Annotated in this window: 360 protein-coding genes, 1 tRNA gene, 2 pseudogenes, 3 riboswitches and 1 other annotated feature (1 of these 367 only partly in view); of the genes and pseudogenes, 286 read left to right on the top strand and 77 right to left on the bottom strand. The window is 52.0% G+C overall.

The annotated features are described in order from the left end of the window. Positions 1–206, bottom strand: the start of a protein-coding gene (locus KJS42_RS10600) for a polysaccharide deacetylase family protein (protein WP_213622821.1). The gene continues 754 nt to the left of window position 1, outside the view; only the first 206 of its 960 coding nucleotides appear in the window; its start codon is at positions 204–206; its stop codon lies off the left edge, out of view. An 87-nt stretch (positions 207–293) separates the two neighbouring features. Between KJS42_RS10600 and KJS42_RS10605 the strand changes: the two genes are divergently transcribed. The 31 genes from KJS42_RS10605 to KJS42_RS10755 all read left to right on the top strand — a co-directional run bounded on the left by KJS42_RS10605 (position 294) and on the right by KJS42_RS10755 (position 26148). Then, positions 294–689 (top strand): hypothetical protein, encoded by a 396-nt coding sequence (locus KJS42_RS10605; RefSeq protein WP_244868445.1) that lies wholly within the window; start codon positions 294–296, stop codon positions 687–689. 199 nt (positions 690–888) lie between these two features. Further along, entirely contained in the window at positions 889–1509 is a 621-nt protein-coding gene (locus tag KJS42_RS10610) for a genetic competence negative regulator (RefSeq protein ID WP_155605383.1), read from the top strand. A gap of 87 nt (positions 1510–1596) precedes the next feature. Then, positions 1597–2289, top strand: a complete 693-nt coding sequence (gene prsW, locus KJS42_RS10615; RefSeq protein WP_193415969.1) for a glutamic-type intramembrane protease PrsW — start codon at positions 1597–1599, stop codon at positions 2287–2289. Between the two features lie 654 nt (positions 2290–2943). Next, the gene (ypeB, locus tag KJS42_RS10620) at positions 2944–4308 is read left to right on the top strand and encodes a germination protein YpeB (RefSeq protein WP_155605381.1); all 1365 of its coding nucleotides are present in this window, start codon (positions 2944–2946) and stop codon (positions 4306–4308) included. A gap of 147 nt (positions 4309–4455) precedes the next feature. Then, on the top strand, positions 4456–5109 hold the full coding sequence (locus tag KJS42_RS10625; protein ID WP_155605380.1) for a flagellar brake protein: 654 nt from the start codon (positions 4456–4458) through the stop codon (positions 5107–5109). Positions 5110–5206: 97 nt separating this feature from the next. Next, positions 5207–5416 (top strand): hypothetical protein, encoded by a 210-nt coding sequence (locus tag KJS42_RS10630; protein WP_155605379.1) that lies wholly within the window; start codon positions 5207–5209, stop codon positions 5414–5416. Positions 5417–5530: 114 nt separating this feature from the next. After that, positions 5531–6229: a (d)CMP kinase gene (gene cmk, locus KJS42_RS10635; RefSeq protein ID WP_155605378.1), complete on the top strand. Its 699-nt coding sequence runs from the start codon at positions 5531–5533 to the stop codon at positions 6227–6229. A gap of 6 nt (positions 6230–6235) precedes the next feature. Next, entirely contained in the window at positions 6236–6817 is a 582-nt protein-coding gene (locus KJS42_RS10640; RefSeq protein WP_155605377.1) for a lysophospholipid acyltransferase family protein, read from the top strand. Positions 6818–7041: 224 nt separating this feature from the next. Next, positions 7042–8277, top strand: a complete 1236-nt coding sequence (rpsA, locus tag KJS42_RS10645) for a 30S ribosomal protein S1 (protein ID WP_155605376.1) — start codon at positions 7042–7044, stop codon at positions 8275–8277. A 186-nt stretch (positions 8278–8463) separates the two neighbouring features. Next, positions 8464–9786 (top strand): ribosome biogenesis GTPase Der, encoded by a 1323-nt coding sequence (gene der / locus KJS42_RS10650; protein ID WP_155605375.1) that lies wholly within the window; start codon positions 8464–8466, stop codon positions 9784–9786. 11 nt (positions 9787–9797) lie between these two features. Then, positions 9798–10409: a glycerol-3-phosphate 1-O-acyltransferase PlsY gene (gene plsY, locus KJS42_RS10655; RefSeq protein WP_213622822.1), complete on the top strand. Its 612-nt coding sequence runs from the start codon at positions 9798–9800 to the stop codon at positions 10407–10409. Further along, the gene (locus tag KJS42_RS10660; RefSeq protein WP_213622823.1) at positions 10402–11442 is read left to right on the top strand and encodes an NAD(P)H-dependent glycerol-3-phosphate dehydrogenase; all 1041 of its coding nucleotides are present in this window, start codon (positions 10402–10404) and stop codon (positions 11440–11442) included. The genes plsY and KJS42_RS10660 overlap by 8 nt, the downstream gene beginning before the upstream one ends. A 135-nt stretch (positions 11443–11577) precedes the next feature. Then, the gene (locus KJS42_RS10665) at positions 11578–11850 is read left to right on the top strand and encodes a stage VI sporulation protein F (RefSeq protein WP_193415977.1); all 273 of its coding nucleotides are present in this window, start codon (positions 11578–11580) and stop codon (positions 11848–11850) included. A gap of 165 nt (positions 11851–12015) precedes the next feature. After that, positions 12016–12195 carry a DUF2768 family protein gene (locus tag KJS42_RS10670; RefSeq protein WP_193415978.1) on the top strand — a complete coding sequence of 60 codons (180 nt, stop codon included), beginning with the start codon at positions 12016–12018 and terminating at the stop codon, positions 12193–12195. Between the two features lie 43 nt (positions 12196–12238). Then, complete coding sequence (locus tag KJS42_RS10675) at positions 12239–12877, top strand: nucleotidyltransferase family protein (protein ID WP_213622824.1); 639 nt, start codon at positions 12239–12241, stop codon at positions 12875–12877. A 7-nt stretch (positions 12878–12884) separates the two neighbouring features. Then, positions 12885–13235: a 2Fe-2S iron-sulfur cluster-binding protein gene (locus tag KJS42_RS10680; RefSeq protein WP_213622825.1), complete on the top strand. Its 351-nt coding sequence runs from the start codon at positions 12885–12887 to the stop codon at positions 13233–13235. 30 nt (positions 13236–13265) lie between these two features. Beyond that, positions 13266–14024 (top strand): DUF3939 domain-containing protein, encoded by a 759-nt coding sequence (locus KJS42_RS10685; protein ID WP_213622826.1) that lies wholly within the window; start codon positions 13266–13268, stop codon positions 14022–14024. Positions 14025–14450: 426 nt separating this feature from the next. After that, entirely contained in the window at positions 14451–15929 is a 1479-nt protein-coding gene (spoIVA, locus tag KJS42_RS10690) for a stage IV sporulation protein A (RefSeq protein ID WP_059044785.1), read from the top strand. Between the two features lie 366 nt (positions 15930–16295). Further along, a complete protein-coding gene (locus tag KJS42_RS10695) occupies positions 16296–16568 on the top strand; it encodes an HU family DNA-binding protein (protein WP_059043418.1) in 273 nt (90 codons plus the stop codon). A gap of 122 nt (positions 16569–16690) precedes the next feature. After that, positions 16691–16945, top strand: a complete 255-nt coding sequence (mtrB, locus tag KJS42_RS10700; RefSeq protein WP_155605369.1) for a trp RNA-binding attenuation protein MtrB — start codon at positions 16691–16693, stop codon at positions 16943–16945. A gap of 111 nt (positions 16946–17056) precedes the next feature. Next, positions 17057–17596 (top strand): hypothetical protein, encoded by a 540-nt coding sequence (locus tag KJS42_RS10705; RefSeq protein WP_155605368.1) that lies wholly within the window; start codon positions 17057–17059, stop codon positions 17594–17596. 125 nt (positions 17597–17721) lie between these two features. Beyond that, entirely contained in the window at positions 17722–18594 is an 873-nt protein-coding gene (locus KJS42_RS10710; RefSeq protein WP_155605367.1) for a heptaprenyl diphosphate synthase component 1, read from the top strand. 12 nt (positions 18595–18606) lie between these two features. Beyond that, entirely contained in the window at positions 18607–19335 is a 729-nt protein-coding gene (locus KJS42_RS10715; protein ID WP_155605366.1) for a demethylmenaquinone methyltransferase, read from the top strand. Continuing rightward, a complete protein-coding gene (locus KJS42_RS10720; RefSeq protein ID WP_213622827.1) occupies positions 19328–20200 on the top strand; it encodes a UbiA-like polyprenyltransferase in 873 nt (290 codons plus the stop codon). The genes KJS42_RS10715 and KJS42_RS10720 overlap by 8 nt, the downstream gene beginning before the upstream one ends. Continuing rightward, positions 20200–20817: a UbiX family flavin prenyltransferase gene (locus KJS42_RS10725; RefSeq protein WP_155605364.1), complete on the top strand. Its 618-nt coding sequence runs from the start codon at positions 20200–20202 to the stop codon at positions 20815–20817. Before KJS42_RS10720 ends, KJS42_RS10725 begins: the two co-directional genes overlap by 1 nt. Further along, positions 20798–21667, top strand: coding sequence for a menaquinone biosynthesis protein (locus tag KJS42_RS10730; protein ID WP_193415982.1), 870 nt, complete (start codon positions 20798–20800; stop codon positions 21665–21667). Before KJS42_RS10725 ends, KJS42_RS10730 begins: the two co-directional genes overlap by 20 nt. Further along, entirely contained in the window at positions 21664–22638 is a 975-nt protein-coding gene (locus KJS42_RS10735) for a polyprenyl synthetase family protein (protein ID WP_155605362.1), read from the top strand. The genes KJS42_RS10730 and KJS42_RS10735 overlap by 4 nt, the downstream gene beginning before the upstream one ends. A gap of 117 nt (positions 22639–22755) precedes the next feature. Next, positions 22756–23199, top strand: a complete 444-nt coding sequence (gene ndk / locus KJS42_RS10740; protein WP_155605361.1) for a nucleoside-diphosphate kinase — start codon at positions 22756–22758, stop codon at positions 23197–23199. After that, positions 23190–24023, top strand: coding sequence for a CheR family methyltransferase (locus KJS42_RS10745; protein ID WP_155605360.1), 834 nt, complete (start codon positions 23190–23192; stop codon positions 24021–24023). The genes ndk and KJS42_RS10745 overlap by 10 nt, the downstream gene beginning before the upstream one ends. 268 nt (positions 24024–24291) lie before the next feature. Further along, positions 24292–24465, top strand: coding sequence for a hypothetical protein (locus KJS42_RS10750; RefSeq protein ID WP_167521176.1), 174 nt, complete (start codon positions 24292–24294; stop codon positions 24463–24465). A gap of 351 nt (positions 24466–24816) precedes the next feature. After that, positions 24817–26148, top strand: a complete 1332-nt coding sequence (locus tag KJS42_RS10755; RefSeq protein WP_155605359.1) for a hemolysin family protein — start codon at positions 24817–24819, stop codon at positions 26146–26148. Here KJS42_RS10755 and KJS42_RS10760 read toward each other — a convergent pair. Then, positions 26145–26999, bottom strand: coding sequence for a hypothetical protein (locus KJS42_RS10760; RefSeq protein WP_213622828.1), 855 nt, complete (start codon positions 26997–26999; stop codon positions 26145–26147). The two genes, KJS42_RS10755 and KJS42_RS10760, sit on opposite strands and share 4 nt — an antisense overlap. Before the next feature lie 234 nt (positions 27000–27233). On the opposite strand from KJS42_RS10760, the gene aroC reads away from it, so the two are divergent. From aroC to KJS42_RS10815, 11 genes are all read left to right on the top strand, one after another. Further along, a complete protein-coding gene (aroC, locus tag KJS42_RS10765) occupies positions 27234–28403 on the top strand; it encodes a chorismate synthase (RefSeq protein WP_155605357.1) in 1170 nt (389 codons plus the stop codon). After that, the gene (gene aroB / locus KJS42_RS10770; protein WP_213622829.1) at positions 28403–29506 is read left to right on the top strand and encodes a 3-dehydroquinate synthase; all 1104 of its coding nucleotides are present in this window, start codon (positions 28403–28405) and stop codon (positions 29504–29506) included. Before aroC ends, aroB begins: the two co-directional genes overlap by 1 nt. Further along, complete coding sequence (gene aroH, locus KJS42_RS10775) at positions 29499–29873, top strand: chorismate mutase (RefSeq protein WP_155605355.1); 375 nt, start codon at positions 29499–29501, stop codon at positions 29871–29873. The genes aroB and aroH overlap by 8 nt, the downstream gene beginning before the upstream one ends. A gap of 336 nt (positions 29874–30209) precedes the next feature. Further along, positions 30210–31772 (top strand): anthranilate synthase component I, encoded by a 1563-nt coding sequence (gene trpE, locus KJS42_RS10780; protein WP_155605354.1) that lies wholly within the window; start codon positions 30210–30212, stop codon positions 31770–31772. A gap of 18 nt (positions 31773–31790) precedes the next feature. Then, positions 31791–32834, top strand: a complete 1044-nt coding sequence (trpD, locus tag KJS42_RS10785; RefSeq protein WP_213622830.1) for an anthranilate phosphoribosyltransferase — start codon at positions 31791–31793, stop codon at positions 32832–32834. After that, the gene (gene trpC, locus KJS42_RS10790; protein WP_213622831.1) at positions 32824–33654 is read left to right on the top strand and encodes an indole-3-glycerol phosphate synthase TrpC; all 831 of its coding nucleotides are present in this window, start codon (positions 32824–32826) and stop codon (positions 33652–33654) included. Before trpD ends, trpC begins: the two co-directional genes overlap by 11 nt. 1 nt (position 33655) lies before the next feature. Then, the gene (locus KJS42_RS10795) at positions 33656–34321 is read left to right on the top strand and encodes a phosphoribosylanthranilate isomerase (protein WP_213622832.1); all 666 of its coding nucleotides are present in this window, start codon (positions 33656–33658) and stop codon (positions 34319–34321) included. Beyond that, a complete protein-coding gene (gene trpB, locus KJS42_RS10800) occupies positions 34321–35520 on the top strand; it encodes a tryptophan synthase subunit beta (protein ID WP_213623013.1) in 1200 nt (399 codons plus the stop codon). The genes KJS42_RS10795 and trpB overlap by 1 nt, the downstream gene beginning before the upstream one ends. Further along, positions 35517–36338 (top strand): tryptophan synthase subunit alpha, encoded by an 822-nt coding sequence (gene trpA, locus KJS42_RS10805; protein ID WP_155605350.1) that lies wholly within the window; start codon positions 35517–35519, stop codon positions 36336–36338. The genes trpB and trpA overlap by 4 nt, the downstream gene beginning before the upstream one ends. 48 nt (positions 36339–36386) lie before the next feature. After that, positions 36387–37484, top strand: coding sequence for a histidinol-phosphate transaminase (gene hisC, locus KJS42_RS10810; protein ID WP_213622833.1), 1098 nt, complete (start codon positions 36387–36389; stop codon positions 37482–37484). Between the two features lie 36 nt (positions 37485–37520). After that, positions 37521–38615 carry a prephenate dehydrogenase gene (locus tag KJS42_RS10815; RefSeq protein ID WP_155605348.1) on the top strand — a complete coding sequence of 365 codons (1095 nt, stop codon included), beginning with the start codon at positions 37521–37523 and terminating at the stop codon, positions 38613–38615. A 929-nt stretch (positions 38616–39544) separates the two neighbouring features. On the opposite strand, the gene KJS42_RS10820 is transcribed toward KJS42_RS10815, so the two are convergent. After that, on the bottom strand, positions 39545–40444 hold the full coding sequence (locus tag KJS42_RS10820) for a helix-turn-helix transcriptional regulator (RefSeq protein WP_213622834.1): 900 nt from the start codon (positions 40442–40444) through the stop codon (positions 39545–39547). Positions 40445–40586: 142 nt separating this feature from the next. Between KJS42_RS10820 and KJS42_RS10825 the strand changes: the two genes are divergently transcribed. Then, the gene (locus tag KJS42_RS10825) at positions 40587–43709 is read left to right on the top strand and encodes an alpha-mannosidase (RefSeq protein WP_213622835.1); all 3123 of its coding nucleotides are present in this window, start codon (positions 40587–40589) and stop codon (positions 43707–43709) included. A gap of 228 nt (positions 43710–43937) precedes the next feature. Here the strand turns inward: KJS42_RS10825 and KJS42_RS10830 are convergent, their stop codons facing one another. Next, positions 43938–44240 carry a hypothetical protein gene (locus tag KJS42_RS10830; RefSeq protein ID WP_155605345.1) on the bottom strand — a complete coding sequence of 101 codons (303 nt, stop codon included), beginning with the start codon at positions 44238–44240 and terminating at the stop codon, positions 43938–43940. A gap of 197 nt (positions 44241–44437) precedes the next feature. Further along, positions 44438–44541: riboswitch (TPP riboswitch) on the top strand. Positions 44542–44693: 152 nt separating this feature from the next. Here KJS42_RS10830 and tenA point away from each other — a divergent pair. The 10 genes from tenA to KJS42_RS10880 all read left to right on the top strand — a co-directional run bounded on the left by tenA (position 44694) and on the right by KJS42_RS10880 (position 52009). Then, positions 44694–45389, top strand: a complete 696-nt coding sequence (gene tenA / locus KJS42_RS10835; protein ID WP_213622836.1) for a thiaminase II — start codon at positions 44694–44696, stop codon at positions 45387–45389. Positions 45390–45409: 20 nt separating this feature from the next. Further along, positions 45410–46258 carry a hydroxyethylthiazole kinase gene (gene thiM, locus KJS42_RS10840; protein WP_213622837.1) on the top strand — a complete coding sequence of 283 codons (849 nt, stop codon included), beginning with the start codon at positions 45410–45412 and terminating at the stop codon, positions 46256–46258. Beyond that, complete coding sequence (gene thiD / locus KJS42_RS10845) at positions 46255–47073, top strand: bifunctional hydroxymethylpyrimidine kinase/phosphomethylpyrimidine kinase (RefSeq protein WP_155605571.1); 819 nt, start codon at positions 46255–46257, stop codon at positions 47071–47073. Before thiM ends, thiD begins: the two co-directional genes overlap by 4 nt. Beyond that, complete coding sequence (gene thiE / locus KJS42_RS10850; RefSeq protein WP_155605342.1) at positions 47070–47750, top strand: thiamine phosphate synthase; 681 nt, start codon at positions 47070–47072, stop codon at positions 47748–47750. The genes thiD and thiE overlap by 4 nt, the downstream gene beginning before the upstream one ends. Positions 47751–48071: 321 nt before the next feature. After that, positions 48072–48665 (top strand): RNA polymerase sigma factor, encoded by a 594-nt coding sequence (locus tag KJS42_RS10855; protein ID WP_155605341.1) that lies wholly within the window; start codon positions 48072–48074, stop codon positions 48663–48665. Next, entirely contained in the window at positions 48662–49264 is a 603-nt protein-coding gene (locus KJS42_RS10860; protein WP_155605340.1) for an anti-sigma factor family protein, read from the top strand. Before KJS42_RS10855 ends, KJS42_RS10860 begins: the two co-directional genes overlap by 4 nt. 72 nt (positions 49265–49336) lie before the next feature. Continuing rightward, entirely contained in the window at positions 49337–49936 is a 600-nt protein-coding gene (locus tag KJS42_RS10865; protein ID WP_155605339.1) for a histidine phosphatase family protein, read from the top strand. A gap of 115 nt (positions 49937–50051) precedes the next feature. Further along, on the top strand, positions 50052–51140 hold the full coding sequence (locus KJS42_RS10870; RefSeq protein WP_213622838.1) for a hypothetical protein: 1089 nt from the start codon (positions 50052–50054) through the stop codon (positions 51138–51140). Positions 51141–51294: 154 nt separating this feature from the next. Continuing rightward, on the top strand, positions 51295–51801 hold the full coding sequence (locus KJS42_RS10875; protein ID WP_213623014.1) for a gamma carbonic anhydrase family protein: 507 nt from the start codon (positions 51295–51297) through the stop codon (positions 51799–51801). 22 nt (positions 51802–51823) lie between these two features. Further along, positions 51824–52009, top strand: coding sequence for an IDEAL domain-containing protein (locus tag KJS42_RS10880; RefSeq protein ID WP_155605337.1), 186 nt, complete (start codon positions 51824–51826; stop codon positions 52007–52009). 69 nt (positions 52010–52078) lie between these two features. On the opposite strand, the gene KJS42_RS10885 is transcribed toward KJS42_RS10880, so the two are convergent. After that, a complete protein-coding gene (locus KJS42_RS10885) occupies positions 52079–53383 on the bottom strand; it encodes an MFS transporter (protein ID WP_213622839.1) in 1305 nt (434 codons plus the stop codon). A gap of 21 nt (positions 53384–53404) precedes the next feature. Next, positions 53405–53884: an ArsR/SmtB family transcription factor gene (locus KJS42_RS10890; protein ID WP_193415999.1), complete on the bottom strand. Its 480-nt coding sequence runs from the start codon at positions 53882–53884 to the stop codon at positions 53405–53407. Between the two features lie 169 nt (positions 53885–54053). On the opposite strand from KJS42_RS10890, the gene KJS42_RS10895 reads away from it, so the two are divergent. From KJS42_RS10895 to KJS42_RS10920, 6 genes are all read left to right on the top strand, one after another. Next, positions 54054–54491 (top strand): DUF2487 family protein, encoded by a 438-nt coding sequence (locus KJS42_RS10895; RefSeq protein ID WP_213622840.1) that lies wholly within the window; start codon positions 54054–54056, stop codon positions 54489–54491. A gap of 171 nt (positions 54492–54662) precedes the next feature. Beyond that, entirely contained in the window at positions 54663–55205 is a 543-nt protein-coding gene (locus KJS42_RS10900) for a Rieske (2Fe-2S) protein (RefSeq protein WP_155605333.1), read from the top strand. 16 nt (positions 55206–55221) lie between these two features. Beyond that, positions 55222–55893, top strand: a complete 672-nt coding sequence (qcrB, locus tag KJS42_RS10905) for a menaquinol-cytochrome c reductase cytochrome b subunit (protein WP_155605332.1) — start codon at positions 55222–55224, stop codon at positions 55891–55893. A gap of 66 nt (positions 55894–55959) precedes the next feature. Then, positions 55960–56835, top strand: coding sequence for a menaquinol-cytochrome c reductase cytochrome b/c subunit (locus tag KJS42_RS10910; protein ID WP_213622841.1), 876 nt, complete (start codon positions 55960–55962; stop codon positions 56833–56835). A 108-nt stretch (positions 56836–56943) separates the two neighbouring features. Further along, on the top strand, positions 56944–57570 hold the full coding sequence (locus KJS42_RS10915; protein ID WP_213622842.1) for a DUF1405 domain-containing protein: 627 nt from the start codon (positions 56944–56946) through the stop codon (positions 57568–57570). A gap of 58 nt (positions 57571–57628) precedes the next feature. Continuing rightward, positions 57629–58552, top strand: a complete 924-nt coding sequence (locus KJS42_RS10920) for a sporulation protein YpjB (RefSeq protein WP_244868446.1) — start codon at positions 57629–57631, stop codon at positions 58550–58552. Between the two features lie 236 nt (positions 58553–58788). Here KJS42_RS10920 and KJS42_RS10925 read toward each other — a convergent pair whose 3' ends face one another. After that, positions 58789–59658 carry a YitT family protein gene (locus KJS42_RS10925; protein ID WP_155605329.1) on the bottom strand — a complete coding sequence of 290 codons (870 nt, stop codon included), beginning with the start codon at positions 59656–59658 and terminating at the stop codon, positions 58789–58791. Positions 59659–59867: 209 nt separating this feature from the next. Between KJS42_RS10925 and KJS42_RS10930 the strand changes: the two genes are divergently transcribed. The 24 genes from KJS42_RS10930 (at position 59868) to KJS42_RS11045 (ending at position 84703) form a co-directional block, all read left to right on the top strand. Beyond that, complete coding sequence (locus tag KJS42_RS10930; RefSeq protein ID WP_155605568.1) at positions 59868–60176, top strand: nucleotide pyrophosphohydrolase; 309 nt, start codon at positions 59868–59870, stop codon at positions 60174–60176. A gap of 56 nt (positions 60177–60232) precedes the next feature. Continuing rightward, complete coding sequence (locus KJS42_RS10935) at positions 60233–60763, top strand: tetratricopeptide repeat protein (RefSeq protein ID WP_193416003.1); 531 nt, start codon at positions 60233–60235, stop codon at positions 60761–60763. 22 nt (positions 60764–60785) lie between these two features. Further along, positions 60786–61592 carry a 4-hydroxy-tetrahydrodipicolinate reductase gene (gene dapB / locus KJS42_RS10940; protein WP_155605327.1) on the top strand — a complete coding sequence of 269 codons (807 nt, stop codon included), beginning with the start codon at positions 60786–60788 and terminating at the stop codon, positions 61590–61592. A 15-nt stretch (positions 61593–61607) separates the two neighbouring features. Then, positions 61608–62030, top strand: a complete 423-nt coding sequence (gene mgsA / locus KJS42_RS10945) for a methylglyoxal synthase (protein ID WP_155605326.1) — start codon at positions 61608–61610, stop codon at positions 62028–62030. Further along, entirely contained in the window at positions 62027–62740 is a 714-nt protein-coding gene (gene bshB1, locus KJS42_RS10950) for a bacillithiol biosynthesis deacetylase BshB1 (protein ID WP_155605325.1), read from the top strand. The genes mgsA and bshB1 overlap by 4 nt, the downstream gene beginning before the upstream one ends. A 39-nt stretch (positions 62741–62779) precedes the next feature. Beyond that, positions 62780–63940 (top strand): N-acetyl-alpha-D-glucosaminyl L-malate synthase BshA, encoded by a 1161-nt coding sequence (bshA, locus tag KJS42_RS10955; RefSeq protein ID WP_213622843.1) that lies wholly within the window; start codon positions 62780–62782, stop codon positions 63938–63940. 159 nt (positions 63941–64099) lie between these two features. Then, positions 64100–65458 (top strand): CCA tRNA nucleotidyltransferase, encoded by a 1359-nt coding sequence (locus tag KJS42_RS10960; protein ID WP_213622844.1) that lies wholly within the window; start codon positions 64100–64102, stop codon positions 65456–65458. Beyond that, positions 65436–66416 (top strand): biotin--[acetyl-CoA-carboxylase] ligase, encoded by a 981-nt coding sequence (locus KJS42_RS10965; RefSeq protein WP_213622845.1) that lies wholly within the window; start codon positions 65436–65438, stop codon positions 66414–66416. Before KJS42_RS10960 ends, KJS42_RS10965 begins: the two co-directional genes overlap by 23 nt. 302 nt (positions 66417–66718) lie before the next feature. Continuing rightward, a complete protein-coding gene (gene panB, locus KJS42_RS10970) occupies positions 66719–67597 on the top strand; it encodes a 3-methyl-2-oxobutanoate hydroxymethyltransferase (RefSeq protein WP_213622846.1) in 879 nt (292 codons plus the stop codon). After that, positions 67594–68496 (top strand): pantoate--beta-alanine ligase, encoded by a 903-nt coding sequence (gene panC / locus KJS42_RS10975; RefSeq protein WP_193416008.1) that lies wholly within the window; start codon positions 67594–67596, stop codon positions 68494–68496. Before panB ends, panC begins: the two co-directional genes overlap by 4 nt. Beyond that, the gene (gene panD, locus KJS42_RS10980; protein ID WP_155605320.1) at positions 68496–68879 is read left to right on the top strand and encodes an aspartate 1-decarboxylase; all 384 of its coding nucleotides are present in this window, start codon (positions 68496–68498) and stop codon (positions 68877–68879) included. Before panC ends, panD begins: the two co-directional genes overlap by 1 nt. Before the next feature lie 1014 nt (positions 68880–69893). Beyond that, positions 69894–70526, top strand: a complete 633-nt coding sequence (locus tag KJS42_RS10985) for a tetratricopeptide repeat protein (protein WP_306433133.1) — start codon at positions 69894–69896, stop codon at positions 70524–70526. A gap of 187 nt (positions 70527–70713) precedes the next feature. Continuing rightward, positions 70714–73569, top strand: a complete 2856-nt coding sequence (gene dinG, locus KJS42_RS10990; RefSeq protein WP_213622847.1) for an ATP-dependent DNA helicase DinG — start codon at positions 70714–70716, stop codon at positions 73567–73569. A gap of 18 nt (positions 73570–73587) precedes the next feature. Then, positions 73588–74256 (top strand): redox-sensing transcriptional repressor Rex, encoded by a 669-nt coding sequence (locus KJS42_RS10995; protein WP_272491425.1) that lies wholly within the window; start codon positions 73588–73590, stop codon positions 74254–74256. Further along, positions 74253–75551, top strand: coding sequence for an amidohydrolase (locus KJS42_RS11000; RefSeq protein WP_155605318.1), 1299 nt, complete (start codon positions 74253–74255; stop codon positions 75549–75551). The genes KJS42_RS10995 and KJS42_RS11000 overlap by 4 nt, the downstream gene beginning before the upstream one ends. A gap of 28 nt (positions 75552–75579) precedes the next feature. Beyond that, positions 75580–76065: a cell wall elongation regulator TseB-like domain-containing protein gene (locus tag KJS42_RS11005; RefSeq protein WP_155605317.1), complete on the top strand. Its 486-nt coding sequence runs from the start codon at positions 75580–75582 to the stop codon at positions 76063–76065. A gap of 97 nt (positions 76066–76162) precedes the next feature. Then, on the top strand, positions 76163–77164 hold the full coding sequence (locus KJS42_RS11010) for a phosphotransferase (protein ID WP_213622848.1): 1002 nt from the start codon (positions 76163–76165) through the stop codon (positions 77162–77164). 152 nt (positions 77165–77316) lie between these two features. Next, the gene (locus tag KJS42_RS11015) at positions 77317–77850 is read left to right on the top strand and encodes a hypothetical protein (RefSeq protein WP_193416011.1); all 534 of its coding nucleotides are present in this window, start codon (positions 77317–77319) and stop codon (positions 77848–77850) included. Further along, positions 77843–79348, top strand: a complete 1506-nt coding sequence (locus tag KJS42_RS11020) for an AAA family ATPase (protein ID WP_213622849.1) — start codon at positions 77843–77845, stop codon at positions 79346–79348. Before KJS42_RS11015 ends, KJS42_RS11020 begins: the two co-directional genes overlap by 8 nt. 137 nt (positions 79349–79485) lie before the next feature. Beyond that, positions 79486–80358, top strand: a complete 873-nt coding sequence (locus KJS42_RS11025; protein WP_193416013.1) for a 3-hydroxyacyl-CoA dehydrogenase family protein — start codon at positions 79486–79488, stop codon at positions 80356–80358. Beyond that, positions 80355–81560: an acetate/propionate family kinase gene (locus KJS42_RS11030; RefSeq protein ID WP_193416014.1), complete on the top strand. Its 1206-nt coding sequence runs from the start codon at positions 80355–80357 to the stop codon at positions 81558–81560. The genes KJS42_RS11025 and KJS42_RS11030 overlap by 4 nt, the downstream gene beginning before the upstream one ends. Positions 81561–81622: 62 nt before the next feature. After that, complete coding sequence (asnS, locus tag KJS42_RS11035) at positions 81623–82918, top strand: asparagine--tRNA ligase (RefSeq protein ID WP_193416015.1); 1296 nt, start codon at positions 81623–81625, stop codon at positions 82916–82918. Positions 82919–82945: 27 nt separating this feature from the next. Further along, complete coding sequence (locus tag KJS42_RS11040; RefSeq protein WP_193416016.1) at positions 82946–83635, top strand: DnaD domain-containing protein; 690 nt, start codon at positions 82946–82948, stop codon at positions 83633–83635. A 159-nt stretch (positions 83636–83794) separates the two neighbouring features. Continuing rightward, on the top strand, positions 83795–84703 hold the full coding sequence (locus KJS42_RS11045; RefSeq protein ID WP_213622850.1) for an ATP-grasp domain-containing protein: 909 nt from the start codon (positions 83795–83797) through the stop codon (positions 84701–84703). 369 nt (positions 84704–85072) lie between these two features. Here the strand turns inward: KJS42_RS11045 and KJS42_RS11050 are convergent, their stop codons facing one another. The 3 genes from KJS42_RS11050 to KJS42_RS11060 form a co-directional block, all read right to left on the bottom strand. Continuing rightward, positions 85073–85615 (bottom strand): HAD family hydrolase, encoded by a 543-nt coding sequence (locus tag KJS42_RS11050; protein WP_213622851.1) that lies wholly within the window; start codon positions 85613–85615, stop codon positions 85073–85075. Between the two features lie 53 nt (positions 85616–85668). Then, a complete protein-coding gene (locus KJS42_RS11055) occupies positions 85669–86037 on the bottom strand; it encodes a DUF423 domain-containing protein (protein WP_213622852.1) in 369 nt (122 codons plus the stop codon). Between the two features lie 117 nt (positions 86038–86154). After that, positions 86155–87315 (bottom strand): asparaginase, encoded by a 1161-nt coding sequence (locus KJS42_RS11060; RefSeq protein WP_193416020.1) that lies wholly within the window; start codon positions 87313–87315, stop codon positions 86155–86157. Positions 87316–87604: 289 nt separating this feature from the next. Between KJS42_RS11060 and KJS42_RS11065 the strand changes: the two genes are divergently transcribed. The 9 genes from KJS42_RS11065 (at position 87605) to KJS42_RS11105 (ending at position 95976) form a co-directional block, all read left to right on the top strand. Further along, positions 87605–88207: an RNA polymerase sigma factor gene (locus tag KJS42_RS11065; protein WP_193416021.1), complete on the top strand. Its 603-nt coding sequence runs from the start codon at positions 87605–87607 to the stop codon at positions 88205–88207. Next, complete coding sequence (locus KJS42_RS11070) at positions 88204–88644, top strand: hypothetical protein (protein ID WP_155605300.1); 441 nt, start codon at positions 88204–88206, stop codon at positions 88642–88644. The genes KJS42_RS11065 and KJS42_RS11070 overlap by 4 nt, the downstream gene beginning before the upstream one ends. 43 nt (positions 88645–88687) lie before the next feature. Next, positions 88688–89779: a hypothetical protein gene (locus KJS42_RS11075; protein WP_155605561.1), complete on the top strand. Its 1092-nt coding sequence runs from the start codon at positions 88688–88690 to the stop codon at positions 89777–89779. A gap of 117 nt (positions 89780–89896) precedes the next feature. Continuing rightward, positions 89897–90592 (top strand): response regulator transcription factor, encoded by a 696-nt coding sequence (locus KJS42_RS11080; protein WP_193416023.1) that lies wholly within the window; start codon positions 89897–89899, stop codon positions 90590–90592. A 4-nt stretch (positions 90593–90596) separates the two neighbouring features. Next, positions 90597–91580: a sensor histidine kinase gene (locus KJS42_RS11085; protein ID WP_213622853.1), complete on the top strand. Its 984-nt coding sequence runs from the start codon at positions 90597–90599 to the stop codon at positions 91578–91580. A gap of 132 nt (positions 91581–91712) precedes the next feature. Next, on the top strand, positions 91713–92483 hold the full coding sequence (locus tag KJS42_RS11090) for an ABC transporter ATP-binding protein (RefSeq protein ID WP_213622854.1): 771 nt from the start codon (positions 91713–91715) through the stop codon (positions 92481–92483). Beyond that, the gene (locus tag KJS42_RS11095; RefSeq protein WP_213622855.1) at positions 92458–94431 is read left to right on the top strand and encodes an ABC transporter permease; all 1974 of its coding nucleotides are present in this window, start codon (positions 92458–92460) and stop codon (positions 94429–94431) included. The genes KJS42_RS11090 and KJS42_RS11095 overlap by 26 nt, the downstream gene beginning before the upstream one ends. An 18-nt stretch (positions 94432–94449) precedes the next feature. Further along, positions 94450–95076 carry a DedA family protein gene (locus KJS42_RS11100; RefSeq protein WP_193416027.1) on the top strand — a complete coding sequence of 209 codons (627 nt, stop codon included), beginning with the start codon at positions 94450–94452 and terminating at the stop codon, positions 95074–95076. Between the two features lie 42 nt (positions 95077–95118). Beyond that, positions 95119–95976 (top strand): undecaprenyl-diphosphate phosphatase, encoded by an 858-nt coding sequence (locus tag KJS42_RS11105; RefSeq protein ID WP_213622856.1) that lies wholly within the window; start codon positions 95119–95121, stop codon positions 95974–95976. Between the two features lie 88 nt (positions 95977–96064). Here KJS42_RS11105 and KJS42_RS11110 read toward each other — a convergent pair whose 3' ends face one another. The 4 genes from KJS42_RS11110 to gcvT form a co-directional block, all read right to left on the bottom strand. After that, on the bottom strand, positions 96065–96472 hold the full coding sequence (locus tag KJS42_RS11110) for a VOC family protein (RefSeq protein WP_213622857.1): 408 nt from the start codon (positions 96470–96472) through the stop codon (positions 96065–96067). 210 nt (positions 96473–96682) lie between these two features. Further along, positions 96683–98212 carry an aminomethyl-transferring glycine dehydrogenase subunit GcvPB gene (gcvPB, locus tag KJS42_RS11115; RefSeq protein WP_213622858.1) on the bottom strand — a complete coding sequence of 510 codons (1530 nt, stop codon included), beginning with the start codon at positions 98210–98212 and terminating at the stop codon, positions 96683–96685. Next, a complete protein-coding gene (gcvPA, locus tag KJS42_RS11120) occupies positions 98200–99564 on the bottom strand; it encodes an aminomethyl-transferring glycine dehydrogenase subunit GcvPA (protein ID WP_213622859.1) in 1365 nt (454 codons plus the stop codon). The genes gcvPB and gcvPA overlap by 13 nt, the downstream gene beginning before the upstream one ends. An 18-nt stretch (positions 99565–99582) precedes the next feature. Continuing rightward, positions 99583–100713, bottom strand: coding sequence for a glycine cleavage system aminomethyltransferase GcvT (gcvT, locus tag KJS42_RS11125; protein ID WP_213622860.1), 1131 nt, complete (start codon positions 100711–100713; stop codon positions 99583–99585). A 98-nt stretch (positions 100714–100811) separates the two neighbouring features. After that, a riboswitch (glycine riboswitch) is annotated at positions 100812–100930 on the bottom strand. A gap of 3 nt (positions 100931–100933) precedes the next feature. Then, positions 100934–101033: riboswitch (glycine riboswitch) on the bottom strand. A gap of 248 nt (positions 101034–101281) precedes the next feature. Between gcvT and gcvH the strand changes: the two genes are divergently transcribed. Beyond that, positions 101282–101677, top strand: coding sequence for a glycine cleavage system protein GcvH (gene gcvH / locus KJS42_RS11130; protein WP_240908628.1), 396 nt, complete (start codon positions 101282–101284; stop codon positions 101675–101677). A gap of 106 nt (positions 101678–101783) precedes the next feature. Here the strand turns inward: gcvH and mtnB are convergent, their stop codons facing one another. The 4 genes from mtnB to proB all read right to left on the bottom strand — a co-directional run bounded on the left by mtnB (position 101784) and on the right by proB (position 105826). Further along, positions 101784–102458: a methylthioribulose 1-phosphate dehydratase gene (gene mtnB, locus KJS42_RS11135; protein ID WP_213622861.1), complete on the bottom strand. Its 675-nt coding sequence runs from the start codon at positions 102456–102458 to the stop codon at positions 101784–101786. Between the two features lie 66 nt (positions 102459–102524). Next, positions 102525–103385, bottom strand: coding sequence for a pyrroline-5-carboxylate reductase (gene proC, locus KJS42_RS11140; RefSeq protein ID WP_213622862.1), 861 nt, complete (start codon positions 103383–103385; stop codon positions 102525–102527). Positions 103386–103433: 48 nt separating this feature from the next. Further along, entirely contained in the window at positions 103434–104681 is a 1248-nt protein-coding gene (locus KJS42_RS11145; protein ID WP_213622863.1) for a glutamate-5-semialdehyde dehydrogenase, read from the bottom strand. 38 nt (positions 104682–104719) lie between these two features. Beyond that, entirely contained in the window at positions 104720–105826 is a 1107-nt protein-coding gene (gene proB / locus KJS42_RS11150) for a glutamate 5-kinase (protein WP_244868447.1), read from the bottom strand. 457 nt (positions 105827–106283) lie between these two features. Between proB and KJS42_RS11155 the strand changes: the two genes are divergently transcribed. Continuing rightward, on the top strand, positions 106284–107111 hold the full coding sequence (locus KJS42_RS11155; RefSeq protein WP_193416036.1) for a carbon-nitrogen family hydrolase: 828 nt from the start codon (positions 106284–106286) through the stop codon (positions 107109–107111). Here KJS42_RS11155 and KJS42_RS11160 read toward each other — a convergent pair. Beyond that, positions 107102–108025, bottom strand: a complete 924-nt coding sequence (locus tag KJS42_RS11160; RefSeq protein WP_155605285.1) for a LysR family transcriptional regulator — start codon at positions 108023–108025, stop codon at positions 107102–107104. The genes KJS42_RS11155 and KJS42_RS11160 overlap by 10 nt on opposite strands. Positions 108026–108148: 123 nt before the next feature. Here KJS42_RS11160 and lepB point away from each other — a divergent pair, with 123 nt between their 5' ends. Both lepB and KJS42_RS11170 read left to right on the top strand, forming a co-directional pair. After that, the gene (gene lepB / locus KJS42_RS11165; RefSeq protein ID WP_213622865.1) at positions 108149–108709 is read left to right on the top strand and encodes a signal peptidase I; all 561 of its coding nucleotides are present in this window, start codon (positions 108149–108151) and stop codon (positions 108707–108709) included. A 187-nt stretch (positions 108710–108896) separates the two neighbouring features. Then, positions 108897–109829: an AEC family transporter gene (locus tag KJS42_RS11170; RefSeq protein ID WP_213622866.1), complete on the top strand. Its 933-nt coding sequence runs from the start codon at positions 108897–108899 to the stop codon at positions 109827–109829. Here KJS42_RS11170 and KJS42_RS11175 read toward each other — a convergent pair. Next, a complete protein-coding gene (locus KJS42_RS11175; RefSeq protein WP_213622867.1) occupies positions 109826–110347 on the bottom strand; it encodes a CcdC protein domain-containing protein in 522 nt (173 codons plus the stop codon). The genes KJS42_RS11170 and KJS42_RS11175 overlap by 4 nt on opposite strands. A 159-nt stretch (positions 110348–110506) precedes the next feature. Here KJS42_RS11175 and KJS42_RS11180 point away from each other — a divergent pair, with 159 nt between their 5' ends. The 11 genes from KJS42_RS11180 to KJS42_RS11230 all read left to right on the top strand — a co-directional run bounded on the left by KJS42_RS11180 (position 110507) and on the right by KJS42_RS11230 (position 123726). Then, positions 110507–111724, top strand: a complete 1218-nt coding sequence (locus KJS42_RS11180; protein ID WP_193416040.1) for a sensor histidine kinase — start codon at positions 110507–110509, stop codon at positions 111722–111724. Between the two features lie 4 nt (positions 111725–111728). Further along, positions 111729–112376 (top strand): response regulator, encoded by a 648-nt coding sequence (locus tag KJS42_RS11185; RefSeq protein WP_213623016.1) that lies wholly within the window; start codon positions 111729–111731, stop codon positions 112374–112376. Between the two features lie 183 nt (positions 112377–112559). Continuing rightward, entirely contained in the window at positions 112560–113984 is a 1425-nt protein-coding gene (gene leuC, locus KJS42_RS11190; protein ID WP_213622868.1) for a 3-isopropylmalate dehydratase large subunit, read from the top strand. A gap of 24 nt (positions 113985–114008) precedes the next feature. Then, on the top strand, positions 114009–114608 hold the full coding sequence (gene leuD / locus KJS42_RS11195) for a 3-isopropylmalate dehydratase small subunit (protein ID WP_193416041.1): 600 nt from the start codon (positions 114009–114011) through the stop codon (positions 114606–114608). Between the two features lie 235 nt (positions 114609–114843). Then, a complete protein-coding gene (locus KJS42_RS11200; protein ID WP_213622869.1) occupies positions 114844–116358 on the top strand; it encodes an N-acetylmuramoyl-L-alanine amidase family protein in 1515 nt (504 codons plus the stop codon). A 38-nt stretch (positions 116359–116396) separates the two neighbouring features. Continuing rightward, complete coding sequence (locus KJS42_RS11205) at positions 116397–117005, top strand: GerMN domain-containing protein (protein WP_213622870.1); 609 nt, start codon at positions 116397–116399, stop codon at positions 117003–117005. A 749-nt stretch (positions 117006–117754) separates the two neighbouring features. After that, the gene (locus tag KJS42_RS11210; protein ID WP_193416043.1) at positions 117755–119212 is read left to right on the top strand and encodes an N-acetylmuramoyl-L-alanine amidase family protein; all 1458 of its coding nucleotides are present in this window, start codon (positions 117755–117757) and stop codon (positions 119210–119212) included. Positions 119213–119237: 25 nt separating this feature from the next. Next, positions 119238–119831 (top strand): GerMN domain-containing protein, encoded by a 594-nt coding sequence (locus KJS42_RS11215; protein ID WP_213622871.1) that lies wholly within the window; start codon positions 119238–119240, stop codon positions 119829–119831. Positions 119832–119904: 73 nt separating this feature from the next. Next, positions 119905–122631 (top strand): S-layer homology domain-containing protein, encoded by a 2727-nt coding sequence (locus KJS42_RS11220; protein ID WP_244868448.1) that lies wholly within the window; start codon positions 119905–119907, stop codon positions 122629–122631. Between the two features lie 111 nt (positions 122632–122742). Beyond that, positions 122743–123432 (top strand): endonuclease III, encoded by a 690-nt coding sequence (gene nth / locus KJS42_RS11225; RefSeq protein WP_155605275.1) that lies wholly within the window; start codon positions 122743–122745, stop codon positions 123430–123432. An 18-nt stretch (positions 123433–123450) separates the two neighbouring features. After that, a complete protein-coding gene (locus tag KJS42_RS11230) occupies positions 123451–123726 on the top strand; it encodes an NAD/NADP transhydrogenase alpha subunit (protein ID WP_155605274.1) in 276 nt (91 codons plus the stop codon). Between the two features lie 122 nt (positions 123727–123848). Here KJS42_RS11230 and modB read toward each other — a convergent pair whose 3' ends face one another. Further along, positions 123849–124523: a molybdate ABC transporter permease subunit gene (gene modB / locus KJS42_RS11235; RefSeq protein WP_213622873.1), complete on the bottom strand. Its 675-nt coding sequence runs from the start codon at positions 124521–124523 to the stop codon at positions 123849–123851. A gap of 6 nt (positions 124524–124529) precedes the next feature. Then, complete coding sequence (gene modA / locus KJS42_RS11240; RefSeq protein WP_213622874.1) at positions 124530–125399, bottom strand: molybdate ABC transporter substrate-binding protein; 870 nt, start codon at positions 125397–125399, stop codon at positions 124530–124532. 158 nt (positions 125400–125557) lie between these two features. Here modA and KJS42_RS11245 point away from each other — a divergent pair, with 158 nt between their 5' ends. From KJS42_RS11245 to KJS42_RS11290, 10 genes are all read left to right on the top strand, one after another. Further along, a complete protein-coding gene (locus tag KJS42_RS11245) occupies positions 125558–126547 on the top strand; it encodes a helix-turn-helix transcriptional regulator (RefSeq protein WP_213622875.1) in 990 nt (329 codons plus the stop codon). Positions 126548–126718: 171 nt separating this feature from the next. Then, a complete protein-coding gene (locus tag KJS42_RS11250) occupies positions 126719–130414 on the top strand; it encodes a dynamin family protein (protein WP_193416049.1) in 3696 nt (1231 codons plus the stop codon). 252 nt (positions 130415–130666) lie between these two features. Then, positions 130667–132436: an ABC transporter ATP-binding protein gene (locus tag KJS42_RS11255; protein WP_155608503.1), complete on the top strand. Its 1770-nt coding sequence runs from the start codon at positions 130667–130669 to the stop codon at positions 132434–132436. Further along, the gene (locus KJS42_RS11260; RefSeq protein WP_155608502.1) at positions 132433–134286 is read left to right on the top strand and encodes an ABC transporter ATP-binding protein; all 1854 of its coding nucleotides are present in this window, start codon (positions 132433–132435) and stop codon (positions 134284–134286) included. The genes KJS42_RS11255 and KJS42_RS11260 overlap by 4 nt, the downstream gene beginning before the upstream one ends. A 116-nt stretch (positions 134287–134402) precedes the next feature. Continuing rightward, positions 134403–134858 (top strand): GNAT family N-acetyltransferase, encoded by a 456-nt coding sequence (locus tag KJS42_RS11265; protein ID WP_193416050.1) that lies wholly within the window; start codon positions 134403–134405, stop codon positions 134856–134858. A gap of 302 nt (positions 134859–135160) precedes the next feature. Further along, the gene (locus KJS42_RS11270) at positions 135161–136375 is read left to right on the top strand and encodes a branched-chain amino acid ABC transporter substrate-binding protein (RefSeq protein ID WP_213622876.1); all 1215 of its coding nucleotides are present in this window, start codon (positions 135161–135163) and stop codon (positions 136373–136375) included. A 37-nt stretch (positions 136376–136412) separates the two neighbouring features. Then, the gene (locus KJS42_RS11275; protein ID WP_213622877.1) at positions 136413–137396 is read left to right on the top strand and encodes a branched-chain amino acid ABC transporter permease; all 984 of its coding nucleotides are present in this window, start codon (positions 136413–136415) and stop codon (positions 137394–137396) included. A 10-nt stretch (positions 137397–137406) separates the two neighbouring features. Further along, positions 137407–138702: a branched-chain amino acid ABC transporter permease gene (locus KJS42_RS11280; RefSeq protein ID WP_213622878.1), complete on the top strand. Its 1296-nt coding sequence runs from the start codon at positions 137407–137409 to the stop codon at positions 138700–138702. After that, positions 138699–139499, top strand: a complete 801-nt coding sequence (locus KJS42_RS11285; protein WP_213622879.1) for an ABC transporter ATP-binding protein — start codon at positions 138699–138701, stop codon at positions 139497–139499. The genes KJS42_RS11280 and KJS42_RS11285 overlap by 4 nt, the downstream gene beginning before the upstream one ends. Further along, the gene (locus KJS42_RS11290; RefSeq protein ID WP_155608498.1) at positions 139496–140200 is read left to right on the top strand and encodes an ABC transporter ATP-binding protein; all 705 of its coding nucleotides are present in this window, start codon (positions 139496–139498) and stop codon (positions 140198–140200) included. Before KJS42_RS11285 ends, KJS42_RS11290 begins: the two co-directional genes overlap by 4 nt. Before the next feature lie 435 nt (positions 140201–140635). Here the strand turns inward: KJS42_RS11290 and KJS42_RS11295 are convergent, their stop codons facing one another. Further along, positions 140636–141226, bottom strand: coding sequence for a C40 family peptidase (locus KJS42_RS11295; protein ID WP_167521293.1), 591 nt, complete (start codon positions 141224–141226; stop codon positions 140636–140638). Positions 141227–141439: 213 nt separating this feature from the next. Between KJS42_RS11295 and KJS42_RS11300 the strand changes: the two genes are divergently transcribed. The 9 genes from KJS42_RS11300 (at position 141440) to KJS42_RS11340 (ending at position 152739) form a co-directional block, all read left to right on the top strand. Further along, positions 141440–143104: a response regulator gene (locus KJS42_RS11300; RefSeq protein ID WP_213622880.1), complete on the top strand. Its 1665-nt coding sequence runs from the start codon at positions 141440–141442 to the stop codon at positions 143102–143104. Continuing rightward, a complete protein-coding gene (locus KJS42_RS11305) occupies positions 143101–144891 on the top strand; it encodes a sensor histidine kinase (protein WP_213622881.1) in 1791 nt (596 codons plus the stop codon). Before KJS42_RS11300 ends, KJS42_RS11305 begins: the two co-directional genes overlap by 4 nt. Then, positions 144888–145877, top strand: coding sequence for a substrate-binding domain-containing protein (locus KJS42_RS11310; RefSeq protein ID WP_213622882.1), 990 nt, complete (start codon positions 144888–144890; stop codon positions 145875–145877). The genes KJS42_RS11305 and KJS42_RS11310 overlap by 4 nt, the downstream gene beginning before the upstream one ends. Positions 145878–146145: 268 nt before the next feature. Continuing rightward, complete coding sequence (locus KJS42_RS11315; protein ID WP_155608492.1) at positions 146146–147183, top strand: galactose ABC transporter substrate-binding protein; 1038 nt, start codon at positions 146146–146148, stop codon at positions 147181–147183. Positions 147184–147352: 169 nt separating this feature from the next. Beyond that, positions 147353–148858 (top strand): sugar ABC transporter ATP-binding protein, encoded by a 1506-nt coding sequence (locus tag KJS42_RS11320; protein ID WP_193416057.1) that lies wholly within the window; start codon positions 147353–147355, stop codon positions 148856–148858. Between the two features lie 23 nt (positions 148859–148881). Then, entirely contained in the window at positions 148882–149892 is a 1011-nt protein-coding gene (gene mglC / locus KJS42_RS11325) for a galactose/methyl galactoside ABC transporter permease MglC (RefSeq protein WP_155608490.1), read from the top strand. Positions 149893–150030: 138 nt separating this feature from the next. Then, entirely contained in the window at positions 150031–150567 is a 537-nt protein-coding gene (locus KJS42_RS11330; RefSeq protein ID WP_193416058.1) for a CAP domain-containing protein, read from the top strand. Positions 150568–151527: 960 nt separating this feature from the next. Further along, a complete protein-coding gene (locus tag KJS42_RS11335) occupies positions 151528–152199 on the top strand; it encodes a PspA/IM30 family protein (RefSeq protein ID WP_155608488.1) in 672 nt (223 codons plus the stop codon). Positions 152200–152232: 33 nt separating this feature from the next. Then, the gene (locus tag KJS42_RS11340; RefSeq protein WP_155608487.1) at positions 152233–152739 is read left to right on the top strand and encodes a DUF4178 domain-containing protein; all 507 of its coding nucleotides are present in this window, start codon (positions 152233–152235) and stop codon (positions 152737–152739) included. Positions 152740–152875: 136 nt separating this feature from the next. On the opposite strand, the gene KJS42_RS11345 is transcribed toward KJS42_RS11340, so the two are convergent. Then, positions 152876–152948: transfer RNA gene (locus tag KJS42_RS11345), tRNA-Lys, on the bottom strand. Between the two features lie 177 nt (positions 152949–153125). On the opposite strand from KJS42_RS11345, the gene KJS42_RS11350 reads away from it, so the two are divergent. The 7 genes from KJS42_RS11350 to KJS42_RS11380 all read left to right on the top strand — a co-directional run bounded on the left by KJS42_RS11350 (position 153126) and on the right by KJS42_RS11380 (position 161980). Continuing rightward, positions 153126–153929, top strand: a complete 804-nt coding sequence (locus KJS42_RS11350; RefSeq protein WP_213622883.1) for a GDSL-type esterase/lipase family protein — start codon at positions 153126–153128, stop codon at positions 153927–153929. Between the two features lie 42 nt (positions 153930–153971). Further along, positions 153972–154958, top strand: coding sequence for an ABC transporter ATP-binding protein (locus tag KJS42_RS11355; RefSeq protein ID WP_213622884.1), 987 nt, complete (start codon positions 153972–153974; stop codon positions 154956–154958). Then, positions 154951–155940, top strand: a complete 990-nt coding sequence (locus KJS42_RS11360) for an ABC transporter permease (RefSeq protein WP_213623017.1) — start codon at positions 154951–154953, stop codon at positions 155938–155940. Before KJS42_RS11355 ends, KJS42_RS11360 begins: the two co-directional genes overlap by 8 nt. A 74-nt stretch (positions 155941–156014) precedes the next feature. Further along, on the top strand, positions 156015–158000 hold the full coding sequence (gene parE, locus KJS42_RS11365) for a DNA topoisomerase IV subunit B (protein WP_155608485.1): 1986 nt from the start codon (positions 156015–156017) through the stop codon (positions 157998–158000). A gap of 13 nt (positions 158001–158013) precedes the next feature. Next, the gene (parC, locus tag KJS42_RS11370; RefSeq protein WP_213622885.1) at positions 158014–160461 is read left to right on the top strand and encodes a DNA topoisomerase IV subunit A; all 2448 of its coding nucleotides are present in this window, start codon (positions 158014–158016) and stop codon (positions 160459–160461) included. A gap of 188 nt (positions 160462–160649) precedes the next feature. Beyond that, the gene (locus KJS42_RS11375; RefSeq protein WP_213622886.1) at positions 160650–161099 is read left to right on the top strand and encodes a MarR family winged helix-turn-helix transcriptional regulator; all 450 of its coding nucleotides are present in this window, start codon (positions 160650–160652) and stop codon (positions 161097–161099) included. 53 nt (positions 161100–161152) lie between these two features. Beyond that, positions 161153–161980 carry an NmrA family NAD(P)-binding protein gene (locus tag KJS42_RS11380; protein ID WP_213622887.1) on the top strand — a complete coding sequence of 276 codons (828 nt, stop codon included), beginning with the start codon at positions 161153–161155 and terminating at the stop codon, positions 161978–161980. A gap of 11 nt (positions 161981–161991) precedes the next feature. Here the strand turns inward: KJS42_RS11380 and KJS42_RS11385 are convergent, their stop codons facing one another. After that, positions 161992–162867: a LysR family transcriptional regulator gene (locus tag KJS42_RS11385; RefSeq protein ID WP_213622888.1), complete on the bottom strand. Its 876-nt coding sequence runs from the start codon at positions 162865–162867 to the stop codon at positions 161992–161994. 156 nt (positions 162868–163023) lie between these two features. On the opposite strand from KJS42_RS11385, the gene KJS42_RS11390 reads away from it, so the two are divergent. Both KJS42_RS11390 and KJS42_RS11395 read left to right on the top strand, forming a co-directional pair. Continuing rightward, entirely contained in the window at positions 163024–164091 is a 1068-nt protein-coding gene (locus tag KJS42_RS11390; RefSeq protein WP_193416065.1) for a branched-chain amino acid aminotransferase, read from the top strand. Positions 164092–164210: 119 nt separating this feature from the next. Next, positions 164211–164621 carry a MarR family winged helix-turn-helix transcriptional regulator gene (locus KJS42_RS11395; protein ID WP_155608480.1) on the top strand — a complete coding sequence of 137 codons (411 nt, stop codon included), beginning with the start codon at positions 164211–164213 and terminating at the stop codon, positions 164619–164621. A 64-nt stretch (positions 164622–164685) separates the two neighbouring features. Here KJS42_RS11395 and KJS42_RS11400 read toward each other — a convergent pair whose 3' ends face one another. From KJS42_RS11400 to KJS42_RS11410, 3 genes are all read right to left on the bottom strand, one after another. Beyond that, complete coding sequence (locus KJS42_RS11400; RefSeq protein ID WP_213622889.1) at positions 164686–165456, bottom strand: RluA family pseudouridine synthase; 771 nt, start codon at positions 165454–165456, stop codon at positions 164686–164688. Positions 165457–165459: 3 nt separating this feature from the next. Further along, a complete protein-coding gene (locus tag KJS42_RS11405) occupies positions 165460–166323 on the bottom strand; it encodes a class I SAM-dependent methyltransferase (RefSeq protein ID WP_155608478.1) in 864 nt (287 codons plus the stop codon). 140 nt (positions 166324–166463) lie between these two features. After that, positions 166464–167303, bottom strand: coding sequence for a GNAT family N-acetyltransferase (locus tag KJS42_RS11410; RefSeq protein WP_213622890.1), 840 nt, complete (start codon positions 167301–167303; stop codon positions 166464–166466). Positions 167304–167451: 148 nt separating this feature from the next. Here KJS42_RS11410 and KJS42_RS11415 point away from each other — a divergent pair, with 148 nt between their 5' ends. Then, positions 167452–168228: an ABC transporter ATP-binding protein gene (locus tag KJS42_RS11415; RefSeq protein WP_155608476.1), complete on the top strand. Its 777-nt coding sequence runs from the start codon at positions 167452–167454 to the stop codon at positions 168226–168228. A 3-nt stretch (positions 168229–168231) separates the two neighbouring features. Here KJS42_RS11415 and KJS42_RS11420 read toward each other — a convergent pair whose 3' ends face one another. The 4 genes from KJS42_RS11420 to KJS42_RS11435 are packed head-to-tail and all read right to left on the bottom strand — an operon-like array spanning position 168232 to position 172398. Continuing rightward, complete coding sequence (locus KJS42_RS11420) at positions 168232–169359, bottom strand: GerAB/ArcD/ProY family transporter (RefSeq protein WP_213622891.1); 1128 nt, start codon at positions 169357–169359, stop codon at positions 168232–168234. 28 nt (positions 169360–169387) lie between these two features. Then, positions 169388–169600, bottom strand: coding sequence for a hypothetical protein (locus KJS42_RS11425; protein WP_155608474.1), 213 nt, complete (start codon positions 169598–169600; stop codon positions 169388–169390). A 12-nt stretch (positions 169601–169612) separates the two neighbouring features. Beyond that, a complete protein-coding gene (locus KJS42_RS11430) occupies positions 169613–170806 on the bottom strand; it encodes a Ger(x)C family spore germination protein (protein WP_213622892.1) in 1194 nt (397 codons plus the stop codon). After that, positions 170803–172398 (bottom strand): spore germination protein, encoded by a 1596-nt coding sequence (locus tag KJS42_RS11435; protein ID WP_213622893.1) that lies wholly within the window; start codon positions 172396–172398, stop codon positions 170803–170805. Before KJS42_RS11435 ends, KJS42_RS11430 begins: the two co-directional genes overlap by 4 nt. Positions 172399–172579: 181 nt before the next feature. On the opposite strand from KJS42_RS11435, the gene KJS42_RS11440 reads away from it, so the two are divergent. The 4 genes from KJS42_RS11440 to KJS42_RS11455 all read left to right on the top strand — a co-directional run bounded on the left by KJS42_RS11440 (position 172580) and on the right by KJS42_RS11455 (position 177812). Next, entirely contained in the window at positions 172580–174157 is a 1578-nt protein-coding gene (locus tag KJS42_RS11440; protein ID WP_213622894.1) for a spore germination protein, read from the top strand. After that, positions 174154–175260, top strand: coding sequence for a GerAB/ArcD/ProY family transporter (locus tag KJS42_RS11445; RefSeq protein ID WP_213622895.1), 1107 nt, complete (start codon positions 174154–174156; stop codon positions 175258–175260). The genes KJS42_RS11440 and KJS42_RS11445 overlap by 4 nt, the downstream gene beginning before the upstream one ends. Continuing rightward, positions 175253–176431 (top strand): Ger(x)C family spore germination protein, encoded by a 1179-nt coding sequence (locus KJS42_RS11450; RefSeq protein ID WP_213622896.1) that lies wholly within the window; start codon positions 175253–175255, stop codon positions 176429–176431. The genes KJS42_RS11445 and KJS42_RS11450 overlap by 8 nt, the downstream gene beginning before the upstream one ends. 334 nt (positions 176432–176765) lie before the next feature. Then, positions 176766–177812 carry an HD-GYP domain-containing protein gene (locus KJS42_RS11455; RefSeq protein ID WP_155608468.1) on the top strand — a complete coding sequence of 349 codons (1047 nt, stop codon included), beginning with the start codon at positions 176766–176768 and terminating at the stop codon, positions 177810–177812. Positions 177813–177880: 68 nt separating this feature from the next. On the opposite strand, the gene KJS42_RS11460 is transcribed toward KJS42_RS11455, so the two are convergent. Beyond that, positions 177881–178555 (bottom strand): L,D-transpeptidase family protein, encoded by a 675-nt coding sequence (locus KJS42_RS11460; protein WP_244868449.1) that lies wholly within the window; start codon positions 178553–178555, stop codon positions 177881–177883. Positions 178556–178908: 353 nt separating this feature from the next. On the opposite strand from KJS42_RS11460, the gene sigI reads away from it, so the two are divergent. From sigI to KJS42_RS11510, 10 genes are all read left to right on the top strand, one after another. Next, on the top strand, positions 178909–179667 hold the full coding sequence (gene sigI / locus KJS42_RS11465; protein ID WP_193416079.1) for an RNA polymerase sigma-I factor: 759 nt from the start codon (positions 178909–178911) through the stop codon (positions 179665–179667). Further along, positions 179648–180994 (top strand): anti-sigma factor domain-containing protein, encoded by a 1347-nt coding sequence (locus KJS42_RS11470; protein ID WP_213622898.1) that lies wholly within the window; start codon positions 179648–179650, stop codon positions 180992–180994. The genes sigI and KJS42_RS11470 overlap by 20 nt, the downstream gene beginning before the upstream one ends. A 62-nt stretch (positions 180995–181056) precedes the next feature. Further along, entirely contained in the window at positions 181057–181755 is a 699-nt protein-coding gene (locus tag KJS42_RS11475) for a response regulator transcription factor (RefSeq protein ID WP_193416081.1), read from the top strand. A 3-nt stretch (positions 181756–181758) separates the two neighbouring features. Next, positions 181759–183228, top strand: a complete 1470-nt coding sequence (locus KJS42_RS11480; RefSeq protein ID WP_213622899.1) for a HAMP domain-containing sensor histidine kinase — start codon at positions 181759–181761, stop codon at positions 183226–183228. After that, positions 183225–184379 (top strand): WD40 repeat domain-containing protein, encoded by a 1155-nt coding sequence (locus KJS42_RS11485; protein WP_213622900.1) that lies wholly within the window; start codon positions 183225–183227, stop codon positions 184377–184379. The genes KJS42_RS11480 and KJS42_RS11485 overlap by 4 nt, the downstream gene beginning before the upstream one ends. A 181-nt stretch (positions 184380–184560) precedes the next feature. Continuing rightward, positions 184561–185937, top strand: coding sequence for an ABC transporter substrate-binding protein (locus tag KJS42_RS11490; RefSeq protein ID WP_213622901.1), 1377 nt, complete (start codon positions 184561–184563; stop codon positions 185935–185937). Continuing rightward, positions 185930–186811: a carbohydrate ABC transporter permease gene (locus KJS42_RS11495; RefSeq protein WP_193416085.1), complete on the top strand. Its 882-nt coding sequence runs from the start codon at positions 185930–185932 to the stop codon at positions 186809–186811. Before KJS42_RS11490 ends, KJS42_RS11495 begins: the two co-directional genes overlap by 8 nt. A gap of 15 nt (positions 186812–186826) precedes the next feature. After that, positions 186827–187705: a carbohydrate ABC transporter permease gene (locus KJS42_RS11500; RefSeq protein WP_193416086.1), complete on the top strand. Its 879-nt coding sequence runs from the start codon at positions 186827–186829 to the stop codon at positions 187703–187705. A gap of 18 nt (positions 187706–187723) precedes the next feature. Next, the gene (locus tag KJS42_RS11505) at positions 187724–188869 is read left to right on the top strand and encodes an efflux RND transporter periplasmic adaptor subunit (protein ID WP_213622902.1); all 1146 of its coding nucleotides are present in this window, start codon (positions 187724–187726) and stop codon (positions 188867–188869) included. Positions 188870–188927: 58 nt separating this feature from the next. Further along, a complete protein-coding gene (locus tag KJS42_RS11510) occupies positions 188928–189650 on the top strand; it encodes an N-acetylmuramoyl-L-alanine amidase family protein (RefSeq protein WP_213622903.1) in 723 nt (240 codons plus the stop codon). A 20-nt stretch (positions 189651–189670) separates the two neighbouring features. Here KJS42_RS11510 and KJS42_RS11515 read toward each other — a convergent pair whose 3' ends face one another. After that, positions 189671–190102: a VOC family protein gene (locus KJS42_RS11515; RefSeq protein WP_193416089.1), complete on the bottom strand. Its 432-nt coding sequence runs from the start codon at positions 190100–190102 to the stop codon at positions 189671–189673. 248 nt (positions 190103–190350) lie between these two features. Next, positions 190351–191460: a DNA alkylation repair protein gene (locus tag KJS42_RS11520; RefSeq protein ID WP_213622904.1), complete on the bottom strand. Its 1110-nt coding sequence runs from the start codon at positions 191458–191460 to the stop codon at positions 190351–190353. Positions 191461–191609: 149 nt separating this feature from the next. On the opposite strand from KJS42_RS11520, the gene KJS42_RS11525 reads away from it, so the two are divergent. Continuing rightward, positions 191610–192920 (top strand): MFS transporter, encoded by a 1311-nt coding sequence (locus KJS42_RS11525; protein ID WP_213622905.1) that lies wholly within the window; start codon positions 191610–191612, stop codon positions 192918–192920. Here KJS42_RS11525 and KJS42_RS11530 read toward each other — a convergent pair. The 3 genes from KJS42_RS11530 to KJS42_RS11540 form a co-directional block, all read right to left on the bottom strand. Next, entirely contained in the window at positions 192917–193909 is a 993-nt protein-coding gene (locus KJS42_RS11530; RefSeq protein ID WP_213622906.1) for a zinc dependent phospholipase C family protein, read from the bottom strand. The genes KJS42_RS11525 and KJS42_RS11530 overlap by 4 nt on opposite strands. A gap of 107 nt (positions 193910–194016) precedes the next feature. Then, entirely contained in the window at positions 194017–194661 is a 645-nt protein-coding gene (locus KJS42_RS11535; RefSeq protein WP_213622907.1) for a LysE family transporter, read from the bottom strand. Then, positions 194658–195098 carry an Lrp/AsnC family transcriptional regulator gene (locus KJS42_RS11540; protein WP_155607882.1) on the bottom strand — a complete coding sequence of 147 codons (441 nt, stop codon included), beginning with the start codon at positions 195096–195098 and terminating at the stop codon, positions 194658–194660. Before KJS42_RS11540 ends, KJS42_RS11535 begins: the two co-directional genes overlap by 4 nt. Before the next feature lie 250 nt (positions 195099–195348). Here KJS42_RS11540 and ybaK point away from each other — a divergent pair, with 250 nt between their 5' ends. Both ybaK and KJS42_RS11550 read left to right on the top strand, forming a co-directional pair. Further along, on the top strand, positions 195349–195870 hold the full coding sequence (ybaK, locus tag KJS42_RS11545) for a Cys-tRNA(Pro) deacylase (protein ID WP_213622908.1): 522 nt from the start codon (positions 195349–195351) through the stop codon (positions 195868–195870). Between the two features lie 62 nt (positions 195871–195932). Beyond that, a pseudogene (locus KJS42_RS11550) lies at positions 195933–196574 on the top strand (YfbR-like 5'-deoxynucleotidase). A gap of 74 nt (positions 196575–196648) precedes the next feature. On the opposite strand, the gene KJS42_RS11555 reads toward KJS42_RS11550, so the two are convergent. Next, complete coding sequence (locus tag KJS42_RS11555; protein WP_213622909.1) at positions 196649–197632, bottom strand: zinc-binding dehydrogenase; 984 nt, start codon at positions 197630–197632, stop codon at positions 196649–196651. Positions 197633–197665: 33 nt separating this feature from the next. After that, positions 197666–198556, bottom strand: a complete 891-nt coding sequence (locus KJS42_RS11560; RefSeq protein ID WP_213622910.1) for a LysR family transcriptional regulator — start codon at positions 198554–198556, stop codon at positions 197666–197668. 158 nt (positions 198557–198714) lie between these two features. On the opposite strand from KJS42_RS11560, the gene KJS42_RS11565 reads away from it, so the two are divergent. Both KJS42_RS11565 and KJS42_RS11570 read left to right on the top strand, forming a co-directional pair. Continuing rightward, on the top strand, positions 198715–199062 hold the full coding sequence (locus KJS42_RS11565; protein ID WP_213622911.1) for a nuclear transport factor 2 family protein: 348 nt from the start codon (positions 198715–198717) through the stop codon (positions 199060–199062). A gap of 1 nt (position 199063) precedes the next feature. Next, positions 199064–199858 carry an SDR family oxidoreductase gene (locus KJS42_RS11570; RefSeq protein WP_213622912.1) on the top strand — a complete coding sequence of 265 codons (795 nt, stop codon included), beginning with the start codon at positions 199064–199066 and terminating at the stop codon, positions 199856–199858. Between the two features lie 54 nt (positions 199859–199912). On the opposite strand, the gene KJS42_RS11575 is transcribed toward KJS42_RS11570, so the two are convergent. After that, positions 199913–200836: a serine hydrolase domain-containing protein gene (locus tag KJS42_RS11575; protein ID WP_213622913.1), complete on the bottom strand. Its 924-nt coding sequence runs from the start codon at positions 200834–200836 to the stop codon at positions 199913–199915. A gap of 16 nt (positions 200837–200852) precedes the next feature. After that, complete coding sequence (locus KJS42_RS11580) at positions 200853–201179, bottom strand: YnfA family protein (protein ID WP_155607886.1); 327 nt, start codon at positions 201177–201179, stop codon at positions 200853–200855. A 168-nt stretch (positions 201180–201347) separates the two neighbouring features. Here KJS42_RS11580 and KJS42_RS11585 point away from each other — a divergent pair, with 168 nt between their 5' ends. From KJS42_RS11585 to KJS42_RS11595, 3 genes are all read left to right on the top strand, one after another. Further along, positions 201348–201665, top strand: coding sequence for a thioredoxin family protein (locus KJS42_RS11585; RefSeq protein WP_155607887.1), 318 nt, complete (start codon positions 201348–201350; stop codon positions 201663–201665). A 44-nt stretch (positions 201666–201709) separates the two neighbouring features. After that, positions 201710–202381, top strand: a complete 672-nt coding sequence (locus KJS42_RS11590; RefSeq protein ID WP_213622914.1) for a VOC family protein — start codon at positions 201710–201712, stop codon at positions 202379–202381. A 103-nt stretch (positions 202382–202484) separates the two neighbouring features. Then, positions 202485–203279 carry a TetR/AcrR family transcriptional regulator gene (locus KJS42_RS11595; RefSeq protein WP_213622915.1) on the top strand — a complete coding sequence of 265 codons (795 nt, stop codon included), beginning with the start codon at positions 202485–202487 and terminating at the stop codon, positions 203277–203279. A gap of 72 nt (positions 203280–203351) precedes the next feature. On the opposite strand, the gene KJS42_RS11600 is transcribed toward KJS42_RS11595, so the two are convergent. Together KJS42_RS11600 and KJS42_RS11605 are read right to left on the bottom strand one after the other, a co-directional pair. Continuing rightward, the gene (locus KJS42_RS11600; RefSeq protein ID WP_213622916.1) at positions 203352–204137 is read right to left on the bottom strand and encodes an ABC transporter permease; all 786 of its coding nucleotides are present in this window, start codon (positions 204135–204137) and stop codon (positions 203352–203354) included. Then, positions 204137–205018, bottom strand: coding sequence for an ATP-binding cassette domain-containing protein (locus KJS42_RS11605; RefSeq protein ID WP_213622917.1), 882 nt, complete (start codon positions 205016–205018; stop codon positions 204137–204139). The genes KJS42_RS11600 and KJS42_RS11605 overlap by 1 nt, the downstream gene beginning before the upstream one ends. A 337-nt stretch (positions 205019–205355) precedes the next feature. Between KJS42_RS11605 and KJS42_RS11610 the strand changes: the two genes are divergently transcribed. From KJS42_RS11610 to KJS42_RS11635, 6 genes are all read left to right on the top strand, one after another. Further along, on the top strand, positions 205356–205931 hold the full coding sequence (locus KJS42_RS11610; protein ID WP_193416104.1) for a TetR/AcrR family transcriptional regulator: 576 nt from the start codon (positions 205356–205358) through the stop codon (positions 205929–205931). Positions 205932–205995: 64 nt separating this feature from the next. Continuing rightward, positions 205996–206772, top strand: a complete 777-nt coding sequence (locus tag KJS42_RS11615) for an SDR family NAD(P)-dependent oxidoreductase (RefSeq protein ID WP_213622918.1) — start codon at positions 205996–205998, stop codon at positions 206770–206772. Positions 206773–206981: 209 nt separating this feature from the next. Next, the gene (locus KJS42_RS11620; protein ID WP_155607895.1) at positions 206982–207524 is read left to right on the top strand and encodes a polymer-forming cytoskeletal protein; all 543 of its coding nucleotides are present in this window, start codon (positions 206982–206984) and stop codon (positions 207522–207524) included. A 213-nt stretch (positions 207525–207737) separates the two neighbouring features. Next, a complete protein-coding gene (locus KJS42_RS11625) occupies positions 207738–208568 on the top strand; it encodes a helix-turn-helix transcriptional regulator (protein ID WP_155607896.1) in 831 nt (276 codons plus the stop codon). A gap of 109 nt (positions 208569–208677) precedes the next feature. Further along, entirely contained in the window at positions 208678–209892 is a 1215-nt protein-coding gene (locus KJS42_RS11630; RefSeq protein WP_155607897.1) for a multidrug efflux MFS transporter, read from the top strand. Between the two features lie 28 nt (positions 209893–209920). Further along, positions 209921–210517: a hydrolase gene (locus KJS42_RS11635; RefSeq protein ID WP_430146192.1), complete on the top strand. Its 597-nt coding sequence runs from the start codon at positions 209921–209923 to the stop codon at positions 210515–210517. A gap of 185 nt (positions 210518–210702) precedes the next feature. Here the strand turns inward: KJS42_RS11635 and KJS42_RS11640 are convergent, their stop codons facing one another. Beyond that, positions 210703–212661: an alpha-amylase family protein gene (locus KJS42_RS11640; RefSeq protein ID WP_213622919.1), complete on the bottom strand. Its 1959-nt coding sequence runs from the start codon at positions 212659–212661 to the stop codon at positions 210703–210705. 130 nt (positions 212662–212791) lie between these two features. On the opposite strand from KJS42_RS11640, the gene KJS42_RS11645 reads away from it, so the two are divergent. The 3 genes from KJS42_RS11645 to KJS42_RS11655 all read left to right on the top strand — a co-directional run bounded on the left by KJS42_RS11645 (position 212792) and on the right by KJS42_RS11655 (position 215669). Beyond that, positions 212792–213670 (top strand): AraC family transcriptional regulator, encoded by an 879-nt coding sequence (locus tag KJS42_RS11645; protein WP_167521276.1) that lies wholly within the window; start codon positions 212792–212794, stop codon positions 213668–213670. 75 nt (positions 213671–213745) lie between these two features. Next, positions 213746–214011: a binding site (T-box leader), on the top strand. A gap of 81 nt (positions 214012–214092) precedes the next feature. Next, on the top strand, positions 214093–215178 hold the full coding sequence (gene asd / locus KJS42_RS11650) for an aspartate-semialdehyde dehydrogenase (RefSeq protein WP_213622920.1): 1086 nt from the start codon (positions 214093–214095) through the stop codon (positions 215176–215178). Positions 215179–215210: 32 nt separating this feature from the next. Further along, a complete protein-coding gene (locus KJS42_RS11655) occupies positions 215211–215669 on the top strand; it encodes a GNAT family N-acetyltransferase (RefSeq protein WP_213622921.1) in 459 nt (152 codons plus the stop codon). A gap of 81 nt (positions 215670–215750) precedes the next feature. Here the strand turns inward: KJS42_RS11655 and KJS42_RS11660 are convergent, their stop codons facing one another. Further along, positions 215751–216062, bottom strand: a complete 312-nt coding sequence (locus KJS42_RS11660; RefSeq protein ID WP_155607902.1) for a YbjQ family protein — start codon at positions 216060–216062, stop codon at positions 215751–215753. Between the two features lie 101 nt (positions 216063–216163). On the opposite strand from KJS42_RS11660, the gene KJS42_RS11665 reads away from it, so the two are divergent. Together KJS42_RS11665 and sstT are read left to right on the top strand one after the other, a co-directional pair. Continuing rightward, positions 216164–217288, top strand: a complete 1125-nt coding sequence (locus KJS42_RS11665) for an NAD(P)/FAD-dependent oxidoreductase (RefSeq protein WP_213622922.1) — start codon at positions 216164–216166, stop codon at positions 217286–217288. Between the two features lie 118 nt (positions 217289–217406). Continuing rightward, the gene (sstT, locus tag KJS42_RS11670) at positions 217407–218648 is read left to right on the top strand and encodes a serine/threonine transporter SstT (protein WP_213622923.1); all 1242 of its coding nucleotides are present in this window, start codon (positions 217407–217409) and stop codon (positions 218646–218648) included. Positions 218649–218665: 17 nt separating this feature from the next. Here the strand turns inward: sstT and KJS42_RS11675 are convergent, their stop codons facing one another. Beyond that, positions 218666–219598, bottom strand: a complete 933-nt coding sequence (locus tag KJS42_RS11675; RefSeq protein ID WP_213622924.1) for a ketopantoate reductase family protein — start codon at positions 219596–219598, stop codon at positions 218666–218668. 182 nt (positions 219599–219780) lie between these two features. On the opposite strand from KJS42_RS11675, the gene KJS42_RS11680 reads away from it, so the two are divergent. Next, positions 219781–220389 (top strand): TetR/AcrR family transcriptional regulator, encoded by a 609-nt coding sequence (locus KJS42_RS11680; RefSeq protein WP_155607906.1) that lies wholly within the window; start codon positions 219781–219783, stop codon positions 220387–220389. Here KJS42_RS11680 and KJS42_RS11685 read toward each other — a convergent pair. The 3 genes from KJS42_RS11685 to KJS42_RS11695 all read right to left on the bottom strand — a co-directional run bounded on the left by KJS42_RS11685 (position 220364) and on the right by KJS42_RS11695 (position 222202). Continuing rightward, positions 220364–220741 (bottom strand): hypothetical protein, encoded by a 378-nt coding sequence (locus KJS42_RS11685; RefSeq protein ID WP_213622925.1) that lies wholly within the window; start codon positions 220739–220741, stop codon positions 220364–220366. The two genes, KJS42_RS11680 and KJS42_RS11685, sit on opposite strands and share 26 nt — an antisense overlap. Positions 220742–220862: 121 nt before the next feature. Next, positions 220863–221588, bottom strand: coding sequence for a type II toxin-antitoxin system prevent-host-death family antitoxin (locus tag KJS42_RS11690; RefSeq protein ID WP_213622926.1), 726 nt, complete (start codon positions 221586–221588; stop codon positions 220863–220865). Between the two features lie 119 nt (positions 221589–221707). Beyond that, positions 221708–222202 carry a GNAT family N-acetyltransferase gene (locus KJS42_RS11695; RefSeq protein WP_213622927.1) on the bottom strand — a complete coding sequence of 165 codons (495 nt, stop codon included), beginning with the start codon at positions 222200–222202 and terminating at the stop codon, positions 221708–221710. 151 nt (positions 222203–222353) lie between these two features. Here KJS42_RS11695 and KJS42_RS23350 point away from each other — a divergent pair, with 151 nt between their 5' ends. The 10 genes and pseudogenes from KJS42_RS23350 to KJS42_RS11730 all read left to right on the top strand — a co-directional run bounded on the left by KJS42_RS23350 (position 222354) and on the right by KJS42_RS11730 (position 229751). Beyond that, positions 222354–222572 carry a DUF6809 family protein gene (locus tag KJS42_RS23350; protein WP_368858220.1) on the top strand — a complete coding sequence of 73 codons (219 nt, stop codon included), beginning with the start codon at positions 222354–222356 and terminating at the stop codon, positions 222570–222572. A gap of 265 nt (positions 222573–222837) precedes the next feature. Further along, positions 222838–223560 carry a hypothetical protein gene (locus KJS42_RS11700; RefSeq protein WP_213622928.1) on the top strand — a complete coding sequence of 241 codons (723 nt, stop codon included), beginning with the start codon at positions 222838–222840 and terminating at the stop codon, positions 223558–223560. Between the two features lie 209 nt (positions 223561–223769). Continuing rightward, positions 223770–224624, top strand: coding sequence for a hypothetical protein (locus tag KJS42_RS11705; RefSeq protein WP_213622929.1), 855 nt, complete (start codon positions 223770–223772; stop codon positions 224622–224624). 194 nt (positions 224625–224818) lie between these two features. Next, positions 224819–225715, top strand: coding sequence for a hypothetical protein (locus KJS42_RS11710; RefSeq protein ID WP_213622930.1), 897 nt, complete (start codon positions 224819–224821; stop codon positions 225713–225715). A gap of 211 nt (positions 225716–225926) precedes the next feature. Continuing rightward, positions 225927–226535, top strand: coding sequence for a hypothetical protein (locus tag KJS42_RS11715; protein WP_213622931.1), 609 nt, complete (start codon positions 225927–225929; stop codon positions 226533–226535). 241 nt (positions 226536–226776) lie between these two features. Further along, positions 226777–226872: a competence inhibitor ComI gene (comI, locus tag KJS42_RS23140; protein ID WP_015736610.1), complete on the top strand. Its 96-nt coding sequence runs from the start codon at positions 226777–226779 to the stop codon at positions 226870–226872. Positions 226873–227109: 237 nt separating this feature from the next. After that, positions 227110–227556, top strand: a complete 447-nt coding sequence (locus KJS42_RS11720) for a GNAT family N-acetyltransferase (RefSeq protein ID WP_213622932.1) — start codon at positions 227110–227112, stop codon at positions 227554–227556. 168 nt (positions 227557–227724) lie between these two features. Then, the gene (locus KJS42_RS11725) at positions 227725–228474 is read left to right on the top strand and encodes a sugar phosphate isomerase/epimerase family protein (protein ID WP_213622933.1); all 750 of its coding nucleotides are present in this window, start codon (positions 227725–227727) and stop codon (positions 228472–228474) included. A gap of 112 nt (positions 228475–228586) precedes the next feature. Continuing rightward, entirely contained in the window at positions 228587–228655 is a 69-nt protein-coding gene (locus KJS42_RS23145; RefSeq protein WP_244868463.1) for a putative holin-like toxin, read from the top strand. A gap of 116 nt (positions 228656–228771) precedes the next feature. Beyond that, positions 228772–229751, top strand: a pseudogene (locus tag KJS42_RS11730) (IS3 family transposase). A 209-nt stretch (positions 229752–229960) separates the two neighbouring features. Here KJS42_RS11730 and KJS42_RS11735 read toward each other — a convergent pair. After that, the gene (locus KJS42_RS11735) at positions 229961–230290 is read right to left on the bottom strand and encodes a hypothetical protein (RefSeq protein ID WP_213622934.1); all 330 of its coding nucleotides are present in this window, start codon (positions 230288–230290) and stop codon (positions 229961–229963) included. Between the two features lie 46 nt (positions 230291–230336). Between KJS42_RS11735 and KJS42_RS11740 the strand changes: the two genes are divergently transcribed. From KJS42_RS11740 to KJS42_RS11780, 9 genes are all read left to right on the top strand, one after another. Further along, on the top strand, positions 230337–230816 hold the full coding sequence (locus tag KJS42_RS11740; RefSeq protein ID WP_213622935.1) for a VOC family protein: 480 nt from the start codon (positions 230337–230339) through the stop codon (positions 230814–230816). Between the two features lie 28 nt (positions 230817–230844). After that, positions 230845–231321: a GyrI-like domain-containing protein gene (locus KJS42_RS11745; protein WP_213622936.1), complete on the top strand. Its 477-nt coding sequence runs from the start codon at positions 230845–230847 to the stop codon at positions 231319–231321. A gap of 459 nt (positions 231322–231780) precedes the next feature. Beyond that, entirely contained in the window at positions 231781–232647 is an 867-nt protein-coding gene (locus KJS42_RS11750; protein ID WP_155607917.1) for an AraC family transcriptional regulator, read from the top strand. Between the two features lie 160 nt (positions 232648–232807). Further along, positions 232808–233881, top strand: a complete 1074-nt coding sequence (locus KJS42_RS11755) for a Gfo/Idh/MocA family protein (RefSeq protein ID WP_155607918.1) — start codon at positions 232808–232810, stop codon at positions 233879–233881. An 18-nt stretch (positions 233882–233899) separates the two neighbouring features. After that, positions 233900–234610 (top strand): ThuA domain-containing protein, encoded by a 711-nt coding sequence (locus KJS42_RS11760; RefSeq protein WP_155607919.1) that lies wholly within the window; start codon positions 233900–233902, stop codon positions 234608–234610. A gap of 13 nt (positions 234611–234623) precedes the next feature. Then, on the top strand, positions 234624–235592 hold the full coding sequence (locus tag KJS42_RS11765) for a sugar phosphate isomerase/epimerase family protein (protein WP_213622937.1): 969 nt from the start codon (positions 234624–234626) through the stop codon (positions 235590–235592). 13 nt (positions 235593–235605) lie between these two features. Next, the gene (locus KJS42_RS11770; protein ID WP_213622938.1) at positions 235606–236643 is read left to right on the top strand and encodes a Gfo/Idh/MocA family protein; all 1038 of its coding nucleotides are present in this window, start codon (positions 235606–235608) and stop codon (positions 236641–236643) included. A gap of 156 nt (positions 236644–236799) precedes the next feature. After that, on the top strand, positions 236800–237687 hold the full coding sequence (locus KJS42_RS11775; protein WP_213622939.1) for an alpha/beta fold hydrolase: 888 nt from the start codon (positions 236800–236802) through the stop codon (positions 237685–237687). 92 nt (positions 237688–237779) lie between these two features. Further along, complete coding sequence (locus KJS42_RS11780) at positions 237780–238250, top strand: MarR family winged helix-turn-helix transcriptional regulator (protein WP_155607923.1); 471 nt, start codon at positions 237780–237782, stop codon at positions 238248–238250. 109 nt (positions 238251–238359) lie between these two features. Here the strand turns inward: KJS42_RS11780 and KJS42_RS11785 are convergent, their stop codons facing one another. Beyond that, on the bottom strand, positions 238360–239532 hold the full coding sequence (locus KJS42_RS11785) for an epoxide hydrolase family protein (protein WP_213622940.1): 1173 nt from the start codon (positions 239530–239532) through the stop codon (positions 238360–238362). A 106-nt stretch (positions 239533–239638) separates the two neighbouring features. On the opposite strand from KJS42_RS11785, the gene KJS42_RS11790 reads away from it, so the two are divergent. Continuing rightward, positions 239639–240493 (top strand): helix-turn-helix domain-containing protein, encoded by an 855-nt coding sequence (locus tag KJS42_RS11790; protein WP_213622941.1) that lies wholly within the window; start codon positions 239639–239641, stop codon positions 240491–240493. 133 nt (positions 240494–240626) lie between these two features. Here the strand turns inward: KJS42_RS11790 and KJS42_RS11795 are convergent, their stop codons facing one another. The 4 genes from KJS42_RS11795 to KJS42_RS11810 form a co-directional block, all read right to left on the bottom strand. After that, on the bottom strand, positions 240627–241196 hold the full coding sequence (locus KJS42_RS11795) for a YdeI/OmpD-associated family protein (protein WP_213622942.1): 570 nt from the start codon (positions 241194–241196) through the stop codon (positions 240627–240629). Between the two features lie 4 nt (positions 241197–241200). Further along, entirely contained in the window at positions 241201–241719 is a 519-nt protein-coding gene (locus KJS42_RS11800) for a DinB family protein (protein ID WP_155607927.1), read from the bottom strand. A 64-nt stretch (positions 241720–241783) separates the two neighbouring features. Then, a complete protein-coding gene (locus KJS42_RS11805) occupies positions 241784–242707 on the bottom strand; it encodes a helix-turn-helix transcriptional regulator (protein WP_213622943.1) in 924 nt (307 codons plus the stop codon). Next, positions 242704–243036 (bottom strand): winged helix-turn-helix transcriptional regulator, encoded by a 333-nt coding sequence (locus KJS42_RS11810; protein WP_213622944.1) that lies wholly within the window; start codon positions 243034–243036, stop codon positions 242704–242706. The genes KJS42_RS11805 and KJS42_RS11810 overlap by 4 nt, the downstream gene beginning before the upstream one ends. Before the next feature lie 105 nt (positions 243037–243141). Between KJS42_RS11810 and KJS42_RS11815 the strand changes: the two genes are divergently transcribed. The 8 genes from KJS42_RS11815 to KJS42_RS11850 all read left to right on the top strand — a co-directional run bounded on the left by KJS42_RS11815 (position 243142) and on the right by KJS42_RS11850 (position 253805). Next, the gene (locus tag KJS42_RS11815) at positions 243142–243525 is read left to right on the top strand and encodes a RidA family protein (protein WP_155607930.1); all 384 of its coding nucleotides are present in this window, start codon (positions 243142–243144) and stop codon (positions 243523–243525) included. Positions 243526–243732: 207 nt separating this feature from the next. Further along, positions 243733–245385 carry an extracellular solute-binding protein gene (locus KJS42_RS11820; RefSeq protein WP_213622945.1) on the top strand — a complete coding sequence of 551 codons (1653 nt, stop codon included), beginning with the start codon at positions 243733–243735 and terminating at the stop codon, positions 245383–245385. 60 nt (positions 245386–245445) lie between these two features. Beyond that, on the top strand, positions 245446–246369 hold the full coding sequence (locus KJS42_RS11825; RefSeq protein WP_155607932.1) for an ABC transporter permease: 924 nt from the start codon (positions 245446–245448) through the stop codon (positions 246367–246369). 10 nt (positions 246370–246379) lie between these two features. Beyond that, positions 246380–247261: a carbohydrate ABC transporter permease gene (locus KJS42_RS11830; protein WP_155607933.1), complete on the top strand. Its 882-nt coding sequence runs from the start codon at positions 246380–246382 to the stop codon at positions 247259–247261. A gap of 52 nt (positions 247262–247313) precedes the next feature. After that, positions 247314–248444: a glycoside hydrolase family 88 protein gene (locus KJS42_RS11835; protein WP_213622946.1), complete on the top strand. Its 1131-nt coding sequence runs from the start codon at positions 247314–247316 to the stop codon at positions 248442–248444. Positions 248445–248645: 201 nt separating this feature from the next. Continuing rightward, positions 248646–251018 (top strand): helix-turn-helix domain-containing protein, encoded by a 2373-nt coding sequence (locus KJS42_RS11840; protein WP_213622947.1) that lies wholly within the window; start codon positions 248646–248648, stop codon positions 251016–251018. Further along, a complete protein-coding gene (locus KJS42_RS11845; protein WP_244868450.1) occupies positions 251015–252706 on the top strand; it encodes an extracellular solute-binding protein in 1692 nt (563 codons plus the stop codon). Before KJS42_RS11840 ends, KJS42_RS11845 begins: the two co-directional genes overlap by 4 nt. Before the next feature lie 169 nt (positions 252707–252875). Further along, positions 252876–253805 carry a hypothetical protein gene (locus KJS42_RS11850; RefSeq protein WP_213622948.1) on the top strand — a complete coding sequence of 310 codons (930 nt, stop codon included), beginning with the start codon at positions 252876–252878 and terminating at the stop codon, positions 253803–253805. Positions 253806–253842: 37 nt separating this feature from the next. Here the strand turns inward: KJS42_RS11850 and KJS42_RS11855 are convergent, their stop codons facing one another. Genes KJS42_RS11855 through KJS42_RS11865 form a run of 3 tightly spaced genes read right to left on the bottom strand, consistent with a single transcriptional unit; the run spans position 253843 to position 257670 of the window. Beyond that, the gene (locus KJS42_RS11855) at positions 253843–254937 is read right to left on the bottom strand and encodes a GerAB/ArcD/ProY family transporter (RefSeq protein WP_244868451.1); all 1095 of its coding nucleotides are present in this window, start codon (positions 254935–254937) and stop codon (positions 253843–253845) included. Between the two features lie 25 nt (positions 254938–254962). Beyond that, positions 254963–256204 carry a Ger(x)C family spore germination protein gene (locus KJS42_RS11860; protein ID WP_244868452.1) on the bottom strand — a complete coding sequence of 414 codons (1242 nt, stop codon included), beginning with the start codon at positions 256202–256204 and terminating at the stop codon, positions 254963–254965. Then, complete coding sequence (locus KJS42_RS11865) at positions 256153–257670, bottom strand: spore germination protein (protein WP_213622950.1); 1518 nt, start codon at positions 257668–257670, stop codon at positions 256153–256155. Before KJS42_RS11865 ends, KJS42_RS11860 begins: the two co-directional genes overlap by 52 nt. Before the next feature lie 257 nt (positions 257671–257927). On the opposite strand from KJS42_RS11865, the gene KJS42_RS11870 reads away from it, so the two are divergent. From KJS42_RS11870 to abc-f, 11 genes are all read left to right on the top strand, one after another. Further along, positions 257928–258392 carry a hypothetical protein gene (locus tag KJS42_RS11870; protein WP_239483889.1) on the top strand — a complete coding sequence of 155 codons (465 nt, stop codon included), beginning with the start codon at positions 257928–257930 and terminating at the stop codon, positions 258390–258392. A 7-nt stretch (positions 258393–258399) separates the two neighbouring features. Then, on the top strand, positions 258400–259416 hold the full coding sequence (locus KJS42_RS11875; RefSeq protein ID WP_213622951.1) for a CehA/McbA family metallohydrolase: 1017 nt from the start codon (positions 258400–258402) through the stop codon (positions 259414–259416). A gap of 16 nt (positions 259417–259432) precedes the next feature. Beyond that, positions 259433–260182: a glycerophosphodiester phosphodiesterase gene (locus KJS42_RS11880; protein WP_213622952.1), complete on the top strand. Its 750-nt coding sequence runs from the start codon at positions 259433–259435 to the stop codon at positions 260180–260182. After that, the gene (locus KJS42_RS11885) at positions 260172–261206 is read left to right on the top strand and encodes a LacI family DNA-binding transcriptional regulator (protein WP_213622953.1); all 1035 of its coding nucleotides are present in this window, start codon (positions 260172–260174) and stop codon (positions 261204–261206) included. The genes KJS42_RS11880 and KJS42_RS11885 overlap by 11 nt, the downstream gene beginning before the upstream one ends. A gap of 5 nt (positions 261207–261211) precedes the next feature. Continuing rightward, positions 261212–262036 carry an ABC transporter permease gene (locus KJS42_RS11890; RefSeq protein ID WP_155607939.1) on the top strand — a complete coding sequence of 275 codons (825 nt, stop codon included), beginning with the start codon at positions 261212–261214 and terminating at the stop codon, positions 262034–262036. A 32-nt stretch (positions 262037–262068) separates the two neighbouring features. Next, positions 262069–263109 (top strand): ABC transporter ATP-binding protein, encoded by a 1041-nt coding sequence (locus KJS42_RS11895; protein ID WP_213622954.1) that lies wholly within the window; start codon positions 262069–262071, stop codon positions 263107–263109. Between the two features lie 16 nt (positions 263110–263125). After that, the gene (locus tag KJS42_RS11900) at positions 263126–264310 is read left to right on the top strand and encodes an extracellular solute-binding protein (RefSeq protein ID WP_213622955.1); all 1185 of its coding nucleotides are present in this window, start codon (positions 263126–263128) and stop codon (positions 264308–264310) included. Next, positions 264307–265146 (top strand): ABC transporter permease, encoded by an 840-nt coding sequence (locus tag KJS42_RS11905; RefSeq protein ID WP_193416143.1) that lies wholly within the window; start codon positions 264307–264309, stop codon positions 265144–265146. Before KJS42_RS11900 ends, KJS42_RS11905 begins: the two co-directional genes overlap by 4 nt. 120 nt (positions 265147–265266) lie before the next feature. Next, entirely contained in the window at positions 265267–266541 is a 1275-nt protein-coding gene (locus KJS42_RS11910) for an MFS transporter (RefSeq protein WP_213622956.1), read from the top strand. 159 nt (positions 266542–266700) lie between these two features. Then, positions 266701–268254, top strand: a complete 1554-nt coding sequence (locus tag KJS42_RS11915; RefSeq protein ID WP_213622957.1) for a UDP-N-acetylmuramoyl-L-alanyl-D-glutamate--2,6-diaminopimelate ligase — start codon at positions 266701–266703, stop codon at positions 268252–268254. 415 nt (positions 268255–268669) lie between these two features. Then, positions 268670–270199 (top strand): ribosomal protection-like ABC-F family protein, encoded by a 1530-nt coding sequence (gene abc-f / locus KJS42_RS11920; RefSeq protein WP_213622958.1) that lies wholly within the window; start codon positions 268670–268672, stop codon positions 270197–270199. 40 nt (positions 270200–270239) lie between these two features. On the opposite strand, the gene KJS42_RS11925 is transcribed toward abc-f, so the two are convergent. After that, positions 270240–270962: a GT-D fold domain-containing glycosyltransferase gene (locus tag KJS42_RS11925; protein WP_430149465.1), complete on the bottom strand. Its 723-nt coding sequence runs from the start codon at positions 270960–270962 to the stop codon at positions 270240–270242. A 232-nt stretch (positions 270963–271194) separates the two neighbouring features. Here KJS42_RS11925 and KJS42_RS11930 point away from each other — a divergent pair, with 232 nt between their 5' ends. The 4 genes from KJS42_RS11930 to KJS42_RS11945 all read left to right on the top strand — a co-directional run bounded on the left by KJS42_RS11930 (position 271195) and on the right by KJS42_RS11945 (position 274628). After that, positions 271195–271884 (top strand): glycosyltransferase, encoded by a 690-nt coding sequence (locus KJS42_RS11930; protein ID WP_213622959.1) that lies wholly within the window; start codon positions 271195–271197, stop codon positions 271882–271884. A gap of 45 nt (positions 271885–271929) precedes the next feature. After that, positions 271930–272664, top strand: a complete 735-nt coding sequence (locus KJS42_RS11935; RefSeq protein WP_213622960.1) for a class I SAM-dependent methyltransferase — start codon at positions 271930–271932, stop codon at positions 272662–272664. Positions 272665–272784: 120 nt separating this feature from the next. Beyond that, complete coding sequence (locus KJS42_RS11940) at positions 272785–273816, top strand: ATP-binding cassette domain-containing protein (RefSeq protein ID WP_213622961.1); 1032 nt, start codon at positions 272785–272787, stop codon at positions 273814–273816. Further along, entirely contained in the window at positions 273813–274628 is an 816-nt protein-coding gene (locus tag KJS42_RS11945) for an ABC transporter permease (protein WP_213622962.1), read from the top strand. The genes KJS42_RS11940 and KJS42_RS11945 overlap by 4 nt, the downstream gene beginning before the upstream one ends. Before the next feature lie 69 nt (positions 274629–274697). Here KJS42_RS11945 and KJS42_RS11950 read toward each other — a convergent pair whose 3' ends face one another. The 3 genes from KJS42_RS11950 to KJS42_RS11960 are packed head-to-tail and all read right to left on the bottom strand — an operon-like array spanning position 274698 to position 276867. After that, the gene (locus KJS42_RS11950) at positions 274698–275876 is read right to left on the bottom strand and encodes a MalY/PatB family protein (protein ID WP_213622963.1); all 1179 of its coding nucleotides are present in this window, start codon (positions 275874–275876) and stop codon (positions 274698–274700) included. 53 nt (positions 275877–275929) lie between these two features. Continuing rightward, positions 275930–276502 carry a beta-class carbonic anhydrase gene (locus KJS42_RS11955; RefSeq protein WP_155607948.1) on the bottom strand — a complete coding sequence of 191 codons (573 nt, stop codon included), beginning with the start codon at positions 276500–276502 and terminating at the stop codon, positions 275930–275932. Positions 276503–276543: 41 nt separating this feature from the next. Then, positions 276544–276867, bottom strand: coding sequence for an iron-sulfur cluster biosynthesis family protein (locus KJS42_RS11960; RefSeq protein ID WP_193416153.1), 324 nt, complete (start codon positions 276865–276867; stop codon positions 276544–276546). A gap of 140 nt (positions 276868–277007) precedes the next feature. On the opposite strand from KJS42_RS11960, the gene KJS42_RS11965 reads away from it, so the two are divergent. From KJS42_RS11965 to KJS42_RS12070, 22 genes are all read left to right on the top strand, one after another. After that, the gene (locus tag KJS42_RS11965) at positions 277008–278525 is read left to right on the top strand and encodes a carboxypeptidase M32 (RefSeq protein ID WP_213622964.1); all 1518 of its coding nucleotides are present in this window, start codon (positions 277008–277010) and stop codon (positions 278523–278525) included. Between the two features lie 167 nt (positions 278526–278692). After that, positions 278693–279694: an ABC transporter substrate-binding protein gene (locus KJS42_RS11970; RefSeq protein WP_155607951.1), complete on the top strand. Its 1002-nt coding sequence runs from the start codon at positions 278693–278695 to the stop codon at positions 279692–279694. A 32-nt stretch (positions 279695–279726) separates the two neighbouring features. Next, entirely contained in the window at positions 279727–280506 is a 780-nt protein-coding gene (locus KJS42_RS11975) for an ABC transporter ATP-binding protein (protein ID WP_213622965.1), read from the top strand. A gap of 3 nt (positions 280507–280509) precedes the next feature. Further along, the gene (locus tag KJS42_RS11980; protein WP_213622966.1) at positions 280510–281343 is read left to right on the top strand and encodes an ABC transporter permease; all 834 of its coding nucleotides are present in this window, start codon (positions 280510–280512) and stop codon (positions 281341–281343) included. A gap of 209 nt (positions 281344–281552) precedes the next feature. Beyond that, on the top strand, positions 281553–282548 hold the full coding sequence (locus tag KJS42_RS11985; protein WP_155607954.1) for an aromatic acid exporter family protein: 996 nt from the start codon (positions 281553–281555) through the stop codon (positions 282546–282548). A gap of 64 nt (positions 282549–282612) precedes the next feature. Continuing rightward, a complete protein-coding gene (gene cotE / locus KJS42_RS11990; RefSeq protein ID WP_155607955.1) occupies positions 282613–283158 on the top strand; it encodes an outer spore coat protein CotE in 546 nt (181 codons plus the stop codon). 155 nt (positions 283159–283313) lie between these two features. Next, entirely contained in the window at positions 283314–284738 is a 1425-nt protein-coding gene (locus KJS42_RS11995) for a putative amidoligase domain-containing protein (protein ID WP_244868453.1), read from the top strand. Positions 284739–284809: 71 nt separating this feature from the next. Beyond that, positions 284810–287581: a DNA mismatch repair protein MutS gene (gene mutS / locus KJS42_RS12000; RefSeq protein WP_213622968.1), complete on the top strand. Its 2772-nt coding sequence runs from the start codon at positions 284810–284812 to the stop codon at positions 287579–287581. A 405-nt stretch (positions 287582–287986) separates the two neighbouring features. Further along, positions 287987–290068 (top strand): DNA mismatch repair endonuclease MutL, encoded by a 2082-nt coding sequence (gene mutL, locus KJS42_RS12005; RefSeq protein WP_213622969.1) that lies wholly within the window; start codon positions 287987–287989, stop codon positions 290066–290068. 24 nt (positions 290069–290092) lie between these two features. Then, positions 290093–290878: a class I SAM-dependent methyltransferase gene (locus KJS42_RS12010; protein WP_155605853.1), complete on the top strand. Its 786-nt coding sequence runs from the start codon at positions 290093–290095 to the stop codon at positions 290876–290878. Then, positions 290862–291836, top strand: a complete 975-nt coding sequence (miaA, locus tag KJS42_RS12015; RefSeq protein WP_213622970.1) for a tRNA (adenosine(37)-N6)-dimethylallyltransferase MiaA — start codon at positions 290862–290864, stop codon at positions 291834–291836. The genes KJS42_RS12010 and miaA overlap by 17 nt, the downstream gene beginning before the upstream one ends. A gap of 24 nt (positions 291837–291860) precedes the next feature. Next, positions 291861–292100 (top strand): RNA chaperone Hfq, encoded by a 240-nt coding sequence (gene hfq / locus KJS42_RS12020; protein ID WP_016312028.1) that lies wholly within the window; start codon positions 291861–291863, stop codon positions 292098–292100. Positions 292101–292317: 217 nt separating this feature from the next. After that, positions 292318–292635 carry a hypothetical protein gene (locus tag KJS42_RS12025; RefSeq protein ID WP_213622971.1) on the top strand — a complete coding sequence of 106 codons (318 nt, stop codon included), beginning with the start codon at positions 292318–292320 and terminating at the stop codon, positions 292633–292635. A gap of 129 nt (positions 292636–292764) precedes the next feature. Beyond that, positions 292765–295347: a transglycosylase domain-containing protein gene (locus KJS42_RS12030; protein ID WP_213622972.1), complete on the top strand. Its 2583-nt coding sequence runs from the start codon at positions 292765–292767 to the stop codon at positions 295345–295347. Positions 295348–295503: 156 nt separating this feature from the next. Continuing rightward, positions 295504–296064, top strand: a complete 561-nt coding sequence (locus tag KJS42_RS12035) for a ribonuclease FAU-1 family protein (RefSeq protein ID WP_213622973.1) — start codon at positions 295504–295506, stop codon at positions 296062–296064. Positions 296065–296067: 3 nt separating this feature from the next. Further along, positions 296068–296751: a YdcF family protein gene (locus KJS42_RS12040; protein ID WP_213622974.1), complete on the top strand. Its 684-nt coding sequence runs from the start codon at positions 296068–296070 to the stop codon at positions 296749–296751. A gap of 112 nt (positions 296752–296863) precedes the next feature. Beyond that, a complete protein-coding gene (locus KJS42_RS12045) occupies positions 296864–297847 on the top strand; it encodes an AAA family ATPase (protein ID WP_155605859.1) in 984 nt (327 codons plus the stop codon). Positions 297848–298226: 379 nt separating this feature from the next. After that, on the top strand, positions 298227–299561 hold the full coding sequence (gene hflX / locus KJS42_RS12050) for a GTPase HflX (RefSeq protein WP_244868454.1): 1335 nt from the start codon (positions 298227–298229) through the stop codon (positions 299559–299561). A gap of 18 nt (positions 299562–299579) precedes the next feature. Then, positions 299580–300833 carry a methionine gamma-lyase family protein gene (locus KJS42_RS12055; RefSeq protein ID WP_193416164.1) on the top strand — a complete coding sequence of 418 codons (1254 nt, stop codon included), beginning with the start codon at positions 299580–299582 and terminating at the stop codon, positions 300831–300833. Between the two features lie 82 nt (positions 300834–300915). After that, the gene (locus KJS42_RS12060) at positions 300916–301326 is read left to right on the top strand and encodes a MerR family transcriptional regulator (protein WP_155605861.1); all 411 of its coding nucleotides are present in this window, start codon (positions 300916–300918) and stop codon (positions 301324–301326) included. A gap of 26 nt (positions 301327–301352) precedes the next feature. Further along, positions 301353–302690, top strand: coding sequence for a type I glutamate--ammonia ligase (gene glnA, locus KJS42_RS12065; RefSeq protein WP_193416165.1), 1338 nt, complete (start codon positions 301353–301355; stop codon positions 302688–302690). A 225-nt stretch (positions 302691–302915) separates the two neighbouring features. Beyond that, positions 302916–303068 (top strand): hypothetical protein, encoded by a 153-nt coding sequence (locus KJS42_RS12070; protein ID WP_213622975.1) that lies wholly within the window; start codon positions 302916–302918, stop codon positions 303066–303068. 106 nt (positions 303069–303174) lie between these two features. Here KJS42_RS12070 and lexA read toward each other — a convergent pair whose 3' ends face one another. After that, a complete protein-coding gene (gene lexA / locus KJS42_RS12075) occupies positions 303175–303801 on the bottom strand; it encodes a transcriptional repressor LexA (RefSeq protein ID WP_155605864.1) in 627 nt (208 codons plus the stop codon). Between the two features lie 279 nt (positions 303802–304080). Between lexA and KJS42_RS12080 the strand changes: the two genes are divergently transcribed. From KJS42_RS12080 to KJS42_RS12180, 21 genes are all read left to right on the top strand, one after another. Beyond that, complete coding sequence (locus KJS42_RS12080) at positions 304081–304377, top strand: LysM peptidoglycan-binding domain-containing protein (RefSeq protein WP_239483837.1); 297 nt, start codon at positions 304081–304083, stop codon at positions 304375–304377. A 164-nt stretch (positions 304378–304541) separates the two neighbouring features. Continuing rightward, the gene (locus KJS42_RS12085; RefSeq protein ID WP_155605866.1) at positions 304542–304715 is read left to right on the top strand and encodes a DUF896 domain-containing protein; all 174 of its coding nucleotides are present in this window, start codon (positions 304542–304544) and stop codon (positions 304713–304715) included. Positions 304716–304727: 12 nt separating this feature from the next. After that, a complete protein-coding gene (locus tag KJS42_RS12090; protein ID WP_155605867.1) occupies positions 304728–305258 on the top strand; it encodes a hypothetical protein in 531 nt (176 codons plus the stop codon). A 48-nt stretch (positions 305259–305306) separates the two neighbouring features. Beyond that, entirely contained in the window at positions 305307–306119 is an 813-nt protein-coding gene (locus KJS42_RS12095; protein WP_213622976.1) for an HAD family hydrolase, read from the top strand. 51 nt (positions 306120–306170) lie between these two features. Next, entirely contained in the window at positions 306171–306584 is a 414-nt protein-coding gene (locus tag KJS42_RS12100) for a FixH family protein (protein WP_213622977.1), read from the top strand. A 245-nt stretch (positions 306585–306829) separates the two neighbouring features. Continuing rightward, positions 306830–310273: a methionine synthase gene (gene metH, locus KJS42_RS12105; RefSeq protein ID WP_213622978.1), complete on the top strand. Its 3444-nt coding sequence runs from the start codon at positions 306830–306832 to the stop codon at positions 310271–310273. Between the two features lie 98 nt (positions 310274–310371). Then, entirely contained in the window at positions 310372–311310 is a 939-nt protein-coding gene (rnz, locus tag KJS42_RS12110; RefSeq protein WP_213622979.1) for a ribonuclease Z, read from the top strand. Between the two features lie 199 nt (positions 311311–311509). Next, positions 311510–312328 (top strand): TIGR01457 family HAD-type hydrolase, encoded by an 819-nt coding sequence (locus KJS42_RS12115; protein WP_244868455.1) that lies wholly within the window; start codon positions 311510–311512, stop codon positions 312326–312328. A 21-nt stretch (positions 312329–312349) separates the two neighbouring features. Continuing rightward, entirely contained in the window at positions 312350–313168 is an 819-nt protein-coding gene (locus KJS42_RS12120; RefSeq protein WP_213622980.1) for an Fpg/Nei family DNA glycosylase, read from the top strand. Continuing rightward, positions 313158–314012 (top strand): deoxyribonuclease IV, encoded by an 855-nt coding sequence (locus KJS42_RS12125; RefSeq protein WP_155605873.1) that lies wholly within the window; start codon positions 313158–313160, stop codon positions 314010–314012. The genes KJS42_RS12120 and KJS42_RS12125 overlap by 11 nt, the downstream gene beginning before the upstream one ends. A 54-nt stretch (positions 314013–314066) precedes the next feature. Beyond that, on the top strand, positions 314067–315446 hold the full coding sequence (locus KJS42_RS12130; protein WP_213622981.1) for a cyclic-phosphate processing receiver domain-containing protein: 1380 nt from the start codon (positions 314067–314069) through the stop codon (positions 315444–315446). Between the two features lie 176 nt (positions 315447–315622). Continuing rightward, positions 315623–317152 (top strand): serine/threonine protein kinase, encoded by a 1530-nt coding sequence (locus KJS42_RS12135; protein WP_213622982.1) that lies wholly within the window; start codon positions 315623–315625, stop codon positions 317150–317152. A 19-nt stretch (positions 317153–317171) separates the two neighbouring features. Continuing rightward, complete coding sequence (locus KJS42_RS12140) at positions 317172–318128, top strand: SAF domain-containing protein (protein ID WP_155605876.1); 957 nt, start codon at positions 317172–317174, stop codon at positions 318126–318128. Positions 318129–318142: 14 nt separating this feature from the next. Further along, entirely contained in the window at positions 318143–318850 is a 708-nt protein-coding gene (locus KJS42_RS12145) for a hypothetical protein (RefSeq protein ID WP_193416174.1), read from the top strand. Continuing rightward, entirely contained in the window at positions 318847–319689 is an 843-nt protein-coding gene (locus KJS42_RS12150) for a hypothetical protein (RefSeq protein ID WP_213622983.1), read from the top strand. The genes KJS42_RS12145 and KJS42_RS12150 overlap by 4 nt, the downstream gene beginning before the upstream one ends. A 3-nt stretch (positions 319690–319692) precedes the next feature. Continuing rightward, positions 319693–321519 carry a P-loop NTPase family protein gene (locus tag KJS42_RS12155; RefSeq protein ID WP_213622984.1) on the top strand — a complete coding sequence of 609 codons (1827 nt, stop codon included), beginning with the start codon at positions 319693–319695 and terminating at the stop codon, positions 321517–321519. Then, positions 321509–323599: a hypothetical protein gene (locus KJS42_RS12160; RefSeq protein WP_213622985.1), complete on the top strand. Its 2091-nt coding sequence runs from the start codon at positions 321509–321511 to the stop codon at positions 323597–323599. Before KJS42_RS12155 ends, KJS42_RS12160 begins: the two co-directional genes overlap by 11 nt. Before the next feature lie 22 nt (positions 323600–323621). Then, positions 323622–324113: an ABC transporter permease gene (locus KJS42_RS12165; RefSeq protein WP_155605881.1), complete on the top strand. Its 492-nt coding sequence runs from the start codon at positions 323622–323624 to the stop codon at positions 324111–324113. Between the two features lie 28 nt (positions 324114–324141). Continuing rightward, on the top strand, positions 324142–324606 hold the full coding sequence (locus KJS42_RS12170; protein WP_213622986.1) for a hypothetical protein: 465 nt from the start codon (positions 324142–324144) through the stop codon (positions 324604–324606). Between the two features lie 10 nt (positions 324607–324616). Beyond that, positions 324617–325159: a hypothetical protein gene (locus KJS42_RS12175; RefSeq protein WP_213622987.1), complete on the top strand. Its 543-nt coding sequence runs from the start codon at positions 324617–324619 to the stop codon at positions 325157–325159. After that, positions 325146–326138, top strand: a complete 993-nt coding sequence (locus tag KJS42_RS12180) for a hypothetical protein (RefSeq protein ID WP_213622988.1) — start codon at positions 325146–325148, stop codon at positions 326136–326138. The genes KJS42_RS12175 and KJS42_RS12180 overlap by 14 nt, the downstream gene beginning before the upstream one ends. A 62-nt stretch (positions 326139–326200) precedes the next feature. Here the strand turns inward: KJS42_RS12180 and KJS42_RS12185 are convergent, their stop codons facing one another. After that, positions 326201–326950, bottom strand: a complete 750-nt coding sequence (locus KJS42_RS12185; RefSeq protein WP_155605885.1) for an SDR family NAD(P)-dependent oxidoreductase — start codon at positions 326948–326950, stop codon at positions 326201–326203. Between the two features lie 143 nt (positions 326951–327093). On the opposite strand from KJS42_RS12185, the gene KJS42_RS12190 reads away from it, so the two are divergent. From KJS42_RS12190 to KJS42_RS12200, 3 genes are all read left to right on the top strand, one after another. Further along, positions 327094–327972, top strand: a complete 879-nt coding sequence (locus KJS42_RS12190; protein WP_193416181.1) for a LysR family transcriptional regulator — start codon at positions 327094–327096, stop codon at positions 327970–327972. Positions 327973–328014: 42 nt separating this feature from the next. After that, the gene (locus tag KJS42_RS12195; protein WP_213622989.1) at positions 328015–329061 is read left to right on the top strand and encodes a MoeB/ThiF family adenylyltransferase; all 1047 of its coding nucleotides are present in this window, start codon (positions 328015–328017) and stop codon (positions 329059–329061) included. 99 nt (positions 329062–329160) lie between these two features. Then, positions 329161–329838 carry a response regulator transcription factor gene (locus KJS42_RS12200; protein WP_193416183.1) on the top strand — a complete coding sequence of 226 codons (678 nt, stop codon included), beginning with the start codon at positions 329161–329163 and terminating at the stop codon, positions 329836–329838. 114 nt (positions 329839–329952) lie between these two features. Here KJS42_RS12200 and KJS42_RS12205 read toward each other — a convergent pair whose 3' ends face one another. Together KJS42_RS12205 and KJS42_RS12210 are read right to left on the bottom strand one after the other, a co-directional pair. Beyond that, positions 329953–330462 carry a C40 family peptidase gene (locus KJS42_RS12205; RefSeq protein WP_193416184.1) on the bottom strand — a complete coding sequence of 170 codons (510 nt, stop codon included), beginning with the start codon at positions 330460–330462 and terminating at the stop codon, positions 329953–329955. 281 nt (positions 330463–330743) lie between these two features. After that, positions 330744–331385 (bottom strand): thiamine diphosphokinase, encoded by a 642-nt coding sequence (locus KJS42_RS12210; protein WP_213622990.1) that lies wholly within the window; start codon positions 331383–331385, stop codon positions 330744–330746. A 143-nt stretch (positions 331386–331528) separates the two neighbouring features. Here KJS42_RS12210 and KJS42_RS12215 point away from each other — a divergent pair, with 143 nt between their 5' ends. After that, positions 331529–332209: a trimeric intracellular cation channel family protein gene (locus KJS42_RS12215; protein WP_155605891.1), complete on the top strand. Its 681-nt coding sequence runs from the start codon at positions 331529–331531 to the stop codon at positions 332207–332209. A 101-nt stretch (positions 332210–332310) separates the two neighbouring features. Here KJS42_RS12215 and KJS42_RS12220 read toward each other — a convergent pair whose 3' ends face one another. Further along, complete coding sequence (locus tag KJS42_RS12220) at positions 332311–333039, bottom strand: alpha/beta hydrolase (RefSeq protein WP_213622991.1); 729 nt, start codon at positions 333037–333039, stop codon at positions 332311–332313. A gap of 258 nt (positions 333040–333297) precedes the next feature. Here KJS42_RS12220 and pdhA point away from each other — a divergent pair, with 258 nt between their 5' ends. Genes pdhA through lpdA form a run of 4 tightly spaced genes read left to right on the top strand, consistent with a single transcriptional unit; the run spans position 333298 to position 338466 of the window. Next, entirely contained in the window at positions 333298–334365 is a 1068-nt protein-coding gene (pdhA, locus tag KJS42_RS12225; protein ID WP_155605893.1) for a pyruvate dehydrogenase (acetyl-transferring) E1 component subunit alpha, read from the top strand. A 49-nt stretch (positions 334366–334414) separates the two neighbouring features. Continuing rightward, on the top strand, positions 334415–335395 hold the full coding sequence (locus KJS42_RS12230) for an alpha-ketoacid dehydrogenase subunit beta (protein ID WP_155605894.1): 981 nt from the start codon (positions 334415–334417) through the stop codon (positions 335393–335395). 29 nt (positions 335396–335424) lie between these two features. Then, on the top strand, positions 335425–337047 hold the full coding sequence (locus KJS42_RS12235; RefSeq protein ID WP_213622992.1) for a 2-oxo acid dehydrogenase subunit E2: 1623 nt from the start codon (positions 335425–335427) through the stop codon (positions 337045–337047). A 3-nt stretch (positions 337048–337050) separates the two neighbouring features. Further along, positions 337051–338466, top strand: a complete 1416-nt coding sequence (lpdA, locus tag KJS42_RS12240) for a dihydrolipoyl dehydrogenase (protein WP_155605895.1) — start codon at positions 337051–337053, stop codon at positions 338464–338466. Positions 338467–338603: 137 nt separating this feature from the next. Here the strand turns inward: lpdA and KJS42_RS12245 are convergent, their stop codons facing one another. The 3 genes from KJS42_RS12245 to KJS42_RS12255 all read right to left on the bottom strand — a co-directional run bounded on the left by KJS42_RS12245 (position 338604) and on the right by KJS42_RS12255 (position 342324). Then, positions 338604–339422 (bottom strand): class I SAM-dependent methyltransferase, encoded by an 819-nt coding sequence (locus KJS42_RS12245; protein ID WP_193416189.1) that lies wholly within the window; start codon positions 339420–339422, stop codon positions 338604–338606. A 115-nt stretch (positions 339423–339537) separates the two neighbouring features. Beyond that, positions 339538–342033, bottom strand: coding sequence for an FAD-dependent oxidoreductase (locus tag KJS42_RS12250; protein ID WP_213622993.1), 2496 nt, complete (start codon positions 342031–342033; stop codon positions 339538–339540). 3 nt (positions 342034–342036) lie between these two features. Then, entirely contained in the window at positions 342037–342324 is a 288-nt protein-coding gene (locus tag KJS42_RS12255) for an ArsR/SmtB family transcription factor (protein ID WP_155605898.1), read from the bottom strand. Positions 342325–342476: 152 nt separating this feature from the next. On the opposite strand from KJS42_RS12255, the gene KJS42_RS12260 reads away from it, so the two are divergent. Then, complete coding sequence (locus KJS42_RS12260; RefSeq protein ID WP_193416191.1) at positions 342477–343412, top strand: hypothetical protein; 936 nt, start codon at positions 342477–342479, stop codon at positions 343410–343412. A 15-nt stretch (positions 343413–343427) separates the two neighbouring features. Here KJS42_RS12260 and KJS42_RS12265 read toward each other — a convergent pair whose 3' ends face one another. Continuing rightward, the gene (locus KJS42_RS12265; protein ID WP_244868456.1) at positions 343428–344198 is read right to left on the bottom strand and encodes a hypothetical protein; all 771 of its coding nucleotides are present in this window, start codon (positions 344196–344198) and stop codon (positions 343428–343430) included. Between the two features lie 252 nt (positions 344199–344450). On the opposite strand from KJS42_RS12265, the gene thyA reads away from it, so the two are divergent. From thyA to KJS42_RS12315, 10 genes are all read left to right on the top strand, one after another. Continuing rightward, positions 344451–345245: a thymidylate synthase gene (thyA, locus tag KJS42_RS12270; RefSeq protein ID WP_155605900.1), complete on the top strand. Its 795-nt coding sequence runs from the start codon at positions 344451–344453 to the stop codon at positions 345243–345245. 33 nt (positions 345246–345278) lie between these two features. Beyond that, entirely contained in the window at positions 345279–345764 is a 486-nt protein-coding gene (locus tag KJS42_RS12275) for a dihydrofolate reductase (protein ID WP_483311276.1), read from the top strand. A 101-nt stretch (positions 345765–345865) separates the two neighbouring features. After that, positions 345866–347353, top strand: a complete 1488-nt coding sequence (locus KJS42_RS12280; RefSeq protein ID WP_213622995.1) for a glutamate synthase subunit beta — start codon at positions 345866–345868, stop codon at positions 347351–347353. A 133-nt stretch (positions 347354–347486) separates the two neighbouring features. Then, positions 347487–349781, top strand: a complete 2295-nt coding sequence (locus KJS42_RS12285; RefSeq protein ID WP_213622996.1) for a type IA DNA topoisomerase — start codon at positions 347487–347489, stop codon at positions 349779–349781. Between the two features lie 153 nt (positions 349782–349934). Beyond that, complete coding sequence (locus tag KJS42_RS12290) at positions 349935–350612, top strand: response regulator transcription factor (RefSeq protein WP_213622997.1); 678 nt, start codon at positions 349935–349937, stop codon at positions 350610–350612. Continuing rightward, positions 350609–352438 (top strand): sensor histidine kinase, encoded by a 1830-nt coding sequence (locus KJS42_RS12295; protein WP_213622998.1) that lies wholly within the window; start codon positions 350609–350611, stop codon positions 352436–352438. The genes KJS42_RS12290 and KJS42_RS12295 overlap by 4 nt, the downstream gene beginning before the upstream one ends. 138 nt (positions 352439–352576) lie before the next feature. Next, a complete protein-coding gene (locus KJS42_RS12300; protein ID WP_213622999.1) occupies positions 352577–353257 on the top strand; it encodes a GDSL-type esterase/lipase family protein in 681 nt (226 codons plus the stop codon). Positions 353258–353307: 50 nt separating this feature from the next. Beyond that, positions 353308–354714 carry an MBOAT family O-acyltransferase gene (locus KJS42_RS12305; protein WP_213623000.1) on the top strand — a complete coding sequence of 469 codons (1407 nt, stop codon included), beginning with the start codon at positions 353308–353310 and terminating at the stop codon, positions 354712–354714. Between the two features lie 23 nt (positions 354715–354737). Next, a complete protein-coding gene (locus tag KJS42_RS12310) occupies positions 354738–355874 on the top strand; it encodes a DHHW family protein (RefSeq protein WP_244868457.1) in 1137 nt (378 codons plus the stop codon). Further along, a complete protein-coding gene (locus KJS42_RS12315; protein ID WP_213623001.1) occupies positions 355874–356365 on the top strand; it encodes a DUF4358 domain-containing protein in 492 nt (163 codons plus the stop codon). Before KJS42_RS12310 ends, KJS42_RS12315 begins: the two co-directional genes overlap by 1 nt. Before the next feature lie 22 nt (positions 356366–356387). On the opposite strand, the gene KJS42_RS12320 is transcribed toward KJS42_RS12315, so the two are convergent. Continuing rightward, on the bottom strand, positions 356388–357155 hold the full coding sequence (locus KJS42_RS12320) for an HAD family hydrolase (protein WP_213623002.1): 768 nt from the start codon (positions 357153–357155) through the stop codon (positions 356388–356390). Between the two features lie 101 nt (positions 357156–357256). Further along, positions 357257–358174 carry an ArsR family transcriptional regulator gene (locus KJS42_RS12325; RefSeq protein ID WP_213623003.1) on the bottom strand — a complete coding sequence of 306 codons (918 nt, stop codon included), beginning with the start codon at positions 358172–358174 and terminating at the stop codon, positions 357257–357259. Between the two features lie 166 nt (positions 358175–358340). Here KJS42_RS12325 and KJS42_RS12330 point away from each other — a divergent pair, with 166 nt between their 5' ends. The 6 genes from KJS42_RS12330 to KJS42_RS12355 all read left to right on the top strand — a co-directional run bounded on the left by KJS42_RS12330 (position 358341) and on the right by KJS42_RS12355 (position 364381). Beyond that, positions 358341–359540, top strand: coding sequence for an MFS transporter (locus KJS42_RS12330; RefSeq protein ID WP_244868458.1), 1200 nt, complete (start codon positions 358341–358343; stop codon positions 359538–359540). A 90-nt stretch (positions 359541–359630) separates the two neighbouring features. Next, the gene (locus KJS42_RS12335) at positions 359631–360365 is read left to right on the top strand and encodes a phosphonate ABC transporter ATP-binding protein (RefSeq protein ID WP_155605908.1); all 735 of its coding nucleotides are present in this window, start codon (positions 359631–359633) and stop codon (positions 360363–360365) included. Between the two features lie 44 nt (positions 360366–360409). Continuing rightward, positions 360410–361636, top strand: coding sequence for a hypothetical protein (locus KJS42_RS12340; protein ID WP_244868459.1), 1227 nt, complete (start codon positions 360410–360412; stop codon positions 361634–361636). A gap of 27 nt (positions 361637–361663) precedes the next feature. Further along, positions 361664–362362: a response regulator transcription factor gene (locus KJS42_RS12345; RefSeq protein WP_059042890.1), complete on the top strand. Its 699-nt coding sequence runs from the start codon at positions 361664–361666 to the stop codon at positions 362360–362362. Then, positions 362359–363801, top strand: a complete 1443-nt coding sequence (locus KJS42_RS12350; protein ID WP_155605910.1) for a sensor histidine kinase — start codon at positions 362359–362361, stop codon at positions 363799–363801. The genes KJS42_RS12345 and KJS42_RS12350 overlap by 4 nt, the downstream gene beginning before the upstream one ends. Before the next feature lie 37 nt (positions 363802–363838). Continuing rightward, positions 363839–364381 carry a GNAT family N-acetyltransferase gene (locus tag KJS42_RS12355; RefSeq protein ID WP_213623005.1) on the top strand — a complete coding sequence of 181 codons (543 nt, stop codon included), beginning with the start codon at positions 363839–363841 and terminating at the stop codon, positions 364379–364381. Positions 364382–364469: 88 nt separating this feature from the next. Here KJS42_RS12355 and KJS42_RS12360 read toward each other — a convergent pair whose 3' ends face one another. Next, positions 364470–365690 carry a glucose-1-phosphate adenylyltransferase gene (locus KJS42_RS12360; RefSeq protein WP_155605912.1) on the bottom strand — a complete coding sequence of 407 codons (1221 nt, stop codon included), beginning with the start codon at positions 365688–365690 and terminating at the stop codon, positions 364470–364472. A 230-nt stretch (positions 365691–365920) separates the two neighbouring features. Here KJS42_RS12360 and glgB point away from each other — a divergent pair, with 230 nt between their 5' ends. Together glgB and glgA are read left to right on the top strand one after the other, a co-directional pair. Further along, complete coding sequence (gene glgB, locus KJS42_RS12365) at positions 365921–367804, top strand: 1,4-alpha-glucan branching protein GlgB (RefSeq protein ID WP_244868467.1); 1884 nt, start codon at positions 365921–365923, stop codon at positions 367802–367804. Beyond that, the gene (gene glgA, locus KJS42_RS12370) at positions 367801–369231 is read left to right on the top strand and encodes a glycogen synthase GlgA (protein ID WP_213623007.1); all 1431 of its coding nucleotides are present in this window, start codon (positions 367801–367803) and stop codon (positions 369229–369231) included. The genes glgB and glgA overlap by 4 nt, the downstream gene beginning before the upstream one ends. A 28-nt stretch (positions 369232–369259) precedes the next feature. Here glgA and KJS42_RS12375 read toward each other — a convergent pair whose 3' ends face one another. Continuing rightward, entirely contained in the window at positions 369260–371008 is a 1749-nt protein-coding gene (locus KJS42_RS12375; RefSeq protein ID WP_213623008.1) for an alpha-glycosidase, read from the bottom strand. A 277-nt stretch (positions 371009–371285) separates the two neighbouring features. Here KJS42_RS12375 and KJS42_RS12380 point away from each other — a divergent pair, with 277 nt between their 5' ends. The 3 genes from KJS42_RS12380 to KJS42_RS12390 all read left to right on the top strand — a co-directional run bounded on the left by KJS42_RS12380 (position 371286) and on the right by KJS42_RS12390 (position 373605). Then, the gene (locus KJS42_RS12380; protein WP_155605915.1) at positions 371286–372137 is read left to right on the top strand and encodes a transporter substrate-binding domain-containing protein; all 852 of its coding nucleotides are present in this window, start codon (positions 371286–371288) and stop codon (positions 372135–372137) included. Between the two features lie 96 nt (positions 372138–372233). After that, a complete protein-coding gene (locus KJS42_RS12385; RefSeq protein WP_155605916.1) occupies positions 372234–372896 on the top strand; it encodes an amino acid ABC transporter permease in 663 nt (220 codons plus the stop codon). After that, positions 372883–373605, top strand: coding sequence for an amino acid ABC transporter ATP-binding protein (locus KJS42_RS12390; RefSeq protein ID WP_213623009.1), 723 nt, complete (start codon positions 372883–372885; stop codon positions 373603–373605). The genes KJS42_RS12385 and KJS42_RS12390 overlap by 14 nt, the downstream gene beginning before the upstream one ends. Positions 373606–373697: 92 nt before the next feature. Here the strand turns inward: KJS42_RS12390 and KJS42_RS23355 are convergent, their stop codons facing one another. Beyond that, entirely contained in the window at positions 373698–373778 is an 81-nt protein-coding gene (locus KJS42_RS23355; RefSeq protein WP_368858221.1) for an IS3 family transposase, read from the bottom strand.

The following is a 373778-nucleotide window of genomic DNA, read 5'->3' on the forward strand; positions in this document are numbered from 1 at the left end:
TTCTGATCGGTCGTTACTGAGCTGTCAAGCGGGTCGCTTACCTGTCCGGATTCGTTACTCCCCCCAGGCGTCGTCGTCTCCACAGTTGGAATGGCATTTTGGTTGGATGTGGCTTGTTCGTTTTGTGCATCAGTCTGGCCGCATGAGCTAAGAATAAGACAAGCGGCGGCGATGGGCAGGAGTTTCTTGTGGAGCAAAGGAGTCATCTCGCTTTCCTGTATTTATGCCGCATGAGTTTAAGGCAAACCGCGAACACTACAGATGATTTTAACATAACCAAGGAGGTTTTTTACGTGAAATCTTCCTCATTTTTAGGCGGCATATTGGTCGGCGTATTCGCCGCGATGTGGGCTTCCAGACGTAAGCAAAGCCTGATGTCGGTGATGAATGGCGCGGGGTCGGCCCTGAAGTTTGCCAGCATGACCTCAAATCGCCACGAAAGCTCTAACGAGGATCTGTCGGCAGCGCTGAAGACGGAAGGTCCGGCGTCCGAAAATGCAACAAAGGCCAAAGGGGCAAACAACGCCCAGGTGTATCCCAGTTCCGGCACGATATCAGCGGCCGGTTCGAATCATTCGAAGGAATACAGTCTGAAGCAGTTGACCGACTTCATTAAAGGCGATGCCGATGTGCGTCGTGAAGTCGAAGCCATTCTCAAAGAGACCCATACGCCCGTTCCAGGATTGTAAGCCAGACACCGCCGTACCTGCTCAAGAATCATTTTCCATCCCTTGCCCGGGAGCGGAAAATGATTCTTTTTTGGTCTATTTTAAAGCGTGCATTTAGGGGAAATAAGTGATAACATACATACAAAGAACCATTTCCAGCACATTTAACAACAGCTTTCATAATCTGTTGTAACACGGCATAGAGAGAGGAGGATCCTGTATGAAGATCGAAAGACTAGGCCAGGATAAGGTACGGATTTTCCTCACGTTTGACGATTTGAGCGAACGCGGAATACAGAAAGAGGACATGTGGCAGGAGATTCCCAAAGTCCATGACCTGTTCACCGAAATGATGGATCAGGCTTATAACGAAGTGGGCTTTGACGCCACTGGGCCTTTGGCTGTGGAAGTATTCGCACTTCCTGCGCAAGGAATGGTCGTCATCGTAACACGCGGCAAATACGATCACCATCAACACGGGATCGGCTCGCCTTATGAGGATGAACTGCCGGATGAAGTATACGAAATGGAAGTCACGCTGGAGCAAAGCGATACGATCCTGTATTCCTTTGACGATTTCGAAAATTTAATCGAAGCTGCGCATGTACTTAAGACCATGTTACAGAATGCCGGCAGACTGTATAAATATAATGGGAAATGGGTTCTTCAGCTGGAGCCGGAGGAGTTGGAGGAGGGCAAACACCCTGCTCTGATTGCGGTATTAGCTGAGTTTGGCGAAGCAACATCAGTAACTACGGCGATGCTGGAAGAGTACGGGAACTTGATCATGGCCGACCACGCGGTGGACACGATTTGCAGCCACTTCAAACGCCAGGATTAATTCGTACGTATCGCACGAAGGCGGACTCGTGAAACAATATGAGAGAGAGACAAGAAACGGCAAGCGGCCAATAAGGGGGGATAACCGTTGCTCTTTTTCTCGATAGCAAGCGCAGCGGTAGCTCCCGGTATTGCACTGCTAACTTATTTTTATCTCAAGGACAAGTATGATGCAGAACCGCTGCATATGGTCATCAGGGTGTTCCTGCTTGGTTTCCTGATCGTTTTACCGGTCATGATCATACAGCGGGGTTTGACGATGTGGCTGGGCGAAGGGCCTCTGGTCACGGCATTTGGCATTTCGGCTGGCGTGGAAGAAGTCCTGAAATGGTTCGTATTGTTTCATATGATATACAACCATACGGAGTTTGATGAGCCGTATGATGGGATTTTATATGCAGCGGCTATTTCGTTAGGATTCGCGACGGTCGAAAATGTATTGTATGCTTTCGCGAGTCATGCTTCAATAGGCACCTTAATCGTACGGGCGTTGCTTCCGGTGTCCGGTCACGCGATGTTTGGGGTCATGATGGGTTACTACTTGGGTCGAGCCAAATTTTCGACCGGTTGGCAAAGTCGGAAATTCCTTATCTTCTCTCTGTTGTTCCCATTGTTCTGGCATGGGGTATACGATTGGATCTTAAACAATACGACCCAATACTGGATTTGGTACATCGTTCCGCTTATGGCTTTCCTGTGGTATGGTGGGCTTGGCAAGATGTACCGGGCCAATAACCGTTCCCCATTCCGGCTGACACCGGGAGCTAAGGGGCAAGATTAATTTAGGAAGAATAGGGCATCCTAATTCTAGCGATTCGTGCGTCTGCGAAGACGGGCCACGTAGTTGGATAGAATAGGGGGTGCCTTTTTTCGTGCGTGTCAAGGTCAGAATCATATGTAGAGCGTGCGGCGAGCGGTTCGTATTGCGTGGCAAAAAAGAGCGCGGCCAGATCGAAACCGGCTTCAAGCAATGTTTGTGTAATAATCAACATGACTTCGAGATCGAGGAAGAAGCCCAGTAAGGGGGGCAGAGGAGGTTGGATGAAGCTAGGGATCGAGTAGCGGAGCGTAGCTGGAGGCTACGTGAGCAACGGAGAGACCGGGTGAATCCAAGATCCGATGCCGAATGAGCTTCATTGAACTGCTTCGTGATCGAAAGTCGGCTTTTGAACTAAGTTCCAATGATGTTGAAAAAGACGGGTTTTGAGCACCGAGGAGGTTGGATGAAGCTAGGGATCGAGTAGCGGAGCGTAGCTGGAGGCTACGTGAGCAACGGAGAGACCGGGTGAATCCAAGATCCGATGCCGAATGGCTTCATTGAACTGCTTCGTGATCGAAAGTCGGCTTTTTCAACTACTTCTATAATGCATAAAGTTCTTTCCTTCTTGTCACACTAATCCCAACCTAGTTGAAGAAGGGAGAGAGCATAAGCCCAATGTACAAACGACTGAGTGCGATCCTGTTTCCGGTGACCGCTGTGCTGTTGATCGGCGCCCTGGTTTGGGGGTATCAAGAGAACCAGGAGAAAAACTCAATTCTAATTAAGGCGGAAAACCAATATCAGCGGGCTTTTCATGATTTGTCCTATCATGTGGACAAGCTGCATATGGAATTGGGCAACACCTTAGCAGTGAATTCAGCATCCACGGGTGCACAGCGCAAAGGTCTGGTTAACGTTTGGCGTATCACCAGTGAGGCGCAAAATGAAATTAATCAGCTACCCCTAACGTTGCTCCCGTTTAACAAAACGGAAGAGTTCCTGTCGCGAATTGCGAAGTTTTCGTACCAAACCGCCATTCGTGATTTGACCAAGCAGCCGCTGAACAATAACGAAATGAAGAACCTGAAGGAGCTATACAAAAGCTCCGCGCAAATCTCCCAAGATCTGCAAGGGGTACAGAACAAAGTGATCTCCAATCGGCTCCGCTGGATGGACGTTGAGACGGCGCTAGCCAGCGAGAAAGAGCCGCGAGACAATACCATCATCGATGGTTTTAAAACCGTAGACAAAAAGGTCGGCGAATATCCGGAGCTCGATTGGGGACCATCCATTTCCAGCATGTACAATAAACGTTCGGTGAAGAAGCTGGGCGGAAAACCAATTACGGTTGAGGAAATCAAACGCAAAACGGCGGAATTTACGGGCGTTCAAAACGCAGGAGCGATCCAGGTCGTGGAAAACGGGAAGGGTACGGAATGGGCGTCGTATACCGCGAACCTGACGAACGGCAAAGACGGCGAAACGTGGTCGCTCGATTTCACGCGGAACGGGGGTCACTTGATCTCCTATGTCTACCATCGACAAATCGGCCCCAAAGCCGTGGATATGAGTACGGCAAGAGAACGGGCCAGTGAGTTTCTGCAAAATAAAGGGTATCCCGGGCTGACGGCCGTTTCGTACGACGAATTCGATAACGAAGGAAACTTTACTTTCATCAGCAAGCAAGGCGACGTGTTGATATATCCGGAAAAAATCACGATCCGCGTCGCGTTGGACAACGGACAAGTTACAGGGATGCAAGCCAGCGACTATGTTTATGAACGAGAAAGTCGCGAAATGGTAGGGAAACCGAAACTGACGCTGCAACAGGCGCGTAAATATTTGAATCCGGAATACAAGGAGAAATACCACCGCCTGGCACTCATTGAAAACGAGCAGTCGGAAAAGGTGCTGACCTACGAATTCGGCGGTTCCATCAACGGTTCGCAATACCGAATCTATATCAACGCCGAGAATGGGAATGAAGAAATGATCGAAGAGATTCGAAACCGCAACAATAAAGGTGCCACGCCTTCTTAAGACGATGTGCGGCAAATAAAGGAATGTTCCGGTCGTCCGGAAGATTCCTTTTTGGCTTATCTGCAATAATTTAAGGCCCAGCAAGCGCCTTGCCGTGCTATAATCAGGAGGTAGCAATACTACCATGGCATAGGACGGTGGGGAAACTTGTTTCCTAAAGTGAACGATCTCGTATACATTCAAGTCGCGTCGGCGGACAAGTCCAACGAAGAGAAGGAATGTAAATCGCGGATCGCGGACGTGGAAGAAGAATCTTATTTGATCGAAGTGCCGATCGAGAGCGGAAGCGGACGCATCAAGAAGCTATACATCGGGGACGAGTTATCCGTTTATTTCTTAACGGAATCCGGAGTGAAAAACTACTTTAATACATATGTGCTGGGCTTTGCCGACGACGTTGTCCAGTTGGTGCGGATTCGCAAGCCTGAGCCGGAAACCATCACGAAAATTCAACGACGTCATTTTTTGCGGGTGGTCGCAGAATTGGAAATTGCCCTTCAAATGAAGGACGGTGTCCGCTTCGTCACCCATACGGAAGATGTCGGCGGCGGAGGCGTCTCTTTTAGCTGTAGCAGCGTATTCAATCTCGTCCAGGGAGATCAACTGTTCTGTTGGTTGTTAATCCCGTTCAAGAACGGCTCGATTGACCACGCGCCTTTTGAAGCCGAGGTCGTACGCACCAAGAAGCTGGATGCGGGGCGTACGATGGTGATGCTTAAATTCGTCAGCATATCGGACCTGGAACGGCAAAAGCTGATTCGGTATTGCTTCGAACGGCAGTTTGATTTCAAGAATCGCTGATTTCAATCAGAGGGCGATGTATTCCCGATTTCCCTATATGGATAAGCTAGACATGACGCTGTTACTGAAGGTGTTGCCATGACAGGGAGGGAATCATGTGAAACGACCCCAAGATGATGAAATTTACACGGAGCTGTTTCTGTCGTTTTCGGCAAAGGCAGAACATTGGCTGAAGCGGGGGTTGCTGGTGCTACTGGCGGCTCTATGTTTGTTTCAGATCCTGCTGCGGATCCCGGAGATTCGCTATATTCTCGCCTCGGCGGAAAAATACGAAGGGGTGCCGATCCACAGGGAGCAGGGCGAATAAGGGGAAAAGAGGGAGCGATTCTTTTGCATCCCTTTTCTATCTGTGGTATAATTTTCACGTCGCAGGCAATGCCTGCTTTTTTCTTGAGGATTTGTTTTGAGGAGGAATACCCCTTTGGCAACCGAGACGTCTACAACCCATGATAAAATCAACATCGCGATCGACGGTCCTGCGGGGGCAGGGAAAAGTACGATAGCCCGAATGGTTGCCGGCAGCCTGCATTATGTTTATGTCGATACCGGCGCGATGTATCGGGCAGCCACATGGTATTTTCTGCAACGGGGAATCGGGCCGGACGAAGTGGACAATGTGCTGCGTTATTTGCCTGAACTGGATATCGAATTGTTGCCTGGAGAACAAGGACAACAAGTTCGGGTGAACGGTCAGGACGTCACGGAGGAAATCCGCTCGATGGCCGTCAATGCTCAGGTGTCCCGATATGCGCAAATCGAGGGGCTGCGTGAACGGCTTGTCTCTTTACAGCGGCAAATGGCTTTGCGCAAAGGCGTCGTCATGGATGGACGCGATATCGGCACATGTGTTTTACCCGATGCGGAAGTCAAGGTGTTTATGACCGCGAGCGTCGAGGAACGGGCACGCCGCCGATACAAGGAAATGAAGGAACAGAACGAGATTTCCTTTGAAGAGCTCGTTCGTTCGATCGAAGAGCGGGACCGACTGGACCGGGAGCGGGAGGTTTCCCCTCTGCGTCAGGCGGAAGACGCTCAACTGCTGGATACGACGCAGATGTCCTTGGACGAGGTTGCTGACCATATCGTATCTTTGTGCAGAACTTATGGAAGTGAGAGTTGAGCCAGGATGATCTATCGTTTTTGTCGAAGCGTATTACGGGTTCTCTACAAGCTGCTTTTTCGCTTGGAAGCGAGCGGCTTGGAGCATATCCCGAATGAGGGTGGAGTGCTCCTTTGCTCCAACCATATCACCTTGTTTGATCCACCTACCATCGGCATCCTGCTGAAACGCAAGGTGCATTTTATGGCCAAACAAGAATTGTTTCAAATCTTTGGCTTCGGTTGGCTCATCAGACAACTAGGTGCGTTTCCCGTAAAACGGGGAGGCGTTAGCAAAGAATCGATCAAAACTGCACTCACCTTACTCCGCAGCGGTCATGTGATGGGGATTTTCCCAGAAGGCCGGCGGGTAAAAGGGGCCGAGGAAAGTGTGGTCGGCAAGAAAGGGGCGGCAACCTTTGCGCTCCGCAGTGAAGCTGCAGTGATACCGGTCGCGATTATTGGCACTTATAAACTGTTTCAAAAAATGCGCGTCGTCTACGGACCCCCGGTTGATCTGACGGAGTTCAAGGAGATTGGCGGGCCTGAAGCGGCTGAGCGGGCCACGGATAAGATTATGGCCAGTATCGCTGAACTCAAAAAGCTTTAATTTCTTCAAGTCTTGGCTAGATAGGATGCATGAAGGCTGAAGATATTAGGGAAGCTATGCCTTAGAAGTAAGTTTTGAACATCGCTATAAGAGGAAGTTCAAAAAGTCGGGAGATTCGACCTCGTATCTGCTTCTTGAGTCGCTTCGTGACCCAAGATGGCTTTTTGAATAACCTTTAGGGCGGGTTTAAATAAATGGGTTTTTGAATTGAGGAGGTTATTGACATGTCGGAAGAAACAAAAAATGTTCAAGAAGCTGCGGAAATCGCAAGCCAGGATGAGATGGAGCAAATCGTCTCTTTGAAAAAAGGGGACACCGTCAAGGGAACGATCGTCAAAATCGAAGATAACCAAGCTTATGTAAGCATTGGATATAAATACGACGGTGTTATTCCTATCCGCGAGCTGTCCTCCGTACACCTGGACAACGCTGCGGATGCTGTTGCAGTCGGCCAGGAAGTAGAAACGAAAGTGGTCAGCATCGACGACGAGAAGGAACGCCTGGTGCTTTCCAAACGCGCGATCGACAGCGAAAATGCTTGGGAAGAACTGGAGAAGAAGTTCGAAAGCGGCGAAACGTTCGAAGTGACAGTGGCTGACGTCGTTAAAGGCGGGATTGTGGCTGACGTAGGTGTTCGCGGCTTCATTCCGGCGTCGATGGTGGAACGTCATTTCGTTGAGGATTTCAGCGACTATAAAGGCCGCACATTGCGCGTGAAAGTTAAAGAAATTGACCGCGAGAACAACAAAGTGATCCTTTCCCAAAAAGATGTTCTTGATGAAGAGTTTGAAGCAAATAAGCTGAAAATCATGGGCGATTTGAAGGAAGGTCAAGTACTGGAAGGTACGGTTCAACGCTTGACTCAATTCGGTGCTTTTGTTGACGTAGGTGGCGTAGACGGACTGGTTCACGTATCCGAAATCGCATGGAATCACGTCGACAAACCGGCTGACGTTTTGTCCGAAGGGGACAACGTGAAGGTTAAGGTACTCAAAGTTGATCCAGAGAAAGGCAAAATCAGCCTCTCCATTAAAGCAGCACAACCTGGTCCTTGGGATACTGCAGCTGAGCAGTTCCACACCGGCGACATCGTCAGCGGCGAAGTGAAACGTTTGGTTAACTTCGGGGCTTTCGTGGAAATCGCGCCAGGGGTAGAAGGACTTGTTCATATCTCTCAAATTTCGCATAAACATATCGGTACTCCGCATGAAGTGCTGAAAGAAGGTCAAACGGTTCAAGTGAAGGTGCTTGACGTGAACCCTAGCGAAAAACGGGTTAGTCTTAGCATCAAGGAAACAGAAGAAGCTCCTGCTCCTGCACCGAAGAGCGAAAGACCTTCCAAAGGCAGCAGTGTGAGAAAAGAAGACTTGGGCGACAACCCTAATGTATCGCTGAGCAACCAAGGCTTAAGCATCACATTGGGCGAGCGCTTCGGCGACAAGCTCAGCAAACTGAAATAATCAGGTTTTTGTGGCTTGAACATCGGCGGACCCTGAAGGATCGGGTTCGCCGTTTTTGTTGTGGTTCCGGTTAGCCAAGTAAACGTTTTTTTGCTATGATGATTAACGTGTATTCGTATATAAACGAGTGAAACCTATATAGAAGAATCAGAACTTGAAATTAATAACGAATTAGGAGGGATGTCTATGGCAAGACCCGTTGTGGCTATAGTCGGGAGGCCAAACGTGGGGAAATCCACGATATTTAACCGGATTATTGGAGACCGCCTGGCGATTGTGGAAGACAAGCCGGGAATTACCCGTGACCGAATTTATGGTGCCTCGGAATGGAACGGGAAATCGTTCAGCATCATTGATACCGGGGGGATCGAGCTCGATGATGAAGAGCCGATTTTAAAATCGATCCGGATGCAGGCCGAGTTGGCCATTGAAGAGGCCGACGTAATCGTATTTATGTGCGATGCCAAAGCCGGAGTGACTTCCTCGGACGAAGAGGTCGCCAATATGCTGTATCGGTCCGGCAAGCCGGTGATCGTTGCTGTCAATAAGGTCGATAATATCGGCCGGATCGACAATATTTATGAATTTTACAATTTGGGCTTTGGGGATCCGATCGGGGTATCGGGAAGCCACGGTACCGGCATTGGCGATTTACTTGATGCAATAGCCGACAATCTGCCGGAGCTTGCGGAAGACGAGTACGATGAAGACGTGATCCGTGTCGCTCTGATTGGTCGGCCAAACGTCGGCAAATCCTCGTTGGTCAATGCGATTCTCGGTGAAGAGCGGGTCATTGTCAGCGATATCGCCGGGACCACCCGCGATGCGATCGATACGCCGTTTGAGAAGGACGGTCAGCGTTATGTCCTGATCGATACCGCGGGGATGCGTAAACGCGGGAAGGTATACGAAACAACGGAGAAATACAGCGTTATGCGTGCGATGAAGGCGATTGAGCGGGCGGATGTTGTGCTGGTGCTGATTAACGGCGAAGAAGGGATTATCGAGCAGGATAAACATATCGCCGGATATGCCTATGAAGCCGGCAAAGCTTCTATTTTCGTCGTCAATAAGTGGGACGTGGTCGAGAAGGACGATAAAACCATGCACCAATTTGAGCAAAAGATTCGCGATCACTTCCTGTTCATGACTTACGCACCGGTCGTTTTCTTGTCGGCCAAAACGAAGCAGCGTCTTCACAAGTTGCTGCCGGTCGTTCAGCATGTGGCGGATCAGCATACCAAACGTGTGCAAACCCACCTTCTAAACGATGTGGTGTCCGATGCAATTGCCATCAATCCTCCGCCTACGGACAAAGGTCGGCGTATGCGGATTAATTACGTGACGCAAGTCGCGGTCAAACCGCCAACGATAGTGGTGTTCGTCAACGATCCGGAGCTGATGCATTTCTCCTACGAAAGGTATCTGGAGAATAAAATTCGGGCTGCGTTCGATTTTGAAGGGACGCCCATTCGACTGTTTACACGGCGTAAGTCTGATGAAGGTTAGGGGAGAATAAGGTGATTTTACCCGTAATTGCTGTAGTCCTTTGTTATTTGATTGGTTCGATCAGCTTTAGCGTGGTGCTGGCGAAGGCTTTGAAAGGAATCGATATTCGTCAACACGGAAGTGGAAATGCAGGAGCGACCAACACCCTTCGCGTACTCGGAAAAGGCCCGGCGATTCTTGTTCTGGCGCTTGACGTGCTTAAAGGCATCGCCGCCGTGTGGATCGGAAGATGGCTGGGCGGTGGTGTGGAATGGACAGCGGCGTTAAGCGGGATCGCGGCCATCATTGGCCATAACTGGCCATTGTATTTCCGCTTTCGCGGCGGAAAAGGGATTGCCACCACAATTGGCGTCATGGCTACCCTGTTCTTCTTCCCCGCGTTGTACGCGGGGATTATCGCGATATTATCGATTGTTATTACACGGTACGTCTCGCTAGGTTCGTTAATCTTCGTCTTTTTGACGCCAATTTTTCTGGCGGTCTCCGGCGAATTTGGTCCTTATTTCTGGACGAGTCTCATTATCTGCGTATTCGCCTTCTGGAGACATCGCACGAATATCGTGAAAATCGTGCACGGCAAAGAAAATAAGCTGGGTTCCAAAGGAGGAGATCGCGTTGTCTAATAAAGCCGCCGTGCTAGTGGCGGGCAGTTGGGGGACAGCACTTGCCAGCGTGCTCGCCGACAAAGACATGGAAGTTGCCTTGTGGACACGTAATGAAACGCAAAAGGAAGAAATCAATACGAAGCACCGGAATGAGCGGTTTCTGCCCGGAGTCGACCTGTCGCCTCGGCTAGCCGCAACCACGGATTTGGAGGCCGCGGTTCGCGGTGCCAAAGCGGTCGTGATGGTTGCGCCTTCCTCGGCCGTACGTGAGGTGGCCCGAGCGTTAAAGCCCTTCTGGCATGAAGATATGCTAGTGGTGCATGCGACTAAAGGTTTTGAAATCGAGAGTATGAAACGGATATCGACCGTGATTGCCGAGGAGCTCGGCTGCGAAGAGGGACGAATTGTCGTATTGTCCGGACCAAGCCATGCGGAGGAAGTGGTTAAACGCTGTCCAACCACCGTGGTGGTCGCTTCACAAGTCGCGGCCCAGGCCGAGTTAGCTCAAGACCTCTTCATGAACCCGTATTTCCGCGTATACACGAATCTCGATATGGTCGGGGTAGAGCTTGCTGGGGCGCTGAAGAACATCATTGCGCTGGGCGCAGGGATGTCCGACGGCTTGGGATACGGAGACAATGCTAAGGCGGCATTGCTTACCCGCGGGCTTGCAGAAATTACGCGAGTCGGCGTTGAAATGGGGGCCAATCCGCTGACGTTTGCCGGATTGGCCGGGATTGGGGATCTTGTCGTGACCGCGACCAGCCAACACAGCCGTAACTGGCGGGCCGGGTTTATGCTCGGCGAAGGCAAGCCGCTAGAAACCGTTTTAAATCAGATGGGCATGGTTGTGGAAGGCATCCGTACAACAAAGGCGGCTCACGCCATCTCCGAGAAATATCAGGTGCAAATGCCGATTGCCGCACAGTTGTATCATGTCTTGTTCGAGGATCTGGATCCACGCACCGCCGTGGAAGCCCTGATGGGACGCGACCGAAAGACGGAGATGGAAGTGATGTCCCTAGAAACCTGGGAACAATGGCACACTTGATGTAATAAATTAAAATCGTGATCAAAAGTCGAGTTTTTGAACTTCCACTATAGAGCCCGTTTTGCTGGGGTGACAGCACCTTTGCATCCGCCTCCTCATACATTGGTTGAAGAGGACAGCGGAGGAGGCGAAAGCGTGAGCAAAATATCCAAAGAGGCCCTGAATGCCATCAATAAAAAGGCGGGTAAAGCCATCTCGGAGGGCTCGGTCAAAAAGCTGGCCAGCACCGTGAAGCCGTCAACGATGCAGAATGAAGCCGAATTGCGGAAGCTGATCAAGCAGGTATCTACGATGGCGAAGATCCCCGTGTCGGAAAGCACGATTCAGGAGATTGTGAACGCCGTAAAAAAGAGCGGCATGAATCCATCCAATATGGAAGCCTTGATGAAATTAATGATCAAAAAATAATTGAACGGTTTCCTTGTTGCCCCTAAGCTCTGCGGTCATATGCCGCGGGGCTTTATTTAGTTTCGGACATCTCTGCAAATCCTGGGGCGAACATAGCCTGAAAGACAGCATAATGCTATAATATGGATCATATTAAAGCAAAAAAATAGTAGGAGATTCGAACACATGGATGCAATGACGAAGATGTGGTTGTCGATCGCGGCTGTTTTGATCATGGGGATTTCCGTATTTTTGATCACGTTTGCCCGAACGAAGACGAAAGGGATTGTCCGGGGGATTTTATCGCTGCTCGCCTTTTTTATGATGTTGGCGGGTTTCTTGACCGGGATTGTGTCGATTACTTGAGAGGAACCCTCGCACCACGGAACCCAAGAGAAGAGGAAGATACATGCAACAACAAGAAAGCAAGGCTTATGCCGAATTAACGGAGGCCTTATGCAAGCTCGCCGCCAGCCTTGAGGAGGCGGATGGCATCTGGCTGCTGGGCGGCAGCTGCGGATTGTGGCTGCAGGGAGTTGCGCTCGCGACGGCACCGCGGGACATCGACATCTATGCCGATCTCGACACCGCAAGCCGACTCCATGAGCGGCTCCAGCGGTTTGCTACGGATCAGCCACGACATGACCGGAGTGGGTTATACACCTCACAATTGAGCCACTACCGTATCGAGGAATCGACGGTGGAACTGGTGGGCGGGTTTGAGGTTCATACTGCCGGGGCGTATTACCGGACTGAGGTTGATGCGTTACTGGCGCCGGCAGCGCAGCGTGTGACGCTTCGAGATACCTCTTTTTCGGTCATGCCGTTAGCCCATGAACTGGTGTTTAATCTGTTGCGGCAGCGCCCTGACCGCTATTTGCCGATTGCGGGATTGATCCGCAAGGCCCCGGAACAGCACCTGCCGCTGTTAGACGAGTTGCTACAACGAAATGAGTGGTCATCAGATTGGGTCGGACGACTAGCTGAGTTACTGGACCGTCCGCTGCTCTCCCGGCCTTGGCGGGAATATCGCGGCGAGGAAACATAGGCGCGTCATGGTAGGACGAATTACGTTTCTGCCGTTAGGGAAAACCGTTCAAGTCCGGCCGGGCACTAGCGTGCTTCGAGCCGCCCGCGAAGCGAAGATCCATATCGCAACCCGCTGCGGGGGAAACGCAGGTTGTCTGATGTGTAAGATTCAGGTTGATCCGGAGCAGGCTGTCTCGTTATCGCCGCCCAGCGATGCGGAGCGCCGCAAGCTTGGCCCTCTGCTGGAGCAGGGGGTTCGATTGGCGTGCCAGGCGGGAGTTCGTGGTGAGGTGGCCGTGCGGTTGCCGGAGGACCCGCTTAAGGCGGCGATACGCAAGCAACTGGAACGGCAGAGGGAAGATGAGGAGTTATGGTAAGTACGAAGGGGATAAAGTGAGGATAACAACATGTTGAAGTTATCAATTTTGAAACCGACCCGGTTGAGGTCGGCGGCATTGGTTGTCATCTTAACGACGATGATGACCTTCCTGTTGTCGGGATGTTTGTATCGCGGAGACAGGCAGCAGGGGGGCCCGGTTTCCTATACAGAGAGCGTGGACCGCGTACAACGGGCTTTGGAACGCTTTCAAGAGGAGAAAGGGATCTTGCCAATCGTTACAGCCGGGGAGGAGACTCCGCGGTATGAGAAGTATCGGATCGATTTGGACCAATTGAAGCGGGAGGGCTACTTGGAGGAACTCCCGTCAGCGGCTTTTGAGCAGGGCGGGAGCGTTTATTTTCTCGTGATCGATGAGGAAGTTAACCCAACGGTCAAAGTCATGGATTTAAACACGATGCAAAAGGTGAACGATATCCAGCGGAAAGTGTTAAGCTATCAATCAAGTCACGGAGGCGCTCTGCCGAGTAAGGCTGACGGGGAGGCCTATCCGGGCTTGTATACCGTTGATCTACCTTTGCTGCATGCCGAGAGCTTGGCTTTACCAAGCGTCTACTCCGGGGAGACCCTCCCCTTCCTTATGGATGCGGAGGGTAACGTGTATGTGGATTATGCCTTCGATATCATGCAGGCCATCGATCAGTCCGGCAAAACCCCGCAGGGTGATGAGGACTTGCGAGCTTGGATTACGGACCGTTCGGCGTTCGTTCCAGTGAAGTCGCTCCCTTATCGTTGGACCGGGAGTGAACCGGTGCCGTACGTCGGCTAATGATGAAGTCTTTCGGACTCTTTCCGAAAGGCTTCTTTTTGCTATTGTTCCGAATTTGTCCCTTTTGTTCTTCCTTTCTCCGGGAGCGTCATACTTTTTCCGATAGACTCATACAAATGGGAGTATGGCGGTTAAGTGCCCGCCTTGTTCGGGTTGAATGAGCGGCCTCGCAAAAAAAACGGGCTTGGACGGTTTTATCCGTCATATTCTCGCATCTGGTACATAAGATGTTACTAGTCCAAATGCATGTACGAGTTTACGCCGCTTCGTTCAGGTTCCTTCCACAGGTTTGCGGCGGCGGACACGGGCAAGAGGGGCTGCCGCTCCTGCCGCAGCAGCGAAGCCCAAAATCATGGTGAATCACGAAGCGGATGCTCACGGGGCATTTTTCCTTCGGCGAAATTTGAGGAGGGGATATCATTGGTATTGGAGAAAGTGGACATTTTTAAGGACATTGCCGAACGAACCGGAGGCGACATTTATTTGGGAGTCGTCGGTGCGGTCCGCACCGGGAAATCGACCTTTATTAAGCGTTTTATGGAAACGGTCGTTCTCCCGAACATCGCAAACGAAGCCGATCGGGTCCGCGCGGTAGATGAACTTCCGCAAAGCGCCGCCGGCAAAACCATCATGACGACCGAACCGAAGTTCGTCCCGAACAATGCGGTGCAAATCAAGGTGGCTGAAGGGCTCGAGGTCAACGTAAGACTTGTAGATTGCGTCGGATACGCCGTGGAAGGCGCAAAAGGCTACGAGGACGAAAACGGACCACGGATGATTTCCACGCCATGGTTTGAAGAACCGATTCCGTTCCAAGAAGCGGCGGAAATCGGGACGCGCAAAGTGATCCAGGAGCACTCCACCCTAGGTGTCGTTGTGACAACCGATGGAACGATCGCCGATATTCCGCGTTACTCTTACGTAGAGTCAGAGGAGCGGGTCATCGCCGAATTGAAGGAGGTTGGCAAGCCGTTTGTGCTGGTGATCAACTCGACCCGGCCGAATAGTGAGGAAGCGCAACAGCTTCGCGGCGAGTTGGCCGCAAAGTATGACATTCCGGTCATTACGCTTAGTGCGGCGACGATGACGGAAGAAGACGTGACCGGCGTTCTCCGCGAAGTCCTCTATGAATTCCCGGTACACGAAGTCAACGTCAATCTGCCTAGCTGGGTCATGGTGCTGAATGAGAATCACTGGCTGCGCAGCAATTATGAGAACTCTGTCCGCGACACGGTCAAAGACATTCGCCGTTTGCGCGATGTGGATCGGGTCGTCGGAAATTTCATGGAATACGATTTCATCGATCGGGCCGGACTCAGCGGGCTCAATATGGGTCAAGGCGTGGCTGAGATCGATTTGTACGCGCCGGACGATTTATATGACCGCATCCTGATGGAAGTGGTTGGTGTGGAAATCCGCGGCAAGGACCATTTGCTGCAACTGATGCAGGAGTTTACTCATGCCAAACGGGAATACGACCGTTTCGCTGAAGCGCTTGAAATGGTCAAAACGACCGGTTATGGCATCGCAGCACCTACGCTGGCGGAAATGGCGCTGGATGAACCGGAACTCATTCGCCAGGGTTCTCGCTTCGGCGTAAGGCTGAAGGCGACAGCTCCTTCGATTCATATGATTCGCGTCGACGTCGAGTCGGAGTTCGCGCCGATCATTGGGACCGAAAAGCAAAGCGAAGAACTCGTCCGTTATCTGATGCAGGATTTCGAGAACGATCCGATCAAGATTTGGGAGTCCGACATCTTCGGTCGTTCCCTGCACTCCATCGTGCGCGAAGGCATTCAGGGCAAAATTGCCATGATGCCGGACAACGCCCGCTATAAGCTGCAGGAAACGCTGGGGCGGATTATTAACGAAGGCTCCGGCGGCCTCATCGCCATCATTTTATAGACCTTCTCGGTGCTGAAAAGCCGACTTATTAACCTGATTGAAACTCTTAATTCTTGGCAATTCCTCCTCAATGACCGCGCGCATGCTGATCCTAGCTGCGTGCGGTTGTTTTGTTGTTTGAGGGGCAGATTCTCCACTTTTATAGTGCAAAATGAGGAAAAATCGCCGAGAAGCCTTGAAATAGCTTGAAATTATGCATGGGCTGTATTACTATAAATTTGTTCCGCGCCCCCGGAAAGCGCGATTTCATCGCGTTTTTGGGGAATTTGTACGTATTGAATTGCCTAAATCACGTATATTCTGCGGTAAAACGGAAACACAAATAGCAAGTGGTATTATTTTCCGTAGTGGGGAGGTGAATCACACATGAACAAATCCGATTTGATTTCTCAAGTAGCCGAAAGCACTGAGCTTTCCAAGAAGGACGCAACTAAAGCGGTTGACGCCGTTTTCGAAGCCATTTCCGAAGCGCTGCAAAACGGAGACAAAGTTCAACTGGTCGGCTTCGGCAACTTTGAAGTCCGCGAGCGTTCCGCCCGCAAAGGCCGCAACCCGCAAACCGGAGAGGAAATCGAAATCCCTGCGAGCAAAATCCCTGCTTTCAAACCAGGTAAAGCGCTCAAAGACGGAATTAAATAAAGATTTCTACATATCTTTCCGTGCAAAAGACCGTGGGCTTCTCGTTCACGGCTTTTTCTTTTCGCGGGAGGCGTAGATGGAGAGCAGTCTGTCAAATTGACGAAGGGAGAGGCGCAACCATCATGGATAACCAGCACAGCGGCGGAAACGATCAAGCGACGACCACCAGCGGAGACTATTTCGTGGTTAAAGCCAAGGAACAAGGGGTTACGGTCATCGGGCTGACCCGCGGGAAGGATACGCGGTTTCATCATACTGAGAAATTGGACAAGGGTGAGGTGCTCATCGCCCAGTTTACCGACCACACGTCGGCAGTCAAGGTTCGCGGCAAAGCGCTCGTTTATACGAAGCATGGGATGATTGACACGGAAGAATGATTTTCTATTCTGCAGGCATAGCCTGCTTTTTTTCTATGTAGAATGGGGTATAAGAAACTCTTGGACAGGAGGGACTCCGTTGTCCGAGTGTACCTGAAGGGGGAGTGCCCCATGAAACGAAAATTAGCCCTACGGGCCATACTGCTTACGTTCGGTTGTGCGCTGGCCATGGCGGGCGTAGCTTGGTTCAGTGAACACCCCACCCAGCCGCGGCAGGCGACCACGGTGTTTGCCGGACCGTCTCCGGCCGAGTTGACCGACGATAACCTCGTTGACGCATTAGTCCCGCTTCAGCTTCCGATGCCTATCGCTAAGGTCGAGCTGAACCGGAACATCTTGTCCATCGATCTGAAGGTCGAAGGCGATCAGGTTGGTGTCGATGACGTTTACCGGGGAATGGCCGAAATGGTTTCTTTTGCGTTCGAGCACACGAGTAATATTGATCAATTGCTGCTGCGCTTGATGGCGGAGGACCGATGGCTCGGCACCAAATATTTGCTCTTGGCTGCCGATGTCAGACGCAGCGAATTCTCGGCGGAGGAGCTGAACGCGCTTCGGCATGCCGGGAGTGGCGAACTGCCAGAAGCCCTGCGGCTGCGCATGCGGGTGACGGAAACCCGTTTATGGAAGTCGCGTTTTCTGCAGGAGTAGCTGACTCGAATGACGGATGTGTCGAATTCGCGTCTAGCCTCTGTGCGCAGTGAAATAACATATGCTATAATAGACAAGATTGTGACAGCTTTATTACTGAAAGATCAGCGGCACGGAGGCAAAGGATGAAACCTTATCGCATAACAGAATTGGCTAATAAGTATGTCAGTTATGACATGATTACCGCATACACGGCGCTTCCGGAGTTTCCGGTGCCCCGTGTTCGTTTGCTTTATACGTTTTTAAACGAGCGGGAGGGCCGTCCGCCCGAGTCGGCGGAAACATGCGCTTTAGCGGCCTTCCTTGTACAGCTCGGCATGGATACGCATGATCGTATCGACCTGGCATCCGGACTTGGCGAAGCGACGCGGGCAATGCGTTCGCGTCAACTCAAGGTGCTGGCCGGCGACTATTTCAGCGGCGTATTTTATCATCTGCTCGCGGGTGCCGGAGAGACGAATATGGTTCCACGAATGAGCTCGGCGATCTGCGAGGTGAACCGCTTGAAAGTCCAGCTCTACAGCAAATTGAAGCGGGTCGTATTGCCTGCTGAGGAGTACCTAAAGGAATGCGTCCATGTCAAAATGGGGCTTTTTCTTTCTTTTACGGAGCTGTTGGACAAGTCGGTTCAGCAGGTTTGGCGGAAACTTCTTGCTGAATTAAGCCGCTGTGAAGTCATGCTGGATGAAATCCAGGCTTCCTCTGAACTGCCGCACGACCGTAAAGGATATGCATATTTGCGGATTATGGAAACTGGGTCCTCGGAGGACAAGGATACGTTATCCGCACGTAAAGTTGGCGAACGCGACTGGACGCTGATGCTCGTGAAATACAATATCAAGGAACAGTTGATGTCCATGCTGCACCAATCGGTGGATCATGTTCAATCGCTGCTCCATGAATGCAAGAAGGAAACGGTACGAACTGAGCTCAAATCCATTCTTGAGCCTTTCATCAACGTGCTGTCACCAGCACGCCGATCCGTGCAAGAAGGGTAGGGAGATAAGCAGATGAGTCAATCGTCTTCATCCGAGACAAAAGAACAGTTCGTCCACTCCGTATTCGAAAGTATTGCTCCGAAATACGATATGATGAACGACCTGCTCAGCTTTAGGCGCCACAAAGCGTGGCGGAAATTCACGATGGCCAAAATGAACATGTCCCCTGGGGATAGGGCACTTGATTTGTGTTGCGGTACCTGCGATTGGACGATCAGTATGGCCGAGGCGAGCGGGGGACCGATCGTTGGTTTGGATTTTAGCGAGCAGATGCTGGAATACGGCCGCCGCAAGGTGAAAGAACGCCATCTTGATTCGTCGATTACCCTGATACAAGGGAACGCGATGGAACTGCCTTTTGAAGACAATAAGTTCGACTACGCCACAATTGGCTTCGGTCTGCGAAACGTCCCCGATTTACGTCAGGTACTGAGGGAAATGCAGCGCGTCGTGAAACCCGGAGGCAAGGTCGTTTGCCTGGAGTTGTCCAAGCCGACCTGGCAGCCGTTCAAAGGACTTTATTATTTTTACTTTCAGAAAATGCTTCCGATGCTTGGCAAGTTAGTCGCAAAACGGTATGAGCAATACAAATGGCTGCCCGATTCCCTCGTTCAATTTCCCGGCCGCCTGGAACTGGCGGAAATCTTCCGGGAGACGGGACTAGCCCGGGTCGAAGCGTATCCTTTAACCGGCGGGATTGCCGCTTTGCACATCGGAACGAAGGAGACGCACCATGTTTAAGAAAATCGTAATTTTTCTGCAGATGATCAAATTCGAGCATACCGTATTCGCTTTACCTTTCGCCTTTATGGCTGCCTTACTGGGATCCGTAGCGATTCATCAAGAGCTGCCTTCCTGGGCACAAATCGGCTGGGTACTATTAGCGATGATCGGGGCGCGCAGCGCCGCTATGGGGCTCAATCGCCTGATCGACCGTGTCAGCGACGCAAAGAACCCTCGAACCGCAAATCGCGCGATTCCTAAGGGCCTCTTGAAAATCGGGGAGGTTGTAGTGTTTGTCATTGCCTCCTTTGCTCTGCTGTTCTGGGCTGCTGCCGAGTTGGACCCGCTGGCGCTGAAGCTTCTACCCATTGCCGTTATTATGCTCGTATCCTACTCTTATACCAAACGTTTCACCTGGCTCTGCCACGTCGTTCTTGGCTTGACGATCGCTCTAGCTCCGCTTGGCGGATGGGCGGCCGTTACTGGACAAGTTGACTGGACCGCGATGGTATTCTTCGCAACCATTACGTTCTGGATTGCTGGTTTTGATATCATCTACGCTTGTCAGGATGTGGAATTTGATACCAAAGAAGGCCTTCATTCCATTCCCGTACGGTTTGGTGTTGCCAAATCGCTTAAAATCGCTCAAGCGTTTCATATGATCACCGCGCTGGGCTTCATCGCTTTGCTGTTGATGACGGATCTGGGATGGTGGTATGTCGCAGGCATGGTGATCGCCTATATCATTTTATTTTACGAACACCATATCGTTTCTCCGAGCGATCTCAGCCGGCTGCAAACGGCTTTCTTTACCATGAACGGCGTGCTTAGTATCGTGGTATTTTCCTTTACATTGATTGATTTGGTGGTGCGTCATAACTAATGGATAAAGCGAAGACGATCGTCGTCGGCATCACGGGAGCCAGCGGTTCAATCTATGGCGTGAAGCTGGTAGAAACGCTGTTAGGCATGAACTTCCTCGTCCATCTCGTCGTATCGAATGCGGGATGGAGAGTGATCAAGGAGGAGCTCGGCTGGAACACGAGCGACCGAGAGGCTGCGCTGCAAGAGCATTTCGGCACGCTCCCCGGGAAGCTGGTGTATCATCCGATCGCCGACATTGGCGCTTCAATTGCTAGCGGTTCATTTCTAACCCATGGCATGATCGTGATGCCCTGCTCCATGGGGACCCTGTCTTCGATCGCAAACGGAACATCGGACAATCTGATTGCTCGGGCGGCAGACGTCATGCTGAAAGAAGGCCGACCGCTAGTGCTGGTGCCCCGTGAAACGCCACTTCATGCCATCCACCTGGAGAATATGTTGAAACTGGCAAGACTCGGCGTACGTATGATTCCAGCGATGCCGGCGTTTTATTTCGGGCCGCAGACGATCGATGATCTGGTCGCGTTTCTAGTCGGCAAAGTGCTCGACAGTCTGGGGATTGAGCACGCGTTATTCAGAAGATGGGGGGATCAAGATGAACAACAGGGAGAATAAAGACATCCTCATCGGTAAAATCAGATATAGCAACGTTTGGCCCGTATTTCACTATTTCGACGTCACGCGCCTGCCACAAGCAAGCCAATTGGTCACCGAGGTGCCTTCGAAGCTGAACCGCCGTATGCTCGGCGGCACGCTCGATATTTCCCCGGTGTCTTCTTTTGCTTACGGGTACGGATCGGATCGCTTTCTGCTGTTGCCCGATCTTTCGGTCAGCTCGGACGGGCCGGTGAATTCGATTCTGCTGTTCTCGCGGAAGCCGCCGGAGCAAATCGCGAACGGGCGAATCGCGCTCACGAATACTTCGGCTACTTCGGTGAACCTGCTTAAGATCATTATGGAGAAGGCGTTTGGCGGCAAGCCGGATTACTGGGATAGCGAACCCGATCTGGAAGCGATGATGGCTGAAAGCGACGGAGCTCTACTGATCGGTGATCATGCAATTCAGGCTTCCTGGCGGGATCATGGTTATATCGTCACCGATTTGGGGGAAGTTTGGAAATCATGGACAGGTTATGGTATGACATTTGCGGTTTGGGCCGTTCAGAGAGAGTTTGCCGAAGCCAATGGTGACTATTTGGCCGAAGTGGCCGAAGCCTTTGTGGATAGCAAACGTAAGAGCTTAAGCGACGTATCCCCGCTTGTAGCCAAAGCCTGCACGGAAATCGGCGGCACGCCGGACTATTGGCAGCATTATTTTAAGCAAAACATTCGTTATGATTTTAACGAATCGCACCGCCAAGGACTTTCCTTGTATTTTGATTATGCCTATGAAATGGGATTGTTAGATCATCGAGTAGAAATGGGTATTTGGAGTCACAATTCGCTGACACGGGTGAAAGAATGAAACTACTGGATATTTTCGGTGCACTAAAAAAAGATATGGATTATATCGAACGGCAGCTGTACCGGAGCATCGACGGCGATGATGAGCTGCTGAGCGAAACGTCCCTGCACCTGCTGAAGGCGGGAGGCAAACGGCTGCGGCCGATCTTCGTGCTGCTTGGCGGGAAGTTCGGAAATTACGATCTGCAAAAGCTGCAATATATTGCCGTGCCGCTGGAGCTCATCCACTCGGCGTCCCTTGTCCACGATGACGTCATTGATGATGCGGACACGCGGCGGGGCAAAGCGACGGTCAAGTCTAAATGGGATAACCGAATTGCCATGTATACCGGCGACTATATTTACGCCAAGGCGCTGATGCAGGTATCCGAGCTGGGAAATCCATACATACACCGCATTCTGGCTAAGGCGATGGTGCAGATGTCGATCGGTGAAATGGAGCAGATCCGCGATTTTTTCAACACCGAGCAAAGTGTGCGTAATTATTTGTTGCGCATTCGCCGTAAAACCGCGTTGCTCATCGCCATCAGCTGCCAGCTTGGGGCGATGGCGGCGGATGCCCCGGATAAGGTGAACTCGCTGTTGTACCGTTACGGTTACAACGTCGGGATGGCCTTTCAGATTCGTGACGACCTGCTCGATTTGTTCGGGACCGAGAAGTCGATTGGAAAACCTCCGGGCAGCGATATGCGTCAGGGCAACATCACGCTTCCCGTCCTCTTTGCTCTGCAGGAGCCGGGGCTAAGAGAGCCGCTGCTGCGGGAAATTCGCGGCATTCAAGCCGGGGATGGAAGCGGAGAGGTATCCAGGGCCATCGAAATGATCCGAACCAGTTCCGGAATTGGTAAAGCAGAGGCGCTGGCGGACCGTTTTATTGCCAAGGCACTCGAGGCGCTGCAGCAGCTGCCTGTAACGGCGGCACGCACCCATTTGGAGGACATTGCGGAGTTTGTCAATAAACGCTCCTATTAAATCTTGATGCTTTACCGACTTCGCAAGAATCTGGTAAAATGCAGGTGAAACCGCCTTCTTGGGAGGGTCGGAATCATCGTATCTCAAATGATGCTGTTTAATTTCGGGAGGGGAACCATGGAAAGAACGTTTTTAATGGTTAAGCCGGACGGCGTACAGCGTGGGCTGGTCGGCCGAATCATCAGCCGGTTCGAGGATAAAGGGTTTGGGCTCATCGCAGGCAAGCTGGTTCAGGTGACGGAAGCCCAGGCGAAGAGGCACTACGCAGAGCATGAGGGCAAACCTTTCTTTGATGAGCTCGTTGGCTTCATTACTTCCGGACCGGTATTTGCCATGGTTTGGGAAGGGGACGATATTATCACCTTGTCCCGCATGGTCATCGGCAAAACAAAAGTGACAGAGGCGCTCCCTGGCACGATTCGCGGCGACTTTGCCGCCCATACGCCTTTTAATCTGATTCATGGTTCCGACGGAGTGGAAAGCGCGGAGCGGGAAATCGCCAATTTCTTTGCACCGCAGGAGCTTGTGCCGTACACAAGAAGCGTGAGCCCATGGATCTGAACCGGATGATCCCCGACTTACCTCGGGCAGACAACGCAGAGACGACACTGGACCCCGATTACCTCGGCTTTATCCAAAGCATCAAGAAAAGCACGGGAATCGATTTGGCGCAATACAAGGAAGCGCAGATGAAACGGCGTCTGACGACGTTGCGCAACAAGAATGGCTATGCAACATTTGCGGATTTTTATACGGCAATGATGAGTAATAAGCCGTTATTTTATGAATTTTTGGACAAGATGACAATCAACGTGTCCGAGTTCTGGCGCAATCCCAACCGTTGGGAAGTGCTGAGGGATTCGGTGCTGCCGGAGCTGGCGGCCGGACGGCCGAAGCTGAGAGTGTGGAGTGCGGCTTGCTCGACGGGAGAAGAGCCGTATACCCTGTCGATGATCCTCGCAGATCTGGGGCTTCTGCCGAACACCTATCTGCTGGCGACGGACATCGATGATGGGGCGCTAGGCAAAGCCCAAGAAGGGTTGTACCTGGAGCGCTCGCTGAAGGATGTGCCCAAAGCGGTAGCCGAGCGTTATTTTTCGCCGGAAGGTCATATGTTCCGGTTTGATCCAAAGCTAAAGAAAGCAGTGACGTTCAAGAAGCAAAACCTGCTGCTGGATACGTTCGAAGAGGGCTTCGACCTGATCGTTTGCCGCAACGTCATGATTTATTTTACGGAAGAAGCAAAACAAGGGCTTTATCATAAATTTTCGCGTGCGCTTCGTCCCGGCGGCGTCTTGTTCGTAGGCAGCACGGAGCAGATCTTCTCCCCCGGCCAATATGACCTGGAGGCGGCGGAGACGTTCTTTTACCGCAAGAAGGGGTAAGGGGCGGATTCGAAGCCGATTTCGCTTCACCCGAGCTACTTCGCGATCAAAAGTTTTGGCTTCTTAGCGTCGAGAAGGTTGGATGAAGTTGGGAGTGAGTAGCGGAGCGTAGGGAGGCCTACGTGAGCAACGGAGCGAGCAACTGAATTCAAGATTCGAAGCCGATTTCGCTTCACCTGAGCTACTTCGCGATAAGAAGCCAAAGAGATGGTATAGAATGGTTTGATGTATCCTATACTGGGACCATACAGTCAATGGAGGTCAGGTCATGGACAAGCGAAAGGTGATCGAAGCGTACCGGCGGGGATTCTTGACGCCGCAGGAATGTGCGCAGGTGCTGGGCATCGAGGGTCCGCATCTGAAAAGAATGCTGGAGGATTTTCCGTTAGATCCTCGGCGCGCTGCTTCCCTGGAAAATCAACCCGCTTCGGGACTTAGATAGGCTGACAGTAGGCCCAAACGAATTGAAGATCGGTAACAGCGTCGAGGTTTCGCCATGCAGGGCGGGATACGGCGCTTTTTTTGCGTTTCACCGTTTGAAGCGTTCTTGACAGCAGCAGGGGGGCTTTCTATAATAATTAATAAATTCAGGTCAGGAGAGGTTTCATCGATGAGCGATTCGGACGACCCGGAGAGTAGCAACACAGCACAAATAAAGCATAACTTATTCGTCATCGACGGAGTTCAGGCATAACCTGCGTCAATTTTTTGGCGGCGGGTTATGCCTTTTTGCGTATATCCGCGGGGCGACAACCTCAAACTAAAACGGGGAAATTTTTGGAGGTGGAATGAATTGTTGGAACTCTTGGTCATTTTGATCTTAATTTTGATTAATGCTTTTTTTGCCGCATCCGAAATCGCCTTGATCTCCCTAAACGATAACAAAATCAAAGCGATGGCGGGACAGGGCCACCGGAAAGCGAAGGTCATCGTCGGTTTGCTCGGCGAGCCCAGCAAGTTCCTGGCTACGATTCAAATCGGGATTACCTTGGCGGGCTTTTTTGCCAGTGCCTTTGCCGGGGAGAGCTTTGCCGGTGACCTGGCTGCTTATCTGATCCGCTTCGGGTTGCCGATTCCCGAAAACGTGCTGAGTACGATCTCACTGATCGTCATTACGCTACTGCTCTCCTACTTCCAGCTGGTACTTGGTGAATTGGTGCCGAAGCGGGTCGCGATGAAAAAAGCCGAAGCCATGGCGATGTTCGCGGCCACGACGTTGTCGGTGTTATCCAAAGCAACCGCGCCGTTCGTGAAGTTGCTGACAACTTCCACCAACCTGCTTGTGCGTCTATTTGGTATCGATCCGAATGCCAATGATGAAGAGGTCTCCGAAGAAGAGATCCGCATGATGCTGGATACCGGGGAGGAAATGGGGACGATTCAACCTAGCGAACGGCTGATGATCAACAATATTTTTGATTTCGATAACCTGACCGTATCGGATATCATGACGCACCGCATCGACGTCGTGGCGATTCCTGTGGATGCCGATCAACAAACCGTGGCCGAAATCGCTGACAAGGAGCAGTATACTCGGTTCCCGGTGTACGAGGAGACGGTTGATAACCTGATCGGAATTCTGCACAGCAAGGATTTAATCCGATTTTTGCGCACCGGGGAGAAGGAAAACTGGAATTTGCAGGAGCTGGTGACGCCGCCGTATTTTATCCCGATATCGAAAAAAACAAATGAGTTGTTCGAGGAAATGCAGCAAAACCGCATCCATATGGCGATTGTCGTGGACGAATATGGCGGCACCGCCGGAATCGTGACGATGGAGGATTTGCTGGAGGAAATCGTCGGGAATATCTATGACGAGCACGATGAGGAAGAGCGGGAATACGAGCAGATTGGCGAGGGCAGTTATCTGTTCAGCGGCACGATTTCCCTCGATGATGCCCAGGACATCCTGGGTATCAAGTTGCCTATCGAACACTACGATACCCTGAGCGGGTTTATGATTGGGCAGCTCAAACGTATTCCGACGATCAATGAAAAGCCGGAATTCGAGTACGGCGGCTATGTGTTCGTCGTGCGCGAAGTCGGGCAGCACCGGATCCGCAAGCTGGCGGCAGTCAAGAGAAACGATGCGCCCGTTTTGGAGGGGGCGTTGCGGGAGGATTAATACGACGGTTCGCTTTCGATTTTCTGAAGAATAATCCACCACTGAGAATCAAAACCGTCGAGTGTAATTTCACGGAAGCCTTTAAGCTCGCGCAGCCACTCGCGCGTCATCGGGATCATGTGCTCGAATACATCGGGGGGATAACCCCAATCCAGATCGAGCTGGAACAGGTAGTGATTCATCGCAACGTAGCCGCCGGACCGAAGGGTTCCCAGCAATGCGCGCATCAATTCCAGAAAGGGTTCCTTGACTTGAGCGGCCAAAGTATTCCGCGACGACTCCTGCTTGACGAGTTCGATCATGCGCGGCAGAAGTTCCATCCATTCGGCGTGTACGGTATCTATGCCCGCTTTGTCGCAAAGGATGGACTGAATCACATCGTTGACGGCATGCTGGAAAGCGATGACGTCAACGGTGCCTTTGCCGGTGTAATCGGCAATACGCACGGCATCATCCTCGATGATGTTCATCTTCAAGGCTAGCGATTCGGTTTTGCGGGACAAACTGTCGTTCAGCGCTTTGTTCATGTTGGCCGTGATGTACAGGCCTTTAGGATGCGTGCGGGCCATCGCTTGCGGAATCATGTCTGCGTCGCCCGAAGCGATCTCTAGCAGAACCAGGTCTTCGCCGGGATGGAGGAGACGAAGCAATTCCGCCCAACGCGCCCGAAAATACGCCTCGTTGACGCTAGTAAACTCAGCGAGCGGCTTTTCAAGCAAATTTTTAAGCTGCCGCGCGACTTCCTTGCCGGAGAAGGATTGGAAATTCTTGAGTTCGTCCGGGTTTAAGTATGTGTGCGCGTGATCTTCCAAGAGAGGGAAGCAGGTTTCGAAGTGGTCAAGTGGCTTCATAACAAGGTCCTTTCCAACTCAGAGTTTTGGATTATGCCATTAATGTAATACCGGTGTCGGGGGTGCGCTATGATTTTTTTCGGCTCCTCCGCAAAGCGGTTCGGAAACGAAGGAAATTCTCGCAAAAGCGAATCACCACGTGACAGAATGCAGCAATCAATATTATAATGAGCAAAGATATCATCGGGTTTTAGCTCTTTACAGTTTAACAGTTTAAAGGGGGAACGCAACAACATGAGTTTACGATACTTAACAGCGGGGGAGACGCATGGACCCCAGTTGACTGCGATTATTGAAGGTTTGCCAAGCCATCTGGAACTGGATTTTGAAGCGTTGAATTTTGAATTGGCCCGTCGTCAAAAAGGGTATGGCCGGGGACGGCGGATGCAAATCGAGAAGGATACGGCGCAAATCGCCGGCGGCGTCCGTCACGGGTATACGACGGGAGCGCCGGTGGCGTTGGTCGTGGAGAATAACGACTGGAAGCACTGGCAGAAAATCATGAATATTGAACCGATTGAAGGCACGGATGAAGAGAAGCGCAGAGTTCACCGTCCTCGACCGGGGCATGCCGATTTAAACGGTGGCTTGAAGTATAACCATAAAGACCTGCGCAACGTGCTTGAACGTTCGAGCGCACGCGAAACCGCGGTTCGTGTCGCCGTAGGAGCGGTGGCCAAGCAACTCCTGGAGCACTTTGGGATTCGCATCGCCGGTCAGGTCATCCGTATTGGTGAAATCGAAGCGCCGCCTCATAACTTGCCGTTAGACGAGTTGGCACGGGTAACGGAGGCTTCCTCAGTACGGGTTGCCGACGCCGAGACGGAGAAGAAGATGGAGGCTTATATCGATAAAATCAAGGAAGAAGGCGACTCCATCGGCGGGATCGTCGAATGTATCGTCGAAGGCGTGCCGGTCGGGCTGGGCAGTCATGTGCAGTATGACCGCAAGTTGGACGGACGCATCGCGCAAGCGGTGATGTCGATTAACGCGTTCAAAGGTGTGGAAATCGGCATCGGTTTCGAAGCCGGGACACTTCCGGGCTCCAAGGTTCATGACGAAATCCTGTACAGCGAGGAGCGGGGCTACTATCGGGCCACGAATCGGCTCGGAGGCTTCGAGGGCGGGATGACCAACGGCATGCCGATCGTCGTTCGCGGAGTAATGAAGCCGATTCCGACGCTGTACAAACCGCTGCAAAGCGTCGATATCGACACGCGCGAGGCGTTTGCCGCCCAAGTGGAGCGTTCGGACGCCTGTGCCGTTCCGGCGGCTAGCGTCGTGCTGGAGCATGTGGTTGCTTGGGAAGTCGCCAAAGCGTTCCTGGAGAAATTCGGCGGCGATTCGATCGGGGAGATCGAGCGTAATTACCAGGGCTACCTGGCTCAGTTGGAGGAGTATTGATGAGAACGTTGCAGGTTGACTTGGGCGAACGTTCTTATCCGATTTATATCGGCGGCGGTTTGCTGGGGAAAGCCGGGGATTTCTTCGAACAGCATCAGCTGTCGACGAAAAGCCCCATCCTGATCGTGACCGATGACCATGTCGCACCAAAGTATTTGCCGGTTGTCGAAGCCTCACTGCAGGCCAAAGGATACCGGACAGTCAGCAAAGTGGTCAAATCCGGAGAAAAGTCAAAATCGCTGGATGTTTACGAGGATGTCATGACCACGGCCATTGAAGGAGGTTTGGACCGCCGCTCAGCCGTGGTAGCGCTCGGCGGCGGCGTCGTTGGCGACTTGGCCGGCTTTGTGGCGGCGACGTATATGCGCGGCGTAACCTTCGTGCAGATGCCGACAACGATCCTGGCCCACGACAGCAGTGTCGGAGGAAAGGTCGCGGTGAATCATCGGTTGGCTAAGAACATGATCGGCGCTTTTCATCAACCTGAGATGGTGCTTTATGACGTGGACAGCCTGCAAAGCTTGCCGCCGCGCGACGTCCGCGCCGGCCTGTCCGAAATGATCAAGCACGGATTGATTTGGGATACGGCTTTTGCGGACTGGTGCCGCGACCATACGGCCGATTTGTTAGCTCTTGATCCCGAAGCGCTAGGTTACGGCTTAACGCAAGGCTGCTCCATCAAGGCCCAAGTCGTATCTGTTGATGAACGGGAGAACGGACTCCGCGCGATCTTGAACCTCGGGCATACGTTAGGCCATGCGATCGAAGCGATCGGCGGATACGGCGAATTCTTACATGGTGAAGCGATTTCGATCGGAATGGCCGCCGCAGCGAAGCTGGCGGTGAATCGGGGCAGGGATCCGCAAATTTATACGGATACGGTGTCCATCCTGCGAGGCTTTGGTCTGCCGACGGCCATGCCGGCTCATTTAAACGAGCAGGATTTAATCGGAGCGATGATGCACGACAAGAAATTTAAGGAACAGACGATGGTATTTATTTTACCTGTGGCGATCGGGCAAGTGGAAATTGTCTCTGATGTGACTTTGGATGAAGTTCGCCAAGTGATCGCTGAATTGAAAGAGGAGGGACAATATGTATAACCGAGGCATTCGCGGAGCAACAACGGTAGCCCGCAACGAGGAACAGGAGATTCTGGACGCGACGGCGGCCTTGTTGAAAGAAATCGTAGCGCGCAACGAAATCGAACCCGAGGATATTTGCAGTGTCTGGATCACGGTGACACCAGACCTGGATGCCACCTTTCCTGCCCGTGCCATTCGGGTCTTAAGCGGCTGGGATATGGTTCCGTTGATGTGCTCGACGGAGATCCCGGTTCAAGGTGCCCTGCCGAAATGTATACGCCTATTGATTCAGGTGAACACAAGCAAAGGACAACGGGACATGAAGCATGTTTATTTGAACGAAGCTCGCAGTTTGCGGCCGGACTTAAGTGTTTCCGGATCTTGAGCAGGTTTGGGTTGCCAAACGGGTTGTCGATAAGGTATAGTTATTTTAGATTTTAGATGAGTGTAAGTTAGATGAGTGTAAGTTAGTTGAGATTTTTGAGCGTTTTGAATTGAGACATTTTAGAGCTGAGTAGAGATAAGTTGAGATGAGCTGAGTTTAGCTGAGCGAATAGCCTGTTTCCGGGCGCGATTCTTGTCCTTTCCTTTTGTGGGGAATGAGAGGGAATACGCGTGATGCGGAGCAGTGCTTTCCCATAAACCGCAAATCCCAGAACCTCTACTTCGGTAGAGGTTTTTTTATTTGGCTCTGAACCAAACCGAAAAGGAAGTGAGAGACATGGCAACCCCGCAAGTAGAACAGGTCATTGCTTTGGCGAACGAATACAATCTGATCCCGATTGCCCGTACGCTGCTCGCCGACATGGAAACCCCGATTCGAATCTTCCGCCGTATCGCCCAGCGGGAGCGGGCATTTTTGCTGGAGAGCGTAGAAGGTGGCAGTCAGTGGGCACGGTATTCTTTTATCGGCACCGATCCGTTCCTGACCATCTCGGCCAAGAAAGGCGAAATTACGGTCGGTCGTGAAGGCGGCGAAGAGCGGCTGCGCTCGTCCCGGCCCGTTGATGAGCTGAAGGCGATCCTGCGGGGCTACCGCAGTCCGAAGCTTCCGGAAATGCCGCCGTTTACAGGCGGGGCGATCGGGTTTTTCGGTTATGATCTGCTGCAATATTATGAGAAGCTCCCTGCGCATCAGGTCGATGACCTGAATCTGCAAGATATGCAGTTTATGTTCTGCGACCAAGTGATTGTGTTCGACCACGTAAAACAACGCATCTTGCTGGTGGCCAACGTGCACGTCAAGCCGGGTGACCGCGATGAGGATATTCGCCGGGCTTATGCGGAGGCGGAGACGAAGCTGGATCTGGCGGCCGATCTGCTGCAGCAGGAAGGGCCGGGCGAGAGCTTTAACCGCAGGCCGCTGCCGGCGGTGACCGACCTCGGTGACGTAAAGTCCAACCTGACGAAGGAGCAATTCATCGCAAATGTAGATAAGGCGAAGGAATATATCCGCGCGGGCGATATTTTTCAAGTGGTGCTCTCGCAGCGATTCCATATCGAAACCGAAGTCGATCCGCTTCACGTTTACCGCGTCTTGCGGACGCTGAATCCGTCGCCGTATATGTATTATCTCAAGCTGGACGAGGAAATTATCGTTGGGACGTCGCCCGAGGCGTTGGTCAAGGTAGAGAATGACCGTGTGGAGACCCGCCCGATTGCCGGAACGAGACCACGGGGGGCCACAGAAGCGGAAGACTTGGCGCTGGAAGCCGAGCTGCTGCAGGATGAGAAGGAACGGGCGGAGCACCTAATGCTGGTCGACCTCGGCCGTAACGATTTGGGCCGCGTCTCCGATTTCGGCAGTGTCACATGCGAATCCTATATGGATATCGAGCGTTACTCTCACGTCATGCACATGGTATCCAAAGTGTCCGGCAGGCTGCGGGATGACAAGGATTTTTTCGATGCCTTTCTGTCCTGCCTGCCGGCTGGGACGGTATCGGGTGCGCCGAAGCTGCGGGCTATGGAGATCATTGCCGAGCTCGAGCGTGAAGCGCGAGGTACCTACGCCGGAGCCATCGGCTATCTTGGGTTCTCGGGGAATATGGATTCCTGCATTACGATACGCACGATCGTGTTCAAGCAAGGGAAGGCTTACGTGCAAGCGGGCGGGGGCATCGTGTGGGATTCGATTCCGGAGAACGAATATCAAGAGTCGGTAAATAAAGCCAAGGCGCTCTTGACGGCAATCCGCACCGCGGAGCAGATGTTTCCGCCTCCGGCACGAAACGACGATATCATTAACCAGGATTACCTATACGAATATACTCCGGGGAACTAAAGAGAGGAGCGAATCGATATGACGACAGGACAGCAAACCGTTCAAGCGGGCATCAGCCGCTTAATCGAAGGACAACATTTGGCGCGGGAAGATGCGCGCGGCATGATGCAGGCCATCATGAACGGCGAATCAACGCCGGCCCAAATCGGCAGCCTGTTGACGGCACTGCGAATCAAAGGGGAAACGGTTGAGGAGATCACCGGTTTCGCGGAAGCGATGCGTGGTGCCTCCAGCCGGATTGATACGGAAACACAGAAGTTACTAGACACGTGTGGCACGGGCGGTTCCGGCATCCATAAAATCAATGTGTCGACGACGGCAGCCATCGTTGCGGCATCGGTATCGGTCCGCGTGGCGAAACACGGCAACCGATCGGCATCCGGCCGTTCAGGCAGCGCCGATGTGCTTGAGGCATTAGGCGTCAATATTCAACTGGACGCCGGACAGGCAAAACGCTGCCTTGACGATATCGGCATTTGTTTCATGTTCTCACAGCTGTATCATCCATCGATGAAACATGCGGCTGGACCTCGCAAGGAGCTGGGCATCCGTACGGTCTTCAACATGCTGGGCCCGTTGACGAATCCGGCAGGGGCGGATCGCCAGGTACTGGGTATCTACGATGGAGGTAAAACATTAACGATCGCCGAAGTGCTGCGTGAGTTGGGGTCCAAACGTGCGCTAGTCGTCAGCAGTCGAGAAGGGTTGGATGAGATTAGCATTTCGTCCCCAACACGGGTATCTGAACTGAAAAACGGCGAGATTAGAACCTATGATCTTCAACCGGAAGATCTAGGGCTTCGCACGTATCCTCTGGAGGCGATGATCGGCGGCGATCCGCAGACGAACGCGGAGATCGTTCGTCGTGTACTGCAAGGGGCACCGGGAGCCCACCGGGACGTAGTCTTGGCCAACGCAGGCGCTTGCGTGTATGTGGCCGGTCTGGCGGACAACATTCGTGAAGGGGTTGCCATCGCTGCGGAAGCGATTGATTCGGGGAAAGCCCTTAACAAGCTAGAGCAGCTTATTCAGACAACGGAGGAATTAAGTTATGTATCTTGATCGGATTGTGGAGACGAAAAAAACGGAGGTTGCGCGTTTGGCTGAAACCTTCTCCATCGCAGAAGCGGAACGCCACATCGCGGCGATGGCGCCGACACGCGGCTTCCACTCCGCCCTTACGGCGGGCCGGAAACGGGACATGGGATTAATCGCCGAAGTGAAAAAGGCGTCTCCTTCCAAAGGATTGATCCGTCCGGACTTCCATCCGGTTCAACTGGCAGCGGCGTATGAAGCGGCAGGAACCGACTGTATCTCCGTACTGACGGATGAAACGTATTTTCAGGGCAGCGGGGCTTACTTGAGTGCGATTCGCGAGGCGGTAAACGTGCCGCTGCTGCGCAAGGATTTCGTGATCGACGAGCGACAGATCTATGAAGCTCGGCTGCTAGGTGCCGACGCGGTGCTGCTGATCGCGGCGATTCTGAGCGATGTCCAGTTGCGTGACTACTTGGCTCTCGCCACGGTACTGGGGCTCGACGCATTGATTGAGGTCCACGACCGCGAGGAGCTGGATCGGGTCCTGGCACTGCCTGCAGCGAAGCTGATCGGTATTAACAACCGGAATCTGCGGACCTTTGAGGTGTCCCTGGAGACAACGGCCGCGCTGGCCGCACTGGTGCCGCCGCATGCGACACTGATCAGTGAGAGCGGGATTCAGACACGGGAAGATGTGGAATTCTTGCAGCGAAACGGCGCAAAAGGTGTGCTGATCGGGGAAACTTTTATGCGGAGGGCTAACGTTGGGGACGCAGTACATGATTTGATGGGACCGATACTTCAAGCTGCAGAACCGAACAACAATGCGAAAGGGACGACGTAACATGGGGGAAGCCGTCGTAAAAATTTGTGGACTTCAAAGCGTTGAAGTGCTAAAATCTATGGTGAACTTACCCGTAGATTATGTCGGATTCGTGTTTGCCAGAAGCAAGCGTCAAATCAGCGGAAGCCGTGCGGCGGAGCTGCTTCCCGTGCTTCGAGAGTGGAGCGTGGAGGCGGTTCCCCAGAGCGTTGGGGTTTTCGTCAATCCGACCTTGGAGGAGCTGGACGAGGTTTTGCGGCAGGCGCCGCTGGACATCCTGCAGCTCCACGGGACGGAAAGCCCGGAGTTTTGCCGGAAGGTCAAAGATGCGTATGGCGTCAAGATTTTCAAAGCTTTTTCGGTGAAAACGGACGGAACGGTCCATGCCGGTGCAACCTTGGCGGAATATGACGGCGTGCTGGACGGGCTGCTGCTCGATACGTACGACCCGAATTACGGCGGAGGCTCCGGCATCACGTTTGATTGGGCTGCTGCTGAACCCTATCGACAATGGGCCAAGGAGCACGGAATTCCGTTCTTGGCGGCCGGAGGACTACATCCCGATAATGTTAGGGTGTTGATCGAGACCTTGCAGCCGGACGGTGTTGACGTCTCAAGCGGGGTTGAAACGGACGGCGTGAAGGATATCGCGAAAATGACAGCATTCGTAGAGAGGGTGAAGGGATGATGAAGCAGGTACCGGATGAGCATGGACGTTTTGGCCCTTTTGGAGGCCGTTACGTGCCGGAAACGCTGATGAACGCATTAATCGAATTGGAAGAATCCTATTTGAAATATAAAGATGATCCCGAGTTTCAAGCGGAGATTGCTTATTTGCTGAAGCAGTATTCCGGGCGGGAGACCCCGTTGTATTATGCAGAACGCCTAACGCAGCACTTGGGCGGGGCCAAAATTTACCTGAAACGCGAGGATTTGAACCATACCGGCGCTCACAAGATCAACAATGCGATCGGGCAGGGGATCCTGGCTAAGCGGATGGGGAAGCAGAAAGTCATCGCAGAGACCGGCGCGGGCCAACACGGTGTGGCAACCGCCACTGTTGCCGCTTTGTTAGGTCTAGAATGCAAAGTGTTCATGGGCGAGGAGGATACGAAGCGGCAGCAGTTGAACGTGTTTCGGATGAAACTCCTTGGTGCAGAGGTCGTTCCGGTGATGTCGGGTACTCGGACTTTGAAGGATGCCTGCAACGAGGCGCTGCGCTATTGGGTCAGCAACGTGCATGACACGTTTTATATTCTGGGGTCGGCCACCGGGCCGCATCCGTATCCGATGATGGTGCGGAATTTCCAACGCATTATCGGCGATGAAACACGGGAGCAGATTTTACGGGCGGAAGGTCGGTTGCCGGAGATGCTCGTCGCTGCGGTTGGCGGCGGGAGCAATGCGATCGGGATGTTTTACCCGTTTGTCGAGGATCAGGAGGTTCGTCTCGTAGGTGTGGAAGCCGCCGGCAAAGGTGTCGATACTGAATTCCACGCTGCTACGATGACCAAAGGGACGAAAGGCGTCTTCCAAGGCTCGATGAGTTATTTGCTGCAGGACGCATTTGGTCAGGTGCTGCCGGCTCATTCGATTTCCGCCGGTCTGGATTACCCGGGGATTGGTCCGGAGCATTCTTATCTGAAGGATATCGAACGCGCGAAGTATTACCCGATAACCGACCGCGAAGCGCTGGATGCACTCCAACTGCTGAGCCAGACCGAGGGGATCATCCCGGCCTTGGAATCGGCGCACGCGGTGGCGCAAGTCGTGAAGATGGCCCCGGCTATGAGTCGTGACGAGATCGTCGTCATCTGCTTGTCCGGCCGCGGAGATAAAGATGTGGAGTCAATTATGGCGTATACGGAAGGCGGGGGAACGATATGAGTCAACCTACGGACCACTTGCTTGACGACACGTTTGCGAAGCTGAAGACGGCGGGGAAAACCGCGCTGATTCCGTTTGTAACTGTCGGAGACCCGGACCCGGAAACGACCCTCGATATTTTAGCGGTGTTGGAGGAGGCCGGTGCCGATGTGGTGGAGTTAGGTGTGCCATACTCCGACCCCTTGGCGGACGGTCCGGTCATTCAACGGGCGTCAGAGCGTGCTCTGGTCCATGGGATCACGGTCGCTTCCTGCATCGAGACAGCCGCCAAAGCCCGAGAACGGGGAATCCGTCTTCCATTCGTCTTGTTTACTTATTACAATCCCGTGTTGCAAATGGGATCGGATCGTTTCTTTGCTGCCGTGAAGGAAGCGGGGATCAGCGGTTTAATCATACCAGACCTTCCCTATGAAGAGGCGGAGGAGGTTCTGGGGTTAGCGGATGCAGCGGGCGTTAGGCTGATTCCGCTCGTAGCTCCAACGTCCAGTGGCCGGATCGCGCAGATACTGGAACGTGCCCGCGGATTTGTTTACTGCGTTTCCTCGCTCGGCGTCACCGGTGAGCGGGCTACGTTTAACGCCAGCGTTGACGAATTTATTGCGTCCGTTAAAGCGCAAACGGATTTGCCTGTCGCCGTTGGCTTCGGGATATCCAGCCGGGAACAGGTTGAGCGTTTTGCGGCCATCTGTGACGGCGCGGTGGTCGGCAGCGCGATCGTGCGAAAGATCGAAGAAAGCTTGCCGTTGTTGGCGCAGGCGTCCACCCGGGACCAAGGGTTGTTGCAAATTCGCGACTTTGTGGCAAAATTGAGATTATAGATTTTTTAGAGAATAGCACAACAAGTCATTTGAGGGAGGAACCTATCCATGTTGCCGAAACCCCAGATCGTCAATTTGCCGGTGTATCAACCCGGTAAACCGATTGAAGAAGTAAAGAAGGAGCTCGGGCTCAAGGAAGTCATCAAGCTGGCTTCCAATGAAAATCCATATGGCAGTTCGCCACGTGTCCGTGCCGCTATCGAGCAGGAACTGGCTAACTTAAGCTTGTACCCCGATGGCAGCGCTGCAGAGTTGACCGAAGCGTTAGCCAGCCAGCTTGGCGTTGGGAAGGAACAAATTATTTTCGGCTGCGGTTCGGATGAAATTATCGCCTTGATTGCTCGCGCGTTTTTCCTGCCTGGCGACGAGACGGTGATGGCGGATCAAACGTTCAGCGTGTATAAGAGCAATGCCGATATCGAAGGGGCCGTCAGCATCGAAGTGCCGCTGAAGGATGGTACCCACGATTTGGAGGGAATGCTCACCCGCATTGGGAATAAAACGAAGGCGGTCTGGATCTGCAATCCAAACAATCCAACCGGGACGATCGTGCCTCATTCCGAACTCGTATCTTTTCTTGATCGGGTTCCGGGACATGTGCTGGTCGTATTGGATGAAGCGTACGCCGAGTATGTTACCGATTCGGCTTACACGAACGGGATTGCCTTGCTGAACCAATATCCCAATCTGGTTGTGCTTCGTACGTTCTCCAAGATCTACGGTCTCGCCTCGCTGCGCATCGGTTACGGCGTGGGTCAACCGAGTGTTATCAAACTGATTAACCAGGTTCGCGAGCCGTTTAATACATCTCGGATCGGTCAAGCGGCGGCCAAAGCGGCCTTGGCTGATCAAGAATTCGTGGCCGATTGCCGCACCAAGAACCGTGAAGGTATTGCTTATCTGTATGGCGAGTTCGAACGGCTGGGTCTTACGTATTTTCCGGCACACGGCAATTTCATTATGGTTGATGTTCAGCGTCCGGCCGGTGAAATGTTTGGGTCGCTGCTGCAGTTAGGCATTATCGTGCGGGCGGGCTTTTCGAAATATCCGAATTTCGTGCGGGTCACCGTAGGATCAGCGGAACAAAACGCCAAATTCGTGACCGCCTTGGAGCAGGTGCTTGGTAAATCGGCAACCCGGGTTTAATCTCCTAATTTATTCGCAGAAAATGAGTGAGAAACGATGACAACGAAAATTGCCATTTTTGGCGTTGGTTTGATCGGAGGTTCGCTGGCGTTGTGCCTGAAAGGCAAGCCGGGAATCACGGTCGTCGGCCATGCCCACCGTCCGGAATCCCTGAAACGCATCGAGGAGCGCGGCGTCGTTGACGCCGCGACTCTGTCCATGGAAGAGGCGGCGGCGGATGCCGACTTTATTTTTTTGTGCGTGCCGGTAGGGCTCCTGGAGGATTACCTACAGAAGTTGACTGAACTTCCGCTGAAGCCTGGCTGCATTGTGACGGACGTCGGAAGCACGAAGGCGGCCGTCGCCGCTTGCGCGGCGAGAATTTCTCGCCCGGGCGTGCATTTTATCGGGGGCCATCCGATGGCCGGCTCGGAGCGTTCTGGCGTTGAGGCCGCTTCATCGTTCTTATTCGAGAACGCCTATTACGTGTTGACGCCGTCTCCTGACGTACCGGACGAGGCTTACCAGCGCTTAGAACAGTTGCTGTCACACACTAAAGCGCAAATCGTCCGCGTCGACCCGGTCATGCATGACGAGATCGTTGGAGCGATCAGTCATCTGCCGCATATCATTGCGGTTGCACTGGTAAACCAGGTACGCGATTACAACGACGGCAACGGGCTGTACCGCATGCTGGCGGCCGGCGGTTTCCGCGACATCACGCGGATCGCTTCGAGCGACCCGGTGGTTTGGCGGGACATTCTGCTCAGCAACCGCGAAGTGTTGCTTGGCTTGTTGAAGGATTGGAACCACGAGATCGAAGGTTTCATCTCCTTGCTCGAGGAACAGAACGGAGAAGGGATCGAAGCCGCGTTCCAAAAAGCAAACCGGTTCCGCAGCGAGTTGCCGGAGCGGCGCAAAGGGGCGATCACCTCTTTGTTCGACATCTACATCGATGTGCCCGACACGCCGGGGATCATCGGGCAAATCGCGACTGAGCTGGGCCTTCGGCACATCAACCTGAGCAACATGCAGATTATCGAAAGTCGCGAGGACGTTCCGGGTGTGCTGCGCTTATCTTTCCGTCAGGAAGGGGAGATGGAGAGGGCGAAGGCGCATCTCCAATCCCTAGGCCACACCGTCTACCTTTAAGAGGTTGTTTTAAATTCGGCTTTTGATCACGAAGGGGAATCGAAGGGGAGGCTCGGCGTCGAATCTTGAATTCAGCCGGGCCTTCCGCTGCTCACGTAGGATTTGCCTACGCTGCGCTGCTCAGTCCCTAGCTTCATTCAACCTTCTCGGCCTGATGTGTGATTTCAGCTAACGGAACTCAGAGACGCTATTTGTCCGCTTTTGGTTCAATTTTGTTGCTAACAGACCCAGAAGACCTTATTTTGGACAAAAGCGTCTCTTTAGGTACCATTCAAGCCCAATAAGGTCACTAGAGTCCGTTAGAACGGGAAATGACTGGGAAAGAGCCTTGGGTTCCGTTACACACTCTTAGCGAACGCGAACTTCGTGCCCCTATGCTTCTATTTCCGCTTACAAACCGAGGAAGCAGGGATGTTTTCGATGTCAAACTAAGAGTTGAATGGGATATGGCAACCCCTTGTGGATTGAGAAATGAAAGCGCTCAAAAAAAAGTGTTGACAGAATGAAAACGTATACATATAATAAAAGTACAGTATGGTTTCTCTCCACTCCTATCCAATAACTTCTTGCTCGTGAGTGAGCAAGGACCGCTTCGAAAGAAGCGGTCTTTTTTTTGTCTTTTTACACAGCAGGCGATAAATCTATACGATAAATTGTATAGATATCGTCCATTTTCCTGAATTCAGCCGATTATATATGAATTATCATGCTTATTTTGGCCGCGGGAGTGCGGTAGACATGTTTCTGTATGAATTTTCGAATAGATCTCGTACATTTGGGTGTTCATGACAAGTTATATATGAAAAATCGAATACAATGGGACAACACTTGAACGGTGATTACAGATACGACACCCACAGGGGGCATCGGCACAAGTGGCACAAGACATCCGTTGGCCCTGATTAACGAACATGCCTTATGAAAAAGCGCTACTTCGCCAAGCACGCCTGTTGCTTGCGGTAAGTGAGCGGGCTGATGCCGTATTTCTTCTTGAACGCCTTGCTGAAGTAGTAGATGTCAGGAAAGCCGGCTTGTTCGGCGACTTCCTTAATGAGCAAGGAAGGCTGCAACAGCAACTCGCAGGCTTTGTCCAGACGGATTCGGTTCATTTCCTCGATCAGAGTCCGGCCGGTTTTTTGTTTGTACAAGCGGGATAGATGGCCGTAGCTCATATGCAGCGAGGCTGCCAACGCTTCAACATTCAGCCGGTCCCCGCGAAAATCCTCCAAATAAACCTCCACTTTGCGGAGCAACGCGTCACGGGCTTGCACTGGCTCTGTTGCCACTGACGCATGGCGTACGGTCACTCCGGACAAAACCTCCAGCAATTGCACCAACAGCAGCCGCAGATAAAAAGGGGACCGCCCGCTCTCCGCTTCGGCAAAGAACTGGAGCAACAGCGACCGGATGCCGTCATTATCGCGGTAAGCGCCGGGGGGCCAATCCTTCAGACGACCAAGCCGTCCAAGAAAGCTATCGTCAGCGGTATCTACTTCGCCTGGTGAAGGCCGAAACCGCCATCGCAGGCAGATGCCTTCATGCGGATCTTCGCGAGAATAGTCGTGAGCATGGGTCATCCCCGGCGGGATCAGAAAAAATTCGCCCGCGTGAACCATCACGTCCTGATCAATGAAGCGAGTTTGCATCCGACCGGACAGGACGTAGTTGAATTCGTACCACGTATGCGCGTGGGGAGGGCATTTTCCAGAACCGCCGGTTTGTTCTATCACGATATCGACCCAATCGACCACGGCATCCCCCACCGCGATTTCACCACAGATTCCGTTCAGTACAGAAGCCAGTTCGTTCCGCCATTTTTTCAAATCCATAGGCAGGTGCTCCTTTGTTCAAATTATCTTCATCATATCATAATAGGACAAAAATTGATGAGGATAAGTAATTTACTTCGCAGGGACAGAACCGGAAAATGAGGGGGTAGGCACACTCATATTCAGGGAGGTACCCGATACGATGTTTTGGACGGAAGAGAAATTGAATGCACGGATACGCGAGCTGGAAGCATACCGATACCGCGATGCCCAGCCGATCGAGGCGTTTCAAGCACAAGTGGACGAGGAAGGGCACATCGGCGCCAGACCGCCTAAGGAGGGGCCATGGTCCAAGATGCAGGCGGGAGAACGCTGGGAAGGCCGAGATCTTTACCTATGGCTGGAGACGAACATTGAAATCCCGGCCGCATGGAGAGGACGCCAGATCGTCGGCGTATTCGACTTCGGCAAAACGGGCGGAGGGAACAACTCCGGGTTCGAATCGCTCCTGTATGTCAACGGCGAACCGTTCCAAGGCGTGGATATGAATCACCAAGAGGTGTTTTTCCCGGAAGAAGCCTCCGGTACCAAGGTCAAGTTGCAGTTTCGTTTATGGTCCGGGCTTGAGGGCGGCGGGAAGCCGCAGGTGCAGGAACACCGGATCAAGCGGGCGGAAATCGCTTGGTTGGACGGGACCGTAGATCGCTTGTATTATACGTCCCGTGCGGTCATGCAGACAGTGGAGGTGCTGCCGGCGAATGCGCCGGAGCGGACCGACCTATTGACGGCACTGGATCGTGCTTTTCTGAGGATCGATTGGTCTTATCCAGGATCGGAAGGATTTTATGCTTCGCTGACGGAAGCCGAGGAGCAATTGACCCAAGCGGTGGCGGGAATGAAGAAGACGTCGCCGGTCACGGTCCAATGCATCGGACACACGCATATCGACGTCGCCTGGTTGTGGCGGCTTAAGCATACGCGGGAAAAAGCAGCCCGCAGCTTCAGCACCGTGCTGCGCTTAATGGAGATGTTCCCGGAGTACGTGTTCCTGCAGACGCAGCCGCAACTGTACGAATATATCAAGCAGGATTATCCGGAGCTTTATGAACAGATCAAGGAACGCGTGAAGGAAGGGCGCTGGGAAGCAGCCGGCGGCATGTGGCTGGAGGCAGATTGCAATTTGACGAGCGGGGAATCGCTGGTGCGGCAGTTGCTGTACGGGACGCGCTTTTTACGTGAGGAGTTTGGCCAGGAATGTACCTACTTATGGCTCCCGGACGTGTTCGGATACAGCTGGGCCCTGCCGCAGATATTGCGCAAGTCGGGCATCGATACGTTTATGACAACGAAAATCAGCTGGAACCAGTACAACCGCATGCCGCATGATACGTTTCACTGGCGCGGTATCGACGGCAGCGAGGTGCTGACGCATTTCATCACTACGCCGCAGGACGGCAGTTTCTGGTGGTATACCTATAACGGGAATATTGAGGCGTCCAGCGTGCAAGGCATTTGGGAGACGTATCGCGACAAAGAGGTTAACAAAGAGCTTCTGCTTTCTTACGGTTATGGGGATGGAGGCGGCGGTGTCAATCGCGAGCATCTGGAGCTGCGGCGGCGGCTCGACGAAATGCCGGGCCTTCCGAGGGTAACGACCGGCCGGGCGGACGAATTTTTCGCCAAGCTGCAAGAGACCGTTGGGGCGGCGGATCGCTATGTTCATACCTGGGACGGTGAGCTGTACCTGGAATACCATAGAGGAACCTACACCAGCCAAGCGTACAACAAAAAGATGAACCGCAAACTGGAGTTGTTGTCCCGGGACACCGAATGGTTGCTCAGCCTGCAGGCGCTGTTCGCGGAAGGAGACTGGGAGGCTTATCCGAAAGCGAAGTTGGACGAAAGCTGGAAAACGATCTTGCGCAACCAATTCCACGACATCATTCCAGGCTCGTCCATTCCAGAGGTGTACCGCGATTCCAAGCTGGAGTACGCGCAGGCCGAATCGCTGTTGGAATCCTGCCGCGAGCAAGCCATTCAAGCCTTGACGAACGACGCGGGGGATTCGTACACCGTATGGAATCCGTCAGCCTGGCTTTTTACCGGCTTGGTTGCTTTGGAGGGGCAAGCTGAGGGAGCAAAGTGGGTTCAAGCAGGCGGGGTAGAGCTGAAATCCGAATTCGACGGAAAGACGGTGTGGGTGCTAGTAGAGAACGTGCCGCCGCTTGGCTTTGTGACGATTGAACGCAGCAAGGACGAACAGGTTGATCTCACACCAGATGAACCTTTTAAAACACGGCCAAACGGAATCGAAACCCCAATTTATAACATCGAGTGGAATGATGGCGGACAGCTAATCTCGATCTTTGATCGGGAAGCCGGCCGCGAAGTGCTGGCGCCGGGCGAACGTGGGAACGTACTTCAGGTGTTCGAAGATAAGCCGAAAATGTTTGAGGCTTGGGACATCGATGTGTTCTACCAGGAGAAACAACGCGAGGTCGAGCAGCTACAGGACTGTAAAGTCGTGACGGGTTCGCTGCGTGCCGTCGTTAGCTTTACTTGGACTTATATGAACTCGACGATCCGCCAAGAGATGATTCTGTATGGCAACAACCGGCGGATTGACTTCCAGACTCAAGTTGATTGGCAGGAGCGTCAGCAACTGCTGAAGGTCGCTTTTCCGGTTGACGTACGGGCTACGGAAGCTACTTACGATATCCAATTCGGAAACGTCAAGCGACCGACGCATTGGAACACCTCTTGGGACCTTGCTCGATTTGAAACGGTCGGTCATCAATGGGTCGATTTGTCAGAGCACGGGTACGGGGTCAGCCTGCTGAATGATTGCAAATACGGCCACGACATTAAGGACCATGTGATCCGGCTGTCGCTGTTGAAATCGGCAACTTATCCGGATCCGCAAGCGGATCGCGGCGAGCATGAGTTTACGTACGCGCTGTATCCTCACGAGGGGCATTGGTCCGAAGGCGGTACCGTACAGGCAGCAACGCTGCTAAATCAGCCGGTTTACGCCACGATGGGCCAGGCGCACTCGTCTTCATTCTCACTGCTCCAAACGAGCGGAAGTGCGGACGTCGTCATTGATGCCGTGAAAAAAGCGGAAGACGGCGACGGCTTGATCGTTCGTTTGCATGAATACAAGGGAGGCCGAGGCCGCGTTCGCTTCCATTTCGGGATGCCGGTGATTTCCTGGCAAGAAACCGACATGATGGAACGGCCTTTAGGAGAATCCTCCTCAACTGCGGAGCTTGAGTTGTCGATGTCACCGTATGAAATCAAAACGATTCGTTTGCAGTTGAAATAACGAGAGAACGCTGTGGGTCGCCTTCGACAGTTAATCGGAAGTCGGGGCGCCCGTCAGCGTTTCGATATCGTTGGAACCGTAGAAGAACAGAACGACCAGAATGATGATTACGATGAGTTCCGAGAAGCCTTCGCCGTCAAATTCACTCATTGTAGTAAACCCCCGCATCTAGGTTATGATGTAAAGCGAGCGATCCTCCCACCCGAATCTTTCAAAGGAAGAGCGGGTTCAGGAGGAATTGTCCGCTTTTTTCTTCATGGCATTGATGATGTCATTGATGGTCATATCTCCATTCTCGTTGAGAAAGTTCAGCAACTTGTCGGCGTTTGCATCGCTGCTGATCGTTTTGTATTCGCCAACAAGGGAGACATACATGGTTGCGTTACGGTATAACTGGACGGAATCCACGCGAAGTTTACCGGAAAGAAGCAGCGCAGCTACGGTATATTCCGGGGTTTTTGGCCGGAAACCGCCCTTTTTGCCATTTTTCTTGTTGGAGGACGAGGATTTGCTTTTTCCGGCTGAATTCATGGCCTAACCTTCCTTAGCTGGATGGGATCCGGTTACTTATCCTGAGGAACCGGTTTACAAGACAGTTCCCTGATAGTTATGCTATGCAGCATTCCGGGGATGGTGTAGACGAGAGAAGCAAGTGATCCAACGATCTTTCGCTGGACGGGATTGACAATCCAGGCAGGGATCGGTAGAGTAATAGGTGAATTGCATAGGAAATCCACTAGGGGCGCCGTAAACGGCTGAGACAAGAGACCATCTTGGACCCTTTGAACCTGATCTAGTTCATACTAGCGTAGGAAAGTGGAGTCGGCCCCCATTTGAATAGTGCTCAGGTTGTCGTATATCAGCCTAGGACTTGATCGAGCCGCTCCCTCTACGGAGCGGCTTTTTTGCGCGCTCTGTTAACAGGTCGTTTGTCGTCGTCTTCTCAGGGGATTTCCTAGTTCAATATATTGGGAGGTGGAGACGATGGGGTTTACGCAGGAGCTACGACGTCAGGCGGACGGGATCTATCAAGCCATATTCGATCATCCGTTCGTCAGAGGCATCGCAAGGGGACAACTGGAGAAAGAGCAGCTCATTCATTACGTTAAGCAGGATTACGAATATTTAAACGCCTATATGCGGATTTACGGTATCGCGATTTCCAAAAGCCGGACCCGAGAGGAGATCGCGATGTTCAACGAACAGATCGCGTATATTTTAAACCGTGAAGTTCAACCCCATCAGATTTTTTGCCGGGCCGCCGGAGTGAATTTTGAAGAGTTGCAGGGGTACCCACTTGCACCCTCGGCGCATCATTATATCCGTCATATGCTGACGGTGGCCCACGAAGGGAGTTTGGGCGAGATCTATGCCGTTTTATTGCCCTGCCCTTGGACCTATCTGGAGATCGGCCAAAAGCTGCTGGCAGAAGTGCAGCCGACACCGGACCATCCGTTTTATGAGTGGATTGATTTTTACGGGCGTCTTTCGGGGGATGTGACGGAGAAGTTTATCCATGCGTTAGACGGATGGGCGGATACAGCCAGGGAGGAAGAGCGGCAAAGGATGGCCGATCATTTTCTGCAAAGCTGCCAATTGGAATATCTCTTTTGGGATATGGCTTACCGGCAGGAAGATTGGCCGGTTGCGATGCCGATGATTTCGCATTCATCCAAATGATCGAAAGAGAGGTTGAAAACATGAGCTTAATGGAAAAAGATCTGTCCGATGTGCTGGAAAAGGTGCAAAAAACGAAACCCCTCGTGCATAACATGACCAATGTTGTCGTCACGAATTTTACCGCAAACGGCTTGTACGCCCTTGGCGCTTCGCCGGTCATGGCCTATGCACCCGAGGAGGTGGCTGATATGGCCAAGATCGCCGGGGCCCTCGTCTTGAACATCGGCACGTTGTCGACGCAGCAGGTCGAAGCGATGATCCTCGCCGGCCGGTCGGCGAACGCTCATGGCGTGCCGGTGCTGCTTGACCCGGTTGGTGCGGGGGCGACCGCCTTCCGCACTGAATCGGCTCTGCGTATCCTGCGCGAGGTAAAGGTGTCGCTCCTGCGCGGCAATGCGGCGGAGATCGCCCATCTCGTCGGGGAAAACCGCGAGATCAAGGGGGTTGATGCCGGCGACACCGCGGGAGACGAGGCGGCCGAACTCGCGGTACGGGCCGCGCGGGCGCTGAACACGGTCGTGGCGATTACCGGCCGTGAAGACGTCATCACCGACGGGCTGCAGTGCCGGTTTGTCAGCGGCGGAGACGCACTGCTGACTCAGGTGACCGGCACGGGCTGCTTGCTCACGTCGGTGCTGGGAGCCTTCGCCGCGGTGGAGCGCGATCTGCTGCTGGCCGGTACCGCCGGGCTAGCGTTCTATGGCGCCGCCGCGTCCCGCGCCGCCGAGCGGACGGCCGCCGCCGGACCGGGCAGCTTCCAGATCGCGTTCCTCGACGAGCTGGCGAAGCTTCATCCGCATTCGCTCAAGGGCCACGCGGCAGTGCGTGAAATGCAGGCGACAGGCGCCGGCGGATGGTGGGTCGGATGAGCCGGATCTCCAAGGCGCTGACGGTTGCCGGGTCGGACAGCGGCGGCGGGGCCGGCATCCAGGCCGACCTCAAAACGTTCCAGGAGCTGGACGTTTACGGCATGTCGGCGATCACTGCAGTGACGGTTCAGAACACGCTGGGCGTGACGAACGTCTACCCGCTGCCCCCGGAAGCGGCGGCGGAGCAAATCGAAGCGGTTGGTTCCGACCTCGGGGTGGATGCGCTGAAGACCGGCATGCTGTTCAGCGCGGAAATCATTGAGGCGGTTGCCGCCCAGATTCGAGCCTTTGGCTGGACTCAAGTGGTAGTCGACCCGGTAATGGTTGCCAAGGGTGGCGCTTCTCTGCTCCAGCCGGAAGCGGTGCAAGCGCTGCGCGAGCAATTGCTGCCGCTGGCTTTCATCGTTACGCCTAACCTCCCGGAGGCGGAGGTGTTGTCCGGCCTGTCGATCCGCACCATGGAGGATCGCCGCGAAGCGGCCAAACGTATTTGCGCGTACGGGTCGCGGCAGATCGTAATCAAGGGCGGCCACGACACCGAGAACGGCGATCGGGTTGTTGATTTGTACTATGACGGGTCGACCTTCACGGAGTTGGTCGGACGGCGAATTCCCACGCCACATACACATGGCACGGGATGCACCTTCTCGGCTGCGCTGACAGCGGGGTTAGCCAAAGGCTTACCGGCTCTAGACGCGGTACGGACCGCCCGGGCCTTTATTCAAGCGGCGATCGAGCACGGGCTTGAGCTGGGGCAGGGGCATGGGCCGACGAACCATTTTGCTTACCGTCGCTTACAAGGAGTTTCCCGATGAACGACGGTGGCGGAAGCGGTCGCATCGAGGCAGCCCGCATGCGCCAACTGCTGCGGACTTATCTGGTCATCGGCAGCACGAACTGCCGTATAGAGCCGCTGCGGGTGCTGGAAGAGGCGCTTGCCGGCGGCGTCACGCTCGTGCAATTCCGCGAGAAAGGGCCGGGCGCGCTCACCGGGGCTCCGCTGCGGGAACTCGCCATCCAGTTGCAAGGCGCATGCCGCCAGCGTGGTGTGCCGTTCCTCGTCAATGACGACGTGGAACTGGCCCTTGCGATCGGAGCCGACGGCGTTCACGTCGGCCAGGAGGACGAGGCGGCCGTGCGGGTCCGCGCCCGGATCGGAGACCGCATCCTCGGCGTCTCCGCGCACACGCTCGCCGAAGCGGAGGCCGCCGTTCGGCACGGTGCCGATTACCTTGGCATCGGGCCGATCTATCCCACGGCCTCGAAAGCGGACGCCAAAGCACCGCAAGGGCCGGGAATTCTCCGCGAGCTACGCGCTTGCGGGATCGCCTTGCCCCTGGTCGGCATCGGCGGCATTACGATCGAGTCGGCCGGCGAAATCATTCGCGCTGGGGCGGACGGCATTGCTGTGATTTCCGCCATCACGCAGGCAGACGACGTTCGAGAGGCGGCCACGCGTTTCGTTGCAAGGTCAATTGCTGAATCATCCTGAGGCCACTAGCATATTGTATTGAACAGACCTTTGCTGAAATAGGCAAGGGTCTGCTAATTTATGGGGCTTATGGCAACGAGAAATCGCGTTTCGTCGTCGATTGACATGAATAATGCAGGAATGGATGTTTTTTTAAATCCAACTCCTGTGGTATAATATCCTCAAAGTTTGGCTACGCTGTTAATTTTGCTTTCATGTCGAATAGATTTTTTATCGAAGTTACATAGATAACCGCAACTTTTTCAAACCTGTTCGGTAATAATTGATGTAAGAATCGAACGGGAAGATGGCCCATGGAAGCGCGAGGAGGATCGCACCTAAATGACGGATTCCCAAATGATTCGCGAAATTAAGGAAGGCAATACGGAACTGTACTCGGAGCTCATGCGAAGGTATCAGCGGAAGATATTGGCCTTCGTTTATCACATGTTAAAGAGCGCTCATATGGAGTTGCTTGCCGAAGATCTATGCTCGGAAACGTTCTATAAAGCATTTCGCAGCTTGCATTCCTTCAGAGAGGTAGATGCTTCTTTCTCCACTTGGTTGTATACGATTGCCCGTAACACGGTGCTCAGCGAACTTCGCAAACAAAGAAACGGCAATGTCCCCTTGGATGAAAGCGGGATCGTTCCCGTAGCTTCAAACGATGTCGTCCCCGAGCAAGCGGTATTACGGAGCGAGAAAGTGGGCATGGTGAGAGAAGCCATCAACAATCTGCCGGAGAAGCAAAGATCGGCTTTGATCTTGCGCGAATACGATCAATTGGATTATCAAGAGATCGCGAATATTCTGGGACAAAGTGTTAGCGCCGTGAAGTCGCTGTTGTTCCGGGCGCGCAGCAGTGTAAAAAGTCAGCTTGAACCCTACTTTTATGAACCCATCTACGAGCATTACGAAGGGATGAAAAGCAGATGAATTGTAGAGAGGCCCAAGAATTGTTCGGATTGTTAAGGGACCTGCCCGAACAACACCCTCAGCGGATTTTGCTGGAGCGGCATCTTTTGGGCTGCGAGTCTTGCGCAGACGAATATCAACAATGGGAAGAAAGCCTGGACATGCTGCAGTACATACCGATGGAAGTGACGGAGGAGCAGGCAGAAACGGTAAATCGGCGAGTGATGGATCGGATTTATGCCGAATCCCCTTGGCTGGCCCCTGACGTCAAGCGCGGCGTTACCCGCCGTTTCCGGCGTAGGGTCGTATTTTGGGCCGCCAGTTTCCTGGCTATCTTCCTTTGCAGCTTTGTTTTCCTATTGATGGATCATACCCCGTCGAACCAGAAAGCTGCCGAGCCGATGACCGGGATTCTGCCGACAGCTGTCGCGGCGGCCGGCTCGGAGACAGATGCATACGCGGATTTTTCGTTCGCCATGCCTAGCGCTTCGCGTGGAATTGTAGAGCCTTTTGCCGTGCAAATGGGCCCGGCTTATCCGCAATACTGGATGGTACTGTCTATGGCAGGCATGTTGCTGGCGCTCTTTTCCTGGAAAGGACTCCGCCGTACCAGAAGATAAACTTGGGTTAACAAACGCTTCTTCCGCTATTGGAGCGGGCGGGGCGTTTTTTACATCTAAAGGGGGATGGTTATGCTCGTTGGTTTGATTCGCCATGGACTAACTGATTGGAATGCGATAGGTAGAATTCAAGGGCAGAGCGATATCCCCTTGAACGACGAGGGACGGCGACAAGCCAGACTGCTCGGCCAGAGATTGAAAGAGGAAGGCGAATACCGCTGGGACTTCGTCCTGACGAGTAACTTGTCACGGGCGCGCGAGACCGGTGAAATCTTGGCCGAGACGCTGGGGATTCCGCTGTACGATCCTGATTCGCGGTTGATGGAACGTTCCTTTGGTCAGGTCGAGGGCATGACGTTGGTGGAAAGAGAAACGTTATGGGGCAAGGATTGGGACCAGCATGAGCTGGGGCAGGAGAAAGACGAGGAAATCCGCCAGCGGGCTTTGTCCTTTATGGCTGATTTGGCGGAGCGTTACCCGAGCAACAATGTGTTGGTTGTTTCGCATGGAGGTCTGCTGGCGCAGCTTTATATCGCCTTGTACCAGGAGAAATGCCAGGAGCGGATTGGCAATTTGTCTTTAACGATTCTGGAGAAAATGGAGAATTCTTGGGATTTGCGATTATATAATTGCACACGTCACTTGCAAGAAGGTGTCAAGGAACCGAAGTAAACCGGCTTAGGCCGGCTTATTTTTTTTGCTATTTTTTCGGGATAATTTCGGATTTCGGGAATAAACGCCGGAAAACCTTCCCATAATGGGATTAAAACGGCGAGGCGGTAAAACTATGAATCTGGCGGATATGCTCACTTTTGCCGATATCGGACAACTCAGCAGAATAGCGGATCATTACGACTGCGAATGCAGCGGGCATTCGAAGCATGAATTGATTCAATCCATCCTGCAGACGGTAGGCCGTCGCGATTTTATCGAGCGGCATATTGGCGGCATGAGTTTGGAGGATTTTCGCTTCCTGAACACCCTGCTGTTCGACGGACGCCGTCAGTTCAGCTTGGAGGAGCTGATCGCTTGCGCGCAGGGCTCGCGGTTTACCGAGGATGCCAAGGAGCGGGAAAGTCCACGGGAGATGATCACCCGCTTTCGCCAGCAGGGTTGGCTATTTAATGGAACGACCCAGCAGACCCGTTATCTGTTCGAGGTTCCTGAGGATTTGAAGCGACGGTTCCGAGAAACCCTCGAACGCCGGTTTCTTGCCGAAGTGAAGGTGGCTGCCGCCGAACCGCCGATGTACCGGGAGGAGCCGGATATGCTGTCCACCGACCTGCTGCTATTCCTGCAATACGTGTCCCGGCACGATATTCCGTTAAACAGCGAAGGGGTCATGTACCGGAGAAATCAGTTGCAGATCCTTGAATCGCTTCACGTGTCCGAGGGATTAGTTGGCAAAGGTTGGCGTTTCGGGTATGGCCGCCGTTTTAAGGATTATCCGAACCGATTAGCGCTGCTTTACGATTATGCCTATCATTCCCGCCTCATTCAGGAGAACAACCATCGACTAGAATTGACGGATGGGGGAACGTCCTACCTAGCGGAGGAACGCCAGGAGCCTATGATACAGTTCGTCCGCTTTTGGTTAAGATTATATAAAGGGCCCATTCCTAACTTGCTGTCTCTAGTCTACTGGATGATTTGCTGTTCGAAAGATTGGGTGACGGTACCCTCGCTGTTTGAAAGGGTTGAAATGCTGATTAAGCCGTTTTTTTATGACTCTCCCGCTTCGATTTTTGAAGAGCGAATCTTGCAAATGATGCTTCATTTAGGCATGGTTCGATTTGGCGAAGACGAGAGGCATGAACGGTATGTACAGGCTTCTCCGTTTGGAAAACAAGCAGTTCAGCTCATTCATAAGGCCTAAGCGTTGAGGAAAGCGATCAACGCACTTACATAACTTCTAATGCAGATGCTTTGGCCTTGGTGAATGCAGGGGAATAAACGACTTCGAACCCGTTGACAAAGAGCAGTTCGAATGGGTACAATCACTCGCAAATCAAGAGGGAGAGTGAGTGGCGATGTTGATCCCGTACCAAGGAAAATTACCTCAGGTCGACGGCAGCGTATTTATCGCGGAAGGAGCCAAGCTGATTGGAGACGTCCGGATAGGAAGCGAGTCCAGCATATGGTATAATGCGGTGCTTCGGGGCGATTTAGCGGAAATCGTCGTTGGTAAACGTACCAATCTTCAGGACGGCGTGATTGGACATGTCAATGCTTCTCAGCCCTTGATCGTTGGCGATCACGTATCCGTGGGACATGCCGCTATCATTCACGGATGCCGTATAGGCACAGGCACATTAATCGGTATGGGGGCGATCGTCCTAAACGGCGCAGATATCGGTGAATATGCTTTAGTAGGAGCAGGTTCTTTAGTGACGGAAAATGCAAAAATTCCACCTTATACTCTTTCTCTGGGTTCACCAGCCCGAGTCGTTCGGGAGCTAACCGAAGACGATTTAGAGCGAATGCGGCGGACGACGGAAAGCTATGTGGTGAAAGGAAAAGAATATAGGATCATTTAACGATGGTTTGGAGGTGCATCCTATGGATCAGATGAAGGTTACTTATGAAGCAATGCTTGGATTGGCGGCGGAAATGATATGGGACGAAGCGCTCCGGAAGCATCGCTCTGAACAGATCTACAGCGAGATCGATACCGCCTTGGCGAATGGCGATGAGGATGCCTTCCGGCTCCTGACGGATGAACTGAAAACTTTGGAAGAGCGCTAAAGGCAAACCGCCCCGTCTGTTCACATGAAGGATGAACGGATGGGACGGTTTTTTTTGTAAACAGTGGCGTTAATCATAATTCCGGACGGCCGGGGTGAACATGACAGCCAGAAGGGCCAAAGAACCGATCGCTGCAAACAGCGCGATCGTTTGCAGGCCGCCGATAGAGTCAGCTAGCCAGCCGACGATGATATAACCGACCGGAAGCAGGGCGAACGACCCCAGCATATCCAGGCTGGCCACGCGGCCGAACGTCTCCTGCGGAACCATCTCCTGCATACTGGTTTCCCAGATCAGGCCAAACATCATCATTCCGAATCCTTCTACGGCAAAGAGAGCGCAGAGTACGGCCGGAGCTGGCGCTGCGGACATCAGCAGAAGGGCAATACCGCTAATCAAAGCTCCACCGTAAGCGATTAGGCCGCGGTGTCTTAAACGTTTCTTCGTGCCAAAGAGCAAGCCGGCTCCAATGGCGCCCACTCCTGAACAGGTCACGGCGATGCCGTATACATAGGGTTGCAAATCCAGGTGGATTTTGAATAGCCAAGGGATAACCACAGTGACGATGGCGCCAAAACAGATGTTGACTAAGGAGAAGGCTAGGATGGTGATCCAGAGCCAAGGTTTGCTTTTTAACACCGCCAAACCTTCCTTGAAGTCAGCGCCCATGCCCGCGCTATGGCCTGCAGCCTTCGGTTGATAGGGAACGAGCCTCCGAAGCGCATATAAACAGAGAAACGAAATGACATAGGACATGGCATCAAGCGCAACACCCCAACCTGCTGAGAAGAATGTGACCAGCACGCCGCCCAGAGACGGGCCGATCAAGCGAACCGCTTGATTGCTGATCTGCGTTAGCGCATTAGCGGAGTTGCGGATGTCGGCGGTAAACACGGTGGCACGAGTTGCCGCATAAGCGGGTTGAAACAAGCCGTCCATTAAGCCGTACGAGGTGACCAGGATAAAAAGCATTTGAATTGTTAAAGCGTTCGCAAACAGTAAAGCTGAGAGGATGACCATGACCGCAAAGCGAAGCAAATCCGTCAGTAACATTAAATTCGTGCGATTATAACGGTCAACCAACGTACCGGAAATAGGCAACATGACGATGTTTGGAAGCATATACGCAGCCATAAGCAGGCCCATCGTGGTCGTCGAGCCGGTTAAGGAATAGACGATGATCGGCAGGATGACCAAGGTAATGGAACTGCCGAGGAAAGAAACGAGCTGTCCAAGCCACAAATAAGGGAATGCTTTGGATTTACGGAACGGCTCCGCGAATCCTGAGAAGGGGTTCTTGGCTGCGGGCTCGTCTGCAGGTCGGATCGCCTGACTGGCTGCGCCCTCTTCCGGTTGTGAAGTTTCAAGATTCATAGATGCGGATCCTCCTTCTAGTTAATCGGAACCCGAGTCGCTGTCCTGCACGCGACCCAAGGTGAATAATACGCCGTATTCGGCTCCATCGGTGTCCTTGGCTTCCCATTTGCGGATCAGGGCATCGAGCTCGTCGATGAAATCCTGATATTGAGCCGGGGATAGAAGTAACCGGGTCGCAGCCCGGTATGGCGGCTCATCTTCGAGATAATTGAATTCAGTGAACTGTTCCGGTTTAAAGAATGTTGTCTTAGAACGGTAATACTTCTCGACAACGCCGCCAACCGTCTGGGTGTTGACTAAATCCAACAGCCCGCCGTCGTATAGCTTCTGGATATGATAATGCACATTGCCGGGGGTCTTGCCCAACAGATTTGCAACCTGTTTGGAGGTGTGAGCTTCATTGGCCAACACGTTCAGGATTTTGATCCGTAAGGCGCTTTCGAGGAGCTTGCTTTGCTCGGCGCTGATAGGCATAGGAGCCTTCTTGTTGCTGCTCATTTTTCCTCCTCCTGGTTTAGCAAGGTGTTTAAAATTCATACTGGATATGGAAATCAATCTGAATTGCAGTTCGATCTGGATTCCAGATCGATAGTAAAACAGGAAGGATGGATTTGTCAAGGATCCCTGTTTATAATGGGGAGACATGAATCGAAAAAGGGGTTATCACATGAAATTCAGTGAAATCGAAGCTTCCGCTTGGGAGGAGCTGCGCCCATATTTGGACACTTGCGTGATTCCAGTAACGGGATTAACCGGCTTGGAACGTCCGTATGAAGTAACGGAAAAGTTGGAAAGACTGAGAGATATCCTCGATTGGGTAGAAATTCCTTTCAAAGGGAGAGTGGTCACGTACCCGTCTTTCCAATATCGAACACAGGATTTGCCACAGGCAATTAATGACGTATGCCAAAATGTCAAGTCTAGCGGGTTTGCTCATGTCCTTGTCGTCTCCGCTGAATTTGAATGGTCCGATGGGGAACTGCCGGATGCCGATTTAATCGTGACATTACGCCGTTTTTCGCCGGATTCCAGGGAGGGCGCTGCAGGACAAGTGAAGGTGGCCGTACAAGAATTGTGGCAAGCAAAGAAGGGTTTGGGATTGTGACAAAATATCGACAATTTCAAGAACGACAAGCTTTTATGTGCCCAAAAAAATGTGTCAAATTCTTGACGCTCTTAAAACGCTAATATATTATTAATATGTCTTACACGATATTGTGATATTTATCATTGAAACGTACGGAAACAATTGCTTGACAAAGGGGGTTGAAGACATATGAGCAATCAGCATGACCAGCAGGAAACCTCGCATAAACCGCCTATTCGCAAAGAGATGTCCCGTCGGCAATTTCTTACATACACGCTTGGGGGCGCCACTGCATTCATGGTGGGTGGGGTGACGCTTCCTATGGTTCGTTTCGCGGTTGATCCGATTCTGCATAAGAAGGGCGAAGGTGCTTTCGTCAAAGTTGTGGAAGTTAGTAAAATCACCAGCGAACCGCAGGAATTTTCGTTCGAACTCAAGCAGCAAGACGGCTGGTACCTAAGTACGGCTTCCCTTACGGCTTGGATTCGCAAGGACGAGAGCGGAAATATTTATGCGCTTTCACCGATTTGTAAGCATTTGGGATGTACGATCGGATGGAATAACGATACGAATTTTCCGGATGAATACCACTGCCCTTGCCATGGTGCGCATTACACCAAGGAAGGTAAGCAGTTGGCGGTCGCATCGAAGCCGCTTGACGAGTACAAGGTTATGATTAAGGACGATTGGGTTTACCTGGGGGATATCATCCCGAACACCATCGTGAAATAAGGAGGCGTAGATTCGGATGTTTAAAAATGTGTACAACTGGATTGACGAACGTCTTGATATCACGCCGATCTGGCGCGATGTGGCCGATCACGAGGTTCCGGAGCACGTCAACCCGGCGCATCACTTCTCCGCGTTTGTGTATTGCTTCGGCGGCTTGACGTTTTTTATCACGGTCATCCAGATCTTGTCGGGGATGTTTCTGACCATGTATTACGTTCCTGATATTATTAACGCTTATGCCAGTGTGGAGTACTTGCAGACACAGGTCGCCTTTGGCCAAATCGTCCGCGGGATGCACCACTGGGGGGCAAGCTTGGTTATCGTCATGATGTTCCTACATACGCTTCGCGTTTTCTTTACCGGTTCCTATAAAGCGCCGCGTGAAATGAACTGGATTGTTGGGATGTTGATTTTCTTCGTCATGATCGGTCTTGGTTTGACGGGATATCTGCTGCCATGGGACAACAAAGCCTATTTCGCCACGAAGGTAACCTTGGAAATCGCCAACTCCGTACCGGTGCTAGGCCCGGTCATTAAGGAGCTGCTGCAGGGCGGTTCTATCGTAGGCGCGGAAACGTTAACCCGGTTCTTTGCCATTCACGTGTTCTTCCTTCCGGCGGTATTGTTGATCCTCCTGGTTGGTCACTTTATCATGATCCGCAGACAAGGGATTTCCGGTCCGCTGTAAGAAGTGCTTCGTGATCCAAAGATGAATATTGAACTACTTCTATAAGAGAAGGGGGGCAAAAGGGACATGGCTCATCATGACAATTCAAAGGAAAAAGTCGTGTTCGTCGGCGATTCCCGCGTCCGCAAGGGCAAAGGCTTTATCACGCCGCCGGATTATACGGCTTATCCCGGCAAGTCGGAAGCGTTCATTCCTAACTTTTTGCTGAAGGAATGGATGGTCGGCGTCGTCGTGCTCGTCGGCTTCCTGGTGCTGACCATTTCCGAACCGGCTCCGCTTGGCTTCCCGGCCAATCCGACCGCTTCGGTTATTCCGATGCCGGACTGGTACTTCCTGTTTCTGTATCAATATTTGAAATATCCGTATGCTTCCGGCGATTACGTCGTATTGGGTACGATGGGCATTCCAGGCGTGATGTTTGGTGGACTGCTGCTAGCACCTTTCCTGGATCGGGGCAAGGAGCGCCGCTTCTATCAACGTCCGATCGCTTCATCGCTCATGTTGCTGTCGATTGCCGCAGTTGTATATTTGACGAACTTCGCCTGGACGCATTACCAGCATGAGCTGGAAGCGACGGGACAGGTGCCGGAACATATTCAACGGGAAGAGAAAGCTCGGGAAAATCGGGAAAAAGGGTTGCCGACGTCCAATGCAAAATCGCAGGAAGAGGTCGCCATCGTGGACAAAGAAGATCCGGCGATGGAACTTTATAAGAAAGCCACTTGCGTATCGTGTCATGCCGCGGACCTAAAAGGAGCGGGCGGACCTTCACTGCGTGGAGTTGGCGACAAGCATGATAAGGAAGCGATTCTTACCATTATTAAAGAAGGTTTTAACGGCAAGATGCCTCCAATGTACGATACGGCAATCAGTGCCGGACTGACAGATCAGGACATCGACCATTTGGCCGAATGGCTTGCGAAACAAAAAGCGGAACAGTAAAATAAGAAGTATGTGAAAACCTGATCGTGATGCGGTCAGGTTTTTTTTAAGCTTGCGCGCCGATTTCATGAGACCGGTGCCATTTTCATATAAAAGAGGGATATCACGTTGAAACTATCGGATCTTTGGAGTACGTCTTTTCTATCTTCCCGCTTCATTCTCTGGGCCTTGTTTGTATGTAACCTGCTAGGAACGGTCTATGGGTACATTTGGTATGATGCCCAACTGGCGGATACTTGGCAAAACCATCCGCATTGGCAGATCATTTTTGTTCCCGATAGCCCGACGGCGAGCTTATTCTTTACGCTAAGCTTGATGTTTCTGCTGTTTCCGGGACCATTGAAGAAATACTTTCGCATACGCACCTTAATTGAGGGATTGGCCGTTGTGACGAGCGTGAAATACGGCGTGTGGGCCGTGTCGATGATTTTTGCCGGTGCGTATCAGGGCGGGGATCTCGTTTGGCAGGACTGGATGCTGGTTGCCTCCCACTTGGCGATGGCGGTGGAATCGCTGCTGTTTGTCCGATTGTACAAGTTTGGGCCCTTAATGCTGCTGGGAGCGGGGGCCTGGACGCTGCTCAACGATACCGTGGACTACACGTATGAGGTTTATCCTTGGTTGCCGGAGACCTTATGGGATAATGTATCCGAGGTTGCCGTCTTTACCGTGGTTTTAACGTTAGCCAGTATTGCAGCCGGTTGGCTTGCGTTGAAACAGGCTAAACGCGCCTAAGAGCAAGGTTCTAACGGTGGACAGCCTGCCATACCATGAAGGTAGGGAGGGGATGTCCGTGAGAAGATCTTGGGTGAAAGGAACTGTAGCCGCACTGGCTTTACTTGCCGCGATGCTGCTCTGGAACACGGTGGTGTTAGCTCAACCGGTAGGGAACGGAACCGGGAGTAAGGCAGGAACGTCATCGACCGCCGCGCCATCCTTGTCGGAGCAGGAGCGCAGTGAGCGTTTGAAGCAGCTCGAAGCGGCGTCAGAGCGTTTGTATGAACATATGCAGCAAGGAAATGCCCCAGAGGCGCTGGCCGACATGGACACGTTGATCGGCGCGCTGGAAGGCGTGTCTTTTAAGGGATTGACGTCGGTGGAGGGAATCCATGCCTTGGCCGAAACGATTATGGACACCAAGGAGACGTTGGTTAAGGCGGAGATCCAGCCTGAGGCGTGGGCGTTATCCTCGGCTCGCTTGCGGCTGGCGGTAAACAGTCTGCTACATCCGGACAAGGCCTTATGGCAGCAGTATTATAAGGTCATGGCCGATAACTTGCAGCAGATGAACCGCGCGCGTGCGGGCGGGAAACCGGCGGAGGTGCGCAAGGCGTTCCAGGCCTTAGAGGGCCATTACGAAGTGGTACGTCCTGCCGCAGTGATTCGACGCCCGCCCTCCAATGTCAATCAGTTCGACTCCTGGTTGTCATATGTCGGTCGGTTGAGCGGGGAACGAACCTGGGATGAGGCAGCCTTGAAGGAGGCCATCTCTCAAGGGGGAGGCGTGCTAAAAGGGTTGTTCGGACGACGGGGAGACGAGCCTGTATTCCTGCCGGTTACCGGCTTTGACAGCCCGTGGTATTGGAGCGGGTTGATCGGGCTTTGGATCGTACTTGCCCTGACCTACACGGGAATTCGCAAGTATCGCGCCTCGCAAACGGTTACCGCAGTGCGGGAGCAACGCAGGGAAGAGGACACGCGTAGGTACAGGCTGTAAGTGATGGCGAACGATAAAGGGCGATAGCGGACGATAGCGGTAAAGGATCCCCTTATTGTTGCGGGAAACTTGGATTTCGGCTGGATAAGGGTAAAAAATGGTATTATCGAGATAAGTGACTTTGAGGCGAAATAAGGACATATTTTACCGCTAAATTTATGTTCGGGTTGGATTAATAAAGCAGAGAGGCAAAGGATTCCCTTAGCCTCTCTGCTTTTGTGATGTCTGCTTCGCGTTTAATCTTCCTTGAACCCTTCCCCATGCACGTCATGCACGTCGCTGATGATAATGAACGCTCGCGGATCAACTGACTTTGCTATCGACTGGAGTCGCCGGATTTCTTGACGCGACACGACGCAATAGGCCATATGCTTCGCTTGCTTGGAGTAGGCGCCAATCGCCGGAATCAACGTCACGCCGCGATCCATCTCCTTCGTGATGATGTCGGCAATCGCCGGCGCATGATCGCTGATGATCGTAAACGCTTTGGCGGAATACGCGCCTTCCTGAATAAAATCGATGACTTTGGAGGCGATAAACACAGCCACAAGCGTATACAAAATATTTTCCTTCCTAATATAGAAGAGCGACAATCCGATAATGACGATGTCCAGTGTTAATATGACCTGTCCCATGCTGAACCCGTATTTGCGCCCTAGTATCCGGGCCACGATATCAGAGCCTCCCGTCGTCCCTCCAAAACGGAATACGATTCCAAGACCTGCCCCCAGCGTTACCCCCGCATATAACGAAACGAGGATATAATCCGTTTGTGTCTCGAACGGCAGGATCCAGCCGCCACGGATCATCCGCTCGAACAGCCATAGGAAGAAGGTCAGCGAGCCGATCCCGATCCCGGTCCAGATGATTTGTCGTCCGCCAAGGATCTTCCATCCGATGAGAAACAAAGGGATATTCAGCAGCAGGTTCGAAAGCGAAGGTGAGATGCCAAACGCATAGTTCAGCAGCAGCGTGATGCCGGTGACCCCGCCTTCCATCAGTTGGTTGGGCAAGATAAAATAAAGGAGTCCAAACGCATAGATGGCCGTACCCAATAAGATCGGCAGCAGCGTTTTGAGAATTCCGGAAAATTTGCTTGATTCCATGAAAAAAATTCACCTGTCCCTAAAGTAGTTGTTGTCATTCCAACGATAAATGGCATTTGGTTAGATCTGCCTCTCCTAGTATACCTTTTTCCATGCAGATTAAAAAATGATTTGTTTTCGTCACCTACTTACGATAACATAGGGGAAAACGGGACAAACGGCGGAGGGATCGGCGCTTGGATACGAACACAGAGAAATCTCTCGCGGATATGCAACGCGAAGTAGACCGTTACATATCGCAGTTTAAAGAAGGATATTTCAGCCCGCTAACCATGCTGGCTCGAATGTCTGAGGAAGTAGGAGAGCTGGCCCGTGAGGTCAACCATGCCTTCGGCGAAAAGCCGAAGAAGAAGGACGAGCCGGATAATTCCATCGAGCTGGAGTTAGGCGATATTCTGTTCATTACGATCTGCTTTGCTAATTCGCTTGGCATTAATTTGACCGAGGCCCATGATCGGGTCATGCATAAATTCGCGACCCGCGATGCGGATCGATGGACGAAAAAGGACACCGAATAGGGTCATCCTTCATATGCTGTTAGTATGATCATCCCTACAGTAAAGGGGGATAGCACATGAAGGCGGAGGATTATTTGCAAAGAGCTTACCGAAGCATCTATGAAAACGACTTTGCTCAGGCCATGCACTGGTTCGAGCGAGCATTGGACGATCAACCCGATCACGCGGATATCCATTATCGGTACTCGATTACCTGCGCCCGGAGCGGGCAACTGGATAAGGCGCTTCAACATGCACGCCTGGCTGCAGCTCTGGAGCCCGCGCAGGACGAATATAAACTGCATTACGACCGTTTGCAGTCCATGGAATTAACCCAAATGGCCAGACGGCAGCTGGAGAAGGCGGGCAACAAGCGGAAATCCGCAGCCGAACCGGCAGCCCGCATGCTAAAGCGCGCCGTGGAGCTCGATCCGTTGTCGTTGGATGCACAGGTATGGCTGGCCATCGCCTATGGCGAGCTGGAATGCTACGAACTGGCGCTTCAGGCCGTACGCGAAGCGTCGGCCCTTCCTTTGGATGCCGGTGCGGCCGGACAGCTGAAAGAGATGGAACAGCGCTTGAAGCATCAAATCAAGCAATCATCATAGTAGAGAATGCGAGGAGATCAAGATGTCGGAACCAATCAAAGTAGCCGTGGCGGGAGCTGCTGGCAGAATGGGTAGAGAAGTGGTGAAGATGGTGCTCCAGGATCCGGAGCTGAAACTGGTTGCCGCCGTGAATTTGTCGGATGCCGGCCTCGATGCCGGAACGATGGTCGGCCTTCCGGCCTGCGGCGTAGCGTTGACGGGCGATTTGGAGCAAGCGCTCAGCGAGACGCAGCCGCGGGTGCTGGTCGACTTCACAACGCCGCAGTCCGCCTACGCCAACACTGAGTTGGCGATCCGGCTCGGCGTTTCGCCGGTTGTGGGTACGACCGGGTTTACGCCGGAGCAAATCGAGAATCTGGACAAGCTCTGCCAAGCCCGAGATATCGGCGGGTTGATAGCGCCGAACTTCTCCATCGGGGCTATTTTGATGATGCGATTTGCAGCACAGGCGGCGAAGTATTTCCCGCACCTGGAAATCATCGAATACCATGGCGACCAGAAGCTGGATGCCCCTTCGGGGACGGCGGTGAAGACGGCTGAGTTGATCGCTCAGAGCCGGGAGGAGTTGCGCCAAGGGAACCCGAACGAGGAAGAGACGATTGAGGGGGCAAGGGGCGGTTATTATAACGGTTTCCGGATACATAGCGTTCGTTTGCCGGGCGTATTTGCACAGCAAGAGGTCATTTTCGGCGGCTTCGGCCAGACGCTTAAAATTCGTCACGATTCCTATGATCGTGCCGGCTACATGCCGGGGGTCAATTTGGCGATCAAGAAAGTGATTGAATGCAAGGGCATGATTTACGGTTTCGACCATTTTATGGAAGATTAAAGGGGACAATAGCATATGTTGAACATCGCATTTATTGCTCATGACCGCAAGAAAGAGGATATCGTCAATTTCGCCATCGCTTACGAGCATGTATTTAAAGATAAAAGGCTGTATTCCACCGGAACAACCGGACAGCAGATTATGGATAATACATCGTTAAAAATCCATCGGTTTCTGTCGGGGCCGCTGGGCGGGGACCAGCAGATCGGCGCGTTAATTGCTCAGAACGAGATGGACCTGGTCATTTTCCTGCGCGATCCGCTGATGGCGCAGCCGCATGAACCCGATATCACCGCACTGCTGCGTTTGTGCGACGTGCATGGAATTCCGGTAGCGACCAACATGGCGACGGCGGAAATTCTGGTGCGTGCCTTGGACCGCGGCGACTTCGGCTGGCGCGAGTTGGTAGAGATGCACAAACCGGGGTTAACGAAATGAGCGAACAGCTGGATATTCTGATCTTCGGGGCGCATGCAGACGATGCCGAGATCGGTATGGCCGGCACAATCGCCAAGCATACCGCCGCGGGCTACCGTGTCGGCATCTGCGACTTAACCGAAGCTGAGCTGTCCTCCAACGGCAATCCCGTCCTACGCAAGGAAGAAGCCGAAGCGGCTGCCAAAGTGCTGGGCTTGGCGACCCGTGTCAATCTGGGACTACCTGATCGCGGGTTGACCGGATCGGCGGAACAACTGGCTGCAGTCACCGAGGTCATTCGCCGGTTCGCACCACGACTCGTGTTCGCCCCGTACTGGGAGGACCGTCATCCCGACCATATCGATGGCAGTAAGCTGGTGGAGGCTGCGGTATTTAACGCCAAACTGCGCCGGTTTATGCCGGACAAGCCGGCGGTGCCTGCGCCCGAGCTTTATTTTTATTTCATCAATGATTGGAAAACGCCGGATTTGGTCGTCGACGTGAGCGCAATCTACGAGCAAAAAGAGCGGGCTCTGCGGTGCTACCGTTCTCAGTTCGAGGCGGGTTCGCCGGGCGAAGACGTCGCCTTGACCCCGCTTAACCAGGGCTATGTGGAACGCGTGAAAGCTCGGGACTCGCTGATTGGACAGCGTTCACTGATCCCGTTTGCGGAAGGGTTCATGACGAAAACGGCTTATCCGGTAAATCTATTCGGCTCCCTACGCACATAAGCTGGAAGAGGGAACAACAACAAAGGAGGCCCCCACCATATGGAACCATTTTTGAAAATCGGCATCACCTGTTATCCATCCTTGGGCGGTTCGGGGGTTGTGGCCACCGAGCTGGGAAAATTGCTGGCGGAAAAGGGCCACGAAGTCCATTTTATCTCGCATAGCGTTCCTTTTCGTTTAGGGAGTTACCATAAGAACATTTTTTACCATGAAGTTGAGGTTAGCGATTACTACGTTTTCCGTTATCCGCCCTATGATTTGTCCCTAGCGACCAAAATGGCCACGGTAGCCAAAACGCAAGGCCTGGACATTCTCCACGTGCACTATGCGGTGCCGCACGCCGTTTGCGCATTCCTCGCCAAACAGATGGTAGGCGACTCGTTAAAGGTCGTAACGACGCTGCATGGGACAGACATTACGGTATTGGCGCAAGACGAATCGCTGAAGGATTTGATTCGGCTGGCAATTAATGAAAGCGACGCTGTGACTTCGGTCTCGCGCGATTTGATGCGGGAAACCCGGGAAGTGCTGGACATCACCCGGGATATTGACTTGACGTACAACTTCGTTGACGAAAGGGTATATTATCCAAGGGACGCGAAGAGCTGCCGGATGGATTTTGCCGCGCCAGGCGAGAAAGTGCTGATGCACGTCTCGAATTTCCGACCGGTGAAACGGGTCAGCGATGTCGTCGATATTTTTCATCAAGTGAACGAGCAGGTTCCGTCCCAACTGCTGTTTGTCGGTGAAGGGCCGGAGTTGCCAAAAATCCAATGCAAAATCAAGGATCTTGGCCTCGCCGACCGGGTGCATTTCCTCGGCAAACAGGATGATATCGCCCATGTCATTTCAATGGCTGACGTCTTGCTGCTTCCGTCGGAGAAGGAAAGCTTCGGCCTGGTCGCCCTGGAAGCGATGGCTTGCGGCGTGCCGACGGTCGGCTCGATCGCCGGCGGGATTCCGGAACTGGTGACCCACGGAGAAACGGGGTTCCTCGCCCCGATCGGCGATACGAAGCAGATGGCGGAGCACTGCATCGCGCTGCTGCAGGACCCTGATCTAGCTGCACGGATACGCGAAGCTTGCTTGAACCGGGCGAAAACAGAGTTCAGCAGCGAGATGACGACGGCGGCTTATGAAGAGATTTATTATCGTGTGCTCAATCGTCAACTGCCAACTTTGAATCCGGCTTGCAGCTAGAGTTGAATTGGCGAGAGGGCTAGGGAACCTAAAGACAGAATCGGCGCAGGGCTAGGTGCCCTGCGCTTGTTGTGCCGTATGGATTACGATAGATTATAGTTTATTGGAAGGGAGGTGTCCGCAATCGAGACGATTCGTTGGAGTCAAGTCGACCCCCTCATGCTGGTGCAAGGGGAGAACGTGCTGCGCGTCTTGCGGGATGGCGGGCACCAGGCCTTTTTCGTCGGGGGCTGTGTTCGCGATGAATGGATGGGGCACCCGGTCCACGATATGGATATCGCCACCTCGGCCAAACCGGACGAGGTGGTTCGCCTGTTTGAACGCACGGTTCCGACGGGAATTCAACATGGCACGGTGACGGTGCTGATGGAAGGTCAGGCGTTCGAAGTGACGACGTTCCGCAAGGAGTCGGATTACGCGGATCACCGTCGTCCGGCTTCGGTGGAGTTTGTGGATGTGGTTGCCGAGGATTTGCGGCGGCGCGATTTTACGATGAACGCCATCGCCCGTGGGCTGGATGGCGAGCTGGTTGATCCGTTTGACGGCCGATCTGATATTGAGCGTGGGCTGATCCGCTGTGTTGGCGTTGCCGAAGAACGGTTTGAGGAGGATGCCCTGCGGATGATGCGAGCCGTCCGGTTTGCTTCGACGTTTGGCTTCCGCCCAGTCAAGAGCTTGTGGAAGGCGCTCCTTGATGGCAGGGACAAGCTTGGTTATATCGCGACGGAACGCGTGCGTATGGAGCTGGAGAAGATCGTGCTGGGCCCGGACCCGCTCCGCGGGCTGGCCCTGCTGGAACGCAGCGGGCTGCTGCGGCATGCGAAAGCGGCGCTGGGACCGGCCGCGCCGCAGGCGGTGGCGGACGCGGGCGGCGAGGCCCTCGGCGCAGAAGCTGCGCTGGCGCAGCGCCTGCTGCATCGGGAGCCGCCACGCCGCGCGTTGCTGGGCGCGCTGCCGCTGTTGGAGCCCGCGCCGCCGGCGCTGCGCTGGTCGCTGCTGCTGCAAGCCCTAGGCGCCCCGGGCGAGGCGGCTTCCCCGCTGCTCAAAAGCTGGACGTTCCCGAACCAGACCGCCCAGGAGGCGGCTGGGATCGTCCGCTTTGACGAGGCGTGGGAAGCCATCCAGACCGGGGCGCCGGGCGAGCGCGAGCAACGGCGCGGCTGGATCGGCCTGCAGGTCGCGTTCGGCCGCGAGACCGCCGGGCTGTGGCTGCGCCGCCAGCAGGCGGTGCTGCAAGCGGCCTCGGGCGACGACGCATGGCGGCAGGCCGGCCAGGCCATGTTGACCAACGCGGCCCGTTGGCACCGCGAGGTGCGCGTGCACACGCTGAAGGAGCTCGCCGTCAGCGGCGGCGAAGTGTTGCAAGCCGCCGGCCGCAAAGGCGGCCCTTGGCTTAGCGAGCTGTTGCGGGAACTGCTGCTTGCGGTTGCCGCAGGTGAGCTGCCCAATGATCGGCAGACCCTTCTTCAACATGTCGAAACGGGGGGGAAGGAAAATGGAAGCAACTCGATTGATTGACATGCTCCTGGAGCATCCGGGGCAATATATATCCGGCGAGGAGCTCAGTCGCCGACTATCGATCAGCCGGACGGCAGTGTGGAAACAAATTGCCAAGCTGCGCGAGGAAGGTTATGAATTCGAGTCGGCACCGCGGCGAGGATATCGGCTGATTCGCCAGCCGGACAAGTTGAGCCAAATCGGCTTGCTGCATGCGCTGCAAGGAAACCGCATGTTCGGGCGGAGACTGAAGCTGCTGGAATCAACTCCCTCCACGCAGGAGGAGGTTCGTAAGTTGGCGGAAGAAGGGGCACCGCATGGCACGCTGGTACTTGCCGAAGAGCAGACAGCCGGGCGCGGGCGACAAGGCCGGCGCTGGTATTCGCCTCCCGGCAAGGGAATTTGGATGAGCCTGCTGCTGCGACCGGAACGGCAGCCTTTATCGATCGCACCGCAATTGACCTTACTTGCGGCGGTGGCGGTGTGCCGCGCCGTGCGCAAAGTTGGCGGCGTAGATGCCGGAATCAAATGGCCCAACGATATCTTGGTGGGCGGACGAAAGCTGTGCGGCATCATCGTTGAATCGGTCGCCGAAGACGAGTTGATCCGTTTTGCGGTTGCCGGCATCGGTATTGACGTAAATTTAGAGGCGAAGGATATTCCACAGGAGCTGACAACTATCGCCACCTCCTTGTCGCTGGAGAGCGGACGCCGAATCGATCGGACCGCACTTATTGGCGCAGTCCTGACTGAAATGGAGCAGCTTTACGAGCTATATACGCAGGAAGGGTTTGCTCCGGTGGGGCATTTGTGGGAGGCGTTGTCGGTAACACTCGGCCGTGAGATTGCCGTTCATACCCCGAATAGGGTGCTAAAAGGTACGGCAACCGGCTTGGATCCTAGCGGTGCCTTATTGCTTCTGGATCAAGATGGCAAACATTTCACGATTTTCTCTGGAGAAGTACAACTTGGCGGATGAAAAATAGAACGTAATTTGTTATACTGAGCACAGGAGGCGGTATCGGTAAAGATCCGAACTGCACTCCGGGCGCTCGTCGGAGGTATGTAAAGTGAATGTTCCACTGTCGGATGACGACATGAACAACCACGATCAAGTTGCGTTGGATTCTGCTCTGAGCCGTAAGAAGGACCGAGACAGAAGAACGAGGAATGAACTCTTCTTTGGACTTCGGACCTTTTTAGTGCCAAACTAAAAGGTTTTTTTGTTGTGCGCGTTTTTTCAAGGTTCGCACACCCCCTAAACCGAAGGAGATGGATCAAATGGCAGGTAAACAGGCTTTAAATATCGTAAAAATGAAAAAGATGAAGCAGGACGGCATCCCGCTGGCCATGATCACCGCATACGACTATCCGTCGGCCCAGTTGGCCGAGGAGGCGGGGGCGGATCTGCTGCTAGTTGGGGACTCGTTGGGCAACGTGGTTTTCGGGTATGACTCGACGATTCCCGTAACGCTGGACGACATGGTTTACCATTCCCGTTCGGTTGCACGCGGAGCGCAGCATACGTTCATTGTCACCGACATGCCGTTTATGACCTATCACGGAAGCATCGACGAAACGCTGCGGAACGTCCGCCGTTTGATGCAGGAGGGCCATGCTCACGCTGTCAAAATGGAAGGCGGCGCAGAGATTGCCGGGGCCGTTCAGGCTATCGTGCAAGCAGGTGTTCCGGTACTGGGGCACATCGGTTTGACGCCGCAATCGGTCAATCAGATCGGTGGTTACCGGGTGCAGGGCAAGGACGCTGCGGATGCCAAACGGCTAATGGACGATGCCAAAGCGCTGGAACGCGCCGGCGCCTTTGGAGTTGTGCTGGAGCTGGTTACTGAAGAGGTGGCGACGGCGATTTCCCGGGAGCTATCCATTCCGACGATCGGTATTGGGGCAGGGCGCGGCTGTGACGGCCAAGTGTTGGTCTACCATGACGTCTTGAAATATACCGCGGATTACCGGGACAAACGGTTCGTCAAAACATATGCCGACCTCGGAGCACAGGTGCGTCGCGGCATATCGGAATACGTGGCCGATGTCAAGAATCGTTCGTTCCCGGCGGAAGAGCATGCCTTCCGTGCGGATCAAAGCGTGCAGGAATCCCTGGGTACGCTGTACGGTAAAGGAAAGGTGGAAGTCCGGTCATGATGACCTTTACAAATATACGACCGCTTCGTGAACAGTTGAAGGAAGCGCGGTTCACAGCGGCAAGGAATGGAAAACCAATCAAGATCGCGCTCGTGCCGACGATGGGATTTTTGCACGAGGGGCATGCCAGCTTGCTGCGCAAAGCGCGGGCGGAGAACGACTTGGTGGTTCTAAGCATTTTCGTTAACCCGATCCAATTCGGCCCTAATGAGGATTTTGAGCGGTATCCCCGAGATCCCGAGAAAGATCTGGCCTTGGCCGAGCGGGAGGGCGTAGATTTTGTCTTTCTACCCAGCGTTGAAGAGATGTATCCCCAACCGACGCGAACGAATATTAAGGTTGCCGATTTAACGGACGTCTTGTGCGGGGCGTCGCGTCCGGGTCATTTTGACGGCGTTACGACCGTCGTTGGCAAGCTGCTGCATATCGTGCAGCCAGACCGGGCTTATTTCGGGCAAAAAGATGCCCAACAGGTGGCGGTCATCGCGCAGATGGTGTTGGACTTGAATTTTGATGTTGAGATCGTTCCTTGTCCGATTGTGCGTGAGTCCGATGGCCTTGCCCTTAGCTCCCGAAACGTATACCTGAGTGCGGAAGAGCGGCAGGCCGCACTTGTCCTGTCTCGCAGCCTGCTGGCCGTTCAGGCTAAGGCAAATGCGGAAGCCAACGTGACCGCAGGAGAGGTGCTCGCCGAACTTCGCGATTCGATTGGAGCTGAACCGCTGGCCGTGATTGATTATGTGGAGATTGCTGATTTTCCGGGACTGTCCCCGCTGGCGGGCGGAGACCGGCTAGATGTTGCCGGACGACAGAGCGACGTGTTGATTGCGGTTGCCGTGAAATTTGGCAAGACTCGGCTGATCGATAACGTTATCTTAACGAAGAAGGTGAACGACTGATGTATAGAACGATGATGAAATCGAAAATTCACCGCGCGACGGTGACGGAAGCAAATCTGAATTACGTCGGCAGTATCACGATTGATGAGGAATTGATGGAGGCTTCCGATCTGCTGGAGAATGAGAAAGTGCAAATCGTAAACAATAACAATGGTGCCCGCCTGGAGACTTATGTGATTCCGGGGCCTCGCGGAAGCGGCGTCATTTGTTTGAACGGCGCGGCAGCACGTCTTGTGCAGCCGGGCGATAGTGTCATCATCATTTCTTACGCCCAATTGTCGGCAGAAGAGGTACGCAGCCATAAACCAACGGTTGTGTTCGTTGACGAGAACAATAAGCCGGTGGAGAAGGCGCACCAAGAACTTCACGCCATGATCCGCTAAAATAAGGTAGTTCATAAAGTCATCTTCGGATCACGAAGTGGACTTAGGGGAGGGCTCGGCGTCGAATCTTGAATTCAGCCGGGCCCTCCGTGTGCTCACGTAGCCTCCAGCTACGCTACGCACCTGGTCAACGTTGCTCGCTGATTGTATTCGATTTTTCATATACAAATTGCCGCGAATGACCCAAAAACCGAGATGTATTCGGTTTTTCATACAGATTGCGGGTCATTGCCTTCCCAACACGCAATTATGTATGATATTTCGAATACATTCTGTCAGAATCACCGAAGACGCCGAAATGTATTCGATTTTTCATATACAAATTGTCGCGAATGACCCAAAAACCGTGATGTATTGGGTTTTTCATACAGATTGCGGGTCATTGCCTTCCCAACACGCAATTATGTATGATATTTCGAATACATTCCGTCAGAATCACCGAAGACGCCGAAATGTATTCGATTTTTCGTATACAAATTGCCGCAAAGGACAAAAAAACCATAATCTATTCGGTTTTTCATACAGATTGCGGGTCATTGCCTTCCCAACACGCAATTATGTATGATATTTCGAATACATTCCGTCAGAATCATCGAAAACGCCGAAATGTATTTGATTTTTCATATACAAATTGCCGCGAATAACCCAAAAACCGTATTCTATTCGGTTTTTCATACAGATCCCAGGACATCGCCCTTCCAACGTACAATTATGCATGAAATTTCGAATACATTCCGTCAGAATCACCGATATCGCCGAATTGTACTCGATTTTTCGCATACAATTCGCGTCTTAGCTCTTGCGGAATCGGCCACCTTGGGGAACAAAGGAACATACGCCTCCAACCCCCGACCCGCTGAGGACCCCAAGCTTGCGGAATCCGCCACAGTTACCAAAGTCAGAATAAAGCCTTCAAAAAAGTGTAATTCCTCCCTGCGGGAATGAAAACGGTCCTCGAAACAAAAAATGAACGTAAGGCTCGGACTGATTTCATTTTCGTTGGGGGGGATGCGAATGATGTTTCAGCATGTGTTTGCGGAAATGAATGAGATGTTGGACGAAATCACACGGAAATATCCCTTGGCCGGTAACGCTCAAAAGCTGGAGTTGGCTAAGAAATGGAGCCTGCTTCAGCATATGAGCGACGGGATCATCGAGGAGTGGTTATGCTTCGAGGAGAAAATGGGATATTTGCGCCATGCGTTTGGGAGCCTGGCATCCAGGGAGACGCCCGATCTTCCTGAATTGGATGACCCCGTTTTTATCAAAGGGCAAGGGTATTACAAACTGCTGATGTTTCCTCAGGCATTGTCCCAATTTGAGCAGGTCATGCAGCAGTTTCCTGACAGTGTGCTCGCCCAGACCTACATGGGAATGTGCCATCTGCACCTGGAGCAAATCGACAAAGCCGCGAAGCATTTCTGGCTGGTATTGGAGAAGGCGACGAACAAACGGCTTCGTTCCATCATTTACAACGCACTCGGATGCATTGAGGCGCAAAAAGGTGTGTTTACCAAAGCAAAAGAGTACTTCAAGTTGGCTCATCACAGCGATCCGTCCTTGCCCGAGCCACTGGCCAATTTGGAGGCCTGCACGCACAGCACAGGGAAATTGCATTACAGTCCGGAACTGACTTCCTTATTGTAGGTCTCATTCCGATTGAACGCACTTATTTACGGCTTGAATTATGAAGCGATGCGAAATTCCGCTTAAAGCGGCGCATCGCTTGTTTTGTTTTGTGATTTTTATTACAGATCCCGTTTGTATTAATTTTCAAATCGGTTATCTTCTGTTATGCTGTAAAGAGACTGGAATGAAGGGACAATTAATAGCAATGAAATACGCAGTGCTTGATTTTGAAACGACGGGTAACCAGTCCTCCGATGAAATTATTCAAGTGGGACTTGCCATTATAGAACCGGATAAGACGATATCGCAGGTGTATCGTTCCTTCGTGAAACCAGGTGTTCCGATCCCTCCTTTTATTACGGGATTGACGGGAATTACAGAGGAAGATGTCAAGGATGCGCCGGAGCTAGACGAAGTGATGGTGGAGATGGTTCCGCTTCTAAACGACGTCGTCTTGGTCGGGCACAATGTTGCATTCGATTTTAATTTCTTGCAGAGCGCTTTGGACAAAACAGGCTATTTGCCGTTTACCGGCCGCATTCTGGATACGATGGATTTCTTGAAAATCCTGTTTCCTTCGCTTACTTCCTATCAGCTCGGGCTGGTGGCGGCGGAGTTTGAAGTGGAGCATGATCGGCCGCATCAGGCGGACAGCGATGCGCTGGCGACGGCGCTCATTTTCCTGAAATGTCTGGAGGAATGCGCGCAGCTGCCGCTGTTGACTTTGCAGCGTCTGGCCGATCTGTTTGCAGGCGAGGACAGCGATTTGGGCTGGTTTTTCGATGCGATGACGCAGGAGAAGGAACGCGAGGCGATGCCAAGCGAAGATGGTTTCGTGTACTATCGTCAATTCGCCCTGCAGGTGGAGGATTGGCTGGACATCCAAGCGCCAAGGGACAGTTCGGATCGAAATCCGCTGGCGGATGTGACGTTCGAGCAGTTCATGGAACAGGTTCGGGAACGGCTGCGAGAGCGTTTGCCGCAGTATGAGGAGCGAGAAGCCCAGAACATGATGCTGAATGAGGTCATGCGGGCTTTCGAGGAAGACAAGCATCTGCTGGTCGAAGCCGGAACGGGGACCGGTAAATCCTTGGGATATCTCCTGCCGGCCATTTACCACAGTGTAAAGAATGAAGAGAAGGTAATGGTCAGCACTCATACCATCAACCTGCAGGAGCAGCTGCGGGAGCGCGACGTGCCGCTATTGACGGAAGTCGTGCCTTTTCCTTTCCGCGCAGCCGTATTTAAAGGAAGGCAGCATTATTTGTGCTTGCGCAAATTTGAACATAAAATGAATAGAAAAGACTTCGCAACACCTAAAGAAGAGGTGATGACGGCCGCGCAAATGGTTGTGTGGCTGACACAAACGGAAAACGGCGACGATGAAGAGTTGAATCTCGGAAACCGCGGCGGCGACTTCTGGGAGACGGTAGCCAGTGAATCGGAATCCTGCTTAGGCCGATCCTGCCCCTGGTTCCGCAAATGCTTCTATCATCGTGCCAAACACGAAGCCGGAGTAGCGGACGTGGTCATCACGAACCACTCTAAATTGTTTACGGACATTCAGGCCGGGCACCAGCTGCTACCAGGCTATGAGCGGCTGGTCATCGATGAGGCGCATCATTTGGAAGATGTGGCCGGCAAGCATCTTGGCATTCATATGAAATACTTTACGGTGGTCCATACGCTGACCCGGTTGTTTAAAGACAGCAAGACAGGGCAGTTGGCTAATCTTCGGAGCTCGATAGATGCGTCGTCCGCGGAGAAAGCTGCGGAATGGTGCGCAGTGATCGATGGCATCTACCCAACGTTGGTGGATGTGAAAGAGAGCTGGGACAAGCTCAGCGAGCTGCTGTTCAGCTTGATGCCGGATCGCAGCGATGCGGCCCCCGGCGATCCGGGGCAATTCGTATATCGGCTGCTGCCGACCCGAAAGCCGAAGGATTGGGAGACACTGACCGCGCTCGAAAACCAGATTTACGTGGGTCTGGGCGACGTGCTTCGCAAAGGGGATCGTCTCATGTCTGAGATTCGGGAGGAGCAGGATGATTATGCTGCGGAAAGCCTGCTTACCGATATCAGCGGCTTGTTTAAGGATTTAGCTGGAGAACGGGAATCACTGCGGTTCTTCATGAAGCTGGAAAGCGAAGACACGGTTTATTGGATGGAAGCCAACGGGAATTACCGCAGCCGCTCGCTGCAAATGTACGCGGTGCCGATTGACGTTAGCGCCCAGTTGAAGGAATTTTTCTTCGATCGGAAAAAAAGCGTCGTTATGACTTCCGCGACATTGTCAGTCGATAAGTCGTTTCAATATATGATCGAGCAGTTGGGTCTGACGGAGGCGGCGGAAGAGGAACGGTTGATTACGTCGATGTTGCCATCTCCGTTTAATTACCGGGACCAGGCACTCTTAGTCATTCCACGTGATTTTCCGAGCGTAAAGGGCAGCGTGGGAGATGATCACTTCATTAACACGTTGGTGCAGTCGTTGGCAGATTCCGCGGTGGCTACGCAAGGCCGCATGCTGGTGCTGTTTACGTCCTACCGGATGCTGAGACAGGTGTATGACCCGCTGAAAGAGTTGCTCTCGGCGCAGGGGATCACCGTCATCGGGCAAGGGATGGACAGCGGTAGCCGTACCAAGCTGACTCGGCGCTTCCAGGGTCAAAATGCATCGGTGCTGCTGGGGACGAGCAGTTTCTGGGAAGGGGTAGATATCCCCGGCGAGGCGCTGACAAGTTTAGCGATCGTGCGGCTGCCTTTTCAACCGCCGAACCATCCGCTGGTGGAAGCCAAGAGTGAGCGACTGCAGCGGGAGAAGAAAAACCCATTTATGAAGTTATCCGTCCCGCAGGCGGTTATCCGCTTCAAGCAAGGATTCGGGCGACTCGTCCGTTCCTCGCAGGATCGTGGCATCGTAATCGTTTATGATACCCGTATCCTGGAGTCTTACTATGGGAAGTATTTTTTATACTCTTTGCCCGGACCGAAGATGGAGCATATGCCGATGAATCAAATGGTACCTCGCATCTCGGAATGGTTGAATCCCGAAGCCTAAACCGCTTTATTGATCGCATTGAAGAATAGGGGGAAACGAAGCATGAAGTCAGAAAAAATTTCGGACGCCGTCGTCCGCAGACTGCCGGTTTACCTGCGTTTCTTGAACGAACTCAGCCGCAGGGAGGTCCCCACGGTCTCCTCGCAGGAGCTGGGCCAGAAGTTGGATCTGAATCCCGCGCAAATCCGCAAGGATTTAGCGTATTTCGGCGATTTTGGTCGGAAGGGGATCGGCTATGACGTGGCTTACCTAATCGAGAAGATTCAACAGATTCTCAACCTGGACCAGCAAATTAACGTGGCGTTAGTCGGTGCCGGTAATCTAGGGCAAGCCCTTTCGAATTATAATGCTTATTTGAAGGATAATATGAAAATCGTCGCCGTGTTCGACGCATCGCCAGCAAAGATCGGTACCCAAATCAACAACATCACGATTCAACCGATTGAGGAGCTGGTAGCTACGGTACGAGCGAATAATATCCGTATTGGGATCATAACGGTACCTGACACAGAAGCCCAGCGCGTGGCAGACGAGCTGGTTGCGGCCGGGATCGGAGCCATCCTGAACTTCGCGCCAACGATTCTCAAGGTGCCGTCGGAAGTGCGGATTCATGCGGCCGATTTCACTACAGACCTGCTTAGCTTGGCATATTATCTGGAGGATGGAAAGGAACAAGCCAACGTATGAGTCGTAAATGGTTAATTAAGAACGGGACGTTTGCCGTACTGGAGACCAATCGCCCCGTGATTCATGGATATATGCTTGTTGAAGGCGATTCGATCACCTATATCGGAGAAGAGCGCCCGGAAGGCGTGGAAGGCGCCGAAACGTTTGACGGCAAAGGCTTGTTATTTTTGCCAGGACTGATTAACACCCATGGTCATGCGGCGATGTCGCTGTTGCGCGGTTATGGGGATGACATGGTACTGCAAACCTGGCTGCAGGAGAAAATGTGGCCGATGGAAGCCAAGTTTACCGCTGCTGACGTTTATGCCGGAACGGCGCTGTCCGTACTGGAAATGCTTAAAGGCGGTACGACCACGTTCTTGGATATGTACGATCAGATGGACGAAGTCGCCAAGGTTGTCGAGGAATCCGGCATTCGCGCCGTACTGATGCGCGGAGCGATCGGGCTATGCTCGCCGGAAGAGCAGGATCAGAAGCTTAAAGAAGCGATCGCGTTTGCCCAGAATTGGCACGGTAAAGCGGAAGGACGCATCACGACGATGATGTCGCCTCATGCGCCATATACCTGTCCGCCGGCTTTCATCGAGAAGTTCGTACAAGCCGCCCACGATCTCGATCTACCGATGCATACGCATATGTCGGAGACACGCGCCGAGGTGGAGCAGAACGTGAACGATTACGGCGTTCGCCCGGTAGAGCACCTGCGGAAGCTGGGCATGTTCTCCCGCCCGACGCTGCTCGCCCATGCCGTACATTTGACGGACGAGGAAATCGAGGTCTTGGCTTCTCATGGCGTTACCGTCTCTCATAATCCGGGTAGCAACTTAAAGTTGGCCAGCGGCGTTGCCAGAGTACCGGAGCTCCTGAAGAAGGGAGTCGTGGTATCGCTGGGTACTGACGGTGCAGCCAGCAACAATAACCTGGACATGCTGGAGGAGATTCGTTTGGCCGCGCTGATTCATAAAGGCGTATCCGGGGATCCGACGGCGATTCCGGCTCTAGAAGCACTCAAGATGGGGACGGAGTACGGCGCGAAGTCGGTCTTCTTGCCGAACACCGGGAAGCTTGCGGCTGGCATGAAGGCGGATTTCATCGCCTTGAACACGGAGCAGGCTCATTTTCTGCCGCGAACGGATTTCATCTCGCACACCGTGTATTCTGCTGGACCAAAAGACGTCGAACACGTTTGGGTGAATGGCAAACAGGTCGTCAAACACGGGGCTTGCCTGACGCTTGATGAGGAGCGTATTCGGCACGACGCTCAAGCTGCGTTCGAGGGACTGCTGGCACGGTAATACGCTAGGATAGGAAAGGAAGAGAAGGTTGAGGAAGCGAACCCAATGGATTCTGCTGTCCATCGTGATCCTGTTGATCGTGCTCCTTGGTCTCCACCGGTTTTATCTATACATTCATGAGGATACGTGGAGAGCCGAAAGAGAGGCCGTTCAACAGGCGAAGCAGGAGACGGACCTGGTCCAGGGAGACGAGGTGTGGAAGTCGGTATGGGATGAAGTCACCTGGGTCGTGCAGGGGGAAGACGAATCCGGACGTAAAATGATGGTTTGGCTCCGAGAAGGACAGGACCCTGAGGTGCGATTGCTATCGGAAGGGAAGTCCGAGAATCAGGTTCGAGCCATCATCAAACAGACGTTGCCGGGTATCCAGGTTGTCCGTCTGCTGCCGGGCATTTACAATAACCAACTGGTCTGGCAGCTGTTCTACAAACAGAAGGACCACCACTATTATCGGTTCTTCAGTTTTACAACGGGCGAACCGCTACCGGAAGTGTTCACCCTGCCGAATCGCTGACGGGTCGTCGTAAATAGAAATATTCCTAATAAACGGTTTCGAGGTTTAGGCGAAAAGCCTGAATGGCGAGACCGTTTTTTTGTAAGGAGGGAAAGGCATGGAGTTGCTCGATCCTGCAGGGCAAGAGAATAAGGTGTGGGAAGACTTGAAACAAGCGTTTAACCATCATTTTTCTAGTCCAATCCGGCAGGCTATTCCTATTAAAAGAGGTTGGTTAAATTATAAATGGAAAATTACCACGGATTTCGGTGAATTTGTGCTTAAGCAATATAATAGGGAGCGGTTTAAGTCCTATCGGCCCGAAACGTTGCAATTGGCCTTATCGCAACAAATGCGATTAAGTGAACTTGGTTTTCCGTGCCCTTCGCTTCTTACCTCGAACGGGAATAGGATGCTTGAGTCGGACAGTGGTGAAAAGTTCATTGTAATGGGGTATTGTCAGGGACTACTGGTTCCGCCGGGACAAGCCAACATCCATCAAGTCTATGATTTAGGACGGGTCACAGGCCAAATGCATCGGTTTTTGAATGACGGGACGTTGGGACGGAAGGAATCCGCCTTGTTTTGCCCTCCCGCTCGCGAGGAGCGATTGGAGCATTGGATTACGCTTCAGGAGCAAGCTCTTCGCAGCGGCAACCTCTTATTGTCGAGTGAGATTGAAACGCAACGCATTGCAACGGAAAACGTTGACCTGGGACGATTTGAACAGATTGCATCGGGGTGGGCGCATCGGGATCTTTGGATGGACAATTTGCTGTTTAACGAGAGTTCTGTGGCTGCGGTCTTGGATTTCGATCGCTTCAATTATGATTATCCCCGGCTCGATGTTGCTCGAGCTGTGATGTCATGTGCGTTTAGCGATCACTTGGACCTGACTCTGGCTACTGCATTTATGGAAGGGTATCGACAGGAGGTAGAAGCCCCATTTGAGACGGGGTACTTAACGACATCCCTGCAAATGCTGTGGTACATGGAATGTGTCTGGTGGATTCATGGGCAGATGGATCCACATAGCGCGCCTCCCGCGCGCTTCGCCAGGGAGATGAAGTGGCTGGCGGAAAATATCAACCGCTTGCCAGTGATGCTTGAGAATTTGTAGCATTTCGGGGTAGAACTGCTAGCTTCAAATTTTAAATATCTTCACACTTTCCTTCGATATTTGATATACGATGTGATATACTCATATTTGTAGTTTTGATAGACGGGTTGATATACTACAGAGATGATTATTATAGATAAGGGGGACATCACGTGAAACTGCGTATTGGACCAATTGCTGCAAGCATCGCTATTTCCGTCCTTGTGTTGTTTGGTGGATGGTTCCTGTATCGGCAATGGGCGATTGAACGTCCGCTGGAGAATATCGTAAAAAGTGTGGATGGTGTAAATCAAGTCGAAATGGATATCAAACCTGATGAGTTGGCGCTGAAGCTGAGTTTAAAGCCGGGGACCGATCTTGGCGCGCTAGTTCGGCAGATTGAACAGAACGGGAAGGACCAAATCGGCAACCGTACGTTGAAGCTAGACGTGGAGGATCATTCTTCGCCGACATTGGACCTGTTGTGGGAGAACGCGTTGTTCACCGTCGCGCAAGCGATGGAAAACAAGCAATATACGCAAATTACCGCGGCTCTAAAGCAAATGGAACAGGAAAACGACAAACTGACGGCTACAGCGGAAATGGACGAGAAAAACGTCTATATTACTTTGACGGACGGTCAATACAGTAAATTTGTTATTTTGCCGCGTACACCGGAACGAATGGGGGCATGGCCGAATGCGTAAATGGATGATCGAAGCAGCCATCGGATTTATTCCGGTCCTTATCGTATTCTTGGCAGTGACCGGTGTTAATGTTGTTCCGCTTGTCGTAGCTATGGTGCTGTTTGGCGCGTTGTTTACGGCGATCAAAATGCGTAGCGGCGGGATTACGATCGGAGCAGCCGGGGGACGGAAGCACAAAAAGCGCGGCCTGGCAAAGCTAACCTTCGAGCAGATCGGCGGACAGGAAAGTGCAAAGCAGGAGCTTCGGGAAGCGCTGGATTTTATGGTGCGACAAGATGAAATCAGCAAGTTCGGCATTCGCCCGATCAAAGGGATTTTGCTGACGGGACCTCCGGGAACCGGGAAAACTTTGCTCGCGAAAGCAGCGGCACATTACACTAATGCCGTGTTTGTCGCGGCTTCGGGCAGTGAATTCGTTGAAATGTATGTCGGCGTTGGGGCGAGTCGGATTCGTGATTTGTTTAAGGAAGCGAGAACCCGCGCGGCGAAGGAAAACAAGGAAAATGCAGTTATTTTCATTGACGAAATCGAAGTGATCGGAGGAAAAAGAGAAGGCGGGCAGCAACGCGAGTACGACCAAACGTTAAACCAGCTGTTGACGGAAATGGATGGCATTTATTCCTCCGATACGCCGCGGATTCTACTGATTGCCGCGACGAACCGTAAGGAAATGCTGGACAGCGCTTTGCTTCGTCCAGGGCGGTTTGACCGGCATATTCAAGTCGATCTGCCGGATAAGAAGGGCCGCCGTCATATCCTCGAACTGCACGCGGCCAACAAACCGCTGCAAGAGGGCGTCAACTTGGACAAAATCGCGGAGGAATCGTATGGCTTCTCCGGCGCACAGCTGGAAAGCGTGATGAATGAAGCGGCGATTTACGCGATGCGTGATGAGGTCGATCAAATTACCCAAGGTCATTTATCGATGGCTATCGATAAAGTGCTGATGGGGGAGAAGACAGACCGACAGGCCGCCGAGGAAGAGAAACGTCGCGTCGCGATTCATGAGCTGGGCCATGCTATTGCCGCTGAGGTTGTTGCGCCGGGCAGCGTTAGTCAAGTCGCGTTAAGTCCGCGCGGGAGAGCGCTTGGATATGTTCGCCATAACCCGCAGGATGAGAAGTATTTGTATACGAAATCGTATTTGGAAGGCCAAATTATGATTGCCTTGGCTGGGGCGGCCGCGGAGGAAATCTATTACGGTGGCCGCAGTACGGGGTCGAGCAATGACTTCGAGCAGGCTTTGAAGATCGTGCACACGATGATGACGTCTGGCCTGACATCGTTAGGAATCGTCAACATGGACATGGTGACCACCGAGGTGTTGATGAACGAAAATACACGAATTTTGGACGATCTTGCAGCAAAAACAAAAGAAATGCTGCAGCAACATTCTGCAGTCTTCGACAAATCGCTTGATCTCTTATTCAAGGAAGAGCGCCTTTCCGGCGAGCAATTCCGTTGTCAATTTCGTGACAGCGTCGATTTACCGGCATAATTCATGATGCCGGTTATTTTTTTTTACTTTTTCTTCGTGCTAAGATATTATTATATGTTGGATGTTAGAAGATGTATGATTCGACATCTGGGGAACCATATTATGTACAGATAATGAAAGGATGGAGCGAGAGGACCATGAACTACAAACGAATTGGTGTCATCGGCGGCGGCACAATGGGTCAGGGCGTAAGCGAAATGCTAGCGGCTAAAGGACTTGACGTGCTGCTCGTGGAGGAGACAGCCGATAAATTGGAGCATGCCTACAGCATGATCGAAACGAGTCTGGATAAACAGCTCGAGAAATGGGCAATCACGAAAGCGGAGAAGAAACTGATCTTATCCCGTATCCATAAAGTTACGCATTTTGCCGAACTCGGAACCTGCGATATGGTGATCGAGACCATTTCGGAGGATTTGAATGCCAAAAAAGAGGTATTCACACAGCTGGATCAAGTTTGTCCAAGCAACATCATTTTGGCGAGCAACACATCAACGCTCAGTTTAACCGAGATCGCCGGCGGAACGAAATATCCGGAGCGCGTCATCGGCATGCACTTTATTTATCCTGTTGCCAAAATCAATCTGGTTGAAATTATCCGCGGTCTGAAAACATCGGATGCCACGTTTGAAGAAACGAAACGCTTCGTGGAAGAGGTCGTGGAGAAACGCGGCATCATGGTTTACGAATCCCCGGGCTTTGTTACTTCCCGGATTATTTGCGTTATGATCAATGAAGCGCTGCATGTACTAGGTGAAGGTGTCGCATCTGCAGAAGAGATCGACGAGGCGATGCGCATGGGCTACCAGTTCCAATACGGGCCGCTGGAAATGGCCGATCGCTTTGGCCTGGATTCAGTACTGGCCGCATTGGAACGCATGTTCCGCGAATTCGGCGAATTGAAATACCGTCCTTCCTTCGTGCTCAAGAAAATGGTACGCGCCGGCAGTTTGGGCGTAAAAACGGGCGAAGGTTTCTTTAAATACGATAAGGACGGTGACCGGCTGTGAAACTGTTAGTTATTAATGCGGGAAGCTCCTCCCTAAAATACCAGCTTTATGATATGACCGATGAATCGGTTTTGGCTAAAGGTTTGGTTGAGCGGATCGGTATGGATTCCTCGATTTTGACACATAAGCCGACTGGCAAAGAGGAAGTGACGGAAGTCAGCGAAATTCTGGAGCATACGACGGCGATTCGCAAAGTGCTTGAGAAATTAACGGACAAGGAACATGGCGTTCTAGCGTCGGTTAACGAGATTCAAGCGGTGGGTCACCGCGTCGTGCACGGTGGCGAGGCGTTTAAAGGCTCCGCCCTTGTCACACCGGAAGTCAAAGCCGAAATCCGCCGCCTGTTCGACTTGGCGCCGCTCCATAACCCTCCGGCAATCATGGGGATTAATGCTTCCGAAGCCAATATGCCGGGCGTTCCGAACGTGGTGGCCTTTGATACGGCTTTCCATCAAACCATGGATGAGAAAGTGTATTTATACCCGATTCCGAGAGTTCTGTACAAGAAACACCGCGTCCGTCGTTATGGCGCACACGGTACCTCACATCAATATGTCAGCCGAGTGGCAGCGGAATATTTGAACCGTCCGATCGAAGATCTGAAGATCATCACTTGCCATATCGGTAATGGCGCAAGCTTGACCGCGGTCAAAGGCGGTGTATCGGTGGATACTTCGATGGGTCTGACGCCTTTGGAAGGCTTGATGATGGGGACGCGCAGCGGCGACCTCGATCCGACGGTTGTCACCTTCGTCATGAATAAGGAAGAGCTGTCCATCAGTGAAGTGAACTCGATGTTGAACAAGCACAGCGGTCTGCTTGCCATCTCCGGCAGCAGCAGTGACATGCGGGATATTACCGACGGGTGGGAAGCGGGTAAACCGAATGAGACACTGGCCTTCGAGATGTACGAATACCGTCTGCGGAAATATATTGGATCGTATGCTGCAGCAATGAACGGCGTGGACGTGATCGTCTTTACGGCAGGTGTTGGCGAAAACTCGGCAATCGTCCGCGAGAAAACGTGTGAGAACTTGAGCTACTTGGGCGTCGAGCTGGACAAAGAGCTGAACAAAATCCGTTCCGGGGAACCGCGTCGGATTTCGACTCCGAATTCCAAGGTCGAAGTTCTGGTCATCCCTACGAATGAAGAACTGATGATTGCCCGCGATACGCTGCACATCGTGCAGGAATCGAAGTAAAGCACGGCGAATTTAAACCTTTGTGTTATTAATATCGTTATCGTTAGAGGAGAGATAAAGGCATGGCGGTCAAAACTGTGATTCGTCAAGTGAATGAGCATGTCGGGGAAACCGTAGTCATCGGCAGCTGGCTCAACAATAAACGTTCCAGCGGCAAAATTCAATTTTTGCAGCTTCGCGACGGGACCGGCTATATTCAAGCGGTAGTCGTCAAGAGCGAAGTGTCCGAGGAGACTTGGAACAACGCCAAGAGCTTAACTCAGGAATCGTCCATGTACGTTACGGGCGTGATTCGCGAAGAACCGCGAAGCCAATCCGGTTATGAGATGACGGTAACCGAAGTCGAAATCCTTCATTTGACCGAAAACTATCCGATTACGCCAAAAGAACACGGTGTCGATTTCCTGATGGACCATCGTCATCTGTGGCTTCGTTCCTCGAAGCAGCGGGCCATTATGGTCATCCGGGCCGAAATTATTCGGGCCATTCAGGATTTCTTCGACCAAAACGGGTTTACCTTGGTTGATCCGCCGATCTTGACGCCAACATCTGCGGAAGGGACCACGAACCTGTTCCATACGAAATATTTCGAGGAAGACGCTTATCTGACGCAAAGCGGGCAGCTTTACATGGAAGCGGCCGCGATGGCCTTGGGCAAGGTTTATTCCTTCGGTCCAACGTTCCGCGCTGAGAAATCCAAGACACGTCGCCATCTGATCGAGTTCTGGATGATCGAGCCGGAAATGGCGTTTACCGATCATGAGGAGAGCCTCAAGGTACAGGAGAACTTCATCGCGCATGTGGTGCAATCGGTGTTGAAGAACTGCCGGACCGAGCTTGAAGCGGTGGGCCGCGATGTATCCAAGCTAGAAGGGATACAAGCCCCGTTCCCGCGCATCAGTTACGATGAAGCGATCGAATATCTGCATACGCAAGGGTTTGATATTCCTTGGGGCGAGGATTTCGGGGCGCCGCACGAAACGGCGATTGCGGAACGTTACGAGAAGCCGGTATTCATTACGAATTATCCAGCGGGGATCAAGGCGTTTTACATGAAGCCGGATCCGAACCGTCCTGAAGTCGTCCTGTGCGCCGATATGATTGCGCCGGAAGGCTACGGAGAAATTATCGGCGGTTCGCAGCGGATCGACGACCCGGCTTTGATGGAAGAACGTTTCAAGGAGCATAACCTGTCGGAGGAAACGTACCAATGGTACCTGGACCTCCGCAAATACGGCTCGGTGCCGCATTCCGGTTTTGGCCTTGGATTGGAACGAACGGTCGCCTGGATTTGCGGTCTAGATCACGTTCGCGAGACGATTCCGTTCCCACGGACCCTGTACCGGTTATATCCTTAATTGGCGCTGAAAGGTGAGCTTTAATTTATGGCCATGAATGAGGGCAACAATGCTTGGGCGAAGGGAATGGCTTTCGGAATGGAGACAGGGACGGTGAACGTGCCTTTCGCACTGTTGGCCCACTACCGTAAGCTCCGTTTAAGCGATACGGAAGCGATGCTTCTGATCCAGCTGCTTGCCTTCAAACAAGTCGAGCGTAACGATTTCCCATCGTTGGGGCAGCTGGAATCGCGGATGGACACGGCGCCCGGAATGCTGGCCCCGGTCATTCGCGGTTTATTGAAGGAAGGCTGGATCAGTATCGACGAAGCAGTCGACGAAACAACCGGTATCCGTTCAGAACAATATAATTTGAGCGGTATGTATGACCGGTTGGGGAGGTGGCTGGCGGCACAGCAACCGGCTGCCGCCAGCCGCAAAACGGCTGACGCGGCTCCGGAAGCGCGGGAAGAACAGGAACGGAACCTGTTCGTGATTTTTGAGAAGGAATTCGCCCGTCCGCTTTCACCGATGGAATGCGAGACAATATCCGGTTGGGTGGACCAGGACCGGTACCCGGAAGAGCTGATTCTACTGGCGCTGAAGGAAGCGGTATTCGCCGGTAAAGTACATTTCCGGTATATCGACCGTATTTTGCTGGAATGGAGCCGCAATCGCGTACGTACGGCGGAGGACGTCAAAGCCTATGCGCAGCGGTTCCGCGGAGGAATGCGTTAATTGATCGAACGAAGAGAGTGCTTGCTTTCATGGGGCGCTCTCTTTTTGTTGTGCGCGCGAATTTTACAGTAATCTCGATTTGAAATCATACTCGAATCAAAATGGTTTCGTACACTGTGGGAAGAGTCACTTTGATCTTCTCCTGGGAGGACGATACCGATGCAAGGTTGGATTATTTATAAGAACTCCGCAACCGATGTAAAGCCGGAAACCTACGAAATCAAACGGTTGATGGAAGAAGCGAATAAGCAGGGGATCGATGTGAGGGTATTCGCCCCCGAGCAGTTTGAGCTGATCGTCACACGCGATGATCGAAAGAGCGTGATGGTCGGCGGCGAAGTGCTTCCGCTCCCCGATTTTGTGCTTCCGCGCATGGGTGCGGGGACGAATTACTTCGGATTAGCCCTGATTCGCCATTTAGAGCGGTTGGGCGTACTTACTCTGAATACGGCGCAAAGTATCGACACGGTCAAGGACAAGTTATTCACGCTGCAGATTTTGGCTCAATACAATCTGCCTGTCCCCAAAACGATGCTGATTCGTTCCAAAGTGGATGTCGAACTGGTGGACAAGCATCTGGGGTTTCCGGTTGTCGTCAAAACGATCTCCGGTTCTCAGGGCAGTGGGGTCTTCTTAGCGGAAAATCGTTCGAATTTCATCGATATGCTGGAGATGATCAACGCCTATAAGGAGAATGCCACCATGATCCTGCAGGAATTCGTAGCCTCCAGTCGTGGCGTGGATTTACGGGTACTGACCATCGGCGGCCGCGCCATTGCAGCGATGAAGCGGAGCTCCGGTAATGACAGCTTTAAAGCGAACTATTCGCGTGGCGGCTACGTGGAGCCGTACGAAATGACTCCGGAGATCGAATGGCTCGCACTGGAGGCCGCCCGATTGTTAAACTTAGATATTGCCGGTATCGACCTGCTATTCGACGGGGAGCATTTTAAAATTTGTGAAGCAAACTCCTCTCCTGGTTTTGAGGGGCTAGAGTCCTGCTGCCAGGCGAACATCGCGGAAGAAATCTATCATTTTTTGCGGGTGAGGTTGAACGCGTTTGAGTAGAGAGCGCTGTCGGGGTACGCGAATCCGTCCGCGGAAGCAATTATTCCGTGATCCATGATCGAACGTGCCTCGATTCATTCCATCGTAAGAAAAATTTGCGGTAAAGGCGAGCCCTTCCTGCGCAACGAAGCGATCCCGGCAAATTCCTGCAAAAGTGCAGGTATTTTCCCAGGAACGGCTAAATTCTCATGAATACCTGCAAAAATGCAGTTATTTAGGAGAGAAAGCGCAATTATCGCGAGTATTAAGAAAAATACCTGCATTTTTGCATCTATTTCGCCGAAATCATAAAAATCGACCGAAATAACTGCACTTTTGCAGGTATTTTTTACATTTGGCACGTCATGAAATGGGTTCGGAACTAGTTGCCTAGTTCTTTACCGCAGATAACCGGGCATTCAACGTTTCCGCCAGCTCCAGCAGCTCCAGCGGTTCGCTGATGATGTAGTCGGGCTCTTCTTCGGGGCTGGCTGGCGTATGCGGATAACGCGAAGTCCATTTCAGGAACACGCTCGTGATCCCCAAAGCATTTGCTCCTTTAATATCCCGGCCCAGGTTATTGCCAACCATGGCAATCCGCGGGATATCGGCTTCGCTTAAATCCAACGCACCGATCGCCGCTTTGAACATTCGGGGGCTGGGTTTTTCCGCTTTGATCGTTTCTGAATAGATCATGGTCGCAAAAATATCGTAGAGTCCGTGCTGACGGTATACATTTTTGAACGATTGAGCGTTTCCGTCAGCGACCAGTGCAACGGTGAAGCCCCGTTTAACCAGTTGCCGAAGCATGTCCTCCGCACCGGGGATCAGATCCGCCTTTAACACGATCCCTTCGTCATCGCGGACTTCCGTCGCTTCGTCAACGAGCGTATCGCCGCTATCTAAAAAGAGAATCAACCTTTTCTCCGCCATAGAGTTTCTTCCTCTCCCTCTCGTTGAATCCTTCGCTAATTCTTGGTCGATTATTAGCCTTGAACCGCTGTGATGACGAAGAGCACCCATCCCGTCAGAAAGCAAACGCCGCCAAGCGGTGTAATCGCCCCAAGCTTTCGGATTCCTGTTAAGCTCAATGCATACAGACTACCGGAGAACAGAACGATCCCGGCAAACAGGAACCAGCCAGCGAGTACAACTAGCCCTTCGCTCGTTAGCTGCGTTGCGGCTAGACCCAGTAGAATCAACCCTAATCCGTGGGCGATATGGTACTGAACCCCGGTTTGATAGGTTTTTTGCCGGTCTTCGGTCAAACGGTTCTTGAGCGCATGCGCGCCGAAGGCGCCAAGAGCGACAGCGAGGAACATCATGATCCCGCCTAAAGTAAGCAGTAACGTCATCGTTGGATAACACCTCCCCCCAAATCTTACCGATTCCCGCTAGGCACGTCAATCGGACAAACCACAAAGCAGCGCGTTCGCTATGAACGCGCTGCTTTGCATGTGGAGTCATGCTCCTTATTTGGCTGGAAGCTCGATTTGGCCGTAGCCAACCGTAGTGAACCAATTTTGAACCGTATCGAAGTCTTTAGAGAAGGACAAGCACAGCAGCAAGAGAATTCGGGCATGCGCCGCATTTAGGTTGTCGCCGGCGATAATTCCGTCGCCGCTGGAGTAGTTGCTGCCCGAGCCGGTCCGAGTGGTCGTGACGAACACGACGCCTTTCTCGATTGCGGCTTTGCGCTCTTCACTCATCGCTTTGGAAATACCGCCCGCTCCAGTGCCGGCAGTAACGATCCCTTTGGCTCCATTTGCGACGAATCCGCTGATCGCTCCTGCGCCGGCTTCTTGATAGGAATAGGCGATTTCGACCTTAACCAAATCCTTTTTGGTGATTTTGTTCAAGTCGAACGGGGTAGCCCAGGTCGCGGCCGATTTCAAAGCGCGGAATGGGGCGCGGTATACGCGGATCGTTTTTTCGTCGATATAACCCAAAGCGCCGATTTCTGGAGTGATAAACGTATCGGTCCGGTAAGAGTTGGTTTTGGTGACTTCGCGTGCGGCATGGAATTCATCATTTAACATCAGCACGGTACCGAAATATTTCGTTTTCCCACTGGCCGCCAGTTTAATCGCGTTATACAGGTTAGCTGGAGCGTCCGTTCCGATGACCGTCCAAGGCCGCATCGAACCTGTAATGACAACCGGTTTCGGACTGCGTACGGTCAGATCGAGGAAATACGCGATTTCCTCCATGGTATCCGTGCCGGTGGTCACCACGACCCCATCCTGGGTTTTGAGCGCTTCATCTACCTTCAAGGAAAGATCATATAATTGCTCGATCGTATAGGCGCTGGAACCGGAGTTGCCGAATTGAACCGTGGAGACCTCGGCGATTTGATCTTTATTCGGGAGGGAAGCCACGAGATCAGCGATCGGCAGTGAACCGGCCCGATAAGTTTGGAAACTCGTTTCATCCGTGGATTGCCCAGCCAGGGTACCGCCGGTAGCGATAACCTGCACTTTCGGCAACTTCTTTACGGCTTCAGTCGAGTTCACGGTACCCGTAACGGTTTCGGCTGCGGAAGCCGGAGAGAGATATAGATTGGGGAGCAGCGCGGTCACGGCGAGGCCGGTGACCAATAAGGCTTTCAAACTTCGAGATGTCCACTTCTTCATTCCATCAACCTCCAAGATGTTATTTTAGTTAACGATATGTAATCTAACTTAACGTGAAATTCGTTAACTTGAGTGAAATTATAGTTTGATGTCATGTATATTGACAAACGCATTAATGACTTGATAAAGCGCTTAAATCCAGTGGAATCAAAGGAATGCAACTTTATCGTCGAAAATGGGAGCAGTTTCAAAACCATTAAATATTCAAATTTGATGTTATGTTAGGTGACATATAATGATTTTTCGAGAGATTGTAGAACTTTTGTCGATTCAAACGTTTTAAGAAATAGTGCAGGGGTTGGACGGACAACCAACGTCTATATCTTGGGAGGAGGGGAGAGTCATTGATGAAACGACGTTTATTCAAAGATTTCAGCGGGGAGACCGCAGCGTCTTTCCTTGGTTAGTCCGGGAATATGGGACCTATGTGTACCGGGTAGCCCATTCGGTGCTGCATGACGCCAAGGAAGCAGAGGACGCCGCACAAGAAACCTTTCTGCAAATCTTTAAATCTCTCCCGGAGTATCGCTCCCAAGGGCTAAAGACCTGGATTACCCGGATCGCCGTCAATAAGTCGATCGACATCAAGCGGAAGCGGGATCGGCGCAAGGAAGAGCAATGGGATCCCGTAGATTTGGACTTGCAGCTATCCGATTCGGAAGAGGACCATTTGTTTGGGCTAATCGATGCGGAACGGAGTACGGAAGTACGCCGACGTATCGCCGGGCTTCCAGCGGGACATCGTCAGATCGTTACCGAATTTTACCTGGAGGGCAAAAGTCATGAGCAAATTGCCGCAGAGCTTAGTGTGGCGGTGAAAACGGTCGAATCGAGGTTGTACCGGGCAAGAGCCTATATTCGCGAGCATTGGTCAAGGGAGGAATGGGGATGAGTCATCAACCGCAAGATGAACTGGAGCTATGGCGGAGCTATATCCGCGGCAGCCTGGATTCCATCACAGAGGCGCGATTAGATGCGCTGCTGCAAGGGGATGAGGCAGCCTTTGCCGCTTATACCGCAGCACTATCCTCTTTGGAAAGCGAGCTTCCTGGTTTGGAGGATGAAGCCGCCTATATGCTGGCGATCATGGAGATACTTCCGCAAGCGAAGCTGAGCAAGGAGCGCGGCGGCAGCCGTAAGTCTTGGACCAGGCATCCGCTGCTGCATTATGCGATCGCGGCAACCTTAACGGCATTGCTGTTGGGTAGCGGATTATTCGATTTGATTGCCGCGGAGACCGATCATTTGATGAATCAGGCGAATGCGTCGTCCTTGAGCGAACGAATGATGGAGGCGACGGCCGGTTGGCTGGATAGTTGGAAACGATAAGGGGTCATTTTGATAGAAAAAGTTGGAGGAAAGGAAGATGGATATGCCGTTTGAGCGCAACCGACTGCTCGCTTTACTGTTGAATTTCATCCCCGGAGTGGGGCATCTGTACTGGGGCAAAAAAGGGAGGGGGATTACCTACCCGATTCTGTTCTTTGGCGGTCTTCTGTTTGGCATTGTTGTTGCGATGGCCGCGGATAGCGGGGAGCTCGCGATGGTGACCTTGATTGCAGCCATTATCTTATGGTTGATTTCGATGTTCGACCTGCTCATTACGATGCTTCGCGAATCGCCGGAGGAACGGGCTTACCGGGAGCATGTCCGGCAGATGTCCGGCGAAGGGAGAGAATCGGAAAAATTCTTTACGATCCTGCTGTCGTTCGTTCCTGGCTTGGGCCATTTTCAACTGGGCTTGATGCAGCGGGGATTATCCTTTTTGATCGCCTTTTTTGGCTTGATCACGATGATGTTCTTCGTCACAGGCATTACGCATGAATCGGTATTTTTGCTGTTCCTCGGTTTGCTGCCGATCATTTGGCTGTACAGTATGTTTGATGCGGTGCAGCTCGTACACCGGAAGTTGGCGGGGGAACCGCTGGTGGATCGGACCCCGTTTGACGATTGGGAGGCCGGTAGAATCGAAGGTCGGCGCAGCAAAGTACTGGCGACGCTCCTGTCTGCCTTTCCCGGGGCGGGTCAAATGTATCTGGGCCTCCAAAAGCGGGGCCTGCAAATGATGGCTTTGTTCCTGGGCAGCTTCTATGTGATCGACGTGCTGCGGCTTTCCGTGTTTCTGTTCGTCATCCCGATCATCTGGTTTTATTGCTTCTTTGACGGTCTGCAGCAGACGAGCCGTTACGGGATCCTACCGATGGAGGATCATCCGCTGATTCAAACTCGCGGCGAATACCAGCACTGGCTGGGTATCGTGCTTATTGTGTTAGGGGTGTATTTCGTCGGGATGGAATTGATCGTTCCGGTGCTGGATGCGAACTTCCCCGATCTGCGCTTGCACCTTCGGATTGAGAAATACCTTCGGCCGACGATTGTGGCCGTGCTGCTGATCGGCGGGGGCATTAAGCTGCTCGCCCGGCCGAAGCGGCGGGATGTGTTCTGGAGCGACGGGGATATTTAATATTTACTAGATGACTAGAGGGGTATCAGCTTCGCGGCTGAAGCCTCTCTATTTTATTTCCACGGTCAGAGTTTGTTACAATGCTAGGAGTAGGACGGGTGAAAAGGAGAAACGGACATGTTTAAAATCTTTATCGTCGAAGACGACAAGCTGCTCGTTGAGCTGCTGGAACAATACTTGCACCGGTTTGGTTACGATACACTGGCGGTCGCCGATTTTGGCGAGGTCAAAGCCGAGTTTGAGCGATACGCTCCACATCTCGTACTGCTGGACGTGAACCTGCCTAAATACGACGGATATTATTGGTGCCGCCAGATCCGCAACTTGTCGACCTGTCCAATCGTATTCTTGTCGGCGCGCGAAGGGAAAATGGACCAGGTGATGGCGCTGGAAAACGGGGCGGACGACTATATCACCAAACCGTTCGATTACGATATCGTGATTGCCAAAATCAAAAGTCAGCTTCGCCGAGCCTACGGGACCTATGCCGGGAGCGGGGACGACCGCACGGTTACGGTCGCAGGGCTGCGTTTGGATCGGGATCGGCTGTCCCTTAGCCTTCGGGATGAACGGATCGAATTGAGCTTAACCGAGGTTAAAATTCTGGATGAATTATTGGGCAAAATCGAGCAAGTGGTCAGCCGGGATCGGTTGCTGGAGAAAATTTGGGACGATCAGGTCTTTGTAGACGACAACACCCTGAACGTCTATGTAACTCGTGTTCGGAAAAAGTTGTCCGCCCTCGGGATCGACGATGCGCTGCAAACCGTCCGAGGCCAGGGTTATCGGCTCGTCCCGCATTGGGGGGAGTGAGCCTATGCGTTTGTTCTGGAAAGATCAACTGCCGTTCATTTTCGCTTATTTGCTGCAGCTGGCATTGAACACTCTGGTGTATTGGCTGGATGGTTACCGTCACGCGGCGATCAGTATCTATGCCGCATTGCTCAGCACCTGCATTTTGGCGGTGTTTCTGCTGATCCGCTATTGGACGAATCGGTCATTTTACCGCCGATTAGAGGAAATCCCGGATTCGCTGCGCGCTTTTGCCGACGTTAAACCAGGCTCGCCGTTGGCCGACTCCCTGCAGCGGCTGTTGAAAGCGCAGTACCGCCTTTATTTGCAGGAAATTGGCGAGCAGCAGAGCAAGATCGACGGTCATCGCCATTTCATGAATCAATGGGTACATCAAATGAAGACGCCTTTGTCCGTGATTCATCTGATGGTGCAGCATGAAGACGATCCTCGATCCGTGGCGATCGGCGACGAACTGGAACGGCTGCGCAAGGGGCTGGAAATGGTGTTGTATGCGGCTCGTTTAGATACGTTCGAGCATGACTTCGTGGTCGAGTCGCTGGATTTGGAAAACCTGGTACGTTCGGTGAGTTCGTCGCAAAAACGGTTATTCATTCGGCGCAAAGTGTATCCGGTGATCGAGATACCGGAAGGGCTGGCGATTGCCACGGATGAGAAGTGGCTGTCCTTTGTATTAACTCAGTTGATCACCAATGCCGTGAAGTATACCGTGAAGGAACGGGCCAATCTTCGTTTCCGCGGCTTCACACGAGGTCGGGAGACTGTGCTGGAAATAGAGGATGAAGGCGTCGGCATTCCCGCCAGCGATCTCCCCCGGGTGTTCGACGCTTATTTTACCGGGGATAACGGTCGCAACTTTCAGGAATCTACCGGCATGGGGTTGTATTTGGCGAAGGAAATCTGCGCGAAGTTGGGACACCGGATTGAATTGGATTCACAAGAAGGGGGAGGTGCGACCGCACGGATCGTATTTCAACCGGGGCGCTAAAGCTTACAACGGAGTAAGGTAACTGTAAGATTGAGCCATGGAGCGCAAGCTGGCGGCTTTACTATAATCAAAAGTGTTCAGGCAGCATGCCGGGACGTAGACGGACTGAATAGAAGGGGCGACACGGACGGCATGGCGATATTGGAAGTGAAGGCATTAACGAAGATCTATGAAGGGAAAATCGCCACCAAAGCCTTGGATGGGGTAAGCTTCACGATCGCTGAAGGGGAGTTCGTCGGTATTATGGGACCGTCGGGTAGCGGTAAAACAACGCTGCTTAACGTCATCGCCACGATCGACGAGCCGACTTCGGGGGCGGTTACCCTGAGCGGGCAGGATCCGCATCGAATGACCCTGGAACAGACGGCGTTGTTCCGGCGGCGGGAATTGGGGTTCATTTTTCAACATTTCAACCTGCTGGATACGCTGACGGCGGAGGAAAATATCGTACTCCCGTTAACGCTCGACGGTGTTTCGGTCCCGGTGATGAAAGCCCGGGCGCTGGAAATGGCGCGGCGGCTTGGGATCGAGGGAGTCTTGTCCAAGTATGCTTATGAGTTGTCGGGCGGACAAATGCAGCGGACCGCGATCGCTCGCGCGATGATCCACGAACCTTCGCTCATCTTAGCCGATGAGCCGACGGGGAATCTGGATTCCAAAGCGTCCCGGGACGTGATGGAGGCGTTCGCAGCAATGAATGAGTCCCATCAGGCGACGATCATGATGGTGACCCACGATGCGCTCGCCGCCAGCTTTTGCCATCGGGTGATTTTTATCAAGGACGGCAAGTTGTATAACGAAATCTATCGCGGGGACAACCGACAGACCTTTTTCCAGAAAATCATCGACATGATGTCGCTGCTGGGAGGGGACAGCCATGACCTTTCGTCAATTCGCCTCTAACAACGTCCTGCGGAACAAACGAACCTATGCCGCCTATTTTCTCAGCAGCTCGTTTTCGGTCATGATTTTTTTCGTTTGCGCGCTATTTTTGTTTCATCCCGGCCTGCAGGCTGAGGTCGTGTATCGTTCGGCGGTGCTGGTGCTGTGGGCGGCCGAAACGATCATGTATGTGTTTGCTTTCTTCTTTGTGATTTACTCAGTAGGCTCCTTTCTGCGCTCGCGAAAACGCGAGTTTGGGATATTGCTGCTGCACGGGATGACCGAACAACAACTGCGTAAGCTGGTTTTCCTGGAAAATGTGCTGATCGGCGTGGGATCACTGGTTTGCGGCATCGGTGGAGGGCTATTGCTGGCGAAGCTGTTTCTGATGGCAGGCTCCAATCTGCTGGGTGTACCGCAGCTTGCGTTTCATGTGCCTTGGCAAGGTCTGCTGCTGACGGTGGGGGCGTTCTCGCTGCTGTTTCTGTTGATTTCGCTTTGCACGTCGCTTCTGCTGGGTTCACACCGACTGATCGAGCTGTTTCAGGCCGAGATGAAACCCGCCCGGCCGCCGCAGGCTTCCTTGGTTTTATCGCTGTTGGCGGCGGTCCTGCTGAGTGCAAGCTACTTGTTGGCGGCCACGGCCACGGCTTCGAACGTGTTGCTTCGTATGCTGCCAGTCACGGCGATGACGATAGGGGGCACCTATTTCTTCTACACACAGCTCAGTGTTTTTCTGATTCAACGGGCCAAGCGGCATTTGACTTATTATTGGAAAAAAACCAATTTGGTCACCGTATCGAATCTCGCTTCCCGGATGAAAGAGAATGCGCGGATGTTTTTCCTCGTGACGATCATCTCGACGGTCACGTTCTGCGCGGTAGGGGCTTTTGCGTCGGTGAATCGTCTGGCAGGCGAATTTGATCTAGACTATCCGGTGGAGATTGCTTATGTGGCCAAAGGGGACGGTGCAACCGCGGACGTTCATTTGCGCGCGATTCGCGCCGAGCTCGCCTCGCATGGAATCGCACATCGCACGGTGAGCGTGCCGATTTCCCTTGTGGAGGTGGCCTCTTCCAGGCCTTTCTCGGCACTGGAACGCTTGCCGCTGATCTCGTTCACGGACTACAAGCGGCTTCTGACGGCGGCAGGAATCGAGGTTACCGAGATTGCGCCTGAGGACGGTGAGGCGCTGCTGCTGCTCGGCTCGGAGCGGGAGAAACCGCTGCTCGTACATCGGAGGCCGGTAACTTATACCTTTAGGGGGGCGCCGGAGCTGTCCGTCCGTGAGATTGGCGTTACTCAGCATGTGGCTATCCCCGAGAACCTGACGCTAACCGCTGGCGACGATCGGGAGGGTTCGTTCTCCGGCCTCGTCGTCAGCGATTCCTTCCTGGAACGATTAATGACGGCATCGGCGAAGGAGATCGACCGGGTCTATATGGATCGATTCACCGGATTTTATGTAGAGGATCCAAAGCTTACCCTCGGTTTGGCAGCGGAGCTGACCGATAACGGGAGAATGAGCTATGAGATGGACCAACCCTACGCCATGACCGTTAGCGGTACTTTGTATGAGGTGCAGCGGACAACGTACCGGGCATTGCTGTTTTTCGCTTTGCTGGTGGGTACCGTCTTTTTTATCGCGGCGGGAAGCTTTCTCTATTTCCGGCTGTACAGCGACTTGGCCTATGACCGGCGCCAGTACGGGGCATTGGCGAAGCTGGGCCTCACGGAACGTGAACTGGCCAAGGTAGTCACTCGTCAGGTTGGCCTGCTGTTCTTCGTACCGATCGCGTTGGCGATCGTGCATAGTTTGTTCGCATTCAAGGCGATGCAAAGCTTATTTAACTTCTCCGTCGCTTGGCAGACGGTGATGATACTAACCAGCTTCCTGCTGGCGCAAGTAGCCTATTTCTTCTTCATCCGGGCTCGTTACTTGCGTAACATAAAGAAAGCGATTCGCTAAAAATACTGGAGGTACAACGTGGAGAACTGGATTACGGACTTTATGGAACAGTTCGGCTATTTTGGCGTCTTTCTGCTCATTGCTCTAGAAAACGTGTTTCCTCCGATTCCGTCGGAAGTGATCTTAACGTTTGGTGGATTCATGACCACGTATACGAGCATGACGCCGGTAGGGGTGATCGTGTTCTCGACACTGGGTTCGGTGCTAGGCGCCGTGATTCTGTATGGGATCGGATATTTGGTTAACGTCGACCGATTGGAAGGGTGGATCGAGCGTTACGGACGGTTCCTGCGTCTGAAAAAAGAAGACATCCGCCGCGCAGATGCCTGGTTCGATCGGTACGGTTATTGGACGGTGTTGTTCTGCCGGATGATTCCGTTAATCCGCAGCCTGATATCCATCCCGGCCGGCATGTCCAAAATGAAATTCGGCCTGTTCCTGCTGTTCACAACTATCGGGACGCTGATTTGGAACGTGGCACTCGTCTTGCTTGGCGCGGCAGTAGGGGGATCTTGGGAAGAAATCGTCGCCTTTATGGACGTCTATTCGAACATCGCTTATGCCGTGATTGCTTTAGGTATACTGTTCGTGGGCGTACTTTGGCTGCGTCGAAGAAAAAGCGGAGCGCGGGAACATCAAAACTGAGGAATAAAATACGGAACAACCTTTTAAAGGAGCAAGCATATAATGAATTTGTTGGAACTGATAAAAGCAATTATACTTGGCCTGGTGGAGGGACTCACGGAGTTTGCTCCGGTGTCTTCCACGGGGCATATGATCATCGTTGACGATATGTGGCTGAAAACCGGGGAATTGCTTGGTTCAAAATACGTGGCGAATACGTTTAAAGTCGTGATTCAACTCGGTTCGATCCTGGCCGTCCTGGTCGTGTTCCGGAATCGATTTATCGATTTGCTGGGGCTGTCCCGATGGATGCCGGGGAAGGCTGGGCGAGCATCGGCAACTGGCGGACAAGCGGGGCCGCGGCTAAAGTTGATGCAGGTGATCGTTGGTTTGATTCCAGCCGGAATTCTGGGGGTATTGTTCGAGGATTATATCGATGAGTATCTATTCTCAACGGCGACTGTACTGATCGGTTTGGTTGTGGGGGCGTTGCTGATGATTGCCGCCGATCGGTTCGCGCCGAAGCGGGCGAGTGTGGAGACTGTCGATCAGATTTCGTACAAGCAGGCGTTTAGCATCGGCTTGTTCCAATGCCTGTCGATCTGGCCGGGTTTCTCGCGTTCAGGCTCGACGATTTCCGGCGGGGTACTGCTAGGCTTAAGTCACCGCGCGGCGGCTGACTTTACCTTTATCATGGCCGTTCCGATCATGGCCGGGGCTAGCTTGATTTCGCTGGTGAAGAATTTGGAGTATTTCACGGTCGACGCGCTGCCGTTTTTCGTGGTTGGCTTTATCAGCGCCTTCGTGTTTGCGCTGTTGTCGATCCGTTTTTTCCTGAAGCTGATCGATCGCATTAAGCTGGTTCCGTTTGCGGTGTACCGAATCGTGCTGGCAATCGTGATTTGGGTGGTTTATTTCTAAGTCGACGAATCGTCGCGAAGAAGACGCCGGGCAAGATGCCCGGCGTCTTGCTTTTTGAACCCTAGTACGAGCGTGCTCTCCGTTAGCCTTATTCACCCATGTTCATACAGTTAATGGCCCACAGATGGCCGTCCAAGTCCACGAAACCCCAATGATACATGGATCCATGATATTCTGGTTCGGCATGCAATTTCCCGCCTAAGGAGAGCGCAGTGTTCACGATTTCATCGACTTTTTCCCGGCTCTCAAAGGCTAAGGCGATCGTCATCTGCGCATACTTGCTCGTATCGACGGACTCCTTCTCCGTGAGCGTATTAAAGAATGATTGATGGATCAGCATGATCTGCAGGTTGTCGCCGATCACGATGGCTGCCGAACTCTCGTTCTCGGGGAATTGCGGGTTGAGCTCGAATCCGAGTCCGATGAAGAACGCTTTCGATTGCTCTACGTTTCTTACGGGCAGGTTAAAGCTCGTGAATGCGGAAGTTAATGCCATTTTCAAAACACCTCTTCATCAAATTAGTTTGTGTTCAATTATGCCTTCGTTTATATAGACGACAGCCGATCCGGGAAATCATCGGTCTCATGGATGCGGAAACGTTCATTCTGAAGAATAGCTTGGCATTGAATTCGGATATCCACCATTTTATCCAACACAAAAGAGATGCTGCGAAATTACAGCATCTCTTTTGTGTGTTATTTGGGTTCACCCGCAGGCGCAATTTAATACCGGCTTCCGGGCAGCGCCGGTTTCGTCCAGACGCGTAACCGACGTCGTGTGAGGAGCGTTCCGCAGCAGATCCGGATTCGTCTCGGCCTCCTGAGCGATAGCGATCATCGTATCAATAAAACCGTCCAACGTTTCCTTGCTTTCCGTTTCCGTCGGTTCGATCATGATGCATTCCTCCACATTTAACGGGAAGTAAATGGTTGGCGGATGATAGCCAAAGTCCAGCAGTCGCTTGGCGACGTCCAGCGTGCGGATGCCGTATTTCGCCAACCCGCTGCCGGACATGACGAATTCGTGTTTGCAGGGTTGATCCGGGTACGGCAAGTCGTAATAAGGAGCCAAGCGTCTCATCATATAGTTGGCGTTCAATACGGCGTTTTCCGAGACCTGACGGAGTCCTTCCGGACCGAGACTGCGGATGTAGGCATACGCGCGGACCAGGATGCCGAAGTTGCCATAAAAAGCTTTCACCCGACCGATCGAGCTGGCCGATCCGGAGGTTCCACCACCAGCTAAATCATTCGCAGCCCCTTCAGTACGCGCGCCGTGGATGGCGTACCGTCCAGATTCGTCTTGGACGATCCGTGGCTCGGGAAGAAACGGAACCAGCCGCTGCTTGACGCCGACGGGACCGGCGCCGGGGCCTCCGCCGCCATGCGGGGTGCTCATCGTTTTGTGCAGATTAAGGTGCACAACGTCAAAGCCCATGTCGCCGGGGCGGGCGATGCCCATGATCGCGTTGGAGTTCGCGCCGTCATAATACAACAGACCGCCGGCTTCATGCACAATCTCGGCGATCTCTACGATTTGTTCCTCGAACAAGCCCAGCGTGTTCGGGTTGGTGAGCATCAGCGCAGCCGTGTCTTCGCCGACAGCCGCTCTCAACGCGTCCAGGTCCACCATGCCGCGCGCGGTGGACGGGATGGTCACCGTCTCGAACCCGGCGACCGAGGCGCTGGCGGGGTTCGTGCCGTGCGAGGAGTCCGGCACGATCACCTTGGTGCGTTTCTCGCCGCGGTTTTCGTGGTAGGCGCGGATCATCATCAGGCCGGTCCATTCGCCATGGGCCCCGGCCGCGGGCTGCAGCGTCACCTCGTCCATGCCGGTGAGTCCGGCCAGGTCCAACTGCAGGCGATACATCAGCTCTAGCGCCCCTTGCACGCTTTCCTCCGGCTGATACGGATGGATTTTGGCTAAGCCGGGGTAACGAGCCACATCCTCATTAACCTTCGGATTGTATTTCATCGTACAGGAGCCGAGCGGATAAAATCCGTTATCCACCCCGAAATTACGGCGGGATAATGCGGTATAATGGCGAATCGCGTCCACCTCGTACACTTCGGGAAAAGCCAAGCCCTCGCTCCGCAGCATGCCTTGCGGCACCAACTCTTCCTTCGGGACGGCCGGAACGTCACATTCCGGCAAGGAGTAGCCGATCCGTCCGGGACGGCTGCGCTCAAATATCAATAATTCATCGGATTGTGCCGTCTCTTTTACTTCGAGCATATCGATTCCTCCAGTACGCGGGCGAATTGGTCGATTTCGGCTTTGCTGCGCTTTTCCGTTACGGCGATCAACAGGTGGCCGCTCAGCTCGGGGTAGCTGCGGCCCAGGTCATAGCCGCCAATAAAGCCGGCGTTGAGAAAATCCTTCTGCAGCCGAACTGGATCGGCCTCCTTCGGCAGTCGAAGAACAAACTCGTTGAAGAACGGCGATTCAAAAGCTGCGCTGATGCCGGGGATAGCGGTCAATGCATTTTTTGCATAATGGCTTTTCTGCAAATTCAGCTCCGCAACCTCGGCCATTCCTTGCTTGCCCAATATAGACAGATAGACGGAGGCGGCCAGGGCGAGCAGCGCCTGATTGGAGCAAATGTTCGAGGTTGCTTTCTCGCGACGGATATGCTGCTCGCGGGCTTGCAGCGTTAGCACGAACCCGCGTTTACCGTTCCGGTCGGTCGTCTGCCCGACGATTCGGCCGGGCATCCGGCGCATGTGCGCCTCCGATACGGCGAAGAAGCCGCAGGTCGGGCCGCCGAAGGAGGGGGCCAACCCCAGCGGCTGGGCATCGCCAACGACGATGTCGGCACCGAGCTTCCCCGGCGCTTCCAACAAGCCAAGCGCGAGCGGATTGCTGCTGACGATCAACAGGCTCCCATGCGCATGAGCCATTTCGCCGATGGCGCGGAGGTCCTCCAGGGAACCGAAGAAATTCGGGTTCTGAATCAGCACGGCGGCGGTGTCTTTCGTGATGGCCGCGGCGAGCGCTTCGCGATCGGTAACGCCTTGCGTCCAGCCGACCTCGACGATCTCAAGGTTTAAGCCATGGGCGTAGGTAGCGAGCACTTCACGGGCCTCCGGATGGACGGCGCGGGAGACGAGAAGCTGCTTACGCTTGGTAGCGGCAGCGGCCAGGTTGCCGGCCTCGGCCAAGGCGGTAGCTCCGTCGTACATGCTGGCGTTGGCGACCTTTAGACCGGTTAACTCGCAGATGTAGGATTGGAACTCAAAAATCGCCTGCAGCTCGCCTTGGCTGATTTCCGGCTGGTACGGGGTGTAGGCCGTATAAAATTCCGAACGGGAAATGACATGCTGAATGACGGAAGGGATGTGGTGGTCATAAAGGCCGGCACCGAGAAAGCTGGCGAAACGATCGGTATCGGCATTTCGTCCGGCCAGTTCGGAGAAGTGCCGGGTCAATGCGTATTCGTCCAAACGCGGGGATACCGGGAGCTCGCCGTGAAAACGAATGCCCTCCGGGATGTCGCTGAACAGCTCCTGTATGGAGCTTGCTCCGATGGTCGCCAACATTTCTGATTCGTCTTGTTCAGTTAATGGCAGGTAACGGTGTTTTAACATCTGATTGCTACTCTCCTTTCACCGCTTAGCGGATAGGTTTCGGCGATAGAACGGCAACGGGACGACCTTGGCCTTCAGCCGCTTGCCACGGATGTCGATCTCGAGGATCGTGTCCGATTCGGCATAACGGCTTGCGAGGATCGCCATCCCGAGGTTCTTTTTCAAAGTCGGCGATTGCGTACCGGTAGTTACCTCTCCAATCGGTTCTTCCGAGCCTTCGGCGAACACCGGATAATGTGTACGGGGGATGCCGCGATCGATCATTTCGAGGCCGACCAAGCGGCGAGGGATGCCGTCTCCCCGCTGATTGACCAGCGCATCGCGACCGATAAAATCACCTTGTTCCAGCTTCACGAACCGATTCAGGCCTGCTTCAAGCGGGGAGATATCCGGTCCTAGCTCCTGCCCGTAGAGCGGCAGGCAAGCTTCGAAGCGTAACGTATCTCTGGCGCCAAGCCCGGCAGGGAGAAGGCCGCGCGCTTCTCCGGTTTCCATCAGCACATCCCAAAGTGCTTCCGCATGTTCAGCAGCCACGTACAACTCGAAACCGTCTTCACCGGTATATCCGGTGCGCGACAGCAGCACGGGAATACCGGCAATCCGCGCGTCCCGAATAAAGGTGAACGGACGCAAGGCTGAGGGGTCCATCCCTTCGCAAAGCGGGGATAGCAGAGCGGAGGAGAAGGGCCCTTGTACGGCGAGTAAAGCCGTCTCGTCGGACGCATTGCACATCGTTACGCCTTCAGCGGGAAGGTGTCGCTGCAGCCAATCCCAGTCTTTTTCGATATTGGAGGCGTTGACCACCAACATGTACTTTGTCTGCTCCAGCTTATAGATCAACAAATCGTCCACCACACCGCCATCAGGATAGCAGAGCAGGGTGTACTGAGCTTTTTCCGGCACGAGTAGGTCCACGTCGTTGGTCGTCATGCCTTGCAAAAAGCGTTCCGCCCCAGGCCCCTCCACGTAAAATTCGCCCATATGCGATACGTCGAATAACCCGGCGCGCTCGCGCACGGCTTCGTGTTCTTTCTGGATGCCGCTGAACTGCACCGGCAGCTCCCAGCCGCCAAAATCGATGCAGCGAACTCCTTCATATTTCGCATACCTGGAGTAGAGCGGCGTACGCCGCAAAGCGGATTCGGACATTACCATCACCTCGAAAGGGCCGGATCGGCCAATTTTGGGAAACCAAAAAAGGACAGGCCAAAGAAAATCCCGTCAGTTTACCTAACGGATCTTCCTGGCTCTGTCCCTTGTACCTGAGAGTTACCCTGCTAAGGCTCTAAGACTTGCGCAGGTTTCCCCTTGGGTGATTCGCATGAGAGATGTAAATGAACTACCTCTTAGCGAATGCTCTCCAGAGTTGCGTCCGGCAGAAGTCCTTTTGCCTGAGAGATTCACCGCATGGCGGCTTGCTCCTTCGGCGTTACAATATGGCCTATTGTAATCTCTCCCCCTGCCATCAATCGCAGCTTACACATCTCATTAATACTCAAAACCAGCCTCTATGTCAATAAAGTTATCATAATAATTTTAATATATTTCGTTTGTTGGAAAAGGTTACGCTTACATTTTGATAGACTCTATCATTTGTGTTAATAATATTGACATGAGAGCTAGGTTTGGAATAATCTGAACGAAGAAACATCAAGATCGAGAATCGGCAAGTTCAGATGTGGGACGATAGATCATCCGGAAAGAGGAGGAGCTAGTCTTGGCCAATGAGATCAGGGAAAACATGTGGTACAGCGATGAACATGAATGGGTGCTTGATTTGGGGGACGGTACGGTAAAAATCGGCATTTCCGACGTAGCTCAACATCGATTGGGGGATATTGTGTTCGTGGAGCTACCCGACCCCGGGCAGGAGATCGAAGCGCAGGACGGTATCGGTACCATTGAATCCGTCAAGACGGTCGCCGATTTGTTTACGCCGGTCAGCGGTACCGTGGTGGCAGTGAACGGAGAGCTGGATACCGCGCCCGAACTAGTGAATGAAGAGCCGTACGACGGGGGGTGGATGGTACACATTCGTCTGAAGGAGGATCCGAACCTCGCGCTAGCAAACTTGATGGATGCCAAGGCGTACGCGGAATTTATCGAGAGATAAGTTGATTATTCATTCGCACGAATCAAAACTCGCGGCCAGCAATAAAGCGAAAGAACCGGATTTTCGATCGGCTTCGCCGCTTATCGCATGCCGCGAGTTGTTGTCATCAAATATGGCGCCCTTTGGAGGGTAAGAGCAGAGAACGGTACAGCACTTCAAACATAAACTCCAATGCTTCCAAATGACGTTTTGCCTCCCTGAGGCCGGAGCCCCAGGCATAAATCCCGTGGTTTTGCAGCAAAAACGCGGGAACGCGGGAATCCAGTCCGCCCGCAATTCGCTTCAGAATTGTTGAGAGTTCAGCGGCGTTCGGCAGGATCGGCACCCGAATCTCCGTGCTCGTCTCCCAGATTCCTATACTTTTTAACAGCTCATTGTCCTTGAGTGGTACTCCGCCATCGGCGTTGAAATATTCACTAAGCAAATTGTTATATGCCGTATGTACGTGAACAATCGCGCCGCAGCCGGTCAACCGGTAAATTCTCGCGTGAATTGGCGTATCGGGGCTTGGTTTCAAACGGGTCGGCTCGCAGGGCTCACCCGCGGCATCCACGAACAGGACGCCTGCCCGTAGGGAAGACTCCTCTAACAGCTCCGGCCGTTCCGTCTCGTCGACCGTGACCGCAAACGTATACCGGTCCGGCGCCCAGCCGCCAATCCGCACCGACAAGCTTCCGCTGGAAGCGGGGAACCAGCCGCGGGCCAAGAATTCCTCCCGCAAGCGATTTACCGCGTCCAGTGCCGTTACTTTTTCTTCCCATGGGATGTCGCCGTTACTCATGCTGCCGTCCCCCTTTCGAACAAACCTTAAGCGAGACTCCGGCCTTCGGCTATCGTGATGCCTTTCCTATAGCAATGCCCGCTTCACGGCTTCGCCCATTTCCTTTGAACGTTCGGCAGCCCGGTGGACCGCAGCTCGTACGTTCGGCTGGAAGTTGCCGGATTCCAGCACGCCGATCGCCGCTTGCGTCGAACCGTTAGGCGAGGTGATGTCCGCACGCAACTTGGTAGGCGCTTCACCGGTTTCCGCCATCATCAAGGCGGCGCCCAACACCGTTTGCACCGTCAGCTCGCGAGCTTGTTCGGCCGTTAAGCCACCCTCGATCCCGGCTTCAATCATCGCTTCCATCAGGTAATATACATATGCGGGTCCGCTCCCGGATACGCCCGTCAAAATTTCCATTTGTTCTTCGGGGATAACACTTACCATTCCGACCGCCTCGAACATCGACAACACCTGGGCGCGGTGCTCCTCGGTCGCTTCCGGTGAGAAGGAGATCCCGGTCGCTCCATGCCCAATGGAGGAGGAGGTGTTTGGCATCGTGCGAGCTACAGCAGCCTTCGTGCCGAGCAGGGCTTGGATCGTGGCGATGGACAAGCCGGCGATCAGGGAGACAATCAACTGACCCTCTCGTAAAAGCGGCCCAAGACCAGCCAGAGCTTCGCCGGCGTCTTTAGGTTTCATCGCCAGGACGATAATCGATGCATCCCGCAGATATACCCGCTTGGCGTCTTCTTCGATCGCCGTTTGGACTTGATAGGTTTGCGATAAATAATCGAGCCGTTCTCGGTTCGAGCGGTTCAGCATGACAATTTGGCCCGCGCTGGCAACTTGCTTATGGAGCAAGCCGCGCACGATGGCTTCGGCCATCGATCCCGCTCCATAAAAACAAATGGTGGAGGCGGCTAAAGTAGGATTTGTTTTCATAGGGAATGACCTCCTAAAGAATATTGGGATAAAGGGGAGTATAGCTTGTTATTGCCGAATTTGCCCGTTCCCCTGAACGATATATTTGCTCGACGTGAGCGCGGTTAAACCCATGGGCCCCCGAGCATGCAACTTCTGGGTGCTAATCCCGATCTCTGCGCCGAACCCAAATTCAAAGCCGTCGGTGAAGCGGGTGGAGGCGTTATGATAGACCGCGGCCGCATCCACTTCCTGTTGAAACCGCTCGGCATTGGCGGGGTCTTGGGTGACGATGCATTCGGAGTGTTTCGTACCGTAGCGGGCGATATGCGCCATCGCTTCGTCGAGGCTGCGAACGATTTTGACGTTAAGAATATAGTCGTTGTATTCCGTAGCGAAATCCTCATCTGTGGCAGGTACAGCCCATGAGATCAGTCCTCTGGCTGCCTCACTGCCTCGTAGCTCAACGCCGGCTTCCTTGAAACGTTCCGCCAGCTCCGCCAAGTGGCGTTTGGCAAAATCTTCATGAACCAGCAGCGTTTCCATCGAGTTGCAGACCGAAGGGCGCTGGACTTTGGCATTCAACGCGATATCCTTTGCCATTACGGGATCGGCTGAGGCATCTACATACGTATGGCAGATGCCCGCACCCGTCTCGATCACCGGCACCGTGGCGTTTTGCACGACCGTTTGAATCAGCGAGCTGCCGCCGCGTGGGATCACGACGTCAAGGAGCCCGTTCAGCTTGAGCATTTCGTCGACGGAGGATCGACTCGGATCTTCGATCAGCTGTACAGCTTCAACCGGAACTCGGGTGCCCGCGAGCGCGACATGGATGACCTCCACGATTTTGCGGTTGGAAGACAATGCGGAGGAACCCCCGCGCAGCACTACGGCGTTCCCAGTCTTCAGGCATAATCCCATCGCGTCAACCGTGACGTTTGGCCGGGCTTCATAGACGATCCCGATGACGCCAAGCGGGACGCGGCGTTTAACGATATGCAGACCGTTCGGGCGGTCGAGGGTCTCCAGCACGTCTCCAACCGGATCCGGGAGTTCGGCAATTTGCCGCAGCCCCTCGGCGATGCCTTCAATACGTTCCGGCGTTAAAGCCAGGCGGTCCAGCATCGAGGAAGACGTTCCGTTGTCGCGTCCCCGTTGCAGATCTTCCTCATTTGCTGCGAGAATGGCATCGGTACCGCGCACCAGGGCTTCGGCCGCCGCCAATAGGGCTTCGTTTTTTTGTGCCGTCGTTAATCGGTTCAGTACGGCCGCAGCCTTGCCAGCTTGTTCGGCTTTTTGTCTCACTTCACTCATGGGTATACCTCCTTGATATCCGCTGGGGATGAGAATATTTAGGCTTTAAGCGAAATCCATTCGTCCCGGTGGATGACCTCCAGGCAATGGACGGTGTCCATCTTTTTAACGACCTCGGTGCTGGGAAGCCCGAGAATGCCGTGGAGCTGTTCCACGTCATAGTTGACAATGCCGCGTCCCAGTACCTCACCATCGGTACTAACGACCTCCACAACATCGCCGGTATGAAAATGTCCACTCGCGGCTTTAACACCGACCGGAAGCAGGCTGCGCCCGCCACGGATCAACGCCTCTTCAGCGCCAGCGTCTACCGTTAGCGTCCCGATCGGGGTGGAGAAGAAGCCCAGCCACTGTTTCTTCCGCGGCAGCGCCGCGCCATGGGCCTCAAAGTAGGTGCCGCGGCCGTCACCGCGCAAGGCGGTCAGTAGATCTCCGGGATCGGCAACCTTGCCGACAAAGACGGGAACACCGCCAATTGAAGCGATTTTGGCAGCGTCGATTTTCGAACGCATGCCGCCAGTGCCTACGGCCGAACCGGCACCCCCGGCGATTGCATAGATCTCGCCGGTAATTTCCGTTACGCGACTGAGCCGTGTCGCTGCGGGATCCAGGCGCGGATCTTTGGTATACAGACCGTCCATATCGGTCAGGATCAGCAGGTGATCGGCCCGAATGAGGTTAGCAACGAGGGCAGACAACGTATCGTTGTCACCGAATTTCAACTCGTCCAGCGATACGGTGTCGTTCTCATTAATGATCGGCAGCACGTTATGCTTAAGCAACTCTTCGATCGCCATGCTGGCGTTGCCCGTCCGCTTGCGGTTCTGAAAATCAGATCGGGTCAGCAGCACCTGCGCGGCGGAAACCCCGTGCCGTGCCAGTTCTTCACGATAGGTTTGCATCAGCAGGGCCTGACCGACGGCGGCTGAGGCCTGCTTCTCATGCAGCAGCTTCGGCCGTTCGGGATATCCGATCTCGCGGAATCCGGCGGCAACCGCGCCGGAGGTGACGAGCAGCGGCTGGTATCCAGCCTGAATCAACCCAGCCAGTTCGGTCGCGAAATAGGCGACCGCCTCCCGGTTTAATCCTCCTTCCGACGATGTCAGCGAACTGCTGCCGATTTTGACGACGATGCGTCGCAGCATAGGGATCACTCCTCGAACTTTAGATAAAATAAAAAAAACTTCCGCCTTTGCACGCAAAGGACGAAAGTTTTGACTTCCGCGGTACCACCTTTATTGATGAGGGATCTCATCCAACTTATATGCCCGGTAACAGGGGCGCTGTCCGGCTTTGGCGGCCGGCCGCTCAGGGATAGGATTCGGAAAGGGCTAGCCTGTAAATTCTTTCAGCCGGTGGAATTTACTCTCTTTAGCGCCGCGTTCTTTCGTACTGGTCCCGTCTACGCGTTTCGATCATGTCCGTCATGGATCTCATTTACGATAGCATAACACGCGTTTCGCGCTAATGCAAAGGAAACACGCCTCGAAGTCGCAGATACCTGCATACGCCCATCGAGCCAGTTCGTCTTGCGTAACCGCAGGGCCGCCGTTATGATGGGACACAAGAAGCTAACGTCAAACGAAAGGCGGTGTCCAAGGGATGAATCAAGTGTCGACTCAAACGCTTCACCTTCAGGACTGTTGGCGAATCGCCTTGATCCAGTGCGATATCGTTTTAGGGAAACCCAAGGTCAATCGAGCTAACCTGGAACTAGCTATGGAACAGGCGGCCACGGCTGCGGAGAAGCCGGACATCATCCTGCTCCCGGAGCTATGGAATACGGGGTATGCCTTGACGGAAATCGGTGCACTGGCTGATCCGGAGGGGCGAGATAGCCGGAAATGGCTGTCCTCTTTTGCCCGCCGCCATGCCATTCATGTGGTGGGCGGCTCGATTGCCGAAATCCGCGAAGGTCAGGTATATAACACGATGCCGGTCATTAACCGCAGCGGCGAGGAAGTCGCCTCTTACTCCAAAATTCATCTATTTCGCCTGATGGAGGAGGAGAAGTATTTGCAGCCCGGGGAGCGGAGTGTGACGTTCGAACTGGATGGTCTGCAAGCTGGAGCGGCGATTTGTTACGACATCCGTTTCCCGGAGCTGGCCCGCCGTTTGGCTCTGCAGGGTGCGAAGCTGCTGTTCGTGGCGGCGGAATGGCCGCATCCGAGGCTCAACCACTGGCGCATGCTGCTCGCTGCACGAGCTATTGAGAATCAGATGTACGTTGTCGCCTGCAACCGGACGGGGAAGAGCGGAAGCGACGCCTTTTTCGGCCATTCTCTGATCATTGATCCTTGGGGCGAAATCGTAGCCGAAGGCGGTGAAGGGGAGGAAATCGTCACCGGCAGCATCGACCTGTCGCTGGTGGATCAAGTCCGCCGCCAAATTCCCGTTTTCGCCGACCGACGACCGCGGTGTTATGAATGATAAAGCGTTTGACGATGCTCCATCGTCGCTTTAAACGTTTCAATGAATGCCTCAGCCGCCTTGGACAAATAACGGCCTTTGCGATATGCGATAACCAGCGTCCGGCTTGGGGCCGGAGCGGCGAGAGGTAAATAAACCGGGATCAATTCGCTGCGCTTGGCCCTGGCAATAAACCGCGGTACGAGCGTGATTCCCATACCGGCAGCAACTAGCGACTGCACGGTCTCAATGTTGTTGCTCTCAAATACGACGTTAGGCTCGAATCCGGCGCCGCGGCACAGATCGACGGTCAGTTTACGGAAACCTTGGCCTTTTTTGAGGACGATAAACGGTTCGTCTTGAAGCTGCGTCAGCTCGACGCCCTGCTCCTGCACCCCGGGTATTCTCGTCAACGGATGGTCCGGGGGAACCGCCAAATCGATGATCTCCTCGCCGATCGGTACGTAGGAGAGGGTGGGCTCCTGCAGCGGCAGGGAGAGCAGGCTAAGATCGGTACCGCCGCCGGCCGTGAGCTTCTCCAGGTTCAAGGATGTGTCTTCCCGCAAGGTGATTTGAATGTTTGGATAATTTTCCTTAAACGCTGGAAGCACGTAGGGCAACAGGTGGGAGCCGGTAATCGGCATACTGCCGACCACGACGCGACCGGCCCTTAGCTGGGAGATGTCGTCCATTTCTTGCCGGAGCTCGGCGACGGCGTCCATAATCTTCTGCGCATGCGTGATAAAGCTGGCTCCGGCGTAGGTCAACTCGACCGTACTCGTATTCCGTTGAAACAGCTTCACCCCCAGCTCCTGCTCCAGCTTGGACAACTGCTGGCTTAGCGACGGTTGGGCAATGTGGAGCTTGTCGGCGGCGCGGGAGAAGTTTTTTTCCTCAGCAATTTGCAAGGTGTATTGAAGTTGGCGAAGTTCCATGCGATTACCCCTTTGTATCTTATAAGTAGAACCTATAAGTTCACTATATCATATAGATGTTTGTCATGGCATATCCGTTGCCTTTATAATAGAGACAAACATCAAGTGGGTGGAGGTTTTCGCTTGAAACGAAAGAGATGGTGGAAGGAACTCGGCGGATGGGGCTTCTCGATCGCCCTTGGGTTTGTGCTTAGCATGATCATCGGCATTTTTATCATTCAGCCCTATAAAGTGGATGGGCATTCGATGGAACCTACTTTGAACGACAACCAACGGATTTACGCCTGGAAGTTTACGCATGTGTTGGAGAAGCTGCCGGCTTACGGCGACATCGTCATTATCGACAGCCGCGTGGACCGTAGCCGCACGTTCTGGGATGATGTGAAGGAGCATCCGATTATCACCTGGTTGTCCGGTGGAGAAGAGGATGATGTATTCTATGTGAAACGCGTCATCGGCTTGCCCGGGGATACGATCGAAGTGAAAGACGGACATGTGTTCCGCAACGGACAGCAACTGCAGGAGTCTTACATTAAAGAACAGATGGATGCCGGTGCAGCACAGGTATGGGAAGTGCCGGAAAACCACGTGTTCGTGATGGGAGATAACCGGAATAACAGCAATGACAGCCGCAGTATCGGACCTGTACCGCTGGATCATGTGATGGGAATCGATACGTTTTAAATCAGATTACGATAGGGAGCAATCCGAATTCCGAGATGTAACTCGGCCGGATTGCTCTTTTTTATTGCGGAATCCATTTGGGGATGGGGTATAGGCGTTAACTATTAACGATATTGGTTTCTGGTCTTGGACGATGGCTTCATCCGGACGTTAAAATAGGTGGCAATTCAAAGTAGGGGGTGCCGTCATGCTCCAAACGGTTGGTTCGACGCTGCTTGGCGTTATCGTGCCACTGTCGGTTCCGGTTGCCTTCGGGGCGCTGCTGGCCCGGTTCCGCGCCTGGGACACGAAACATTTGTTAACGTTATATTTGTACGTGCTTAGTCCGGCTATCATCTTCGACACGCTGCGGAACGCCCGAATATCGATGGATGAACTGTACAACACGATCGGTTTCGCCCTCGTAAATCTGCTGCTGATGTGGGGGGTAGCTAAAGTTGCGGGGATGATCACCCGAATGGATTCGGCGGAGACGGCCGGTTTGACTTTGATCTCCACTCTCACGAATAGCGCGAACTATGGGTTGCCGCTCGTGCTTCTGGCATTCGGTCAATTGGGCCTGGATAAGGCCTCGGTGTATGTGATCACGCAAATGATCATTGTGAATACAGTTGGGGTCTATTTCGCGGCACGATCCCAGTTTTCCGTCAAAAGTGCGGTGAAATCCGTGTTTGCTCTCCCGGCGGTCTATGCGGCGGCTCTGGCTGTATTTCTGAAAATATTCGGGTTTCACCTCTCCACCGGTTTGGAGCAGGGGATCTCGATGGTAGCTGACGCGTACTCGCCTGTGGTGCTAACGATATTGGGTGCACAAATGGTGAAGGTAGGGCGACCGGAGGCGACGCGGGTGAGGCCAGCCGCATTTTGGACAGGTACGGTAATCCGCCTGCTTCTGGCTCCGTTGTTGGCCTTCACGGCTTTGAAGCTGCTTGGGATCTCCGGCGTCCTGTTCTCGGTCCTGTTTATTCAAGCCTCGATGCCGGTCGCGGTAAATGCCGTTGTGCTGGCTGAACGGTTTGACGCCGCCCCCGGGCTGGTGTCGAAGTGCATCGTATGGACAACGCTCGCTTCCTTTCTGACGCTTCCGGTGCTGATCGTAATCGTTCAGGCAATGAACTAAACGGTGTTCAGCTCGACGTGTTTGCGTTTTCTAGTCAGCAGAGAGATATTATAAACGATATAATACACGAACATAATTAACATGAGGCCTGACAGCCACGGGGATGGCGAGCTGCCGATCGAAGTCAGTGCCTCCATGCTTTTCACGTGGTCGCCGTTAACAAAGAAGAGCATGTAGAATCGATAGGCTAATCTACCAAAAAATAAAGCCATAACCGTAAAACTGATCCAAAGACTGCTATTGTAATAGAGGGTTCCATCACGCTGTTGAAACCGAGTTGTGGCAGAGCTATAATACGCGAGCAAGCCGCCGATGCATGCGCCTGCGAGATCCGAAAGCACACTCGCGACGCTGAGGCCGCCTGCAAACAAGAATAAGAACCCGATAATTGTAAGAAATACGGTGGAGTACAAGAGCTTTCGGGGCTTCAACTGCTGCCAGCCGATACTGCGGCGGACGCGAAGATAGATGCGGTAAACGATAAACAAAGCGATCAATGTAGTGACGATTTGTCCCAAGATGAAGAACCTCCTTCGTTGTGATGGACTTATCGTACCGCGTATCGCCCTCATCAGACGACTGCCTCGAGGTTGAATTGTCGCCGTCGAATCCCTATCCCGAGATAGAGAGGGGTTATGCTAAAGTTGAGGCAGCCAACGTTTGGAGGTCATGCATTTATGTCCATGGGAAAATACGCTTCGAATCTCCGTCCTGCCGTCATTGGAATAGTAATCCTATATTCCATGTATTCGGTGGGTCTGTTTGCAGGCTCCACATCTCAAGTTGCTTTAAATGGGCTCATTTGGCTCCTTTATATCTGCATTCTGTTCATTCCAAAATCAAAGTGGGACCCCAAGCATGCATGGGTGGCTTTCGGTCTGCTCCTGGGCATAACCGGTGTCAATCTTTATTGGTATCATGACCGAGAGCTTGTTTATTTCTTCATCTTCATCGCTTTTTATGCGCTGCTGCGTTTGATTTTGCCAAAACCATTATGGCCGGCACTCTTGACGCTGCTGATTACGGCTGTCCTTTTCATTCGCTTCGGTGCCTTGAACCTTACCGGTATCGTCACCTACATTTCGTTAGCGATCGTGCTATACTCCGTCATTCGCCGGCGCATGATGCGTAAAGAGATGCATGAGCAAAACCTCCGCCATTTGGCAGAGTTGCGGAAGGCCTACGATGAACTCCAGGAGGCGTCCGCGATGTCCATGCGTTTTGCGGTTCTGGAGGAACGCACGCGCATTGCGAGGGATATTCATGATTCTGTAGGACATAGCCTCACGTCCTTGATCGTCCAACTCCAGGCGCTGCGGTACATGGTCCGGCAAGATCCCGGCCTGACGGAGCATACCATTGATGAGATGTTGGCCGTAGCGAGGCAGGGCCTCCAGGACATCCGTAACTCTGTGCACGAGTTGGCGGACGATCCCTCGATATCGGGCAAAGCCGCTTTGAATGCCCTGCTATCTCGAATGGAAGCATCGACGGGCATTCGTTACGTCGTGCATGACGAGTTGCCGGACGGGGAACTGGGGGACGGCATATACGGAATACTGTTTAAAATATTGCAGGAGGCCATTACCAACGTCGTGCGCCATGCGCAAGCAACCGAGGTGGAGGTAAACCTGCGGCGGGATAACCGCAATATCGTGATGAACATTCGGGATAACGGCAAGTTGCAAGCCGGCCAGGCCATCTCCGAAGGATTTGGGCTCAAAACGATGAGAACCCGCGTGGAAGAGAAGGGCGGAAGTTTACAGTTCATGGCGCGGGAATTAAACGGCTTGGAGATTGTCACCAAGCTCCCGGAGTCTCTTGGACAGTTAGACAGGAGCATTAGCAAAACGGAAGATAAGGAGGGTTCCCGTGCCAGAGTCGAACCGAATTAAAGTAATGCTCGTAGACGATCAGAACCTGATTCGTCAGGGCTTCGGCTATATTCTTGGTTTACAGTCCGATATGCAGTTGGTAGGTGAAGCCGGAAACGGAGGGGATGCGGTTAAGCTGGCAGAGGAGCTGCATCCGGACGTCATTCTGATGGACGTGCAGATGCCTTTCATGAACGGTATCGAAGCAACGAGGCGTATTATGGAGCGGCAAACGGGAGTTAAAATCGTCATTTTGACGACTTTTGACGATCAGGACTACGTATTGGAAGGAATTCGTGCTGGCGCTGTCGGCTATCTATTGAAGGATGCGGAAGCAAACGACATGATCGAAGCGATTCGTTCCGCTCATCGCGGAGAAGCTATCTACAGAACGAAATTGGCCTCCGGGGCCCTGCAGGAAGCTATTGCTTCCGCACCGCCGCTAGCTCCTGCCAACGCGCAGACTCTAAAGTTGCTGGAACCGCTGACCGAACGCGAGCAAGAGATTCTGCAGGAGTTGGCTTACGGCCTTCGCAACGAGCAAATTGCGGCGAAGTTGTTTATTACTGAAGGAACGGTGAAATCCCATGTTCATCGGATCTTGCAGAAGTTCGGGTGCGAGGATCGAACGAAGGTCGTCGTGATGGCCCTGCGGGGAGGATTGGCAAAATGACCGGTCCCCCTTGTTTTTTGCACTGCTTATAAGTTAAACCTATTACATTTATAGATATTATATCTTGGAACAATTAACGCGATCATGTTATATTGATTTCAACATTCAAGGCGGCAGGGGCGGTCAACGCGACGTGCTTACGTCTTGATCATTGGTACGAATCCTTGTGTGGGGTGAATGAACATGAGCAGCAAAAAGACAATGTATGAGAAAATTTGGGATAACCACGTAATTCATCAAGAGGAAGGCAAACCTAGCATTCTTTATATCGACTTGCACCTCGTACACGAGGTAACTTCTCCGCAGGCATTTGAAGGACTTCGTCTCAGCGGCCGCAAGGTACGCCGTCCGGAATTGACTTTCGCTACGATGGACCATAACGTTCCAACCAAAGATCGCTTTAACATTTCCGATCCGATTTCCAAACAGCAAATTGACACGCTGTCCCAGAACTGTCGTGATTTCGGCGTTACTTTGTATGATCTTGACACGATCGATCAAGGCGTTGTCCACGTCATGGGTCCGGAGTTAGGGCTGACACATCCCGGCAAAACAATCGTTTGCGGTGACAGCCATACGTCCACGCACGGCGCATTCGGCGCGCTTGCTTTCGGGATTGGTACGAGTGAAGTGGAGCACGTATTGGCCACGCAATGTCTCCAACAAGCCAAAGCGAAAACGCTGGAAGTTCGTTTTGTCGGCAAACGCAAACCGGGCGTGACCGCGAAGGATATGATTCTCGGCGTAATTGCGAAATATGGCACGGACTTCGCTACGGGTTATGTCATCGAGTATACGGGTGAAGCAATCCGCGAATTGTCGATGGAAGAGCGGATGACGGTTTGTAACATGTCGATTGAAGCTGGGGCAAGAGCAGGCTTGATCGCACCGGACGATACAACGTTTAACTATTTGCGCGGCCGCGAGCACGTTCCTCAAGGCGCGGCGTTCGAACAGGCGGTAGCCGAATGGAAGAACCTTGCTTCCGATGAAGGAGCGGTTTATGACCGCGTCGCAGAATTTGACGTCGATTCGCTGATTCCGCAAGTCACCTGGGGAACGAGCCCGGGGATGGGGACGGGGATTAACGGTACAGTGCCGAACCCGGCTGACTTCGCGACAGACAATGAACGGAAGGCCGCTGAGAAAGCGGTAGAATATATGGGCTTGACGCCAGGTACGCCGATGACGGATATCGCCATTGACTATGTCTTTATCGGTTCCTGTACGAACGGCCGGATCGAAGACCTGCGTGCGGCGGCGGAAGTCGCTAAAGGCTACAAGGTCTCGGATAAGGTAACGGCGATTGTCGTTCCAGGTTCGGGCCGCGTGAAGCTGCAAGCCGAACAAGAAGGCCTCGACAAGGTGTTCGTAGAAGCGGGCTTCGAATGGCGTGACGCAGGCTGCAGCATGTGCCTCGCGATGAATCCCGACGTCCTGCAGCCAGGACAACGGTGCGCCTCCACCTCCAACCGTAACTTTGAAGGACGGCAAGGGCGCGGCGGCAGAACGCATCTGGTTTCTCCAGCCATGGCGGCAGCGGCGGCGATCAAAGGTCATTTCGTTGACGTACGTGACTGGGAAATCAAAAGCGAAGTCCTGAGCTAATCAAGGAAAAGGGGAGAATCGACGATGGAAGCATTTGTGAAACATACCGGTGTCGTAGGTCCGGTGGATCGCGTGAACGTGGATACCGATGCAATTATACCGAAGCAATTTTTGAAACGGATTGAACGGTCTGGATTTGGCCAATTTCTCTTCTACGAATGGCGTTTCGACACGGAAGGAAACGTCAATCCCGAGTTCGAATTGAACAAACCGCGTTACGAAGGCGCATCCGTGCTCATCTCGCGTGTAAACTTCGGGTGCGGCTCCTCGCGGGAGCATGCCCCGTGGGCGATCCTGGACTATGGGTTCCGTTGCGTGATCGCACCGTCCTTTGCGGATATTTTCTACAACAACTGCTTTAAGAACGGCATTTTGCCCATCAAGTTGTCGGAAGAACAGGTAGAGGAATTGTTTCAGCGCACGGCAACTCATGAAGGCTACAAGTTAACGGTCGATCTGGAGCAAAAAACGATCCTTGATGAGTACGGCTTGAAATTGAGTTTTGATCTGGATGAGCATCGCCGCCAATTTTTGCTGCAGGGCTTGGATGACATCGGTTTAACGCTCCAGCATGAGGATTTGATTGCGGCATACGAGAAGAAAAAGTTTGCGAACATGGCTTAAACCGTCTGAGTTTGGCGAGAAGTCCCGGCTGCGATGAGCAGTTGGGGCTTTTTTTTGTCATTCTATGAAAATATGAGTCTATCAGGGCCGCGGTTTTTCTGATATTATGGAAGTAATTAGCAACGTTCTGGGAATGTTGGCGTTTACATAAGAGTCGCTGGACTGCTATAAGGGACGCATCCGCCAATGAAGTTCTAGATTCGGCAAAATACGAGGGTGGGGTAGGGATTAACGAATGAAGAAACTCGGCTTGATCATGTTTATGTTGGTTGGCTTACTGGTTTTCCCGGGTTTGGCGAAAGACGCCTACGCGGCCTCATCGGGAACCTCCGAGACGCATATTGTATTGGACGGCCAAGAATTGCAGCAGCCTGTAGGCGCTCAGGCCGGCATCGTGGGAGGCAATGTGATGGTGCCGCTGCGAGTGGTTGCTGAGGGGTTGGGTTACCAAGTCGCCTGGGAGAAGAAGAGCGGGACGATTACCATCTCGCAGGAGGGGACGGAACTCAAGCTCACATTAGGCAAAAATGCGGCTTCCGTCGACGGCCAGACGGTTAAGCTGAATAGTGCCCCCTATCTGCAGGGGGACTCTACGCTCGTACCGCTGCGCTTTGTCGGAGAGCAGATGGGCATGCAGGTCAGTTGGGACAATGCAACCAAGTCCGCTTACTTAACCAGTCCGGCAGGAGGTTCTGCAGGTGGTGTTGTTCCTGGCACGGGAAGTCAGTCTCCTGATCAGGAAACCCCAGTCTCCGTTCCGTCAGGGCAGCCGGCGGCTGGGGATGACGATACATACGTTCCAGGGACACCAACCGGGAACCAGGCTGAGGTCCCAAATGCGTTGATCCAGGGCATCAGCTTTAGCGAAAACCGCTTGATGTTTGCCGTATCCGGCAGCGTAACTCCTAACGTATTTAAAATGAGCGGTCCTGATCGGATCGTTGTCGACATTCCAAACGCTGATTTTGCTCCTACTTTTGGGGAAGTTCAACCGCTCGACGTCAGTCGGAAAGGTCAAATTGCGGTTAGCGATTATCCGGACGTATCTCAAATCCGTTACTCCCTGTTCAGTACGGCACCGTCTACGATACGGATCGTGATTGACTTGAACCGGAACGTAGAGTTCAAGGTAACCAATCTGGACGATGGTCTTGTAACCGTTGACTTGACGTCAGGGGTCACTGTTCCAGGCATCGGGATAGGCGGGACCGGCAAACCGGTTGTCGTGATCGACGCGGGTCATGGCGGGAGCCAGCCTGGAGCCATCAGCGTGACCAAGAAACAGGAGAAGGAATTCACCCTTGGCGTAGCGTTAAAAGTCGAGGCACTGCTTCGGCAGGAAGCGAATCTGGATGTGGTGATGACTCGTACGACGGATGTTACGATGTCGCTGCAGGATCGAGTAAAGGTCGCCAATGACATCGGGGCCTCGGTGTTCGTCTCTATCCATGGAAACAGCATTGATCCCCCAAGTAACCCGAGCGGTTCGGAAACGTATTATACCCGGGACGAGAGCATTCCGCTTGCCAACGTCATGCATCGGCATTTGGTAAACGCGACGGGCCTATCCGACCGGGGCGTCAGAAAGAGCAGTCTGCATGTCACCCGAGAAACAAAAATGCCGGCGGTCCTGCTTGAGGTTGGATATCTTAGCAACAAGACCGACGCAGGCCTGATGTATACCGAGGAATTCCAACAACGCGTTGCAGAGGGCGTCGTCGCGGGTATTAAAGAATATCTGGGCCTATGACAGACGAAAGAGGCCGAATCGACAAGGGGGCAAGCGGCATGAGAAAAATAGCGATTTTACTGGCGATGGTCGCCATGTTGGGGGTTGCCGCAGGATGCGGGAACAAGCCGGTGGCTTCGCCTCCGGATAACGGGAATGAAGTGGACGCTGCACTGAGCAGCGGTGCGCAGGGAACCGAGCTACAGGAGGTTCAACAGAGTGGAAGCGGTGCTGATGAGACGAGTGCTGCAAACGCCGATGCGCCAGAGGCGGAGGTGGAGAAGTTGACCATACAGGTTTATTATACCGACGATAACCTAATGGACTTGAAGCCAAAATCTCGCGAGATCGAATTTACGGCGGATCGGAGCAAATACGAAAGCGCCTTTGAAGCGCTGCAGAAGGCGGACGACGGCCTTCTTTCTCTCTGGGAGAAGGTGGTCCTGAACACGGTGAAGTTTGATGAAACGAGCGGACAATTAAATCTCGATATCAGCCTGCCGGACGAAGCTCGCCTCGGCGCAGGCGGGGAATCTCTGGCCCTCGAAGCGCTGAAGAATACGATGTTCCAATTTGACGAAGTCAAGCAAATCGAGTTGACTTTGGACGGGGCGCAGGTCGAATCGTTGATGGGCCACGTCGATCTGGAGCATCCGATGAGCCGGTAGAAAGCTGTGTTGCTGCCGAGTAACTGAATAGAAGAGCGCGGGAAGGCCGCCGCGTAAATGTTCTTACGATCGCTGTTGCTCGCGGATTTCTTGATTCTGTAGATTCAGGAGTTGTATAAATCCGCTCGCAAAGGCGACCACTATCTTTTCTTCAGAATCATTTCACCCTCTGGCCTTTAGCGCTCTTTTTTTGCGTTGGGGCACTCTCTGGCTGCTACAGGCGGTATGGAGAGGAGCATAATCCCGTCAACTCGGTTGAACCTGAGTTAACGGGATAATGATCAAAGAGCGCGCAGCGGGAGTTTGTAACGGACCGGAGGGCCGTTATTCCGCCATTTCCCGAGGTTTTCCCAACGTAACGGACTCCAACGGCGCTATTTTGACCTTTTTGTACCTATCCGGTTTAGAATCCGGCTAATAAGGTCATCTCAGTCCGTTACATAATGAGTTAACCGAATTCATCGCAAATAACGGCCCTGAAGTCCGTTAGCCGACGAAATTAGCCCGATCGATCGAGAGTCAAGGATCTGTCGGGTTCTTTTGTGCGTGTGATCGAGGCCCACTTCCGCTTTTAGGAAAGTCAGGATTTTCGTAGGAAGCTCTGGCAAATGTTAAGCAGAAAAATGCCATTTTTTCGCAACTTTCCATGGCTTTTGGCGTCTAATATGTCGTCTGGTGATGTCGAAGCGCAATAAAGAAAACTCATCGGTCATCATGAGGCAAAAATTCTAGGATGGTAGGGGTGACGGATGAAGAAAAAAGGTTTGGCGGCGCTCGTGTTCGCCTGGATGCTGCTGATGGTGATGGCGCAGACAGGACAAGCAGCGCCTGGCAGTACGAGTATTTATCTGGATGGGAAAGCGCTCGCTTTACCCGAAAACGGACAAGTCCAAAATGTGAATGGAAATGTGATGATTCCAATTCGTGTCGTCGCGGAGGAGCTGGGTTTTGACGTCAACTATGAGAAAAAGACGAGCACGGTAACCATAAAGCAATCGGGTACAACGCTTATTCTCAACGTCAATAAAACAACCGCTTCCGTCAATGGAAGTGAAGTTAAGCTGCCTATCGCACCTAAGCTTGCCGAGGACACGACGCTCGTTCCGATGCGTTTTGTCGGAGAGCAGATGGGGCTGAAGGTGTCTTGGGACAACGCAGCTAAATCTGCTTACTTAACATCGTCAAGCTCCGGGAGCGGAAGCGGAAATGCCGGAAATGCTGGATCTGGCACCGACAGCGGTACAGGAACGGACGGACAGCAACCGGGAACGGTTGTGCCTCCGGTCGATCCCGCCGAGTTAGCGAAGGTTACGGGGATCGGGTTCAGCAACAATAGCCTGATGATTGCGGTTGATAAGAACGTGACGCCGAGCATTTTTACAATGAGCGGTCCGGAACGGTTAGTGATCGATCTTCCGCAAACGCAATTTGCTGAAACATTGGCTAATGGAGCGCCTCTTGACGTTAACAAAAGTGGAGCCATTGAAGTAACGGATTATCCCGATGTTTCCAAAGTCAGATACGCGCTGTTTAGCAGTAATCCATCGACCGTACGAATCGTACTGGATTTGAACCATAAGGTAAATTATGAATTGGTTAACGATAACGACGGATTGATCTTCGTTAACTTGAATATGGATCCTAGCCAAGGAGGAAACTCCGGCGGCGATGGGAAGAAGACGGTTGTGCTGGACGCCGGTCATGGAGGAAGCGATCCAGGGGCGATCAGCGTCACGAAGAAGAAGGAGAAGGACTTTAACCTTGCCGTGGTTCTGAAAGTGCAGAAGCTGCTGCAGAACGATCCTAACATCAACTTGGTGCTGACGCGCGAAAGCGATACTTATCCGACCTTGCCGGACCGGGTAAAAATTGCCGAAAACGTAGGTGCGGACATTTTTATATCCGTACACGCAAATTCGGGTTCCGCCTCGGCCAGCGGCGTAGAGACCTATTATACTCGGGCTGCAAGCCAGGATTTGGCTAAGGTTATGCATAAGCATCTGGTCCAAGCCTCCGGTTTGGCCGATCGCAAGGTCCGTACGCAAAGCTTGCATGTGACCCGGGAAACCACCATGCCGGCCGTGCTGCTCGAATGCGGGTACTTAAGTAACAAAAACGATGATGCGTTGCTAGCAACGGACGAATACCGCAGCAAAGTCGCCCAAGGCATCGCGGACGGCATCAAAGAATATCTCGGCCTTCAGTGATCGCCGGGCGAAGGAGGAAGTAACCATGATCAGAAAAAGTTACCTCATGGGAGTTTTGGTTCTTCTGCTCGCCTTGAGCAGCGGCTGTGGGCAAAAACCGCAATCGGCTCCTAACGCGGGAGCGGGAAACGCTGAGACAAACCAGGAGAACGTACAGGCTCCGAACACGGCTTCGCCGCAGAATACAGATTCGTCGCAAGGAGCAGGCGGGGCGAACCAGCCACAGCAGATCACGGAAAAGATCGAAACGTATTTTACTGATGATCAGATGCTGGAGTTAACCCAAGAAAGCCGTGAAATCACCTATCAGGCAGAAGCTGATAAATATTTGGAGGCCCTCAAGGCGTTGCAAACCCCGAGCGATACCAAACAGTTCTCGCTGTGGGGAAAAGTCGAGTTTCATTCCGCCGATTTCAAGGACGGAACCGTAACCGTCGACTTGGCGCTGCCCGATGAAGCGCGCCTTGGTGCGGGCGGGGAGGCGCTGGCTCTCGATGCGTTAAAAAACACCTTGTTCCAATTCGATGAGGTTCAGGCGATCGATGTCCTGGTGGATGGAACTCCCGTCGATACGTTGATGGGACATGTCGAACTGACGCATCCGTTGTCAAGAAATTAAGGATTCGGGGAGGAACTCACCTGTCCGCCGTCGAATGGGTAGAGAGATCTTTTTTGTAGAAAGGAAGAATTTGATGGCATCCTATAAACGCACGTTTACACGCAGTACCCAAAGAGCAGTTTCCGCCATGCTGGTTACGGCCATGTGTTTGGGCGGAACTACGGCGGCATTTGCCGAAGAAACGACAACGGTCAACACCTCGCAAAACGTCGCTGCTGTATCTTTGTTCAGTGACGTACAGAACGGATTCTGGGCGGAGAAACATATATACAAACTGGCGTCTGAGGGCATTCTTCTCGGCGATGCCGGCAGATTCCGGCCAGGCGATAGCGTAACTCAACAGGAAGCCATTACGATGGCTGTCCGGTTCATGAACCTGGATTCTCAGTTGGGCAGCGGGTCTACCGCTCCTGCAGATCTTAAGGTCGGCAATTATTTTAAACCTTATTTGGAACTGGCACTATCCAAGAAATTGATTGACAAAAATGAAGAGGTTGCTGTCACGAAAGAAGGCGAATCCTGGGGCGAGAAGAAGGCCTCGCGGGAATGGATTGCCAAAATTCTGGTACGTTCTCTGGGCAAAGATGCGGAAGCCAAAGCATCGGCTGCGATGTCAACCGGCTTCGCCGATCAATCGAGCATCTCCGCGAACGCGCGCGGCTATGTCAATGTTGCGGTTCAGTTGAATCTGACCAAAGGGGTGGAAGGCAACCGTTTTGATCCGCTCGGCAAAGTCACCCGCGCTCAGCTCGCTACCTTCTTCAGCCGTGGCGGCGAATACGTGAACCCGGGTTACGCTAACGTCTATGAGGGGATCGTAACCCAACTGACCGACAGCAAGCTGACTTTGTATACGAACGGTCAAATGAGAAGCTTTTCGCTGGACAACCGTTCTGTCTATTTTACGAAGGATTCCGAAGTGAGAACGACCCAAAGTGCTTTGAAGCTGTACACCAAATTGCTAGTAGTAGATAAAGTGGGCTCGGCTGCTTATGTGGAAGTGACGGATGCGAACCAGCAGTTGGAGAGTGTCGAAGGAACTCTGCTTCGGGTGCTAACGAATAACCGTTTGCTTCTGTTGGTGAATAATGATTCGGTGACTTATACCTATGACGCAAATACCAGTTTCCTTGACCAAAACGGCAATGCCATCAAAGCAAGCGACCTGACGTCTGAGAGCACCGTAGTTGTACAGCGTGAAACGTTCACGGCAGAGAAGAAGCCGGTGATCGTTCAGGTGAAATCGGCGTTGGTGGATAAGACAAGCAGCGGTACGGTGTCGAAGGTGGATCTGACCGCGAAAACCGTAACGATCAAAGCCGCCAATGGGGCGGAAGAGACGTATAAATTTGATAACAATACGATTTTGCTGTACCAAAACCAAAGACTCAATACGATGGGCGAAGTGAATTCAGGGGCATCCGTGACCTATACGGTGAAGGATAGTGTCTTGACATCCCTTGAAGTCACCCAGGCAACGGAACGTACGGTAACCGGTACCTTGCTGGATCTCGTAGGCGATACGCTGCTCAGCTATACGAATGCGGGAGGACGCGACGAAATTAAGCGGCTAGCGAAGAACGTTACCGTGCAAATTAACGGGATCGCGGATGCGGGCCTGGACGATCTCATTACCGACACAAAAGGCGGGGACAAAGTCGAAATGACCCTGAACCCGGATGACGAAGTCACGAAGATCGTTGTCACCGGACGGCAGTCCGAACAGCTGGCGAACGCTTCCGTCATCAACTATGATGCGAAAACGAAGGCGCTCACTGTGATGGATGCCGCGGAAAAACCGTATGTATTCGTAATCGATGACAAAACGAAATACACCTATAACACGACAACGCCAACCTTGTCCGGTCTGGAAGCATTGCTGTCCAAAGGTCGTAGAGTCGATCTGACGGTCGTTGGTTCGCGTGTGGTGAACGTGGAAGTGACGTACAAATACGAGGGCACTTACGTTTCGGCCAATACTTCGACGAAGAAGATCACGATCTTGCTGGGCAACGGAAAAACCGTGGAAATCCCTTATCAAGGAACAACGCCGTCGATCAGCATTTATGGCAAAGCAAGTGCAACGTTGGCCGATATCAAGGCTGGGGACCCAGTAACCGCGATGTTGACGGCAAACCAGGATGCCTTGCAAACCTTAGCAGTGAAGAGCTCTATTCAATTCGAAGTCGCTTCGATAAATACGGCGAACAGCCGCATTCGGGCAACGGCGAACGGGGTGACTAGCGAGTTCTATGTCGATCAGGCCGTATTGCTTGGCGAAAACGGCGGAGCGATCAAAGTCAGCGATCTGAAGGTAGGACAAACGATCAACGTTACGTTTAATGGACAAACGGCTGTCTCGCTGCAAGTCGTGAAGCTGACCTTAGGTAAGGTTCAAAGCGTCGATGGTTCGTCGTTAACGGTGAAGTCTTTTGCCGGCAACATGGAGACCTACTCCCTGGCAAGCGGCGTGAAAGTTCAACGGGGTACCGAGATCAGCACGAGCACAACTTCGCTCACGACCAGCGATCATGTTGAAGTACGTAAGGACACGAATGGCGCGGTCGTGATCAAAGTATTAACCCCGCAGGAACGCAAGTTTTCCCGTTATGATGGGGTTGCCAAAGAAATTATCGTCTTGCGATCCAGTACGTCGGACAACAATTATCGTTTTGCCGTAACGGCAGACACCTATATTCACCAAGGCGACACGACAATATCCGTGCAATCCCTCCAGAATAATGATAAAATTGTTTTGTATTTCAACGGAGACAAGCTGGTTGAAATCGAAAAACAATAATCATTTTTCGTGAGATCAACCGTCTTGATGCGGGATGTTTCCCGGATCAAGGCGGTTTTTTCGCGGATTAATCCGAGCTGCCAGCCGGGCCTCCAGGAAAGGAGTGGAGACATGAACGCGGCTGACGTCCGCCATATTTTAGACACCATCGGTGCCATGTTTCCGGATGCGCGTTGCGAGTTGAACCACGAGAATGCCTTTGAACTTACGATTGCTGTGCTCCTGTCCGCGCAATGCACCGACGCAACCGTGAATAAAGTCACGGCCGATTTGTTTCAAAAGTATAAAACGCCCGAGGATTATGTTTCGGTTCCGTTAGAAGAGCTGGAACAGGATATCCGGAAAATCGGCTTGTTCCGCAGTAAAGCCAAGCATATTCAAAACCTGTGTCATATTTTGCTGGAGCGTTACGGCGGTGAGGTTCCGCGGGAACATGAGCAATTGGTTGAGCTTCCTGGTGTGGGGCGAAAAACGGCAAACGTCGTCGTATCGAACGCCTTTGACGTTCCGGCCATTGCCGTAGATACGCATGTGGAGCGTGTCAGTAAACGACTAGGTTTGGCTGGATGGAACGACTCCGTTCTTGAAGTGGAGAAGAAACTGATGAAGCGGGTCCCGAGGGATGAATGGACATTAACCCACCATCGCTTGATCTTCTTCGGTAGGTACCACTGCAAGGCGCAGAACCCGAAATGTGAAGTCTGCCCGCTGCTTGACGTATGCCGGGAGGGCAAGAAACGTATGAAAACGCCGCAAAACAGAAAAAATAAGAAAAATGCGGCAAAAAAAGATAACCCATAGGTGAGGATGAGAGACCCCATGAGATGCATTTCTGTGTATACCGATAACTTTGAACAGTTCTCGGACGTGTTTGAGCAAGTGATCGATTTGAAGCTAGGCGAAAACGACGAGCGTGAGGTTGAAGGCTTGGTTGTCAGCGATTCCGGCGAGGTACCTGAGCATTATTTGGAACGGATGTCCGTTAAACCGGAAGTCGTTGTGATGAAGGATAAGACCAGAGGCATCACGATATTACAGCACGGCAAAGTCTTTGAAATCTTGCTTCCAACAGAAACGGCGGATGTCGTTAGTTAAATCGAGCGATGAAGTTGCTCGAAACGAAGAATAGATAAGAAATCCCCTCGGGAGGACGTGTTATGAACACGCCAGACCGCAGGGGATTTTTGTCGTTCTGCAACCAAGGAGCCTTGGCTCGTCTATTCGGTTTTAAGGCGGGAGGAGATCCATAGCAGGCCGAAGGACAACAGGATGGTGCAGCCCGTAAGGGCCCAAGCCAGTTGGAGATTCCCGGCATCAACGGCAAAATAGATGGCCGTTGGAATCGTTTGGGTCCGGCCGGGGATGTTGCCGGCGATCATCATCGTCGCTCCAAATTCGCCGAGCGCGCGGGCGAACCCGAGTATAAACGCCGATTGCAGTGAACGGGAGGCGAGGGGCAGCACAATATAGGCAAGCACTTGCCATTCCCGGGCTCCCTGCGAACGAGCGGCGTCTTTCAGTTCTTGATCCACCGCTTGAAAGCCGGACTTCAGCGACTGATAAATTAGCGGAAAGCTGACGACGGCTGCAGCGATCACTGCACCGAGCGGCTGGAACACGAAGCTCAAGTGCAACAGAGATTCCGCGGCTTGCCCGATCCAGCTGTTCTTGCCCAGCATCACGAGCAATATAAAACCGACAACGCTAGGCGGCAGGACGAGCGGAAGAAGAAAGATGGTTTCCACCAGCGTTTTCCCGTAGAAGGCGGCGGTGGACATGCGCCATGCCATTAAAAGGCCAGTCAAAAAGGCGATGACCGTGGCAGCTATAGACACTTGCAATGATAATCCAACCGGCTCCAGGAAGGTTTCCGGAATCCCTATTGCGTTCATAGGCGATTACTCCGCTGGGGTAAACCCGTATGTGCTAAACACTTGCCGGGCGGGGTCGCTTAATAAGAAGTCGTAAAGTGCTTTGGCTTCATCCGGATGACCACTGCCCTTGAGGACACCGATCGGATATTCAATCGGGTCATGGCTTTCGGCTTCTGCGCTTAGCGCCACCTTCACCTTATCCGAAAGGGCAGCGTCGGTTTTGTAAACGAATCCGGCGTCGACGTTGCCGGTTTCCACATAGGATAAGACTTGTTTGACGTCCTTGGTCAACACTAGCTTGGATTGCAATGAATCCCAAAGTTTATGGTAATTAAGAGTCTGTTGCGCGTATTTCCCGGCCGGAACAGATTCAGGGGTGCCGATGGCGATATCGCCGAGTTTTGCTAGATCTTCCATTTTTTCAATTTGTACGGAGCCATCCTGAGGAATAACCAGCACAAGTTCATTGGTCAATAGGTTGGTTGTTAGACGGTCATCCATTAGGCCTTTTTCGATCAAAGCATTCATCTGCTTGGTCCCGGCGGACAGGAACAGATCAGCCGGGGCGCCTTGTTCGATTTGCTGTTGAAGCGTTCCGGAGGCGGCGTAGTTAAAAGTTAGCTTCACATGGCTGTGCTCGGCCTCGTATACACTCTTGAGTTCATCAAGGCTTTCGGTTAAGCTGGCAGCGGCAGAGACGAGCAGTTCGACCTGCTCAGCCGGTTCGGACTTGTCCTCAACCGATGTTGGTGAGTTGTTGGCCGCGTTGCTACCTTCGGCACTGACGGAAGGAGCCTTGTTGGGCGAAGCCGAATTGCTGCCGCATCCGGCGGATAGGAGCAGGATAAGGACGGTGAGTACGGCCAAAAAGGGCAGCTTCATCCATTTGTGCATAGGTATTCCCTCCTCGGTTATATCTAATTATAACTAGATTATACGAAACATAACGATCTGCATAGATCCATGGGGGAGTTTTCATTGAAAAAAAGGGGAATCCCCGGTAAGATGAGTCTAGTTGCAAGAACGATGGTGGAACAGATGAGGAGTAAGTTATGACTGAACCGATCTCGTATACAGCCGAAGAAATCGCCAAGCTGTTAAAGGTATCTAAGTTAACCGTATATGATTTGATCAAAAAAGGGGAGCTTCCCGCATACCGGGTCGGCAAACAGATGCGAGTGGACTCCACTGACTTGGAGGCGTATAAGCACAAAGCCAGAAGCGGGGCCGGGTCGTCCGCTGCCACCGCCATGCCGGTATTTCAGGTTCCCTATACCGTACCGACCCGACCGGATGCCGACGGCGGAGAAGTGCGGGATGGGGCAAGGACGTTGGTCATTACCGGGCAGGATCCGGGGCTCGACCTGCTGGCCAAAGCGTTGGAATCTAAAGTTCGCGCATACCGTCCGCTGCGTTCCTTTGCCAGCAGTATGGACAGCTTAGTGGCCATGTATAACGGTACGGCGGATATCGTCAGCACGCATCTGTACGATGGAGACACCGGGGAGTACAATTTGCCGTATATCCGCAAGCTGTTCATTTCCCTCCCTTATTTGGTATTGAATTTTGCGACGCGCCGGGCAGGTTTTTACGTCAAGCAAGGTAATCCGCTTAGGATCCAATCCTGGGAGGATTTAGCGCGGCCCGGGATTAAGCTGATTAACCGGGAGAAGGGTTCGGGAGCCCGGGTATTGCTGGATGAACAGCTGCGCAAGCATGGAATCGCTCCTGCGACCGTCACCGGCTACGCCCAGGAGGAATCTTCGCATATGGGGCTTGGGGGGCGGATTGCCCTTGGCCAGGCGGACGTTGGCGTCGGCAGCGAACGGCCGGCTCGGATCGCCGGACTTGATTTCATTCCGCTGACCCTTGAACGCGTCGACCTTGTTGTGCTGAATAAGCCGGAGAACCGCGAGTGGATCGCCAAGCTCCGCGAAGCGCTGGGTTCGACCGAGCTGCACGAGGTACTGTCGTCATTAGGGGATTACGATTTGTCGCTCACCGGACAGGTGCTGGCGGATCGAGAGGCTGGCTTATATTAGTTAATGCTGTAGTATAGACGGAACCGCCTCCTTGGGAGGCGGTTTTTTGGTATGAAGCGTTACGCGGACGAACATCCGCAAGCGAGCGTTTCCAAGCGAACAGGGAAATGTTAAAATATGAATAATTAAAATGAAACTTGATTTCGCAGCGTGGAAAACGGAGGAACTAGGATGGATGGAACGATGACGGATACGGAGCTATCATTGCGCGAGCGGCTGCATCGATTGCGAGACTTGGTGGACGGGGAAGGTGACCTAACCGCGGCGGCTGAACTGCGAGAGGTTGGCGACAAGCTGGGCCGGAGGGAGCTGGTCACGGCGTTTTGCGGCCATTTCTCGGCGGGGAAGTCGAGTTTAATTAACGCTTTATGCGGAAAAGTGGTTATGCCGGCTAGCCCGCTTCCCACCAGCGCCAATGTGGTACTCATTCGGGAAGGGGAGCCGCGTGCACTATTGACGCCGGCCGATTTGGCCAAAGCTAAGGTAGAAGTGCCGGTGGAGGAGGTAGCGGCGTATTGCCGCAACGGCGAAGAATACTCTCGCGTAGAGCTCTGGGACCAGATTGAGCTACCACCTCACGGCGGTGTGTTGCTAGATACGCCTGGAGTCGACTCCAATGACGCCGGCCATGCGATGGCCACGCATTCTGCTCTGCACCTGGCGGATGTAGTGTTCTATGTGATGGATTATAACCACGTTTCTTCGGAGACCAATTTAAGCTTTGCCAAATCGCTAAGCGATTACGGTAAACCGGTATACATGGTCGTGAATCAAATCGATAAGCATCGGGAAGAGGAGCTCCCCTTCGAGGAGTATCAACAATCGGTCAGCCAGGCGTTCCGGGCATGGAATATCGCGGCGAAGGGAATTTTCTATATTTCATTAAAGAGGGAAGATGCTCTCGGGAATATGCTGCCGCAGTTGAAGGAAGCGATCCGCGCCTTGTTTGAGCGGGGAGGCGGTTTGCTGGAATACGGGGCTTACGCTTCGGCGGCTCAGTCGGTTGAAGGTTATTTAGCGCGCGTGGCTGAGTCGGAGCAATCTCGGCGTGAGCAGCTAGAAGAAGAGGCTGGCGGCGAAACGGACGTAACGGCAATGGGGGAAGAACTGCGTAGACTCGAGATCGTTGATCCTTCTGGGGAGAAAGCTTGGGAGCCGCGGAAACAGGAGTGGCTGCAACGTATCGGCAGCCTGCTGGATACCGCACAGTTGATGACACCGCAGTTGCGGGAGCTTGCGGGTCGCTATTTGGAAGGCCAGGCGCCGGGCTTTAAAGCGAAGGGCTGGTTCGCTGGCGGAAAGACGGAAGCGGAGAAGTTGAAGCGCCAAAGCGAATTTCTGCAGGCGCTTGGGGAGCAAGTCGAAGCACAGCTCGATTGGCATGTGCGCCAGGAACTGCGGGGGATCGGCCAGCAGCTGGAGCTCTGGGGCGAAGCCTGGGAGCAGCAGCTGGACGAGCGGATGCCGAAACCGGCAGAGGCGTGGATCACGGAGCCGCTTCCGGGCGGAGCGATGTTGTCCGGCGAGTCGACGCTGATCTACGCCGCGGCGGTTGGCGCCAGCATCGCCGCGCGCTACCGCCGCGCGGCCGTGGACGTCATCGACGCGCTGCTCGCCGCGCCGTCGCCGCGCCGCGCCGCCGAAGCTGCGGCGGCGCTCATCCGGCGCGCCGAGCTGGCGGCGCGCCTTCCCGCGGCCCGCGCCCTGGCGCAGCTGGACGCGGCCGCCGCAGCGCGCGCGGCGCGCTGTGCCGCGCTGCTGGGCGCGCCCGTGCCCCTCACCCCCGGCCTGTTGCCGGAGGTGAGGGCAGGTGTGGCCGCGCCGCGCGCTGCGGGCCGCGGCGCGGGAGCGCCTGCGGCGCCTGTGGCGGCGAGCATCGCTGCCGCCGCTCCGCCGCCGCAGGCGCAAGCCGCCGGGGGCGGTGCCCCGGCGGCAACGGCGCCCGCGCCAGCGGCCACGGCCGCCCCGGCGCGCGGGCGCGCGCTTGCCGCCGCCGCGCGCCTGACGGCCGCGGCGGAGCGGCTGGCTCCCCACCCGGCCTTCGGCACCGGGGTGCGGGAGCTGACCCGGCGCGCCGCCGAACTGCGCGGCGGCGTCTTCACGGTGGCGCTGTTCGGGGCGTTCAGCGCCGGAAAATCGTCCTTCGCCAGCGCTTTGCTAGGCGAAGCCGTGTTGCCCGTATCGCCGCATCCGACCACCGCGGCGATCATCCGCGTGATGGCGCCCGCTGGAGGCCAGCGCCATAACACGGCCGCTGTCAAATTCAAGAGCGCCGAGGCGATCCGCGAAGACCTGGCCTATTCCTTCCAAGCTCTAGGTTTGGGAACTTGGTCGGAGACGGCCTGGCTAGAGGCGGTTCGGCGCTTGAAACCTGAAGACATTCCGGCGGCCGGTCGCGCTCACTACAGCTTCCTGAAAGCTGCGGCCGCCGGATGGACAGAGTCAGCCGGACGATTCGGCCAAGTGGAGGTCGTGGAGGCGGAGATGTTCCGCAGCTACGCCGCAAACGAGAAGAAGGCTTGCTTCGTGGCCGAAATCGACTTTTACTACAGTTGTTCATTAACCGAACAAGGAATCGTGCTGGTGGACACCCCAGGGGCGGATTCCATCCATGCCCGTCATACGGGAGTGACTTTCCAATATATGAAGGACTCCGATGCGATTATCTTCGTGACCTACTACAATCACGCGTTTTCGCGAGCCGACAAGCAGCTGTTAAGCCAGTTGGGACGGATGAAAGGCAGCTTTGCCCTGGATAAAATGTTCTTCGTTGTTAACGCCGCCGATCTTGCGGCTTCGGACGATGAACTCACCGCCGTCGTGGAGCATGTACGGGAGGGTCTCCGCACGGCAGGGATCCAGCAACCTAACGTGTTTGCCGTATCCAGTATGCGAGCCATGGCCGCAGTTCAGGGGAACGTTGCGAACGACCCGGGCTTCACCCTCTTCCGACAGCGGTTCTCCGCTTTTCTGGAACAGGATCTGGGGAATCTGGCCGTATCTTCCGCTGCTGCAATGGTGAAGCAGATGCACGAACGGTTATTCAAATGGACGGAAGCCGCCGGGCACAACGCAGAAAATGCAGAGCAGCGGCTCACCGCCTTACGTGGACGCCGAGATGCCTTCGAACAGGCGGTCGCCGAGTTTGTTCAGGTCGATATCGGCAGGGAGTGGGCCCAGGAGAATTCCGAGTTGCTGTTCCACGTCGTGCAGCGCGTTCGGCTGCAGGCGTTGGAGCTGTTCGCCGAATTTTTCCACCCTTCGCTGCTGCAGGAGCACAACGGTCCGCTGAAACGTAACTTTACCGTCGCCATGCGCGGTTGGTTGGATCAAATTTCGGGTGAATTGGAGCGCGAACTGCTTGCCACGACCCTGCGCCTGGAGCGAAAAGCAGAGGCGTTGCTCCGCCGCGAAGCGGAAGCTTGGTGCCGTCGGCATGAGGCGGCGCTGGAAATGCCGCTTAGCTATACGGAGGGCGAAACGAGCTGGAATACGCCGACGATACCCGAAGGTTTGCTCGACGGCGGAACGTTGGAACCAGAGACGTATTGGCCCATCTTCAAAAATCCGAAAACATTTTTTGAAGGAGGCGGCCGCTTGCAGTTGCGGGCTAAGCTCGAAGATCCACTGCTTGCCAAGTTGAAGAAGATCGTTGAGGGGATGGAGACGAACTTCCGGGAGCATTACGAACAAGAAATCGCATTACGGAAGGCACAAACCGCCGAAACGTTCCGCGGCCTGTGGTCGGAATGGGAGCAAAGCATTCAAGGTTCCAAAGCTTCGCCGGAGGAGTTGTCGCATTGGAAAAGCATCCTTGCTCAAATCGGGCGGGATGTGGAGGAAATGGAAGCTTTTTATGAAAGATAAGCCGGTTTAACCGGCGATAGAGGCCTAATATTCCAAATTTAAGGGATATTAGGCTTTTCTTCGCTTTGCCGCGGGAAAATCCGAATGATAAACTGCAAAGAGCTATAGCCATGAAAGCGCATGCTTCCAGGCTGTGACAGGTTTCGCGGCGTTCAGACAGATCCCTCTGTTATTTCATCCAAGACGTCCGGAATCGTTGGTTTATGACGGTTGATCAAGTTAATTCCAACTAACGGGTGTAGGAGGAGTGACATGGAGGTTCTCAGGCAACTTCGGGGATATTACCAGGCAAAGTTGAATTACTTGGTGTTGTCGATTTTATGTTTGGCGGCAGCTACCGGACTGGGCTTAGTTTATCCAATGCTGCTGCGCAAGCTGATCGACGATGTGATTCGGCCGGGAAATTACGGGGAAGTGGTGTGGATTGCCGCCATGGCGGTTTCCGTCGTGGCCGTCAAGGCGCTGCTGCAGTTCCTGCACGGATTCTTCGGCGGAAGATTGGGGAATTATCTCGCTTACCGACTACGTAACGCCTGCTACGAAAAACTACAATTTCTATCGTTCCGCTATTACGACACAGCGAAAACCGGGGATTTAATGTCCCGATTAACGGGGGATTTGGAAGCGATCCGCAACTTCGTCGGGTTTGGCTTCGCCCAGTTGCTTAATCTCGTCCTGATGGTGACCTTCGGATCGGCGGTAATGTTGTCCATTCACTGGCAGTTGACCTTACTGACGATGATCACGATTCCATTCTTAGCCGGTGTGGCGCTCAAATTCGAGTCGAAAATTCATCCGGCATTCCAGGAAATGCGCCAGGCACTCAGTTCCTTGACGACTGCAGTACAGGAGAACGTAACCGGGGTGCGCACCGTCAAATCGTTCGCCCGGGAGCCGCATGAGGTGGAGAAGTTCTCGCATCGGAACGAGCGATATAAGGATAACCAGATCTTTGCGGCTACCTTGTGGAGCAAATTCTTTCCGGTGATGGAGTTGCTGGCTTCGATTAGCGTTGCGGTTCTTCTGGCGGCCGGCGGCACATTGGTGATCAAGGAGCAGCTGACGCTCGGCGATTTAGTCGCCTTCTTTAGTTTGATCTGGTTTATCATCGGCCCGATGTGGGGCCTAGGCTTCCATATTAACAACTATACGCAATCGAAGGCATCCGGGGAACGAGTGCTGGAAATTTTGAATCAACCGATTGACGTCAAGGACGAAGCGCGGGCCGTAGAGCTCGATCCGGAGCAGGTTCGCGGCGATGTCCAGTTCGATCGGGTCACCTTCGCATACGGAAACAAAATGCCGGCTGTCGTCGACATCGAGTTTCATGCCTCACCTGGTTCGGTCATCGGCTTTCTCGGCGGCACCGGGTCCGGCAAATCAACGATCATCCAGCTGTTGATGCGTGCTTATGACGTCAACAAAGGCCATATCCGCCTGGACGGCAAAGACATTCGAGAGATCAACGTGCGCAGCTTGCGAAGCCAAATCGCCACCGTGTTCCAAGAGACATTTCTATTCTCATCGACCATTAAAGGGAATATCGCGTACGGCATGAACAATGTATCCATGGAGCAAATCATTCGCGTTGCCCAATTGGCGAAGGCGCACGATTTTATCATGGAGCTGCCGGACGGGTACGATACCGTAGTGGGTGAGCGAGGACTCGGATTGTCGGGCGGGCAGAAGCAACGGATCGCGATCGCCCGCGCTTTGCTCAAAAATCCGAAAATCCTCATTTTAGACGATGCCACCAGCGCGGTGGACATGGAGACCGAGCAGGAGATCCAATCGGGCTTTCAAGAAGTCATGCGGGGGCGAACGACATTTATCATCGCACACCGAATCTCTTCTCTGCGCCACGCGGACGAAATTCTCGTCTTGAATGAAGGAAGGGTTGTGCAACGCGGCAAACATGAGCAACTGATTGAGGTTCCCGGTCCGTACCGGGATGTGTACCGAATCCAATACGCGGACCATCTGGATGGAGCGGCCCGGCGTGAACGGGAAGGTGACGTATGAATACGCAAACGGTAACCGGGCGGAAGCCTCAAGGGAAAGAATCAGCCCGCGGAAAAATCGAGGAACGCTTCGTTTACCAGGATGACGAGGTGATTGACAAGGCTTTTGATTGGCAGCAATTCCGCCGGCTTTTTGCCTATATGATCCCTTACGCCAAACAGATGTTGCCTTTGATTGTCCTGATGACGGTGCTAGGTACAGTAACGAAGCTGGCCGTGCCCTATTTGACGAGTCTAGCCATCGACCGGGCGATCGCGCCGGAGAACGGCCAAACCAGCTTAACGTTGCTGTACGGCATCACCGTCGCCGTCCTCATCCTATACCTGATTCAGTGGGTTTCCGGCGTATACCGGATTAAATACACGAACATTATTGGACAGAAGGTCATTTATGACCTGCGCGCCGATTTGTTTAAGCATATCCAGAAGCTTTCCTTCAACTTCTTCGACAAGCGTCCGGCCGGCTCGGTGCTAGTGCGGGTGACCAATGACGTTAATTCCCTGCAGGAGTTGTTCACCAACGGGGTCGTTAACCTGATGATCGACTGCGTGCAGTTGGCCGGGATTGTCGTGATTTTATTGCTGATCAATTGGAAACTGGGACTTGCGGTGATGATCACCGTGCCGATCATGTTCCTGATCTCCACCAAACTGCGGCAAAAAATCCGGATGGCCTGGCAGGAAGTTCGCATGAAGAACTCGCGGATCAACTCCCATTTGAATGAATCGATTCAAGGGATTCGCGTCACCCAAGCCTACACCCAAGAACGGGAGAACATGCGTTACTTCGATTCGATGAACCTGAGCAGCAAGAAGTCGTGGGACAAAGCGTCGGCCATGAACCAGGGTTTTGGTCCTTTAATCGAAATTACCGGGGGCATCGGCACGTTCGTGCTGTTTATGTTGGGCGTTTACCTCATTCAGACCGGAGAACTGACGATTGGCCTGCTGGTGGCGTTTAGCAACTATGTGGGGAACTTCTGGGATCCGATCAATCGCCTGGGACAAATGTACAACCAACTGCTGGTGGCGATGGCTTCCTCTGAACGGATCTTCGAATTTATCGACGAGGAGCCGAATATCGCGGATCAGCCAGGAGCTAAGCCGCTCCCGGCGATTACGGGAGGGATTCGCTTTAATCAGGTCGTGTTTGAATATGAAAAAGGGCGCCCAGCCTTGAAAGGCATCGACTTGGACGTTCGTCCCGGCCAATCGATCGCGCTTGTCGGCCATACGGGTTCGGGAAAAAGCACGATCATCAACCTGCTCAGCCGTTTCTACGACCCGAGCCGCGGTTCGGTGGTGATCGACGGTCATGATATTCGCGAGGTCACCGTCCAGAGCCTTCGCAGCCAAATCGGAGTTGTACTGCAGGATACGTTTATTTTCTCAGGAACGATTCGGGACAATATTCGTTTCGGTCGCTTGGACGCGACGGATGAGGAAGTAGAGGCTGCGGCCAGAGCGGTGGACGCCCATGATTTTATCATGAAGCTACCGTCCGGCTACAATACGGAGGTGGAGGAACGCGGCAACGTGCTCTCGATGGGGCAACGTCAGCTATTGTCATTTGCCCGTGCGCTGCTGGCGAATCCGCGGATTCTGATCCTCGACGAGGCGACAGCAAGCATTGATACGGAGACCGAGCTGAAGATCCAGGACGCGTTAAAGGTGCTCCTCAAGGGGAGGACGTCTTTTATCGTCGCCCATAGGCTATCTACCATCCGCAATGCCGACAAGATCATCGTCTTGGACCATGGTCAGATTAAAGAATCAGGTACGCACAGGGAACTGATGGAACAAAAGGGAATCTATTACGGCTTGGTCGAAGCCCAATTTCGGTTTTTGTAACTTTTTATCGAAAAATATGTGCATTTTTAATTAGAACTATTGCAATCTTGGACATAAAACCGGAAAATAGAATTGGATTAGGAATCGGCAAATTTATTGAAGGTGGTTTGGTCCAATTGAGTATTGAGGCGTTAGCTCCGGCTCTGGTCATTCGCAACGGTTGTTGCGACGATGTTCAACACATGCTTCCTTTAATGCGTCAGTTGCGTTATCCGATGACGGCAAGTGTGTTGAAGGAACGTCTAGCAATGCTGGAAGGTCAGTTACTGCTAGGCAATCTGGTTGCGGAACTCGACGGTGTGGTCGTAGGGACAGCTTTTCTCAAGCAGCATCAGACGCATGATATGATTAAACCGGTCACCCGGATTACAGCTTTGGTCGTTGAAGAGAAACACCGTGGTACAGGGATCGGGAGACGGTTGATCATGGAGGCGGAGAAGTGGGCCATCGAACGTGGTAGCACGGATCTGGTTCTTTCTACAGCCCGAGAGAATCATCTGTCCGCGAAAATGTTTTATGAGCATTGCGGCTTCAGCTGCACCGGTTACCGGATGAATAAGCCGTTAAGCTAAACCTAAATATAACTTAAATCAGTAGACAAACTGCGATTCAGGCTCCGTCCTTTTTTAGGACGGGGCTTTTTTGTGCTTGCGTGGGAGAATGAGAAGGGAATGTAAAATATTTTAACATTTCTTTTTTTGTATTGGGTAGGATACCGTAGTTTTTTGTAGTCAATAGGTTAAATTCATTCTCAAATGTCACGAATACTAACATATATGAAGCGGATGATATCTATTGTGTTATGTATTATGACATATAGTTAACAGTGACCGGGGTTCAACCCTAGGAAAATGTCCATTTTAGGAGGATGCGTATGAAGGGCAAAAAAAGCTATGTTTGGCTTATCAGCACTTTTCTAATCATGGGGTTACTCTCGGCATGCAATTCGTCCGGCAACACTTCGAAACCTGCGGATGGCAATGCCGCCGCATCCGGAGGCGAACTGACGGTCATCAAGATTGCTTCGCAATCCCCGTTATCCGGGGGCTCGGCGATTCAAGGGGAATCGATTAAGCTCGGAGGGCAGATGGCGCTGGAGGAGCGTCAAGCGGAATTTAAGGAGTTGGGATTTGACTTGCAATTCGTGCCTTACGACGATCAAGGCGATTCAAAGAAAGGTGTCGCCAACTCCGAACTGATCGGCGCCGACCAAGCGGTATTGGCGGTACTGGGACATCTAAACTCGGGGGTATCGATTCCAAGCTCGGTCGTATACGAGAAATACGGGATTCCGATGGTCTCCCCGGCCAGCACGGCAACCGACTTCACCGACCGGAAGCTGAAAGCGGCCAACCGGATCGTTGCCCGCGACGATTTCCAGGGACCGGCGGGCGCCGAATATGCCGTGAAAACCGTGGGAGCGAAAAATATATTCGTCATCCAGGATAAAACGGCTTATGGGCAGGGGCTGGCCGACGCTTTCCGCAGCGCAGCCGAAGAGCTGGGGGCGACCATCGCCGGTTACGAGGGCATTACGGTTGGGGAGAAGGATTTTAACGGCGTACTGAACCAGGTGCTCAGCAAGAAGCCGGATTTTATTTTCTTCGGCGGGATGTATGCGGAGGCGGGACTGATCGTCAAACAGGCGCGCGAGAAAGGCATCACGGTGCCGATCATGGGCGGAGACGCGCTGGATTCCTCGGGCATGGTCGACATCGCCGGCGACAAGCTGACGGAAGTTGCCTACAGCTCCGTGTCTACGGACGTCACGAAATCCAACAAGGAATGGGCGGATAAGTATAAAGCCAAGTTCGGCAAATCCGTCGAGAACTACTCCGCTTATGCCTATGATTCGATGAATGTCATCTTAAACGCGGTGGAAAAAGCGATCGAGGGCAATGGCGGCAAGCTTCCGACTCGCGAACAGGTCCGTGATGCGGTCCGAGCTACGACCGACTTCGAGGGCATCGCCACGAAAGTCAGCTTTGACGACAAAGGCGATAATGAATACGCCAAGGTCTTCATTTATAAATTCGATTCGCCAACCTACCCTGGCACGATGGTTTCGGAGATCGAACAGCCGAAGTAATGAACTCTCGGCAATAACGCAGAAGGGATAAGGACTTATGGATATGATCCTGCAAACACTCCCTCAAGTATTGGTGGACGGATTAACATTGGGTGCCGTCTACGCGGTGGTGGCCATCGGTTACACGATGGTCTACGGCATTCTCGAATTCATTAATTTCGCGCATGGAGAAATATTTATGACCGGCGCGTTCGTAGGCACCGCAGCCTTACTGACGATGAACTCGGCAGGTTGGCTGACTGGGCTACCTGCCGGACTCGCTTACTTCCTCATCCTGGCGACGGCGATGCTGTCAACCGGGATGCTGGGGATCGGGATCGAGCGGGTGGCCTATCGGCCGCTCCGCCGAGCTCCGAAGCTGATCTCGCTGATCTCGGCGATCGGAGTGTCCTTCCTGCTGCAGGATATCGTACGGTTTATCGCGGATATCCGTACCGGGAATTTTATCGTTACCGGCATCTCGTTGTACGGCGATAACCTGAAGCTCGGTGCTTCATCCTTATGGAGCGGGTTTGACGACGCATTTCTTAAGACGAATACGATCATCGTTGTGACGGTGGCTGTCGTACTCATGGTGGGTCTCGACTTTTTCGTGAACCGCACCAAATGGGGAACCGCCATGCGGGCCGTAGCCCAGGATCGGGAAACGGCGTCGTTGATGTCGATTAACGTGAATAAAGTGATTGCTTTGACTTTCTTTATTGGGTCGGCGCTAGGCGGCGGGACCGGCGTCCTGTTCGCCCAGCAGTATGGAACCATCGACCCGTATATCGGGTTTATCTTAGGGATGAAAGCCTTCACCGCTGCGGTCCTCGGCGGCATTGGCAATATCCGGGGCGCCATGTTCGGCGGGTTGTTCATCGGCGTATTGGAGATGTTCTCCTCAGCCAACCTGTCGGCCATAACGGGGGGCGTGTTAGGCGGGGAATATAAAGACGTCGTCGCTTTTCTGATCCTAATCGCGGTGCTGATTTTCAAGCCGGAAGGCTTATTCGGCAAGGCCGTGAAAGAGAAGGTGTAGGTGATCTGCCATGAATCAACTGAAGCTCTGGTTGGGGCGAAGCCCATTCGCACAAGCTTTGTTATTAACGTTGTTTATCTTGGTCGCGGCAGCCGGCGTGTATTTCTCGGATAAGTCGGTCATCTCCTTTCTGCTCTTACTTGGCTCCTTGCTACTCTTGTATTTAACGACCTTCCGAACCTCGATCAAATGGGGGATCGGAGCGGTGCTGCTGCTTGCGGTGATCCCGTTTGCTACCTCGGGTGGTCCGGCCCATCAGTCATACATGGAGGTAGCCACGCAGTGCGGCATTTACATCGCCATGGCGCTAGGTCTTAACATCGTGGTCGGATTCGCTGGACTGCTTGACCTCGGTTTCGTTGCCTTCTTTGCGGTAGGGGCTTATACGTACGCCATCTTTGCCACACCGCAGGCGAACGAATTTATCTCCGGTCACTGGTTTCCGCTGCCTGGGGGCGCGTTTTGGATCTTTATCGTGCTTGGCGGGTTTATGGCTGCATTGTTCGGGCTCTTACTCGGTTTGCCGGTACTTCGGGTCAAGGGCGACTATTTGGCCATCGTCACGTTGGGGTTCGGAGAAATCATCCGCATCATCTTTAACAATCTGGATAAACCGGTGAACATCACGAACGGGGCGATGGGGTTGTCTTCGATTCGGCCTCCGAGCTTGTTTGGCCTCTCCTTCACGTTTCCGAACCAGTTTTATTTCATCGTTATTTTTATTCTGGCAATCGTCATTTTTAGCGTCAAACGCTTGGAGTATTCCCGGCTTGGACGGGCATGGAAGGCGATACGGGAGAACGAGATCGCCGCGCAATCGATGGGTATCCCGCTCATTCGAACCAAATTGACCGCTTTTGCCATCGGTGCTTCATTTTCAGGCATGATGGGGGTGGTTTTTGCCGCGAAGCAAACGTTTATCGATCCGACCAGCTTTACATTGCTCGAATCGATTACGATTCTGGTCATGGTGCTGCTTGGCGGGATGGGCAGCGTACCCGGCGTCATTCTCGGCGCGGCTTTGGTGACGATCCTGAATCTGCAGGTGCTCACCGAGCTTACCAATTGGCTAAATCAGTTGACTCTGCAGGGAATCATTCATATCCCTAATTCGATCTCGCCTTCCAAAATGCAGCGACTCATCTTTGGCGCGATCCTGGTGCTCGTTGCTATCTTCAGGCCAAATGGCCTGATCACAGCCAAGAACAAGAGGGTGGATGCCGAGCGGCTAAAGGAGCAACGTTTGGGCAAAGCATTATCCGTCTTGCCGCCGGCGAAACAACAAAGAAGAGGTGTAGGTCAATGACGATTCTGAAGGTCAATAAGCTGGTCAAACGCTTCGGCGGATTAACGGCGGTTGGAGGCGTTGACTTTGCGTTCCCGCGCGGCAAGATTTCCGCCGTGATCGGTCCTAACGGGGCCGGGAAAACGACGTTTTTTAACATGATTACCGGCATTTATACTCCGGACGAAGGTGCGATTGAACTGGATGGAACGTCCATCGTTGGCGTCAAACCCCATCAGATCGTGAGCCTGGGAATTGCCCGGACGTTCCAGAACATTCGCCTGTTCGGCAGCATGACCGTGCTGGAAAACGTCATGGTGGGCATGCACATCCATCTGAAGACGGGGATCATCGGCACACTGCTCTCGCTGCCGACTGCCCGACATGAGGAAGAGTTGGTGCATCGAGAGGCATACCGTTTATTGGAGTTCGTCGGTTTGCAAGCGTTGTTGAACGAACAAGCGTCCAACCTGCCTTACGGCGCTCAGCGGCGGCTCGAGATCGCCCGGGCGCTGGCGGCGAAGCCTAAGGTGCTGCTGCTGGACGAACCGGCAGCCGGGATGAATCCGCGCGAGACGACTGAATTGATCGGCCTGATTCGGCGAATTCAGAAGGAAACCGGAATGACCATCATCCTGATCGAGCATGACATGAAGCTCGTGATGGAGTTATCCGAGCACATTCTTGTCCTGGATTACGGGACGAAAATTGCAGAAGGCGGACCTGACCATATCCGTGCACATCCGAAAGTGATTGAAGCGTACCTGGGCAAAAGCGCTGTCCAAGGAGAAGCGGTTCGGCTTGAGGTGATTTCATGAGTTTGCTGGAGCTGCGAGAGGTACACGCTTATTACGGAGCGATTGAAGCGCTTAAAGGCGTTACCCTGACGGTGGAGGCTGGGGAGATCGTGTCGCTGATCGGTTCGAATGGGGCCGGGAAGTCCACTACGCTTAAGGCGATTTGCGGACAGGTGAACATGACCGGCACCATCCGCTTCAACGACACCGAAATGTCAAACTTACCTCCGCACCGGGCGGCGTTGGAAGGGATCGCGCATGTGCCGGAAGGACGACGGATCTTCCCGCGGTTGACGGTGAAGGAAAATTTGGAGATGGGTGCTTTTTCGGTGAGCGACAAAAAGAAGATTAAGCAGCGGATGGAGAGGGTGTTCGACCATTTTCCGCGGCTGCGGGAACGGTTGGCGCAAACGGGCGGAACGATGAGCGGCGGGGAGCAGCAAATGCTGGCCATCGGTCGGGCGATGATGATGCAGCCGAAAATACTGCTACTGGACGAACCCTCGATGGGGCTCGCGCCGATTATCGTTGAGCAAATTTTCGAAATTATTCAACAGCTGAACCGTGAGGGGATGACCGTGCTGCTTGTGGAGCAAAATGCCTATCAAGCCTTGCAAATTGCCCACCGCGGCTACGTGATGCAAACCGGTGAAATCTTGATGGAAGACGCGGCTGATTTGCTGCTCGCCAACGAGCAGGTCAAGGAAGCTTATTTAGCTTAGCGGAAGCATCCTTAAAGGGACTCCAATTGTAGGATAGGCCTAGGCCTATCCTTTTTTATAGGATAATATACAGATATGACCATTCATCATGACGCCGGCAAACCGTTCAATTATTTGCGGATGAAATGGAGAAGGCGGGTAAAACCGTAAAGCTTGTGGTGTACCCGAATGGTCAGCATGGATTAGAGGATAAGTACATCGAGCAGAGAAATCAAGAAATCGTGCAGTGGCTGCAGCAATATGGTGCGCCAAAACCTTTTATCGTTGAATAATTGTCCGACTCAAAACAATTTAGCGCCACAAAATCACCTTATCCGCCTGAAAATCACGACCAACAGCAGAATAGGGTGATTTTAAAATAGCGCTATTCCCACCAAATAAGGTGAAAACATAGCGCTATTTGGTCATGCTCAATCCGACAGTGGTTAATCAAAATTAATTCGCCGCATAATACCGGCTTTGCTCATACGCCACTGCGGACCGACGTGAATAGCAGTATAACTCGCGGTAGGTTTCAAGGCGTCCGCGGAATTCGAGTTGGAGCTGCGAGCAGCCGCAGAGATCGGACGGGGTAGTTAATCCTGCGGATTTATCCAGCAGTTTGACCCCGGCTTCTTGAAACACCCGGCTGACGAACTGAGAGCAGAAGTAGGAGTTCTCTCCGCCAAGCTCCATGTTTAAGATCACGCCCAACAGGCCTATAAAGTTATATTTATACAGTTCACCGTTGTCCTCAAAGGTTTTTACGAAATTTCTCATGCGCATGTAGTTCTCCGCACTAACCTTGCAGCTATACACGGCGCAGGTCGCCTTTTCGAATACCCCGCAGTGAATGTCCTCCTTGACGAAGCCGCCGAAGATCGGAATTACGGGGTGTTTGCGCCCGAAGCTATACACTTCTCGCAGCTCAGGATCAAAGGCGACGGAGGCATGATTGTAAGGAGCGCGGGTATATAATCCGATCGCTTTAGCGACCAACGTCTTCGGATTGCTTAATAGAATATAGATTTTCATCTCATTGTTCATAAATTCGACCACCATTTAGAGTTGATGATAGTTCTTTAGGATAATATCATGGTACTTGTTTTATGGGAATCCCAAAACGGACCGAAGACGGAAAACAAACTGGACTAAGGTCTTGGATCCTTCCATCAGCTCCGAATGATCCGCAATTTACTTTTGCGGACCGATACGATAAAATCGGGGGGAAATCAGGGTATAGAAGAGGATGGTCCATCGATGTATAAGTTGATATTGGCCGATGACGAAGAGGACGTACGGGAGGGCTTGCTGAGTCTGATCGACTGGGAAAGTCTCGGTTATACCGTCATGGAGACGGCAGAGAACGGCAAGGAAGCGGCCGAGCTGGTGGAGAAGCATGCGCCGGACGTTGTGGTAACAGATATACAAATGCCGTTCATGAACGGCTTGCAGCTTTCCGAGTGGATTCGTGAACAATACCCGGCCACGAAGATCATTATTTTGACCGGATACGAGGAGTTCGAATATGCGCAGAAAGCCATTCGACTGGGCATCGACGAATATGTGTTGAAACCGTTTTCGGCGAGAGAATTGGCCGAGATTTTAACGAAGGTGAAAATGCAGATAGATGAAGAGGTGGCCGCGAAGGAAAACGTGCAGCTACTGACGGAGCATTACCGTAAAAATCTGCCAATCCTGCAGAGCCTGTTTTTGTCTTCCCTGGTGTCTCGCCGGTTGCAGGAAACAGAGATCCATGAGAAATGCGAGCATTATGACCTGGATCTGAGCGGCGAACGTTATCAAGTCTCCGTGATCCGAATCGATTCTACGACGGTCCGTCGGGAATCATCTGGGAGCGGCGAACCCGGGAATCGGCAGGCGTCGGTCTCCTTGAAGGATACAAACGATACGCAGTTACAGCTGTTTGCCGTATATAACATTGCCGAGGAGATGGTCCGGCTTCATTCCGGAGACCGGGCATTTATCCATCATGATGAGGTTGTGGTGCTCAGCATAGCAGAGCCTAGCATGGAGGATCAACTCGCAGACCGAACACTACAGTTATTGGAAGAAATCCGTTTTAGCGTGGAGCGTTTCCTTAAACTAACGGTGACGATTGGCGCCGGCTCTGAGGTGGAGCAACTGAGTGAACTCGCCGGCTCTTATGAAGAGGCCGTCAAAGCGCTGGATTACCGCGTGATTCTCGGCGGCAATAAAGTGATCTGGATCGAGGACGTGGAATCACGGCAGTACGTTCCGTTATCTATGGACGAGCTAAGGGAGAAAGAGTTGGTCCGCTGCCTGAAGGTTGGCAGCGACCAAGAGTTGACTGACTTATTGGAGGAACTGTTCTCGGCTTTAGCTGATAGTAAGGCGTCTTATCAGGATTTTCAGGTGTATTTGCTGGAAATGTTGACCTCGGTGATCAAGGTCGCCAAGGACGTACACGTTGACCTCGACAAATTATTTGGTGAGGGAGCCGGATTTCTAGGTCAGTTCATCAAGTTCTCGCATGCGGAAGAAGCTAAGACCTGGTTCCTGGATGTCTGTATGAAGCTGAAGCATTCCATCGCCTCCGATCGGCAATCGAGCTACAACAAGTTGGTAGATGAAGCGAAGGATTACATCATGACGCATTACGGGGACAATGATATCTCCATCGCCAGAGTATGCCAGCATCTGCATATCAGTACCGGATACTTCAGCAACATTTTCAAGAAGGAGACGAAAACGACCTTCGTCAATTATTTGATGGGCGTGCGGATGGATGCGGCACAGGACCTGCTGGCTACAACTGACTTGAAAGCATTTGAAATCGCCGAACGCGTTGGGTTTGCCGATCCCAACTATTTCAGTTTTTGCTTCCGTAAGAAATACGGCATTTCTCCGAAAGAATATCGCACTGGAGCCAGAAGCTCATGAGATTGTGGCGTTCCGTCAAACGAATGGCTCAAGGTTTCCATGTGCGCAACATTCAAGTACTGATATCCTTGTCATCGATTGCCGTTACGGTACTTGCGGTCGTATTGGTCAGCACCTTGCTGTTCAACCGCTTCTCCCAAGCCGCGGAAGAGAATGCCTATTTAAGCTTAGAGCAAATCATTGAACAGGTTCATTCCAACCTGGAGCTATATGTTAGCGGAATGCAGGATATTTTTGACCTTGTGGAGCAAAAAATTGCCGTAGTCCCCGATCTGCCCACCAACGATCAACTGGGGGAGCAACTGGAGACCGTGCTCAGTACGCGCGAGGATCTGGTTTCGATGGCGTTGTTTACGGAGGACGGGAAGCTGGTGCGTAACATGCCGTCCATTCCGATGCGGCAAAATACACGGCTGCAGGAGCAGTTATGGTTCGAATCCGCAATGGAAAATCCGGGGGAACTGCAATTTACCCCGCCTCACATTCAGAACTTGTTTAAGTGGCAGTATCGCTGGGTCGTCTCGATGAGCAAAACCGTGACCTACCGGGACCAAGGGAAGCTGAAGCAAGGCGTGCTGGTCATTGACATCAACTTCCGTACCATTGATGAGCTTAGCGGTCGAATCAGCTTGGGCAAAAAAGGTTACGTGTACATTATCGACGAGGTAGGGAATATCGTCTACCATCCACAGCAACAGCTGATTTATGCAGGATTGAAGTACGAAAATCTGGAGCCGGTGCTGAATTATGCATACGGTCGTTATTTCGACGAGTCAGACGGGGAGCAGCGAATCATTACGATTCAGACGGTCAAACCCGCCGAGTGGAAAATCGTCGGGGTGGCCTACGCAGACGAGTTCTTGACGACAAAAAGGGAGGTCGGCGATTTCCTGTCCTGGTTCTTGCCCCTCGTAATCGCGATCATCCTGGTCATCAGCATTTATGTATCGGCCCGGATCTCCCAGCCGATTCGCAAGCTGGAGCGCTCCGTTCAAATGGTGGAACGCGGGGACTTCGGGACGAATGTCTATGTTAGCGGCGCTTATGAAGTCGAACAGCTGTCTAAGCGGTTCAATCTAATGCTGCGCCGGATTCGTGAGTTGATGGATCAAATCATCCAGGAACAGGAAGCCAAACGCAAAAGCGAGCTTGACGTGCTGCAGTCGCAGATCAATCCTCATTTCCTCTATAACACGTTGAACTCGGTCACAAGGCTGGCTGAGCTCGGACGAAACGAAGAGGTTGTTACGACGATAACGTCGCTGTCGCGGTTTTTCCGGATCAGCTTAAGCAAGGGGAACCACGTCATTAGCGTGCAGGACGAGTTGGAGCATGTGCGCCATTATTTGATCATCCAAACGATCCGGTTCAAGAACAAGTTTCGCTATGAGATTAGCGCAGATGAAGACGCATTGAAGTGCTCAACCTTAAAGCTGATCTTGCAACCGCTCGTCGAGAACGCGATCCATCACGGGATCGAAAAATCGGCCGAAGAGGGATTCATTCGGGTGGAGGCCCATTTGGAAGGCGATAAGCTCGTCTTTCGTATCCGCGATAACGGAATCGGGATGTCTCCGGAAACGGTCGAGAAGCTCATTAGCGGGGCTATCCGAAGTGAAAGTGGGTCGGGCGTCGGTGTTCGTAACGTACAGGAGCGAATTACGCTCTATTATGGCGCGAGCTATGGACTTCATTTTGATAGCGAACCGGAAGAAGGGACAACGGTGACGATTACGATCCCGGCCGTGCGGCCGGAAAGTTCGGAAGAAGGCGGGAGGGAGTCATGAAGCGATTGCCGAAGTACGTGAATCTGGCTTGCCTGCTGTTATCCTCCATCCTGCTGATCGTTTTGCTGTCCTCCTGCGGCCGCTCCGGTGGAGGGGGAGACAACAAGCAGGTTATCGACGTGGACATGATCGTCAAGATGGATCGCGGCGATTACTGGAAGACAACCAAGCTGGGGGCGGAGGTTGCGGCCAAAGAGTATAACGTGCGGTTGAATTTCCTGGCGCCGGAGAACGAAAACGACGTCGAAGGGCAAATCCAGCTGATGGAGGGGGCGATTAAGCGGCGTCCCGATGCCATCATTTTGGCGGCTTCCGACTATGAAGCGTTGGGGCAGGTGACAGACCGAACATCCTATTACGACATTCCGGTCATTTCGATGGATTCGGAAGTGGCCTCGACCAAGGTGAAGACCTTCGTCGGTACCAATAACTACGAAGCCGGCCAGAAAGCCGCCGAACGGTTGGTTGAACTGACCGGACCGGAAAGTGAAATCGGAATCATGAATTTTGTCCAGGGCGCTCGAAACGCGAACCAACGGGAGGAAGGATTCCTGGACTACATCGCCCGGTTTCCCGGCGTGCATGTCGTCGATATTCAATACTGCGGTTCGGACGAGAAACTCGCTTATAACCTGACGGCCAATATGCTGAAGCGGTTCCCGGATCTGGACGGCATCGTGTCGCTCAGCGCCGAATCTTCGATTGGCGCAGGTCGGGCCGTCGATGAGCTCGGCTACGGCGGAAAAGTGAAAATGATCGCTTTTGATAATCCGCCGGAAATGCTTGAGCTGCTTCAGGAGGAGAAGGTGCAGGCGATGGTTGTACAGAACCCGTTTAACAACGGTTACATGGCCGTAGCCGCTGCCGTCCAGGCTGCCCGAGGCGAGAAGCTGCAGGATCGGATTCCAACGGATACGAAGCTGATCGACCTGAACAATATGCTGTGGCCGGAAAACCAGAAACTGCTGTTCCCGTTCGTGAAGTAGAGACAGCGGTAGACCGAGCCTTTCTTTCTCTAGTTGAAGTTCAAACGAGCAAACAGCAAGTGGGATCCGGATCGTCCGGACGGCTTGCTGTTTTGCCGTTTTGCTAACGTACCGAAGAAACGAACTATAAATTCTCAAAGGGACATCATCAGAATTTTGATAGAAACATCTTAGAATTTTGGATTCGCATTCCGTCGAAAACCATGCATAATGAAAACGTATCCAAGAGGATAACTCACAGAAATACATTTTTCAGGAGGTCAAAGATATGAAGAAGTTGACGACAGTCATGCTGGCCGCAGCAATGCTCGGTGCGACAATGGTAGGTTGCTCCAACGGCGGCGACAAAGAGAGCAGCGGAGGAAATGGAGGATCCACTCCAAGCGTAGGCGTGGCCATTTACAAATTTGACGATACGTTCATGACGGGCGTTCGGAACTCCATCGAGAAGAACGCGGACGGGATTGCAAAAGTGGATGTCGTAGACAGCCAAAACTCCCAACCGACCCAAAACGATAAAATCGACTTGTTCTTGACGAAGAAAACAAACGCGCTGATCGTTAACCCGGTTGACCGTACGGCGGCAGGCGTCATTATCGACAAAGCCCAAGCCAAAGATACGCCGGTTGTGTTCCTGAACCGCGAACCTTTGCCGGAAGATATGAAGAAATGGGATAAAGTTTACTACGTTGGTGCGAAAGCCGAAGAATCCGGTACGTTATCCGGACAAATCGTAGTTGACTACTGGAAAGCAAATCCGGAAGCGGACAAAAACGGCGACGGCGTATTGCAATACGTGATGCTGAAAGGCGAACCTGGACACCAAGATGCTGAGCTGCGTACGCAATATTCGATCCAAGCGATTGAAGAAGCTGGCATCAAAGTTGAAAAAGTAGCCGAAGACACCGCAATGTGGGACCGCGTAAAAGGCCAAGAGAAAATGGCGGCCTTCCTGGCTGCAAACGGCGACAAAATCGAAGCCGTGCTTGCAAACAATGATGACATGGCTCTCGGCGCAATCGAAGCTTTGAAAGCGGCCGGATACTTCACAGGCGACAAATACATGCCGGTTGTAGGGGTTGACGCCACGGCACCAGCACTTCAAGCGCTGGAACAAGGCACGATGCTGGGTACGGTATTGAATGACGCTGAAAACCAAGGGAAAGCAGCAGTTACTTTGGCTTCCTTGCTGGCAAAAGGCGAAGCGATCAGCAAAGACAGCGTTGGTTTCGAAATTACAGACAACCAATATGTTTGGATCCCTTACCAAAAAGTAACGAAGGATAACGCTGCTGACTTTAAATAAGAGCACAGCTAGCAGGTAATCAGCAGGACTTCTCAACATTCGCAAAGACTAAATGGGAGGTTCGATGCCGAAGGGTACGGACCTCCCGGTTTTTTCGCAGGGATAGGAATACCGGAGGAAATCATGCTGTGCCTCTAAAGCGAAAGAAATGATCAGGGGGCGAAAAACAATGTCTGAATTCATGCTCGAAATGAAGGGCATCACCAAGGAGTTTCCCGGCGTCAAAGCGCTGGATGGCGTAACGCTGCAGGTTAGACCTGGTACCGTTCATGCGCTGATGGGTGAAAACGGGGCCGGTAAATCAACGCTGATGAAATGCCTGTTCGGAATTTATAAGCCGGACGATGGCGAAATTGTGCTGAATGGTCAGAAAGCGGAAATTAACAATTCCAGCGATGCGCTGAAGCTCGGGGTTTCGATGATTCACCAGGAGCTGCATCCGGTACCTTTCCGCAATGTCATGGAAAATATATGGCTCGGACGTTTCCCTATGCAAGGATGGGGTCCTCTCCGCTTCGTTGACCATAAGAAGATGTACAAGGACACGGAAGAGCTGTTTAAACAGTTAGATATCGATTTAGACCCGGAAACGATTGTCGGTAAGCTGTCCGTTTCGAAGATCCAGTCGATCGAGATCGCCAAAGCGGTATCCTTCAACTCGCAGATTATCGTCATGGACGAACCAACCTCCTCTTTGACAAGCGTAGAGGTCGAGCATCTGTTCCGGATCATCAATGATTTGAAGAAACGCGGCGTGTCGATTATTTATATCTCGCACAAAATGGAGGAAATCCTGCGGATCTCCGACGATGTCACCATCATGCGCGACGGCAAGAAGATTGGCACGTGGCCGGCAGCGGAAATGACCACGGACCTCATTATCTCCAAGATGGTCGGCCGCGATTTAACGCAGCGGTTTCCAGACCGCCACAATGTGCCGAACGGCGTCATTTTAAAGGTGGATAAGCTGACGTCCAGCAACCCGAAATCGTTTAAGGATGTATCGTTTGAGCTGCGTAAAGGGGAAATCCTTGGCGTGGGCGGACTGGTCGGGGCACAGCGCACGGAATTGATCGAAGCGCTGTTCGGCCTCCGGGAAATTCAGTCGGGGACGATCTCGATCGGAGGCAAAGAGGTCAAGATTCGCAGTGCCGGCGAAGCCAAGAAGCACGGGTTAGCCCTACTCACGGAGGAACGCCGCACGACCGGTATTTTCCCGGTATTGTCCGTTCACGAAAATGGGGCGATCGCGAATATGTCCCGTTACGTGACGTCGTTCGGGCTCTTGAATGATCGCAAGAAAAAAGCCGAAGTCAACCAAATGGTTGAGAAGCTACGGACCAAAACGCCGTCCCCGAAGACGTTGATCATGAACCTTTCGGGCGGGAATCAGCAAAAGGTACTGCTTGCGCGCTGGCTTTTGACTGAGCCGGATATTCTACTCTTAGACGAACCCACACGCGGGATTGACGTTGGGGCAAAATACGAGATTTACTCCATTATTGCGGATTTGGCACAGCAAGGCAAAAGCATCATCATGATTTCATCCGAGATGCCTGAACTGCTTGGGATGTCCGACCGTGTTATGGTAATGTCCGAAGGCCGTCTTACAGGGATTGTGGATGGAGACAAGGCTACGGAAGAAGAAATTATGCGTTTGGCTGCCCAGCACTAAGGTTAGAGAAGGAGGAGAAAATCATGAATACAAAGAAATTACAAAGTTTTGTTAGTGAAAATGCCATTTATATCGTTTTGGCTGTGCTATTAGTCGGCATCGCTGTCTATGAGCCTAGCTTTATCGGCTTGAATACGCTTCGCGATATTTTGATCCAGTCGTCGACACGGGTGATCATCGCCCTCGGCGTGGCCTTTATTCTCATCACGGGCGGTACTGACTTGTCCGCTGGCCGGATGGTTGGTTTGACGGCGGTCGTGTCTGCTTCCATGCTGCAAGAAGTAGATTATGCGCGTCGTTTCTTCCCCAATTTGCCGGAGCTTCCGATGTTTATTCCGGTTCTGATCGCTATTGCAGTGGGTCTGCTCTTTGGTCTGATTAACGGGGTAATCGTTGCTAAATTCAAAGTTCCGCCGTTTATCGCTACTTTGGGTACGATGGTTGCCATTTACGGGATCAACTCGCTGTACTTCGATACCGATCCTAACCAATCCCAGCCTATCGGCGGCCTGCGCGGCGATTTTACGAATCTGCTGGGTTCGGGGAGCATTGGGAAAGGTGATTTCTCCATTCCTTACATCGTCATTATCGCCATCGTCGTCTGCGCCATTGTTTGGGTGATGTTTAACAAAACACGTCTCGGTAAAAACATGTACGCGATTGGCGGCAATGAGCAAGCGGCTAAGGTGTCTGGGATCAACGTATCTAAAAACCTGATCCTCATTTATTCTATCGCAGGCGCTTTGTATGGCTTGGCAGGTGTGATGGAAGCCGCTAGAACCGGCGGCGCAACGAACAACTACGGGAACATGTACGAGCTTGACGCGATCGCTGCCTGCGTCGTCGGCGGGGTCTCCACTACAGGGGGTATCGGTACGGTTCCGGGCATCATGGCCGGGGTGCTGATCTTTACGGTTATCAACTACGGCTTGACCTTCGTTGGTGTAGGTCCTTACTGGCAACAAATCATCAAAGGTGCGATTATCGTTGCTGCCGTAGCATTCGATATGCGTAAATACGCAAGCAAGAAATAAGAAAAGGAATGGCAGGGGGAAGGGCGGCTCATGAGTCGCTCTTTTTCCATTTTTTAAGCAAGCAGAGGCCATCGAAATATGTTAAAATGTGACAAGAAACGGCAAAACGGGGCAAACGGCTGGGAGGAGCTATCCATCATGAAGAAATGGAGTACAAAAATCGGGATGTCCGGGCTGCTGGTTGCGGCTTTGGCATTGGCTTTGACGACGGCGCAAGGAGGCGGATTGGGAACGGACACTGCGCATGCAGCTGCTGTATCTGGAGTTAAGTCGAAGTCGCTAGCAGCAGTCTATGCGCAAATCCAGACGCAAAACGCGTCCAAGGTGGTCGCGCTCGTGAACAAGGAGCGAAAGGACGCCGGGTTAAAACCGCTGATGGTGCATACCAACTTAACGAAGATGGCCAAGACCAAAGCCATCGACATGTTCAAAACCGGGTATTTTAGCCATACGTCACCGAACTACGGCTCCCCCTTCGATATGATGGACTCATCCAACATCACGTATCTCTATGCCGGCGAGAACATCGGCAAAGGCCAGCGTTCCGCCGAGGAAGTGGTCAAGGATTGGATGGACAGCCCTGGCCATAAGGCGAATATCCTCAATCCCAAATACAAGCTGATCGGCGTCGGGTATTATAATGGGTATTGGGTGCAGGAGTTTATCGGGAAATGAGTGCTCGCGTCTTCATGCGAGCATGAAAATATAGAGGAGCCTGGCGTGTTGCCGGGCTCTTTGTTGTAGTTTAGCGGAGTCAGCGGAAGCGAATAACAAGCACGGGCCGCTCTTGTCCGCCGCTAGTCCAACGATGAGATAGAAGGAAGACAAGCGGCTCCCCAATGCGGACGTAAACTCCCTTAGGTTCGTTATTCGCTTTCCTTGGAGCTGAGGAGGCAACTCGCGATTCATCCGCGAGCTTAGGGGCAGATAGAGAGCCATGGCGAATCTGGGCAATGATTCGTCGGGCTCTTTGTTCTAGTTAGTGGAAGTGCGCGATTAGAGGGTGTGCTGATTTTTAACGGACCTGAGAGACGTTATTTGGCTAGAAGCACAAGGCTAAGAACTCTAACGGACCGAGAAGACCTTATTTGCTCCCAATTGGCCGTAGTAGCCTAATTTTGAGGCGAATAACGGCTTCTGGGTCCGTTAAACTGGGAAATAACCGGGAAATGTTTAAATAACGCCTCTACGGTCCGTTAGCGCAAGATAGCGGAGTCGCGTACGGCGATGGCAAAGACCAGGGTAGAGTAATAGAGTAATAACCCGGTGAATTAACGATAAGATTCACCGGGCCTCCTACTCCCCCCCTTCACGGATTGGGGGGATTTGAAAGGAGATAAAGAGCGCAAAAGGCCAGAGGGTGAAATGATTTTGAAGAAACTAAAAGCTTTCTGACAGAAAGCTACTTCGGAAGGAGAGGCTGTGGTCGCCTTTGTGAGAGGATTTCTGTCGTGTTGGAATTTACGAAATCAAAGAAATCCGCGAGCGACAGCGATCGTAAGAACATTTCACATGGGGGCCTTTCGGGCTCTTTTTTTAGAAGCTTCCCCAAATCGAGATTTTTATTGAAACCTCCTGAATTCTGCAGCGTAAACATATGCATAATCTGATATTTCAATCGGGAGGAATAAACAAATGTCTATGTTTAAGAGATTACGCGATTTGACGATGTCCAATATCAACGCTTTGATCGACAAAGCGGAAGATCCGATTAAGTTGACCGACCAATATATCCGCGATATGCAAGAAGATCTTGAAGACGCAGAGAAGGCGGTTGCCGCTCAGATTGCCATTGAGAAGAAGTTCAAGGGACTGTACGAAGAACAGGAAGCTTTGGTCGAACGTCGCACACAACAGGCGCACCAAGCGGCCCAAGCGCAAAACGTTGATCTGGCTCGCCGCGCTTTGGAAGAGAAGAAAGCGGCTGAAACGAAAATGGCGGAATACAAGACCAGCTATGACCAGAATAAAGCAGCGGCCGACAATCTTCGGGGTAAGCTTGAGGAAATGCGCAAGCAACTGACGGAGATGAGGAACAAACGCGAAACGCTCGTAGCCCGCTACAATGCGGCGAAAGCGCAGAACGAAATCAACAAGACGATGTCCGGGTTTAATGCGGATTCCGCATCAAGCGGTCTGAAACGTATGGAAGAGAAAATGCTGCAGATGGAAGCCCAAGCTGAAGCAAGCAATGAACTTAGCTCCAAGGGCAAGTCTCTGGACGAAGAATTTGAAGGCTTGAACAAGGACGCTGCAGTGGAAGCGGAATTGGCCGAGTTGATGAAGCAATACGAGGATAAAAAATAGGCGAATCGAACCTAAAGTGAGGCTAGACCGAACATGAGCGTATGGAAAAGAATCGGTAACCTGTTTGCCAAACCGGCACCGCCGATGACAGAGAAGAGCATGCTTGCACTAGCTCCCGGTGACATCTGCGAGGTATCGCTCGTCTCCTACGAAGTGACCGGACGAGTGGGCAATCGCGGCCGTAATGCCGTCGTACTGACGCTACAGGACGGCAGCCGCATCAGTTATCTGCTGGTGGAGGAGCGCGAGACGCTGCAGTATCAGTGGTATCAGCCGATTGACGGAAGGTTGGACGATCCAACCGAAGTACCGTCTCAAATGGAGCTGGACGGAACGGAGTATTTTTTGGAAGAGGAGTACGGGGGTTACGTGTCCGTGGTTGGCAAAACGCCGTTTCTGCAAGGCGGAGAGCAGCATGTGTGGCAATACCAGTCCGACGATGGCAAGCTGCTGCGCATCGAGTGGCAAAATGGACGGTTTATGTTGTACGAAGGCGTCAAGGTGATTTCAGCCGACGTCAAAGTCATCCGCGCCAACTAACACAGGTGGCGGTGGCTGGACCATGACGAGAAGCGCGAGAACGGGGCGACAACCTCGATTCTCGTGCTTTTTTCGCTTCGAGGTGGACAAAAAATAACATCCCCCAAGCTGCCGATGCAGTGGAGGATGCTATAAATGGGTTATGCAGGGGTCGAACCTGCGACCTGCCGATTAAGAGTCGGCTGCTCTACCAGCTAAGCTAATAACCCGTAACGTGAAGTTTTTTCGGAACATGAAATATTATAACTCTGTGACTTACAAAAAGCTAGTCCTTTTTTCGAGAAAATTTGCATCTCTTCACAAGAAGTTTTATGTTATTTACATAAGTTGGAGAGTTTATTGAAGTGAGTGTTAGATGGGACTTAGAACGAACAGGAGGAAGTGGCATGAACAGAACGTCCCGAATCTGGAGATGGGCAGGAATTTCCTCCGCCCTGTCGACCTTGCTGCTGCTGGCTGGCTTCGTTTACGCAGTGTCGGATATTGCGAATCCTTCGGCAGTAGCCGGCAAGCAGGCGGTATCCCCTTCCCGAACGGAACAGGTCGCAAAGGCCGGCGCTTTCGATGTGACCGCTATCGGGGATTCCCTGGCCAAAGGGACCGGGGACGATACGGGGAGCGGATTTGCACGGCGGACGGTTGACTTATTAAATAAAGAAGGCGCAACCTCTAAATTGGTCAACAATCTCGGGATCAATGGGTTAACAACGGAGGAACTCTTGCCGATGCTGGAGGATCCGGGCGTGAAATATGCTTTGCAGCAGGCGGGGATCATCCTGTTGTCCATTGGAGGCAATGATTTGTTCAACGGCACGGAAGAATTGACCTCCGGCGAACAGGTGCCCACCGAAGCCGAAATCGATGCGGCCATCGATAAGAGCTCGACTGATTTTGGGCAAGTCGTCGCGCAAATTAAAAAAATCAACGTGCAGGCACTGCTTGTCTACGTTTCTTTATATAACCCATTCAGCGACCTGGAAGGGATGCGGGAAATCGGTAATGATGCGGTGGCTCGGTGGAATGCGATGGCGATGAATGCGCTCGGCGAATATGAAGGCACGTTAGCGGTGCCTACCTATGATTTGTTTATACAAAACTCGTCCCGCTATCTGTCGAGCGATCATTTTCACCCGAACGGGGACGGCTATCAAGCAATAGCTGAACGAATGGTGCAGGGTATTAAGCGCTAATAAAGGACTTGTTCTGGAGTAAAAATGAAGGAGTGGACGGCGATGGGGATACGGAAGCCGATGAATGCCGAACAACGCCAACCTGTATTGAAGGTACAGGGGCTCAAGAAGAAAATCGGCCGAAAGTGGATCGTACACGAAGTGAATTTCGAGGTGTATGCCGGGGAGATTTTCGGGTTCCTGGGACCTAACGGGGCCGGTAAAACGACGACGATCCGCATGCTCGTTGACCTGATCCGCCCAACGGCCGGTCAAGTGAACATTTGTGGATACGATGTGCAGCGGGAACCGGAGCTGGCGTTGCGTTGCGTGGGATCGATCGTAGAGAATCCCGAGGTTTACAGCTATTTGACCGGACGGGAGAACCTCGAGCATTTTGCCCGGATGATCCCAGGCATCGATGCGAGTCGGATTGAAGAAGTCGTTCATATGGTGGGGCTGACGGGCCGAATTGACGATAAGGTTAAAACCTATTCGTTAGGGATGAGACAGCGGCTGGGGATCGCTCAGGCATTGTTAGGACGACCGAAGCTGCTGATCCTAGACGAACCGACGAACGGTCTTGATCCCAAGGGCATCAAAGAGATGCGCGGGTTTATCCGCCGGTTGGCAGAGGAAGGCATGGCCGTATTCGTATCGAGCCATCTGCTTAGCGAAATTCAGCTGCTATGCGACCGGGTGGCGATTATCGGGCGTGGACGCGTACTGGCCGTCGGTCAAGTTGACGAACTGATTCAAGCGAACATGAGTTATGTGATATGGGAACTGGAACCCCGGGAGCCGGGAGAGCGGCTGCTTCGATCGGCATCCGGGGTCAGCGTGGTGAACGAAGCTGGAAACGTGCTGGACGATACGATCATGGCGGGGATCCAGGGCCAAGCGATTGTAACCCAAATGCAGCCGGAATTAATCCCTGACCTCGTAGGTCGCTTGGTGCGGGAGGGGGTCCGGGTGGAAGCCGTCCAGAAAATCAGCCCGACACTTGAACAGCTGTTCCTGGAGATGACGGAAGGTGAAAGCATTGAATAACATTTTGCCTTTAGTAAAAAATGAAACGATCAAGATGATCAAGAAGAAACGCTTTTATGTCATCTTGCTTGTTCTAATCGTGCTGGTGCCGATGTTTGCTTACGCCCAACTGCGGCAGGCCGAGGACAAACGGGAGAAGTTCGGTACCGACTGGCGCCGGGAGGTTCAACAAGCGATCACGGACAACCAAAATTCGCTGGGCAGCGACCGGGTACCGGAAGAATGGAAGAAATACCGCCAAATTTATATTCAGCAGATGAAATATTATTTGGAACATGACGTGAATCCGAAGGAGCCGGGCGGCGTTTCGTTTACTCGGGAGTTCTTAGATAACGCGGCCACATTGTTCATTCCGCTGTTAATCATGGGTGTGGGCTCGGATATCGTGTCTTCGGAGCGGACGGGGGGAACCGTCAAAATGCTGCTTACGCGGCCGATTAGACGGTGGAAAATCCTGTTGAGCAAGCTGTTGACCTTGCTGATGTTCGTGTCCTTAATCATCTTATCAACCTGTTTGATTTGTTATTTGATATCGGGTTTATTTTTCGGTTACCGCGGATGGACGATGCCGGTATTTACCGGGTTCCAGCTCAGAGGGGCGGAAGTGGATATCTCGGGCGTGCACGCAGTGCCGCAATGGCAGTATATCTTCATGCAGGCCGGACTGATTTGGTTTGTCAGCGTTGTGGTCGCCGCACTGGCTTTCATGGTGTCCGTGCTCGTGCGCAGCACGTCGGCAAGCATTGTCATCATGATGGCGACGCTGATCGCCGGCAATATTTTGACGAATATGGCTTCCTCCTGGACGAGCGCCAAATACCTGTTCATGGTGAACTTGGGTTTAACGAATTATTTAGCAGGTACTCCGGCGCCAATCGAGGGGATGACGCTGGGCTTTTCGCTGGCTGTGCTGGCGGTTTGGGGGGCTTGCTCGCTAATCGTTTCATTCCTTGTCTTTACGAAACAAGATATTTTGAATTAAAATGGACAAAGGCACCAAAACATCTGTTCGTTTACATACAGAGGTTTACTACAAGAAATAAAGGGGGAGCATGAATGGCCGAACAAATCGATTTGTTCGAGGACGTACCCGGCACAAGTTCCGGAAGCTCGTCTTCGGGTTACGACGCGGACGACATTCAAGTGCTCGAGGGGCTTGTCGCGGTACGCAAACGGCCAGGGATGTATATTGGCAGTACGAGCTCGTCGGGACTTCATCATCTGGTTTGGGAGATCGTAGATAATGCCGTCGACGAGCATCTGGCAAAGTACTGCTCCAAAATCGACATTACGCTGAATAAGGACGGATCGGTCACCGTAATCGACAACGGCCGGGGGATTCCAATCGGGATGCACAAAACCGGCATTCCGACGCCGCAGGTCGTATTTACGATTCTGCACGCAGGCGGTAAATTCGGTGGATCGGGTTACAAGAAATCAGGCGGTTTGCACGGCGTTGGCGCCTCGGTGACCAATGCACTGTCCGAGTGGCTGGAGGTTCATATCTACCTGAACGGGAAAATCCATCGAATGCGCTTCGAATATTGGGTCGACGACAAAGGTATTGAACACGTTGGCGAACCAGTCACTGGACTTGAGGTCATCGGCAATACGAATAAGACCGGAACGAAGGTCACGTTTAAACCGGATATTCGCGTGTTTTCCGGTGGTATCGGATTAAACTATGATACGCTCGCGGAACGTTTACAGGAGATCGCTTTTCTGAATTCGGGCCTGAAGGTGACCTTGAAGGACGAGCGGACCGACCGTTTCGACGAGTTTTTTTACGAGGGCGGAGCCAGTCAGTTCGTTCAGTTTCTCAATGACGGGAAGGACGTACTGCATGACGTCGTCCATTTCTATGCGGAGCGGGAAGATATCGAGGTGGAGGTTGCGCTGCAGTACAATGCAGGCTATACCGAAACCCTAGTCTCCTTCGTTAACTCCATTCCAACTCGCGGCGGGGGAACGCATGAAACCGGATTCAAGACGGCATATACCCGGGTGATGAACGAGTATGCCCGGAAGAACGGCATCCTCAAGGAGAAGGAGAAGAACCTCGAAGGCAATGATTTGCGCGAAGGGATGATGGCTGTCATCAGCGTCAAAATGTCCGAGGTCGAGTTTGTGGGACAAACGAAGGACCAGCTGGGGAGTGCGTCCGCGCGCAGCGCCGTGGAATCGGTCGTTGGGGATAAGATGGCGGTGTTTCTGGAAGAGAACCCGCAGGTCGCCCAAACGCTGATCAAGAAGGCGGTACAAGCTTCTAAAGCGCGGGAGGCCGCCCGCAAAGCCCGCGACGAAATGCGCTCGGGCAAGAAGCGGAGCGAGAGCTCGAACCTCGGCGGCAAGCTGACGCCAGCGCAATCGAAGGACTTCTCGCGTACCGAGTTATTTATCGTGGAAGGCGATTCTGCCGGAGGTTCGGCGAAGCAGGGGCGCGATTCGAAGATCCAGGCGATTCTGCCACTGAAGGGTAAGCCGATGAATCCGGAGAAAGCGAAGCTCGCCGATATTCTGAAGAACGACGAATACCGGGCCATCATTTCGGCGATCGGTGCCGGAATCGGGCCGGAATTCGCCGTTGAGGACAGCAATTTTTCCAAAATCATCATTATGACCGACGCGGATACGGACGGCGCGCACATCCAGGTGCTGCTGCTGACGTTCTTCTACCGTTACATGAAGCCATTGATTGATGCGGGACGGGTTTATATCGCCCAGCCGCCTTTGTACAAGATCACCCGTCGTTCCGGCAAGCTGGAAACGGTGAGGTATGCCTGGAGTGACGAGCAACTGCAGAACTACCTGAAGGAGTTCGGCAAGAATTTCGAGCTGCAGCGCTACAAAGGTTTAGGGGAAATGAATCCCGAGCAGCTGTGGGAAACGACGATGAATCCGGAAACGCGGACCATGCTGCAGGTGCAGATCGAAGACGCCGCCAAAGCGGAACGCCGCGTGTCTACGCTGATGGGGGACAAGGTCGATCCGCGCAAGCGCTGGATCGTGGAAAACGTGGATTTCACGGAGTTTGAGGAATAGAAGGTGAATTGATGTGAGCATGCTGGAAAACTTTTTGCCGGCGTTTCTGGAAGAGGTTGTAGGCGACCGCTTTGGCCGGTATTCCAAATACATTATTCAAGACCGGGCGATTCCCGATATTCGCGACGGGTTGAAGCCGGTGCAACGGCGGATTTTGTACGCGATGTACGATTCCGGCAATACGCCGGACAAGCCGTACCGGAAGTCGGCCAAAACCGTCGGGGACGTCATGGGGAACTATCATCCGCACGGGGACTCTTCGATTTACGAGGGTATGGTGCGGATGGCGCAACCGTGGAAGATGGGTCATACGCTGGTCGACGGCCACGGCAACTGGGGCTCGCAGGACGATGACCCGGCGGCAGCAATGCGGTATACCGAAGCTCGCTTGTCGGCGATCGCGATGGAGCTGCTGCGCGACATTGAGAAACGAACCGTACCGTTCAAAGACAACTTCGATAACACAGCGAAGGAGCCTGTGGTGCTGCCAGCACGATTTCCGAACCTGCTGGTCAATGGCGCCAGCGGGATCTCGGCCGGATTTGCGACGGAAATTCCGCCGCATAATCTGCGCGAGGTGATCGATGCTTGTATCGCTTTGATGGAGAAACCCGAAATGACGTTGGAGGAAATTCGCTTGTTCGTCAAAGGACCGGATTTTCCAACGGGCGGGATCATCATGGGCGAGGAAGGCATTCAGGAAGCTTATCAGTCCGGCAAAGGCCGAATTTATCTGCGGTCGAAGACGGAGATCGAGACGCTCCGCGGCGGGAAACAGCAGATCGTGATCACCGAAATTCCGTATCAGGTGGTTAAATCCCGTTTGGTTACGGCCATGGAAAACATCCGTCTGGAGAAAAAGGTGGACGGAATCGCCGAGGTCCGCGACGAAAGCGGCCGGAACGGGCTGCGTATCGTTGTTGAACTGAAGAAGGATGCGGATGCCCAGGGGATTTTAGCGTATTTGCTAAAGAAAACCGATCTTCAAGTCACGTACAACTTCAATATGGTGGCGATCGTCAACAAAGCGCCGCGCTTATTGGGCCTCAAAGCGATGCTCGAAGCCTACATTGCCCATCAACGTGAAGTTGTCACGTACCGGACGCAATATGAGCTGGAGAAGCTGGAGGACCGCGCTCACGTATTGGAGGGCCTAGTTAAAGCGCTCAACATCTTGGATGAGGTCATCGCGGCGATTAAAGCCTCCAAGAACCGCCAGGATGCGCAAAACAACCTGCAATGGATGTTTGGTTTCACCGAACGCCAAGCGGATGCCATCTTGACGTTGCAGCTGTATCGGTTGACGAATCTCGAAATCACGACGCTGCAAAAAGAGATGGAGGACATTCAGAAGAAAATCACGGTTCTGCGCGGCATACTGGAAAGCGATAAGAAACTGATTGCTTTGATCAAAAAAGAGCTGATCGAAATCCGCGACAAATACGGAATTGACCGCCGCTCGCACATTCAAGACGAGGTTGAGGAGCTTAAAGTGAACCTCGAGGTTCTCGTTGCCCAGGAGGATGTGCTGGTCACGATCTCGCATGAAGGGTACATCAAACGCACCAGCATGCTGTCCTTTACTAGATCCGGCGGGGAGCGGGATGGCTCAGGGGTCAAAGAAGGCGACTACATCAAGCATCTGCTGGAGCTGGATACGCTGCAGAACCTGCTGATCTTTACGCAGCGGGGACAGTATTTCCTCTTGCCGGTGCACCAGATTCCGGAGTTCAAGTGGAAGGACAACGGAACGGCGATCGTCAACGTGATCCCGCTCGCCAAAGAGGACCGGATTATCAGCGTTATTCCGGTGAAAAGCTTCGACGAGAATCCGGAGCTTAGTCTGGTGTTCGTCACGAAGAACGGTCAGGTGAAGCGGACGGAATTGAAGGAGTACGAGACGAAGCGTTCCGGAGCCATCGCCGCTTGCAAGGTCGGCGACGGCGACGTGGTGCTGAGCGTCACAGTCAGCCGAAGCAATCAAGAGATCCTGATGCTGACGAAACAGGGAATGGCGATCCGGTTTGCTGAAAGCGAAGTGAACCCAATGGGTCGCGTGTCCGCAGGGGTACGCGGGATCAACCTGAAGGAAGACGACGAGGTTGTCGCCGCACTCTGGGTCGAAGGGGAAGAAGGCGAAGTTCTCGTCGTGTCGGATCTGGCTTACGGCAAACGCAGCCTGCTGCTGGATTACCCGCTCCAAAGCCGAGGCGGCAAAGGCGTACAGTCCTTTGAGTTTAAGGAAGGCAAACGCGTCAAGCCGAACGGCAGCCGTCTGATCGGCGGGATTCGCTGCAAAGAGCCGGTGCTCTTGCAGGCGGTTACGAAAGATGGAAAAATGCACGCATTCAGCTCGGAAGAGGCTCCGTTAGCCGATCGGAAATCGATCGGAAAAGCGCTGATGCATCTCGAGAAGAACGACGGAGTCACCGAGCTTCTGCTCAAAAGCAAATCAGAATAAGTAGAAGTCCCGCGAAAGGCGCGTAAGCGATTTGGCGGGACTTTTTTCTAGTGTTTGGAGAGCAACATAAACCAGAGCTGGCTACAAAAGAAGACTTAAAATTAATGATCTCCTTGATTTATGGGGGAGTTCTTGATTATATTAGTTAAGTGCTTAATTAAACAGCTTGAAATTGAGGAGTGCGTTTAATGGAAGAATTGCAGGATTACGTAATACAACAAACGTTGCCTATGCAGGTATTCTTCACTCTTGTGGAAGCGACCGCGAAGCTGGTAGAGGTATCGGAAAAATACTGGCACACCATCGGACAGAATGGTGCCAGAGTCCGCATCCTGGTCGAAATCATGAAGGAGGGAGGGCAACTGCTTCCTTCCTTGCTCGCTCAAAAGATCGGTGTCACGAAAGCAAACATCAGCCTTTTGCTCACCCCTTTAGAAAAGGATGGATTGATTCGCCGGACCAGCCATCCGACCGATGGTCGCAAGTCAGTTATTTCGATCACGATCGAAGGCCAGTCGTTTCTGCTGAATCATTTGCCAGGCAACCGCAGTACTGTCACTGAGAAGCTAAAGGTGCTTACGGATGACGAACTGAAACAACTCGCAGGTTTGCTAAATAAGTTGAAAAACCAAGTGTAATTCATAATGAGCGTATAGTTAAGTTCTTAATTAAATGTACAGGGAGGTTTATTATGTCAATTGCCATTACCGGAGCGTCTGGGAAGTTAGGAAAACTGATCATAAAGTATTTGCGTCAGCAGGCGACAAACGAGCCCTTAATCGCTTGCGTGCGCAAGCCGGAAGGCGCAACTGACTTTGAGGAGTTGGGCGTTGAGGTGCGCTATTGCGATTATGATGTACCCGGAAGCCTGACCCCTGCATTTACCGGCGTGGATAAGCTGCTACTGATCTCTGGCTCCGACATCGATGATACGGTTCGCCTTCGCCAGCATACCCAAGTTGTCGAGGCAGCCAAACGGGCAGGGGTAAAACATCTATCCTATACGGGCTTTGCGTTTCCCGGAACCGTTCAAGTTCCACCCGTGCCTCTGCATTTGGCTACAGAGCAAGCTATTATAACTTCGGGGATTCCATATACCTTCTTCAGGAATGCTCTTTATGCCGACCTAACGTCCCAGTTCGGGCTCGACTCGGCCATCCGAACGGGAGAACTGGCCACATTCCCAGGAGATTGGCGCTTTAATACCGTTACACGTGAGGATTTAGCAAAGGCCATCTCTTCCGTTTTAGGCTCTCGCCCGGCCCCGCACCATGTAAATCGGATTTACGAGCTAACGGCCCCTAGGTTCTGGACTTTTCAGAATTTGGCGGAAGCTTTGTCTGAGATATCGGGTAAAAATGTCGTTCATCGCGAAGATCCGCAGATCCAGAGCTGGATTTATGGGTATTTAAGCAAACTGAATACGACTTCTACCACAGAGGATTTAGAGACGTTGATCGGCGGCCCCGCAGCCTCCCTTAAAGAAAGCATTCTACCGCTTATTGAATGGAAAAAATGAGATATGCTATTCTATTCCGTCAAATGCCGGATAAACGCCTGAAGCGTAGGGTCCATAAACGTACTGCTGCGGTACACCAACCCGACATTTTTACGTGGAACGGGCTCCGCCAGCGGGACAACGGTGATCTCACCGCGGCGGTTCGCTCCAGCCAGCGTCTGGGCATAGGAGGCAGGGAGCACGGTTCCCCCGACATGGTGAAGAACCATCTGTACCTGCGATTCCATCGTCGATAGTTCCATGACGGGCCGAATCTCGATGCCTTGTTCGGCGCAGGCCGTATCGAGCAATTGCCGAACGTAAAACTTCGGAGGAAATAAGACGAGCGGCAGCCGAGCCAACTGTTCCAGTGTGACCTCAGGCAATTCTGCGTAGGCGTGCAGGCTGGAGACAGCGAATACTAACTCTTCGTCATAGAGTGGACGGCTGATGATTTGCTCGTCCTGAAGCGGCAGGAACACGACGCCGAGATCCAGCTGGTTGGCGAGCAGTCCGGCTCGCGTTTCCTCGGTAGCCAACTCGAGCACTGTCAACGCAATGCCAGGATGCTGGCGGTGGAAAGAGATCAGCTTGCTTTCCAGCAAGTGATTGCCGGAGCAGCCGATGCGGAGCTGGCCCCGCTGCACGCCGCTTATCTGGCCGATCTCCAGCTTGGCCTGCTCCACTTCATAGACGACCCGGCGGGCATGCTCCAGGAGGATGGAACCCGCTTGGGTTAGGTAGTTTTTTTTGCCGATGCGGCTGATCAGCGCAGTTCCGAGCTCTTGCTCCAGCAAGCGAATCTGGTGGCTAAGTGTGGGCTGGGTAATTCCGAGTCTTTCTGCGGCTTTGGTGAAATGCAAATCCTCACCGACCGCAATGAAATATTCCAGCAAGCGATGCTCCATTCCGGATCCCCTCCGTATCTTTTCATAGATATTGTCAATGATTATAATCGAAACTATGTTATTGATCAATGAACTTAGAATCGGTATAGTGAGAGACAGGGAATCAATTGATTCGTACGATTCGTAAAACCGATATTGGAAAAGAGGAACTGAACCATGGAAAAATGGCCAATCACGTTAACTAGAACCAAAAAAATGAAGCCTGAAGCCGATCGTTTGGGCTTTGGAAAGTATTTTACCGATCATATGCTGCTGATGGATTACACGGCAGGTCAGGGATGGCATGATCCGCGTATCGTTCCTTATGGTCCGATCTCGCTGGATCCATCGGCGATGGTGTTCCATTACGGGCAAGAGGTCTTTGAAGGGATGAAGGCGTACCGGACGCCGCAGGGAGAAGTTGTGCTGTTCCGTCCCGACATGAATTTACGTCGGTTGAACCAGTCGTGCGCTCGCATCGGCATTCCTCAGGTCGATCCGGAGGAAGTGCTTGAGGGGATTAACCGCCTCCTCTTACTGGAGGAGGAGTGGATGCCGGAAGGTGAAGGCAATTCCATGTACATCCGTCCCTTTATCATCGCTACCGAGGCGGGGCTTGGCGTGCGGGCGGCCCAAGAGTACCGTTTGATTGTCATATTATCGCCGGTTGGGGCGTATTACCCGGAAGGCATTCACCCGGTCCGCATTTATGTAGAGGATCGTTATGTTCGGGCAGTGCGCGGCGGTACAGGGGAGGCGAAAACCTCCGGGAATTATGCGGCGGGGATCAAGGCACAGGAAGACGTCAAATCGCTTGGCTTCTCCCAGGTGCTTTGGCTCGATGGAATCGAGAAACGGTATATCGAAGAAGTTGGCAGCATGAACGTGTTCTTTAAGATTGACGGAGAAGTCATCACCCCTGAGCTTAATGGCAGCATTCTAGCCGGCGTGACGCGCGATTCGGTTATCCGTTTGCTTCGCGAATGGGGCGTACCGGTTAAGGAACGTCGAATCTCCGTGGCGGAGCTGTTCGAGGCCCATCAGGAAGGTCGGCTCGAGGAAGCGTTCGGAACCGGCACCGCAGCGGTTATCTCCCCGATTGGCAGCATGAAATGGGAAGAGCGCGATATTGAAATTGCCGGCGGAGAAACCGGGGCGTTGTCTGCCAAGCTTTACGACACGCTGACAGGAATTCAACGCGGAGAACGTGAAGATTTGTTCGGCTGGCGGTATTCCGTTCAATAAATTTTCAGGGTCATCTCCTACCAGCCATCAATCACTGGATTATTGCGCAAAGCGAGCAGGAATTTGCAAAGGAAGCAGCGAATGATTTAAGTGGTGATGTAAGGCAAGGAGGGATAAGATTGCATACCGCTGAATTTGCCAGATTGCTTGATCTCATCGTGAAGGATTATCAGACCCACATGGAAGAGGAGCTAGCTCCAACGCTGACGACTTCGCAATTAACCGTTCTGGAGCTGCTGGAGCAGCAGGGCAATCTGAAGCCGTCCGATTTGATCCCGTTTCTCTCCACAACGCCGGCCGCAGTGACGATGCTGCTTGACCGGATGGAGCGGGGGGATTTGATCCGCCGCGATCGGGACGAAAACGACCGCCGCAACGTATGGGTGTCGATTACTGATAAAGGACAAACGGAAGTACAACGGGGCATCGCGGTTCGCAACGCTTATTTAAGCGGGGTATTGGACCGAATCTCCACCCATAATCAGCAACTGTTGGTTTTTTTGCTGGGCAAAATCTCCGGAACGAAATAAGAAGCGGTGTCAAAAAAGAGGCGGGACCTAAGGGGTTGAAATCAACCCTAGGCATCCCGCCTTTTTACAATTCCATTCCGTTCTCCCCGGCTTGCAGCAAGGCTGTGAGGCGGGTATACATTCTATCCTCCCATAAATTCCAGGGATACGAGTGTGGCGGGAGGGAGACCAGATCAACCGGCTCCTTGGTTACGGGGTGCGGAAAACCGACATACAGTGACCAAAGGGCGATTTGTTGACCCGGTTTGTTCACTGCCGCACCATATTTCTGGTCGCCGTAGAGGGGACAACCGATGCGGTTCATTTGCACACGAATCTGGTGCGGGCGTCCGGTATGCAGCTCCACTTGTACGAGGCTCAACCCTTCTGACGTAAAACTGCCGAGCACCCGGTAATCCAAACGGGCCTCCTTAGCGCCCGGCGTCCCGGCGGGGACGACAGCCACCGTGTTGGTGCGTTCATCCTTGAGCAGCGTATCGTTCAATCGGCCTTGCGGCTGCGGTGGTGTCCCGTGCACGACGGCGACGTACGTTTTGCTGAAGCGTCGGCTGCGCACCGTCTCGGCCAACCGCGAAGCGGCTTTCGACGTCTTGGCGAAGATCATCGCCCCGCCGACAGGGCGGTCCAATCGGTGCACGAGTCCAAGATACACATTGCCGGGCTTGCCGTATCGCTCCTTGATATCCGCCTTCAACAGATTCAGCAGATCGGGGTCGCCGCTGGCATCCTCTTGGGTCGGGATGTTCACCGGCTTCTCAATGCCGAGCAGGTGGTTATCCTCATAAAGGATCGCCATCGCCGGCTGTCCCGAGGTCCGCTTGGCTCCGGAATCCATACGTTATTCCTCCCAGCGTCCGAGAATACCGCAAGGAAGGTGAAGCCCCGAACGGGTGATCGGCAGTCCCAATTCGCCAGCGGAGATCCGTCCGCCGTACCGCTTCTTAACCGTCATCGATAGCATGTTGTTCAGTACGGTCGGAGAAATGCCCGTCGTATAGGAGTTAATCAGGAAAAAGAGCGGCTTGTCCGACAGAATGGACAAACAAGACTCCACAAACGGGTAGAGGCTTGTTTCCAGCTTCCACATCTCCCCGCCAGGGCCGCGCCCGTATGAAGGAGGGTCCATGATGATGGCGTCGTAGCGGTTGCCGCGCCGCTGCTCCCGCTGCACGAATTTGAACACGTCGTCCGTGATGAAGCGCACGGGGCGGTCCGCCAACCCGGAGAGCGCCAGGTTCTCTTTGGCCCACTGGACCATTCCCTTAGCGGCGTCGACGTGGACGACGGAAGCGCCGGCCGAAGCCGCGGCCACGGTTGCGCCGCCGGTATAAGCGAACAGGTTCAGCACCTGGATCGGACGTCCGGCACCGGCGATCTTGTCCATCATCCAGCGCCAGTTGGCCGCTTGTTCCGGAAACAATCCGGTATGCTTGAAATTCGTCGGGTGAATATAAAATTTCAGCCGGTCATAAGAAATCGTCCAGCGATCGGGAATTTGCTTCTTCATTTCCCACTGCCCGCCACCGGAGGAGCTACGGTGGTAATGACCGTGCACTTCGCGCCAATTGCGATCCTCATCGGCAATCGGCCAGATGATCTGCGGGTCGGGGCGGCGCAAAATGACGTCCCCCCAGCGCTCGAGTTTCTCCCCGTTTCCGGTATCCATGATTTCATAATCCTGCCAATCATTTGCTACGTACATGCGTTGATCCTTCCTTCCGCCGCTCATGCGGCCTGCCGTTCAGGCATTTCCATTAGTTCTGTTGATTCGGTAGTTATTGTACCTTATTTTTCTATTTGCATGCCACCTTCTTGGCTGCGATCTGCATCGTATCTCACGAGTTATCGCAAATAGGCATAATAATCCTGAGATCGGCAGACCCGAAACCCGGCTTGTTCGTACAGTTTCATGGCTTGGGGATTGTTTAGTGCCACTTCAAGCCATATCTCGTAATTGCCGGCTCTTTCGCGATCAATGACCTGACGCAGGGCGGAGCTGCCGATGCCTTGTCCCCGGCGCGATGAAGATACAACAAACCCGTAAATCCATGCTTCTCTATTACGGCGGGAAACGCGGATTTTGCCGACAGATTCCCCCTTATGTACAATCAATTCATTCTGCCCGATTTCATGCTTGTTCAATGTCTCATAAAACAGCCGTGTTTCCTCTGCGGTAAGCCCGAACCCTTCCTGGTCAAGACGAGCAAGCAGCGGTCGATCCGCATCCAGGGCTTGACGGAGAGTGACGTGAATGTCACGTGGGGGCTGGCTCGCTAAAACTGCCTCCAACCCGTATTTCATTTGGTATTCGCTGAAGTCGAAACGGCAAGGGTAATCCGCTAAGAATTTCTTGGCTGTTTCTGAGTTGCCGGGAGCATTCAGCAATATCGTCGAATACGAAACCACGGTATCGGAATTTAGTCCGCGACGCAGTAATGAGGTGAATAGACCTTGTCCGCGATATTTCGGATGAACCATGCCGCAGACCTCCAGCGTGTTTCCGAACGGATAAAGACCCAAGAAGGCGACCAACTGGCCGTCTCGGAACTCCACCAGCTCTGCTGCGCTGTCTTCCGAACGAGAGTGGAGCGTATCCCAATTCAGCTTCAGGGCAATCCCATCGTGCTCCTCAACAAGGTGTTGGAGAGTTTCGACGTCGGCCCAAGTCCATGTCGGTTTCAAGATGCCTCACTTCCTTTCACTAGTATTCTAGACGATCGGAAGAGAATTGGCACTAGAAATCATACAGCGTCCGCCTGCGCTTGACAAACCGCGGAGACAGGCGTAGCTTGAGATTACTGCAAACCTACTTATTTTCGGAGGTACTCGAATGAACATCATTGAGATGAACCAGGTAACTTGGTTCCGGGAAGGGAAAGCGGTTTTGAACGGCATTGATTGGACGGTACGGGAAGGAGAGCACTGGGCCATGCTCGGATTAAACGGCTCCGGCAAAACAACTCTCCTTAACATGCTTAGTGGATATCTCTGGCCGACGTCCGGCGAAATTCGCGTGCTGGGAAACCGGTTTGGCGAAGTGGATTTGCGGGAGCTGCGTAAAACGATCGGGTGGGTTAGTTCTTCGATGCAGTCCAAGCTGCACGGGGAGCAAAAGGCCGAAGATCTTGTGGTGAGCGGCAAGTTCGCTTCGATCGGACTTTACGAGAAACCAAAGCCTGAGGATTATGACCGGGCCGATGCCTTGATGAATCAACTGCGATGCAGTCATCTGCATGGCCGCACCTATCAGACCTGCTCCCAAGGTGAGCAGCAAAAGCTGTTGATCGCCCGGGCATTGATGGCATCGCCCAAATTGCTTATTTTAGATGAGGCGACGAACGGGTTGGATTTCATCTCCAGGGAAGGGCTGCTTGCCAGCATCGCAAACCTGGCTGCCGAGCCCGATACGCCGCATATGTTGTATGTGACGCACCATACCGAGGAAATATTGCCGATATTCAGCCATACACTGCTGCTTCGCCGAGGTGAGGTATACGCGCAAGGGAAAACAGCCGAAGTCCTGAACGAAACGGGGTTGTCCGACTTTTTTGAGACTCCTGTTGCCTTGCGTTGGAATCAGGAACGGGCTTGGCTGTCGACGAAATAAGTCTTAACCCGCTGAACTTTTCTCGGCGGGTTTCGTTGTTTTAGACTTCGAAGATGGAGAACGAATGGCACTCATCAACCAGTAAATCGCTGGGATCAGGAATTCGGCAAAGTACAACAGCGGTGCACAATCCCAGGACAGGAAATGATACATCTCCGGTGGGTTACGGACGATAGCCAAGGAGAACACGGAAACAAAGGCGACCACCGGCAGGGTGAAAGGCTTATGATCCTTGACGCCAGTCAGCTGGGAGAGGCAAATGACCGCCGTAAATACAATAAATGAGATTTTTACAAAGATGCTAGTTAACCATAAGATGATTAGAATCGGGTCCATCGTTTCGATAAACGAGCCGACGCGAATGAAACGAACGAGTTCCATGTCAGGGTACAGCAGGTTGGCTCCCAGGTTTGGCCCAAACGTCAACAGTACCGGGATGAGGTGCAACAGGATAAACAGCAACGAGATCCCGGTTGCCCAAGCGAGAGAGTGATACACCATTTTAGGCGCTTTTAAATAAGGAAACAACAGAAACAGAAAAGCCATTTCTCCAAAAATGGCTACCGTTTCATAGACACTGGACCCCATTTCTTTCACCGATAAGTGAGTGATTAAGGCGGTGAACATACTCGTCTCCATCTCCTGAAACCCAATAAACGGAATAAAAAAGAAGGCGACTGCAAAGATGAGAAAGAACCCCTCGGCCGTCCGAAAAATTGTCGAAATCCCGCAGCGTACGGCGTAAGTGACACATACTCCGAAAATAGCCGCAATTGCCCAATTCGGTGTACCGATTAAATACTCCGACACTAAAAAATCGCTGAGTTCTCTTAGATCCAAAGCGGCAAGAAAGAGATGGGTCAACAGAAGATAGAGGATGAAAATGAAATGAAGGGGGCGACCCACCAATTTGCTCCCATAACGTACGAGGAACTCGTCGGGGCGGGAAGAGCCGACTTTGTATGCCGGGTAGATTAACAACAGGCCGAGCAGGCCGCCCACTAGAACCGCGACAGGGGTGGAATATTTGCTGCCCCCGATTAGCATCCCCGAATAAAAGGCGATAACCGTGGTGAATATCTGCAAGCTATAAAGCGTGAAAATTTGATTGGATGTAATATTTTTAAGCATGCTATCCGCCTCCTAGTAACCAGAATCGTCATGATCCACTAAACATCGTTGCACGTAAATAATGGAACAAGCTAGGTAAATTCCATTGGTCTTTCAGTTTAAATAAGACTTCCGCGGTAACAAAAAAGCAGAGCGAGACGAGCAGAACCTTGAATCGAGTTTTGAGCTTGATCCCTTCTTTTTTCTGCATGAACCAGTCCGCCAGCATAATCAGCGTAAACAGGATCCCTATCCAGAACACGCTTATCCCTCGCTATCTATTGGTTTCTTGAACCACGGAACGGTAAACGCCGCCCGAACGGTTCAGCTTGATGTCCACGCTCACATCAATGGGGAGCTCCTTGGCATATATATTTTTCCATTGGTCTCGAACCGAATGCCAAACTTTTGGATACCTCCAGTCCAGATACTGGCTCATAATAAAAGCGTCGGAACGGGCTTGACGGGTTTTGGCCAACACATCAAGAAACTGTTCTTCCACTGTTTTATTGAGGATTTCCTCCAGTTTCAGAAGGACTTCCGGATTTTTTAGATCAATGTGAGAAAGAGAGGATTCTACAAAAGCTTTGGCGCTGCTCTTGACCCGAAAAGAGATGTTCTCCCCATGCACGACCGGATCGATACTCGTCTTAACATCCTCGATGAAAAAGCTGATCTCTTTATCATCGGTGGGGGAAGAGATAGTTGTGGTCGTATTCTTGAGCTGGGAACTAATCCAAAGCGCGACCCGGTGTTCATGGGGGGATAGCTCGATCTTCGACATCCTTCCACCGCTGAATATCGCTGCCCCCCCGGATCCCATCCAGCGGTTCTTTTTGGGGTCCTCTTGCGCCACTCCCGGAAGTTCCCCGAAATTTAGCAGCGGGATCAGGATATCTCCACCTTGGTACAAAGCAATTTTGTAGTCCTTGATCGTGGTGTCCAGCGTATAGTGATGGTTTACGTATTTACGTAGGATGTCACTAATAATTCGTTCAAACACCATCGGTGAACGCGTAATTTCTTTGACGTCGCCGGGCGTTATGAACAGGCTGGCGCTGAGCCGGAAGGAAGGTTGGCGGAAGACGAATTCGACGACCTTGTCCAAGCCTTGCTCCGCCTGTCTACGACCAACCACAATGATTCGGGTTTGACCGAAGGAGATGTTCCGCGGGAGGTCGACTTGCAGCATATTTAATGCCTGGCTCAGATTATCCGCATGTTTGGTCACAAAGCTGAATGGATCGCCCTGAGGTTGGCCAGACCCGCCGACTTGTCCTGGGATCATCCGGTTAGGCAGCGGAACTCCGACTGTCAGCTCCGTCTGTCCATCTTCCGTCAGGTCGATCAAGACGGTGTTCACAAATGCACGATTATTCAACTCTTCAGCAGACCAGCAACCGCTAACTCCGATGAAGAGCAGGAAGACCAGCATTGCCTTGATGATCGTACGATGGTTTCTCGTCACTCCAGATCACCTCTCTCCTTGACCCAAGCACGAGGATTCTTGGTTTGGCGGACTTTGTTGTTCGTGAGTTGAACGGGACGCTTCTGCATCTTCCACCAGGGGGCTCGAAGGAACGTATCGCCTAAATCCTCGATCACGAGCGGTGCAATTGGGGACATATATGGAACCCCAAAGGACCGCAAATTCACCAGATGAATGTAAATCAGGATCATTCCGCAGGTCACGCCGTACAATCCGAACATCGAGGCTAAAATCATGATCGGGAAACGCAGCAACCGAAAGGCCAGACCCAAATCAAAATGGGGGATGATAAATGAGGCGATTCCCGTTAATGAGACGATGATGACCATCGCCGCCGAGACGATCCCCGCCTGTACGGCAGCGGTGCCGATGATCAAAGCTCCGATAATGGATACGGCTTGTCCAATCGATTTCGGGATGCGGATCGAGGCTTCTCTAAGCGCTTCGAAAGCCAGTTCCATGGCAAAAGCCTCCCATAACGCCGGAAACGGGACGATTTCTCGGGATGCAGCGATCGTAATGAGCAGTTGCGACGGAATCATCTCCGGATGAAAGGTTGTGACGGCGATATAAATGGACGGAAGCGTTAAGGAAGCAAACACAAAAAAATAACGGATCCAGCGAATCCAGTTCGCTGCGACATATCGCTGGTAATAGTCCTCAGCCGATTGCAGTAGCATCGGCAGCGTCACCGGGGCAAGCAACACAATCGGTGAACCATCCACGAGGATGGCAATTCTCCCTTCCAGCAATGCTGCGCTGACGACGTCAGGGCGTTCCGTGTACTGGAGTTGCGGAAAAGGCGAGTAGGGATTATCTTCGATAATTTCTTCCAAGTAGGCAGAGCCAAGCACGCTATCCATGTCGATGTAGGATAGTCGCCGCTGCATTTCTTTCAGCAATTCCGGCTTGCAAACATCTTCGACGTAAGCTATAACAATACTGGTTCGCGATTCCCGGCCTTTGTTGATCGCCGGGGTCTTGAATTTTTTCGATTTGATTCGACGGCGAAGCATCGTTAAGTTCTTCTCCAGATCTTCGATAAAAGCTTCTCTTGAACCTCGGATGACCGATTCATTAGGGGCTTCATCGATTCCGCGCGTCGGATAAGCCGAGATGGAGAACGTCAGCATGCGCGTGTCACCGTCGATCATCAGCAACGCACCGGCGTTTAGCACGGCTTGAATCGCTTGATTCAGATCATTGATGACCGTAGCTTGGGATACGCTTAACGCCTCGTCTTCGAACAGAAATTGATAGATGTCCTTCTCTTCCAATTGCGCGGATTCCCGCTGCAAACTCCGCACGATAAATTGCTGCGCCGTTTCCTGCGCAATCATGCCTCGTACGTATACCAAGACACAACGCTGACCGGAGCTGATCGTAAATTCACGGTAGATCACGTCCGAGCTGTCCTTAAGCTCCTGCTTGATCCAATCCAGACGAGTGGACAAACTTCCGTCTTTATGAGATCCGGATGAATCCGTGCGACTTGGTGGATTCGCTGGGGTTTTGCTGGGCTCTCCCCCTCCTGAGAGTTTCCGGCGTTGCAGTTTTCTGATGAAAGGCATGGAACCTCCTCCTTCCTGGGCCGATTATTCCCAGTTAAGATGTGCGATGCGAAGGGAATTTATTCTTTTTTTCGACTTGGACGCGTTCTATGAAAAACCGAAAAGGGATTATTTTCGGAGCAAGTTGGTAATAAAGGGTAACGACATCAGAGATGATCTGACTTATTGGGGATGATGTGTTATGCCAAGATTTATGTTCCGAAATCAACACAAACGAAGCCCCGTCCTAAAGAGTGGAGCAGCGCAAAGCGATGCGCTCGCTTCGTCAGCCTTCGGCGGCAGCGTTCATGAGTCGATTGCCAAGATCGTCCGTATCCTAGATGCTCCTGACGACTTGGTTACCCGATTTGTCAGCGGCGGGGAGGGGATCCCGCAATGCGGGATTCTTTGTATCGCCGGATTGTCGGATTTAAATATGATCAACGAACAGATCGTAACTTCGTTGCAGCAGGCGTTTTCCGCCATAAGACATGCCGAGAAGATGTCCGGACAGGATCTGTTTGATTTATTAAACAAACAATTTTTATCGGTTCAAAAATATAAAATAACCCCATCGCTCGACGACGTACTGGTATCAGTGTTATCGGGAGATACCGCGTTGTTTATCGATGGCTTTAATCAAGTTTTGCTCATCAGCAGTAAGAAATGGACGGGACGGAGCGTGGAGGAGCCGCAAACGGAAGCGTTGGTCCGCGGCCCGCGCGAAGGTTTTAACGAAAGCATAGAAACGAATGTCATTCTTTTGCGCCGAGCGATTCGCGACCCGAAACTGCGATTTGACACCTACCGGGTCGGGGAAAGGGGAAAAAAAGAGCTCATTATTGCCTATATCGATAATATCGCGCATCCAGCCCTTGTCCAAGAGGTCAAGCGGAGAGTGGAGACGATCGATATAGACGATGCCCCGGAGAGCGGGACGATCGAGCAGATGATCCAGGACAGCTTCTTGTCTCCGTTCCCTCTCATTTTGCATACGGAGCGCCCCGATAAAGTCGCCTCTGCGATTTTGCAGGGCAAGGTCGTTATTATGCTTGACGGAACGCCGTTCGCGCTGATTATGCCAACCACGTTTGTCTCGCTGATCCAATCGCCCGAGGATTATTATGAGCGTTGGTTAATCGGGTCTTTGATTCGAATCTTGCGATATATGGCGGTCGCCATTTCTTTGACGTTTCCGTCGCTATATATCGCGCTCGTTTCGTTTCATCAGGGCATGATTCCTTCCAAGCTTGCTTTTTCGATTGCGGCTGCCCGGGAAGGAGTCCCGTTTCCTGCTGTAGTTGAGGCCTTTCTTATGGAGTTAACACTGGAACTACTGCGTGAAGCCGGGGTTCGCCTGCCGAAGCCAATCGGGCAAACGATTGGGATCGTTGGGGGGCTGGTTATCGGCGAGGCCGCCGTCCAGGCTGGAATCGTCAGTCCAATCATGGTGATCGTGGTGGCCGTGACGGCGGTCGCTTCATTCGCTATTCCGTCTTATAGCGCGGGAATCGCCTTTCGCATCCTGCGATTTCTTACGATGATTGCGGCTTCCGTATTTGGTCTTTACGGGATCATTCTAGCCATGATCATGATCTGCATTCACTTATCGAGGCTGCAAAGTTTTGGGATTCCTTATTTAACGCCACTGTCTCCCGGATTTTATCACGATTGGCGAGACATGATCATTCGGGCTCCTTATACAATGCTGACGAAACGGCCGAAATTTATGCAAACCAAAGACGATTCCAGGATGGGGAATGGGGAGGGTGGTCCGTGAAATCATTCGAATACGGGGATCGAGAAGTTGGAACCTATGAAGTATTTGCTTCAGTCGCAAATATGGTCATTGGTTTTGGCGTGCTTACGCTGCCTCGTTCGATCGTAGAAACGACGCGTTCAGTCGACGGCTGGATATCGATTCTCATCGGTGGTTTAGGCGCACTGGTGTTCACATGGATGGTTGCCAAACTAGTATCCCGATTTCCGAAAAGAAACCTCCATGACATCGCCAACGCGGTCATCGGGAAGCCGCTGGCCTTTCTTTTTACGTTGATGTTTGCCGCTTATATGCTGACTTTTGTAGCCTATGAGACCCGGGGGGTGGCCAGCATTTCCCGGATTTACCTGTTTGACCGGACACCCATCGAAGTCATTTGCCTGGTCTTCCTGCTGGTACTCATTTATGGCGTAGCGGGGCCCAGTGTGACGTTGTTTCGCTTAAACACTTTATTTTTGCCGATTGTGATTTTCCTGCTGTTCGTCTTGTTTATCATGAACATTAGTTTTTTTGAAGTCAAAAAGCTGATGCCGTTTTTTGTTACCAATTGGCGGGATGTGGTTGCCGCTTCCAAAGAGTCGGCCTTTTCATTTATCGGGTTTGAGATCTTGTTATTCTACAATGCAGTGATCAATCAGCCGAAAAAAATCGTCAAAGCCTCGACATGGGGAATGCTGATTCCGCTTGTGTTGTATTTACTCGTGTTCTTCTTCACCGTTGGGGTCTTTGGCCCCGAGGTGACGGCCAGCGTACTGTATCCTACCGCGGAGCTAGCCAAGCAGGTTGAGGTTCCCGGCGGCTTCTTCGAGCGGTTTGAATCGATCTTTTTTTCAGTATGGGTGCTTACCTTGTTTAACACGGCGGCGATGGCCTTTGACGTATCTTTGCAGGCTTTCGAGGCCGTATTCAAAAAAGCCAAGCGCACAACATTAGCATTTTGGCTAGGTCCCATTATTTTTCTGATTGTGATGCAGCCCCAAAACCTGATTGAAATTCAACAATTCGGCGAATGGATCAGTTATGTCGGCATTGGGCTCGGCATGATTTTTCCGACGCTTTTGCTTCTACTGTCTCTACTTCGGGGGGTGAAAGGGCATGCGTAAACGTATGAACTGTTACGGATGTTTGATCGCGATATTTCTGACCTTAACTTTATTTTTGACCGGTTGCTGGGACCGAGTTGAAATCGAAGAAAGAGGTTTTGTGGTCGGGGCAGGGATCGATCTCGCGGAGGATGAAGAAGCCGAGAAGGGGCAATATCGTTTAACGTTTCAATTTGTCATTCCAGGCGGATTGCAGGCCAAAGAAGGAGGAGGTAAAGGCGCTAGGGATGCCGCTTACTTTAACTTGTCTTCATCGGCAAATACGATGTTCACGGCGGCGCGGGACATGTCTTTTCTAACAAGCCGAAGTCCCTACTTACAGCACTTGCGTATGATCTTGATTTCTGAGGAGTTGGCTGAAAAAGGCGAGTTGGCCAACTCCCTGGATCTATTTCTGCGGGACCATGAAATGCGAAGAGCCACGAAAATCATGGTGACCGAAGGGGAGGCGCGTCAACTACTGGACACGAATCCGAAAAATGAGAAGCTGCCCGTCATGTATTTTGAATCCACAGCGCTAAATCCGACGAAGAGCTCAAGGATTTACCCCCCGACGACTGTCGGGGACGTGCAAGCCTTTATCCTATCCAAAAGCAGCTTTGCGCTCCCGAGAATTCGGAAGACGGACGGAGAAGTTTCCGTTTCCGGAGCGGCTCTTTTTGACGGCACTCAGCAACTGAAGGGATTCCTGAATGACGACGAAACGTCCGGGCTTAACGTCTTACGTGGAACCGCCCAGGACGGGGTTCTAGAATTTCCTCTGGATGACCGTTTCATGGCTTATGAAATCAAAGGTCTGCGGCGCACCATTCATGCGGACGTGTCCAATCCGGAGCATATTCGATTCCGTATCCGACTCGATATGGAGGGGAACGTCGGAGAATCCCAGGAGCGAATCGATTTGCTTAATCCCAGCCAATTAGCGGAAATTGAGAAAAAAACCGCAGAGCGGTTAACTCGCTTGACTTCAAGGACCCTGAGCAAGGTTCAGCAGGAGTACGGCGTTGATGTGATCGGTTTAGGGGAATACCTGAACCGCAGGCATCATGCGATATGGGAGGGGATCAAGGAGGATTGGGAGCAGGGAGAACGATTTTTTACCCGTTGCGACATCGTTGTTGAGGTCCGCACGAAAGTTCGAATTGTCGGAGCAACGGTGGAAACCAGTTGAAAGCAGGAGGTGAGATGTCATGTGGGTCATGTGGAATCTGTTGTTGGATCGACTTCCTACTCCAATGACATGGGTATGCGCGGTTTTATCAGCCGTAATCCCCTGGGTGATCTATTCTATTAATCAGACGCTGCATCGGTACGGCGATCCACCGTGGAAACGAAACGCCAAGTAGGCAAGGGCCTTTTGTCCCGTGTGATGCGAAGGATAAAGTACGAACCCCCCTCCAAAACACGCCTTTAGGACTATTCATGGGAGGCCCAAATTGCGCGATATTTATAGATAATAGTACAAATTTCGTCGGTTAACGCGCAGATGAAGAAGGGAGGGGCATATGAAAACTCACGTCATGGAGCTTCAGGAAGGGGATCGTCTAAGAACCGATGTGTTTAACCGGGCCGGTTTGCACGTTCTTCCAAAGGGGACAAGCATTCATACGGAGGAAATCGCCCTGCTGATTCGACAGAGTATCGAATACGTCGATATTGAACTACGTGCAGGGGAAGACGCCCTGAATTCGGAGAAGAACCCTAGCTTCACGCAGCGTTTACGCGATAACTTTTATTTTACGGTTAAAGGTTATCAAGCGTTATTTCTAGAGGCGCTCACGACAGGGAAATTCAACCAATCCATGGTTGAGCAGCAATTGGTGCCCATGCTTGAAGCGCTCGATCAAAGTAAGGATGTCGTTTCACTTCTGATCGCCTTCTCGGAAGAGGATGTCAATATTTATAACCATTCATTGCAGGTGGGTCTATTGTCCTACTACATTGCCACTTGGCTTGGACATTCGCCTAATGAGTGTTATGAGATCAGCAAAGCAGGTTATTTGCATGATATCGGCAAAAGCCGGGTCCGCCAGTCGCTGCGTAATCGTGAACAGGAGTTGGTTGGGGAAGAGCAGGAAGAAATGAACCGCCATACCTCCTACGGTTATGAAATTATTCGTAGGTCAACAGGGGAAGAGGTGACGGCACTTGTCGCACTGCAGCATCATGAACGGGAAGACGGTTCCGGTTATCCGGCCGGCCTCCGGAAAGAGAAAATTCATCCCTATGCCGAAATTGTAGCGGTCGCCAATGAATACATAGCCATGACTTCACCCGACGCTTCGGGTACTCGGCAAGATCTCTTATCCGTACTGAGAAACATCTACATGATGGGGTTTGGCAAGCTGAATGAGAAAGCGGTTCAGGCGTTGACTTCCAACCTCCTCCCGAACTTTATAGGGAAGAAAGTCAAATTAAGCAACGGCGAAACGGCGACGATCGTATGGAATAACCCATCTGATATTTTTAAACCGCTCGTGCAAATTGACGAATGGCAGTTCCGGGATTTATCAAGGGAACGGCATATCGAGTTAGTCCAAGTGTTTGTTTAAGCTACTAAAACATGAATAAACAACCCGTTATCTCCATCCGATGAGAACGGGTTGTTTTTGGTTTCGAATTAATCGGATAATCCTAGAGCCTGGTAGACCCGGTAAGACACAACGCCGTTGGGGATCAACCCGTGATCGCGTTGGTATTGGGTTAAGGCCTGGGTAGTTACCCGGTTGAACTTACCGTTACAATCGCCCTTGAAATAGCCTGCGCTCTTTAACCGTGATTGAATCAACTGCACGTCACCCCCAACGTCCCCTTCTGCTAAATCGCGTGGGTCGTGGTCTGCGTCTCCGAGAATATGGCCATAGATCGTTACTTTGGTTCCTAAAGGAATCAGGTCAAACAATTCCATGACGTCGTGATTCCGCATCCGGATACAGCCATGGCTCTTGTGCCTTCCAATCGAATCGGGCCGGTTGGTGCCATGAATCCCATAAAAGCCCCATGGCACGTTAAGTCCCAGCCATCTTGGACCAAAGGAAGGCCCCCAGTCCTTGCCTTTATACGTGACCAGATACTCTCCTACAGGGGTAGGAGTCGAAGGGTTGCCTACCGCAACGGGGTAGGTTTTATAGGATTGTCCTTGAATTTTGACAATCAGCCGATGTTGCCGGGGGTAGACTTCGATCGAAAATATGCTTTCCTCCGAGACGATGGGCAGCGAGGGGGAGGCTCCTGCATCCGCAGGAAAAGCGATGATGGGGGTTAAGACGCATAGAAGCAGCGTAAGTACCGCCAAGGGTTGCGTTATAACCCAAACCCTGTTGTCTTTGTTAGTCATGGATTCACCATTTTACCTGATGGGATTGAAATAGGAACGAACACTCGTCAATTCCGCTTGTAGTGTCTCCTGCGTGTCGGTGATTATGCACCACTGAAGATCATCCAGATCGGTCCAGTTTCGGAAACACCGTTCGAGGCCGGGATTACTGCTACCCTCGTCTCGCTGCAAAAAGGGAAACGTTTTTGGGGCTAGAGATGCTTTTTTGCCAGTAGGGTTCAGCAACTTACTAATCGCAACGATAAAGATATATAGGGGTTCACCCCCATAAACGGTAACCATTTTTACGTAATAGGAAGTGATCCGCTGTGTTGGATAGACCGATAAATGAACTACTGCATCAAGCTCAAGCGGGGAACAACAACGAAAGAGACCTGTTGATCGACTACTATCGTCCGTTCATTATCCGTGCGGTATCCCATGTTTGCAAGAGGCAGGTCGGTTGGAACCAGGATGAGGCAAGCATCGGAATCATTGCGTTCAATGAGGCGATTGACCGGTATCTCTTAGCATCTGAGAAATCATTTGATAATTTTGCTTATATGGTGATCCACCATCGTCTTATTGATGAATTTCGCAGGCAAGGAAAATACATGCAACTGGAAAGTGCCATTTGGGACGGGAGACACGCGGAGTTGGACCAGTCGCCACTTGAGGTCGCTAGTTCTTTGGAAATCTTCGAGCGGGAACAAGCGGCTGAGGCGCTCGCGGAAGAGCTTCGCTTGTACGATGTGACTCTTCAGCAATACGGGATTGATTTGGAAGAGTTAGAGGAAGTCTCTCCCAAGCATCGGGATACCCGAGCGCAGTTGATTCGGATCGCTCGAATCTTTAGTGAGCATCCGCAATGGCTCAATACGTTAAGGACGACCAAAAGGCTTCCGGCTAAAGAAATGTTAGCCGTCTTTAAAGTTAGCTCCAAAACGCTGGAGCGCAACCGAAAATATTTGATCGCGTTAATTTTGATTTATGCCAGCGAAGAGTTCAAGCGAATTAAGACCACGGTATCGTTTGCGGAAGGAGGTGTGGAAGAGGATGCAAGGAACCGTCATGAAAATCACAAAAGATAACATCGTCGTCCTCTGCGAAGACGGAACCTTCCGCAATCTACCGAAGCCGGAGGTGCTGCCGGGGTTAGGAGAGCAAATTTCAGTGACTTCATCTGCTAGGAACGGTAACGTTAACCGGCGAAACATCAGACTGACAAGGACTATAAGCTCTGTGGCCGCTTCAGTTCTGTTGCTGATCGGTGTCGTTTTCCTATTCCAATGGATGAGGCAAACCACGGAACCCCTTACTCGAGTGGCCATAGACATCAATCCGAGCATCCAACTTGGCGTTACATCAACCGGTAAGGTTAGGGAAGTGAATCTGGTTAATGATGAGGCTAAGTTGCTCATCACCCCTCGTCAGCTGAAGGGGAAGACGTTTAGCGAGGCGGTTGGTCAGATTATTACTCAGGCGAAGAGAGACGGTTACTTAGAGGACGGAACAACTAAAACCTGGATCTGGATGACGCTTATTCCACCGGAGAATTCCGATGCTCCCGCTTATTCGATCGACCGCTCCTCACTTCCGATCTCCGAGAGCTACAACCTGGAGTTATTTACAGCAACACCTGTACAGGTAGAAAAGGCGGCAGAAGCCCATTTATCCGTAAATAAATATAGGGTGTACGAGCAAGCGCAGATGCAAGGTATCAAGTTGGATATTACGGAGCTGCAGACTCATTCCATTGTATCCGTGCTTCAAGCTGTGGGCATAACGCCCGCCAGCCTCTTTGAGCATGATGTAAATAAGGAGATGCCTGCCGCTGCCGGGGGCGACCTCTCTTCTGAACCGACGCCTTCGCAGAAGACGGACGGGGACTTGAACGAGCAGCAATCGGATCCGAACGTAACAGAAGGGAAGGAGCCAATCCAGCAGAAGGGGAACAACTCTACGCGTATTCATCCGCCTGCCAAGGAGGAGGAGAAGGAGACCAAACGCTCCCAATCTTCGTCTTCGGGGAAAGAAAGACAACCTTCTATGGAACCGGTGGTAGAGCTCCGGGAAGAACCATCTTATGACAGCGCCACTGATCTGCAGGTGCCAGAAATGACAAAACCGGATCCGATTAAGGTCCCTGGGAATGAATCTGCTGGAAACGGAAATGAGAAGGAGAATGGCAACAAGCGGCCGGAGAAAGAGGTACTGGAACCCCGTAACACAGCACCATCGCAGCCTGTGAACTCGGTAGGGGAAAACCAAGGAGGAGGCAACGGGGACGCTAATCAAAAGAACAATAGTAACGGTAATAGTAACGGTAACGGTGACGGTAGCGGTAATAGACATGGCAACGGTGACGCTGAGAATAGCAATGGAAAGAGCGGAACGGTAATTACGAATAACCCGTAAACTTTCCTGCGCGTCCGCAGACAGGTACAATAGGTGTCGAGGAAAGTAAAATGGAGGCACTTATGGAGAAAACGAAAATCCTGATCATCGACGACGAAGCGGCTATCGCCGACTTATTGGCTTACGGGTTGTCCAAGGAAGGGTTCGACACGCAGACGGCGGGGAACGGAGCGGAAGGGCTGGAGCTGATGAAGTCATTCCGTCCGGACTTGTTGTTGCTGGACTGGATGCTGCCGGACCAAAGCGGGCTGGACATTTGCAAAAAAGTGACGGCGGCGTACAACCTTCCCATCCTGATGATTACGGCGAAGTCGGATATTACCGACAAAATCCTCGGATTGGAATTCGGCGCCGACGATTATATTACGAAGCCCTTCGACCTTCGCGAAGTGGTGGCCCGAATTCGCACGATTCTTCGCCGGATTCAGTCGACCGGAGGCGGGCAGGGGGCATCCCAGGAGGAAGAGCGGATTCGCTTCAAAAATATTGAAATTATCGAAAGCGAAAGACTTGTCCGAAAGGACGGCGAGCCCGTAGATTTGACACCAAAAGAATTCGATCTACTGCTGCGGCTTTATCGTCATCAGGGCAAAATATATACACGCACGGACCTGCTTGACCTTGTGTGGGGTTATGACTTTCCCGGAGATACGCGCACCGTCGACACCCATATTCAGCGACTACGCAAAAAGCTGGATGCCGGCGACCAGATCACCACTGTATTTGGAATCGGGTATAAATTCGAGAAACAGGCGGACTAGGCTATGATCCGTACGATTCGGGGAAAGTTTCTCGTCGGTTTCTTTCTTATCTTTGCCTTGTCTTTTGTCCTGCTGAATCAAACCGTGGACCACATCATCCAGAAGAGCAACCGAAACATTATCACCGATGATTTGATTGGGTTGAAGAAGAACAGCAATGTCTATGTTCGTCAGGCATTCCTGATCAATCACTTCACGAACGATGATCTCTATTTCGGGCAAATGTCTGAAGAGATCGTAAATGACCTGAAGAGGGCGACCTCCAGCGAGGTTAGCGCGTATACCGTGGATGGGGTGCTGCTTCATTCGTCTTCGGAGGCGGCGTTTACCCAGGCGGCCGATGATGATTTAAAACAGGCGCTTCAAGGTAAAACCGCTTATACCATCTCCTATGAACAAGGGATGGCGGCTGTACGTTACTCTTACCCGGTGATCATCGACGGAACCAAAGTCGGGATCCTGCGATTTGCCAAGGACTTTACATTGCTGTACGAACAAAGTGGCACGATTCTGGATACCATCACCTATTTAGCATTCGGGATTATGGCTGCGGCGTTCCTGTTCTCCTATATCCTGTCACGCAATATGACCATCCCCTTAGTCAAGCTCAGCAAAGCCTCCAATGAGGTCATGAACGGGAATTTGGACGTGAGCATCGACGTTAAGCAGAAGCGACGAGACGAAATCGGCCGGTTAGCCGCTAACTTCAACGAAATGATCGGTCAAATCAAGCAGCAGATCGCCCGCATTGAACGCGACCGTGACCGTCTGGAGCGGTTGAATCAGCAGCGGAAGACGTTCTTCGACAACGTGACCCATGAGCTCAAAACCCCGCTGACCTCGATCCTCGGTTATGCCGAGATCATCCGTCAACAAGGGGAGTCGGATCGGGCTTTTTTTGATAAAGGCATGAACCATGTTGTCCAGGAAAGCGAACGATTACACGACATGGTCTTGCGGTTGCTGGAATTATCGAAGGAAACGGCGGGACGTGAAGAGTTCAGACGCGTTGAGACGGGACGAATTTTGCGCGATACATGCGAGGCTTTAACGTTTAAAGCCAAACGCTACCAAAAAACTCTCCGCTGCGAAATCGACGAACAGCTTGAGGTTTACGGGCAGGAAGACCGCATCCGGCAATTGTTTATCAATTTGCTAGACAATGCCATCAAATACAGCGAAGCTCGTTCGGAGATCCAGGTTCAGGGGGGACGCGCGGGGGAGATGGCTCGTTTCCTCGTTATCAATCGGGGGGAGACGATCCCGCCAAACCAATTGACTGAAATTTTCGAGCCGTATTATGTCCCGGACCGACAGGGTGCTAAAGAGACGGGGAGCGTTGGGCTAGGGCTGGGCATCGTGAAGTCCATCGTCGACGATCATGGAGGGAACATTCGGATGAGCAGCGAACACGAAATGACGACCCTTGAGGTGGCGCTACCCTTGATGATGGCGGAAAGGGAGCGGTCATGAAACGAAAGAGATTACGTACCCTCGTTTGGTTGATGATCTGTGTCATGATGTTAGCGAGTTGCGGCGGGAGACCGCAAACCCAAACGATCATCATTCCGGACACGGACGAAAGTCAGAACTCAGGCGGACAAACCGGCCCGTTCGAGGTCCAGAAGATCTACCGAATCGAACTGGCCACGAAAGGCGGGTTGATCGGCTGGTCCGGAGCGGATGCGTTGTTAGGGTATTTTAGCGGACCTGGGGGATCGCAAAGTCTTCAGGAAATCAAGCCTCCTTATGACAACCTACTGCAGGTCCTCGAAGTGGATCCTAAACAGTTTGTATTTGATTTATCCCCGGATGGACAGCGAATTACAGCGATCGAGGAGAACGATGGCAAGTATGAGCTCAAGCTGCTGTCTCTTGCCGATGGAACGGAACAAAAGTTAAGCACTTTTGACCCTTCCCAACTCACCTCGAAATGGTTCACCTGGTCAGATAATAGCCGGTACCTCTCTTTCGCGAGTTACACCACTCAACCCGAGAGCAAAGGCCAATCCGATATCGTGGTGTACGATGTGCAGAATGGAACGCAAGCGACCTACTTGGTCCCGATCCCCGAGGGCAGCCGGGCGGAGCTGTATTCCTCCGTCCATGTTGCAGATGACGGGAACAGCGCGTTTCTTCTCTACCAACGGATGGATGAAACCTGGATTGTCGTCGGAACCTGGAAAGACGGGGTATTCACCGCTCAATATAAACATGAGTTGATCGGAGACGGTCAAGCCGCGTGGATGAATGACGATCAGGTCGCCTTCCTGGGGAGGGATGGGACGTTATACACGTACGACCTTCGGAATGAAGCGGTGACGGTCTTGCTGGACAGCGCTTTTAGCTTCAGTCTGTCCGGGGATCACCAATACGTCGCCTACAGCAAGGGGGACGGAACGTTGTTCGCCGGCAAGCTGCAGGGGAACAACGTTCTGAACGCCAAACCGATTTATCAGGGCATTCTGCCATCTCAGATGGCCTGGAGCCCGGATAACCGAAGACTGCTGATTTTCGGCGGAAGAAGTCTACTGAAAGGGAAGCCGGAGCCCGTAGAGGTGCAAAATCCAGAAACCTCCCCTCAGAGCGCCGAATGGCTGCCCTTCATTATCGAGTTTAAATAACTTTCTTTCAATGGACAGGAGCGTGAACGATGACGCCCCTGTCTTTTTTGTGTTTGCAAGCACTTAGAGACATTTTGTTGACAACTCGGTCAAACGATGGTGACATCTGCCCTTTACGATGAAGTAGGCCTATCAAACAGGAGTTTATCTTTCGCAATAGCGCCGAAAGGAGTAAAAGACGGTGAAAACCACTATCAGAATGAGAGCAAGAGCATCTGCAGCCGCTGGTTTCTTCCTGTTGTTTGCACTTGCCGCATGCAGCGGCGGGGGAGGAGAAACACCCCAAATCCAAATCGGCGAATCCGGCGATAGAGGATCCGAACAACCGATTGAGGCCCCGGCGAATGCGGGGAAGACCATGTTGACTTTTTCAACATTTTTTCCGGATACCCATTTGGAGGAGCTCGTCAGCCAATATGAAGCCTTGCACCCGGAGGTAGATATTCAACTCCAGAGTGTACAGACGGATAATGCCCATCTCGAAGCGGAAATGGAGAAATTCAAGACCCAAACCAATACAGCCATGCTGGCAGGAAAGGGGCCGGATTTGCTGCTGCTGGACGATTTGCCGGCAGCAAGTTATGTGAAGAACGGTCTTCTCGTCAATTTCGATGAGCTCATCGCGCAGGATGCTGCCTTTAAGAGAGAGGACTATTTCACGAATATCTTGGATCATGCCAAGATCGGCGGCGGCCTGTATGCCATGCCGATTTCGTTCTTCCTGCACGGACTGGCCGGCGACGAAGAAGCGCTTGCCCAAGCAGGGGTTGAGATCAACGACGAGTCCTGGTCATGGAACGATTTCGCGGCGCTGTCCAAACAGCTGGTCAACAAAACGTATCCGCATGTCATCCACACCGAACCCCAATATATGCTGAACTGGATGGTGTCCGACAATTTATCGCTGTTCGTGGATGAGCCCAACGGGACGGCCAAGTTCAACACGGCCACGTTTACCGGCTTAATGAAGCAGGTCCAGAAAATGTCCGAAGACGGGGTGATCGGCGCAGAGGGAACCCCCTATTTCTTCCCGGTACAGATCAATTCGCCCGGCGATTATTTCGAATCGTTAAACAGCTTCCTGAGTTCTAACATGAAGTTGTACGTTAAACCTCACGCGCAGGACGTTGGCGCCGGCGGGTATTTCCAACCCTACCGAAGCATCGGCCTGAATGAAAGTTCCAAGGCGAAGGAACAAGCCTGGGACTTCGTGAAGTTCATGATCTCCGATCAAGTGCCGGTGGATCCGAACCATGCCGGCTTTCCGCTCAATAAACGGTTGTACGCCCAGGAGGTTGAACAGTTGAAGAAGGACGGCTCCGTACCGACCGCCAAAGAGGGTCCTTTGAAAGGGGTTCCGATCCAGGTGAATTCGGACGAACTTGACGCGCTGGAGAGCGAACTGACAGGTGCAATCCATCTGGTATCTAAGTTTCAACCGGATCAGCTGTCAGAGATCATCATGGAACAATCTCAAGCTTTCTTCAGCGGGCAGAAATCCGCCGAGGACGTCGCCGGCCTGATCCAAAACAAAGTTACGACGTATCTCAATGAATAGCCGTTGGCTGTCGAGGACGTTTCGGAGGGAAACCGCTGCAGTGCTGTTATTCTTGGCGCCGAGCGTGCTTGGTTTTGCAGTGTTTTACATCATTCCATTTGTGATGGGCATCTCTCAATCCTTGACCAACCGCACCCTTAACGGCAGCTTCATCGGATTGTCCAACTATTCGGAACTGCTGGCCAGCGGTTCGTTCCGCAAAGCGGCTGCTAACACGCTGTTATTCACAGGGGTCAGCGTTCCGCTCCTGATCGCCTTGTCCTTGAGCTTGGCGCTGTTGATCAATAAAGGGCCGTTCTTCCGTCAAGGCTTACAGACCGCTCTGATTCTGCCGCTGGTCGTCCCTGTGGCATCGGTTGTCCTGGTCTGGCAAATCTTCTTCGACTGGAACGGGACGTTGAACGCCTGGCTAACTCATGTGGGTCATAGCCGTGTCGACTGGCTGCAATCGAACGGGTCTATGGTCGTGCTGGTGGTGTTGTATCTATGGAAGAACATCGGCTACAACCTGATCTTGTTTCTGGCGGGCTTGCGGCAAATCCCGCGGGATTACTACGAAACCGCACGAATTGAGGGGGCGGGAAGGTGGCATCAGTTTACACGGATTACGCTGGTCTATTTGACACCAACGCTGTTCTTCGTTGTGCTGATCTCGATCATCAATTCGTTTAAAGTGTTCCGCGAAACGTATTTGCTGGCAGGGGATTATCCCTATGACCGGATTTACATGCTGCAGCACTACATGAATAATATGTTCGCGGCGCTGGAAATTCAGAAGCTAACGGCGGCGGCTACCCTGATGGTTCTCTGTATTTCCGTCCTGGTCATCGTTCTTCTCTCGGTGGAGCGGCGGTTTCGGGATGTTCTGGACTGAAGGGAGGGAAGCACGATGAAAAAGTCGAGGCAGCTCCCGCAGCTAGCGTTAACAGTAATACTTGGCTTCATTGCCTTATTAATGTCCGTTCCACTGCTCCTGACGTTTACGAATTCGTTGATGACGGAGACGGAGATCGGGTTGAATTACGGGCTCATCGGACAGATGACGGATGCTGCGGCGGGAGGCAATACCCACTTTGTCAATCTAAAGCTACTTCCGGATTGGCTGAGCTTCGGGCAATATCGGGAGGTCTTGATCATGAATTCCAAATTCTTGCGAATGTTCTGGAATTCGGTGGGGATGGTGGTACCGATCATCGCTGGTCAGACCTGGGTTGCTTCTCTGGCAGCCTATGCTTTCGCGAAGCTGCGTTTTCGCGGAAGGGACAAGCTGTTTCTGGTCTATCTCTTAACCATGCTGATGCCGTTTCAAGTGACGCTGGTGCCGAATTATTTGGTGGCTAGTACGTTGGGGCTGATGAACAAGGAAGCGGCCATTATTTTGCCTGGAATCTTCGGCGCGTTTGGGGTGTTTATGCTGCGTCAATTCATGGCGCATATCCCTGGCGCTTACGCGGAAGCTGCCAAAATAGATGGGGCTGGAGAGTGGACGGTGTACCGGCATATCGTTATCCCGTTGGCCAAACCCGGTTTGGCGGCGCTAGCGGTGCTGTTGTTCGTGGACTATTGGAATATGATCGAACAGCCGCTCCTCTTCCTGCAGGATTCATTTAAACAGCCGTTGTCGCTTTATCTGGCACGCATTGCCTCGGAGGAGCGGGGAGTCGGTTTTGCGGCCTCCGTCTTGTACATGACGCCGATGTTGCTGCTGTTCTTCTACGCAGAGTCTTATTTCATCCAAGGGGTACAATTGTCGGGAATTAAAGGTTAGCAGGACGGAGGAATCGCATTGGAAGCGCAATGGAATGAGGAGTCGCGGCTGCGAGTTAGGCAGCGGAAAATCAGATGGCTTGCCGGTTTGTTTATCGGCTTGCTACTGGTTTGTACGCTACTTGGCAACACGCTGCAGAACCTGATGCTACCTAGAGTGCTGGTAGCCGCTGCGAGTCCCGGCGAGCTGGCACATTCATATGAAGGTTCAGCTCTATTGAAATACGGAGCCACTCAGGCTTTAATGAACCCGGCCGGCTGGAAAGTCAGTCAGGTGCATGTGAAAGAAGGGGATGTGGTTCACAAGGGCGACCTTCTGATCGAGTATGACGACCGTGAAGCAACCCAAGAGTTGGCCGACATGAAGGCGAACCTTGAGAAGCTCAAGTTGTTACTTGCCGATGGGCAAGAAGCTTACAAGCAGGCGGCACAGGTGGGAGATGAGTCGGCACAACAAAGCGCTCGTACCGCCATACAAACCGCGAAGATCGATATCGCCACACAAGGTCAGCATCTGGCGGCTTTACACACCAAAATCGAGGACAACCGCCGACTGGTCGCCCCGTTCGACGGCACGATCATCGAGATCTCAGCGGTTGAAGGACAAGCTTCCGCCGGGGGGCCGGATATCCGCTTATCCGACAGTTCCAAAGGGTTTCGCCTTGAACTGCTGATTCCAAACGATGTCGCGGAGCTTGTGCGGGTCGGTGATGAGCTGGATGTCCTGCTGCCAGATCAGGAAAATTCGATCGTTCAGGGGCAGATCTCAAGCTTGGAAGCTAATGCAGGAAGCGATTCGACCGGCAGCGGAACCGATCAGACGGACCTAGCTACAACACCCGGTCAACTCTTGACGGTTTCGCTCCATGGAGACCATTTGCGCAGTGGGATCAAGGCTCGAGTCGTTATGACGAAAACCGGAAGCGCGGGGACGCTTCTAGTGCCTAAAGCGGCGATCCATGAGGATGATGCCGGTACGTTCGTCTATACGGTTGAGCCCAGAGAAAGCCCGCTTGGCAATGCTTACTACGTTGCTCGAGCTAACGTCGAAGTTGCTGGAAGCAACGGGTACAACACCGCCATTACCGGAGGGGTTTTCGAGGGTCAGCAGGTGATTGTGGAGAGTACCGATCCAATTCTGGAGGGCAGTCGCGTTCGTTTTTGAGCGGAGATATAGATGGTGATGGAGAGGGAGAAGAGGAGAAAAGCGGGAGGAGAGCAACATGGGGAGAAGTGGGAAAGTTGCGTATTTCATTGCCTTCTTAGGTATCGTTATCGTTTTGTTATCCTTTGGTGGAGTGATCACCTTCGGTGGTGAGGATAAAGTAGGCTCCGGTCATCGGTTCTTGTCGTCCACACCGGCGACCGGGGAGGAAGTGCCCGTACCCGACAGATCCGAAGGGAAATACCGGATCGTCATCGACCCCGGTCACGGGGGAAAGGACCCGGGGGCCAGCAGTGTGAGCGGCAGGGAGGAGAAAGAGTTTTCGCTTGCCCTCGCTCGGAAAGTGGTTGATCTCCTTCGGCAGGATCCAAAGTTCGAACCGTACTTAACTCGAACAAATGACGAGTTTATCGAATTGGAGGACCGTTCCAAGGTTGCCAACGAGCTGCATGCCGATGCATTGATATCTCTTCACGGCAACACCTATGAAGGGCCGGAGAACGTGTCCGGAACGGAGACGTATTATTACGCTGAAGGAGATGGCAGTCGTGATCTTGCGGAGGACATTCATCAGCATTTAATCGAAGCCTTGGATTTCCGTGATCGAGGGGTTCGTCAGGAGGACTGGAAGGTGCTGCGAACAAGCAAGGTGCCGGCAGTCCTGGCGGAAATTGGGTTTCTGACGAATGCTGAGAACGAGTCGGTCCTGTTAAGCGAAGCGGGACAGGACAAGGCAGCGAAGGCGATCGTGGAGGCACTGAAGGATTACTTTGGGAAATAATAACGGAAGAAACGGCATGCTTACATGCCGTTTCTTCCGTCGTCATAACTAAGCTGCCATTCGATGCCGTACTTGTCCTTCAAATTGCCGTAACAAGGACTCCAGAAGGTCTCCTGCAATTCCATTTGAACCGAACCGCCTTCCTTGAGCCGTTCAAATGCGGAGGTGATCTCCTCCCGGTTTGGGCTGACCAGCGCCAAACTGATATGGGTTCCAACGGTATAGGGGGAACCCGGGAACACGTCGGAGAACATCAGGTTGCTGCCGCTAACCTTAAGGTTGGCATGCATGACGCGGTCCTTCGCTTCTTCGGGAAGCGTATAATCCGGCTCGGCGGAATGCGCTTCGCCGTAGGTTAGAATTTGCGGCCGCTCCACGCCGAATGCCTGGGCATAAAATTCAACCGCCTCACGGCAGTTCCCATCAAAATACAAATAAGCGTCAATAGGCATGATCTCTTCCTCCTCGTCATATCTTGTCCTACACGGGTGACTCCTTCACCAGCTTAACCAGAATGGGTCGTACCCAATCCATCGAGTGAATCAGATCTAAAGAAAAGTTTCAATTTCAACAAACAGCCCCAACTGCAAAAGAGCATCCCATGATCTGCCAAATCCCGATTCCGAAAGGATGAACTGTTGCCGCAAAAGTTTATGGGAAAGAACAGAAGACCTGGCCAACCCTGTCCAGGTCTTGCTTGTTATTCGGTGACTTGCAGCGTTAATACCGTTTCAGCCACTTCTACACCATTCACCAACAATACGATGCGGTGTTCTCCGGGGTAATGACGGCGGGTCGACAGGTCTGCCCAACTGTGCTTCCTTGCACCGCCGATCCGCGAACCGCCAGGGATAGTTTTGTCCGATAGCAGGAACAGCTTACGCGAGGTTCGACCGCCGGCTTTGACGAAATCGATGCCGTATTCGATACGCACCTTAGCCGGTTCACCTTCGCGGATCGTCAACTCGTAGCGAAGCTCGCTACTGTCGCCGATATGCAGTACGGTCGGCACGATCTCAAGCGCCGCCGTGGTCGTGAGCGGATGGCCGTCCTCGACGGCCGCGTAGCCGAACAGCTCTAGCGCTTCAGGTCCGCCGCGGCGGATCAAGGTGCGGCAGCCGTGGCGCACAATCCAATCGGTGTGCGGGTGGGTACCCTTCCAACGCCGAGTGAGCTCCAAGACGAATTCCGGATGGTCCTTGGCAATATCGTTCAGGTTGTTGGCTACGCTCTTGCGGACGTACAAGCTGGGATCGGCCTTTAGCCGCTCAAGAATCGGAACGATTGGCGCAGGGTCACGTTTGAACATCGGCAGCGCTTGACCCCAAGGGAGGCGCGGCCTGCAGCCTTCGCTCGCCAAGCGGCGAACGTGCTCATTGACGTGTTCCGCCCATGTCGCCATCTGACGAATCATCCGTTCCGGATCGCGTTCGATAAACGAACGAACGGCAAACTCGGCGGACGACCTCGGCGTAAAGCGCTCGAGCGCCTGCATGGCAAGCGGCCAGTCCGCTTCGGCATTGCCAAACACCTCAACGAAGTCAGGGAAGAACAAGTAAGGGAACCCAACGCAGGTTTCGTCAATGGCGTACAGGACGTCCAGCGCCTCCGCAAAGCTTGGCGGAAGCCATGCACCCAGTTTCAATGTGATTTGCCGCATTCGAGCTTTGAGTTCCAGCTTGTCCCAGGTTTCGTCCATCACTGCGGCGACAAATGTATCCGCGTCGAACGCCGGGTAGGCGCCCTTCACTTTGCCGCCGAAGCCGCGTAGAAATGCTTCGTTATACATCGATTTTAACGTATCGGCCATGTCTCTTCTCCGTTCCATGCCAAACTGTGATCGAGAGATTTAGGGTTCTATTTTACTATGACGGTTTTATTCAGCGCAAACACCGGAGAAACACGGCGTTAATCCTATTCTACTATAATCTAAACATTCGTAGGGGAGGGGGCAAAAGGATGAACAAATCGAAGATACGTGCCTGGATCCTGTACGATTGGGCGAATTCGGCTTACGCCACCACGGTGTTGGCGGCGGTACTTCCTATCTTTTACGCTGGCGTGGCGGCGCAAGGCTTAAGCGAAAGCACCGCGGCGTCTTATTTAGCCTACACGCATGCCATCGGCATGGCGTTGGTGGCGCTCATCTCGCCATTGTTGGGATCCATCGCGGACTTATCGGGGCGAAAAACGTCGTTCCTATCCTGGTTTGCCCTGCTAGGCATCGCCGGGACAACCGGATTCGCGCTCGTCGGACCGGGAGATTGGCTGCTCGCCTCGGCGTTGCTTGTCATCACGACGGTTGGATTCTCTGGAAGTCTGACGTTTTACGACTCGATGCTCCCTGATCTGGTACCTTCCCGGGATCGGGATGGCGTTTCGGCTAAAGGTTATGCAGCAGGGTATGTCGGCGGAGGGATTCTGCTGGCTATCAACCTCTTGATGATTCAGCAGCCGCAGTGGTTTGGCCTAAGGGATGAACTGGCGGGAACTCGGCTTTCTTTTCTCAGCGTAGGCCTTTGGTGGTTAGTTTTCTCGTTGCCGATCATGCGCAAGGTGCCGAATTTATCCAAGCAAGTGTCCGGGCTAACCACGGGGGGATATGTACGGGCTGCCGGTCAGCGAATCGGCGGTACGTTCCGGGACATCCGGCGCTATCCGCAACTATTTCGAATGATCGCTGCATTCTGGTTCTACAACGACGGGATCAACACGATCATCCTGATGGCTACCATCTATGGAACGACGCTTGGAATCGGTACCAGCGATCTGATCTTGGCTCTGCTCATTACGCAATTCGTCGGGTTCCCCAGCACCATTCTGCTTGGCAAAGCGGCTACGCGCCTTGGTCCTAAACGGATGCTGATCGCCTCGTTAGGTATCTATGTGCTGATCGTTCTCTTGGGTTTTGGGATGAGTAGCGCACTGCATTTTTACATCCTGGCCATAATGGTTGGGTTGGTCCAAGGGGGAAGTCAATCGATTTCCCGTTCGATCCTTAGCGATCTGATGCCGCCGAACCGGACGGGGGAATTTTTTGGTTTCGTCAACATTACGAGTAAATTCTCTTCGATCTTTGGACCGTTTGCATTCGGACTCATCGGACAATGGACAGGCAATCCGCGTCTAGGGATTCTATCGCTGCTGCTGTTCTTCGCTTTAGGCATCGCCGTCGTGGCGAAGCTGAACCTTGTCCAAGGCAGGGCAGACGCCTTGCGGGGAGCCGGCGGTGGTCCCGATGCCGGAGCGCAGCCGCCGGTGACGGCCTAAACCTTAACCGGTTGACGGCGACTCCAGATGGGCTCCGCGTATCGATTGACTAAATTGCTGACGCATTCTTTTCCCGTATCATAAGAGCGATCCCCTAACGTTTGCCGGAACTGTTCTCGTTTCCGCACGGCTGCTTCGGGGATTTCTTCATTTAGCCATTCCGCCAGGGCTCCGAGAACTCGTTCGCCGTCCGCGAGCGCCTGTTCCCAAAGCTCCCACACGCTTTCCGTTCTGACTTCGGATAAGACGGCGGAATGCCGCCACCTCGCATGCCGTTCGTTCAGATAATCCGGAGCGGAAGGGATCGAAACAGACGGGGCGGGCGGATAAAATAAGCCACGGATCGGTCTCGGCGTCAACCGCTTCTTCCAGCCCTTCGGATCGTTCAGCAGACGGAATGCGAGTCGCATGTCACGATAGGCCGCTTGCCAGCTGGTGAATGGCAGGTTATCCATCTCGGGGTAATGGGCGAGACAAGTCTCGTGGAGGACCCGGCGAATATGCAGGGGCAACCCGGCTTCGAGATCGATTTCTTTCCAACTGGGATGACGCGAAACGTCCAATTGCTTTAGCTTCCACAGGAATGCAGCGTCCAAGGCAATTTCGAAGCGCTGATGGTCCAGCCCTTTGTAACCGGCACTCCAATTAATGTAAGGGTGTAGATTACGGTCGAGAAGGTGATGGGTGAGAAAACCGAGGAAATACAGCAAGGCATCCGAGCGATCGGGTTCGGGGAGCGTGAGGCTATGTGCGAAAACATCAACTAATACCGATCCGCAGCTTCGACTGTGCATGAGGTTGCCGAGTCGAAATGCTTGACTGGGGCTACTCCTGGACAAAAAGCCATGGAAAAGTAGAACATCCGGCCCCTGGCAGCCAACATGATAGAGCTTGCGTAGAGCCGGAAGCCCGCGTAATAATGGCAAACGTTCTTGAAAATCGGTTACAAGCCGTTCTCCATACTCCAAATGCATCCATAAGGCCGGCATAGGAATTCCTCCTGCTGTAGTTCGCCCGCCAAGACGGAGAGCGAAGTTCTTAAGACCAGCATAAGGAGCGTTTGTTAGAGGAGCGTGAAAAGAGATCCGGGATCGTGTTAAGATTTATGGCGCGCTTTCACTATACGTAACGCATAAGCAATCAGGACGAGACCCACGAGAAGGTTCAAACCTGTCGTCATCAGTGGTGGAATGTATGCATTCGCCAGACTTCCGATCCATGCGATCAGGTTCAAAAAGCCGAAGGTAGCCAGCAAAGCGCCCATCGCAAACCAGATTAGCTGTGAGCCACTTAGATCCAAACCTGGCTCGGCGATTTTGGAGCCGAACACCCCCGCCCAGAACAGGATCGTTAATGGGTTGGAGGCGGTGAGCAAAATGGCGTAGACCCCGTAATTCCCGTCAAGACCGAGCCACGGCGGGCTAAGGAGCAGCGGCACCTCCATCTCCATCGGAATCGCGCTGAGCATCGTAATGACCCCGAATAAACCCACGACGACCGCACTGCACCCATTCAGCATCGATCGAACGCCCTCTCTGTCGAGCAGGGTGGAGACCCCCAGCAACGCTGCCCCCATAAACATCGCGTCCACCAGGGTGACCCCGAGAACGCCAGTCGCGGCCGCACCGTATCCATGCTGAGAACCGGTTTGAAAAATAAACAGGCAGACCGGGCCAACGGCCAACTGCAGCAGCATCCCGAATTTGAAACCGCGCAGGACCAGGCTTGTGTTTCCTCTCATAGGTTGATGTTTTCCTTCATGGTGGAAAGGGAAATCATAGTGTTGCTCTTCACAACACCGGGAAGCTGCTTCAACGTGTCGGACAAAAAACGCTCCAGTTGTGTGGTATCTTCGACGAGCACCTTAAGCAAATAATCGTATTCACCGGCAAGGTGATGACATTCCAAGACCGGTTCACAGGCGACGATCCTAGTGCGAAAGTTGTCTATATGCTTGGTATGCTCAATGCCGACAAACACGAAGGCGAGTAGCTTGTGGCCGGTTTTCCCCCGGTTGATCTTCACCGTATAGGCCTCGATGACCCCGGCTTCCTCCAGCTTGCGTATGCGCTCGGATACGGCGGGGACGGACAACCCGACTCGCTTGCCAATGTCAGAGGCGGTCATGCGGCTGTTTTGCTTGAGGGATTCAAGAATTCGTTGATCGGTTACGTCCATGGGGATCTCTTCTCTCCTGGTTGATATTTTACCTTTATTGTAGGAAAAGAGTTTAAGAATGTAAATAAGTATTGGAGAATGCGTTAATTAATTAACTAATATAACTTAGAACATAAATATTTGAAGATAGAAGGACTAGGAAACCGTTTCAGAAAAAACATTTTAAACCGATCTGGGCCTGTCACCCACGCAACGGAAGTGCTAGGATAATTTTCATAAGGGAAACATGGATATCAAAGGAGTGGGATCAATGGCAGAGACCAAAACGAATGCCATGCGGATGCTGGAGAAGTCCAAAACGCCATACAACATCTTCGCGTACGATGCCGAGGACGGGCAAATTCACGGGACCGCTGTGGCGGAGAAGATTGGCAAACCGATGGAGAAGGTGTACAAGACGCTGGTGGCTCATCAAGGCCCAGCGTTATTCGTGTTTATAATTCCGGTAGCCGAAGAGCTTGACTTGAAGAAGGCAGCCAAAGCAGCCGGGGTCAAAAAAATCGAGATGCTGCCGCTCAAGGATCTGCTGCAGCACACCGGATATGTCCGAGGCGGCTGCTCTCCGGTCGGTATGAAGAAATTGTTCCCGACCTTTATCGACAGTCAAGCCGAAAGCTTGGATACGATTCTCGTATCTGCCGGAAGAATCGGCTTGCAGATGGAACTAACGCCTCAGCATCTTGCCGCGCAAGTCAGGGGAAAGTTCGCCTCGCTGGTCCGTGAAAGCGCGGACGAAGGGGAGAAGGAGGAAGAAGGGATTCGTTGGATTTGACGTGCCCCTAACAATCACCATCTATACTGGAGGTAAAAACCAACAGAAAGATGGATGATCTGATGGGCATTCATGCTTATTTTCGCTCCTTAAATGAACTGGAACGCATCTATCGCTGTCCCGGAAGGTTCAAATTCGAAGAACATAGCGTGGCGGCGCACTCCTGGAAAGTCGTGCAGTACGCGAAAACTTTAGCCGATATCGAAGAACAACATGGCGTTGTTATCGACTGGAAGAAGTTGTATGAAATTACGAGCAGTCATGATTACGGCGAGATCTTTATTGGGGATATCAAGACGCCGGTCAAGCACGCATCGATCGAGCTGCGGAACTTGATCCAGCAGGTTGAAGAGGGCATGGTCCACAATTTCATCGATGAGCATATCCCCGAAGCGTTTAAAGCGATCTTCCGCAACCAGCTTCGCGAAGGGAAGGACCATACTGTCGAAGGGCTCATTCTCGAGGTCGCCGACAAGATGGATCAGGTCTACGAGGCGTTTGCCGAACTGCAGCGGGGGAATACAGAGTAGGAATTCGTCAAGATGTACCGCGATGCGTTGGTTAAAATCAAAAATATCCGTCTTCATTGCGTCGACTACTTCCTACGTGAAATTCTAACGGACATGGTCAACGAGGGGACGAGCTCGCCGATCGACATCAGGCGGATTACGCAGGAAGCGCTGGAACACGGAGAAGGCGCTTGAACTGGGAGTTGAAGAAGAAGCCCATTCCAGAGCATTGGAATGGGCTTCTTTGTGCTTCAAGGATAAGCGAATCGTTACAGCTCGGCGACGATTTTGCCGCGGACATGGCGCTGGGATAGGCGAATCAAGGCGTCCGGTACTTGCTCCAGTTGAATCACTTCCTGGACCAAAGAGTCGACTTTGTTATGCTGCAGCAGAGCCATAAATTCGCCAGCCATGACAGCGAGATCTTCCTCGGCTTTCCGACTCCCTGAGCCATAAGCACCGGCAATCATCAGCTTATGCAGCGTAAACGATTTGCTGGACGGCTGGAAATCGGCCACTGTCTCCGGTGCGCCGGCAATACAGGCCAGTTGCCCGCCGAAGGCCAGGGTGTCTAAGTCCAGCTGGGCCGTTGCTCGGTTCAACGAGTTGATGATCAAATCCACGCCAACCCCGTTCGTGATAGCCATGACGCGTTCCTGAACGTTATCCGAGTTATAGTCGATGACCTCATCCGCGCCAAGGCTTCGGACGTAGTCCGCATTCTGCGGCGAAGCCGTTGCGAGGATGGGAGAGGCACCGTAGAGCTTGGCAAGTTGAATGGCATATCCGCCAACCCCACCCGCTCCGGCATGGACCAGGAGGGATTGCCCTGAACGGATCTGCATTTTGCGCGTCAAAATCTGGTAAGCCGTTAGCCCGGCGCAAGGAAACGCCGCTGCGTCCGTAAAGGATACGCCGTCCGGGATCGCCGCCACCGTATGAGCGACGGTGACGGTGTATTCGGCGAATCCGCCAGGCCGGGTGAAATCGGCCATGTAGGCAACCCGGTCGCCCGTCTTCCAGGTAGTGACGCCTTCGCCAACAGTATCAACGACACCCGCAACGTCGATCCCAAGCACGAACGGATACACCCAGGCTGGATTCCCGTTTGGCGATACTTTGTAATCGATCGGATTCAAGCCGGCGGCATGAACGCGAACCCGAATTTCGCCAGGGCCAGGCACGGGCATAGGCAACTCGGCGATTTCAAGCGTATCAGGTTTTCCCGGTTTCGGGAGGATAAGTGCTTTCATCTGTATCTCCTTTTCGTTCCTTGGATTTTCGAGTTAGTTGCTTTTTTTATCATAGCATAGACCATTTACATATTCGATGAACCGCTTGGCCGCTGGCGAAACGTAGCGATCTTTTCGCCACTTGAGGCCAAGCTCCCATTCCCAGCCTTCCTCCTGAATGGGAATCCATGCGAGTCCTTCGAGCTCCAGTCCCATCGTCTTCGGTAGGACGGATACGCCTAAACCGGCCTTAATGAAGCCTGCTACTGTGATCAAATCCTCGGCATCATACGTGGATGCTAGCGAAAATCCGGTGCTTTGGAACCGAGCGAGTAGGGTCGCTTTGAGACCGCAGTTGTTTTTCAACCCCACGAACGGCTCTCCGGACAATTCCGTTAAGCTTAACGAAGGGCGATTAGCTAAGGGGTGTTGTGCCGAAACAACGATAAATAGCGGAAGCGTTTGGATCACGATCCATTCATGGAGCTCCATAAACGATTCTCGGGAAGTGATCATGAGATCAGAGAGTCCTTTGTTCAAGTGCTCGTCGATGTCTCCGAGATTTCCTTGCGTTAATTCGAATCGGACCTGCGGATGGCTTCGTTGATAATCGCGGATCAGTGTTGGCACGAGATCAACGCCTAGGATATTCAGGTACGACAAGGCAACAACTCCGGTCTCCGGATTTGTCCATTCCTGCAATTCCCGAGTGCCGTTGGTCAAATCCTGCATCGCTTGTTCAACCCAGACCATGAACATCTGACCGTACCGGTTAAGCTCCAGGTTTCGGCCGCTTCGCTCGAAGAGCGGAACGCCAAGTTCATGCTCGAGCTTGGAAATGGCGTGGCTTAAGGCCGGCTGGGTTAAATTCAGCGCCTTGGAGGCTTGGGTCATATGCTGCAAGCGGGCAACCGTCAGGAAATACTCGAGTTGCGTGAGTTCCACAGTAGTCACCTCACCTTTTATATTAATTTAATTTATTATTTACATGAATACTATAAATTAGACGATATAAGGGGTCAATCGTAAAATGGATTTGGGCCCGGTTCAACCAAGTAATGCGGATCGAGGACCAGATGCTAAAGCTAAGGAGTGGAGCAGAAATGACTAGGAATGACATCGAGGTAGGGTTACCTCAAACGATTCGTGATTTTTTTCGGGCAAGTGATAAGCACCAAACGGAGGACTTGCTTGCCTGCTTCGGGGATAACGCATTAGTTTTGGACGATGGAGGAAGGTATGAGGGGCTAAGCTCAATCCGTTCCTGGAGCGATCAGAACTATATCGGGGCCCGGGTTTATGCGGATCTTATCGCGGTGGAGCCAAGGGATAAGGAATGGGCGGTTCTGGCCGAAATCACCGGCGATTATCCAGGGGGGCCGTATCGATTTTGGTTTGGATTCACCTTAGATCAAGGACAGATCAGCAAATTGGAAATTACGGAGGGATAAGATGAAATTCGACTTAAATCAGATTCATACGGAGTTTGCCGGTAAAAAAGTACTTGTGACAGGGGGCACCAAAGGGATGGGACAAGCCATTACAGCGAGGCTAGTCGCTGCGGGGGCCGTTGTCATGACGACGGCCAGATCGATGCCGGAATCGCCAGGCGATCCGCTGCTGTTCGTAGCCGCAGACCTGGCGACCCCTGAAGGGGCGGAGGAGGTGACCCGTACGGTCCTGGAGCGCATGGGCGGCGTAGATATCCTCATTCACTGCGTTGGCGGATCGACCACGCCTCCAGGCGGGGCCTTGGCACTTCGCGAAGAGGATTGGATCTACGCGCTGAACTGGAACTTACTTAGCGCCGTTCGCTTGGACCGGGGACTACTGCCATCGATGCTGGAGAAGGGGAAAGGGGCGATCGTGCACATCTCTTCGATCCAACGTAAGCTGCCGCTGTTCGAAACGACTTTGGCCTATGCCGCGGCGAAAGCGGCGTTAACGAACTACAGCAAAGGGTTATCCAAAGAATTTGCACCGCAAGGCATCCGTGTCAACACAGTTTCTCCCGGGTTTATTCAGACGAAAGCGGCCGATGCTTTAATCGACCGAATTGCTGCAGAGACGGGTAGTCGGGAGAGCGCCCTGGAGCAGCTGATGCAGTCGCTTGGCGGTATTCCGCTGGGTCATCCGGGACGACCGGAGGATGTAGCCGAACTCGTGGCGTTCCTTGTCTCTGACCGGGCAGCGTCCATAACAGGCAGCGAATACGTCATCGATGGAGGAACGATCCCAACGCTTTAACCTCTGCTATCGTCAACTTCAAAAGAGCCTTCCCAACAAGGGAGGGCTCTTCGTTTAAAGATGGGGAGCGATGTTCAATCGGAATACTTCGGTCGGAGGGCGGTCTCTTTTGCGCTTATCATCGGTCAGAACGACGACGGTCTCCAGGCTTGGGATCACGTAGATGAATTGTCCTCCGTAGCCGCGGGCATAGAAAAACTCAAAAGACGACTCCCGCTCCCCCGTGTATACGTCCGTCCACCAATGCCAGGCATAGCAGCCGCGATGGGGGGCTTCGACGTCAATCGCGGGATGGACGGACTCCTTCAGGCGTTCCTGGCTGATCAGTTGTCGTCCGTTCCAGGCGCCTTGCTGTAAATACAATAAACCGAACTTCATCATATCCGTTGGCCGGAGCCATAATCCGAATCCGCCGGTATGAATTCCCTGCGGGTCTTGCTCCCAGCGGTAGGTTTCGATGCCGAGCGGGCCGAACAGGTTCTCTTCGGCAAAACGGGCTGTCGGCATGCCGGCTGCTTGGACCAAGATTGCCGAGAGGAGCTGGGAGCCGCCCGAGTTGTATTCCATCCGGTCGCCGGGGCGATCGGCCATCGGTTGATCCAGAGCGAACCGGACCCAATCGCGGGAGCGGGTCATCCGTGGAAACGAGTTATGCTCGCCGAATTCTGTCCAATTCCACCCTCCCGACATGGTGAGGAGATGCCGCAGGGTGATCTCCCGCTTCCGTTCGTCGGAGTCCGCATTCAATAAGGGGAAGAAGGTGCGGATTTGCGTATCGGGTGGAGGCAGCAGACCGCGGTCGAAGGCGATGCAGATCAAGGCTGATAGGAAGCTTTTTGTGCAGGAATTGGTTTTGGCGATTTGGTCAGCCACTTGCGTGTTACGATAATGCTCGAGGACAAGCTGGCCTTCCCGGTTGATGAGACAGCTTCGTAATTGAAGCGGCTGAATGGCCGCAGAAATGGCAGAGAGATTCATCGCTTAGATGTCCTTTCTAGTGACGTGGGGCCCAAAGGATAATCGATACGCCGATCAAACAGATTGCGGCGCCAAGCCAATCGTAGAGGTCGGGCGTCTTCTTGTCTACCCACCAGCCCCATAATATCGCGAGCGCGATGAAGACGCCCCCGTAGGCTGCATATACGCGACCGAAAGAAGGGAACTTTTGCAGGGTCGGAACGATGCCGTAGACGATGAGGATCAACCCGCCAGTGATGCCATACCAGAGCGGCCTGGATTCCCGGAGCCAGAGCCAGATCAAATAGCCGCCGCCGATTTCGGCGAGTCCGGCGACAAGAAACAAGAGAATCGCGAGGAGCATGATGAAGCCAATCCTTTCGCTCTATTTTTACCCATGATTGTACCATGGATCCGTAAAGATGAAACCTTGATGAAGACTATGGCGTCTTCGCGCGAATGCGTTATAATCGATCTAAGGTGAATATTCAAATTTAAACTATCAAATCTACAATTAAAGGAGTGGATCCGGATGGAAAGAGTCCAATCGGAAACGCAATTCGAACAATTGATTCAAAGAGACCAGTATACGGTCATTAAATTCGATACAACCTGGTGCCCGGACTGCAAAAACCTCGATCGGTTTATTGGAGATATCATCGCCGAGCATACGGACAAGGAGTTCTACGCGATGGATGCCGAGGAATTCCAGCCGTTGGCCGAAGCTAACGAGGTGCGGGGCATTCCGAGCCTGCTCGTCTATAAAAACGGGGAGAAGCTTGCCCATCTACACAGCAAATTCGCCAAAACGCCGGGGCAGATCCGCGAATACCTCGAGAGTTTGGCTTAATCCGGTAGGGGGGCGTTCATCGTCCGTCATGGGGAGAGGGGAACATGAAGTTTACGGAAATGACTTTGTGGTCGGGGCAACTGCAGGAGACGGAAGCCTTCTACACGGAAATCCTGGGGTTTGCCTTAATCGAGCAAGGACTGGAGCACTTCACGATTCAAGCCGGAACCACGCTGCTCACGTTTCGTTTGGCCCAGGAGAGCGTCTCGCCGTTTTATCATTTTGCGCTGAACATACCGGAGAATAAATTTGTTGAAGCCAAGCAGTGGTTGGCGGCGAGAGTTCCATTGATCCGTGAACAGGGGGAAGATGAGGTGTTCTTTACCTCCTGGAACGCGCATGCGGTTTATTTTGAAGATCCGTCCGGTAACATTGTCGAATGGATTGCCCGGCATCATTTACCCAGCGGGATCAGCCACGATTTTACCGTCGATGACATCATGGGGGTTAGTGAAATCGGTATCGTTACATCCGAAGTCCTCCCCTTGGTTCGTCGTTTGAACGCGGCAGGGATACCGAATTGGAGAGGGGACGATGAGGGACTGACCCCAGTTGGCGATGAATATGGGCTGCTGATCGTCGTCAGGGACAGACGGGAATGGTATTTCTCCAACCGGAAAGCGGCCCATTTCTACCCGGTAGAACTGTCCGCAGTCGGGATCGGGCAATTGAAGTTTCGTGCGCAGGACGAGTTGTTGGTCACATCGTTCGGTTGAATTGAAGCGGATGCTTCATGTACACGTTCATGGATGTTGTCCCTTGTTTTGTGGTATATTGCTTATATAATAAGCAGTTGCATTTTGGACAGGAGACACGCGCATGAACGAGAATGGAAATAAGACGGACGATCGTAACTATACGAAGGGGCTTCCTCACGGAATTGCATTAACCTGGGGATTGATTCCGGAGCCTAAACGGGGGCCCAAACGGGAGCTAAGCATTCCGGAAATTGTCCGTACCGCAGTTGCACTTGCGGATAAGGACGGGCTCGCTGCCGTATCCATGAGCCGGGTCGCCGGAGCGCTGGGTTATACGGCCATGTCGTTGTATCGATACATTCCAAGCAAGGATGATCTGCTGCTTCTGATGCAAGAGGCGATCTGTGACATCCTCCTTCCTGAGGAACAGGATCCGGAGGATTGGCGAGGGATGATGCGTACCTTCGTTTGGAGTACGGTGAAAGTATATAAGGAGCATCCCTGGTTTGCTGATCTCCCGATTTATGGAGCGCCAATCACACCCAACAGTTTACGGTTTGTCGATTGGGCATTAAAGGGAATGCGAGACTTCCCAATCAGCGGGTATGTAAAAATGTCAATCATCCTTCTCCTGAGCAGTTATGCGCGCGCATGCGGAATCCTGCAACGCGACATGGACCGGGCCTTCAGTTCGGGGACTAGCCTGGGTGAATTTAGCGGTTATAGCTACAGTGCTGCTTTGAAAGAGCTCGTCACCCCGGAGCGTTTCCCCTATTTACATCCATTGATCATGTCGGGAGAGTACACCGGAGAAGATGAAGCCGAGGGCGGCGTGGGGAATGACATTGAATTCGGTCTGGAGCGGATTCTTGACGGGATAGAGCATTATTTGAGCGCTGCGAAAAAACAAACATAAAAGCAGGGATAACGAAGCGATTCGTTATTCCCTGCTTTTTTTATTGCGCTTTTTGCCGGATGATGGTTGCGTTTATCGTTGTCCTGACCGCCTTTGAAACACGACGCGACACCAGACGAAAGCACCGGCGATGAGGAACAGGCACCACCCGACTGCCCACCAAGCATTGTCACCGAGCGGAACATTGGTGAGCAACCCGCGGATCGTTTCGATCGCCGGGGTGATCGGCTGGTGGGCCGCGAAGCCCTGCAGCCATCGCGGCATCGATTGCGTGGGCACGAAGGCGCTGGATAGATAGGGGAGGAACAGCAGGATGAACCCGTAACCGCTTGCGGCCGAGGCGCTCCCGGCGATGAGGCCGATGGCTGCGAATAACCAGGTGATGGCCAGGATAAACAAGATGATCATGCCCATAGCCCCTAGCCATTCCCAGAAACCGGCGGCAGGGCTGAAACCGACTAGCAAAGCAACGCCAATCACGATCACTGTTGCGATAAGATTGCGGAACAAGCTGGCTACGACATGGCCGGTTATTACGCCCAGGCTTTGAATCGGCATGGTGCGGAATCGCTCGATCACACCGTTGGAAAGGTCCTCGGCGACTTTCACCGCAGTCCCTGAAGCACCAAATCCGGCACACAGCAGGATGATCCCGGGAACCACATACTCAACGTAATTGCCGGAGGGGTCAAGGGCACCGCCGAAAACATAGGTGAACAGCAGCATCAGCATCACCGGGAGCACGATCGCCATGACCATGGCATCGACATCTCTCAGACTATGGCGGATGCCGCGGCCGATGAATACCCAATTGGTCATCCAGGACGAAGGCACTTTGGCTGAAAATGGGGCTTCCATTAAACGGATACCTCCTTATCGCCGGAAGTCAGAGAAATGAACACCTCATCCATCGTCGGACGCTGAATGCTGACACGTACATCCGCGGGCACCTGGGATTGAAGATCATTTAAGATCCCCAACAAATCACGGATGGTGCCGTCCGTCGGCACCCGGGATAGCAACTGATCATCGGTGTCCCGGAGTTCGACCCGATCGCTGCGGACTTGAGCTTTCAATTGCTCCGCCGTACCGGTCGCAACGATTCGTCCGTCCTTGAGAACGGCGATCGTATCGGCCAATTGATCCGCTTCCTCCAAATATTGCGTTGTTAGAAAAATCGTATGACCCTGCCGCGCTAATTCCGTGATGCTACCCCAGAGTACGCGGCGGCTCAGCGTGTCAAGACCGGTTGTCGGTTCGTCCAGGAACAGTACCGGGCGGTTGACGATCAGGCTGATCGCAAGATCAAGACGGCGACGCATGCCGCCGGAATAGGTCTTGACCCGTTTTCGGGCCGCATCGGTCAAATCGAATTGTTCTAATAGCTCTGCAGCGCGCAAACGTGCCGCTTTGGAGGTTAGGCCTGAAAGGCGGCCCATCATTACTAAATTTTCCTCCCCGCTCAGCACTTCATCGACCGCGGTAAATTGTCCGGTAAGGCTAATTGAACGTTTGACTTCGTTTGTTTGAGCGGTCACCTCGTACCCAGCAACCCGAACCGTTCCCGCATCGGGCGTGGTAAGGGTCGAGAGGATGCGGATTAGGGTTGTTTTACCGGCGCCATTGGGTCCCAGCAAGGCATAGACCGTGCCTTTTGGCACAACAAGATCAACCCCGTTCAGCACAGTTTGGCTGCCGAAGCTTTTGTACAACCCGCTAATTTCTATCGCATGATTCATTCCAAGGACTCCTCTCTCAATTAACTGTATATAATGTAAACAGTATATGATATAAGCATATGTGAAGTCAATACGAAACATTCATGGCATTGGCTAATTTTTTCGTTGTGCGACTAGAGAAATACTTCCTAAATCATACCTAGTGCTATTTTCTGTTTTTTGAAACGAAGGGAATGCACTCAAGATCAGATCGTTGAATGAATGCAGCTCCCGGACGGAATTTTCCGTTGCAGGGAGCTGCTTTTTCATTAAATAATAGGAGAACGGAAATTCTAAAATAATTCTTTACCGAACGTTCTCAATATGATAAACTCAAGATGAAAGGAGGGACCGCCCATTGGCCAGAGCCAAACAATTTGACGAGGATACGGTGTTGCTGAAAGCGATGAAGCTATTTTGGGAACAAGGCTATGAGAGAACGTCGATGCAGGATTTGGTCGAGCAAATGGGAGTTCATAAGCGCAGCATGTATGACACATTCGGCGATAAGCATTCTCTGTATGTCCGAGCGCTGAACCGGTATCAGGAAGTGATCGCGAAACGGATGGTGGAGGCGATGAACGGAGCCCGTTCCACAAAGGAAGCGATCCGCGCCTTATTCGAAATGGTGATCTATCCGGAAAAGGGATTCCCGGCGGGCTGCCTGATGGTGAACACGGCGGTTGAGCTCGCAACGATCGACGCGGATGCCAGGGCTTTCGTGACCGAGGGTTGGGCGCATTCCGAGATCGTGATCCGTGGGCTGATCGAAGCCGGACAACGATCAGATGAGTTAGATCCGTCGTTGAACGCGGAGGAGCTCGCGTCCTATTTCAATAATGCCTTGGCTGGCCTTAGGGTAATGGTGAAGACAGTTGAAGATAAAGAGAAGCTCGTCCGGATCGTCGATACGACGTTGTCTTTGTTGAAGTAGTCTTTTTTTTGTACAAAAGAGAATGATCATTCTCAATAAACATCTATCTAAAGGAGCGAGTACGATGGGAAAACTAGCAGGTAAAGTAGCGTTGATTACTGGAGGGAGCAGCGGGATTGGATTCTCCACGGCCCAATTGTTTGTAGCCGAAGGGGCGAAAGTTGTCATAACGGGAAGGAACCCGGACAATTTGAAGAAAGCGGTGGATACGCTGGGCACATCCAATAGCATTGGCGTGGTATCGGACGCGGCTGATCCGGAGAGCGCCGAGAAGGCCGTCGCGGCAGCAGTGGAAGCCTTTGGCGGATTAGACATCGTGTTTGCCAATGCCGGGATCAGCGGAAGTACGCCACTCGGCAGTACGGACCCGTCCCTGTTTAAGCGCATTCTCGATATCAACGTCGCCGGTGTATTCTTCACGATTCAAGCGGCTTCGTCCCATATGAGAGAGGGGGGCTCCGTGATCCTGAACGGTTCTGTTCTGGCCAAAGCCGGCAGTCCGGGGTATGCCGCTTATGCTGCGAGCAAAGGGGCGGTCACAAGCATGGCGCGGGTTCTGGTTTCGGAACTGGCACCGCGCGGGATCCGCGTCAATACCGTCGTGCCGGGCGCCACGAAAACGCCGATTTGGGGAGATACTGCTGCACCAGCTTTTAATCAGCTGGAAGATTATTTGAAACGCAGCATCCCGCTGAACCGAATGGGCGAACCTATAGAACTGGCAAATACCGTGTTATTTCTGGCTTCAGACGATGCATCCTTTGTCAACGGGGCGGAAATCAGCGTAGATGGGGGCTCAGGCTCTTCACCGATGGGAACGCCGCTCCATACGCAACGCTAACAACTCCTCCCGTCAGGGGGTTCATATACATTAAAGCCGGTCGGTTTCCGATCGGCTTGTTCACTCGAACAGGAGGAAGGTGGAAAAATGATGAACAAGCTGTGACTTGTTATGTGAAAAAAAGCACATTTAAAGTGAAATAAATCACATTATATGATTCCACTTTTTTTTATAATTCAAACTGAAGATAAAAACAGGAGGGAAATCAAATGAAAATGGTCAAAGGTTTGGTAGTAGCAGGGATTGCAGCGGCGTTGCTGGCAGGTTGCGGTTCGAATAACGGGAATACGGCGGAAAACACAAATAAACCCGCTGAACAAACCGACGTAACGACGACGGCATCGATCGTAAACCAAGCGGATGCGTTCACGAATGCAGTCAGCGAAAAAGGGACTTGGATCGTCGCGATTCTGGACGACTTGACAGTCGATAAGGATGTTGTAGTTGCTGGTGAATTCCATGACAAAAACGATGCTGCAAAAGACATCTATCGTAAAATCGCGCTGTACACCCAAGACGAAGATCACAACATCACCGCTTCGTTTACATTGACGGTTCCTAAACTGACGGTACAAAGTGAAAACCTGAGAATTCAAGGCGGTACCGTGAAAGGTGACGTCTATGTAGAAGCAAACGGGTTCAACTTGGATAAAACCGCTACGATCGACGGCAACCTGTACTTCGCCAACGCGGACGTGCAAGCTAGCGCGAAAATCGACGGTAAAGTAACGGGCGCAACAGAAGTGAAGTAAGTTTAGTCCTAATCATAACGAAGGCCAACCAATCAGGTTGGCCTTGTTTTTATACCAAAAATGATTTTACGAATACATAGATCCGTTAATCCTCCCACATTCAGATAATAGTTCTACGTCTTCAGAGGGCGGGAGGTTGCGGTTTGCCCGGCCGTATGTTCTAATCGCAGTAGCTGCGTTCCGCAGCGGAAGACCCGGTGGAGGCGATCGGTTATGAACTTGAATAATCTCTATTTTCATATCCATTACTGCAATAGTAAGCAACCAAACGATGGCAAGAAGATCAGGACCCAAATTAGCAGAACGCTTCAGCATCATGAGCTGCTGCTTGTAACCGGAGGTAAGGGCAGCTTAACGCTGAGCGGCAAGAAGCATCTCGTTCAGGAGGGGTTGATCTTTTACTTGCGTGCGGGGTTACCGCATATGATTGAAATGGATGAAGAGGAGCCGATTTGTTTCTATTCGGTCCACTTCAGCTATACGAGCATCGGATATGACGAAGGCGCTTGGTCTATCGGAAAGGAACATGAAAGGCTACCGTTGCCGCCGATGCGCATACTGCAAAATGGATACTTGGTCGTGGACGCCTTTCAAAGGCTGACGGCCGCCTGGTCCGCCAAACTGCCGGGTTATGAGCTGTTGGCAAGAGCCAGATTGCAGCAGCTGCTATATGAAATCTTCTTACAGGTAAAGAGACAAAATCAGAATCACGCGGTTGCGCTTAAAGTCGAAAAGGTGATCCAACATATGCGTGAGCATCTTACTGAGCGGCTCACATTGGCGGAGTTGTCTGATTTGGTGCAACTGTCAACGTATTATCTGACGCGAGTGTTCAAGCAGGCTACCGGCTATACGGTCATCGAGTACTTCAACAAACTTAAAATGGATAAAGCCAAAGAACTCATCTTGGACGGTGACAAAAAAATCAAGGACGTTGCATTAGAGCTCGGTTTCGCCGACGAATTTTACTTCAGCCGAATTTTCAAGCGTACGGAAGGGATCAGTCCATCTGAATTTTACAGCAATATCGTCCATGGAGTTTAGGATAATGCATGGTACATAGCTGTTTTTCGCGTTAAGATCATTCTGCAAGAATGTTCAATTGTCGCGCAGTGGACAGCGAGCTCTTACAGAAGGAAGAAGGCTTTGGGTTATGCCGATTTGGAAAAGAAATTTGATCGTCTGCTGGTTTGGCATGTTCGTGACAGGGGTAGGCATGAGTCAGATCGCTCCGATTTTGCCGCTCTACATCAAGCAGCTGGGGGTTGATCAGGCCGATGCGGTAGCCCGTTATTCCGGACTCGCATTTGGCATTACGTTTATCGTCTCGGCGATTTTCTCCCCGATTTGGGGGCTCGCGGCCGATAAATATGGGCGGAAACCAATGCTCCTCCGGGCTAGCCTCGGAATGGCGATCATTATCGGATGTATGGGGTTCGCTACCCATGTGTATGTGTTGATCGCCCTTCGTCTGTTGCAAGGCATCATTACTGGCTACGGCACAGCATGCACAACGCTGATCGCGACGCAAACGGACAAGGCTCATGCGGGTTGGGCGTTAGGTCTGTTATCCACGTCTAATATCGCGGGATCGCTGTTAGGTCCAACGATCGGCGGGTTCATTGCCGAAAACGCCGGGATTCCAAACACCTTTTTCCTGACCGGTGTGTTGATGCTGATCGCTTTCATAACGACATGGCTATTCGTTAAGGAAACGTTCGTGCGGACGGATGAGAAAGTGGCGGGAATGAAAGAGGTATGGGCGGCAGTTCCTGAAAAAAGCTTAACCTTGACGCTGTTCGCCACCTTTTTTATGCTGAGTGTCGCCATGTATTCGGTGGAACCGGTGCTAACAGTGTATGTAAATGATATTTCTCGGAACAGCGGCCATGTGGCGCTGTTGGCCGGGGTCATTTTCTCGGCATCGGGTTTGGCTAATATTTTGGCCGCGCCAAGGCTTGGGAAGTTGTCCGACCGGATTGGCGCTCATAAGGTGATGCTGGCTGCGCTGCTGGTGGCCGGGATCTTGTTTATCCCGCAGGCACTCGCACGGAATCCTTGGGAGCTGATGGGGCTGCGTTTTTTGCTGGGATTGGCTGCGGGCGGACTCAGTCCCTCGGTCAACACACTCATCAAGAAGATTACTCCAGAGCATCTTACAGGGCGGGTGTATGGATTTAGCATGGCAGCCGGGTATCTGGGGGTATTTGCCGGTTCCGTGCTGGGCGGTCAAGTCGCAGCTTGGCTCGGTGTTCCATACGTATTCTTGACGACCGGCGTTTTGCTGCTAATCAATGCGGTCTGGGTTTATACGAAGGTGTATAAGAAGTTGAAGGAACCTGGTCGATTGGCGCTTATCCAAAGATGACCAAGAATGGAGTGAAGGAGAGATGATGATGGAAATGGATCCATCTGACATGAAGACGAGGATCATAGCGGAAAAGACAGCGCTGGTTGTGATCGATTTGCAGCAAGGAATTGCGCATCCCTCCCGCAAAGGGGCTCCTCACGAGAGCACTGTAGTGGTAGGAAACGCAAGCCGGCTGGCACAGGCATTTGCCGAAGAAGGCGGGTTCGTGGTGCTTGTCCGGGTATCCTCCTTTGATGGAAAGGACATGTTGAAGCCAGAAACGGACATGCATCCGAGCCCAACGGCGTACCCTGCAGGTTGGGATGAAATCGTGCCTGAATTGGCGGAGGTTAAAGGGGCACACATGGTGACGAAACGCCAGTGGGGAGCTTTCTTCGGCACGGACCTCGATCTGCAGCTGCGGCGGCGCGGCATCGATACGATCGTGCTCTGCGGCATCTCCACCTCCATCGGGGTTGACATGACTGCGCGTGAAGCGTTCCAGCATGGGTACCAACAGATATTCGTCGAGGATGCCATGTCTGCTTCGACGACGGAGGAGCACGAGTACGTATGCCGATTCATCTTCCCGCGCATCGGCAAGATACGATCGACGGAAGAGGTTTTGGCGGCGCTGCGGTAAACGGTCGTTTTGATGTGAAAGAGCCTTGGACCTTTGGGTTCAAGGCTCTTTGGGTATAAGCCCAGCATACATCGATAGGGTGAAAATCCCGAGCGGAGGTTGCGAGCGCCTGCCGGCAGTCCATGGAACAGGAAGCAGCTTGGCCGAGCAATCGGGGTATCCGCTTCTACCCGATTGATCGTGTACTAAAACTGCAGCACAACCATCTGATGGCAGGACCAAGAGGGAAGAGTGTACGTGATGCTCCCTTTCTCTTGGCGGAATGGAATCGCTGTCCGCTGAGGCGCCAGATAAACTTCCCGAACCGGTGCCGGTACAGCGATCGTGGATTCGATGCCGCTAAGGATCGGGAGGTCTTCGATGACCTCAACGTTTTGGCCCCGGCGTACCGGAGAGGCATACAACAGATGGTGAATCCAGCGGTTGCTGGCTTGTTGTGCCTGAAGCGTTGTTACCCCTTGTGCAGGGAGATTTGAGCTCATCGTCTTACGTTGCAGCAAACGGTCCAAGGCGTAGTGCAGAATCTCCTTGACGGGCAAGCTGCCCTTCAAGGCGTAGTCCTCGAACAGATTCCAGGCTGCGTAGATACCGGAAGGGCCCTCCACCATGCCGGGGCCGGCGTCCTGCAAATTGGACGGTGTGTGCTGATGCGAGCAAAAGGTGAACAGATCGCGGTTGAAATAGGAATTTTCCCGGCTGCCCAGCTTGTGACCGTTTGTATCCAGCTCGATGTCCTGACCATCGGCGTAAATGACGAAGGAAGCGTTGCTTAAGGAAGGCAGTTCAAAGTCCGGCCGAAAATAAGACGGCTTGAACGCGGAGGCCTTAAGCGGTTTCGCACCGAAATCAAGTTCGAACCGCGTACCGTCCGACGACAGGCCGGAGCGTCCGGTGGCCAGGATTTTGCCGCCTTTGGCGACAAATGCTTCAAGCTTCGTCTTGAGCGGTTCGTCGAGGGTAATGACGTCCGGCAGAATGACGATTTGATAAGAAGTTAGGTCGGTTTCCGTGTCCACGACATCAAACAGGTAATTCCCTTCCAGCAGGATCCGTACGGCCCCCGAATCGGCGTCTTGCACCGAAGCGCCCGGAACCCCCGATGCCTCGGCAGACAGCAGCGCTACGTCGGCGACGGAGGTTACGTCCCGGCACCATTCCTCCTTCGCTTCAACTTCCCTATAAGCTTCGCCGATTAGCGCATAAGTTGCGGGGTCCATCAATCCGGTCGGATGCAGTTGGTCGCCGATCGAGATCCGTGCCCCGTTCGCCAAGCTAAGCGCCGTCTCGTACTTCAGCGCGTTTGGATGCTTGTAACCGCCAAATTCGCCCCACGAGGTGTGAAATTTTCCCGTCATCCCCAGGAAGTTCATCCCCAGCCCTTGAGCGTACCGCGCGGAAAGCGGAAAGTGGTCATACCCCCAACCGCCCGTCGGCAGGGACTCCAGCTCCAGATGGGTGTTCAGCTTTGCGAGGTCACGCCGACCGCGCTTAACATGTCCCCCGTTGTGGAAGATCGGCAGGCCAGGCTTCACGGCATGCACGGCATCATCCATCACTTTGGCGTAGCGGAGATAGGTCTCTTCCCAAAAGCGTCTCATCTCTTCCAGGTTGCGTGGATCCGAGCCGCGTTTACGGATTTCAGAAACGCAAGATTGGCAATAACATTCGCGGACCCCAACGATATCGAGGAAGATTCCGTCCGCATCATAATGGGTTACGACCTCACGGACTTGAGCAGCCAGGATGTCAAGGTAAGGGGTGTTCATGCAAAACTGATGATATCCCGGCGTCATAAAATCGGGCGACCAGCTAAGTTTCTCGTGCGGATCGCGGATCAGCCATTCCGGATGTTGGCGAGCGAGCTTCTCATCCAGACCAGCGGAGAGATAAACCGGCGTTTTGACGCTGATTTCGTGAGCCGCTTCGATTTGTGCGCCTAGCAAGTCGAACGATAGTTGCGGGTGCATTTCGTTGGCGGTTGTCGGATGGTAAGCCCAGCCATGATGGCATTTGGAGAACACCGTAATCGAATCGACATGGCCCAGTTGGAGCATCTCCTGGAATTGCTGCTTGGAGAATCGGCTGCCGATGCCTTCGATCGCTTCGGAAGTATGGAAATCGAGATGAATCTGTCGGAATCTCATGGGTATTCCTCCCGTAATGGATTGTTATCATCGTACGATACCTACCATTCTAAAGAGATTAATCGCTTGATACAGCTGCTAATTGCGACTAAATATAGTACAATTTCTACATAACATGGGGGGCGATAACATGCTCATGCTGGAGTTTGAGGCACCGCCTTTGCCGTTGCTGGCAACAGTAGGCTACGCGTTATGGAAACCGGGAGTGACGCATGCCGAACGGGTCTTCGAGGCGTACGATCTGATTATTTGCGCGAAAGGGTCTTTATATATGGAAGAGGAGGGGACCGCTTACGAGATAGGGCCCGGGAAGCTTCTGGTGCTGGAACCGGGATTAAGGCATCGCGGTTACCGTCCGACCGAGGAAGAGACCGAGGTGTACTGGATCCATTTCCGACACCCTGCCGCGTCCCCGCTCAAGCTGGCGGAGAAGCAAGGTTGGCAGCAGCAGCCGCTCGCACGAACCGATCAGGACACGGAGCCGCGACCGGCGATGATTGACGTCCCGAAATTTGCCGATGTGGATCTCCGAATGATACGGCCTTTGCTGGATGAGATGATCGCGCTGCATCGGTCGCTTACGCCCTATCGTTCCTTCGAGCTGCAGCTTCGGTTCAGTCAGTTGCTTTTGCAGCTGCAGCACGGGATGAGACAAGGAGGTCCGCAGTCGCGGTCGTACGAGCTCAGCGAGCGAGTTGCTTCTTATCTGGAAGATCGATTGGACACCGCTTTTGATGCGGGGCAAATGGAACGTGATTTGCATTATCATTTCGATTATTTGGCGCGGTGCTTGAAGCAGCATACGGGAATGAGCCCGCTGCAATACCGCCATCATCAACAAATCGAGAGGGCCAAGCGGTTGCTCGCGCATACCGACGAGCCGTTGAAACAGATTGGGGAGCAATGCGGGTTCCCGGATCCGAATTATTTCGCCCGGTTGTTCAAACGGGAGACCACATTCACACCGGGGGCATACCGGAGAAGATACCGCGTCATCCGGATGGACTAAGGGAACATTTGGGCTCTGAAAATTTCTTCAAACCGGTTTACGTTCTGGCGCGAATCTGGTAATATTATCGCAACATGAAATGCGATGACGAGATGAGTAGGTAAATGGAACCTTTCCCAGAGAGCTCCGGTAAGCTGCAAAGGAGCAAAGCGTTTCTTTATCGAATAAAGCCTCTGAGCAGCGCATCGGAACGCGAAATCGGCGGGATGGTGTGACAGGAGCTCCTGTTATAGAGCTAGGGTATACGCTTGGCTGGGTCAGGCTGTACTTGAAGAGGTTAATATGGCGACATATTAACGAATCTGGGGTGGTACCGCGGGCATACCAATCTCGCCCCCAAGACGGAAGACTCGTCTTGGAGGTGGGATTTTTTATTTTGGCGATGGTTAGAACACTTATATGGAAAGGACAGGATCAAACAAATGGGTGAGAGATTGAAAGTAGGCATCGTCGGTGGGACGGGAATGGTGGGCCAGCGCTTCGTACAGCTGCTGGATCAGCACCCTTGGTTCGAGGTCACAGGCATAGCGGCCAGCGCGAATTCGGCAGGCAAAACGTATGAGGAGTCCGTGCAGGGACGTTGGAAAATGGCCACGCCGATCCCGGAAGCCGTTAAATCTATCGTAGTTCAGGACGCGGCCAAGGTTGAAGAAGTGACGGCAGATGTGGACTTCGTCTTCTGTGCGGTTGATATGAAAAAGGCGGAAATTCAAGCGTTGGAGGAAGCGTACGCGAAAACCGGTACCCCGGTCATCTCCAACAACTCGGCTCACCGCTGGACGCCGGATGTTCCGATGGTGATCCCGGAAGTCAACCCGCAGCATATCGAAGTGATTGCCGCACAGCGCAAACGCCTCGGAACGAGCACAGGGTTCATTGCCGTGAAGCCGAACTGCTCGATTCAAAGTTACGTACCCGCATTAAATGCGCTGCTGGATTTTGAACCTACTACGGTGGTTGCTTCGACGTATCAGGCGATTTCCGGTGCCGGGAAGAACTTTACCGATTGGCCGGATATGCTGGATAACGTGATCCCGTATATCGGCGGCGAGGAAGAGAAGAGTGAGCAGGAACCGCTGCGGATTTGGGGCCATGTGGATGGCGGGCAGATCGTCAAAGCAAGCTCCCCTTTAATTACGACGCAGTGCATCCGCGTTCCCGTGACAGACGGTCACTTGGCAACCGTGTTCGTGTCGTTTAAGAACAAACCGTCGAAGGATGAAATCATTGGGCGCTGGCGCGGGTTCCAGGGCAGACCGCAAGAGCTGGGACTGCCAAGCGCACCAAAGCAGTTTATCACTTATTTTGAGGAAGAAAACCGTCCGCAGACAAAACTCGACCGTGATCTTGAACATGGGATGGGGGTTTCGGTGGGTCGGTTGCGCGAGGATTCGCTGTACGACTATAAATTCGTTGGACTTTCGCATAATACATTGCGCGGAGCTGCAGGCGGAGCGGTACTCATTGCCGAACTGCTGAAGGCGGAAGGATATATCCAAGCGAAGTAAATGAGGTTATGAAGGGATAAGGAGGGAGCCGGTTGTTAACGATCAAATTGGATGATTTGAGCGGACCTGAGATTGCAGCTTTAATTGGTGAACATTTGGCGAATATGGCCGAGAACTCCCCACCTGAGAGTATTCATGCGCTGAATCTGGACGGTTTGAAAAGGCCGGACGTTACGTTCTGGAGTGCCTGGATCGACGACGAGCTCGCAGGATGCGGGGCCCTAAAGGAGTTGGATGACCAGCATGGCGAGGTGAAATCGATGCGTACCGCCATTCCTTATCGGGGAAAGGGCGTCGCGAAGCAAGTGCTGGCGCATCTCCTCGAGGAGGCGGCACGGCGAGGGTACCGGCAGGTCAACCTAGAGACAGGTTCTATGGAGGCTTTCGCCCCGGCTCGTCGGTTGTATGAAGGCTTCGGGTTTACGTATTGCGGGCCCTTTGCGGATTATGTAGAGGACCCCAACAGTGTGTTTATGACCAAGAGGATCTAATGGGGATGTATCATCCCGAAGAGCCCCAAAAAACCCGCGAATCCGCGGGTTTTTGGTTTTTCTTTAGGGTGAAACTAGTGATTAAACGATGACGGCCGTTCCGCTGACCGAAACCATCAGCATCCCTTCGCGAATCACCTCATAATCGATGTCGACGCCGATGATGGCGTTCGCCCCGAGACGCGAAGCTTTCTCGTGCATTTCTGCGAACGCAGTGTCCCGGGCCTCTTGGAGCTTGTTCTCATAAGCGCCCGAACGTCCGCCAACGATATCGGTAATCGATGCCAGAAAATCGCGCACAACGTTGGCGCCCATGATGACTTCGCCCGTGACGATGCCGATGTATTGTCTTACCGGTGAGCCTTCAATGGTTGTGGTTGTTGTCATAATCATTCGAGAGTCCTCCTCATTTTTTGAAGCGTTACTGGATGTTACGCAGGTTTGCCATGCGGGTTTCAACTTAAACGATTTGGTGTGAAAAGGGGGCGTCTCATTTGCAAAATTTTATCGTGATCGGCTCCGGAATTCTTGGCGCATCGACGGCTTATCATTTAGCCAAGCTTGGGGCGAACGTGACGGTCGTCGATCACGGCGTTCCGGGACAAGCTACCGATGCGGCGGCGGGAATCATCTGCCCGTGGATCTCGCAACGGCGTAACCAAGCCTGGTATCGGCTGGCTATAGCCGGGGCACGGTACTACGGCCCGTTGATCGAGGAACTGGAAAGGGAAGGAGAGCGCGATACCGGCTATGCCCGAGTAGGAGCGATTCGTCTTCACCGGGAACGCGAGAAGCTCGTCGCTTTGGAGAAGCTGGCCCTTGAGCGAAAACGAGAAGCTCCGGAAATGGGGGAACTCACTTTGCTCGAACCGGACGAAGTTAAGCGACGGATTCCTCCGCTTGATGAGGGGTACTATGCGCTCTATGTGAGCGGTGCCGCCCGCGTTGACGGGCGCGCGCTCCGCGATTCGCTTCTGAGGGCGGCGGTCCGACATGGTGCGACCTTGGTGCGCGGCGAAGCTGTGCTCTTGCACGACGGCTCGACTGTGACCGGGGTGAACGTTGGTGAGGAAAAAATGAGCGCCGATGCCGTTGTCCTTTGCGCAGGTGCCTGGGCCCGCCAGTTGCTCGCCCCGTTGGGAATGGAATTTAGGGTGACCTTCCAGAAAGCGCAGATTGTTCATTTGGCGCTGCCGGGCGTATCGACAGAACACTGGCCTGTCGTCATGCCGCCGGGGGATCAGTACATCCTGGCGTTTGACGATCGTCGCATCGTGATCGGCGCAACTCACGAGAACGATCCTTCCGGCTATGATGCCCGTGTGACGGCAGGCGGTCTACAAGAAGTGACCTACAAGGCACTGGCCGTTGCACCGGGTTTGGCAGACGCCAGTTTCCTGGAAGCGAGGGTCGGCTTTCGTCCTTTTACTCCGGGCTTTCTTCCGGTTATCGGGGCTGTACCCGGATGGAGTGGGATTTTTGCAGCTAATGGCTTAGGGGCTTCGGGACTGACGATGGGACCGTTTATCGGAGCGCAGTTGGCCAAACTGATATTAGGGCAGGAAACTGATGTACGGTTGGAGGATTATAAGCTTGAGAAGGCGCTTGTTCCAATGTAATGAGAATAGATGTGAACAGTAATGCACAAATGTTTCCACCAGGAGGACAGGTGTCCATGAAGCGTGATATACTATCGCTATGCTTCTAAGCGACATCATAAGAAAACGGGGGAGAAACATGAAGGCAATCCTACACAAATGGAATCGTATTAGCCTTGTAAAGCGCATCTTAGCAGGATTGGTGGTTGGCATCCTCTTGGCGTTAATCGTGCCAAAAGCCAGTGGGATCGCGTTGCTCGGCACGTTGTTCGTATCGGCACTGAAGGCAGTTGCACCGCTCCTGGTGCTGCTGTTGGTGATGGCAGCGATCGCGAATCATCAAAAAGGGCGCCAAACCAATATGAAATCGATTCTGATTCTATATGGGATCAGTACGTTCCTGGCTGGGGCAACCGCCGTGGCATTCAGTTATCTGTTCCCCGTCCACTTATCCTTGGCTGGGGCAACCGAAGGTTTGACTCCGCCTGGAGGGATCGTCGAAGTTCTCAAAGGGCTACTGCTTAATATCGTGGACAATCCGGTTAGTGCATTGATGAATGCCAATTATATCGGCATTTTGGCCTGGGCGATCCTGCTTGGGTTTGCCTTGAAAGGGGCAGGCGATCACACGAAGAGCCTACTCACTCAAGCGTCCGACGCCGTATCGCAAATCGTCAAGTGGGTCATTCAACTAGCGCCGTTTGGGATCCTTGGGCTGGTGTATGAATCGATTACGGCCAGCGGCTTAGCCTCCTTGCTGAGTTACGGAAAGCTGCTGCTCGTATTGGTTGGGTGCATGTTGTTTATCGGTTTGGTTGTGAACCCCTTAATCGTTTACATGAACCTTCGACGTAATCCGTATCCGCTGGTGTTTACTTGCTTGCGAGAGAGCGGGATTACGGCGTTCTTCACGCGAAGCTCGGCGGCGAATATCCCCGTGAATATGCGTTTGTGCGAAAAATTAGAGTTGAACAAGGATACTTATTCGGTCTCCATTCCTTTAGGTGCGACGATTAATATGGCTGGGGCAGCTGTGACGATTTCGGTCCTCACGCTGGCAGCCGTGAATACACTAGGGATTCAAGTGGACTTCGGTACGGCGCTGATGCTGAGCGTGCTGTCGGCGATTTCCGCGGCAGGCGCTTCCGGGGTGGCCGGCGGCTCGCTCTTGCTCATCCCTTTGGCTTGCAGCTTGTTCGGAATTTCGAATGATATCGCCATGCAGGTCGTCGGAGTAGGGTTTATTATCGGAGTTGTGCAGGATTCATGCGAAACGGCGCTGAACTCGTCTTCCGATGTGTTGTTTACAGCCACGGCGGATTACGCCAAGCAACGCAGGGGAGAGGAGCTCCTTCTCTTGAACACAGCAAGTTTGGATTAATAATGAAAGGCTGGCGATTATTCGCCAGCCTTTTTTAAGCGTAGCTTACTGTTCAGTTCATCCCAATGAGGGGTATTGACCTTGGCTTGCGCCGACCATTCGTGGAACTTCTCGGCCAAAGCTTCGATTTCGGCAAAGTTGCCATCGATCATCCGGCTGACCGGAAGCAGGTGATAGATTTTCAGGAATCCTTGAACAAGACGTCTGTGCTTGCGAATGACCGAAGCTTGAACGGCAGGGGTCAGAGGATAACCAAGCGTCTCCAGCACGTGGAAGCCTTCACCCATGGCAGTTACCGCATGGTATATGAGCTTGCCGTCACGAGCAACCTTATTCATTTGGCCGTCGTGGATTTGCGGTAGATAATTAAGCATCAGAATCGGTACGACATGACTTTTTAACCAGGCGTCCATGTTCTCGTGGGTGGTAAGTTTGTATTTGGTTTTGGCGAAGGCTTGCCTAAGCTCCGCTTGAAAAGAAATGGGTCCATCCAACCCGCCAAGCACCATCTGGCCCCGACTGCGGATAATCATGGTTCGGCCCGGTTCCCGGCGACCACCGGATAATTGGAAGCCGAAAGCGATGTTTTTCTCTATCTCGCTCTGTTCCAGCAGCTCCGTTTGCATTTCCCTTGCTTCTGCATTATTGCCGACTAATATGAGGTTACGGCTGAGGTTGCCGGCTAGGATCGGTAGCACCGCTCGGAAATCCGTATATTTCATTACGACGAAGATCAGGTCATAGAGTTCGTCCTTCTCCAGCGTCCGAATGACGCGAACCGGATCTACCGTTGTTTTTCGTTGAAAATAATGGCGCAGCACGATTCCATCCCGCTCAATTTCATCCGCTCGAGCACCTCGGGCCATTACAGAAACGTCATTGCCTCCTCGAATCAAAACATGAGCTAGGTAGCTGCCTAATACTCCCGCTCCATAAACTAATACCTTCACGTTGTGATTTCACCCTCTCTTGTTAATCAACAATTGTTGAATAATCAACGATGATTTAATAGAATTACCTTAGCATTGTCGTTAGTTAGGCATCAATCGTTAATTTGCTTCGGTTTTGTTGATAAATCAACAGATGGGCGAGGTTTTGTTCATTTGGGGGAATTAGGAGGTAAGAGAATCACATGGATCGTAGAATTATGAAATCGCGGCAGGCGATTATGGAAGCATTCGTCGCATTGCTCGGCGAGAAGGGGTTTGACAAAGTGACGATTAACGATATCGCCGAACGTGCGAATGTGAATCGGGGTACGGTGTATCTGCATTTTACGGATAAATTCGACCTGCAGGAGCAATGTATTGAGACCTATTTACAGCAATTGATCGAGAGCTGTCAGCCGGCAGGGGAGATGACTCCGGGATCAGCCAGAGAACTGCTGCTTCAAACGTTCGAATTTTTGGGGGCCCATGCGCCGATTTATTCCATTTTGATGACCGGCAAAGGGAACCCTGTGTTCCGCGAACGGATGATGGTTTTCATGCGGCAAGGAATCACGGATTATCTGAGCACCAATGGCATCCCTTCTGGTATAAGCAGAGAGGTCGAGGTACAGTTTCTAGCCTCCGGCGCTGTAAGTCTGATGGAATGGTGGATCGAGGAGGGGATGCCGTATTCTCCGACTGAAATGGTAGATCAGCTCTTCGCGTTGCTCCTTCGCCATTTTCAGATGCCGGAGGGGGAGAAGGAGAAAGGATCGAAGGTGAAGGTCAGTGAGGAATTCGCCCGAGGGTAAGATGGAACCCAAACGGAGGGTCCTTGGGCAAGCCAAGTTCGGTCCGTAATCGCTCCATTTCGCGAGAGCAGACCGGAAGCCAATAATGCTCGGCATTATGGCCCATTTCGTTGGAGTAAGCAAAGGTGAGGGGCTGATGGGCGTATTTGCCCCAGAACCTTATTTTTCGTTCGGGATCCACGTCTTCACCGCGAATAATCGAAATGTGGCTGCCAAACTTGGGCTTGTTCAACTTCATATGATGGGTCCGATACACCCAATGCCCATAATAATTCATAATGTCTTTCGGGCATTCGGCGATGGCCCAAGTCTCAAAGTAGGTAATGGTTCCCGTCGCTTCAAACCATGTCATGGTGCTCGATCTCCCGTTTACCGCCATCCGGCGTAGTCGTCGTGGTTATAGCTTATGCAAATCGCGTGGATCGCAAACGGGAGGGGATTTCGGTGGAGAACGATCGACTTGGGCTATCCTATTAAGCGAATAAGTCTTGGATTGATACTTGTAAACCCGGGTATAGCTGGGAGGTTACATACACATCTGCATGGTTTGAAAATACGGTCATGTCCGTAATATTGCTGTCCTCCAGTGAGTAGACGAATACGTGCGCTTTCATCGGATCTACAATCCAATATTCCTTCACGCCACACACGCTGTACAAGTCGAGTTTCTTGACCATGTCTTTGCTCCGCGTGGAGGGGGACAATACTTCAACGACCAATTGTGGAGTTCCCATGTATTTGCCTTTCGTGTCGATTCGATCCTTATCGCAAATGACTACGAGATCGGGTTGCACGACGCAAGTGTTGTTTTCCTCCTTCTCTAGTGTGATATCCAATGGGGAAGTTAGAGGTATGCAGGGCTTTCCCTTAAACCAAGCGTAAAAAGTGCCCAGCAGTTCTTGAACGGCAAGTTGGTGGTTGAAGGTAGGAGAAGCGAGATTATACACGACACCATCGATCAACTCGTAACGCTGTTCTGACGTCTCCGTCAACTCGAGGAAATCTTGGTAAGATACCCATTCGCCCCCGGCATGATAGCTCGCTGCTCTCTCTCTTAGCACGGATTCACTGGCCTCAGAGAGTGCGTCTAGCTTAGCGACGTCCTTCCCATTTCGCGTAACGATGATTTCCTCCCCGGCTTCCGCAAACTTTAAATATTTACCGAAGTTATTTTGCATATCCGTCGAAGATACTCGCATGATTCCCACCTCCAATTAGCTAATTATAGTTTTATTTTAGCTAAATATTTCGTTGGAATCAATATGGAATTAGCTAAAGTGTATCGTCGTTGATGCGGGGATCGCTTCCGTAAATTGCCTCATGAATCAAGTGAGAGGATATCGATGATCATGGTCCAGGAAGTACCGGAAATGCCGTAATAAGAAAATCCTAAATGCTGATATAGCTTCACGGCGGAAGTATTCTCGGGATCGACGCTCAGGGAAAGGGATCGGTATCCGTCGCTCGCTGCCTGCTTGATGATTTCATTCATTAAGGTTCGCCCGATCCCCATCCCACGAAAATCTGGATAAATAGCAATGCCTAACTCCGGAGTTTCGCTATTGACGTAACCATAACCAGGATTCGTGTCGTCGAACAATCTGTACCATGCCGCCCCCGCGAGTTGATCCTCCTTCAGGGCCACTAACGCTCGATCTCCTTTTCGCCCCCAATCCTCGTGATACTTCTTAAGATGCGGAGCATTCAAAAGCTCATGTTTAGGTGGCTTTCCCTGAGGGATGTGGATAGACTCATAGTGCATATCCGTGAAAAAGTCGAACTCCTGGGGTTTGAGCGGTCTGATTGTAATCATTTCAACACCTCATTATGTAGGGATATAGGGTTTATTTTACCATGGGGGGAGGTAGGATTTCTGAGAATAATCGATTTATATGCGGATATTGCATAAAATCCAATTTTTCTTCATTGCTTCGTTAAAATGGATATGAGGGCTTGAAGAACGAATGGTTCCCACTGATCCGGAATATCGTCCACTCAATAGAAGGATTTCTGAATTAATGGAGGAAGCGAAGTCGAAATTTTCGGAACATGACTTCGGACTTCTTGAGAGAATTTTGGATCTGAATGGTGAATCTAGTTCCATGGTTACAAGTGAAGCTTTTGTGCAAGGGTTTAGGATAGGGGCGTTGGTTATGGTGGAGGTGTTTTGTGGTAAGGATTAGGTAAGAATTTCTAATGGATGGCTAGGGCAATTTGGTTCTTATTGTATAGATTAATCGTCATCGTCAATATCCCATCAAGCTTCCGCTACTCCTATTGAGCGGGAGTTTCTTTATATTCGAGCAAAATATATTTCTTTCGTCATAATCTTCCATTTTGGAAGAGGGTATGATATAGGTAAATTGTACTAATTTGTCATGGGATTATGAAGTTCGGAGATATTACTTTATGTGAAATCCCTCAAAAAAACTGAAAGGAAGAAAATTAATGAACAACAATATTCAGCAAATATTAAAATCATTTGGTGAAGCAATAAAGATTTTTTTTGATCAAAATCAAGAACTAATAAGGGCAATTACTGAAGGACTTCAGAAAATGCCTGACAATATTAAGCTAGTCCAAGATAAGCTTTTCAGAAGAGGGTGGTATGTTTTAAGTGACTTTGACTTGAATTATTTAGTTGAAATTAATGAAGTTTCAGATAATGAACTCGATAGGCTTATGGTTGATCATGTAAGTACCCAATATCAGTCCACTTTCGAAAAATTAGTTCTGGTTTTCCCAAGTAGAGCAGAGATTTTAAAGGATTGTATGTGGGTTCACGAACAGAGGAGATATTCAATAAGTGTTCCAATAATGTTGATTATAGCAGATGGAATAACTTTCGATATGTTTGGAGTAAGTCTGTTTTCAAAGACTAACGGAGAACCCAAGACAAAATTTGCAAGAAAGAAAGTTATTAATAATTGTGATGATGAAAGCATTATGGATATATTTTATCTGAGACCTTTAGATATAGTTACAAGTATATCTATGAACACTGAGAAACTTGAATCTATCAATAAAAATGATGTTTTTTATGGACCATTGAATAGACATAAAATAATTCATGGTCACGACACCCAATACGGAACTGAAGAAAATAGTTATAGATGTATCGTATTATTAAGTTATTTGATGGAAATTAAAAATTACTATCTCTCAAAGTAAAGCTTCGAAGTGAGGCACTTCACATAACACCGTATTCACGCTGCGGGCCATTCGGCCCTCTGGTCTGCAAGAGGCATTTCGGGGAAGAGGATCCAACAGACAACCCTGCACTGGCTAAGTCCATCGGACCCGGGGCTGACGCCCCTTAAGCCAGTGAGGGTTCGTGAATACAACAACGTTAGTCGAAAGATCAGAAGAGGAGAATGATTATGGATTGTTCCACAAAGAAATGCTTCATAGTTACACCAATTGGAAATGATAGCAGTGAAATAAGGAGAGCGGCAGAGGGTGTTATTGATGCAGTAGTTATACCAGTTTTACAGTCTCTTGGCTTTCTAGAGACCAATATTTCTGTTGCACATCGAATTTCTAATCCTGGTTCAATAAACAAACAAGTAATAAAAAGAATACTTGAAGATGATTTAGTAATCGCAAATCTAACCTTTTTAAATCCCAATGTAATGTACGAATTAGCGGTACGACATGCGGTTAGAAAGCCAATAGTTCAAATATGTGAAGAGGGTACAAAACTTCCATTTGATATTATTGAAGAAAGAACATTATTTTATTCTAATGACATGCTTGGAGTTATTCAACTGCAAGAAAAATTAATAAGTACTGTTGAAGAAGCATTAAATGATGATAGACCGGATAATCCAATCTATAGGGTTATCGAAAGCAATATAATTCAAGCTTCACCGAATATTACTGATACAGAAAAGTTTATTTTAAGTAAACTTGATAAGCTTGAAACAATGATCTCAAACACAGTGTCTATTTCTAAACAGCCTTTCTTTTTCAATAAACATAGCTATTCAATAACTATAGAAAGTGATGATGATATTAGCGTACAGAATTTTATTTCCGATCTTACAAAAGAGTTACATAAGGCGGGTAATGGAATTAATGCCGGGGCAGCAGTAGTATCAAAGGGAAATAGAGGATTAACTTTCCATTTAATTGTTGATGGGTTATCAAAACCATCAATTGGATTCATAGAAGATACAATTGAAAAAGTACTTAAAGATAAGTCACTAATTATTAGTACTATAGAAATGTTTTGAAAGTTAATTCATGGATCCTTCGTCTAACACAGTATTCACGCAGCGGGCTATCGCCCCTTGGTTTGTCAGATGTAAATCACGGAAGAAGCTCATATACAAACGACTCAGCCTAAGATAAGAGCTATCTAAGGCTGGATCGTTTCGTGACAACAAAAACCGTTATCGGAAATCGTCAAGAGTTAGGAGGAAATATCATGGCAGTGGAATATTGTCTTTTTGGGCTAAATTCAGATATTAACATTATCATTAGTTCAGAGAAGTATGAACGATTAATTAATTCTAAGCAGAAACTTGTTTCTATGATGAAGGTTGAAGAGAAACTAAATTTGTTAATTGAAAACTATATGGAACTCGAGAAAGATATTTTAAATGTATCATTCAATAAAATGATTTCTCCAATATACTCAATTGATTGGACGTTATCTATTGCTGATATTCATTTGATTAATCGAAGGATTATTAATTTCCTAACAACTTCAAAATTATATTTGGATCAAATCGCTCATGACATTAAAGAGCTAAGTGATAATCCTACTTTCCCCAGCATAGTTGAGAAGTTAAAGAATACTGAATACGAAAATGTTCTAGGTTATAGGGTTTTAGAGGCTTTAAGAAATTATGTACAACATAGAGGACTTCCGGTTCACTTACTTTCTTTTAATGTAAGCAAGGTAAATGTTCTTTCAAAATACGTAATAAATCCATTCTTGAAAGTTAGTGAATTACGAAAAGATGGCAAGTTTAAAGCTTCCGTACTTAATGAGTTAGAGAAACAAAATGAAAAAGCTGATCTTAAACTGTACATTCGACAATATATTAGTTCAATAACGAAAATCCATTCTGCAATTAGAGCTTTTCTTTTAGAGAATATAGTGAAGTGGGATGAAGAAATACTGTCTACATATGAAGAGTTCAATAAAGAATATGGAGAAACTGAATCACTAGGAATAGGAGAGTTATACCTTGATTTTCGTCGTAATACTATTTTTATTATGAAAGAACCAATAAAACGCCGTACATGGTTAGAACAAAAAAATCAAGAATTGAATAATTTGGTCTCTAAATTTGTTTCAAGTGAAGTGACTCTTTAGCGAACTCAAGGTGCTGGCGACATCCGATAACACCATATTCACGCCTCGGGCCATTCGGCCCTCGGTCCGCCCGATGGATTTCGAATTAACGAATTCAGGCGGACACCTGAGAGGCTAAGTCCTGTCGGAACCGGCAGCTTCGCTGCCTTAACCCTCTTGGCGTCGAGAATATAAGAACGTTATACGAAATGTTTTTAAAGGAGATAAAATATTGAACTACTACTTAAAACGAGCTATTGGTTCCTTTATGTCTAAAATGATATTAATGCTTATAGTTTATTACTTGGGTATAACTTTTTTTCCTGATGTATCTAAATTTATGCTTTCAATTTATTTTTGGTTAGTTTATGTGATTCTTGTTATTGGTATATGTTATAAGGATTATAAAGAACTCAAGGATTTCTCTAAGCACTTAGACATGATATATGAAACAAAGAAGGAGAAATTGTCTTATGCTAAGTTAGAACAGTATGCCGTTTGGTCAGGAACTTTTGCTGAAATAAGTAAAACAAAATTAGATATGCTGAAGATGTTTTCTCCAATTCCTTTAATAATATTTATTTTGGGGGTTTATGCAAACAATAATTCCAGTATTAATAATGAGATCAATATTTTTTCTGTGGATTTATTGCTTGGTGACTTGTTGATGTACTTTGGAGTAGGTATTCCAATATTCTACTTTTACTTTATTTATTCATCTTTTTCAACATATAAAAGACACATGAGAAGAACCATGGACTATAAAGCTGAGGCAATTTTAACGAAGGAAAAAAATAAAGAATCTAGTAAGTCTTCCAGTGAGGACAAACACTCCGCATAACAACATATTCACGCATCGGTTTCCGCCCTCGGTCTAGCAGAAGTTATAACAATGAAGCGGAGTCAGCCAGACACACCCAGCATTCGCTAGCCGTCGTGTATATAGGAACGTTATCTGATACGGATGCAAGATAAATCCAAAGCTACTTGCGAACGCTTGTACGTAGATGTAAATAAAGGTAAAATATAGTTACAATTGAATCTTGGGTGGGCATGGTTTCCCTTCGAAAGGAGGTGAAGCCATGGAAGTGAAAGATGCATTAACGATCATGTTCCTCTTTGGAACGTTCATTATTGCTCTTTTAACATACATCAATAATAACAACAAGAGAAAGTAAAAACCCACCCAAAGGTTGAGGCCAAAGGTGGGTTTTGTTCCTATACGACTTAGAAGGGAATAAACCATCCAAGCCAATTGTACTAACCAAGTGTTCGCAGCACTTGGCTTTTATTACCTATATAATAACACAAAAGAAAAAAATGTATCATAGTGAGATATTTCGCCTTAAGTAAGTGTCCCTCGGCGGGGATAAAATCGATTAATAGCAATATTAATAGTTTATGGAGGGGACATTTTGTATATTAAGTCTGTATTAGAAAATCCAGAAATCACACAGATAGCACTTGAATACATATATTCAAAATGGGGTAACGAAAATACGTACAATGTGTATAAGGATAGCATTTATCATTGTGCTACCCCATTTCCAAATTGGTACTTGCTTATGGATAATGATAGAACCATTGGATGTGTAGGATTGATATCAAATGATTTTATTAGTAGGGGAGATTTATATCCTTGGCTTTGTGCATTATATATAGAAGAAGATTATAGGGGTAACGCCTTATCTAATCTTCTAATTGAGAGAATAAAACGAGATGCAATGAAATTGGGTTTTAATTCATTGTACTTGTGTACGGAAATAACTGGCTTTTATGAGAAATATGGTTTCATGTATATTGGGGATGGATATCATCCATGGGGGAGTAGTTCTCGAATTTATGAAATAAGTTTGACATAACACATAGAAGGTTCAAAGAGCCACGTCCTGTGGCTCTCAGTTTAGATGAGAATATCTACTATGACTTACGCACTGCGTACGATGGGTAATTCAAATCATCACTGTTGCTTTTTTTGTTGTGAAAAGTAACAATTTAGCTATAATAATCTCGAGAAAGGAGGAGATTCAATGAAACCCCAAATTGCGTTGCAACTATGGAGTATTCAGGATGCATGCAAAGACAACTTCTTTGAGGCGTTAAAAGAAGTGAAACGGAGCGGCTATGACGGCGTTGAATTTGCCGGCTATCATGGGAGAAGTGCTGCGGAAGTGAGGAGTTATCTGGAGGAGTTGGGACTTCGGGTTGCGGCTTCTCATCTTTCTTTTGAAGCCCTGCAGAATGATCTTGAGTCAACGCTGGCTTTCGAAAAGGAGATCGGAAATTCTCGTATTGTTATCCCTTATGCCACTTTTGAAACTTTGGAGGGCTGGCAAGCCTTCATTGCCGAGATGGAGGAGATTGCGAAGAAGGCGGCTGAGGAAGGCTTTGAGTTTTTCTACCATAATCATGCCAATGAATTTACGGAGATCCCCGGCCGTGACATCCTGCATGAGATGGTGCAACGTACGAAACATATCAACCTGGAAGTGGATCTGTACTGGCTGGCTGACTCCGGCGTGGACGCATTTCCTTGGTTAGAGGCGCATAAGGATCGGATTGGTCTTTTTCACATGAAAGATATGCAGGATTCTCCTCGAGAAAGCACGGAGATTGGCTCCGGCGTTCTGCCGATGAAAGAGTATGTCCAAATGGCGAAACGATTGGATATCCCATGGTTAATTGTGGAACAAGAGGAGTTTCAGAACTATCCGCCGCTGGAAGCAACAGCGATCGATTGCCAGCAGCTTCGAGCGATGGTTGACGAGGTTTATTCGTAGTCATAGTTTATCAGAGGAACAAGAACGTTTAAACGCATCCCTATAATAGGATAAAATGGGAATACAATTGAATCTTGGGTGGGCATGGCTTCCCTTCGAAAGGAGGTGAGCCATGGAAGTGAAAGATGCACTAACGATCATGCTCATGTTCGGAACGTTCATCATAGCACTTTTAACATAGTAAAAACCCACCCCAAGGTTGGGACTGACCCCGTAACGTGAGACAAATCAAAACACCTTCAAGAGAACCCAAAAACATCGTAAGATGGTAGGGACAACTTTGGAGGTGTTTTTGCGTTGGCAACAAGAGTAAGTTACCCAGTTGAAATCAAAATGAAGGCTATCGAGATGAGATTAGTAAATGTGCCGGTAAGGGAGGTCATGGAGCAACTTAACATAAAGAACGAGACGCAATTGAAAACTTGGATGCGCTGGTATCGAGCGGGTGAATTACACCGCCTTGAGCAGCCTGTAGGTAAGCAATACAGTTATGGTAAAGGACCGAAGTACGAATCTGAAATTGAGAGATTACAAGCAGAAAATCGTTTCCTTAAGCAACAGGTAGAAGTGCTAAAAAAGTTCAAGGAGTTGGAAAGGAGCTGTCGCCTGAAGTTGTAATTCCATGGATGGGAAGTATTCAAGGTATGGCCACGGTAAAACAGGCCTGTGCGTGGATCGGCTTGCCACGGTCAACGTACTATCGCTGGAAAAAGCAAGGACTCCCTACAACGCCCGACTCGCTTGTCTCACGCGTCCAGGAGCTGTGTCAGAAGCATCGTTTTCGTTACGGGTATCGCAAGATCACCTCCCAAAAGCTAGTCACAGATATTACATATCTACCTTACGGCAACACCATGATGTATTTGTCGAGCATTTTAGACCTGTACAACGGCGAAGTTGTCGCCTACAGTATTGGAGATAAGCAGGATGTCCAGTTTGTCTTAGACACGCTAAATCAACTGCCTGACGTGAACGGATCGATGCTACATAGCGACCAAGGCTCCGTTTACACATCTAACGAGTATCAAAAAGCAATCAAGGAAAAGGGCATTACCATGAGCATGTCCCGTAAGGGTACACCCGCTGATAATGCCCTCATCGAATCGTTTCATTCCACGCTAAAGTCTGAAACGTTCTACCTAGAAAACCTCACTTGTACAACGACTGCAATCGTTATACAAACGGTACAAGAGTACATCCATTACTATAACTCAATTCGTATTCAAGCGAAACTAAACAACCAGTCACCGATTGAATATCGGCAACTGGCTGCTTAAGTAAATAAGGTGTTTTGATCTCTGTCTCACAAACGGGGGTCAGTCCCGTTAGAGCCGAAGGTGGGTTTTTCCACATGATAGACTTAGAAGGGAGCCCATCCAAGCCAATTGTCGAGGCCAAGTGTTAGCCGCACTTGGTCTTGTTACACAAATAATAATATACAAGGAACTGATCGACAAGAATACGTAGAATCAGAATTCAGTCGTTATTACACTCCACAAATCGTAAAGCATTCCTGTTCCTTAAAACACTCCACTGCCCACACATCTATCTCATCAACCAACTCCTGCAGACTCTTTGAGTGGTAGACACTCGCATGTTGTTTGATAATCTCCCACATTTCTTTGGTAACCACAGTAGGTCCATAGTAATTAAACTCCGGTAATGTTGCCGTCAATACCTCCAACAGCTTACTCTCAGCCAGTGTTTCTTCCGTCATATAAATGGAGTCCTCAAGCCAATGAGTATGTTCCAATGGCCCTCGCATGAATTCAAACACATCGTGGCCGGTAAGGTCATGCTTCTTTAGGATTGACATGGGCGAACCTCCTTCTCCCGTCATTATACACCGAGTGAAAAATGATATGGTAGATGCTGGAACGATAGGTTACGATCAGGAGAAGCAAGATGAGCTATCGATGAGTCAGTCCCAAAGCACTTGCTCAAGCAGAGGAGGGCTTATTCTGAAAATCAGTTCACAGGTCTATGTTAAAGGCAGCTTGGATGCGGTTGATCGATATTGTCGGGCGTTTGGGTTAGAGAAAGTTCTTGAAATTAAGAATGAAGCGGAAAATGAGTACATGCACTGCGAATTGATGCGAGACGGTCAGCTGTTCATGGCCGTCAGCGAAGCGCCGAAGGATTGCGATACCAGCCCCAAAACGTCCTGGCAGACCATGGCTTTCAATGTCTACGACATGGGGAGCGAGGAAGCGGTCCAGCAGGCGTATGACATCCTACAAGAAGGCGGTACGGTCATCGACCCACCGGGGCCGTGCGATTGGAACGCCTATTGCTCGAATGTAATCGATCGATTTGGCGTATTTTGGTGGATTGCAATATGAGCATCTATTAAGTTAAGGAGGGCGAACGATGCCATTTCGAATCATTTCGATCCCACCGTTTAAGGCGGTATCTTCCGGGGTGGATAAGAACGCTGATTTTTCGGAAAATGGAGTCCTCGGAAAGTTCAATGCTTACTTCTCCAAACTGAAACCCGGGCCGCGGGATGGTTTCATACCAAGAGACTTCTTGTATTATGACGCGGAGAAGGAAGGCCTCGTGTGGATGTACGCTTTGACCGATGAGATGGACGCCGAAGGTTTTGAGGTGATGGACTTTGAAGGCGGTTCCTACCTCACTTATTATTACAAAGACGGTGACCACGAAGCAAATGACCGGTTGTATCATGAGGCTTTGGCCTGGATTGAGCAATCCGAACATTTCGTTCTGGACCAAAGGACGAATCACTATGCGATGGGACATATCATTACGCCTCCGGAAGTGATTAAGGCGACGGGGACGGCTCAAATGGAAGCCTTCATCCCGATCAGGCTCAAGATCAACTAAGAACAAGCCGATTCCTCTGAGATCAGAGCGAGCCGGCCTTTTTGCTTTAGCGATAGTAGAACGTCACATTCCGTACATAACTTTGGTGCTAACGCTGGTGAGCGATGCTATTTTGGCAAAATTCGTTCTCCCGAATATCTAACGACGCTGAAACACGCTATTTGCGCAAAAACCGAGTGAAATGGCAGCAAAGTAGAGAGATAAGCCCTGTAGTAAGCGTTAGAATCGAAAAACGGTGGTTTTAGGCGATATAAGAACTGTGGCAAGCGTTAGCCGTCGGGTGGAAGCAAATGACGACAGCCTCCGTGAGGAACCCGGCGTATCCGCAAATCCAGGTCTTCTTGCCTGTTGACGCCGCAGCACGTCAGATATTTAAGGAACTAGGTTGTCCCGTGGAGGGCTCTCCCTTATAATCAATCTGAATATGTAAAATACAAAGCACAGGGAGTCAACGGGTGTATGAGCGATTATTTGGAAATCCCGGAATTCGAGGATTCCATTCCGTTTCGAACGTTTTTGAATGACGGGATGACGATTGTCTATCCGCATTGGCATAAAGAAATCGAAATCATTTATTCGCGCAAAGGCAAGGTGAACATCGGCGTTGATGAAGATATCGTTCAGTTAGAGGAAGGGGAGATCTTCTTCTTTCCCAGCGGAAAAGCCCACTATTTCTTGGCTTCGCCGGATAGTGAACGATATGTTTATCAGTTTAACCTGATGCTGTTCGATGAGAGGATCTTGCGGGTTTCCGAAGATTCTTTGTTGAGTCTCTTTGAATCGGGAGAGCCGCTGAGCCGTAACTGGCCGCAGTCGCTTGCTCAGAAAGCTACGGAGCTGCTGGTTCACTTATATGAGGTCGAAGAGAGTAAACCCGTGGGGATGAATTATTTGACACTCGGGTATCTGTATCAATTGATAGGGGAATTCTATTTGCATCTGCCAAGGCGATCGACCCCTGCAGTGCCTACGAAACGTTCCGCCATTCAACACAAAGAAACGTTGGATATGCTAAATCAGGTTTTTGAATATGTGGAGAATCGTTATCGGGAAATCATTACGCTGGAAGACGTTGCGAAATTCGTGGGCTTCAGCCCGTATTATTTCACGCGTTTCTTCAAGACCAATACGGGACAAACGTTCATGCAGTTCCTGACGGAGTATCGGGTAAATCAGGCAAAATTCATTTTGGCCAACGAAAATATTCCGATGATCGAGGTCGCCGAGAAAGCCGGGTTTGCCAGCGTGAAAACCTTTCATCATGTGTTTAAGGATGAGGTAGGGCAATCGCCGCTGCAGTATCGAAAAAATCTGAATAAGCCTTGAAAACAAAGGGTTTGAACGAGTGGATCTCGTTTAAGCCCTTTCTTTTTTGGGCGAAGGCAGCGCAATATTCAGGAGTTTTTTGCGAGAAAAGCGGGAAGAAAGCGGCTTCAGATTTGGCTATAATGAATTCAACAATAGAAACGCTTTCAGGAGGTAAATGATGAAATTAAAAGTTGGAATTATCGGATGTGGCGGGATCGCAGGCGGCAAGCATATGCCTGCTCTTTCTAAGGTTGAAGAAGTGGAAATGGTGGCTTTTTGCGATATCATCGTTGAACGCGCCGAAGAAGCAAAAGCGAAATTCGGAACCCCGGATGCCAAGGTGTTTGAGGATTACAAGACCATGTTAGCCAATACGGATTTGGATGTCGTACACGTATGTACGCCAAACTCCTCGCATGCCGTCCTTTCGATTGCAGCGATGGAAGCAGGCTGTCACGTCATGTGCGAAAAGCCGATGGCGAAAACGTCTGAAGAAGCCAGAAGCATGATTGAAGCGTCCAAGCGTACCGGCAAGAAGCTAACGATCGGTTATCAAAACCGTTTCCGGACCGATTCGAGATATCTGCATCAATTTTGCGAAGAAGGCGGTTTGGGAGAGATTTATTTTGGAAAAGCCCATGCGATTCGCCGTCGTGCCGTTCCAACCTGGGGCGTGTTCTTGGATGAGGAAGCTCAAGGCGGGGGGCCATTGATCGATATCGGCACGCACGCGTTGGACCTGACACTCTGGATGATGAACAACTACAAGCCGAAATACGTGGTTGGGAAAACGTATCATGCTTTATCCCAAACGCCTAATGCTGCGAATGCTTGGGGACCTTGGGATCCTGAGAAATTCACCGTGGAAGACTCCGCGTTTGGATTTGTGGTGATGGAGAACGGGGCAACGATCTTCCTGGAATCCAGTTGGGCCCTGAACAGCCTGGATGTGAAAGAAGCCAAAACGACGCTCTGCGGAACCAAAGCGGGCGCCGATATGAACAACGGCTTGACCATCAACGGCGAAGATCACAGCTTGTTGTATGAGAAGAAAATTGAACTGCAAACCGGGGGCGTTGCCTTCTACGATGGCGCAGGGGAGAGACCGGAAGTTCTTGAAGCCCATTCTTGGATTCAAGCCATCCTAAATGATACCGAACCTGTCGTGAAGCCGGAGGAAGCCTTAGTGGTTACGGAAATCCTAGAAGCGATTTATAAATCCTCGAAAACCGGCGAACCCGTGTATCTATAAGATCAAGGAGAGATATCCATGATTCAAGTAACCGTATGGAACGAATTTCGGCATGAGAAAACAGACCAGGCCGTTCAGGACATGTATCCGGAGGGCATTCATGGGCAATTGGCGAAGTTCTTGAGCGAAGACCAGTTCAAGGTGAAGACAGCGACTTTGGACGAACCGGAGCATGGCTTGACGGAAGAAGTATTGGAGGACACCGATGTCTTGATCTGGTGGGGACATATGGCGCATGATGAAGTGCGGGATGAAATCGTGGATCGCGTGCATAAACGGGTTCTTGAAGGCATGGGTCTTGTTGTGCTGCATTCGGGACATTTCTCGAAAATATTCAAGAAACTCATGGGCACTTCCTGTGATCTCAAATGGCGGGAAGACGGCAAACACTGCCGCATTTGGAACGTGAACCCGAGCCACCCAATCGCGGAAGGAATTGGCGATTTCATTGAATTGGATAAAGAAGAGATGTACGGAGAGCATTTCGATATTCCGGCACCGGATGAATTGGTCTTTATCAGTTGGTTCCCTGGGGGCGAAGTCTTCCGCAGCGGTTGTACTTACCGCCGTGGAAACGGGAAGATCTTCTACTTCCAACCTGGACATGAAACCTATCCAAGTTATTATCACGAGAAAGTGCAAAAGGTCATCAAGAACGGGATTCGTTGGTGCGCTCCAACCCAAAATGGGTATCCTGTCTATGGTCACTATGAAGCACGCGAAAAATAAGGAGTGATTGTCGATGAAACTGGGAGTATTTACGCCATTGTTTAACGCATTAAGCTTTGATGAGATGATCGAGGAGGTTGCCAAGAAGGGATTGCAGACGGTGGAAATTGGCACCGGCGGCTATCCGGGCAACGCGCACTTGGATATCGATAAGTTATTGGCAAGCAGTGAAGCAAGAACAGAATATCTCGCTAAATTAGCCGATAAGGGCTTGGAGATCTCCGCGCTCAGCTGCCATAACAACCCGATCTCTCCGGTTAAAGAAGTGGCTGCAGAAGCGGACGAATTACTGCGTAAGACAATCAAGCTGGCAAGCTTACTGAACGTTCCGGTTGTCAATGGATTCTCCGGCGTATCGGGTGGGAACGCGGCGGATACCCAAGTCAACTGGCCGGTATTGCCTTGGCCAACCGAATATGATGACAGCTACACGTACCAATGGGAACATAAATTGATTCCGTATTGGAAAGGGATCAACACGGAGGCCGAAGCGGCGGGCGTGAAGATCGGGATTGAGCTCCATGGCGGCTTCCTGGCGCATACGCCTTACACCATGTTGAAGTTGCGGGAAGCGACCGGCAAAGCCATCGGCTGCAATTTGGATCCAAGCCATTTGTGGTGGCAGGGGATTGATCCGGTCGCTGCCGTCAAGATTCTTGGGGAGGCCGGAGCGATCCACCATTTCCACGCGAAGGATACTTATTTGGATCAGGATAACATCAATATGTACGGCTTAACCGACATGCAGCCCTACGGGAATGTGAAGACTCGGGCCTGGACCTTCCGTTCGGTAGGTTGCGGCCATGACTTGAAGGTATGGTCGGATATCATTTCCGCCTTGCGCGTATATGGTTACGATTATGTGTTAAGCATTGAGCATGAGGATCCAATTATGTCGGTTGACGAAGGTTTAACCCGTGCCATTACCAACTTGAAATCGATCATGATTCATGAACAACCCTCAGCCATGTGGTGGGCGTAAAGGAGCTAACGCGATGTCAATCATCAATTTCGCCGTAATCGGCTATGGCGGTATGGGTTCTTACCATGCCCACAACTTGATCCCTGCGGAGAGCACTCGTTTCCATGTGGTGGGGACCTATGATATCTCCGGAGAAAGACAGCAAATCTCCAAAGGAAAAGGCCTTCATATTTATGAAAGCCTGGATGAAGTCTTAAAGGATGGCAACATCGAAGCGATTCTGATTGCGACACCTAATGATTCGCATAAAGAAATCGCGATCCGAGCTCTGCGGGCGGGTAAGCATGTGGTCTGCGAAAAGCCTGTAGCGATGAATACCGATGAGCTCGACGAGATTCTGGCGGTTGCCAAAGAGACCGGAAACGTCTTTATGGTTCACCAGAATCGTCGGTGGGACCCGGATTTCCTGATCATTCGTCAGTTGTATCAGAACAAGACGATCGGGGACATTTTCCAAATTGAAACCCGTGTTCAAGGAGCCAATGGCATCCCAGGCGATTGGCGCCATTTGGAGAAACACGGCGGCGGCATGCTGCTCGATTGGGGAGTCCATTTGCTGGATCAACTGCTTTGGCTGGTCGATAGTCCCGTTCAAAGCGTGCACTCGGATCTGAGTTATATCTTGGGCGATGAAGTGGATGACGGATTCATGAGCTACATCACCTTCGAAAATGGCGTGAGAGCACTAGTCGAGGTAGGGACCACCAACTATACCAAGCTCCCTCGTTGGTATGTGAAGGGTCTTGAAGGAACCGCGAAGATTAACGATTGGGATTTGTCCGGCGAGATCATCGCGGCTACCGGTCGCAAGGATGTAGCGGCTCCAACACCAATTCAAGCGGGTGTGGGACTCACCAAAACGATGGCGCCTCCTTCGGAAGAAGCCACCGAGAAATTGGCCTTCCCGGAAGCCAAAGCGGATTTCGTCCCGTTCTATCAAAACTTCTATGAGGTCGTTCGCGAAGGGGCAGAGCCGATCGTGAAGAATGAGGAAGTTCGCAAGGTCTTGAAGCTGATTGATGATATTTTTGAATCTTGCCACAAGGGTTGAACATAGAAACCACTCCACAAGAAGGCTAACCAAACGGTTAGCCTTTTTTGTGTTGTATTGCTCTTCAAATTGAAAAACCACTTGACATAGACAACCTAGTTGACTATATTGGAAACAAACAAGACAACTTGGTTGTCTAAATAAGGAGGAAGAATGATGAACAGTACAACATCAAACACATCGATTCCTGGGATCACGCATCACACCGCGCACGTTAACGGTGCCACGATTCATTACGTGTCCGCTGGGACTACCGGATCCCCGATCCTTTTGATCCACGGGTTCCCGGAGACCTGGTGGACGTTTCACAAACTCATTCCTTTACTTGCCTTAAACCATCGGGTATTCGCGGTCGATTTACGCGGTTTCGGTGATTCAAGCCATAACGAGGGGGATTATGACAGCACGACTTCTGCTGAGGATTTGCATCAACTCATCGGGCAGCTCGGCATAGGTCCGGTGCACCTCACGGGGCAAGATATTAGCGGAGCAACGGTCTTCCGACTCGCTGCCATGCATCCGGATGATGTTCGCAGTTTCACCGCCATCGAGATGGGGCTTGCCGGATTCGGCCTTGAAAGCTTGGGCGACATCACGCATGGCGGCTCATGGCATATTGGCGTTTTGGCAGCACCCGGTATCGCCGAAATGCTCCTTGTCAACCACGAAAGGGAGTTCCTGGGGGAATGGGCCTTTCCTTCCATGATCGCAGTTCAGGGAGCGATCACGGATGCGGACATTGACGAGTTCGTCCGTACTTACTCTCGTCCGGGCGGCTGGCGTGGAGCGATCGGTCTCTACCAGTCCATGCTCACGGAAGGCGACAGCATTAAGGCAATCGCCCAAACACATCCATTGACCATGCCGGTTCTGGCTGTAGGTGCTGGCGGTGGAACGTTTACCGAGAGTACCGTAAGGCAGATCACGACCGGGATGATCCAATCTGTGCAACTTGAAGGCGTTGGTCATTACGTTGCTATGGAGGCGCCGACGGCTCTATCGACGACGATCCTCGACTTCCTTGAGAGTGTCGACAGGGCTTGAGCTTGGCTTGGTAAATAAGCAAAAAATGCTGGAAAAGGAGGGTGCGATGGGGTAAAGTAAATAGAAACACGCTTACAAAGGAAGGATCCCTTATGTCTCGATCTGGAGCTGATCTTGCCCTCCTCCTCCTAGGAGGCTACCGTACGCTTGTTGATGCTGCTATGGTTGAACTGGCCGCTCGCGGGTATGACGATTTTCGTCCTGTTCATGACTTCGCGATGCGAGCGATTGGAGCAGGTGCCGATAGCGCCTCGGATTTGGGTCGTCGAATGTCGGTCTCGAAGCAGGCGGCATCGAAGACCATCGCCGTTCTTCTCGACCGAGGTTACATCTCGCGGGAATCGGACCCGCATGATGCACGACGCAAACGGCTGCAAGTGACCCCTCTCGGCTTTGAAGTGATGCGACAGGGGGAAGCGATCTTCGATGACCTGCGTAAGAATTGGGAAGAGCAAATCGGCGTCGCTGAACTCGCAACGCTAGAGGCAAGGTTAAAGACGCTCATTGGAGACGGGGCCATTCGCATAGATGAGCCTGGATGGGCCGCGCAAGACCTCGGGTGAACCCAAATGTGTTCGGAAGAAAACCGGTTGCTGGAGTGCAAAAAGGGTTAAACATAGGAAGTTCCACACCAAAGAGGCTAACCAAGCGGTTAGCCTCTTTGAATTTGGATTATCCATGGAATTGGGCAGGGCGTATTGTTCGGAACGTACTGAAGAACGCTCGGATATCCTCAGCCATCAGCTCCGGTTCTTCCATGGCGGTAAAGTGACCGCCTCGGGGCATGTAAGTCCAACGGGTTACATTCAAATGGCGCGTAGCCCATTCTCTGGGCGGGGGTAAGATATCCGCCTTGAACAAAGCAAGCGCGGTCGGAACTGTGATATAACCTAGGGGCGGTAGCGTATGAGCATTTTCATAATACATCTCGGCAGCCGATCCAACCGTGTTCGTGACCCAATAAATCATGATATGTGTGAGTAGTTCGTCCTCCGTGAATCGCTGCCGGAGATCTCCGTTGCAATCGCTCCAGGCACGGAGCTTCTCAAGGATCCAGCTGGCTAATCCGACGGGAGAATCGGACAGGCCATAAGCTAACGTTTGGGGGCGTGTCGACTGAATGGACATATAGCCGCCCTCTTGCGCTACCCATGCCGTAGCCGCTTGTTGATATCGCCGTTCTTCTTCGGAAAGTCCTGACTCATCCGCTGCATTCATGAGTGCTCGTATAATCCCGATGTCCGTGAGATGGATGCCGTACAACAGCTCGGGATGGTTTGCGGCCAGATATCGGGTCACTCCGGAGCCAATATCCCCGCCGGCAGCTGCAAACTTCTCGTAACCTAACTCCTCGGTCATGAGCTTCGCCCATATGTCTGAGACACGGGAGTTGTTGATACCTGGACGAGCAGGGCGGCTGGAGAACCCGAATCCGGGCACGGAGGGGACGATGACATCAAAAGCGTCCTCCGCGCGGCCGCCGTAACTGACCGGATCGGTAAGCAGCGGGATGATTTTCTCATAACGAAGGTAACTGTCGGGCCACCCGTGGGTGAGAATCAGGGGCAGGGGGTTCGGTCCTTTCCCGCGCTCATACACGAAGTGGATGTCGATCTCATCGATGCGAGTGCGGAACTGGGAGAAACGGTTTAGCTTGGCTTCTTGGGCTCGCCAGTCATATTGATCCTTCCAGTAGGACACCAAGGATTGCAAATACGATCGTTCCGTGCCCCGGTCCCATCCGGTGTTATGGGGTTGATCGGGCCAACGTACGCGATGGAGCCGGTTCTTCAAATCGTCCAAGATTTCTTCGGAAACGTGAATGTGAAAGGGCTCTAGTGCCATAGGGTTTTCCTCCTTCTCTTGCTACATCGTTCATTATATCCCCCCAAAAGATGTGATACACTGGCATATATGAAGGATCTGACTATACGATTTGATAGGTGAGGCCATGCCGTTATTAGACCGATACAAGAACCGAACCGTTAACATTGAGTTTGTCCCGAAAGAGGATTTAAGGCGACTTCCTTGTCCAGAGCGGCGAGCACTGGTCTTGATTACTTCCGGAAGCATGCACGGGACCTTAAACGAACATCCCATCTTTCTAGTTGCTCCAGCTGTCCTATGCTTGGCTGAACACGATGAGCTGAACGTGACAGACATGCACCAGGTGGCTGCTCAAGCCTTTCATTTTCATCCCGATTTCCTGAACAGCGTTAGGTTATCCGAAACGGAGATGTATTTTCCGTCGGCCCCCAGCATCCAAACCGGGCTTTCGCTGTTTCGAAGAGAGGATCCTTATCCAGGCATCCCCCGACTCACCGCAAGCGCCTATCCGCATATCTTTGAATGGTTTTTTGTGCTTGGCATGGAAGTAATGGCGCAAAGCGATGAGCGGTGGGCGTGTCGCATTAAGAAATATCTCATTCAGATACTAGGCTTGCTGGAGGAGTTGAATCAATATCGCGAACCCTCCCCAGTGGACCAAGTGTTAGAGTATATCCACACGAATTATTCCAGAAAGATAACGCTGGAGGACTTGACGGAGACCGCCCATTTGAACCGCGTAACGTTAAATAAGTTGTTTCAGGAGAGATGCGGTTCGACCGCGATGGTCTACTTGCTCTCGTATCGATTGAAGGTGGCATGTGAGCTCTTAACCCACACCGATATGAACCTCAACGATATTGCGCGCGCGACCGGGTTTGAATATGATACCTATTTCATCAAACAGTTTACGTCCAAGAAGGGGATATCCCCGACGACGTATCGGAACAACTCTCGCAAGTTTTCTAACGTTCAATAAGAGTTCAGGTCTTTTTTCAGGGAGGATAAAATGAGGCGCTTAAGCAAAGTAAGCGGTTGTCTAACTGCGATGGGATAACCCAGCAGCAAGAAATCTTTAAGGTGACTTCCGAGTGAATCGTTAGTCGAATCCGCTAGTCCTCCAGCAACCGCCCATGATCATGCCATTGCCCATACATTTGATTAGCTCTTGTATGGCTTATGAATTTATCCAGTCTGCTTTGAAATAATTCGGGCTGGTGGATGACGCTTTGGATCGTGTCGATGCGAATGCGCTGATAAAGCGCCGGGAAAGCCAGGAAGTTCTCGTATCCTTGCAGATCTTCTTGCAACCGTTGTTCGATCACGCTGTCGATCTGAAAGGAATCGGGATCCATCTCAGGAAGAACCCTTCGTCCTTCATCCGTCATGAGCCCCAGCTTCTCCAGGCGACGAACCCGCGCTTTATTTAATTCCGTCCATGAACTCTTCAACCTACGAGGAGACAGCCGTTGGGCTGTCTCTGTTGGGTTGATTTTCTTCTTGGTACTGTCGATCCAGCCGAAGCACAACGCTTCTTCGACCGCATCCAAATATAACAAGGTATCCGGAGCCCGCTTCATACTCACTGCGACCCAACATGAATTCGCAGTCCGGCTATTCTCCTGCAGCCATACCCTCAGTTCTTCTCTTGATTTCATCGGAAGCAAATGATGGATGTCCATCGTTTTAACCCCGAGTTGCCGCTGGTTCCTGATACCAATACAGCGCATAGTCGTTCATGGTGGAAGCGTGGCCGAGCTGACGCAGCATGGTCGATAGGTTCCCCCTGTGATACGACCCGTGATTGACGAGATGCAGCACCATTTCCGACAGGCGGGTTTGGCGGGGACCGGCGAACGGATTATTTAACAGCACGCTTTGCTCCAAATCGGGTTGGCCTTGGAACCAGGTGCTGAACTGTTCGGCTAACTCGTTATAAGCATGGGCGTAATCATCCAGGGATTCCAGGACACGTTCGTTTAACGGACGAGTGGCTTGAAAGGCCTCCGGCATCTCCATCCCGGTTAGCACCAGATACCACATTTGATCCACGGCATAAATATGGCTCAGGGCATGGGCCAAAGTGGGGAACGAGGTGTTGACTTCTTGGCTTAAAACGGAAGCAGGGAGCTCCCGGATTCTTCCCAGGATCGTTTGGTTCGCCCAAGTGTGATATTTGTACATCTCTTCTGGAATCGTTGTCATTTTTGAATCTCTCCTTTAGTTGTTGATGTCCTGATTATAAGAAAAGAAGTATGACAACAGACTGTCATACTTCTTCATAAAGTTGAAGCGCCTTCTGAAGTTGTTCTTTGACGATGTCGCGAAGCCCCAAGGGTTCAAGGACCTCGGCGCCGCTGCCGAAGCTAAGCAAAATGGACCAAAGCCAGCGCGCGTTAAGGGGCTGATGCACGGATATGCGTACCGTCATACTCCCATCGTCGTGAAATTGCTTCTCCGCCAACTGAAAATGATCCATCACATCCGCCAACGCCTCGGGACGGACCCGGATCACGACGTCTTCCATCTGATCCTTATCCTCCCCAGTCTTCTGACCGATATCGTTCTGTTCCAAGGCTTCAGGATGCGGCCCAAACGTATCCTGCGTCAGCATCACATTCAACATTCGCGATAAACGGAACTCGCGATAATCCTGCCGTGAACGGCAATATCCGTAGACGTACCAATTGCCGAATTTGAAATGAAGGCGCAGCGGCTCCAGTTCACGAGTCCGGCGTTCATTTTGAGCATTGATGTACTCGAAGCGAACGAGGTTTCGCTGGGTAATGGCCGAGCGCAGAAGAGGGAGCACGCCGAAAGCCGTCCGACGAGTCTCCAAATCCACGGACAGGCTTGGCATCCGATATTCCGGTTCAATGGTTTGCAAACGCTCGATGGTTCCTTGCGCGCGTTCGTCTTCAAATACGGAGGAGAGACTGTTCAACACGGTAATGAGGGAGGCCACATCATAGGTACCGAGCAGGCTTTTGTCCATCTTATAACCGTCCATCATGCCGTATCCGCCTTTAGTTCCCTGGTACGCAACAACCGGGAAGCCTGCCGCGCAGAGCACATCGATATCCCGATAGATCGTTCTTTGGGAAACCTGAAACTCTTCGGCTAGCAAGGCTGCAGACAAAACGTCATGATTTAGCAGTTTGTAGACAATGGAGATCAATCGCTCCAATTTCATAAATTGCTCCTTCCCCAATCGCATAACTGTTCCATCACGGGGATAAGGGTTTCTGCTTTCGTGGTTAGCCGGTACTCAACCTTAGGAGGGACTTGCGGATATTCCTTCCGATCCACCAGACCATCCGCTTCCAGTTCTTTAAGTTGGGAGCTGAGCATCTTATAAGTAATTGGGCCGATCCGTCTTTTTAGCTCATTGAAGCGAACCGGCTGGTTTTCCGCCAGGAGGTATATAATCAACATTTTCCACTTCCCGCCGATGACTGACAGGGTATACCCAAACGGTGTTTCGTGAATGTTACCTTCGCCTTGGTAATCCGCCGTTCCCATCTTTACACTATCCTTTCGGGTAGTACCTATCTAAATAGTGCGTACTACTTATTATTTTGTGCCCAGTTTATACTATCCTTACTTTGATGTAAAGGAGAGAAAACAATGGCACATATCCAAACGTACAATCATGATTTGTGGGATCACGGTATTTCCCAGGGCTACGCGGTGAACGGGACACTCTACATTTCAGGACAATTCTCCCACGATGCGCAAGGCGCATTTGTTGGCGCGGGGGATATCGAAGCCCAAACCCGACAGACGCTCGACAATCTGGATCGCGTGCTCGAGAGCTTTGGGGCCAAGAGAGCGAACCTTGCTTATCTGGAGATTTATTTGACCCACCCACAGGAGCATTTTGAAGCTGTCCTTGGGTTGTTTAAGGACTATGTAGGAGAACATCGGCCGGCCGGCAGCTTGCTAGGCGTGACCTACCTGGCGTCGCCGGAGCAACTGATCGAAATCAGCGCCGTTGCTCATCTAGATTAACCCCGATCTGGTCCCCCATATGCTCACTGAACCTAAGCGTTCGGTGGGCATTTTTTACATATCATCAACCCCATTAGATCAATGATCAATTGACCCCGAACGAAATCAACATTCCATTGGAGGTTTTGCCCATAGGCTCGCCCTGATCACCACCCTTATGCTGGGGATGGGTTAATGATTATCACACATTATGGAGGGGGAAGGTTCATGAACACAAGATCGATCACCCGATGGGTATCAACCGGTCTGGCCATCGGCTTGCTTGGAACCACGCTGCTGGCTTGCTCAAATGGAGGGCAGGCGAATCGTGGAACTCAGAACGAAGAAGGAGTCAATTCAGGAGGGAATACGTCGGTGACGGAGGCGACGACCTATCCCATTCAAACCGATAAGTCGCTAACGTATTGGGGGGATCTGACAGGAAACCTGATCGGAGTGGTGAACTCGCTTAACGACGTGCCTTTCTTTCAGAAGTGGCAGGAGAAAACCGGGGTTCAACTCGAATTTACGTCACCGCCAGCCGGTCAGGCTAAAGAGGCGCTAAATGTTATGTTGGCTTCGGGTGATTTGCCGGATATGATCGAATACAATTTCATGAGTTTTCCCGGCGGACCCGAGAAAGCGATCAGTGATGGCTACATTCTTCGCTTGAACGATCTCATCGATAAGCACGCGCCAAATCTGAAGAAGTATCTGGAGGAGAATCCGGACATCGATAAAATGGTAAAAACCGATAGCGGCAGCTACTACGTGTTCCCGTTTATCCGGGGGGATGAGTATCTGCGGGTATTCCAGGGACCCATCATCCGTAAGGACTGGCTGGATGACTTAGGACTTCCGGTGCCGGAAACCATCGACGAGTGGACCGAAACGCTAATAGCGTTCAAAGAGAAGAAGGGAGCCGCTGCTCCGCTTTCGATGGTCAGCAAGCCACGATTCTTTAATGAATCTTACAATGGGGCTTTCCTTGGCGCTTATGGAGTGACGCTCGGTTTCTACCAAGAAGACGGCGTAATCAAGTTCGGTCCTGCGGAATCCGGCTTCAAAGAATATTTAAGATTGTTCCAGGGTTGGTACAAGGAAGGGTTGCTCGATAAAAATATCGCCACGGTCGATGGTAAAGCGATGGATAGCAACCTTGCTGCTGGCGCCACGGGTGCCACGATCGGCAACGCCGGCGGCGGGATCGGAAAGTGGCAGCCGCTAGTGGAAGCGAACGATCCGAAGGCGGTGCTGGTGGCTGCCCCTTATCCGGTGCTGAACAAAGGCGACAAGCCGAAATTCGGACAGCGGAATCAGGCGTACTCGTCCGAAGGAACGGTCGCGATAACGACGGCGTCCAAGGATCCGGAGCTCGCGGTACGACTGCTGGATTACGGTTACAGCGAGGAAGGGCATATGTTCTTCAACTTCGGGGAAGAAGGCGTAAGCTACGAGATGGTGGACGGGTATCCGAAATACACGGACTTGCTCCTGAAGAACCCCGACAAACTCGCACCGGCGCAAGCGATCTCGTTACACGCCCGCGGGAGCTATAACGGACCGTTCGTGCAAGACAAACGTTACGCGGAGCAGTTCTTCGCTCTGCAAACGCAGCGGGATGCCATCGAAATCTGGAAGAATACCGATGCCGCGAAATACCAGCTGCCTCCGATCACGCCAACGCCTGAAGAAAGCTCGGAATATGCGGCGATTATGAACGATATCAACACGCTGGTGGATGAGATGACGATCAAGATCATTTTGGGTGAAGAGTCTGTCGACCAATTCGAAAGCTACGTGGAGAAGATGAAGTCGCTTCGCCTAGACCGGGCGATCGAGATCCAGACGGCGGCACTGGAGCGTTACAACAGCCGGTAATCGCAATGCGGGAGGGCGCGTACGCCCTCCCGAATAGAAATGAGGTGTATCCGAACACGCATGAGCAAACCAACCTCCTTCAAACGACGGTTCGTCCGCGACTTCCGGATGAACAAATACTTGTATCTGATGATGATTCCCGTCATCGCCTATTATGTTATTTTCCATTACGGCCCGATGTACGGCGCGATCATCGCATTTAAGGACTTCACCCCGATCAAGGGGATTCTCGGGAGCGACTGGGTTGGACTGAAGCATTTCGAGGACTTCTTCGGAAGCTACTATTTCCTGCGGGTGCTCAAAAACACGATACTCATCAGCTTATATACGTTGGTCTTTGAGTTTCCGGCACCGATTCTCTTGGCCCTGCTGATCAACGAGGTACGCCGCCGCTACTTTAAACGGGTCGTACAAACGATTACGTACATGCCGTATTTTATCTCCCTGGTGGTGATCTGCGGCATCATTACGGATTTTACCAATGCAGACGGCTTGATAAACCGCTTGTTCATGCTGCTGGGGTACGATGGGCAAGCGATGCTGCAGAAGCCGGAGCTGTTCCGGCCGATTTATGTGTTGTCTGAGATCTGGCAGCGCATCGGATGGGAATCGATTATTTATATCGCGGCTTTGATGAGCATCGATCTGGAGCAATACGAGGCGGCGCGAATGGACGGAGCCAGTCGGCTTAAGCAGATGATCTATATCACGCTACCGGGGCTGCTGCCTGTCATCACCATCATGTTCATCCTGCGGATGGGGAATCTGCTTAATGTTGGTTTCGAAAAAATCATTCTGCTCTACAACCCGGTCACGTACGAGACGGCGGATGTCATTTCGTCGTTCGTGTACCGCAAGGGTCTGCTGGAATTCGGCTGGAGCTACAGCTCCGCCGTTGGGTTATTTAATTCGGTGATCAATCTCGCGCTGCTCGTCTCCGCGAACTACATCAGCCGCAAAGTGAATGAAAACAGCTTATGGTGAGGTGAAAGCGATGAAGACGGAAAGCAGTTGGTTGGATCGGTTATTTAATCTCGTGAATTATACGCTGTTACTGTTACTCGTCATAGCTACCTTATATCCGCTGTTGTATGTCTTGTTTGCCTCCTTCAGTGATCCGGCGCGTCTATTGGCCTACAAAGGGCTGTTATGGAGGCCGGTTGGCTTCAGTCTGGAAGCTTATCGGAGCGTGCTGGCTAACCCGGGGATCGGGGTAGGGTTTCGCAATACGTTGTTTATCGTCGTGTTTGGGGTGACCGTCAACATTTTTATGACCGCTTTAGGGGCTTATGTGTTATCCCGCAAAAACGTGATGTGGAACAAGGTCTTTATGTTCCTCATCGTGTTCACAATGTTCTTCGGCGGCGGTCTGATCCCCATGTACTTGGTCGTCAAGGGCGTTGGCCTCCTGGACTCGCTATGGTCGACGATTATCCCGTTTGCGATTGGCACTTTTAATTTGATCATCATGCGAACCTCGTTTATGGGAATTCCGGACAGTTTGGAGGAATCGGCGAAGATCGATGGGGCGAATCATTTTACGATTCTGTTTCGGATCATTTTGCCGCTCTCGATGCCCGTGATCGCCGTGATGATTTTGTATTATGCGGTGGATAAATGGAATGGTTGGTTTTATGCCTCGGTGTTCATCAAAAGTCGGGAGCTGTTCCCGCTGCAGCTCGTGCTTCGCGAGATCCTGATCTCCAACTCGACGGATAGCATGTCCATCGGCGCCTCGGCCGGCGATCGGTTCCAGATCGGGGAGACGATCAAGTACGCGACGATTATTGTGGCTACCTTCCCGATCATGTGCGTGTATCCCTTTTTACAGCGTTATTTTGTGAAAGGCGTTATGGTGGGATCGTTGAAGGGGTAAGGTTAAATGGATGGGAAGACAAATGGACTAGAAATCGTGTAGGAGGAGAAGCATGACAACGACCATGGAAACGATCAGTGAAGAGGTTTGGTCGCTGCTGGAAGCGAAGGTACCCCGCATGCTGGCATCTCTGGGGAATAAGTGCCCCCATGTTGCGGGATCGGACGGAATCTATGACGATACAAGGCTGGATTGGTGGACCTCGGGGTTCTGGCCGGGCATCCTGTGGCTGATGCATGACATGACGGGGGAACAATCCCTAAAGGACGCCGCCTGGTCTTGGGATGAACGCTTGTTTAAGTTGTTCCAGGAGGAGAACGCTTTTGATCATGACGTAGGTTTCCACTACTTGCCAACGGCGGTCTTCAAATATAAGCTGACAGGCGACAAAGAAGCTCTTCGACGGGGGTTATTTGCGGCGAATTACCTGGCCGGGCGCTTCAACCCGCGGGGCGGTTATATTCGGGCATGGAACGGCGGCGATAAGGCCGGCTGGTCAATTATCGATACGATGATGAACGTATCGCTGTTGTTCTGGGCTTCCGAGGAAAGCGGGGATCCGCGGTTTGCCCATATCGCCAGAGCTCATGCGGATAGGGTCATGAGAGAGTTCGTGCGAACGGACGGTTCTACCCATCATATCGTTGCTTTCGACCCGGAAACGGGTGAACGCATAGAGGCGCTTGGCGGGCAAGGCGCGGGTCCCGACTCCGCCTGGAGCCGGGGAAACGCTTGGGCGCTTTACGGACTGGCGAATACGTACCGCTACACCGGCGACTCTGCGTACTTAAGCGCGGCCCAGCGCGTGGCGAACTTTTTTATCGCCGGGTTGCCGGAGGACAGCGTTCCGCCGTGGGATTTCCGCGCATCGCAAGTAGAGGAGGGAGAAGAAGTTCCACGCGACACCTCGGCTGGAGCGATCGCCGCATCCGGCTTGCTGGAGCTGGCGGGCTTGCTGGATGAGCCGATTGGCCGACCTTACCGGGCAGCGGCCGAGCGCATCCTCGGCTCACTGGCAGCAAAGTACGCCACCTGGGATGATCCGCAGCATGAGGCGATCCTGCTGCAGGGAACCGGCCACAAGCCGGCCAATCAGAACGTGAACGTTTCGTTGATCTACGGAGATTATTTCTTTGTCGAGGCATTCGCTAAGCTTAGAGGCTGGAGCCGGCGTATTTTCTAAAGTTCAGCCCAATAGAATCGGCCCGAAGGACCGCAAGGTTTCTTCGGGTTATTGGCGTTGGTAAGGGTGAAGTCCCGCTCGCGTGCCGTAATTGTCAATCGAATTGAACTTTTTATCTATAGGCTTTTGCCTGTGGACCACGTTATAATTAGGACTTGATCCGATGCACCGACAAACCGGAAAGATACGGGGGAGAAACGGATGCTGAACATTCAATCCTTGTGGCGGAAGCGGGAAAGCGTGATTGTGACCTGGCTCGTTTCGTATAGTGCAGTGTTGTTCGTGCCGATTCTGATCAGCCTCGTCATTTATGCTCAAGCCAATGCGGCTCTCAAGAGCGAAATTCACCGGGCGAACGATTCGCTGCTGAAGCAAATGCGCTATACGATCGATACGCAGATCGATCTAATGAAGCGGCTGAATATGGAGATGACCTGGAGTCCGAACCTGCAGACGCTCATGTACTCGACCCAGTCCGAGGCTGAAGCTCCTTATACCGCTTATCAGTTGGTCAAAGAATTTCGTTTGTTCAAGACGTCGTATGCAACGATTGATGAATTTTACGTGGTTTGGAAGAAAGGCGATGCGATCCTTCGGGCGGGCAATATCCGGGATTTGCCAACCGCTTTTCATACGATCCACCAGACGGGTGCGATGAGTATGGAGGCCTGGGAACGCCTCGTTTTGGAAGCGGATACAAACCGATTTGTGGTGCTTCCTCATCTGAATGCGGGGCCGGCGGAATCCTCCATCGCTTATGTTACGCAGTTGCCGCCGAATCTGAATGGTCAAGAGACGGGGGCCGTCGTGGTCATGACGGATACAAGCCGTTTCCAGCAAGCGATCGAGGGGATCTCGGGCTTCAGTGAGGGTCTGCTGCTGATTCTAAATCAGAATAACGAAGTCTTGATGACGAATCGAAATAATGCCGATGTACTGCTCCCGTTTATGGACGGGAACCGCGTCAGGCTGGATCAAGCACAAACAGGCGAATCCGAATTGTTCTACATGGATTCCGCAATATCAGATCTTAAATATGCCTTGATTATCCCAAGCGGATTGTATTGGGAAAAGGCCGTCAACGTCCGTAACTTCACGTATGTCAGTATCCTGGTTAGCTTGGTTGGCGCCGGCGTGCTGACGTGGTTCTTCATGCGGCGCAACTACTCGCCGATTCAACAGCTGGTGGAATCGCTGACGGATAAGACTACGCAAACCTTACCGGGGGAGACCAACGAATTGCGCTTCATCCAGAACATGATCCTGCGTACGCGGACGGAGAAGAACGAGATTGCGCAGCAGCTCCAGAAGCATCAGCAGGTGTTACGGTCCAACCTGATTTACCGGCTGCTCAAAGGTAAAACCGATCCCCTGGTTCCTTATGAAGAGTCGTTTCGTTCGTTTCAGATGTCGCTGCATTCCCTGGATTTTGCCGTCATCTTGTTTGTCATCGAAAATGAGGATCATCTCTACGACAAGCTGCCGGGCGTGGGCCTGAACGAACGGAGCAAGCTGATTCAGCTTATCATCTCCAACGTAGTGGAGGAGCTGGTTGAAAGTCGCGGGCACGCCGGATACGTCGCGGAGGCGGATGAGATGATGGTATGCCTGGTGAATCTGCGGACGGATTCCTCCCTTTGGAGTCAGGAACTGAGCGAGATCGCGGTGGACGCGCAGCGGTTCTTGGAACGGTATGACATGGAGTTGACCATCTCGATCAGCGGACGTCATTCATCCTGGATCGGCATTCACGAAGCGTATCAAGAAGCGGTGGACGCGATGGAGTACAAGATGGTTTTGGGCAAGAAAGGCATCATCGCTTACGGGGATATCCGTCAGGAGTCAGTGGTAGGTCCATACGGGTACGATTATCCGCTGCAAGCCGAGCAGCAGCTCATCAACTTGATGAAGGCCGGCGATGCCGAGCAGGCCGGCAGTTATATGAACGAGATTATGAAGCGGAATTTGGAACAGCCGGTGATGTCGCTCAACGTTGCGAAATGCCTCATGTTCAATCTGGTGAGCACCATGATCAAGGTCATTCATGAAATAGGCGGCCACGATGACGATGAGAGGCTGGCCGGCTATCCGCTCTGGATCGACGATGTTCTGGCCTGCGATACCGTTCAGGAAATGCAAAGCGCATTACATGGCTTGTTGGAAGAGGTTTGTACGTTTGCCGCTGCGAAACGCGTAAGTCATCTGTCGAGGGAGCGAGAGGACTCGCTTCGCAGCCTGTCGGAGCAAGTGACTGCTTATATAGCGGCTCGTTACAGCGACGTGAATTTGAATGTAAATGCGATCGGTGACCATTTTGGCATGAAGGGCAGTTATCTGTCCAAGCTTTACAAGAATCAGACGGGTGAAGGGTTGCTGGACAGCATCCATCGAAGCCGAATCGAGAAGGCGAAGGAGCTGATGCGGTTCCAAACCGATTCGATCAACGAGCTCTCCAAGGTCGTGGGGTATAACGATGCGGCCACATTTATTCGGGTGTTCAAAAAATATGAAGGGATCACGCCTGGCAGATATAAAGAGATCAGCGGAATGAACGGGAAGGAGGCTACGGGATGAATCGAACGGGTAAGCGGAAGGGGCGGCTTCCGATGATAGACCGGGGATGGACAGTGACGCTGATGCTGGCGCTGCTGGTCGTTTTGCTGGGAGCATGCGATCCTTCTGAAGGGTTACCTCGCTTGAACTCGGCGGCCTCCGCGGGAAAGTCGCAGATGTTGGGGTCAGGTGAGGACAATGCCCTCGACACACCGCTAACGTTAACTTACTGGGCAGAACTGAACGGAAATGCGGCCAGCATTAAATCCAACTTCAATGAGGTCCCCTTCTTCCAGGAATGGCAGCGGAGAACCGGGGTCGATTTGAATTTCATCCAGCCCCCCGCCAATCAAGGGAAGGAGGCGCTTAGCGTTCTGTTGGCTTCCGGCGAGCTGCCGGATTTAATCGAATATGAATGGATCCATTATCCGGGCGGTCCTGAGAAAGCGATCAACGATGGATATATCCTGAGACTAAATGAGATTATTGATCAATACGCTCCTCATCTGAAAGAGTACCTCAGCGAGCATCCCGACATCGATCTGCAGGTTCGCACGGCCAACGGGAGTTATTACGCTTTCCCCTTCATTCAGGGCGACAAGCGACTCCGCACGTACCAAGGGCCTATCATTCGCAAGGATTGGCTTGATGAACTTGGGCTCGAGGTGCCGGAGACGATCGCAGAATGGCATGATGTGCTAATAGCATTCAAGGAACACAAGGGGGCTAAAGCGCCGCTGACGTTTCTTGGCGTACCGAATCCGCTGTTCGGCATAGAAGGTGGCGGATTCGTTGGCGCTTTTGGAATCAAGAAAGACTTCTATCAGGAGCAGGGAAAGGTGAAGTTCGGCGCGATCGAACCGGAGTATAAAGCGTTTCTTGCCTTGTTCCGCGACTGGTTCAAGGAAGGGCTGATCGATCCCAATCTTGCGGCCGTGGATTCGGAAACCCAGGACACCAGCATGATTCTTGGACGCAGCGGCGCAAGCATTTGGAATGCCGGGGCGGGGATCGGGACCTGGCTGCCTCTAATGCAGGCGAAGGACCCCTCCGTAGAACTGGCGCCGGCACCATATCCGGTGTTGAAAAAAGGCGATCGTCCGAAATTCGGCCAGTTCGCCCCAGCCGTTGGCGCCAGCGGCGGCGTTGCGATCTCGACAAGCAATCCGCATGTGGAGGAAGCGGCCCGAATGCTAGATTACGGGTATAGCCCGGAAGGTCATTTGTTGTTCAACTTCGGGATGGAGGGAGTCAGCTACGAAATGAAGGACGGGGATCCCACCTATACGGACCTCATCTTGAAAAATCCGAACCAATGGGCTCCGTCGCAAGCCCTGGCGATGTACACCCGAGCCAGCTATTTCGGTCCGTTTGTGCAGGATGTGCGTTATATGGAACAGTATTACACGCTGCGGGAACAGCAAGAGGCAACCCGGCTCTGGTCCGATACGGATGCCGCGCTCCACACTTTGCCATCCCTGCCTAAAACCGAGGAGGAGAGCACGGAATTCTCCATGATTATGCAAGACGTCAACCGGATCGTGGATGAGATGTCGCTTAAAATCATCTACGGAATCGAACCGCTCGATGCGTTTGAAGGCTATGTGGAGCAAATTCATACCATGGGGATTGACCGTGCGCTCCAAATCCAGCAGCGGTCCTTGGACCGGTTCAATCAAGGGCTGTCGGCTAAGCGAATGGCAGAATAGCCCAATAATCAGGCCCCGACGCCCTGCACTTTGGGTCAAATTGATCATTCGTTGACCATCCTTTTTGTGTTAATCTCATTCTGAATCGAATAACCCTGTGATAGGGGAAGCGAACCCCTTATCCAGAGCGAGGAGAAATACGAGAAGGATTGGAGCGTAGAGAAACGAGATGAACCGAGTGAAGAATAAGGCGATACTTCTGTTATTGGCGATTTGTTTGACTTTAGCATGCGGAGTTACCTCTCCAGCCCAAGCGAAGGAGCCGCAAACCAAGGCGATTTGGGCGTGGGATTTTTATGAAGCCGCTTCGAACTCGAACAAAATCACGGCGTTATTGAAGTTTTTGAAAGAACAGGACATCAACCTGTTGTTTATCGGAACGAGCAAGACTTTACCAGATCAACCCGCTACTTACGAAGAGTTGATCCTTAGAGCACATGAGGAGGGGATTCGTGTCTTTGCGCTGGTTGGAAGAGCGGAATGGGCCTTGGAGGGCCGCCATCGCGAGGCGTTAGCCGAACTGCAACAGGTGCTTTCGTTTAATGGATCTCACCCGGCCAGTGTCTTTGACGGGATTCAATATGATATCGAACCGCACACATTAGCGGAATACAAAACCAAGCGGGGTTCCGTCAATTATCAGTACATCCAAGTATTGAAGAAAATCGCTGGAGAAATCAAAGCAAGCGGCGACTCACTAGAGTTCAACGCGGCGATTCCCTGTTGGTATGCCTCGGGGGAGAATCCCGTGATGGTCGATACGGGTGGACAACGTAAGCCCTTAAGTTACTTTGTATTGGATATTGTGGATACCGCATCCCTGATGGCGTATCGTGACACGGCCGAACGGCAAATTCGTGCGTCTCTGGTGGAAGCGAATTACGCAGCCAAACTGGGCAAAAAGGTGTATATTGGCGCAGAGACCAGTGCGCCGAATGGTTCTACGATTCCAAACGAAATCACGTACTACAACAAAGGTTCGGTCTACTTGGACAAACAGATTAAGGCGATCAACGCGTATTATGCGCAGCACGAAGGATTCGGCGGTGTTGCGATTCATCAGTATTCCGCTTACAAAAAAATGACGCAAGGGCGCTGATACCCGAAGGGATCGATGCAGAGGAGGACGAAGGCGTTCATGCCGATCGATTGAAGGCTTGTCTGATTCTGCCTACGGTTAACAGCAGTAGGGGGATCCCTAACATATTGACGGGCAGCGCAACGGGTATCCAATAATTCAGCAAGTAGTCGGTCACCGCTTCGTTGATGTTCCGTGGTACCAAAGAGAGGAACATGATCACAGGAGCGATGAACCAGATCATCGCTCTCCATTTTGAAATATTCAGGAATTGCGCTGTTCCATAACTGGTGATGAACAAAATAATGGCCAGCTTGATGAACACGCTGGATACCCATATGACGATCGGCAGAGGATCAAGGTTTTCGATAAACCCGAACATCGTAATTTTGCGGGACATTTCAAAAAAGGGGTACCACATTTGGGAAGACAGTTGCACTCCCAATGTCGCACAAGCCATCGTCACGGAGATCAAGACGACGATCCAAGCCGTGGTGATCGCAGCAAAAGCATATCGTGTCCCTTGCCGCGGAGTTTGCAGAAACGATGCGAGCATAAGATACTCTACGGAATGCCCTAGATAGGAGGCAGGGGCTAGCGATCCTTTGATTATTGGCGCTATACCGCTGTCCGCATACACAGGAAGCAAATAGTGAAGTTTGATATTATTGATGCTGGCAATCAGGATCAGCAAAATCATGATTACCGCGATAGGTCCAAGAATCTCGCTGCAACGCGCGATCGTCTCAATCCCTCCCGAATAGGTTGCATAAATCGTTAAGGCAAGCATGATGAGAATGACCGCCCATTTCGGTGTTGACGGCAAAATCAGCGTTTGAATCACATCGTTAAATTGCCGCATCACGATCGGAAGGATGGTCAACCATTGCACGAAATAGATGAGGATCACCGCTTTGCCGAGCCATTTACCCAAAATCGTCTGACTAAGTTGGATTAAATTTTGGGTTGGGTAAAGCTTTGAGGTTTGCGTGGCTAGAAAGGTGATGATCATCACGATACATCCGGAAAGGATCACCGAAATCCACATGTCTTGCTTGGCGGCAGACACCGCAGGGGTCATCGTCATGACCATGGTCATGCCCAAGCTCATAAGGGTAATCATCCAGAACAGTTGTAAACCGGTTATTTTCATGACTATCTACCTCGATTTAACGTGATCACGACTTCTTGAGCTGCGCGGGACCTTTTGTTCTGCCGATCCGCTCGATACGCACATGGATATTTACCTTTACTGGAACCGCCGGGTATAAGGTATCCCATTTCGTTTTGAGTTCTTTCCAGACGTAAGGGTGCTCGATATGAATTTGATCCCCAAACCCTAAAATATCCGCTCGAATGTCCTCCTGCTGCGTGTGCGAAATTAGCCTCTCCATCGATGCCTGGATATCTTCCTCATATTTCCTTTCTAACCTAACTAGTACATCTGGTTTGCTAAGATCCATTTCCGTATCGTTGGAGTTGATTTTGCCGACGATCTTGCAAGTGATCGTTATGGCTGGATCACCCTCGGTCAGTCGAGTCCGGATGTCCGTGCTTACCTTCGTCACACGCATATTGACCGTGCCGTGAAAAGCGTTTTTCGGAGGAGCAAACTGCACGATCCACGTCAGATCACGGGTATTTTTCCTAAACAACTGAAACGCCTTTTGCTGCTGCCCGGATAGAAATCCCACCAGTTTGTTGTCGCGATACATCGCAACTTTGTCGAAGACGAAGGTGGGTTGATCGGATGAGTTTTTATCGAGACGAATGGCAGGAGTAACCGGCGATTGCCCGTAAGTCGAGAGATTATGGATAAACTCGTCCGTCTTTACAGAGATGTTAAAGCCGCTTTCCATGAGATTATTCATGCCGATGGCGGGTATTTTCTCCATTTGATAAGAAGTGCTCAAGATCTCTTTGGCCGACGCGCCGTATGACGTGGCAATATAACTGTTGAATCGGCTTTCGGGAGAACGAAGCAAGGCGTCTATGATTTGGTCTATCCCATCGCGTCCGAGGCTTTCACCAATGATCAATACTCTGCGATGTCCCAGGTTGATCTTTCGGGATAATTGTTTTTGTCCCTTGTTTAACGTATCAATGGCTTCATGTGCCGTTGCCGAGACGTTCATGAAGGATGGAGAGTCCGTTCCGCCTCCGGTCTGCCCGGAGCTTGATATTTTGCTAGGGAGAGCGATCTGCATGGTGGATTCAAGCTCTCCGTTCTCCATGCGATCAAATCCGGTAGCCATAACAAAAGCAAGCTCATCCAACTCTTTGCGATCCCAGCACCCCGCAAGTAAGCAGAGATATATCCCCATCATCAGCATTCTCCCAACGATTCTTCCGCGCTTCATCATTTCTTTCACTCCAGTTCTTGCTTCATGTTCTTCTGGCGTTTCTTCATCTGCTGCCATGGGGCTCTCACGAAAACGTCGGACAACCCGGACAGTTGAAACGGGGAGACGGGGGACAGATAGGAGACTCCGAAGGAACGCAAGTTCGTCAAATGAATGAGGATGGCAATGAGTCCGACGCTAACCCCGTACAATCCGAAAGTGCCTGCGCAAATCAGGAGAGGAAACCGAAGCAAGCTGATCGCTTGGCTCATCTCCGTTTGCGGGATGAGGAAGGATGCGATTCCCGTCAAAGAAACCACGATGATCAGCGGAGCAGATATAATACCTGCTTGGACCGCTGCCTGTCCGATGACAAGTGCGCCCACAATGCTGATCGTTTGGCCAACGGGACGCGGTAGGCGCACGCCAGCCTCGCGGAGCGCCTCGAAAGTCACCTCCATCATGAAGGTCTCCAGGAGCGCCGGAAACGGGATGATTTCCCGAGCGGACGCAAGGCTTAACGTCAAAGCCGTCGGAATCATTTCCGAATGAAAGGTCGTGACCGCTACGAAGAGGGACGGCAAAGCTAATGCCAGGAAAGCAAATAAAAACCTTAGCATTCGCAGCATCGAGGCAAACAGAAAGTTGATATAGTAATCCTCCACGGTTTGAAACGCGAACCAGAAAGTGACGGGGAGGATGAGAGCGAAAGGCGTGCCGTCTACGAGAATCGCTACCTTCCCTTGGATCAAGGCGGCTGATACGGCATCCGGTCTTTGACTTGCTTGAATGACGGGAAAAGGCGATTTCGGGTGGTCCCGGATCAACTCCTCAATGTAACCGGAACTAAGAATGCTATCCATCTCAATCTGATTCAGTCGCTGTTTAGCCTCTTGAATGACGGACTGCGGAGCGATCCCCTCGATATAGAGGATAGCCAATTCGGTATGGGTGGTTGCTCCGATGACAACCTTCTCCATCTTCAAATACGGACTATGTATGCTGTGTCGTATCAGGCTCATATTCACGTTCAATTTCTCAATAAAACCGATTCGTGGACCGCGGACTACCGCTTCTGTACTTGGCTCTTCCAACGGACGCTTTAGTTCATCGTTGATATTAAAGCTCATTGCCTGTTTCATGGACTCGATGAAGATCACCACTTCGCCTTTGACGATCCGCTGAACAGCCTCATTCAGCTTATTTACAATTTCCGGCAAGACGATCGAAGGCAAACGGTATTTCATGCGATCGATTACCTGTTCGTTAGATTCGGATTCCTTGATGTCCAGGTCCATGAGGGGAGAAAGCAAGCCATGCTCCAATAGCTTCCTGTCAACAAGTACGTCGAGATATACGGCCAAACAGGGCTTGGAATCAAAAATAAAGAAATTCCTCATCACTAGATCGGTGCATGACGCAAAAATTTGGCTAAGGGTCATTGCATTTTGATCAAGGCTCGAGGATAGCGTGGTTTCTGGTATCGGCTCTAAATCGGACAGTTGTTTTTTTACCTGATGGGCAAAGCGAATCTCTTTGTTCATTGGACTTCTTCTCCCTTACTATGGATACCTTGTCCAAGTCTCAAGGCGCATCCCTTCCTGTCATCCTGTTCCCATAGATTATCCTGAACTTTCCATTTTATGCGAGGATGTATCCTTCCCTCATCGCCTTTACAGAAGATTAACATGCGGATGATACCGCCTTGATGTTTGCCCAGTACCATGAGAGATATATGGGACCGTTCCCAGTCGGGAACAAGTCCCTAAGCAGTAATTCAAGAAGAGGACGGTGAATCATTTTGCACTTGCCGGTTCTGGATAGGAAAGGACGCTTTACACCGGAAAATTCCAAAACGCATGTCCGCATTCCGTTTCAAATAGATCAAGACTGCAAACTGCTGCAACTACGCTTTGAGTATGCTCCGAAAGTGCTGGAAGATCGTGACCGATCGTTGATGCTGCTCATGCAAAGTTTCGATTCTTACCTACTGCCGGAACAAAGAGAGCCGGCGTTAACCCAAGCGGACAGTTACCTTCCGTTGAAAAATCTGATCACACTCTCGTTAGATGATCCGATCGGTTATCGAGGAGCCTGTCATCGCCATGACCCGACGTTAGAACTAGAACTCGCCGTAGACCACGCTTCACCGGGGCTGATGCCAGGCCGGCTGCTTGCCGGTGATTGGCAAGTCACGTTGAGCATTCATTGTATCGTGACGGATTCGTGCGAATATCGATTACAAATTTGGGCGGAAAGGAGTTGAAGTGGAGGTGAGATGGATAGCTTGCGAGCTGCATACGCATACGCAGCACAGCGATGGCGTCCAAACGCTGGAAGAGCTGGCGGTGGGGGCAGTTGAACTGGGCTTCGACGCGATCGCCCTAACGGACCATAACACGATGTCAGGGCTCGCGGGGAAGGATTCCATCGCTAGCCAATACGGGCTTCTAATCCTGCCCGGCATGGAGTGGACAACGTTTTATGGGCATATGGTCACGCTAGGGTTAAGCGAATACGCGGATTGGCGAAGTGCGGACCCAAGCCAGATCGTAGACGGCATTCAGGCAGTGCATCACCTTGGCGGCATTGCGGGGTTGGCCCATCCGTTCCGGATCGGGAGTCCGGCAAGTACGGGATGTTATTGGGAATATGAGCTGAAGGATTGGTCCGTCGTCGATTATATCGAAGTCTGGTCCGGCACGTTCGCTTCCATCCGCACCAATAACCGACGAGCTTTTGCCCTTTGGACCGACAAGCTGAATGAGGGATTTCGGATCTCCGCGACTTCGGGTCGAGATTGGCATGCGCAGATGAAAACAGAAGAGCCTCTGTCAGTCACGTATCTTGGTATTCCGGACGGCGAGCAGCCGACGGAGGAACTGCTGGTTAACTCCCTGCGGGAGGGGAGAGCTACCGTCACGGTCGGGCCTCTGCTGAGCCTTGCGATATTTGCCGATGGCCATAAGTTCGAGTTAGGCTCCGTGGTCTCTCCTTTGCAAACGGAGGATCAGCGGGAGTTGCAAGCTAGTGTAACCATCGATTTTACGGTGAGGTCGGGATTATGGTTCTTATCCGATCAAACCTTCAAGCTAATTCTCTGCTCCGACCAGGGGCAGGAATTGGATATAGAGGTCACGTGGAGCAAAAACAACGCGAATGAGCCGGTTTGTCTATCCGGTTTGCCGCTTTCACCCGGGCCCCGAAAATGGCTGCGGGCTGAGCTTTGGGGCATCGTGCAAGGGGCTCTTGCAATCATCGCTTTTACCAACCCGGTTTATTTCGATTAAGGAGGTACTTCATGGCATGAAGCAATTTCCGTTAGTAACGGCCCATACCGGCTGCATGGGACATCCTGATCACTCCCTCGCCTCCTTGCGTGCAGCGCTGGCCATCGGGGCAGACGTTTACGAGGATGACATACGAGTTACTCGCGACGGAGGACTTGTCTTGGCACATGATGACGAAGTGGCATTGGCGGAGGGGCGCACCGGAAGGTTATCGGACATGACGTTGGCGGAGTTGGATGAACAAACGGTCGAAGATCGGCTTCCGCTAGCCTCGGTTCTTCGGTGGATTAAGGAAACCGGCAAAACAATGAACCTTGACATCAAATCCGCTGCTTGTCTAGAACCTTTAGCAGAGATGCTGACCAGAATGGAGATGGCCGATCAAGCTTTCTTTAGCGGATGCGAGTACCCCGTCGCACTAGAGGCCGATCGCAGCGCACGGCAATTCCGAAAGCTGCTGAACGTGAACATCGACAGTTTCCTGACAAGTCCTTATGCCGAAGCCGTTGATCGAGCTTGTGATGAGGGACGTGCGGCCAGATGTTTCGGTCTAAATGTCCCGTATCAATTGATTCGGCCTGAGTTCATGGATGCAGCGAAACGAGCAGGTCTAGCCGTATTTGTTTGGACCGTTTCGGATCCATCAGAAATGCGGCGAATGGCCGGCATGGGTGTGGATTCGATCACGACCCGTGACGTTGCTGCGCTTCTAGCGGTGAAAGCTGAAACGTTAAACAAAGAAGGGAGATCGTACGTTGACGAATAAGCCGAACCATGGCCTTCGGGAGTTAGCTCAGTTGGCCGGGGTGTCCAAATCCACGGCTTCCCGAGTCATTTCCGGCAATGGGTATGCCAGCCCTGAGGTGAAGGAACGCGTCCTGCAAGCAGCGGAAACACTCCGTTACAAGCCGAATGCCGTTGCGCGAGCCATGGTAACCAAACGAACGAACAACCTTGGCGTAATCGTGTTTCGAGAGCAGCCGCCCATTGTCTCCCATCCGCTTTACGGCAAGATAATTGATGAAATCCTTGTGGCATCCGAAGCTCGGGGGTATTCTGTCTTCTTGAAAACGGATCGGGAAATGAGCTTACGTTCTACGGATTTTTTGCTGGAACAGCGGGTAGACGGATTGATTCTGGTCAGCCGACTTCAGAAGAACGTGATTGATTATGTCAAAAAATTCAATCTTCCTTATCTAATGGTCAACGGCTCGACCGATGACCCCGAAGTCATCCATTTGGTCAGCAATGATGAAACCGGGGGAAGCCGAGCGGCCGATTATTTGCACGGGCAGGGCCATCGAAAATTTTTCGTTATTGCCGGTCCGATCGAGCATCGCAGCCATTCGCTGCGCTTGGCGGGGTTCACCCGCCGCCTGGAACAACTCGGTATCTCCACGCAATCGAGTGCCGTGAAGATTGTTCCATCTCCGGAGTCCAACTTTGCTTACGGAATCAAGCTAATGGAAGAGCACTATCAGGTTTTCATAGATCAAGGTTATACCGCCTTGTTTACGACTAACGACATGCTGGCGCTGGGGGCGATGAAGCTGTTGCTGGATCGCGGGGTCTGCATTCCGCAGGAGGTGGCGGTGATGGGTTATGACGACATCGAGCTCGGCAGTATGTATTCGCCGTCCCTGTCCACGGTCAGCGTAGATGCAACAGGCATCGGAAGGGACGCCGTGGAGCTGCTCGACAAGCTGATCCGAGGCGTAACGGATTTGCCGAAACTGGTGGAATACAACAGCCATGTCGTCATCCGCCAATCAACAGAAGGAAAGGAGTGAGTTTATTGCTTTGGTACTGGAAAAAAGTCGGGGCAAAGAGAATCATCGAATTTGTGCTGCTAACGGTTTTTGCGATATTTTTTGCCGGGCCGCTTTTGAATTTGCTGGTGCTCGCGTTCAGTGAGAAATGGAACTACCCGGACGTGCTGCCGGAAGCCTGGGGCTTCAAGTGGTGGAACTTCGTCCTGGCTAAGGATGATATCGTCTCATCGATCTCGTTGTCGTTCTTCATCGCGGCCATCGTGACGGCCTTATCGATCGTCATCTGCATACCCGCAGCTTACGCATTTGCAAGAATTCAGTTTCCGCTAAAGCGAATGTTCCTGTTCTCGTTCCTGCTGACGCATGCGTTCCCGAAGATGGGACTGTATGTCTCGATTGCGGTATTGTTCTACCGGATCGGTTTAATGAACACCTTGCTGGGGGTTGTCTTGATTCACATGATCAACGTGCTGATGTTTATGACCTGGATCCCGACGGCATCCTTCCGCAATGTGCATCGGGCCCAGGAGGAATCGGCACGGGATGTCGGAGCCAGTCCGTTCCGGGTGTTCCGCAGCATCACGCTGCCGATGGCGATGCCCGGGATTATGGTCGCTTCGGTCTTTACGTTTCTGAATTCGTTGGATGAAGCACAAGGGACGTTTCTCGTCGGTATTCCCGATTTCAAGACGATGCCCATCGTCATGTATTCCATTATCTCGGACTTTCCGAGCAGCGCGGGTGCGGTATTCTCCATCATCCTGACCTTGCCAACGATCCTCTTGCTGCTTGCCGCGCAGCGGTTGGTCAGCGCCGATGTGCTGGCAAGCGGATTCCAAACGAAATAAGCCGACCATGGGAGAAAGGGGCAGTAACTAACATGATATTAGCGGTACGTAATTTGACGAAACGCTACAAGACAGGAGACGGGGTCAGCGATATCAATTTAACGGTGGAACAAGGCGAGTTGGTGACATTGTTAGGTCCCTCGGGATGCGGCAAAACGACGGTGCTGCGCAGCATTGGCGGTTTTCTCGAGCCAGATTCGGGCGACATTCGGATTGAAGGTCAAAGTGTCATCGGGCTGCCGCCCGAAAACCGTCCGACCTCGATGGTTTTCCAAAGCTACAACTTATGGTCGCATATGTCCATTTACGATAACCTAGCTTTCGGCCTGAAGATTCGCAAAGTACCCAAAGCGGAAATTCGCGCAGCGGTCGCCGATGCGCTCAAGCTGGTCCGTCTCTCGGGGTACGAGAAGAAGTATCCGGCCGAATTATCGGGCGGCCAGCAACAACGCGTCGCCTTGGCCCGGTCCCTGCTGCTCAAGCCGGCCGTGCTGTTGCTGGACGAGCCTTTCTCGGCGCTGGACGCGAAGCTGCGTCATGAAATGCGCGAGGAGCTTCGCGAAATCCAGATGCAAACCGGACTCACGATGGTATTCGTTACGCATGATCAGGAAGAGGCTTTGTCGCTCTCTGACCGGATCGTTGTTATGAATCACGGGCGCATTGAACAGATTGCCGGTCCACAACAGATTTATGATGCGCCCGAGTCTTTATATGTAGCCGGTTTTATCGGCAAAATGAACTTTTTGGAGGGGGTGGCGGATGAAGGGAGCATCCGGATCGGCGCGCTTCGCTTTCCGAACGAGAAGCGGCTCAGCGGTAAAATCACCGCGGCAATCCGACCGGAGGACGTAGTCTTAAGTGAATCGACGGAGAAGGGCGAGTTGTTGGAAGGGAAGATTAAGCAGGTGATGGTCCTCGGGCATTACGCTGAGGTCACCGTTGAACTGGCTGGATGGGGGATTCTGCGGACGTTTCAGTCCAAGGAAGCCACGCAGCATCTGTCCATCGGGAAAGAAGTTGGCGTACAGATCGTTAAATTGATTGGGTTTCCGACAGGCGAACCCAACTAAGGGAGGATAAACGAAAATGCGATCCAAAAAACCATGGTTAACCCTATTATCTACTGCGTTATTATCAATGACGCTACTCTCCGCATGTGGCGGTGGCGGTGCAAATGGAGCGGCGTCGAATGCATCATCGCCAAGTGAATCAACCACGGCTCCGGCTGCGGCCAGCGCGCCCGTCAAGTTTAACTTCTATTTTACGGGTTCGCAGAACGTCAAAGATCTATGGGATACGCTCGTTCCGATGTTTGAGGAGCAAAACGATCAGGTAGATGTGAACCTGGTTTACATTCCGTCCGGAACTGGCGCAGAACCAACTTACGACCGCATTCTGGCCGCGAAGCAAGCCGGCAAAGGCTCGGGCGATATCGATTTATACGAGGATGGTATCGGCGTCGTAGCCCAGGGCACGAAAGATGGGGTATGGAAGCAATTAGAGACGAATGCGATCCCTAACTTGACCAATGTCAATGCGGACACGATGAAGGACGTGGACAATTACGCAATTCCTTATCGCTCTTCCGCCGTTGTCTTAGCTTATGACAGTACGAAAGTTACGAATCCGCCGAAAACATTGGACGAGCTGCTGGCCTGGATCAAAGCCAACCCGGGGCAATTCGCTTATAATGACCCGTCCACCGGCGGTTCGGGGAGTTCGTTCGTGCAGACGGTGATCTACAAGGATCTTCCCGAAGAGGATATTCACAATTCCGATCCATCGGTAATGGATAAATGGGATCCTGGGTTCCAAACGCTGAAGGAACTTGGCAAATATGTTTACGGCGACGGCATTTACCCCAAGAAAAACCAGGGCACGCTGGATCTGCTGATGAACGGCGAGGTTTCACTGATTCCGGCGTGGTCGGATATGGTACTGCAACAGCTGAATGAAGGGCTGCTTCCCGATACGGTCAAAATGCAACAAATCACACCTGGCTTTAACGGCGGTCCAACTTATCTGATGGTGAACGGGGAATCGGATAAGCAAGAGGCGATATATCAGTTCCTGAACTTCGTCCTTTCGCCGGAAGCCCAAGCGGTCATCGTTGAGAAAATGAACGGGTTCCCGGGCATCGAACTGGCCAATATGCCGCAAGAAACCCAAGAGAAATTCAAGGGCGTTGCCGAAGGCTTCCGCACCTTTAACATCGGGGATTTAGGTACAGAAATCAACAAACGCTGGCAGAGCGACGTTGCTGCGCAATGAGTAAGGAGTGGAAACAAGCGTTGGCGGGGTTGGCGATGGTCCTCCCCTCCTTCGCGATTTTATTGGTCGTCGTCATTATTCCGATCCTTCAATCCCTGATGTTAAGCCTCACCAACGAGACGGGTGGATATGACCTGAGCCGATACCACGTTTTGTTTACCGATAAGGGGATGCGGGCGAACATCCTATTTACGCTTCGGATAACCGTAATCACCTGCGCGTTGGTGCTACTGATCAGCTATAGCTTGGCGGTATACATGCGCTTCAATCAAGGACCGATCGTCGAGTTGATCCGGAAAACCTATATGATCCCTTTATTCATCCCGGGGGTCATCGCCACCTACGGATTAATCAATCTTCTCGGCAACCACGGGTGGCTGGCACGCCTGTTAGAGCATATCGGAGTCACGCTGCCGCGTATCATTTTCGATGAGAAAGGGATCATTATCGCGAATCTCTGGTTCAACATTCCGTTTACAACGATGCTGCTCAGCTCCGCGTTGGCCGGGATTCCTTCGTCGGTCATCGAAAGCGCCAAAGATGTGGGGGCAGGGAGGTTCAGGCTGTTTGCGCGGTTTATTTTCCCTCTGTCGTATAAAACGTTCCTGGTTGCCCTCACCTTTGTATTCATGGGAGTGATCGGCTCGTTTACGGCTCCGTTCCTGCTGGGCGCCAACTCCCCGCAAATGCTGGGGGTCTCGATGCAGCAGGTGTTCAGCGTCTTCCAGGAACGCGAGCAAGCGGCGGCGATGGCTTTTTTCACTTTCCTGCTTTGTTCGGTACTTGGGGCATTTTACATTCGCTCCATGGCCAAGGAAGAAAACGTCAAAATGTAATGATCTTCTGCGTAACCCCGGCTAACGGGGTTATTTTTTTTATAGTCAACATTTCCATTGTTTGGGGAATCGGGTTCGATTAAAGTATAATAATACCTAAATACATGAAGTTGGAAGGGGATGGCCGTGAATAACGCAGACAGGTCAAATCAATCCGTACCAAAGGAATCGTGGAGAAGGAATATTGTTCTCTTCTTGAGCAGTCAAACCATTTCGTTGTTTGGTTCTTCGCTCGTGCAGTATGCAATCATGTGGTACATCACGTTAAATACCAAATCAGGGATCATGATGACCCTATACATTCTATGCGGTTTCATCCCGACGTTTCTATTATCTCCTGTGGCGGGCGTCTGGGCAGATCGCTACAACCGGAAGGTGTTGATCATGCTGGCGGATGGCATGATTGCAATGTCCACGCTGGTGATGGCAATCCTGTTCTTGATGGGCTACAAAGAGGCATGGTTGTTGTTCGCGATCGCTGCAATCCGGGCGCTTGGTTCGGGCGTGCAGACACCGGCAGTTGGGGCGATTTTGCCGCAGATCGTACCTACTGACCGGTTGACCAAGGTGAACGGGTTCAACGGAAGCATCCAGGCGGTAATTATGTTTGTGTCCCCGATCGTTAGTGCCGCGCTCCTTACCGTAGCGACAATCGAAGCGATCTTCTTCATCGATGTGGTTACGGCGGCGATTGCGATACTGACGTTGCTTCTTTATTTTCGAATACCGTCTCATCCCAAAGCCTCCGATCAACCGCCGACCAGTTACTTCAACGATCTTAAAGAGGGACTGGCTTACATAGGTCGACAAGCTTATCTGAAATCCTTCTTTAAGTTTATGGCAATCTTTTTTATTCTGATGGCCCCAGCCGCCTTTTTAACCCCGCTTCAGGTTACTCGGAGCTTTGGCGATGAGGTTTGGCGGCTCACGGCGATCGAAATCGCCTTCTCCGTGGGGATGATGGCTGGAGGGGGGCTGATCGCGGCATGGGGAGGCTTTCGGAACAAAGTCCACACCATGACCTTAGCTACCGTTCTCATGGGCTTGTGCACCTTCTTGCTAGGCATTGTTCCTGTCTTCTGGGTCTACTTGGCGTTTATGGCTTTGTTCGGCGTGGCGATGCCGGCTTTTAATACCCCAACGATGACAATGATTCAGGAGAAAGTCGATGAAAACTATATGGGCAGAATCTTTGGCGTATTCAGTATGATCTCCACTTCCATGATGCCGATAGGGATGTTGATCTTCGGCCCAATCGCCGATGCGGTCGCGATCGAATGGCTGTTAATCGGTACAGGACTTCTAATCCTGTTCCTATCGATCTTTCTCGGACGTAACCAACCGCTGCTAGAGGCTGGCAAACCGGCAGCCCAGGAACCTACCGCTTCCTCATGATAAAAGCAGGCCCGTAAGGGGCCTGCTTTTTTGATTTAGAGTTTGCAATAAGCAAGTAGGATCTTGGTGATGAAGTCGAAATATGGGGAATAAACCGGATTTTCGGCGGGCAACATGTAACCACAAAGGCGTTCAGGACCTAGGAAAGCAGGGGAATAAGTGAAGCTGAACCTTCTATTGAATCCATTATTCATCAAAGAGGTGCAGGGGAAGGTTGAACTGGACATCAGCGGAATCGAAATCGATTCGCGGCGGGTGATGCAAGGGTGTTTGTTCGTATGCTTGCCAGGTACCGTCTACGATGGACACCAATTTGCGGTTCAGGCGGTTAATGCCGGCGCAATCGCCCTGATCACTGAGAGGAAGCTGTCAGAGATCCCTTCCCACATTACGACCGTGCAGGTTCCGGATGCGCGGCGGGCATTGGCCATTCTGGCGGATGTATTCTATGGTCGGCCGACAAGCCGGTTGAAGTTAATCGGGATTACAGGCACAAACGGAAAAACGACGACAACCCATTTAGTCGAGCATATATTTAATGAAAATGATAAACGAACCGGACTGATTGGTACGTTGTATATGCGAATCGGGAACTACAGGGAACAGACCGTAAACACCACACCTGAGTCCCATGTGCTGCAGCGGAATTTCCGCACGATGTTGGAACATGGCGCGGAGTATGCGGTGGTTGAGGTGTCTTCCCACGCACTTGATATGGGCAGGGTCAGGGGGTGCCAATTCCGCACGGCGGTTTTGACCAATGTCACACATGACCATTTGGATTATCACGAATCGATGGAACGGTACAGCGATACGAAATCACTGCTGTTCTCGCAGCTGGGCAGCGCCTACGGAGATGAGCCGAAGATCGCGATTTTGAATGCGGATGATCCGGTTTCTCCCCTTTATGCCCGCAAAACAGCCGCTCAGGTCATTACGTATGGCGTCAAGAACAGAGCGGACATTCGTGCGAGCGAAATCCAGATGAAGCCGGAGGGAACGTCACTCCAGGTGGATACCTTCCAAGGAAGGACCCATCTGAATTTGAAGCTGCTAGGAATATTTAACGTGTATAACGCTCTAGCGGCCATCTCGGTAAGCTTGTCGGAGGGAATTCCGCTTCAGCAGGTAAAACGGAGTCTGGAAGCGTTTGAAGGGGTGACGGGACGATTCGAACCGATCTACGCCGGACAAGATTTTACCATCATCCTGGATTACGCCCATAATCCGGACGGATTGGAGAATGTACTGCAAACCGCCAAAACGCTGACGCATGGCAAATTATACTGTGTATGCGGGTGCGAAGGAGACAAGGACCGGATGAAACGCCCGATCATGGCCCGGGTAGCAGCATCTTACGCGGATTTCGCGATCTTTACGTCGGATAATACCCGATCGGAAGACCCCGACTCGATCCTTCGCGACATGTTGGAGGGGCTGGAGGGGGGACCCATCCCGAGTAGCGGTTATACGGCGGTTGTGGACCGGCGGGAAGCCATTTCGCAGGCCCTTGAACTTGCTCGTACCGGAGACTGCGTTGTTGTTGCGGGTAGAGGTCATGAGACTCACTTGATCGCAAAGGGACAACGGATTCCGTTTGACGATCGCGAGGTGATTTTGAATTTGTTGGGATCCAAGACAACGCTAACGATGCCGCCGGAGTCGTGGATGGAAGGAAATGTCGTTGTCCACGTACCGGAAGCCTCCTTGTGAGATATCCGCATAGAGATTTGAGAAGGGCGTGAAAATGAAGGGCATTTATGATAAAATGAAGGGGATTTATGGAAAGGTTGGTGTAAACCATGATTTACCTCCAAAATGGAAAACTCGTTAGGGAACTTCGCTCCGTACACATGTTCAGGATGAAGCATTGTGCGGAGCTTAATCGGGAAGCTTAGCTTCCTGCATTCATCGGTCTAAAGCTAGGCACGGAACGCATAGGGGGAAGAACCTACGCTTATTCGGATGCGGCTTAAAACCGGTAAATGCATGATTTAAGGACCAAGGACAATGTTTTGTCCTTGGTCCTTTGTGTTTTTTTACGGGGTTCCCCCAGAGCAGAGGACTGGCGCCGTTAGGCGCTTGTTTCTCTGCTTTTTTTTATTTCAACAGAAGAGAGGTCATTCACATGAGTTTATTAGAAATGAGCGGCATTACCCATCGTTTCGCGGACAAGGAACTTTATCGCGCGGCTTCGTTGGAATTACATGCGGGAGAGCATATGGGACTCGTCGGGCAAAACGGCGCGGGAAAAAGCACGCTGATCCGCATGTTAACCGGCGAGGTGATTCCCGATCAAGGCATCATCAGATGGCAGCCGCGTCTACGGTTGGGTCATTTGGATCAATATGCTCGGATACCGGGAGATGTGACGATCCGCAACTATATGAAAACCGCTTTTGACGAACTTTATAAGTTGGAACGCAAAATGACCGAGATCTATCAGGAGGTTGCGATCACGGGGGATGAGAGCAAGTTGAGACAGGCGGCGTTATGCCAGGAAAAGCTGGATACCGGTGATTTTTACGGGATCGACAGCCGAATTGAACAAACGGCCATGGGCCTGGGAATTCATGCGATGGGTATGGAGAGGCCGCTGTCGGAGTTAAGCGGCGGCCAAAGGGCTCGGGTTATCTTGGCTAAGTTGCTGCTCAGTGAGCCGGATGTATTGCTGCTCGATGAGCCGACCAATTTCCTGGACAGGGAGCATGTAGAATGGCTGTCCGGCGCGTTGGTTGCATTCCGTGGCGCTTATGTCATCGTTTCTCATGATGCCGCGTTCCTCCAGAAGGTCACGAACTGCATCTGTGATATTGAGTTTGGGTCAATGCGGAAATACCCGGGAAGCTACAATGACTATGTACGACAGAAGGAACATCTGCGACTCGATTACGAACGACGTTATGAAGCACAGCAGAAGAAAATTGAAACAACGGAAAGCTATATCCGCAAGAACATTGCTGGCGTTAACAGTAAAATCGCCCAAGGACGGCGCAAGCAACTGGAGCGGATGGAACGTCTGGGACCGCCGGTTCAGACCCATCCACCTGCGTTTCGGTTTCAAGAGCTGGCGCCACCCGGCCTTATCGCGCTGGAGACACGCCGGCTCGTGGTCGGTTATGGTCAGCCGCTGTTGCCGCCGCTTTCTTTTAAAGTACCAGGCGGTCAAAAACTGGTGGTAACAGGCTTCAACGGCATCGGCAAGTCGACGTTGCTAAACACGTTGGTTCGGAGGCTGTCTCCCGTATCCGGTGATGCTCGTTTTGCGGATCGGGTGCATATTGGCTATTTTGAGCAGGATCTTGCTTGGGAGAATCCGACTCTATCGCCGATCCAATATATCTCCGACTATCGTCCCGATTTAGACGGCAAGGAGATTCGTAAACAATTGGCTCGTTGCGGGATAAATCAGACGCTGGCCTCACGAGAGATCGGAACGCTGAGCGGCGGGGAACAGTCGAAAGTGAAATTATGCCGGTTGCTGCTCACCCCTTGCAACTTTTTGATCCTCGACGAACCCACCAATCACCTGGATCAGGTTGCCAAGGAAGCGTTGCGTCAAGCATTAATTGAATTCCGCGGCAGCGTGCTGCTGGTCTCCCACGAACGCTCCTTCTACCAGGATTGGGCGGATCGCGTGATGCGCATCGGGAAGTAAGGCGTTAGGAGGAGATATGATCACAAAGGGCGTCCCATTCTTAGTTGGGGCGCCCCTTTAGTATAATATTGTTCGCTTTGCCGAAATCGAGCGCAACCTTACCCGTGAGGGCAGCAATCTGCTCGGACAGAACAACTGCACTAACCCCGCAGGAGATCAAAGCGACGTCAAAGCTATCCTTATGTGCAGTAATCCATTTCAGCGTACTCCGGTACTCTTGCCACTGATTAAAGGCCAAGGCGTGCACGATATTTTGCTTGTACGGCTTCTTTTCGAGACGTTCCTTGATCTTATGAGCTTCCCGTGTGAGAATCAAAACCCTCCGACCGGACAGAAGCGACCAGAACTCCTCCATACGGGCCAGTTCCCGATTCACACCGGCATGGCAGATCACGGCGGGTTCGATTCGGTAATAAGAGAGGATTTGATCGGTTAACGGTCTTTTTAAATAATCCGGTGCGTTGATCGTATTGTCATCAGCGGGCAGAATCCCTACAACAGTGGCCTTCCGGACGGAAGAAACGACGGCGTTACGCAATGGCAGATTCGGCAAATGGATGCCTTTTTCCCCGCGGTTGGCTTTAATCGCCCATCTTTCTTGAAGCACTTTTGATAAAGACCAGACGTTTTGCTGAGCCATCACCAAGTTCTCCCCATCGCCGATCCGCACCAAGGAAAACGGCTTCCGGTTCACGACCGCTTCTTCAATTCTCTTAAGCAAGTCTCTAGTTTCTAAATAAATTTGAGGCATCGGACATTTCATTCCTTTCAATGGCTTGATAATTCCAGTTTATGATTGCGAGATCTATTTGCATTGTGTGCTTGTACCTCTTGGCAAATTTAGGCAGTTCGCTTGACTATTTTCTCAGAGATTTATGGAATACGTCCTGTCCGTTTTTTTGTCTCTAGCATATAGTGGAAGATCGGTAGTCCCGCCTTTGCGAGATCAAATCATGACATGCTTAAGTGGGACTAAAGAAAAAGGAGGGGCAAAAATGTTGAAAAAGATTGTAATCGAAAGCAATTTCAATACGTTTGGATTTAATTCGCAACGACTTACACGCTCATGGTTGGAGAATAGAATCGAAATTTTTCACAATTTTACTCTGAAATCACTGCAGGTTCAAACCAATCAAAACTTTCTGGCGATTTTCAAGATCGTACCTGAAACTAAGCTCATCATCACTGATATTTTGGCTAAATACCCCAGACTTCCGCGGAATGTTAGGTTTGTAACGCCTCAAGAGGGGATAGAGCAAATGAAAGCCTTTGCTGGATCATGCGAAAATTTGTATCTGGTTCGTATGGAGTCTGACGATATGTATCATAAATCTTACATCCAGCAGTTGGTTGACTGTCGGCCCAAGGATGGTACGCTCGCTTTGATCAATCAAAACGGATACGCGTTAGACTCTATTCATGAAGAAATGGTTCCCATGTTTCGAACATCTCCGCCTTATTATGTATTTTTGTACAAGACATCGGAATATTTGTCCGGATATCGCTACAAGCTTCCGGGCCGCGGCACGCACGGAAATGTCATTGAATTACCTCACGAAATATTAACTCCTCGCAACTTCGTGGAGGTGATTCACCGCTATAACTCTCTACCCAGACAACTTCCGGTTAAAGGGCGGATGAGTAAGGCGGAGCAACAGAAGGTTCTGAAGGAGTTTATGGGTTAGTGGAATTCAACGGAAAGTATAGCAAACATGGAGGAGGTGAACGGGATGGTCATACATGATCGGGTAAATGAACGATACTACGGTCTTGTTAATTCGATAGAGTCACATGAAGCGACGCGGGCTCGGGTTCATTGGATATGTCGTTCGGTTGTTGGGAGGAGCGTGCTTGACGTGGGATGCAGTCAGGGGATTACTTCGATTTTGCTGGCACGTGAAGGATTGCGGGTTACCGGCATCGATCTGGAGGAAGAGAGCATTCGCTACGCTAAGCGGGAACTAGCCAAGGAATCAGGCTCGGTACGAGAAAATGTAAAGTTCCTATTGACCGATGTCGCCGAATGGAAAACGACCACACTATTCGATACGGTGATTTTGGGAGAGATTCTGGAGCATTTCGCCAACCCTTCGATTTTACTGCGACAAGCCTTCCGCTTTCTGAGGGATGAGGGGACCTTGGTCGTTACGGTTCCTTACGGATATCATCCCTTCTATGATCATAAACAAACGTTCTATGCCGGAAATCTCGGAGCCTGTCTCGACCCCTGGTTTGAGGTGACTCAGATTGAATTGCAGCATAAGTATTTATGTTGTACGGCTCGTAAACGACAAAATATGAAGCAAGACATGTTACCGAATACTGAGCAGCTGATGGTATGGATAGAGTTTGATAGCAAACAGTTTAAGCAGTTGGAGAAAAAGTACCAAGATACGATGAATTATCGTAAGACCGCTTACGATAAGGCATTACAACAGCTGAAGAAACAGAATAAAAAAGACTGAATCAAGAAGGTATTCCCGTGATCTAGTTGTCATTATTCCAACCGTTTAAATTCAGTTTACCTAACTCGGTTAACCTCCTATCTGTAGATCATATTGGCTTGAGATAGGAGGATACAACAAATGAGTACGAAAACTTCCGCCATAAGGGGAGGACTTAACGCACCGGCCATCGAAGCCGATGGACTTGTCAAACTATTCGGAACAAGCCGTGCCGTGGACGGAGTAGACCTGCGGGTGGAAAGTGGCATGATTTACGGAGTGCTGGGACCTAACGGGGCCGGGAAAACGACAACGATCCGCATGTTAGCCACCTTGCTTCGTCCGGATGGGGGATCCGCCCGCATATTCGGACATGATGTCGTCAAGGAGCCGCATATCGTCCGCCAGTTGATCGGCGTGACCGGACAGTACGCCTCCGTGGATGAAACGCTGAGCGCTACGGAGAACCTCGTCATTTTCTCCAGACTCCTAGGGTTAGGGCGCAGTGAAGCTCGCCGAAAAGCGGAGGAGCTGTTGGAGGAATTCGGCTTGTCTGAAGCGGCCAAACGCCCGCTGAAGCATTTCTCCGGCGGGATGCGGCGACGGCTGGATTTGGCCGCGAGCTTGATCGCCCAGCCTCCGCTGATCTTCTTGGATGAACCGACCACGGGGTTGGATCCGCGGACGCGGACGCAGATGTGGGATACGATCCGCCGCTTGGTCGCTTCCGGTTCAACCGTGTTGTTAACGACGCAATACTTGGACGAAGCCGATCAATTGGCGGATCGAATCGCCGTGATCGATCGCGGGCAGGTCATTGCAGAAGGAACCGTCGACGAGTTGAAGTCCTCGGTTGGTGCCTCGTCGCTGCAGCTAAGAATCAGCAATCCGCTCGATCTGACGGAGTCCCGCCGGATTGTAGAACAGATGCTGGGAGTAACGACGAATATTTCGGCGGAGGCCGGAAAGATCACCGCCCCGCTGGCGGAAGGGGATAAAGTTACCGACCTATTAATCGCCTTACGCGAATCGGGTATTGCTTTGATGGAGCTAAGCGTCCAGAAGCCGACGTTGGATGAAGTGTTTTTGACCCTGACTGGGCATGGCGTTGAAGAAGATGCCGCCGCAGGCACGGACGGTTCCGTACTGAAGCAGAAGGAGGTAATCGCGTGAATAGCACGACAGTCAACTCCGAAGCCGCACGGCCTCTGAAGAACCACACGAGCTTCCGTCAATCGCTCCGCCATTCGTTGACCATGGCGTATCGGGGCTTACTTAAAATCAAGCGAACACCGGAACAACTGTTTGACGTAACGATTCAGCCGATCATTTTTACGTTGATGTTCACTTATATTTTTGGCGGGGCGATCTCGGGGGATGTTTTAAGTTATTTGCCGGTCATTATCCCGGGGATTTTGGTGCAGACCGTGATCTCGACGTCGATCGTCACCGGGGTGCAACTACGTGAGGATATGGAGAAGGGCGTCTTCGACCGTTTCAAGTCGTTGCCGATCGCTCGGATTGCGCCGCTGGCCGGCGCCTTGTTGGCCGACACGGTCCGCTATACGATCGCCACGGTCTTAACGTTCGCAATGGGATACCTCATGGGATATCGGCCGGATGGAGGCCTTGCGTATGTCGCCCTTGCTGCGCTGCTCGTCATCGTTTGCTCCTGGTCGATCAGTTGGATATTCGCTTTTTTTGGGGTTATCGCACGGACGGCATCCAGCGTACAAGGCATTTCAATGATCGTGTTGTTTCCGTTGACGTTCTTATCCAATGCGTTCGTACCAGTCGAAACGATGCCGAAATGGCTAGGGTGGTTTGCGAACGTGAATCCGATCTCGCATCTAGTAACCGCGGTTCGGGAGTTAGTCAATACAGGGACCGTGGGCGGGGATCTGGTGACATCCTTGCTCGGGGCCGCCGTCATTGTGGCTGTATTTGCACCGATAACCGTTCGAGCATATATGCGTCGCACCTAAATCAACAAAGCCGGAAGACAAGAGTCTTCCGGCTTTGTTGCGTTCGGGTAGGGTTATTCACATTGCCTTTTAAGCGTTTCGAGCGGCAGCCGCTGTACAAAAACGCTCCAGCGCCTCCTGAAGCAAAGAACGCGGACAAGCAAGATTGATTCGCAGGAACCCTTCGCCGTTCTGACCGTAAACGGAGCCTTCGGTGAAGGCGATTTTGGCTTCCTTATACATCATTTGCTTAATTTGAGCTTTGTCCCAACCCAAAGCCCGGCAATCTACCCATAGCAAGTAGGTGCCTTCCGAGAGGATTGGGGCCGCGGCTGGCAGGTGCGCCGCAAGATAAGCGATCGCGAAGTCACGGTTTGCGCGGATATAGTCCAAGACGGCATCCAGCCAATCCTCGCTTTGCGTGTACGCGGCGATGGTGGCAGAAGGGCCGAAATAGTTCAGCGATCCAATAGCCAGCGTTTTGATGCGCTCCGCAAAAGATTTGCGGATGGCTACATTTGAAATTAGGGTATAAGCCGTAGACAGACCGGGAATGTTGAACGTTTTGGAAGGGGCCGCGCAGGTGATCGTGATGCCGGCGTGAGCTTCGGAGAGCGAAGCAAACGGCACATGGCGGTGATCCGCGAAGACAAGGTCGCCATGTATTTCGTCGGAGACGACCTTCACGCCATATTTCAAGCATAACTCGCCGAGCCGTTCCAATTCCTCCAGGGTCCAGACCCGGCCACCGGGATTATGGGGGCTGCATAGCAGCATCAGCTTGGCACCGCCCTGCATTAGCGACTCCAACTGAACATAATCCATCCGATAATGCCCATTTTCAAGAATCAGCGGATTCTCGGCGATCTCGCGTCCGTTATTGCGAATCACATCATAGAACGGATTATACACCGGGGATTGCAGGATCACCTGATCCCCCGGTTCGGTTAACACTTGAACGGCTACGCCAAGCGCAGGTACGACGCCCGGAGTGTCGGTCAACCAGGACGCGTCGACCTTCCATCCATGCCGGCGTTCCATCCAGCCTGTGATGGCATCGAGGTATTCCTTAGGCCGGCTTGTGTAGCCGTAGATGCCATGCTTGGCCCGTTCGGTGACTGCTTCGACAATGGCCGGGGCGCATCGGAAGTCCATGTCGGCCACCCACAAAGGCAGTACATCGGGATCGCCGAACAGCTCCCGTCCAAGATCCCATTTCTCGGAGTAGGTTCCTCGCCGCGGCAATCGTTCATCGAAATGATACGTCATCTTGTTGCTTCATCCTTTCCCAATGCAGGCGATGCACGCTGTTCTTGTTTATTTTACTTCGGATGCGGCTGGTATCCGTCAATCACGAGTTCCAATTCGCCCGTCGTGGAATTAATCAACATCCCGTGAACAGGGATATCGGCAGGGAGCAAGGGATGTTTCTTGACGATATTTACCGTCTGGATGACACCTTCCTTCTCGTTATCGAAACCGCGCAACCATTTATTCAACTTGATGCCGGAGTTCTCCAACGTGTTCAGCGTGTCGTCGCTGATTCCCCGCTCCCGCATGGATCCGATCATCCGGTCCGAATTCAGCGCGGCCATCCCGCAGCCGGTGTGACCGACGATGAACACCTCTTGCGCATGAAGCTCGTAGATCGCGACGAGCAGACTGCGCATGACGCTGCCGAAAGGCTGGGAAATCACCGCGCCGGCGTTCTTGATCAGCTTCACGTCGCCGTTACGCAAATTCATCGCTTTAGGGAGAAGCTCTGTAAGCCGAGTATCCATACAGGTAACAATAGCCATCTTCTTCTCGGGAAATTTATCCGTCACATATTTCTCGTATTCCTTATCTTCCACGAACTTGCGGTTGAAATCCAAAATAGATTGCAGCTGATTCATTTGACCTGCCTCCTTAGGTTTGGGTTGTGGACACCGGCGAATTACCGGCGGTCAATCAAAGGGATGTTCGATTTGTAAAATTGCGAGGGTCCGTCTAATCGGAACGTACCGGTGTTTTCTTCCCCCTTCAGGGTAAGCTCTTCTTCGAAAAATATCGCCTGCATCTTATCGATCCAGAACGGGTAAACCTCATTCTCCATCGGAATGTCATAAGCGCCGGGCTCGGACACGATGTGGAGCACCGGAACCCCGCTCATTCCGCAGCCGCAGTTTTCCGTATCATACACAAGGCGGAGTAGGCCGGACTTCGTGCCGAGCTTGTCGGCAATGAGTTTATCAGCCGTCGGGTTTAATGATATTTTCATAAGATGAAGACAGCTCCTTTACATGAAAATGAAATATTTCAAAATAAGGTGATTTCGCCCGCTTAAAATTTGATTATAAGGTTTGTTAAAAGTATCATCAAGAGTAGCAGTAAATTTCACCAGTAAAGGCGGGAGTTGTCATGAAGCAGGAAACGGTTGAGAAATGGGAGCTCTTTCGAGAGCTTCTGCAAAAGATTCACGGGTACGGGGAAGCCGTTGCGCTGATGAATTGGGATTTGCGCACCGGCGCACCGCGGAAAGGCGCAGAGACCCGGGCCGCTACCATCGGTCTATTGTCCACGGAAGCTTTTAAACTGCAAACCTCAGCAGCAATGGGCGAATATTTGGCTTATTTGAATCAACCTTCCGTTCTGGATGAATTGGACGATGTCAAACGTCGGATGGTGCTTGACGTGCAGGAGGAGTACGATCGAAGCGTTAAGATTCCTCCGCAGAAATTCCGGGAATATACCGAGTTGACCGCCCATGCCGAAACGATGTGGGAGGATTTCAAGGAAAATAGTGATTTCGCCGGCTTTGAACCTTACTTAACGCAAATTGTGGAGAAAACGCAGGAATTTATCGACTACTGGGGTCCGAAGGCCACTCGTTATGATACATTGCTACATATGTATGAACCGGATCTAACGGTAGAGAAGCTCGACCAGGTATTCGGACAGCTGCGCGACCGCCTGGTACCGCTGGTTGAAGCGGTGGCAGCGGCGAAGAACAAGCCGGAGGCGCCTTTCCTGGATCAGCTGTTCGATGCGGGACAACAGGCGAAGTTCAGCCGTTTCCTCCTCGAACAAATCGGCTACGACTTCGAAGCTGGGCGGATCGACGAGACCGTGCACCCGTTCCAAACGACGTTGAATCATGGCGATGTGCGGATCACAACCAATTACAAGCAGGATGATGTCGCCAGCGCCATCTTTAGCTCCTTACACGAAGGAGGACACGCATTATATGAGCAAAACGTTTCTCCAGAGCTAGCCGGTTCACCGCTTGGTCAAGGCACGTCGATGGGGATCCACGAGTCGCAGTCCCGCTTCTGGGAGAACTTTGTCGGGCGCAGCCTGCAGTTCTGGGAGCGATATTTCGGAGAACTACAGCAGCATTTCCCTGAACAGCTCAAAGACGTTACACCGGAGGCGTTCTTTCTCGGGATCAATCGCGTGGAGAACTCGTTCATCCGGATCGAAGCGGATGAACTGACTTATAATTTGCATATCATCATCCGTTACGAGATCGAGAAGATGCTGTTTAATGAAGCTTTGCCGGTCAGCGAGCTGCCTAAGGTATGGAACGAGAAGTATCGCGATTATCTCGGCTTGACGCCGCCGAATGACGGGCTCGGGGTGCTGCAGGACGTTCACTGGTCGGGCGGGCTATTTGGTTACTTCCCTTCCTATGCGTTAGGCAATATGTATGCGGCTCAGATCGCAAACACGCTTCGTAAGGAAATGCCGCAGTTCGAAGGATTCATTGCGGATGGCAACTTCCAGCCGATCAAGGAATGGCTGACCGACAAAATCTACAAATACGGGAAGAGCCGGAAGCCGTCGGAAATCATCTTGGCAATCACCGGGGAAGAGCTGAACCCGGATTATCTCGCGGAATATCTGGAGCATAAATTCAAAAGCATTTACGGCATCTAGCCGTCATCCTTTTTGAGGCTGTCCTTAAGGCGGAATCATCCGCCCGGGACAGCCTTTTTTGTGCTCTTAACCTTTTGCTGGGCCATCGCATACTATTTAGTATGTTCTGGTCAACCGCTAGAAATCGGTTGGCTATGAAACTCCATGAAGAAGGAGAGGTGAACGGCATGAACAACGCTCGTAAGGTGTTATGGCTCGCGCTCATCGTTCTCCTGACAGCAGCCCTAAGCGGTTGCGGAGGAAGCGGCCAAACCCAAAAGGTGAAAATCGGGGAAGTCACCCGTTCCGTATTTTACGCCCCTCAATATGTCGCATTGGAAAAAGGCTTTTTCAAAGAGGAAGGACTTGATGTAGAGCTGCAGACGACAGCGGGTGGCGACAAAACGATGACGGCGTTGCTGTCGGGAGCGATCGACGTGGCGCTGGTTGGAGCGGAAACTTCGATCTACGTGTATCAGCAAGGCTCGGAGGATCCGGTGATTAATTTTGCTCAATTGACGCAAACCGACGGGACCTTCCTGGTTGCCCGAGACTCCGGAGCATTCGATTGGGAGAAGCTGAAGGGCAGCGTCTTCCTTGGTCAGCGGAAAGGCGGCATGCCGCAAATGGCAGGAGAGTTCACCCTGCGCAAACACGGGATTGATCCGCACCAGGATCTAGAGCTGATTCAGAATGTGGATTTCGCCAACATCACAGCGGCATTCGTCTCGGGAACGGGACAGTTCGTCCAGTTGTTCGAACCGCAAGCATCTATTGTTGAGAAGGAAGGGAAAGGCCACGTCGTCGCTTCCTTTGGTACGGAGAGCGGAAGGCTGCCTTACACGGTATTCATGACCAAACAGAGCTATATGAACGATCGCCCGGAAGTCGTTCAGAAGTTTACGAACGCGGTCCATAAAGCCCAGCTTTGGGTCCAGTCTCACACGCCGGAGGAAATCGCAGAAACCGTCGCTCCTTATTTTAAAGATACGGATATGGATATCTTGATTAGTTCGATCAAGCGTTATCAGGAGCAAGGAAGTTATGCCGAAACGCCGGCGTTGGCAGAGGATTCGTGGAATAACCTGCTTGACGTGATGGAAAGCGCTGGAGAGCTGAATGAACGGGTTGATGTAGGTGAGTTGGTCAATAACAGCTTCGCCGATAAAGCCGTGAACTCAGTTAAGTAAGTGACTATAACGGAAAAGGAGCGTGAGCGCTTTTGCCTTCTGTCGTGGAACTGAAACACCTGGATCTAGTCTATGTGACGGACCGGGAGGCCGTCCTCGCTTTGCAAGGGATGAATTTAACGGTGGAGCCGGGTGAATTCATCAGTCTGGTTGGTCCCAGCGGTTGCGGAAAGACCACGCTTCTCTCCGTCATGGCAGGTCTACTCTCTCCCACCCGGGGGGAGGTGCTGCTGCACGGCAAATCGGTGACGGGGCCTACCCCTCAGGTCGGTTATATGCTGCAGCAAGATTATTTGTTCCCGTGGCGGACCATTATGAGTAATAGCGTGCTGGGGCTTGAGCTGACGGGACGGTTAACGCCGGAAAGCACCGAAAAAGCCCGGAACTTGCTGGCTGAAATGGGCCTTGGCGATACGGCGAACCTATATCCTCACCAGCTGTCGGGCGGAATGCGTCAACGGGTCGCCCTCGTGCGAACGCTAGCGACCGATCCCGAGCTCCTGCTGCTGGATGAACCATTTTCGGCGCTTGATTATCAGACGAAACTGCAACTGGAGGATTTAGTGTGGGGGACCCTGAAGCAACGCAAGAAAACGGGCGTCCTGGTGACTCACGATTTGTCCGAAGCGATCGCGGTCAGCGACAGGGTTATCGTTCTGGCTCCGAGACCCGGCCGGATCCGCAGCATGTACGAAATTCCGGAGCAGATCCGGAACGCGCAGCCGTTTTATGCCCGGGAAGCCGAAGGCTTCAACGAACTGTTCCATGAAATCTGGCGGGATCTCGAAACGTCGGAAAGGGAGGAGGGATAGCCCTTGGCACAGCCCGTAACCAAACCGGACGCCAATCAGCAGGCCTGGCTACAGGAGAAATGGCATCTGTACCGCAAACGCAAACGACGAATAAGTAACTATGTGGTGAGTGTTCAGGCGCTGATCCTCGTGTTATTCATCGGATGTTGGGAGCTTGCAGGCCGGATGCGATGGATTGATGTGCTCATCTTTAGTTACCCGTCCAAGGTTGGCCGGCAAATTGTCAAAGATGCGGTCAGCGGCGAGTTGTGGCCACATTTAGCAATGACGGTGGGCGAAACGGCGGTAGGTTTCCTGCTGGGGACGCTGATCGGTACCTTGCTGGCGGTCCTTATCTGGTGGTCCCCGTTTCTATCCCGCGTACTGGACCCTTTCATGGTCGTGTTCAACAGTATGCCAAAGGTGGCGCTTGGCCCGATCTTTATCGTATTGTTTGGCGCCGGCTTCACGGCTATTGTCGTAACGACGTTGTCAATTACAGTCATCGTAACGACGCTGGTCGTGTTTAACAGCTTCAATGAAGTGGACGCCAACCTGATCAAGGTGATCCGCACGTTTGGTGGATCGCGGCGTGACGTGTTTCTAAAGGCTATCCTGCCCGCATCGTTCCCGACCATCGTATCCACGCTGAAGGTGAACGTGGGCATGGCCTGGGTTGGTGTCATCGTTGGGGAATTCCTTGTGGCCAAAATCGGGCTTGGATACTTGATCGTTTACGGGTTTCAGGTGTTTAACTTTACCTTGGTGCTGTCAAGCCTGGTCATCATTGCAGTCGTGGCGACGGGGATGTACCAGCTGGTTGTCTATATCGAACGAAAGTTAGTGCGGGAGCGGTAACGCTCCCTTTTTTTGCGTGGGCCTGGAGGTTGGTAGTTCAGCCGCTTTACGTCATGATCCCGCCTAATCAGATCATCGAGTTAAAGAAAGATCAAGCCAAGCCCTAGGTCAGATCGCAAAGTGCTGAATATCAAAATGGCATTGTATGGAAGCGTGAAATCAAGTAGGATATTTTCATAGAGCGGTTTCGACAAAAAGGATGGGGTTTCATGGGATTTCGAGTGATCAAAACAGCGATAGCCACACTTATGGCGATCTTCATCGCGGATTTCGCCGGCGTGGCAGGCGCCAATTCCGCGGGACTGTTAGCTATTCTAGGAGTGGACGTCACGCGCAAGCGCAGCCTGGCTTCGATATCGGCGCGGTTTTTTGCTTCCATTCTCGGTTTGTTGCTGGCTTTTGGGGTCTTCTACTTCTTCGGCTTTCATATTTGGGTACTCGCCATTTATATACTAATCGCTTTTCCGTTGATCGCCCGTGCGGGCTTCAAAGAAGGGATCGTTACTAGCTCCGTCGTCGTGTTCCGCGTGTTCGGCGGTGCGGAGATTTCCTGGCACGTGCTCTTAACCCAGGTGGAGCTGCTAATCATCGGACTTGGTTCGGCGATGGTCGTCAATTTTCTGTACATGCCGAAGACGGAAGACAAGCTCCTGGGTACGCGGCGTGAGGTTGACGCTTTGTTTTCGCGTATCTTTCAGGAAATCGGCGCAACGCTACGTGATCCTTATCGCTTATGGGATGGCAAAGAGTTGACGGAAGCCGCCCGACTTGTCGAGGAGGGGCATGCAATTGCCAAGCGGGCGGCGGAGAATCAGATGATCTCGCCTAATGAGGCCTGGATTGCGTATTTCTTCATGCGGAAAGAGCAATTAAGCCGGATCGAAGGTATGCTGGAGTTGATAGCACAGGTGTATCAGCGCATGCCGCAAGGGGAATTTGCCGCAGTGCTGTTCGATCGGCTTAGCGTGGACGTCAATCAGGAGGAATATACCGGGGTGACTGAGCAAATGCTGGCTGAGCTGGAGGAGGAGTTTAAAAAAATGGAGCTGCCCTCCACTCGCGAGGAATTCGAAATCCGTTCGGCCATCCTGCAGCTCTGCCGGGAACTTTCCTTATACCTGGCCGTTTCTAAAAAAAATAAAGCCCCCATTCCTCGAATGGCGGCGAACCAGGCACGGAAACGAAATCAGGCAACGATAAAATAGTTGTCACCCTAGACGAATGTCCTGCATACACTTTTATTGAATGATGTATGGAGGAGGTTCTAACATGTCATTGAAATATCAAAGTAGAGAGATCATCACGAAAGCGATCTGCGGAAAAGGTCGTAAGTTCTCTACCGTAACACATACCGTGACTCCCCCTCATAAACCGTCGAGCATCCTGGGGGCCTGGATCATCAACCACCAGTACGAAGCGGTCGCTGCGGGAGACGGAATTGAAGTTATTGGTACTTACGATATTAACATCTGGTATTCGTACGACAAGAACTCGCAGACCGAGGTCGCCAAAGAAACGGTATCTTACGTTGAGAATGTCCCGCTGAGCTACTTGGATTCCAGACACCGTTCGTCGACGGTAGAAGTATCCGCAGAAGCCACACAGGAACCTAGTACCGTCGAAGCCACCGTCTCGGGTGACGGGCGCGTATCCATTCGGGTGGAACGCGAATTCGCGGTAGAATTGGTTGCCGAAACGAAGTTGAATGTCCTTGTGGTGCCAAACAGCGGCATCGAAGATAAGGATTACGATTTTGGCTCCGAGCTCGGCGATTATGAAGATTTGGATCCGGATCTCCTCGACGACGAACTGTGATTCGTGTTGGAAGCAAGAAGGCAGATGGGTAAGCACCAAAGGTTTCAGGCTACACTGTAGCATATGCGGCAGGGGCGTCGTCGAAGAGGGCGGCTGCCCTCTTTTTGTTTTTATTTTTCGAATCACTTCCATATCAGACGGGGGATGAATCGGTGGTGAAGGATGAGCATCTTGTGCTAAAAATCCGGCTGGGTTCCGGTACGTTCAAAGGGCGCTTGTTACAGGCGTTAGGGCGCTTAGGCGGCCCCTATCGGGTGTTGAAAGGACCGGCATCGAAACCCATCGTTAACGGTTCGGAGTGGATCTATTACGGACCAGAGGAAGCTTATTGGGGCGAACGGGTACAAGAGATCGTGCTGGGGCGGCCAAAAGTCACGCTAGGAGACTGGCGGCGGCGTCTCGAAACGGCCGGACTGAAGACGACGGAACCGGAACGTCTCGTTCCTGAAGTCAGAAGCAAGAGGGCATCCTACACACGACGTTTTGCCGTTACCGGTTTCCACTTGCGGGTATGGGAAATTCGACCGCTCGGAAAATCTGGGCAGGCGCTGCCGCTGCTGCGTGAACTGCCGGCTCAGGACTCACCGTTGCATAAACGCTTGGCAAGCACGGCTATCCGCGCGTTATATGCTGTTGGGCTCGATTTTGGCGAAGTGGTGATTTCGGCCGGGGAGGAAGGTCGGTTTACGGTGGATTCGATCATTCCCTCCGCTGAAGCTGGAAGTACCGCTGCCGCCGGAATCGCCCGTGCTATGCGAGATACTTTGGAAGAACAGGAAGGGCTCCGGGAAGCGGCGGCGGAGCGGCTGATCGGGATGGACCCGGAGTTTTTGTTGTTCGATCCGACTCACGGAAAAGTCGTCCCGGCTTCCCGTTATTTGCAATTTCACGGAGAAGCGGGATGCGATGTGCTGCGTTACCGCGGACAACGCTTGTTTCCACTTGCCGAGCTGCGGCCTCGTCCGGGCAAGGAGCCGCGCGAAGTCGTCGTTCATTTGCTGCACGCCTTTCGCGAAGCCCGCGAGGCCATCGAAGACCGGGGGCTGATTTGGCAGGCCGGAGCTATGCCGCAGCGCGGTTTTCCGCTGGGCGGACATTTGCATTTCAGCGGAGTGGGGTTGACGCCGGAACTATTGCGGGCGCTCGACAACTATCTGGCACTGCCGCTAGCCGTGCTGGAAGACGCCCGAAGTAAACCTCGTCGCCCGAAATACGGTTTTCTCGGCGATTTCCGCCTTAAGGAATACGGTGGTTTTGAATATCGTACGTTGCCTAGTTTCCTGGTTTCTCCGCTCGTGACCAAAGGCGTAGTGGCATTAGCTAGTCTGATCATAGACAACGCGGAACGCCTCACCGCTAGACCGCTGGAGAAGGAGGAGATCTGGACCGCGTTTTATGCCGGCAGAAAAAACCCGCTTCGGGCAGCGCTACCCCGCTTGTTGACGGATATCCAAAGCGTTCCTGATTATGCTCGCTACGAAGGTTATGTCGCCCCGCTGCTTAAAGTCATTCAGTCCGGCCGTGCTTGGGATGAAACTGCGGATATTCGCACCGCTTGGAAATTGCAAAATCCTACATAACCCCACTGCCCTTTTCTGGTATAATAAGATTCTATGAAAGACTGACAGCGCAGGGTAAATGGAGGGGAATCATGGCTACCTATACGCCGATGATTGAGCAGTATTTACGAATCAAGGCGGAAGCGCAGGACGCGTTTCTGTTTTTCCGGCTGGGCGATTTCTATGAAATGTTCTTCGAGGATGCAATCCTGGCCGCCAAAGAGCTTGAGATTACACTGACCGGGCGGGACGGGGGCGCTGAGGAGAAGATTCCGATGTGCGGCGTTCCCTACCACTCGGCAGACAACTATATTCACCGTCTGATCGAAAAAGGGTATAAAGTGGCGATCTGCGAGCAGATGGAAGACCCTTCCCAGACCAAAGGCATGGTCAAACGCGAAATCGTCCGAGTGATTACGCCCGGAACCATTATGGAAGTGAAGACGATCGGTGAACGGACGAACAACTACATCGTATCCGTCACCGAACGGCAGGGGTTGATGGCCCTGGCTGCCTGCGACTTGTCCACCGGGGAGCTGTACGCGACTTCGGCGCCGTCGAACAAGGAGTGGCTGCGCGACGAAATCGGCTTGTATGACCCGGCGGAGGTTATTGGGGATCCGGAGTTATTGGATTGGATTGCCGGACAAGCCGCTCCGCTTGGTAAGCCGGTGGTGTATACGCCATGGGCTAAAGCGAAGGAGGAGACGGCGCGCACACAGTTCGGCGAAGCGGAATGGATCCGTCTGGAGTCGGAACGGCGCGACAATATCTCGGTGCTTGTCGGCTATTTAAGCGAAACACAAAAACGTTCGCTCGGTCAGCTGACAAAAATATCAGCCTACGAGCCCGAGCATTTTATGATTTTGGACCCGTTTACGCGGCGTAACCTGGAATTGGTTGAAACGGTCCGCGAGCGTTCGAAGAAAGGCTCGCTCCTGTGGCTGCTTGACCGTACAGAGACCTCGATGGGGTCCAGATTGCTGCGTCGCTGGATTGACAAGCCCTTATTGCAAAAGACTCGGATCGAGGAACGCTTGGAAGCGGTAGAGCACCTGCATAGCGCCTTTATACTGCGTGAGGATCTACGCGGGGCGCTCCAGGATATTTACGATTTGGAGCGGCTGGTGGGCCGCGTCGCTTTTGGCAATGCCAATGGACGTGATCTGGTTGCGCTGAAGACCTCGCTGCGTCAGGTGCCGGCGATCAAAGATCTTTGCGGTGGATCGGCATCATCGACGTTGCGGCGGATCGCCTCTGCGATGGACGAGTGCGCGGATCTAGCCGGGATGATCGATACGGCGATTGCCGACGAACCTCCGGTTTCGGTGCGGGATGGAGGGATCATCAAGACCGGATTTCATGAACGACTGGACGAGCTGCGCGAGGCCGGGGTGAACGGCAAGCGATGGATTGCCGAGCTGGAAGCGGCCGAACGTCAGGCGACTGGGATTAAATCGCTGAAGATCGGCTACAACAAGGTGTTCGGATACTATATCGAGGTTACGCGATCGAATTTGGCCTCTTTGCCGGAAGGAAGGTATGAGCGGAAGCAAACGCTGGCGAATGCCGAACGTTTCGTCACGCCGGAGTTGAAGGAGAAGGAAACGCTCATTCTTGAAGCCGAAGAGAAGATGGTTGATCTGGAGTACGCGTTGTTTAATGAACTACGCGAACGGATCGCTGCGGACATCCCTCGCTTGCAGAAGCTAGCCGAACAAATCGCAGAAATCGACGTGCTGCGCTCGATGGCGGCCGTGGCGTCAGACAATGGCTTTGTGAAGCCGAAGTTGACCGACGGCTACGACCTCGTCGTGGAGCAAGGTCGGCATCCGGTGGTGGAGTCCGTGATGAAAGATACGGCATTTATCGCCAACGGCACAGCGCTTCGCAAGGATGAGGCCAGCATTTTGCTGATTACGGGGCCTAACATGGCAGGGAAGAGCACGTACATGCGGCAGGTCGCCCTCATTTCGATCCTGGCGCAAATCGGCTGCTTCGTGCCGGCGGCCAAGGCGGAAATCCCGTTGGTCGACCGCATATTTACGCGGATTGGCGCGGCGGACGATCTGATTGGCGGACAAAGCACCTTTATGGTGGAGATGGCTGACATTCAGATTATGACGGAGAAAGCCACTCCCCGCAGCTTGATCATTATCGATGAGCTGGGCCGAGGCACGTCCACCAGCGAAGGGATGGCGATCGCGCAAGCGGTGATCGAATATGTCCACGACCGAATCGGCTGCAAGGCGCTGGTCTCCACGCACTTCCATGAGCTCGCTCATTTGGAGCACAGTTTGACTGGGCTTAGTAATTACAGCATGGCGGTGCAGGAGAGCGGCGACAAGGTTCATTTCTTGCGCAAGCTGATCCCGGGCGCGGCGGACACCAGTTACGGCATTTATTGCGCGCGGCTGGCCGGCTTGCCTGAGGAGATCATCGGCCGGGCCTATGGGCTGCTGAAGGGACTCGAGGAGAAAGCCCCGCAGTTGGCTGGCACGGGTACGGCGGTGGCTATCGCACGACTGGCGGCTGAGCCGCAGGCGAAAGAAGTCGCCGCTCGGGCTGTGCGAGAAACGGCTGTAGCTGCGGCAATGACGGAGGCTGTGGCTTCTACGGAAGCTGCCGCGGTTGCGGAAGCTCTGACGGAGCCGCTTGACCGCGAAGGCGGGCCGGTGGTGCAGCTTTCGATTTTTGGCGATGAGGAACCATCGCTTCAAGCGAAGCCGGCCGCTCCGGTGGCCGAGGATCCGGGTATGAGGACGCTCGTCAACCTGATCAAAAACGCCGATTTGATGAACATGACACCGCTGCAAGCGATGCAGTTGGTGAATGATCTGAAGATGAAGGCGAAGGATTTGTAGGGCGGGGTGGCTGGCGGGTTACCCGAGGCCAGGCCCAGGCAAGGACAAGGCTAAATGACAAGCCTTTCCTCAAACGCTAACGCCGAGGGCACGAACAAACCCTTCCTCGAGCGCTAACGCTGAGGGCACGAACAAACCCTTCCTCAAACGCTAACGCTTGGGAGAAGCCTTAAGTGGACCTAAATCGCGGTGTTGTCATTTTAACGCTTACCACGATGCTTATTAGCACGTTTTAGGGCCGAAAACCGGCATTTTGATGGAAATAGCGTTGCTCAGCGTCGTTAACGATTGTAAATGTCGGATTTTACCTGAATAGCGTTGCTCATCAGCATTAGAGCTGCGGTAGGTGGAGTAGGGGATTTAAAGTAATCAAGCGTAGGGTCTACGGCTACGGGAGGGATAGCAATGGCAAAAATCGCAATATTGGACGAGCATATTGCCAACCAGATTGCTGCCGGGGAAGTGGTGGAACGCCCGGCGTCGGTGGTTAAGGAATTGGTGGAGAACGCAATTGACGCAGGAGCAACCAAAATCGAAGTTGCCGTCGAAGAGGGGGGCCTTCAGCTCATCCGCGTTACCGATAACGGCTCCGGTATTGAACCGGACGACTGCGAAACGGCCTTTTACCGCCATGCGACCAGTAAAATCACCTCCGGTCGCGATTTGTTCCAGATCCGCAGCCTTGGATTCCGCGGCGAAGCCTTGCCGAGTATCGCGGCCGTCGCGAAGGTCCGACTCGTATCCTCAAGCAACGATACGGGGCTCGGTCGGGTCATCGAAATCGAAGGCGGCTCGCTGAAGCTGAACGAAGATATCGCCGCTCCGCAAGGTACGGATATCGCGGTGAAGGAATTATTTTACAACACGCCGGCAAGGCTGAAGTATATGAAGACGATCCAAACCGAGTTGGGACATATCTCGGACGTGATGTATCGGCAGGCGCTCGCGCATCCCGAGATCGCCTTTGCCCTGCGGCATAACGGAAACACGCTGCTGCAAAGCCCAGGAGGCGGTGATCTATTGCAAGTCATCGCGGCCATTTATGGCGTGAACGCCTCCAAAGGGATGGTGGCGATCGAAGCGGAGGATTTGGATTACCGGATTACGGGATTTATCGGCCGTCCCGATTTGGCCCGTTCCAACCGCGGCGGCATGTCTACGATCGTCAACGGGCGTTACATCCGCAATCAAGGGCTGCATCAGGCTATCTTGCGCGCGTATCATACGCTCCTTCCGATCAACCGTTATCCGCTGGTGGTGTTGATGCTGGATATGCACCCTTCGCTGGTCGACGTGAACGTCCACCCGGCCAAGCTGGAGGTGCGCTTCAGTAAGGAGCCGGAACTTAACGGCTTCGTAGAGAACAGTGTGCGCGCCGTCTTGAACGGCCAGGTGTTGATCCCGCAAGTCGTGCGCCAGACGATCGGGAAAGGCCCGAACCGCTCCGTGATCCAGGAGCAGTTCCATTTCCCCGCGCCGCCTCTAGGCGCGGAGGAGGGCGCTTCCGCCACCGGCCAGACGGCTGCGGCGGCGGAAGGCACGCTCCGGCCGCCGGGGAACGGCGGGGCGGAGCGCGACCCGGGCGCGCGGTCCGCTGGGCCGGACCGCGGCTGGGCCGGGGCGCCTGCTGGCGGCGCCCCGATTGGCGGCGCGCCGCAGCGCAGCGCCGCCGCCTTTGGCGCTCCCGCAGCGGCCGAAGGCCTGACGCTGCGGGAGCGTGGCGCAGCCGGCGCCGGCACGTACGGCGCCGCGCCAAGCCCAGCCAAGCCGCAAGGCGGGCTTGGCTCATCCGGCGCCGCCGCCTACGCGGGCGGCGCGGCGGAACGGCAGCCGCTGCCGGCCGCGCGGCTGCAGGAGATGCCGGAAGCATTGTACGGCTCGCCTGCGGCGGAGCCGGAGCTTCCGGCGTTCCCCGAGCTGTCCTTGATCGGACAGCATCACGGCACCTATCTGATCGCGCAGAACGATCAGGGGTTGTATTTGATTGACCAGCACGCCGCGCACGAACGCGTGAATTACGAATATTATTATGAAAAATTCGGCCGCCCGGCCGATGCGTCGCAAGAGCTGTTGATTCCGATTACGCTGGAATTCACGCCATCGGAAAGCGCCAAGCTGCAGGAGCGGTTGCATTGGTTTGAACAGGTTGGGGTCGTGCTCGAACATTTCGGCGGCAATACCTTCCGGGTTGTGGCGCATCCGTATTGGTTCCCGCAAGGAGAGGAAGCGAGCATCATCGAGGAGATGGCTGAATGGGTGCTTAGCGAGCGGGCTATTGACCTGGCTAAACTGCGCGAGGCGTCATCCACGATGGTTTCGTGCAAGGCGTCGATCAAGGCAAACCAAAAGCTGACGCCGGAAGAGGCGAACACGCTGATCCGCCGGCTGGCTGCCTGCAAACAACCCTACACCTGCCCGCATGGGCGGCCGATCGTCGTCTCGTTCTCCGCATATGATCTGGAGAAGCTGTTCAAGCGGGTCATGTAACGTCAGCAAACGGAGGAATTCATCATGTTAATTACTACGGGAGACCATGAAACCCCCGCTACAGTTCGTCGGGCGCAGGAACTAGCAAGTTTAGCCGGCATTCCCTACGTCTCACGCAGCCGGACGTCCCTTCCACGTTTAGCTGAGCGATATGGCGACAGCGACATTCTGGTTGTTCTGGAGCAAGGGGCCCGGCTGCATCGGGCCAGCGGTGAACCGATGACGTTTCACCCCAGTATGGCGTATGTTCGGGCGAAGCGGCTATTCAAAGGGGAAAACGACGCGATGCTAGATGCCGCCGGGGTGGTTCCCGGCGACGTCATTATCGACGGTACGGCGGGTCTCGGTTCTGACGCAATGGTCTTTTCCATTGCAGCAGGGGCTGAGGGGAGAGTACTGGCATTGGAGGATTCTTTGCCCCTCTGGGCCCTGTTGTATGAAGGGTTAAAGTTTTATATCTCCGGCCTGTCTGCCTTTGACGAAGCGTTGCGGCGCATTGAACCGGTACATAAGAATCATCTGGACGCGCTGCGGGCCATGCCCGATAAAAGCGCAGATATCGTCTACTTCGACCCGATGTTCCGCGACCCGATCGCGGAATCGTCTTCCATTTCACCGCTACGGGCGTTCGCCAATCCGAATTCCCTTGATCCGGATGCAGTGAAGGAGGCTTGTCGGGTCGCTCGAAAATCCGTTGTTCTGAAAGAGCAGCGCGGGAGCGGGGAATTCGATCGTTTGGGGTTTATCGCGAAGAGCCGCTCCCATACCAAGATTGCATATGGAGTGATCTCGCTTGACCCGAAACGATAAACCAAAACTGCTAGTGCTGCTTGGGCCGACCGCGGTTGGCAAAACGAGGCTCAGCATCGAACTGGCGCGAGCGTTGTCTTGCGAAATCATTTCCGGCGATTCCATGCAGGTGTACCGGGGAATGGATATCGGTACTGCCAAGATCACCGAGGAAGAGATGGGCGGCATTCCGCATCATCTTATTGATGTGCTGGATCCCGACGAGCCTTTTTCCGTCGCGTTATTTCAGGAGTGGTGCCGCAAGCTGATCCCTGAGATTTCCAGCCGCGGGCAACTTCCTTTTATTGTTGGCGGGACAGGGCTGTACATTGAATCGGTATGCTATGAATACCAGTTTACGGAAGCCGGTGCCGACGAAGACTTTCGGGCTCAGCAACAGACCTTTGCGGATACTCATGGCGCAGAAGCATTGCACGCGAAATTAGCGGACATGGATCCCCAATCTGCGGCCCGTCTGCATCCCAACGATGTTCGTCGAGTGATACGCGCGCTGGAGGTCGTCCATCTGACCGGGGAGACATTATCGTCGCAGCTCGAGAAGCAGCAGAAGCAATCGCCCTATGAGCTTTGCCTGATCGGTTTGACAATGGACCGTCAAATGCTTTATAACCGTATTGAACGGCGAATTGATGCAATGCTGCGACTTGGTCTGGTTGAGGAAGTTCAAGGGCTTCTCCGCAGAGGATACAGTCGTGAAGCGGTTTCCATGCAAGGGCTGGGATATAAAGAAATCGTCGAACATCTGATTGACGCTGTTCCGCTCGAAGTTGCGGTGGAGAAGTTGAAGCGGGATACGCGCCGTTTTGCCAAGAGACAGCTTTCCTGGTTCCGTCACATGAAGGATATCGCGTGGATCGATGTAGGCGATGGTGAAAATTTTTCCGGGATTTTGACGGCGGCCCATGCTATAATAGCAGGAAAGTTTCCCGCTGATCTTGAATATAATTCTAAACACTAATTGATTCCTATTGGGGGTACGGCTATGAATAAGACCATTAACATCCAGGATACATTTTTGAACCAATTACGGAAAGAGAGCATCCCGGTCACCGTATTTTTGACGAACGGCTTCCAGATCAGAGGGACGATTAAGGCATTTGATAATTTCACGATCGTCATCGACAGCGACGGCCGCCAGCAAATGGTGTACAAGCACGCGATCTCGACGTTCCAGCCGCAGCGGAATGTATCGCTCATGCAGGAATCGCAAAACGAGGATTAAATCAGGCTGAAACTTTTTGAATTTCAATACGTTAAGAGTATAGGATGAGAACAGAGCAACCTGAACCAAGGTTGTTCTTTTCTTTCCGGGCACTTTTAAGCCAGGCGCTTATGCGGGATGATGGTAACAGGTTCAGTTATGTTCAAAAAATCACTCTCACGTCATCGAATCCGTCATCGAACCCGCGCTCGTGCGGTGATATGATAATTTTAAGTGCATGAATTCAAGATTCGATGCCGAATCGACTTCTAAGGCTTCACATCGTGATCCAAAGTTCATTTTTGAACAACCTTCTAAATCAAGTTCAAAAATTGGCTTTGAAGCACCGAGAAGATTGGATGAAGAAGGGGCTGAGCAGCGGAAGACCTGGATGAATTCAAGATTCGATGCCGAATCGTCTTCTAAGGCTTCACATCGTGATCCAAAGTTCATTTTTGAACAACCTTCTAAATCAAGTTCAAAAATTGGCTTTGAAGCACCGAGAAGATTGGATGAAGAAGGGGCTGAGCAGCGGAGCGTACGTTTTGGTACGTGAGCAGCGGAAGACCTGCATGAATTCAAGATTCGATGCCGAATCGTCTTCTAAGGCTTCACATCGTGATCCAAAGTTCATTTTTGAACAACCTTGCAAAGCAGACTGGCAGGAAGGGAGTCAGAACAAATCATGTCTAGCAAAAGCCCATCAAGGCTGCAAAGAAGCGGCAAGCCGGACAAACAGGATAAGACGCCGAAAGCGCACAAAAAGAGAAAGCTTACGGCTAAACGCGTGTTGTGGACTTCATTTTTTACGATTGCTTTTGCGGTATTTTGCGCAATTGCAGGCTATATGTACATTACGGTCAGCGGTGAGAAAATCCTCCTGCAGAACGAGGACAAGCTGACGGTTTATGAAACGACGAAGGTGTATGACCGCACCGGGGTATTGATGGGCGAATTGTCCATCGACAAAAGCGAGCCCGTCGAAGCCGACCAGATTCCGGAGCTGCTCAAGCAAGCATTCGTTGCAACGGAGGACAAACGGTTCCTTGAGCATAATGGGGTTGATTTGTGGTCCATCGGCCGGGCGGCGGTCAAGGACATCGTAGCCCGTTCCTTAGTTGAAGGCGGGAGTACGATTACGCAGCAGCTTGCTAAGAACATCTTCCTAAGCGCGGACAAAACGTTCTTCCGTAAAGCAACCGAGATGTCGATTGCCATGGCTTTGGAACGCCACAAGACGAAGGATGAAATTCTGACGTTGTACTTGAACCGGATTCCTTTTGGCGGAACTGTTTATGGCATTAAAGCTGCGTCCATTCGTTATTTCGGGAAAAGTGATTTGAATAAACTCGACGTGTGGGAGATCGCTACGCTGGCGGCGATGCCGAAGGCACCATCCCGATACAATCCGCTGAAGAATCCCGAGTTGTCCAAAGAACGGCGCGCGGTGGTGCTTGATCTCATGTTCCAGGAAGGGTATATTACCGCAGAACAGCGAGACGAAGCAAAGGCGGTAGATTACGATTACGAGCCGCCGGTGAAAAACCAAAGCTACCTTGCTTTCAAGGACTATGTCGTGGAAGAAGCTGAGGAGAAATTTGGGCTGACCGAGGACGAATTGAACCGCGGTGGCTACAAAATCTACACAACGATGGATGCAAAAGCGCAGAAAGCGCTGGAGAAAGCCTTCGAAAACGATGATTTCTTCGAAAAAAGCAAGGACGACCAGCAGGTGCAGGCTTCCATGGTGATCATGAACCATGAGAATGGCAGCTTGATCGCTCTGCTCGGCGGCCGAGACTACGAACGCAAAGGCTTCAGCCGATTGAACAGCCGCCGGCAGCCGGGATCGTCTTTCAAGCCGATCGTATCGTATGCTCCGGCACTGGAATCCGGCAAATTTACACCGGACTCGCAGATCAGCAATGAGAAGCAGTGCTTCGGCGATTACTGTCCATCGAACCTGCACGGTTACTCCAAGACGATTAACCTGACTGATGCTTTGACGAAATCGGAGAATATCCCAGCCGTTTGGCTGCTTAACGAGATTGGCGCAGGCACCGGTGTCAAATATGCTGAAGCGATGGGCATCAAAATGGACAAAAACGACCGCAACCTGGCCATTGCTCTCGGTGGCCTGACTTACGGCACGAACACGCTGGAGATGGCCGGAGCGTTCAGCGTATTCGCGAATGGCGGTTCGTATAACCCGCCGTATTCCATCAAATCGATCGTCGACCATGATGGTGTGGAAAAATACAAATACAACGCACCGAAACCAAAACGAGTCATCAGCGAACAAACGGCGTATTACATGACGTCGATGCTGCAAAACGTCGTTAACGACGGTACCGGGAAACGGGCAAAGTTGGACCGTCCTGTTGCCGGTAAAACAGGGACAACACAACACGGGATCCCGGGGCTGAGAAGCAGTAAAAACCGCGATGTCTGGTTTGTGGGTTATACGCCGGAATGGACCGGCGCTGTTTGGATGGGGTATGACAACCCCGATAAGAACCATCTATTAAACGGCAGTAGCGGCCAAACGGCGGCCTTGTTCGCCGCTGTGATGAAGGAAGCGTTGCAAGGCATGCCTGTGAAATCGTTCCCGGTTCCGGGCAACTTACAACAAGAAGAACCGGAGGATCAAACGGTAACGGCAGCACCGACGGGATTAACCGCTGCCTATAATCCGGACAGCGGAGCGGTATCGCTCCAATGGACCGGCGTTGAAACCGCCGACGCGGTATATCATATTTACCGTCGTGAAGCGTCCGAAACGAAGTTCACCCATATCATGGATTCCGTATCGACAGAGGCGGAGGATATCGGCGTTACACCGGGAACCGGATACGTTTATTATGTAACGGCCTATGATCCGGTTAATGCCGTGGAAAGCGAGCCGTCCAACAACGCCCAAGTGTTGATTGATAACGTCGAGCCGCCTGCAGGTAATGAAACCCCAGGTTCGGATACCGGAACACCGGTCGATCCTAACCTTCCGGGCAATGGTGACGGCAACCAAGGTGTTCCGCCGGGCAATGGCCAAGGAAACGGTAACGGTCAAAACAATGGCAATGGCAACGGAAACGGGAATGGAAACGGAAACGGCAACGGAAACGGGGGGGATGGCAGTGGGAATGGTACGGATCTCCCCCCAATGGATGATGACGGAGGCGTCATCGTTCCGCCAGACAACGGCGGTGCCGGAACCGGTGCCGATGTCCCGACGGGGACTACGGATGGAACCACGGGAGTCGGCGGATAGCCGGAATTTCGGAATACGCATGACATGAAAGCCAACCCTCAGCCCAGCTCTAAAGCTTGGCTGGGGGTTGTTTTTTTTTCGTGTGAAAATGGTTTTTGTGACTCTCTTTCAAATATGGTAAGCTGATAGTACATTGTGTTGAAAGGGAACTTATTTATGAAGCGAAAATTCGGAGACCGCGCGAATTGGCGCCGTGTAACCCATCGTCAATTCAAATCCAAGTTTGTGGAGAGCGACGAGTTTACGGGATATGTCACACTGTACAGCATTTTTGCCCTGCGTGATCCGCTATGGAAGACCTACGGGGGACACACCTTCCGGATCGCCGACAAGGGTTACACCTGGCTGCAGTATTATCCTAAGGGAGCTCATTTCGTCGTGACGGCAATGTTTGATGATCACGGTGAGATCGTGGAATGGTACATCGATATTTGCAAGACGCAAGGGGTCACCGACCAAGGGGTACCTTGGTTTGATGATTTGTATTTGGATATCGTCGTGCTGAAAAATCGCGAAGTGTTTTTATTGGATGAAGATGAACTTGACGAAGCGTTAACGAAAGGTCTCATATCTGTCAAAGACTATGATCTGGCAACGGAGACGGCCCAGCGACTACTTCACGACATTAAGGAACGGCGTTTCCCCTATTTCCGCCTGTCCCTGGATCATTACCAGAGCGGGTTTATGGCTTCGGAGCCGAATCAGCCAGGGGGATAAACCATGCGTCATGCCAAACCAAGCGGAAACGAGTTGTTAGGTCAAACACTTGAGAAACGAAGAGCCCGGGTTGGGAAGCGTATTTTTCGTTGGGGACTCTTGTTCATTCTCCTCGGGATAGGTTGGATGTTGTTTGTGCTGGCTCAGATCGGCAGCGTAGAGCGGAATCCTGCGGCCAATTCCACATTAAGCGAGCCGGCGGATGTCGGGATTGTCCTTGGGGCGGCCCTGTGGGGAGACGAGCCTAGTCCAGGGCTTCGGGAGCGGCTGGAACAAAGCCTAAAGGATTTTGAAGCGGGGAGATTTCAATTGTTTCTCCTTACCGGAGGATTGGATACGTCGACCTCAAACTATACCGAAGCGGAGGGGATGGCGAATTATTTGGAGCAGCACGGAGTGCCTCGGGACAAGTTGCTGCTTGAAAATAAAGCGACCAGTACCTATGAGAACCTCAAATTCAGCCAGGATATGATGAAGGAGCGGGGGCTTTCGTCAGCATTAATTGTGACGCATACCTATCATGGTAACCGCGCGCTTGAAATTGCCAGAGCCCTGGATTACGAGGAACCAAGACTTTCGTTAACCGAAACCAGGGTTTTGAAGCCCATCCCCAACACGATCCGGGAAATTTTGGCGTATACAAAATGGAAGCTCGATCAAATAGGACTTGCCATGGGCCTGATATGATGACAAAACTTCTAATAACGGACAGGGAGAGAGAATACATTTAGATGTGTGTTCAACAAGTTGGCTTTGTGAACTTCCTCTCAGCCCTACCTTTATAAAGAGGTGATTTCCTATGTCTGGGCGTGTCATGGCCAGAAACGGCTCTTCCGATGAGAGACCGTCGCGTCAAATCAACGTGATTCTCCGCAGCACTGAACCGCCTGTCGTCTCGCAGGCGATTGCGGATAGTGAGCCTCAAGCGTCGGCAAAAGGGTTGCCGCAGCAAGGGCTTTTTGCCGAAATTCAAAAGGAACTGGATCACCTAATCGGTTTAGATCATATTAAGGATCTAATGTACGAGATATATGCGCTTTTGCAAATCGCCTCGATGCGCTCGGAAGCAGGACTGTTGTCCGGCGCTCAGGTGTATCACATGGTGTTCAAGGGCAATCCGGGTACCGGTAAAACCACCGTGGCACGAATCGTCGCTAAAATGTTTCAACGCATGGGGGTGCTTAGCAAAGGACATTTGATCGAAGTGGAGCGTGCCGATCTGGTTGGTGAATACATCGGTCACACGGCACAGAAAACGCGTGATTTGGTAAAGAAGTCGCTCGGCGGCATTTTGTTTATTGATGAAGCTTACAGCTTGGCACGGGGTGGCGAGAAAGACTTCGGCAAAGAAGCGATCGATACCTTGGTCAAAGCGATGGAGGATCACAAGAATCAATTCATCCTTATCCTGGCGGGGTACTCGGATGAGATGGACTTTTTTCTATCGACTAACCCGGGGCTGCCCTCCCGTTTTCCGATTCAGATGGATTTTCCGGACTATTCGATTGATCAGCTGATTCAAATTGCCGAAGGGATGGCGAAGGAACGCGATTATATCTTGATGCCTCAGGCGATACTCAAGTTAAAGCAGCATTTGCTGCGGGAGAAATGCGAAAGCGAGCAAGTATTCAGCAATGCCCGCTATGTACGTAACGTGATCGAACGATCCGTCCGGCAGCAGGCCGTGCGTCTGCTTCATCAATATGGCGGCGGTTCGCCGGGCAAGCTAGAGCTGATGACCCTCCGTACCGAGGACCTGAAGCTTGACGCCAAGAAGACGTGAGAGATGAGCAAAAAAACGGGGGCTCAGCACCGAGAAGGCTGGATGAAGCTAGGGAACGAGTAGCGGAGCGTAGGGAAACCTACGTGAGCAACGGAGGTCCCGGCTGAATTCAAGATTCGACGCCGAAAGAGCAACTCTGAATAAGCATCGTGAAGTGCCGCCGTTTTTTTGATACCCGATTCAAATCATGAGCAAAAAAACGGGGGCTCAGCACCGAGAAGGTTGGATGAAGCTAGGGAACGAGTAGCGGAGCGTAGGGAAACCTACGTGAGCAACGGAGGTCCCGGCTGAATTCAAGATTCGACGCCGATAGAGCAACTCTGAATAAGCACCGTGAAGTGCCGCCGTTTTTTTGATACCCTTTTAAGGAGTAGTGATGATGCCGAGGTTGCAAATGCACGAGACCACCACCCATCGTCCGGACGTAGCCGTACTGGTGAGCTTGGTGACACCGGAAACGAAGCAAAGCGGCGTCGACCCCGAATATTCTCTGGCCGAATTGGTGCAGCTGGCCGAGACAGCTGGGGTCGAGGTTGCTGAATCCATCGTACAAAATCGCGATAAACCCGACCCGAGGTGGTTCATCGGAAAGGGAAAGGTGCTTGAGCTTCGCGAAGTCATCCAGCAACGAGGCGCTAATACAGCGATTTTCGATCAGGAATTGTCCGGAGCCCAGGTCCGCAACTTGGAGGAAATGCTGGACGTCAAAATCATCGACCGAACCCAGCTGATCCTTGATATTTTCGCGCAGCGAGCCAAAACGAGGGAAGGCATTATCCAGGTGGAGCTAGCTCAATTGACTTACCTGCTCCCGCGATTGTCCGGCCACGGCAAAAACCTGTCTCGCCTAGGCGGCGGGATTGGCACTCGGGGTCCAGGCGAAAGTCAGTTGGAAACGGATCGACGCCATATTCGCCGGCGAATCGGCGAGCTGAAACGTCAACTGGAGGAGGTCACTCGACACCGTCAGTTGCACCGGGCACGTCGTAAAGAAACCGGGGTGGTACAAATTGCTCTGGTCGGCTATACCAACGCCGGTAAGTCGACGCTGCTTAAGGCAATGACTTCTGCAGATGTATTCGTTGAGAATCAGCTTTTCGCTACGCTTGATCCAACGACCCGGCTTCTTCCACTCTCAGGCGGTAAGGAAGTGGTGCTGACGGACACGGTAGGATTCATTCAAAATCTACCACACGATTTGGTCGCTGCCTTCCGGGCTACGTTAGAAGAAGTTAACGAGGCGGACCTCATATTGCATGTCGTCGATGCCTCCTCGCCGATGCGCGAAGAGCAAGTGAAAGTGGTGGATCGAATATTAAACGATTTGGGTGCAGGGGGAAAGCCTCAGATCGTGTTGTTTAACAAAAAGGATATCTGCCCGCCTGAACGGCTGCAAATGCTGCCGACAGGCGAAGGGTACTTGAAGATTTCCGCGTTTGACGAAGGGGATCTGGCGACGATACGCGAAGCCGTGCAGCGCAAGTTGTCTGGCGGAACCAAGACGTTTCGGATTCCTGCAGAACGAGGCGATCTCACCCCGGTGTTGTATCGGGCAGGAGAAGTGGTGGACAAGCAGATGGACGAGGATGTCATGATTTACGAAATCGATGTGAATCAGGCGGATTTCGATAAGTATGGATACCGGCTAGCTCCTTTTTCGATCCCCAAACCAGTTCTCACAGAGGGAAGCACGACAAACGACGGAATGGATTAAGGGAGAGATAACGTAACGATGGCAGGATTTTCTGAGGAAATTGTACAATGGCTGGAAGATGCCGAACAACAGGCGGGAAGCCGGTTTCGGGAGGTCGACCGGATCGTCGATCAAAACCAATGGAAGGTGATTGAAGCCTTTCAGCGCCACCAAGTCAGCGATTATCATTTTGCGGGTTCGACGGGTTATGCTTATAACGACCGGGGCCGTGAAGTGTTGGATCTAGTATATGCGGACGTATTCGGTGCAGAAGCCGCGCTGGTGCGGCCGCATTTCGCTTCCGGCACGCATACGATCGCTACGGCGTTGTTCGGGGTCTTACGGCCCGGGGACGAACTGCTCTACATCACAGGTCGTCCTTATGATACACTACATAAAGTGATAGGGACACCAGGAGACGGTAGCGGCTCGCTACAGGATTTTGGGATCACGTATAACGAAGCAGGATTGCTAAGCGATGGAACAGTCGATTGGCAGGCGGTAAGGGAAAAAATTACCGATAGGACGAAGGTAATCGGGATCCAGCGATCCCGAGGTTACGATTGGAGGGACTCGTTCACCATTGCACGGATCGAGGAGATGGTCCGGCGCGTGAAAGAGATCAAGCCGGATCTGATCGTCTTTGTGGACAATTGCTACGGCGAATTTACCGAAGAACGCGAACCAACGGAGGTTGGGGCAGACCTGATCGCCGGATCGTTGATAAAAAATCCTGGCGGTGGCTTGGCCGAAACCGGGGGTTATATTTGCGGACGGCAGGAGTTGGTTAAACTAGCCTCATACCGTTTGACCGCACCGGGGATCGGCGGTGAAGTCGGGGCGATGTTGGGGACAACCCGTGGAATCTACCAAGGGCTGTTCTTGGCCCCGACGATCGTAGGACAAGCTGTCAAAGGCAGCATTCTGGCCGCTGCTTTGTTTGAGAAAGCGGGATTCCAAAGCCGGCCAGGATGGCAGGATCCGCGCACGGATCTTATCCAAGCGATTGCCTTTAGTGCACCGGAGCAACTCATTGCGTTCGTGCAGGGCATTCAACGGGCCGCTGCTGTAGACGGCCACGTCGTACCCGAGGCTTGGGATATGCCGGGTTATGAACACCCGGTTATTATGGCGGCCGGGACATTTATTCAAGGCGGAAGCCTGGAATTGTCTGCGGATGCTCCGATTCGCGCCCCCTATATCGCTTATATGCAGGGCGGCTTAACCTATTCTCATGTTAAATTTGGTCTCCTGACCGCACTTCAGACGATGAAGGATCGTAACTTGTTGTAAGTTATCCTAACATATCTATTGACATGTCAGGATAACTCACATATGATAAGGTCATGAGAATCGAAATGGAAGGTTGAGAGCGATGAGTGAGGAAATTCGCAGAAATATGGCCTTGTTTCCTATTGGTATCGTTATGAAACTTACGGATTTAACGGCAAGACAAATACGATATTACGAGCAGCATGAATTGATTGTACCTGCGCGAACCTCGGGGAATCAGCGAATGTTTTCCCTCAATGATGTCGAACGCTTGCTGGAGATCAAGGGCCTCATCGATAAAGGCGTGAACATCGCCGGGATCAAGCAAGTCATGAACCCAATGTCCCGTGAATCTCTAGATGCGACGGTCATCACGAAGGATACCGAGGAGAAGCGGAAGGAAATGACGGATTCCCAAATTTACCGTATGTTGAAGCAGCAGTTGGTGTCAGGTAGCAAACCGGGGCAAGTTTCTTTGATCCAAGGCGAACTGTCGCGGTTTTTCAAAAAATAATAATCTAAACGTTGGGAGAGGTTAGGGTGAGTTACTCGAATTACACCAAAGAAGACATTTTACGCATCGCCAAGGAAGAAAATGTACGTTTTATTCGTTTGCAGTTCACAGATTTGCTGGGAACGATTAAAAACGTGGAAATTCCGGTCAGCCAATTGGAGAAGGCGTTGGACAACAAGATGATGTTTGATGGTTCTTCCATCGAAGGATATGTTCGTATCGAGGAGTCCGACATGTATCTCTTCCCGGATCTGGACACTTGGGTCATTTTCCCTTGGGTGACGGAGGATCGCGTAGCACGTTTGATTTGTGATGTATATATGCCTGACGGTACACCGTTTGCCGGCGATCCGCGTGGGATTTTGAAACGCGCGCTGAAGGAAGCCGAAGAGATGGGCTACACCGCGATGAATGTTGGGCCGGAACCGGAGTTCTTCCTGTTCAAAACCGACGATAAAGGCAACCCTACTACCGAGTTGAATGACCAAGGCGGTTACTTCGATTTGGCCCCTACGGACCTCGGCGAGAATTGCCGCCGTGAAATCGTATTGACACTGGAAGAAATGGGCTTTGAAATCGAAGCTTCCCACCATGAAGTGGCTCCGGGTCAACATGAGATCGACTTTAAATACGCGAGTGCGATCAAAGCCGCTGACCAAATCCAAACCTTTAAATTGGTCGTTAAGACGATTGCTCGTCAGCATGGGCTTCATGCCACGTTTATGCCGAAGCCGTTGTTCGGCGTGAATGGTTCGGGGATGCATTGCCACCAATCATTGTTCAAAGGTAACGTGAACGCGTTTTATGAGGAAAGTGATAGCCTGGGCCTGAGCAACGAAGCACGCCACTATATGGCTGGTATCCTGAAGCATGCTCGCGCATTTGCAGCCATCACAAACCCAACCGTAAACTCATACAAACGTCTCGTGCCTGGCTATGAAGCACCTTGCTATGTGGCCTGGTCTTCGAGCAACCGCAGCCCAATGATCCGAATTCCAGCTTCCCGCGGCCTTAGCACACGCGTTGAAGTGCGTAACCCGGACCCGGCTGCTAATCCTTACTTAGCTTTGGCTGTGATGTTGAAAGCGGGCCTGGATGGCATCAAGAAGGAGCTCCCGCTGGTTGATCCAGTCGATCGCAACATCTATGTGATGTCTGAGGAAGAACGCGTGGAAGAAGGGATCCCAAGTCTTCCGTCCGACTTGAAGGAAGCGCTTGGCGAATTGCTGCGCAGTGAAATTATTAGCGAAGCGTTGGGTGACCATGCGTTGACTCATTTCTACGAGTTGAAAGAAATCGAATGGGACATCTTCCGTACCCAAGTTCATCAATGGGAACGCGATCAATATATGACATTGTATTAAGAATAAGTTTACGCATATCCCTCAACGCCTGGCGTTGGGGGATTTTTTTTTGTAAAACGCATCCATGTATCTGGGTACGTTGAATCAAGTATTAGGACAAGATGTGCGACCAATGATAATGATTTGACATCAAATGGTTTGTTCCTATTTACATACGTTTGAAAGTATTGGGTCAAGCTAAGCGCAAAGGATGGGGGAGATGAATTGAATTAAGGAGGTAGTCACATGGTGACCGAATTGAAAAGATACCAACGCTGTCGCTACCGGTTAAAGCAGTGGTGGATAGCAGAACGTGCCGGATTTGGTTGGGGCACACGCGGCCGCCGCGAAAAGACAGGCTACAATCTAATGCACTTCCTGGACCTCGAATGGGATTAGTAAGGGGGAAGGGAATGCGTAAGGCGGATAAACCAAACAGGACGAAGTCGATATAAACCCATCGCTTCGTCCTGTTTGATGTTATCATTGCCGCATATTTAGAAAATTAGTGCAAGTCGCGGAACAGACCGACGACTTTCCCCAGGATGGTCACATGCTTCAAACGAAGCGGTTCCATCGTTGAATTCTCCGGCTGCAAGCGAATATGGTCTTTCTCTTTATAAAACGTCTTGACCGTCGCCTCGTCATCTTCCGTCATGGCTACAACGATCTCTCCGTTGTTGGCCGTTTGCTGTTGGCGGACGATCACATAATCCCCACTATGTATTCCGGCTTCGATCATGCTGTCGCCAACCACGGAAAGCATGAATACTTCTCCGTCAGCAGCGTAATGCTCTGGCAGTGGGAAATAATCTTCAATATTCTCCGTTGCCGTGATCGGCATGCCTGCAGTTACTTTCCCGACAACGGGAACGCGGGCAATGCTATGTGCAAACAAATTGTAATTCTCCGACTCTTCTTGGCCCAACAACTCGATGGCACGCGGCTTCGTCGGGTCGCGCCGGATGAACCCTTTCTTCTCCAGGCGGTCCAGATGGCCGTGAACGGTGGAGCTGGACGCCAATCCGACGGCTTCCCCTATCTCACGTACGGAAGGTGGATAACCTTTGGCGCGTACTTCGTTGCGAATGAATTCAAGAATGGCCTGTTGCCGGCTCGATACCTTTGACATGTACGGATCAACCCCATTTAGTAACGTTTGGAAAAATTATAACACAGAACTTCCGTTCGTACAAACATTAGTTCTAAAAAGAGAGATCAATATACGAAAGCTAAAAAAATAAGAACAACCGTTCGAAAAAAACTATTGAATCAAACAAATGTTCGTGTTATATTGATTACATAAAACAGAACACTTGTTTGGAGTGATGGTTATATGTTGAAATACAGTTCCTATCAAAGCATCTACGAACAACCTTCTTTTCGTCGTCCTATGGAAAGAAGATTACATATGAGTACATTTCTGAAGAGTAGATTGTCCAAAATTGCCGTGCTTCTGATCATTCTCAGCATCACATGCACCGGTATGGTACAGGCCTTTGCAGCGTCCATCGACAACTCCGCGACGGAAGAGCGGGCAGAGTATGTTGTGGTGATGCCTGGAGATACCTTGTGGGAAATTGCCGTGGCTCATAAGCCTCAAGGTCAAGATACGCGAGTCTACATTCAGAAGTTGATGCGGACCAATGGGCTCGGTACCAGCTCGATTCAAGCGGGAGATACGCTGATGTTGCCCAACAAACATTAGAGGTTAACCGAGTTATGATATATAGGAAGAACCAGAGCTTGTTTCAAGGATGCGGGATGGGGTTGCCGTCGCCTTGACAAGCTCTTTTTCTCATGTCAAAGTAAGAATTAATGCCCTGTGTAACACCATGGGAAGCATAGTATATATAGAAGTGGGAGGAACTTATGGATATTGATGCGTTGGTTAAGCGGATTAATGAGCTGGCTCGAAAAGCCAAAGAAGAAGGATTATCGCAAGACGAGCTATTGGAAAGAGCCCAGCTTCGGGAAACGTATCTGCAAAACGTTCGCAGGAATTTTCGGCACCAGCTCGAGTCGATCGAGATTGTAGATAAATAGGGAGGAACGGGTATGGGTTCGTTTGATCGCAAAGTAGAACGTAATCAAGTAAGAATGAATAAGAAAGGCAAGGGACCGCAAGTTGGGCAGACGACGCGAAATTCACGGTCGACGCTTGGGGCAAACGGGGAAGGTGATGTTTTTAAAGGGCGCAACATCATTTTGCCTTTTCTCTTGTTCCTGTTAGCCCTTCTGTATGGCGGCGTAGGGATCATCGGCAATTCTGCGGAAGTGAACTCGGTGCTGTATTGGGCGACGATCTTTTTGTATATTGTGCTGGCTTTGGCCATTTTTCTTCGCAAGCCTTATTTGCGCATCAACAAGAGCTGGCTGTACACCTCGAAATTCAATCGTGATCGCATGCTGGATGCCGGTAACATTAGCAAAATCAAGGTTAGCCGGAACAAAATTGTGATTGAACCGAAAACACGGGAACCCAAATGGGTGTTCTACCGCACACGCAACCGCTTCGATACGGAAGCAATGGCCACGCGGTTGGAACTGTATGCCAATACCCATCATGTAAAACTGGAGAAAGAATAGAACCACATTTGCAAGTATAAAGCGATAGAACGGAGAGGGCTGGGACGAATGACGATCAAAGCGGTATGTTTTGACCTGGACGACACGCTGCTCTGGGATGAGCGGAGCGTAAGAGAAGCTTTTGCGGCGACATGTGAAAGCGCGGCGGCCAAGTTGGGGAGATTAAATCCCGAAGAACTGGAAGAGGCAGTACGCCGGGAAGCCCGGAGCTTGTATGAATCCTATGAAACCTATCCTTTCACAACGATGATTGGTATCAATCCGTTTGAGGGATTATGGGCAACGTTCTCCGCAGGGGAACAACCGGAATTTCGCCAATTGGAGCAGCTAGCCCCGATCTATCGCAAGGAGTCTTGGCGGCGTGGTCTGCTTGCACTTGGAGTCGATGACGAAGTGCTGGCCGGCGAGTTGGCGGAGCAATTCGGACGCGAACGCCGCTCTCGTCCCCACGTATACGAGGAAACGTTCCAGGTTCTTAAGGAATTGAAAGGCAAAGTGAAGCTATTGCTGTTGACGAATGGTTGTCCGGCGCTTCAGCAGGAGAAACTGGATGGGGTGCCGGAACTGGCACCGTATTTTGATGAGATTGTCATTTCCGGAAACTTTGGCAAAGGCAAACCGGATTCGTCTATTTTTCGGCATGCGCTGGAACGGTTGGCGATCGAACCCGGTGAGGGGATCATGGTCGGGGATAAGCTGACGACGGATATCAAAGGTGCGCTCAGTGTCGGCATGACGGCTGTCTGGGTCAATCGGGACGGCAAAACGCTAAGCGGCGAAATCATACCGGATTATGAGATCAAACACTTGTCCGAATTGCATGAGCTTCTGGACAAGCTCTCTTCGGTTAATCTAACCTAAGAACGATCGACATGACGAGGCGGGAGCCGTCGCGGAAGGAGGGAAATCAGTATGCGAATTCAGAAGGTAACGGGGCTGTTAACCACCCTCGCGCTTGTGTTGGTCGTTATCGCCGGATGCAGCAGTAAAGAATCAACATCCGCCCAGGCGGATACGACGCTGGAGCCTATTCAGGTTGAGCTTGAGGTCGCACCCTCGATTGTCAAGATTGGGGACACGGTGAAGTTTACCGCGAAAGTGACTCACCATGGTGAGAATGTGGATGATGCGAAGGAGGTCATGTTCGAATTTTGGAACACGGCCGACGACAACGCGAAGCATAGCCAGGTGAAAGTGAAGAGTGCCGGAAACGGGACATATGTGCTGGAGCATTCGTTTAAGGAGTCAGGGACCTATGAAGTGATTTCCCATGTCACCGCGCGGGATCAGCACTCCATGCCATCAAAGCAATTTACGGTGGAATAAGCTCGAGACAAACCTGAAGATTAGCTGTTGCCCTTAAAGGGTGGCAGCTTTTTTTCGTTAATGAGATTTCCGAATTTTTCAAAAGGATGAACTCTAGTTTGTTCGGGTTTTAATTCTGAGTTGAACGATAGGATAACAATCCGTTGAATTGGGTGAAGAGACGTAATGAAATCGCCAATCTCTCTTTTCTTCAACGCTTTATTCTGTTAAACTAAAACATAACGTTTTACGGGAGGGACATGATCATGAGTAAACCTAGCCTGCTCGAAAGAATGAAAGAACGAATATTAATCCTCGATGGCGCCATGGGCACCATGATTCAGCAGGAAGACTTAACTCCGGCCGATTTTGGCGGCGAAGAGTTGGACGGCTGCAACGAAATGCTTGTGCTCACCCGTCCGGATGTAATACGCGGCATCCACGAGAAATATCTCGAGGCAGGTGCCGATTTGATCGAAACGAATACGTTTGGTGCGACATCCGTCGTGCTGGCTGAATACGATATCCCGCAAAGGGCACGTGAAATCAATTTGGCTGCGGCCAAGCTAGCGATCGAGGCTGCGGAAAAATACAGTACCCCGGAGCAACCCCGCTATGTCGTCGGTATTCTGGGACCAACGACCAAAACCTTGTCCGTTACCGGTGGCGTGACGTTCGACGAACTGACAGGCAGCTATGCGGAGCAGGCTTCGGCGCTGATTGAGGCCGGGGTTGATGCCCTGATGCTGGAAACCTCGCAGGATACCTTAAATGTGAAGGCGGGGAGCATCGGGATTAAGCGAGCATTTGCCGATACGGGGATCACCCTGCCGATCATGATCTCGGGCACGATCGAGCCGATGGGCACGACGTTGGCAGGCCAAAATATTGAAGCTTTTTACATTTCGCTGGAGCATTTGAATCCAATCTCCATCGGCCTGAACTGTGCGACCGGACCGGAGTTCATGCGCGACCATATCCGCACCTTGTCGGGTCTTGCGCAGGCGGCGGTCAGCTGCCATCCCAACGCAGGTCTGCCGGACGAAAACGGCACTTACCATGAGTCTCCGGATTCTCTCGCCCAGAAAATGTCGGCGTTCGCCGAGCAAGGCTGGCTGAACATTGCCGGCGGTTGCTGCGGAACGACGCCTGCTCATATCGCCGCGTTAGCGAATACGCTGAAGGATTTTCGGCCGCGGGAGTTGACAGGCAGCCATCTGCCGGCGCTTTCCGGGATCGAGCCGGTTTACATTGAATCGGAGAATCGTCCTTATTTGGTCGGGGAGAGAACAAACGTTCTGGGTTCGCGTAAATTTAAACGGCTGATCGTAGAAGGGAAATACGAAGAAGCTTCGGAAATTGCCCGTGCTCAGGTGAAGAACGGAGCACAGGTTGTCGACGTTTGCGTACAAGACCCTGACCGCGATGAAGCGGAGGATATCAAGAAGTTCCTTGAACTGGTCGTCAAGAAAGTCAAGGTACCGCTAATGATCGATACGACAGATCCGAAGGTGCTGGATTTGGCGCTCCAATATTGTCAGGGCAAGTCGATCATTAACTCCATTAACTTAGAAGATGGCGAAGAGAAGTTCGAACATGTAACGCCGCTGATTCATAAATTCGGGGCGGCCGTAGTTGTCGGTACCATTGACGAACGCGGGCAAGCGATCACGCGGGAAGACAAGCTTGAGGTCGCTAAACGTTCGCACGATCTCCTAGTTCACAAATATGGACTCAAATCGGAGGATTTGATCTTCGATCCGCTCGTGTTCCCGGTGGGTACCGGGGATGAGCAGTATATCGGCTCGGCCAAGGAAACGATCGAAGGGATTCGCCTGATTAAAGAGGCCCTGCCGAAAGTTCACACCGTGCTGGGAATCAGTAACGTGTCGTTTGGTTTGCCGGAAGCCGGCCGCGAAGTGTTGAACTCCGTATTCCTGTACGAATGCACCAAAGCGGGTCTCGATTACGCGATCGTCAATACGGAGAAACTGGAGCGTTACGCCAAAATTCCGGATGAAGAACGCCGTCTGGCTGAAGAACTGATTTATCAAACCAACGACGAGACGCTGGCCGCCTTTGTGGCTGCCTTCCGTAACAAGAAGGTGGAGAAGATCGTGAAGTCCACACAGCTCACGCTTGAGGAACGGTTGGCTTCTTATGTTGTGGAAGGCACGAAGGAAGGCTTAATCCCCGATCTGGAAGAAGCGTTAAAGAAATACACCGCGCTTGAAGTCATTAACGGTCCTCTGATGGCGGGGATGGAAGAGGTCGGCCGTTTGTTTAACAACAACGAGCTGATCGTTGCCGAGGTCCTGCAAAGCGCCGAGGTGATGAAGGCGTCGGTGGCCTACCTTGAACCGTTTATGGAGAAGAACGAGACCAGCGTCAAAGGGAAAATCATGCTGGCAACTGTCAAAGGCGATGTGCATGATATCGGCAAAAACCTGGTCGAGATCATTCTGTCCAATAATGGTTACCAGATCGTCAATTTGGGCATAAAAGTACCACCGGAGCGCATTATCGAAGCGTATCGGAAGGAAAACGCCGATGCGATTGGTCTATCCGGTCTTCTGGTGAAATCGGCGCAGCAAATGGTGACGACGGCGCAGGACTTGCGAAATGCCGGTATCGACGTTCCAATCCTTGTGGGTGGTGCCGCATTAACCCGCAAATTTACCAAAACGCGGATTCGGCCCGAGTACGACGGCATGGTCGTTTACGCCAAGGACGCAATGGACGGCCTCGATTTGGCTAACAAGTTGATGGATCCGGCCGCCCGGGAGCAAATGCGCCTTAAAATGGAAGAGGAAAAAGAGACCGATCAGGCTGTTGCAGTTGCTGAACCGCTGCCAGAACTGACCCGCGTGGAGCGGTCCAAAATTTCGACGGATGCGCCGATTTATCTTCCGCCCGATCTGGAGCGGCATGTGCTTCGCGATTATCCGATTGGTCATATCACGCCTTATATCAATATGCAAATGTTACTTGGTCATCATCTTGGGCTTCGCGGTTCGGTGGAACAGCAATTAGCGTCAGGCGAAGCAAAGGCGGTACAGTTGAAGGAGACGGTCGACCAAATCCTGCTTGAAGCAGTAACGGACGGCATCATTCGTACGCAAGCCATGTATCGGTTCTTCCCGGCGCAATCGTCCGGCAACGACGTTCTCATTTATGATCCGGCCGAGCCTGGCAAAGTGTTGAAGCGATTCAGCTTCCCGCGGCAAAAGGTTGAGCCATACCTCTGTTTGGCGGATTTCTTGAAGTCCGTGGACAGCGGGCAAATGGATTATGTTGGCTTCCTGGTCGTCACGGCCGGCCAAGGTGTTCGGGACTTGTCCGAGAAGTGGAAGGAACAAGGCGACTATCTGCGCTCCCATGTGCTGCAGGCGGTAGCATTAGAGCTGGCGGAAGCCCTGGCAGAGCGGGTGCACCATATTATGCGAGATACCTGGGGCTTCCCGGATCCGGCGAACATGACGATGAAACAGCGCCACGGCGCACGTTATCAAGGGATTCGCGTGTCGTTTGGTTATCCGGCCTGCCCGGATCTTGAAGACCAGCAATTGTTGTTTGATCTCATGCAGCCAGGGGACATCGGCATTACATTGACCGAAGGCTTCATGATGGAACCGGAAGCTTCCGTTTCGGCGATGGTCTTCGCTCACCCTGAAGCGCAATATTTTAACGTAGACAAAGCTGGGGTATAATCCCATAAAGAAGCTCCTTGGAAAACCCTCCGAACTTCGGAGGGTTTTGGTAATCTGTACGTCATGCGAACCATTCTAGCGTAAAGGACGATAAAGGCATGGAACTCTATTTCTTGGGGACGAACGCGGGGGTACCGTCTTTGGAACGGAATGTGACCTCAGTGGCTTTGCGTCTGCTGGAGGAACGCCGTTCTCTCTGGCTGTTCGATTGCGGTGAGGGCACCCAGCATCAGATCCTGCGATCACCGCTGAAATTAAGCAAATTGGAAGCTATTTTTATCACCCATCTTCATGGAGATCATCTGTTTGGTTTGCCCGGACTCATTTCGAGCCGTGCCTATCAGGGAGGGGATACCCCCCTGGTCATTTACGGTCCAAAGGGCTTGAAGAAATTCATAGAGACGACGCTTTCGCTTAGCGAATCGCGTATTAACTATAAGCTGGAGATCGTGGAGCATCAAGGCGGCGTCTTGTTCGAGGATGAAACGTTTCGGGTCGAGGCGGCACTGTTGGAGCATCGAATCGACAGCTACGGTTATCGGGTGATTGAAAAAGATTTACCCGGTAAGCTAGACGCCGCCGTATTGGAACGGTACGGAATTCGTCCCGGCCCACTGTACGGCAAACTTAAACGCGGCGAAAGCGTTGTGGCCCCAAGCGGCGAAACGCTGCATGCGAAGGATGTGCTCGGAGAACCTAAAGCCGGGAGAATCGTGACCATTCTCGGCGATACGCGCCCGTGCAATTCCGCATTAACCTTGGCCCAAGAGGCTGATATGCTTGTACACGAGGCAACCTTTTTGGATGAACTGGCGAAAACCGCGCACGATTATCATCACAGTACAGCCAAGCAAGCGGCGGAGGCTGCCAAGGAAGCTGGTGTGCAGCAACTTTTGCTGACCCATTTCAGCTCGCGCTACAAATCGGATGATCAGCTGTTACGCCTGCAGGAGGAAGCCCATGCGGTATTCCCGAACGCGCAGCTGGCCCGTGAACATGTGCTATATCCGGTGGCGCGACGCTGCGGGAGGAAATAATTATTTTCCGGGAAAGCGCAGGAACTGACAGGGCATTTCAAAGTTTGGCAAGGAGAAAAGGTCCTGTTTTCTCACCATTCGTGTTGGTTCGACGCCAGGTGGCGGATCGAAGCTCTTTTTTGACACGGCCTCGAAAACATAACGGAAAAATTTGCCTGATCGCGGGTTTCCTAGGTACAATAATAGGAGACATCGTTGAATGGAAAGGATGAGGATTTTGCCAAAGGATTGGAAGGCCTATCTCATTGATTTGGACGGTACTTTATATCATGGGCCTAAGATGATCCCGGGTGCGGATGATTTGATCTCCGCCTTGCGTGCAAAGCGGATTCCCTTCCTGTTTGTTACGAACAATTCCTCGCGGACGCCTGCGGAGGTCGCCGCGCATTTGGAGGCGATGGGCATATCGGCCCGGGCGGAGGAGGTTTGCACGTCAGCGGTTGCAGCAGCCAGGTATATAGCCGAGGATCAGCCGGGCTGCAAGGTGGCGGCCATCGGCGAAGCCGGACTTACAAAGGCGCTAAATGAAGCTGGACTCCAGTTGATCTCGGAAGAACCGGATGTGGTGGTCCAAGGCATTGATCGCCACTTTACATACGAAACGTTAACCCGGGCTGCAAGGTGGATTCGAGGGGGAGCGCGTTATGTTTTAACCAATCCCGACTTGCTGCTGCCCACTCAGGAGGGTTTGATGCCTGGGGCCGGAACTCTTTCTGCGGCCATTCAGGCGGCCTCGGGCGTGAAGCCTGTGGTGATCGGTAAACCGGCGGCTCCCTTGATGGATTTTGCCATTGCTAGGCTTGGACTAGCGGCTTCGGAAGTGGCGGTCATCGGAGATAATCTGCATACGGATATTGCTGCAGGAGTGAATGCCGGCTGCGGGACCATTCTGACATTAACCGGTGTCACGACGGCCGACAACCTGCCGGACTTTGTGAAATCTTCGGGCGTGTTGGTGGATGTCGTATGTCGTGATCTGGCGGAAGTCAGAACATGGATCTGTGGATCGAACTTATAAGAATGAAGGGAAAGATGCACCATGCCGGAATTGCCGGAGATGGAAAATTATCGAATACAGCTTTCGCAGCATATTTTGGATCTCCCGATTACCGAGGTCGTCGTAGGCCGGGAGAAATCAGTGAACTTACCGGGGGAGGAGTTTATCCGGGAACTGATAGGAAGACAAGTGATTTTCGTCGAGCGCCGGGGCAAACATCTTCTGTTCCACCTGGATAACGGACGAAGATTGCTGCTCCACTTGATGCTTGGCGGGTTGCTGTACCTCGGTTCCAAGGAGGACCGCCCGGATCGCAGCACTCAGGTCGAAATTACCTTCGGGGAGTCCCATGTGTTGTATTTCATTGGGTTGCGTCTTGGTCATCTGCATCTACATAGCGCCAAGGAAGCGGAGGAACTGCTGTCTCATCTGGGGCCGGAGCTCCTTGACCGGCGGATGAACGCAGAGCGGTTTACCGCTCTGCTGCGCAAGCGGCGGGGAAGCCTGAAGACGACGCTCGTTAATCAGGATGTCATCGCCGGAATCGGGAATTGTTACGCGGATGAAATTGCATTCGCCGCCGAACTGCTGCCGACGGCTAAACTGCAAAATTTGAGCGACGAGGATTTTTCTCGCCTTTACCAAGCAGTCCGGGACGTGCTCATCGAGGCGACGGAGGCCGGCGGGTATGTGGAGATGCCGCTGACCCGGGACGACAAGCTGACTGGAGGATCGAACGATACATGCCGGGTGTACGACCGGGAGGGAGAGACTTGTCCGCGTTGCGGCGACACCATCGTGAAAGCGGAAATGAACGGGCGCAAAGTGTTTTACAGCCCCGGTTGCCAGCATGACCGTTAAGGTGAAGGTTGGGGGACATTTAAGCATACGGGGCGGCTACTTTGGCGCTGCCAAGGCCGCCCTGCAACTGGGGGCCGGCGCTTTTCAGTATTTTCCGAAAAATCCGCGAAGCCTGACGGTGAAACCGTTTGATCTGCGGGATGCGGAGCAGTGCCGAATGCTGTGCCAGAAGCATGACCTGGCCTCGATAGCGCATACGCCTTATCCCAGTAATCTCGCCATTGGCAAGGACGCTGACGAGGACGCCTACAACCGAGTGGTGGCTTCGCTGCGCAACGACCTGGAAATCGCGGAAGCGTGCGGCTCCATTGGGATCGTTGTACATTTTGGCACATTTAAGTCAGGAAACCCCTTACAAGGATATCAAAATATTATACAATGTATTAATGATGTGCTCTCCGGTTGGCGGGGCTCGGCAAAGCTGCTCATCGAGAACCAGGCTGGTGATCACGGCGACATGGGGATGACGATCGAAGAGTTGGTCCAGATCCGCAACCTGTGCCGAGATTCGGAGCGCATCGGCTTTTGCCTGGATACCTGTCATGCTTTTGGAGCGGGGATGTGGCAAGGCGAAGGAGATGAGAGCTTCACGGTTAAAGCCAAGGAGCTTCAGTTTTGGGACGGTTTATGTGCCGTCCACCTGAACGATTCAAGATACCCGGTATTATCGCGCAAGGACCGTCACGCCCGAGTGGGCCAGGGCCATATCGGTGAAGCCGGCTTTCGCTGGCTGCTGCAGATCGACGCGATCCGGAAATCCCCGCTTATTTTTGAGAGCGAAACCGGGGAAGATGGGACCTACAGAGAGGATATGGAGCGAGTGAGACGGTGGGCGGAGGCCTAGAAAGACAACCTGACTCCGCTTGGAGTGAAATACCGCGGGAAAGGAAGAACACTATTGATTCATGTATATATGGACGATTTTCGCCGATGTCCGCAGGGATTTACGTTAGCGCGCACCGTCGAGGAGTGTCTGGAGCTGCTTCGTTTGACGGAAGTAGACATCTTATCGCTGGATTACGATATGGGACCGGAAGAACCTACCGGGACGGAAATGGCGGCTGCCATGGTTCGGGAAGGACTTTTTCCGAGAGAAATTTATCTTCACACCTCCAGCATTTCCGGAAAAAAAAGCATGTACGAAATCCTGTACCAAGGCTTGCCGGAGCAAGTTCAGTTGCATAACGGACCGATTCCGTTCGAACGGTTGGAGGATATCGCCCGAAACTGCAAAGTGCCTCCGCATTCCAAATGGATTTGCACGGCCAATCATGGCTTTGCGCCCTATGCGCAGGAGGAGTTGCGCCGCACGTTCGGCAGCGTAAAGAGTTCCATGCTCATCCCCGGCGAAGTATTTGCGGCCTCGCTGCAGGCGATGCCAGAAAATGTGCAGCATCAGCTGCGTCAAGCTCCGCCGATTTTTCTGCGGCATACATTCCTGGTCGATTGGGAGTGGTGCCCGGGGGAAGCGGAAGAGGTGAAGCCGGAGGATTGGCTTGAACCGCTGCGGAAGTATTTGATGGCCGATTTTCGACTTCCTGGGGCCAAAATAGCTGTACAGGCGCGCAAATCGGACGATGGACTTTGGTCGGGAACGGCACTTGAACTTAAGGACCGTCTGCAGGAAGCGCTAAACGATGTCTCCGTTGCGGATTTCGTGGTGCGGGATGCCGACTGGATCATCTCGGTGTTTGCGGGAGCAGACCGGATTTATGCCGGTGTGGCGCATCCGCAAGATAACCTTTCTGATTGGAACGGCGGCGCGATCCGCTTCCGTAAGGAGGAGGGTCAAATCTCCCGGGCGAAATTCAAGCTTCTGGAGGCCGAATCGGCCTTCGGCATTCCGTTCGAATCGTTCCGTGAAGCGCTGGATATCGGCGCGGCACCGGGCGGTTGGACCTCGTTCCTGCTGGAACGGGGCTTAAGCGTAACGGCGGTAGACACGGGGAAACTGCATCCGTCGTTGTTGTCTTCACCCAAGCTGACATTCTTGCAACGGAACGCGAGTCGAGTAAAATTCAAAGAGAATCAATTCGATCTTCTGGTTTGCGACATGAGCTGGAGCCCGAAATTGACGGCTAGGCTCGTGACAGAGCTGCTGTACGCGTTGGTTCCGGGAGGAACTGCGATTGTGACGGTAAAGCTGTTGACCAAGAAACCGATGGCGTTGATTCAAGAAGTCACCGACCTATTTCAAGAGGCTCGACTTCAGGTACAGCGGGCGAAGCAGCTGTTTCATAACCGGGATGAAATCACGCTCTATATGATTAAATATTAACGGCGTGAATTAATGGCTTTGAAAAAAAGTGCTTTACATTTGACGCAAGCCGTCCTATACTGATTCCAAAATTATACAATGATCGCAATAGGGAAAGCATCCCCTGTCAACTTGGCCGAAGGGCCGAGGAATGACGAGGGAGCTTTCCCTTTTTTGCGTGCAGGAAAGGAGGAGTTATGGCAAGATTCGTTCCCAAAATCGCGCCGGGCGTCTTATTGGCCGAACGTTACCGAATTGAACAAATGATCGGGCAAGGCGGCATGAGCCGGGTTTATTTGGCTGAAGATCTGAAACTGCCGGGGAAGTTATGGGCAGTAAAGGAATGCTTAGACGTACCGGGTGGACCGGCGACCGTTGCCAAGGAAGTCAAGCTGTTGATTCAGCTGAATCATCACCGATTGCCGCGGATCGTCGACTTCATTGATCCAGATCGGGACGGTTATTCCTATATTGTCATGGATTATATTCAAGGCGTACCTTTGGACCAATTCATCCGCGCCAGGGCGGGGCGGATACCGATGGAGCTGCTGGTTCGATTTGGCCTCCAAATCACTGATGGTCTACGGTATTTGCATCGACATGAGCCTCCGGTCATCCATCGGGACGTTAAGCCGGCTAATCTGCTGGTCGACGACAAAGGGGAGCTTCGGTTCGTGGATTTCGGAATTGCCCGCACCTTTACGGACGGCAAAACGGAAGATACGGTGCAGCTCGGGACCGTCGGCTTCGCTGCCCCGGAGCAATATGGCGATCGGCAAAGCGATGCGCGTACCGATCTTTATTCCCTGGGCGCGGTCCTACTCTATATGGGGACGGGGGGGCGATTTCCGGTCTGGACTCCTGAGGCAGCGGCGGCTTTACGAGACCAAGGGTGTGAACGTCTAGAGCCCATCGTGACCACACTGTTGCAGACTCGGCCCGAAGACCGCTTCAGTTCGGCCGAGGAGGTTAGTGAAGCTCTAGTTACTCTCCTGCGTCCACGTCCTGAGACATCCAGGTCGGCAATATTGGGTTCAACGCTCAAGACGTCAGGGGATGTCATTGATTTCAGCGGTCGACCCGCCATAGTCGGCATCGTTGGCGCATCGGCGGGAGCGGGCACAACCCATACGGCCATTGCCCTCGCTCATATGTTGGCACGCAGCATCAAGAAGGTAGCGATCGTGGAGATGGATTCCAAGTCTTCGGCGTTCCCCCGTTTAGCTCGACACTTGGATGAGGAGGCGTCTGCGGAGAACAGGAAAACAGGGAGCCGGTTCCGAATCGGCCAAGTAGCTTACGCCAAATTGACAGCGCGTGCGGATTTCATCTCGTTGTTGTCCGAAGGTTTCGGATGCATCGTCTGCGATCTGGGAACCGGTCGTAGCAAGGAACTGCTTGAGGAATTCCGCCGCGCGGATCTTTCCATCATTGTCGGTTCCGGGGCGGAGTGGAGTGTCGAGGAACTGGAACATTTCGCAGGAACCTTAGGTTCTATCGGGCAGTTTCCGCCATCCTGGAGGTTTTGTGTACCGTTCGCTTCGACCTCCGGCTTGCGTCGGATCCGCAAATCATTACGCACGAAGAGCGTATACGCCCTTCCTGCGGATCCGAACCCTTATGATCCTGCGCCTTCGATGACTCACGCGCTTCAGGAAGTTTGTGGGAATCTACTGACGAAGTCCAAACGGGCGAGCCTTCGATTCCTGGTTAAACCCAAAACTTAGAAAGGTTGTGGATTGAACTATGCCAAGATTTAGGCAGAAAACCAAACAGTTGCTGCTATCTGGACTCATCGGTGTTGTTGTTGCCGGCGCATTGTTCACGGGGTATGCGGTTGTGCGGGAAAGACAAGTGCATGCCGCGCGGGCCGCCATGGTTCAGGATTATGAAGCCCGGCTGGCCGGTTTACGCGATCAGGTGCAGCAACGGACGATTCAGGGATGGGTACTGACGCGGGATATTCCCGCGGGAAACCGGATCGGGTCAGGCGACTTAAGGCGGGTGGAGTTGCCTGCGGACAGCGTTCCTGCAGATCTCTTGAAGTCGCAGGAAGCGATAGCGGGGAAATACGCGAAAATATCGCTTCGTTCGTTAACGCCTCTGACGGAAACTTTGCTTTATGAGGAGGAGCCGATTCCCGCTGATTTGCGCTGGCGAGAAATGGCATTCGTCCAGCTTCCGAAGGCGCTGAAAGAAAATGACGTCCTCGACATCCGAATTCAATTCCCGACCGGCCAGGACTATATTTTGTTATCCAAGAAGAAGGTGGAGACCTTGAGCTCCGAGACGTTGACGGTGACGCTTGGTGAAGCGGAAATTCTTTCGCTGTCGAGCGCGATCGTAGACGCTTATTTACATAAAGCTTCAATCTATGCACTCGCTTATGTCGAGCCGAATCTGCAAAGCAAACCGGTGCCGACGTACCCGGTCAATGAAGGGGTCATGTCGTTGATCCGCAAAGATCCGAATATCGTGCAGAAGGCGGAACAGTCACTTCGTCTCAGCAACACGGCGCGGTCCGGCCTGGAAAGTGATTTATCCTCGATGTCCCCGCAGCGGGCTTCCGAATTTGCGAACAGTCAGACGCAGATCATGCGTTCGAATTCCCAGGTTCAGGGCGGAAACGTCGCGTCCGGGAGTCCCGTAGCGGACGGAACCTCGGCGGTATCCGACCGTTTTGAGCTGGGTTCGGAGAAATGAGAGGAGAGAATGGCGTGAAGCGATGGTTATTCGTAGGAAAAAGCGATAAACGCGACCTTTTATTGTATTTATGCAGCGTGTTGGCTACGGCCGGCTCGAAGGTCCTGCTAAGAGACGGTACGGAGAACGGAAAATACCGGTATTCGATTGGCGGAGATTCGTCTCTTCCGATTATGGAGTTTTACGGGTTTGATGTGGCGACGGGGGGAACGGGTTTCTCAAGCCCCCTAACAAATATGAGCGACGAAGTGAAGACCTCTGCTTACGATTACGAATTGCATGATGTTGATAAGCTAAACGGCCTGACACCAGAGCTGTTTACGTCTGCAGACGAAATCGTTTGGGTCACGACGTATGAGCGTTATGAAGTGGAGGCGAGTAGACAGTGGTTCCGCAGCTTGTTTGACCTTTGGCCCCAGCTTCGCGGGTTGGCCGTCCGACCGGTCTTTATCCGTACGATCGACAGCAGCGTCAACAGTCGGTTTATTCTGAGTTTGTTGGACGGTCTTCCGCTGGAATGGCGCTCTGCAGAGCTTTGCATTCCTTGGAACGAATCGAATCTGGCTGCTCAGTTGGAGAACGAACATACCCAGCGGCTACGCCTTGGGAGTCTCTCCCGTTCTTATAAAAGAGCGCTTCGCGAACTGCTGAGCGAGCTGGCATGCTGGGATCACGCCATCGTCAAGCGCGCTGTCCGCCAGGCGGAACGGGGGCAGGCATGAGCCGTTTTGTGTTTTGGGACGGCGGTTTGGGCGGAGCCGCCGAAGCCGCCGTAGCCACTGCAATATCATTAGGTTTAAGGCATCCGCAGCGGATGCTTCTGGTCAATGAAGGATCTGCCGACTTCGGCATTGAGGAGGGACTGCGACAAACCGTCCGCCTCCACGGTGAGCTCTACGCAGATGAAGCGATCCCGGAGCATGGTTTCGATGCACTTCTCCGCCTGCAAGCAAGCGGGCGTCTTTCACGGAGCAATTTTGCCGATTATACAGTTCCATTACTGCGCGGTCGCCTGGATCTCGTATGCGGGACGCGATTAGGCGATTCCGCTTGGCAGGAAACCGAAAAGAAAGCTGTCACCGAAGTGCTGGCGATGGCGGAGCAAACGTACGATTGGCTGATCCTTCATGCGCATGGTCAGCCGTTAAGCGAGGTATTGCGGAATCACCGTAAAGGCGACGTATTCGTGGTGGTACAGCCGCATCGGCTGGGAATCCTGGACGAGCTGTTCGCGGATATGGGTTCCGGACATGGCGATCAGCAGACGAATTTGATCGTCGTCATTTCGCCCTTTGATCCCCATTCCCGTTGGGGGATGAACAATTTGAAACGCCGGTATCCCTTATCGCTGCCCATGGTTGGCCTCCCGCATCTTACGGAGTTCTCTGATGCCTGGAACGACCGCAACATCTTGACGTATTTTCGTCAAAATCCACTTTGGCCCAAACGAGGCGGAGAGCGGGAGCTTCTCATCAAAGGGTACCGCGAGTTAGGGAATAAGCTGTTGGAATTGACAGCGAGTACAGGCACTTCCATATCTCTGGCAGAGAAGGGGGCGTAGAGATTGAACGGACTGACCAACGGCTTATTGATAGCGCTCCTGGTACTGACGGTTTCTCTCTTTATTTGGCGCAAAGCCCGAACAGCGGGGACAAAAGGTCCGGATCGTTGGATTGGCGAGGATCGATACGAGCTTTCGGCCATTGCGTCTTATATTAAGGTAAGGCTACATGAACTTAGTCGTTCGACCGGAAATGATTGGGGGGTGAGCGAGGAAGCTTGGAATCGCAAAGCCAAAGCGCGGGCAGAACTTCGCCAAGCACTTCGTGGATGCACGTATGGAGACCCGCAGGATAAACAATATATAAAGGCGTTTATCCGTGACATCCTGGTGGGCGATTATGGGATCAATGAACACCACATCGACCGGATCCTGCCGTTTCAGCGCAGGGAATTGTTAACGGTCCAAGACCGCTTCGACATCGTGTTGTACTTATATAAGCAACGTTACGGTACCGAAGGGTTCGCTCAAATGATGGAAGACTATTCGCTGGATGAACCGAAACCACCAAAGTTCGCCGACGGTTCCCCGGTATATGAAATGACTGGGGAAGACGTTGACCGTATCTTTTTCTTGGAATACCGCGCCCTTACGTTTCAGGAGAAGCTAGACCTCGTGGTCCAGCGCGTTTACCAAATGTATAAAGGCTTCTCGGTGGTGGACGAGCTGCGGGAAATGCGAATCGACGGACTAAGCGGCGGTGTCAGTGGGATACCGAGCGGATATGCGGCAACTGAAGCGACCCCTGTTCCGGGTTATGAGAATGGAGTAACCGATAGGGTCATGACTGAGGTTGACGAGGACGGCGAAATAATTACTTACGCTTGGGACAGCGTCTGGATCTTCTACAAAGGAAAGAGCATCCGTCTGGCATTCCTGTCCTTTGGCAGTGAAGCGGAGCTCAAACGGGTTTGTCAAAACATCTACAAGTTTAATCTGCCCGGTCAGTTGTCAGAGGTTAATGGGTATAAGGTGAACGAAATGAAGGACGGTTCGCGGATTGTGGTTGTTCGACCTCCTTTTGCGGAATCCTGGGCTTTTTTCGTCCGGAAGTTCGATATCCCCAGCGCTTCGTTGGAACATTTGATTCAAGGCGAACATGCAGAGCTTCCGCTGGGACTGCTCAAATACTTCATGAAGGGAAGCCGGATCACCTCGATTACCGGTTCTCAAGGTTCGGGCAAAACTACGCTGCTGATGGCGATGATTAAACATATTTACGCCTCCTATACGCTTCGCGTACAAGAAATGTCCTTCGAGCTTCATTTGCGGCGCTTATACAGCGGACGGAATATTTTAAGTTTCCGGGAGACTGATTACGTAAGCGGGCAAGCCGCGTTGGACTTGCAAAAGAAGACCGACGGCACCGTCCACATTCTCGGCGAGGTAGCGACAGACGAGGTTGCCGCCTGGATGGTGCAAATGGCGCAAGTCGCCAGCTTGTTTACCTTGTTTACGCATCACGCCAAAACATTCCGTGACCTTATCGAGTCGCTGCGTAACTCGCTTTTGAAAGCTGGTGTGTTTCGCGACGAAAGAATCGCCGAGATGCAGGTGGCTTCGGTCATCGATTTTGACATTCACTTGCGCCGAGATAGGTCAGGGAGGCGTTATATCGAACGGATCACCGAATGCTGTCAACGGGAGACGATTGATCAGGCAGGCTATGAGGAGCGGGTGATTATGGAATATCGCAATGGGCGTTACGTGGCCGTTCGGCCAATTACGCCTAAATCCCGCGAGGCCATGGCCCGTGAGATGCTGCCGGAGGACGCGGCGGATTTTGAACGGTTTGTCTGCATGTATTGGGGGGAGACGGTTGGAGCTTAAGACGATCCTGCTGTTAGTTCTAGGAATATCCCTAAGTGGCTTTGCCGGATTGGTTGTCGTCAGTCAGATGCTCGGTAATAGGGAAAATCCGCTATGGGCAGATGCTTGGGGCGCGGGCGGAACGTCTTCGCAACAACCTCTGCGCTGGATGAAGTTGCGGATCTCCTCGTTCTATCTTAAATCATATACCGTTTGGATGAAGGTGTTGCCGCTCCGGCACTACGTCGGGAAAGTTCGATTGCGTTTGGCGGTCATTCATCCTAATGACGAGATGGAACTCAGGCGTCAAACGATGAAAATGACCTATGGTATAACGGGGACGTTTGCCGCATCGATCGCGGCGTTGACCGCGTTGAATCCTGATTGGGTTTTCTTTTTGTCACTGCTCATTGCCGCTGCCGTTCTGCAGGGTTTGATACTTGATGGTTACATTAATCGCTTGGAAACCAAGCTGCTTGAGCAACTGTTAGGTTTTTATGCCGCGGTCCGGCACGCCTATCATCGGCATGGCATGGTGTCGGATGCGATTGAGGAAGCCGGCGAGACGACAGGCCGTGAGATCGGGGTTCATGCTCATTTGATCAACGAAGCACTGGAGGATTCCGATCCGGACGAAGCGCTGGAGAAGTATGTTGAAACGGCGCCAAGCCGCTATTTGAAAGCCTTTGCCGGCATTTCCCGATTAGTATCGGAATACGGCGATCGCAAATCTGCGGAAGGTTCCCTGTATCTCCGCGGCATCAGCCGTTTAACCGGTGAAGTTCAATTGGAGCTAATCCGAAAGAAAAGGCTCGACTACCTGCTCAAAGGGCTGCATGGGATCGCATTGTTGCCGGTCTTTTTTACAAAGCCCGTCGAAGTTTGGGCTAGAGGTCATTTCCCGCTTATGGACTCATTTTACTTGAGCAAAGCGGGGATATGGATCAAAATCGGCCTATTTCTGACCATCTTGTTCAGTTACGTTCTGTTGCAAAAGCTCAAAAGCGAAGAAGAAACAAGCTATCGAGCCAAACCGGTGAAACAGCCTTGGGAAGCGAGGATCTATGCGCATCGAATCCTTGGACGCATCTGTCGCCGGTTTGTTCCTACTGTCGAGTCCGTAACCTATCATCGAATCTCTCAACTGCTGAAGGAGACAAACCATCAGCTGCGGCTCGAATGGTTTCAGGTCAGGCGGATTTGCGCATTTTCCATGGGCTTGATCGTTACCTTGGGTGCATTCCTTGTGATCCACCATCTAGCCCAGCAGCGCATAATGACGGAACCTCCCGCCACTGCGTCCTTTTTCGGTGCTTTGCCGAAGGATGCGATAGAGGCCGGACGTCTGGACGCCGAAAGGGACGCTGCGGTGATGCGGGAAATGGAGATGTCGGCGACGGCCGGTTATGACGCGATCGCCCGCTCCATTGAAACGATGCAAGAAAGATTCGGGGGAGGGAGTTCCCATGAAGAGCTGTCTGAGGCTGCCCGTCGGGTCATGGACAAGCTGCAGCGGTGGAATCAGGAATACCTCAGGTGGTGGGAGGTTGGGCTCGCTGTTCTGGCCGGGTTGGCCGGTTACCAGTTGCCGCTTTGGACAGTGCAATTCCAGCGATGGATAAGGTTGATGGACATGCGCCATGAGGTGTATCAGATGCTAACGATGATTGCTATCCTGCGGGAGCTGGAGCGCATCTCCGTGGAAGAAATTTTGGAATGGCTGGCTTCTTATGCCGTGATCTTTCGAGTCCCCCTGCAAAAATGCCTGCTGGATTATGGACATAACCCGGAGGAGGCACTCGTGGAGTTGAGGGAGGAGGTTATACTGGAGGATTTCCAACGTTTGGCGGACAAATTACTGCTGGCGTCGGAAAAACTTACAGTCGCTGACGCTTTTGACGATCTCGACAGCGATATGTCTTATCAATTTGAGCGGCGGCGGCTGGATTACGAGAAGTCACTGGAGGTTAAAGCCGGTTGGGGACGAATCATTGGATTTACCCCAATGTATGCGCTCGTATTCGCCTATTTGGTCATTCCGCTGATCTGGATGAGTTTTGAACAGATGAGCTTGTATTTTGATCAACTCCAAAAATTGTGAGGAATAAAGGAGGCACTTATCGATGAACAACGCTTCATCCGCTTTAAAAGTCGCGGCCGGCATTTTTTTGACGATCGCATTAATTACGATTGTTGTCATTTTGTTCGTATCTGCCCAGGAAGCCACAAAAACGGCGCAGAACAGCTTTTCCGACATCCAGACGGAATTGTCCCAAGCTTCATTTACCGTCTATGATGACACGACGGTCAGCGGGTCGCAAGTGACGAACGCGCTGCGAAAATTTAAGGATCGAGATCAGTTCGGGATATTGGTGAAAACCGGGAAGAACAGCGGTGGGGAATGGTATGGAGATGTTCTCCTCATCAATGAGCCTGTTTCCTCGGAACGGTATGGATCTGTAAACGGACAAAGCTATGCCGCGATTAGCAACGCTTGGGACGAACGTCTTAATGAATATGTCAATCCTAGCGGCAAATTTAAAGCGTTGGTCGTCAAGGACAGCTCCAACGTAGTCCGCGGATTAATCTTTACGCAAACGACGCTGATTCCATAAGAATCGCGGGTTGGGGGCACAGATCAAGATGTTTAATCAGGTGAAAAGTCTAGTTTGGCTGCTCTTTTCTGTCAGTTCTTTTCTGGCTGCAACCCTTTATACCCTTGAAATCGAGAAGAACCAGAACGCTGCCTACGATGCGATTGCCATGCAGCTGCACGGCGTTGGGCGAAGTGTTTATGCTCATGAGGGGAAGGATTCCGTATGGGAAACGGCGGCGAACCTAGGCGATGACGATCTGCTGGAATTGACGAGTGAAAGGGTGACAGGGAATCAAATATTACATCGTTTTCCGGATTGGATCGATCACGGCGTAATTATCGAAGTGGACGGCGAAATCCTGAATGTCCCCCTGATTGGCCTGCTGGAAGATGAACTGGAGCAAAGCCGATCGCGCGCCGTAACCGTACTAGAGCTACGGGAGGAATATAGCGCGGAACGTATGAAAGATTCTTCCGGGAAAGAAATCCGCGTCATTTTTCGTAGAAAGTAGGTGGCTGGAGATGGTCAATGCCTTGTCCAAAATAACAGCCGCTCTGCTTGCCGTGCTGCTCCTGTTTCTGTTTCCAGCATTGCAAGCGGCGCAACGGCAGGAGGATATCCGGTATTTGGCTGCCTATCGGACATTAGTGCAGTTTACCGATGCGGTTCGGAACAAAGGGATCGTGACGCCAAAGATGTATGAGGATTTTATCCGCGAAATCGAAATCACTGGGGGAGGGTATGAGGTTGAATTGGAACACCGGCATAAAACCTATCATCCGGAATACGGTGATCCGGCCGACCCCACGTCCTTCCTGAACGACTTTAGCGTCGTCTACGATGCGTTTTATACTTCGGATATTTTGCAGGCGATGTTTCCAACCGGAACGGGGAACAAAGGTGACAACTATGTGCTCCAGGAAGGCGATTTCTTTGCTGTCACGGTTGTTGATCTTTCTCGCAGCCCGTTAGATATTTTATCGGAGTTTTTATATAACGGTGCAGGTAAAGAAAAGCCGTCTCTGCTAACCTATGGAGGTATAGTTCTAAATGAAGATTACTGACTGGGCTGTCATTTTTGTGTTGATCGTCGCTCCGATCTTTTGGCTGAACGGCCAGCGGGTGGAGAATCTGAGGGAAGTGAACCGGCTTGAAACCCGATATACTGCTGCAATGCGCACGGCAGTCCAAGATGCGGCGGTTGCGCTGAATCGAAACGAGCTCCAGCAATTCGAGAGCGGGTACGGATCAGAGAAATGGATGCGTGCGGATAAGGAGCAAGCGCTCGCCGCACTGCTTCGAAGTTTGTACCTAAACTTTGGGGTCGCTGACGATCCGGTGGGACAACACACGCTCCTCGGCTATATTCCAGCGGTTGTCGTCATGGATTATGATGGTTACTTTCTGTATTCGGCAGATGCTGAAAGGAACACGGATACATACGCATACCACTGGAGTGACAAAAAAAACTATACATACTCCGATGTTGACGGGAATAGCATCGCCTTGACTTTGGATAGGAAAGTAACAGCGTATGATGCTGCGGCAGACCGCTGGGTTAGCGGGCTGCAATCCGAGATCAAATCGGAAGTTTCCATTCCGCTGTTACAGAGCGATGAGGAATTTGAGGCCGTTCGGCGCGCTACGATCGTCCGCCTCATTGAAGAGGACTTAGCCCGGACGATCCGCCTTCACAATCTGCTCGCCGAGAAACGTGGCGTACACTATACTTTCACGTTGCCGGTCATCCCACAAGAGGACTGGAACAACACGCTGAATGATGTTGGAATTCTGGTATTTCTGCAAGGCATTCCAGTTGGGAATCTTCATTACAACAACTATGCAATAGGTGGGGGGAGGCTGGATCGAACGCCGACGATCCTGGGAGCGGTTGATCCCTCGACAGGGATGAAATACTTCTATCGAGAGTCCTGCTCAAAGGCTCGAGAGTTAGGATACCGTGAGGAAGAGATATTCTCCGGTGAACGTGAGGCAGCCGGAAACGGTTATTATCCGTTGGATTGTCGGACAAGCGGACCGTAAAGAGGAGATACACGTTGACGAAGGGGCCAGCTTTGGGCCGGCCCCTTTGCCAACGACAGCGATTATTTGAAGGAAGCATACCCTTCGTCTGCCATGACGACGCTACCGTTAATGGCACTAGCCTCGTCCAGCGTCAACAAGTAAACGGTATCTGCCACCTGTTCCGGTAATGTCAATTTGTTGCCCATCACTTTGGACTTCATCGAATCGACCATGCCCTTGTCTTTATAACCTTGGATGATCGGAGTATCGACGGCCCCAGGCGCCACAGCAATAACCCGGATACCCCAGTCTGCCATTTCCAGAGCGGCGGATTTGGTCATCATAATTACGGCACCCTTAGAGGCATGGTAGGCGAAGGTACCGGGGGAAGCAAGGAAGCCAAACACCGAAGCGGTGTTAATGATGACCCCTTTGATCCCTAGCTCACGCATTTTTTTGCCAGCGGCGATGATGCCGTACGCAACGCCATGCTGGTTCACCTGAATGACGTTATGATAATCGTTTAGATTTTGGTCCAGCACCGGGGTGACCCGGCCAATCCCGGCATTATTGAACATGACATCGATTCTTCCGTAAGTATCCACCGCTTTTTCTACCAAGGCTTCAACATCTTCATACTTAGAAACATCGGTTTTGACGAAGATGGCTTTACCTCCGTTTGCCATAATTTGTTCTGCGACTGCTTGTCCGCCAGCCTCATTAAAATCAGCTACAACGACCCGATCCCCTTTGGAGGCAAATTTGAAAGCGGTTTCTTTACCGATTCCACTAGCTCCCCCGGTCACGATGGCTACTCTGTTTTGTTGCATGAGTACTTCTCCTGCCTCTCTTTGATATTTATGAAGTTCTGTACTATGATTGTAACAAAAGTCATTGTTAAACAAAATTTATATATAATTAGTATCAAATAAGAATTACTTAAGAAGTGGTTCGACCGCAGGGAGGGAATTCCATGAACCTGGAGCAGTTGGAGTATATTGTAGATGTGGCAAAAACAAAATCGCTGACCAAAACGGCCCAAAACGCTCATGTTACTTTATCCGCTGTTAGCCAGTCCATCTCTTTACTGGAATCGGAACTTGGAGTGGTGTTATTTAACCGGTCGCGAGGGGTTGGTGCTGTTCCAACGCCGGAAGGACAGTCGATTATTGGACGAGCTGCAGAGATATTGACCAAACTCGAAGCCCTTCGGTCCGAAGCCAACTCCTACAGTGACAAGCTAAGCGGCGAGTTGATCATCGCAACGATCCCCGGTCCGATGCATTTATTGATGGAGGCGATTGCAGGCTTTAGGAAGGATTACCCTGAGGTCAAGGTCCGTATTTTCGAGCAGGGACCCAAAGAAATTTTGGATGAACTGCAAAGCGGAGGAATCGATCTTGGCTTTATCGCGCTGACATCGGATCTTCTGGCTCAACATAAAACATTACATTTTGAAAAGCTTTTTACCGGTAAAATGGTCGTTGGTGTACCTAAAACTTCATTGCTTGCTCTAGAGCGGTCGATGAAACCGGAGCAGCTTGTCGGATATTCCCTTGTCCTGTATGACGATGAGCATATTCGTCATTACTTAACTACTAGACTCGCAGAATACGGAGAGCCGGATATTTTGTTCGCTACCAACAATGTTCAGGCAATTCAAGGCGCGGTGAGGGAAGGGCTTGCGCTTACGGTTGGAGTGGATTATTCTTTCGAAAGCGGAGGGCAGGCGGATATCGTGCCGGTCGAGCTGGATCTGCCGGATTTTGGGCCGGTGTATTACGGCTGGGTAATCCCTAAAGGCAAACAGGCCTCAGCGATCACCAAATGCTTTATACGCCGGATACAATAAGATTCAAGGATATGAGCAGCGGAGAGGAGATTAAGGAAGGTTATGGATCAGGAACATCAAAGGAAACAACCGGATCGTTATTCGCGGCAAAGGTTGTTTACTCCTATAGGCAGTACCGGACAAGACAAGCTTGAGCAGGCGAAGGTACTGGTCGTCGGTGCGGGAGCGCTTGGCACCGGCATCGCTGAAACGCTAGTGCGCGCGGGAGTGGGCCATCTCGTGATCGCCGATCGGGATTATGTGGAATGGAGTAATTTGCAGCGACAACAGTTATTTTCTGAAGCGGACGCAGCCGAGCGGGTACCTAAAGCGATTGCTGCCCGACAGCGGTTAGCCGCGATCAACAGTCAGGTGCGCATCGATGCCCATGTGATGGATGTCGACCCGGAAGAGTTGGAAGATTTAATCTCTGGCGTCGATTTGATTATGGATGCGACGGATAATTTCGATACAAGATTGATGATCAATGATATATCGCAAAAATATCGCATTCCGTGGGTTTATGGCGGTTGCGTCGGAAGTTACGGCATTACTTACACGATCTTGCCAGGCGAGACCCCTTGCCTGAATTGCCTCCTGGGTACCGTACCGCTCGGCGGGGATACCTGCGACACGGTCGGTGTCATACCGCCTGCCGTACAGATGGTTGTGGCCCATCAAACAACAGAAGCTCTGAAGCTATTAACCGGGCACCCCGAGACACTTCGCGGTACATTGCTGACCTTTGATCTATGGCGGAACGAGCAAGCTACAATCAGGGTTGGTTCCGCCAAGCGGGATGACTGCCTTTCCTGTGGAAGCGGAGCTACCTTCCCGTATCTGTCCGCTTCCAGCCATCGGAAAACAGAAGTACTCTGCGGTAGGGATACGGTTCAGATTCGACCGGCCGCTAAACGAAACATTCAACTGCAAGAGATGGCGGATAAGTTGAGCCGATTGCAGGAGGGTACGGTAGAAGTCAACCCGTTTTTGCTTTCCTTTACGATTGGCGAACGTCGGTTGGTCTTGTTTACGGATGGGCGGGCACTCATTCATGGCACGCAAGATCCGGTCGAGGCCAGAACGATCTATGACCGTTATTTAGGTTAAGCCTAACCGAGATTGTATAGCGACGACCGAATGGTTTGCCGCAGGAATGACCATCTTATTAATGAAGAAATAGCAGATGCAGCGTAAGGTGGTCGCGCGATGAAAAGGTACATCATACTTGTGTTGGAGGATCCTGCCGAGGGAGAGCGTATCAAATCCGGGCTGGAGGAAGCCGGTTATCGAATCGGGTGGAGGCAGAACGAAATAGGCGTTCTTCGATGGCTGGAAGAGGACCTTCCGGATTTGCTGCTACTGGGTACGGATTTGCCGAATGATGCCTCGTCTGTCCTTCAGGAGGAAATTGGCCGATTTGCTCCGTTTCCGATCCTACTTTTGCTTAAGGAGTGGAGCTCGGAGGCGGTTGTCGCCGGTTTTGCCCGGGGAGCTAACGACGTGGTTCAGGTTACAATCCCCATGGCTGAACTGTATGCCCGAATTGGCCATTTGATTTCATTGTTCAAACGATTGGGGGATGGCTCCTTAACCGAGTTGTCGTTTGAGGATTTGCGAATGGAACTGCGCAGCCGCAAGGCGTGGAGAGACGGAGAACCTATCAAGTTGACGCCAAAGGAATTCGATTTGCTGCTTTTTCTGTTGAAACGGGCGGGGAAAGTGTGTGGGCGAGAGATGCTCTTACAGCAAGTGTGGGGTTATGATTTTGCAACAGGAACGAATGTGGTAGACGTCTATATCCGTCATTTGCGCAAAAAAATAGATAGCGGTCATACAAAAAAACTGTTGCATACCGTTCGTGGCACCGGATATATGCTTGGTTAAACAGGAAATAACCCGGACATTGGCATGCCAGGTTATCTTCAGGTCAAAAAGCCGCTGCGATCGATTGATCTATGCAACGACTTCTTGATTAAGTAGTATGGGGGGCTTGTCCGACTACAGGACGCGACGGGCCTTCAGATAAGTTCTTTTCCAGTTGCCCGAATTCAGATTGGAGATCGTTACACCTGGTTTACCATAAGTGTGCAGAATCTTTCCGCTACCCATGTAGATCGCCACATGCGTTACGTTTCTCCCGTTAGCCCGGCTGCCGCTGGAGAAGAACACCAAATCGCCAGCTTTCAGATTCGACTTTGAAACGGCATAACCCGCTTTCGCTTGCGCTGAGGACGTACGAGGCAAAGTAACGCCGTACTTTTTGAATACATATTTCGTAAACGAAGAGCAGTCGAATACTCGGGTCGTGGAAGTGGATGCACCGAATTTATATGGCGTGCCCAAAAAATTCTTACCGTAGTTTACAACTTGCGATCCTTTAGAAACGGCGGTGCTTGTTGCAGACTGGGCTTGTACAGGTTCAGCCCCGCTAGCAAGCAGCGTACTGAAACCGATGGCGGACGCAAGTCCGACCGTCAATACTTTTTGGAAAAGGGTGCGTTTATTCATGTAGTAGTACCTCCAAAGATATTGTTTTTTGACCGGTTCGTAAATGAAGTATAACAGATTTGTAATCTCCTAAAATATGGTATAATCTCCTAAAATCCATGCGTCCCAACGGTTTGACAGCGATTATTAAAATAACATTAAAGTTTACATTTTTTTAAGATGTAGAGATTTCCCTTTAAAATTGGAATGTAAAAAACCCTTGAAAATTCAAGGGTTTTTCTTTCTTTTCATATTTCATAAAAGGTGCAGAGATGGTTACAAAAATGAAATATATTAAAATGTTAGTCTCGACTTTGAATGATCAGCAGCCACCCCTCGCCGACATGTACCGTTCCGGTGGAAGCGACTAATTGATTGCTTACAGCCAGGGATTGTCCAATTCGGAGAGTGGCGTTATGTAGGGGATACATGAATCCATCGAGCGTAATACCGGTTACGACAGGGGTAAGCGGGAGCAGGGAGACATAGGAGTATCCGCGATCCTCGACTTGAGAGAAGGACCCGCACAATGTGATGTAATTATACTCATCCCAGATGGCACAGGTAATTCCTTGTTCTGCTGCACGAAGCAACATATGCAGATTGGCAAGCGTATGATCCAAGCGGGTTCCAATCACACCGGTTAACACGATTTCTGCAGGGTTTCTCCGTACGGCATGGTCAAAGGCCAGTTCCGTATCCGTTAAATCTTTGTCAACCGGATCGCAAGCTAGAAGTTCAATACTATATGTACGAATACGTTCCAATTCTTCCTCACTGACGGAATCGAAATCGCCTACCGCCAAATCCGGCTTCATTCCATGCTCAACCAAAAATAAGGCTCCACGGTCAGCTCCGATCAGAAAATCGTCCGGACGAACCTCCCGAAGCATTCCCGGATCTAAACGCCCACCGGCAAAAATAAGAACCCGGTTCACGGTCATTTCTATTCCTTCCTCTCACGCAAAAATATCTATTGCTTCAATAGTATAATTCAGATTTTAGGGTTGCACAATTTCACCGTGTGGGCCTACAATGGGGATTAATAAAAGAAGCTGACAGAGAAAGGCAGAGAAGGACGGAAGAGATGCATATCTTTGATATTTTTAGCATCATCGGGACAGTTGCTTTCGCGATGTCCGGCGCGTTCGTGGCCATGGAAGAGGAATATGACATTCTTGGCGTGCTGGTATTGGGTTTGGTCACCGCTTTTGGCGGCGGGATTATCCGCAACGTATTGATTGGCGTCCCGGTTACGACATTATGGGCGCAAGGGGATTTGATATTGCTGGCCGTGTTGTCGGTGTTTGTCGCTTTCGTGCTTCCGATGCCGTGGGTTCGCCACTGGAAGCGGACGGAGGTTTTGTTTGATGCGATCGGTTTGTCGGCTTTTGCCATCCAAGGGGCGTTATACGCGACGGAGATGAAACATCCGATGAGCGCGGTGTTGGTTGCGGCGGTACTAACAGGCATCGGGGGAGGGATTATCCGCGATCTGCTGGCCGGGCGTAAGCCGCTGGTGTTGCGAGACGAAATCTATGCCGTGTGGGCCATGCTGGCGGGGCTGGCGATTGGCATGGGATGGTTTGGGTCGACGGTGGAATTGATTCTGCTGTTTGTTGCCGTGGTCTTTTTCCGGATGCTGTCTGTTCATTATAAATGGAAGTTGCCTAGACGATCTTTGGCAACAGGAGACATTTATATCAGAGCGGAAGCAGATGCGGAGTCAACTCCCGAGCGGGCCATTGTACAAGATCAGACACCTTAAGTTACAGTCAGGCCGAATTGAACAAACACCAAGAGAGGCTGTCCTTAGTAGATGTAGGTTCTACGTTGGGCAGCCTCTGATTTTACAACAGCTTGTAAGCGCTATTTTAAGAAATGTACCATCGCGTCCGGGAGCTCTTGTTGCCAAAATCCCCATAGATGTTTGCCGTCCTTCTCGAAGTAGGCAACTTGGGCACCGCGTTCCTCCAAGAGGGCTTTGGCTCTGCGGTTCAGTTCAACAAAATTATAGGTACCCGTATCGGTAGTATAATGATCCTCCTGCAGTCCCACAATCATGAAGAGCGACAAATAGGAAAGATCGGTCTCTTGAGCAAGGATTTCCAGGGAAGGTTCATAGTAAGCGCCGGACAAGCTAATGATTTTGGAAAACAGTTCCGGGTTTTTCATAGCGAGATGGAGAGAGACGGTTGCCCCTAATGAATCTCCGGCCAGCACCCTTTCCGAAGGTTCGCGGCGAACCGGATAATTGCGTTCGATAAAGGGAATAATTTCTTCCGTGAAACAGCGCGTATAGGCTTCAAATCGGTTTCCAAACGGGGCATATTCCTCCGTGCGCACGGCGACGTTCACCTCCACGCCTACAATAATGAAAGGCTCGAGGCCTTCATCCAGAATCAGGCGATTGGCGTGCGTCGCGATACGACCGAAGTTGAAGAATTCCTCGCCGTCCTGACAGTAAATGACGGGATAACTGAGGATTTCGTTGTACCCAGGTGGAAGGTAAACGCGCAGGTAACGCTTTTCCCCTAAGAACTGGCTTTGGATTTCCTCTTTAATGATGGTTCGTTTCAAATAATTCGAATCCGTCATGGTTCTACACACACTCCCGGTTGGATGGATTTTGCTTTTGCCTGTTGAATCAAGTAACATTTACCATGAAATAGAGATAACGATAGCTTACCACAATATGGGTTGGTGTTATACTATTTTTGAAAAACTGTTACATACACAAAGATAAATATATAACACAATAATCCTTAATTCCTTTGACTTCTAGAATGAAACAGGAGTATAATAATTCTATAACAGAGGAACAAGTTAATCAAATTTTCAGTCGAGGTGAAAAAAATGAGCAAGATTCCTTATGAAGTATACACGGAAGAAGTTCAAGCTTTGACCGTGCTCTCGCCAGACGGTGAAATCGTTAACAAAGATAAAGTGCCGGCATTGTCCGACGATCAATTGAAAGAACTGATGTATCGCATGGTATTTACGCGTACCTGGGACGAACGTGCGATCAACTTGGGTCGCCAAGGCCGCCTCGGATTTTATGCACCGGTGTCCGGACAAGAAGCGACCATGGTAGGCAGTGAGTTCGCCCTGGACAAGAACGACTTTGTTTGCCCGGGTTACCGCGATATGCCGCAGCTCGTATGGCATGGTCTCCCGCTGTATCAAGCTTTCCTGTACTCCCGCGGTCATCAACACGGCGGACAAATTCCGGAAGGCGTCAACGTACTTATGCCTCAAATCATTATCGGCGCTCAAGTGTTGCACGCGATGGGGATCGCGATGGGCTTCAAGCTCAAGAAGCAAAAACAAGTGGCCATTACTTATACCGGTGACGGCGGTTCTTCGGAAGGCGATTTCTACGAAGCGCTGAACTACGCTGGAGTATTCAAACTGCCGGTTATTTTCTTCGTGCAAAATAACGGTTATGCCATCACCACACCGTTCGCAAAACAAACCGCAGCCTTGTCGATCGCTCATAAAGCAGTCGCTGCAGGGATCCGCGGCGTGAAAATCGACGGGATGGACGTGTTTGCAGTCATCAGTGCGGTGCAGGAAGCTGCTGAACGCGCTCGTAACGGCGAAGGCGCTACATTGATCGAAGCGGTTACTTACCGGTTCCGTCCGCACTCCCTGTCTGACGATACTTCGAAGTACCGGACGAAGGAAGAAGAAGGACAATGGGGCGAGAAAGATCCAATCGCTCGCTTGGCTAAATATTTGGAGAAGAAAGGTCTTTGGACCGAAGAAGATACCGCTCGGGTGAAAGAAGAAGCGAAAGCAAAAGTCAACGAGCAAATCAAGAAAGCGGAACAAACAGAAAAAATGACAATTCCAGGCCTGATCGACAGCATGTTCGAAAAAACTCCGAAGCACTTGGAAGAGCAAAAGGCCGATTTTCAATAATACGTACGTGTAAACTAGTCTGATCGTTCTATAGAGGAGGATACAAGCAATGGCACAAATGAATATGAAAGAAGCGATTCGCGACGCCATGCGCGTCGAATTGCAACGCGATCCAAACGTTCTGATTTTCGGCGAAGACGTAGGTAATGTCGGTGGGGTGTTCCGCGTAACGGAAGGCCTGCAGAAAGAATTCGGGGAAGAACGCGTCATGGATACGCCGCTGGCGGAATCGGCCATCGGTGGTATGGCGGTAGGTCTGGGGATTCAAGGTTTCCGTCCGATCGCAGAAATCCAGTTTGTCGGTTTTATTTTTGAAGCTTTGGACCAAATTCTCGTACAAGCAGCCCGGATGCGTTACCGTTCCGGCGGACGTTACCACGCTCCCGTCGTATTCCGCACCCCGTTTGGCGGCGGCGTTAAAGCAGCCGAGCTGCATACGGATGCCTTGGAGGGCCTGATCGCCCAAACCCCAGGGATCAAGCTCGTGATTCCTTCGAACCCTTACGACGCGAAGGGACTGTTGATCTCCGCTATTCGCGATAACGATCCAGTCTTCTTTATGGAACACTTGAACCTGTACCATGCCTTCCGTGATGAGGTTCCTGAAGGAGAATACACGATTGAACTGGGTAAAGCCAACATCGTTCGCGAAGGTTCGGATGTAACGATTCTCGCTTATGGCCTCATGGTTCATACAGCTGTTAAAGCAGCGGAAGAATTGGAGAAAACCAAAGGCATCAAAGCCGAAGTCATTGACCTGCGTACGCTCGTGCCGCTGGACATCGATACGATTGTTGCCTCGGTGAAGAAGACAAATCGCGCCATCATTGTTCAAGAAGCGCAAAAATCGGCCGGCATCGCAGCGGAAGTCATCGCGCAAATCAACGAGAAAGCGATTCTGCACCTTGAAGCTCCTGTCCTTCGCATCGCTCCGCCGGATACCATATATCCGTTCGCGCAAATCGAAGACCAATGGCTACCGTCCCCGGCTCGCGTGATCGAGGGCGTTAACAAAGTGCTTGAATTCTAAATCGAAGAACAAAATAGGAGGTCTTTCCTGTGGCTAAGTTTGAATATCGGTTCCCTGAACTGGGCGAAGGCTTGCATGAAGGTGAAATCATCAAAATGCATGTCAAGCCAGGGGACAAAGTAACAGATGAAGATATCATCATGGAGGTACAAAACGACAAAGCCGTCGTTGAAGTGCCGTGTCCTGTTAATGGTGTAGTACAAGAAGTGTTCGGTAAAGACGGCGCCGTATTCCGCGTAGGCGATGTCGTAGCCGTGATCGAAGCCGAAGGCGATCTTCCCGAACAAGAAGGAGCTCCGGCTCCAGCTGCAGAGGCAAGCGCTCCGGTTGCTACGGCAGCAGCTCCTGCTCCTCAAGCGGCAGCTTCCTCATCCAAATTCGAATACCGGTTCCCTGAACTGGGCGAAGGTTTGCATGAAGGCGAAATTATCAAAATGCACATCAAACCAGGCGATAAGGTTACGGACGAAGATATCATCATGGAAGTGCAAAATGATAAAGCCGTCGTTGAAGTACCTTGTCCGGTGAACGGTACGGTTCTTGAAGTATTCGGAAAAGACGGCGCGATCTTCCGCGTTGGAGACGTTGTAGCTGTTATTGATGCAGAAGGCGATGTGCCAGAACAAGCCGCAGCTCCAGAGCAAGCGCATGACGCACCTAAGGCCGCTGCTGGTGCGCCGGCTGCAGCCGCAGCTCCGGTCGCTCCAAACCGTGAGATTCTCGCTACCCCTAGCGTACGTAAATATGCTCGTGAACAAGGCGTGAATTTGTCCCAAGTTCCAGGTACAGGGAAAGCCGGGAAAATCACGAGAGAAGACGTCGACAACTTCAAGAAAGGCGGAGCTGCCGCCGGTGCTCCAACCCAAGCTGCAGCACCTGCACAAGCCGCGGCTCCAGCCGCAGCAGCCAAAGCTCCAGCCGCTGCTGCACCAACAGCGATTTCTACGGACGGCGAAGAAGAACGCGTACCGTTTAAAGGCATTCGCAAAGCGATTTCCAATGCGATGGTTAAATCGGCTTACACCGCGCCTCATGTTACCATCATGGACGAAGTGGACGTCACCGAATTGGTCGCTTTCCGTACGCGGATGAAACCGATCGCCGAGAAGAAAGGCATTAAGGTTACTTATCTTCCATTCATCGTGAAAGCTTTGGTTGCCGCATCCCGTCAATTCCCGGCTCTGAATGCTTCGATTGATGAAGTGAACAACGAGATCGTGTATAAGAAATTCTATAACATCGGGATTGCAACGGACACCGATAATGGTCTGATCGTTCCCGTGATCAAAGATGCGGATCGGAAGAGCATCTGGATGATCGCCGAAGCCATTAAGGACCTGGCAGCCCGTGGCCGTGAAGGCAAACTGGCAGCGAACGAGATGAAAGGCAGCACGATTTCGATCACAAACATCGGTTCTGCCGGCGGTATGTTCTTTACGCCAATCATCAACTATCCTGAAGTTGCGATCCTTGGAACCGGCCGGATCAGTGAGAAACCGGTTGTCAAAAACGGCGAAATTGTTGTCGCTCCGGTGATGGCTTTGTCCCTCAGCTTTGACCACCGTCTGATCGACGGCGCGACGGCGCAAAACTTTATGAACTATATCAAACAGCTGCTCGCGAATCCTGAGCTGCTCGTTATGGAGGTGTAATCAATGGTAGTAGGAGATGCTTCTCTAGATATTGATACATTAGTTGTCGGTGCAGGTCCCGGCGGATATGTGGCGGCCATTCGTGCCGCCCAGCTCGGGCAAAAGGTGATCATCGTTGACAAATCGGAGCTTGGCGGCGTCTGCTTGAACCGCGGTTGTATCCCGTCCAAAGCGCTGATCTCGGCCGCTCACCAATACGAGTCCGCTCAACATGCCGATGCCTTCGGGATTACGGCAGAGAACGTGAAAGTGGACTTCAAGAAAACGCAAGAATTCAAGAACGGCGTTGTCAAGAAGATGACCCAAGGCGTTGGCGGCTTGCTTAAAGGTAACAAGGTCGAAGTTTTCAGCGGTGAAGTGATGTTCATCAACGAAAACGAAGCTCGTGCGTTCAACGAGCACGAATCGCCGCGTTACCGCTTCAAGCATTGCATTCTGGCTACCGGTTCCCGCCCGATCGAGCTGAAACCTTTCCCGTTTGGCGGACGCATCTTGTCCTCGACAGAAGCGCTTGAGCTGCAAGAAATTCCGAGCAGCCTTGTCGTCATCGGCGGCGGTTATATCGGCGCTGAGCTTGGCCAAATGTTCTCCAAGTTTGGCACCAAAGTAACGATCATCGAAGGTATGGATACCGTATTGCCAGGCTTCGACAAAGACATGACCCGTCTGGTTGCCAAGAACATGGCGAAGACCGGCATCGAAATCGTAACGAACGCTAAAGCCGAAAGCGCGGAACAAACCGATAAGAACGTAACGGTGAAATATTCCGTGAACGGCGAAAGTAAAGAAGTCACTGCCGACTACCTGCTGGTGACCGTTGGCCGTCGTCCAAACACTGATGGCGATCTGGGTCTGGATCTGGCTGGCGTGGAGTTGACTGACCGTGGTTTGGTCAAAGTTGACCATCAAGGACGCACCAGCAACCCGAACATCTTTGCGATCGGCGATATCGTGGCTGGCCCTGCGCTTGCACACAAAGCTTCCTACGAAGGAAAAGTGGCGGCCGAAGCGATCGCAGGACTTCCTTCCGTGGTGGATTACAAAGCAATCCCAGCGGTTGTCTTTACGGATCCAGAATGCTCTAGCGTAGGTCTGACGGAGTCGGAAGCGAAAGACAAAGGCTTTAAGGTCAAAGCCGGCAAGTTCCCATTCGCAGGCAATGGTCGCGCAACTTCCTTGAATCAGCCTGAAGGCTTCATCAAGATCGTGGCGAACGCAGATAACAACGTGGTGCTCGGCGCGCAAATCGTCGGGATCGAAGCTTCCAACTTGATCGCTGAGCTGGGCCTTGCGGTTGAAATGGGGGCAACACTCGAAGACATCTCGTTGACCATTCACGCTCACCCGACCTTGGGCGAAATCGTAATGGAAACGGCCGAGTTGGTTGAAGGTCATCCTATTCACGTAATTTCTCGCTAATTTTAGCGATTTTATCTCCCACTCCTCCTAAGAGTGGATCAACTCCTAAGTCTATTGGGCAAGGCCGTGTTCACGGTCTTGCCCTTTTTTTGTGCGGGGTTGGTCAAGTTATTTCGGTTGGATTAAGCGAAAAGCTGTTATTTTACCCCGAGCCGCATGCGATAACAGAATAGGATGTTGCGAGCTTCAGCCCCGAAAGCTTGATTCACTTGTTCGCGGAATTGCTCAGCAGCAGAAAGTATTTCGTTCGCCCCTAATTTTAAAGCGGTTTGCAAACCCCCTTGACTGAGGGCCAGATTCGCATATCGATCGGCGTCACAACTCTCCCAATGGTGAAATACGATCTCTCGTGAATAGTGGAAGAGGCCGCTCTTGCGGATTTGCTGCAGATGCTGGTCTTTAGGCCACTTGTACGCTTCTTTGTCGTTGTCGATCAGTTCGCTTGCGCGTTTTTCGGCGAAATCGACGAGTTGTATGTATGCCTGCTCGAGCTCAGGGCTGGCGGCCGGCGGCCAATCGCAATCGTAAGCAGCAAATATGCCTCCAGGGCGCAGCACTCTGGCGAACTCCTGGAGCGTTGGTTGAGGGTCCATCCAATGGAAGGATTGAGAGCAGGTGACGAGATCTACGGAGGAGGGCTCCAACGGCAATTCGGTGGACAAACCCTTGACGAATTGAAGCTGCGCTGGGCAGTTGCTTTCCCGCCAGCGATTCATTGCTACGGCGCGCATATCGTCGTTAGGCTCGATCCCAATGATTTGCTTCGCATGATTTAGCCAGGCAAAAGAGGAGAGGCCCGTACCGCAGCCAACATCCGCAACTATTTCCGGAGAACGGCCCAAAACCATCGATAAAATACGGATGACTTCGTCCGGCGCCTTGGGGCGGTTTTGATCGTAGAGTTCGCTGAACCCGTTGAATCGATCAATGTTATTTCGGCTAACCTGTTGACTCATATGTCGATCTCCTTTTCGCTCGAAAGATAGGTGTTCGTACCGATTATACAGCAAAATGAGCTTGGGCTAAAAAAAGGGGTTCCTGGTCAAATCGACCAAGAACCCCTTTTACAAATTAGATGAATAGATTAATTCCCGATTGGTCGGCCTTACCCAAGTAGTAACCGACTCCGCCGATTTTGACCCCGTCGATCAACTCTTCCTGGCGGATGCCCATCAGATCCATCGACATTTGGCAGGCGACGATTTCGACGCCTTGGTTGATGGCACTGGCCATGAGTTCTTCTAGGGAGGAAACGTTGTTATTTTTCATCACGCCACGAATCATCTTGGCTCCCATCCCAAGCATGTTCATGCGGGAGAGAGACAACTTATGGCTGCCGCGCGGCATCATCGCACCGAACATGCGACCGATGAAGGTTTTGGCGACGGGGACCTTCTCCGATTTACGGAGAATATTCAGCCCCCAGAAGGTGAAGAATAACGTCACTTTCTTGCCGCTGGCCGCGGCGCCATTGGCGATGATAAATGAGGCAATCGCCTTATCCAAGTCACCGCTAAATACAATCATCGTTGAGCCTTCCGGCGTTGTTGTCGGTTGAACCGAAGTGTCGCCAAGCCGGACCGGGTCTTCCTTGCAAATATAGGCTTCGATCATCCCGTTCGCATTCTTGGTAACCTGGAGCATACGGTGTTTGGACATGGTCGCCCATGCCTGCACATCCTCATAGAATCCAGGGTCAGAGGCGGTCACGTGCAGAACCTGTCCGGCTTCCAAACGATCCATGGATTGTTTGACCTGAATCAGTGGACCGGGGCAGCACAAACCGCAAGCATCAAGCTCCGCATCGGCATGCAGTTTGGAATCACCGGACACTTGGCTTGTTGCCGGAGCTAACGAAGTTGCGGCGATTTCTGCTTTTGCCACACGATCAACGGGGCAATCCGGGGAATCGGACCGACCCGGCTGGTAATTAGCCATTTGATAGAGCTTGTAACCTCCGGTCAAATTGCGAACCTTATAGCCTTTTTGCTGCAGAATTCGTGAAGCGGTATACCCGCGCAACCCGACTTGGCAGTAAACCCAAATCTCCTTGTCCCGATCTAGTTCATTCAGGCGATCACGCAATTCGTCAACCGGGATTAGCAGGGAGTCAGGGATATGTCCGTTGGCATGCTCCATCTCAGAACGAACATCGACCAACTGGGTCGTTTGCACGTCCCGGGTTGTCAAATCCTGCGGGACGAACAACCGAACGCGTCCGCTTAATACGTTCTCCGCAGTATAAGCGGCCATGTTCACCGGATCCTTTGCTGAAGAGTACGGAGGGGCGTAGGCCAATTCCAGTTCCGTCAAATCCGTTACCGTCCCCCGGAAACGAATCACGGTCGCGATATCATCGATCCGTTTATCTACCCCGTCATATCCGACAGCCTGCGCGCCTAGCACAGTACCGTCAGGCTTAAATAACAGCTTGATCGATAGGGGGGTGGCGCCGGGATAGTAAGAAGCATGAGAATTGGGATGAACCACCGTGACATGATAAGGGATCCCTAACCGCTGGAGCGTTCTCTCATTGTTCCCCGTGGCCGCTCCGGTAAGACCAAAGACTTTGATAATGGACGTGCCTTGCGAGCCTTTATATGTGGTTCCAAGACCACAGACATTGTCCGCAGCGATACGCCCCTGCTTGTTGGCAGGACCAGCCAGCGGAATTGCTGTTTTGGAACCATTAACAAAATCAACGACTTCAACCGCATCCCCAACGGCATAAATATCCGGAATGCTAGTTTCCAGTTTGTCGTTTACAACAATATGGCCTCTTGGCCCCAGTTCCAAGCCGGTTTCTTTCAGAAAAGCTGTATCCGGTGTAACTCCAATCGCCAAAATTACGATATCAGCCGATAATTCACGCTCGTCCGAAGTATGCACCTTAATGTAGTTACCTTGTTCTGTAAACGAGGTGACGGTCTGCGACATTAAAAGGTTAACGCCATGATCCTCCAGTTCCTTGGCAAGGACTCCTGACATCTCGGCGTCAAATGGCGCGAGAATTTGCGGACCGCCTTCGATCAACGTGACCTCAAGCCCGATTTCTCGCAAGTTCTCGGCCATTTCCACGCCAATAAATCCGCCGCCAATGACGATGGCGGAAGAAGCGCGTTCTTCGACAACCCGACGTTTGATACGGTCCGTATCCGGAATATTCCGCAGCGTATGGATCCGGCTGCTTTCAATGCCAGGGAGATTCGGTCGGATGGGTTTCGCACCGGGCGACAAAATCACCGCATCATAACTTTCTCGATATTCGCCGCGCTCTTTGCTGCGGACTAGTGCCGTTTTGCTGGTAGGATCGATTCCAATTACTTCGCTCTCGGTGCGGACATCGATGTTAAAGCGACGATGCATCGCTTCCGGTGTCTGGACCAGCAGCTTTGATCGATCCTTGATCGAATCACCGATATAGTAGGGGAGCCCGCAGTTGGCAAAGGAAATATAAGGGTCCCGTTCGAACATGACGATATGGGCTTCTTCATCCAAGCGACGAAGTCTGGCGGCCGCAGAGGCACCGCCGGCAACACCGCCGACAATTAATACTTTTTTGCTCATCGTTTATTGTTCCTCCTCGAACAGATGGCGAACCAACTTAATGACTTTTTCATTCGCCAACTGATAATTGACTTCCAAACCGCTGCGTTCGGATTCGACGATCCCTAAACTGCGCAGCTTCTGCAGGTGCTGGGATACGGTCGATTGCGGCAGTTCCAAACATTCCTGCATGTACGTCACGTTGCATTGCTTCTTGTCCAGCAAGCCGCGGACGATGCATAATCGTACCGGATGTGCCAGAGCTTTCAACATTTCCGCAGCTTCCTGATAGGCTTTGAAATTGTTATCCATGAAAGTTCACCTCGGTTTCCTGATAATCATTATATCCTAATATTACGATATAGCAATATGAAATGCAAAATAGGTTGCTGCCAATCTTTACAATTCAGTGCGATTTCAACAATAATCAGATGAATAGGCAAAAGATGGGGAGGTTTATCGTTGTGCGAAAAACAGGCATACTTCTGCTGATGATCCTGACACTATCCGGCTGTATCCAAAGGGAAGATCAAGAAGTTCTGATTGAAAGGGAGACCCCGGTTCAACTCGAACCCGGTCCACTTGACAATGGAGAGGTAAATGAAATGGAGACACCTGATCCTGCCATACCTTCTGAACCGGGAGGTGAGGTTGATGTGGACCGTCTGAGTCAGGTATTTGGTTTTGCCGACGAAAATGGACGGCGCTTGTTGGTTAGCGGATCAGAGGATATATCTAAGGAAACGCTATCAGGGATGACTCAGGCCATTGGCGAGAAAGGGAGCTTGATTTCCGTCGTCTATGAAGGTTGGCAGGAGGGGGACGACGCCAACACCGGAAGGGACACGACTCCCAATTTCTCGCATTTGCCGGGGCATATCTTTGCCGTTACCGAAGGTGTGGCGCAACCCAATGCCACCTATTATTTCTTTCAGAGTGAGCAGATTCCGCTGGATTCTTTGCTTCCGATCACGTTCGACGGCCAAGTGGAATTGGATTCCGACCTGGGGGAACAAATTGAGAAAGAAAAAGGCCGAGACATTCACCAATTATGGCGGTTAGCAACTCTAGGCGGAGAAGCTGAACTTGATTTGGCTTTATTTCGTCCAGACGGCCCGGATCACCTGTTTTGTATCATTCTAAAACAGGGCGATAACTTGGCCGTCCTGGACTTTCCTGCAACAACAGAAGACTCTTACAGTGTCTGGCGCGTAGATGACCAAGGGGAGATCGCACCCCATCACTTTACTTTTCTGTTTGCGGCCAGAACCTCTGAGCAGGGAATTCTCATCGGTATGGAGTGGCATGGGACGGAAGGAATTAATACGCTCCTTCTTCACGGTACGGAGAAACGTTTAGTTAAGCTCGAAACCCGTTACGGACGCTACACGTCTCCATGACCAGATTAACATCGCTTAAGGGAGTTTGGCGACAGCCAGAGTAACGTTTTGGGCGATTTGCCGCTCCCACTCGTACACTTTCGTTAAAGATGCGTGAATGGCTTTGGTTTGATCATAAACCGTCTTTAGCTCAAGGGCTGCAACGATAGCGTCGCCTCGCTTCACGCTGGCTTTGTATCGTTTATCCGCCGCCGAAAGGTGTTTTCGCGCGGCGGCGACGGATTTGTTTTCGGCGGTGATCCGCTTTTTTAACGTCTGCACCGGAACCAGGGCATCTTTAACGACTTTCGCTTTGGCGGTCTTGGACTTCTTCGCGGCTGAGAGCGCCTCCTTCTTAGCTTTAATCTCCGCCGAAGCGGATGTTGCCGCAGGCTTCAATTGATTGCGTTTCAATTCCAGCATATCCGCGGATTTCTTATCCTTGCGTTTCTTAGCTGCCGTCACCTGTTTGCCCAATGAGGCGTATTGTTCTAACAAAGGAGCGTGCTTGCGCTGCAGCGCCTCGGTTTCCTGGGTCAGACGGGTAACCGTCGTTTGATCGATCGCTCTGATCTTCGCATTTAACGCAGACAAAGCGTCGTTGTTCTTCTTGCGCAGCGCCGAGATTTCAAGACTCTCCTGCTTCACCAGTGTTTGTACGGCCGTCAAACCGTCATACACCGCATCGATCCCGTCTAAAGCCGCATCCCAAGAGCTAGCTGCAACCAACTGTCGATTTCCACCCAACATCATGGAAAGCATGATTACCGCAAGTAAGGACATTTTCATCGGTTGTCTCCAATTCACGAACCATCATCTCCTAACGAAACTCATTTTCCACCCCTAATGACAACGCAAAAAAAGCACCTCCAAGACAGGCTTTGACGCCTACCTTGCGAGGTGCTTCACTCGCATTGTTCTATTAAGATATGGTTCTCTTACTATAACCTTCCATACTCAGGATGTCAAGAAGCGATACGAACAAGCATTCTTGTCACGAAGCTCCGGAAGTCTGATATAATAGGATGGATTATAGACCAAGGTGACGGGGTGTAGACGATGAGAAATTATTTGAATTTGCTGGAGGATGTTCTAAAGAACGGGACACCTAAAGAGGACCGGACCGGCGTCGGGACGCGCTCTGTATTTGGCCGTCAGCTTCGCTTCGATTTAAGCGAGGGCTTCCCCCTGGTAACGACCAAGCGGATCCATTTGAAATCGGTAATCCATGAGCTGCTATGGTTTTTGCGCGGCGATACGAATATAGCTTATCTCAAAGAGCATGGCGTACGCATCTGGGACGAGTGGGCGGATGAGAACGGCGACCTTGGACCCGTATATGGATCGCAATGGCGTTCCTGGGAAGCGCCAGACGGTCGGAAGATCGATCAAATTACTTCCGTCGTAGAAGCAATCAAGAAGAATCCCGATTCGCGCCGCCATCTGGTCAGCGCATGGAATGTGGCCGAGGTAGATCAAATGAAACTGCCGCCATGCCACTTTGTCTTTCAATTTTATGTGGCGGACGGGAAGTTGTCCTGCATGTTGACGATGCGTTCGGTGGATACGTTTCTTGGTCTGCCATTCAACATCGCAAGTTACGCATTGCTCACACATATGATCGCCCAGCAATGCGATCTTGAGGTTGGCGAATTTATTTGGTCCGGCGGGGATGTGCATATTTACAACAATCATGTCGAGCAGGTGCAAACCCAATTGGAGCGTGAGCCTTATCCGTTGCCGAAGCTGGTGATCAAACGCAAACCAGATTCGATTTTTGACTACGTGTATGAGGATTTCGAGTTTGTTGATTATCAGTTCCATCCAACGATTAAAGCAACGGTTGCCGTTTAAATTCAACAAGTTAGGAGTCGGTATTACATGGGGATGATTACGCTCATCTGGGCGATGTCCAGAAACGGAACTATCGGTCGGAATAATCAACTTCCTTGGAGGTTGCCGGCCGATCTGAAGTTCTTTAAGGCACAGACAACGGGGAAAACCATCGTCATGGGCCGTAAAACCTGGGAATCCATGGGCAGCAAGCCGTTGCCGAATCGGCATAGCGTCGTAATTACGGCGGATGCTTCTTATGTGGCGGAGGGAGCAGATGTCGTGCATTCGGTGGAAGAAGCGTTAACTTACGCGGAACGTGGCGAACTGATGATTATCGGGGGTGCAGGCATGTTCCAACACTTTCTGCCGCTGGCGGATCGGCTCTTGGTAACCCGGATCGAGGAAGATATTGAAGGGGACGTGTTCTTCCCTCACTTTCTATGGGAAGACTTTGAATTAGTCCATGAAGAACAAGGGGTGCGAGACGAGAAGAACCCCTATAATTATCGTTTTCTGACTTACGAACGTCGTAAATGATGTGATGATCAGTACAAATTATCATATCAATAATCCATTAATAACCGTTCCCCCGAATGCTAACATCAAGATACACTGATGACGGATGGGGGAACTTTTTGATGTCTACACCAACAGGATTTATGGAGTTCAAACGTGAGCTTCCCGGAGACCGTAGTCCGTCCGAACGGGTTAAGGACTGGGAGGAATTTCATAAGCATATGGCGGATGAGGAGCTGCGCACTCAGGGCGCACGCTGCATGGATTGCGGCACACCGTATTGCCATACGGGAATCGATATGGCTGGAGGAACGGCGGGCTGCCCGGTGCACAATCTGATTCCGGAATGGAATAACCTAGTTTACCGCAATTTGTGGAAAGAGGCGCTGGACCGTTTGCACAAAACGAACAACTTTCCGGAATTTACGGGCCGGGTATGTCCTGCGCCATGCGAAGGCTCTTGTACGGTCGGCCTAATCGGGCAGCCGGTGACCATCAAGACGATTGAGCAGGCGATTATCGATAAAGGGTTCGAGGAAGGCTGGGTTGTACCGGAACTTCCGGAGAAGCGGACAGGCCGTAAAGTGGCCGTTGTCGGCTCCGGACCGGCGGGTCTTGCCTGTGCGGCCCAACTAAATAAAGCGGGCCATGAGGTGACCGTCTACGAACGTTCAGATCGGATCGGCGGCCTCCTAATGTACGGCATTCCAACAATGAAGCTGGACAAATCGGTTGTACAACGTCGTGTTGACCTGTTAGCGGCGGAAGGCGTTAAATTTGTCACCAATACGGAGATCGGCAAGGATATCCAAGCCCAGCAGCTCGTCGATGAATTCGACGCCGTGGTCCTGTGCGGCGGGGCTACGAAACCTCGGGAATTTAACATTGAGGGCAGCCATTTGAACGGGGTGCATTATGCGATGCCGTTTTTGAACGGTACGATCAAGAGCTACCTGGACACCGGCCTAACTGACGGGCAATATTTGTCCGCCGAAGGGAAGGATGTCATCGTGATCGGCGGCGGCGACACCGGCTCTGACTGTGTGGCGACAGCACTGCGCCATGGTTGCAGTAGCATTACGCAGTTTGGCACCCACGCCAAAGCGCCGCTCGAACGCGATTCGTTTAACAACCCTTGGCCGCAATTCCCGAACGTGTACACGCTCGATTATGCCCAAGAAGAAGCCAAAGCATTGTTCGGTTCCGATCCGCGTGAATTCTCGATCATGACAACGCGATTTGTCGGCGACGAGAACGGCAACCTGAAGGAACTGCACACTGTGCAAATCCAGCGGATTGTCGACGAGACCGGGCGCAAAATCTATCAACCGATCCCGGGTACGGAACGCATCTTTCCGGCGCAAATGGCCTTGATCGCCATCGGTTTCGACGGACCGGAATCGATGTTGGCCGACCAACTGGGTCTGGAAAGAGACCGCCGCACGAACGTGAAGGCGAAATACGGTCAATTCAAAACGAATATCGATAAAGTGTTTGCCGCCGGGGACATGCGCCGGGGACAAAGCTTGGTTGTCTGGGCCATCAACGAAGGCCGGGAGGCAGCCCGGGAAGTAGATAAATACCTGATGGGTTCGACGGTACTGGCGTAACTCACTGCTCGGACTGCAGATTTTTGCAGGACGATCCTAGGTCAATATGTTATAATAGGTACTAGCTTACTAGAGCTGCGCGGAGCGCGGCTCTTTTTTAGATTGATAGACAGAGGAAGAGGGGCGCTTAAGCATGAAAACGCTCGTAATTGCCGAAAAACCGGACATGGGACGGACTATCGCTGCGGTGATTGAGCCGAAAGCGAAGAACAACCGGTCCTATCTGGAGGGAGAGCGCTACATCATTACTTGGGCGATAGGTCATTTGCTAGGCCTGGCCGAGCCGGATGCCTATGATGAAAAATTCAAACGCTGGAATTTCGGCGACCTGCCAATTCTGCCGGATCGATTCAAGATCGTACCGAACCCGCGGACGAAAGATCAGTTAAAAACGATCGGCGAGCTGGCCAAACGATGCGACGCGATTGTGAATGCCTGCGACGCCGCGCGTGAAGGGCAGTATATTTTTGCGCTAATCCAACAGCAGCTAAAGTTAACTCAGCCCGTCAAACGGCTGTGGATTTCCGACTTGACCAGCGAGAGCATTGCCAAAGGGTTTGCTGAGCTGCATGACGCGTCTGAGTTCGAGAACCTGACGATGGCCGCACGGGCGCGCAGTGAAGCGGATTGGCTGATCGGGATGAACGCGACGCGGGCGTTTACGACCAAACACCGGGAGTTGTTATCGGTTGGTCGCGTGCAAACCCCGGTGCTGGCGCTGATCTACGACCGTCAGAAGGAAATTGAGAACTTCGATTCGCTGACTTACTACGAAATCAAAGCTGAATTCGAGCAAGACGCGCGCAAGTACACGGGCAGCTGGCAAGGCGATCGGCTGACGGACGGAGAGAGGGCGGCGGCGATCGCCGAGAAGGTCCGCGGCAAGGAAGGGCGGATTACCGAATACGAAGTTAAAGAGACGAAGGAGTATCCGTACAAGCTCTACGATCTGACCTTACTGCAGCGGGAAGCGAATGCGAAGTTCGGCTACTCTGCCAAGAAGACGCTGGACATCGCGCAGGCGCTCTATGAACGCCATAAGGTGATCTCCTATCCGCGGACGAGTTCCAACTACGTGACCGAGCAAAATATCGACGGGATGCACAAGGTGCTTCACATGCTGAAGTCTTCAAGTTACAAGGAACTGGCTGAAGGTGGCCGGCCCAATCTGGTGCATGTCGGCAACAAAGCGGTGTGCAACCCGACGCGGGTCGAGGATCACCATGCGATCCTGCCGACGCTACGGCGACCAGGCACATTAAGTAAGGAAGAACAGAACGTCTACGATCTTGTCATTCGGAGGTTCCTATCGCATTTCTATCCGGCAGCCGAATATAAGCAGCATACGGTGTTGACTGAAGTGGAAAGCGAAACGTTTAAGACGAACGTAAAGGAGCTGCTGTCCCTGGGGTGGAAGGTGTGCTTGCCGGGGGATGACGGGACGAAATCCGGGAGCAGTCGCGGGAAGAAGAAAGACGAGGAAGAGGAGTCCGAGGATCTGGTCAGCGAACCGTTCCAGATCGACAAGGACCGTCCGGTGCAATGTACAGGCGCCGAAGCGAAGGAGAAGGCTACGCAGCCGCCGAAGCATTTTACGGAAGGTACGCTACTGAAAGCGATGGAGAGCGCCGGGAAGCAACTCGAGAACGAAGAGCTGCGCGATGCGATGAAGGATGCTGGCCTTGGCACTCCGGCTACGCGGGCGGCGACGATTGAGCGGCTGAAGAACGTGGGATATATTACGATGCAAGGCAAGAAGATCACCGTCACGCAAAAAGGCCGGACAGCGGTGGAGCTGATTCGGCACGCCGGCGTCGAGCTGTTGACCTCGCCGGAGATGACCGGCCAATGGGAGCGGCGATTGTATCAGATTTCCAAGGGTGAAGCAGCTCGGGAAAAGTTTATGGATAACGTGCGCCGGTTCACGATTTCGATCATTGAGAAGGTGCGTACCCAGCAAAAGGCGGACGCCTCCATGTTTGGAACGGAGGAGGCGAACAAAGGAGGCCGACGTGGCGGCGGAAGTCGGAGCGGCAACGGTAACAGCAAATCCGGCCGTGCTGACACCGGTGTTGAGAAGGGCGAGCGCAACACGGGCACGCCTACTACTAAACCACAGGCAGGCAGTATGCAGCCACTTGCTCCGTGTCCGCGCGAGGGCTGCGGAGGCCAGTTGATCGAAGGCCGTAAAGGTTACGGCTGCACGCACTACAAACAAGGCTGCGGTTTTGTGATTTGGAAAGAGTTTGAAGGCAAGAAGATTTCGCCGGCCATGTTGAACGCTCTGCTGACGAAAGGACAAACGCAGCTACTATCGTTCAAGCAGGCAGGCGGAGAGGTTAAGGCTCGCATTTCACTTGCTGATCGTAATAGCGGGAAGCTTACTTTGGAGCAGACCGATCGTTCAGTGGCTTCATCCACTTCATAAATTATTGATTTATATCTATTTCGTTAACTATATTAATTAATAAGCAGCCGATATCCACATGTCGGCTGCTTTCTTGTTATGAAGTTGATGTTTTCAGTAAAAACGTTTAGTGTAGGCTTGGGAATACGCAACTTGTAATAGAGAGGTAGAACCATGTCCAAAACGATTTTGATTGTCGAGGATAAGCTGCTTTTGCGGGAGATCCTCAAAGATTATATGCTGAACGAAGGATACGACGTGTTGGAGGCCGGCGATGGGAAGCAGGCTATGGCTCTGTTCGAACAACATCCGGTCGATTTGATCCTTCTTGACATCATGTTGCCGGAGCTGGACGGATGGTCGGTGTGCCAACGGGTCCGCAAGGTGTCGGATGTCCCGATCATCATGCTGACGGCCCGTTCGGATGAAGATGACACTTTGCTCGGATTCGAGCTGGGTGCGGACGATTATGTCGTCAAGCCGTGCAGTCCGCCGATATTGATGGCGCGGGCTAAACGCTTATTGGAACCTCGGAGTATACCCGGTCAGGAGAAGGACTTGTTGTCCGGAGCCGGGATCGTGATCTACCTTGCTTCCCGTTCCGTGACGATCGACGGGGAAAACTGCAGCCTTACATACACAGAATTCGAAATCTTGGCCTATCTCATGAAGAACAAAGGATTGATCGTAACCCGGGAACAATTGATGACGAAGGTCTGGGGATACGATTTTCCCGGTGACGAACGAACGATCAATAGCCATATGCGAAATTTGCGGGCAAAGTTGGGCGACAAAGCCAAATGCATCGTGACCGTCATGCGGGCGGGTTACAAATTTGAGGACCGACCATGATTAGGGGGATTGTACTCAAACTGTTTTTGTTGACGACGGCGCTCTGCTTGATGATCGTGGCGCTGATTTTCGCCGGTCAAACCGTGTTCTTTAAACAGTTTTACGTGCAGCAAAAGGTGGACGATGCAAAAACTTCCGTTCAGGCCTTCGAACAAGCGTACATGGAGGCGGATGGGGTATCGAAAGCCTTGGCCGAACTGGAGCAGGAATATGATCGGGAGCAGGGCATTTGGATCGCCGTGTTGGACGAAATGGGGAATTTGCAGTACTTTGACGATTTTGCTATGGAGGTCCGTTTGGAGCAATCGGACGGCGCTCCCGGCCTCTCCGGACAAACGATGACGTTCCCCCTTTACGCCATGGCCGACGTGGACGATTTTAGTGCGGACAATCCGTTGAACGTTTATGGCGGTACTTGGGTTAAGGAAGGCGGGCCGATTGCGATCGAAGGCCTCCTGATGAACGATCGGTTCTTGCCGCAGCGGGCGAACAGCAATATTGCCGGTTTACGCGAAGAAGATCGCTTGGAAAATACCCCCTTGATTCAAAAGGAATATAAGGTTGTCCCGCGCTTCCAAGAGCCGGAGCTGTATCGTGAGGAATACCCCTCTGTGCTGGTCCAGGGGACGATCACAAGCCTTCAACTGCCGGAAGGTGACGACGTTACACGTTATGCAAACCGCTTATTTCTGGATCGGATCAAAACCTTTCAAGCCGACCTTCTTTTCGGAGATGTTACCGGGGGTGCAAACGGCGAAGAAATGGATTTTGCGGAGAATGGTGTAAATTACAAGGTACTTGTGGAACGCATGGAAAACGCGAAAGGGAAACCCGCTTTTATCTTCGCCATGACGTCGCTTCAACCTGTAAGTGAGGCTGCGAAGGTGATGCGTAGCTATTTAGGCTATGTGATCCTCGCCGCCTTGCTGCTATCCGTTGCAGCTTCGCTTTATTTCTCCCGCCGGATTGCCCGGCCATTGCTGCGACTCAACCGGACCACCAAACAGATCGCCCGGCTGGACTTCTCCGAGAAATTACCGGTCCGCAGCCGGGATGAGTTGGGACAGCTATCAGGCAGCATCAACGAGTTGTCTGATCGGCTGCATTCCCATATCATGCAATTGGAGCGGGACATCGAAAAGGAAAAGCAGTTGGAGCATACTCGAAAAGAATTTATCTCCGGCGTTTCGCATGAACTGAAGACGCCGCTGAGCGTCATTCAAAGCGGGTTGGCCGTACTCAAAGACGGAGTTGCCGGCCACAAGCGGAATTATTATTTTGCGGCAATGGAAGAAGAAGTGAACAGCATGATCTTGTTGATTGAGGATATGCTGGATTTGGCGAAATATGAGTCGGGCACGTATGTCATGAACACGGAACCGTTCGAGATTCTCCCCGTCGTCGAGCGGGTATGCGAGAAACTAGCGCCGGAGTTGGCAGCCAGGCAGCTCAAGCTGTTCACCCGGCTGGCAACGGCAGAAGTTGTGGCGAATCGCCGCCGCATCGAGCAGGTATTGATCAATTTTCTCACCAACGCGATTCGCTATACACCGGAAGGGGCGACCATCCTCGTGACCACGACCGATGAAGGGGATACCCTTAGGGTTGGCGTCGAAAATCGCGGAGTTCATCTTCCGGAGGAGCAGTTGGAGAAAGTGTGGGATCGCTTTTACCGCGGGGAGCCTTCGCGAAATGCGGCGACGGGCGGAACCGGTTTGGGGCTGGCGATCGCCAAAAATATTTTGGAATTACACGGCTCGTCCTACGGCGTAACGAACACGGCGGAAGGAGTATTGTTTTACTTCGATTTGCGTAAACAAGCGTAGAACTTCGGTTCTGCGCTTGTCTTGTTTTCGCATCGGCAAAAATTCAGCTCATATTGACCGGGTCTGCACCTGATCTGCATTTCTTTTCTCTATCCTATCTGGGAGAGATTGAACCCACAAGAGAGGAAAGGGAAGAGAATGAAAAAAATGCTCGAAATCATGTTGACCGGAATATTCGCTTTATCACTCGCCGCCTGTGGAGAACTGAATACGGATAGGGTAGTGTCGACCGACCAACCGTCGACCGCCGGTTCAACGAAGGAGACAACCTCCGCAGGAACGCCGCAAACCAAGCTAGCTTCTCTGTTTCGTAACAGCGTTTTTCTGGGGGATTCCATTACGGAAGGCTTGTCGTATCACGAGGTGTTGGCTGAAGAAAACGTATTGGCCGGTGCGGGAAAAACGGCGGAATTTGCTATGGGGGACATGGAGGACCTGATCCAGAGAAATCCCAAGCAGATTTTCATCCAGTTGGGTTCGGACGATATCCTTTGGCCAACAGAGCATCCGCTGGACTATGCAATCAACCATTACATCTCCTTGATCGAAGCGATCAAACAGAAGCTTCCGCAGGCCGAAATCACGGTACTGTCGGTCACGCCCGTCTCAGAGGAAACGCTTGTAGATGAACCGCGTTATCGAAATATCCCCGCCTTTAACGAAAGGTTGAAGGAGATGGCTGCCAAGGAGCAGGTCGGGTTTGTCGATTTGTCCGTAATCATCGCGATCCATCCGGATCTGTACGATACGGACGGCATTCATTTCAAGCCGGAGTTTTATCCGCTGATGCTGGAAGCATTGAAGGATCAGGTAGAGTGAGGGCGGCCATGGTTCTTTCGTATAGCGATGAGCCAAGGAGGGGATGAGCTTTGGTATTTAGCAGCCTAATCTTCCTGTTTCAATTTTTGCCGATAACGCTGCTCGTCTATTATTTATCCCCCCCGAGGCTTCGAAACCCCGTTCTGCTCGCGGCCAGCTTGGTGTTTTATGCTTGGGGAGAGCCGCTCTATGTGTTCATCATGATGGTCTCTACCCTGATTAATTATGCAGGCGGTCTGATGATCGAGAAATATCGAGAACGACGGGGGATCGCTTATGGTGTATTGCTCGTTTCCCTCATCGTCAATCTAGGCTTATTGTTCTTCTTCAAGTACGCCGAATTTGTTGTGGACAATCTGAATGGGCTATTACATCTTCATTTGCAGACAGCGGATCTTCCGCTGCCGCTCGGTATCTCCTTTTATACGTTTCAAACGATGTCCTACGTAATCGACGTTTACCGGCGTAAAGTAACCGCGCAGCGCAATCTAATTTCGTTCGGCGCTTACGTGGCGATGTTCCCCCAGCTTGTGGCCGGGCCCATCGTCAAATACGGCGACATCGCTCGGCAGTTGGTTGTCCGGCAGATGACGCTGGAACGATTCGGAAGAGGAACGGAGCTGTTTATCCGCGGCCTCGCCAAGAAAGCGCTGCTGGCCAACCAGATCGGCTTGCTGTGGACGAATGTCAAAGCGACGCCGCCAGGAGAGCTTAGCGTGCTTTCCGCCTGGCTCGGAATCTTGGCGTTCACATTTCAAATCTACTTTGATTTCAGCGGATATTCCGACATGGCCCGCGGTCTCGGGAAGATGTTCGGGTTTGAGTTCGCGAAGAACTTCAACTACCCGTATGTATCCCGCAGCGTCACGGAATTTTGGCGTAGATGGCATATTTCCCTGGGCTCCTGGTTTCGGGAGTACGCCTATATCCCGCTTGGCGGCAACCGAAAAGGATTACTGAAGCAGTTACGTAATGTACTGATCGTCTGGTTTTTAACCGGGTTGTGGCACGGGGCTAGTTGGAATTTTATCGTGTGGGGACTTTATTTTGGGTTCCTGGTTACGGTCGAGAAATTGTTTTGGCTAAAAGGGTTGCGCCGCCTTCCGCGCTTTGTCGCACATGGTTACACGCTTACGGCCGTTATCGTTGGGTGGGTGTTTTTCGAATACGATAACCTGGAAACTGCCGGTCAGTTCCTCGGTACGCTGTTCGGGTACGACTCGTACGGCATAGTTAATCAGCAAGCGTTATACGACATAACGACTTATGCAGGTTGGCTGGTTTTACTGGCGGTATGCGCGACGCCGCTTCCGCGCCGACTTCTGTTGCGTGTTCGGAAGAGACGGACGATCGCGGGTTCCACGCTGACGATAGGTGTTTACCTGCTGCTGCTGTTGCTGTCAACCGCGAATCTCGTCCATCAAACCTATAATCCGTTTTTATATTTTCGATTTTGACGCGGGGAAAGGAGGCTGCGAAATTGAGAAAGGTTCAGAGGGCCATGGCAATCATTTTTTTGGGATTTATTTGCGCGTTGCCGGTTGCGGGTTGGTTGACGCCGGACCGCAAGTTTTCCCCCGAGGAAAACAGGATGCTGGAACCTAAGCCGAAGCTTTCACTGTATGGTGTGACTTCAGGGAAATTTACCGTCGGTTATGAGAATTATGTGTCCGATCAATTTCCTATCCGCGACTTCTGGATCGGCGTCAACTCCGACACGGGACGGGCACTGGGGAAAAAGGAAAGCAACGGGGTTTACCTCGGCAAAGACGGCTATCTGATTCAGCAGTTTCAACCGCCTGCGAAGTTACGGTTAGAGGAGGACGCGAAGGCGATCCGGGCGTTGGCCGCCGCTATACCAAACCTGCACACATACGTCATGCTGGCGCCTACTTCATTATCGATAAACAAAGAGAAGCTACCGGATTTTGCCCCTGTGGGCGATGAACTTGCTTCTTTGAAGCAAATGCGGGATGCACTCGGCAAGGCGATTAAGTTTGTTGATGTATACCCGGCTCTGTTCGCCAACCGACAGGAGTACCTCTACTATAGAACGGACCATCATTGGACGACCTTAGGCGCTTATTACGCGTACCGCGAATTATGCAAGCAAATGGGAATCAATCCGCAGGCAAAAACCGAATTTGAACTTCGACAGGTCACGGATCAATTTTACGGATCGCTGTATTCAAGAAGTGGATTCAAACACATACGGCCGGATGAAATCGAGCTATGGCTACCGAAAGATAAAGAACCTATTTCTGTTGAGTATACCGATGAACAGCATTCTTCGGATTCCTTATATGTAATGGAGAACTTGAAGGAGAAGGACAAGTATGCCATCTTCCTAAACGGCAACCATGCTCAGGCGAGGATTACTTCGGATCAAGCGAAGGGAAGGAAGCTGCTCGTCGTGAAAGATTCGTACGCCAACAGCCTAATTCCGTTTCTTACAAAACATTTCAGCGAGATCGTTATCGTGGACCTTCGTTATTACGACGACGATTTGGCCGCGCTGATTCGAGCTCAGAACATCCAAGATTTGCTGCTGCTCTATAATATCAATACGTTTGTTATGGATCGATCCATTCAGAAAGTAGCGGAGATGATGGAATAATGCGATTAAATGTATGGAGAGGAAAGCGGATCCTTGCGATTTTGACGTTGGTCTTTGCCATCGGCTTCTTGACTGGGTGTACAGGGAAAGAGGGAGGAAACGGCAACTTGTCGGCGGACGAAGTCGGTGAGAGGATCCAGAAATCGGCGGACCTAGGAAACATGAAGCAAGGTGACGCGAAGAGATTCAAGAAGCTGTATCATCTTTCGAATGAGGATGTCTCGAGTTTCGTACTGTATACGGCATCTTCCAACGTGAAGGCGGACGAGTTGCTGGTGATCCGGCTTAAGGATGAAAGCGAGAAGGACCACATCATGGAGAAAATCGAAGAAAGAATTGCGGCGCAAACCGCAAAATTCATGGATTATCGTCCGGCAGAGTATGATCTGGTTAAGAAGCACGTTCTGAAAACACAAGGTCTTTACATCCTATTCGCGGTCTCGGCGGAGGCGGATGTTATCGAGCGGATTTTTAACGACACGTTTTCATGATTGGCTAATCAAAAACGGACCTCTACAAGGTCCGTTTTTGCCGTTCAACTTGATGAATTTGATTAAAGATCACCCGCGGGACTTCTTCGAGCGAAGTGACCGTGTGCATTTCCGCATCCCCGTCATGCTGGAGCTCCACGATGTTGTACAGCCACTCATTGGGGATTTTGATATAGATCGCGTTGATTCCGGCGGAAAGGGCAGGCATGACATCGGTACGCAGGCTGTTGCCGATCATCCAGGTACGGGAACGGTCAAACTGTCTCGCGTGCAAAATATCTTCCAGTGCCTCGACATTTTTGTGCTGGCGAATATAAATTCGGTCCTGAAAATAATCGGCCAACCGCATCTGCTCGATCTTCCGCTCCTGAATCACGGTTTCGCCGCCGGTGTAGAGATGGAGTTCATGGCCTTGGCTGCGCAAGAGGTTTAGCGTTTCGACCATACCGGGATAGGGTTCGATCGGTTGCTCATATACGCTCAGCCCTAGCTTCATTAGCCGGTCTTCCTCTTTGGGGAGCACCTTGCGTCCCGTCAACTGACCGTAATGTCGGTACGTGTCAATCAGTGACTCGGGAAAATGCGAGCTGGCAAACCCAATCTGATGGACGCCGGCGACGTCGATTTCCGTTTGTTTCTCGCGAATTTCTGCTGTGGTTATGCCGTACATTTTGAACCAATCGGTAAGTAGGTCAGCAAATTGATCCAGAATCAAATCGAAATATTTATTGCAATGAACCAGCGTATCATCCAAATCAAAAATGACTTGTTGCAGCAGGGTCTTATTCATTGAATGGGTCACTCCTTTATCCAGGAAACGCTTGTCTCTACGTATAACTCTATCCTAACACAAGCACAAGCGTCCCGCCAAAGGCTCATAGGCTGACTAAGCTATAAACGGATGTAAGATTCCAGGAACATCTGCAGCTCCGCCGCGCCGTCCGGTCGGATGCTGAACTTCTCCGTGTCCTGAGCCAGCAGATGGATGCGCAGTAAGCCAGCGACTCGAAGCCGCATCAAGTCGTGCATCAACTGTTCCTTAGGCTCGCCTAGATCCGTCAGCATCTCCTGCATGGACTTCGGCTCGTCGGCGACGTAGCGGAGAAGGCGCAACCGCTGCGGTTCGGCAAGCGCTCGGGTCAGACGTTTGAGCACCATAGGCGGTTCATCCTCGTCAAGCTCCGGGATATCCAGAGGATACTGAATAAACAGCACATTTTCGTAGAAGACGTATGTATTAATCGGCCGAAAATGAATCGAAGGGGTCAACACAACCTGCGTGATCGGCTTAAGTGGTTCCAGTACCAAACCGCCGGAGGCGTATTCGATCAATGCATCGGTATCCATCTTCTGCAGCAACGTGTGCTTCTCAGCAGCATCTTCCTCCAGCAGCAGGAGAAATTGGTTTTCATTCAGGCCAAAATAAAGACGTTGCCAGCAATTCAATAATGGGATGTAGCTGGCGCGAATCCGTTCTATATCATCATTATTCACAGAGGGAATGTAGGATTTAGTGCGATGATAAAGGGTGTCGACGGGGGTTTCTGCCACTTCGTTCAGAAACTTGGATACCTCTCCATCCACGCTCCGTTCCAATGCCCAAACGTATAACACATCGTAGTCGGCGAACGGGAACTTAGAGGCTTCAGCGAATTTCAGTCGCTCTTCCGGCGTGAGACGGGCGTCGATTTCAGCGATCCATTCCGGACCTACATCCAGATTGTTCACCCATTTTTGCGTTGTATATATCATAAAGCTGCTGATCAGTTCGTAGACCAAGGAATGGTCCACTTTCACATCATAGGCCATGACAGAACAAACCTCCCAAAGATCATTGCATACAGATTCATTATGGCTTGTTAGGGAGGGGATTGTCCACTATAATGTTTAAGGATTATCGGGAAAAGATCACTTTGAGAAAAGTCGTCCGTATTTTGACGATTTTTCTTTGTTTTTATATAAAGGAGTGCTTCATTTGAATTTACAGTCATCAAGAACTCATCGGTTATTGCCGCCAACATTCATCCTGATCGCTGTCATCGTGATCGCAGGGCTCAGCCAAGGATTGCTGCTGCCGGTGTTGTCCATATTTATGGAAGAAAGGGGGATTTCCTCCTCTGTAAACGGGCTGCATGCGGCTGCCTTATATGTAGGATCCTTCGCCATGTCCCTGGTTGCCGAAAAGCTGCTGCGCCGCACCGGATTCAAGCCCCTGCTGTTGGGCGGCGTCGTTCTCGTCATGCTCGCCTTGCCCGTATTTCCGTTGGTCTCGGATTTGCGGCTGTGGTTCATCTTGCGTTTGCTGGTGGGGATCGGAGACAGCGCCATTCATTTTACGTCGCAATTATGGATCATTTTAGTGTCGCCACCGGAAAAAAGAGGGCGGAACATCTCGTTATACGGGATGTCCTACGGACTTGGCTTCAGCATCGGCCCGCTGGGCATTCGGCTCCTGGAATTCGGGCATGCCGTACCTTTCGTGATCTTGGCCGTGCTGTTTCTGGCCATCGTGCTCCTTGCGGCGGTTTATTTGCCAAACCGTGCGCCGGAACCGGTTCGCCAGGAGGAGCCTGGTGCTCCACGCAAAATTCCGCATATTTATCGGCTGGCTTGGTTTGCCTTGTTGCCTTCGCTACTTTACGGATATATGGAAGCTTCGATGAACAGCAACTTCCCGATTTACGGCTTACGGTCAGGACTTAGCGCCGCGGATATCGCTGCGCTGCTGCCGTTCTTTGGGATCGGCGGGCTGATTCTCCAGCTCCCGCTCGGTATGCTGAGCGACCGATACGGTCGCAAGAAAGTGCTGATGGCCGCAGGGTTGACCGGCGGGATGCTGTTCTTGGCCGTACCGCTGGCTGGCAACCATTTCATGGCGTTATTGCTCTTGTTTATGGGGGCGGGCGGCTTGGTCGGCTCGTTCTTCTCGCTAGGTCTGGCGTACGCCGCCGATTTGCTTCCGCGCCATTTGCTTCCGGTGGCCAATGTCATCGCATCCTTCCACTTCAACTTTGGGAGCATTGTTGGCCCGAATCTTGGCGGAGCCGCGATGCAACTGGGCGCTGCGCCACTCTTGTTCATCCTGTTGGGTTCGGCATATTTGTTGTTTTCCGCGTCCGGGGTAGCGTTTAAGCCGGAGCTTGGTAAAAAAAGCGCAAATATGAACAGGCTGTAATGGATTTTCGCCGGTTTTTCCAATACACTAAAAGGTAAAGGAAATTGCATGACTGACAAAGTGCGTCTTACGTAGAAGGAGAAATCGGATATGATCAGAGTCAACCACTTGCTGAAATCAGTGGATGGGAATAAAAAGAAGGTACTCCGCGACATCACCGTCCAGTTTGGTGCAGGGGAAATGATCGGGGTAGTCGGAGCGAGCGGCAGTGGAAAAAGCACGCTTCTTCGCTGCTTAGCGTTGCGCGAACGGTGGAACCGGGGAGATTATACGTGGAATGGGGATAAGGTGATCGAAGGCGGCGGAAGCGGATCGCAGAAATACCGTTCCCAATGTGCGTATCTCGAACAGAACCCGTCGATGTATCCCGAAAAAACCGCGCTGAAGAACGTCCTGATCGGACAAGCGGGGCAAACCCCGCTGCTGCGCCGCTTAACCGGAATGGTTCGGTCTGATGATTACATGGGAGCGATGGACGAGCTGGAGAAATACGGTCTGCTGGACAAAGCCCATGTCAAAGCCGGTAAGCTGAGCGGTGGTGAACGACAACGCGTGGCAATCTGCCGAGCGCTGGTTCACGGAGCGAGCTTTCTTGCTGCGGACGAGCCCGTGATCGGTCTTGATCCCAAGTCGGCGGAACGGGTGTTGGAGACGCTGAAAGACCTCTGCACGCAGCAGAACAAGATCGTGATTGCGGCGCTGCCGTTGGAATTGGCGGAGCGTTACTGTACGCGAATCTGGGGACTCCATCAGGGGGAACTTAAGCTTGACGTATCCGGTCGTCGCTTGACACCGGAAGATAAACGCCTAATTGATCTGGCATGAAACGAGTGATGAGGATGTTCACCAAAAGGAGGTTAACCGCTTGGGTGGGAGCTTGTTTGCTCTTGATCCTGAGCGGCTGCAGTTTTATAAGCGATCCCAAATCGTTAATGCAAACCCCGCAGCTCTCCACGGATCGCGCATCGCTGATCAGCGTCATCAAGGCGGAGTTGAAAGGCGGAGAAATCGTCTCGCCGCGAGATGTCCGCAACATCAGCTCCATCCGGACGCCCGATCTGAACAACGACGGGATTAAAGAAGCGGTGGTATTCTATGAAACGCCGGATGAAGCGGTGCGGATTCACGGGATGATCCTGGAGCATCAGGGGAACTCCTGGGTGCTGAAGGTACGATTCGACGGCGAGGGCCAGGTGCTCGAAACGTTTGATCTGCTTGACTTGAACGGCGACGGCAAACTGGAGATCATCGCGGGCTTCTCCAGTGGTTCCGAGGAACTTCAAAAAGGGTTAACCGTATATACTTACGATGGTATTGAAGTCGAGAAGGCGATCGCGTTGCCTTATCATTATTTTATGGTAGACGATTTGAATAAGGACGAGATCCCGGACATTACGGTCGTGAATTTGAAGCGGGAGCAATATGCGACGGTAACGACTTACCAATATGACGGTTCTTTTAAAGAATTGAGCCATCTGGAACTCGACGATCCCATCAGCGAGTACTATAATGCGGTCAGCGGGAATATCACGCGAAACCTCAAAGGGATAATTCTTGATGCTACCGTCGGAACCCACTCCGCTTTCTCAACGGTGATCGTCATGAAGGAAGGGCAGCTTATCAATTTGCTTCCTTCGCAAGATATGACGTTAAAGGGATACCCAATCCTCAGCGGGGATGTGAATAACGACGGCCTGCTGGAGATCGGCATGCTGGAGAAGCCGAAGGGCTGGGAATATATTTCATTCGATGAAATTCCATGGCTGTTTTCGTATTATCAATGGGAGGAGAAAGAGGGTCTCAAATTCGTGATGCAGCAGTACATGGATATGGCCGGACGTTTTTACTTCAACTTCCCGAAAGAATGGCAAGGGAATGTGACGATCGATACGAAATCGGACAAAAACGAGCACTTGATTTTTGTCAAAACCGACACGAACGAACCGGTCGCAGAGATCCGCTTCTTCACACTGTCGGAATGGGAACGGAACAAAACGGATTGGGATCTGCTCGCGCGGGACGCCGATAAGGTCATCGGGTTCCTCAGCCATACGGATTTGAAGGTTAATAAAGGCGAGACGGAGATCAAGCGTTAAGCCGTTTTTTAAGAGGGGGCAAGCAAATTGAGTAAAGTGCTGATTTTGGAGGACGAAGAGTCTATCCGCAGCTTTATCGTCATTAACTTGAAACGCAACGGCTTTGATGTCCTTGAGGCGGCGGACGGCAATGAAGCGTTAAGCAAGCTGCAGAGTGTCCCAGACATCGACATCGCGCTCCTCGATGTGATGGTGCCGGGGATCGACGGGTTTGAGGTGTGCCGCCGCATCCGCGAGACGAACGAACGGATCGGGATTATTTTTCTAACGGCCAAAGTCCAGGAGCAGGATAAGGTGTACGCCTTGTCCGTCGGCGCGGATGATCATGTCAGCAAGCCGTTTAGCCCAACCGAGTTGATCGCACGGATCCAGTCCTTGCTGCGCCGAGTGAACGTTTACCGTGAGAGCAGTGCGAAGGTCACGTTTACCTCCGGACCATTTACGCTGGATTTAATCTCTAAACAGTTCAAGAAGAACGGTCAGCTGATCGAGCTGACTCCAACCGAGTTTTCGTTGATCCAATTCTTCCTGGAGAAGGAGAATACGCCGCTCAGCCGCGATTTGCTCCTGGATCATGTGTGGGGCAAGGAGTATATGGGCGATCCGAAGATCGTGGACGTGAACATTCGCCGTTTGCGGCAAAAAATCGAAACCAATCCGTCCGAACCGGCTTTCCTGCAAACCGTGTGGGGGCACGGTTATAAGTGGAAAGGCGAGGGACAATGATCAAGAAAGGGATTGGGCGGCAAATCGTCTTACACTATTTCATCGTCGTATTCGTAACCTTGTTTATGGTGGAGGTCATTTTTACGCTGGCCATTCGCATGTACTATTACGATACGATCTATAACCATATGTCCAATCATTCGATGTGGGCTTCCGATTACTTTCAGAAGTTCGTCCGGCTGAATGCGGAAGGGGATCCGGACTATTTTACGGAGATGCTGCGTACCTTTGAGCTCGATAACACGGAACTGATGATTCTGGATCGCAGCGGCGAGGTCAAGGCGAGCACCAACGCATTCCAAGCGGACAAAGCGATACAAACCAGCGATGTTCCGCAAGCGTTAGCCGGCAGCGTCGGGAAGTGGATTGGGCGTCAGACAGCGACCGGGGAATTGGTTATGGCTGTTTCGAGACCGTTGCAAATTCAAGGGCAAACGCAATATATCGTCCGCTACGTCACTTCGATGGAGTCGGTGAATTCCAAGCTGTTGAATTTAACGTTTATGTCCATCGCCGTTTCGGCGGCCGTACTGGCTTTGGTTACGCTGTTTAGTATCGGCTTGGCCAATTCGATCGTCAGACCCATTAATAATATCCGTGCGGTATCGGCACAGATGGCCAGAGGTAAATTCGATGCGCGAATCAAGGGGAATTATCGATATGAATTGGGCGAGTTGGCTTCGACCCTAAATTATATGGCCGAAGAAATTGTTCGCAGCAATCAGATCAAGGACGATTTCATTTCCTCGATTTCGCATGAGTTACGCACGCCGCTGACGGGGATTAAAGGTTGGAGCGAAACGTTAACCTCCGGCGGCTTCGATCCAGAGGAAACGAAAATTGGGATGGGGATCATCGCCAAGGAAACGGACCGCCTAATCGGTCTCGTCGAAGAGATCCTTGATTTCTCGAAATTGCAATCCAATGAAATGAAGCTGGTGATCGGCGAGGTGAACCTCAAGGAACTGCTTCAGGAAACGATGTTGAATGTCTGGGCCAAGGCGGAGCAGAAGCAAATTCAATTGAAACTCGAGGACAAAACCGAGGGCAGCGCCATCGTCAGCGGGGACGGCAACCGCTTGAAGCAGGTGTTCCTGAATGTGGTGGACAATGCGATTAAATTCTCCCATGAGCAAAGCTGGATCCATCTCGTCATTAGCCGCGTGGAGAACGAACGTGTGCGGGTCGAAGTCATCGATACCGGGATAGGCATCAGCGAGGAGTATCTGAACAAGGTAAAAGATCGATTCTTCCAGGTGAATCACCAGGGAGGCGGTACCGGGCTGGGACTGGCGATCAGTCAGCAGTTGGTTGAACTGCATCATGGGGCAATGGAGATTCATAGCGAATTAGGCGTCGGGACAACCGTGTCGGTCACGTTGCCGCTGCTCAGTGACAATCAAACCAAAGGCACTCCGGTCGGGACGCAGACCCAGTGATAAGCCAATTGATCGTTTGGTAGAGGAGGAACCTACATTGAATAAATTGATCGATACACTGGAAACGGCTCAGGGTATATTCAACGTTTCTTTAGCTGGAGAAGATGATTTGGAAGAGGTTCGGCGGATTTTGGTTGAGGCCGCTAGCTGGATGCAAGAGAACGGGGTTAAGCAATGGAATCCGCAGCAATTCACGCCGGAGTTGATTCGGTCGTATTACGAAATGCGGGAGATTTACCTGCTGCATGCCGAAGGAGAAGTGGCGGCGATGTTTACCTTGCAGGACTCCGACCCGGACTACTGGGGGGAACGAAATGTCCCCGGATACAGCTATTTGCACCGACTGACGATCCGTTTGCCTTACCGCGGGCGCGGGCTAGGCAGCGACCTATTGCGATATGCAGCCAAGCGGTCCAAATCACTGCAGCGCACCGGCTTACGGCTGGATTGTTGGAACCAGAACCTGAAGCTAAACCGGTTGTACCAAAGCCTGGGGTTTCAACCCCAAGGAACGGGCAGCTTAAACGGGCGCGAGTTTAATTTATATCAATTGGATTCCGATTTATTTTTACAAAGCTAACGACAAGATGTCGGTACTAAGGTATGCCAAAAGAGGCCGCCCTCGAAAGATCTTCTCTAGATTCTTTCGAAGCGGCCCCTTTGTCATGTCAGGAGAGCAAACCCTCGGCCCGTAGCCGAGGAGCGTTGTCGTAGACCTCCTGAAGCAAACGGGACGGTTGAGGCCGATTCATCGGCTTCGCATACACAGTCTCGTATGGCGCGATAACGTTGATTTCTGCGGGTTCTGCTTTGATTATTGCCCCATCCTTGACGACGGCTCCTTCGCCGATGATGGCTCGCTCGATCTGGACGTTGCGGCCAATTTTAGCACCAGGCATGATGATGCTGTCTTTAATGCGAGAATACCGACCGATTTCCGTTCCGCCGAAGATCACTGAACGTTCTGCGAATCCTTCGAGTGAACAATGATCATGGACGAGAGAGTGGGGCGCTAGGGTGTTGCGTTTTTTGCCAAACCCCTGAAGGCCCGGCCGCTCTCGCGTAAACATTGGCCAATCCTCCCGATGAAGCTTCCATTCGGATGATTCGGCGAGCAAATCCATATGCGCTTCCCACAGACTTTGAACGGTTCCCACATCTCGCCAATATCCCTGAAACTCATAAGCGTGCAGCGGTTCGCTTCCCGCCAGCATTTTCGGAATCAAATCCTTGCCGAAGTCATGGCTGGAGTGGGGATTGGCCGCATCTTCCTCCAACTGTCGCTTCAGGAAATCCCACTCGAATAAATAGATCCCCATGGAAGCAAGATTGCTGGTTGGTTGCGGAGGTTTCTCCGCGAATTCGGTGATGCGGTTCCGTTCATCCCTGGACATAACCCCAAAGCGATGGGCTTCTTCCCAGGGCACTGGCATCACAGAAATCGTTGCTTTGGCTTGGTGATTCAGGTGAAACTCCAGCATGCGACGGTAGTCCATATGATAAATATGGTCTCCCGAAAGGATAAGGACGTATTTGGGCGAATGGCCGTCGACGAATGCCATGTTCTTGTAAATGGCGTCCGCCGTTCCCGCATATTCCTCCACACCTTCCCGAAACGCGGGCAGTAAAGTGATCCCGCCGTCCTCCGAGTGCGTTAGCTTCCAGGGTTCGCCTTCGCCGATATGCTCGTGAAGCGAAGCTGCTTCGTATTGCGTGAGCACGCCAATCGTGTCGATCCCTGAATTCACGCAGTTGCTGAGAGGAAAATCGATGATCCGGTATTGTCCGCCAAAGTGCACGGCCGGTTTCGCCTGCTTGGTGGTCAGCGGAGACAAGCGCCGTCCTTCCCCGCCTGCAAGAAGCATGGCAATACAGTCCTTTTTCCTCATTTCATTTCCCTCCCGTATGTTTTTGACTGTGTAGCACATACATTAAAGGATATAATGTAGTTGGAATAAATTATGGAAAACGAACGAAAATATTACATCATTTCATTGTAAATACTGAAATTTTTTTTGAATTTCTAATGTTTCTTGAATTCTTTTCATATCATGTAAAGGCGGTGACATATTTGTTCGATTCCGGGTCCGAATCTTCATGGGCTTCTGCTGTATCCCCAATGGATATTTATTTGTTCTGCGAAGGGACGCTTTATCAAAGCTACCGCACGTTTGGCGCTCATCCCGCAGTCGAAGGGGAGAGACGCGGTGTCCGCTTTACCGTTTGGGCCCCGAATGCATGCCAAGTCGCCGTTGTCGCCGACTGGAACGGTTGGAAGGGGACGCGTGATGTACTATATAAGATACCCGATTCGGGAATTTGGACTCGTTTTTTTCCGAATGTTCAGGTTGGAAGTTTTTACAAGTTCGCAATTACCGGACCGAATGGGGAGACCTGTTACAAAGCGGACCCCTATGCCTTCTACGCCGAAGTGAGGCCGAATACGGCTTCAATCGTCACCTCGCTCGATCATTACGAATGGGGTGACGGTAATTGGATTCAAAGCCGGAGCGCACCTTACGGACAACCCCTAAACATTTATGAGTTGCATTTTGGCACTTGGAAACAACGGTCCGACGGAACGTATTACTCCTATCGAGAAATGGCCGATTTGATAATTCCTTATGTGAAAAATATGGGATACACTCATATCGAAATCATGCCGCTTTGCGAGCACCCGTATGATTTATCCTGGGGATATCAGGCTACCGGGTATTTTGCACCGACCAGTCGATACGGCGAGCCGCAGGATTTGATGCATTTCGTGGATCATTGTCATCAGTCCGGGATCGGCGTGCTGCTCGATTGGGTGCCGGGTCATTTTACGAAGGACGATCATGGCTTGCGTCTTTTTGATGGAACGCCGCTGTATGAGTATACGGACCCGGCAAAGGCGGAGAAACCTGGATGGGGAACGCTCAGTTTTGACTTTAGTAAACCGGAAGTTCGTTCTTTTTTAATCTCGAGTGCGATATATTGGCTTGAAATGTTTCATTTTGACGGGCTCAGAGTGGATGCCGTCACCAGTATGATCCGGCTCGATTTCGAGAAACCTTCCTGGGCGGCAGCGCGTAATGAACACGGCGGCAGCGAGAATCTGGAGGCGATCGATTTCCTGCGGCAATTAAATACCGCGGTATTTCGCTATTTCCCGCATGCCTTGATGATGGCCGAAGAGTCCAGCGCTTGGCCGATGGTTACGGCACCCGTGCACCACGGCGGTCTCGGATTTAATTACAAATGGAATATGGGCTGGATGAACGACACGCTGGATTATTTCGAAACCCCATTTGAAGAGAGGCCTAATCGCCATCATCTGCTTACGTTTCCAATCTGGTATACCTATTCGGAGAACTTCACGCTGCCGTTATCCCATGACGAGGTCGTGCATGGCAAAAAATCGCTGCTGGATAAAATGCCAGGTACTTATGAACAAAAATTTGCCGGACTTCGCCTGTTGCTTGGGTATCAGCTGACCACTCCGGGGAAAAAACTGATATTTATGGGCGGTGAATTTGGTCAATTTATCGAATGGCGGGATCAGGGTGAACTGGATTGGTTTCTGCTTGAATATGAGGCTCACCGGAACGTTCAAAGCTATTGCCAGGCGTTAAACCGTTTCTATCGGCAGGAACGGGCGCTTTGGGAGCTGGATCATGAGCCCGAGGGGTATCAGTGGATCATCCCGGACGACGACAAGCAAAGCGTAATAGCTTATGTGCGAAAAGGAATAGAACCGCAAGATTGGCTGCTTGTGATGCTGAATTATCAGCCCGTGGAAAGAACCGGTTACCGTGTTGGCGTTCCGCTGCCAGGACGATACGAACTTGCTTTCAATAGCGATGATGCTATTTTCGGCGGATCAGGCGACCTGCAGCCAGAGCCAGCGCTCAGTGAAGGAACGCCTTGGAACGGGCAATCCCAAAGCATAATCGTTACGCTTCCTCCGCTGAGCCTGACGGTATGGAAGCGCCAAGTGCCAAGAAGGAGGGCGAAAGGATGAAGATCTTATTTGCCGCGGCAGAAGTCGCACCATTCATCAAAACCGGAGGTTTGGCCGACGTGATCGGCGCTTTGCCGAAGGCGTTGATTGAGGCTGGTCATGACGTGAGGATTGTTATGCCAAGATACCGCGAGCTGCCGCAAGTATATCGTGAACGTTTGGAGCATCTAGGTACCGGTGAAGTTCCGGTCGGTTGGCGGAACAAGTATGGCGGCGTTTCTCGACTGATCTGGGAAGGGATCCCCGTGTACATGATCGATAATGAGGATTATTATGGCAGGGAAGGGGTTTATGGGCATTGGGATGATGGCGAACGGTTTGCGTTCTTGGATCGGGCCGTGCTCGAGCTGCTTCCGCTGATCGGGTTCGTTCCGGATGTGATCCATTGCCATGACTGGCATACGGCGATGATTCCGCTGCTTCTGAGGGAGCATTACCACAATCGGCCGGAATACCGGAACATTCGAACTGTCTATACGGTACATAATTTGCTGTACCAGGGGATTTTTCCGGAAGGGGTGCTGGGGGATTTGCTAGGGCTCCCTTGGGATTATTTCACGCCAGACGGGGTGGAGTACTACGGCAACGTCAGCTTCATGAAAGCCGGTCTCGTCTATGCCGACCATGTGACAACGGTGAGTCCGACATATGCGGAGGAGATCAAGACCGAGCATTACGGCTACGGGTTGGACGGCTTGCTTCGCTCGCTGGGCGGACGGTTATCGGGAATCGTGAACGGGATCGATGCTCGGGCCTACGACCCGGAGACGGATCTGGAGCTATTTGCTCGCTACGGCCGCAGTCTGGAGCAGAAGAGAGCCAATAAACCGGTGCTCCAGCGGGAACTCGGGTTGCCGGAAGCACCGGAAACACCGCTTGTTTCGATGGTCACCCGTCTGGTCGAACCCAAAGGACTGGATTTAGTCACTCGGGTGCTGGATGAATGGCTAAGCGAAAATGAAGTTCAATTCGTGCTGCTGGGCACAGGGGATCGCGCTTATGAAGACTGGTTCCGGGAAGCGGCAACCCGTCACCCGGGAAAGCTGGCGGTCCAAATTAAATTTAGCGACGCGTTGTCCCGACGCATCTACGCCGGCAGCGATTTGTTCCTTATGCCTTCGCGGTTCGAGCCTTGCGGGATCAGTCAATTGCTGGCGCTCCGATACGGAACGATCCCCGTCGTGCGGGAAACCGGAGGTTTGAACGATACGGTGCAGTCCTATAACGAGTTTACGGGAGAAGGCAACGGCTTCTCATTCCGCAATTACAACGCACATGACATGCTGCATACGCTGCGCAGGGCGTTGTCCTTTTATCATAAGCCCGAGCATTGGAGCCAGATCACAGCGAATGCCTTTGCCGGCGATTACGGATGGGATGCCTCGGCTCGGCAATATATCCAAATTTACGAAAGCCTAAAGAAATAGCGGACGTTTGCGTCCGCTTTTCCTTTTGTTAATTTTGAATGTGTCGGTACAGGATTCGAAAACCGTAGGCTTCGAGTGAGATGTTCATGATCCCATTCGCCGGCGCCACCGCTTCTTCGGTCAGGGCATCCCGCCAATCGCTCGTCTGCATGGGATGCGTTAAGGTAACCGCCTTCGGCGTATTGTTCATCCAAACCGTAAAATGCATGTGCTCGTCCATACGTTCGTAAATGATACTGGGATCCCCCGGATCGGCATGCAAAAACCGAAAACGGCCGTGACGGAGAGCGGTATGCCGCTTGCGCAGCTCGATCATCAGCTTGTAGAAATCATAGAGCTCACGATCCTGCTTGCTGCGGTCCCATTCCATACATTTACGGCAGTCCGGATCTCCATCGCCGGTGAGTCCAATTTCATCGCCGTAAAACACACAAGGCGTCCCAATATAGGTAAAGAGAAACACGACGCATAACTTGAGCTTTCGCTTGTCGCCACCGACACGGGTTAGCAGGCGCGGAGTGTCGTGGCTCCCCAGCATATTAAAGACGACTTCATTCGTTTGATGCGGATATCGCATGATCAGCGAACCCATCTCATCGGAGAAGGCGGCTCCGTCGACCCCTCCAGTAAAAAATTCTAGCACTTTATCGGCAAACGGGTAATTCATCACGGAATCGAATTGATCTCCCAGCAGCCAATTCAACGAATCGCTCCACACTTCTCCGATCAGATAAGCCTCCGGATTCGCTTGTTTCACGATTTGCCGAAATTCGCGCCAAAACGGATGATCGATTTCATTCGCTACATCCAGCCGCCAACCATCTAATTTGATTTCCTTAATCCAATATTCGGCGACGCCTAGCAAATAATTTTTCAAATCAGGGTTGGCCGTATTAAATTTTGGCATATTGGGAAAAAAACCAAACGTATCATAAGTAGGTACCCCGTTTTCTACTTTTACCGGGAAGCGGTTTACGTGAAACCAGCCGGAATAGGGCGAAGCTTCGCCGTTTTTGAGCACATCTTGAAACGGAGGGAAATGCTCGCCGCAATGATTAAATACCGCGTCCAGCACAACCCGAATTCCTCTTTCGTGACAACGCTCCACCAGGGTTTTCAGCAAAGCATTGTCGCCGAAGTGAGGATCAATCTGCTTGTAATCCACAATATCGTATTTATGATTGGAGGGCGCCGTAAACAGAGGGGTCAGGTAAAGCGCCGTGACACCTAAATCCGTTAAATCGTCCAAATGGTCGATGATCCCTTGCAAGTCGCCGCCAAAGTAATTATCACGGGTTGGCTTGCCTCCCCAAGCCTCCACCGGTTTCGGATCATTGGACGGATCTCCATTGGCGAACCGCTCCGGCATGATCTGATAAAAAACGGCCTGCTTCGCCCATTCCGGTACCCTGACCACTTCAATTTCGTGGATATACGGGAACTCGAAGCATTCGCCGGGCGGATGGGGGGCCTCCGATTGAATTCCTGCGTCCAGCAGGTATACCGTTTCCGTCCCGGCGGTGAGCTTAAAGGCATAGGAAAGGCGTTTATATTTGGGACGCACAGCAACCTCCCAATAGTCGAACATGCGGTCATGAGCCGCTTTTTCCATCGGCAGTTCCTGGTAAGTTCCCGCCCAGTCGTATTTGTCCCCGGTCATCGCGTAAACCTGTTCAACATCATCCCGTTTGGTCCGGATGCGGAGGTGGATCGTCATGGGGTCGTAAGCATAAGCCCATTTATCCCGGGGAACGTGGTAGAGCGCTTCAAGCAGCACGGTTTGGCGCCTCCTCTCGTGAATACTCGTGATCGATCGTTATAGAGTTCATTATTCCCAAACGGGATGCGGAGCATGAACCCGAAGCGAAACATAAATATTCAACAAATTGACCAAAGTATGATAAATGGGAATCTCTAGGGACGACTTAAGTCGGAACTGTGAAAATATGATGAATGCTATGAAAATTGTTTTGCATATATATGCATTCTGATTTATAATTAGCCCAGTAATCATCTTAGAACGAAAATATCGAAGCAGAACAGGAGAGAGATCCATGAAAAAATGGGGCATGTTATTCATAGCAGTCATGATGGTAACTTTGGTGCTGGCCGCTTGCGGTCAGGAAAAAAATAACAGCGGGAACACGGCGAACAACGCCGGTCAAGCCGCGAACCAAAACGAAACCCAAGCGGGCGGAGAACAAACCGAACCGGCTAAGAAGCTGGTCGTCGGCATGAGCGCTGACTTCCCGCCGTACGAGTTCCACATTAAGAATGACAAAGGCGAAGACGAAATCGTTGGTTTTGACGTCGAGATCGCCAAAGAAATCGCTAAGGATATGGGCGCTGAGCTGGAGATCAAAGACTTGAAATTCGACACCCTGCTGAATGAGCTGTCGAGTGGACGCGTTGATCTCGTCATCTCGGGGTTGAGCCCGACTCCAGAACGTGCCGAACAAATCGATATGTCGAAAATTTACTACAAAGCCGAGCAGGCTGTTGTGACCCGTGAAGCGGACAAAGATAAATTCAACACGATGGAATCGCTGGAAGGCGCTAAAATCGGCGTTCAGCAAGGTTCCATTCAAGAAGATATGGCTAAAGAAATCCCGAACGCTCAATTGACTTCGCTGGGTAAAATCAACGATATCATTATGCAGCTAAACACAAACCGTGTTGATGCAGCCATTCTGGAAGGACCGGTTGCTGAATCGTTCGTGAAGAACGTGAAAGGCCTGGTGATCACGGATGCTAAACCGGTGACTGAAGATGATGGTTACGTGATCGGCATCAAGAAAGGCAACCAGGAGCTGTTGGATCAAGTGAATACAACGCTCGATCGCTTGATTAGCGCTGGCAGCATCGATCAATTCGTTGCCGAAGCGAGCGCGCTGGCCGAGAAATAATCACGGTATCCATCTGCAGAAAATAGCGAAGCCATTTCGCTATTTTCTGTTTTTTTGCGTAAGGGTTTGAGGTAAAGGAGGAGGAAGAAAGGCGTTATGGACTTAATATCGATGTTTATGGAATACCGCAGTTACTTCTTGGCCGGCGTGCAGTATACGCTGCTCTTGGCAGCAATAAGCGTGTTTTGCGGCTTTATTCTTGGATTATTAATCGCATTAATTCGCATGTCTCCTTGGGGGATTGTTCGATTTCTTGGCCATGCCTGGGTCGAATTTCTGCGCGGCACGCCGATGATGGTTCAGCTCTTGATTATTCACTACGGATTTGCGTTTGTGTTTGACGTGAACTTCACGCCGATACAATCCGGGGCGATTACGTTGTCGATTAACAGTTCCGCCTATCTGGCGGAGATTTTCCGTGCCGGCATTCAAGGCGTCGACCGCGGACAAGGGGAAGCGGCACGTTCTCTGGGGATGACGAAAGGGATGGCCATGCGCCATATCATTATTCCGCAAGCGATCAAATCGGTGCTTCCCGCGATCGGCAATGAATTTATCACCATCATTAAAGAATCGTCGATCGTTTCAATTATCGGTACGGCCGAGCTCATTTATCAAGCGCAATCGGTCGTCACGATCACGTACGACGGGATGACGCCTTATCTGATCATCGCCATCATGTACTTTATTCTGACATTCACGCTGTCCCGTATTTTGAGCGTGTTCGAAAGGAAGTTGAAGACCAGTGATCACCGTTAAAGGCTTGCATAAAAAATTCGGTCAACTGCATATTTTGCGCGGAATCGACCTAGAAATCTCCAAAGGGGAAGTCGTCGTCGTGATCGGTCCCAGCGGATCGGGAAAAAGTACCTTCCTCCGTTGTCTGAATCTGCTCGAGGTTCCGACCGAAGGCGAGATTACGTTTGAAGGCGCGTCGATCACCGGCAAGAGACACGACATTAATAAAACCCGCGAGAAAATGGGGATGGTGTTCCAGCATTTTAACCTATTTCCGCACAAAACCGTGATCAACAACATTACGTTAGCTCCGATTCGCGTGAGAAAACTCGACAAGAGCAAGGCGGAAGCGATCGCGATGGATCTGCTTCACACCGTGGGCTTGGAAGATAAGCGGGACGTATATCCAGCCCAGTTGTCCGGGGGCCAGAAGCAACGGATTGCGATTGCTCGCGCGCTGGCCATGGAACCGCATGTCATGCTATTTGACGAGCCGACATCGGCGTTGGACCCGGAAATGGTCGGGGAGGTGCTCGATGTCATGAAGAACCTGGCGGAACGGGGCATGACGATGGTTATCGTTACGCACGAGATGGGGTTTGCCCGTGAAGTTGGCGACCGCATCCTGTTTATGGATCAAGGCGTGATCCTCGAGCAGGGAACGCCGCAAGAGGTCTTTGGATCGCCGCAGAATCAGCGGACCAAAGATTTCCTGAGCAAGGTGCTCTAAGAGGTTGTTGAAAATATGACGCAATAGACCGTCCGAAAAGATAGATTGAACTGCACCCCGTCAAGTAGACAGTATAAAAAATAAAAGCTCAATTAGGCGGCCTTGGTCCTATACTCCATCGGACTGAGGCCGTTTAATTTTCTCTGTAATCGTTCGTAATTGTAAAAGTGGAT

It is taken from the genome of Paenibacillus sp. J53TS2 (genome assembly GCF_018403305.1).
Taxonomy (GTDB): domain Bacteria; phylum Bacillota; class Bacilli; order Paenibacillales; family Paenibacillaceae; genus Fontibacillus; species Fontibacillus rhizolycopersici.

Excerpts from the sequence above, each read along its gene's own strand:
- KJS42_RS11330 (WP_193416058.1), top strand. The coding sequence starts at position 150,031 with ATGAAGAAATGGAGTACAAAAATCGGGATGTCCGGGCTGCTGGTTGCG.
- KJS42_RS11440 (WP_213622894.1), top strand. The coding sequence starts at position 172,580 with ATGCCAAGATTTATGTTCCGAAATCAACACAAACGAAGCCCCGTCCTA.
- KJS42_RS11620 (WP_155607895.1), top strand. The coding sequence starts at position 206,982 with ATGAAAATGGTCAAAGGTTTGGTAGTAGCAGGGATTGCAGCGGCGTTG.
- rnz (WP_213622979.1), top strand. The coding sequence starts at position 310,372 with ATGGAACTCTATTTCTTGGGGACGAACGCGGGGGTACCGTCTTTGGAA.
- KJS42_RS11290 (WP_155608498.1), top strand. The coding sequence starts at position 139,496 with ATGAGTTTGCTGGAGCTGCGAGAGGTACACGCTTATTACGGAGCGATT.
- KJS42_RS12115 (WP_244868455.1), top strand. The coding sequence starts at position 311,510 with ATGGAAAGGATGAGGATTTTGCCAAAGGATTGGAAGGCCTATCTCATT.
- KJS42_RS11155 (WP_193416036.1), top strand. The coding sequence starts at position 106,284 with ATGAATCAAGTGTCGACTCAAACGCTTCACCTTCAGGACTGTTGGCGA.
- KJS42_RS10695 (WP_059043418.1), top strand. The coding sequence starts at position 16,296 with ATGAACAAATCCGATTTGATTTCTCAAGTAGCCGAAAGCACTGAGCTT.
- KJS42_RS11760 (WP_155607919.1), top strand. The coding sequence starts at position 233,900 with ATGATTCAAGTAACCGTATGGAACGAATTTCGGCATGAGAAAACAGAC.
- KJS42_RS12080 (WP_239483837.1), top strand. The coding sequence starts at position 304,081 with ATGAGTACATTTCTGAAGAGTAGATTGTCCAAAATTGCCGTGCTTCTG.
- KJS42_RS11275 (WP_213622877.1), top strand. The coding sequence starts at position 136,413 with ATGGATATGATCCTGCAAACACTCCCTCAAGTATTGGTGGACGGATTA.
- KJS42_RS11905 (WP_193416143.1), top strand. The coding sequence starts at position 264,307 with ATGAGTAAGGAGTGGAAACAAGCGTTGGCGGGGTTGGCGATGGTCCTC.
- KJS42_RS12195 (WP_213622989.1), top strand. The coding sequence starts at position 328,015 with ATGGATCAGGAACATCAAAGGAAACAACCGGATCGTTATTCGCGGCAA.
- KJS42_RS11215 (WP_213622871.1), top strand. The coding sequence starts at position 119,238 with ATGATCAGAAAAAGTTACCTCATGGGAGTTTTGGTTCTTCTGCTCGCC.
- ybaK (WP_213622908.1), top strand. The coding sequence starts at position 195,349 with ATGGCAGAGACCAAAACGAATGCCATGCGGATGCTGGAGAAGTCCAAA.
- KJS42_RS11520 (WP_213622904.1), bottom strand. The coding sequence starts at position 191,460 with ATGGCCGATACGTTAAAATCGATGTATAACGAAGCATTTCTACGCGGC.
- KJS42_RS11415 (WP_155608476.1), top strand. The coding sequence starts at position 167,452 with ATGAACATCATTGAGATGAACCAGGTAACTTGGTTCCGGGAAGGGAAA.
- KJS42_RS12380 (WP_155605915.1), top strand. The coding sequence starts at position 371,286 with ATGAAAAAATGGGGCATGTTATTCATAGCAGTCATGATGGTAACTTTG.
- KJS42_RS12360 (WP_155605912.1), bottom strand. The coding sequence starts at position 365,690 with ATGAGGAAAAAGGACTGTATTGCCATGCTTCTTGCAGGCGGGGAAGGA.
- KJS42_RS11085 (WP_213622853.1), top strand. The coding sequence starts at position 90,597 with ATGCGTTTGTTCTGGAAAGATCAACTGCCGTTCATTTTCGCTTATTTG.
- KJS42_RS11745 (WP_213622936.1), top strand. The coding sequence starts at position 230,845 with ATGCCATTTCGAATCATTTCGATCCCACCGTTTAAGGCGGTATCTTCC.
- KJS42_RS11855 (WP_244868451.1), bottom strand. The coding sequence starts at position 254,937 with ATGAAAATAACCGGTTTACAACTGTTCTGGATGATTACCCTTATGAGC.
- bshA (WP_213622843.1), top strand. The coding sequence starts at position 62,780 with ATGGAACCATTTTTGAAAATCGGCATCACCTGTTATCCATCCTTGGGC.
- KJS42_RS12220 (WP_213622991.1), bottom strand. The coding sequence starts at position 333,039 with ATGACGGATTCGAATTATTTGAAACGAACCATCATTAAAGAGGAAATC.
- KJS42_RS10830 (WP_155605345.1), bottom strand. The coding sequence starts at position 44,240 with ATGAATTCAGCCGGAAAAAGCAAATCCTCGTCCTCCAACAAGAAAAAT.
- ndk (WP_155605361.1), top strand. The coding sequence starts at position 22,756 with ATGGAAAGAACGTTTTTAATGGTTAAGCCGGACGGCGTACAGCGTGGG.
- mgsA (WP_155605326.1), top strand. The coding sequence starts at position 61,608 with ATGTTGAACATCGCATTTATTGCTCATGACCGCAAGAAAGAGGATATC.
- leuC (WP_213622868.1), top strand. The coding sequence starts at position 112,560 with ATGAGCAGCAAAAAGACAATGTATGAGAAAATTTGGGATAACCACGTA.
- KJS42_RS11045 (WP_213622850.1), top strand. The coding sequence starts at position 83,795 with ATGCAAGGTTGGATTATTTATAAGAACTCCGCAACCGATGTAAAGCCG.
- KJS42_RS11420 (WP_213622891.1), bottom strand. The coding sequence starts at position 169,359 with ATGCTTAAAAATATTACATCCAATCAAATTTTCACGCTTTATAGCTTG.
- KJS42_RS10865 (WP_155605339.1), top strand. The coding sequence starts at position 49,337 with ATGCTCGTTGGTTTGATTCGCCATGGACTAACTGATTGGAATGCGATA.
- KJS42_RS11055 (WP_213622852.1), bottom strand. The coding sequence starts at position 86,037 with ATGACGTTACTGCTTACTTTAGGCGGGATCATGATGTTCCTCGCTGTC.
- KJS42_RS11780 (WP_155607923.1), top strand. The coding sequence starts at position 237,780 with ATGTCTCGATCTGGAGCTGATCTTGCCCTCCTCCTCCTAGGAGGCTAC.
- KJS42_RS11335 (WP_155608488.1), top strand. The coding sequence starts at position 151,528 with ATGTCTATGTTTAAGAGATTACGCGATTTGACGATGTCCAATATCAAC.
- KJS42_RS12120 (WP_213622980.1), top strand. The coding sequence starts at position 312,350 with ATGCCGGAATTGCCGGAGATGGAAAATTATCGAATACAGCTTTCGCAG.
- KJS42_RS11645 (WP_167521276.1), top strand. The coding sequence starts at position 212,792 with ATGCTCATGCTGGAGTTTGAGGCACCGCCTTTGCCGTTGCTGGCAACA.
- KJS42_RS11355 (WP_213622884.1), top strand. The coding sequence starts at position 153,972 with ATGGGGATACGGAAGCCGATGAATGCCGAACAACGCCAACCTGTATTG.
- KJS42_RS11640 (WP_213622919.1), bottom strand. The coding sequence starts at position 212,661 with ATGAGATTCCGACAGATTCATCTCGATTTCCATACTTCCGAAGCGATC.
- KJS42_RS11725 (WP_213622933.1), top strand. The coding sequence starts at position 227,725 with ATGAAACCCCAAATTGCGTTGCAACTATGGAGTATTCAGGATGCATGC.
- KJS42_RS12185 (WP_155605885.1), bottom strand. The coding sequence starts at position 326,950 with ATGCAACAAAACAGAGTAGCCATCGTGACCGGGGGAGCTAGTGGAATC.
- glgA (WP_213623007.1), top strand. The coding sequence starts at position 367,801 with ATGAAGATCTTATTTGCCGCGGCAGAAGTCGCACCATTCATCAAAACC.
- pdhA (WP_155605893.1), top strand. The coding sequence starts at position 333,298 with ATGAGCAAGATTCCTTATGAAGTATACACGGAAGAAGTTCAAGCTTTG.
- dapB (WP_155605327.1), top strand. The coding sequence starts at position 60,786 with ATGTCGGAACCAATCAAAGTAGCCGTGGCGGGAGCTGCTGGCAGAATG.
- ypeB (WP_155605381.1), top strand. The coding sequence starts at position 2,944 with ATGTACAAACGACTGAGTGCGATCCTGTTTCCGGTGACCGCTGTGCTG.
- KJS42_RS11510 (WP_213622903.1), top strand. The coding sequence starts at position 188,928 with ATGGGGAGAAGTGGGAAAGTTGCGTATTTCATTGCCTTCTTAGGTATC.
- proB (WP_244868447.1), bottom strand. The coding sequence starts at position 105,826 with ATGCTGCGACGCATCGTCGTCAAAATCGGCAGCAGTTCGCTGACATCG.
- KJS42_RS11625 (WP_155607896.1), top strand. The coding sequence starts at position 207,738 with ATGAACTTGAATAATCTCTATTTTCATATCCATTACTGCAATAGTAAG.
- KJS42_RS11805 (WP_213622943.1), bottom strand. The coding sequence starts at position 242,707 with ATGAAATTGGAGCGATTGATCTCCATTGTCTACAAACTGCTAAATCAT.
- KJS42_RS11285 (WP_213622879.1), top strand. The coding sequence starts at position 138,699 with ATGACGATTCTGAAGGTCAATAAGCTGGTCAAACGCTTCGGCGGATTA.
- KJS42_RS11880 (WP_213622952.1), top strand. The coding sequence starts at position 259,433 with ATGAAGCAATTTCCGTTAGTAACGGCCCATACCGGCTGCATGGGACAT.
- KJS42_RS10885 (WP_213622839.1), bottom strand. The coding sequence starts at position 53,383 with ATGAATCTTGAAACTTCACAACCGGAAGAGGGCGCAGCCAGTCAGGCG.
- KJS42_RS11985 (WP_155607954.1), top strand. The coding sequence starts at position 281,553 with ATGGGATTTCGAGTGATCAAAACAGCGATAGCCACACTTATGGCGATC.
- trpC (WP_213622831.1), top strand. The coding sequence starts at position 32,824 with ATGTATCTTGATCGGATTGTGGAGACGAAAAAAACGGAGGTTGCGCGT.
- aroC (WP_155605357.1), top strand. The coding sequence starts at position 27,234 with ATGAGTTTACGATACTTAACAGCGGGGGAGACGCATGGACCCCAGTTG.
- KJS42_RS11535 (WP_213622907.1), bottom strand. The coding sequence starts at position 194,661 with ATGAGAGGAAACACAAGCCTGGTCCTGCGCGGTTTCAAATTCGGGATG.
- KJS42_RS11025 (WP_193416013.1), top strand. The coding sequence starts at position 79,486 with ATGAACTACAAACGAATTGGTGTCATCGGCGGCGGCACAATGGGTCAG.
- KJS42_RS10725 (WP_155605364.1), top strand. The coding sequence starts at position 20,200 with ATGGATAAAGCGAAGACGATCGTCGTCGGCATCACGGGAGCCAGCGGT.
- KJS42_RS11770 (WP_213622938.1), top strand. The coding sequence starts at position 235,606 with ATGTCAATCATCAATTTCGCCGTAATCGGCTATGGCGGTATGGGTTCT.
- mglC (WP_155608490.1), top strand. The coding sequence starts at position 148,882 with ATGAATACAAAGAAATTACAAAGTTTTGTTAGTGAAAATGCCATTTAT.
- KJS42_RS11940 (WP_213622961.1), top strand. The coding sequence starts at position 272,785 with ATGAGTACGAAAACTTCCGCCATAAGGGGAGGACTTAACGCACCGGCC.
- bshB1 (WP_155605325.1), top strand. The coding sequence starts at position 62,027 with ATGAGCGAACAGCTGGATATTCTGATCTTCGGGGCGCATGCAGACGAT.
- KJS42_RS10735 (WP_155605362.1), top strand. The coding sequence starts at position 21,664 with ATGAAACTACTGGATATTTTCGGTGCACTAAAAAAAGATATGGATTAT.
- sstT (WP_213622923.1), top strand. The coding sequence starts at position 217,407 with ATGAAGGCAATCCTACACAAATGGAATCGTATTAGCCTTGTAAAGCGC.
- KJS42_RS11250 (WP_193416049.1), top strand. The coding sequence starts at position 126,719 with ATGGATGGAACGATGACGGATACGGAGCTATCATTGCGCGAGCGGCTG.
- KJS42_RS10935 (WP_193416003.1), top strand. The coding sequence starts at position 60,233 with ATGAAGGCGGAGGATTATTTGCAAAGAGCTTACCGAAGCATCTATGAA.
- modB (WP_213622873.1), bottom strand. The coding sequence starts at position 124,523 with ATGAACGCAATAGGGATTCCGGAAACCTTCCTGGAGCCGGTTGGATTA.
- gcvT (WP_213622860.1), bottom strand. The coding sequence starts at position 100,713 with ATGTCCGAATCCGCTTTGCGGCGTACGCCGCTCTACTCCAGGTATGCG.
- KJS42_RS11525 (WP_213622905.1), top strand. The coding sequence starts at position 191,610 with ATGAACAAATCGAAGATACGTGCCTGGATCCTGTACGATTGGGCGAAT.
- KJS42_RS12350 (WP_155605910.1), top strand. The coding sequence starts at position 362,359 with ATGATCAAGAAAGGGATTGGGCGGCAAATCGTCTTACACTATTTCATC.
- KJS42_RS11500 (WP_193416086.1), top strand. The coding sequence starts at position 186,827 with ATGAAAAAGTCGAGGCAGCTCCCGCAGCTAGCGTTAACAGTAATACTT.
- KJS42_RS11090 (WP_213622854.1), top strand. The coding sequence starts at position 91,713 with ATGGCGATATTGGAAGTGAAGGCATTAACGAAGATCTATGAAGGGAAA.
- KJS42_RS11690 (WP_213622926.1), bottom strand. The coding sequence starts at position 221,588 with ATGCGAGTATCTTCGACGGATATGCAAAATAACTTCGGTAAATATTTA.
- KJS42_RS11040 (WP_193416016.1), top strand. The coding sequence starts at position 82,946 with ATGGCCATGAATGAGGGCAACAATGCTTGGGCGAAGGGAATGGCTTTC.
- KJS42_RS10760 (WP_213622828.1), bottom strand. The coding sequence starts at position 26,999 with ATGAAGCCACTTGACCACTTCGAAACCTGCTTCCCTCTCTTGGAAGAT.
- KJS42_RS11835 (WP_213622946.1), top strand. The coding sequence starts at position 247,314 with ATGACAACGACCATGGAAACGATCAGTGAAGAGGTTTGGTCGCTGCTG.
- KJS42_RS10710 (WP_155605367.1), top strand. The coding sequence starts at position 17,722 with ATGAAACCTTATCGCATAACAGAATTGGCTAATAAGTATGTCAGTTAT.
- KJS42_RS10730 (WP_193415982.1), top strand. The coding sequence starts at position 20,798 with ATGAACAACAGGGAGAATAAAGACATCCTCATCGGTAAAATCAGATAT.
- trpD (WP_213622830.1), top strand. The coding sequence starts at position 31,791 with ATGACGACAGGACAGCAAACCGTTCAAGCGGGCATCAGCCGCTTAATC.
- KJS42_RS11405 (WP_155608478.1), bottom strand. The coding sequence starts at position 166,323 with ATGTACGTAGCAAATGATTGGCAGGATTATGAAATCATGGATACCGGA.
- KJS42_RS11475 (WP_193416081.1), top strand. The coding sequence starts at position 181,057 with ATGGAGAAAACGAAAATCCTGATCATCGACGACGAAGCGGCTATCGCC.
- KJS42_RS11200 (WP_213622869.1), top strand. The coding sequence starts at position 114,844 with ATGAAGAAACTCGGCTTGATCATGTTTATGTTGGTTGGCTTACTGGTT.
- KJS42_RS11810 (WP_213622944.1), bottom strand. The coding sequence starts at position 243,036 with ATGGGAACGGCGGATTACCAAGGCGAAGGTAACATTCACGAAACACCG.
- KJS42_RS11220 (WP_244868448.1), top strand. The coding sequence starts at position 119,905 with ATGGCATCCTATAAACGCACGTTTACACGCAGTACCCAAAGAGCAGTT.
- KJS42_RS11895 (WP_213622954.1), top strand. The coding sequence starts at position 262,069 with ATGATATTAGCGGTACGTAATTTGACGAAACGCTACAAGACAGGAGAC.
- KJS42_RS11575 (WP_213622913.1), bottom strand. The coding sequence starts at position 200,836 with ATGAATCTCTCTGCCATTTCTGCGGCCATTCAGCCGCTTCAATTACGA.
- KJS42_RS11185 (WP_213623016.1), top strand. The coding sequence starts at position 111,729 with ATGCTCGTAGACGATCAGAACCTGATTCGTCAGGGCTTCGGCTATATT.
- KJS42_RS12070 (WP_213622975.1), top strand. The coding sequence starts at position 302,916 with ATGGTGACCGAATTGAAAAGATACCAACGCTGTCGCTACCGGTTAAAG.
- KJS42_RS11375 (WP_213622886.1), top strand. The coding sequence starts at position 160,650 with ATGGAAGAATTGCAGGATTACGTAATACAACAAACGTTGCCTATGCAG.
- KJS42_RS11860 (WP_244868452.1), bottom strand. The coding sequence starts at position 256,204 with ATGGCAGCAGATGAAGAAACGCCAGAAGAACATGAAGCAAGAACTGGA.
- KJS42_RS11695 (WP_213622927.1), bottom strand. The coding sequence starts at position 222,202 with ATGATTACAATCAGACCGCTCAAACCCCAGGAGTTCGACTTTTTCACG.
- KJS42_RS10860 (WP_155605340.1), top strand. The coding sequence starts at position 48,662 with ATGAATTGTAGAGAGGCCCAAGAATTGTTCGGATTGTTAAGGGACCTG.
- rpsA (WP_155605376.1), top strand. The coding sequence starts at position 7,042 with ATGTCGGAAGAAACAAAAAATGTTCAAGAAGCTGCGGAAATCGCAAGC.
- mtnB (WP_213622861.1), bottom strand. The coding sequence starts at position 102,458 with ATGAGTAACGGCGACATCCCATGGGAAGAAAAAGTAACGGCACTGGAC.
- KJS42_RS12035 (WP_213622973.1), top strand. The coding sequence starts at position 295,504 with ATGAAGCGAAAATTCGGAGACCGCGCGAATTGGCGCCGTGTAACCCAT.
- asd (WP_213622920.1), top strand. The coding sequence starts at position 214,093 with ATGGGTGAGAGATTGAAAGTAGGCATCGTCGGTGGGACGGGAATGGTG.
- KJS42_RS10965 (WP_213622845.1), top strand. The coding sequence starts at position 65,436 with ATGGAAGCAACTCGATTGATTGACATGCTCCTGGAGCATCCGGGGCAA.
- KJS42_RS11245 (WP_213622875.1), top strand. The coding sequence starts at position 125,558 with ATGACTGAACCGATCTCGTATACAGCCGAAGAAATCGCCAAGCTGTTA.
- KJS42_RS12055 (WP_193416164.1), top strand. The coding sequence starts at position 299,580 with ATGGCAGGATTTTCTGAGGAAATTGTACAATGGCTGGAAGATGCCGAA.
- KJS42_RS10715 (WP_155605366.1), top strand. The coding sequence starts at position 18,607 with ATGAGTCAATCGTCTTCATCCGAGACAAAAGAACAGTTCGTCCACTCC.
- KJS42_RS11060 (WP_193416020.1), bottom strand. The coding sequence starts at position 87,315 with ATGAAGAAGTGGACATCTCGAAGTTTGAAAGCCTTATTGGTCACCGGC.
- KJS42_RS12315 (WP_213623001.1), top strand. The coding sequence starts at position 355,874 with ATGCGATTAAATGTATGGAGAGGAAAGCGGATCCTTGCGATTTTGACG.
- lpdA (WP_155605895.1), top strand. The coding sequence starts at position 337,051 with ATGGTAGTAGGAGATGCTTCTCTAGATATTGATACATTAGTTGTCGGT.
- KJS42_RS12180 (WP_213622988.1), top strand. The coding sequence starts at position 325,146 with ATGAAGATTACTGACTGGGCTGTCATTTTTGTGTTGATCGTCGCTCCG.
- KJS42_RS11210 (WP_193416043.1), top strand. The coding sequence starts at position 117,755 with ATGAAGAAAAAAGGTTTGGCGGCGCTCGTGTTCGCCTGGATGCTGCTG.
- panD (WP_155605320.1), top strand. The coding sequence starts at position 68,496 with ATGTATAGAACGATGATGAAATCGAAAATTCACCGCGCGACGGTGACG.
- trpA (WP_155605350.1), top strand. The coding sequence starts at position 35,517 with ATGAGTCAACCTACGGACCACTTGCTTGACGACACGTTTGCGAAGCTG.
- KJS42_RS12335 (WP_155605908.1), top strand. The coding sequence starts at position 359,631 with ATGATCAGAGTCAACCACTTGCTGAAATCAGTGGATGGGAATAAAAAG.
- cotE (WP_155607955.1), top strand. The coding sequence starts at position 282,613 with ATGTCATTGAAATATCAAAGTAGAGAGATCATCACGAAAGCGATCTGC.
- KJS42_RS11540 (WP_155607882.1), bottom strand. The coding sequence starts at position 195,098 with ATGGACGTAACCGATCAACGAATTCTTGAATCCCTCAAGCAAAACAGC.
- KJS42_RS12205 (WP_193416184.1), bottom strand. The coding sequence starts at position 330,462 with ATGAATAAACGCACCCTTTTCCAAAAAGTATTGACGGTCGGACTTGCG.
- KJS42_RS12170 (WP_213622986.1), top strand. The coding sequence starts at position 324,142 with ATGTTTAATCAGGTGAAAAGTCTAGTTTGGCTGCTCTTTTCTGTCAGT.
- KJS42_RS11845 (WP_244868450.1), top strand. The coding sequence starts at position 251,015 with ATGAATCGAACGGGTAAGCGGAAGGGGCGGCTTCCGATGATAGACCGG.
- KJS42_RS10875 (WP_213623014.1), top strand. The coding sequence starts at position 51,295 with ATGTTGATCCCGTACCAAGGAAAATTACCTCAGGTCGACGGCAGCGTA.
- KJS42_RS11595 (WP_213622915.1), top strand. The coding sequence starts at position 202,485 with ATGAACGAGAATGGAAATAAGACGGACGATCGTAACTATACGAAGGGG.
- metH (WP_213622978.1), top strand. The coding sequence starts at position 306,830 with ATGAGTAAACCTAGCCTGCTCGAAAGAATGAAAGAACGAATATTAATC.
- KJS42_RS10745 (WP_155605360.1), top strand. The coding sequence starts at position 23,190 with ATGGATCTGAACCGGATGATCCCCGACTTACCTCGGGCAGACAACGCA.
- KJS42_RS11685 (WP_213622925.1), bottom strand. The coding sequence starts at position 220,741 with ATGACATGGTTTGAAGCGACGGGAACCATTACCTACTTTGAGACTTGG.
- gcvPB (WP_213622858.1), bottom strand. The coding sequence starts at position 98,212 with ATGCTCGAAGTAAAAGAGACGGCACAATCCGATGAATTATTGATATTT.
- KJS42_RS10820 (WP_213622834.1), bottom strand. The coding sequence starts at position 40,444 with ATGGATTTGAAAAAATGGCGGAACGAACTGGCTTCTGTACTGAACGGA.
- KJS42_RS11830 (WP_155607933.1), top strand. The coding sequence starts at position 246,380 with ATGAAGACGGAAAGCAGTTGGTTGGATCGGTTATTTAATCTCGTGAAT.
- lexA (WP_155605864.1), bottom strand. The coding sequence starts at position 303,801 with ATGTCAAAGGTATCGAGCCGGCAACAGGCCATTCTTGAATTCATTCGC.
- KJS42_RS11205 (WP_213622870.1), top strand. The coding sequence starts at position 116,397 with ATGAGAAAAATAGCGATTTTACTGGCGATGGTCGCCATGTTGGGGGTT.
- KJS42_RS11785 (WP_213622940.1), bottom strand. The coding sequence starts at position 239,532 with ATGGCACTAGAGCCCTTTCACATTCACGTTTCCGAAGAAATCTTGGAC.
- KJS42_RS23350 (WP_368858220.1), top strand. The coding sequence starts at position 222,354 with ATGGTTCCCACTGATCCGGAATATCGTCCACTCAATAGAAGGATTTCT.
- KJS42_RS11795 (WP_213622942.1), bottom strand. The coding sequence starts at position 241,196 with ATGGACATCCATCATTTGCTTCCGATGAAATCAAGAGAAGAACTGAGG.
- gcvPA (WP_213622859.1), bottom strand. The coding sequence starts at position 99,564 with ATGTTAAAACACCGTTACCTGCCATTAACTGAACAAGACGAATCAGAA.
- KJS42_RS11955 (WP_155607948.1), bottom strand. The coding sequence starts at position 276,502 with ATGAATCAGCTGCAATCTATTTTGGATTTCAACCGCAAGTTCGTGGAA.
- KJS42_RS11080 (WP_193416023.1), top strand. The coding sequence starts at position 89,897 with ATGTTTAAAATCTTTATCGTCGAAGACGACAAGCTGCTCGTTGAGCTG.
- KJS42_RS12060 (WP_155605861.1), top strand. The coding sequence starts at position 300,916 with ATGAGTGAGGAAATTCGCAGAAATATGGCCTTGTTTCCTATTGGTATC.
- KJS42_RS11970 (WP_155607951.1), top strand. The coding sequence starts at position 278,693 with ATGAACAACGCTCGTAAGGTGTTATGGCTCGCGCTCATCGTTCTCCTG.
- KJS42_RS11070 (WP_155605300.1), top strand. The coding sequence starts at position 88,204 with ATGAGTCATCAACCGCAAGATGAACTGGAGCTATGGCGGAGCTATATC.
- KJS42_RS11270 (WP_213622876.1), top strand. The coding sequence starts at position 135,161 with ATGAAGGGCAAAAAAAGCTATGTTTGGCTTATCAGCACTTTTCTAATC.
- thyA (WP_155605900.1), top strand. The coding sequence starts at position 344,451 with ATGAGAAATTATTTGAATTTGCTGGAGGATGTTCTAAAGAACGGGACA.
- mutL (WP_213622969.1), top strand. The coding sequence starts at position 287,987 with ATGGCAAAAATCGCAATATTGGACGAGCATATTGCCAACCAGATTGCT.
- KJS42_RS12090 (WP_155605867.1), top strand. The coding sequence starts at position 304,728 with ATGGGTTCGTTTGATCGCAAAGTAGAACGTAATCAAGTAAGAATGAAT.
- KJS42_RS12215 (WP_155605891.1), top strand. The coding sequence starts at position 331,529 with ATGCATATCTTTGATATTTTTAGCATCATCGGGACAGTTGCTTTCGCG.
- KJS42_RS11020 (WP_213622849.1), top strand. The coding sequence starts at position 77,843 with ATGCGTAAATGGATGATCGAAGCAGCCATCGGATTTATTCCGGTCCTT.
- KJS42_RS11605 (WP_213622917.1), bottom strand. The coding sequence starts at position 205,018 with ATGAATCATGCGATAGAAATTAGCGGGTTGTACAAAAGCTTCGGCAGC.
- KJS42_RS10670 (WP_193415978.1), top strand. The coding sequence starts at position 12,016 with ATGGATGCAATGACGAAGATGTGGTTGTCGATCGCGGCTGTTTTGATC.
- KJS42_RS12135 (WP_213622982.1), top strand. The coding sequence starts at position 315,623 with ATGGCAAGATTCGTTCCCAAAATCGCGCCGGGCGTCTTATTGGCCGAA.
- KJS42_RS11095 (WP_213622855.1), top strand. The coding sequence starts at position 92,458 with ATGACCTTTCGTCAATTCGCCTCTAACAACGTCCTGCGGAACAAACGA.
- KJS42_RS11105 (WP_213622856.1), top strand. The coding sequence starts at position 95,119 with ATGAATTTGTTGGAACTGATAAAAGCAATTATACTTGGCCTGGTGGAG.
- KJS42_RS12030 (WP_213622972.1), top strand. The coding sequence starts at position 292,765 with ATGTCTAGCAAAAGCCCATCAAGGCTGCAAAGAAGCGGCAAGCCGGAC.
- KJS42_RS10610 (WP_155605383.1), top strand. The coding sequence starts at position 889 with ATGAAGATCGAAAGACTAGGCCAGGATAAGGTACGGATTTTCCTCACG.
- KJS42_RS11160 (WP_155605285.1), bottom strand. The coding sequence starts at position 108,025 with ATGGAACTTCGCCAACTTCAATACACCTTGCAAATTGCTGAGGAAAAA.
- KJS42_RS11930 (WP_213622959.1), top strand. The coding sequence starts at position 271,195 with ATGTTGAAAAAGATTGTAATCGAAAGCAATTTCAATACGTTTGGATTT.
- KJS42_RS10870 (WP_213622838.1), top strand. The coding sequence starts at position 50,052 with ATGAATCTGGCGGATATGCTCACTTTTGCCGATATCGGACAACTCAGC.
- KJS42_RS11755 (WP_155607918.1), top strand. The coding sequence starts at position 232,808 with ATGAAATTAAAAGTTGGAATTATCGGATGTGGCGGGATCGCAGGCGGC.
- KJS42_RS11900 (WP_213622955.1), top strand. The coding sequence starts at position 263,126 with ATGCGATCCAAAAAACCATGGTTAACCCTATTATCTACTGCGTTATTA.
- KJS42_RS10960 (WP_213622844.1), top strand. The coding sequence starts at position 64,100 with ATGCTGGTGCAAGGGGAGAACGTGCTGCGCGTCTTGCGGGATGGCGGG.
- KJS42_RS11555 (WP_213622909.1), bottom strand. The coding sequence starts at position 197,632 with ATGAAAGCACTTATCCTCCCGAAACCGGGAAAACCTGATACGCTTGAA.
- asnS (WP_193416015.1), top strand. The coding sequence starts at position 81,623 with ATGGCGGTCAAAACTGTGATTCGTCAAGTGAATGAGCATGTCGGGGAA.
- KJS42_RS10880 (WP_155605337.1), top strand. The coding sequence starts at position 51,824 with ATGGATCAGATGAAGGTTACTTATGAAGCAATGCTTGGATTGGCGGCG.
- KJS42_RS12045 (WP_155605859.1), top strand. The coding sequence starts at position 296,864 with ATGTCTGGGCGTGTCATGGCCAGAAACGGCTCTTCCGATGAGAGACCG.
- KJS42_RS12385 (WP_155605916.1), top strand. The coding sequence starts at position 372,234 with ATGGACTTAATATCGATGTTTATGGAATACCGCAGTTACTTCTTGGCC.
- leuD (WP_193416041.1), top strand. The coding sequence starts at position 114,009 with ATGGAAGCATTTGTGAAACATACCGGTGTCGTAGGTCCGGTGGATCGC.
- KJS42_RS11485 (WP_213622900.1), top strand. The coding sequence starts at position 183,225 with ATGAAACGAAAGAGATTACGTACCCTCGTTTGGTTGATGATCTGTGTC.
- KJS42_RS11630 (WP_155607897.1), top strand. The coding sequence starts at position 208,678 with ATGCCGATTTGGAAAAGAAATTTGATCGTCTGCTGGTTTGGCATGTTC.
- KJS42_RS11340 (WP_155608487.1), top strand. The coding sequence starts at position 152,233 with ATGAGCGTATGGAAAAGAATCGGTAACCTGTTTGCCAAACCGGCACCG.
- KJS42_RS11565 (WP_213622911.1), top strand. The coding sequence starts at position 198,715 with ATGACTAGGAATGACATCGAGGTAGGGTTACCTCAAACGATTCGTGAT.
- KJS42_RS10705 (WP_155605368.1), top strand. The coding sequence starts at position 17,057 with ATGAAACGAAAATTAGCCCTACGGGCCATACTGCTTACGTTCGGTTGT.
- KJS42_RS11635 (WP_430146192.1), top strand. The coding sequence starts at position 209,921 with ATGGAAATGGATCCATCTGACATGAAGACGAGGATCATAGCGGAAAAG.
- KJS42_RS11260 (WP_155608502.1), top strand. The coding sequence starts at position 132,433 with ATGAATACGCAAACGGTAACCGGGCGGAAGCCTCAAGGGAAAGAATCA.
- hflX (WP_244868454.1), top strand. The coding sequence starts at position 298,227 with ATGCCGAGGTTGCAAATGCACGAGACCACCACCCATCGTCCGGACGTA.
- KJS42_RS11815 (WP_155607930.1), top strand. The coding sequence starts at position 243,142 with ATGGCACATATCCAAACGTACAATCATGATTTGTGGGATCACGGTATT.
- KJS42_RS11300 (WP_213622880.1), top strand. The coding sequence starts at position 141,440 with ATGTATAAGTTGATATTGGCCGATGACGAAGAGGACGTACGGGAGGGC.
- KJS42_RS12275 (WP_483311276.1), top strand. The coding sequence starts at position 345,279 with ATGATTACGCTCATCTGGGCGATGTCCAGAAACGGAACTATCGGTCGG.
- KJS42_RS12085 (WP_155605866.1), top strand. The coding sequence starts at position 304,542 with ATGGATATTGATGCGTTGGTTAAGCGGATTAATGAGCTGGCTCGAAAA.
- KJS42_RS11790 (WP_213622941.1), top strand. The coding sequence starts at position 239,639 with ATGCCGTTATTAGACCGATACAAGAACCGAACCGTTAACATTGAGTTT.
- hfq (WP_016312028.1), top strand. The coding sequence starts at position 291,861 with ATGAATAAGACCATTAACATCCAGGATACATTTTTGAACCAATTACGG.
- KJS42_RS11660 (WP_155607902.1), bottom strand. The coding sequence starts at position 216,062 with ATGATTATGACAACAACCACAACCATTGAAGGCTCACCGGTAAGACAA.
- KJS42_RS11700 (WP_213622928.1), top strand. The coding sequence starts at position 222,838 with ATGAACAACAATATTCAGCAAATATTAAAATCATTTGGTGAAGCAATA.
- KJS42_RS11925 (WP_430149465.1), bottom strand. The coding sequence starts at position 270,962 with ATGAAATGTCCGATGCCTCAAATTTATTTAGAAACTAGAGACTTGCTT.
- KJS42_RS11320 (WP_193416057.1), top strand. The coding sequence starts at position 147,353 with ATGTCTGAATTCATGCTCGAAATGAAGGGCATCACCAAGGAGTTTCCC.
- KJS42_RS11570 (WP_213622912.1), top strand. The coding sequence starts at position 199,064 with ATGAAATTCGACTTAAATCAGATTCATACGGAGTTTGCCGGTAAAAAA.
- parE (WP_155608485.1), top strand. The coding sequence starts at position 156,015 with ATGGCCGAACAAATCGATTTGTTCGAGGACGTACCCGGCACAAGTTCC.
- KJS42_RS11385 (WP_213622888.1), bottom strand. The coding sequence starts at position 162,867 with ATGGAGCATCGCTTGCTGGAATATTTCATTGCGGTCGGTGAGGATTTG.
- KJS42_RS11305 (WP_213622881.1), top strand. The coding sequence starts at position 143,101 with ATGAGATTGTGGCGTTCCGTCAAACGAATGGCTCAAGGTTTCCATGTG.
- KJS42_RS11310 (WP_213622882.1), top strand. The coding sequence starts at position 144,888 with ATGAAGCGATTGCCGAAGTACGTGAATCTGGCTTGCCTGCTGTTATCC.
- KJS42_RS11435 (WP_213622893.1), bottom strand. The coding sequence starts at position 172,398 with ATGCCTTTCATCAGAAAACTGCAACGCCGGAAACTCTCAGGAGGGGGA.
- mtrB (WP_155605369.1), top strand. The coding sequence starts at position 16,691 with ATGGATAACCAGCACAGCGGCGGAAACGATCAAGCGACGACCACCAGC.
- KJS42_RS12280 (WP_213622995.1), top strand. The coding sequence starts at position 345,866 with ATGTCTACACCAACAGGATTTATGGAGTTCAAACGTGAGCTTCCCGGA.
- KJS42_RS11400 (WP_213622889.1), bottom strand. The coding sequence starts at position 165,456 with ATGGATTCCGGAGCCAAGCGGACCTCGGGACAGCCGGCGATGGCGATC.
- KJS42_RS11840 (WP_213622947.1), top strand. The coding sequence starts at position 248,646 with ATGCTGAACATTCAATCCTTGTGGCGGAAGCGGGAAAGCGTGATTGTG.
- KJS42_RS11180 (WP_193416040.1), top strand. The coding sequence starts at position 110,507 with ATGTCCATGGGAAAATACGCTTCGAATCTCCGTCCTGCCGTCATTGGA.
- KJS42_RS12040 (WP_213622974.1), top strand. The coding sequence starts at position 296,068 with ATGCGTCATGCCAAACCAAGCGGAAACGAGTTGTTAGGTCAAACACTT.
- KJS42_RS12140 (WP_155605876.1), top strand. The coding sequence starts at position 317,172 with ATGCCAAGATTTAGGCAGAAAACCAAACAGTTGCTGCTATCTGGACTC.
- KJS42_RS11590 (WP_213622914.1), top strand. The coding sequence starts at position 201,710 with ATGAAGTTTACGGAAATGACTTTGTGGTCGGGGCAACTGCAGGAGACG.
- KJS42_RS10685 (WP_213622826.1), top strand. The coding sequence starts at position 13,266 with ATGTTGAAGTTATCAATTTTGAAACCGACCCGGTTGAGGTCGGCGGCA.
- KJS42_RS11825 (WP_155607932.1), top strand. The coding sequence starts at position 245,446 with ATGAGCAAACCAACCTCCTTCAAACGACGGTTCGTCCGCGACTTCCGG.
- KJS42_RS11800 (WP_155607927.1), bottom strand. The coding sequence starts at position 241,719 with ATGACAACGATTCCAGAAGAGATGTACAAATATCACACTTGGGCGAAC.
- KJS42_RS10825 (WP_213622835.1), top strand. The coding sequence starts at position 40,587 with ATGTTTTGGACGGAAGAGAAATTGAATGCACGGATACGCGAGCTGGAA.
- KJS42_RS11450 (WP_213622896.1), top strand. The coding sequence starts at position 175,253 with ATGCGTAAACGTATGAACTGTTACGGATGTTTGATCGCGATATTTCTG.
- KJS42_RS11230 (WP_155605274.1), top strand. The coding sequence starts at position 123,451 with ATGAGATGCATTTCTGTGTATACCGATAACTTTGAACAGTTCTCGGAC.
- hisC (WP_213622833.1), top strand. The coding sequence starts at position 36,387 with ATGTTGCCGAAACCCCAGATCGTCAATTTGCCGGTGTATCAACCCGGT.
- KJS42_RS12250 (WP_213622993.1), bottom strand. The coding sequence starts at position 342,033 with ATGAGCAAAAAAGTATTAATTGTCGGCGGTGTTGCCGGCGGTGCCTCT.
- KJS42_RS12025 (WP_213622971.1), top strand. The coding sequence starts at position 292,318 with ATGAATTCAAGATTCGATGCCGAATCGACTTCTAAGGCTTCACATCGT.
- KJS42_RS12290 (WP_213622997.1), top strand. The coding sequence starts at position 349,935 with ATGTCCAAAACGATTTTGATTGTCGAGGATAAGCTGCTTTTGCGGGAG.
- KJS42_RS10985 (WP_306433133.1), top strand. The coding sequence starts at position 69,894 with ATGATGTTTCAGCATGTGTTTGCGGAAATGAATGAGATGTTGGACGAA.
- dinG (WP_213622847.1), top strand. The coding sequence starts at position 70,714 with ATGAAATACGCAGTGCTTGATTTTGAAACGACGGGTAACCAGTCCTCC.
- KJS42_RS11580 (WP_155607886.1), bottom strand. The coding sequence starts at position 201,179 with ATGCTCCTCGCGATTCTCTTGTTTCTTGTCGCCGGACTCGCCGAAATC.
- KJS42_RS11315 (WP_155608492.1), top strand. The coding sequence starts at position 146,146 with ATGAAGAAGTTGACGACAGTCATGCTGGCCGCAGCAATGCTCGGTGCG.
- KJS42_RS11820 (WP_213622945.1), top strand. The coding sequence starts at position 243,733 with ATGAACACAAGATCGATCACCCGATGGGTATCAACCGGTCTGGCCATC.
- KJS42_RS11350 (WP_213622883.1), top strand. The coding sequence starts at position 153,126 with ATGAACAGAACGTCCCGAATCTGGAGATGGGCAGGAATTTCCTCCGCC.
- KJS42_RS11470 (WP_213622898.1), top strand. The coding sequence starts at position 179,648 with ATGAAAATCACAAAAGATAACATCGTCGTCCTCTGCGAAGACGGAACC.
- nth (WP_155605275.1), top strand. The coding sequence starts at position 122,743 with ATGAACGCGGCTGACGTCCGCCATATTTTAGACACCATCGGTGCCATG.
- KJS42_RS10720 (WP_213622827.1), top strand. The coding sequence starts at position 19,328 with ATGTTTAAGAAAATCGTAATTTTTCTGCAGATGATCAAATTCGAGCAT.
- KJS42_RS11950 (WP_213622963.1), bottom strand. The coding sequence starts at position 275,876 with ATGACGTATCATTTCGATGAACGATTGCCGCGGCGAGGAACCTACTCC.
- qcrB (WP_155605332.1), top strand. The coding sequence starts at position 55,222 with ATGTTTAAAAATGTGTACAACTGGATTGACGAACGTCTTGATATCACG.
- panC (WP_193416008.1), top strand. The coding sequence starts at position 67,594 with ATGATGACCTTTACAAATATACGACCGCTTCGTGAACAGTTGAAGGAA.
- proC (WP_213622862.1), bottom strand. The coding sequence starts at position 103,385 with ATGAAAACAAATCCTACTTTAGCCGCCTCCACCATTTGTTTTTATGGA.
- KJS42_RS11280 (WP_213622878.1), top strand. The coding sequence starts at position 137,407 with ATGAATCAACTGAAGCTCTGGTTGGGGCGAAGCCCATTCGCACAAGCT.
- KJS42_RS12210 (WP_213622990.1), bottom strand. The coding sequence starts at position 331,385 with ATGACCGTGAACCGGGTTCTTATTTTTGCCGGTGGGCGTTTAGATCCG.
- KJS42_RS11495 (WP_193416085.1), top strand. The coding sequence starts at position 185,930 with ATGAATAGCCGTTGGCTGTCGAGGACGTTTCGGAGGGAAACCGCTGCA.
- KJS42_RS10910 (WP_213622841.1), top strand. The coding sequence starts at position 55,960 with ATGGCTCATCATGACAATTCAAAGGAAAAAGTCGTGTTCGTCGGCGAT.
- KJS42_RS12200 (WP_193416183.1), top strand. The coding sequence starts at position 329,161 with ATGAAAAGGTACATCATACTTGTGTTGGAGGATCCTGCCGAGGGAGAG.
- KJS42_RS12010 (WP_155605853.1), top strand. The coding sequence starts at position 290,093 with ATGTTAATTACTACGGGAGACCATGAAACCCCCGCTACAGTTCGTCGG.
- comI (WP_015736610.1), top strand. The coding sequence starts at position 226,777 with ATGGAAGTGAAAGATGCATTAACGATCATGTTCCTCTTTGGAACGTTC.
- abc-f (WP_213622958.1), top strand. The coding sequence starts at position 268,670 with ATGAGTTTATTAGAAATGAGCGGCATTACCCATCGTTTCGCGGACAAG.
- KJS42_RS11110 (WP_213622857.1), bottom strand. The coding sequence starts at position 96,472 with ATGGCATTAACTTCCGCATTCACGAGCTTTAACCTGCCCGTAAGAAAC.
- aroH (WP_155605355.1), top strand. The coding sequence starts at position 29,499 with ATGTATAACCGAGGCATTCGCGGAGCAACAACGGTAGCCCGCAACGAG.
- KJS42_RS12245 (WP_193416189.1), bottom strand. The coding sequence starts at position 339,422 with ATGAGTCAACAGGTTAGCCGAAATAACATTGATCGATTCAACGGGTTC.
- KJS42_RS11750 (WP_155607917.1), top strand. The coding sequence starts at position 231,781 with ATGAGCGATTATTTGGAAATCCCGGAATTCGAGGATTCCATTCCGTTT.
- thiM (WP_213622837.1), top strand. The coding sequence starts at position 45,410 with ATGAGCTTAATGGAAAAAGATCTGTCCGATGTGCTGGAAAAGGTGCAA.
- KJS42_RS10795 (WP_213622832.1), top strand. The coding sequence starts at position 33,656 with ATGGGGGAAGCCGTCGTAAAAATTTGTGGACTTCAAAGCGTTGAAGTG.
- thiE (WP_155605342.1), top strand. The coding sequence starts at position 47,070 with ATGAACGACGGTGGCGGAAGCGGTCGCATCGAGGCAGCCCGCATGCGC.
- KJS42_RS11010 (WP_213622848.1), top strand. The coding sequence starts at position 76,163 with ATGGAGTTGCTCGATCCTGCAGGGCAAGAGAATAAGGTGTGGGAAGAC.
- KJS42_RS11865 (WP_213622950.1), bottom strand. The coding sequence starts at position 257,670 with ATGAACAAAGAGATTCGCTTTGCCCATCAGGTAAAAAAACAACTGTCC.
- KJS42_RS10925 (WP_155605329.1), bottom strand. The coding sequence starts at position 59,658 with ATGGAATCAAGCAAATTTTCCGGAATTCTCAAAACGCTGCTGCCGATC.
- KJS42_RS12300 (WP_213622999.1), top strand. The coding sequence starts at position 352,577 with ATGAAAAAAATGCTCGAAATCATGTTGACCGGAATATTCGCTTTATCA.
- KJS42_RS11600 (WP_213622916.1), bottom strand. The coding sequence starts at position 204,137 with ATGGAAGCCCCATTTTCAGCCAAAGTGCCTTCGTCCTGGATGACCAAT.
- KJS42_RS11480 (WP_213622899.1), top strand. The coding sequence starts at position 181,759 with ATGATCCGTACGATTCGGGGAAAGTTTCTCGTCGGTTTCTTTCTTATC.
- KJS42_RS10675 (WP_213622824.1), top strand. The coding sequence starts at position 12,239 with ATGCAACAACAAGAAAGCAAGGCTTATGCCGAATTAACGGAGGCCTTA.
- mutS (WP_213622968.1), top strand. The coding sequence starts at position 284,810 with ATGGCTACCTATACGCCGATGATTGAGCAGTATTTACGAATCAAGGCG.
- KJS42_RS12285 (WP_213622996.1), top strand. The coding sequence starts at position 347,487 with ATGAAAACGCTCGTAATTGCCGAAAAACCGGACATGGGACGGACTATC.
- KJS42_RS10855 (WP_155605341.1), top strand. The coding sequence starts at position 48,072 with ATGACGGATTCCCAAATGATTCGCGAAATTAAGGAAGGCAATACGGAA.
- KJS42_RS11710 (WP_213622930.1), top strand. The coding sequence starts at position 224,819 with ATGGCAGTGGAATATTGTCTTTTTGGGCTAAATTCAGATATTAACATT.
- KJS42_RS11145 (WP_213622863.1), bottom strand. The coding sequence starts at position 104,681 with ATGAGTGAAGTGAGACAAAAAGCCGAACAAGCTGGCAAGGCTGCGGCC.
- thiD (WP_155605571.1), top strand. The coding sequence starts at position 46,255 with ATGAGCCGGATCTCCAAGGCGCTGACGGTTGCCGGGTCGGACAGCGGC.
- KJS42_RS11960 (WP_193416153.1), bottom strand. The coding sequence starts at position 276,867 with ATGAAAATATCATTAAACCCGACGGCTGATAAACTCATTGCCGACAAG.
- KJS42_RS11075 (WP_155605561.1), top strand. The coding sequence starts at position 88,688 with ATGCCGTTTGAGCGCAACCGACTGCTCGCTTTACTGTTGAATTTCATC.
- KJS42_RS11705 (WP_213622929.1), top strand. The coding sequence starts at position 223,770 with ATGGATTGTTCCACAAAGAAATGCTTCATAGTTACACCAATTGGAAAT.
- KJS42_RS10680 (WP_213622825.1), top strand. The coding sequence starts at position 12,885 with ATGGTAGGACGAATTACGTTTCTGCCGTTAGGGAAAACCGTTCAAGTC.
- KJS42_RS11910 (WP_213622956.1), top strand. The coding sequence starts at position 265,267 with ATGGCCGTGAATAACGCAGACAGGTCAAATCAATCCGTACCAAAGGAA.
- KJS42_RS12150 (WP_213622983.1), top strand. The coding sequence starts at position 318,847 with ATGAGCCGTTTTGTGTTTTGGGACGGCGGTTTGGGCGGAGCCGCCGAA.
- KJS42_RS12325 (WP_213623003.1), bottom strand. The coding sequence starts at position 358,174 with ATGGCCTATGATGTGAAAGTGGACCATTCCTTGGTCTACGAACTGATC.
- KJS42_RS12255 (WP_155605898.1), bottom strand. The coding sequence starts at position 342,324 with ATGGATAACAATTTCAAAGCCTATCAGGAAGCTGCGGAAATGTTGAAA.
- KJS42_RS10640 (WP_155605377.1), top strand. The coding sequence starts at position 6,236 with ATGATCTATCGTTTTTGTCGAAGCGTATTACGGGTTCTCTACAAGCTG.
- KJS42_RS12100 (WP_213622977.1), top strand. The coding sequence starts at position 306,171 with ATGCGAATTCAGAAGGTAACGGGGCTGTTAACCACCCTCGCGCTTGTG.
- tenA (WP_213622836.1), top strand. The coding sequence starts at position 44,694 with ATGGGGTTTACGCAGGAGCTACGACGTCAGGCGGACGGGATCTATCAA.
- KJS42_RS12095 (WP_213622976.1), top strand. The coding sequence starts at position 305,307 with ATGACGATCAAAGCGGTATGTTTTGACCTGGACGACACGCTGCTCTGG.
- KJS42_RS12190 (WP_193416181.1), top strand. The coding sequence starts at position 327,094 with ATGAACCTGGAGCAGTTGGAGTATATTGTAGATGTGGCAAAAACAAAA.
- KJS42_RS11000 (WP_155605318.1), top strand. The coding sequence starts at position 74,253 with ATGAGTCGTAAATGGTTAATTAAGAACGGGACGTTTGCCGTACTGGAG.
- KJS42_RS12295 (WP_213622998.1), top strand. The coding sequence starts at position 350,609 with ATGATTAGGGGGATTGTACTCAAACTGTTTTTGTTGACGACGGCGCTC.
- aroB (WP_213622829.1), top strand. The coding sequence starts at position 28,403 with ATGAGAACGTTGCAGGTTGACTTGGGCGAACGTTCTTATCCGATTTAT.
- KJS42_RS11740 (WP_213622935.1), top strand. The coding sequence starts at position 230,337 with ATGGTAGATGCTGGAACGATAGGTTACGATCAGGAGAAGCAAGATGAG.
- KJS42_RS12320 (WP_213623002.1), bottom strand. The coding sequence starts at position 357,155 with ATGAATAAGACCCTGCTGCAACAAGTCATTTTTGATTTGGATGATACG.
- KJS42_RS11295 (WP_167521293.1), bottom strand. The coding sequence starts at position 141,226 with ATGAACAATGAGATGAAAATCTATATTCTATTAAGCAATCCGAAGACG.
- KJS42_RS11585 (WP_155607887.1), top strand. The coding sequence starts at position 201,348 with ATGGAAAGAGTCCAATCGGAAACGCAATTCGAACAATTGATTCAAAGA.
- KJS42_RS12175 (WP_213622987.1), top strand. The coding sequence starts at position 324,617 with ATGGTCAATGCCTTGTCCAAAATAACAGCCGCTCTGCTTGCCGTGCTG.
- glgB (WP_244868467.1), top strand. The coding sequence starts at position 365,921 with ATGGATATTTATTTGTTCTGCGAAGGGACGCTTTATCAAAGCTACCGC.
- KJS42_RS10895 (WP_213622840.1), top strand. The coding sequence starts at position 54,054 with ATGAAATTCAGTGAAATCGAAGCTTCCGCTTGGGAGGAGCTGCGCCCA.
- KJS42_RS11965 (WP_213622964.1), top strand. The coding sequence starts at position 277,008 with ATGAAGCAGGAAACGGTTGAGAAATGGGAGCTCTTTCGAGAGCTTCTG.
- KJS42_RS10815 (WP_155605348.1), top strand. The coding sequence starts at position 37,521 with ATGACAACGAAAATTGCCATTTTTGGCGTTGGTTTGATCGGAGGTTCG.
- KJS42_RS12230 (WP_155605894.1), top strand. The coding sequence starts at position 334,415 with ATGGCACAAATGAATATGAAAGAAGCGATTCGCGACGCCATGCGCGTC.
- KJS42_RS11680 (WP_155607906.1), top strand. The coding sequence starts at position 219,781 with ATGGATCGTAGAATTATGAAATCGCGGCAGGCGATTATGGAAGCATTC.
- KJS42_RS11455 (WP_155608468.1), top strand. The coding sequence starts at position 176,766 with ATGAAAACTCACGTCATGGAGCTTCAGGAAGGGGATCGTCTAAGAACC.
- KJS42_RS11765 (WP_213622937.1), top strand. The coding sequence starts at position 234,624 with ATGAAACTGGGAGTATTTACGCCATTGTTTAACGCATTAAGCTTTGAT.
- KJS42_RS11775 (WP_213622939.1), top strand. The coding sequence starts at position 236,800 with ATGAACAGTACAACATCAAACACATCGATTCCTGGGATCACGCATCAC.
- panB (WP_213622846.1), top strand. The coding sequence starts at position 66,719 with ATGGCAGGTAAACAGGCTTTAAATATCGTAAAAATGAAAAAGATGAAG.
- modA (WP_213622874.1), bottom strand. The coding sequence starts at position 125,399 with ATGCACAAATGGATGAAGCTGCCCTTTTTGGCCGTACTCACCGTCCTT.
- KJS42_RS11615 (WP_213622918.1), top strand. The coding sequence starts at position 205,996 with ATGGGAAAACTAGCAGGTAAAGTAGCGTTGATTACTGGAGGGAGCAGC.
- KJS42_RS11390 (WP_193416065.1), top strand. The coding sequence starts at position 163,024 with ATGGAAAAATGGCCAATCACGTTAACTAGAACCAAAAAAATGAAGCCT.
- KJS42_RS12165 (WP_155605881.1), top strand. The coding sequence starts at position 323,622 with ATGAACAACGCTTCATCCGCTTTAAAAGTCGCGGCCGGCATTTTTTTG.
- KJS42_RS11380 (WP_213622887.1), top strand. The coding sequence starts at position 161,153 with ATGTCAATTGCCATTACCGGAGCGTCTGGGAAGTTAGGAAAACTGATC.
- KJS42_RS10900 (WP_155605333.1), top strand. The coding sequence starts at position 54,663 with ATGAGCAATCAGCATGACCAGCAGGAAACCTCGCATAAACCGCCTATT.
- KJS42_RS11050 (WP_213622851.1), bottom strand. The coding sequence starts at position 85,615 with ATGGCGGAGAAAAGGTTGATTCTCTTTTTAGATAGCGGCGATACGCTC.
- KJS42_RS11515 (WP_193416089.1), bottom strand. The coding sequence starts at position 190,102 with ATGCCTATTGACGCTTATTTGTATTTTGATGGGAACTGCCGTGAGGCG.
- der (WP_155605375.1), top strand. The coding sequence starts at position 8,464 with ATGGCAAGACCCGTTGTGGCTATAGTCGGGAGGCCAAACGTGGGGAAA.
- KJS42_RS11170 (WP_213622866.1), top strand. The coding sequence starts at position 108,897 with ATGCTCCAAACGGTTGGTTCGACGCTGCTTGGCGTTATCGTGCCACTG.
- KJS42_RS11530 (WP_213622906.1), bottom strand. The coding sequence starts at position 193,909 with ATGCCGGCCTTATGGATGCATTTGGAGTATGGAGAACGGCTTGTAACC.
- KJS42_RS10750 (WP_167521176.1), top strand. The coding sequence starts at position 24,292 with ATGGACAAGCGAAAGGTGATCGAAGCGTACCGGCGGGGATTCTTGACG.
- trpE (WP_155605354.1), top strand. The coding sequence starts at position 30,210 with ATGGCAACCCCGCAAGTAGAACAGGTCATTGCTTTGGCGAACGAATAC.
- KJS42_RS11735 (WP_213622934.1), bottom strand. The coding sequence starts at position 230,290 with ATGTCAATCCTAAAGAAGCATGACCTTACCGGCCACGATGTGTTTGAA.
- KJS42_RS10930 (WP_155605568.1), top strand. The coding sequence starts at position 59,868 with ATGCAACGCGAAGTAGACCGTTACATATCGCAGTTTAAAGAAGGATAT.
- trpB (WP_213623013.1), top strand. The coding sequence starts at position 34,321 with ATGAAGCAGGTACCGGATGAGCATGGACGTTTTGGCCCTTTTGGAGGC.
- KJS42_RS11255 (WP_155608503.1), top strand. The coding sequence starts at position 130,667 with ATGGAGGTTCTCAGGCAACTTCGGGGATATTACCAGGCAAAGTTGAAT.
- KJS42_RS12125 (WP_155605873.1), top strand. The coding sequence starts at position 313,158 with ATGACCGTTAAGGTGAAGGTTGGGGGACATTTAAGCATACGGGGCGGC.
- KJS42_RS11850 (WP_213622948.1), top strand. The coding sequence starts at position 252,876 with ATGAACCGAGTGAAGAATAAGGCGATACTTCTGTTATTGGCGATTTGT.
- KJS42_RS11935 (WP_213622960.1), top strand. The coding sequence starts at position 271,930 with ATGGTCATACATGATCGGGTAAATGAACGATACTACGGTCTTGTTAAT.
- KJS42_RS10890 (WP_193415999.1), bottom strand. The coding sequence starts at position 53,884 with ATGAGCAGCAACAAGAAGGCTCCTATGCCTATCAGCGCCGAGCAAAGC.